At 66.7% G+C, this 461,373-nt stretch carries 380 protein-coding genes, 5 tRNA genes, 3 rRNA genes, 7 pseudogenes and 2 riboswitches (2 of these 397 running past the window's edge); of the genes and pseudogenes, 122 read left to right on the plus strand and 273 right to left on the minus strand.

Annotation, left to right across the window (positions count from 1 at the left end; translation table 11 throughout):
• The 4 genes from GK109_RS01835 to dut form a co-directional block, all read right to left on the minus strand.
• On the minus strand, positions 1 to 514 hold the 5' portion of the coding sequence (locus GK109_RS01835) for a DUF3159 domain-containing protein (RefSeq protein ID WP_157238471.1). It extends 275 nt beyond the left edge of the window; 514 of the gene's 789 nt are visible here — the first part of the coding sequence; it begins with the start codon at positions 512 to 514; its stop codon lies off the left edge, out of view.
• A complete protein-coding gene (locus GK109_RS01840; RefSeq protein WP_231754784.1) occupies positions 511 to 894 on the minus strand; it encodes a hypothetical protein in 384 nt (127 codons plus the stop codon). The genes GK109_RS01835 and GK109_RS01840 overlap by 4 nt, the downstream gene beginning before the upstream one ends.
• Positions 887 to 1,600 carry a DUF3710 domain-containing protein gene (locus GK109_RS01845; protein WP_157238472.1) on the minus strand — a complete coding sequence of 238 codons (714 nt, stop codon included), beginning with the start codon at positions 1,598 to 1,600 and terminating at the stop codon, positions 887 to 889. Before GK109_RS01845 ends, GK109_RS01840 begins: the two co-directional genes overlap by 8 nt.
• Before the next feature lie 104 nt (positions 1,601 to 1,704).
• Complete coding sequence (gene dut / locus GK109_RS01850) at positions 1,705 to 2,232, minus strand: dUTP diphosphatase (RefSeq protein WP_370460321.1); 528 nt, start codon at positions 2,230 to 2,232, stop codon at positions 1,705 to 1,707.
• Positions 2,233 to 2,380: 148 nt separating this feature from the next.
• Between dut and GK109_RS01855 the strand changes: the two genes are divergently transcribed.
• On the plus strand, positions 2,381 to 2,881 hold the full coding sequence (locus GK109_RS01855; RefSeq protein WP_157238473.1) for a DUF3093 domain-containing protein: 501 nt from the start codon (positions 2,381 to 2,383) through the stop codon (positions 2,879 to 2,881).
• Here the strand turns inward: GK109_RS01855 and GK109_RS01860 are convergent.
• Positions 2,857 to 3,156: a DUF4193 domain-containing protein gene (locus tag GK109_RS01860; RefSeq protein ID WP_157238474.1), complete on the minus strand. Its 300-nt coding sequence runs from the start codon at positions 3,154 to 3,156 to the stop codon at positions 2,857 to 2,859. The two genes, GK109_RS01855 and GK109_RS01860, sit on opposite strands and share 25 nt — an antisense overlap.
• Before the next feature lie 212 nt (positions 3,157 to 3,368).
• Between GK109_RS01860 and sepH the strand changes: the two genes are divergently transcribed.
• The gene (gene sepH, locus GK109_RS01865) at positions 3,369 to 4,706 is read left to right on the plus strand and encodes a septation protein SepH (protein ID WP_157238475.1); all 1,338 of its coding nucleotides are present in this window, start codon (positions 3,369 to 3,371) and stop codon (positions 4,704 to 4,706) included.
• 42 nt (positions 4,707 to 4,748) lie between these two features.
• Here the strand turns inward: sepH and GK109_RS01870 are convergent, their stop codons facing one another.
• From GK109_RS01870 to GK109_RS01885, 4 genes are read right to left on the minus strand one after another with little or no spacing between them, the layout of a single operon-like run.
• A complete protein-coding gene (locus tag GK109_RS01870) occupies positions 4,749 to 5,474 on the minus strand; it encodes a thymidine kinase (protein WP_321215958.1) in 726 nt (241 codons plus the stop codon).
• Positions 5,467 to 6,735 (minus strand): alkaline phosphatase family protein, encoded by a 1,269-nt coding sequence (locus tag GK109_RS01875; RefSeq protein WP_231754785.1) that lies wholly within the window; start codon positions 6,733 to 6,735, stop codon positions 5,467 to 5,469. Before GK109_RS01875 ends, GK109_RS01870 begins: the two co-directional genes overlap by 8 nt.
• A gap of 1 nt (position 6,736) precedes the next feature.
• Positions 6,737 to 7,477: a DUF5998 family protein gene (locus GK109_RS01880; protein ID WP_157238476.1), complete on the minus strand. Its 741-nt coding sequence runs from the start codon at positions 7,475 to 7,477 to the stop codon at positions 6,737 to 6,739.
• A 42-nt stretch (positions 7,478 to 7,519) separates the two neighbouring features.
• Positions 7,520 to 10,204, minus strand: coding sequence for a bifunctional GNAT family N-acetyltransferase/acetate--CoA ligase family protein (locus tag GK109_RS01885; protein WP_157238477.1), 2,685 nt, complete (start codon positions 10,202 to 10,204; stop codon positions 7,520 to 7,522).
• Between the two features lie 88 nt (positions 10,205 to 10,292).
• Between GK109_RS01885 and GK109_RS01890 the strand changes: the two genes are divergently transcribed.
• Both GK109_RS01890 and GK109_RS01895 read left to right on the plus strand, forming a co-directional pair.
• Positions 10,293 to 12,812: a DNA topoisomerase (ATP-hydrolyzing) subunit A gene (locus tag GK109_RS01890; RefSeq protein WP_157238478.1), complete on the plus strand. Its 2,520-nt coding sequence runs from the start codon at positions 10,293 to 10,295 to the stop codon at positions 12,810 to 12,812.
• Between the two features lie 19 nt (positions 12,813 to 12,831).
• Positions 12,832 to 13,350: a DinB family protein gene (locus GK109_RS01895; RefSeq protein ID WP_104997551.1), complete on the plus strand. Its 519-nt coding sequence runs from the start codon at positions 12,832 to 12,834 to the stop codon at positions 13,348 to 13,350.
• On the opposite strand, the gene cydD is transcribed toward GK109_RS01895, so the two are convergent.
• The 3 genes and pseudogenes from cydD to GK109_RS01910 all read right to left on the minus strand — a co-directional run bounded on the left by cydD (position 13,332) and on the right by GK109_RS01910 (position 19,520).
• On the minus strand, positions 13,332 to 16,838 hold the full coding sequence (cydD, locus tag GK109_RS01900; RefSeq protein ID WP_157238479.1) for a thiol reductant ABC exporter subunit CydD: 3,507 nt from the start codon (positions 16,836 to 16,838) through the stop codon (positions 13,332 to 13,334). The two genes, GK109_RS01895 and cydD, sit on opposite strands and share 19 nt — an antisense overlap.
• 1 nt (position 16,839) lies before the next feature.
• Positions 16,840 to 17,889 carry a cytochrome d ubiquinol oxidase subunit II gene (cydB, locus tag GK109_RS01905; protein ID WP_157238480.1) on the minus strand — a complete coding sequence of 350 codons (1,050 nt, stop codon included), beginning with the start codon at positions 17,887 to 17,889 and terminating at the stop codon, positions 16,840 to 16,842.
• Between the two features lie 27 nt (positions 17,890 to 17,916).
• A pseudogene (locus GK109_RS01910) lies at positions 17,917 to 19,520 on the minus strand (cytochrome ubiquinol oxidase subunit I).
• 271 nt (positions 19,521 to 19,791) lie between these two features.
• Here GK109_RS01910 and GK109_RS01915 point away from each other — a divergent pair.
• Positions 19,792 to 20,178, plus strand: a complete 387-nt coding sequence (locus GK109_RS01915; protein ID WP_157238481.1) for a BlaI/MecI/CopY family transcriptional regulator — start codon at positions 19,792 to 19,794, stop codon at positions 20,176 to 20,178.
• A gap of 6 nt (positions 20,179 to 20,184) precedes the next feature.
• A complete protein-coding gene (locus GK109_RS01920) occupies positions 20,185 to 21,177 on the plus strand; it encodes a M56 family metallopeptidase (RefSeq protein ID WP_157238482.1) in 993 nt (330 codons plus the stop codon).
• Positions 21,178 to 21,214: 37 nt separating this feature from the next.
• Here GK109_RS01920 and GK109_RS01925 read toward each other — a convergent pair whose 3' ends face one another.
• A complete protein-coding gene (locus GK109_RS01925; protein ID WP_323057373.1) occupies positions 21,215 to 23,323 on the minus strand; it encodes a DNA topoisomerase IV subunit B in 2,109 nt (702 codons plus the stop codon).
• Between the two features lie 257 nt (positions 23,324 to 23,580).
• Here GK109_RS01925 and GK109_RS01930 point away from each other — a divergent pair, with 257 nt between their 5' ends.
• Positions 23,581 to 23,802 (plus strand): hypothetical protein, encoded by a 222-nt coding sequence (locus GK109_RS01930; RefSeq protein WP_139028897.1) that lies wholly within the window; start codon positions 23,581 to 23,583, stop codon positions 23,800 to 23,802.
• 181 nt (positions 23,803 to 23,983) lie between these two features.
• Here GK109_RS01930 and GK109_RS01935 read toward each other — a convergent pair whose 3' ends face one another.
• The 4 genes from GK109_RS01935 to GK109_RS01950 all read right to left on the minus strand — a co-directional run bounded on the left by GK109_RS01935 (position 23,984) and on the right by GK109_RS01950 (position 29,243).
• On the minus strand, positions 23,984 to 25,294 hold the full coding sequence (locus GK109_RS01935) for an RNA polymerase sigma factor (RefSeq protein ID WP_321215950.1): 1,311 nt from the start codon (positions 25,292 to 25,294) through the stop codon (positions 23,984 to 23,986).
• A 303-nt stretch (positions 25,295 to 25,597) separates the two neighbouring features.
• A complete protein-coding gene (locus tag GK109_RS01940) occupies positions 25,598 to 26,839 on the minus strand; it encodes a DUF4192 domain-containing protein (protein ID WP_157238483.1) in 1,242 nt (413 codons plus the stop codon).
• Between the two features lie 77 nt (positions 26,840 to 26,916).
• Positions 26,917 to 28,269, minus strand: a complete 1,353-nt coding sequence (locus GK109_RS01945) for a nitrate/nitrite transporter (protein ID WP_370460324.1) — start codon at positions 28,267 to 28,269, stop codon at positions 26,917 to 26,919.
• Between the two features lie 35 nt (positions 28,270 to 28,304).
• Positions 28,305 to 29,243: a PAC2 family protein gene (locus GK109_RS01950; protein ID WP_321215947.1), complete on the minus strand. Its 939-nt coding sequence runs from the start codon at positions 29,241 to 29,243 to the stop codon at positions 28,305 to 28,307.
• A 260-nt stretch (positions 29,244 to 29,503) separates the two neighbouring features.
• Here GK109_RS01950 and GK109_RS01955 point away from each other — a divergent pair, with 260 nt between their 5' ends.
• The 5 genes from GK109_RS01955 to GK109_RS01975 all read left to right on the plus strand — a co-directional run bounded on the left by GK109_RS01955 (position 29,504) and on the right by GK109_RS01975 (position 35,609).
• Positions 29,504 to 31,030 carry a leucyl aminopeptidase gene (locus GK109_RS01955; protein WP_323057377.1) on the plus strand — a complete coding sequence of 509 codons (1,527 nt, stop codon included), beginning with the start codon at positions 29,504 to 29,506 and terminating at the stop codon, positions 31,028 to 31,030.
• Positions 31,031 to 31,287: 257 nt separating this feature from the next.
• A complete protein-coding gene (gene lpdA / locus GK109_RS01960) occupies positions 31,288 to 32,670 on the plus strand; it encodes a dihydrolipoyl dehydrogenase (protein WP_321215945.1) in 1,383 nt (460 codons plus the stop codon).
• Positions 32,671 to 32,784: 114 nt separating this feature from the next.
• Entirely contained in the window at positions 32,785 to 34,554 is a 1,770-nt protein-coding gene (gene sucB, locus GK109_RS01965; protein ID WP_157238485.1) for a 2-oxoglutarate dehydrogenase, E2 component, dihydrolipoamide succinyltransferase, read from the plus strand.
• A 129-nt stretch (positions 34,555 to 34,683) separates the two neighbouring features.
• A complete protein-coding gene (locus tag GK109_RS01970; protein ID WP_157238486.1) occupies positions 34,684 to 35,034 on the plus strand; it encodes a hypothetical protein in 351 nt (116 codons plus the stop codon).
• 146 nt (positions 35,035 to 35,180) lie between these two features.
• Entirely contained in the window at positions 35,181 to 35,609 is a 429-nt protein-coding gene (locus GK109_RS01975) for an OsmC family peroxiredoxin (protein WP_157238487.1), read from the plus strand.
• Between the two features lie 83 nt (positions 35,610 to 35,692).
• On the opposite strand, the gene GK109_RS01980 is transcribed toward GK109_RS01975, so the two are convergent.
• Positions 35,693 to 39,190 (minus strand): S41 family peptidase, encoded by a 3,498-nt coding sequence (locus GK109_RS01980; protein WP_157238488.1) that lies wholly within the window; start codon positions 39,188 to 39,190, stop codon positions 35,693 to 35,695.
• Positions 39,191 to 39,263: 73 nt separating this feature from the next.
• On the opposite strand from GK109_RS01980, the gene GK109_RS01985 reads away from it, so the two are divergent.
• On the plus strand, positions 39,264 to 40,190 hold the full coding sequence (locus tag GK109_RS01985; protein ID WP_157238489.1) for a TIGR01777 family oxidoreductase: 927 nt from the start codon (positions 39,264 to 39,266) through the stop codon (positions 40,188 to 40,190).
• A gap of 40 nt (positions 40,191 to 40,230) precedes the next feature.
• Here the strand turns inward: GK109_RS01985 and GK109_RS01990 are convergent, their stop codons facing one another.
• Entirely contained in the window at positions 40,231 to 41,901 is a 1,671-nt protein-coding gene (locus GK109_RS01990) for a serine/threonine-protein kinase (protein WP_157238490.1), read from the minus strand.
• Positions 41,902 to 42,065: 164 nt separating this feature from the next.
• Between GK109_RS01990 and lipB the strand changes: the two genes are divergently transcribed.
• The 4 genes from lipB to GK109_RS02010 all read left to right on the plus strand — a co-directional run bounded on the left by lipB (position 42,066) and on the right by GK109_RS02010 (position 45,041).
• Positions 42,066 to 42,734, plus strand: a complete 669-nt coding sequence (gene lipB / locus GK109_RS01995) for a lipoyl(octanoyl) transferase LipB (RefSeq protein WP_157238491.1) — start codon at positions 42,066 to 42,068, stop codon at positions 42,732 to 42,734.
• Positions 42,731 to 43,750 carry a lipoyl synthase gene (gene lipA / locus GK109_RS02000; RefSeq protein ID WP_321215939.1) on the plus strand — a complete coding sequence of 340 codons (1,020 nt, stop codon included), beginning with the start codon at positions 42,731 to 42,733 and terminating at the stop codon, positions 43,748 to 43,750. The genes lipB and lipA overlap by 4 nt, the downstream gene beginning before the upstream one ends.
• A 98-nt stretch (positions 43,751 to 43,848) precedes the next feature.
• Positions 43,849 to 44,601 carry a DUF4191 domain-containing protein gene (locus tag GK109_RS02005; RefSeq protein ID WP_157238492.1) on the plus strand — a complete coding sequence of 251 codons (753 nt, stop codon included), beginning with the start codon at positions 43,849 to 43,851 and terminating at the stop codon, positions 44,599 to 44,601.
• A gap of 83 nt (positions 44,602 to 44,684) precedes the next feature.
• Positions 44,685 to 45,041, plus strand: coding sequence for a DUF3817 domain-containing protein (locus GK109_RS02010; protein ID WP_157238493.1), 357 nt, complete (start codon positions 44,685 to 44,687; stop codon positions 45,039 to 45,041).
• Positions 45,042 to 45,080: 39 nt separating this feature from the next.
• Here GK109_RS02010 and GK109_RS02015 read toward each other — a convergent pair whose 3' ends face one another.
• Positions 45,081 to 45,518 carry an RDD family protein gene (locus GK109_RS02015; RefSeq protein ID WP_321215938.1) on the minus strand — a complete coding sequence of 146 codons (438 nt, stop codon included), beginning with the start codon at positions 45,516 to 45,518 and terminating at the stop codon, positions 45,081 to 45,083.
• A gap of 319 nt (positions 45,519 to 45,837) precedes the next feature.
• Here GK109_RS02015 and glnA (GK109_RS02020) point away from each other — a divergent pair, with 319 nt between their 5' ends.
• A complete protein-coding gene (glnA, locus tag GK109_RS02020; protein WP_139028876.1) occupies positions 45,838 to 47,262 on the plus strand; it encodes a type I glutamate--ammonia ligase in 1,425 nt (474 codons plus the stop codon).
• A gap of 277 nt (positions 47,263 to 47,539) precedes the next feature.
• On the opposite strand, the gene GK109_RS02025 is transcribed toward glnA (GK109_RS02020), so the two are convergent.
• The 4 genes from GK109_RS02025 to glnA (GK109_RS02040) all read right to left on the minus strand — a co-directional run bounded on the left by GK109_RS02025 (position 47,540) and on the right by glnA (GK109_RS02040) (position 52,955).
• Positions 47,540 to 48,064: a GNAT family N-acetyltransferase gene (locus GK109_RS02025; protein WP_157238494.1), complete on the minus strand. Its 525-nt coding sequence runs from the start codon at positions 48,062 to 48,064 to the stop codon at positions 47,540 to 47,542.
• Between the two features lie 5 nt (positions 48,065 to 48,069).
• Entirely contained in the window at positions 48,070 to 48,513 is a 444-nt protein-coding gene (locus tag GK109_RS02030; protein WP_157238495.1) for a VOC family protein, read from the minus strand.
• An 80-nt stretch (positions 48,514 to 48,593) separates the two neighbouring features.
• The gene (locus GK109_RS02035; RefSeq protein WP_370460327.1) at positions 48,594 to 51,605 is read right to left on the minus strand and encodes a bifunctional [glutamine synthetase] adenylyltransferase/[glutamine synthetase]-adenylyl-L-tyrosine phosphorylase; all 3,012 of its coding nucleotides are present in this window, start codon (positions 51,603 to 51,605) and stop codon (positions 48,594 to 48,596) included.
• A 9-nt stretch (positions 51,606 to 51,614) separates the two neighbouring features.
• The gene (glnA, locus tag GK109_RS02040; RefSeq protein ID WP_157238496.1) at positions 51,615 to 52,955 is read right to left on the minus strand and encodes a type I glutamate--ammonia ligase; all 1,341 of its coding nucleotides are present in this window, start codon (positions 52,953 to 52,955) and stop codon (positions 51,615 to 51,617) included.
• Positions 52,956 to 53,231: 276 nt separating this feature from the next.
• Here glnA (GK109_RS02040) and panB point away from each other — a divergent pair, with 276 nt between their 5' ends.
• Positions 53,232 to 54,128, plus strand: a complete 897-nt coding sequence (gene panB, locus GK109_RS02045; RefSeq protein ID WP_157238497.1) for a 3-methyl-2-oxobutanoate hydroxymethyltransferase — start codon at positions 53,232 to 53,234, stop codon at positions 54,126 to 54,128.
• Between the two features lie 78 nt (positions 54,129 to 54,206).
• Here the strand turns inward: panB and GK109_RS02050 are convergent, their stop codons facing one another.
• Positions 54,207 to 54,371 (minus strand): SPOR domain-containing protein, encoded by a 165-nt coding sequence (locus GK109_RS02050; protein ID WP_120691318.1) that lies wholly within the window; start codon positions 54,369 to 54,371, stop codon positions 54,207 to 54,209.
• A gap of 121 nt (positions 54,372 to 54,492) precedes the next feature.
• Between GK109_RS02050 and map the strand changes: the two genes are divergently transcribed.
• Together map and ppgK are read left to right on the plus strand one after the other, a co-directional pair.
• On the plus strand, positions 54,493 to 55,371 hold the full coding sequence (map, locus tag GK109_RS02055; RefSeq protein ID WP_157238498.1) for a type I methionyl aminopeptidase: 879 nt from the start codon (positions 54,493 to 54,495) through the stop codon (positions 55,369 to 55,371).
• A gap of 130 nt (positions 55,372 to 55,501) precedes the next feature.
• The gene (ppgK, locus tag GK109_RS02060; protein ID WP_157238499.1) at positions 55,502 to 56,305 is read left to right on the plus strand and encodes a polyphosphate--glucose phosphotransferase; all 804 of its coding nucleotides are present in this window, start codon (positions 55,502 to 55,504) and stop codon (positions 56,303 to 56,305) included.
• Between the two features lie 99 nt (positions 56,306 to 56,404).
• On the opposite strand, the gene nrdR is transcribed toward ppgK, so the two are convergent.
• The 3 genes from nrdR to GK109_RS02075 all read right to left on the minus strand — a co-directional run bounded on the left by nrdR (position 56,405) and on the right by GK109_RS02075 (position 58,955).
• Positions 56,405 to 56,908, minus strand: a complete 504-nt coding sequence (gene nrdR, locus GK109_RS02065) for a transcriptional regulator NrdR (RefSeq protein WP_157238500.1) — start codon at positions 56,906 to 56,908, stop codon at positions 56,405 to 56,407.
• Positions 56,909 to 57,046: 138 nt separating this feature from the next.
• Positions 57,047 to 58,414 (minus strand): histidinol dehydrogenase, encoded by a 1,368-nt coding sequence (gene hisD / locus GK109_RS02070; RefSeq protein ID WP_370460330.1) that lies wholly within the window; start codon positions 58,412 to 58,414, stop codon positions 57,047 to 57,049.
• Positions 58,415 to 58,418: 4 nt separating this feature from the next.
• Positions 58,419 to 58,955, minus strand: coding sequence for a hypothetical protein (locus GK109_RS02075; protein WP_157238501.1), 537 nt, complete (start codon positions 58,953 to 58,955; stop codon positions 58,419 to 58,421).
• Between the two features lie 177 nt (positions 58,956 to 59,132).
• Between GK109_RS02075 and GK109_RS02080 the strand changes: the two genes are divergently transcribed.
• Positions 59,133 to 59,591: a flavin reductase family protein gene (locus tag GK109_RS02080; RefSeq protein WP_104999690.1), complete on the plus strand. Its 459-nt coding sequence runs from the start codon at positions 59,133 to 59,135 to the stop codon at positions 59,589 to 59,591.
• A 58-nt stretch (positions 59,592 to 59,649) separates the two neighbouring features.
• On the opposite strand, the gene dnaE is transcribed toward GK109_RS02080, so the two are convergent.
• From dnaE to dinB, 23 genes are all read right to left on the minus strand, one after another.
• Positions 59,650 to 63,207, minus strand: a complete 3,558-nt coding sequence (gene dnaE / locus GK109_RS02085) for a DNA polymerase III subunit alpha (protein WP_323057384.1) — start codon at positions 63,205 to 63,207, stop codon at positions 59,650 to 59,652.
• A 36-nt stretch (positions 63,208 to 63,243) separates the two neighbouring features.
• Positions 63,244 to 64,170 (minus strand): RluA family pseudouridine synthase, encoded by a 927-nt coding sequence (locus GK109_RS02090; protein ID WP_157242536.1) that lies wholly within the window; start codon positions 64,168 to 64,170, stop codon positions 63,244 to 63,246.
• Between the two features lie 4 nt (positions 64,171 to 64,174).
• Positions 64,175 to 64,747, minus strand: coding sequence for a signal peptidase II (gene lspA / locus GK109_RS02095; RefSeq protein WP_157238502.1), 573 nt, complete (start codon positions 64,745 to 64,747; stop codon positions 64,175 to 64,177).
• 91 nt (positions 64,748 to 64,838) lie between these two features.
• On the minus strand, positions 64,839 to 65,525 hold the full coding sequence (locus GK109_RS02100; protein WP_157238503.1) for a DivIVA domain-containing protein: 687 nt from the start codon (positions 65,523 to 65,525) through the stop codon (positions 64,839 to 64,841).
• A gap of 177 nt (positions 65,526 to 65,702) precedes the next feature.
• The gene (locus GK109_RS02105; RefSeq protein ID WP_139028864.1) at positions 65,703 to 65,990 is read right to left on the minus strand and encodes a YggT family protein; all 288 of its coding nucleotides are present in this window, start codon (positions 65,988 to 65,990) and stop codon (positions 65,703 to 65,705) included.
• A 120-nt stretch (positions 65,991 to 66,110) separates the two neighbouring features.
• A complete protein-coding gene (locus GK109_RS02110) occupies positions 66,111 to 66,641 on the minus strand; it encodes a cell division protein SepF (protein WP_104997513.1) in 531 nt (176 codons plus the stop codon).
• A gap of 90 nt (positions 66,642 to 66,731) precedes the next feature.
• Positions 66,732 to 67,502: a YggS family pyridoxal phosphate-dependent enzyme gene (locus GK109_RS02115; protein WP_157238504.1), complete on the minus strand. Its 771-nt coding sequence runs from the start codon at positions 67,500 to 67,502 to the stop codon at positions 66,732 to 66,734.
• Positions 67,495 to 68,184 (minus strand): polyphenol oxidase family protein, encoded by a 690-nt coding sequence (locus tag GK109_RS02120; RefSeq protein ID WP_157238505.1) that lies wholly within the window; start codon positions 68,182 to 68,184, stop codon positions 67,495 to 67,497. The genes GK109_RS02115 and GK109_RS02120 overlap by 8 nt, the downstream gene beginning before the upstream one ends.
• An 8-nt stretch (positions 68,185 to 68,192) precedes the next feature.
• Positions 68,193 to 69,428 carry a cell division protein FtsZ gene (ftsZ, locus tag GK109_RS02125; protein ID WP_321215930.1) on the minus strand — a complete coding sequence of 412 codons (1,236 nt, stop codon included), beginning with the start codon at positions 69,426 to 69,428 and terminating at the stop codon, positions 68,193 to 68,195.
• Positions 69,429 to 69,611: 183 nt separating this feature from the next.
• On the minus strand, positions 69,612 to 70,562 hold the full coding sequence (locus GK109_RS02130; RefSeq protein ID WP_370460331.1) for a cell division protein FtsQ/DivIB: 951 nt from the start codon (positions 70,560 to 70,562) through the stop codon (positions 69,612 to 69,614).
• Positions 70,555 to 71,931 carry a UDP-N-acetylmuramate--L-alanine ligase gene (murC, locus tag GK109_RS02135; protein WP_157238507.1) on the minus strand — a complete coding sequence of 459 codons (1,377 nt, stop codon included), beginning with the start codon at positions 71,929 to 71,931 and terminating at the stop codon, positions 70,555 to 70,557. The genes GK109_RS02130 and murC overlap by 8 nt, the downstream gene beginning before the upstream one ends.
• Entirely contained in the window at positions 71,928 to 73,028 is a 1,101-nt protein-coding gene (gene murG / locus GK109_RS02140; RefSeq protein WP_157238508.1) for an undecaprenyldiphospho-muramoylpentapeptide beta-N-acetylglucosaminyltransferase, read from the minus strand. Before murG ends, murC begins: the two co-directional genes overlap by 4 nt.
• A 6-nt stretch (positions 73,029 to 73,034) precedes the next feature.
• Positions 73,035 to 74,375 carry a putative lipid II flippase FtsW gene (gene ftsW, locus GK109_RS02145; protein WP_157238509.1) on the minus strand — a complete coding sequence of 447 codons (1,341 nt, stop codon included), beginning with the start codon at positions 74,373 to 74,375 and terminating at the stop codon, positions 73,035 to 73,037.
• Positions 74,376 to 74,377: 2 nt separating this feature from the next.
• Positions 74,378 to 75,952, minus strand: a complete 1,575-nt coding sequence (gene murD, locus GK109_RS02150; RefSeq protein WP_157238510.1) for a UDP-N-acetylmuramoyl-L-alanine--D-glutamate ligase — start codon at positions 75,950 to 75,952, stop codon at positions 74,378 to 74,380.
• On the minus strand, positions 75,934 to 77,043 hold the full coding sequence (gene mraY / locus GK109_RS02155) for a phospho-N-acetylmuramoyl-pentapeptide-transferase (protein ID WP_321215926.1): 1,110 nt from the start codon (positions 77,041 to 77,043) through the stop codon (positions 75,934 to 75,936). Before mraY ends, murD begins: the two co-directional genes overlap by 19 nt.
• Positions 77,040 to 78,506: a UDP-N-acetylmuramoyl-tripeptide--D-alanyl-D-alanine ligase gene (murF, locus tag GK109_RS02160; RefSeq protein ID WP_157238511.1), complete on the minus strand. Its 1,467-nt coding sequence runs from the start codon at positions 78,504 to 78,506 to the stop codon at positions 77,040 to 77,042. The genes mraY and murF overlap by 4 nt, the downstream gene beginning before the upstream one ends.
• Before the next feature lie 6 nt (positions 78,507 to 78,512).
• A complete protein-coding gene (locus GK109_RS02165) occupies positions 78,513 to 80,123 on the minus strand; it encodes a UDP-N-acetylmuramoyl-L-alanyl-D-glutamate--2,6-diaminopimelate ligase (RefSeq protein WP_157242539.1) in 1,611 nt (536 codons plus the stop codon).
• A 178-nt stretch (positions 80,124 to 80,301) separates the two neighbouring features.
• Entirely contained in the window at positions 80,302 to 82,098 is a 1,797-nt protein-coding gene (locus tag GK109_RS02170; protein ID WP_370460333.1) for a peptidoglycan D,D-transpeptidase FtsI family protein, read from the minus strand.
• A gap of 48 nt (positions 82,099 to 82,146) precedes the next feature.
• On the minus strand, positions 82,147 to 82,869 hold the full coding sequence (locus GK109_RS02175; RefSeq protein ID WP_157238512.1) for a hypothetical protein: 723 nt from the start codon (positions 82,867 to 82,869) through the stop codon (positions 82,147 to 82,149).
• Positions 82,866 to 83,858, minus strand: a complete 993-nt coding sequence (gene rsmH, locus GK109_RS02180; protein ID WP_157238513.1) for a 16S rRNA (cytosine(1402)-N(4))-methyltransferase RsmH — start codon at positions 83,856 to 83,858, stop codon at positions 82,866 to 82,868. Before rsmH ends, GK109_RS02175 begins: the two co-directional genes overlap by 4 nt.
• A 166-nt stretch (positions 83,859 to 84,024) precedes the next feature.
• Positions 84,025 to 84,453 carry a division/cell wall cluster transcriptional repressor MraZ gene (gene mraZ / locus GK109_RS02185; RefSeq protein WP_009358613.1) on the minus strand — a complete coding sequence of 143 codons (429 nt, stop codon included), beginning with the start codon at positions 84,451 to 84,453 and terminating at the stop codon, positions 84,025 to 84,027.
• Between the two features lie 408 nt (positions 84,454 to 84,861).
• Positions 84,862 to 85,239 (minus strand): DUF3040 domain-containing protein, encoded by a 378-nt coding sequence (locus GK109_RS02190; protein WP_157238514.1) that lies wholly within the window; start codon positions 85,237 to 85,239, stop codon positions 84,862 to 84,864.
• A 274-nt stretch (positions 85,240 to 85,513) separates the two neighbouring features.
• Positions 85,514 to 86,740 carry a DNA polymerase IV gene (gene dinB / locus GK109_RS02195; protein ID WP_370460335.1) on the minus strand — a complete coding sequence of 409 codons (1,227 nt, stop codon included), beginning with the start codon at positions 86,738 to 86,740 and terminating at the stop codon, positions 85,514 to 85,516.
• A 75-nt stretch (positions 86,741 to 86,815) separates the two neighbouring features.
• Between dinB and GK109_RS02200 the strand changes: the two genes are divergently transcribed.
• Both GK109_RS02200 and GK109_RS02205 read left to right on the plus strand, forming a co-directional pair.
• Positions 86,816 to 87,343, plus strand: a complete 528-nt coding sequence (locus GK109_RS02200) for a hypothetical protein (protein WP_323057394.1) — start codon at positions 86,816 to 86,818, stop codon at positions 87,341 to 87,343.
• On the plus strand, positions 87,340 to 88,434 hold the full coding sequence (locus GK109_RS02205) for a polyprenyl synthetase family protein (RefSeq protein ID WP_321215919.1): 1,095 nt from the start codon (positions 87,340 to 87,342) through the stop codon (positions 88,432 to 88,434). Before GK109_RS02200 ends, GK109_RS02205 begins: the two co-directional genes overlap by 4 nt.
• Positions 88,435 to 88,500: 66 nt before the next feature.
• Here the strand turns inward: GK109_RS02205 and GK109_RS02210 are convergent, their stop codons facing one another.
• The gene (locus GK109_RS02210) at positions 88,501 to 88,854 is read right to left on the minus strand and encodes an Rv2175c family DNA-binding protein (protein ID WP_321215918.1); all 354 of its coding nucleotides are present in this window, start codon (positions 88,852 to 88,854) and stop codon (positions 88,501 to 88,503) included.
• A gap of 242 nt (positions 88,855 to 89,096) precedes the next feature.
• On the opposite strand from GK109_RS02210, the gene GK109_RS02215 reads away from it, so the two are divergent.
• On the plus strand, positions 89,097 to 90,494 hold the full coding sequence (locus tag GK109_RS02215; RefSeq protein WP_157238516.1) for a lytic transglycosylase domain-containing protein: 1,398 nt from the start codon (positions 89,097 to 89,099) through the stop codon (positions 90,492 to 90,494).
• Positions 90,495 to 90,600: 106 nt separating this feature from the next.
• On the plus strand, positions 90,601 to 92,730 hold the full coding sequence (locus GK109_RS02220) for a PASTA domain-containing protein (protein WP_370460336.1): 2,130 nt from the start codon (positions 90,601 to 90,603) through the stop codon (positions 92,728 to 92,730).
• 47 nt (positions 92,731 to 92,777) lie between these two features.
• On the opposite strand, the gene GK109_RS02225 is transcribed toward GK109_RS02220, so the two are convergent.
• Together GK109_RS02225 and GK109_RS02230 are read right to left on the minus strand one after the other, a co-directional pair.
• Positions 92,778 to 94,172, minus strand: a complete 1,395-nt coding sequence (locus GK109_RS02225; RefSeq protein WP_104997491.1) for a class II 3-deoxy-7-phosphoheptulonate synthase — start codon at positions 94,170 to 94,172, stop codon at positions 92,778 to 92,780.
• A 73-nt stretch (positions 94,173 to 94,245) separates the two neighbouring features.
• Positions 94,246 to 95,079: a lysophospholipid acyltransferase family protein gene (locus GK109_RS02230; protein WP_370460338.1), complete on the minus strand. Its 834-nt coding sequence runs from the start codon at positions 95,077 to 95,079 to the stop codon at positions 94,246 to 94,248.
• A 111-nt stretch (positions 95,080 to 95,190) separates the two neighbouring features.
• On the opposite strand from GK109_RS02230, the gene GK109_RS02235 reads away from it, so the two are divergent.
• From GK109_RS02235 to GK109_RS02245, 3 genes are read left to right on the plus strand one after another with little or no spacing between them, the layout of a single operon-like run.
• Positions 95,191 to 95,979 (plus strand): carboxylesterase, encoded by a 789-nt coding sequence (locus GK109_RS02235; protein WP_157238518.1) that lies wholly within the window; start codon positions 95,191 to 95,193, stop codon positions 95,977 to 95,979.
• Positions 95,976 to 96,797, plus strand: coding sequence for a carboxylesterase (locus tag GK109_RS02240; protein WP_157238519.1), 822 nt, complete (start codon positions 95,976 to 95,978; stop codon positions 96,795 to 96,797). The genes GK109_RS02235 and GK109_RS02240 overlap by 4 nt, the downstream gene beginning before the upstream one ends.
• Positions 96,784 to 97,356 carry a hypothetical protein gene (locus tag GK109_RS02245; protein WP_157238520.1) on the plus strand — a complete coding sequence of 191 codons (573 nt, stop codon included), beginning with the start codon at positions 96,784 to 96,786 and terminating at the stop codon, positions 97,354 to 97,356. Before GK109_RS02240 ends, GK109_RS02245 begins: the two co-directional genes overlap by 14 nt.
• On the opposite strand, the gene GK109_RS02250 is transcribed toward GK109_RS02245, so the two are convergent.
• The gene (locus tag GK109_RS02250) at positions 97,353 to 98,447 is read right to left on the minus strand and encodes an ROK family glucokinase (protein WP_157238521.1); all 1,095 of its coding nucleotides are present in this window, start codon (positions 98,445 to 98,447) and stop codon (positions 97,353 to 97,355) included. The genes GK109_RS02245 and GK109_RS02250 overlap by 4 nt on opposite strands.
• 188 nt (positions 98,448 to 98,635) lie before the next feature.
• On the opposite strand from GK109_RS02250, the gene GK109_RS02255 reads away from it, so the two are divergent.
• Positions 98,636 to 100,444 carry an AMP-dependent synthetase/ligase gene (locus GK109_RS02255; RefSeq protein ID WP_323057399.1) on the plus strand — a complete coding sequence of 603 codons (1,809 nt, stop codon included), beginning with the start codon at positions 98,636 to 98,638 and terminating at the stop codon, positions 100,442 to 100,444.
• Between the two features lie 199 nt (positions 100,445 to 100,643).
• Here GK109_RS02255 and GK109_RS02260 read toward each other — a convergent pair whose 3' ends face one another.
• Positions 100,644 to 104,042 carry a pyruvate carboxylase gene (locus GK109_RS02260; RefSeq protein WP_157238523.1) on the minus strand — a complete coding sequence of 1,133 codons (3,399 nt, stop codon included), beginning with the start codon at positions 104,040 to 104,042 and terminating at the stop codon, positions 100,644 to 100,646.
• 301 nt (positions 104,043 to 104,343) lie between these two features.
• Between GK109_RS02260 and GK109_RS02265 the strand changes: the two genes are divergently transcribed.
• Positions 104,344 to 105,162, plus strand: a complete 819-nt coding sequence (locus GK109_RS02265; protein WP_370460339.1) for a ParA family protein — start codon at positions 104,344 to 104,346, stop codon at positions 105,160 to 105,162.
• Positions 105,163 to 105,229: 67 nt separating this feature from the next.
• Here GK109_RS02265 and GK109_RS02270 read toward each other — a convergent pair whose 3' ends face one another.
• The 5 genes from GK109_RS02270 to gcvH all read right to left on the minus strand — a co-directional run bounded on the left by GK109_RS02270 (position 105,230) and on the right by gcvH (position 108,319).
• Entirely contained in the window at positions 105,230 to 105,823 is a 594-nt protein-coding gene (locus tag GK109_RS02270) for a MerR family transcriptional regulator (protein WP_321215910.1), read from the minus strand.
• A gap of 232 nt (positions 105,824 to 106,055) precedes the next feature.
• Entirely contained in the window at positions 106,056 to 106,559 is a 504-nt protein-coding gene (locus GK109_RS02275) for a bifunctional nuclease family protein (RefSeq protein ID WP_013600629.1), read from the minus strand.
• Positions 106,559 to 107,275, minus strand: a complete 717-nt coding sequence (locus GK109_RS02280) for a MerR family transcriptional regulator (protein ID WP_104997481.1) — start codon at positions 107,273 to 107,275, stop codon at positions 106,559 to 106,561. The genes GK109_RS02275 and GK109_RS02280 overlap by 1 nt, the downstream gene beginning before the upstream one ends.
• Before the next feature lie 23 nt (positions 107,276 to 107,298).
• On the minus strand, positions 107,299 to 107,775 hold the full coding sequence (locus GK109_RS02285) for an FHA domain-containing protein (protein WP_157238525.1): 477 nt from the start codon (positions 107,773 to 107,775) through the stop codon (positions 107,299 to 107,301).
• Positions 107,776 to 107,932: 157 nt separating this feature from the next.
• On the minus strand, positions 107,933 to 108,319 hold the full coding sequence (gene gcvH, locus GK109_RS02290; RefSeq protein WP_157238526.1) for a glycine cleavage system protein GcvH: 387 nt from the start codon (positions 108,317 to 108,319) through the stop codon (positions 107,933 to 107,935).
• Positions 108,320 to 108,484: 165 nt separating this feature from the next.
• Between gcvH and GK109_RS02295 the strand changes: the two genes are divergently transcribed.
• Together GK109_RS02295 and GK109_RS02300 are read left to right on the plus strand one after the other, a co-directional pair.
• Positions 108,485 to 109,354 carry an Fpg/Nei family DNA glycosylase gene (locus GK109_RS02295; protein WP_157238527.1) on the plus strand — a complete coding sequence of 290 codons (870 nt, stop codon included), beginning with the start codon at positions 108,485 to 108,487 and terminating at the stop codon, positions 109,352 to 109,354.
• Positions 109,355 to 109,628: 274 nt separating this feature from the next.
• Positions 109,629 to 111,572 (plus strand): polysaccharide deacetylase family protein, encoded by a 1,944-nt coding sequence (locus GK109_RS02300; protein ID WP_157238528.1) that lies wholly within the window; start codon positions 109,629 to 109,631, stop codon positions 111,570 to 111,572.
• Between the two features lie 149 nt (positions 111,573 to 111,721).
• Here GK109_RS02300 and GK109_RS02305 read toward each other — a convergent pair.
• From GK109_RS02305 to GK109_RS02350, 10 genes are all read right to left on the minus strand, one after another.
• A tRNA-Pro gene (locus GK109_RS02305) sits at positions 111,722 to 111,798 on the minus strand.
• A 158-nt stretch (positions 111,799 to 111,956) separates the two neighbouring features.
• Entirely contained in the window at positions 111,957 to 113,507 is a 1,551-nt protein-coding gene (gene der / locus GK109_RS02310; protein ID WP_157238529.1) for a ribosome biogenesis GTPase Der, read from the minus strand.
• A 10-nt stretch (positions 113,508 to 113,517) separates the two neighbouring features.
• Positions 113,518 to 114,198, minus strand: a complete 681-nt coding sequence (locus tag GK109_RS02315) for a 1-acyl-sn-glycerol-3-phosphate acyltransferase (protein ID WP_157242547.1) — start codon at positions 114,196 to 114,198, stop codon at positions 113,518 to 113,520.
• Between the two features lie 31 nt (positions 114,199 to 114,229).
• Positions 114,230 to 114,943 carry a (d)CMP kinase gene (gene cmk / locus GK109_RS02320; protein ID WP_157238530.1) on the minus strand — a complete coding sequence of 238 codons (714 nt, stop codon included), beginning with the start codon at positions 114,941 to 114,943 and terminating at the stop codon, positions 114,230 to 114,232.
• Entirely contained in the window at positions 114,943 to 116,052 is a 1,110-nt protein-coding gene (locus tag GK109_RS02325) for a prephenate dehydrogenase (protein WP_157238531.1), read from the minus strand. The genes cmk and GK109_RS02325 overlap by 1 nt, the downstream gene beginning before the upstream one ends.
• Before the next feature lie 3 nt (positions 116,053 to 116,055).
• Positions 116,056 to 117,270, minus strand: a complete 1,215-nt coding sequence (locus tag GK109_RS02330; RefSeq protein WP_157238532.1) for a pseudouridine synthase — start codon at positions 117,268 to 117,270, stop codon at positions 116,056 to 116,058.
• Between the two features lie 111 nt (positions 117,271 to 117,381).
• Positions 117,382 to 118,020 carry an SMC-Scp complex subunit ScpB gene (locus tag GK109_RS02335; protein WP_157242548.1) on the minus strand — a complete coding sequence of 213 codons (639 nt, stop codon included), beginning with the start codon at positions 118,018 to 118,020 and terminating at the stop codon, positions 117,382 to 117,384.
• A gap of 20 nt (positions 118,021 to 118,040) precedes the next feature.
• Positions 118,041 to 118,853, minus strand: a complete 813-nt coding sequence (locus GK109_RS02340) for a ScpA family protein (protein WP_370460343.1) — start codon at positions 118,851 to 118,853, stop codon at positions 118,041 to 118,043.
• Positions 118,854 to 118,860: 7 nt separating this feature from the next.
• The gene (locus GK109_RS02345; protein WP_013600617.1) at positions 118,861 to 119,760 is read right to left on the minus strand and encodes a ParA family protein; all 900 of its coding nucleotides are present in this window, start codon (positions 119,758 to 119,760) and stop codon (positions 118,861 to 118,863) included.
• A 226-nt stretch (positions 119,761 to 119,986) separates the two neighbouring features.
• Complete coding sequence (locus GK109_RS02350; RefSeq protein ID WP_157238533.1) at positions 119,987 to 121,336, minus strand: cation:dicarboxylate symporter family transporter; 1,350 nt, start codon at positions 121,334 to 121,336, stop codon at positions 119,987 to 119,989.
• Positions 121,337 to 121,488: 152 nt separating this feature from the next.
• Between GK109_RS02350 and GK109_RS02355 the strand changes: the two genes are divergently transcribed.
• Both GK109_RS02355 and GK109_RS02360 read left to right on the plus strand, forming a co-directional pair.
• On the plus strand, positions 121,489 to 123,123 hold the full coding sequence (locus tag GK109_RS02355; protein ID WP_157238534.1) for an ATP-binding protein: 1,635 nt from the start codon (positions 121,489 to 121,491) through the stop codon (positions 123,121 to 123,123).
• Positions 123,120 to 123,833, plus strand: coding sequence for a response regulator (locus tag GK109_RS02360; RefSeq protein WP_323057404.1), 714 nt, complete (start codon positions 123,120 to 123,122; stop codon positions 123,831 to 123,833). The genes GK109_RS02355 and GK109_RS02360 overlap by 4 nt, the downstream gene beginning before the upstream one ends.
• Positions 123,834 to 123,847: 14 nt before the next feature.
• Here the strand turns inward: GK109_RS02360 and GK109_RS02365 are convergent, their stop codons facing one another.
• Positions 123,848 to 125,740, minus strand: coding sequence for an AMP-binding protein (locus GK109_RS02365; protein ID WP_157238535.1), 1,893 nt, complete (start codon positions 125,738 to 125,740; stop codon positions 123,848 to 123,850).
• Between the two features lie 174 nt (positions 125,741 to 125,914).
• Between GK109_RS02365 and GK109_RS02370 the strand changes: the two genes are divergently transcribed.
• The 4 genes from GK109_RS02370 to GK109_RS02385 all read left to right on the plus strand — a co-directional run bounded on the left by GK109_RS02370 (position 125,915) and on the right by GK109_RS02385 (position 130,193).
• Positions 125,915 to 126,574, plus strand: a complete 660-nt coding sequence (locus tag GK109_RS02370; protein ID WP_157238536.1) for a GntR family transcriptional regulator — start codon at positions 125,915 to 125,917, stop codon at positions 126,572 to 126,574.
• Positions 126,567 to 128,087, plus strand: a complete 1,521-nt coding sequence (locus tag GK109_RS02375; protein WP_157238537.1) for an MmgE/PrpD family protein — start codon at positions 126,567 to 126,569, stop codon at positions 128,085 to 128,087. Before GK109_RS02370 ends, GK109_RS02375 begins: the two co-directional genes overlap by 8 nt.
• Positions 128,087 to 128,992 carry a methylisocitrate lyase gene (prpB, locus tag GK109_RS02380; RefSeq protein ID WP_157238538.1) on the plus strand — a complete coding sequence of 302 codons (906 nt, stop codon included), beginning with the start codon at positions 128,087 to 128,089 and terminating at the stop codon, positions 128,990 to 128,992. Before GK109_RS02375 ends, prpB begins: the two co-directional genes overlap by 1 nt.
• A gap of 61 nt (positions 128,993 to 129,053) precedes the next feature.
• Positions 129,054 to 130,193, plus strand: a complete 1,140-nt coding sequence (locus GK109_RS02385; protein ID WP_157238539.1) for a bifunctional 2-methylcitrate synthase/citrate synthase — start codon at positions 129,054 to 129,056, stop codon at positions 130,191 to 130,193.
• A 75-nt stretch (positions 130,194 to 130,268) separates the two neighbouring features.
• On the opposite strand, the gene GK109_RS02390 is transcribed toward GK109_RS02385, so the two are convergent.
• The 16 genes from GK109_RS02390 to GK109_RS02465 all read right to left on the minus strand — a co-directional run bounded on the left by GK109_RS02390 (position 130,269) and on the right by GK109_RS02465 (position 151,873).
• On the minus strand, positions 130,269 to 130,751 hold the full coding sequence (locus GK109_RS02390; RefSeq protein WP_157238540.1) for an 8-oxo-dGTP diphosphatase: 483 nt from the start codon (positions 130,749 to 130,751) through the stop codon (positions 130,269 to 130,271).
• A gap of 2 nt (positions 130,752 to 130,753) precedes the next feature.
• Entirely contained in the window at positions 130,754 to 131,776 is a 1,023-nt protein-coding gene (gene xerD / locus GK109_RS02395) for a site-specific tyrosine recombinase XerD (protein WP_157238541.1), read from the minus strand.
• Positions 131,776 to 132,438, minus strand: coding sequence for an NUDIX hydrolase (locus GK109_RS02400; RefSeq protein ID WP_157238542.1), 663 nt, complete (start codon positions 132,436 to 132,438; stop codon positions 131,776 to 131,778). Before GK109_RS02400 ends, xerD begins: the two co-directional genes overlap by 1 nt.
• A 24-nt stretch (positions 132,439 to 132,462) precedes the next feature.
• A complete protein-coding gene (locus GK109_RS02405) occupies positions 132,463 to 134,232 on the minus strand; it encodes a CTP synthase (RefSeq protein WP_157242551.1) in 1,770 nt (589 codons plus the stop codon).
• Between the two features lie 114 nt (positions 134,233 to 134,346).
• Positions 134,347 to 136,086, minus strand: a complete 1,740-nt coding sequence (gene recN / locus GK109_RS02410) for a DNA repair protein RecN (RefSeq protein WP_157238543.1) — start codon at positions 136,084 to 136,086, stop codon at positions 134,347 to 134,349.
• Between the two features lie 4 nt (positions 136,087 to 136,090).
• On the minus strand, positions 136,091 to 137,116 hold the full coding sequence (locus GK109_RS02415) for an NAD kinase (RefSeq protein ID WP_157238544.1): 1,026 nt from the start codon (positions 137,114 to 137,116) through the stop codon (positions 136,091 to 136,093).
• Positions 137,117 to 137,129: 13 nt separating this feature from the next.
• Positions 137,130 to 137,945 carry a TlyA family RNA methyltransferase gene (locus tag GK109_RS02420; RefSeq protein WP_157238545.1) on the minus strand — a complete coding sequence of 272 codons (816 nt, stop codon included), beginning with the start codon at positions 137,943 to 137,945 and terminating at the stop codon, positions 137,130 to 137,132.
• Positions 137,945 to 138,211 carry a hypothetical protein gene (locus GK109_RS02425; protein ID WP_157238546.1) on the minus strand — a complete coding sequence of 89 codons (267 nt, stop codon included), beginning with the start codon at positions 138,209 to 138,211 and terminating at the stop codon, positions 137,945 to 137,947. Before GK109_RS02425 ends, GK109_RS02420 begins: the two co-directional genes overlap by 1 nt.
• A gap of 9 nt (positions 138,212 to 138,220) precedes the next feature.
• A complete protein-coding gene (locus GK109_RS02430) occupies positions 138,221 to 139,210 on the minus strand; it encodes an HAD-IIA family hydrolase (RefSeq protein WP_157238547.1) in 990 nt (329 codons plus the stop codon).
• A gap of 3 nt (positions 139,211 to 139,213) precedes the next feature.
• Positions 139,214 to 141,052 carry a hypothetical protein gene (locus tag GK109_RS02435; protein WP_157238548.1) on the minus strand — a complete coding sequence of 613 codons (1,839 nt, stop codon included), beginning with the start codon at positions 141,050 to 141,052 and terminating at the stop codon, positions 139,214 to 139,216.
• 532 nt (positions 141,053 to 141,584) lie between these two features.
• Positions 141,585 to 141,701: ribosomal RNA gene (gene rrf / locus GK109_RS02440) — 5S ribosomal RNA — on the minus strand.
• 206 nt (positions 141,702 to 141,907) lie between these two features.
• Positions 141,908 to 145,034 (minus strand): 23S ribosomal RNA (locus tag GK109_RS02445).
• A gap of 496 nt (positions 145,035 to 145,530) precedes the next feature.
• A 16S ribosomal RNA gene (locus tag GK109_RS02450) occupies positions 145,531 to 147,053 on the minus strand.
• The 16S, 23S and 5S rRNA genes sit together here, the layout of an rRNA operon.
• A 516-nt stretch (positions 147,054 to 147,569) precedes the next feature.
• The gene (gene tyrS, locus GK109_RS02455) at positions 147,570 to 148,883 is read right to left on the minus strand and encodes a tyrosine--tRNA ligase (RefSeq protein WP_321215896.1); all 1,314 of its coding nucleotides are present in this window, start codon (positions 148,881 to 148,883) and stop codon (positions 147,570 to 147,572) included.
• A 34-nt stretch (positions 148,884 to 148,917) separates the two neighbouring features.
• Positions 148,918 to 151,146, minus strand: a complete 2,229-nt coding sequence (locus GK109_RS02460) for an AAA family ATPase (protein ID WP_157238549.1) — start codon at positions 151,144 to 151,146, stop codon at positions 148,918 to 148,920.
• A 52-nt stretch (positions 151,147 to 151,198) separates the two neighbouring features.
• The gene (locus GK109_RS02465) at positions 151,199 to 151,873 is read right to left on the minus strand and encodes a DNA-3-methyladenine glycosylase (RefSeq protein ID WP_157238550.1); all 675 of its coding nucleotides are present in this window, start codon (positions 151,871 to 151,873) and stop codon (positions 151,199 to 151,201) included.
• A gap of 116 nt (positions 151,874 to 151,989) precedes the next feature.
• Here GK109_RS02465 and GK109_RS02470 point away from each other — a divergent pair, with 116 nt between their 5' ends.
• Positions 151,990 to 153,528, plus strand: coding sequence for an AlkA N-terminal domain-containing protein (locus GK109_RS02470; protein WP_157238551.1), 1,539 nt, complete (start codon positions 151,990 to 151,992; stop codon positions 153,526 to 153,528).
• Positions 153,525 to 154,019 (plus strand): methylated-DNA--[protein]-cysteine S-methyltransferase, encoded by a 495-nt coding sequence (locus tag GK109_RS02475; RefSeq protein ID WP_157238552.1) that lies wholly within the window; start codon positions 153,525 to 153,527, stop codon positions 154,017 to 154,019. The genes GK109_RS02470 and GK109_RS02475 overlap by 4 nt, the downstream gene beginning before the upstream one ends.
• A gap of 1 nt (position 154,020) precedes the next feature.
• Here GK109_RS02475 and GK109_RS02480 read toward each other — a convergent pair whose 3' ends face one another.
• The 10 genes from GK109_RS02480 to argC form a co-directional block, all read right to left on the minus strand.
• Positions 154,021 to 154,782 carry a maleylpyruvate isomerase family mycothiol-dependent enzyme gene (locus tag GK109_RS02480; protein WP_157238553.1) on the minus strand — a complete coding sequence of 254 codons (762 nt, stop codon included), beginning with the start codon at positions 154,780 to 154,782 and terminating at the stop codon, positions 154,021 to 154,023.
• Positions 154,783 to 154,792: 10 nt separating this feature from the next.
• Positions 154,793 to 155,341 carry a pyridoxal 5'-phosphate synthase gene (locus tag GK109_RS02485; RefSeq protein ID WP_157238554.1) on the minus strand — a complete coding sequence of 183 codons (549 nt, stop codon included), beginning with the start codon at positions 155,339 to 155,341 and terminating at the stop codon, positions 154,793 to 154,795.
• Between the two features lie 141 nt (positions 155,342 to 155,482).
• Entirely contained in the window at positions 155,483 to 156,898 is a 1,416-nt protein-coding gene (gene argH / locus GK109_RS02490; RefSeq protein WP_157238555.1) for an argininosuccinate lyase, read from the minus strand.
• A complete protein-coding gene (locus tag GK109_RS02495; RefSeq protein ID WP_009359388.1) occupies positions 156,899 to 158,104 on the minus strand; it encodes an argininosuccinate synthase in 1,206 nt (401 codons plus the stop codon).
• Between the two features lie 47 nt (positions 158,105 to 158,151).
• Positions 158,152 to 158,682: an arginine repressor gene (locus GK109_RS02500; RefSeq protein ID WP_323057579.1), complete on the minus strand. Its 531-nt coding sequence runs from the start codon at positions 158,680 to 158,682 to the stop codon at positions 158,152 to 158,154.
• Complete coding sequence (argF, locus tag GK109_RS02505) at positions 158,682 to 159,692, minus strand: ornithine carbamoyltransferase (protein ID WP_370460346.1); 1,011 nt, start codon at positions 159,690 to 159,692, stop codon at positions 158,682 to 158,684. Before argF ends, GK109_RS02500 begins: the two co-directional genes overlap by 1 nt.
• Positions 159,689 to 160,942, minus strand: a complete 1,254-nt coding sequence (locus GK109_RS02510; RefSeq protein ID WP_157238557.1) for an acetylornithine transaminase — start codon at positions 160,940 to 160,942, stop codon at positions 159,689 to 159,691. The genes argF and GK109_RS02510 overlap by 4 nt, the downstream gene beginning before the upstream one ends.
• Positions 160,939 to 161,898, minus strand: coding sequence for an acetylglutamate kinase (argB, locus tag GK109_RS02515; RefSeq protein ID WP_104999686.1), 960 nt, complete (start codon positions 161,896 to 161,898; stop codon positions 160,939 to 160,941). The genes GK109_RS02510 and argB overlap by 4 nt, the downstream gene beginning before the upstream one ends.
• Before the next feature lie 39 nt (positions 161,899 to 161,937).
• Complete coding sequence (gene argJ / locus GK109_RS02520) at positions 161,938 to 163,104, minus strand: bifunctional glutamate N-acetyltransferase/amino-acid acetyltransferase ArgJ (protein ID WP_157238558.1); 1,167 nt, start codon at positions 163,102 to 163,104, stop codon at positions 161,938 to 161,940.
• Entirely contained in the window at positions 163,101 to 164,144 is a 1,044-nt protein-coding gene (gene argC, locus GK109_RS02525) for an N-acetyl-gamma-glutamyl-phosphate reductase (RefSeq protein ID WP_157238559.1), read from the minus strand. Before argC ends, argJ begins: the two co-directional genes overlap by 4 nt.
• Positions 164,145 to 164,294: 150 nt before the next feature.
• Between argC and GK109_RS02530 the strand changes: the two genes are divergently transcribed.
• The 3 genes from GK109_RS02530 to GK109_RS02540 all read left to right on the plus strand — a co-directional run bounded on the left by GK109_RS02530 (position 164,295) and on the right by GK109_RS02540 (position 170,794).
• Complete coding sequence (locus GK109_RS02530; RefSeq protein ID WP_157238560.1) at positions 164,295 to 165,260, plus strand: quinone oxidoreductase; 966 nt, start codon at positions 164,295 to 164,297, stop codon at positions 165,258 to 165,260.
• Between the two features lie 196 nt (positions 165,261 to 165,456).
• Positions 165,457 to 169,377, plus strand: a complete 3,921-nt coding sequence (locus GK109_RS02535; protein ID WP_370460764.1) for a Pls/PosA family non-ribosomal peptide synthetase — start codon at positions 165,457 to 165,459, stop codon at positions 169,375 to 169,377.
• A gap of 34 nt (positions 169,378 to 169,411) precedes the next feature.
• Positions 169,412 to 170,794, plus strand: coding sequence for a M1 family metallopeptidase (locus GK109_RS02540; protein ID WP_157238562.1), 1,383 nt, complete (start codon positions 169,412 to 169,414; stop codon positions 170,792 to 170,794).
• On the opposite strand, the gene GK109_RS02545 is transcribed toward GK109_RS02540, so the two are convergent.
• From GK109_RS02545 to pheS, 3 genes are read right to left on the minus strand one after another with little or no spacing between them, the layout of a single operon-like run.
• Positions 170,791 to 171,459, minus strand: coding sequence for a 4'-phosphopantetheinyl transferase superfamily protein (locus GK109_RS02545; protein WP_157238563.1), 669 nt, complete (start codon positions 171,457 to 171,459; stop codon positions 170,791 to 170,793). The two genes, GK109_RS02540 and GK109_RS02545, sit on opposite strands and share 4 nt — an antisense overlap.
• A 20-nt stretch (positions 171,460 to 171,479) precedes the next feature.
• Positions 171,480 to 174,023 (minus strand): phenylalanine--tRNA ligase subunit beta, encoded by a 2,544-nt coding sequence (gene pheT / locus GK109_RS02550; RefSeq protein WP_370460349.1) that lies wholly within the window; start codon positions 174,021 to 174,023, stop codon positions 171,480 to 171,482.
• A 2-nt stretch (positions 174,024 to 174,025) separates the two neighbouring features.
• The gene (gene pheS / locus GK109_RS02555) at positions 174,026 to 175,087 is read right to left on the minus strand and encodes a phenylalanine--tRNA ligase subunit alpha (RefSeq protein WP_157238564.1); all 1,062 of its coding nucleotides are present in this window, start codon (positions 175,085 to 175,087) and stop codon (positions 174,026 to 174,028) included.
• A 197-nt stretch (positions 175,088 to 175,284) separates the two neighbouring features.
• Here pheS and GK109_RS02560 point away from each other — a divergent pair, with 197 nt between their 5' ends.
• The 4 genes from GK109_RS02560 (at position 175,285) to GK109_RS02570 (ending at position 177,717) form a co-directional block, all read left to right on the plus strand.
• Positions 175,285 to 175,764: a hypothetical protein gene (locus tag GK109_RS02560; RefSeq protein ID WP_157238565.1), complete on the plus strand. Its 480-nt coding sequence runs from the start codon at positions 175,285 to 175,287 to the stop codon at positions 175,762 to 175,764.
• Between the two features lie 3 nt (positions 175,765 to 175,767).
• Complete coding sequence (locus GK109_RS22305) at positions 175,768 to 176,232, plus strand: SIMPL domain-containing protein (protein ID WP_370460351.1); 465 nt, start codon at positions 175,768 to 175,770, stop codon at positions 176,230 to 176,232.
• The gene (locus GK109_RS22310) at positions 176,229 to 176,513 is read left to right on the plus strand and encodes an SIMPL domain-containing protein (RefSeq protein ID WP_370460765.1); all 285 of its coding nucleotides are present in this window, start codon (positions 176,229 to 176,231) and stop codon (positions 176,511 to 176,513) included. Before GK109_RS22305 ends, GK109_RS22310 begins: the two co-directional genes overlap by 4 nt.
• Positions 176,514 to 176,583: 70 nt before the next feature.
• A complete protein-coding gene (locus GK109_RS02570) occupies positions 176,584 to 177,717 on the plus strand; it encodes an Rv2578c family radical SAM protein (RefSeq protein WP_157238566.1) in 1,134 nt (377 codons plus the stop codon).
• Here the strand turns inward: GK109_RS02570 and GK109_RS02575 are convergent.
• Positions 177,714 to 178,163, minus strand: a complete 450-nt coding sequence (locus GK109_RS02575) for a (deoxy)nucleoside triphosphate pyrophosphohydrolase (RefSeq protein WP_323057588.1) — start codon at positions 178,161 to 178,163, stop codon at positions 177,714 to 177,716. The genes GK109_RS02570 and GK109_RS02575 overlap by 4 nt on opposite strands.
• A gap of 160 nt (positions 178,164 to 178,323) precedes the next feature.
• Here GK109_RS02575 and GK109_RS02580 point away from each other — a divergent pair, with 160 nt between their 5' ends.
• Entirely contained in the window at positions 178,324 to 179,532 is a 1,209-nt protein-coding gene (locus tag GK109_RS02580) for an MFS transporter (RefSeq protein WP_157238567.1), read from the plus strand.
• A 58-nt stretch (positions 179,533 to 179,590) separates the two neighbouring features.
• On the opposite strand, the gene GK109_RS02585 is transcribed toward GK109_RS02580, so the two are convergent.
• Positions 179,591 to 180,550, minus strand: a complete 960-nt coding sequence (locus GK109_RS02585) for a cation diffusion facilitator family transporter (protein WP_157238568.1) — start codon at positions 180,548 to 180,550, stop codon at positions 179,591 to 179,593.
• A gap of 196 nt (positions 180,551 to 180,746) precedes the next feature.
• Between GK109_RS02585 and GK109_RS02590 the strand changes: the two genes are divergently transcribed.
• Complete coding sequence (locus GK109_RS02590) at positions 180,747 to 181,022, plus strand: GlsB/YeaQ/YmgE family stress response membrane protein (protein ID WP_066274925.1); 276 nt, start codon at positions 180,747 to 180,749, stop codon at positions 181,020 to 181,022.
• Between the two features lie 183 nt (positions 181,023 to 181,205).
• Here the strand turns inward: GK109_RS02590 and GK109_RS02595 are convergent, their stop codons facing one another.
• The 4 genes from GK109_RS02595 to infC form a co-directional block, all read right to left on the minus strand.
• Complete coding sequence (locus GK109_RS02595; protein ID WP_157238569.1) at positions 181,206 to 182,117, minus strand: RNA methyltransferase; 912 nt, start codon at positions 182,115 to 182,117, stop codon at positions 181,206 to 181,208.
• A gap of 62 nt (positions 182,118 to 182,179) precedes the next feature.
• Positions 182,180 to 182,566, minus strand: a complete 387-nt coding sequence (rplT, locus tag GK109_RS02600) for a 50S ribosomal protein L20 (protein ID WP_066274920.1) — start codon at positions 182,564 to 182,566, stop codon at positions 182,180 to 182,182.
• A 118-nt stretch (positions 182,567 to 182,684) separates the two neighbouring features.
• Positions 182,685 to 182,879 carry a 50S ribosomal protein L35 gene (rpmI, locus tag GK109_RS02605; RefSeq protein ID WP_009358635.1) on the minus strand — a complete coding sequence of 65 codons (195 nt, stop codon included), beginning with the start codon at positions 182,877 to 182,879 and terminating at the stop codon, positions 182,685 to 182,687.
• Positions 182,880 to 182,997: 118 nt separating this feature from the next.
• Positions 182,998 to 184,020, minus strand: a complete 1,023-nt coding sequence (gene infC / locus GK109_RS02610; RefSeq protein WP_370460352.1) for a translation initiation factor IF-3 — start codon at positions 184,018 to 184,020, stop codon at positions 182,998 to 183,000.
• Between the two features lie 385 nt (positions 184,021 to 184,405).
• Between infC and GK109_RS02615 the strand changes: the two genes are divergently transcribed.
• A complete protein-coding gene (locus tag GK109_RS02615; protein ID WP_157238571.1) occupies positions 184,406 to 184,792 on the plus strand; it encodes a DUF1844 domain-containing protein in 387 nt (128 codons plus the stop codon).
• A 166-nt stretch (positions 184,793 to 184,958) separates the two neighbouring features.
• Here GK109_RS02615 and GK109_RS02620 read toward each other — a convergent pair whose 3' ends face one another.
• The 8 genes from GK109_RS02620 to GK109_RS02650 form a co-directional block, all read right to left on the minus strand.
• Positions 184,959 to 186,245: an MFS transporter gene (locus GK109_RS02620; RefSeq protein WP_370460353.1), complete on the minus strand. Its 1,287-nt coding sequence runs from the start codon at positions 186,243 to 186,245 to the stop codon at positions 184,959 to 184,961.
• A gap of 53 nt (positions 186,246 to 186,298) precedes the next feature.
• On the minus strand, positions 186,299 to 187,180 hold the full coding sequence (locus GK109_RS02625; protein WP_157238573.1) for an SseB family protein: 882 nt from the start codon (positions 187,178 to 187,180) through the stop codon (positions 186,299 to 186,301).
• A gap of 10 nt (positions 187,181 to 187,190) precedes the next feature.
• Complete coding sequence (gene priA, locus GK109_RS02630; protein WP_157238574.1) at positions 187,191 to 187,937, minus strand: bifunctional 1-(5-phosphoribosyl)-5-((5-phosphoribosylamino)methylideneamino)imidazole-4-carboxamide isomerase/phosphoribosylanthranilate isomerase PriA; 747 nt, start codon at positions 187,935 to 187,937, stop codon at positions 187,191 to 187,193.
• Positions 187,938 to 187,977: 40 nt separating this feature from the next.
• On the minus strand, positions 187,978 to 188,136 hold the full coding sequence (locus tag GK109_RS21865) for a hypothetical protein (protein ID WP_197432389.1): 159 nt from the start codon (positions 188,134 to 188,136) through the stop codon (positions 187,978 to 187,980).
• On the minus strand, positions 188,137 to 188,922 hold the full coding sequence (gene hisH, locus GK109_RS02635) for an imidazole glycerol phosphate synthase subunit HisH (RefSeq protein ID WP_321215877.1): 786 nt from the start codon (positions 188,920 to 188,922) through the stop codon (positions 188,137 to 188,139).
• Positions 188,919 to 189,545, minus strand: coding sequence for an imidazoleglycerol-phosphate dehydratase HisB (hisB, locus tag GK109_RS02640; protein WP_066274905.1), 627 nt, complete (start codon positions 189,543 to 189,545; stop codon positions 188,919 to 188,921). Before hisB ends, hisH begins: the two co-directional genes overlap by 4 nt.
• 59 nt (positions 189,546 to 189,604) lie before the next feature.
• Positions 189,605 to 190,723: a histidinol-phosphate transaminase gene (locus tag GK109_RS02645; RefSeq protein WP_370460355.1), complete on the minus strand. Its 1,119-nt coding sequence runs from the start codon at positions 190,721 to 190,723 to the stop codon at positions 189,605 to 189,607.
• A 105-nt stretch (positions 190,724 to 190,828) separates the two neighbouring features.
• Positions 190,829 to 191,245, minus strand: a complete 417-nt coding sequence (locus GK109_RS02650) for a LysM peptidoglycan-binding domain-containing protein (protein WP_157238575.1) — start codon at positions 191,243 to 191,245, stop codon at positions 190,829 to 190,831.
• Positions 191,246 to 191,570: 325 nt separating this feature from the next.
• Here GK109_RS02650 and lexA point away from each other — a divergent pair, with 325 nt between their 5' ends.
• On the plus strand, positions 191,571 to 192,305 hold the full coding sequence (lexA, locus tag GK109_RS02655; protein ID WP_157238576.1) for a transcriptional repressor LexA: 735 nt from the start codon (positions 191,571 to 191,573) through the stop codon (positions 192,303 to 192,305).
• Between the two features lie 33 nt (positions 192,306 to 192,338).
• Here the strand turns inward: lexA and GK109_RS02660 are convergent, their stop codons facing one another.
• Positions 192,339 to 194,396: an ATP-dependent DNA helicase gene (locus tag GK109_RS02660; protein WP_157238577.1), complete on the minus strand. Its 2,058-nt coding sequence runs from the start codon at positions 194,394 to 194,396 to the stop codon at positions 192,339 to 192,341.
• Positions 194,389 to 195,972: a GTPase HflX gene (gene hflX, locus GK109_RS02665; protein WP_157238578.1), complete on the minus strand. Its 1,584-nt coding sequence runs from the start codon at positions 195,970 to 195,972 to the stop codon at positions 194,389 to 194,391. Before hflX ends, GK109_RS02660 begins: the two co-directional genes overlap by 8 nt.
• A 433-nt stretch (positions 195,973 to 196,405) precedes the next feature.
• Here hflX and GK109_RS02670 point away from each other — a divergent pair, with 433 nt between their 5' ends.
• Positions 196,406 to 197,029 carry a class I SAM-dependent methyltransferase gene (locus GK109_RS02670; protein WP_157238579.1) on the plus strand — a complete coding sequence of 208 codons (624 nt, stop codon included), beginning with the start codon at positions 196,406 to 196,408 and terminating at the stop codon, positions 197,027 to 197,029.
• Here the strand turns inward: GK109_RS02670 and dapF are convergent.
• The 6 genes from dapF to GK109_RS02700 all read right to left on the minus strand — a co-directional run bounded on the left by dapF (position 197,001) and on the right by GK109_RS02700 (position 202,565).
• Positions 197,001 to 197,945 carry a diaminopimelate epimerase gene (gene dapF / locus GK109_RS02675; protein ID WP_157238580.1) on the minus strand — a complete coding sequence of 315 codons (945 nt, stop codon included), beginning with the start codon at positions 197,943 to 197,945 and terminating at the stop codon, positions 197,001 to 197,003. The genes GK109_RS02670 and dapF overlap by 29 nt on opposite strands.
• Before the next feature lie 32 nt (positions 197,946 to 197,977).
• Entirely contained in the window at positions 197,978 to 198,886 is a 909-nt protein-coding gene (gene miaA, locus GK109_RS02680; RefSeq protein WP_370460358.1) for a tRNA (adenosine(37)-N6)-dimethylallyltransferase MiaA, read from the minus strand.
• A 3-nt stretch (positions 198,887 to 198,889) separates the two neighbouring features.
• Positions 198,890 to 200,449 (minus strand): tRNA (N6-isopentenyl adenosine(37)-C2)-methylthiotransferase MiaB, encoded by a 1,560-nt coding sequence (gene miaB, locus GK109_RS02685; protein ID WP_323057596.1) that lies wholly within the window; start codon positions 200,447 to 200,449, stop codon positions 198,890 to 198,892.
• Between the two features lie 18 nt (positions 200,450 to 200,467).
• The gene (locus GK109_RS02690; protein WP_321215871.1) at positions 200,468 to 200,959 is read right to left on the minus strand and encodes a regulatory protein RecX; all 492 of its coding nucleotides are present in this window, start codon (positions 200,957 to 200,959) and stop codon (positions 200,468 to 200,470) included.
• 135 nt (positions 200,960 to 201,094) lie between these two features.
• Complete coding sequence (recA, locus tag GK109_RS02695) at positions 201,095 to 202,150, minus strand: recombinase RecA (protein WP_066274884.1); 1,056 nt, start codon at positions 202,148 to 202,150, stop codon at positions 201,095 to 201,097.
• A 190-nt stretch (positions 202,151 to 202,340) separates the two neighbouring features.
• Positions 202,341 to 202,565, minus strand: a complete 225-nt coding sequence (locus tag GK109_RS02700; protein ID WP_321215870.1) for a DUF3046 domain-containing protein — start codon at positions 202,563 to 202,565, stop codon at positions 202,341 to 202,343.
• Between the two features lie 40 nt (positions 202,566 to 202,605).
• Between GK109_RS02700 and GK109_RS02705 the strand changes: the two genes are divergently transcribed.
• Entirely contained in the window at positions 202,606 to 203,139 is a 534-nt protein-coding gene (locus tag GK109_RS02705) for a MarR family winged helix-turn-helix transcriptional regulator (RefSeq protein WP_157238581.1), read from the plus strand.
• Positions 203,140 to 203,217: 78 nt separating this feature from the next.
• On the opposite strand, the gene GK109_RS02710 is transcribed toward GK109_RS02705, so the two are convergent.
• The 7 genes from GK109_RS02710 to GK109_RS02740 all read right to left on the minus strand — a co-directional run bounded on the left by GK109_RS02710 (position 203,218) and on the right by GK109_RS02740 (position 211,174).
• Positions 203,218 to 203,670 carry a helix-turn-helix domain-containing protein gene (locus GK109_RS02710; protein WP_043793869.1) on the minus strand — a complete coding sequence of 151 codons (453 nt, stop codon included), beginning with the start codon at positions 203,668 to 203,670 and terminating at the stop codon, positions 203,218 to 203,220.
• A 167-nt stretch (positions 203,671 to 203,837) separates the two neighbouring features.
• Positions 203,838 to 204,317, minus strand: a complete 480-nt coding sequence (locus GK109_RS02715; RefSeq protein WP_157238582.1) for a CinA family protein — start codon at positions 204,315 to 204,317, stop codon at positions 203,838 to 203,840.
• Positions 204,314 to 204,958: a CDP-diacylglycerol--glycerol-3-phosphate 3-phosphatidyltransferase gene (gene pgsA / locus GK109_RS02720; RefSeq protein WP_321215869.1), complete on the minus strand. Its 645-nt coding sequence runs from the start codon at positions 204,956 to 204,958 to the stop codon at positions 204,314 to 204,316. The genes GK109_RS02715 and pgsA overlap by 4 nt, the downstream gene beginning before the upstream one ends.
• A 23-nt stretch (positions 204,959 to 204,981) precedes the next feature.
• On the minus strand, positions 204,982 to 207,900 hold the full coding sequence (locus GK109_RS02725; protein WP_157238583.1) for a DNA translocase FtsK: 2,919 nt from the start codon (positions 207,898 to 207,900) through the stop codon (positions 204,982 to 204,984).
• A 134-nt stretch (positions 207,901 to 208,034) separates the two neighbouring features.
• Positions 208,035 to 209,726 carry a ribonuclease J gene (locus GK109_RS02730; protein WP_157238584.1) on the minus strand — a complete coding sequence of 564 codons (1,692 nt, stop codon included), beginning with the start codon at positions 209,724 to 209,726 and terminating at the stop codon, positions 208,035 to 208,037.
• Between the two features lie 41 nt (positions 209,727 to 209,767).
• Complete coding sequence (gene dapA, locus GK109_RS02735) at positions 209,768 to 210,676, minus strand: 4-hydroxy-tetrahydrodipicolinate synthase (RefSeq protein ID WP_157238585.1); 909 nt, start codon at positions 210,674 to 210,676, stop codon at positions 209,768 to 209,770.
• Positions 210,677 to 210,814: 138 nt separating this feature from the next.
• Positions 210,815 to 211,174 carry a hypothetical protein gene (locus GK109_RS02740; protein WP_370460360.1) on the minus strand — a complete coding sequence of 120 codons (360 nt, stop codon included), beginning with the start codon at positions 211,172 to 211,174 and terminating at the stop codon, positions 210,815 to 210,817.
• 84 nt (positions 211,175 to 211,258) lie between these two features.
• Here GK109_RS02740 and GK109_RS02745 point away from each other — a divergent pair.
• Positions 211,259 to 212,493 (plus strand): annotated as a pseudogene (locus GK109_RS02745) (heparan-alpha-glucosaminide N-acetyltransferase domain-containing protein).
• A gap of 55 nt (positions 212,494 to 212,548) precedes the next feature.
• On the opposite strand, the gene GK109_RS02750 reads toward GK109_RS02745, so the two are convergent.
• From GK109_RS02750 to GK109_RS02780, 7 genes and pseudogenes are all read right to left on the minus strand, one after another.
• Positions 212,549 to 213,028: a hypothetical protein gene (locus tag GK109_RS02750; RefSeq protein ID WP_104997407.1), complete on the minus strand. Its 480-nt coding sequence runs from the start codon at positions 213,026 to 213,028 to the stop codon at positions 212,549 to 212,551.
• 3 nt (positions 213,029 to 213,031) lie between these two features.
• Positions 213,032 to 213,802: a 4-hydroxy-tetrahydrodipicolinate reductase gene (dapB, locus tag GK109_RS02755; RefSeq protein WP_157238586.1), complete on the minus strand. Its 771-nt coding sequence runs from the start codon at positions 213,800 to 213,802 to the stop codon at positions 213,032 to 213,034.
• Positions 213,803 to 213,898: 96 nt separating this feature from the next.
• Complete coding sequence (locus GK109_RS02760; RefSeq protein WP_157238587.1) at positions 213,899 to 214,372, minus strand: molybdenum cofactor biosynthesis protein MoaE; 474 nt, start codon at positions 214,370 to 214,372, stop codon at positions 213,899 to 213,901.
• Complete coding sequence (locus GK109_RS02765; protein ID WP_321215864.1) at positions 214,362 to 214,892, minus strand: MogA/MoaB family molybdenum cofactor biosynthesis protein; 531 nt, start codon at positions 214,890 to 214,892, stop codon at positions 214,362 to 214,364. Before GK109_RS02765 ends, GK109_RS02760 begins: the two co-directional genes overlap by 11 nt.
• Complete coding sequence (moaC, locus tag GK109_RS02770) at positions 214,889 to 215,383, minus strand: cyclic pyranopterin monophosphate synthase MoaC (RefSeq protein ID WP_157238588.1); 495 nt, start codon at positions 215,381 to 215,383, stop codon at positions 214,889 to 214,891. Before moaC ends, GK109_RS02765 begins: the two co-directional genes overlap by 4 nt.
• Positions 215,371 to 216,647, minus strand: a pseudogene (glp, locus tag GK109_RS02775) (gephyrin-like molybdotransferase Glp). The gene moaC and the pseudogene glp overlap by 13 nt, the downstream one beginning before the upstream one ends.
• Positions 216,648 to 216,670: 23 nt before the next feature.
• Positions 216,671 to 218,191 (minus strand): molybdopterin-dependent oxidoreductase, encoded by a 1,521-nt coding sequence (locus GK109_RS02780; RefSeq protein WP_157242562.1) that lies wholly within the window; start codon positions 218,189 to 218,191, stop codon positions 216,671 to 216,673.
• A gap of 294 nt (positions 218,192 to 218,485) precedes the next feature.
• On the opposite strand from GK109_RS02780, the gene moaA reads away from it, so the two are divergent.
• From moaA to GK109_RS02795, 3 genes are read left to right on the plus strand one after another with little or no spacing between them, the layout of a single operon-like run.
• Positions 218,486 to 219,619: a GTP 3',8-cyclase MoaA gene (gene moaA, locus GK109_RS02785; RefSeq protein WP_197432390.1), complete on the plus strand. Its 1,134-nt coding sequence runs from the start codon at positions 218,486 to 218,488 to the stop codon at positions 219,617 to 219,619.
• 5 nt (positions 219,620 to 219,624) lie between these two features.
• Positions 219,625 to 219,891 carry a MoaD/ThiS family protein gene (locus GK109_RS02790; protein ID WP_157238589.1) on the plus strand — a complete coding sequence of 89 codons (267 nt, stop codon included), beginning with the start codon at positions 219,625 to 219,627 and terminating at the stop codon, positions 219,889 to 219,891.
• Between the two features lie 59 nt (positions 219,892 to 219,950).
• Positions 219,951 to 221,702 (plus strand): HNH endonuclease signature motif containing protein, encoded by a 1,752-nt coding sequence (locus GK109_RS02795; RefSeq protein ID WP_231754786.1) that lies wholly within the window; start codon positions 219,951 to 219,953, stop codon positions 221,700 to 221,702.
• A gap of 73 nt (positions 221,703 to 221,775) precedes the next feature.
• On the opposite strand, the gene GK109_RS02800 is transcribed toward GK109_RS02795, so the two are convergent.
• From GK109_RS02800 to truB, 12 genes are all read right to left on the minus strand, one after another.
• Positions 221,776 to 222,288, minus strand: a complete 513-nt coding sequence (locus tag GK109_RS02800) for a DUF1579 domain-containing protein (RefSeq protein WP_370460362.1) — start codon at positions 222,286 to 222,288, stop codon at positions 221,776 to 221,778.
• Between the two features lie 63 nt (positions 222,289 to 222,351).
• On the minus strand, positions 222,352 to 223,695 hold the full coding sequence (locus tag GK109_RS02805; protein ID WP_157238590.1) for a pitrilysin family protein: 1,344 nt from the start codon (positions 223,693 to 223,695) through the stop codon (positions 222,352 to 222,354).
• A 117-nt stretch (positions 223,696 to 223,812) separates the two neighbouring features.
• A complete protein-coding gene (locus GK109_RS02810) occupies positions 223,813 to 226,071 on the minus strand; it encodes a polyribonucleotide nucleotidyltransferase (protein WP_157242566.1) in 2,259 nt (752 codons plus the stop codon).
• 243 nt (positions 226,072 to 226,314) lie between these two features.
• A complete protein-coding gene (rpsO, locus tag GK109_RS02815) occupies positions 226,315 to 226,584 on the minus strand; it encodes a 30S ribosomal protein S15 (RefSeq protein WP_321215859.1) in 270 nt (89 codons plus the stop codon).
• A gap of 181 nt (positions 226,585 to 226,765) precedes the next feature.
• A complete protein-coding gene (gene kynU, locus GK109_RS02820; protein ID WP_157238592.1) occupies positions 226,766 to 228,025 on the minus strand; it encodes a kynureninase in 1,260 nt (419 codons plus the stop codon).
• A complete protein-coding gene (gene kynA, locus GK109_RS02825) occupies positions 228,022 to 228,876 on the minus strand; it encodes a tryptophan 2,3-dioxygenase (RefSeq protein ID WP_323057607.1) in 855 nt (284 codons plus the stop codon). The genes kynU and kynA overlap by 4 nt, the downstream gene beginning before the upstream one ends.
• 26 nt (positions 228,877 to 228,902) lie before the next feature.
• Positions 228,903 to 229,886, minus strand: coding sequence for a bifunctional riboflavin kinase/FAD synthetase (locus GK109_RS02830; protein WP_157238593.1), 984 nt, complete (start codon positions 229,884 to 229,886; stop codon positions 228,903 to 228,905).
• Between the two features lie 134 nt (positions 229,887 to 230,020).
• Positions 230,021 to 230,392 carry a winged helix-turn-helix domain-containing protein gene (locus GK109_RS02835; RefSeq protein ID WP_157238594.1) on the minus strand — a complete coding sequence of 124 codons (372 nt, stop codon included), beginning with the start codon at positions 230,390 to 230,392 and terminating at the stop codon, positions 230,021 to 230,023.
• A 21-nt stretch (positions 230,393 to 230,413) separates the two neighbouring features.
• Positions 230,414 to 231,445, minus strand: coding sequence for a TerC family protein (locus GK109_RS02840; RefSeq protein WP_157238595.1), 1,032 nt, complete (start codon positions 231,443 to 231,445; stop codon positions 230,414 to 230,416).
• A gap of 235 nt (positions 231,446 to 231,680) precedes the next feature.
• A complete protein-coding gene (locus tag GK109_RS02845; protein ID WP_321215855.1) occupies positions 231,681 to 232,148 on the minus strand; it encodes a hypothetical protein in 468 nt (155 codons plus the stop codon).
• A gap of 19 nt (positions 232,149 to 232,167) precedes the next feature.
• A complete protein-coding gene (locus GK109_RS02850; RefSeq protein ID WP_321215854.1) occupies positions 232,168 to 232,521 on the minus strand; it encodes a hypothetical protein in 354 nt (117 codons plus the stop codon).
• A 2-nt stretch (positions 232,522 to 232,523) separates the two neighbouring features.
• Positions 232,524 to 233,462 (minus strand): tRNA pseudouridine(55) synthase TruB, encoded by a 939-nt coding sequence (gene truB / locus GK109_RS02855; RefSeq protein ID WP_370460363.1) that lies wholly within the window; start codon positions 233,460 to 233,462, stop codon positions 232,524 to 232,526.
• A 120-nt stretch (positions 233,463 to 233,582) separates the two neighbouring features.
• Between truB and GK109_RS02860 the strand changes: the two genes are divergently transcribed.
• Positions 233,583 to 234,740: a pyridoxal phosphate-dependent aminotransferase gene (locus GK109_RS02860; protein WP_197432391.1), complete on the plus strand. Its 1,158-nt coding sequence runs from the start codon at positions 233,583 to 233,585 to the stop codon at positions 234,738 to 234,740.
• Positions 234,741 to 234,754: 14 nt separating this feature from the next.
• Here GK109_RS02860 and trxA read toward each other — a convergent pair whose 3' ends face one another.
• Both trxA and GK109_RS02870 read right to left on the minus strand, forming a co-directional pair.
• The gene (gene trxA / locus GK109_RS02865) at positions 234,755 to 235,192 is read right to left on the minus strand and encodes a thioredoxin (protein WP_157238598.1); all 438 of its coding nucleotides are present in this window, start codon (positions 235,190 to 235,192) and stop codon (positions 234,755 to 234,757) included.
• A gap of 2 nt (positions 235,193 to 235,194) precedes the next feature.
• Entirely contained in the window at positions 235,195 to 235,680 is a 486-nt protein-coding gene (locus tag GK109_RS02870) for a nucleoside deaminase (protein ID WP_157238599.1), read from the minus strand.
• Between the two features lie 181 nt (positions 235,681 to 235,861).
• Between GK109_RS02870 and GK109_RS02875 the strand changes: the two genes are divergently transcribed.
• The gene (locus GK109_RS02875; RefSeq protein WP_157238600.1) at positions 235,862 to 236,995 is read left to right on the plus strand and encodes a ScyD/ScyE family protein; all 1,134 of its coding nucleotides are present in this window, start codon (positions 235,862 to 235,864) and stop codon (positions 236,993 to 236,995) included.
• Between the two features lie 77 nt (positions 236,996 to 237,072).
• Here the strand turns inward: GK109_RS02875 and rbfA are convergent, their stop codons facing one another.
• The 5 genes from rbfA to rimP form a co-directional block, all read right to left on the minus strand.
• Positions 237,073 to 237,582 (minus strand): 30S ribosome-binding factor RbfA, encoded by a 510-nt coding sequence (gene rbfA / locus GK109_RS02880; protein ID WP_157238601.1) that lies wholly within the window; start codon positions 237,580 to 237,582, stop codon positions 237,073 to 237,075.
• Positions 237,583 to 237,818: 236 nt separating this feature from the next.
• Complete coding sequence (gene infB / locus GK109_RS02885; RefSeq protein WP_321215850.1) at positions 237,819 to 240,734, minus strand: translation initiation factor IF-2; 2,916 nt, start codon at positions 240,732 to 240,734, stop codon at positions 237,819 to 237,821.
• 152 nt (positions 240,735 to 240,886) lie between these two features.
• A complete protein-coding gene (locus GK109_RS02890) occupies positions 240,887 to 241,243 on the minus strand; it encodes a YlxR family protein (RefSeq protein ID WP_157238602.1) in 357 nt (118 codons plus the stop codon).
• Positions 241,244 to 241,407: 164 nt separating this feature from the next.
• Positions 241,408 to 242,388 (minus strand): transcription termination factor NusA, encoded by a 981-nt coding sequence (gene nusA / locus GK109_RS02895; protein WP_104997387.1) that lies wholly within the window; start codon positions 242,386 to 242,388, stop codon positions 241,408 to 241,410.
• Entirely contained in the window at positions 242,388 to 243,002 is a 615-nt protein-coding gene (gene rimP / locus GK109_RS02900) for a ribosome maturation factor RimP (RefSeq protein ID WP_321215848.1), read from the minus strand. Before rimP ends, nusA begins: the two co-directional genes overlap by 1 nt.
• A 104-nt stretch (positions 243,003 to 243,106) precedes the next feature.
• Here rimP and GK109_RS02905 point away from each other — a divergent pair, with 104 nt between their 5' ends.
• The 3 genes from GK109_RS02905 (at position 243,107) to GK109_RS02915 (ending at position 246,254) form a co-directional block, all read left to right on the plus strand.
• Positions 243,107 to 244,258 carry a DUF4439 domain-containing protein gene (locus GK109_RS02905; protein WP_370460365.1) on the plus strand — a complete coding sequence of 384 codons (1,152 nt, stop codon included), beginning with the start codon at positions 243,107 to 243,109 and terminating at the stop codon, positions 244,256 to 244,258.
• A gap of 135 nt (positions 244,259 to 244,393) precedes the next feature.
• Positions 244,394 to 245,161 (plus strand): VIT family protein, encoded by a 768-nt coding sequence (locus GK109_RS02910; RefSeq protein WP_231754787.1) that lies wholly within the window; start codon positions 244,394 to 244,396, stop codon positions 245,159 to 245,161.
• A gap of 49 nt (positions 245,162 to 245,210) precedes the next feature.
• Positions 245,211 to 246,254, plus strand: coding sequence for an aminoglycoside phosphotransferase family protein (locus GK109_RS02915; protein ID WP_157238603.1), 1,044 nt, complete (start codon positions 245,211 to 245,213; stop codon positions 246,252 to 246,254).
• 17 nt (positions 246,255 to 246,271) lie between these two features.
• On the opposite strand, the gene GK109_RS02920 is transcribed toward GK109_RS02915, so the two are convergent.
• From GK109_RS02920 to GK109_RS02930, 3 genes are read right to left on the minus strand one after another with little or no spacing between them, the layout of a single operon-like run.
• The gene (locus tag GK109_RS02920) at positions 246,272 to 247,663 is read right to left on the minus strand and encodes a pyridoxal-dependent decarboxylase (RefSeq protein WP_157238604.1); all 1,392 of its coding nucleotides are present in this window, start codon (positions 247,661 to 247,663) and stop codon (positions 246,272 to 246,274) included.
• 57 nt (positions 247,664 to 247,720) lie between these two features.
• Complete coding sequence (locus tag GK109_RS02925; RefSeq protein ID WP_321215844.1) at positions 247,721 to 248,515, minus strand: TSUP family transporter; 795 nt, start codon at positions 248,513 to 248,515, stop codon at positions 247,721 to 247,723.
• Positions 248,516 to 248,522: 7 nt separating this feature from the next.
• Complete coding sequence (locus GK109_RS02930; protein WP_321215843.1) at positions 248,523 to 250,334, minus strand: proline--tRNA ligase; 1,812 nt, start codon at positions 250,332 to 250,334, stop codon at positions 248,523 to 248,525.
• 459 nt (positions 250,335 to 250,793) lie between these two features.
• Between GK109_RS02930 and GK109_RS02935 the strand changes: the two genes are divergently transcribed.
• From GK109_RS02935 to GK109_RS02945, 3 genes are read left to right on the plus strand one after another with little or no spacing between them, the layout of a single operon-like run.
• Positions 250,794 to 251,630, plus strand: a complete 837-nt coding sequence (locus GK109_RS02935) for an ABC transporter ATP-binding protein (RefSeq protein WP_231754788.1) — start codon at positions 250,794 to 250,796, stop codon at positions 251,628 to 251,630.
• Between the two features lie 11 nt (positions 251,631 to 251,641).
• Positions 251,642 to 252,385, plus strand: a complete 744-nt coding sequence (locus GK109_RS02940) for an ABC transporter permease (protein ID WP_157242574.1) — start codon at positions 251,642 to 251,644, stop codon at positions 252,383 to 252,385.
• Positions 252,382 to 253,020, plus strand: coding sequence for a TetR family transcriptional regulator (locus tag GK109_RS02945; protein WP_370460366.1), 639 nt, complete (start codon positions 252,382 to 252,384; stop codon positions 253,018 to 253,020). Before GK109_RS02940 ends, GK109_RS02945 begins: the two co-directional genes overlap by 4 nt.
• Here the strand turns inward: GK109_RS02945 and GK109_RS02950 are convergent.
• The 7 genes from GK109_RS02950 to dxr form a co-directional block, all read right to left on the minus strand.
• Positions 253,017 to 253,907 (minus strand): DUF4081 domain-containing GNAT family N-acetyltransferase, encoded by an 891-nt coding sequence (locus tag GK109_RS02950; RefSeq protein ID WP_157242576.1) that lies wholly within the window; start codon positions 253,905 to 253,907, stop codon positions 253,017 to 253,019. The two genes, GK109_RS02945 and GK109_RS02950, sit on opposite strands and share 4 nt — an antisense overlap.
• Entirely contained in the window at positions 253,870 to 255,036 is a 1,167-nt protein-coding gene (gene ispG, locus GK109_RS02955) for a flavodoxin-dependent (E)-4-hydroxy-3-methylbut-2-enyl-diphosphate synthase (RefSeq protein ID WP_013600504.1), read from the minus strand. Before ispG ends, GK109_RS02950 begins: the two co-directional genes overlap by 38 nt.
• A gap of 34 nt (positions 255,037 to 255,070) precedes the next feature.
• Positions 255,071 to 255,364, minus strand: coding sequence for a YciI family protein (locus GK109_RS02960; protein WP_157238606.1), 294 nt, complete (start codon positions 255,362 to 255,364; stop codon positions 255,071 to 255,073).
• A 76-nt stretch (positions 255,365 to 255,440) separates the two neighbouring features.
• Positions 255,441 to 255,956, minus strand: coding sequence for a hypothetical protein (locus GK109_RS02965; protein ID WP_370460367.1), 516 nt, complete (start codon positions 255,954 to 255,956; stop codon positions 255,441 to 255,443).
• Complete coding sequence (locus GK109_RS02970) at positions 255,953 to 256,642, minus strand: MarR family transcriptional regulator (RefSeq protein WP_157238607.1); 690 nt, start codon at positions 256,640 to 256,642, stop codon at positions 255,953 to 255,955. Before GK109_RS02970 ends, GK109_RS02965 begins: the two co-directional genes overlap by 4 nt.
• A 126-nt stretch (positions 256,643 to 256,768) precedes the next feature.
• Positions 256,769 to 258,100 carry an RIP metalloprotease gene (locus GK109_RS02975; protein ID WP_157238608.1) on the minus strand — a complete coding sequence of 444 codons (1,332 nt, stop codon included), beginning with the start codon at positions 258,098 to 258,100 and terminating at the stop codon, positions 256,769 to 256,771.
• Positions 258,101 to 258,117: 17 nt separating this feature from the next.
• Positions 258,118 to 259,302, minus strand: coding sequence for a 1-deoxy-D-xylulose-5-phosphate reductoisomerase (dxr, locus tag GK109_RS02980; RefSeq protein WP_157238609.1), 1,185 nt, complete (start codon positions 259,300 to 259,302; stop codon positions 258,118 to 258,120).
• A 113-nt stretch (positions 259,303 to 259,415) separates the two neighbouring features.
• Here dxr and GK109_RS02985 point away from each other — a divergent pair, with 113 nt between their 5' ends.
• Positions 259,416 to 260,885: a lipase maturation factor family protein gene (locus GK109_RS02985; protein WP_370460368.1), complete on the plus strand. Its 1,470-nt coding sequence runs from the start codon at positions 259,416 to 259,418 to the stop codon at positions 260,883 to 260,885.
• A gap of 10 nt (positions 260,886 to 260,895) precedes the next feature.
• Here the strand turns inward: GK109_RS02985 and GK109_RS02990 are convergent, their stop codons facing one another.
• From GK109_RS02990 to GK109_RS03020, 7 genes are read right to left on the minus strand one after another with little or no spacing between them, the layout of a single operon-like run.
• Complete coding sequence (locus GK109_RS02990; protein WP_157238610.1) at positions 260,896 to 261,735, minus strand: CoA ester lyase; 840 nt, start codon at positions 261,733 to 261,735, stop codon at positions 260,896 to 260,898.
• Entirely contained in the window at positions 261,732 to 262,286 is a 555-nt protein-coding gene (locus GK109_RS02995) for a MaoC family dehydratase (protein WP_157238611.1), read from the minus strand. Before GK109_RS02995 ends, GK109_RS02990 begins: the two co-directional genes overlap by 4 nt.
• Positions 262,283 to 263,050: a CoA transferase subunit B gene (locus GK109_RS03000; protein WP_157238612.1), complete on the minus strand. Its 768-nt coding sequence runs from the start codon at positions 263,048 to 263,050 to the stop codon at positions 262,283 to 262,285. Before GK109_RS03000 ends, GK109_RS02995 begins: the two co-directional genes overlap by 4 nt.
• Positions 263,051 to 263,052: 2 nt before the next feature.
• Entirely contained in the window at positions 263,053 to 263,862 is an 810-nt protein-coding gene (locus GK109_RS03005) for a CoA transferase subunit A (protein ID WP_157238613.1), read from the minus strand.
• 20 nt (positions 263,863 to 263,882) lie between these two features.
• Positions 263,883 to 265,058, minus strand: coding sequence for an acyl-CoA dehydrogenase family protein (locus GK109_RS03010; RefSeq protein WP_157238614.1), 1,176 nt, complete (start codon positions 265,056 to 265,058; stop codon positions 263,883 to 263,885).
• 2 nt (positions 265,059 to 265,060) lie between these two features.
• Complete coding sequence (locus tag GK109_RS03015; protein ID WP_157238615.1) at positions 265,061 to 267,229, minus strand: biotin carboxylase N-terminal domain-containing protein; 2,169 nt, start codon at positions 267,227 to 267,229, stop codon at positions 265,061 to 265,063.
• Between the two features lie 8 nt (positions 267,230 to 267,237).
• Positions 267,238 to 268,845 carry a carboxyl transferase domain-containing protein gene (locus tag GK109_RS03020; protein WP_157238616.1) on the minus strand — a complete coding sequence of 536 codons (1,608 nt, stop codon included), beginning with the start codon at positions 268,843 to 268,845 and terminating at the stop codon, positions 267,238 to 267,240.
• Positions 268,846 to 269,056: 211 nt separating this feature from the next.
• On the opposite strand from GK109_RS03020, the gene GK109_RS03025 reads away from it, so the two are divergent.
• Positions 269,057 to 269,740, plus strand: coding sequence for a TetR/AcrR family transcriptional regulator (locus tag GK109_RS03025; protein WP_157242579.1), 684 nt, complete (start codon positions 269,057 to 269,059; stop codon positions 269,738 to 269,740).
• A 46-nt stretch (positions 269,741 to 269,786) separates the two neighbouring features.
• Here GK109_RS03025 and GK109_RS03030 read toward each other — a convergent pair whose 3' ends face one another.
• Genes GK109_RS03030 through pdhA form a run of 3 tightly spaced genes read right to left on the minus strand, consistent with a single transcriptional unit; the run spans position 269,787 to position 273,378 of the window.
• Positions 269,787 to 271,190, minus strand: a complete 1,404-nt coding sequence (locus tag GK109_RS03030) for a dihydrolipoamide acetyltransferase family protein (protein WP_231754789.1) — start codon at positions 271,188 to 271,190, stop codon at positions 269,787 to 269,789.
• A gap of 8 nt (positions 271,191 to 271,198) precedes the next feature.
• The gene (locus GK109_RS03035; protein WP_157238618.1) at positions 271,199 to 272,209 is read right to left on the minus strand and encodes an alpha-ketoacid dehydrogenase subunit beta; all 1,011 of its coding nucleotides are present in this window, start codon (positions 272,207 to 272,209) and stop codon (positions 271,199 to 271,201) included.
• The gene (gene pdhA / locus GK109_RS03040) at positions 272,209 to 273,378 is read right to left on the minus strand and encodes a pyruvate dehydrogenase (acetyl-transferring) E1 component subunit alpha (protein WP_321215828.1); all 1,170 of its coding nucleotides are present in this window, start codon (positions 273,376 to 273,378) and stop codon (positions 272,209 to 272,211) included. Before pdhA ends, GK109_RS03035 begins: the two co-directional genes overlap by 1 nt.
• A 194-nt stretch (positions 273,379 to 273,572) precedes the next feature.
• Here pdhA and GK109_RS03045 point away from each other — a divergent pair, with 194 nt between their 5' ends.
• Both GK109_RS03045 and GK109_RS03050 read left to right on the plus strand, forming a co-directional pair.
• Positions 273,573 to 274,046 (plus strand): Lrp/AsnC family transcriptional regulator, encoded by a 474-nt coding sequence (locus tag GK109_RS03045; protein ID WP_157238619.1) that lies wholly within the window; start codon positions 273,573 to 273,575, stop codon positions 274,044 to 274,046.
• A 161-nt stretch (positions 274,047 to 274,207) separates the two neighbouring features.
• Positions 274,208 to 274,765: a hypothetical protein gene (locus GK109_RS03050; protein ID WP_197432392.1), complete on the plus strand. Its 558-nt coding sequence runs from the start codon at positions 274,208 to 274,210 to the stop codon at positions 274,763 to 274,765.
• Between the two features lie 112 nt (positions 274,766 to 274,877).
• Here the strand turns inward: GK109_RS03050 and GK109_RS03055 are convergent, their stop codons facing one another.
• The gene (locus GK109_RS03055; protein ID WP_157238620.1) at positions 274,878 to 276,494 is read right to left on the minus strand and encodes a cation acetate symporter; all 1,617 of its coding nucleotides are present in this window, start codon (positions 276,492 to 276,494) and stop codon (positions 274,878 to 274,880) included.
• The gene (locus GK109_RS03060) at positions 276,491 to 276,871 is read right to left on the minus strand and encodes a DUF485 domain-containing protein (protein WP_157238621.1); all 381 of its coding nucleotides are present in this window, start codon (positions 276,869 to 276,871) and stop codon (positions 276,491 to 276,493) included. Before GK109_RS03060 ends, GK109_RS03055 begins: the two co-directional genes overlap by 4 nt.
• Before the next feature lie 182 nt (positions 276,872 to 277,053).
• Between GK109_RS03060 and GK109_RS03065 the strand changes: the two genes are divergently transcribed.
• The 4 genes from GK109_RS03065 (at position 277,054) to GK109_RS03080 (ending at position 280,854) form a co-directional block, all read left to right on the plus strand.
• Positions 277,054 to 278,250, plus strand: a complete 1,197-nt coding sequence (locus GK109_RS03065; protein ID WP_157238622.1) for a sensor histidine kinase — start codon at positions 277,054 to 277,056, stop codon at positions 278,248 to 278,250.
• A gap of 66 nt (positions 278,251 to 278,316) precedes the next feature.
• Entirely contained in the window at positions 278,317 to 279,033 is a 717-nt protein-coding gene (locus tag GK109_RS03070) for a LytTR family DNA-binding domain-containing protein (RefSeq protein ID WP_157238623.1), read from the plus strand.
• Positions 279,030 to 279,380 (plus strand): DUF485 domain-containing protein, encoded by a 351-nt coding sequence (locus GK109_RS03075; protein WP_157238624.1) that lies wholly within the window; start codon positions 279,030 to 279,032, stop codon positions 279,378 to 279,380. Before GK109_RS03070 ends, GK109_RS03075 begins: the two co-directional genes overlap by 4 nt.
• 7 nt (positions 279,381 to 279,387) lie before the next feature.
• On the plus strand, positions 279,388 to 280,854 hold the full coding sequence (locus GK109_RS03080) for a cation acetate symporter (protein ID WP_321215823.1): 1,467 nt from the start codon (positions 279,388 to 279,390) through the stop codon (positions 280,852 to 280,854).
• A 32-nt stretch (positions 280,855 to 280,886) separates the two neighbouring features.
• Here GK109_RS03080 and GK109_RS03085 read toward each other — a convergent pair whose 3' ends face one another.
• From GK109_RS03085 to rpsB, 6 genes are all read right to left on the minus strand, one after another.
• Entirely contained in the window at positions 280,887 to 281,471 is a 585-nt protein-coding gene (locus GK109_RS03085; protein ID WP_323057635.1) for a DivIVA domain-containing protein, read from the minus strand.
• Between the two features lie 89 nt (positions 281,472 to 281,560).
• Positions 281,561 to 282,484 (minus strand): phosphatidate cytidylyltransferase, encoded by a 924-nt coding sequence (locus GK109_RS03090; RefSeq protein WP_157238625.1) that lies wholly within the window; start codon positions 282,482 to 282,484, stop codon positions 281,561 to 281,563.
• Positions 282,484 to 283,041, minus strand: a complete 558-nt coding sequence (gene frr, locus GK109_RS03095) for a ribosome recycling factor (RefSeq protein WP_321215821.1) — start codon at positions 283,039 to 283,041, stop codon at positions 282,484 to 282,486. The genes GK109_RS03090 and frr overlap by 1 nt, the downstream gene beginning before the upstream one ends.
• Positions 283,042 to 283,170: 129 nt before the next feature.
• A complete protein-coding gene (gene pyrH / locus GK109_RS03100; protein ID WP_013600472.1) occupies positions 283,171 to 283,908 on the minus strand; it encodes a UMP kinase in 738 nt (245 codons plus the stop codon).
• A gap of 141 nt (positions 283,909 to 284,049) precedes the next feature.
• The gene (tsf, locus tag GK109_RS03105) at positions 284,050 to 284,886 is read right to left on the minus strand and encodes a translation elongation factor Ts (RefSeq protein WP_157238626.1); all 837 of its coding nucleotides are present in this window, start codon (positions 284,884 to 284,886) and stop codon (positions 284,050 to 284,052) included.
• 129 nt (positions 284,887 to 285,015) lie between these two features.
• A complete protein-coding gene (gene rpsB, locus GK109_RS03110; RefSeq protein WP_157238627.1) occupies positions 285,016 to 285,909 on the minus strand; it encodes a 30S ribosomal protein S2 in 894 nt (297 codons plus the stop codon).
• A gap of 470 nt (positions 285,910 to 286,379) precedes the next feature.
• On the opposite strand from rpsB, the pseudogene GK109_RS03115 reads away from it, so the two are divergent.
• Positions 286,380 to 286,948: pseudogene (locus GK109_RS03115) on the plus strand (M23 family metallopeptidase).
• 36 nt (positions 286,949 to 286,984) lie between these two features.
• Here GK109_RS03115 and GK109_RS03120 read toward each other — a convergent pair.
• The 6 genes from GK109_RS03120 to GK109_RS03145 all read right to left on the minus strand — a co-directional run bounded on the left by GK109_RS03120 (position 286,985) and on the right by GK109_RS03145 (position 292,312).
• Positions 286,985 to 288,175: an acyl-CoA dehydrogenase family protein gene (locus GK109_RS03120; protein WP_157238628.1), complete on the minus strand. Its 1,191-nt coding sequence runs from the start codon at positions 288,173 to 288,175 to the stop codon at positions 286,985 to 286,987.
• A gap of 145 nt (positions 288,176 to 288,320) precedes the next feature.
• A tRNA-Ile gene (locus GK109_RS03125) sits at positions 288,321 to 288,394 on the minus strand.
• 76 nt (positions 288,395 to 288,470) lie between these two features.
• Positions 288,471 to 289,667 carry a glycosyltransferase gene (locus tag GK109_RS03130; protein WP_323057637.1) on the minus strand — a complete coding sequence of 399 codons (1,197 nt, stop codon included), beginning with the start codon at positions 289,665 to 289,667 and terminating at the stop codon, positions 288,471 to 288,473.
• Between the two features lie 166 nt (positions 289,668 to 289,833).
• On the minus strand, positions 289,834 to 290,742 hold the full coding sequence (locus GK109_RS03135; RefSeq protein WP_157238629.1) for a DMT family transporter: 909 nt from the start codon (positions 290,740 to 290,742) through the stop codon (positions 289,834 to 289,836).
• Positions 290,742 to 291,365: a CDP-alcohol phosphatidyltransferase family protein gene (locus tag GK109_RS03140; RefSeq protein WP_323057638.1), complete on the minus strand. Its 624-nt coding sequence runs from the start codon at positions 291,363 to 291,365 to the stop codon at positions 290,742 to 290,744. Before GK109_RS03140 ends, GK109_RS03135 begins: the two co-directional genes overlap by 1 nt.
• Before the next feature lie 95 nt (positions 291,366 to 291,460).
• Positions 291,461 to 292,312 (minus strand): phage holin family protein, encoded by an 852-nt coding sequence (locus GK109_RS03145; protein WP_157238631.1) that lies wholly within the window; start codon positions 292,310 to 292,312, stop codon positions 291,461 to 291,463.
• 170 nt (positions 292,313 to 292,482) lie between these two features.
• Here GK109_RS03145 and GK109_RS03150 point away from each other — a divergent pair, with 170 nt between their 5' ends.
• The 3 genes from GK109_RS03150 to GK109_RS03160 all read left to right on the plus strand — a co-directional run bounded on the left by GK109_RS03150 (position 292,483) and on the right by GK109_RS03160 (position 294,396).
• A complete protein-coding gene (locus tag GK109_RS03150; RefSeq protein ID WP_370460766.1) occupies positions 292,483 to 293,712 on the plus strand; it encodes a multidrug effflux MFS transporter in 1,230 nt (409 codons plus the stop codon).
• Positions 293,713 to 293,716: 4 nt separating this feature from the next.
• Positions 293,717 to 293,908, plus strand: coding sequence for a hypothetical protein (locus GK109_RS03155; RefSeq protein ID WP_157238632.1), 192 nt, complete (start codon positions 293,717 to 293,719; stop codon positions 293,906 to 293,908).
• Positions 293,909 to 293,988: 80 nt separating this feature from the next.
• A complete protein-coding gene (locus GK109_RS03160) occupies positions 293,989 to 294,396 on the plus strand; it encodes a hypothetical protein (protein ID WP_321215813.1) in 408 nt (135 codons plus the stop codon).
• Between the two features lie 50 nt (positions 294,397 to 294,446).
• Here the strand turns inward: GK109_RS03160 and GK109_RS03165 are convergent.
• The 6 genes from GK109_RS03165 to GK109_RS03190 all read right to left on the minus strand — a co-directional run bounded on the left by GK109_RS03165 (position 294,447) and on the right by GK109_RS03190 (position 300,752).
• Positions 294,447 to 294,522, minus strand: a tRNA-Asn gene (locus GK109_RS03165).
• Between the two features lie 125 nt (positions 294,523 to 294,647).
• Positions 294,648 to 294,720 (minus strand) — tRNA-Asn (locus GK109_RS03170).
• Between the two features lie 71 nt (positions 294,721 to 294,791).
• On the minus strand, positions 294,792 to 296,732 hold the full coding sequence (dnaG, locus tag GK109_RS03175; RefSeq protein ID WP_323057639.1) for a DNA primase: 1,941 nt from the start codon (positions 296,730 to 296,732) through the stop codon (positions 294,792 to 294,794).
• Positions 296,733 to 296,784: 52 nt separating this feature from the next.
• Positions 296,785 to 298,083, minus strand: coding sequence for a deoxyguanosinetriphosphate triphosphohydrolase (locus GK109_RS03180; protein ID WP_157238634.1), 1,299 nt, complete (start codon positions 298,081 to 298,083; stop codon positions 296,785 to 296,787).
• On the minus strand, positions 298,067 to 299,245 hold the full coding sequence (dusB, locus tag GK109_RS03185; protein ID WP_321215811.1) for a tRNA dihydrouridine synthase DusB: 1,179 nt from the start codon (positions 299,243 to 299,245) through the stop codon (positions 298,067 to 298,069). Before dusB ends, GK109_RS03180 begins: the two co-directional genes overlap by 17 nt.
• A gap of 55 nt (positions 299,246 to 299,300) precedes the next feature.
• A complete protein-coding gene (locus tag GK109_RS03190; RefSeq protein WP_157242589.1) occupies positions 299,301 to 300,752 on the minus strand; it encodes a YibE/F family protein in 1,452 nt (483 codons plus the stop codon).
• 142 nt (positions 300,753 to 300,894) lie between these two features.
• Here GK109_RS03190 and GK109_RS03195 point away from each other — a divergent pair, with 142 nt between their 5' ends.
• Together GK109_RS03195 and GK109_RS03200 are read left to right on the plus strand one after the other, a co-directional pair.
• Complete coding sequence (locus GK109_RS03195) at positions 300,895 to 301,650, plus strand: alpha/beta hydrolase (RefSeq protein WP_157238635.1); 756 nt, start codon at positions 300,895 to 300,897, stop codon at positions 301,648 to 301,650.
• An 8-nt stretch (positions 301,651 to 301,658) separates the two neighbouring features.
• Complete coding sequence (locus tag GK109_RS03200; protein ID WP_157238636.1) at positions 301,659 to 302,483, plus strand: 1-acyl-sn-glycerol-3-phosphate acyltransferase; 825 nt, start codon at positions 301,659 to 301,661, stop codon at positions 302,481 to 302,483.
• A gap of 76 nt (positions 302,484 to 302,559) precedes the next feature.
• Here the strand turns inward: GK109_RS03200 and GK109_RS03205 are convergent, their stop codons facing one another.
• From GK109_RS03205 to GK109_RS03215, 3 genes are all read right to left on the minus strand, one after another.
• Positions 302,560 to 303,594, minus strand: a complete 1,035-nt coding sequence (locus GK109_RS03205; RefSeq protein ID WP_157238637.1) for a GNAT family N-acetyltransferase — start codon at positions 303,592 to 303,594, stop codon at positions 302,560 to 302,562.
• A 2-nt stretch (positions 303,595 to 303,596) separates the two neighbouring features.
• Positions 303,597 to 304,982 carry a glycine--tRNA ligase gene (locus GK109_RS03210; protein ID WP_157238638.1) on the minus strand — a complete coding sequence of 462 codons (1,386 nt, stop codon included), beginning with the start codon at positions 304,980 to 304,982 and terminating at the stop codon, positions 303,597 to 303,599.
• Positions 304,983 to 305,126: 144 nt separating this feature from the next.
• Complete coding sequence (locus GK109_RS03215) at positions 305,127 to 306,125, minus strand: DMT family transporter (RefSeq protein WP_157238639.1); 999 nt, start codon at positions 306,123 to 306,125, stop codon at positions 305,127 to 305,129.
• 33 nt (positions 306,126 to 306,158) lie between these two features.
• Between GK109_RS03215 and GK109_RS03220 the strand changes: the two genes are divergently transcribed.
• Positions 306,159 to 306,386 carry an RNA-binding S4 domain-containing protein gene (locus tag GK109_RS03220; protein ID WP_139028643.1) on the plus strand — a complete coding sequence of 76 codons (228 nt, stop codon included), beginning with the start codon at positions 306,159 to 306,161 and terminating at the stop codon, positions 306,384 to 306,386.
• A gap of 42 nt (positions 306,387 to 306,428) precedes the next feature.
• Here the strand turns inward: GK109_RS03220 and GK109_RS03225 are convergent, their stop codons facing one another.
• Entirely contained in the window at positions 306,429 to 307,079 is a 651-nt protein-coding gene (locus GK109_RS03225; RefSeq protein WP_157238640.1) for an alpha/beta hydrolase, read from the minus strand.
• Positions 307,080 to 307,230: 151 nt separating this feature from the next.
• On the opposite strand from GK109_RS03225, the gene GK109_RS03230 reads away from it, so the two are divergent.
• The 3 genes from GK109_RS03230 to GK109_RS03240 all read left to right on the plus strand — a co-directional run bounded on the left by GK109_RS03230 (position 307,231) and on the right by GK109_RS03240 (position 309,600).
• Positions 307,231 to 308,028, plus strand: a complete 798-nt coding sequence (locus GK109_RS03230) for an SGNH/GDSL hydrolase family protein (RefSeq protein ID WP_231754950.1) — start codon at positions 307,231 to 307,233, stop codon at positions 308,026 to 308,028.
• Positions 308,029 to 308,481: 453 nt separating this feature from the next.
• A complete protein-coding gene (locus tag GK109_RS03235) occupies positions 308,482 to 309,000 on the plus strand; it encodes a hypothetical protein (protein WP_370460369.1) in 519 nt (172 codons plus the stop codon).
• A 399-nt stretch (positions 309,001 to 309,399) separates the two neighbouring features.
• Entirely contained in the window at positions 309,400 to 309,600 is a 201-nt protein-coding gene (locus tag GK109_RS03240) for a hypothetical protein (RefSeq protein ID WP_157238641.1), read from the plus strand.
• A gap of 126 nt (positions 309,601 to 309,726) precedes the next feature.
• On the opposite strand, the gene GK109_RS03245 is transcribed toward GK109_RS03240, so the two are convergent.
• Positions 309,727 to 311,211, minus strand: coding sequence for a CoA-acylating methylmalonate-semialdehyde dehydrogenase (locus GK109_RS03245; RefSeq protein ID WP_157238642.1), 1,485 nt, complete (start codon positions 311,209 to 311,211; stop codon positions 309,727 to 309,729).
• Between the two features lie 12 nt (positions 311,212 to 311,223).
• Positions 311,224 to 312,126, minus strand: coding sequence for a 3-hydroxyisobutyrate dehydrogenase (mmsB, locus tag GK109_RS03250; RefSeq protein WP_157238643.1), 903 nt, complete (start codon positions 312,124 to 312,126; stop codon positions 311,224 to 311,226).
• Positions 312,127 to 312,240: 114 nt separating this feature from the next.
• Between mmsB and GK109_RS03255 the strand changes: the two genes are divergently transcribed.
• On the plus strand, positions 312,241 to 313,164 hold the full coding sequence (locus GK109_RS03255) for a LysR family transcriptional regulator (RefSeq protein ID WP_157238644.1): 924 nt from the start codon (positions 312,241 to 312,243) through the stop codon (positions 313,162 to 313,164).
• A gap of 38 nt (positions 313,165 to 313,202) precedes the next feature.
• Here the strand turns inward: GK109_RS03255 and GK109_RS03260 are convergent, their stop codons facing one another.
• The 4 genes from GK109_RS03260 to GK109_RS03275 all read right to left on the minus strand — a co-directional run bounded on the left by GK109_RS03260 (position 313,203) and on the right by GK109_RS03275 (position 318,650).
• On the minus strand, positions 313,203 to 314,321 hold the full coding sequence (locus tag GK109_RS03260; protein WP_157238645.1) for a zinc-dependent alcohol dehydrogenase family protein: 1,119 nt from the start codon (positions 314,319 to 314,321) through the stop codon (positions 313,203 to 313,205).
• A 98-nt stretch (positions 314,322 to 314,419) separates the two neighbouring features.
• Positions 314,420 to 315,802: an MFS transporter gene (locus tag GK109_RS03265; RefSeq protein WP_157238646.1), complete on the minus strand. Its 1,383-nt coding sequence runs from the start codon at positions 315,800 to 315,802 to the stop codon at positions 314,420 to 314,422.
• Between the two features lie 180 nt (positions 315,803 to 315,982).
• Positions 315,983 to 317,098 (minus strand): homoserine O-acetyltransferase, encoded by a 1,116-nt coding sequence (locus GK109_RS03270; RefSeq protein WP_157238647.1) that lies wholly within the window; start codon positions 317,096 to 317,098, stop codon positions 315,983 to 315,985.
• A gap of 12 nt (positions 317,099 to 317,110) precedes the next feature.
• Positions 317,111 to 317,226, minus strand: a riboswitch (SAM riboswitch).
• A 98-nt stretch (positions 317,227 to 317,324) separates the two neighbouring features.
• A complete protein-coding gene (locus tag GK109_RS03275; RefSeq protein ID WP_157238648.1) occupies positions 317,325 to 318,650 on the minus strand; it encodes a bifunctional o-acetylhomoserine/o-acetylserine sulfhydrylase in 1,326 nt (441 codons plus the stop codon).
• A gap of 43 nt (positions 318,651 to 318,693) precedes the next feature.
• A riboswitch (SAM riboswitch) is annotated at positions 318,694 to 318,809 on the minus strand.
• Positions 318,810 to 318,974: 165 nt separating this feature from the next.
• Between GK109_RS03275 and GK109_RS03280 the strand changes: the two genes are divergently transcribed.
• Both GK109_RS03280 and GK109_RS03285 read left to right on the plus strand, forming a co-directional pair.
• Positions 318,975 to 319,613 carry a VOC family protein gene (locus GK109_RS03280; RefSeq protein WP_157238649.1) on the plus strand — a complete coding sequence of 213 codons (639 nt, stop codon included), beginning with the start codon at positions 318,975 to 318,977 and terminating at the stop codon, positions 319,611 to 319,613.
• A gap of 175 nt (positions 319,614 to 319,788) precedes the next feature.
• Positions 319,789 to 321,288, plus strand: a complete 1,500-nt coding sequence (locus GK109_RS03285; RefSeq protein WP_157238650.1) for an HNH endonuclease signature motif containing protein — start codon at positions 319,789 to 319,791, stop codon at positions 321,286 to 321,288.
• Between the two features lie 69 nt (positions 321,289 to 321,357).
• Here the strand turns inward: GK109_RS03285 and GK109_RS03290 are convergent, their stop codons facing one another.
• The 6 genes from GK109_RS03290 to tdh all read right to left on the minus strand — a co-directional run bounded on the left by GK109_RS03290 (position 321,358) and on the right by tdh (position 327,779).
• Positions 321,358 to 322,137, minus strand: coding sequence for a CPBP family intramembrane glutamic endopeptidase (locus GK109_RS03290; RefSeq protein ID WP_157238651.1), 780 nt, complete (start codon positions 322,135 to 322,137; stop codon positions 321,358 to 321,360).
• Between the two features lie 111 nt (positions 322,138 to 322,248).
• Entirely contained in the window at positions 322,249 to 323,037 is a 789-nt protein-coding gene (locus GK109_RS03295; protein WP_157238652.1) for a DeoR/GlpR family DNA-binding transcription regulator, read from the minus strand.
• Positions 323,038 to 323,134: 97 nt separating this feature from the next.
• Entirely contained in the window at positions 323,135 to 324,346 is a 1,212-nt protein-coding gene (gene hutI, locus GK109_RS03300; RefSeq protein ID WP_157238653.1) for an imidazolonepropionase, read from the minus strand.
• Positions 324,347 to 324,357: 11 nt separating this feature from the next.
• Positions 324,358 to 325,476 carry an FAD-binding oxidoreductase gene (locus GK109_RS03305; protein WP_157238654.1) on the minus strand — a complete coding sequence of 373 codons (1,119 nt, stop codon included), beginning with the start codon at positions 325,474 to 325,476 and terminating at the stop codon, positions 324,358 to 324,360.
• A gap of 39 nt (positions 325,477 to 325,515) precedes the next feature.
• Positions 325,516 to 326,724, minus strand: a complete 1,209-nt coding sequence (locus GK109_RS03310) for a glycine C-acetyltransferase (protein ID WP_157238655.1) — start codon at positions 326,722 to 326,724, stop codon at positions 325,516 to 325,518.
• Between the two features lie 8 nt (positions 326,725 to 326,732).
• Positions 326,733 to 327,779, minus strand: coding sequence for an L-threonine 3-dehydrogenase (tdh, locus tag GK109_RS03315; protein WP_157238656.1), 1,047 nt, complete (start codon positions 327,777 to 327,779; stop codon positions 326,733 to 326,735).
• A gap of 127 nt (positions 327,780 to 327,906) precedes the next feature.
• Here tdh and GK109_RS03320 point away from each other — a divergent pair, with 127 nt between their 5' ends.
• Complete coding sequence (locus GK109_RS03320; RefSeq protein ID WP_157238657.1) at positions 327,907 to 328,818, plus strand: LysR family transcriptional regulator; 912 nt, start codon at positions 327,907 to 327,909, stop codon at positions 328,816 to 328,818.
• A gap of 57 nt (positions 328,819 to 328,875) precedes the next feature.
• On the opposite strand, the gene GK109_RS03325 is transcribed toward GK109_RS03320, so the two are convergent.
• The 5 genes from GK109_RS03325 to GK109_RS03345 form a co-directional block, all read right to left on the minus strand.
• Complete coding sequence (locus GK109_RS03325; RefSeq protein WP_157238658.1) at positions 328,876 to 329,475, minus strand: DUF5666 domain-containing protein; 600 nt, start codon at positions 329,473 to 329,475, stop codon at positions 328,876 to 328,878.
• 215 nt (positions 329,476 to 329,690) lie between these two features.
• On the minus strand, positions 329,691 to 331,199 hold the full coding sequence (gatB, locus tag GK109_RS03330) for an Asp-tRNA(Asn)/Glu-tRNA(Gln) amidotransferase subunit GatB (RefSeq protein WP_157238659.1): 1,509 nt from the start codon (positions 331,197 to 331,199) through the stop codon (positions 329,691 to 329,693).
• Positions 331,199 to 332,779, minus strand: coding sequence for an Asp-tRNA(Asn)/Glu-tRNA(Gln) amidotransferase subunit GatA (gene gatA, locus GK109_RS03335; RefSeq protein ID WP_157238660.1), 1,581 nt, complete (start codon positions 332,777 to 332,779; stop codon positions 331,199 to 331,201). The genes gatB and gatA overlap by 1 nt, the downstream gene beginning before the upstream one ends.
• Before the next feature lie 4 nt (positions 332,780 to 332,783).
• Positions 332,784 to 333,080: an Asp-tRNA(Asn)/Glu-tRNA(Gln) amidotransferase subunit GatC gene (gene gatC, locus GK109_RS03340; protein WP_059319419.1), complete on the minus strand. Its 297-nt coding sequence runs from the start codon at positions 333,078 to 333,080 to the stop codon at positions 332,784 to 332,786.
• A 145-nt stretch (positions 333,081 to 333,225) separates the two neighbouring features.
• Positions 333,226 to 334,725 (minus strand): CitMHS family transporter, encoded by a 1,500-nt coding sequence (locus tag GK109_RS03345; RefSeq protein WP_370460370.1) that lies wholly within the window; start codon positions 334,723 to 334,725, stop codon positions 333,226 to 333,228.
• A 208-nt stretch (positions 334,726 to 334,933) separates the two neighbouring features.
• On the opposite strand from GK109_RS03345, the gene GK109_RS03350 reads away from it, so the two are divergent.
• Together GK109_RS03350 and GK109_RS03355 are read left to right on the plus strand one after the other, a co-directional pair.
• Positions 334,934 to 336,664: an ATP-binding protein gene (locus GK109_RS03350; protein WP_157238661.1), complete on the plus strand. Its 1,731-nt coding sequence runs from the start codon at positions 334,934 to 334,936 to the stop codon at positions 336,662 to 336,664.
• Entirely contained in the window at positions 336,657 to 337,322 is a 666-nt protein-coding gene (locus GK109_RS03355; protein WP_157238662.1) for a response regulator, read from the plus strand. Before GK109_RS03350 ends, GK109_RS03355 begins: the two co-directional genes overlap by 8 nt.
• Positions 337,323 to 337,338: 16 nt before the next feature.
• Here GK109_RS03355 and GK109_RS03360 read toward each other — a convergent pair whose 3' ends face one another.
• The 20 genes and pseudogenes from GK109_RS03360 to GK109_RS03450 form a co-directional block, all read right to left on the minus strand.
• Positions 337,339 to 337,722, minus strand: coding sequence for a RidA family protein (locus GK109_RS03360; RefSeq protein ID WP_157238663.1), 384 nt, complete (start codon positions 337,720 to 337,722; stop codon positions 337,339 to 337,341).
• 46 nt (positions 337,723 to 337,768) lie between these two features.
• Positions 337,769 to 338,272 carry a GNAT family N-acetyltransferase gene (locus GK109_RS03365; RefSeq protein ID WP_321215792.1) on the minus strand — a complete coding sequence of 168 codons (504 nt, stop codon included), beginning with the start codon at positions 338,270 to 338,272 and terminating at the stop codon, positions 337,769 to 337,771.
• A gap of 68 nt (positions 338,273 to 338,340) precedes the next feature.
• Positions 338,341 to 339,150: an inositol monophosphatase family protein gene (locus GK109_RS03370; protein WP_157238664.1), complete on the minus strand. Its 810-nt coding sequence runs from the start codon at positions 339,148 to 339,150 to the stop codon at positions 338,341 to 338,343.
• Positions 339,147 to 341,423: an NAD-dependent DNA ligase LigA gene (gene ligA / locus GK109_RS03375; protein ID WP_157242592.1), complete on the minus strand. Its 2,277-nt coding sequence runs from the start codon at positions 341,421 to 341,423 to the stop codon at positions 339,147 to 339,149. The genes GK109_RS03370 and ligA overlap by 4 nt, the downstream gene beginning before the upstream one ends.
• An 801-nt stretch (positions 341,424 to 342,224) precedes the next feature.
• Positions 342,225 to 346,670, minus strand: coding sequence for an FtsK/SpoIIIE domain-containing protein (locus tag GK109_RS03380; protein WP_157238665.1), 4,446 nt, complete (start codon positions 346,668 to 346,670; stop codon positions 342,225 to 342,227).
• Positions 346,667 to 347,371 carry a hypothetical protein gene (locus tag GK109_RS03385; protein WP_157238666.1) on the minus strand — a complete coding sequence of 235 codons (705 nt, stop codon included), beginning with the start codon at positions 347,369 to 347,371 and terminating at the stop codon, positions 346,667 to 346,669. Before GK109_RS03385 ends, GK109_RS03380 begins: the two co-directional genes overlap by 4 nt.
• Before the next feature lie 65 nt (positions 347,372 to 347,436).
• Positions 347,437 to 349,170: a serine/threonine-protein kinase gene (locus tag GK109_RS03390; protein ID WP_157238667.1), complete on the minus strand. Its 1,734-nt coding sequence runs from the start codon at positions 349,168 to 349,170 to the stop codon at positions 347,437 to 347,439.
• A complete protein-coding gene (locus tag GK109_RS03395; RefSeq protein ID WP_157238668.1) occupies positions 349,167 to 350,960 on the minus strand; it encodes an FHA domain-containing protein in 1,794 nt (597 codons plus the stop codon). The genes GK109_RS03390 and GK109_RS03395 overlap by 4 nt, the downstream gene beginning before the upstream one ends.
• The gene (locus tag GK109_RS03400) at positions 350,947 to 351,879 is read right to left on the minus strand and encodes a PP2C family serine/threonine-protein phosphatase (protein WP_157238669.1); all 933 of its coding nucleotides are present in this window, start codon (positions 351,877 to 351,879) and stop codon (positions 350,947 to 350,949) included. Before GK109_RS03400 ends, GK109_RS03395 begins: the two co-directional genes overlap by 14 nt.
• Entirely contained in the window at positions 351,876 to 353,126 is a 1,251-nt protein-coding gene (locus tag GK109_RS03405; RefSeq protein WP_231754951.1) for an RDD family protein, read from the minus strand. The genes GK109_RS03400 and GK109_RS03405 overlap by 4 nt, the downstream gene beginning before the upstream one ends.
• Before the next feature lie 237 nt (positions 353,127 to 353,363).
• A pseudogene (locus tag GK109_RS22195) lies at positions 353,364 to 353,444 on the minus strand (zinc-ribbon domain-containing protein); the annotation flags it as partial.
• Entirely contained in the window at positions 353,441 to 356,068 is a 2,628-nt protein-coding gene (locus tag GK109_RS03410) for a transglutaminase domain-containing protein (RefSeq protein WP_231754790.1), read from the minus strand. The gene GK109_RS03410 and the pseudogene GK109_RS22195, both read right to left, overlap by 4 nt.
• Positions 356,065 to 357,396, minus strand: a complete 1,332-nt coding sequence (locus tag GK109_RS03415) for a DUF58 domain-containing protein (RefSeq protein WP_157238671.1) — start codon at positions 357,394 to 357,396, stop codon at positions 356,065 to 356,067. Before GK109_RS03415 ends, GK109_RS03410 begins: the two co-directional genes overlap by 4 nt.
• Positions 357,397 to 357,446: 50 nt before the next feature.
• Positions 357,447 to 358,418 carry a MoxR family ATPase gene (locus GK109_RS03420; protein WP_157238672.1) on the minus strand — a complete coding sequence of 324 codons (972 nt, stop codon included), beginning with the start codon at positions 358,416 to 358,418 and terminating at the stop codon, positions 357,447 to 357,449.
• Between the two features lie 64 nt (positions 358,419 to 358,482).
• Positions 358,483 to 364,605, minus strand: coding sequence for an Ig-like domain-containing protein (locus tag GK109_RS03425; RefSeq protein WP_370460371.1), 6,123 nt, complete (start codon positions 364,603 to 364,605; stop codon positions 358,483 to 358,485).
• Positions 364,606 to 364,765: 160 nt separating this feature from the next.
• The gene (locus GK109_RS03430) at positions 364,766 to 370,930 is read right to left on the minus strand and encodes an Ig-like domain-containing protein (RefSeq protein ID WP_157238673.1); all 6,165 of its coding nucleotides are present in this window, start codon (positions 370,928 to 370,930) and stop codon (positions 364,766 to 364,768) included.
• A 117-nt stretch (positions 370,931 to 371,047) separates the two neighbouring features.
• A complete protein-coding gene (locus tag GK109_RS03435; RefSeq protein ID WP_157238674.1) occupies positions 371,048 to 372,172 on the minus strand; it encodes an adenylate/guanylate cyclase domain-containing protein in 1,125 nt (374 codons plus the stop codon).
• A complete protein-coding gene (locus GK109_RS03440; protein WP_157238675.1) occupies positions 372,162 to 372,761 on the minus strand; it encodes a PH domain-containing protein in 600 nt (199 codons plus the stop codon). Before GK109_RS03440 ends, GK109_RS03435 begins: the two co-directional genes overlap by 11 nt.
• Positions 372,754 to 373,662 carry a biotin--[acetyl-CoA-carboxylase] ligase gene (locus tag GK109_RS03445; protein ID WP_157238676.1) on the minus strand — a complete coding sequence of 303 codons (909 nt, stop codon included), beginning with the start codon at positions 373,660 to 373,662 and terminating at the stop codon, positions 372,754 to 372,756. Before GK109_RS03445 ends, GK109_RS03440 begins: the two co-directional genes overlap by 8 nt.
• Before the next feature lie 95 nt (positions 373,663 to 373,757).
• Positions 373,758 to 374,645 (minus strand): NAD(P)-dependent oxidoreductase, encoded by an 888-nt coding sequence (locus tag GK109_RS03450; protein WP_157238677.1) that lies wholly within the window; start codon positions 374,643 to 374,645, stop codon positions 373,758 to 373,760.
• Positions 374,646 to 374,868: 223 nt separating this feature from the next.
• Between GK109_RS03450 and GK109_RS03455 the strand changes: the two genes are divergently transcribed.
• The 4 genes and pseudogenes from GK109_RS03455 to GK109_RS03470 all read left to right on the plus strand — a co-directional run bounded on the left by GK109_RS03455 (position 374,869) and on the right by GK109_RS03470 (position 380,137).
• Positions 374,869 to 376,452, plus strand: a complete 1,584-nt coding sequence (locus tag GK109_RS03455; RefSeq protein WP_157238678.1) for an acyl-CoA carboxylase subunit beta — start codon at positions 374,869 to 374,871, stop codon at positions 376,450 to 376,452.
• Complete coding sequence (locus tag GK109_RS03460) at positions 376,449 to 376,694, plus strand: acyl-CoA carboxylase subunit epsilon (protein ID WP_321215779.1); 246 nt, start codon at positions 376,449 to 376,451, stop codon at positions 376,692 to 376,694. Before GK109_RS03455 ends, GK109_RS03460 begins: the two co-directional genes overlap by 4 nt.
• 40 nt (positions 376,695 to 376,734) lie before the next feature.
• On the plus strand, positions 376,735 to 378,420 hold the full coding sequence (locus tag GK109_RS03465; protein WP_370460372.1) for a DUF885 domain-containing protein: 1,686 nt from the start codon (positions 376,735 to 376,737) through the stop codon (positions 378,418 to 378,420).
• 272 nt (positions 378,421 to 378,692) lie between these two features.
• Positions 378,693 to 380,137, plus strand: a pseudogene (locus tag GK109_RS03470) (dicarboxylate/amino acid:cation symporter).
• 105 nt (positions 380,138 to 380,242) lie between these two features.
• Here GK109_RS03470 and GK109_RS03475 read toward each other — a convergent pair.
• On the minus strand, positions 380,243 to 380,806 hold the full coding sequence (locus GK109_RS03475) for a hypothetical protein (protein WP_157238679.1): 564 nt from the start codon (positions 380,804 to 380,806) through the stop codon (positions 380,243 to 380,245).
• Between the two features lie 164 nt (positions 380,807 to 380,970).
• On the opposite strand from GK109_RS03475, the gene GK109_RS03480 reads away from it, so the two are divergent.
• From GK109_RS03480 to GK109_RS03505, 6 genes are all read left to right on the plus strand, one after another.
• Positions 380,971 to 381,675, plus strand: coding sequence for a TetR/AcrR family transcriptional regulator (locus GK109_RS03480; protein ID WP_370460373.1), 705 nt, complete (start codon positions 380,971 to 380,973; stop codon positions 381,673 to 381,675).
• A gap of 18 nt (positions 381,676 to 381,693) precedes the next feature.
• Positions 381,694 to 384,216, plus strand: a complete 2,523-nt coding sequence (locus GK109_RS03485; RefSeq protein ID WP_157238680.1) for an MMPL family transporter — start codon at positions 381,694 to 381,696, stop codon at positions 384,214 to 384,216.
• A 9-nt stretch (positions 384,217 to 384,225) separates the two neighbouring features.
• The gene (locus GK109_RS03490) at positions 384,226 to 384,873 is read left to right on the plus strand and encodes a nucleoside triphosphate pyrophosphatase (protein ID WP_321215773.1); all 648 of its coding nucleotides are present in this window, start codon (positions 384,226 to 384,228) and stop codon (positions 384,871 to 384,873) included.
• Positions 384,874 to 385,027: 154 nt separating this feature from the next.
• The gene (locus tag GK109_RS03495) at positions 385,028 to 386,839 is read left to right on the plus strand and encodes a biotin carboxylase N-terminal domain-containing protein (protein ID WP_157238681.1); all 1,812 of its coding nucleotides are present in this window, start codon (positions 385,028 to 385,030) and stop codon (positions 386,837 to 386,839) included.
• Positions 386,840 to 386,854: 15 nt separating this feature from the next.
• Positions 386,855 to 387,292, plus strand: coding sequence for a nuclear transport factor 2 family protein (locus GK109_RS03500; protein WP_104997279.1), 438 nt, complete (start codon positions 386,855 to 386,857; stop codon positions 387,290 to 387,292).
• 41 nt (positions 387,293 to 387,333) lie between these two features.
• A complete protein-coding gene (locus tag GK109_RS03505) occupies positions 387,334 to 388,065 on the plus strand; it encodes a glutamine amidotransferase (protein WP_157238682.1) in 732 nt (243 codons plus the stop codon).
• Positions 388,066 to 388,121: 56 nt separating this feature from the next.
• On the opposite strand, the gene GK109_RS03510 is transcribed toward GK109_RS03505, so the two are convergent.
• Entirely contained in the window at positions 388,122 to 389,534 is a 1,413-nt protein-coding gene (locus GK109_RS03510) for an MFS transporter (RefSeq protein WP_157238683.1), read from the minus strand.
• 276 nt (positions 389,535 to 389,810) lie between these two features.
• Between GK109_RS03510 and GK109_RS03515 the strand changes: the two genes are divergently transcribed.
• From GK109_RS03515 to GK109_RS03525, 3 genes are read left to right on the plus strand one after another with little or no spacing between them, the layout of a single operon-like run.
• Positions 389,811 to 391,271, plus strand: a complete 1,461-nt coding sequence (locus tag GK109_RS03515) for an MFS transporter (RefSeq protein ID WP_370460374.1) — start codon at positions 389,811 to 389,813, stop codon at positions 391,269 to 391,271.
• A 1-nt stretch (position 391,272) separates the two neighbouring features.
• Positions 391,273 to 393,507 (plus strand): molybdopterin oxidoreductase family protein, encoded by a 2,235-nt coding sequence (locus tag GK109_RS03520; RefSeq protein WP_157238684.1) that lies wholly within the window; start codon positions 391,273 to 391,275, stop codon positions 393,505 to 393,507.
• Positions 393,504 to 395,066 carry an FAD-dependent oxidoreductase gene (locus tag GK109_RS03525; RefSeq protein ID WP_157238685.1) on the plus strand — a complete coding sequence of 521 codons (1,563 nt, stop codon included), beginning with the start codon at positions 393,504 to 393,506 and terminating at the stop codon, positions 395,064 to 395,066. Before GK109_RS03520 ends, GK109_RS03525 begins: the two co-directional genes overlap by 4 nt.
• 34 nt (positions 395,067 to 395,100) lie before the next feature.
• Here the strand turns inward: GK109_RS03525 and GK109_RS03530 are convergent, their stop codons facing one another.
• The 7 genes from GK109_RS03530 to GK109_RS03560 form a co-directional block, all read right to left on the minus strand.
• A complete protein-coding gene (locus GK109_RS03530; RefSeq protein ID WP_157238686.1) occupies positions 395,101 to 395,646 on the minus strand; it encodes a flavodoxin domain-containing protein in 546 nt (181 codons plus the stop codon).
• Positions 395,647 to 395,758: 112 nt separating this feature from the next.
• Positions 395,759 to 395,944 carry a PspC domain-containing protein gene (locus tag GK109_RS03535; protein WP_157238687.1) on the minus strand — a complete coding sequence of 62 codons (186 nt, stop codon included), beginning with the start codon at positions 395,942 to 395,944 and terminating at the stop codon, positions 395,759 to 395,761.
• Positions 395,945 to 396,002: 58 nt separating this feature from the next.
• On the minus strand, positions 396,003 to 396,374 hold the full coding sequence (locus GK109_RS03540; RefSeq protein WP_157238688.1) for a hypothetical protein: 372 nt from the start codon (positions 396,372 to 396,374) through the stop codon (positions 396,003 to 396,005).
• Between the two features lie 9 nt (positions 396,375 to 396,383).
• Complete coding sequence (locus GK109_RS03545) at positions 396,384 to 397,988, minus strand: radical SAM protein (protein WP_157238689.1); 1,605 nt, start codon at positions 397,986 to 397,988, stop codon at positions 396,384 to 396,386.
• A gap of 1 nt (position 397,989) precedes the next feature.
• Positions 397,990 to 398,346 carry a hypothetical protein gene (locus GK109_RS03550; protein ID WP_157238690.1) on the minus strand — a complete coding sequence of 119 codons (357 nt, stop codon included), beginning with the start codon at positions 398,344 to 398,346 and terminating at the stop codon, positions 397,990 to 397,992.
• On the minus strand, positions 398,343 to 399,101 hold the full coding sequence (locus tag GK109_RS03555; protein ID WP_157238691.1) for a prolipoprotein diacylglyceryl transferase: 759 nt from the start codon (positions 399,099 to 399,101) through the stop codon (positions 398,343 to 398,345). Before GK109_RS03555 ends, GK109_RS03550 begins: the two co-directional genes overlap by 4 nt.
• 59 nt (positions 399,102 to 399,160) lie before the next feature.
• Positions 399,161 to 400,576: an NAD(P)H-quinone dehydrogenase gene (locus GK109_RS03560; RefSeq protein WP_321215766.1), complete on the minus strand. Its 1,416-nt coding sequence runs from the start codon at positions 400,574 to 400,576 to the stop codon at positions 399,161 to 399,163.
• Positions 400,577 to 400,706: 130 nt separating this feature from the next.
• On the opposite strand from GK109_RS03560, the gene GK109_RS03565 reads away from it, so the two are divergent.
• Both GK109_RS03565 and GK109_RS03570 read left to right on the plus strand, forming a co-directional pair.
• A complete protein-coding gene (locus GK109_RS03565) occupies positions 400,707 to 401,525 on the plus strand; it encodes a purine-nucleoside phosphorylase (protein ID WP_370460375.1) in 819 nt (272 codons plus the stop codon).
• A gap of 84 nt (positions 401,526 to 401,609) precedes the next feature.
• Positions 401,610 to 403,370 (plus strand): phospho-sugar mutase, encoded by a 1,761-nt coding sequence (locus GK109_RS03570; protein WP_157238692.1) that lies wholly within the window; start codon positions 401,610 to 401,612, stop codon positions 403,368 to 403,370.
• A 6-nt stretch (positions 403,371 to 403,376) separates the two neighbouring features.
• Here the strand turns inward: GK109_RS03570 and nirD are convergent, their stop codons facing one another.
• The gene (nirD, locus tag GK109_RS03575) at positions 403,377 to 403,760 is read right to left on the minus strand and encodes a nitrite reductase small subunit NirD (RefSeq protein ID WP_157238693.1); all 384 of its coding nucleotides are present in this window, start codon (positions 403,758 to 403,760) and stop codon (positions 403,377 to 403,379) included.
• A 274-nt stretch (positions 403,761 to 404,034) separates the two neighbouring features.
• On the opposite strand from nirD, the gene nirB reads away from it, so the two are divergent.
• From nirB to GK109_RS03605, 6 genes are all read left to right on the plus strand, one after another.
• Complete coding sequence (gene nirB / locus GK109_RS03580) at positions 404,035 to 406,680, plus strand: nitrite reductase large subunit NirB (protein ID WP_321215762.1); 2,646 nt, start codon at positions 404,035 to 404,037, stop codon at positions 406,678 to 406,680.
• Positions 406,681 to 406,682: 2 nt separating this feature from the next.
• Positions 406,683 to 407,717, plus strand: a complete 1,035-nt coding sequence (gene cobA, locus GK109_RS03585; RefSeq protein ID WP_157238694.1) for a uroporphyrinogen-III C-methyltransferase — start codon at positions 406,683 to 406,685, stop codon at positions 407,715 to 407,717.
• Positions 407,718 to 407,731: 14 nt separating this feature from the next.
• Entirely contained in the window at positions 407,732 to 408,892 is a 1,161-nt protein-coding gene (locus GK109_RS03590; RefSeq protein ID WP_157238695.1) for a uroporphyrinogen-III synthase, read from the plus strand.
• Positions 408,893 to 409,096: 204 nt separating this feature from the next.
• Positions 409,097 to 409,927 carry an FAD-dependent oxidoreductase gene (locus GK109_RS03595; RefSeq protein ID WP_157238696.1) on the plus strand — a complete coding sequence of 277 codons (831 nt, stop codon included), beginning with the start codon at positions 409,097 to 409,099 and terminating at the stop codon, positions 409,925 to 409,927.
• A 175-nt stretch (positions 409,928 to 410,102) separates the two neighbouring features.
• Positions 410,103 to 410,828: a deoxyribose-phosphate aldolase gene (gene deoC, locus GK109_RS03600; protein ID WP_157238697.1), complete on the plus strand. Its 726-nt coding sequence runs from the start codon at positions 410,103 to 410,105 to the stop codon at positions 410,826 to 410,828.
• A 52-nt stretch (positions 410,829 to 410,880) separates the two neighbouring features.
• Complete coding sequence (locus tag GK109_RS03605; RefSeq protein ID WP_197432393.1) at positions 410,881 to 411,156, plus strand: hypothetical protein; 276 nt, start codon at positions 410,881 to 410,883, stop codon at positions 411,154 to 411,156.
• 80 nt (positions 411,157 to 411,236) lie between these two features.
• Here the strand turns inward: GK109_RS03605 and GK109_RS03610 are convergent, their stop codons facing one another.
• The gene (locus GK109_RS03610) at positions 411,237 to 412,049 is read right to left on the minus strand and encodes a metal-dependent hydrolase (RefSeq protein WP_157238698.1); all 813 of its coding nucleotides are present in this window, start codon (positions 412,047 to 412,049) and stop codon (positions 411,237 to 411,239) included.
• A gap of 6 nt (positions 412,050 to 412,055) precedes the next feature.
• Positions 412,056 to 415,757: a transcription-repair coupling factor gene (gene mfd, locus GK109_RS03615; protein ID WP_157238699.1), complete on the minus strand. Its 3,702-nt coding sequence runs from the start codon at positions 415,755 to 415,757 to the stop codon at positions 412,056 to 412,058.
• A 217-nt stretch (positions 415,758 to 415,974) separates the two neighbouring features.
• Between mfd and GK109_RS03620 the strand changes: the two genes are divergently transcribed.
• Genes GK109_RS03620 through GK109_RS03630 form a run of 3 tightly spaced genes read left to right on the plus strand, consistent with a single transcriptional unit; the run spans position 415,975 to position 418,249 of the window.
• A complete protein-coding gene (locus GK109_RS03620) occupies positions 415,975 to 417,483 on the plus strand; it encodes an SDR family oxidoreductase (RefSeq protein ID WP_157238700.1) in 1,509 nt (502 codons plus the stop codon).
• A 43-nt stretch (positions 417,484 to 417,526) separates the two neighbouring features.
• A complete protein-coding gene (locus GK109_RS03625; RefSeq protein WP_104997260.1) occupies positions 417,527 to 418,024 on the plus strand; it encodes a DUF2505 domain-containing protein in 498 nt (165 codons plus the stop codon).
• A gap of 3 nt (positions 418,025 to 418,027) precedes the next feature.
• On the plus strand, positions 418,028 to 418,249 hold the full coding sequence (locus GK109_RS03630; RefSeq protein WP_157238701.1) for an SCO4848 family membrane protein: 222 nt from the start codon (positions 418,028 to 418,030) through the stop codon (positions 418,247 to 418,249).
• A gap of 83 nt (positions 418,250 to 418,332) precedes the next feature.
• Here the strand turns inward: GK109_RS03630 and sufU are convergent, their stop codons facing one another.
• The 9 genes from sufU to GK109_RS03675 form a co-directional block, all read right to left on the minus strand.
• Positions 418,333 to 418,782, minus strand: coding sequence for a Fe-S cluster assembly sulfur transfer protein SufU (sufU, locus tag GK109_RS03635; RefSeq protein WP_157238702.1), 450 nt, complete (start codon positions 418,780 to 418,782; stop codon positions 418,333 to 418,335).
• A gap of 21 nt (positions 418,783 to 418,803) precedes the next feature.
• Positions 418,804 to 420,129: a SufS family cysteine desulfurase gene (locus GK109_RS03640; RefSeq protein ID WP_157238703.1), complete on the minus strand. Its 1,326-nt coding sequence runs from the start codon at positions 420,127 to 420,129 to the stop codon at positions 418,804 to 418,806.
• Between the two features lie 484 nt (positions 420,130 to 420,613).
• The gene (locus GK109_RS03645; protein ID WP_157238704.1) at positions 420,614 to 423,151 is read right to left on the minus strand and encodes a LuxR C-terminal-related transcriptional regulator; all 2,538 of its coding nucleotides are present in this window, start codon (positions 423,149 to 423,151) and stop codon (positions 420,614 to 420,616) included.
• A gap of 106 nt (positions 423,152 to 423,257) precedes the next feature.
• Positions 423,258 to 425,993: a LuxR family transcriptional regulator gene (locus tag GK109_RS03650; protein WP_157238705.1), complete on the minus strand. Its 2,736-nt coding sequence runs from the start codon at positions 425,991 to 425,993 to the stop codon at positions 423,258 to 423,260.
• 170 nt (positions 425,994 to 426,163) lie between these two features.
• On the minus strand, positions 426,164 to 426,757 hold the full coding sequence (pth, locus tag GK109_RS03655; protein WP_157238706.1) for an aminoacyl-tRNA hydrolase: 594 nt from the start codon (positions 426,755 to 426,757) through the stop codon (positions 426,164 to 426,166).
• 109 nt (positions 426,758 to 426,866) lie between these two features.
• Positions 426,867 to 427,487 (minus strand): 50S ribosomal protein L25/general stress protein Ctc, encoded by a 621-nt coding sequence (locus GK109_RS03660; protein WP_157238707.1) that lies wholly within the window; start codon positions 427,485 to 427,487, stop codon positions 426,867 to 426,869.
• A 286-nt stretch (positions 427,488 to 427,773) separates the two neighbouring features.
• A complete protein-coding gene (locus tag GK109_RS03665) occupies positions 427,774 to 428,754 on the minus strand; it encodes a ribose-phosphate diphosphokinase (RefSeq protein ID WP_157238708.1) in 981 nt (326 codons plus the stop codon).
• Positions 428,755 to 428,756: 2 nt separating this feature from the next.
• Positions 428,757 to 430,235, minus strand: a complete 1,479-nt coding sequence (gene glmU, locus GK109_RS03670; protein ID WP_370460376.1) for a bifunctional UDP-N-acetylglucosamine diphosphorylase/glucosamine-1-phosphate N-acetyltransferase GlmU — start codon at positions 430,233 to 430,235, stop codon at positions 428,757 to 428,759.
• A 101-nt stretch (positions 430,236 to 430,336) separates the two neighbouring features.
• Positions 430,337 to 430,408: transfer RNA gene (locus GK109_RS03675), tRNA-Gln, on the minus strand.
• A 176-nt stretch (positions 430,409 to 430,584) separates the two neighbouring features.
• Here GK109_RS03675 and GK109_RS03680 point away from each other — a divergent pair.
• Positions 430,585 to 431,211: a TetR/AcrR family transcriptional regulator gene (locus tag GK109_RS03680; RefSeq protein ID WP_370460377.1), complete on the plus strand. Its 627-nt coding sequence runs from the start codon at positions 430,585 to 430,587 to the stop codon at positions 431,209 to 431,211.
• 108 nt (positions 431,212 to 431,319) lie between these two features.
• On the opposite strand, the gene GK109_RS03685 is transcribed toward GK109_RS03680, so the two are convergent.
• From GK109_RS03685 to GK109_RS03705, 5 genes are all read right to left on the minus strand, one after another.
• Positions 431,320 to 433,149 carry an ABC-F family ATP-binding cassette domain-containing protein gene (locus GK109_RS03685; protein ID WP_157238709.1) on the minus strand — a complete coding sequence of 610 codons (1,830 nt, stop codon included), beginning with the start codon at positions 433,147 to 433,149 and terminating at the stop codon, positions 431,320 to 431,322.
• 37 nt (positions 433,150 to 433,186) lie between these two features.
• Positions 433,187 to 434,146, minus strand: a complete 960-nt coding sequence (locus tag GK109_RS03690; protein ID WP_157238710.1) for a 4-(cytidine 5'-diphospho)-2-C-methyl-D-erythritol kinase — start codon at positions 434,144 to 434,146, stop codon at positions 433,187 to 433,189.
• Positions 434,143 to 435,012: a 16S rRNA (adenine(1518)-N(6)/adenine(1519)-N(6))-dimethyltransferase RsmA gene (rsmA, locus tag GK109_RS03695; RefSeq protein WP_321215753.1), complete on the minus strand. Its 870-nt coding sequence runs from the start codon at positions 435,010 to 435,012 to the stop codon at positions 434,143 to 434,145. Before rsmA ends, GK109_RS03690 begins: the two co-directional genes overlap by 4 nt.
• Positions 435,013 to 435,174: 162 nt before the next feature.
• Complete coding sequence (locus GK109_RS03700; RefSeq protein WP_323056212.1) at positions 435,175 to 436,344, minus strand: transglycosylase family protein; 1,170 nt, start codon at positions 436,342 to 436,344, stop codon at positions 435,175 to 435,177.
• Between the two features lie 278 nt (positions 436,345 to 436,622).
• Positions 436,623 to 437,528, minus strand: a complete 906-nt coding sequence (locus GK109_RS03705; RefSeq protein ID WP_157238712.1) for a TatD family hydrolase — start codon at positions 437,526 to 437,528, stop codon at positions 436,623 to 436,625.
• 162 nt (positions 437,529 to 437,690) lie between these two features.
• Here GK109_RS03705 and GK109_RS03710 point away from each other — a divergent pair, with 162 nt between their 5' ends.
• From GK109_RS03710 to GK109_RS03720, 3 genes are read left to right on the plus strand one after another with little or no spacing between them, the layout of a single operon-like run.
• The gene (locus GK109_RS03710) at positions 437,691 to 438,818 is read left to right on the plus strand and encodes a MoxR family ATPase (protein ID WP_157238713.1); all 1,128 of its coding nucleotides are present in this window, start codon (positions 437,691 to 437,693) and stop codon (positions 438,816 to 438,818) included.
• A 10-nt stretch (positions 438,819 to 438,828) separates the two neighbouring features.
• Positions 438,829 to 440,268 (plus strand): DUF58 domain-containing protein, encoded by a 1,440-nt coding sequence (locus tag GK109_RS03715; protein WP_157238714.1) that lies wholly within the window; start codon positions 438,829 to 438,831, stop codon positions 440,266 to 440,268.
• A complete protein-coding gene (locus GK109_RS03720) occupies positions 440,265 to 442,802 on the plus strand; it encodes a DUF3488 and DUF4129 domain-containing transglutaminase family protein (protein WP_370460378.1) in 2,538 nt (845 codons plus the stop codon). The genes GK109_RS03715 and GK109_RS03720 overlap by 4 nt, the downstream gene beginning before the upstream one ends.
• A gap of 19 nt (positions 442,803 to 442,821) precedes the next feature.
• On the opposite strand, the gene GK109_RS03725 is transcribed toward GK109_RS03720, so the two are convergent.
• Together GK109_RS03725 and rsmI are read right to left on the minus strand one after the other, a co-directional pair.
• The gene (locus GK109_RS03725; protein WP_321215751.1) at positions 442,822 to 444,321 is read right to left on the minus strand and encodes an NAD-dependent succinate-semialdehyde dehydrogenase; all 1,500 of its coding nucleotides are present in this window, start codon (positions 444,319 to 444,321) and stop codon (positions 442,822 to 442,824) included.
• A gap of 184 nt (positions 444,322 to 444,505) precedes the next feature.
• Entirely contained in the window at positions 444,506 to 445,381 is an 876-nt protein-coding gene (rsmI, locus tag GK109_RS03730) for a 16S rRNA (cytidine(1402)-2'-O)-methyltransferase (protein WP_370460379.1), read from the minus strand.
• Positions 445,382 to 445,427: 46 nt separating this feature from the next.
• Here rsmI and GK109_RS03735 point away from each other — a divergent pair.
• Positions 445,428 to 447,154 (plus strand): annotated as a pseudogene (locus GK109_RS03735) (dolichyl-phosphate-mannose--protein mannosyltransferase).
• A gap of 67 nt (positions 447,155 to 447,221) precedes the next feature.
• Entirely contained in the window at positions 447,222 to 449,051 is a 1,830-nt protein-coding gene (locus GK109_RS03740; RefSeq protein WP_370460380.1) for a long-chain fatty acid--CoA ligase, read from the plus strand.
• 55 nt (positions 449,052 to 449,106) lie between these two features.
• On the opposite strand, the gene GK109_RS03745 is transcribed toward GK109_RS03740, so the two are convergent.
• Entirely contained in the window at positions 449,107 to 450,303 is a 1,197-nt protein-coding gene (locus tag GK109_RS03745) for a TIGR01906 family membrane protein (protein ID WP_370460381.1), read from the minus strand.
• 124 nt (positions 450,304 to 450,427) lie between these two features.
• A complete protein-coding gene (locus GK109_RS03750) occupies positions 450,428 to 451,420 on the minus strand; it encodes a stage II sporulation protein M (RefSeq protein ID WP_321215746.1) in 993 nt (330 codons plus the stop codon).
• Between the two features lie 70 nt (positions 451,421 to 451,490).
• Between GK109_RS03750 and GK109_RS03755 the strand changes: the two genes are divergently transcribed.
• On the plus strand, positions 451,491 to 452,291 hold the full coding sequence (locus tag GK109_RS03755; RefSeq protein WP_321215745.1) for an RDD family protein: 801 nt from the start codon (positions 451,491 to 451,493) through the stop codon (positions 452,289 to 452,291).
• Between the two features lie 3 nt (positions 452,292 to 452,294).
• Here GK109_RS03755 and GK109_RS03760 read toward each other — a convergent pair whose 3' ends face one another.
• The 4 genes from GK109_RS03760 to GK109_RS03775 all read right to left on the minus strand — a co-directional run bounded on the left by GK109_RS03760 (position 452,295) and on the right by GK109_RS03775 (position 455,790).
• The gene (locus GK109_RS03760; protein WP_157238715.1) at positions 452,295 to 453,533 is read right to left on the minus strand and encodes an Ig-like domain-containing protein; all 1,239 of its coding nucleotides are present in this window, start codon (positions 453,531 to 453,533) and stop codon (positions 452,295 to 452,297) included.
• Between the two features lie 64 nt (positions 453,534 to 453,597).
• A complete protein-coding gene (gene ahcY / locus GK109_RS03765) occupies positions 453,598 to 455,085 on the minus strand; it encodes an adenosylhomocysteinase (RefSeq protein WP_157238716.1) in 1,488 nt (495 codons plus the stop codon).
• A gap of 9 nt (positions 455,086 to 455,094) precedes the next feature.
• Positions 455,095 to 455,322, minus strand: coding sequence for a Trm112 family protein (locus GK109_RS03770; RefSeq protein ID WP_104997233.1), 228 nt, complete (start codon positions 455,320 to 455,322; stop codon positions 455,095 to 455,097).
• A 78-nt stretch (positions 455,323 to 455,400) separates the two neighbouring features.
• Positions 455,401 to 455,790, minus strand: coding sequence for a DUF3499 domain-containing protein (locus GK109_RS03775; RefSeq protein WP_321215743.1), 390 nt, complete (start codon positions 455,788 to 455,790; stop codon positions 455,401 to 455,403).
• Between the two features lie 119 nt (positions 455,791 to 455,909).
• On the opposite strand from GK109_RS03775, the gene GK109_RS03780 reads away from it, so the two are divergent.
• Positions 455,910 to 456,422 carry a metallopeptidase family protein gene (locus tag GK109_RS03780; protein ID WP_157238717.1) on the plus strand — a complete coding sequence of 171 codons (513 nt, stop codon included), beginning with the start codon at positions 455,910 to 455,912 and terminating at the stop codon, positions 456,420 to 456,422.
• A gap of 27 nt (positions 456,423 to 456,449) precedes the next feature.
• Here GK109_RS03780 and GK109_RS03785 read toward each other — a convergent pair whose 3' ends face one another.
• Positions 456,450 to 458,138, minus strand: a complete 1,689-nt coding sequence (locus tag GK109_RS03785) for a DUF5719 family protein (protein ID WP_157238718.1) — start codon at positions 458,136 to 458,138, stop codon at positions 456,450 to 456,452.
• A protein-coding gene (locus tag GK109_RS03790; RefSeq protein ID WP_370460382.1) for a glycosyltransferase family 2 protein crosses the window boundary here: on the minus strand, positions 458,131 to 461,373 show its 3' portion. It continues 126 nt past the right edge of the window; 3,243 of the gene's 3,369 nt are visible here — the last part of the coding sequence; its start codon lies beyond the right edge, outside the window; the stop codon is at positions 458,131 to 458,133. Before GK109_RS03790 ends, GK109_RS03785 begins: the two co-directional genes overlap by 8 nt.

Here is a 461,373-nt window from a genome sequence, read left to right on the forward strand (position 1 = left end):
TCCGGATGAATCCGAAGAGCAGGCCGGCCACCGGCCATTTGAGGAAGATGGACAGCACCATCGCCAGGATGTAGCCGGCGTTGGTGAAGAAACCGGGGAGGTAGAAGTCCTCCGCCTTGCCGGTGCTGTTTGCGAGCCAGGCCGAGATGCCTACGCCCACCACACCGGCCAGCGCCTGGGTGAGCGGGCGCCGCTGGACCAGCCGGACCACGGTGAACACCGCGGCGGAAGCCAGTGCCGCCACCAGGGACAGCGTCAGCTCCCGGGTGATGGTGAAGGCCACCAGGAACATAAGCCCGGGCACGATGCTTTCGGCAATGCCCTGGACACCGCCGGCGCTGCGCAGGACGTCCACCCGGCCGTCGTGTGTCCGGTGCAGCCCGGCCTTGGCCGCGTACTCCGCCGCAAGGCCGGCCACCGGTGACGGCTCCCGGGCCGGTCCCTGCCTTCCATCACGCTCAGGGGTGCCGTGGTTTGGGGGCCCGGAGGACGGGTCGGGCTGGGGCTCGGTCATTCGTTCTCCTGGCGGGACAGTATTTCGTAGCGTGGGTTGAACATGGTGGGCAGGCCTTGGCTGCGGGAAAGCATTCCTTCAAGCCGGAGCCGGGCGCCGGCTTCGATGCCCGGCACGCGGCGGCGCCCCAGCCATACAACCCGGAGCCTGCCATGTGCCTTGGACTGGCCGGCCTGGCCGGAGACTCTCCTGCCTGGTTCGGCCCGGCCCGGCTCGGCGTCGGAAACAATGGCGGTGAACGCAGGTGCCTGGTCCGCCGGGAGGTACGTCACCGATTCAATGCGTCCCTGGCAGACGACGCGGCCCTTGTCCGGAAGCTCGTCCAGGGAGAGAACGTCAGGGCGGGGCTGGAGCCCGTCCCCGGGGGCCGCGTCAGCCAATCTGTGTGGTTTCCGGACCACGTTCCGGTTCCCCAAGAGCGGGGGCAGGCGGAGGAGGCGTGGTGGCCGTGTCCTTGGGCAGGCGCAGCTGCAGCAGGTCACGGGGCGGCATGGGGCTGCCCCCGCGGATCACCACAACCTGCCGGAACAGCGCCTCCAGCGGCTCGGCCGCTTCACGTTCAAGGGCCGCCGGTCCGCCCAGGACTCCGCGAAGGAACCAGCGCGGACCATCAACGCCCACAAAGCGGGCCACGCGGTAACCCTGGCTGCCGTCAGGCAGCCCCGCAGGCAACTTGGCCACGAGTTCGGTTCCAAAGCTGCCGTCGATCTCTTCCACCTGGCCACCCTGCGCACCCACGGACTGGCCGATCTGCTCGCGGATCTCGTCCCACAGGCCCTCGGTCTTGGGAGCGGCGAAAGCCTGCAGCTGCAGGCTGGAGCCATTGAGGTCCAGCGTGACCGCCACGACGCGCTGGGTGGCTTCCTCGACCTCGAGGCGCAGCTGGAGACCCTCGCTGGGCGTGATCAGCAGCGCGCCCAGATCCACGTAGCCGTCGCGGCTGGTGATTTCGGATTCATCAAGCGGGCCGTTTGCCCGGATGCCCGTGGCGGTCGCCGCGTCGGCCGAAGCCTCCGCGGCGGTCAGGGAGTCGTCCGGTTCGGCTGTCTGTTCCTTCTTGGCTTTCCTGCCGAGCCCAAAGACCATGGGGGTGTCTCCTTAGTTGTGAAATGTGCGGGTCCGGCCCGTTGGGGTCCCGCCGTCCTGCTGTACGCGCCCGGCAGCAATACTGCGGGAACGGAAATCGTTCTTTAGGCCCCCGGCGGATTGAAACCGCCGGTGGATCCGAAGCCTCCCGTACCGCGCACGGACCCGCTCAATTCATTAACGGGGATGAACTGCGCGTGCTCCACACGCTGGATAACCATTTGCGCAATTCTATCGCCGCGGTGCAGCTCAATGGACTGGCTCGCGTCGGTGTTCAGCAGGGTGACGGCTATTTCCCCCCGGTATCCGGCATCCACCGTTCCGGGGGCGTTGACAATGGTCAGCCCGTGTTTGGTGGCAAGCCCCGACCGCGGATGGATCAGGGCGACGAAGCCGTCAGGGAGGGCAATTGCCACTCCCGTGGGAACCAGCTTGCGCTCCCCCGGCTGCAGGACAACGTCCTCCCTGGCACGAAGGTCAGCGCCGGCGTCGCCCGGGTGCGCGTAGGAGGGCGCCTCGAGGCCTGGATCCAGCATCTTCAGCTGGACCTGCAGTGTTGGGGCTGTGGCCGACGGCGCCAGGCCGGCAGGTTCTGCGGTGAAGGTGTCTACGGCTGCGGAATGATCAGTCACAGTCACTCACTCTAACCCGCGCCCGCCGCGCGCACCTAGGCGCAGGCACCTGCCGGGGGCAGGCACCGTGCTGCGGGGAAGGTGCCGCCGGCGCCGGGACAGAAGCGGCCGGGATGAAATAGCCAGGGAAAGATGGAAAGCTTGCGTCATGCCCGAATCCAGTTCCGCCGCGCCCGTTCCCGGCACACCATCATCCGAAGCCGCAGTGGTCTACCGGGAAAAGCTTTGGCCCAATGCCTGGATCTGGATCATCGCAGCGGGCATCTCAGGTGCAGGAATCCTGGTGTTTGCACCTATCAGCGCGGCTGCGGGCTACACGGCTGCGGTAGTTCTCTTCACGATTATCGCCATCCTCCTGATCCTTTCCACCCCCACCATCCTGGTCACGGAAAACACCCTGACCGTGGGGCGGGCCACCATTGAACGCCGCTTCGTGGGTGCCGCCCAGCCCTTCCGCGGTGAAGAAGCGACGGCGGAACGCGGCACCCGGCTGAACGGCCTGGCCTACCTTTGCATCCGGGGCTGGATCGATCCCGTCGTCAAGATCGGCATCACCGATCCCTCGGATCCGACGCCGTACTGGCTGGCGTCCACCCGCCGCCCGGACAAACTGGCGGCAGCCCTTCAGCCCTCACAGTCCCTGCAGTAGAACCGGCCGTCCTTCTCCCTGGCGATCTGGGAGCGGTGCCGTACCAGGAAGCACGAGGAGCAGGTGAATTCGTCAGCCTGGGCCGGAACCACCTGGACCACCAGCTCCTCGCCGGAGAGGTCCGCGCCCGGCAGTTCAAAGCCGGCGGCAAGCTCGCTTTCGTCCTCATCCACCACCGCAACCGGTTTGTCAGACCGGCGCGTCTTCAGCTCTTCCAGCGAGTCCGCGGTGGCGTCCTCCTCGGACTTGCGCGGCGCATCGTAATCGGTGGACATCGTGGCCCTGGCCTTCTTCCTGTGCGATTGTCTGGGACAACACCCTTCATAACGCGGGATGCGCCGGGTTGGTGCCCGGCCAAGGCCGGGCCTGGCGGAGGATTTGCGAGCGTTGTCCCGGAAAATCGCGGCGCGCCCTGCCCCTTGACGGAAAACCCGTCCCCCGGGTGGCAAAGTTTCGAGTGATAGTAATGCCAGGGTGGAGGATTTGTATGCAGGATCTACGGCTTGTAGGCGTACACGACGACGGGACTCACCTCCTGTTGAGCGGGGCCGGCGGCGAGATGTTCCAGCTGCCGATCGACGAAGCGCTGAGGACGGCCAGCCGGCCTGCGGTTAAGCCGCGGGCCGAGCGGCCAGCTGTTCCGATGTCCCCGCGGGACATCCAGGCTCGGATACGCGCCGGTGCCACTGCGGCCGACGTCGCCGAGCTTTCCGGGCTTCCGCTGGCCAAGGTTGAACGGTACGAGGGGCCGGTCCTTGCTGAACGGGAGTACGTGGCCCAGCAGGCCCGCAAAGTGGAAGTGGCCTCGCCTTCCCCCGGCCATGACGTCTACCGGTCGGCGTTCGGCGACAACCCTGCCACGCTGAATGACATGGTGGGGCACCGGCTCGCCGCCCATGGCATCGACCCGGCCACGGTGGAGTGGGATTCCTGGCGTCGCCAGGATGGGACCTGGACTGTCTCGGCCACTTTCGAAGCCAAGAACGGCACCACTCCGGGCATAGGCGAGGAGCCCCCGGCACTGTGGACCTTCAGCCCGGCACGGAAGTCGCTGCAGAACGCCAACCGCTGGGCCCAGCAACTGAGCGAACTGGAGCCCCTGGACGGGCCCGTTCCTGCCCGCCGGCTGTCGGCCGTTTCCGACCGGCCCTTTGACTTTGAGACCGATGCCGACGCCGTTCCCGGAAGCCAGGCAGGCAATGCCGGCCACGCGCCGGGCAAGGAAAAGGAATCCGACGGCCTCCTGGACATGCTGCGCTCGCGCCGGGGCCAGCGGCTTGGCGTGGATGAGGATTCCGACGACGCCCTGGCCCTGCTCCTCACGCACGGCGTGCCGGCTGCCCATCCCCGGCCCTCCGAGGTCACGCCGGAAGCAGACGAACAGGAGGCAGAGCCGGAGGAAGATGCCGGCAGTGCCCCCGCTGCCCAGGGTGATTCCTTCATCCGGCGCCGGGATGCCCGCCCGTCGATGCTTTCCCGGCTGAGCCTCATCCCCCCGCACGCGGACCCGGTGGAAGACAACCTCCGGCTGCACAACGGTGTCAGTACAGACACCCGGGAGATAACAATCGTGGCCTCCCCCCAGCGCCCCTCCGGTTCAGCGGATCCTGACGCGGCACGCGGCACCGGCGCGTCAGGCAGCGGAGCAGGACTGGACGAACTGCTGGGCGGCAACCCGCGCCGGCCGGCACCGCGCACTGACGATAACTCCCCTGCCACCGGCCAGCTCCCGGAAACGGGCGCACCGGAAAGGCAGCCCTCGAGGCCCAAGCGCTCCAGCGTTCCGTCCTGGGACGAGATAGTCTTCGGGACCCGCGGAGACTAGGTACACGGCCTGCGCGCCGGCCGGACACCGGACACCGGACGCTTAGGCGCCTGCCCCGGTTCCGCCGGTGCCGCGCCACAGGCACGCATCCACCTCGAACGGCAGCAGCTGGTCCTGCTCAGCCATGAGGTTGGCACCATGGGCCGTGACCCGCCGCATGAAGTGGCGCCGGCAGAGGGTTTCGTAGCCCACCACGGGAATGCGGCCTGCGGCCGGAGCCGCTGATCCGTCAACGGCCATGTCGACGTCACCCACCACTACCTGGGCGCCTTCGGTGACCATGACGCCGTCCACCGTCCTTGCATTGTGCGTAGCCCGGCGGCCGCACCAGCACAGGGCCTCCACCTGTAAAACCTGCACCCGGTCCGCCAGTTCGATCAGCCGCTGCGAGCCGGGGAAGAGCCTGGTGCGGAAGTCGGCGGTAATACCGAAGGCAAAAACGTCGACGTCGATCTCGTCCACGACCTTCGCCAGCTGTTCCACCTGCTCCGGCGTATAGAACTGCGCCTCATCGCAAATCAGGTAGTCCACGCGCTGGCCCTGGGTGCGCCGCAGCATGACTTCCTCCCAGAAGTCCGTGCCGTCCGCCACCTCCACTGCGTCGGTTTCGAGGCCGAGCCGGCTGGAGATGCGGGATGCGCCGGCACGGTCGTTGCGGCTGAAGCGCACACCGCCCCGGCCCCGGGCACGGTGGTTGTGATCCATCTGCAGCGCGAGGGTGGATTTGCCGCAGTCCATGGTGCCCGAAAAGAAGACGAGTTCAGCCACGGCGGACGCTCCTGCCGCCTGCCGTGAAGCACAGCAGCGGGACCTCCCGCTCAGCCTTGGTCAGGGATCCGTGCTGGCCCACGACTTCCATCGCCGTGGGGCGGACGCGCCTTGTGTCATACAGTGCCAGCTCATCGCGGGCTGCAATCATCACGTCGCCGATCCTGCCCTCGACGGCGGGCCGAACCGGGCCGAAGAGCCCCGCCGCAATGGCGTCCTCCCTGGTGAAGGCCCAGATGCGGGTACCGAAGCGGGTGCGCCAGGCTGCGAGAAGCCTTTCGCGTGCGCCGGCGTCGGGCCCTGTGCCGTCCGCTCCGGTTTCCAGGTAGAGGTGCACCATGCGCGGTTCGCCGGCGGTGTGCCGGACGCCTTCCACCAGCGCCGGGTCGGCTGAAAAGTCGATGCGCTGTTGTTCCGGCACATCCAGCATGCCGTGGTCCGCGGTCAGCAGGATGGTGGTGCCGGCAGGCAGGGAGGCATTCAACCGCTTCATGGTGGCATCCAGCTCCTCAAGCTGGTGCTCCCAGGATTCGGACTGGCAGCCGTAGCGGTGCCCGGCCTTGTCCAGCTCGTTGAGGTAGAAGTACAACAGGGCCGGGCCGGGGACGGCGAGGGCTTCGGCGGCGGCCTCAGTCCGGGCGTGGGAAGTGGTGCCGGCCACGAAGGTCCCGCCGCGCAGGGCAGCCCTGGTCATGGGCGAATCGCCGAACTGGGGAAGGCTGACCGTGGTGACGGCGGCCTGGCCTGCAGCCCGTTCCAGCACGGTGGGGAACGGCTGCCAGGCGAGGGGGTCCACCCCGGCGTCCCAGTTGCCGAGCATGTTGACCACTTTGTCCTGCTCCGGGTCAAGCACGTCGTAGCCCACCATGCCGTGCTGGCCGGGGGGCAGCCCGGTACCGAAACATGCCAGAGCGGCGGCCGTCGTTGAGGGGAATGCCGAATCCAGCCACACGGGAACTTCCCCCTGACCGGCCTGGATGACCGACCTGAGGAAGGGTGTGTGCGCGGACTTCTGCTTCAGGAGGTTCCGGCCCAGGCCGTCGGCCACCACGACGCAGACACGCGACGCGGCAGGAAGGCCAAGCGTATTGGTGAAGCCATCGAGGCCCAGGCTGGCCGCGGCACTGGTCAGCACATCCGCGACGGAGCGCCGGCCGTAGGCGGGGGCGGGCGGAAGGTCGGCCGTCCGGCCGGCCTGGACTGGAGCGGCATGCGACGGGGTAACTGCGGCGGGGATGGTCAGGCGGCGTTCTTCCGGCATCTCAGCGCTGCTGGTGCCCGCGGCTCAGCCGGTTGCCGAACACGCCCGGACGCGGACGCGGAGGGAGGGACTGGATGTGCGGCACCGGGGCGGCGGAGCCCGTGTTGACCGCGCGCAGCGCGCGGGCAAACAACTTGGCGTCCTGGACTGCCTGCAGCCCGTCAGCCTCAGCGCTGATCCGGAGGACGATGTCTTCCTGCGCAATGGTGCCGCTATAGCCGTGGTCGGCTTCGCACTGGGGATCCCCGCAGCTGGCAGGGCCCATGTCCAGCCGCTGGCCGCCGGACCAGGCGATGGACAGCGTCACCTCGCGCACGGGATCCGATGGCTTATAGTTCTGCGGCTGGGCGTACATGTAGCTGAGCACCACGGAGCGGATCTGCGCCACGGGGACGGATTCCGTGGAGATCTGGGCCACGATCTGTTCACCGGCCTCGTCCAGCTGCTGGTCGTCCACGTGGGTAATCACCAGCATGTCCGCGGTCAGCACCAGAACGGTGATGTGGCGCCGGACCTCGGCCCGGTCAAAGTGGGTTTCCAGGTGCACCAGGTGGGCAACACAGTCGCGGCCGTCCAAGGCGTCGTCCACCACGTCGGCAACAAGGCGCGGGTAGAAACCGGCCTTCTGCAGTGCGCCGTCCAGGCTTTGGCCCTGGGCACCGTGGTTATGTGAGCTGTGGCGGACTGCCTGGTTTTCATTGCCGGGCGTTTCGGGCGCCGACGCGGGAGGCTGTGAGCTCATTCCCCCATTTTCACAGATGGGCCGGTCACATTGCTAACCGCGTCAGCCGAGCATGGCCCGGCGGGCGCTGTCCGTGCGCTGGGCCGCGTTGCCGATCCGGACGTCCGCCGCCAGGATAACCGCCCCGGAGGCGCCGCAAAGCACCGGATTGAATTCCAGCAGCGCGATCTCGGGGTGGCTGTCCTTCAGCCACGCGAGCCTGCCGGCAAGGTCCTCGAGTGCGGCGACGTCCACTGCGGGCAGGCCCTGGTAGCCGAACAGCTTCCGGGCCGCCCGCGGTCCGCGGATGAAATCATGCACGTCCGCCGCGGACAGGGGCGGCACCCGGTGGGCCCAGTCGTCCAGCAGGTTGACGGCGTCGCCCGCCAGGCCGAAGGAGATGACCGGCCCCAGGAGCGGGTCTTCGATGGCCCGGAACGTGCAGGCCTGGCCAACGGGCGCCATGGTCTGCACCTCCAGGGCGGGGTCGCCGTAACGGGACAGGATGCGGCGCATCTGCAGCACGTTCAGGCGCAGGGACTCGGCGTCCTGGATGTCCAGCCGCACTCCCCCGAGGTCCAGCCGGTGGCGCAGCGAGGGGTCGGTGGTTTTCAGCGCTACCGGCCAGCCGAGGGCCTCCGCGGCCTCCACCGCCTCGTCGGGGCTGTCAAAACCGGCAGAGGGCAGTACGGTGATGCCGTAGTGGCCCAGGAGGGAACGCGTGGCCGCCGGATCCAGCTGTTTGAGCTGCTCGCCTTTTACGTCCCGGAGGTGGGCCTCGAGTTCTGCCCGGGCTGCCTGGGGATCGCAGCCTTCGGGTTCAACGAAGTGTCCATGGTCGCGGGAGACCCACTCGGCATACCGCACCACGGCCGCGAGCGCGGCCACGGCGGCGCCGGGGTTGGAAAAGCAGGGCACGGCGCGTTCCCCGGCCCCCACCATCCCCTCAACGTAGACAGAGGGATCCAGGATCCCCGTGAACGCGGCCACCACGGGCTTTCCGGACTTCACGGAGCATTCGGCCAGCACGTCGGCGATGCTGTCCACGGTGAGCCCGCGGGCCGGAAGCAGGGCAGCGACGGCTGCGTGGACGGCGTCCGACTCCAGCGCCGCGAGCAGGGCCGAACGCAGGGCGGGAAGGGCCACCGACTGGCCGGCGTCGAGGTCCACCCCGGCCACTACCTGGCCAATGCCCAGGCCGTGCGAGGCGGCACTGTCTGCCACCACCTTGCCCAGCGCCTGGGAGTTGCTGAAGATGGCAAGGCCGGGCCCGGCCGGGAGCGGCTGGCCGGAGACGACCTGGGCAACATCCACCAGCTGCTCTATGGTTTCCACCCGGATGACGCCGGACTGGCGCAGCATGGCGTCCAGGGCGCCCGCCGGCGCCTGGGTGGTGCGGACGGCGTGCCCGGGCGGCAGGCGCAGCCCCATGGCGTCGGACTTGGCCACGATCACCGGCTTGATGCGCGCCAGCCGGCGGGCCAGCCGGGAGAACTTGCGCGGGTTGCCGATGGATTCCAGGTACAGGCCGACTGCCGAGGTGTCGGCGTCGTCCTCCCAGTACTGCATCATGTCGTTGCCGGAAACATCGGCGCGGTTGCCGGCGGAGAGGAAGGTGGACAGGCCCAGCCGGCGCCTGCTGGAGGCGGCATAGAGCGAGACGCCGATGGCGGCCGACTGGGAGAACAGCCCCAGGCTGCCCCGCAGCGGCATCGCGGGCGCCATGGAAGCGTTCAACGACACGTTGGGGTGGGTGTTCACAATTCCCAGGGACGCCGGTCCTATCACCCGCATGCCGTTGGCCCGGGCCTGCCGCACGAGGTCCCGCTGCCTCGCGAGGCCGCGTTCGCCGTCGTCCGCGAAGCCTGCCGAAGCAACCACCAGTCCCTTCACCCCGGCCGCGGCGCAGTCGGCCACGACGGCGGCGACTTCCTCGTAGGGGACGGCCACCACCGCAAGCTGGACGGGCTCGGGGACTTCGGAGAGCCTGCCGAAGGACATCATGCCCGCCAGTTCCAGCGCCTCGGGGTTGATGGCGTACACGCTGCCGCGGAAGCCGCCCTCGATGATGTGCTCCAGCAGCTGGTACCCCACGGTCCCCCATTTTCGGCTGGCACCGATGACGGCAACGGACGACGGCGTCAGCAGGTCGCGGACGCTCCTCGCCTCTGCGCGGTGCTCACGGGATTCCATCACCGCCCGGGACCTCTCGGTGGGGTCGATGTTGAACTCCAGGCTCACGACGCCGTCGTCAAAATGCCGTTTGACGTCATACCCGGCATCGGAAAAGACCATCAGCATCTTGCGGTTCTCCGGCAGCACTTCGGCGCTGAAGCGGCGGATGCCGTTTTCGTGGGCGGCGGCGGCAAGGTGTTCCAGCAGGATGGAGCCAATGCCCCTCCCCTGGTGGGCGTCCGCGATGTTGAACGCCACCTCTGCCTCCGCGGGGTCGTCGAGCCGGTCATAACGGCCGATGCCGACGATTTCACCGCCGATGGTGATGACGAACGCCACCCGGTCCCGGTAATCCACCTCGGTGAACCGCTTGAGCTCCTTGCTGGAGAGCCTGGCCTTGAACGCGAAGAAGCGCATGTAGATTGAATTCTGCGACTGTCCCATGTGGAATGCCTGGACGGCGTCCGCATCCGAGGGATGGATTGGCCGCAGATGCGCGGTTCCGCCGTCGCGCAGGACGACATCGGCTTCCCAATGTTCCGGATATTCGCCGTCCACGGACTGATCCACCATAGGCTTAGCCTAGCCAAAAACTCCCGCAGCACCGCCGCTCGCGCACAATAAACCGTTTGCACAGCACTCCAGAAGGATCTACCCACCCATGGCCCGCCGCCAAAGCCCAGCCCCCACCGTGGAAGACAGCACCCCCTACACGGAGAACATCGTGGACATCGATGTCACCTCCGAAATGGAGGGGTCCTTCCTGGAGTACGCGTATTCGGTGATTTACTCGCGGGCCCTTCCCGACGCCCGCGACGGGCTCAAGCCGGTGCAGCGCCGCATCCTCTACATGATGAGCGATATGGGCCTGCGCCCCGACCGCGGCCACGTGAAGAGCGCCCGCGTGGTGGGCGAGGTCATGGGAAAGCTGCACCCGCACGGCGATACCGCCATCTACGACGCCATGGTGCGCATGGCGCAGGACTTCTCGCTGCGGCTGCCCCTCATTGACGGGCACGGCAACTTCGGCTCGCTCGACGACGGCCCTGCGGCTCCGCGGTATACGGAGGCACGGCTGGCCGCCGCCGCCCTCACCCTCACCGACCACCTCGATGAAGACGTGGTGGACTTTGTCCCCAACTACGACAACCAGCTGACCCAGCCGGACGTCCTGCCGGCAGCGTTCCCCAACCTGCTGGTCAACGGTGCCACCGGCATCGCCGTCGGCATGGCCACCAACATGGCCCCGCACAACCTCGTGGAGGTCATCGCGGCCGCGCGGCACCTGATTGCCAACCCGGACGCGACGCTGGAGGACATCATGCGCTTCGTGCCCGGCCCGGACCTGCCCAGCGGCGGGCGCATCGTGGGCCTGGACGGCATCCGCGACGCCTACGCCACCGGGCGAGGGTCCTTCAAGACCCGGGCCAAGGTGGAAATCGAGCAGCTTTCCGCGCGGCGGACCGGCCTGGTGGTCACCGAGCTCCCCTACATGGTGGGCCCGGAGAAGGTCATCGAGAAGATCAAGGACGCCGTCAATGCCAAGAAGCTGACCGGCATCAGCGACATCGTCGACCTGACGGACCGGAAGCACGGCCTGCGGCTGGTCATCGAACTGAAGAACGGCTTCAACCCCAACGCCGTCCTCCAGCAGCTCTACCGCTACTCGCCGATGGAGGACTCCTTCGGCATCAACAATGTCACCCTGGTGGACGGGCAGCCGCAGACCCTGGGCCTGGTGCAGCTGCTCACCGTCTACGTGAACCACCGGATCGACGTGGTGCGCCGCCGGACCGTCTTCCGGCTGGGAAAGAAGAAGGACCGCCTCCACCTGGTGGAGGGCCTCCTCATCGCCATTGTGGACATCGACGAAGTCATCCAGATCATCCGGTCCTCGGATGAGGCCGCCGCCGCCAGGGCCCGGCTGATGTCCATCTACGACCTCACGGAAATCCAGGCGAACTACATCCTGGAACTGCGCCTCCGCCAGCTGACCAAGTACTCCCGGATCGAGCTCGAGAAGGAACAGGACGAGCTCCGCCGCGAGATCGCGGAGCTGGAGGCCATCCTGGGCTCAGAGGAACGGCTGCGCACGCTGGTGTCCGACGAACTGGGCGCCATCGCCGAAGAGCACGGCACGCCGCGGCGGACGGTCCTGCTGGAATCAGAGGCTGTGGCCCCCACCGTTGCCGCCGACCTCGCCCTGGCCGCGGGAAAGAAGGGCAAGGCCGCGCCGCTGGCCCTGGAAATCGCCGACGACCCCTGCTGGGCAATCCTGACCGCGTCCGGGCAGGTGGCCCGCACCAGCAACCAGGAGCCGCTGGCGGAGGCCGGCCCCCGGGCCAAGCACGATGTCTACACGTCCGTGGTCAAGACCTCGGCGCGGGGCGAAATCGCTGCGGTCACCTCGCAGGGGCGCATGCTGCGCCTCCAGGTGATGGACATGCCGGTCCTGCCCCCGGTCTCGGGCCTGCCGAACCTCGCCGGCGGGGTTCCCGCCAAGGATTTCCTGACCCTCCTGAAGGGGGAGACCCTGGTGGCGTTCGTCCCGCTGGACGAAGTGCTGGCCATTGGCACTGCCCAGGGAGTGGTGAAGCGGGTGCAGCCGGACTATCCGCTGAACCGGGAAGACTGGGACGTCATTTCCCTGAAGGACAAGGACTTTGTGGTCAACGTGGTGCCTGCGGGAGCCGATGATGCCGAGCTGGTGTTCCTGACCAGCCAGGCGCAGCTGCTGAAGTTTGGTGCCGCAAGCGTGCGGCCGCAGGGCCGTACGGCCGGCGGCATGGCAGGCATCAAGCTGGCGGCCGGGGACCGTGTACTGTACTTCGGCGCCATCCAGCCCAAGGACGAGGCCGCCGTTGTGGTGACCATCGCGGGAACCACCGGCGCGCTTCCCGGCACCGCCCCCGGCACAGCCAAGGTGACCGCGTTCTCCGAGTATCCGGTGAAGGGGCGTGCGACAGCCGGAGTGCGGGCCCACCGCTTCCTGAAGGGCGAGGACACGCTGCTGCTCGCCTGGGCAGGCCACGGCCCGGCCAAGGCGTCCTCGGCAGCCGGGGTCGCCAGGTCCCTGCCTCAGGAGCATGGCCGGCGTGACGGATCCGGCGTCCCGCTCTCCCAGCCGGTGGATGTGGTGGGTCCCGCCATGGCCTGGCCTGATCCCGCCCAGACTGCCTGATCCAGCCTAGACTGCTTCCATGCCTATCGTTCCTGATGAGAAGGACTGGACCTGGGTCCTGACCCGTCCCTGCCCGGAATGCTCTTTTGACGCTTCCACGGTGACGCCGTCAACGGTCCCCGGGACCATCGAAAACATGCTCCCCCGCTGGCGGGCCGTCCTGCGCAGGCCGGACGCCGCCGAGCGCCCGAACGAGCACACCTGGTCGGCGCTGGAGTACGCCTGCCACGTCCGGGACGTCTTCAGCCTCTTTGACCAGAGGCTGAACCTCATGCTGGATTCGGACGACGCCAGGTTCGAGAACTGGGACCAGGACCGGACAGCGCTGGACAAGGACTACGCCAACGCCGATCCCGCCGTGGTGAGCGCTGAACTGGCCGCAGAGGGCAAGCAGGTGGCGGAGTCCTTTGCCGGCGTCCGCGAAGCGGAGTGGGGACGGAAAGGGCTGCGCAGCAACGGTTCTGAATTCACCGTCCTGACCCTCGCCCAGTACTTCCTGCACGACGTCGTCCATCACCTTCACGACGTGGACGGCTGATCCCCCTCTGCCGCGGTAAGCGCATACGCCGTCGAGGCACGGGTCCGGGCATACGCAGGCGCGGGTGCGCGTCCTGTGTTCCCTGACCCGGCGGCCAGCACCAGGCGGGCGTCGCCGGGGGCGATGTCAGCGGGGTTGTGGGTCACCAGCACCACAGTGCGGTTCCGCAGCCCCGCGCGCAGGTCCGCCAGCATGTCCTGTGCCGATTCCGCATCCAGGTGGGCCGTCGGCTCGTCCAACAGGATCACCTCCGCGCCCGTCATCAGCGTGCGGGCCACCGCCAGGCGCTGGCGCTCCCCTCCGCTCAGGAACGCACCGCCGGTACCGATCCGGGTGTCCAGGCCCGCCGCCAGCCCCTCCACCAGGCCGGACAGCCCAACGGACGCAAGCACATCCCGAAGTTCGGCGTCGCCGCCGGCAGCCCGGTCCCCGGAGGAACGCTTGCCCAGCAGCAGGTTGCCGCGGATGGTCGAGTCAAAGAGGTGGGCCTCCTGCGGGCACCACGCGGCCCGGCCGGTCACCCGGGCAGTCCCCGCGGCGGCCGGAAGGAAGCCCAGCAGGACCGAGAGCAGGGTGGACTTTCCGGAGCCCGAGGGCCCGGTGACTGCCAGCCAACGCCCCGGTTCCGCAACCGCGTCCAGCCCGGCAAACACCGGCGCACCGCCCGGCCAGGCCGCGGCAAGGTTTTCGAGTTCGACGCCGGGAGCACAGTTGTGCCGGGGCGGCACCTCCTGCAGGCCGTCCGCAGCGCTGCCCACGGAATCGGGGGCGGCGCGGTCCAGCGCGCCCGAGGCGGCGACGCGCCGCATGACCGTCCGGAGCGCCGGGAACTGGCGTACCGCCGTCGTCATCGCCGCGTAAGGTTCCACGAGCGCGAGGAGCAGCAGCACCACCACCGCCGCAGTGGCGGGCTCGAGGCGGCCCTCGAACACCGCGGGAGCCGCCAGCAAGGCGGCAGCGAAAGCCGCGGCGCAGCACGAAGCGGTGGTGATGGCGTGGCCCAGTCCGTCCGCCCAGGCCGAGCGCCGGGACGCCCGGGTGGCATCGCGGTCCTGCGCCCGCAGTCCTGCAAGGACAGCGAAGGCAACGCCGTTGGCGTGCAGCTCGGCCCTGGCATCAAGGGCTGCGGAAATGCGCCGCAGCACTCCGGACCTCAGAACCTGTTCGGCGCTGGCAGATTTCCGGTCAGCCCACAGTGCCAGGGCCGGCGCCATGAACAGGCTGGCCGCGGCGGCGGCCAGGACGGCCGGCAGCGCGGCCGGCACCAGCAGGCCGGTAGTGGCCAGTGCCAGCGCGGAGACGGCAAGGGCGGTAACGGGCGGCAGCACAACGCGGGGCAGGAGGTCGCGGACGGTATCGACGTCGTCAATCACCGATCCCAGGACGTTGCCGCCCTGGAGCAGGCGGCGGAGTGCGAGCGCCCTGCGGCTCAGCGACTCCCACAGCTGTCCGCGGAGCCGGGTGAGGGCGGCAAACACCGCATCATGCAGGAGGAGCCGTTCCCAGTAACGGAGCACCGCCCGCCCGATTCCGAAGAACCGCACCCCCACGATGGCGGTCAGCAGGTACAGGATGGGCGGCTGCCCGCTGGCCCGGATGATCAGCCAGCCGGACAGACCGGACAGCGCCACTGCGAAGACTGCGGCCAGCGTGCCCACCACCGCGGCGGCCGCGAACTTGCCGCGCACCGGCGCAAGGAGCACTGCGAGCAGTCGGGCGGTGGCGCGGCTGTCGGCTGGTTCGGCCGCGGCGGGGATTGTGGCGCGGGCAGCCGTGCCGGCTGTGCTGGCTGAGTCGTCGGCCGTTTCGCCGGCGGCAGAGCCGGCCGCGGCAGCTGGTCGTGCCCGGAATGCATCCGCCGGGTGCGCGGCGGCGGGTACTGTCCGGCCCGGCCCTCCCACGGGCACCACGTGGTCCGCGAGGCTGCGGGTGCGTTCATTGTGCGCCACCAGGATCACCGTCACCCGGCCCCGGAGCTTCCTGATGGCCTCCTCGACGGCCATCGCCGAGGCGTCGTCCAGGTGCGCGGTGGGCTCGTCGAGCAGCAGGACGGTGGCTCCGGCCTCGATCTTCGCCAGCCCCCGGGCCAGGGCGACCCTCCGCAGCTCGCCCGGGCTCAGTTCCGCCGGGTGCTGTTGGGCCAGGTGGCCGGCGGCAGCGCGGTCCAGGCAGGCGCGTGCGGCGGCTTCCGCGCCTGCATGGCCGCTGGCGCCAGGGATGTCCCCGGAAACGTAGAGCACCACCTCATCCAGGACGGTTTCCGCGAGCATCGCGGGGTGTTGCGGCACCCAGGCCAGGGCGGTCCGGTCCAGGCCCTGGACCGTGCCGGTTACCGTCGTGCCGCCGCCGTCGCCAATGGTCCCGGCCAGGACGCCGAGGACCGTGCTCTTTCCTGCGCCGCTGGCGCCGTCCAGGGCGGTGATCCTGCCTTGGGGTGCCGAGAAGGTGAGCGGGCCGACGGCGGGCCCTGACCTTCCGCCGTAGCTCACGGCAAGGTCCGTGACGGTGACCGGCGCCCCGGGCCTTCCTGCCTTGGCTGCAGGAAGCGGGCGGGGCTCGGGAGCATCCGTGACAGCGGCGGCTGCGGCGAGGGCAACCCGGCCGTCGTCGCTGGCGTGGTGGGCGGTGCCCAGTTCCCGCAGCGGAAGATAGCAGTCCGGCGCCAGGATCAGGGCAAGCAGGCCTGCTTCGAGCGGCATGTCGCCGTGCACCAGGCGGACACCGATGAACACCGCAACCACAGCGACGGAGATGGTTGCGATCAGTTCCAGCGCCAGGGCCGACAGGAAGGCCGTGCGCAGGGTTCCGATGGTGCGGGCGCGGTATTCCTCCGAGATCTCCTCCAGCGCCTTGCGCTGCGCCGTGGCCCGGCCGAGTCCCACCAGGACGGGCAGTCCTTTGGCGAGCTCCAGCATGTGGGCGGAGAGCCTTGCGAGGGAGGCCTGCGCCTCGCGGACGCTGTCCTCGGTATACCGGCCGATCAGCACCATGAACAACGGCACGAGCGGCACCGTCAGGACAATCACCACTGCGCTGAGCCAGTCGGCGAAAAGGATCCGCGCTCCCAGCAGCAGCGGAATCGTGGCGCAGTTCACCAGCGCGGGCAGGAACTGGGTGTAGTAGTTGTCCAGGGCGTCCAGGCCGCGGGTTGCCAAAACGGCGAGTCCGCCGTCGGCCGGTCCGGTCTCCCTTACGCCATTGCGCAGAGCCCGTTCAAGGAGCCCCGCGCGGAGCTCCTCCTTGATGCCAAGGGCGGCCCGGCGGGATGCAACGGCTTGTCCCCAGACCGTCAGGGACCGCAGGACCGCGCCGGCCAGTCCCAGGGGAATCTCGCCGGCCCAGCCAGGGTCCCCCGCCACCATTCCGGCGAGGGCTGATGCCACCGCCTGGCCCATGAGCACCAGGGACAACGCCTTGAGGGCAGCCAGCAGTCCCAGGAGGTAGAGGGCGGAGCGGGTGGCGGGACCGGGCGGGAAACTTGGCCGCATGTCAGCCCTTCGTGGTGAAGGCCCTGGCGGCGATGGCCGGCAGGAAGCTGTGCGCCTCCGGGATGTGCGCCGCGCTGACACGCCGCCGGAAGACCCAGTAGGTCCAGGCCTGGTAGGCGATGACCAGGGGGAGGCCGAAGGCGGCCACGACACTCATAAGGCCAAGAGTGTAATCCGAGGAGGAAGCGTTTGAAATGGTCAGGTCGAAGGCGCTGTCCAGGGTGGAGGGCAGCACCACGGGGAATACTGCGGCGAAGATGGACGCGGTTCCGAGTACCAGGAAGGCGCCGAGGGCCAGGAAGGCCTTGCCTTCGGCTGCCTTGCGGGCCAGGAACCAGGCTGCGGCTGCCGCGGCAACGGCGAGGATGACCAGGGCCCAGGTCCACGGCTTGCCGTCGAGGAACTGGATGCTGAGGGCCCACGCGGCGATGGGCAGCAACAGCACCGGCAGCAGCCGCACGAACCACTGGCGGGCCCGGTGCCGGACGTCGCCGTCGGTCTTCAGGGCCAGGAAGGCCAGCGCATGCAGCAGTGAGAAACCCGCTACGGCGAGCCCGCCCAGCACGGCGTAGCCGCTGAACCAGGCCAGCGGACCGCCCTCACGGTCGCCGTTCGCATTCAGGGGAAGCCCGGTGGTGGTGAGGGCCAGCGCGGCGCCCACTCCGAAAGCGGCGAAGAAGGAACCGAGGGCGATGGCCCAGTCCCAGCGGGCACGCCACTCTTCGGTATCCACCTTGCCGCGGTATTCGAAGGCCACCGCGCGGAAGATCAGGGCAACGAGCACCACCAGGAGCGGCAGGTAAAGGGCCGAAAACAGGGAGGCATACCAGAGCGGGAAGGCAGCGAAGGTGGCGCCGCCGGCGGTTAGGAGCCAGACCTCGTTGCCGTCCCAGACCGGGCCGATGGTGTTGAGCAGGACCCGGCGTTCGGTGTTGTTGCGGGCGAAAAGCTTCATGAGCATTCCGACGCCGAGATCGAAGCCCTCAAGGAAGAGGTACCCGGTCCACAGCACGGCGATGGCGATGAACCAGATGGTCGGGAGCAGTTCCATTCTGTGTTTCCTCTGCTTGGTATCGGGCTAGTAGGCGAAGGCCAGGACGTCGTCGGCGGGTTTCCCGCCGCCTGGGCCGCCCGGTCCGGGGGTGGCGTCCTCGTTCTCGTCTACGGGTGCGTGCGCCAGTTCCGGCATGGCGGAAACTACTCCGCCCCGGATGTACTTGACCAGCAGCTTGACCTCAACCACCAGCAGGACCGCGTACACCGCCGTCAGCGTTACCAGTGATGCCAGCAACTCTCCCGCCGACACCCCCGGCGAAACCGCGGCGGCGGTGAACATGAACACCTGGTCGATGCCGCTGGGGTCGGGATTGGGGGCCACCACAAAAGGCTGGCGTCCCATTTCCGTGAAGATCCAGCCGGCTGCATTGGCACCGAACGGGGCCAGGATGCCGAAGACCGCCAGCCGCATGAGCCACGGGGACTCGGGAACGGTTCCCTTCCGGGTGATCCACAGCGCCACCAGCGCTGCCAGGGCGGCAAGCCCGCCGAAGCCGATCATCATGCGGAAGCCCCAGTAGGTCACCTCCATGACCGGCAGGTAGTCGATCTCCTGCCCGGCGCGTTCACCGTAGATCGGGTTGTCCGGCAGGTTCGTGCCGTACTTCTCCTGGTATTCGGGCAGCAGGGTGTTGACCCCTGGACTTCGGTGGTGAAGTCCCCCTTGGCCAGGTAGGAGAGGATGCCCGGAACCTCGATCAGCGCCACGATGTCGTCACAGTTCTGCGAGCCGATGTTGCCGATGCTGAGGACCGAGAAGCCGGTGCCGTCGTGGCAGGCAGCTTCCGCCGCGGCCATCTTCATGGGCTGCTGCTCGAACATCAGCTTGCCCTGGAGGTCGCCGGTGAGGGCTGTGCCGGCGAAGGAAATCATGGCAACCACGGCGCCGATGCGCAGGGACCGGAGCCAGACCTTGTGGTCGTTCAGGTCACGGCCGGGGATGTCCGCTGCTTCGCCGGGGACCACCTTGCCGTCGGCGCCCACGGTGTCGACGCCGTCGCGCCGCCTCCGCCACAGGTGGTACCAGGCGATGCCGAGGAGGAAGCCGCCCGCCACCGCCAGTGCGCCGAACAGCGTGTGGGGCACTGCAACGAGGGCGGTGTTGTTGGTGAAGACGGCCCAGGCGTCAGTCATGACGGGCCGGCCGTCGATCATCTCCACACCCACCGGGTGCTGCATCCAGCTGTTGGCCACGATGATGAAGTAGGCGGAGAAGACGGAACCGATGACGGCAATCCACAGGCAGGCCAGGTGGATGCCCGGCTTGAGCTGTTTCCAGCCGAAGATCCACAAGCCCAGGAACGTGGATTCCACGAAGAAGGCGAGGAGCGCCTCCAGTGCCAGCGGCGCGCCGAAAACATCGCCCACGAACCGGCTGTATTCGCTCCAGGCCATGCCGAACTGGAACTCCTGGACGATGCCGGTGGCCACGCCCATGATGAAGTTGATGAGGAACAGCTTGCCCCAGAACTTGGTCATCCGTAGGTATTCGGGGTTGCCCGTGCGGTGCCAGGCGGTCTGGATGACGGCCACGACCAGGCCAAGGCCGATGGTCAGCGGAACCATCATGAAGTGGTAAACGGTGGTGATGCCGAATTGCCAGCGTGCGATTTCCAGCGCGTCCATAGCGTCCAAGGCGGTCCCTCGTGTCAGCGAAATGCAGATCTTCTACGTTTTGTAGAACTGAACTTCTACCGAGTGTAGAACAACGTCGGCAGCGGTGTAAAAACCAGCTTCCACTCCCCTGGAGCCGCAGGCAAGGGAGGGGGCAGGCGAAGTGTTCTACCCAACGTAGAAAGTCTTGTGAAAACCGGGTAAATTAGAACTTGTAGTTGAAGCAAAGCATGCAGCCACCGCCGCTTCGACGCGGTGGCGCGGGGAACAAAGGAAAAGTGCAATGGCTAGTCTTGGTGAACTGGAACGGGCAGTGATGGATCTGCTCTGGGCGGGCCAGGGAGCAGCCACCGCTAATACCCTGCGGGACCGGCTGGCGCAGACGTCGGCCGGACAGGACGGCACGGCAGCCCATGAAGGCAAGGAACTTGCCGTGACCACCGTTCTTACCGTGCTGTCCCGGCTGGAAAAGAAGGGCCTGGTGGAGCGCGAACGCGGCACCCGCCCGCACCGGTACCAGGCAGTGTCCAGCCGTGCGGACCACACCGCTGAGCTGATGCATGAAGTGCTGGGGTCGGCGCCGGACCGCGAGGCCGTGCTGGCACGCTTCATTGGGTCCGTTTCCGAGGGCGAGGCCGAGACGCTGCGCAAACTGCTTGGCCACCTGTAACGCACCATGTTCTGGGCCTCATACCTGCTGGCGGTCCTTGCGATAGTCCTGGCGTGGCCGGTGCCTATCCTCCTCTCGCGGGCGAAGTGGCCTGCCCGCTCGCCGTTCACTGCCATGATCCTGTGGCAGGCGATCGCCCTGGCCGGCGGGCTGTCGATGATCGGCGCCATGCTGGTCTACGGCCTGGAGCCGATCGGCGACAACCTGATTGCGGGGCTTCGGGCGCTGGCCGGAATGGTGCTCTTCAATGCCCCCACCACGGCTTTGGGGTTCTGGCACATCTTCGCCCTGTCCGCTGCCGCCCTGCTCACCGCCCACCTGGTGTTCACACTGTTGCTGACCTACTACAAGATCGAGCGCCAGCGCCGGCGGCACCGCGAACTGCTGGCCCTCCTGGCCTCACCGTCCGGTGAAGGAACGGGAACGCTCGTTATCAGCCATGACTCCCCCGTGGCCTACTGCCTTCCCGGCGGCGCCCGCTCGGTGACGGTCCTCTCGGATGGCCTGATGGCGGCCCTTGAACCGGCTGAACTCCGGGCGGTACTGATCCATGAGAACGCCCACCTGAACCAACGGCACCACCTGCTGCTGTGGGCTTTTGCCGCGTGGCGGCAAGCACTGCCGTGGCTGCCCACCACCCGCCTGGCCCAGGAGTCGGTGAATTCGCTGATCGAAATGCTGGCCGACGACGTCGCGCTCAAAACCGAGAGCAAGGCCACGCTGATCAAGGCCATCGCCATCGTGGCCAGCGGATCGGCCGGGAACACCGGAGGAGCGGAACTCCGCCCCTCAGCTTCCAGCCTGGCGCTGTCCGGGCTCGAGGCGGCCGCCGGCACGCCCGGCCCGGACCCGGCCCGCACCACGGCCACCAGGGTCAGCAGGCTGCTCTCACCCCAGCCTGAGCTGCCGGCTCCGGTCCGGAACATGGTGATGGCCGGATCCGTACTGCTGCTGGCGCTGCCCACCGCCCTGCTGGTGGTACCAGGGCTGCCGGGCTGAGCCGCGGCGTCGTACCTCCGGCGGCTCCACCGCCCCGTCAGGCGTCGATGCGCTCCCGGTCCAGGCTGGCGGCGCCGGCGATAATAAAGTCCTTGCGCGGCGACACGTCCGAGCCCATCAGCAGGTCAAAGGTCTTCTCGGCCTCTTCCAGTTCCGCGATCCCCACTTTGCGGAGCATCCGGTGCCGGGGGTCCATGGTGGTCTCGGCCAGCTGCTCCGCATCCATCTCGCCCAGGCCCTTGTACCGCTGGATGGGTTCCTTGTACCGCTTGCCTTCCTTGGCCAGCCTGGCCAGCAGCACGTGCAGCTCGGCCTCGGAGTAGGTGTAGATCATCTCGTTGGCCTTCTGGCCGGCGTTGATCACTTCCACCCGGTGCAGCGGCGGAACGGCGGCGAACACCCTGCCCTTCTCGATCATCGGGCGCATGTAGCGGAAGAAGAGCGTCAGGAGCAGCGTGCGGATGTGCGCGCCGTCAACATCGGCGTCCGTCATCAGGATGACTTTGCCGTAGCGGGCGGCACTGATATCGAAGCTGCGCCCGGAACCCGCACCCACCACCTGGATGAGGGCCGCGCATTCGGCGTTGGAGAGCATGTCCCCCACCGAGGCCTTCTGCACGTTGAGGATCTTGCCGCGGATGGGCAGCAGGGCCTGGAAGTCCGAGGACCGTGCCAGTTTGGCGGTTCCCAGCGCTGAATCGCCTTCCACGATGAAAAGTTCGGAGCGGTCGACGTCGTCCGTACGGCAGTCGGCAAGCTTGGTGGGCATCGAGGAAGTTTCCAGGGCGTTCTTGCGCCGCTGGGTTTCCTTGTGGACGCGTGCCGAGATCCGCGACTTCATTTCGTTGACGATTTTTTCCAGCAGCAGGGCCGACTGGGCCTTGTCGTTCCGGTTCGCGGAGCCGAGTTTGGCACTGATCTCGCGCTCCACCACCTTTGACACGATGGCGCGCACCGCCGAGGTGCCCAGGATCTCCTTGGTCTGGCCTTCGAACTGCGGCTCCGCCAGCCGCACGGTCAGGACGGCGGTCAGGCCCGCGAAGATGTCATCCTTTTCGATCTTGTCGTTGCCCGCCTTGAGCTTACGGGCGTTGGTTTCCACCGCTTTGCGGAAGGTCTTGACCAGGGCCTGCTCAAAGCCTGACTGGTGGGTTCCGCCCTTGGGGGTGGAGATGATGTTAACGAAGCTCCGGACGGTGCTGTCGTAGCCAATGCCCCAGCGCAGCGCGACATCCACCTCACAGTCCCGCTCCACCTCGGCCAACTGGCTGTGCCCGCGCTCGTCCAGGACGGGAACCGTCTCCTTGAACTTTCCGGAGCCGTGCAGCCGCCAGACGTCAGTGACGGCGGGATCGGCGGCGAGGAACTCCGCGAATTCGGAGATCCCGCCGTCGTGGTGGAAGACCTCTTCGTGCACTCCTGCCTCGCCGGGCGTTCCCGGGAACCTCCGCTCATCGCGCACGGTCAGTTTGAGGCCGGGCACCAGGAAGGAGGTCTGGCGCGCGCGGGCGGCCAGTTCGTCATAGGAGAACTTTGCGTCCGGCGTGAAGATCTGCCGGTCGGCCCAGTACCGGATCCGGGTGCCCGTGACCCCGCGCTTCGCTTTGCCCACCACGTCCAGGACGGAATCGTCCACGAACGGGGTGAAGGGTGCGGCGGGGTCGACCTTGGAGCCGACGTCCTTGAAGCGCCCGGGCTCGCCGCGCCGGAAGGACATCTTGTAGGTCTTGCCGCCGCGGTCCACCTCAACGTCGAGGCGGGAGGACAGTGCGTTGACCACGGACGCGCCGACGCCGTGCAGGCCGCCGGAGGCGGTGTAGGAGCCGCCGCCGAACTTGCCGCCGGCGTGCAGTTTCGTGAAAACCACTTCGACGCCCGTCAGGCCGGTCTTGGGTTCCTTGTCGATGGGGATGCCGCGGCCGTCATCGTGGATCTCCACGGAGTTGTCGGCGTGGAGGATGATCTTGATGTCGTGGCCGAAGCCGGCCAGGGCCTCATCCACGGAGTTGTCGATGATCTCCCAGAGGCAGTGCATGAGTCCGCGGGAGTCGGTGGAACCGATGTACATGCCCGGGCGCTTGCGGACAGCCTCGAGGCCCTCCAGTACAGACAGGTGCCGGGCAGTGTAATCAGAACTTGGTGCCACTGGTGATGAACTCCTTCAGGGACGGGAACAGCAGGCGTGGATCGCTTCCTCTAGGGTAGTCGGCCGGGTACCGGCAGACCGGCTGCCACACCTGGCCGGGGGTGTGGACCGCGCCACGCGGGATTGTGCCGGCCAGCCCCTGCGGCGAACTTGAGCCAACTTTGCGGATACGCGCACAGCGAACTTGCCCCATCCTTGCGATGGTTTTGTTACGAATGCTGGTTATATAGACGTACTGATCTACTAAGGAGGCCGACATGACAACAGCAGTGGCAGACCGCACACTCAACGCACTGGACCGGTGCGATCGTTGCGGAGCTCAGGCTTACGTCCGGGTTGTATTGGAGTCCTCCGGCGGTGAACTGCTGTTCTGCGGCCACCACGCCCGTGCAGTGGAGGCGACCCTCAAGCCGTTGAGCTCCGACTGGCACGACGAGACGGGCAAGCTTCACGAAAAGGCAGTCGTAGAAATCGACTAGGTTCCAGAAGCTGTTGGGACCCCGCCGCATGGTGGGGTCCCAATCCTTTTAAGCAGTAAAGATTCAAGGCACTGCCCCGCGGCGCAGCGGTCGTGCACGACCTGGCGGAAACAACGCGGCCCGCCGGCTGCCGCACCTGGGGCGCGGCGGCCGGCGGGCCGCGTTGTTGACCGGTCCTGACCTAGTCCAGGTAGTCCCGGAGCACCTGCGACCGCGACGGGTGGCGGAGCTTGGACATGGTCTTCGATTCGATCTGGCGGATGCGCTCACGCGTGACTCCGTAGACCTTTCCGATTTCGTCTAAAGTCTTCGGCTGTCCATCAGTCAGGCCGAAGCGCATGGCCACAACGCCGGCCTCACGTTCGGACAGCGTGTCCAGGACGGAGTGCAGCTGCTCCTGCAGGAGCGTGAAGCTCACGGCGTCCGCAGGAACCACGGCCTCGGAGTCCTCGATCAGGTCGCCGAACTCGGAGTCGCCGTCCTCGCCCAGGGGCGTGTGCAGCGAAATGGGCTCGCGGCCGTACTTCTGGACTTCAACGACCTTCTCGGGCGTCATGTCCAGTTCGAGGGCCAGCTCTTCGGGCGTGGGTTCACGGCCCAGGTCCTGCAGCATCTGGCGCTGCACGCGGGCCAGCTTGTTGATGACCTCGACCATGTGCACCGGAATACGGATGGTGCGTGCCTGGTCGGCCATGGCGCGGGTGATTGCCTGGCGGATCCACCAGGTGGCGTAGGTGGAGAACTTGAAGCCCTTGGTGTAGTCGAACTTCTCCACCGCACGGATGAGGCCCAGGTTGCCTTCCTGGATGAGGTCCAGGAACAGCATGCCGCGGCCGGTGTAGCGCTTGGCCAGCGAGACCACCAGGCGGAGGTTCGCTTCCAGGAGGTGGTTCTTGGCGCGCTTGCCGTCATGGATGATGAATTCAAGCTCCCGCTTGTACTTCGGATCCATGGAGCCGTCGTCAGCGTTGATCTTTTCCTCGGCAAACAGTCCGGCTTCGATCCGGAGCGCCAGGTCAACTTCCTGCTCGGCGTTGAGCAGCGCGACCTTACCGATCTGCTTCAGGTAGTCCTTGACGGGGTCGGCGGTAGCTCCGGCGGACATGACCTGCTGCACGGGTGCGTCGTCGTCATCGGCGTCCGAGTAGACGAAGCCCTTGCCGGAGCCGGCGGCACCCTTGGCGGGATCTGCCTCGGCGTCGTCCTCGATGACCTCGGGTCCTTCGAGGATGATGTCGTCGAGATCTTCGTCGACTTCTTCTACATCGTCCGCGCCACCGGCCGCAGACTTACCGGCGGCCTCGGCAGCTGCCTTTGCGCCTGGCTTGGGCCCGCGCTTCTTGGGCTCGCGCTTGCCGTCCGCGGCCTCACCGGCAGATGCTTTGTTGGCTGCCCGCGTAGCTGCCCGCTTGGCGTTGGTCGCAGCCTGCTTCTCCTCGGCGGACAGTTCGTCCTGGGCGGCGGGGTCCTTCTTCGTGGAAGACGGGGTCACAGAAAACCTTTCTAGCGGTGGTCTGTGGAATCACCATACGGGCAACACCACTATGACCCTGTCAAGTCCGTGGTGAAAACCAAGCGCTACCACGGCCGGCAGAGTCTATTAAGACAACTGCCGGAGCCGCTGTAATGTTCCCCGAAGGGCACAATCCTGGGCGCTCGATACACGGACCCAACCGGGTCTCGGCAACTATTGTCTCATGTTTTCCCGGTTAACGGCCTCTCCGCTGTTCTCATCGTCCGGCAAGCCCGCCGGCCCGTGCCCGCTGCACGCTCCCGCCACCCCTTCGCCCGCCACTCACGCCGCGTCGGGGCCGAATTTCTGCCAGGCTGCCTCCTTCCGTGCCGCCCAGCCGCAGACGGTTCCCCTGTGGACCAGTTCCAGCAGCAGTTCCGCGAGCCGGTACCCGGGTTCCAGATCCAGGGCCTGGGCGAGGTAGGCCGCGGAGAAGGAGCCGCGGCCCCGGCACCACGCGATCCAGCCCCTTCCCGTGAGCGATGCTGCCGCAGCCTTTCCTCCGGACGGTGCGAGTTGCTGGAAAATGAGATCCAAGGCGTCGAGCCTCTCCCAGTCCGGGGCGGCAGGCTGGATCCCCATCAGGACATCGCCATAGCGGGGAACACCCGTTTCCGTCGCCCGGCTGTTCGGAGTTCCACCGGGCGCGGCCGCTTCACGGCCAGGGCCGGCGCCAAAGGCTTCTGCCGGCGGGGCTACAGGTTCAAGGCGGCATTCGTCGCGAAATATGGCGAACTGCGCGGCCCCGGCTTCCGCTGCCGCCCGTCCGGCGGCAGCCATCATCAGGACGGCGTCCCGCCATCGCGGTACCAGCAGGGTTGCCCGCAGGAAGCCGTCGCGTTCAGCCTCGGGCAGCCACGGTTCACCCGGCGGACGGTTAAGCAGGGCCGCCCAGACCTCCAGGACAGCGTCAAACTGCGGCCTGCTTCCGCGGCGCAGGTCCAGTTGTGCCAACCACGCCTCTTCGGCCTCCCGGACAGCAGCAAAATGGAGGCTGGAACCAGGCAGGACCGCGGCCGCCTGTTCCTGCGGCGCCGGACCCACGCTGCTTCCGCGGTACACCATTTCTGCGTTCAGGGTGCTGTCCCGGATCTCCTGCACCGGACGTCCGGGAAAAGGGCAGCACGCAGGATCAGCACACAACGCGTCCCGCCAATACTCGCTGCCGACATACCAGGCATCCCGGACCGGCATCCCTGCTCCGGCCAGCGCCCATTGCAGCCCCCCGAGCAGGCTGCCATAGCGGTCCGGCCCTGCCAGCCAGCCATTGTTGGTGAACAGTGCCAGCAGCGACCCGTCGGCATTACGGTCCGCTTCAAGGTAGGTGCAGACCGTCCGGGCAAAGGCGGCGGGCTGCGCCAGGACGTCCGGGCCGGGCAGATCCAGACGGAGCGTGGCGCCCAGCCGTTTGCCCTGCAATGTCATGGCAACCAGGCTTGCGGACGGCCAGTAGCCGAGCGAGTGGGGAATGAAGCCCAGGACGTCTTCCGGGCTGCGGATTGTCAGGTGTTCTGGAGGTGTCATGCCTCCAGCCTTCATGGACCGCCTGCACCGGGTAAGGACCTGGTCCGGCTATGTGGGGAACCCTGCGCTGTGCAGGACTAGTCGGCGCCGTCCGTAGGCGTCGGCTGCCGGCGCCGGGCGAGGCTTTCCCGCCGCTGGCGGGCAAGGGCGCTGCGCAGGGGTGGAACAATGACGCCCTGCGCGGCCATTTGGCGCCGCACCTTGCGCCGGCATACCAGCATCGCAGCCGCACCGGATCCGATCAGCAGGAACTGGACGCTCAGGGCAATACGGAACGGATCCAGCCCGTACAGGATGCCGTTGGAGAAACCGCTGGCATACAGCACGTCCAGCATCAGCCCGATCAGGAAGATCGCGACAAGGGCTGCGATGAACCCGCCTACGTTGACGATGCCCGTCGCCGTTCCGATCCGGTGCGCCGGATTGAACGTCCGTGCGAAGTCGAAGCCGATCATCGAGCCGGGGCCGCCGACGGCGAGCACCACGACAAGGCCGGCCAGCAGCCAGAGGGGGGCCCGTCCGGGAGTCAGCAGGACGGCAGCCCATGCCCCCGCTGTGGCGCCGGCAATCAGCAGGACCATGGTGGAACGCCGCAGCGGATGCCTTGAAACGAAGCGTCCGATGAACGGCCCTACCGCCATTGCGGCGGCAACGTACAGCGCCATGAGGGCGGCAACTGTTCCGGCATCCAGTCCCTGGCCGGAAATGAGGAAGGGGTAGCCCCAGGTCATGGCAAACACCGTGCCGCTGAACTGGATGGTGAAGTGGCTCCACAACCCCAGCCGTGTCCCCGGCTGACGCCAGGCCCGGGCCAGGGAGGCGCCGGTTGCCCGCAGGCCCTGTTTCGCGTGCGGCCGTTCCGTGCCCGGCGGGGCGTCCTGCAGGAGCAGCAGGACCAGGACGACGGCGAGCGCGGACAGGCCTGCCAGCATCAGGAACGCGGTGGTCCAGCCTGAGAGATGGAGGACGAAGGCGAACGGGATGACGCTGAACAGCTGGCCCAGCTGGCCGGACATGCCCGTCAGCTGGGTCACCAGGGGCACCCGGGCTGGAGCGAACCACAGGGGAATCAGCCGGATCACGGAGATGAAGGTCATGGCGTCCCCGGCGCCCACCAGCACGCGGCCGGCCACTCCCCCGGGAATTGTGTCGGCAAAAGCGAGTTGGAGCTGGCCCAGGCCCATCAGGGCGGCGCCGCCGGCGATCATGGCGCGCGAGCCGAACCTGTCCACCAACAGGCCAACCGGGATCTGGAGTCCGGCGTAGACAAGGAGCTGGAGGACAGTGAAGAACGAGATCGCCGACGCGCTGGCATGGAACCGCTCAGTGGCTTCCAGCCCCACCACGCCAAAGGACGTGCGCTGCGCCACGGCTACCAGGTACCCAAAGATTCCGATGGTCCAGATAAGCCAGGCGCGGGGTGCAGTCACCACTTCATTATGCCCGGGGCCAACACTGCAGGCCTTTATTGCCCCGGGTTCTCCCGCGCCAGGTACGCTTCCACCGCGGCGCCCAGGACGTCGGCGTTGGGCAGCTCGTCATTCTCGTCGGCGAGGAGCGATCGGCGGACCGTGCCCTCGGCCTTCTCGTCGTAGCGGGTCTCCAGCCGCGACACCACCTGCTGGACTTCCTCGGAGGCGTCAATCTGTTCGGCAATCTGGCGGCTGACCTCGCGGCCGGCTTCGCGGAGCCTGTCCGAGGGCAGCATCAGCGAGGTGGCCGCCCCCAGGTATTCAAGGCCGGCGACGGCTGCCGTGGGGTATTCGGCCTCGGCCAGGTAGTGGGGCACGTGGATGACATAACCGGCAACATTGCGTCCTGCCTCCACCAGGCGGAGTTCCAGGATGTGGCCCACAGCTGCGGGAACCTCCACGGTGGGCTTCCACACCGAGATGCCCTCGATCAGCTCCGGCCGGTTGCCGTGCACCGTGACGCCCACCGGGCGGGTGTGCGGAACCGGCATTGGAATGGAGTGGATCCAGGTAACCAGGTTGACGTCCAGTTGCTCCACGATGCCCACCACGGCGCGGGCAAAGCGTTCCCACTGCAGGTCCGGTTCGAAGCCTGCCAGCAGGAGGAAAGGCTTTCCGAGCCCGTCCACGAGGCGGTACAGGGCCAGCTTCGGTTCCTGGTAGTCCTGGAGGTGGTCCTCCACGAAGGTCAGGTGCGGCCTGCGTGAGCGGTAGTCGATCAGCTGGTCGGCGTCGAACACGGCCACCGGCTCGGCGTCAAGGGAATCCAGCAGCTCCGCATTGATCTGCTTCACCACGTGGCCGGCATCGGCGAATCCGGTGAATCCCATCACCAGGTTCAGCCCGCGAAGCCCGGGGCTGTGGAACAGCTCAATGTTGCTCGCATAGAGCGCACCGGGGTCCAGCAGGGAGCCGGAAATCCGTTCAAGCACGGCATGTTCCTTTCATAGGTGCGGGTGGACATTCTTTTCTTACAACGCCCCGGGACGGCCGAGCATTCCGGCGCCCGGTGTGGCGCACCTCTCACGAAATACCCCGCGCGCTGCGGCCACGGGCTACGATCGGAACTGGCCTGCCAGACGGGCCTGCAACTCCCGGGCTGCGTTCCGAACGGCCGTACCCGGGGAACCATGGCAGAGCGCCGAACATGCTCCCCTGCCCGAACATCTTTCGAGAATCGAGGACTGACCCCGTGGTCAAGAATACTGAAATCAACCTTAGTACCCTCTCGCGGGACCTGAAGAAGAGCCCCAGCGACGCCGTGGTCATAGGCGTGGGGCAGGGTGCAGACGGTCCCGTCCTCCTGGAGAACCCGCTGACGGCAAGGTCCGCCGAGGCGCTGGCCGATTCCCTTAAGGCGCTCGGCGTCACGGGCGCGGCGGATCAGCTGGTGCGCCTGCCGGGCCTCCCCGAGACCGGCGCGGGTGTCCTGGTTTTGGCCGGCGTGGGCAAGGTATCGGCTGCGCAGCCCCTGGCCGGGGAAGCACTGCGCAGGGCGGCCGGTTCCGCCATCCGCCAACTCGCCGGTTTCGCCACGGTTGCCTTGGCGTTCCCGACGGCGACCGCCGCCGACGTCGCAGCCGTGGCCGAAGGTGCCGCCCTGGGGGCCTATTCCTTCACCGAGTTCCGCACCTCCAGGGAAGGCCTGAAGGATCCTGTCCGCAATGCGGTCATTTTCACTGACCTGACCGACCAGAAGGAACTTGCCCCTGTCCTTAAAAGGGCTGCACTGATCGGCAGGGCGGTCAATGCCACCCGTTCGCTGGTGAACCAGCCGCCCAGCCACCTCTACCCCGAGTCCTTCGCCGAGGCTGCGAAGGAGCTGGCCAAGGGCCTGCCCGTGAAGGTCACCGTGTGGGACGAGAAGCGCCTCGAGAAGGAAGGCTTCGGCGGCATCATGGGCGTGGGCAAGGGCTCCGCCCGCCAGCCGCGCCTGGTCAAGGTGGAATACTCTCCCGCCAAGGCAACGTCAAAGATCGCGCTCGTCGGCAAGGGCATCACCTTTGACACTGGCGGAATCTCCATCAAGCCGGCCCTCGGCATGGGTGACATGAAGAGCGACATGGCGGGCGCCGCCGTCGTCCTTAACACTGTCCTGGCCCTGGCGGGACTTGGCCTGCCGGTGAAGGCAACCGCCTGGCTCTGCATCGCCGAGAACATGCCCTCCGGAGCCGCTTCACGTCCGGCCGATGTCCTGACGATGTTCGGCGGAAAGACCGTTGAGGTCCTCAACACCGATGCCGAGGGCAGGCTGGTGATGGCCGACGGCATCGTCGCTGCCAGCGCCGAGTACCCGGACGCCATCATCGACGTCGCAACCCTCACCGGGGCACAGCTGATCGCCCTGGGAAACCGGACAGCGGGTGTCATGGGATCGGACAGCGTGACCGGCCCGCTCAAGGCCGCAGCGGACCGGGCCGGAGAGCTCGTGTGGCCAATGCCGCTTCCCGAGGAACTGCGTCCCAGCCTTGACTCACAGGTCGCCGACCTCGCGAACATCGGCGAGCGCCATGGCGGCATGATGACCGCAGCTGTTTTCCTCCGTGAATTCGTGGGTAAGGGCAAGGACGGGGAACAGATCCCCTGGGCCCATATCGACATCGCCGGGCCGTCCTTCAACAACGGGAGCCCCTATGGCTACACCCACAAGCAGGGAACGGGCTGCACGGTCCGGACCCTGGTGGCCTATGTGGAGGACGTCCTGGCTGCTGCCGCCTGACATCCGGCGGCCCGCAGCGGGCTGGCACGCGGCTTTGCGGGACCGGTGATCCCTATGCCACAAAGCCGCGTGACACTCGACACAAGCGCTCCACAATCGCGGTGCCAGGGTGGAGCATGGATAAGTGGTTCGCTAAGGTGAACCACGGTAGTCACAAATGCAAGAGAATTCGCCTGCTGGAATAATCACAGCAGTGCAGGTTCCAAGACCAGATGATGCGCAGGACCGCGTCATCGTTCACGCGAGGGAGCGTCTAAGTGGCCGATCAGGCAACTGCGCAAGAATTCGACATCCTGGTACTCGGTGGCGGCAGCGGCGGATACGCCGCCGCGCTCCGGGCAGTACAGCTTGGCCTCACCGTCGGCCTCGTGGAGAAAGCCAAGCTGGGCGGCACCTGCCTCCACAACGGCTGCATCCCCACCAAGGCCCTCCTGCACTCCGCGGAGCTGGCCGACCACGCCCGGGACTCCGCAAAGTACGGCGTGAACGTCACCCTCGACGGCATCGACATCAACGCCGTCAACGCGTACAAGGACGGCATCATCGCCGGCAAGTACAAGGGCCTCCAGGGCCTCATCAAGTCCAAGGGCATCACCGTCATCGAGGGTGAAGGCAAGCTCCAGGGCACCGACACGGTGGTGGTTAACGGCACGGCCTACAAGGGCAAGAACATCGTCCTGGCCACCGGCTCCTACTCCCGCACCCTCCCGGGCCTGGAAATCGGCGGCAAGGTCATCACCTCGGACCAGGCCCTCACCATGGATTCCATTCCCAAGAGCGCCATCATCCTGGGCGGCGGCGTGATCGGCGTCGAATTCGCCTCCGTCTGGAAGTCCTTCGGCGTGGACGTCACGATCGTCGAGGGCCTGCCCTCGCTGGTTCCCAACGAGGACGCCACCATCGTGAAGAACTTCGAACGGGCCTTCAAGAAGCGCGGCATCAAGTTCTCCACCGGCGTGTTCTTCCAGGGCGTCGAGCAGAATGACGACGGCGTCAAGGTCACCCTGGTGGACGGCAAGACCTTCGAAGCCGACCTCCTCCTCGTTGCCGTAGGCCGCGGCCCCGTCACCGCCAACCTTGGCTACGAGGAAGCGGGCGTCACAATCGACCGCGGCTTCGTCATCACCAACGAACGCCTGCACACCGGCGTCGGCAACATCTACGCCGTCGGCGACATCGTGCCGGGCGTGCAGCTGGCCCACCGCGGCTACCAGCAGGGCATTTTCGTGGCCGAGGAAATCGCCGGCCTGAAGCCGGTGGTCGTCGAGGACATCAACATCCCGAAGGTCACCTACTCCGACCCGGAAATCGCCACCGTCGGCTACACCGAAAAGGCTGCCAAGGAAAAGTTTGGTGAGGACCAGGTGCAGACCCAGGAATACAACCTCGCCGGCAACGGCAAGAGCTCCATCCTGGGCACGTCCGGCCTGGTCAAACTGGTCCGCCAGAAGGACGGCCCCGTGGTGGGCGTCCACATGATCGGCGCCCGCATGGGCGAGCAGGTCGGCGAAGCCCAGCTGATCGTCAACTGGGAAGCCTACCCGGAGGATGTGGCCCAGCTGGTGCACGCCCACCCCACGCAGAACGAGTCCCTGGGCGAAGCCCACCTGGCACTCGCGGGCAAGCCGCTTCACGGCTAGTTTCCCTCAGCACCAAAGGGCCTGGTGCACCCGGCACGGAATGCCGGGTGCACTAGGCTGGCCAACAGGCAGCAACCATCCGCACTAAAGATCAATAAGGAGAACGGGGACGACATGTCTGAATCCGTTAACTTGCCCGCCCTCGGTGAGAGCGTCACCGAAGGAACCGTCACCCGCTGGCTCAAGCAGGTAGGTGACCGGGTAGAGGTGGACGAGCCGCTGCTCGAAGTCTCCACCGACAAAGTAGACACTGAAATCCCCTCTCCTGTAGCTGGCGTGATTGAGGAAATCCTGGTTGCCGAGGACGAGACCGCCGAGGTCGGCGCTCCCTTGGTCCGCATCGGCGACGGCTCCGGCGCCGGCGCCCCCGCCGAAGAGGCCCCTGCCGCTGAGCAGGCCGCACCGGCCGAGGCCCCGTCCACTGAAGCCCCCGCACCGGACGAAGCCCCTGCACAGGAGGCACCTGCACAGGAGGCACCCGCCCAGGAAGCTTCCGCGCCTGAGGCTCCGGCCGCCGGCGGCGGCGAGAGCCACGAGGTCACCCTCCCGGCCCTCGGCGAGAGCGTCACCGAGGGCACGGTCACCCGCTGGCTGAAAGCCGTCGGCGACGCCGTCGAGGTGGACGAGCCCCTGCTGGAGGTGTCCACGGACAAGGTAGACACCGAAATCCCCTCCCCCGTGGCCGGCACCCTCCAGGAGATCCGCGTCAACGAGGACGAGACCGCAGAGGTGGGCTCCGTCCTGGCCGTCATCGGCTCAGGCGCGGCAGCAGCGCCCGCACCCGCAGCACCGCAGGCCGCCCCCGCCCAGGAAGCCCCCAAGCAGGAAGAGCCGAAGCAGGAAGCCCCCGCAGCAGCACCTGCACCGGCAGCAGCTCCGGCACCCGCGGCAGCTCCGGCACCGGCACCGCAGGCCGCTCCGGCCGCAGCCGAGGCACCCGCCGCCGGCGGCGAGTCCGGCTACGTCACTCCCCTGGTCCGAAAGCTGGCAAACCAGCACGGCGTGGACATCACCTCCCTCTCCGGCACCGGCGTCGGCGGCCGCATCCGCAAGCAGGATGTCATTGCCGCAGCCGAGGCAAAGGCTGCACCGGCAGCAGCTCCGGCCGCGTCCGCGCCGGCAGCATCCGCCGCTGCAGCATCCAACGGCGCAGTCTCCTCGCTGCGCGGAACCACGCAGAAGGCGCCGCGCATCCGCCAGGTCATTGCCCGCCGCATGCGCGAATCCCTTGAGGTCTCCACGCAGCTCACGCAGGTCCACGAAGTGGACATGACCAAGGTTGCCAAGCTCCGTGCCCGCGCCAAGAACTCCTTCCAGGCGCAGAACGGCGTCAAGCTGACCTTCCTGCCGTTCATCGCCAAGGCGGTGGCCGAGGCCCTCAAGCAGCACCCCAAGCTCAACGCTGCGTACGACGAGGACAAGCAGGAAATCACCTACCACAACGCCGAGCACCTGGCGATCGCCGTCGACACCGACAAGGGCCTGCTGGTCCCTGTTATCTCCGACGCCGGCAGCCTGAACCTCGCCGGACTGGCGGGCAAGATCGCCGACGTTGCCGGCCGCACCCGCGACGGCAAGATCGGTCCGGACGAACTGTCCGGCGGCACCTTCAGCATCACCAACATCGGCTCGGTCGGGGCGCTGTTCGATACCCCGATCATCAACCAGCCGCAGGTGGGCATCCTCGGCACCGGCGCCATCGTCAAGCGCGCCGTCGTTGTTGCCGACGAGAACGGCGACGACTCGATCGCCATCCGCTCCATGATGTACCTGTCCCTGACGTACGACCACCGCCTGGTGGACGGCGCGGACGCCGGCCGTTTCCTCCAGACGCTGAAGGCACGCCTTGAAGAAGGCGCCTTCGAGGCTGACCTGGGGCTGTAACAGGCCGGAACGCACGACGGCGGTGCAGGCACCGGTGGGGATCCACTGGCGGCCTGCACCGCCGTCGTCATTTAACTGCTACGGAACCTGACTACTACAAGCCGTAGAACCCTTGGCTACACTGGTCCCATGAACATCGTCTATAACATCGTGGTTTTCCTGCACATCGTCGGCGCCGCCATGATCGTCGGCATCTGGATCGGCCAGATGAAGAAGCCCACCGTCCACCCCCGCCAGTTCGACGGCGCCATGCTCCAGCTGCTGACCGGGGTCGCGCTGATGGGACTGATCCCGGCCCTGGACATGGACGCCAACTACGCCAAGCTGGGCATCAAGTTCGTCATCGCCCTCGCCGTCGGCGTGCTGGCGTTCATCGGCCGCCGCAAGTACAAGAACAACGAGCCAATCAGCACCGGCCTGGCGCACGCCGTGGGCGGACTCGCGCTGCTGAACATCGCCATCGCCACCATCTGGAAGTGATGGTCCCGCCGGCGGCAGCCGGCCGCCGGGTCATAATCCACTGACAGCGGACACCCGGTGCAAGCAGCCGCTGAAGTCCCTAGGATGGGACACGGCGGGGTCCAGGCAGCGGCCTGCCCCGGATTCGATCAATCTGAGGAGTGAACATGGCAGCAACGCGTTCAGCAAACGCAGTATGGAACGGCAACCTGACGGAAGGCGCCGGTACCACCAGCCTGGCCACCTCAGGCCTGGGCACGTTCGATGTCACCTGGAAGGCCCGTACCGAAGCGGCCAACGGCAAGACCAGCCCGGAGGAACTCATCGCCGCAGCCCATGCCGCGTGCTTCTCGATGGCGTTCAGCAACGAACTCGATAAGGCGGGCCACGCGCCTGAGGAAGTCCGCACCAAGGCTGACGTGACGTTTGTCCCCGGTACCGGAATCACCGGCAGCCACCTGACCATGTCGGCACGGGTCCCCGGCATTTCCGAGGAGGAGTTCCAGAAGATCGCGGGCGAGGCCAAGGTGGGCTGCCCCGTTTCGGGCGCCCTGGCCAGCATCGACATCACCCTGGATGCAACGCTGGAGTCCTGATCCGGCGCTGATGGCAAAAGGCCCCGCCTGTCCGGAATGTTCCGGACAGGCGGGGCCTTTTTCTGCTTCCCGCGCGGCCCCGGTCAGTTGCCTTGTCGGCGCGCCGGGAGCGGAGCCGGACGCAGCCGGCGGTACCCTTCCCGGGCCGGCGGACGGTCCGTGGGCAGCTCCTGGACCATTTCCTTCAGCGCCCCAATGCCGTACTCCAGCTGGGGGTCCCGGCCCGCCGCATAGGCGTGCGGCGGGTAGGTGACCTCGATGTCCGGGTCGACGCCGTAGTTCTCCACGCCCCAGCCCACGCCGCCGCCGAACCAGGTGGCGTACCGCGGCTGCGTCACGCCGGTGCCGTCGGCAAGGGAGAAGCGGTTGTCGATGCCCACCACGCCGCCCCAGGTGCGGGTGCCGATGACCGGTCCGATCCCCCTGAGCTTGGACACCTGGGTGATGATGTCGCCGTCCGAGCCAGCGAATTCGTCGGCCAGAATGATCACGGGTCCGCGCGGTGCGTGGTGCGGGTAGGTTCGCGGCTTTTCCCCGCGTGGCATGCTCCAACCGGTCACCTTGCGGCCGATCAGTTCTGCGACCAGTTGCGAGGTATGCCCGCCACGGTTGCGGCGGACATCGACAATGAGGCCGTCAAGCGCAGTTTCCGTGTCAAGGTCCCGGTGCAGCTGTGCCCAGCCGTTGGCCATCATGTCCGGAATGTGCAGGTAGCCGAACTTGCCCCCGGAGGCTTCGCGGACGGTGCGCCGGTTTGAGGCCACCCATTCCTGGTACCGCAGGCGCTCCTCGTCCTTGACGGGAACGACGGCGACGCGGCGCTGGGTGCCTGCTGCGGCCCCGTGTGCCGGACCATTCAGGAGGGTGAGCTCCACAGCCCGCCCGGCTGCTCCCACCAGCTGCATGGCCGGGGTGATGCCTTCGGACAGCGGCACGCCGTCGACAGCCAGCAGGAAGTCGCCGGCCTTTGCGCCGACTCCCGGCCTGGTCAGGGGTGAAGTGGCCAGCGGATCGGAGGACTCGCCGGCAAGGATCCGGGTGATCTCCCACCCGCCGGAGACGTACGCCAGGTCCGCGCCGAGCCTGCCCTGGCCGTGGCTGCCGTTTTCGGTGACGGGCGCCGGCCGGACGTAGGCATGGGACGTCCCCAGCTCGCCGTGCAGCTCCCACAGGAGGTCCACCAAATCATCGTGCGAGCCGAGGCGCTCCACCAGGGGACGGTAACGCCGGTGGATGGAATCCCAGTCCTGCCCCGCCATGTCCTCGGTCCAGAAGAAATCGCGCTGCAGCCGCCAGGCCTCGTCAAAAGCCTGCCCCCAGACACTGAGCGGGTCCATCATGACCCTGATCCGGCCGAGGTCAACCTTGACCAGCTTCCCGGACTCCTCGTCCACCTTGGCGTCGGCCGGGACCACTGTCACCTGCTTGTCCGAGATCAGCACCACCTTGCTGCGGTCCCCTGACAGCCGGTAGCTGTCCAGCGCGTCCACGAGGGTGGCCTGCTTGCGCCGGCCAAGATCGTACCGGACCAGGCTGGGCCGGGAATCCTTGTCCTCCTGGCTGGCTTTTCCATCACCGGTCACGCCGGCCAGGGCCCAGTCGAGCCACAGCAGTGCCCCCTCGGCGGCCTTCAGGGACGTGTAGTTGCCCTGCGGCACGGGCACGGTGATGACCCGGTGCGCCAGGCCCTCGGGATCCACCCGGACCTCCGGCTGCTCCGGGCCCGTGCCGTCCTGCTGCCCGGCTGCCTCGGCGGACGGCGTGCCTGCACCGTCGGAGTCCACGGCGGGGCCGAAGGGCGACGGCGTATCCGAGGCGAGTGCTACAAGGTATGGCTTGATGGGGCTGGGGAAGGAGAGGTCGAAGGAGTGTCCGTCGTACACCGGATCGAAGCTGCGGTTGGAGAGGAAGGCCAGGAACCTGCCGTCGGGGGTGAAGGCCGGCGACTGGTCACAGAAGCGCCCGTCGGTGACTTCCACCGGGGCGGCGCCGGGCTTTGCCACGTTGGCCAGCCGCAGCCGGCTGCGCGAACCAAAGGACGTGACCGGCTCCGACCATACGAGCCACTGCGAGTCCCCTGACCATGCGAGGTCCGCAACCGTGCCCTCGCCGATGCTGGACACCAGTGTCAGCTCGCCCGTGCGCGTGTCTGCCACGTAGACCTCACCGAAGGACGTGCCCAGGGCTATCCGGCGACCGTCCGGGCTCGCCTCGAGGGCACTGGCACGCGACGGCTTGGGGAAGGCGATGCGGGTTGCGGCCGGCCCTGCCGGTGCCTCCGCAGCCGGGGCGCCGGATTCAGGCGCGACGTCGGCCTGCTCGTCCGAGGCATGGGCGGCCGGCGTGTTCCCGGCGAGCACGGCAGCGCCGGCAGCAGGGACGGGCTGCGGCAGCACCACGGCGTCCTCCGGCGGCGCGCCGTTGTCCAATGCCGCGCTGGTCCCCTTTGTGCCCGCTGCAGCTGTGCCGGCTGCAGCGGCAGGGTGCGGCACAGGGGCCGCGATGTCCTTGATGTACAGCGCCTCCACGCCATCGTGATCCGCCAGGTAGGCAAGCCGGCCGTCGCCAAGGGGCCGGGGCAGGCGGGCGCGGACCCCCGGCGTTGCCTCAATGATGCGGGACGGACCATCCTTGTGGCGGAGCCAGTGGATGGTGCCGTGGGCCTCGACCGCACTTGCAGAGCCGCTGGTGTCCGGTACCACCGCGCCGAGGTGTTTGGCCGCCTTCAGCAGTACAGGGCGCCTGGACTGCGTTGCGGAGCCCAGGCTGATGTCCAGCCGGACGGCGTCGGAACCGAGGTCGTGCAGCACCCAGAGCTCACCGGCGGACTCGAAGATCACGCGTTTGCCGTCTGTGGAGGCGTGCCGGACATAGAAGTCCTCGTGGTCCGTATGCCGGCGCAGGTCCTTTCCGCCCGGCAGGACCGAATACAGGTTGCCGTAACCCTCGTGGTCGGAAAGGAACGCGATGCGGCCATCCACCCACATTGGATCAGCGAGGTTGCCCTCAAGCTCCGGAAGGAGGCGCTCGAACTCCCCGTTGCCGTCGGTGTCGATCCACAGCTTCCCTGCCGTGCCGCCGCGGTAGCGCTTCCACCAGGCGGGTTCGCGGGACAGCACGCTGCCCACCACCACTGGCCGCTCGTCACCCACCTCCGGGCCAAAGGCCACGGACTCAACCGGCCCGTACGGGAGTTCCTCGGCCCAGCCGCCCTCCAGCGGGACACTGTACGCGTGCGTGTGCCTGCTTTCGGCCTGGCGGAATGCACTCGTGACCACTACCGCACCGCCGGCGGTGAAGCCCTTTACCCTCGTGGTGCTGTGGCCGAAGTACGTCAGCTGGCGGTATCCCCCGCCGTCGGCCTCTGCCGATACCACCTCAGGCGCCGTTCCCTGGACCACTGTCCACACCAGCCGCTTCCCGTCGGGAGTGAAGCGGGGATTGCGGGCGGGCAGCTGGAGTGCCGAGACGCGCCAGGCGCGGCCGCCGCCCAGGGGCGCAATCCACACGTCATCCTCGGCCACGAAAGTGACCAGATCACCATGCAGATGCGGGAAACGGAAGTAGCTCGAAAAGGTCATCGTTCGATCATAGTCACCCCCCCTGCGGCCTGTCGGGAGGTGCCGCCGCGCACGTGGCGTGGTGAGATGGACCATGCGTATCGTCATGGCCGGGGCCTCCGGGCTGATCGGCAAATCCATGTCAGCAACCTTCCGGAACGCCGGACACGACGTCGTGTCCTTGGTCAGGCGGAAGCCCGGCACGGCGGCGGAAGTCCGGTGGAACCCTGCCGCGGGGGAACTGGACCCGCAGGCCCTGGCCGGGGCTGACGCCGTCGTCAATCTCTCCGGCGCCGGCATCGGTGACCGGCCATGGACCCGCAGGCGCGTTGAGGAGCTCTTCCGCTCGCGGGTGGATTCAACGCGCACCCTCACCCGGGCGATGCAGCAGATGGATTCCCCGCCGCATGTCCTGCTGAGCCAGTCCGGCTCCAACTACTACGGCAACGCGGGAAATACTGTGCTCCGTGAAGATGCGCCGCGGGGTTCCGGAACGCTGGCCGCGATCTGCGGGGAGTGGGAGGACGCCGCTGCCACCGCTCCCCCGGGTGTGCGGGTGGTGGTGACCCGGACGGGCGTGGTACTCAGCCGGAAGGGAGGCGCCCTGGGCAGGCTGATGCCGCTGATCCGGCTGGGCGTGGGCGGCCCGCTGGGAAACGGCCGCCAGTACTGGCCCTGGATTACCCTTCCGGATGTTTCCGCGGCGTTCCTCTTTTTGCTGGAGTCCGGCATTAGCGGGCCGGTCAACCTGTGTGCTCCCGAGGACGCCGACGTCAATACCCTGGTGTCGGCCCTTGCCCGCGCCGTGCACCGCCCCGCGGCCCTGCGGGTACCTGCCCCGGTCCTCCGGCTGGTGATGCGTGCGCTGGCGGACGAACTCCTGCTGTCCAGCCAGCGCATGGAGCCTGCCGTGCTTCGGGCGGCCGGATTCCAGTGGCAGCATCCCACGCTGGCACAGGCCGCGCAGTGGGTTGCGGGCCAGGACAAGGTTGCCGGCAAAGAAGGGGCCGGCCTGGGCTAAGGCAGCCGGCCGCTGCGGCAGGATCAGGAGCCCGGCAAGATCAGGAGCCCGGCAGGATCTCGCTGATCCGCCACCTGCCGTCCCCGGCTACGAGGACCAGCCTGAGCTGGCGCGCTCCGGCGGCCGGCCCGGCCCCAACGACCACGCCCTGGGCATCCTTCTCCTCATAGGCGGAGGAACTGGACAGGACACGCACCACGGCGCGCTCGGCTGTTGCGCCGTCCTCGGTGCGGAGCTCCGCAAGGTTGCTTGAGAACCCGTCGAGGATGTGGCCGGAGCTGCGCAGGCGCTCCACTGCCTGCTGGTCCGAGACCGCTGCCGGCGAATCCTTGGCATTGACTTCTGCCAGCAGTTCCCAATAGCCCCTGCTGAAAGCCAGGTCCCGCAGGAGGGCGAGTCCCTCCACCGCCTGGACGGGATCGGAGTCCCCGGCCTGCTGCCTGGCGGCATCGGCAGGGCCTGCCCCGCCCTCAGTGCCGCTCCCTGCTCCAGCGGCTGCCGTACCGGCAGCCACGGGCGGCGGCGCAGCGGCGGCAGCTGATCCCCGGGCGGCGGGGGCAGTTTCAGCGGCCGTACCACCGGTTCCAGCGAGCCACCACACGCCTGCGGCAGCCACCGCCGCGGCCGCCGGCAGCACTCGCCGCAACACCGGAGAACGGCGCCGCCCCCTGCCCGGCGCTGCGAGAGCGTGCCTTCCTCGGGAAGGACGAACCTCGCCCGTGGCATTCGGGAAGGGCATGCGTTGCCTGGAAAGCGGCAGCGCCCCCCACTTCGCAGCGGCGAACCGCCTGCCGGCGGCCGCGGCCTTGTCCTTGACTGCTCCGCGCCGGGACGGCGCCGGGATGTGCCGGCGGGTCATCAATTCCGGGATCACCGTGGGATGGACCGAGGCCGCGAGGTCCAGCGGCCGGGGCGAGGCACTGCGGTAGACGGCCGTGGCCAGGGCAGCCGCCGTGGGCCGGCGCCTCCGGTCTTCATTGAGCCCGGCCTCCAGGGCGGCCGCCAACTCCCGTGGAACATCCGGAACCAGGAGGGAAAGCGGCGGCCGGTCAACCGTACGGGGCGGAGCCTGGCCGGTCAGGCAAAACCACCCGAGTGCCGCCGTCGCATAGACGTCCCGTTCCGGTTGGAGGCCCCGCACTGCGTCCACCGGGGCCGGGTCCACGAAGCCGGGCGTCCCGGAAAGCGCGGTACTGCCCGGGTCACCCAGCATCCGCGCTATGCCGAGATCGGACAGGAGCGGTTTGCCCTGTCCGGTGAACAGGACGTTTCCCGGGGAGACGTCCGAGTGGGTGAATCCCTTGCTGTGCAGGTAGCCCAGGACCTGGGCCAGGGGCGTCAGTACCGTCACTGTTTCGCCAACAGTGAGCCGGCCGCGGCTGGATACCAGGGCGGCCAGGGACCCGCCGGAAGCGTAGTCCATGACCAGCGCCGTCCCGCCGTCCGGCTGTCCTCCCAGCCGGACGGCGTCACGCGCTTTGACCAGGTGCTGGTGGTCCAGGACGGACAGGATCCGGATCTCACGCCGCACGGCGTCTTCCGTCACCGTCTCCGGGCGGATTGACCGGGCCGGGCCTGAGCGGAAGCATTTCACCGCGAAGTTCCGCCCCGTCTTCTGCTCCCTGGCCAGCCACACAACCGCGCTCCCGCCCTGCCCTAGCAGGCGTTCGACGGCGAAGCCCGGCACCTCGGGTGCCTGCAAATCTTCCATAGCTCATGTCTAGCCGAATCCGGCAGGGCCTGCAGAAGTTATCCACAGGCATGCCATCAGGGGCTCCGCGCTTGTGCCGGAGCCCCTGTGACGTGCCCCCTGCAGGTGGGTGAGCTTAAGCACTAAACCGGGCGCGGGACGCCGCGGGGTCTAAGCTGGATGCCATGACTCTTGAGTTTTCACAGCTGGGTCTTGCTCCGGATTTTGTCGATTACACACATGGTTGGGAAATCCAGAGCGAACTCCATGACAAAGTGGTCGCGGGGATGGCACCCAGCACTGTCCTCCTCCTGGAACACGCACCGGTGTATACCGCCGGAAAACGGACCGAGGACCACGAACGGCCGTTCGACGGCACCCCGGTGGTCCCGGTGGACCGCGGCGGGAAACTGACCTGGCACGGTCCGGGCCAGCTGGTGGGATACCCCATTATCAAACTGAAGAACCGGGCAGGCATCCGCGATTACGTCGAACGCCTGGAATCCGTGATCATCGCGGTCCTCGCTGACTACGGGATCAACGCCGTGCGCATCAAGGGCAGGGCCGGGGTGTGGATCACCGCGGACAGCAAGGGTCCGGACCGGAAGATCGCCGCCATCGGCATCCGGGTGCACGAGGGCGTGACCATGCACGGCTTCGCCATCAACTGCAACAACGATCTTGCACCGTACTCGCAGATCATCGCCTGCGGAATCACGGATGCCGGCGTGACAACCATTGCCCGGGAAACCGGCCATGACGTTGCCCCCGCTGACCTTGTTTCCCGGATCACCGAAGAACTGCGCAAGAATGAAGACGCCCTGGTCGCTACCCCCGAAGGAGCTCTACTGTGACATTGGCACCTGAAGGCCGGAAGCTTTTGCGCGTTGAACAGCGCAACTCGGCTGTCCCGGTGGAGCGGAAGCCGGACTGGATCAAGGCCAAGGTCCAGATGGGCCCGGAGTTCGTCCAGCTCAAGAACCTGGTCAAGAAGGAAGGCCTGCACACGGTGTGCGAGGAGGCCGGCTGCCCCAACATCTTCGAGTGCTGGGAGGACAAGGAAGCCACGTTCCTGATCGGCGGGTCCGAGTGCACCCGGCGGTGTGACTTCTGCCAGATCGATACCGGCAAGCCCTCCCCGGTGGACAGGTTCGAACCCACCAAGGTGGCCCGCTCCGTGCAGGCCATGCAGCTGCGCTACGCCACCGTCACCGGGGTGGCCCGTGACGACCTCGAGGACGAGGGCGTGTGGCTGTACGCCGAAACGGTCCGCAAGATCCACGAACTGAACCCCGGCACCGGGGTGGAGCTGCTGATCCCGGACTTCTCCGGCAAACCCGAACACATCGAAGCGATCTGCGACTCCAGGCCCGAGGTCTTCGCCCACAACGTGGAGACGGTGCCGAGGATTTTCAAGCGGATCCGGCCCGCGTTCCGCTACGAGCGGTCCCTGGACGTGATCACGCAGGGCCGGAACCTGGGCATGGTGACCAAGTCCAACCTGATCCTGGGCATGGGCGAAACCCGGGAAGAGATCTCCGAGGCGCTGCGGGACCTGCACGAGGCCGGCTGCGACCTGATCACCATCACCCAGTACCTGCGCCCGTCCGAGCGGCACCTGCCGGTGGACCGCTGGGTCAAGCCGCAGGAATTCGTGGACCTCCAGGACGAGGCCAACGAGATCGGCTTCCTCGGCGTCATGTCCGGACCACTGGTCCGTTCCTCCTACCGCGCCGGCCGGCTCTGGGCCACCGCGATGCGGAAGAAGGGCCGCGACATCCCCGCCGAACTCGCCCACATCGCCGACGGCATCCAGGACTCCGGCACCACCCGCCAGGAAGCCAGCTCACTGCTCGCCGCCCGTTCCTGAGCTGCGCACCGCCACAAAATCACAGCGCCACCCAAGGGCCGGCACCGGAAGACTCCGGTGCCGGCCCTTGGGCTTTGGTCACGTAGAATTGAGGAACTATGGCGAAATCCCCTGATTCCAGCAACTCCACTCCGTCTGGCTCCAGCGCAGTCAAGCGTGGCCTCTTCTCGCGGAAGCCCAAAGAGGCCAAGGTCAAGAAGCCCAGCCGGCTCAAGCAGATCGGCGAAGTCTTCACCATGACGCGCCGTCATGACCCCATGGTTCCGTGGCTTATGCTGCTGGTCTTCCTTGGCGTTGTGGCTGTCAGCTTCCTGGTCGGCTTCTGGCTGGACAACTGGATCACCGGCCTGATCATCGGCATCCCGCTGGGCCTGCTCGGTGCCACGTTCATCTTGTCGCGCCGGGCCGAGCGTGCCGCCTTCGCGCAGATCGAGGATCAGCCCGGCGCCTCCGGCGCTGCCCTGGGCACCCTGCGGCGCGGCTGGATCACCGAGGAACAGCCCGTTGCCGTCAACCCCCGCACGCAGGACGCCGTCTTCCGCGCAATTGGCCGTCCCGGCGTCGTGCTCGTCAGCGAAGGCCCCACGCACCGCGTAAAGCCGCTGCTGGAGGCCGAGCGCAAGCGCCTCGCGCGCATCCTGCCCAACGTCACCGTGCACGTCATTGAAAGCGGCCGCGGCGAGGGCCAGGTTCCCCTCAGCGAAGTGGCCAAGAAGATGGGCAAGCTCAAGAAGGAACTGACCAAGCTTGAGGTGAATGCGGTGTCGAAGCGGATTGCATCCCTGGGCAACCGCCTCCCGATTCCCAAGGGCATTGACCCCTACAAGGCGCGTCCCAACCGCGGACGCTAGGTTTTGAACCCGCCCCGGTTCCGGCTTAGGCCGGCAGCCGGGGCGTTTTCTTTGCAGCCCCCAAGGCAGGACAGGACAACACCATGACCCTCACCAAAGCAGTGATCCGCGCGTTCCGGATCCTGGCCGTCGCGGAAGCCTTCAGCTGGGCGGCCCTCCTCATCGGCATGTACTTCAAGTGGATCGCCGGCACCACGGAAATTGGCGTCCAGGTGGCGGGCCCCATTCACGGAGCCCTGTTCGTGGGGTATGGCGTCTGCGCCCTGGGACTCTGGCGGCTGCAGCGTTGGCCCTTTGTGGTGGCCCTGTTCGCAGGCCTGTCCGCCGTGTTCCCGTTCGCCACCATCCTGTTCGAACGGTGGGCAGGACAGCGCCGGTACCTCAGCGTTGCCGGGGCACCTTCCGGCGCAGCCACTGTCCGGGAACCAAGTTCGGTCTAGCCTGCCGGGTGCGCGCCGCGCCGCCGGGGCTTCGAGCCCCTAGCGGCGGAGCAGCAGCGTATTCATTGCCTTGTCGTGGAGGCCGCGGTGGTCAGGATCGAAAATCACCGCGGGAATCACCAGGCAAAGCAGCAGGGACCTCACCAGTGCGGCCAGCGGACCCGGCGCACCACCCCCGGCCCTCACCACGTGGATGCCCACCGCACGGTGTCCAATGCTGTAGCCGAGGGTCCCTACCAGCAGGGCCTGTTCTACGGCGAAGATTGCGAGGGTGGCCCAGGCGTCGCCCGCGAAGGCGAAGTTGCTGATCAGCAGCGCAACGGTCCAGTCGATCGTGATCGCGGCGATCCTGCGGCCCGCCCGCGCAATGGAGCCCGGCCCTGACTCCGGCAGTCCCAGCCGCTCCCCCGGATACTTGGATATGCCCGAGGTGTCGGGGCCGGAGAGCCAGGAGCCGATGTCTTTGCGATCTACCACCGTCCAAGTTTAGCGACTTCCTGCCGACCACACTGTGGATGGGGTTAGACCACAGTGTGGACAGAGGATAGCGTTGCCATATCAGGGCATTCTGTAACCTGCCCGAAACAATGCGGACATGGACGGGAAATGCCGCGTCCATAGGCTGTTACCAGTTTCAAGCAATCCGCCGGAAGGCAAGACACAGCAGGTAGTACACGGCAGGCTATTGCGGCAGGGTACTGAAGGCAGGGGAACACCGCGTTGTTTCCCTGCCTTCGGATTGCGCTGGATCAGCTGGCTTGCACGCCAGATATTTACATATGCGTAAGGAGCATAGATGTTCAAGACTGCGGACGAAGTCCTCAAGTTCATCAAGGACGAAGATATTAAGTTCGTCGACATCCGTTTCACCGATCTTCCGGGCGTCCAGCAGCACTTCAACGTCCCCGCGAAGAGTGTTGACGCCGACTTCTTCATCAACGGCCAGCTCTTCGACGGATCCTCCATCCGCGGCTTCCAGGGCATCGCTGAGTCTGACATGCAGCTCATCCCCGACGTCACCACGGCGTTCCTGGACACCTTCCGCATGGAGAAGACCCTCGCGCTGAACTTCTCCATCGTCAACCCGCGCACCGGCGATCCGTACCACCGCGACCCCCGCGGCGTTGCCGAGAAGGCTGAGGCGTACCTGGCATCCACCGGCATCGCGGACACCGCGTTCTTCGCTCCCGAAGCCGAGTTCTTCGTGTTCGACAACGTCCAGTACCAGTCCTCCCCGCAGGGCAGCTTCTACAAGATCGATTCCGAGGAAGCCCACTGGAACACCGGCCGCGAGGAAGAGGGCGGAAACCTCGGCTACAAGACCCCCGTCAAGGGCGGTTACTTCCCGGTCTCCCCCACCGACAAGCAGGCTGACCTCCGCGACGCCATGTGTGTTGCACTGGACGAAGCCGGCCTCGAGGTCGAGCGCAGCCACCACGAAGTTGGCTCCGCCGGCCAGGCTGAGATCAACTACAAGTTCACCACGCTGACCCACGCTGCCGATGACCTGCAGAAGTTCAAGTACGTCATCAAGAACACCGCAGACGCCTGGGGCAAGTCCGTAACCTTCATGCCCAAGCCGGTCTTCGGCGACAACGGATCCGGCATGCACTGCCACCAGTCGCTCTGGAACGGTGGCGAGCCGCTGTTCTACGACGAGAAGGGCTACGCCGGCCTGTCCGACACCGCCCGCTGGTACATCGGCGGCCTGCTCAAGCACGCCTCCGCCGTCCTGGCCTTCACCAACCCGACGGTGAACTCCTACCGCCGCCTGGTCAAGGGCTTCGAAGCTCCGGTCAACATGGTCTACTCGCAGGGCAACCGCTCCGCCGGTATCCGTATCCCTATCACGGGCACCAACCCGAAGGCCAAGCGCATCGAGTTCCGCGCGCCGGACCCCTCCTCCAACCCGTACCTGGCGTTCGCTGCCCAGCTGATGGCCGGCATTGACGGTATCCGCAACCGCATCGAGCCCCCGGCCCCGATCGACAAGGACCTCTACGAGCTCCCCGCCGAAGAGGCCAAGGACATCCCCAAGGCTCCGGGCACGCTTGAAGAAGCACTGGAGGCCCTGCGCGAGGACAACGAGTTCCTGCAGGCCGGCGGTGTCTTCACCCAGGACCTGATCGATACCTGGATCGAGTACAAGTACGAGAACGAGATCCGCCCGCTGTCCCTGCGCCCGAACCCCTACGAGTTCGAGCTCTACTACGGCGTCTAGTCCCGGACCTGGTCTCCAGGACTCCTAAGGCAGCGAAGGCGGCCACCGGTTATCCGATGGCCGCCTTTTGCGTGCCCGGGAAAGTCGCACCCGGGACGGAAATGGAGGTGGGGGCCCGGTTCCAGACGTGCTGAGACCGGGAACCGGACCCCCTGACGAATGCCCCCCGGGATGAAGACCGTTCCAGCCTTCCCCCCAACAAGGTTGGAGAACACCGCCAATCCACATGATCGGGCAATCGCTTTCTCAGTGCAAACGGCGCCCCGGCGCCGAGACGCTATTGTGGCCGAAAACTTCGGAACATGATGCGTTGGGGTCCTGCCGCCCCTCCGGTGTACTGGCCCCGGTCCTCGAACCCGGCCCGGCGGTAGGCGGACACGCCCGCAGGATTGGCTTCGTTGACTGAAAGGACGACGCCGGCCTCCCGGGTTTGGTGCCGGGCGGTGAGTTTTTCAGCGGCCGCCACAGCGGCGGCTGCGGCGAGGCCGCCGAGCCCGCGGCCTTGTTCCCGCCGGTCGATCAGGAAACCCCTCAGCAGCCACGCAGACGCCTCGTCCGGCCATCCTGCCAGGCGTGCTGCCCCGGCCTGCAGGGTCAGCACGCCGACGGCCCTGCCGGCGCACTCAATGACGTAGGGCCGCCGCGATTCCTCAGCCAGTCCTGCCAGGGCCATCCGGAGCGGGTCACCGACGAACCGCTCCTGCCCGGGGCCCGGCTCCAGGGTTGCCACGGCTCCCAGCTGGACAGCCCGGGCGTCGGCGTCGAGGTCCTGGAGCGGGATGAGCCATACGCTCCGGCCCATGCCGCTCAGGCCTGCGGCCCGGCGGAATTGCCGCCGGCTGCGGACTCGGCCGGCGGACCGGCCGGATCCATCCACATCACTTCCCAGAGGTGGCCGTCCGGATCCTGGAAGCTGTGGTTATACATGAATCCGTAGTCCTGGGGTTTCTCGGACGGTGACCCGCCGGAGGACAGGGCGGTCCTGACGGCCTGGTCCACGGCCTCCCGGCTGTCCACGGAGTAGGCGATGATCGCCTCCGCGGAGCCCTTGCTGTCCGCAACGTCCTTGGAGGTGAAGGTCTTGAAGAAGGACTCCACCAGCAGCATGACGTAGGCGTTCTCGTTGACGATCATGCAGGTGGCATTCTCGTCGGTATAGTCCGGGTTGAAGGAGAAGCCAAGGGCCGCAAAAAAGTCCACCGAGCGTTTCAGGTCTTTGACGGGCAGGTTGAAATAGATTTGGGTTGCCATGGGCTCAAAGTAGCACCGGCCAGGGCGGGTGTCAGCCACTCGCAGCCATCGCCAGGGAGGCGTCCGGCTGCCTGGGGCGGCTACTGTCCGTAAAAAACCCGCTCGAAGACTGCCCGGGCCCGCCTGCTGACCCGCAGGTAGTCCTCTTCAAGGACGGCTGCCTGGCCGGGCTCGTACCCGCACCACCGCGCCACGGCTTCCAGGTCGCGGCGGGAAGAGGGCAGCAGGTCCGAGGCCTTGCCGCTCCAGATCACGTTGGCGGACCGGATGCGGCTGGCCAGGCGCCACGCACGGGCCAGGAGGTCGGCATCCGCCCGGGCCAGCAAGCCCAGCTGGGCGGCGGCTTCCAGCGCCGCAAGCGTCGAGGTTGTCCGCAGTTCGGGGTGCCGGCCGGCGTGCCGAAGCTGGAGTAGCTGCACCAGCCATTCGACGTCGCTCAGCCCGCCGCGGCCCAGTTTCAGGTGCCGTGCGGGATCTGCCCCGCGGGGAAGCCGTTCTGCCTCCACGCGCGCCTTGATCCGCCTGATCTCCCGCACGTCGGTATCCGCAATGCTTTCCGGGTACCTGATGGGGTCAATGAGCTCGATGAAATCCTTGGCAAGATCGTCGTTACCGGCCATGGGGCGTGCCCTCAGGAGCGCTTGGGCTTCCCAGATCAGGGACCATCTCCGGTAGTACTCGGCAAAGGAGTCCAAGGAGCGGACCATGGCCCCGTTCTTTCCCTCCGGCCGCAGGTCCGCGTCCATTTGCAGGACGCGCTCGGCCATGATGGCCGGCTTAAGGGGCTGCGTCAGCAGGGTGGAGACCTTCGCGACGATCCGTGCGGCCTGCTCCTGCGCTTCCTCCTGGCTGAAACCGGGCAGGGCCCTGTGCACATACATAACGTCCGCATCCGAACCGTAGCCGATCTCGCGGCCGCCCTGCCTGCCCATGGCCACCACCAGGACGGCCGTCTTAAGCGGCCCGCCGGCGGAGACGATGCCTTCGGCCACCCGCAGGGCACCCAGGACGGCAGCACGGTCGGTGTCCGCCAGCGCCGTCCCCACCTGGTCCTGGGCCAGTAGCCCGGCTGAATCTGCCACGGCGATCCGGAGGATTTCCCGCCGCCGAATCAGCCGGATCAGCCGCATGGCACTCTCCGGATCCGCATGCCGGGACATCTTGGAGGTGATCTCCTGCCACTGCGCTTCGAAGCTCAAGGGGACCAGGTCCTTGTCGTGGCCCAGCCAGGCCACGGACTCGGGCGAGACCTCCAGGAGATCGGCTATCAGCCTGGAATTCGAGAGCACGTGGCACAGGCGTTCTGCTGCGGCGCTGGAGTCCCGGAGCATTCCCAGGTACCAGTGCGTGGTTCCCAGGGCTTCACTGACGCGCCGGAACGCAAGCAGCCCGGCATCCGGGTCCACGCCCTCGGCCAGCCAGTCCAGCAGGATTGGCAGCAGCTGCCGCTGCAGGGCGGCGCGCCTGCTGACCCCCGCCGTGAGTGCCTCGATGTGGCGCATGGCGCCCTGCGGATCCCGATATCCGAGGGCTGCCAGCCTGCCCTGGGCGGCTTCCGGGGTCAGCTTCGCGTCCTCGCTGCTGAGCTTGGCCGCCGTGTTGAGCAGCGGCCGGTAGAAGATACGCTCGTGCAGTTCCCGTACCGAACGCTTGGTTTTCTGCCAGGTGGCCAGCAGTGCGTCAGGATGGGGCCGCTCGTTTGAGAAGGGCCCCAGCACGGCCTTGGCCAGCGACCGGAGGGCCGGTTCAGCCACCGGCATGAGATGGGTCCTGCGCAGCTGGAAAAGCTGGATGCGGTGCTCCAGCAGCCGCAGGTACCTGTAGGCGTTGTCGAACGCAGCAGCGTCGGCGCGCCCGATGTACCCTCCGGCGGACAGCGCGGCGATGGCAGAGGTGGTGTCACGCCGTCGCAGCGTTTCATCTGCCTTTCCATGCACAAGCTGAAGGAGTTGGACGGTGAACTCAACGTCGCGGAGCCCGCCGCGGCCCAGTTTGATCTGCCGCTGCTCCTCCGCGGCCGGAATGTGCTCGGTGACCCGGCGCCGCATCGCCTGGACGGATTCCACGAAACCGTCACGGCTTGCCGAACTCCAGATCAGCGGCGCGACGGCTTCCTCGTAGCGGCGGCCCAGGGCGGCGTCACCGGCAATGGTCCTTGCTTTCAGCAGTGCCTGGAACTCCCAGCTTTCGGCCCAGCGGGCATAGTACGTCTCGTGCGAGGCCAAGGTGCGCACCAGGGGCCCCGACTTACCTTCCGGCCGCAGGTTGGCGTCCACCTCCCACAGGCCCGGTTCGCGCGCCACGGAGGAAATGGCACGGGATATGCCGCTGGCAAGGGCAGAGCCGATGGTGCTCGCCTGCGCGTCCTCGAGGGCGCCGGGGTCCACGACGTAAATGACGTCGACATCGGAAATGTAGTTCAGCTCCCGGGCGCCGCATTTGCCCATGCCGATGACGGCCAGTCCGACGCCGGCGACGGCGTCCGCGCCGTACTGGCCGGCGGCTTCGGCACGCGAGACCGCGAGGGCCGCCTCGATGGCTGCCCCGGCGAGGTCTGCGAGTTCGCCGCCCACGGCCGGCAGGAAGTCCAACGGATCGGCGGCGCACAGGTCCTTGACGGCGAGGTCCACCACCCCCCTGCGGTAGGCCGTGCGCAGGGCGGCATAGGCATCGGCTCCGGTGCTGGTTGCCACCGGGCGCTCGGCACGCGGGTCGGCGCCCACGGACTGCAGGAGGACTTCGCGCAGGGTGGCAGGATCGGACTGCAGCGGCTCGGGGCTCGCCCGGACCCGGAAGGCCTCCAGGTGTTCCGGGTGGCGGATCAGGAACTCCCCCAGCGCCTCGGACGCACCGAGCACCCTGTACATCGGTTCGCTGGTGTCGGGGTCGGCGGCGGCCAGGTCCCGGAGGTCCGGGTGCTTTTCGATCAGGCGGACCAGGGACTGGAGGGCAGTGTCCGGGCTGGCTGCCATGTGCAGGCCCGCGAACAGCCTGTCCTGGTCCAGTCCTTCCAGCTCCGGGGCAGCCAGGAACCGCTCACCCTTTTCAAGGTCGCTGAAACCGGCCGCAATGAGGCGGCGTGCCAGGCTCACGCCCGCCGCCTAGAGGATGCCGAGGTTGCGCTGCAGCTCGTAGGGCGTCACCTGCAGGCGGTAGTCCTGCCACTCTGCGCGCTTGTTGCGCAGGAAGTGCTCAAAAACCTGCTCTCCCAGGATCTGCGGCATCAGTTCGGACTCTTCCATGGTCCGGATGGCGTCATGGAGGCTGGCGGGAAGCGGATCGTGGCCCATGGCGCGGCGTTCCGCCGAGCTGAGCGACCAGACGTCGTCCTCGGCGGCGGCGGGAAGGTCGTAGCCTTCCTCGATGCCCTTCAGGCCGGCGCCCAGCAGGACGGCGTAGGCCAGGTAGGGATTGGCCGCGGAATCGATGCCGCGGTACTCGATCCGGGCGGACTGGCCCTTGCCCGGCTTGTACAGCGGAACCCGGACCAGCGCCGAGCGGTTGTTGTGCCCCCAGCTCAGGTAGCTGGGAGCTTCCCCGCCGCCCCAGAGCCGCTTGTAGGAGTTGACGAACTGGTTGGTCACCGCAGTGAATTCGGGGGCGTGCTTGAGGATGCCTGCGATGAACTGGCGGGCGGTCTTGGACAGCTGGAACTCCGCGCCGGCCTCATAGAAGGCGTTGGTGTCCCCCTCGAACAGGGAGAAGTGTGTGTGCATGCCGGATCCGGGATGGGCGGTGAACGGCTTGGGCATGAAGGTGGCGTAGGTGCCCTGCTGGAGTGCCACTTCCTTGATCACGGTGCGGAACGTCATGATGTTGTCCGCCGTCTGAAGTGCATCCGCATAGCGGAGGTCGATTTCGTTCTGGCCGGGGCCTGCCTCATGGTGGCTGAACTCCACCGAGATGCCCACGGATTCGAGCATTGTCACTGCCGTGCGGCGGAAGTCCTGTGCCACGCCGCCGGGAACGTGGTCGAAATAGCCGCCCTCGTCCACCGGCACGGGTGCACCGTCCGGCCCGGGTTCCTGCGACTTGAGGAGGTAGAACTCGATTTCCGGGTGGGTGTAGCAGGTGAAGCCCATGTCCGCCGCCTTCGCGAGGGTCCGCTTCAGCACGTTGCGCGGATCCGCCGCGGACGGCTCGCCGTCGGGCGTGAGGATGTCGCAGAACATCCTGGAGGTCTGCTCCGTTTCGCCGCGCCACGGCAGGATCTGGAACGTGGAGGGATCAGGCTGGGCCAGCATGTCGGATTCGAACACCCGGGCCAGGCCTTCGATCGCGGAACCGTCGAACCCCAGGCCTTCCTCGAAGGCGCCCTCAACTTCAGCGGGGGCAAGTGCCACGGACTTGAGCGAGCCCACGACGTCGGTGAACCACAGGCGTACGAACCGTACGTCGCGCTCTTCGATTGTGCGCAGGACAAACTCTTGCTGGCGGTCCATGATGGCCTCTTCTCCGGTCAACGTCCATGCTCCGGGTCCGCAGAGGGGAAAAGCCGGCAGCAGTTCACCAACACTGTACTAAGCATTCGGCCCCGATGCTGGAGCCTGCCCCGCGCGTAACACAGCGTTAACACCTCCCCGCCCGATTTTGCCTCCGGAGTGCACCCCTCGCCCGCTTCCGGGGACCTGCTCCAGCGCCTTTCTATGACGCTTATCACCACCGGGGGCGATGACCGCCGGTAGCTAGGACGGCCGGTACCGCACTACGCTCGTGCCATGGCCTCAAGCAACAGCTCCGACTCCAGCATGTCCGCCGACGTCCCCGCCCCCTACGGCAGCGGGCCCGGGCAGGCGGCTGCGTCCGCTTCGGAACGGAAGCCCGCCAAGGTCCGCATCCACCACCTCCAGCAGGCCAAGAGGGACGGGACCAGGTTCGCGATGCTCACCGCCTATGAGCAGTACACGGCGGAGATCTTCGACGCTGCCGGCATCGAGGTGCTCCTCGTGGGCGACTCGGCGTCGAACAACGTCTTCGGCAACGAAACAAGCCTTCCGGTGACCGTGGACGAGCTGCTCCCGCTGTGCCGGGCGGTGGCGCGGTCCGCCAAGCGCGCGCTGATCGTGGCCGACCTGCCGTTTGGAAGCTACGAGGTTTCCCCTGAGCAGGCCGTGGCCGCGGGTGTCCGGTTCCTCAAGGAAGGCCTGGCGCACGCCGTGAAGATCGAGGGCGGCAAATACTATGCCCCCACCGTAAAAGCCATGGTGCAGGCCGGCATTCCGGTGATGGCGCACATCGGCTTCACCCCCCAGAGCGAGCACGCACTGGGCGGGTATCGCGTCCAGGGCCGCGGCGGCGACGCACAGCGGTTGATTGACGACGCCGTCGCGCTGGCTGATGCGGGGGCCTTCAGCGTGCTGATGGAAATGGTTCCGGCCGAAACGGCGGCCGCAGTGGATGCGGCGGTCTCCGTTCCCACCGTAGGGATAGGCGCCGGCAAGGAAACAACCGGGCAGGTGCTCGTCTGGCAGGACATGGCGGGGCTTCGGGGCGGCCGGATGGCCAAGTTCGTCAAGCAGTACGCGGACCTGCGGAGCACGCTGATGGATGCGGCCACTGCCTACGCCGAGGACGTCAGGTCCGGCCGGTTCCCCGGTCCTGAACACTCGTTCTAGCGCCGGACAGGTTCCACCGCCGGGCGGCCGGCCGCCGGCAACGCACGCCCGCACCAGGCGGGCCTGCCATCCCCGCGGTCAGTCGTCGTCGTCCTTTTCCCACGCCTCGTTGCGGGCACGGACCTTTTCAAGGGCGTGTTCGGCTTCTTCCCGCGTCTTGTAAGGCCCGATCAGCTGGCTCCAGTCGGACAGCCGGTCCTCTTCGATCTCATGCGTCCTGACGTTGTACCAGTACTCAGTCATCGTTGCTCCTCGTTCCGGCGGCGGGGAAGCAGCGGCGTGATCCGCGTAACGTAGATTCTTTCGCAGGTCCCGCGCGGCTTCCGGTTGTTTGGCGTTCTGCAGTGCCTTATATGATCAATCTATGCCTTCCCTTGCCTCGACTGCACCCATCGGCACCCTCACCCCGGGGACCATAGGTCCGCAGCGTCCCGTCCCGGCGTCCATCCCCCGGCCGGAGTACGTGGGCAAGCCTGCCCCGGCAAAGTTCACCGGCTCCGAGGTCAAATCCCCCGAAACGATCGAAAAGATCCGGGTAGCTTCGAAGATCGCCGCCCAGGCCATCGTGGAAGTGGGCAAACACATCCAGCCGGGCGTCACCACGGACCAGCTGGACAAGGTGGGCCACGAGTTCCTCCTTGACCACCACGCCTACCCTTCCACCCTGGGCTACCGGGGCTTCCCCAAGTCGCTGTGCGCGTCCCTGAACGAGGTCATTTGCCACGGCATCCCGGACAGCACCGTGGTCCACGACGGCGACATCCTCAACATCGACATCACCGCCTTCATCAACGGTGTCCACGGAGACACCAACTACACCTTCCTGGTGGGCGATGTGGACGAGGAATCCCGGCTGCTGGTGGAACGGACACAGGAGTCGCTGAACCGGGCCATCAAGGCAGTGGCACCGGGCCGGGAAATCAACGTGATCGGCCGCGCCATCCAGTCCTACGCCAAGCGCTTCGGCTACGGTGTTGTGCGGGATTTCACCGGCCACGGCGTGGGTGAAGCCTTCCACACAGGGCTCATCATTCCGCACTACGACGCCGCCCCGGCCTACAACACGGTGATCGAGGCCGGCATGGTCTTCACCATCGAGCCGATGCTGACGCTCGGCACCGTGGAGTGGGACATGTGGGCGGATGACTGGACAGTGGTCACGAAGGACCGGAAGCGCACTGCCCAATTCGAGCACACCCTGCTGGTGACGGACTCCGGTGCGGAGATCCTGACCCTGCCGTAGCCTGTTCACCTGGCCTCCAGCCTGATGTACTGATCGCTGCACGCCCTCCCCGGTTCCTGACCGGACACCAATCCCAGGCGGCTTTCCGGCCGCTCCTACCCTGCCCGCCTCTGCCACGAACGGATACCCATTGGCCAAGAATGACGAAAAGTCGAACAAGAACGCCCCCCTGATCGGCATCGACATCGGTGGCACCGGAATCAAGGGCGGCATCGTCGACTTGAAGAAGGGCAAACTGCTGGGTGAACGGTTCCGGGTCCCCACCCCCCAGCCGGCTACCCCGGAATCCGTTGCCGAGGCCGTGGCGCTGGTGGTTTCCGAGCTTTCTGCCCGGCCCGAGGCCCCGGCCGCCGGCTCGCCCGTGGGCGTGACCTTCCCCGGCATCATCCAGCACGGCGTGGTGCACTCCGCGGCCAACGTGGACAAGAGCTGGCTCAACACGGACATCGACGCGCTCCTGACCGCCCGGCTGGGCCGGCCGGTGGAGGTCATCAACGACGCCGACGCTGCCGGGCTGGCGGAAGCCCGCTACGGCGCCGGGGCCGGCGTCAAGGGCACCGTCCTGGTGATCACCCTGGGCACAGGAATCGGTTCGGCCTTTATCTTCGATGGCAAGCTGGTCCCCAATGCTGAACTGGGACACCTGGAAATCGACGGCCACGACGCCGAATCCAAAGCCTCGGCGGTGGCACGGGAACGCGACGGGCTGTCCTGGGACGAATACAGTGTCCTGCTGCAGCGCTACTTCTCCCACGTCGAATTCCTGTTCTCGCCCGAACTGTTCATTGTGGGCGGCGGCATCTCCAAGCGTGCCGACGAGTACCTGCCCAACCTTCGGCTCCGGACCCCCATCGTGCCGGCGGTCCTTCGCAACGAGGCCGGCATCGTAGGTGCCGCCATCGAAATCGCCCTGAAGCACAAGCTCGCAAAATAGCAAAAGCCGTGCCGCCGCCAACTGCCCGGCAGTCGACGGCGGCACGGCTCAGTCCTTCGGTGGCGGCTGCGGCTTCCCCTCCGCTGCCGCCACCGGAGATTACAGGGGGCTCTTCTCGGAGCTCTTCGCGCCCTTCGCGGCAATTCCCGGGGCGCCATCCTCTTCCTGCCGGAGCAGGGCGATAGCGGTTTCGAAGTCCTCAAGGGATTCGAAAGCCTGGTAGACGCTGGCAAACCGCAGGTAGGCGACCTTGTCAAGCTTCTGCAGCGGCCCGAGGATGACCAGGCCCACCTCGTGGGCGTCGATCTCGGCAGCGCCAGAGGAACGGATCTGCTCTTCGACCTCCTGCGCCAGCAGCGCGAGGTCGTCTTCGCTGACGGGCCGCCCTTGGCAGGCCTTCCGTACTCCGTTGATCACCTTGCTGCGGCTGAAGGGCTCCCCCACGCCGGACCGCTTGATCACGGAAAGGCTGGTGGTTTCCACCGTGGTGAATCTCCGGCCGCATTCCGGGCACTGGCGGCGCCGGCGGATGGCTGAACCGTCATCCGCCATGCGGCTGTCCACTACCCGGGAGTCCGGGTTGCGGCAGAACGGACAGTACATAGTGCCACCCTCCTTCCCAGGCGCCAGTGCAGGCGCAACTTCAGCGCCTCCATTTTATGTCCTGGGGACCGCTAATAACAAGCGTGTAATACTACATGTTGTGGTTGGGGCTACTAGATATCGGTTCCTGGGGGTTTTTCAGGCGAACCTGGCCGTCACTGCTTCCCCGTGCGCGGGAAGGTCCTCCGCGCCGGACAGGCTGACGATGTGCCCGCTGACCTCGGCCAGCGCGTCCCGGCTGTAGTTGACCACCTGGATGGCCCGCAGGAACGTGGTGACGTTCAGGCCGGATGAGAAAGCGGCGGTGCCGCTGGTGGGGAGGACGTGGTTGGACCCCGCGCAGTAGTCCCCCAGGCTGACGGGGCTGTAGTCGCCCACAAAGATGGCGCCGGCGTTCCGGATCCTGACGGCGACGCCGGCGGCGTCCCGGGTCATGATCTCCAGGTGCTCGGCCGCATAGGCGTCGCAGGCGGCGATGCCCTGCTCCAGGTTGTCCACCAGCACCACCCCGGACTGCGGGCCGGACAGCGCTTCGAGGACGCGCGCCGAGTGCTTGGTTGCCGCCGCCTGGCGGCCGAGTTCGGCGCGGACCGCCGTGGCGAGGTCCTCGGAATCGGTGATCAGCACCGAAGCCGCCTTGGGGTCGTGCTCAGCCTGGCTGATGAGGTCGGCGGCCACGAGGGCCGGCCGGGCCGTCGAGTCTGCCAGGATGGCGATCTCCGTAGTGCCGGCCTCCGAATCGATCCCCACGACGCCCTTGACCAGGCGCTTGGCGGTGGCAACGAAAATATTGCCCGGCCCGGTCACCACATCCACCGGCTCCAGCGCCGGGCCGGCATCCGTTGCCTCAACACCGTAGGCGAACGCGGCGATGGCCTGGGCGCCGCCGATGGCATACACCTCGGTGATTCCCAGCAGTGCGGCGGCGGCAAGGATGGTGGGGTGCGGCAGTCCTGCGAACTCCTTCTGCGGAGGCGAGGCCAGGGCAATCGAGCGCACCCCTGCAGCGAGGGCCGGAACAACGTTCATGATCACGGAGGACGGGTAGACGGCGAGGCCGCCGGGGACGTAGAGTCCCACCCTCGCAACCGGCACCCAGTTCTGCGCCACCACGGCCCCGTCGCCGAGCTGGACCTCGATGTTCCGGGGACGCTGGCCGTCGGCGAAGCGCCGTGCGCGGCTGATGGACTCCTCCAGTGCGCTGCGGACGGACGGCTCGAGTTCCTCGAGCGCGGCGGCCAGGACCTCCTGCGGAACCAGCGGGTGGCGCTGCTGCACGCCGTCGAAGCGAAGGGCCAGTTCTCCCAGTGCCTCGAAGCCGCCCCGCCGGACGGCCGCAATGATGTCCAGGACCTTTTCTTCAGCGTCCGCCACGGTCTGGCCCTGGGCGCGCGGGACAGCGGCGCGCAAGCCGGCGAGGGTCAGGCTTTGGCCGCGCAGGTCAACGGTGCGGAAGTTTACGACGGCGGCGGCTGGGCTGGCGGGATTCTCCGAAGAAATGGTCACTGGTCTATTTTACGGGCCCCGCCGCAGCGTGCCGCGACTGGTGGGTGCCGTCGTCGGACTTCCCGCCCAGGAGGTTAAGAAGCTCCAGCGCGAAAACGGACACGGCCGCGGCGGCGGGCCACAGGAGCAGCACCGGCCAGGCGCGCAGTGAAAAAGCGATGCTGGCATTCGCCGAGGCATCGACGGCGGGCGCCCATAACTGCGCGCTGAGGAGCCCCGCCTGCCAGGCGACCACTGCGCCGCACAGGGCACCAGCCAGGCCCATCAGGAGGTCCGCCTGCGGATCCGCGCGCTTCCGGTCCGCCAGGAAAACGGCCAGGAGGCACCCGGCAAGGACCAGCAGGCCGGCCAGCGTCAGGTCCCGCGGGAGCCAGACAACCGGATTGGTGCCGCTGGAGAGGGCCGGATCCCGGGTGACCAGGTTGAGGCCGCCAGGAGCCAGGAGCCACCACAGGATGCCCACCGGGACACCCGCCGCTGCAGGGACCGCGAACAACGCCCAGGACAGCCGCGGGCGCGTGCGGCGGGTGGCTTTCGTCATGCAACAAACCTTAACAAATGTTCCGGCAGGATAGCCGCCGTGCGCGGGCTCCAGGGGATTCTCCACCGGCGCGCCGGACCCATACCCTTGAAGGAGAACATAAATACCAAACCATCCAGCCCACCAGGAGTTTCCGTGACAACAGCTGACGTTCCGTTCGAACGGACGTTCAAGGAGATGTTCCGGCGCCATGCCGCCGGCGTCGCCATCATCACGGTGAACTACCAGGACCAGCCCTACGGTTTCACCGCCACCTCGGTTGCCTCGCTTTCCGCGCAGCCGCCGCGCTTCACCTTCAACATGGCCCGCAGCTCACGGTCGTGGCCGGCCGTGGCAAACACCACCTACCTGGGGGTCCATATGCTGGGCCTGGAGAACCAGCAGCTCGCTGACAGGTTTGCCGGTGCCGGCAACCGCTTTGAGGGGGACCACTGGGAGGTGGGTCCGCACGGCGTGCCGGTGCTTAAGGGCGTAGCCGGTTGGCTGATCGGCGAAGTGCAGATGCGCCTGTCCTTCGAAAACAACGCCGTTGTTGTGGTCCAGGTGGTGGACGGGCAGGTGGGCGGGGACGGCTCTCCCCTGTTGTACCACGGCGGGGCGTACGGCCAGCCGGTCCCGCTGGATTACGAGATCTGAGGCACTAGCTCCGGACGACGACGGCGGTACTTGCCGCCCGCCGTCGTCCAAGCCTCCGTCAGGCGTCCAGGCAGGCGGGCCCGAGGAGCACTTTCAGGTCGCCGAACAGGGACGGGCTGGGGTTCACGCGCAGGTGGACCGGCAGGCCCATGATCTCCGTCCGGGTGTCACCCTGCAGGTGCAGCCGCACTTCGGAGTTCCCGCGGTGGGTACGGAGGACGTCACCCAGTTCGGTGACCACCGCTTCCGTGGCCTTGTAGGTGGGCATGGTGATCACCAGCGGGCCGTTGAGCCCCTCGCTGAGGTCCGGAACGGACAGTTCCATGCAGTTCAGGGTGATGGCGCCGTCGTCGCGCTTTTGCAGGCGCCCCTTGACCACCACGATCAGGTCCTCGGCGAGGACAGATGCGATGGGGCCGTAGACCTGGCCGAAGAACATGACTTCCATCGAGCCGCCCAGGTCCTCCACTTCGGCCCTGGCGTAGGCGTTGCCGCTGGCCTTGGCGATGCGCCTGCTCAGCGACGTGATCATGCCGGCGATGGTGATGATCGCGCCATCCTGCGGTCCGTCTTCGCCCAGGACGGAGGTGATGCTCATCTCCGCATGCTGGCTCAGCAGCCCTTCGAGGCCCTGCAGGGGGTGGTCCGAAACGTAGAGTCCCAGCATGTCCCGTTCGAAGGAGAGTTTGTCCTTCTTCTCCCACTCCGGCAGGTCCGGGATCTCGATGCTCAGGGATGACTCGGATTCGGCTTCGTCGAACCCTGCGAAGAGGTCGAACTGTCCGATCGCTTCGTTCCGCTTGAGCGTGATGACGGAGTCGATGGCCTCTTCGTGGATCATGGCCAGGGCCCGGCGGTGGTGGCCCAGCGAGTCGAAGGCGCCGGACTTGATCAGCGATTCAATGGTCCGCTTGTTGCAGACCACGGCGGGGACCTTCATCAGATAGTCCTTGAACGACGTAAACGCGCCCTCGCTTTCGCGGGCAGCCACCATGGCCTCCACCACGTTGACGCCGACGTTGCGGATGGCGCCCATGCCGAAGCGGATGTCGTTGCCCACCGGGGTGAAGTTCAGCGCGGACTCGTTCACATCCGGCGGCAGCACGGTGATGCCCATGCGCCGGCATTCGTTGAGGTAGATCGCCGACTTGTCCTTGTCATCACCCACCGAGGTCAGGAGCGCGGCCATGTACTCCGGCGCGTAGTGCGCCTTGAGGTACGCGGTCCAGTAGGAAATGACGCCGTAGGCGGCCGAGTGTGCCTTGTTGAAGGCGTAGTCGGAGAAGGGAAGCAGGATGTCCCAGAGGGTTTTCACTGCTTCCATGGAGTACCCGTTGTCCTGCATGCCCTGGGAGAAACCGGCGAACTGCTTGTCCAGTTCCGATTTCTTCTTCTTGCCCATGGCGCGGCGGAGGATGTCTGCCTGGCCCAGCGAGTAGCCGGCCAGCTTCTGGGCGACCGCCATAACCTGTTCCTGGTACACGATCAAGCCGTACGTTCCGCCCAGGATCTCCGCAAGGGGTTCCTTCAGTTCCGGGTGGATGGGAATGACTTCCTGGATCCCGTTCTTCCGCAGCGCATAGTCCGTGTGGGCGTTCGCGCCCATGGGGCCCGGCCGGTACAGGGCAAGCACGGCGGAAATGTCTTCAAAGTTGTCAGGCTTCATCAGCTTGAGCAGGGACCGCATGGGTCCGCCGTCGAGCTGGAAGACGCCCAGCGTGTCGCCGCGGGCCAGCAGCTCATAGGAAGGGGCGTCGTCGAGTTCCAGGTTTTCCAGGTCCAGGTCGATGCCGCGGTTCATCTTGATGTTTTCCAGGGCGTCGGAAATGATCGTCAGGTTCCGCAGGCCCAGGAAGTCCATCTTGATCAGGCCGAGGCCCTCACATGTGGGGTAGTCGAACTGGGTAATGACCTGGCCGTCCTGGATCCGGCGCATGATGGGAATGACATCGATGATCGGATCCGAGGACATGATGACGCCGGCTGCGTGCACGCCCCACTGCCGTTTCAGGCCCTCGATGCCCAGCGCGGTCTCAAAGACTTTCGCAGCTTCGGGGTCCGTGCTGATGAGCTGGCGGAAGTCGCCCGCTTCGCCGTAGCGCTTGGCCTCCGGGTTCTGGATGTCCGCCAGCGGGATGTCCTTGGCCATCACCGCCGGCGGCAGGGCCTTGGTGAGCGTTTCACCCATGCTGAACGGGTAGCCCAGCACGCGCGAGGAGTCCTTCAGGGCCTGCTTGGTCTTGATGGTGCCGTACGTGACGATCATGGCCACGCGTTCGTCGCCGTACTTCCGGGTCACGTAGTCGATGACTTCGGAGCGGCGCCGGTCATCGAAGTCGACGTCGAAGTCGGGCATGGAGACGCGGTCCGGGTTCAGGAACCGTTCGAAGATCAGGCCGTGGCGCAGGGGGTCCAGGTCGGTGATGCGCATGGCGTAGGCCACCATGGAGCCGGCGCCGGAACCACGGCCGGGGCCAACCCTGATGCCGTTGTTCTTGGCCCAGTTGATGAAGTCCGCCACCACCAGGAAGTAGCCGGGGAAACCCATGGAGGTGATGACGCCCAGTTCGTAGTCGGCCTGGGCGCGGACGTTGTCCGGGACGCCGCCCGGATACCGGTACTCAAGTCCCTTGGCCACTTCCTTGACCAGCCAGGACGTTTCATCCTCGCCCGGCGGGCAGGGGAACCGCGGCATGTAGTTGGCCCCGGTGTTGAAGGACACTTCGCAGCGTTCGGCGATCAGGAGGGTGTTGTCGCATGCGTCGGGGTGGTCGCGGAACAGTTCCCGCATTTCCCGGGGCGACTTCAGGTAGTAGCCGCTGCCGGAGAAGGCGAAGCGGGACCCGCCGTTGTCGTACGTGGGTTCCAGGAGGGTTGAACCGGACTGGATGGCCAGCAGGGCCTCGTGGGCCTTGGCATCGTGCTCGTGGGTGTAGTGGAGGTCGTTGGTGGCCACCAGGGGGAGGTTCAGCTCCTTGGCGAGCCGCAGCAGGTCCCCGGTGACGCGCCGCTCGATGTCCAGCCCGTGGTCCATGAGTTCGCAGAAGTAGTTCTCCGCCCCGAAAATGTCCCGGAACTCGGCTGCGGCCTCGAGCGCCTCGCGGTACTGGCCCAGCCGCAGCCGCGTCTGGATTTCACCGGACGGGCAGCCCGTGGTGGCGATCAGGCCCTCCGAGTAGGTGTTCAGCAGCTCCCGGTCCAGGCGCGGCCATTTGCCGAAGACTGCATCCAGCGAGGCGATGGAGGACGCCCGGAACAGGTTCCGCATGCCTGCGTTGTTGTAGCTGAGCAGGGTCATGTGGGTGTAGGAGCCGCCGCCGGAAATATCGTCCTTGCGCTGGTGTTCCTCACCCCAGCGCACGCGGCTCTTGTCGCCGCGGGCAGTTCCCGGAGTCACGTAGGCTTCGACGCCGATGATCGGCTTGATCCCTTTGTCGGTGGCCTTTTTCCAGAAGTCGAAGGCCCCGAAGAGATAGCCGTGGTCCGTGGTGGCGAGGGCCGGCATGCCCAGCCGCTCCGTCTCATCGAACAGCTCGCCGAGCCTGGCGGCGCCGTCCAGCATCGAATACTCGGTGTGGTTGTGGAGATGGACAAACGAGTCGTTGCTGGAAGTCACCGCACTATTCTATGCGCCGGGTGTGGCTGGCCTGCGTCAGGCCTGCCCGGACGCGAGCACTTCCAGGGCAAACGCGAGGTCCTGCGGATAATCACTGGTGACCCGGACGGGCTCCCCCGTCACCGGGTGCTCGAATCCCAGTTCGCGGGCATGCAGCCACTGCCGCGTCAGGCCAAGGGTGGCAGCAAGCCGCGGATCGGCACCGTAGGTCAGGTCTCCGGCACAGGGATGCCGCAGCGCGGAAAAGTGCACGCGGATCTGGTGAGTGCGGCCCGTTTCCAGGTGGACTTCCACCAGGCTGGCTTTGCCGAAGGCTTCAATCACTTCATAGTGCGTGACGGAGTGGCGTCCGTCCTCGATGACCGCGAAGCGCCAGTCATGCCCCGGATGCCGGCCGATGGGTGCATCAATGGTTCCCGCCAGCGGATCCGGAAGGCCCTGGACAACGGCGTGGTAGACCTTGTCCACCGTTCGTTCCTTGAAGGCCCGCTTCAGGGCCGTGTAGGCGCGCTCGGACTTTGCCACCACCATGACACCCGACGTTCCGACGTCCAGCCGGTGCACGATGCCCGCCCGCTCCGGCGATCCGGAGGTGGAGATGCGGTAGCCGGCCCCGGCCAGGCCACCCACCACCGTGGGCCCGACCCACCCGGGCGACGGATGGGCGGCAACGCCCACCGGCTTGTCAACGACGACGAAATCCTCGTCATCCAGCAGGATCTTCAGGCCTTCCACAACTTCCTCCACGACTTCCAGGGGGTCACGCCGTTCCGGCCTGCTGACGTGGAGCACGTCGCCCGCAACCAGCTTTTCCGACTTGCCCAGCGTTTTGCCCTTGCTCTGCACATGGCCCTCGGCCAGGAGGGACGCGGCAAGGGAACGCGAGATGCCCAGGAGTCCGGCAAGGCCGGCATCGGCCCGCGTTCCTCCGTATTCGTCGGCAACGACAATCCGCTCAGGCATCGTTTCAGGCATCGCCGGACTTGTCCTTACGTTCAGCGGTGAGCCGGCTGCCATCCAGGGCTATGCCGCGCAGTGTCAGGATGCAGATGATGGCCACGGCGGAAACCACCGCCGAGTCGGCGATGTTGAAGATCGCGAAGTTGGGAAGCTGGATGAAGTCCACCACGTGTCCCATGCCGAAGGACGGTTCCCGGAAGAGCCGGTCGGTAAGGTTGCCCAGTGCACCGCCCAGGAGCAGGCCCAGCGCGAGGGACCACCAGAGCGACCCCAGTTTCCGGATCTGGAAGAGAATCGCCACGGCCACACCGGCCATGATGATGGAAAACACCCAGGTGACGTTCTCTCCGATGGAAAACGCCGCGCCGGAATTCCGAATGAAGTACCAGTGCAGCAGCGGCGGGAGCACCGGGATCCGTTCGCCTTCCACCATGCTGGACGTCACCCACAGCTTGGTGAGCTGGTCCAGGATGTAGGCGAAAAGTGCAAACCCTGCGAAGACGGAGAGCAGCACCCCGCGGCCTGGACGCGGGGCAGGTGGGACAGGGCGTGCGGGGTCCGCAGCAAGTTCGTCAGTCATGGTGCTTTCATTCATAAAACCGGTGTCAATGCCAAAAGCCGGTGGCCGAGGAATCCTCAGCCACCGGCTTTCAGAATACGTGCTTGACGGATTAGTTGGCTTCGCTGACTTCCGGCGTAGCAACGGAACCGCGGGCATCCAGGTCGCGCAGCTGGCCTTCGATGTAGGCCTTGAGGCGTGAACGGTAGTCGCGTTCGAAGCCGCGGAGCTGTTCAACCTTGCGCTCCAGGACGGAGCGCTGCTGCTCGAGGGCGCCAAGGATCTTGCGGGACTTCTCCTGTGCGTCGTTGACCAGGCTGCTGGCTTCGATCTGCGCTTCGGCGATGATCTTGTCCTTCTGGGCCTGGCCGTCGGCGACGTGCCGATCGTGCATCTGCTGGGCCATGGCCAGCAGGCCGGCTGCGGACTCAGCGGAGGGGGTTCCGACCGCGGTGGAGACTGCGGGGGCTGCCGCGGCAGGAGCGGACGGCTGAACGTCCTTCTTCTTCGCTGCTTCGGCAGCCTTGGCTTCGGCTTCCGCCTTTTCGCGTGCCTCATCCTTGTCGGCCTTGACGGGCGCGGGGACCTTCTCCACAACGGGGGAAGCGGCCGAGCTGGCCGGAACGCTGGACCCGGCTTCGGCGAGCTTCTTGCGAAGTTCGTCGTTCTCCTGGTTCAGGCGGCGGAGCTCAACAACGATCTCGTCCAGGAAGTCATCAACTTCGTCCTGGTCGTAGCCCTCGCGGAACTTGGTCGGCTGAAAGCGCTTGTTGACAACGTCTTCTGGCGTCAAAGCCATCTGGTCACCTCACTGGTCTAGTTAGTCAGTAGGCCTTCCGGCCGTCAAAACTACGGTACCTAAATTTGGTCTGGTTACTCTAATTCAACACTGCGGTGTCAAACACGAGTTTTCTTCGCTTCACAGTAGCTGTTCCCGGACGGGTCCACCTGCGCTGCTAGGTCTATTTCGGGTAAATCAGGCAAGTCCCCTGGTGATCCCCATCGCAATGCTGACGGCAATGAAGAGGATCAGAAAACCAAGGTCCAGGGAGATGCCGCCCAAACGCAGGGGCGGGATCAGCCGGCGAAGCACTTTCAGGGGCGGATCGGTGATTGAATACACGGCGTGGGCCACCACCAGGGCTACGCCCCGCGGGCGCCACTCCCGCGCAAACATCTGCACCCAGTCAAAGACCAGCCGGATGATCAGTGCAACAAAGAACAGAAGCAGCGCGAGATAGACAAGTCCGAAAGCGATTCCCATGACTTAACTCATATCTCCATGTCCATATGTGCACCGCGGCGTGCTGCCGATGTGTCCGTTCTATTTCAGCACAGATGCCAGACAGGTGTCCCTGTCTGGCATCCACGCACCGCCTGGTGCTCAGCTTTGGTTGAAGAAGCTTGCCTGTGTTTCGCTGGCTTTCTTGTCATCGCCGATGACCTCAACGTATGACGGCGACAGCAGGAAGACCTTGTTGGTGACCCGCTCGATGCTCCCGCGGAGTCCAAAAACCAGGCCGGCGGAGAAGTCCACCAGGCGCTTCGCATCGGCCTCGCCCATGTCGGTAACGTTCATGATCACCGGAATGCCGTCCCGGAAGCTCTCGCCGATGAGCTTGGCATCGTTGTATGAGCGGGGGTGGATTGTGGTGATCTGGCGAAGTCCGCTGGTTTCTTCGCGGCTCGAGGCCGCTCGCTTAATGGGAGTCACTGGGGCGCGGTATTCCTCTTCGGGGGTGTAGGACGCTTCGCGGCTGACCTCGCGGACGGGTGCAGGTGCACGGCGCTCCTCGCGGTCAGCTTCCATAGTTTCGTCCTCATCCTTACGTGTTGACTGGTGCTCGGACTCGTAATGCTCATCGCCGTCGGCGAGCCCAAGATAGATCATTGTCTTGCGCAGAGCGCCGGCCATGGTCGACTCCTAATCGTGTCCCGTATGCGGGCCGCCCAATGACTTGACAGCACTGGAGTCCCCCGCCCATCACTTCCAATAGGACCGACGCTACCCCACCGGGGGACGCGATCCGAGAATATCGGAACCGATTCGCAGGTGTGTCGCCCCGAAGGCTATGGCGGCTTCAAGATCCTGGCTCATGCCGGCGGAGATGGCGGTGGCACCGGGATGCTGTGCAACCAGCAGGGCCGAAAGCCCGGCAAGCTTCTCGAAGGCGGGCCCGGGCGGAGCGCCAAGCGGGGCCACGGCCATCAGGCCTGCCAGGCGAAGGCCCTCCTCTGCTGCTATCCGGTCGGCCAGCAGCGGCACCTCGGACGGGGCGGCGCCGCCCCGGTGGGCACCGGCGTCCTCTTCCAGGCTGACCTGGATGAAGCAGTCCAGGGGCGCCCGTCCCGTGCTGTCCTGCTGGATCCGCATGGCCTTGGCCAGGGCATCCACAAGCTGGGGCCGGTCCACCGAATGGACGGCGGCGGCATAGCGGACCACCGACTTGGCTTTCTTGGTCTGCACCTGTCCCACAAAGTGCCAGGTGAGCCCGCAGTCGGCCAGGAGTTCCGCTTTACCGGCTGCCTCCTGGTCGCGGTTTTCCCCGACGTCGGTGACGCCGAGGGACGCGAGCCGCCGGATGTCCTCCACCGGATGGAACTTGGTGACAACAATCAGTGTGGGCAGCCGGTCCCCACGTCCGGCCGCCGCGGCGGCAGCACCGATCCGGCCGCGGACCGCTTCCAGCCGGCCGGCCAGCTCTGCGGTGCGTGGATCCCTGCCGGGCGCATCCCGGCGGCCAGCCTCGCCGCCGTTCGCGGAGGGCTCACCCATGGCACCAGACCAAGCCGGCGAAACGCCCCGTGTTCCTGTCGCGGCGGTATGAATAGAGCGAGTTCGTCTCGAAGGTGCACGGACCGGCGTACTCCACGTCTACCCCGGCGCGCCCCAGCTGGCTCCGGGCGCCGGCCGGCAGGTCCAGTGCCGGCGTACCCCAGGACGTGGTGGACCGCGTCGCGGGCACAAGGGCGGCCACCTCATCCCGCAGTGCCGTAGGAACCTCGTAGCAGCTGCCGCAGATGGATGGCCCAAGCCAGGCTTTTATGCCCGAAGCTCCCAAGGACCTCATGCTGTCCACGGCCGCGGGGATAACGCCGTTGGCCACGCCTGGCCGCCCCGCGTGCACGGCGGCCAGGACGGGACCGTCGGCGGACTCGCCGGCGAGGAGGACCGGAATGCAGTCGGCCACCATCACCGCGAGCGGCAGCCCGCGCGAAACCATGGCGTCGGCCTGCGGAGCCACGCTGGCGTGCTCCATCACGGCAACGGCAGTTCCGTGAACCTGGTTCATGAACCGCAGGCCGTCAGGCCCGATACCCGTGGCAGCCTCCAGCTGTTCACGGCGCCGCCGCACTGCCAGGGGGTCGTCGCCCACGTGGAGTGCGAGGTTTCCGGCACCGGTGTCAGTGAACGCCGCAGACACCCCGGGCAGGATCTCGGCGCGCCAATGGAACAAGCCGCGGCCTACTTCAGGAAGTCGGGGACATCCAGGTCATCCGAGTGGCTGCCGGTCAGGTCAGGTTCCACCACGGAGGGAAGGTCCACATCGAAGCCAGAGTCAGCCGGAACGGCGGACGGGCGCTGCTGCCCCCAGTTGCTGAGGCCTGCACCTACCCCTGCATGGACAGGCTGGACGTGCGCCTGGTGGCTGCCGGCGGACGGCGCCTGGGACGGGGCGGGAGCAGCGGCCGGAGCGGCGGGCCGCTGGGGCGCCACCTGCGGCTGGGACTGGTCCATGGAGGGCGAAGTGGCCTTGACGTCGTCGAAGCCGGCAGCGATGACCGTCACCCGGGCCTCGTCACCCAGGGCGTCGTCGATCACGGCGCCGAAAATGATGTTTGCCTCCGGGTGGGCAACTTCCTGCACCAGCCGCGCGGCCTCGTTGATCTCGAACAGGCCGAGGTCGGAACCGCCCTGGATGGACAGCAGGACGCCGTGGGCACCGTCGATCGAGGCCTCCAGCAGCGGGGACGCGATGGCGAGTTCGGCAGCCTTGACCGCCCGGTCCTCGCCGCGCGCGGAGCCGATGCCCATGAGCGCGGAGCCCGCACCCTGCATAACGGACTTGACGTCCGCGAAGTCGAGGTTGATCAGGCCCGGGGTGGTGATGAGGTCCGTAATGCCCTGGACGCCCGACAGCAACACCTGGTCGGCAGACCGGAAGGCGTCCAGCACGGAAACGTTGCGGTCGCTGATGGACAGGAGTCGATCGTTGGGAATCACGATCAGCGTGTCGACTTCGTCACGCAGGGCGTCGATGCCTGCTTCTGCGGAACCCGCACGGCGGCGGCCTTCGAACGTGAAGGGGCGGGTGACCACGCCAATGGTCAGCGCACCCAGGGAACGGGCGATGCGGGCGACGACGGGAGCGCCGCCGGTGCCGGTGCCGCCTCCTTCGCCGGCCGTCACGAAGACCATGTCGGCGCCGCGCAGGACTTCCTCGATCTCGTCCGCATGGTCCTCGGCGGCCTGCTTCCCCACCTCGGGGTTGGCGCCTGCTCCCAGCCCGCGGGTCAGCTCGCGTCCGACGTCGAGCTTCACGTCCGCGTCGCTCATGAGCAGGGCCTGGGCGTCGGTATTGATGGCGATGAATTCAACACCTCGAAGGCCGACCTCGATCATGCGGTTGACTGCGTTCACGCCACCGCCGCCGATGCCGACGACTTTGATGACGGCCAAGTAATTCTGCGGAGCTGCCACGTTACGTGTCCCTTGTTCGTGTCTTATTGCGAAAACTGATGGAGAGCTTGAAGCCTGCAACCTTAACCTTCGAGTTGAAGGTTATAGTTATGTCAAGTAACTCATGTCTGTGACGGTATTTCCTCTGGTTGCCACATTCAATAACCGGCTCCGCGTGTCGGATTAATACCGGAAAATAAAGCGTTAGCGGGTCACCGGGTGCCGGGGCACGCTCACGTCGTAGACCCTCACGGGATTCTTGGGGTCGGCCGGAACCTTCAGGAGCGCGGCCAGCACTTTGGCCTTGAGTTCCCTTTCGCCGGCGTTGCCCCAGATGATGGTCTGGCCGTCCACGAGCTTGAGCTCCACCGCGTCCACCGATTGGGCGGAGGCGTTGGACAGCTTCGCCAGCACGTCTGCCGGCAAGGCGCCAAGGACTGCGGCCGTGGCACGGAAGAGATCCTGGCCGATGGTGCCCGCGCCGCCGTCGATCACCGGCAGCGACACCGAGGCAGGATCGGCCGTGGCAGCCAACTGCACGCCGTCGACGTCCACCAGCTGGTACTGCTCCCCCTGCTTGACCAGCGCTACCGGCACCCTTTCCCGCACAGCCACGGCAAGGCCGGACGGCGGCCTCGCCTGCGCGGTCACGGACTTGACCTGGACCAGCGGTTCCAGCAGCCGGGCCACCTCTTCGTCGGTGACCTGCGGTAATGGCTTACCCTGCAATGGCTCCAGCGCGGACTGCACCTGCGCAGGCGTCAGCAGGCGCGTCCCGGACACGGAGATGGTGTGGACGGCCAGGACGGGGGAAAAAATAGCTGTCGCCAGCAGCCCCGCCACAACCGCAACGAGGATGCCCGCCGCCGTCAGGAGATTCCGTTTCCGCCGCTTCCCTTTCGGCTCGGGGAAAGCCACCACGTTCGCCCCGGCTGTCCCGGACGGCGCCGGGGCCTCCGCCTTGTTCCCCTTACCGTTGCCACGGCCGAAACCGCGGATGCCCGCTTTTGCGGGTTGCCGGGGCTTCTTCGGCTTCTGCGGTTTTTCGGGAGCAGGCTCGGGGACACTCCGGGACGCCGAAATGACATCGTCCCCGCCACCGCCTCCGCCGGACCGGCCGGTGGAGGTGTAGGTGGGCCGGCGGGTGCTAGCCACGCAGGGCCTCTACGATCTGCGGTCCATACGCGGTGACATCACCGGCGCCCGCGGTCAACACGATGTCCCCGTCCGCGGCGGAAGCCGCCAGGAGTGCGACGGCGTCCCCGGCCGCCACCAGCCGGCCGCCCTCATCCAGGTGGTCGGCTATGAGCTGGCTGGTTACACCCGGGATGGGATCCTCACGGGCGGGATAGATGTCCAGGACCAAGGCGGTGTCGGCCAGGTTGAGGGCATCGGCGAACTCCTGCGCGAACTCCCGGGTGCGGGAAAACAGGTGCGGCTGGAAGAGGACGTGTACCTTGTGGTCCCCCGCAACGGAGCGGGCTGCGGCGAGGGCAGCGCGGACTTCCGTCGGGTGGTGGGCGTAGTCGTCGAACACCCGCACTCCCCTCGCCTCGCCCTTGAGCTCAAAGCGACGGGAGGCACCGGAAAAGTGCGCCAGGGCGGCGGCCGCAATGCCAGGGTCAACTCCCAGTTCAAGGGCGACAGCGAAGGCGGCCGCCGCGTTCAGCGCGTTGTGCCGCCCTGGCACCTGCAGGTCAAGCGGATAGCGGCCCGACGGTGTGGAGACGGCTGTGTCGCCGGGACCGCCGTCGTGCAGCAGGAGGTCCGCACCCTCTCCGGTTCCGTAAAGCACCACGCGCGTGGTGCCCCGCTGCCGGGTCCTTTCGGCGAGGGCCAGCGCGCCGGCGTCGTCCGCGCAGGCAACCAGCACCCCGTCGGCGGGCAGCAGCGCGGTGAACCGGTCAAAGGATTCGTAGACCGCTTCAGCCGTTCCGTAGTGGTCCAGGTGGTCCGGCTCCACGTTGGTGACCACGGCGATCCTGGGCCGGTAGTTGAGGAAGGATCCGTCGGACTCGTCGGCCTCCGCCACGAAGATCCCGGAGCTTCCGTGGGCGGCGTTGACGCCGAGCGCGGGAACATTGGCGCCGATGGCGAACGAGGGGTCCAGGCCCGCGCCCTGGAGCAGGACGGTGACCATGGAGGTGGTGGTGGACTTGCCGTGGGTTCCCGCCACGGTAACCACCGTGTCGCCGCCCATGGTGGCCGCCAACGCCTCGGACCGGTGCAGCACCGGCAGGCCGGCTTCCCTCGCCGCAACAAGCTCCGGGTTGTCCGGGCGGATGGCCGAGCCGGCCACAACCGTCTGGGCGTCACCAAGGTTCGCGGCGGCATATCCGACGGCGATGCGCGCACCGGCCGCCGCGAGGTCGGCCATGACCGGCAGGTCCTTGGCGTCGGAGCCGCTGACCGGAACGCCGCGGGCCACCATGATCCTGGCCACGGCTGACATGCCGACGCCCCCGATGCCCACGAAGTGGACCCTGCCCAGCGATTCAAGGGCCGGAATTTTGGCGTGGTTCATGCTTTCACCGCTTCCAGGATGAGATCAGCCATCCGCTGATCGGCGTTCCGGATGCCAAGCCGGTAGGAACTGGCTGACATTGCGGCAAGCCGTGGCTGGTCCGTGACCAGCGGAACCAGCTCCTTGTCCACCCATTCGGCCGTCAAGTCCCGGTCGCTGACCAGGATCGCGCCCCCGGCAGCCACCAATCCTGCAGCGTTCAGGGCCTGCTCGCCGTTGCCAATGGGCAGCGGCACCAGGACTGCCGGTACCCCCACCGCGGCAACCTCGCATACCGTGGCCGCACCGGAACGGGCCAGCAGTACGTCCGCCGCGGCATAGGCAAGCTCCATGCCGTCGATGTATTCCACCTGCCGGTAGCCGTCAGCCGCGAGGGGGTTGCCGGCGGCGTCCAGGACGGTCTTGCCGCGCCCGGTGATGTGCAGGGTCTGGATGCCCGCGCCGGCAAGGCGGTCCACTGCGGCGGCGATGGTCCTGTTGATGCTCTGCGCCCCGGAGGATCCCCCGGTGACGATCAGCGCCGGCTGTGCCGGGTCCAGGCCCAGGGCCTCCCGGGCGGCGGTGCGCGCCGCGGCCCTGTCCAGCCCGGAAATCTCGGAACGCATCGGCATTCCCACGTGGGTTGCATGGCGCAGAGGGGTGTTGGCGAAGGCGACGGCCACCCTGTGGGTCAACAGGGCACCCACCCGGTTTGCGAGGCCCGGCCGGGCATTTGCCTCGTGGATGACGATGGGGATGCGCCGTTTGCGGGCAGCCAGGTACATGGGCGTGCACACGTAGCCGCCGACGCCCACCAGGACGTCCGCAGCCGCTTTGTCCAGGATGGCTCCGGCCTGGCGCACGGCGCCGGCGAGCCGGGCGGGAAGCCGCACCAGGTCAGCCGAAGGTTTCCGTGGGAACGGAACCCTGTCGATGGTCGCCAGCTCCACTCCTGCAGCCGGAACAAGCCTGGTTTCCATCCCGGACGGCGTGCCGACGGCAAGGATGGCGGCAGCGGGAGACGCGCTCCGGAGGGCGGCGGCGATGGCCAGCAGCGGGCTGATGTGCCCGGCGGTGCCGCCGCCTGCCAGGACGATGGAAGGGGTTTTGGAGGTCATGGAGGGCTAGGCACGCTTTCTTGCAGTCTTCTTCCGGGCCGCGTCTTTCCGCGCCGGCTTGGCCTTGAACTTGAGCATCCGCTTGGGCCGGATGGACGGGGCCATCTGCTCCCTGGCCAGGGAGAGCACCACGCCGATGGCGCAGAGCGACATCAGCAGCGCCGAGCCGCCGTAGGAGATGAACGGCAGCGGCACACCGATGACGGGCATCAGGCCGGTCACCACGGACATGTTGACCGTGGCCTGGCCCAGCAGCCACACCATGATGGTGCCGGCCAGCACGCGGTGGAACATGTCCGCCTGCGCCACTACCACACGGTAGATCGCGGCGCCCAGGATGGCGAAGAGGATGAGGACGACGACGGTCCCCACCAGGCCGAGTTCCTCGCCGATGATGGCAAAGATGAAGTCGTTGTGGGCTTCGGGGATCCAGCTGTACTTCTGCCGGCTCTGCCCCAGCCCAACGCCGAACCAGCCTCCCGACGCCAGCCCGTAGAGCCCGTTGGTGGCCTGGTAGTTGGCGTCGATGCCGTCGGCGCAGGACTCGCCGGTCCACCACGAAGTGATCCGGCACATGCGGTTTGAACTGGTCACAGCCATGACGGCCGTTCCGGCGGCGGCCACCAGGCCTGCGATACCGAAGAGATACAGGGGTGCCCCGGCAAAGAAGAGGGCGGCAGCCGTGATCATCATGATGATCATGGCCGTTCCGAGGTCATTGCCCACCAGGACCAGCACCACGATGATGATGGCCATCGGGACGGCAGGGACCGCGACGTGCTGCCAGAGGCTGAGGAGCTTTCCCTTCCTGGCCAAAACGGTAGCCATCCACAGGGCGAGGGCCAGCTTGGACGCTTCGGACGGCTGGAAGGTGATGCCGCCGAGGTCGATCCAGTTCTTGTTGCCGTTGACCTCCGCACCCACAAGCTGCACCAGTCCCAGGAGGACCACGGCGCCAATGATGGCGGGCCATGCGAGCCGCTTGAGCCACACCACATTGATGCGGGACAGCACGAACATGGTGAAGATGCCGATTGCGGCGAACATGCCCTGCTTTAGGGCATCGCCGTAGGGTGACTTGCCGGCGGCGATCGACTCGACGCTGGACGCAGAGAGCACCATCATGATGCCGATCGCCGTCAGCGCCAGGGTGGATCCCAGGATGAGGTAGTAGGTGGAGCCGTTCCGGGAAGTTCCGGTTCCTTCCAGCGCCGACCAGAACTTCCGGTAGCCGGCCCGCAGCCGGGTTACGGCAGTGGCGGGACGGCTGGCCGGCGATGCCGAGGAGCCGGGACGCGGCTTGCCGGCCTGCTGCCGGGCAGGCGGGCGTGTTGGCGTGCTGACCATTGTTACTCCTCGCCGGTCTGGGCCTGCCCTTCCACCAGCTCGCGGACAGCTTCGATGAAAGTGTCACCACGGTGAGCGTAGGAAGAGAACTGATCCATGGAAGCAGCTGCCGGGGCCATCAGCACAGTATCGCCGGAACCGGCCAGCTGGGCTGCTGACGCAACCGCCCGGGCCATCACCGGTTTCCCGGCCAGGGGGGAACCGGCTTGGATGCCGTCTGTTGCAGCAGTCTGCACCTGTTCAGTGTCACCCGCCGCCGGCTGGATCACGGGGACATCGGGCGCGTGTCGCGAGAGGGCGCCGGCCAGCGCGGAAGTGTCTGTTCCGATCAGGACCACCGCCTTGAGCCGGTGCGCGTGCTCCCGCACAAGGTCGTCGTAGGTGACACCCTTGGAGAGTCCTCCCGCGATCCAGATGACGTTGCTGAATGCAGCGAGCGAAGCGGCGGCCGCATGCGGGTTGGTGGCCTTGGAATCATTGATCCACAGGACTCCGTTGTGGCGGGCCACCGGCTGGATGCGGTGGTTCCCGGGCACGTAGTCCTGGATCCCCTGCCGCACGGCCCTGGGCTCCACGCCGTAGGCGCGTACCAGGCCTGCGGCCGCCAGTGCGTTGGCCACCATGTGCCGGGGTGCAATGGCGCCAAGGTCGGCCATCGAGGCAAGTTCCGCGGCGCTGTCCCTTCGCTCTTCGATGAATGCCCTGTCCACCAGCAGGCCTTCCACCACGCCCAGCATGCTGATGGCGGGGGTGAGGGTAGTGAAACCGACGGCCCGGCAGCCCTCCACCACGTCGGCGTTTTCCACCATCCGCTCGGTTTCAATCTGCTCGGCGTTGTAGAGGCAGGCTTTTTGGGTGCGTTCGTAGACCTTGGCCTTGTCCGCAAGGTAGGAGTCGTAGGAGCCGTGCCAGTCAACGTGGTCCTCGGCGACGTTGAGGCACACGCTGGCCACCGGCGAGAGGGATTCCGACCAGTGCAGCTGGAAGCTGGAGAGTTCGACGGCGAAAACGTCGTACTCGACCGGGTCCCGAATGGCATCCAGAATCGGCGTACCCACGTTGCCCACGGCGATGGCCTTCAGTCCGGCGGCGCGCAGCATGGATTCGGTAAGTCCCACCGTGGTGGTCTTTCCGTTGGTTCCGGTGATGGCCAGCCAGTCCGCTGTCTTGCGGCCCTCCCGCACGCGCACCCGCCAGGCGAGTTCAACGTCGCCCCATACCGGGATGTGCGCCCGCGCAGCAGCGGCCAGCAGGGCCTGGTCCGGACGCCAGCCCGGCGACGTCACGATCAGCTCCGGAAGTTTGCCGTCGATCTTTGGCAGGCGCGTCACTGCATCATCGCCGAGCAGGACGTCGGCGGCGCCGACGATCTTCAGGGTTTCAGCGTGGGCTTTCGCTGTATCGCTGGTGGCGGCGTCAACCACCACCACGCGGGCACCGAGTTCAATCAGCGTGTCAGCGGCGGCGAACCCTGACACGCCGATGCCGGTGACTGCCACCCGCAGCCCGGCCCAGTCTGAATCCCAGCTCACGAGCTCCTGGAGGCGTGGGGAAACGGTCACAGCAGCACAACCCATTCAGCGTAGAAAATTCCCAGGCCTACAGCGACGAAGAGCCCGCCGAGGATCCAGAACCGGACCACCACGGTCACTTCAGCCCACCCCTTCAGTTCGAAGTGGTGCTGCAGCGGCGCCATCTTGAAGACGCGTTTACCGCCTGTGGCTTTGAAATAACCCACCTGGATGATCACCGAAAGCGTGATCAGGACGAACAGTCCGCCAATGATCCCCAGCAACAGCTCCGTCCTGGAAAGGATGGCAAAACCTGCGATCGCACCGCCAATGGCGAGGGAGCCGGTATCCCCCATGAAGATCTTGGCCGGCGAGGTGTTCCACCAAAGGAATCCCACCAGGGCAGCGCTCATGATGGCGGCCAGCAGGGCCAGGTCCAGGGGGTCCCGGACCTGGTAGCACCCGCTGCCGGCTTCCCGGGGCGAGCCGCAGGCCTGGTTGCTCTGCCAAATGCCCATCAGCGTATAGGCGCCGAAGACCATGACCGAGGCCCCGGCCGCCAGTCCGTCAAGGCCGTCCGTGAGGTTTACGCCGTTGGTGGCGGCAGTGACGATCAGATTGGACCAGATGACGAAAAGGATGGCGCCCAGCACGGTTCCGCCGAAGGCGAGGTCCAGCCAGGGCAGGTCCCGGACCAGGGAGATCTTGGTGGAGGCCGGCGCGAGGCCGTCTTCATCGGGAAAGTTGAGGGCCAGCACAGCGAAGATGACGCCCACTGCTGCCTGCAGGATCAGCTTCGCCTTGGCGTTGAGCCCCAGGCTGCGCTGCCGCGAAATCTTGATGAAGTCATCCAGGAATCCGACAAGCCCCATCCCCACCATGAGGAACAGCAGGATCAGGGCGGAGGCTGACGGGCCAGGCGAATCCGGATTCACCATGAGCATGATGAGGTGCGTCAGGCCGTAACTCAAAAGGACCGCTGCCACCACGACGGTCCCGCCCATGGTGGGTGTTCCGCGTTTGGTGTGGTGGGAGGTCGGGCCGTCGTCTCGGATGAACTGGCCGTAGCCGCGGCGGACCAGGAGCCGGATGAACAGCGGCGTGCCCACCAGGGCGAAGAGGAGCGCCAGTCCGGCGCCGATCAAAAGTGCAATCACAGCTGTGTGCTCCTTTCATCGGCGGGCTGCGGGGTTTGTGGGGGTAATGCTATCCGATCGCCCAAATGGCGAAGTCCCACGCTGTTGGATGATTTGAACAGCACCAGGTCGCCGGGTTTGAGTTCCGCTGACAGCAGCTCGTACGCGTCGTCGGCGGTCTCGGCGAAGACGCATTCGTCACCCCAGGAGCCCTCCTGGACGGCGGATACGTAGAGGGCACGGGCTTCCCGGCCCACTACCACCAGCCGGGAAATGTTAAGGCGCACCACCTGGGTGCCCACGGCCGTATGCTCGCGGATAGAATCCTCGCCGAGTTCGAGCATGGCGCCCAGAACTGCCCAGGTGCGCCTTCCTTGGCCCAGGTCCGCGAGTGTGCGCAGGGCCGCGCGCATTGACTCCGGGTTGGCGTTGTAGGCGTCATTGATGATGGTGACGCCGTCCTCCCGCTCGGTGCGCTCCATGCGCCACCGGCTGGCTGCCGTTTGGCCGCTGAGGGCCGCGGCGATGTCCGGGCCGGGAATTCCTGCCGCCCACGCGGCTGCGGCCGCTGCCAGCAAATTGCTGACATGGTGGGCACCAATCAGGCGGCTGCTGACGTGGTGGGTCGTGTCCGCACCGGGAAGGAGGAGTTCGAATTCGGGGTGGCCCTCCGCGTTGGTGTCCGCATTGAGCGCCTGCACGCCGGCGCCGGGCCGGCCTTCGGCGGAGAAGCCGACGACGGACGCGGAGGTGCGTGCGCGCATGTCCGCCACCCTCTCGTCGTCGAGGTTGATGATGGCTGTGCCGGAGGCTGCCAGGCCTTCCACGAGTTCGCCCTTGGCTCGGGCGATGTTCTCCACTCCCCCGAATTCGCCGGCGTGCGCTGTCCCGACGCCGAGCACCACTCCGATGTCAGGCCTGACCATCTCGGCCAGGTACCTGATGTGGCCGATGCCGGTGGCGCCCATCTCGATCACGAGGTAGCGGGTGTCGGTTCCGGCGGTGAAGACGGTGAGCGGCACTCCGATTTCACCGTTGTAGGACCCCTGCGGCGCCACAGTGGCGCCGTGCCGGGAAAGTATGCCGGCAAGCAGGTCCTTGGTGGTGGTCTTTCCGGCAGAGCCGGTGATGCCGATGACAGTCAGTTCTTCGTTGGCCTCCGCGCGGGCGGCACGGATCCTCCGGACGGCTTCCGCGGCCAGCGCGCCCATCGCGAGCACGGCGTCGGGAACCACCACGGACGGGTACGGCGAACCGTCCGGTGCTGCCACTGGGCGCTCCACTAGTGCCAGGGCGGCACCGGCGGTGAAGGCGGCTTCGACGAAGTCGTGTCCGTCCGCATACTCGCCGGGTTTTGCGACGTAGAGCGATCCCGGCGTGGCTTCGCGGGAATCGGTGACCACCGACAGAGGCGTGATCCCGGGATCGGCGTCCAGGCGCCCTTTAGTGATGTCGGCGATTTCCGCCGCGGTAAATGCAATCATCTCGGTCTAGGACTCTATCCGGTCGTCTTGGAGAACGTTGAATCCCCTGGCTGTCAAGGCGCTGCGCAGTTCCACCCTGTCATCCAGTGCGAGGTTGACGCCTTTCACCTCCTGCCATACTTCATGGCCGCGGCCGGCAACCAGGATGCTGTCCTGTGGCCGGGCGAGTTCCACGGCTCGTTGAATGGCCTTGTCGCGGGGGAAAACCTCCAGCACCTCGCAGGGCAGGGACTCACTGGCCCGGGCTTCCAGCGCCCCTGCGAGGACGTCGGCGCGGATGGCTGCGGCGTCCTCGTCGTGGGGGTCGTCGTCCGTGACGATCACGGTGTCCGCAAGCCGGGCCGCGATCGCGCCCATGGCCGGCCGTTTGCCCTGGTCGCGCTGGCCTGTGGCGCCAAACACCACGATCAGCCGGGATTCCGGTTCGGCCGACCGGACGGCTTCCAGCGCCCTGGCCAGCGCGTCCGTGTTGTGTGCGAAGTCCACCACGGCGGCCGGCCGCTCGGAGACCAGCTGCATGCGCCCCGGGACGGCCACCGTGAAGGGGTCGCCCGCATCCAGGGCCGCCTGCAGCGTAGCGGCGTCAACGCCGCCTGTGAGGACCATGACCGCGGCCAGGGCTGCGTTGGCAACGTTGAAGGTCCCGGGAAGCCCCGTGTGGACCGTCAGGACAGTGCCGCCGGGCCCGCTGAGCGTGAACTCCGTGCCAAGCCCGCGGGGCTTTGCCTCCGTGACGGTCCAGTCGGCACTGTTCCCGGGCACGGTGGCGAGCGTGGTGACGGGCACCTGGGTGCTGGCTGCGAGGCGGCGCCCCCATTCGTCGTCGACCGTCACCACGGCCTTCCGCGCGCGGGCGGGCGTGAACAGTTCGGCCTTCGTGGCGAAGTAGTCCTCCATGGTGTGGTGCAGGTCAAGGTGGTCCTGGGTGAGGTTGGTGAACCCTGCAACGTCGAACTGCACTCCGTCCACGCGCTGGTAGGAGATGGCGTGCGAGGAGACTTCCATCGCGGCCGCAGCAAGTCCTTTCTCCCGCATCAGTGCCAGCAGCCCGTGGACTTCCGGGGACTCCGGCGTGGTCAGGAGGCTCGGAATCGGTTCGCCGCCGGCCAGGATCTCGATGGTCCCGATCAGGCCCGGCTTTTTGCCCAGGGACCGCAGCAGCGAGGTGATGAAGTAGGTGGTGGTGGTCTTGCCGTTCGTGCCCGTCACGCCGAAAAGCTGCAGCGCCGCCCCCTCCTGGCTGCCCCGGTAGATCATGGCGGACAGCGGGCCCACCACGTTCCGCGGAGCATCGACCACCAGCACCGGAACCGACGTGTCGGAGGACAAGGCCAGGAGGCGGGCACCGGCGTCGTCCGTCACAATGGCCGCCGCTCCCGCCGCAATGGCCTGGGCAGCGAAGTCGGCGCCGTGCCGGGTTGCGCCCGGAAGGGCGACGTACAGGTCACCCGGTTCAACCGTCCGGGAGTTCAGGGAGATGCCGGTGACCGCCACGTCAGCGGAGGCTCCCGGAACTACGACGCCGACCGCCTCGCCGATGCTGTCCAGCCGGACGGCATCAACGGCGGACGGCCGGAAGCGGGGCTGGTCCGGTCCCAGCCGTGCGGGTCCTTGCAGGGCTTGTTCGTCCTGTGCTTGTTCGTCCTGTGCTTGTCCCTGCGGGGCTTGTCCCTGCGGGGCTGCATGATGGTGGGACGGGTTGAACTCTGACAAGGGATCTCCGATGGTGCTAGTGGACCGTGTCCGGCATGGATGAACCGTAGCAGCGGCGGCTGCTCCGGATGCTGCCGGGGTGTTACTTGGCGAACTGGGGCAGTCTGGCCGGCTCGCCCGTGGACGGCTGGACGTTGTAGGTCCGCAGTGCCTGGCTCATGACCGACCGGAAGACCGGCCCGTTGGTAATCCCGTAGATGCTGCCCTTGGGCCGCTGGAGTACCACCTCCACAATAAACCGCGGATCATCCATGGGTGCCATGCCCACCATTGAGGCCGTGTAGCCGCAGAACCCGGACTTGCCGTCGTCGCAGGGAGACTCGGAGGTGCCCGTCTTGGCTCCCACCCGGTACCCGTCGATGGCCGCGTCCTTGATCTGGCCCTCGGTGACTGCGCTTTCGAGGATGTCCTGGACCTGCTGGGCGGTGTCCTCGGAAACGATCTGCCGCGGCTCCGCGGCCGGAACCTTTTCCTCTGTTCCGTCAGCGGAGACATAGGAGTCGATCAGGCGGGGCTGGAGCATCACGCCATTGTTCGCGATGGACTGGAACGCGCGCACTGTCTGCAGGGTGGACTGCGAAACGCCCTGCCCGAACAGGACTGTATATTCCTGCCGGCCGTCCCACTGTTCCCAGGGCGTCAGGATGCCGGAGGCAGTGGCCGGCAGTCCGATGTCCGGGGCTTCGCCCACCCCGAACTTCTTCAGCCACTCGTAGCGCTGTTCCTTGCTCAGGCGCTGCCCGGCCATGACGGTGCCGGTGTTCATCGAATAGCCCAGGATGCCGGCCAGGGTCCGCTCCTCGGTTCCATGGGCAAAGGAGTCACTGAAGGTCTGCCCGTCCACCGTGTAGGTGGGTCCAAGGGTGAACGTGTCCAGCGGCTTGGCTTTGCCCTCTTCGATGAGCGCCGCCGCCGTCATCATCTTCTCAACCGAACCGGGCTCGTAGGCGGCCGTAACGGCACGGACGCCGCGGTCCTTGGCCGCTACCCGGCCAGGGTCATTCGGATCCGGCGAATTGGTGTCGGCCATGGCAACCAGGTTGCCCGTCTTGACGTCCATCACGATGATGACGCCCCACTCGGCGCCCAGTTTGTCCGACTGGCTCTGGATCGCCTGCTGGGCGAAGTACTGGAGGTCCGAGTTGAGGGTGAGCTTGACGTCCTTCCCGTCCTGCGGGGGCGTCAGTTCGTCAACCCCCACGGGGATCCGCAGGCCGTCCGCACCGATCTCAAAGAGCCGTTTGCCGTCCGAGCCCTTCAGGAGTTCGTCCTGGGTCTGTTCAATGCCGGCCTGGCCGGTGGTGCCGTCCTGGAGGAAGCCGATGATCCCGCCGGCAACCGACCCGTTGGGATAGACGCGCTTGCTGATGCCTTCGGTCACGATGCCGGGAATCTGGAGCTGCGAGATGCGGTCCTCGACATCGGGCTTTACGTCCTTGGCCACGATGTAATACGGCTGCTGCCCGGTGACGGCCTCGCGGATGGCGTCCTTCTCCATGCCCAGGGCAGCCGCCAGTTCCGTCAGCCCCTGTTCCCGGCTGACATCAACCAGTTTCTCCTTGGCGTCGTCCAGGCGCTTGAAAGTCTCCGTTTTTGTGTTGACCCGCTGGTCCACCACCACGTTGTAGCGGATCACGCTGTTGGCCAGCACGGTGCCCCGGGAGTCCAGGATGCTGCCCCGTTCCGCCGGCAGGACGGTCTGTTTCATCCGGCTGTTGAGGGCGGCTTCCGCCATGCCCCCTACATCGAGCCCCTGGACGAGGAAGAGTTTGCCGCCCACCACCAACAGGAGCGTCAGCATGATGCCAAGCCCCAGGCGCAAGCGCTTGGTGGCATTGGGCACCTTGCTGTTGACTGCCTTGCCGGACCTCTGCGCCACCGTGAAATTCCTTGCTGCTCGACCCTGCTGCCTGTCAGACCTGCCGTTTTACTGCCCGGGCACCTTCTGCTCGGGTGCGGGGACGGATCCGCCGTGGAGCTCCACTGCTGCAGCAGCCGCTGCGGCAGCCGCTGCGGGAAGGCCGGCAGGTGGACCGGCAGGCGTGGCCGCATCCGGGGTCGCTGCTTTGGAGCCCGCAGCATCAGCCGCTGCAGCACCCTGGGCTCCCGCCTCTGCCGGTTTGCGGCTTGCCAGCGGTTCACCCCTGGTTGCCGGCGGAACCACAATCAGCTGCCCTGCCACGGCAGGTGCGGGAATAACGGCCCCGGCGGGACCGCCCTTAACTGCCGGTGTCGCCTTGCCCGTGACCGTCAGGGTGGACAGGTCGATCTGGCCCTTGACCGTGGAGGCCACCATACCGAGCTCCGAAGCTTTGGCCGCCAGGTTCTGGGGCGCTTCGAAGTTCTGCACCTGCTGGGTGAGGTCCTGGTTCTGCTTGGTCAGCGTGCTCTGCCGTGCCCGCAGCTCCACCAGCTGGTACTGCGCGGTGGACACGGAGATGTTCAACACCAGCACGGCCACCAGGGCCACGGCAAGCAGGGCGAAGCAGAGCACTACGAATGGTGCGCGGCGCTTGCGGGGTACATTACGCACCACTGACAGCGGAGTCCGGCCCTTCCGGCCGTCCGCGGGGGTCTGTGCCGGAAGGGCCCTGCCGGCCGCCGAACTGCCTGACGCGGCGGGAAAGTTCTTGACGGCAGCGGTGCTCATGCAGCTCTCCTGGCTCTGATTCGTTCCGCCGCGCGCAGCCTTGCTGATGCAGCGCGCGGGTTTTCGGCGATCTCGACGGCGGTGGGCACCTCGGTGCCTTTGGTCAGGGTCTTAAGTTCGGCCTTGTGTTCTTCCAGCTCCACCGGGAACCCGAGCGGAGCTGAGGATTTGGAACGTGCCTGCAGGACGCTCTTGACGATCTTGTCCTCGAGGGAGTGGTAGGACATGACCACGATGCGCCCGCCCAGGGCCAAGGAGTCGACGGCGGCAGGCACGGCGCGTTCAAGGACGTCGAGTTCTTCGTTCACTTCGATCCGCAGCGCCTGGAAAGTGCGCTTGGCGGGGTGCCCGCCGGACTTGGCCGCGGCTGCCGGAACTACCGCCCGGATCTGCTCCACGAGTTCTCCGGTGGTGGTGAAGGGCTTGGTGGCACGGGCGGTGACAATCCTGTTGGCGATCCGGCCGGCGAACTTCTCCTCGCCCCACTTCCGGATGATCCGGACGAGTTCCTCTTCGCTGTAGTTGTTTACTACGTCTGCCGCGGTCTGCCCACGGCTGGTGTCCATCCGCATGTCCAGCGGGGCGTCGAAGGAGTAGGCGAAGCCGCGTTCGCGTTCGTCCAACTGGAGGGATGACACTCCGAGGTCCATCAGGATTCCGTGGACTTCAGCAACGCCCAGGTCCGCCAGGACGTCCGCTATCTCGTCGTAAACGGCGTGCACCAGGTCCGTGCGGGCGGCGAAAGGGGCCAGCCTCTCACCGGCGAGGGCGAGTGCTTCCTCGTCCCTGTCTATGCCGATGAGGTGCAGGTCCGGAAAGCGCTGCAGCATGGCCTCGGAGTGGCCGCCCATGCCCAGGGTCGCGTCGACGGCCATCGGCGTTTCGCCGCGGAGCCTGGCCGCCTCGAATCCAGGTGCCAACAAATTGATGCACCGGTCCCGCAGGACCGGCACATGGCGTTCGGACGTTGGCTTGGGGTGTTCGTTCATGCCTCGTCCTTTCTCGCCGTTGGTGTCACCTTGTGGTGGCTTCTGGGACCAGATCCCCATCCGCGCCTATCGTCCGCCAGCCTGGCTCCGGGGAAGTGAGCCAGGATGGCCAGCCGATGGGCGGCTGGAGATCTCATCCAAGAAGCTAACTGCTGTCCTGTTCCGGTCAGAGAATGCCCGGAATGGGGTCATCAGTTTCAGAGAAGGCTGTTTCCTTCTCTGCGAGGTATTCATTCCAAGCCTGGGCGTCCCAGATCTCGGCCCGGGATCCGGCGCCTATCACGGCGAGTTCCCTGCCGAGGCCTGCGTATTCCCGGAGCGCGGGTGGAATGGTAACGCGCCCCTGCTTGTCAGGTACCTCGTCAGAGGCTCCAGAGAGAAAGACGCGGATATAGTCGCGTGCCTGCTTAGAGGAGATTGGCGCCTCCCGCATTTGCTCGTGGACCCGCGCAAATTCCTTCTCGCTGAAGACGTAGATGCAACGTTCCTGGCCCCTTGTGAGCACCAGCCCGCTGGCAAGTTCCTCCCGGAACTTGGCGGGGAGAATGATCCGTCCCTTTTCATCCAGACGTGGCGAGTGAGTGCCCAGAAACACTGGCCCACCGCCTGTCCGCTGTCAGGAACTGCACATCCCCTATGTTGCAACCACCCTCTTATGTCCTCCACATTACTCCACTTTCCCCCACAGTCAACGCGAACGCGGCCCGATGGCAGGTTATTTATGGGAAAAGAACGCCGGAATTGCAGGGATTCCTGCCGGTGGTGGAAAGTGGAGGACTTTTGCCCCACGGGCTGACGGCAAGTTCCTGGCGCCGGCATCACCTGTCGGCAAAACTGCTGGTGATCGCCCGGCATGCGCCGCATCCACGACGTTCTTCAATTCGGGCCGTATTTATCGGGCGCGTTTTAAATGCGAAAAGACCCGCAAAGTGCGGGTCTTTTCGCCTGCCCCCTCCAACAGGGAGCGAAGTGGAGGTGCCGGGAGTAATTCGGCGGGAGGCGTTTAGGGTTCTCCCCTGCGCCTTTCATCCCACCGTTCCTCAAGGCTGCTCATAAAGGAACTCCTGGACTTCCCCGGCTTTCGGCCGCCGGCCTTGGATCCCGGCTTCGCCCCGGCCGAACTGCTCCGCATGGTGGCGAAATAGACGCCGCCGCCCATCACCACAAAGCCCAGGACTCCGACGAAGATGTTTTGGAGAGTGACACCCACGAGTAGCAGGAAGACGCCAGCCAGGGCGCAGAGGACGCCAATCACCACGTGCCTCGTGGACCATGAACGCCCCGGGTCTGAACCCATGGAATTCGCGAACTTCGGGTCGTCCTCGTGAAGCTGCTTCTCCAGCTGCTCAAGCAGCTTCTGTTCGTGCTCCGACAGCGGCATCACGACCTCCTTTTGTAGGCCAACGTCCGGGCTGATCCCAGCCACTACTTCTGCACCCTTAACGGCTGTTATGCCTAAGAGGTTCCCGCTCCGCCGGCAAAAGCGGAAATCGGTAACCCGGCATGCCGTCGCAGGAGCGGGAGCATGTCCAAGAGGGTCCGGCAGTAAGTCCAGTCACTCGAAAACTATGTATATCTAAGGATAGTTTGTCGAGGGCTGTTCTGAAAGACGGAAAAGACTTTGGCGGCGGCCCCGCCAAGGCTTCCGCCGGCCGTTATTCGGGGGAGTTTCCGGGCTCCATGAGGCGGGCGGGAAGGACGGACTTGCTGCCGAATTTGCGTGCCACTTCGTCGAGTGCCTGCTCAGCCGCCCGCCAGTTGTCGTCCCGCCGGTCGATGCTGAGCTGAAGCGAGGTCCGGGCAGCGTCTTCGAGCTGCTCGGCGCGCACCCCCACAAGCCGAACGGTCATTGCCCTGTCCCCCACGGACTCGAGCAGCTGCAGGGCGACTGCGTAGATCAGCTGGGCGCTGTCCACGGGAGTCTGGACCGTCCTGCTGCGCGTGATGGTGGAGAAGTCCGCGAACCGGAGCTTCAGGGCGACGGTCCGGGCCACCATGCCTGAACTCCTCAGGCGCGCGGCCGTGCGGTGGGAGAGGCGCAGCAGTTCCCGGTGGAGCAGGGCGTCGTCGGCGGTGTCAACGGCAAACGTTTCTTCCGCCCCGATACTCTTCTCCAGCCGGACCGGGGTGACGGGCCGGGGGTCTATGCCCCAGGAAAGCTGGTGGACATGCTCCCCCGTGGCGCCCAGCATCTTCTTCAGCGAAGAGACCGGCGTTGCCGCCACGTCCGCAACGGTCCTGATGCCCATTCTTGCGAGCACCTCCGCCGTCTTGGCACCTACTCCCCACAGGGCGCCGACCGGCAGGCTATGAAGATACGGCACGGTCTCATCGGGCGCGATCATGAGCAGTCCGTCCGGCTTGCAGCGGGTGGAGGCAATTTTCGCCACGAATTTTGATTCCGCTATCCCCACCGACGCCGTGATGCCCAGCTCAGAGCTAACCTGCCGCCGGATCATTTCCCCAATTCCCTTCGGCGCACCCAGGCGCCTGATGGCGCCGGTGACGTCGAGGAAGGCCTCATCGACGCTGAGGGGTTCGACGAGCTCCGTAATGGATTCGAAAATGCCCATCAGCTGGGCGGACACTTCGTAGTACAGCTTGTGGCGCGGTTCGATGATGACCGCGTGGGGGCACATGCGGGCGGCCACGGCCATCGGCATGGCCGACTTCACGCCGAATGCCCTGGCTTCGTAGGAGGCTGAGAGGACCACGGAACGGTCCGCGGGGAACCCGACGATGACGGGCCTGCCCATGAGTTCAGGACGGGTCCGCAGCTCCACCGAGACATAGAAGGCATCCATGTCCACGTGCATGATGCACTTGCGCCTGCGTCCCGGAAGGCGCGCTCCGGGCGGCTGGTTCTTACCTTCGGGCCCCACGGCTGCAATCCTATCCGTTTTGTACTGACTAAACTGGAGGCTGAATCCGGCATCAACACCAGGAGGAATGTCCCTGTGACGGTCTTTGGAAACCTTAAGCCAGCAGGGTTGGCAGTATTCGCTGCCGGCGCGGCTTTGCTGCTTGCAGCCTGCAGCCCGACTCCGTCAGCAGCCCCGGATCCTTCTGCCTCCGCTTCGACTCCGGGAACTGCCGGATCAACCATCACAGCTTCCCCCAGCCCCTCCGCGTCGCCCAATACCTCGGCGACCGTCGGGGCGGTGGTGGAGGGCTTCCCGCAGCAGCTCCTTCCCCTTATGCCGGGAGCCAAGGTGGTATCGAGCAGTTTTGACAAGGCGTCAGCCCCCGCCACTGCCGCCCTGGTGGGAAGCATCGCAGCCCCCACCGCTGCGGTTGTGGACTATTACACCAAGGCCCTTGAAGGGCAGGGCTTCAAGGCAGTTCCTGGCGAAGCCGTGGGAGCAGTGGCGTCCAAGGACTTTGTCCGCGGGGACAACGAAACGGTCAACCTCTCGGTGGTTGAAGCTTCGGGCGTTGCCACATTCACCATCGGCGCCAACGTGGCAGCTGAGTCCGCCAAGTGACGGCAGCGGAACAGCTGAGGAATGAACAGGCAGACTTCGTTGCGGCGGTTGCCGGCGAGCTGACGGGGTTCCTCACCTCCCGGCAGGCCATCATGTCCGGCATCTCTCCGGATATCGAACCCCTCATGGGTTCCATCTCCAACCTGGTCACGGGCGGTAAGCGCCTGCGCGCGCTGATGTGCTACTGGGGCTGGCGAGGCGCGGGCGGACAGCCCGCCGCGCAACAGGTGGTGACCGCAGGCGCCGCACTGGAATTGTTCCAGGCGGCGGCCCTGATCCACGACGACATCATCGACCGGTCGGATACCAGGCGGGGCGGCCCAAGCGTCCACCGCCGTTTCAGCGAACTGCACGGGTCGCGGGGCTGGGCGCTGGACAGCGAACGGTTCGGGCACGCGGCGGCAATCCTGACAGGTGACCTGTGCCTCTCCTTCAGCGAAGAGGCGTTCACGGACATTGGCGAGCGGGCAGCCGCCGGCACCAGGGCCAGGCTGATTTTCAACCTCATGCGGGCGGAGGTGATGGCCGGCCAGTACCTGGACATCCTGGAAGAAGTTGCCGGTCCGGTAAGGGACCGGGCCGGGGCCGTGACCCGCGCACAGTCCATCATCCGGTTCAAGTCCGCAAAATACTCCACGGAGCATCCACTGGCCCTGGGTGGAGCATTGGCAGGAGCCTCGGATGAGCTGCTCCGCGGCTACTCCGCTTTTGCGTTGCCCTTGGGCGAAGCCTTCCAACTCCGGGACGACGTGCTGGGTGTCTTCGGTGATCCGCTGACAACCGGCAAGCCTGCCGGGGACGATTTGCGGGAAGGAAAGCGCACTGTGCTGGTTGCCCTGGCGCTGGACCAGGCATCGGCAGCCGAGTCTGCCTTCATCGATGCCAGGCTTGGCAGCCCGGACCTCTCCGAAGAGGACATCCTTGAACTCCGGCGCATTATCGAGGAATCCGGTGCGTTGGCGGCCACCGAAGTCCTCATCAATGAATTTGGGGCGGCCGCATTCGAGGCGCTTGAATCGCTCCCCCTGGACGAACTGCCGAAAACCGCCCTGCGGAGGCTGGCTGAAGCTACAGTCAGCCGCGCCTCCTGAGCAACCACGCTTTGTTGGCCGGGGATGGCGGGCTTTTGGTGTTGCCGAACATCCCCGGCCAGTGGTTTACCAGGCGAGGGTTTGGGCCCGTCGCCTGATTTCCGTTTTGCGGCCCTCGCGCAGGGCGTCAATGGGCCGTCCCCGCAGCGATTCATCCGGGGTAAAAAGCCAAACGATCAGGTCCTCATCGGAATACCCGGCGTCAGCCAGGACAACAATGGTGCCCTTGAGGCTGTCTACAACCTGGCCGTCCTGGATAAACTCGGCCGGCACGGAACGGATTCTTCGTTCCCCGACACGCAATGCCGCAAGGGCACGCTCATCAAGCAGGCTGTGAACCCTGGTGATGGAAACATCCAATAAACGGGCGACGTCGGGTAGGGGCAACCATTCGCCCACAAGCTCTTCTACATTACTCACGGATCAAGGTTGCCACGCTGTGCGCCCTGCCGCCTAGTCGATACCCCTATAGGGCGCTCCTGACCTGCAGACACACCCGGGATTCTTCCTTGCGGCCATTCCCGGAATTCTTGTGCTATTTCCAAATCCGTGAGAGATTCTCATTGATCACATACGTAACAAAATTAACAGCAGTAACAGTAGTATCGAGAATTGACAGCGGCACCCCGCCCGCGCCCGCAGTTGAGAAGAGGATTCTTTCCATGACGATGTCCCGCTCGCACAAGCAGCCCCCCAAGCCGAGCCTGCCAATGCTTGCTGCCACCACTGCGGCGTTGCCAGCGGTTGTATTGTCATCCTTGGCCTTGGCCCAGCCCGCTGCCGCCGTGCAACCAGTCCGTGCCATCCCGGGAACGCTTGCCGCAGCCATGAAAGCCCAGGCTGCAAAAGCCACTGCGGCGGTCATCCCCGCCTCCGCCGTGTCCACTGCCATCCCGGCCGCCTTTAGGCCTACCCAGCCGCAGGCGCCCGCCGAGTACACCATTGCGCGCGGCGATACCATCAGTGCGATCGCTGGAAAGTTCGGCCTCAACACCGCTGACATCCTGAAACTGAACAACCTCCAGCCGAACACCATCATTTACCCGGGCCAGAAGATCAAGCTCTCAGGCTCAGCCGCTGCGCCGGCCGCCCCCGCTGCCGCTCCTGCACCTGCCGCTCCCGCCGCGGCATCCGGTGCCACCTATACCGTCAAGGCAGGCGACACGCTGGGCGCCATTGCGGCCCGGCATAACGTGGGCCTGGCTGACGTATTTGCCTGGAACAACCTCAGCATGCGCTCCATCATCTACCCGGGCCAGAAGATCAAGGTGGGCGCCGGCGAAACTGCCCCGGCCCCCGCTGCCGCTCCTGCGTCGGCAGGCCTGGCCTCAACGTCCGCGCCGGCTGCGCCGGTACCGGCCGCTCCGGCTCCGGCGCCGGCTTCCGGCTCCTACACGGTGAAAGCCGGAGATACCCTTTCCGCCATCGCCACGCGCCACGGCGTAAAACTCTCCGAACTGCTCTCTGCCAACCGCCTGAGCATGACCAGTGTCATCTACCCGGGCAACAAGCTGGCCATCCCTGGAGGCTCGGCCCAGCCGGCGGCCCCGCAGCCGGCTGCCTCAGTGACGCCCCTCGTCCCAAGTTCATTCCTCGGATTCAGTTACCCTTCTGCGGTGGTCAGCTCGGCCAACGAGAACAAAGCCCTGTTGAACGCCTCTCCGGTGCCCTCCCGCAGCGAAATGCGGAACATCGTGGCTGACACCGCGCGCAGGATGGGCGTGGAACCCTCGCTCGCCCTTGCATTTGCGCACCAGGAATCCGGGTTTGACCAGCGCGCAGTGTCTCCGGCGAACGCCATCGGAACCATGCAGGTCATCCCGAGCTCCGGGCAGTGGGCATCGGATCTGGTGGGGCGCAAGCTGAACCTCCTGGACCCCTACGACAATGCAACGGCCGGCGTCGCCATCATCCGCCGTCTCCTCGCCACCAGCAAGGACACGGACACTGCCATTGCGGGCTACTACCAGGGCCAATACTCAGTGAGCAAATACGGGATGTACGACGACACCAAGGCCTACGTCGCCGCCATCAAGGCCCACCAGAAGAACTTCGGCTGACCTGCACCGCCCGGCACCACCCGCAGCCGGCTCGCAGGAAGATTTGACACGGGTCCGGACCGGCAACGGTTCGGGCCCGTTTCATTGCGGGGACTAGGATCGAAGGGTGCAGGAACACGTGTCAGACCCCCTTGTTGGGACACTGGTGGACAACCGGTATGCCGTCAGGTCCAAGCTTGCGCGGGGCGGAATGTCCACTGTCTACCTGGCCACGGACCAGCGGTTGGAACGGGACGTGGCGCTCAAGGTGCTGCATCCGCACCTTTCGGCAGACGAGAATTTCCTGGGCAGGCTGGGGCGGGAGGCGAAGGCGGCAGCCAGGTTGTCCCACCCCCATGTAGTGGGGGTGCTCGACCAGGGGAACGACGGCCGCACCGCGTATCTGGTCATGGAATACATCAGGGGCCACACACTTCGTGACGTCATCGCCGAGAAGGGTGCGCTGCCGCCCCGACTTGCCCTCGCGCTGATCGACCCGGTGGTTGAAGGACTAGGCGCTGCGCATGCCGCCGGCTTCATCCATCGTGACGTCAAACCGGAAAACGTCCTGATTTCCGACGATGGACGGATCAAAATTGGAGATTTCGGGCTGGCACGCGCCGTCACCACTTCCACGAGCACCGGCGCCCTGCTCGGAACAGTTGCGTACCTCCCCCCAGAGCTCGTCCTTGGAAAGCCGGCGGACGCGCGCAGCGACATCTACTCCGTGGGCATCATGCTGTTCGAAATGCTCACGGGGCAGCAGCCGTTTAACGGCGAGGTCCCCATCCAGGTGGCGTACCAGCATGTGAACGGGACAGTGGGACCGCCTTCGGCCCTGGTTCCCGGACTGGCTGCTGAAGTGGACGAGCTGGTGCAGTGGTGCACCTCCAATGATCCGGAAAACCGGCCCGTGGACGGGAACGCGCTACTCCAGGAGCTTCGGCATATCCGGACCAACCTCACCGATGCGGAGCTGGACCTGCATCCGCCGGCGGCTGCGGCCGGAGGCGCCATGGCCCACTCCCAGGCTCCCGCACCGCCCACCGATCCCGGGCGGTTCCAAGATCCTGGCCACCAGAACCCCACAGAGGTAATCGGCCGGGCCAACAATCCAACAACGGTGATGCCGTTTGGCAAGCCGGCTGCGCCCGCCTACCCGCCGTCACAAGGCCAGCCTCGTTACGCCGGTCCTGCCCAACCCGAAGCTGCCCGGCACACCCTCACACCGCCCGGCGACGATGTCGAGCCGTGGTCCCCACCGCCTCCGACGCTGGGCAAGCGCGCCCAGCGCAAGGCGGACAAGGAGGACGAGAGGGCACGGGCCCGTGCGGCCGCCACCCCGGCCCGTACGCTGCGGGAGGGCAGCCCGCGCCGCCGGGGAATCCTGTGGATAGTTGTCCTGGTGATTGCTGCCCTCCTGGCAACCGGGGCGGGCTGGTTCTTCGGAATGGGCCCGGGCGCCGCCGCCACCATCCCTTCCGTAGCCAACAAGACAGTGGCGCAGGCACAGCAGCTCCTGGACGAGGCCGGGTTCCGGTCCACCACCAAGGACATTTTCGACGACGACGTGCCCTCAGGCCTCGTGGTGGGCAGCGAACCCGCGGCGGGCGCCGAAATCCGCAAGTTCCAGCCGGTCTCGCTACTTGTTTCCAAGGGTCCCCAGCTGTTCCCGCTGCCGAAGCTGGCCGGCGGCACCCTGGAGCAGGCCAAGACTGGCCTCAACGCGGCGGAAATGGCGCTCGGCCCGGTGACGGAACAGTTTCATGAGAAGGTCCCTGCCGGCACAGTCCTGTCCCAGGACCCCGCTCCCGGTACGGCCGTCCGGCATGGCACGCCCGTCAGCCTGGTGGTTTCGAAGGGTCCCGAGCCCATTCCTGTCCCTTCGGTGGTGGGCCAGGACGAGAAGGATGCCGTTGATGCCATCGAGGAGGCCGGCCTCACGGCTGAGGTTGCGCGCGAGGAAGTGTTCAGCAGGGACGTCCCGAAGGGCGCGGTTGTCAGCCAGGCTCCGGCTACCGGAACGCTTACCCGCGGCGGCACCGTCACGCTGACCATTTCCAAGGGACCCCGGATGGTGCAGGTGCCCAGCTTCATCGGCAAGCAGGCCGCTGATGCCCGGAAGGCCTTGGAGGGCCTGGGCTTCCAGGTACGCGTGAACAATATCCTGGGCGGCTTCTTCGGCACGGTCCGGGACCAGGATCCGGTTAACAAGGAGGTTCCGGAGGGATCAGTCGTTACCCTGACGGTGGTGTAGCCGGACCTGCCGGCCACACCACCGTTCACGTGGGAAGTGCGCGTTGCCTAGTGCTTGGCGAGGGCGCCGGCCACCAGGAACGCCATTTCCAGCGACTGCATGTGGTTCAGCCGCGGATCGCAGACTGACTCGTAGCGGTCCAGGAAGGCATCCTGGTCCACCGGGTCGGCGCCGCCAAGGCACTCCGCGACGTCGTCGCCGGTCATTTCAACGTGCAGGCCGCCGGGAACGGTGCCCAGGGCGTGGTGCACTTCGAAGAAGCCGCGCACTTCGTCAATGACGTCGTCGAAATTGCGTGTCTTGTACCCGTTGGGGGACGTGACGGTGTTGCCGTGCATGGGGTCGGTAACCCAGAGCACCTGCGCGCCTGACGCGGTGACCTTCTCGACGACGGCGGGCAGCTTCTCGCGGATGTTGCCCGCACCCATGCGGGTGATGAAGGTCAGCCGGCCGGGTTCGCGCTCCGGGTCAAGCTTGTCAATCAGGCGGAGCGCATCGTCGCCGGTGGTGGACGGGCCCAGCTTCACGCCGATCGGGTTCCGCACCCGCGACAGGAAGTCGACGTGCGCGTGGTCCAGTTCGCGGGTCCGCTCCCCGATCCAGAGGAAGTGCGCGGAGGTGTCGTAGGGGAATCCGGTGCGGGAATCGATCCGGGTCAGCGCGCGCTCGTAGTCCAGCAGCAGGGCTTCGTGGCTGGCGAAGAACTCGACGCGCTTGAGCGCCTCAAAGTCGGCGCCGCAGGAGGCCATGAACTTGATGGCGCGGTCAATGTCGCGGGCCAGGGACTCATAGCGTGCGTGTGCCGGGTTCTCGGTGAAGCCCTTGTTCCACTGGTGCACCGAGCGCAGGTCGGCGAACCCGCCCTGGGTGAAGGCGCGGATGAGGTTCAGCGTGGAAGCGGACGTGTGGTAGGCGCGGAGCATGCGCGAGGCGTCGTGGCCCCGGGACTCCGGCGTGAAGTCGTACCCGTTGACGATGTCGCCGCGGTAGGCGGGCAAGGTCACGCCGTCGCGGGTTTCGTCGTTGGAGGAGCGGGGCTTGGCGAACTGGCCCGCCATGCGGCCCATCTTGATGACCGGCATGGCCGCACCGTACGTGAGCACCACAGCCATCTGGAGGATGGTCTTGACGCGCGCGCTGATCTTGTCCGCCGTCGCGGCCTCGAAGGTCTCCGCGCAGTCACCGCCCTGCAGAAGGAAAGCCTTGCCCTGGGCAGCGGCAGCCAGGCGTTCGCGGAGGACGTCCACCTCGCCGGCGAACACCAGGGGAGGAAGTACGGAGAGCTCCTTCACGGAGGCTTCAAACACGTCCCGGTCCTGCCAGCTGGGCTGCTGGGAAATGGGGAGGTCCCGCCAGTCGTCGAGTCCGGGATAGTTGGCTGCTCCGCTCTGGGCGGTGCTGGACAGCGAAAAGGCGGGTTTTGCAGATAGCTCAGTCACCATCTAAGACTAACGGTCGTGCAGGGCCCCGGGACACCGTGCCGTCACGCACCCGCCCGGGCGCGTCACAACCGCTTCACTCCCTGGCGGCAGCCCCGCCGTCGTCCTCCGCTTTCCGGAGGCCTCCGGCGCCTTCCGCCGGGCCCGCGTCGCCGGACGGACTCCCGGCCCCGGCCGCGGCAGGCGCCGGCGACACCAGGGGTTCCGCCGCGGCCGCGGGTTCAGAGGGCTTTCCCGCCAGCCGGAGCTTCACGACGGCGGCGTACTCATCCACGTATTCCTGCCCGGAGAGCCGCATCAGTTCGAACATGATCTGGTCCGTGACTTTCCGCTGGATATCCCGGTCCTCTGCCTGGTCCCGATACCGGCTGAAGTCAAGCGGCTCACCAAAGATCATGCCGATCCTGCGGATGTTTGGCAGCCGCTTGCCGATGGGCTGCACCTTGTCCGTGCCGATCATGGCCACCGGAATCACCGGAACTCCGGCCTGCAGCGCGAGCCTGGCCACGCCCACCTTGCCCCTGTACAGCTTCGAGTCCGGACTCCGGGTGCCCTCGGGGTAGATGCCCAGCAGGCCGCCGTGGTTGAGGACTTCCATTCCGGCACTCAGCGAGGCGGCCGATGCAGCCCCGCCGGACCGGTCCATGGGCAACTGGTTGGTCAGGCGGAAGAACAGCGCGGTCAGCCTGCCCTTGATCCCGGTTCCGGTGAAGTACTCCGATTTGGCCAGGAAGACCACGGGGCGCCGCACCATCAGCGGCATGAAAATCGAATCGGAAAACGACAGGTGGTTGGAGGCGATAATGGCCGCGCCCTCGGCAGGAATATTGTCCAGCCCCTTAACCCAGGGGCGGAAAAGAAGCTTCAGCACAGGACCAAGGAAAATCCGCTTCATGACCCAATAGAACACGTGAGAAACCTCTCCGGAAGGCGGCCCCCGGACCCCGCGTCGGGCCTGGCCAGCAGTTCAATGCAACCCTACTCTAGTGAGATTTGTCCGGAACAGTGACACGATGGAGGCATGAGCGAAAGCAGCACCCCGTCCCCTCCTGCCGCTTTCAGCTATCCCGGCCACGGACCCAATGCGCGCACCGGTGTGGCCATCTGCCACGGCTTCACCGGCAGCCCGCTCAGCCTGCTGCCCTGGGCTGAGCACCTCGCTTCGCAGGGTTATGCGGTCAGCGTTCCCCTGCTGCCGGGCCACGGAACCGACTGGCGCCAACTGGCAAGGACACGCTGGGGCGACTGGTACCGCAGCTTTGAGGCTGCCTACCTGGAGTTGGAAGGACGGACCGACACAACCTTTGTGGCCGGACTCTCGATGGGCGGCGCCATAGCGCTGCTGACCGCTTCCCGGCACAACGTGGCCGGAGTGTCCGTGGTCAACCCGGGCCTGAGTTTCTACGACCGGCGGGTCCGGGTGATCGGCGTACTGAAGTACTTCCAGCGGACAACCCTTCCTCTCCAGGAGGAACAGCCGACGGCGGCAGCCACCAATGACGGCGACTATTCACGCACTCCCCTGGCGGCAGTGCACGAGCTGAAGAGACTTTTTGGTGCGGCGGCGCGGTGCCTGCCCAGGGTGGCTGCCCCGGTCCAAGTGTTCAAGTCGCGCACGGACGCGGTGGTTCCGCCAACCTCGCTGGCACTGCTCCGAAAAGGCCTGGGCGGAAACCTTGCTGAAGTGGTGGACCTCCACAGCAGCGGACATGTGGCTACGCTGGACGTGGACGCGCCGGAGATCCATGCGAAATCCAGTGCTTTCTTCCATGCCCTCGCCCGCCAGAAGACCTCATTGGAGACCCCATGACCTCCGGCCCGGACCACAGCCCGTTCAGCAGCAGTTCCATTGGCGACGGGCCCCGCGTCGGCGTGGTCCTCTCACATGGCTTTACCGCCAGTCCGCACGGACTGCGCGCCTGGGCCCGGAGCCTGGCCGATGCCGGCTTCGCCGTCCGTATGCCCCTGCTGCCCGGCCACGGCACCAGCTGGCAGGAACTCGCACGGACGCGGTGGCAGGAATGGCACAGGGCGTTGGACGAGGCCTACCTTGAACTGGATGCGGACTGCGACTATGTCTTTTCGGCCGGGCTGAGCATGGGCGGGGCGCTGGCGCTGCGGATTGCGGCCACCCGGCCCGTGGCCGGCGTGATCGTGGTCAACCCGGGGCTGGTCATTGATGACCCGCGCGCACCGATCGCCGGGATCCTGAAGCTGGTGATGAAAAGTACGCCGGCCATCGCCAACGACATTCTCAAGGAAGGCATGGACGAGGGCGCCTACCCCCGGACCCCGGTTGCTGCGGCGCACGAAGTCAACAAGATGTTCAAGGACACCATCAGGCTCCTTCCCCGGATCACGGCCCCGGTCAAGGCCTTCCGCTCCACGGTTGACCACGTGGTGTCCGACTCAAGCCTCGTGGCGCTCCGCCGCGGGCTCACCCATGCTCCCCTGGACCTGGTCTACCTTGAGAACAGCTACCATGTGGCAACCCTGGACAACGATGCCGACCGGATTTTTCAGGGGTCCGTTGAGTTCATCCGCGCGGTTGCTTCCGGCGGGGCTCCCGGGCGTTCAACGGCAAGTGCGCCCTCAACGCTGGAGGTCGCGTCCCATGAACAGGCCTGACCCGGGCTCCCCTGACCAGGGCGCCAACCAGGATGACGCCGTCTGGCTGGACCTGGTGGCCCGGCTGGAAGCCGATTCCCCCGCCGGAGGCACCGGCAGCGCCAACGGCGCCGGCACCGATCCGGGCGCTGGCGCCGCTCCACGGGATGATTCGACGGCGGGTGGACGGCCAGCCTCGTTCCGGGACTTCGATCCCTTGGGCCTGGCTGGCGCGGCACCTGCCGAGATGTCTGCGGCCGAACGGCAGGCTGCCGGGGACGACGCAGGTGCAGGCGCCGGCGCTTCAGCCGGGCCACGCGACTATGACGTGGACGGGGAAGACGGTGCGTTCGTCCCCGAGGAACCACCGAGCCTCGCCGGTACGGATCCGCTGACCATGCTTGCCTGGCTCGCCGCCGTGGGCGGACCGGTGGCGCTGCTGTTCTCAGCGATGTTCTGGCGCTCCGCGCCGCTCCTGGCAATCGTGGGAATCGTCGCCGTGTTCGTGCTGGGAACCGTGTACCTGATCATGCAGCTTCCGCAGGAGAAGGACGAGGACGACGACGGCGCCCGCGTCTAGCGGCGCGTCCTGCTGCTGACGCGGGACAGATCGGCAGCACCGATGAGTCCGGCATTCGGCCCCAGGGCCGCCAGCTGGATCCCCGCGGCAGGCCTGAAACCGCGGCCCGTCAGGTTGCGGGCGAAAGCTTTGCGGGCAGGTTCCACCAGCAGGTCCCCTGCCGAGCACAGGCCGCCGCCGATGACGAAAAGTCCCGGATCCAGGGCGGCAGCAAGATTGGCGAGTCCCAGCCCGAGCCACTCCCCTACTTCCTCAAGCAATTCACGTGATACCGGGTCGCCTGCCAGCGCCAGTTCCGTCACGATCGCACCGGTGATGGCCTCGGTCCGCCCACCCACAGCCGCTATCAGGTCCTGCGCCACCGGGGAGTTGGCCCGCGCCAGGATCCTTGCTTCCCGGCCCAGCGCGTTCCCGGAGGCGTACTGTTCCCAGCAGCCGCGGTTTCCGCATTCGCAGCGGTGCCCGCCCGGCATGATGATCTGGTGCCCGAATTCCCCTGCCACACCGAAACGGCCGCGCTCCACCCTGCCGTCCATCACCATGGCACCGCCGATGCCGGTACCCAGCGTGATGCAGACCAGCCGGTCTTCCCCCTGGCCCGCACCGAAGCGCCATTCCGCCCACGCGGCGGCGTCGGCGTCGTTGGAAAGGAGCACCGGCCGGCGCAGGAGCCGCTGCAGGTTGGCGCGTAGTGGTTCATTGCGCCAGGCGAGGTGGGGGCTGAAAAGCACCGTCCCGCCGTCGAGGTCCATCCACCCTGCGGCGCCGATGCCCACGGACCAGATCCGGTGCCCCTTGCCCAGTTCCTCGACCAACTCCACGATGACCTTTTCCACTGCCCGGGGATCGCTGCCGGGGGTGGCACGCCGTGCCTCGCTGAGGATGCGGCCGTCTGCATCAACGACGCCGGCGGCCACCTTCGTCCCGCCGATGTCGATCCCAATGGCGAGGCCCTTGCGGCCGAGGCGCAGGTGCTCACGGAAGCCTTCGCCGTCGTGCCGCGTCCTTGCCCTGGAAGTGGTGGGCCGGCGCCTCCAGGGGGCAGGTCTTCTGAGGGGCCCGGCCTGTTCGCCGGGGGGCGGTACATACATAATCCCCCATTCTAGGTGCGCATATTCCGCCGAAGCCCGCGGCAGCCACGGATGCCGCCCACGTGTCTTCCGGCGTCGTTGACGGGAAAGTTACTGGCCAGTAACTTTATATACTGCACGGCCCCGCACCGGCGTACTAGGCTTTAGGCATGCCCCCGTGCGGGACCTCGGATATCAAAGGAGCTATAGTGCGCGAATTCAGTGTTCCGCCTCTTGTTGTAGTCCCACCGGAAACCAACATCACCGATCTGGTGCTGCGGCAGGCAGCCAAGGCCGGCAACCCCGCACTCTTTTCGCGGCGCGACGCCTCCGGGTCCTGGCAGGACATTTCCGCCACTGATTTCGTGGCCGACGTCCGGGCACTGGCAAAGGGGCTGATGGCCAGCGGAGTGGGTGCCGGCGACCGCGTGGGCATCATGTCCCGCACCCGGTACGAATGGTCCCTGGTGGATTTCGCAATCTGGTTCGCCGGCGCCGTCTCCGTCCCCATCTACGAAACTTCCTCGCCCTCCCAGGTGGCCTGGAACCTGGGCGACTCCGGCGCGGTGGCCGCTTTCGGCGAGGCAGCCCACCATGAGGACATCATCCGCCAGGCGGTAACGGCGGAAGGCCTGGCATCCCTCCAGCACGTGTGGCAGCTGGAAGGCGAGGGACTTGACGCCCTCCGCGAAGCCGGCCGGGAGGTCAGCGACGAGGATCTTGAAGCCCGGAGGAAAACAGCCACCCTGGGTGATACCGCCACCATCATCTACACGTCCGGCACCACAGGCAGGCCCAAGGGCTGCGAACTGACGCACGGCAACTTCGTCGAGCTTTCCGACAACGCACTGGCCATCATTGGCGAGATCGTCCACGAGAACGCGAAGACCATCATGTTCCTCCCGCTGGCGCACGTCTTTGCCCGCTTCATCTCCGTCCTGGCCATGGCTGCCGGCACCACCGTGGCGCACACACCGGATATCAAGAACCTCCTGGCGGACCTCCAGAGCTACGAGCCCACCTTCATCCTGGCGGTGCCGCGGGTCTTCGAAAAGGTCTACAACTCTGCCATGACCAAGGCGGAGGACGCCGGCAAGGGAGCCATCTTCCATAAGGCAGCCGATACCGCCATCGCCTTCTCCAAGGCACGGCAGGAGGGCCGCGTCGGCCTGGGCCTCAGGCTGCGCCACGCACTGTTCGACAAACTGGTCTACGGCAAACTGCGGGCCGCGATGGGCGGCCATGTTGCCCATGCGGTGTCCGGCGGCGGCCCGCTGGGCGAGCGGCTGGGCCACTTTTTCCAGGGCATCGGGCTGCAGGTGCTTGAAGGCTACGGCCTGACGGAAACCACGGCACCCATTACGGTGAACACCCCGTCGCTGATCAAGATCGGGTCCGTGGGAAAGCCCCTGCCCGGAAATGCCGTGAAGATCGCCGAGGACGGCGAGATCCTCGCCAAGGGCGTGTGCGTAATGCGCGGCTACTACAAGCGGCCCGACCTCACCGGCGAAACGTTCGACGACGGATGGTTCCGTACCGGGGACATCGGCCGGCTCGATGACGACGGCTTTGTGTGGATTACCGGGCGCAAGAAGGAGATCATTGTCACCGCGGGCGGCAAGAACGTCATCCCCGCCCTGCTCGAGGACCAGATCCGGGCCGATGCGCTGGTCTCGCAGGTGCTGGTGGTCGGCGACAACCGGCCGTTCATCGGCGCCCTGGTCACGCTGGACCAGGAAGCCCTGCCCGGCTGGCTGCAGCGGCACAACCTCCCGGCAGACACTTCCCTGGCGGACGCCGCCAAGAACCCGGTAGTCAAGGCGGCAGTCCAGGACCTGATCACGGCCGCGAATGCGTCGGTTTCCCAGGCCGAGGCCATCAAGTCCTTCCGCATCGTGCCGGCCGACTTCACCGAAGCGTCCGGGCACCTGACGCCTTCAATGAAAGTAAAAAGGGCGCAAGTGATGAAGGACTTCGAAACGGTCATCGAGGAGATGTACAGCTCGCCTCGTCCGTAGGAAGCGCCGCAAAGAGGCAGGGCCCGGTCCGGCAGCGTGCGTAAAAGGGGCCCCGCGCCCCCGCTCGCCGCGAAGCGGCCTTAGCGGGGCGGGGGGTATAGCACGCAGAGGATCGGGCCCTGCCTCAACCGCAGCCCACCACAAGGAAGGGTCCTCCCGACGGGGAGGACCCTTCAATTGTTAATCGAGCGTCCGGGCTCTACTGCTCGACTACCAGCAGCAGGTCCCCGCCCTCCACCTGCTCGATGGATGAGATGGCGAGCCGTGAGACTTTGCCGGCCACCGGCGTCGTAATGGATGCTTCCATCTTCATCGCCTCGATGGTGGCTACCGTGTCTCCTGCCTTGACCTCGTCGCCGGCCTTGACCGTCACCGTAACGGCGCCCGCGAACGGTGCGGCCACGTGGCCGGGCTGGGCCGGGTCTGCCTTTTCGGCAGCCTTCACGTTGCTGACCACGGAGCGGTCCCTCACCACGACGGGCCGGGACTGGCCGTTGAGGGTACACATGACGGTGCGCATGCCCTTTTCGTCCGCCTCGGATACCGCTTCCAGCGACGCGATCAGCCGCACGCCCTTCTCCAGCTGGATCTCGTGCTCAGTGCCACGCTGCAGGCCGTAGAGGTAGTCGCGGGTATCCAGGACGGAGATGTTGCCGTAGGTCTCGACGCTCTTCAGGTAGTCCTTGGTGGGTCCATCGAAGAGCAGCCGGTTCAGCGTGTGCTGGCGGGTCTTGGAATCGGACTTCAGGGCCGCGCTGTCCTCGGGGCTGAGCTCCACGTCCCTGACCTTCACGCTGCGGCCCTGCAGGGCCTTGGTGCGGAAGGGCTCCGGCCAGCCTCCTGGCGGATCGCCGAGCTCGCCGGACAGGAAGCCGATCACGGAATCCGGGATGTCGTAGTTCTGCGGGTTCTCGTTGAAGTCCGCCGGGTCCGCGTTCAAGCCCACCAGGTGCAGGGCGAGGTCGCCCACCACCTTGGAGGACGGCGTCACCTTGACCAGGTGCCCAAGGATGCGGTCGGCCGCGGTGTACATGTCCTCGATGGCTTCGAAGCGCTCCCCCAGTCCCAGCGCAATGGCCTGCTGGCGCAGGTTGGAGAGCTGGCCGCCGGGGATCTCATGCTGGTAGACGCGACCGGTGGGGCCGGGAAGGCCGGACTCGAACGGTGCGTACACGCGGCGGACCGCTTCCCAGTACGGTTCCAGCGAACTGACCGCAGCCAGGCTGAGCCCCGTGTCCCGCGGAGTGTGCGCCAGGGCTGCCACCAGGGCAGAGGCCGAGGGCTGGCTGGTGGTTCCTGCCAGCGACGCCGACGCGACGTCCACAGCGTCAACACCGGCATCCACGGCGGCCAGCAGCGTGGCCAGCTGGCCTCCTGCCGTGTCGTGGGTGTGCAGGTGCACCGGCAGGTCGAAGCGTTCCCGGAGGGCTGAAACGAGTTTCGCTCCCGCGGCGGGACGGAGCAGGCCGGCCATGTCCTTGATTGCCAGGATGTGGGCGCCGGCGTCAACGATCTTCTGGGCAAGACCCAGGTAGTAGTCAAGCGTGTAGAGCGTCTCTTCCGGATCCAGCATGTCCCCGGTGTAGCAGAGTGCCACCTCGGCCACCGCGGTGCCGGTGGCCCGGACCGCACGGATGGCCGGGGCCATCTGGCTGACGTCGTTCAAGGCGTCGAAGATCCGGAAGATGTCGATGCCGGTGGCGGCAGCCTCGTTCACGAAGGCTTCGGTCACCTCTTCAGGGTACGGCGTGTAGCCCACGGTGTTGCGGCCACGGAGCAGCATCTGCAGACACACGTTGGGGAGCGCCTTGCGCAGCGCAGCGAGGCGGTCCCAGGGGTCTTCGCCGAGGAACCGGAGTGCCACGTCGTAAGTGGCCCCGCCCCAGGCTTCAACGGACAGCAGTTCCGGCAGCAGCGCGGTGACGGCGGGTCCGGCCGCCACCAGGTCGCGGGTGCGGACGCGGGTTGCCAGCAGCGACTGGTGGGCGTCCCTGAACGTGGTGTCCGTGACGGCCACCGCGTTCTGTTCGCGAAGCGCCTTGGCAAAGCCTTCGGGGCCCAGCTCGAGGAGCCTCTGCCGGGAGCCCGGAACGGCCTGTTTGTCCTTGACCGACGGCAGCTTGCTGGCCGGGTTGGAGTGGACCTTGAGTTCGCCGTTGGGCTTGTTGACCGTGACCTCGGCCAGCCAGGTGAGGAGCTTGGTGCCGCGGTCCGCAGAGACGCGGGCCTTGAGCAGCTGCGGGCGCTCGTCAATGAAGGAGGTGGCGACGTCCCCCGCGATGAAGTCGGGATCGTCAAGCACTGCCTGCAGGAAGGAAATGTTGGTGGAGACGCCGCGGATGCGGAATTCCGCCAGGGCCCGGCGTGCACGGGCGACGGCGGACGGGTAGTCCCTGCCGCGGCAGGTGAGCTTGACGAGCATGGAGTCGAAATGGGGGCTGATTTCGGCACCGGAGTAAACGGTGCCGCCGTCGAGCCTCACACCCGCGCCGCCGGCGGACCGGTAGCCGGTGATCTTTCCGACGTCCGGACGGAAGCCGTTGGCGGGGTCTTCCGTGGTGATGCGGCTCTGCAGCGCCGCGCCGCGCAGCTTGACGGTGTCCTGGGAGAGGCCGAGGTCGGCGAGTGTTTCTCCGGCGGCGATCCGCATCTGTGCCTGCACCAGGTCGACGTCGGTGACTTCCTCGGTGACCGTGTGTTCCACCTGGATGCGCGGGTTCATCTCGATGAAGACGTGCTGGCCGGCGCGCTCCCCGACCGTGTCCACAAGGAACTCCACCGTTCCGGCGTTGACGTAGTTCAGGGCCTTGGCGAACTTGACGGCATCCCGGTACAGCGCCTGCCGGATGCCCTCATCGAGGTTGGGGGCCGGGGCGATCTCGATGACCTTCTGGTGGCGCCGCTGGATGGAGCAGTCGCGTTCGAAGAGGTGCATGACGTTGCCCTCGGCATCGGCCAGGATCTGGACCTCAATGTGCCGCGGGCGCAGGACGGCCTGCTCCAGGAACATGGTGGGATCGCCAAAGGCGGCATCGGCCTCGCGCATGGCTGACTGCAGGGCTTCGGGCAGGGCCTCACGGGTGTCCACCCGGCGCATGCCGCGGCCGCCGCCGCCGGCCACTGCCTTGGCGAAGATGGGGAACCCGATCTCGTCGGCCGCAGCGATCAGTTCGTCCAGGTCCTTGGAGGGCGCGCTGGACTTCAGGACGGGAACGCCGGCGTCGCGGGCTGCCTTCAGCGCCGCTACCTTGTTGCCCGCGAGTTCCAGGACCTCAGCAGGCGGACCAACAAAGGTGATGCCCGCGGCCTTCGCGGCCCGGGCGAGGTCCGGGTTCTCGGAAAGGAACCCGTAGCCCGGGTAGATGGCGTCCGCACCGGACTCCTTTGCCACCCGCACTACTTCTTCTACGTCCAGGTAAGCCCGGACGGGGTGGCCCTCTTCGCCAATCAGGTAGGCCTCGTCCGCTTTCTGGCGGTGGATCGAGTTTCTGTCTTCATGGGGGAAAACGGCAACCGTCTTGGCGCCCAGCTCGTAGCCGGCGCGGAAGGCCCTGATCGCGATTTCGCCGCGGTTGGCCACCAGAACTTTGGAAAACATACTTCTCCTGCATCATTGCGGGTGGATCGGTGAGTGGTCACAGTGTCTAGGACCTACAAGGACAAACACAAATCTTTGTGGCCACCATCACTAATTTCCCCGTCATGTCCCGAAGCCTTCTGCCGGCTCGGGCGGAAACCGCCCCGGCAGCACAGTCGGTGCCATGCCGACGCCCAATAAAGCAGGATTCGCCGACGCATCAACATATGATGATTAGGGCGGCAGGACCGTCCGGCTTCGGCACTGCCGGAGCAAACATTACCCCCAACACGGCATCCGGCGTTAGGTTTTGGTCTCTCAAGTGCAAGTAGTCAGCATCAGCAGCCTTAAGGGTGGAGTCGGCAAGACTTCCGTCACCACAGGATTGGCGTCTGCGGCGCTGGCCGCGGGCATCAGCACGCTGGTGGTGGACCTTGATCCGCACGCGGATGCCACCACTGCGTTGGGAGTCCAGCCCGGCGACCAGCTGGATATCGGCCGGATGCTCAAGAGTCCCCGCCGGGCAAAGCTGTCCGAAAACGTGGTGCGCAGCAGCTGGACCGCCAAGACCCAGTCCAACGGCACCGGCTCCGCCGTACTGGACGTCGCCGTCGGCTCTGCCTACACCGGCATCTATGACCGGCCGGACCTGGGCCGCCGCGACCTGCGCAGGCTCTCCTCTGTCCTGGCCACCGGGGACGACTACCAGCTTGTCCTGGTGGACTGCCCGCCGTCCCTGAACGGCCTGACCCGGATGGCCTGGTCCGCCAGCGACAAGGTGGCGCTGGTTGCCGAGCCCGGCCTGTTCTCGGTGGCCGGCACCGAGCGGACCATGCGGGCCATCCAGCTTTTCCGCCAGGAGTTTGCCCCCAACCTTTCCCCGGCAGGCATCGTGGCCAATCGGGTGCGGTCGGGTTCCTCGGAACACGCGTACCGGCTTGCGGAGATGGAGTCCATGTTCGGAGAACTCCTCCTGAGCCCGCGGATTCCGGAACAGGCCAACTGGCAGCAGATCCAGGGCGCCGCCCACCCCGTGCACCACTGGCCCGGTGATTCCGCGAAGTCCGCTGCGGCCCTGTTCGATGAACTGCTGGCCAACCTGATGGCTGTGGGCAGCGGCCTGCGCAGCCGCGCCAGGTAGGGCACCCCGCCTGGTTAACAGCCAAGGGGCCGCCCTCCGGATGGAGAGCGGCCCCTTGCTCAATATTTCAGCTGATCTTGCGCGCTGCCCTGCGCTTGCTCAGTTCGTCGTCCGGAAAGGACGGCTCAGCGGCATGCTCGCTGGGAAGCGAGGCCAGGCTGCCCTCCACCTCACGCCAGACCCGTCCGACGGCAATGCCGAACACACCTTGGCCGCCCTGGACGAGGTCGATGACCTCGTCAGCGGAGGTGCACTCGTAGACGCTCGCGCCGTCACTCATTAGGGTGATCTGGGCGAGGTCTTCGACGCCGCGTTCCCGCAGGTGTTCCACGGCGGTGCGGATTTGCTGCAGCGATACCCCTGTGTCCAGGAGCCTCTTGACGACTTTCAGGACCAGGATGTCGCGGAAGCCGTACAGTCGCTGGGAGCCGGAACCGGCGGCGCCGCGGACCGCGGGCTCCACCAGGCCGGTGCGTGCCCAGTAGTCGAGCTGGCGGTACGTGATGCCGGCCGCCTTGCATGCGGTGGGCCCGCGGTAGCCCGCGTCCTCATCCAGCACAGGAAGGTCTTCGGTAAACAGGAGGCCCTGGGCACCGCTCGCCGGCACAGCAACACCAGCCGTGGGCTGCTTCAGCCCGCCTGCTTCACCTTTGGGACTCACCTGGATCCTCCTTGTCATACGCTCCCGGGGAAACTGCTGCAGCAGCAGTGCATGAAGACCATGCATGTAATTTTCGCGGGGCGCACTTTCCAGTGTGACTTGCGCGGCTGCCGTAAGCAATGGGAACTCGATACTTCGACGTTAGGCCCGGGGGGTCGCAAGGTCAAAGACCCTGCAGGGTTATTAGGGGCGTGTCGAAAGATTCACCCTCAACATTAACCTTAACGTGACCTCAGCCGTCGAAATCCTCGGGCTCAACATCGTCCAGGAACTCCCGGAACCGGCGCAGTTCGCGCTCTTCATCAACGGTGGGACCGGGTTCCGTGTCCTCGCCCTCGTCATGCTCGGTGATGCGGACTCCGGCCTCATCCATGACTGAATCCGCGCACCAAATCCGGCACTTTGCGCGCAGGGCTATGGCCAGCGCGTCCGAGGCCCGCGAACTGACTGTTGTCCCGTTCTCGAACTGCAGCTGGCCGTAGAAGATGTTGTCCTCCACCGCAACGATGTTCACGCTGACCACCGAGTGCCCCAGCGACTCCACGACGTCCACCAGGAGGTCGTGGGTCATGGGGCGGGGCGGGACCACGCCCTGCTGGGCAAGGGCAATGGCACTGGCTTCAGGCGTCCCGATCCATATGGGGACGTGCCGTTCCCCGTGCATTTCCCGAAGCAGGACCAGGGGCTGGTTGGAAGGCAGTTCGATGCGAACGCCCACAATCTCGACTTCAATCATCAGATGTCCATGCGTGAGATATGGTCCTGCACCAAGGCACGGTGCAGGGTGAGGCAGAGGTCGCTAATCTCACGGGCGGCCTCAGCTGCCCGTGCCTGGGACGCGGAGTCCTTGCGGGACGCCAATGGCGCCACGACGCGCTCCACCAGGCCAAACTCCCGTTCCGCAGCCGCCTGGAAGGGGCGGAGGTGGCGGGGTTCAAGCCCGTGGCTCTCCAGCTGGACGCAGGCGCGCGCCACCTGGAGGGCGTGCTCATCGAACTGGCCATTGCTGTGGCTGATCAGGCCGAAACTCAGGAGGGACTGCAGCAGCGGCACACTGGCACCGGATTCCGTGCGGAGCTGCTCTTCCGTAAGCTTGCGCCCCCGGTTCTGCAGTTCCGCCGCCAGCTCATCCGAGACGATGCGCGGGGACACCACGACGCCGGGCGGGAGGTTCTCGGGGCGTTCGCCCCTGTCGATGGCATCGAGGTAGTCCTTGATGACTTTCAGGGGGAGGTACTGGTCACGCTGCAGGGCCAGGACGAAACGCAGCCGCTCGACGTCGCCGTCCGAGTACTGGCGGTAGCCCGCCGGTGTCCTGCGCGGGTTGATGAGCCCTTTTTCCTCAAGGAACCTGATCTTGGACGCAGTCATGCCGGGAAAGTCCCCGCTGAGCTGTGCGAGGACTTCCCCGATGTTGAGGACCTGGGGTCCCCGGCGTTCCGGTTGTGCCATTGCCACAGGCAGCGGTCCCCGGTTCAGCCGCGGCCTGCAGCGTTGGCAGGGCTCATGTAGAAGGTGAGGCGGAACTTGCCGATCTGGACTTCGCTGCCGGACTTGAGCTCCACGCTGTCCACGCGGTCGTGGTTGACGTAGGTGCCGTTCAGGCTGTTTTTGTCCACCACTTCGAAACTCCGGGCGGTGCGCCGGAACTCGACATGGCGGCGGGAAACGGTGACGTCGTCCAGGAAGATATCCGCATCCGGGTGCCGTCCGGCCGTGGTGACATCGGAATCAAGCAGGAAGCGGGCGCCGGCGTTGGGGCCGCTGTGCGCAACCAGCAGTGCTGACCCGGCCGGGAGCGCCTCAACCGAGCTGCGCTCATCGGACGAGAGTTTGGGGGCAATCGTGGGCTCATCCCTCACCGGGGTGAGATGGATCGAAGTAGTCTCCGACGCCCTGGCCGCACCCGAGCCGTGTTCCCCGTCGGCAGGGTTCTGTGTGTGGCCAGCCATGGACTCCTCCTCTTTCCGTTGCTGCCCTCAGGCCTGCAACCAACATCTGCCCTCCGGACCTGCAACGCAGGCCCGGTCCCGGCCCGCCGATCCGGCCGCTGACGTGCGAAGACGTTCTGCCTTCACGGCGGGGCCGGACCGGAAATACCGGTTAGCTTTAGCCTACCTGCTGTTCGTACTCCGATGCACTGAGCAATGATTCAACGGCGTCAGCTTCGGCGAGCTTGATCTCAATGAGCCACCCTTCACCGTAGGGATCTGTGTTGATCAGCGCGGAATCGGTGTCCAGTGACTCGTTGCGGGCCACAACTTCGCCGGTTACAGGGGCATAGATGTCGCTGACGCTCTTGGTGGACTCCACCTCGCCCACAACTTCGTTCGCCGTAATCTTGGTGCCAACTTCAGGCATCTGGGCGTAGACAACGTCCCCGAGTGCGTCCTGGGCAAAGTCGGTGATGCCTACCCGGACCACGCCGTCGGCATTGGGGGCGGTGACCCACTCGTGTTCGGCTGTGTAGGACAGATCTTCGGGAATGTTGCTCATCAGGGGCCTTTCATCGGGTCGAACACCAATGTCAACGGGGCCCCGGAACGGGCCGCCGCTGAAAGTATAGGCACATCTGCCCGGGCGTTCGGCGGGGTTTCTGCCAAGATGGGACGCATGAGCGCATGCACAGCCGGCGTCCACGTCGGGGAAGGCAGCTAGCGGATGCCTGAGCTGCCCGAGGTCGCCGGCCTTGCCGGGTTCCTGAGTGACCACCTGCAGGGAGCGGTCGTGTCAAAAGTGCAGATCGTTTCCTTCGCCGTCCTCAAGACGGCCGATCCCCCGTTCAGCGCCCTCGAGGGCAGGACCGTCACAGGCGTACGGCGCTTCGGCAAGTTCATCAGCATTGACACCGGCGGCATCTCCTTCGTCTTTCACCTGGCCAGGGCCGGCTGGGTCCGCTTCACGGACTCCCCCACCGACGCCCAGCTGAAAATGGGAAAAGGGCACATCGCCGCCCGCCTTGCCTTCACCGGCCCCGGGGGCCCGCGCGGCTTCGACCTCACCGAGGCCGGAACGAAGAAGAGCCTTGCGGTCTACGTGGTCCGGGATCCGCAGGAAGTGCCGGGTATAGCGTCGCTGGGGCCGGACCCCTTCGCTGAGGCGTTCGACGCCGACATGCTGGCTGAGATCCTTGCCGGCAGCTCCCAGCAGATCAAGGGGCTCCTGCGGAACCAGGGCGTCATCGCCGGGATTGGGAACGCCTACAGCGACGAGATTCTGCATGCGGCAAGGATCTCCCCCTTTGCCACGGCCAAGTCCCTGGACCGCGGAACCGTCCAGGTCCTGTACGACGCCATCCACACCATCCTTGGCACGGCGATGGCCGAGGCGCAGGGCAAGCCGCCCAAGGACCTGAAGGACGTCAAACGGAGCCACATGCGCGTCCATGCGCGGGCCGGTCAGCCGTGCCCCGTGTGCGGAGATACTGTCCGCGAGGTTTCCTTCGCCGATACTGCCCTGCAGTACTGCCCCACCTGCCAGACCAAGGGCAAGATCCTGGCTGACCGCAGGACCTCTAAGTTCCTGAAGTAGGAAGACCGGCAGCCAAGCTGGTAGATGTCGACCGTCATTGTGGACGACTTGGCTGCGGAAATGAGGCCTTGGTCCTGCAACAGCGTACCGCCCGCGGTCATCCGCTCGAACATGACATGGGACCCCGGAACGCGGCAACTGCGGCAGCACCGCGGACGGGGTGTCGCGGGTGATCTGATTGCGATTCGGGACCTCTGCCCCTGCCCGGGCATGCCCCTGGGGCGTAGCGTCTTGACCAAGGCTCGCATGTCTCGGTCAGCACGAAGGGGTCACAATGCGCCGGTCTCGATCCGCCGTCCTCGGAATGGCCTTGGCCCTCGCCCTCGGCGGGGGCCTCGGGGGCACGGCCTTGGGGCCGCCCGCGTCCGCCGCATCAGCGGTGGCTGCGCAACGGAGCGTTCCGGCGTCGATGGTGGTCGAGCAGGCCGGCGACGACGCGATCCTCCAGCACTATGAGCAGCTCGGCGGCAGCGCATCGTTTCTCGGCACGCCAGTCGGCAGCGCGTACGACGTCGCTGGGGGCCGCGCCCAGGACTACACCGGCGGCACGATCTACTTTAGCGCCGGCACCGGAGCGTACGAGGTCCACGGGGCCATCCGCGGACGCTACCTGGAGCTCGGCGGACCGGCCGGCTTCCTGGGCTTCCCGCTCACCGACGAGACCTCCACCCCCGGCGCCGCTGGCCGCCACAACAACTTCGCCGGAGGGGCGATCTACTTTAGCGCCGGCACCGGAGCGTACGAGGTCCACGGGGCCATCCGCGGACGCTACCTGGAGCTCGGCGGACCGGCCGGCTTCCTGGGCTTCCCGCTCACCGACGAGACCTCCACCCCCGGCGCCGTTGGCCGCCACAACAACTTCGCCGGAGGGGCGATCTACTTTAGCGCCGGCACCGGAGCGTACGAGGTCCACGGGGCCATCCGCGGACGCTACCTGGAGCTCGGCGGACCGGCCGGCTTCCTGGGCTTCCCGCTCACCGACGAGACCTCCACCCCCGGCGCCGCTGGCCGCTACAACAACTTCGCCGGAGGGGCGATCTACTTTAGCGCCGGCACCGGAGCGTACGAGGTCCACGGGGCCATCCGCGGACGCTACCTGGAGCTCGGCGGACCGGCCGGCTTCCTGGGCTTCCCGCTCACCGACGAGACCTCCACCCCCGGCGCCGCTGGCCGCCACAACAACTTCGCCGGCGGGGCGATCTACTTTAGCGCCGGCACCGGAGCGTACGAGGTCCACGGGGCCATCCGGGGACGCTACCTGGAGCTCGGCGGACCGGCCGGCGTGCTTGGATTCCCCGTGACGGATGAGACCGGCACCCCCGACGGGGTCGGTCGGTTCAACCACTTCAGCGGCACGAACGCCGGCTCGTCGATCTACTGGTCGCCTGCCACGGGAGCCCACGAGGTGTACGGAGCCATCCGAGCCCAGTGGGTGGCCCTCGGTTGGGAGCGCAGCCGGCTCGGCTACCCGATCAGCGGCGAGTACAGCATCACGGGCGGCCGCCGCAACGACTTCCAGCACGGTTCTATCCTGTGGCACGCGGCCAGCGGCAGGATCGAGGTCATCTACACCAGCGTCCCGTCGGCGCTCCTAGGCGTGGATCTTGAGCGCATTCCGACCACGCAGAAGGTTGTCGCACTCACGTTCGACGCCGGCGCCAACGACGCCGCCCTCCGATCGATCCTCGCCACCCTCGCAGCCCACGGCGTCCCGGGCACGTTCTTCCTCACCGGAGACTGGGTCAACCAGTTCCCCTCCAACCCGGCGCTGATCTACAACGCGGGGCATCGGATCGGCAATCACTCCATGACCCACCCAGATTTCACAACCCTGACCGACGCCCAGATCGCGGCCGAGATCAGCAGCGCGCAGAGGACCATCGAGGCCGCTGGAGGAGACCCGCGCCCGTTCTTCCGCTTCCCCTTCGGCGCCCGCGATTCCCGCACGATCGCAGACGTCAACGCCGCTGGCTACGCGGCGGTCCGGTGGACCGTTGACACCCTGGGCTGGCAAGGCACCATGAACGGAACGCGCGGCCCGAGCTTCATCGTCCAGCGCGTCCTGGCTTCCGCGCAGCCCGGGGAGATCGTCCTCATGCACCTCGGCTCCAACCCAGACGACGGCTCAACGCTCGACGCCGCGGCCCTCCCAGAGGTGATCTCCCAGCTCCGGGCGGCAGGCTACGGCTTCGTCACCCTCGACGCCGCCCTCGGCTAGCTGGCCCCTGTGCAGGGCACCCCTCGGGCGGCGGCGGATGGTGATCCCGCCGTGGGTGCCGATCGTCAGGTTGGTCGGGCTCATCGCGTCATCACGGGAATCCCGCCAATGCAAAAAGCCGCGGAAACCCTGAAGTTTCCGCGGCTTTGTGGTCGGGCTGACAGGATTTGAACCTGCGACCCCTTGACCCCCAGTCAAGTGCGCTACCAAGCTGCGCTACAGCCCGCTGGTTCCGCCGTTCTCCGCTGAGCTGAACCCTCAAATCACTCCGAGGATTTCACCAGCAGTCCGGCCGAACCACCTAGAAGAGCTTACACGATTCCGGAGGGTGCCAGTGACACTTTCCGGCTTCCGGCGCTCCGCGTGTTGCGGAGATCACCGGAATCAACGCTTCTTGCCCCGCTTTTCCCGGACCCGCATGCTGACCTCGATGGGGGTGCCCTCGAAGCCGAAGGTTTCCCGGAGGCGGCGCGTGATGAAGCGGCGGTATCCCGGGTCCAGGAATCCGGTGGTGAACAGCACGAACTTCGGGGGCCGGCTGGACGCCTGGGTGCCGAAGAGGATGCGCGGCTGCTTGCCGCCTCGGACGGGGTGCGGGTGCGCGGCAACGAGTTCGCCGAGGAAGGCGTTCAGGCGGCCGGTGGCGATGCGCTTGTCCCAGTTCTCCAGTGCCAGGTCCAGGGCGGGAACCAGGCGGTCCTTGTGCCACCCGGTCTTGGCAGAGATGTTCACCCGGGGTGCCCAGTTCACGTGAGCCAGGTCCTGTTCGATTTCACGTTCCAGGTAGCGCCGGCGTTCGTCGTCGAGCAGGTCCCATTTGTTGAACGCCAGCACCAGGGCACGGCCGGACTCAATGGCGAGCTGCAGGATCCGGACGTCCTGCTCGCTGAGGACCTCATCCACGGCGAGGAGCACGACGGCGACCTCCGCCTTTTCGAGTGCGGCCTGGGTCCGCAGGGAGGCGTAGAAGTCCGCCCCCTGCGCCATGTGCTGGCGGCGGCGGATGCCTGCCGTGTCCACGAAGCGCCACGTCCGGCCGCCGAGTTCGATGAACTCGTCCACGGGGTCGCGGGTGGTTCCGGCCGTGTTGTCCACCACTACGCGCTCGGTGCCTGCCAGCTTATTCAGCAGCGAGGACTTGCCCACGTTGGGGCGGCCGATCAGGGCAATGCGCCGCGGGCCGCCGGAACGGTCGGTTCCCTCAATGGTGGAGAACTCTGGGAGCACGTCCATCACGTGGTCCAGCAGGTCCGCAACCCCGCGGCCGTGCAGCGCCGACACCGGGTAGGGCTCACCAAAGCCCAGGCCCCACAGGGTGGCAGAGTCCGCTTCCTGCGCAAAGTCGTCCACCTTGTTGGCCACCATGATGACCGGCTTCTTGCTGCGGCGGAGCATCTTCATGACGCCTTCATCGGTGGCCGTAGCCCCTACTGCGGAGTCCACCACGAAGAGCACGGCGTCGGCGAGTTCAACGGCCATCTCGGCCTGCTCGGCCACGCGGGCGTGGATACCGCGGGCATCGTGTTCCCAGCCGCCGGTGTCCACGAGGGTGAAGTTGCGTCCGTTCCAGCTGGCGGAGTACATGACGCGGTCGCGGGTGACACCGGGGGTGTCTTCAACCACTGCTTCACGTCGGCCCAGGATGCGGTTCACGAGGGTTGACTTGCCCACGTTGGGGCGTCCGATGATGGCCAGGACCGGATCAAGCTTGACGGGGCCGTCGAAGTCCTCGTCGCCGTACTCGCCGCTGAGCAGTGCGGCGTCTTCCTCGTCGAGGTCATAGTCCTCCAGGCCCGCCCGGAGGGACGCGGCGCGGAGCTCGGCCTCCTCGTCGTCAATGGCAGCCAGCCGTTCGGCCACCTGGTCCGTGCCCGTGGGCGTGTAGTCGTCTTCGCCGGCGCCGGGGTGGCCGGGAGTTTGAGTCGTATCGCTCATTGCACTGTCCTTAGTGGTCATCTGCCGGCGTCCCGGCTACTGCTGTTAAGTCTTTATGGGCATCTGCCGTGGGCAGGGGCTGCCCGCTGAGTTGAACGGAGTCCTGGACGTGCCCAGCCAGCGCAGCGCGGATTTCCAGCGCCGCCCTGTCCATTGAAGCACGCCCGCTTTCCCCGGCCCTGCGGCCAAGGGTGAGGGCATTTCCGAAGCTGACGTGGAAACGCCTGCCCGGCCGTGGCACTGAATCAAGGTGTTCGTCGCCTCTGCGCGTACCCAGGATGGCCACCGGAACCACCGGCGCTCCGGAGTTCAGCGCCAGCCAGGCCACGCCGCCGTTAATGTCCGCAGCCGCCCCGCTCCCCCGGGTACCTTCGGGAAGGATCCCTACGCACCGTCCGGCGTCGAGCACTTCCTTGCAGCGCTGCAGTGCCGCGCGGTCGCCCCTCCGGTCCACCGGCAACTGGCCCGAGGCGTTGAGCACCCGGCCGAGGAATCCCTGGAACATTTCCTGCTTGACCAGGATGTGCATGGGCCGTGGCGAGGCACCGAACATGACCGGCCCGTCCAGGAAGCTGATGTGGTTCGCGGCGAAAATCACCGGGCCTCCGGTAGGCACGTTGTCCTTGCCCGTGACGGTGGTCCGGTACACCAGATGGTCGAGGATCCAGCCCACAGGCCTGCTCCACGTCATGGTCAGCCCGGACGGGACACCCCGCTTGCCGTCAATCACGGTTGAGGGCCTTCGTGACGATCACCAGGGCCGCTGCTACGGTCTGCTCGAAGTCGAGGTCCGATGAGTCCAGCGTGACAACCCCGGAGGCCGCCTTCGTGAAGTTCACCACCGTGGAATCCTTCGCGTCGCGGTGGGTCACCTGGGCCGCCAACTGCTCGGCGTCCTGGGTGCCGCCGAGCTGCATCCCGCGCCGGCGCAGCCGCGCTTCCTCGCTGGCGGTGAGCAGCATGCGGACTTCCGCCCCGGGCGCGACGACGGTGGTGATGTCCCTGCCTTCCACCACCATGCGGCGGTGGTGCTTTTCGATCAGCTCCCGCTGGCGGCGGATAAGTTCAGTCCGGGCGCCGAGGGTGGTGGCCACAGCGCTGACGGCCGAAGAGATTGCCGGTTCGCGGATGGCGTCAGTGACGTCCACGCCGTCAACCCGGACGTAGTCGTCGTGCGGGCTGGTGCTCAGGTCCAGTACCAGGTCCCGGGCGGCCTGCTCCACGGCTGCGGCGTCGTCGAGGTCGATTCCCCTGGCGACGCAATCCCAGGTCAGGGCGCGGTACATCGCGCCGGTGTCCAGGTAGGCGAGCCGGAGCCTGCGGGCCACTTCCTTGCTCACGCTGGACTTGCCGGAGCCGGAGGGGCCGTCAATGGCCACCACCAGCGGCCGTCCGATGCGGAGCGCGGGCATGGTGTCGAGAAGTTCCTGTGTCATTACTGAAGTACCCGCCATCCGCGGTCGTTTAGTGCTTCGATCAGGTGGTCGTGCTTGTTCGGCAACACGGATATTTCCACCATACCCACGTTTTGGCCGGACGAATGGTCAAGGCGGAGGTCCTCCAGGTTGACGCCGATCTCCCCGATTTCGGTGAGGAGCCGGGCGATTTGCCCCGGTTTGTCATCCACCAGGACGGTCAGCCAGGAGTATGCCTGCGGCGGTCCGCCGTGCTTGCCCGGAATGCGTGCCTGGCCGGCATTGCCTTCGCTCATGAGCTGGGCGAGGTCCAGCCTCGCCCCAGGCGCTGTGGGCTCTTCCAAGGTGCCAATCAGCCGGTTGAGGTCATCCCGGACGCCGTACAGGATGTCCACCACCTTCGCCGCGTTGCCGCCAAGGATCTGGACCCAGAGGGCGGGATCGCTGGCAGCAATGCGGGTGACGTCGCGCAGGCCGTTCCCGGCCAGGGACAGCGCGTGCAGGGGTGTCCCCTGCAACCGGCTCGCCACCAGCGACGACATCACCTGGGGCAGGTGCGAGACCAGGGCCACGGCTTCGTCATGTTCGTCGGCCGTGAACTGGGAGACGACGGCGCCCAGGTCTGCGGCCAGGGACCGGGCCGTCTGGAGGGCGGCGGCGGAGGTCTCCTCCGACGGACACACCACCCACGGCATCGAGGTAAACAGCTCGCCGCGCGCAGCTACGGGACCTGATTTTTCCCGTCCGGCCATGGGATGGGTTCCCACGTAGCGGGAGAGGTCAACGCCGCGGCGGCGCAGCTGGCCCAGGATCTCAGCCTTCACGCTGGCGATGTCCACCACAACCGAGTCAGGGTACTCGGACAGGGCTGCTGCCACGACATCGGCCGTGACGTCCGGCGGAGCGGCAACCACCACGAGCTGCGGAACCCTGCCATCCAGCTCAGCCAGTGGCCGGCCCGCTCCGATATCCACGGCGACCGCCTGGTTGGTGGGCGAGGGGTCGGACAAGAACACGGGCACGCCGCGCCCGCGCAGCCCCAGCCCGATGCTGGTGCCCAGCAGTCCGGTGCCAAGGACCACGACCGGACCGTCCAGGTGCCCGCGGCCCTGGCTGTGGAAAGCGGACATGCCTCAGAGCCCTACGGATGCCAGCAGGTGGCCGACTTCCTGCTTGCCGAGGTTGCGGATGCTGCCCTGTCGCTGGTCTCCCAGGCCGATGGGGCCCACCTTCACGCGGACCAGCCGCAGGACCGGGAAGCCGACGGCGTCGAACAGGCGGCGGACAATGCGGTTCTTGCCGGAGTGCAGCACTACCTCGATCAGGACGTGGCCCGGAGTGGAGTCGACAAGCCGGAAGGAGTCCACGGACGCAAAGCCGTCCTCGAGTTCCACACCCTCCTTGAGCTGCGCGCCAATCCCCTGCGGGAAGGGACCGCGGACCTGCACGAGGTAGGTCTTGGGAACCTCGTAGGAAGGGTGCGTCAGGCGGTTGGCGAGTTCGCCGTCGTTCGTCAGCAGGAGCAGGCCTTCGGTGGCGACGTCGAGGCGGCCAACGTGGAACAGGCGTTCGCCCTTGTTCTTGCTGTTCTTGAGGAAGTCGCTGATGCAAGGACGCCCCTCGGGGTCCTCCATGGTGGAAACAACGCCCTTGGGCTTGTTGAACACCATGTACACCAGGTCCTCATCCAGCTGGATCCGCAGCCCGTCCACGTGGATGACGGCGGTCTTGGGGTCGACGCGGACGCCGAGTTCGGTGACCACCTGGCCGTCCACTTCCACACGGCCCTCGGCGATCATCTCTTCGCAGACGCGGCGGGAGGCAACCCCGGCCGAGGCCATGACCTTCTGCAGGCGCACGCCGTCGGCGTCGTGAAGCTCCGACTGGGGAACATCGCCCCGCGGGCCCTTCTTGCGGGACGGCCTGCGCACCGGCCCCAGGTTCTGGCCGAAGCGTTCACTGCCGAACGCGCGGGAGGCCGCGGCGCCCGGGGCGCCGGTGCGTGGCTTCGGCTTGAGGGCGCCGGGAGTGCCCGGTGCTTTCTTGGCCCCGGGTTTGCGGGCTGCAGGCTTCCGGGAGGACGGCCTGGCCGCCTTTGGATCAACCGCGCCGCGGCCCTGCTGCGGGCCGTCCGAAGCCAAATCCGGATCGATGAAGCGCTCCTCGCGCGGCTTGGGTGCGCGTTGCGGGCGGTCGCTGCCGAACCCGCCGCCCCGCTTGGGGGCACCGCTGCGGAACCCGCCCGCTGAACTCCCACCCTGGGAGGTGTTGCGCTGTGTTCTGTTTCGTTCCGAACCGTTGCGTCCCGAACTGTTACGTGGTGAACCCTGGCGTCCCGCCTGTGTCATGACCCGTCCTTCAATTGTTTGGCCGGAAAGGTGTCCACAGACAACCTTAACCAGCCGTGCAGAAATAGTCTGCCCTGATAAATACTCTTTGCCCAGGCCGGGCGAACCCGCCTAGATCCCGTCGGCGTCGTAGTACTCCGCGATGCCGTCCAACCCTGGAAGGTGTGGAGACAGCTGCGGCAGCTCGGCCACCGAGCCGATTCCCATCCGCTCCAGGAAATACGATGTGGTCCGGTAGAGGATGGCCCCGGACTCCGGGTCCGTTCCCGAATCCTCGATCAACCCGCGCTGGGCGAGTGTCCTGACCACAGAGTCAACATTGACGCCCCGAATTGCGGACACCCTTGCCCTGGAGACAGGCTGCCGGTACGCGATGACCGCCAGCGTTTCCAAGGCCGCCTGGGTGAGCCTGGCCGTTTGCCCTTCCAGCACGTACTTGCCGACAATGTCGGCGAATTCCGCGCGGGAATAGATCCGCCAGCCACCGGCGATGTTCCGCAATTCAAAACCCCGGGGGCTGGAGCCGAAACCAGCGGCGCTGGCTTGTTCCATATCCGGGGCTTTAACAGTATAGCCGGTATACTCGCGCTGAAGTTCGGCCAGCAGGGTGCTGACCGTTTCAACGGTCAGCCCAAGCCCGGCAGCCAGTTCTTCCTCTGTTGCCGGCTGGTCGATGACCATCAGCACGGCCTCGATGGCAGCCTTGGCCCCGCCGGGAAGGCTTTCGAGGTCCACCTCCCCTTGGCGCATGGCTTCGGTAGCTTCCTTGGTCACAGCTGCTCCTCGAATTCTTCGCTCAGGTTCTCCGCCGACCACTGCCGGCCGCCGGCTGTCCAGTGGACGGCAAGGTCGGCCAGCGGCGAAAGCTGGTCGAAGGAGACTGCCTTGTCCCGGAATAGCTCCAGCAGCGCCAGGAACCTGGCCACCACCACCAGGGTGGAGTCGGCGTCCGCAATGATGGCCCGGAAAGTCAGCGGCGATTCCTGCTGGAGCCGCAACCCCACGATCTCTGCCTGCTCCTTGACGCTGACATTGCCGCCGTGGAGGTGGGCCAGCCCGACCTCCGTGGGTTTGGGCGCCTTGGGTTGCAGCGCCGCTTCGGCCATGGCTGCGAACTGTTCGGGCGTGTGCTTCCAGACGAGTTCAGGGAGCATCGCCGCGAAGTGTTCCTCCAGCGCAACCTGCCGGGGAAAACGCCGTGCTTCCTGGTGCAGGGTTGCGCCCAGGAGCCCGGCCACATGCTTAAAGGCCTTGTACTGGAGCAGCCGGGCGAAGAGCAGGTCCCTGGCTTCGAGCAGGGCCATGTCCTCATCGTCTTCCACTTCCCCGGCGGGAAGGAGCCTGGCAGCCTTGATGTCCAGCAGTGTCGCGGCGATCACCAGGAATTCACTGGCTTCGTCAAGGGCCCAGTCCTCGCCCAGTTCCTGCAGCTTCCGGATGTACTTGATGAATTCGTCGGTCACCGTGGCGATGGCCACCTCGGTGATGTCCAACTGGTGCTTGGCGATCAGCCCCAGCAGGAGGTCGAACGGACCCGTGAAGTTGGCCAGCCGCACCTCGAAGCCGGGCTTGGTTTCGGCCACGGCGTGGCTAGGGTGCGCCGCCGCGCGAGATCAGCTCTTTGGCCAGGCGGCGGTAGGCGTCGGCGCCCACGTGGTTGCCGGCGTAGCTCGTGATCGGCTCGGCGGCCACGGTGGCGTCCGCGAACTTGATGGAGCGCTTGATGACGGTCTCGAAGACCTTGTCGCCGAAGGCCTCCACCAGCCGGGTGATGACCTCGCGGCTGTGCAGCGTCCGTGCGTCGTACATGGTGGCAAGGACGCCATCCACCTGCAGGCGCGGGTTGAGGCGGTCCTGCACCTTGTCGATGGTTTCCACCAGCAGCGCCACGGCGCGGAGGGCGAAGAACTCGCAGATCAGCGGAATGATGACGCCGTGCGCCGCGGTGAGCGCGTTGACGGTCAGGAGCCCGAGGGAGGGCTGGCAGTCGATGAGGACGACGTCGTAGTCGTCCTCGACTTTCTTGAGGGCCCGGTCCAGGACCTGCTCGCGCGCAACTTCATTGACGAGCTGGACTTCGGCGGCGGAGAGGTCGATGTTGGCCGGCAGCAGGTCGACGTTCTCAACGCCGGTCTGGTGGATGGCGTCGCGGATGTCCACTTTGCGGTCCATCAGCACGTTGTAGACAGTGAGGTCCAGCTCGTGTGGATTCACGCCGAGGCCCGCCGAAAGCGCACCCTGGGGATCGAAGTCGACCAGGAGGACGCGGCGGCCGTATTCCGCCAGCGCCGCGGCGAGGTTGATCGTTGAGGTGGTCTTGCCGACGCCGCCCTTCTGGTTCACCATGGCGATGACCCGTGCCGGACCGTGGGAGGACAGCGGCGCGGGTTCCGGAAACTCGCGGTATGGGCGCCCGGTGGGCCCCATCACCGCGTTGTCCAGGTCAAATTCCGTGCCCTCCAGAGTTGCCGAACCCTGTTCGCTGCTCACGTATCTATCCACACTTTCGATGACGGTGATTTCCTGCCGCTGATTGCCAGCGCCGTTCCTTCTTCTTCCCAAGGTTACAGCGACCGACACGGCATTCGAGGGAACTTGACTTTCGGCCCATGTTGAGCCTTGACCCTCTAGCTGAGGTCGAAGGTTACCGCTCCGCAGACAAGGAACCGCCCCCGCAGCGCTTGCTGCGGGGGCGGTTGCCTGTTGGCCGGAGTGGTCAGGCGTTGGCCGGAACCGGGCGGGCTTCAGCCTGCTCCGGAGCGGCTTCACCGTGGTGGTGGGCCAGCATGGTTGCTTCGTCGAAGGGTTCCTCGCCGGAGAGGACGCTGTTGACCTGTACGCCGTCGATCTCCTTGACCCACGTGCCAATCAGGACGGTGGCTACGGCGTTGCCGGTGAAGTTGGTCAGGGCGCGGGCCTCGGACATGAACCGGTCGATGCCCACGATCATGCCTACGCCGCCCAGCAGCTCGGGCTTGTGGGCCTGGAGGCCGGCAGCCAGCGTGGCGAGGCCGGCACCGGTGACACCGGCTGCACCCTTGGAGGCAATGATCATGAAGATCAGCAGGGAGATCTGGGCGCCCAGGTCCAGCGGCGTGCCCATGGCGTTGGCAACGAACAGGGAGGCCATGGTCAGGTAGATGGCCGTGCCGTCAAGGTTGAACGAGTAGCCGGTGGGCACCGTGACGCCAACAACGGGCTTGGAGACACCGAGGTGTTCCATCTTGGCGATCAGGCGGGGCAGGGCAGCTTCAGAGGAGGACGTGGAGAAGATGAGCAGGTATTCGCGGCCCAGGTACTTCATCAGCTTGAAGATGTTGACGCCGGTGACAACCTTGAGCAGGCCGCCCAGGATGATCACGATGAACAGTGCGCAGGTGATGTAGAAGGCAGCCATCAGGGTGAACATGCTGACGATGGCCTGGAATCCGGTGGCTCCCACGACGGCGGCGATGGCACCGAAGGCACCCACGGGGGCGAGCCACATGATCATGATCAGGATGCGGAACACGAGGACCTGGCCGTGGCCGATGGCCTTGAGGATGGGAGCGCCCTGCGGGCCCATCTTCTGGAGGGCGAAGCCTACGAGGATGGCGGCAAAGAGGGTGGGCAGGACCGGAATATCTCCCGGAATGATGCCAAGGAGGAAAGCAACGGTGCTGTCTACTTCCGCCTTCTTGTTAGGGTCATAGGGGGCCAGCTTCAGGCCCTCACCCGGGTGGATCAGGTTGCCCACCACCAGGCCGATGGCGAGCGCGAACGTGGACATCAGGATGAAGTAGCCCAGCGCCAGGCCGCCTACCTTGCCCACCGTGGCAGCCTTCGCGATCGAGCCGATGCCAAGGACGATGGTGCAGAAGATGACCGGGGCGATCATCATCTTAATGAGTTTGATGAACCCGTCGCCGAGCGGCTTGAGGGACTTGCCGACCTCCGGGAACATCAGGCCCACCACGGCGCCGAGGATCACGGCGGCGATGACGGCGATGTACAGGTAGTGCGATTTGTCGATGCCCTTGCGCCGCGTCTTCACGGTGTCAAGCGACTCTCCTCGTTGAGAAGCCATGATGTGTCTCCTTGTATGGATAATCTGATAGACGCTGCGGCACAGTATCTGGGCTCAACACGTCCTCCGGTGTGATATCCATCATTGGGTACGCCGTGACCCAGCTCACCGTTGCGTTCATATTGGTCGTGGAAGGTGCGTGGGAGGTACGGATGATCCACCCCTGGAGTATCGCCCGCCGGCTCTTCGTGGCGAACCTGCTGATTGTGGTGGTGTTCATCGCCATCGTTGGTTCAGCCACCTACGTTGACGCCCGTGACCGCGCCTATGACGAGGCCGGAATGCGCATGGCGGGGATCGCCGCTTCGATCGCAGCCAGCCCGCTGGTGCTGGAGGCAGCTGCCGGCCCGGACCCCTCAGCCGTCCTGCAGCCCTACGCCAGCGACGTTATGTCCGCTGCCGACGTCGACTTCGTGACCATCATGGCTCCCGACCGGACCCGCTGGACGCACCCGCGGGAGGAGGAAATCGGCCGGCCTTACATCGGCTCGATCGACGCCGCCTTGCGGGGTGAGCAGTACACGGAAGTGACGGCGGGGACGCTGGGCCCGTCAGTGCGGACGATTGTCCCGGTCAAGGATGAGGCCGGCAATGTGAAGGCGCTGGTGGCGGCGGGTGTCACGGTGCGCACGGTGGATGTTGCGTTCGCGGGACGCCTGCCTGCCCTGCTGGCGATTGGCCTTGCCCTGCTGCTGGGAGGCTCGCTGGCCTCCTGGCTGCTGGGCCGGTATCTTCGCCGGGTCACCCGCGGCTGGGGGCCGGAACAGCTCTCGCAGTTGTTCGCATACTACGAGTCCGTCCTGCACTCGGTCCGGGAAGGGCTGATCCTCATCGATGCCAAGGGCCGCGTGGTGATGTACAACGACCACGCGGCCGAACTGCTGGGCCTTGAGGGGTCCGGCAGCAAGGACCCCACCCGGCCGCCGACACTGGCGGAGCTGCCGCTCGAGGAGGAGCTCCGGGAGCTGTTCGAGTCGGGGCGGACTGCCAAGGACGAAATTGTCCTTACCGGCTCGCGGGTCCTGGTGGTCAACCAGGGACCGGCCAAGGCGCCCGGGGTTCCGGGGAACCGCGGCAGGTCAGCCGTCTACGGCACGGTGGCCACGCTGCGGGACCGGACCGAGATTGAGGCGCTGGGCAACGAGCTTGAAACCATGCGTACCCTCTCCGGAGCGCTCCGGGCCCAGACCCACGAGCACGCCAACAGGCTCCACACGATGGTCTCGCTCCTGGAACTGGGCCGGACCCAGGAAGCCCTGGACTTTGCCACCCGGGACCTGGAACTGAGCCAGCAGCTGACCGACGACATGGTCAGCTCGGTGGATGAGCCCGTGCTGGGTGCCCTGGTCATGGGCAAGGTGGCTGAAGCCCACGAACGCGGCGTCCAGCTGGACGTTGCCACGCTGGGTTCCGGTAGTGTGGCGGGAGTTGCGGTGCAGGACCTGGTCACCATCCTGGGAAACCTGCTGGACAACGCGATTGACGCGGCAGCAGACGCTCCTCCGCCGCGGCGGGTGCAGCTGACAGTGGAGTCGGACGAGGAAGGGCTGGACATCGCCGTCCACGATTCCGGCGCCGTGCTGGACTCCCAGGCAGCGGACAACATCTTCCGGCACGGCTTCAGCACCAAGCCTTCCGGACCCGGCGGACGGGGCATCGGGCTGGCGCTGGTCCGGCAGGCAGTACACCGCCTGGGCGGTACGCTGACCATCAACGGACGGCGCGGAGCGAAGTTCGAAGTATTTCTTCCCGCCGCGGTGTCCCCGCAGAAGGAGCACACACCGTGAGCAACATCCGGGTCCTCATCGTTGAGGACGAGGCCATCGCATCAGCCGCACACGCGGCCTACATCGGGCGGTTGCCGGGCTTTGAACTGGCCGGAAGCGCTCCTGACGGCCAGTCTGCCCTCCGCCTGCTCGGCGAATTTTCCGCCGCAGGCAACCCGGTGGAGCTGGTCCTCCTGGACATGAACCTCCCGGACCTCCACGGGCTGGACATTGCGCGGCGCATGCGGGCGGCCGGCATCCTGGCGGACATCATCGCCATCACGGCAGTGCGGGAACTGGCGATCGTCCGGAGCGCGGTGGCCATTGGGGTGGTCCAGTACCTGATCAAGCCGTTCACCTTCGCGACTTTCGCCGACAAGCTGGAGAGCTACCGGCAGTTCCGGCAGCAGCTCGCAGGCCATGACGCGGGATCCGGGAAAACCGGCGCGTCCCAAAGCGAAGTGGACCAGGCTTTCGCCAGCCTGCGGGCACCGTCGGAACTCCCCCTGCCCAAGGGCCTCTCGGTTTCCACGCTGGGCTCAGTGCAGGACTTCGTCAAGCAGCAGCGCGATGCCGTCTCGGCCACGGAAGTCATGGACGCCCTCGGCATGTCCCGTGTCACTGCGCGGCGCTACCTGGAGTATTTGGCCGATGCAGGTACGGTCTCCAGGACTGCCCGCTACGGCACCCCGGGCAGGCCGGAGAACGAGTACCGCTGGAGCGGGCGCTGAACTGCGCCGGGATCTCACCCTGCCGTGGGGCGGAGGATCCCGATGAGCTGGTCTATCACCCCGGCGTCCTCGATGGTGGACGGCACCGTGTATTCCCCGCCGTCGGCAATCTGGCGCATGGTCTTGCGGAGGATCTTTCCTGACCGGGTCTTGGGCAGGGCATCCACCACAGTCACGTGCTTGAAGTCTGCCACGGCCCCGATATCCCGGCGCACCAGCGCCACCAGGTCCTTTTCCAGGACGTCCTGCGGCACGTCGACCCCGGACTTGAGCACAACATAGCCGCTGGGACGCTGGCCCTTCAGCGGATCCGCCAGGCCGATCACCGCGCACTCGGCCACGGCCGGGTGCTGCCCAATGACCTGTTCCATGGCGCCCGTGGACAGCCTGTGCCCCGCAACGTTGATGATGTCGTCGGTCCGCCCCATGACGAACACGTAGCCGTCCCCGTCCCGGTAGCCGGAGTCCCCGGTGGCGTAGCAGCCTTCGAAAGCCTGCAGGTAGGAGGAGATGTAGCGTTCGTCGTCGCCCCAGAGCGTTGCCAGCGTCCCGGGCGGCAGCGGCAGGTCCAGCACAATGTTGCCTTCGCTTCCGGGCCCCAAGTCCTCCCCGAGTCCGTCCACGATGCGGAGTTTGAACCCCGGCATGGGAACGCTGGGCGAACCCGGTTTGATCGGCAGCTCTTCCAGTCCCCGGGGATTGGCGCAGATCGCCCAGCCCGTCTCCGTCTGCCACCAGTGGTCCACCACGGGAACACGCACCGTCCGCGAGGCCCAGTGGAACGTATCCGTGTCCAGCCGCTCCCCTGCCGTGAAGAGGGTACGCAGGCTGGAAATGTCGTAGGCGCCCAGCAGGGTTGCTTCCGGGTCCGCCTTCCGGATGGCCCGCAGTGCCGTGGGCGCCGTGAACAGGACGTTGACGCCGTGGTCCTGGACCACGCGCCAGAAAGCGCCGGCATCCGGGGTTCCAACCGGTTTTCCCTCGTAGAGGACCGTTGTGGCGCCGGCCAGCAGAGGGCCGTAGACGATATAGGAGTGCCCCACTACCCAGCCGACATCCGAGGCGGTCCACATGACGTCCCCCGGACCGATGCCGTAGATGTTGTCCAGCGTCCAACTGAGGGCGACGGCGTGTCCGCCGTTGTCCCGGACCACGCCTTTGGGCGTCCCGGTAGTACCCGAGGTGTACAGGATGTACAGCGGATCCGTAGCAGCGACATCCACCGGCCCGGCCGGTTCGGCGGCGGCCATTTCAGCATCCCAGTCCAGCCAGCCGTGCTCCGCTGCCGTGGCGGCGAAACCTTCCCGTGCCGTGACAATAACGGGGAGATCCGGCACGCCGGCCAGGGCGAGGGCGTCCGCGACGGCGGGGAGGTATTCAATGCGGCGCGACGGTTCGATTCCGCCCGAGGCAGTGACCACGAGGGCGGGGGCGGCGTCCCGAATGCGGGACGCAAGCTCCTTTGGGGCGAATCCGCCAAACACCACTGAATGCACTGCCCCAAGCCGTGCAGTTGCAAGCATGGCAATGGCGGCCTCGGGAATCATCGGCATGTAGATCACCACGCGGTCGCCCTTGCCCACGCCGCGGTTGCGGAGGGCCCCGGCAAAGCGCGCCACGAGGCCGGTGAGTTCCGCATAGCTGAACCGGCGCTGGATGCCGAGCATGGCCGAATCGAAGATCAGGGCATCCTGGTCCCCCCGGCCGGCCTCCACATGGCGGTCCAGGGCGTTGTAGGAGGTATTGAGGACACCGTCGGGAAACCAGCCGTACAGCGGCGCTTTACTGGAGTCCAGGGCGCGCCGGGGCTGCGTTGACCAGGAGACCCTTGCGGCCGCGCTGAGCCAAAACTCCCCCGGCTCCCTGAGGCTGTGTTCGTACGTGTCCCGATAGCTGTTGGTAACCATGAAGCGCATCCCGTCCACGACATTGTGATGACGCCATGCTAGCCCGGCCGTCGGAGGGAAAACAAGAGCAATGTATACATGCGTGGCGAATTTCTGCCACAGTTGCGTCCAGGGGCTGGTTTTTGTCCGGGTTCTGTATACACTGGAAAGGTCAAACCACCGAAGGAGGCAACGATGCGCGCCAGCGACAGGGCCTACGAAGCGCTGCGCGATGACATCACCGAGTGGCGCCTCCTGCCGGGCACGGTGCTGGCAGAGGTGGAACAGTCGGAACGCCTAGGCGTCTCGCGCACGCCCCTCCGGGAGGCGCTGAGCCGTCTCACGGCGGAAGGGCTGACGACGACGGCCGGCAGCCGCGGCGTCGTCGTCACCGACGTTTCACTCGACGACATCGACGAACTTTTCGAGCTCCGCGAAACCCTGGAGTGCAAAGCAGCAGCGCTCGCAGCCGAACGCGGCGACTCTGCCGTGTTCGTGCAGTTGCAGAAGGAATTCCTCGAAGCGCCCGCCCTCATCGATGGCAGCGACCCGGGCCGGCACGCTTATTACGAGCTCGCGGGGCGCCTCGATGCGGCCATCGATGCTGCTGCTTCCAACTCCTACCTGGCCCAGGCCATGCGCGGCCTGCGTGTGCACCTGGTCCGGGTCCGCAGGCTTGCCGCCGACGACGCGCACCGGCTCACTGCCGCTGCAGCCGAGCACGCGGCCATCGCCGAGGCCATCGCCGCCGGAAACCCCCGGCTGGCCGAGGCAGCCACCACGCTCCACCTGCACAGAAGCCTTTCACACGTCAAAAACACGCACACGCCCCACGACAAGGAGCACCATGGTTAAGGAACACCACGTCCGCGTTTACAAGAGCGAGGAAAACCTGCCCCGCGAGGAGCAGCTCGCCTACAAGATCGCCAAGGTAGCCACCGATCCCGTCCCGGTCACTGACGAGGTCACAGACATGGTGATCAACCGGGTGATCGACAACGCTTCGGTTGCCATCGCGTCCTTGAACCGCAGCCCCATCGTGGCGGCCCGGGCCCAGTCGCTGGCGCATGCTCCCAGCACCGGGGGCCAGGGGGCCAAGGTCTTCGGTATCGGCGAGCGCGTTTCCCCCGAATGGGCGGCATGGGCCAACGGGGTGGCGGTGCGCGAACTGGACTACCACGACACCTTCCTGGCGGCCGACTATTCGCACCCTGGCGACAACATCCCGCCGATCCTTGCGGTTGCCCAGCACACCGGGGCCAGCGGACACGACCTGGTGAGGGGCATCGCCACCGGGTACGAGATCCAGGTGAACCTGGTCAAGGCCATCTGCCTGCACAAGCACAAGATCGACCACGTGGCCCATCTCGGCCCGTCGGCTGCGGCGGGCATCGGCACGCTCCTGGGGCTCGACGTCGAGACCATCTTCCAGTCCGTGGGACAGGCACTGCACACCACCACCGCCACGCGGCAGTCGCGCAAGGGCGAAATCTCCACCTGGAAGGCGCACGCTCCGGCGTTCGCAGGGAAGATGGCCGTGGAGGCCGCGGACCGTGCCATGCGGGGCCAGACCTCGCCCGTGCCGATCTATGAAGGCGAGGACGGGGTGATCGCCTGGATGCTGGACGGCCCGGACGCTTCCTACATGGTCCCGCTGCCGGAAGCCGGGGAGGCCAAGCGCGCGATCCTGGACACGTACACCAAGGAACATTCCGCCGAGTACCAGGCCCAGGCCTGGATCGACCTCGCGCGGAAGCTGAACCGTGAGCACCCCGAGGCCACCGACCCCGCGAACGTGAAGTCCGTGCTGATCAAAACGAGCCACCACACGCACTATGTGATCGGCTCCGGCGCCAACGATCCGCAGAAGTACGATCCCAAGGCCAGCCGGGAAACCCTGGACCACTCCATCCCCTACATTTTCACGGTGGCACTGCAGGACGGCGCGTGGCACCACGTGGACTCCTACGCCCCCGAACGCGCCGCACGCCCGGACACGGTGGACCTGTGGCAGAAGGTGAGCACAGAGGAAGATCCTGAGTGGACGCGGCGCTACCATTCGCTGGACATTGCCGAGAAGGCCTTCGGCGGTTCCGTGGAGATCATCCTGGCGGACGGCACAGTCATCACGGACGAGATCGCCGTGGCCGACGCCCATCCGCTCGGCGCGCGCCCCTTCGGCCGGGAGCAGTACGTCAACAAGTTCCGCACCCTCGCCGCCGGACTGGTGGAGGAAGCGGAAATCGAAAGGTTCCTCGCCGCCGTCGAACGCCTCCCGGAACTCGCCGCCGGCGAACTGGACCAACTGAACATCACTGCGGCGCCGGGGGTCATCGACCTGGGCGCGGCACCGAAGGGCCTGTTCTGATGCTGTACTCCAAGACCACTCCGGAGCAGAAGCGGATCCGGTTCCGGGAACTCCTGGCCTCCGGGACCATCCAGCAGTTCCCGGGCGCCTTCAACCCGCTCTCGGCACGGCTGATCGAGGAGAAGGGCTTCGCCGGCGTCTACATCTCCGGCGCCGTGCTGGCCAACGACCTCGGCCTGCCGGACATCGGCCTGACCACCCTCACCGAAGTCGCCACCCGCGCCGGACAGATCGCCCGCATGACGGACCTGCCCGCCATCGTGGATGCGGACACCGGCTTCGGTGAACCCATGAACGTGGCCCGCACCGTCCAGGAAATCGAGAATGCCGGGCTGGCCGGGCTGCACATCGAGGACCAGTTCAACCCCAAGCGCTGCGGCCACCTCGACGGCAAGAACGTGGTGGACCTTGAGACTGCCACCAAGCGCATCCGCGCCGCGGCCGATGCACGCCGCGACCCGAACTTCCTCATCATGGCCCGCACCGACATCCGCGCCACCGACGGACTCGCAGCGGCCCAGGACCGGGCCCGCGCCCTCGTGGATGCCGGTGCGGACGCCATTTTCCCCGAAGCGATGGCCACCCTGGACGAGTTCCAGGCCATCCGCGACGCCGTGGACGTGCCAATCCTGGCGAACATGACGGAGTTCGGAAAGAGCGAACTCTTCACCGTGGACCAGCTCGCCGGGGTGGGCGTGAACATGGTGATTTATCCGGTGACCCTGCTCCGTAGTGCCATGGGCGCTGCTGAGCGTACGCTGGACTCGATTAAGGCTGAGGGAACACAGGAGGCACAGGTGGGCAGCATGCTGACCCGTGCGCGGCTGTACGACCTCGTTGACTACGAGGCCTACAACCGCTTCGACACCGGGGTCTTCAATTTCCAGGTCCCCGGGAAGCACTAAAAACCACCACCGCCGGCCGCGGCCGGCATCCGAAAGGCGACAGGAACAAGGGAGTTTCAGCATGGCTGAACAGGACATCAAAAAAGGTCTCGCCGGCGTCGTAGTGGATTACACATCCGTTTCGAAGGTCAACCCGGACACCAACTCACTGCTGTACCGCGGCTACCCGGTCCAGGAGCTCGCCTCCCGGTGCAGCTTCGAGGAAGTTGCGTACCTGCTCTGGAACGGGGAACTGCCCAGCCAGGACCAGCTAGCTGAATTCACTGCCCGGGAGCGGGCCGGGCGCGCCCTGGACCCGGTGGTCAAGCAGGTGGTCGATACCCTGCCCACCAGCTCGCACCCCATGGATGTCTGCCGGACAGCCGCGTCGGTGATGGGGGCCAGGCATCCGCTGGCGGAAGACTCGTCGCGGGAGGCCAACATGGCCAAAGCGGTGGACCTCTTCGCCGCCATGCCGGCCGTGGTGGCGTACGACCAGCGCCGCAGGCACGGGCAGTCCGTGGTGGAACCCCGCGACGACCTTGGCTACTCGGCCAATTTCCTCTGGATGGCGTTTGGCGAGGAGCAGGTACCGGAGGTGGTGGAGGCCTTCAACGTTTCCATGATCCTGTACGCCGAGCACAGCTTTAACGCCTCGACGTTCACGGCACGGGTCATCACGTCCACCCTCTCGGACCTGCACTCGGCGGTCACCGGAGCCATCGGTGCGCTGAAGGGACCACTGCACGGCGGAGCCAACGAGGCCGTCATGCATACCTTCGACGAGATCGGGATCCGGCCCGAGGAGTCCCTTGAGGAGGCAGCAGCCCGGGCCAAGGCGTGGATGGAGAATGCGCTCGCCCAGAAGAGGAAAGTGATGGGCTTCGGCCACCGCGTGTACAAGCACGGCGACTCCAGGGTGCCCACCATGAAGGCTGCGCTGGATAAGATGATCGCCCACTACGGGCGGCCCGAGATCCTGGGCCTGTACCAGGGGCTTGAAACCGCCATGGACGAAGCCAAGGCCATCAAGCCCAACCTCGACTACCCGGCAGGGCCCACCTACCACCTGATGGGCTTCGACACCGCAACGTTCACTCCCCTGTTCGTTGCCAGCCGCATCACGGGCTGGACGGCGCACATCATGGAGCAGTTGGACTCCAACTCGCTGATCCGGCCGCTGAGCGAGTACAACGGCCCCGAGGAGCGGCACCTGCCGTAGGCGCCGCTGCTGCGGAAACCACGACGACGGCGGGAGGGCGCTGCGGTGCCCGGCCCGCCGTCGGCGTCTAACGGCTTAAGGCAGCAGGCTTTCCGAGGAGGCGACGGCCTCGTTGTCGTTGTCCATGGTCACCACGATGTTGACGCTGCCTCCCTCCAGCACCACCGGCAGCCAGTGGTCCGCATCCTGCCACATCCGGTCAACGGGCAGCGCGGCGGTATCGAACCAGGCGGGAGCGATCTCGGTGCTTTCGGTGGGTTCGCCTTCCCAGCGGACAGCGGTGAACAGACGGGTGTCCATGTCCCACTCCGGCTTGGCAGGGAACACGAAGCGCACCACCCCGGCATCCCGAAGGTCCTCGTGCCGGAGCCCGACGTCGGTTTCCTCCCGCACCTCGCGGATCACTGCTTCCGCTTCGGTCTCCCCCACTTCGACGTGCCCGCCGATGCCGACAATCTTTCCGCGCCCGAAGCCGGTCTTCTTCAGCCCCAGCAGGACCTGGGAAACGCCGTCCACCTCTTGGAGCAGGAAACACAGTGCCACTGCAGCGGCCGCCATGCTCAGCCCAGCGCCCGGGGGTGCGCGGCAGCGTAGATCTCCCGCAGGGTATCGGCAGTGACAAGGGTATACACCTGGGTGGTGGTCACCGAGGCATGGCCCAGGAGTTCCTGGACCACGCGGACGTCGGCGCCGCCTTCGAGCAGGTGGGTGGCGAAGGAGTGCCGGAGGGTGTGCGGGGAGACGTCCTTGGTGATGTTCGCCTTTTCGGCTGCTGCCTTGAGGATGGTCCAGGCACTCTGGCGGCTGATGCGGCCGCCGCGGGCGTTCAGGAACAGTGCGGGCGTGCCCTTTCCCTTGGCCGCCAGCAGGGGACGTCCGCGCACCAGGTAGGCGTCCAGTGCCCGGGCGCCGTACGAGCCGAGGGGTACCAGCCGTTCCTTGGACCCCTTGCCGAAGAGCCGCACGATGGCCGGGCCCGATTCGGCCTCCGCCAAGGAAATGTCGTCAACGTCCAGGCCCACGGCCTCACTGATCCGCGCCCCGGTGGAATACAGGAACTCAAGGAGGGCCCGGTCGCGCAGCCCCGTTGCCGTGTCCGTTCCCGCCGCCTCAAGGATCCTGGTCACCTCGTCGACGCTGATGGCCTTGGGCAGCCGTTTCCCGGGCATCGGCGGGTGGACCTCACTGGCAGGGTCGGAGGGGGTATGCCCCTCCAGGGCCCAGAACTTGTGGAGCCCTCGCACTGCCACCACGGTCCTGGCCGCGGACCGCACTCCCAGGGCGGTGCCGCCGTCGGAACCGTCAGAAAGGGCCTGGACGAATCCCGTCACGTGGCGCCGGGTGACCTCCTCCGGGCGGCGGCAGCCGGCGGCGGAAAGGTAACGGGAGTAGCGGGCAAGATCCCGCCGGTAGGCAGCCAGGGTGTTGGCCGCGAGTCCGCGCTCCACACCCATGTGCTGGAGGTAGTCGGTGATGCCGCGGTCAACGGCGGTTGGCGGGGCAGGCGGTGGTACGGAATCCTGGACCGGCGTTGCCGGGGCGGGCCCTGCGGGGGCCAGCCCGGCGGAGGAAGTGGGGACCATCAGCGCTGGCTGGGGTGGGCCGGCCACGGCGCATCCGCTGGACGGAGGCCTTCATACCCGCCGGCGCGGGCCGCGGCCGCTGCCAGGATTCCAACGACGGCGGACGGGTTGTGGAGCCTGCCGGCCAGCACCGACGCCACGGCGTCGTCCAGGCTGATCCAGTGGAACTCGATCTCGGCTTCCTCATCCGTCCGCTCGTGGCGTTCGTGGTGGGGTATGTCGATGAGGTCCCGGGCAAGGTAGATCCTGATGGCCTCGCTGGAGGACCCGGGGGAATTGAAGAAGTCGGCCAGGACGTTCCACGTTCCCGCGGCAAGGTCCGCTTCCTCGGCCAGTTCGCGGGCGGCCCCGACCACGAAGTCCTCCCCTTCGATATCCAGCAGGCCGGCCGGGATTTCCCAGAGGTCCATGCCCACCGGGTGGCGGTATTGCCTGAGTAGGAGGATTTCGCCGTCGGCGTTCATGGGCAGGACCGCGACTGCCCCGGGGTGGTCGATGTAGTCGCGGGTCAGGGCCTCACCGGTCTCCTGCAGCTGGAAACTGTCGCTGACCACGTCCCAGATCCGGCCCTCGTAGACCTTCTCGGTAGACAAAAGACGGCGCGGGCTCGGTGCATCCGAAACCTGCTTTGCAGCAGGGGTGTTTTCAGGTGTGCCGGGCATCGCGCCGTCCTTTTTCTGTTGGAACTACTTAGCGGCTACCGTACCGGAATGCTCGGCCTCGACAGCGCCGACCCCCACGGTGGCGGCCGTGTCGGAGCCCCGCTGGTGGTCCAGCGCGGCCTTCACCAGGCCGGCGAACAGCGGGTGCGGCCGGGTGGGGCGCGAGCTCAGCTCGGGGTGCGCCTGGGTGGCCACGTAGTACGGGTGGACGTCAGCGGGCAGTTCGACGAACTCCACGAGCTTGCCGTCCGGTGACGTGCCGGAGAAGACCAGGCCCGCGGCCGCGATCTGCTCGCGGTACTTGTTGTTGACCTCGTAGCGGTGGCGGTGGCGTTCGCTGACGGTGGTCTTGCCGTAGGTTTCGGCGATGACGGATCCGGCGTCGAGCTTGGCTTCGTAAAGGCCCAGGCGCATGGTACCGCCGAGGTCGCCGCGACCCTCGACGAACTCCAGCTGCTCTTCCATGGTGGCGATGACCGGGTACTTGGAATCAGGCTCGAACTCGCTGGAAGACGCACCTTCCAGCCCCACCACGTTGCGGGCGTATTCGATCACCATGCACTGCAGGCCCAGGCACAGTCCCAGGACGGGCAGCTTGGTTTCGCGGGCGAACTTCAGGGCGCCGAGCTTGCCTTCAAGTCCGCGGATGCCGAAGCCGCCGGGAACGCAAATGGCGTCGACGCCGTCGAGCGCCTTAATAGCGCCCTCGCGGGTTTCGCATTCGTCCGAGGGGACCCAGCGGATCTTGACCTTGGTGTCGTTGGCGAAGCCGCCGGCACGCAGGGCCTCTGTCACTGACAGGTAGGCGTCGGGCAGGTCGATGTACTTGCCCACCAGCGCGATCTCAACCTCGTGCTTGGGGTTGTGCACGGCTTCGAGCAGCTTGTCCCAGCTGGTCCAGTCCACGTCCTTGAACGGCAGGTCCAGGGCGCGCACGATGTACGAGTCCAGGCCCTGCGTGTGGAGGGTCTTGGGGATGTCGTAGATGCTGGGGGCATCGGCGGCGTTCACCACGGCGTCGATGTCGACATCGCACATCCGGCCGATCTTTTCCCGCATCGCGTCGGGCACCTCGCGGTCCGAGCGGATAACGATCGCCTCAGGCTGGATGCCGATGGACCGCAGGGCTGCGACGGAGTGCTGGGTGGGCTTGGTCTTCAGCTCCTGGGACGGCCCGATGTACGGGACCAGCGAGACGTGGAGGAAGAACACGTTGGTGCGGCCGATGTCCTGGCGCACCTGGCGGGCCGATTCGAGGAACGGCTGGGATTCGATGTCCCCCACCGTGCCGCCGATTTCGGTGATGATGACGTCCGGGGCGTTCTTGCCCTCGGCGGGCAGGCGCATCCGGCGCTTGATCTCATCCGTGATGTGCGGGATGACCTGGACGGTGTCCCCGAGGTACTCGCCGCGGCGTTCCTTGGCGATGACCGTGGAGTACACCTGCCCCGTGGTTACGTTCGCCGAACCTTCCAGGTTTTCGTCCAGGAAGCGCTCGTAGTGTCCGATGTCCAGGTCCGTTTCGGCGCCGTCGTCGGTGACGAAGACTTCGCCGTGCTGGAAGGGGTTCATGGTGCCCGGATCCACGTTCAGGTAGGGATCCAGCTTCTGCATAGTTACAGACAGGCCACGCGCACGCAACAGGTGACCGAGGCTTGATGCCGTCAGTCCCTTACCGAGCGAGGACGCCACACCACCGGTTACGAAGATGTGTTTGGTCGTCTTGGACGAGCCCGGGAACCGGGAATTTACACGGGAATTTGATCGCTGCACCACGGAATTCGAGCCTATCATCATTTGAGCCTTCCACGGATCGCTGGGAGTGCTTCCCAAATGCCCAAGTCTGCCGGTCTGGCCGCCCCGGGAGCAAGGGGTGACCGGTGGCCGGCACCCCGGCAAGGCCGGGTTTCAGGCCCGCTGCGGCAGCAGTTTCGCGTCGTCCAGCAGTTCCCGGGCGTGGGCTTGCGCCGACTCCGAATCCTCCTGGCCGGCCAGCATGCGCGCCAGTTCACGGACCCGTTCGGAACCGTCAAGGAGGCGGACATCACTTGAGGTGAACCCCGTGGCTGTTTTGCCGTCGGCTCCCCGGACGGAGGTTTTGGTGACCGTGATGTGCTGGTCCGCGAAGGCGGCCACCTGCGGAAGGTGCGTGACCACCAGCACCTGGACGTGGCGGGCCAGCATGGCCAGCCTGCGGCCGATCTCGACGGCGGCACGTCCGCCCACGCCGGCGTCCACCTCGTCGAAGACGAAAGTGGGAACGGGGTCCACGGCAGCCAGCACCACCTCAATGGCGAGCATGACGCGCGAGAGTTCACCGCCGGACGCGCCCTTGCCCAACGGCCGGGCGGCCGCACCGGAGTGGGGCTGCAACAGGAAGCTGATCTCGTCCGTGCCATATGGGGTTAGCTGGCCGGCGGGGGCGATGGTGATGACGAGGGTGGCATCGGCCATGGCCAGCGCCTTTAGCTCGGCGCTTACCCGGGCCGAAAGGTCCTTGGCGGCCTTGGCCCTGATCTTGCTGATTGCGGCGGCCTGCTTCTTCAGGTCCGCCTCAGCCTTCACCACTTCGGCGTCCAGGGTTTCGATCCGGGTTGAGTCGTCCTGCAGTTCGTCGTAGCGGACGCGGGCGTTCTCCGCCCAGACGAGCACCTCGTCAATGGTCGGTGCATATTTGCGGACCAGTTTGGCCAGGGCGGCCCGCCGGTCCTCAATTTCCGCGAGCCGTTCCGGCCCCTCCGTGTCCAGGCCAGCCTGGTAGCTGGCCAGCTCCGTGGCGATGTCGTTGAGCAGGAAGCCCACCTCAGCCAGCCGCGCAGCCGCTGAGCCGAGCTCGGCGTCGTGTTCTGCCACATGCTCCAGCGTCCGCTTGGCGGCATCAACCAGGGTGGTGGCGTCCCCCGCTTCGCCGAAGTCCTCAGCGATAAGTGCCTGGTGGGCGGTGCTCGCTGCGATGCGGAGCTCCTCCACGTTGGCGAGCTTTACGGCCTCGGCCTTGAGCAGCTCGTCCTCCCCCGGCTGCGGATCCACCTCATCAATCTCAGCCAGGGCGGACTCCAGGGACTCGGCCTCACGCAGCCTGTCGCGGGCGGCAGTGCGGAGGCTGTCCAGCTCCGCCTGGCTGGACTTCCAGTGGTTGTAGAGGTCCTGGTAGGCGGCCAGCGGACCGGCCAGCGATTCACCGGCGAACTTGTCCAGGGCGCCTCGCTGGGCGGCGGCTCCCTTGAGCCGGATCTGGTCCGACTGGCCGTGGACCACCACCAGGGTCTCGCCGATTTCGGCAAGGACACCCACCGGCGCCGCCCTGCCGCCCAGGAAGGCACGGCTGCGGCCGTCGGAACCAAGGCGACGGGCAAGGATCAGCTCCGCGCCGCCGTCGAACTCCTCCGTCTCGGCACCCGCCTCCAAAGCCCTGGCTATGGCGGGATGGCCGGCGTCGAGCTTGAGCACTGCCTCGGCGGTGGCACTCTTGGCACCGCTCCGCACCGCCCCGGCGTCGGAGCGGGCACCCAGCAGGAGCCCGACGGCGGTGACCACCATGGTCTTGCCCGCACCCGTCTCACCGGTCACCACGCTCAGGCCCGGCCCCAGCGGCAGCGTTGCGTCAGCAATGACGCCCAGATCGCGGATTCTCAGTTCTTCAAGCATGGCTTCACTTTGCGGTCGGCGGATCGGTTTCGACATCGGGCTGGCCCGCTTGCGGTACCTGGAGCGGGGGCATGGGGCGGGGCGTCCGGATGATGGGGATGGGGCCGGTGTGAACGGACTCAGCCTTGGGGGCCGGGCCGCGCCAGCCGTGAATGGGCAGCTGGAATTTCCGGACCAGCCGCGCGGAAAACGGCGTCTGGTGCGTGCGCGCCAGCCGCACCGGAGTGGCGGACTTCGTGACCTCCACCCTGGCTCCCGGGGGCAGGTCCACTGACCGCCTGCCGTCACACCAGAGGACGCCCAGGGCATCCGTACGGTTCAGGACTTCCACCGCCAACCGCGAGCGGGGCGAGACCACCAGGGGTTTCGCGAAGAGGGCATGGGCGCTGATGGGGACGATGACCAGGGCCTCCACCTCGGGCCAGACCACCGGGCCGCCGGCGGAAAAGCCGTACGCGGTGGAACCCGTGGGCGTGGCCAGCACGATGCCGTCGCAGCCGAAGGACGTCAGCGGACGCTCATCCACCTCGGTGACCACCTCCAGCATGCGTTCGCGGTTGGCCTTCTCGATGGCGGCCTCATTCAGCGCCCACGTGTGCCAGATCTTCTGGCCGCGCACCCAGACCTGGACATCGATGGTCATGCGCTCTTCCACCGTGTACTCACGGCTGGCAATCCATTCCACCGTCTGGGCCAGGTCCGCCCGCTCACTTTCGGCGAGGAAGCCCACATGGCCAAGGTTCACCCCGAGCAGCGGAACGTCCACCTCACGGACAAGCTCGGCCGCGCGCAGGATGGTGCCGTCGCCCCCGAGGACCATGACAAGTTCAACGTCCGGGAGCTGGACGTGGTCGTGGAGGATCTCCACGGGCTGGGCCAGGTGTCCGAAGAACCGCTCCATGTCCCCGAGTTCGGACTCCTGCATGACCGGCACAATGCCCGAGGCATGCAGCAGGGCGCACGCCTCCCAGGCGGCCTTCAGTGAGTCCTCGCGGCCGGTATGGGCGAGGACCAGTACACGCCTGCTCATCAGGTTCCGCTCTCTAGTGGTTCGGCCAGATTCGTCCGAGCAAGGCAGCGGCCGCTGCCTCCCGCTCTTCGATCTTAGGCAAGTCTTGGCTCATCCTGCGTTTTATCCACAGGAAGTATTCAACGTTTCCGTCCTGGCCCGGCAGCGGACTCTGCGCGAGGCCCCTTAGGTCAAGCCCGGCGTCGAGCGCTGCCTTAGCCACCTTTTCCACCGCCAGCCGCCGTTCCCGCTCGGAGGTGACCACGCCGGTCCGTCCCAGCCGGTCCTTTCCGATTTCAAACTGCGGCTTCACCATCAGCACAAGGTCACCACCGGGCTCGGTGCAGAGAGCCAGCGGCTGCACCACCAGGGTGAGGGAAATGAAGGACAGGTCAGCCACGGTAAGCGATGCGGGGCCGCCAATGTCCGCGGGCGACATGTAGCGGACGTTGAGACCTTCGTGGACCTCGACGCGGGGATCATCCCTGAGCTGGGGCACCAGCTGGCCATGCCCGACGTCGACCGCCACCACATGCGCGGCACCGCGCCTCAGCAGCACGTCCGTGAAGCCGCCCGTGGAAGCTCCGGCGTCGAGGCACCTTTTCCCCGCTGCCGAGACCTCGGGGAAGGCGTCAAGGGCACCGGCCAGCTTGTGTCCTGCCCGGCTGGCGTAGGCGTCCTGTTCATCATGCTGAACGGCAAGGTCCCGGCCCTCATCAACCTGGAGGGACGCCTTGGCGAGCACCTGCCCGGCGGAACTCACCTTGCCCTCGGCGATCAGGGCGGCCGCGTGGGTGCGGGACCGGGCAAGGCCACGGGCCACCAACGCCTGGTCGAGGCGCACCGGCATCAGGCAGCGCCGTCCGTCGGATCAGTGCTTCCATGCTCACTGTTGGCGGGGTCGCTATTGGCGGGGTCGCTGTTCAGCGCGGCCAGCAGTTGATCGTGAAGTTCGCTGTAAACGGTCTCGTGCTCCGCCACCGGAACCTGCGGCAAGGCTTCAAGCCGTGCCAGGGCCTGCGCCACTACCGGGTCCGTGACACCTGCACCGCCGGTACCAGGCCAGTCCGGGGAAGGCTGGGCTGCTGCGGGGAGGGGTTCGGTCAGCTCAGTCATTCCACCAGTCTAGTGATCCAGCCAGACGAGTTCAGGCGCCTGGGGTGCGGCGGCGTCCGGGGTGGCTGCCCACCAGGCTGCACACGCGGCCCGCCAGGAATCCAGGTTGTCCTGGCTGCCGATGATGCCCACCGCACCGTTGGCCACCCGGGCCGTGGCCTCGCCGCAGGCGTAGGTGCCGTCGTCGTGCGTGACCTCCGGGTACACCCGGTGCAGGTCCCCAAGGGAGCTGATGATGTAGTCCGGGCGTTCGGCGGCACGGGCAGCCAGGATGGTTTGCCGGGTGTCGACGCCGGTCAGTACCGCCACAGTGGCGAAGCCTGCGTTGTTTCCGCCCAGGATGTCGGTGTCCAGGCGGTCTCCCACCACCAGGGGGCGTTCCGCGCCAAGCCGCTTGGCGGCGGAGTGGAAGAGCGGCGCTTCGGGCTTGCCGGCCACGCGCGGGGTTTGGCCCGTTGCGGCTGCCACGGCCTGCACCAGCGTGCCGTTTCCCGGAGCGATGCCGCGGGCCTGCGGTATGGACATGTCCGTGTTGGTGGCCACCCACAGGGCGCCCGCGTTCACCACGTAAGTGGCTTCGGCCAAGTCCTTCCACCCGATCTCGGGGTTGAATCCCTGGACCACCGCCACCGGGTCCTCGTCCTGGCCGTACACCGGCACGAGCCCCACGAGTTCGATCTCCGCGGCCAGCGCCGGACTGCCGGTGATGAGTACCCTGGAGCCCGGAGCCAGCAGGGAGGCGAGCAGGTCTGCAGCGGCCTGGGATGAACTGACCACCTGATGGTCCTCGGCGGGCGCCCCGAGTTCCCGGAGGTGGGCAGCCACCTGCGCCGGTGACCGGGACGCGTTGTTGGTCACGTAGCCCAGACCCACGCCAAGGCCGGAGAGCTGCTTCAGGGACTCAACCGCACCGGGGATGGCGTGCGGTCCGGCATAGACCACGCCGTCCAGATCTGCCAGGAGGGCGTCGAACAGGGAAATCAGGGGAACAGCACTCATGCGTCAGTCTTCCCGGCGGTCCTGCTGGTCCCCGGCCTGGTCTTCCAGATCGGGTTCGCCGTCACGTCCGGCTTCGGCTCCATCTGCGGCCTCCCCGGAGGTTTCCAGCTCGTCCGGCTCCACCGAGTCTTCGTCGGACTCGGCGTCGTCGGAGGCGAAGTAGTCACTCTCCTGGTCCTCGATGGCGGTGTCCTGCTGTTCAGCGGACTCGGCAGCGAAGTCGGCTCCAGCTGCACCTGCGGCTGAGGCGGCATCGGTAGAGGATACGGCGCTTGTGGCGGTTTCCGATGCCTGGGACGCGCGCTCCAGCAGGCGGCGGCGTTCGGCTTCTTCCCTGGCCTCTTCTTCTTCATCCCAGCCGAGGTCGATGATGTCCGGTTCCTCGTCCACGCCCTGGCCCAGTGCGTTCTCGGCCACAACGGCCTGCTTCCGCCATTTCTCGGCTTCAGCTTCGCGGCCTACGCCGGCGAGGGCGTCGGCGTAGGCACGGAAAAGCCGGGGGCTGTAGGAGAAGGCCCGGTTGATGTCCAGTTGCGGGATTTCCAGTTCGGCTACGGCAGCGTCCAGCTGTCCGAGGTCGGTCCGGGCACCTGCGGCAACGATAGCGAGTTCGACTTTGCCGGGAGCGTCCAGGTCCTGGGCTTCCTCGGACCGGGCCACGTCCAGTGCACGGTCCGGGCGCCCCAACCCTCGTTCGCAGTCGGCCATGACCGGAAGGTGGACGTTGGAGCCGCTGATGCGGCGGTAGGTGCGGAATTCGCGCAGGGCCTCGCCGTAGTGGCCGGCTGCGTACGCCGTCAGTCCGACGGCTTCGCGGACGGCTGCCAGCCGGCCCCCACGCCGGCTCGCAGCCAGGGCGTGCTGGAACGCAAGTTCCGGCTCTTCATCGATCAGCCTGCCGGCCATGACCAGGTGGCGGGCCACCCACTCAGCACTTTTTGCTTCGAGGGTCTTGATCTGGTGCTGGGTTGCGCGGTCCAGTTCCTTGCCGGTGACGTCCTCGTCGATTTCGGGAGAACGTTCCCGGTCCGGGCGGTTGGCGCTCCGGAGGTCCCGGGCGTTGGGCACGCGGACGGGACGGTCTTCCTGGCGGTCCCGCCCAAAGTTGCGGGGTCCGGCACCTTCCCGGCTGGAGCCCCGATCAAAACTTCGGGGTGCTCGGTCCGGGCGGTCGCCGCGGTCGCCACGATCAGGCCGTTCGGACCGTTCACCGAAAGGCTTCCGGTTCTCTCCCCCGCCGAAGCTGCGACGGTCGCCCTCGCCGTCACGGCGGGGACGGTCACCAAAAGGCTTCTTGTCACGGTCCCCAAACGGCTTACGGTCACGATCGCCGAACGGCTTACGGTCACCAGCACCGAAGGGCTTACGCTCACCCTCGCCGTCACGGCGCGGACGGTCACCAAAGGACCGGTTCTCACGGTCCCCGTAAGGCTTGCGGTCGCGGTCTCCGAACGGCTTACGCTCTCCAGCACCGAAAGGCTTACGCTCACCCTCGCCGTCACGGCGCGGACGGTCCCCAAACGGCTTACGGTCACGGTCCCCGAACGGCTTACGGTCACGATCTCCAAACGGCTTACGCTCCCCCGAACCGAAGGGCTTACGCTCTCCAGCACCGAAAGGCTTACGCTCACCTTCCCCGTCACGGCGCGGACGGTCACCAAAAGGCTTCTTGTCACGGTCCCCAAACGGCTTACGCTCACCGCCGCCTGAGGCAGGGCCGGAATCGCTGTTGTCGCGGCTGCTGCGGGAACGGAATCCACGCGGATCGCCGCCTGAGTTGTTGTTGCCGCGGAACGCGCCTCGGTCATTTCCGCCGCGGTTGCCGCCGTTGTGCTCAGCCATGTGGATTCCTCCTGTTGTGAGCCGACCACTGGCGCAACTGCAGCCGCTCGTATCCGTGTTTCGTTTCCTACGCAACCCGAAATCAAGCGCTTCGAAGTCCGTACATCTTCATCAATTCTAGTGGAGTCGCCCAACCGGGCAGTACGGTAAAAGCCCAGGCGCCGGCATCGTGGCAAGATTCACACGCTCTCTCAGTTGATGCGGGTTTTTCGGCGATGCTCTCTCGGTTGATGTGGGGTTTCCTGGGGGTGCTCTCGCAGTTTGGCGCTGGTGGTCGACGGCGGGCCGGCCGGGCAGTGCGGCAGGGCCCCGGGGGCGCGTTAAGTGAGAGAGGGTCCCCCGGGAGGGCGCATCAAGTGAGAGAGGGAACCCCGGGGAGGGGGCATCAAGTGAGAGAGGGTCCCCCGGGAGTGCGCATCAAGTGAGAGAGGGTCCCCCGGGAGGGCGCGTTAAGTGAGAGAGGGTCCCCACGGGAGGGGGCGTTAAATGCGGGAGGCCCCAACCTGGTGGTTGGGGCCTCGACCTAATGGTTGTCCGGCGGTGACCTACTCTCCCACACCCTCCCGGGTGCAGTACCATCGGCGCTGTGGGTCTTAGCTTCCGGGTTCGGAATGGGACCGGGCGTTTCCCCCACGCTATGACCGCCGTAACCTTGTTACCCGTCCGCCCGGGTGTGATCCCCGGGGGTGGGAAGTGTTGTGGTTACAACATTGTGGTGTTGTTATTTAGTTGGTGTTCCCTGCAACAAATGGTTTGTTGTTCGGGAACCACATAGTGGACGCAAGCAGTCTTGTTTTTTCTTTTTACCAACCCTGGTGTGGAACCGCTTTTGAACCGGTTTCACGGGTGTGGTGTGTGGTGTAAGTTATCGGCCTATTAGTACCGGTCAGCTTCACGAGTCGTTAGTCCTCGCTTCCACATCCGGCCTATCAACCCAGTGGTCTGGCTGGGGGCCTCTCACACACGAGGTGTATGGAAATCTCATCTTGAAGCGAGCTTCCCGCTTAGATGCTTTCAGCGGTTATCCCATCCGAACGTAGCTAATCAGCGGTGCACTTGGCAGTACAACTGACACACCAGAGGTTCGTCCGTCCCGGTCCTCTCGTACTAAGGACAGCCCTTCTCAAATTTCCTGCGCGCGCAGCGGATAGGGACCGAACTGTCTCACGACGTTCTAAACCCAGCTCGCGTACCGCTTTAATGGGCGAACAGCCCAACCCTTGGGACCTACTCCAGCCCCAGGATGCGACGAGCCGACATCGAGGTGCCAAACCATGCCGTCGATATGGACTCTTGGGCAAGATCAGCCTGTTATCCCCGAGGTACCTTTTATCCGTTGAGCGACGGCCATTCCACAATGTACCGCCGGATCACTAGTCCCGACTTTCGTCCCTGCTCGAGATGTCTCTCTCACAGTCAAGCTCCCTTGTGCACTTACACTCGACACCTGATTGCCAACCAGGCTGAGGGAACCTTTGGGCGCCTCCGTTACTTTTTAGGAGGCAACCGCCCCAGTTAAACTACCCATCAGGCACTGTCCCTGACCCGGATTACGGGCCGAAGTTAGATGTCCAAAGTGACCAGAGTGGTATTTCAACGATGACTCCACCCGAACTGGCGTCCGGGCTTCAACGTCTCCCACCTATCCTACACAAGCCACTCCGAACACCAATACCAAACTATAGTAAAGGTCTCGGGGTCTTTCCGTCCTGCTGCGCGTAACGAGCATCTTTACTCGTACTGCAATTTCGCCGAGTTTATGGTTGAGACAGCGGGGAAGTCGTTACTCCATTCGTGCAGGTCGGAACTTACCCGACAAGGAATTTCGCTACCTTAGGATGGTTATAGTTACCACCGCCGTTTACTGGGGCTTAAATTCTCAGCTTCGCCTTGCGGCTAACCGGTCCTCTTAACCTTCCAGCACCGGGCAGGAGTCAGTCCGTATACATCGTCTTGCGACTTCGCACGGACCTGTGTTTTTAGTAAACAGTCGCTTCCCCCTGGTCTCTGCGGCCCCGATCCCCTCCCACCAGCAAGTGGTGTTCAAGGTTGGGGCCCCCCTTCTCCCGAAGTTACGGGGGCATTTTGCCGAGTTCCTTAACCATAATTCTCTCGATCGCCTTAGTATTCTCTACCTGATCACCTGTGTCGGTTTGGGGTACGGGCGGCTAAAACCTCGCGTCGATGCTTTTCTCGGCAGCATAGGATCACCGAATCCCCCCAAACGGGGGTCCCATCAGATCTCAGGCATCATGAACAGCGGATTTGCCTACCGTTCGCCCTACATCCTTAGACCGGGACAACCATCGCCCGGCTCGGCTACCTTCCTGCGTCACACCTGTTAATACGCTTGCCTCCCAGGATCAGGTCCTGCGCTCCACCAAAACCCTTCACCCACAAGGGGTGTCAGGCAGGTCTCGGGCAGTTAGTATCCCCTGTTCAGCATGGGCGGTTTTTCGCCGGTACGGGAATATCAACCCGTTGTCCATCGACTACGCCTGTCGGCCTCGCCTTAGGTCCCGACTTACCCAGGGCAGATTAGCTTGACCCTGGAACCCTTGATCATTCGGCGGACGGGTTTCTCACCCGTCTTTCGCTACTCATGCCTGCATTCTCACTCGTGTAGGCTCCACCGCTGGTTTACACCGCGACTTCACCGCCCACACGACGCTCCCCTACCCATCCAAACGCCTGAACCACAAGGGCTTAGCTAATATTTGAATGCCACAACTTCGGCGGTGTACTTGAGCCCCGCTACATTGTCGGCGCGGAATCACTTGACCAGTGAGCTATTACGCACTCTTTTAAGGATGGCTGCTTCTAAGCCAACCTCCTGGTTGTCTTCGCAACTCCACATCCTTTCCCACTTAGCACACGCTTAGGGGCCTTAGTTGGTGGTCTGGGCTGTTTCCCTCTCGACTATGAAGCTTATCCCCCACAGTCTCACTGCTGCGCTCTCACTTACCGGCATTCGGAGTTTGGCTGACGTCAGTAACCTTGTAGGGCCCATTAGCCATCCAGTAGCTCTACCTCCAGCAAGAAACACGCAACGCTGCACCTAAATGCATTTCGGGGAGAACCAGCTATCACGAAGTTTGATTGGCCTTTCACCCCTACCCACAGCTCATCCCCTCCATTTTCAACTGAAGTGGGTTCGGTCCTCCACGACGTCTTACCGTCGCTTCAACCTGGCCATGGGTAGATCACTTCGCTTCGGGTCTAGATCACGCCACTGCAACGCCCTATTCAGACTCGCTTTCGCTACGGCTGCCCCACACGGGTTAACCTCGCGACGTAACACTAACTCGCAGGCTCATTCTTCAAAAGGCACGCCGTCACCAGAATCAGACTGGCTCCGACGGATTGTAAGCACACGGTTTCAGGTACTGTTTCACTCCCCTCCCGGGGTACTTTTCACCTTTCCCTCACGGTACTGGTCCGCTATCGGTCATTAGGGAGTATTTAGGCTTATCAGGTGGTCCTGACAGATTCGCACGGGATTTCTCGGGCCCCGTACTACTTGGGATACTCTCACAGGCGGTACACAACATTACGGTTACGGGGCTAACACCCTCTCTGGCCGGCCTTTCAAGACCGTTCACCTATGCCTGCACATCACACCCCACCAGCCCGGCAGAACTGGTATGGAAAGTCCCACAACCCCGACCATGCAACGCCCGCCGGCTATCACACATGGAACGGTTTAGCCTGATCCGCGTTCGCTCGCCACTACTAACGGAATCACTATTGTTTTCTCTTCCTGCGGGTACTGAGATGTTTCACTTCCCCGCGTTCCCTCCACGCACCCTATGTGTTCAGATGCGGGTCACCGAGTCACTCGCGCGCTCGGCGGGGTTTCCCCATTCGGACACCCTGGGATCACAGTCCGGTTATCGACTCCCCCAGGCTTATCGCAGATTCCTACGTCCTTCTTCGGCTCCTAATGCCAAGGCATCCACCGTGTGCTCTTAAAAACTTGACCACAAAAGATCAAAAACGCTAATTTTCGAGAGAACCACGAAAACCACTGCACCATCCCGAAAGACAGCACAACAGATCCAGGTTCATATTCTTGGAAATTGCTTCTTATAAAAGATGCTCGCGTCCACTATGTAGTTCTCAAACAACAACCCCAAACCACACACCCCACACACACAACATGCATGATCGGTGCAGCCAGGAAACCAGAAACAAACAAACCCGCAACCCCGCCCCGCAAAACGGGACGGAACCACGGCCCTGTTGCCTCAGGACCCAACAGTGTGCCAAACACGAAACCACCCGCACCCACCAGCACCCTTCCAGGAACCCCCGCAAAGAGGAACCGTACTAAGCACCGGAAAGAACCGGCAGCCGCTATTCGTTGATATTCCACCCTTGAGCACCCGCCGCAGAACTTGCGTCTGCGCAACGGGCTGTACTCCTGACAAACCCCCGCACCGCATACACGGCACGAACAATCTGTAGGTGCTCCTTAGAAAGGAGGTGATCCAGCCGCACCTTCCGGTACGGCTACCTTGTTACGACTTAGTCCCAATCGCCAGTCCCACCTTCGACAGCTCCCTCCCACAAGGGGTTAGGCCACCGGCTTCGGGTGTTACCAACTTTCGTGACTTGACGGGCGGTGTGTACAAGGCCCGGGAACGTATTCACCGCAGCGTTGCTGATCTGCGATTACTAGCGACTCCGACTTCATGGGGTCGAGTTGCAGACCCCAATCCGAACTGAGACCGGCTTTTTGGGATTAGCTCCACCTCACAGTATCGCAACCCTTTGTACCGGCCATTGTAGCATGCGTGAAGCCCAAGACATAAGGGGCATGATGATTTGACGTCGTCCCCACCTTCCTCCGAGTTGACCCCGGCAGTCTCCTATGAGTCCCCACCATCACGTGCTGGCAACATAGAACGAGGGTTGCGCTCGTTGCGGGACTTAACCCAACATCTCACGACACGAGCTGACGACAACCATGCACCACCTGTAAACCGACCGCAAGCGGGGCACCTGTCTCCAGGTATTACCGGTTCATGTCAAGCCTTGGTAAGGTTCTTCGCGTTGCATCGAATTAATCCGCATGCTCCGCCGCTTGTGCGGGCCCCCGTCAATTCCTTTGAGTTTTAGCCTTGCGGCCGTACTCCCCAGGCGGGGCACTTAATGCGTTAGCTACGGCGCGGAAAACGTGGAATGTCCCCCACACCTAGTGCCCAACGTTTACGGCATGGACTACCAGGGTATCTAATCCTGTTCGCTCCCCATGCTTTCGCTCCTCAGCGTCAGTTAATGCCCAGAGACCTGCCTTCGCCATCGGTGTTCCTCCTGATATCTGCGCATTTCACCGCTACACCAGGAATTCCAGTCTCCCCTACATCACTCTAGTCTGCCCGTACCCACCGCAGATCCGGAGTTGAGCCCCGGACTTTCACGGCAGACGCGACAAACCGCCTACGAGCTCTTTACGCCCAATAATTCCGGATAACGCTTGCGCCCTACGTATTACCGCGGCTGCTGGCACGTAGTTAGCCGGCGCTTCTTCTGCAGGTACCGTCACTTTCGCTTCTTCCCTACTGAAAGAGGTTTACAACCCGAAGGCCGTCATCCCTCACGCGGCGTCGCTGCATCAGGCTTGCGCCCATTGTGCAATATTCCCCACTGCTGCCTCCCGTAGGAGTCTGGGCCGTGTCTCAGTCCCAGTGTGGCCGGTCACCCTCTCAGGCCGGCTACCCGTCGTCGCCTTGGTAAGCCATTACCTCACCAACAAGCTGATAGGCCGCGAGTCCATCCAAAACCACAAAAAGCTTTCCACCCCCCACCATGCGATGAGGAGTCATATCCGGTATTAGACCCAGTTTCCCAGGCTTATCCCAGAGTTAAGGGCAGGTTACTCACGTGTTACTCACCCGTTCGCCACTAATCCCCCCACAAGTGAGGTTCATCGTTCGACTTGCATGTGTTAAGCACGCCGCCAGCGTTCATCCTGAGCCAGGATCAAACTCTCCGTTGAAGTAAAACAGACACAACCCCCAGCCCCGGGAAAACGGGACAAAAAGGCTGCACAAAATTTGAAACCAGCTGTAAAAACCAGACCACCCACAGGGGCGGATGACCCGGTCAATTCAACCAATCACTAAAACAATTGGTATCAACAAACTTGGCACACTATTGAGTTCTCAAACAACAGACACATTCGAATATTCCCGAAACAATTCAATTCAATGAATTTCTATTTCGTATTTCTTCGCTGCGATGTTTCAATCTTATTTCATTCATTTTCACTTTGCAAATCCGGTTGTTTTCCCGGAATTCACTCTGCGGAACGAATCCGCCCATCATAAACCGGAGCAATTTCTTCCGTCAGTGCTTCTGCACATCGTGAAGTTGCTTCACTTTTTGGTGGGGGTTGGTCGCTATTTTTCCGCTTCAGCGGCGGCGACTCAGAAAACATTACACGCTCCCCCGCGGCCGTGCAAATCGGCTGCGGAGGAGCGTGCAGGGGGTCTTCGCGGGGCGGGTGATAAGCCTAGGGAACCAGGACTTCCACGGTAGCGAGGTTCTTCTTTCCGCGGCGCAGGAGCAGGTATTGCCCATGCAGAAGTTCGGACTCCGAAATCACGGCTTCGGGGTCGGACACCTTCTCGTTGTTGACGTAGGCTCCGCCTTCACCAACCGTCCGCCTGGCGGCCGACTTGCTTTCGGAGAGGCCGGAGGCAACCAGCAGGTCCACGATTCCCATCGCATCCACCTGGACAGTTGCAGAGGGAAGCTCTGACGTTGCCGCCTGCAGCGTGGGCTTGTCCAAGGCTGTGAGGTCGCCGTTCCCGAAAAGCGCTGCGGAGGCCGCGATGACCTTCTCGGTGGCTTCCACTCCATGCACGAGGGACGTCACTTCATAGGCAAGCTTCCGCTGTCCCTCGCGGGCGAACGGGCGCTCAGCAACAGCCACGGCGATTTCTTCAATCTCGGCCCGGCTAAGGAAGGTAAAGACCTTCAGCCGGTTCACGACGTCGGCATCCGCAGTGTTGACCCAGAACTGGTAGAAGGCATAAGGGCTGCACATGCCGGCGTCCAGCCAGATGGCGTTGCCCTCGCTCTTGCCGAACTTGGTGCCGTCGGCGTTGGTGATCAACGGAGTTCCCAGGGCGTGGACGCTCTTGCCCTCCACCTTGCGGATCAGCTCGGTTCCGCTGGTGAGGTTGCCCCACTGGTCCGAGCCGCCGGTCTGCAGCACGCAGCCATAATCCCGGTACAGCTGGAGGTAATCCATCCCCTGCAGGATCTGGTAGCTGAACTCCGTGTAGCTGATGCCCTCATCCGAGTGCAGCCGGGAGGCCACGGCGTCCTTGCGCAGCATGGTGCCCACGCGGAAGTGCTTTCCCACGTCACGCAGGAAGTCAATGGCGCTCAGCGGCGCGGTCCAGTCCAGGTTGTTGACCATCCGGGCTGCGTTGTCACCCTCGAAGCTGAGGAACCGGCGGACCTGCGCCTGGAGGTAGCCCACCCACTCGGCGACGGTGTCCTTGGTGTTCAGGGTGCGTTCGGCCGTGGGACGGGGATCGCCGATCATGCCGGTGGAACCGCCCACGAGCCCGAGGGGCTTGTGGCCGGCCAACTGCAGCCGGCGCATGAGCAGGAGCTGGACGAGGTTGCCCAGGTGCAGGCTCGGCGCGGTGGGATCGAAGCCGCAATAGTACGTCACCGGGGCGCCGGCGAGCAGTTTTTCGAGTTCTGCTTCGTCGGTGGAGACGTGGACCAGGCCACGCCATTTCAGCTCCTGCCAGACATTGGCAAAAGTGGCGTCGTTCTGCTGCGATTCGAGGCTGTTGAGTTCTGGCACGCCTTCTAAGTTAGCAGTATTGCGGCAGGCAGGATCAGCGCTTGATCCCGGCCGGCACAGGTTCCGAAGCAATAAGCCGCAGCCGCTGGGTGGCGCGGGTCATCGCGACGTACAGGTCCCCCACCTTGCCGTGCTCATGGTTCAGCATCATGGACGGCTCCAGCACCACGACGCCGTCGAACTCCAGCCCCTTGGCTTCCCGGGGGCTGATCACCACGATGTCCTGCTCATAGCTGCCTGCACCCGTGCCCACGCGGCGCCCGTAGGCGGCGCGCAGGGCCGCAGTGGCTTCCGGCAAAAAGGCGCCGTCCGCGATGACGGCGAGGAGTCCGCCGTCGAGCGCGTCCAGTTCCTCGGGCAGGACCTCAACCAGGCGGCTGACCACCTGGCCCGGATCCACCTCGTCGATGACGGGCGACCAGCGTCCTTCGCGGACAGCCTTGGGCGCCGAGACCACCAGTCCGGCTGCGTTGGCCATCCGGACCGCGGCTTCGGCGATCTGGGAGGGGGTCCGGTAGTTGACCGTCAGCTCCTCCAACTGCCAGCGCTCACCGAACATCGGAGCAAGCGCACCCTGCCACGAATTCGCGCCGGCCACCGAACTCGTCTGCGCGATGTCCCCGACGATCGTGAAGGACTTCAGGGGGCACCGGCGGACCAGCAGGCGCCACTGCATGGGCGATAGCTCCTGCGCCTCGTCCACCACGATGTGGCCGAAGGCCCAGGTGCGGTCGCTGGTGGCGCGCTCGGCAGCGGTCTGCCTTGTTTCCTGCTCCTGGTTCTGCTCGGCCAGTTCCTCGGCCGACATCAGCGGGTCCACGCCCGCCGCCTCCATGTTGACCAGCGTCTGCTTCGCGTTCGCAAGGTCGCGGGCGCGGTCGTGTTCCTGCTGGGCCAGGCCACGCCCCGCCGCCGGATCAAGCTCGCCGAGCAGCTCCGCTGCCTCATCCAGGAGGGGTACGTCGGATTCCGTCCAGGGCGCGTCCGCGGAGCGCAGCAGCAGGGCGCGCTCCGCCGGGGCGAGCTTGGGCGTGCAGGCTTCCAGGATGGCAGGCTTACTGAAGAGCTCGGAGATCAGCTTTTCCGGCGTCATGGGCATCCAGCAAAGGTTGAGGGCGATCCGCACGTCACGGGCGCTGCGCACATCCTCGGCAAGGTAGGAGCGGTCGGCGTTGTTGCCGATGTTTCCGGCTTCCACGAGCTCCGTCATCTGTTCGGTCAGTTCCCGGAGCAGGATCTTGACGAACGTCACGCGTGCCTCGTTGTGGGGCTTGCCGGTGGAGCGTGCCCGTTCCCTTGCCCGGCGCACCTGGCGCTGGGTCAGCACGAGTTTCCGGCCGTCGACTTCAAGGATGCGGTCCTCGGCGGGCATTCGCTGCCGGTTGGCCACGGCATTGGCCACCACGCCGGCCATGTCCAGCCGGCCCTTGATGGCGGCAACCGCGGCGTCCGGCTCGGGGACAGCGTGGATTCCGGGCATGAGGCGGCCGACGCTGGCCATGACCACGCCGGTCTCACCGAGGGATGGCAGCACCCGTTCGATGTACTTCATGAACGACGACGACGGGCCCACCAGCAGGACGCCGGCGGTCTTGAGGCGGTCGCGGTGGGTGTAGAGCAGGTAGGCGGCGCGGTGCAGGGCAACAGCGGTCTTGCCGGTACCGGGACCGCCCTGCACCACGAGCGCGCCGGAAATCGACGAACGGATGATCCGGTCCTGCTCGGATTGGATGGTGCTGACGATGTCCGACATCCGGCCGGTCCGCTTGGAGTTCAGCGCGGCGAGCAGGGCGCCTTCGCCCTGCAGCGACTCGTTGTCCGCAAGCATGTCCGCGTCAAGGACGTCGTCCTCGATGGCCTTGACCTCACGGCCCTGCAGGATGAGGTGCCGGCGGCGGCGGACGCCCTGCCGGTCAAACGCAGTGGCCTGGTAGAAATGGCCGGCCTCGGGCGCGCGCCAGTCCACCATGAGCCGTTGCAGGTCCTCGGTGGTGAGGCCAATGCGGCCAATGTACTGCGCTTCGCCTGAGTCCAGGTCCAGGCGGCCGAAGACCAGGCGGTCGTCTACGGCATCCAGCTGCGCCAGGCGGTCCTCATACAGTGCAGCGAACGCGTCACGTTCCGAAACGTTCTGCATGGTGCCCACGGCCCCGGCCCGGCGGACCTGGGCCAGTTGGCGGCGCTTTTCCTCGCGCAGCTCTTCCAGCCGCGCATACAGGCCGGCAACATAGTCCCGTTCGTGGGCCAAATCGGCGTCGAGCATTTAACGTTCCCCTATCGCAAAAGACAGACCTACCATTCTACAACCATTTCCGTTAACGCCCGTGAAACCCGGCCGGATCCGGTTTTGCCCTCCTGGGCTTGGCGGCCTTGTACTGGGAGACGGTGGGGTCGCCGGTGATCCAGAAGCGCCAGGAGTACTGGTCCGTTCCACCTGCACCGGACACTCCCACGCGAGGGCCTGAACTCACCGGCTGGCCGGGGCGGGGCGGAAGCACCAGCCCGAAAGGCGGCGCCAGTGCATCGCGGCCGCTGTCCGCCGTCGTCATCCCCATGGCTTTGGCCAGCCGCGCGGGACCCCTTGCCAGGTCGGCAGGATCCTTGGACGTGGGGCGCCGGCGCCGGGCAAGGTCCACGCCGTCCACGATCTCCCCGGCCCGCAGCAGGAGGGCGGAAGCCGTTCCTTCCGGTCCGCACACAAGGTTGGTGCAGTGATGCATCCCGTAGGTGAAGTAGACATACAGGTGCCCCGCCGGACCAAACATGGGTGCGTTGCGAGGCGTGGGGCCCCGGTAGGTGTGCGAGCCGGGGTCCGGGTGGAGCGAATCCTCGGGCCCGAGGTAGGCCTCCACTTCGGTGAGCCGGACGGACACCACGCCTTCCCGGGACTCGTGCGTCAGCACCGCCCCCAGCAGCAGGGGCGCCAACTGGCGGGCATCTCCGGAAAGGAAATCCCGCAGCGATGTGCCGGCCAGCGGATTTCTGCTCATGGCCAGACTCTATCCAAAGCCGGCGGCCCATACGGATCATTTTTGGTACGGGCAGGGGAAACGGCCCTGTCCGATTTCCGCTAGCCCGGACCCAGTGCGGCTGGCAGGATGGAGGAATGGACTTCTGGCAGCGCTACCGGGCAATCGATGCCAGGGACACCCGGTTCGACGGGCAGTTCTACACTGCCGTCCGGACCACGGGCATTTACTGCCGCCCGTCATGCCCGGCCCGGACACCGAAGCCGGCCAACGTTACGTTCTACGAGACCTCCGCAGCGGCCCACGACGCCGGCTACCGGGCCTGCAAGCGCTGCCTTCCGGAGGCTGTTCCAGGGACACCGGCCTGGAACGTTCGCCAGGATGTTGCCGGGCGCGCCATGCGGCTCATCAACGACGGCGTGATCAACAGGGACGGCGTGGAGGGCCTGGCAGCCCGCCTGGGCTATTCGTCCCGCCAGCTCAACCGCATCCTCAGCCAGGAACTGGGGGCGGGGCCGCTGTCGCTGGCCCGGGCCGGGCGGGCGCAAACCGCCCGCACCCTGCTGGTGTCCACTTCCATGAAGCTAGCGGACATCGCCTTCGCGGCCGGCTTCAGCAGCGTCCGCCAGTTCAACGACACCATGCTGGAGGTCTTCGACATGACCCCCACTGCCCTGCGCGCGGCGCGGCATCCGAAGGCCCCCGCCGACTCCACCGCCATCACCCTCCGCCTCCCCTACCGGGAACCCTTCGACCCCGGGATTTTTACGTTCCTTGCCGTTCGCGCCCTCCCCGGAATCGAAACCGGCACCGCGGCGTCCTACGCCCGCACGCTGCGGCTTCCGCACGGGGACGCGAGGTTCCGGGTGGATTACGACGACGGCGCTCCCGGGCGGCCGCTGACCCTCACCATCGGCGCGGTGGACCTCCGCGACCTGCCGGCCCTGCTGAGCCGCGTCCGGAGGCTGTTCGACCTGGACGCGGATCCGGTTGCCATCGACAGCGCGCTGGCCGGGGACGGCCGGCTGGCGGCCGCGGTGGCAGGCGCCCCGGGGATCAGGATGCCCGGAGCGATGGATCCCGCGGAAATGCTGGTCCGCGCGATGATCGGGCAGCAGGTCACCGTAGCTGCGGCGCGGACCGCACTCACTCAGCTGGCCGCCGTCGGACGCCCCAGCCAAAGCCCCGGCGACGGGCTTGACCGCATGTTCCCCACCGCAGCGGAAATCGCCGCGGACGGCCACGCCCTCCTGCGCGGGCCCCGGAAGCGAACCGAGGCACTCCGGGCAGCCGCTTCCGCGTTGGCGGAAGGTAGGCTCGATTTCGGCTACGGCGACGACCTGGCCAGCCTTGGCGCGAAGCTGCTGCCGCTGGCGGGGGTTGGACCATGGACGGTGGGCTACCTCGCCATGCGGGTGCTCGGCGCCCCGGACATATTCCTTGCCAACGATGCGGCGGTGCGGAACGGAATCAAGGCGCTGAGCGGTGTGGCGGATGCGGAACCCGATTTCCACGGTGCTGCGGCCCCAAGCGCTGGCTTCCATGACGTCAGCCCGTGGCGCTCCTATGCCACCATGCACCTGTGGCGGGCGGCGGCGCGCCCTGCCGCAGCAGGCACCGGCACAACAGGCACCAGCACAACAGGCACCGGCACAACAGAGAAGGCGAACCGATGAAGGCCCAGTTGCTCCAGATGTCCACCCCGGACGGACCGTTCACCATCCTTGCCCGGGACGGCGTGGTCCTTTCCAGCGGCTGGACCGGCAATCCCGGCGACCTGACCGGCCAGGTCCACCCTTCCCTGCGGCCGGCCTCGATTGAGCTGGTCACCAGCCTAGGGGAAATCTCGGCTGCCGTGGAGGCGTTTTATGCGGGCGATCCGGCGCCGGCCATGCGGGTGCCCGTGCGGCAGAAGTCCGGGCCGTTCCGTGCCCACGCGTGGGATGTGCTCCGGCTGGTGCAGCCTGGTTCCCCGGTAACGTACACCGAGTACGCCGGGCTGGCCGGCAACCCCAAAGCTGTCCGGGCGGCCGCCAGCGCCTGTGCCTTCAATGCGGCTGCCCTGTTTGTGCCCTGCCACCGCGTGATCCGCACGGACGGTTCACTGGGCGGCTTCCGGTGGGGACTGCCCATCAAACAGAGCCTGCTGGCGCGCGAAGCCGCCTGAATCACTTGGGCGCGGGCGTTCCCGCCGGCCATGGCAGCAGCGTCGGCAGGTCCACGCCGTCGGCCGCTGCAGAAGCGCGCAGGCTCCCCAACGTGGGTTCGCGGCCGGCCAGCCACGCGGCGATATCAGTGACCATGCCGCTGACCACGGTGGACCGGTTGCCGCTGCCGACAGTCACGGGCGGCAGGCCAAGCGGCTGCAGCACCAGTTTCTCCCCTGGCGGGACGCGGGCTGCGAGGAAATCGAACAGGTGCTCGCAAAACGGCCGGCTCCAGGTTTCCGGTCTCCTGCCGGTCAGGAGGTCGGAGTCATGGATGACGAGCTCGCGCCACAGGGCCAGGCCTCCGTCCAGGACCACTCCACCCCGATAGGAGATGGGCGCCCACCAGCCGGTGCGGTTGGCCGACGAGTCCTTGATGCCCGGCAGCGCATCGAACGCGCGCAGGACCCGCTCCAGGGCCTCGGCCAGGTCCGCCCTGTGGGTGGCGGCGTCGTGGCCGGCCGCCATGCCGATCGCCCTGTTCCGGCCGTCCATGCCGCCGTCGTAGAGCTCGATGGTTTCCCCCCGGGCGGCGTACTCGAGCTGCCGGGCCATGGCGTTGGAGATCCCCGTGAGATGCGCAAGGACGTGTCCCCGCGTCCAGCCGGGCAGGGCGGAGGGAGCCTTCACGTCGTCGTCGGTGAGCTTGGCGGCGTCGGAGGTGACATCGTCGGCAGCTGCGTGAAGCCCGGTGAGCAGGAGGTCGGGTTCGGGAGCGGTCATGCCGCCCAGCCTAGTCCAGCCGTGCGCCGTCCGCGCCCAGGCGGTGGCGGATATGGGCGCCGTCGTGGCTGGCCTGCCAGAACTCGATCTCCTCCGGGCGGATGGCATAGAGCTGCCAGTCAGGGTTTTCGCTGCCGTCAGCACGCGGCCGTTCAGCCCAATCCCTGGACGAAGCTTCCGCGGATAATTCCGTCACCGGACCCAGCACACGGACCTGCCGGCCCAGCGATGGCCAGTAGAAGTTCAGGGCGGCGTAGGGGTTGGCGCCCAGTTCCCTGCCCTTGCGCGAGGTGCGGGACGTGGCGAAGTGCCAGCCGTCGTCGTCGATGTTCTTCAGGATCAGCATCCTCGACGACGGTTGCTGCCCACCGCCGGAACCGCGGCCAACGGTGGCCAGGCTGCAGGCATGGGGCTGGGGTTCCCCTGCCGCCAGGGCCTCGTCCAACCACTGCTTAAAGAGCAGGACCGGGTCCTGCGGCGACTTGTCAGGGTCGAAGCCGGGCAAGTCGGATGGAAAGTCGGGCAGGGTGCGAAGGAACTTCCGGAAGGTTTCGCTCATTGCGCCATGGTAGCGGTGAGTCCTCCGCGTGAACCCCCGACGCTCTCTCACTTGATGCTTGAAAATCGCCAAGGCTCTCTCACTTTCTTAGGGAAAGTGAGTGAGCCTTGGCAGAAACGGCGCGTTAAGTGAGAGAGCGTTCTAGCCGGCGTACTCCCGGACGCCGGCAAGTTCGGCTTCCAGCGCAGCGAGCTGGCGTTCGACGGCGGCCGGCGCCGTTCCGCCCTGCGAGTTGCGGCTGTTCAGGGAACCTTCCGTGGACAGGACCGTGCGGACCTCCGGCGTCAGGTGCTCCGAGATGGCCGCGTACTCTTCGTCCGTCAGGTCCCACAGCTCCACGCCGCGGGATTCCGCCTGCTTGACGGCCGCGCCCGAGAGTTCATGCGCCTCGCGGAACGGCACGCCCTGGCGGACCAGCCATTCGGCGATGTCCGTGGCCAGCGCGAAGCCCTGGGGTGCCAAGGACTCCATCCGTTCGGTGTTGAACTTCAGCGTCGCGATCATGCCGGAGACGGCCGGGAGCAGCAACTCCAGGGTGTCGGCGGCGTCGAACACCGGTTCCTTGTCCTCCTGCAGGTCACGGTTGTACGCCAGCGGCAGGCCCTTGAGCGTGGCCAGCAGCCCGGTGAGGTTGCCGATCAGCCGGCCTGCCTTGCCGCGGGCCAGCTCCGCCACATCCGGATTTTTCTTCTGGGGCATGATCGAGGAACCGGTGGAGTAGGAATCGTGCAGGGTCACAAAGGAGAACTCCTTGGTGGCCCAGAAAATGACCTCCTCCGAAATCCTGGACAGGTCCACACCGATCATCGAGCACACCCAGGCAAACTCGGCGAAGACGTCGCGGGACGCGGTGCCGTCGATCGAGTTGTGCGTGGCGGAGAAGAAGCCCAGGTCCGCCGCCACGGCCTCCGGGTCCAGGCCTAGCGAGGAACCCGCCAGGGCACCCGACCCGTAGGGCGAAACGCCGGCGCGCTTGTCCCAGTCCTGGAGCCGCTGCACATCGCGCAGCAGCGCCCAGGCATGGGCCAGCAGGTGGTGGCTGAGCAGCACCGGCTGGGCGTGCTGCAGGTGGGTGCGGCCCGGCATGGCCACACCATGGTGGGCCTTGGCCTGTTCCACCAGCGCGTCCACTGTGGCCAGCACGCCCCGTGCGATGATCCTGGCGTGGTCACGCAGGAACATGCGGCCCAGCGTGGCCACCTGGTCATTGCGCGAGCGGCCGGCGCGGAGCTTGCCGCCCAGCTGGGTCCCGGCACGCTCAATGAGTCCGCGCTCCAGCGAGCCGTGCACGTCCTCGTCGGACTCCGCGGGCAGGTAGGCGCCGGACGCAATGTCCTCATCCAGCTGCGACAGGGCAGCCAGCATGCCGTCCAGTTCGGCAGCATCCAGCAGCCCGGCCTTGTGCAGGACGCGGGCGTGCGCCTTGGACCCGGCGATGTCGTAGCGGGCCAGCCGCCAGTCGAAATGCGTGGACTTGCTCAGTGCTGCCAGGGCGTCCGCGGGGCCGCCGGCGAACCGGCCGCCCCACAGAGCGCCTTCATTTGTTGCCGAGACCATTTACTTTCCCGCGACCCGGATGTCGCGGCCGGAGGCAACCTTGGCGGACATGCCCCACAGCTCGATGAAGCCGCGTGCCATGGACTGGTCGAAGGTGTCGCCGGTGTCGTAGGTGGCGAGGTTGAAGTCGTAAAGCGAGGTGTCGGAGCGGCGGCCGTTGACGATGGCCTGGCCGCCGTGCAGGGTCATCCGGATGTCGCCGGAGACGTACTTCTGGGTGTCCTCGATGAAGGCGTCCAGGGAGCGCTTCAGCGGGGAGAACCACTGGCCGTCGTAGACAAGTTCGGCCCAGCGCTGGCCAACGGTGGCCTTGAAGCGGGCCTGCTCGCGCTCGATGGTGATGTCCTCGAGGTGCTTGTGCGCGGTGATCAGCGCCATGGCGCCCGGGGCCTCGTAGATTTCACGGGACTTGATGCCCACCAGGCGGTCCTCGACGACGTCGATCCGGCCCACGCCCTGGGCGCCGGCGCGGCGGTTGAGTTCCTTGATGGCCTGCAGCGGGGTGACCTTGACGCCGTCAATCGCCACCGGCACGCCGGCTTCGAAGGAGATGGTGACTTCATCCGGTGCCGGCGGGAATTCCGGGGTGGCGGTGTAGTCGTAGATGTCCTTGGTGGGGGCGTTCCAGATGTCCTCGAGGTAGCCGGTTTCGACGGCGCGGCCCCAGACGTTCTGGTCGATCGAGTACGGGTTCTTCTTGGTGGTCTCGATGGGCAGGCCCTTTTCCTCGGCGAATGCGATGGCCTTGTCGCGGGTGAGGGCGAGGTCGCGGACCGGGGCGATGCACTTCAGGTCCGGGCCGAGGGTCTGGATGCCCACTTCAAAGCGGACCTGGTCGTTGCCCTTGCCGGTGCAGCCGTGGGCAACGGTGGTGGCGCCGAATTCACGGGCCGCCTTGACCAGGTGCTTGACGATCACCGGGCGGGAGATGGCGGAAACCAGGGGGTAGTGGCCCTGGTAGAGGGCGTTGGCCTTCAGCGTGGGGACGCAGTACTCGTTGGCGAACTCGTCGGAGGCGTCGGCCACGTAGGCTTCGACGGCGCCGCAGCCGAGGGCACGCTGGCGGATGGTCTCCAGGGACTCGCCGCCCTGTCCGACGTCGACCGCCACGGCGATGACCTCGGCGCCGGTGGCTTCGCCGATCCAGCCGATGGCTACTGAGGTGTCCAGGCCGCCTGAGTAGGCCAGCACGATGCGTTCAGTCACTTGGATGCTCCTTGGGATTGGGGGGGTTGTAGATGTTGTCTTCAAGCTTATTGCCCGGCTTCTTCAGCCAGTTGCAGGAACCTGGCGGCGAGGTCCTGGCCGCCCTGCGGATCCCGGGAAACCAGCAGCACGGTGTCATCCCCGGCGATGGTCCCCAGGATGGACGGCATCACCGAGTGGTCGATGGCCAGGGCCAGGAAGTTGGCGGCGCCCGGCGGAGTCCGGAGCACGGCGATGTTGGCTGAGGCCTCCGCGGTGACCAGCAGTTCGCTGCACAGCCGGGCCAGCCGGGCGTCGAGGATCTCCTGGCTCACGCCGCTCCGGGCGGCCCGCTCGCCGCCCTCGCCGGGGACCGCGTACACCAGCACGCCCTCCTTGCCGCGCACCCGGACCGCGCCGAGTTCCACCAGGTCCCGCGACAGCGTCGCCTGGGTGACCTGCACGCCGTCGTCCGCCAGCAGGGCTGCCAGCTCCGCCTGGGAGCGCACCGATTCACCCGTCAGGATGGCCGCGATCCGGGCCTGGCGGGCCGTCTTAGTGGCCGGGCTGGAGCCCGGCGACGCCGGTTGGGCAGACACTAGAACGTGCTCTCCCCGGTGCCTTCAACCGGAGCGAGGCCGTCCACGAACGCCAGGCCGGAGCGGTGCATCAGCCACGCCATCAGGGCCTTCTGGGCGTGCAGCCTGTTTTCGGCCTCGTCCCAGACGATGGACTGCGGCCCGTCGATGACGCCGGCAGAGATTTCGTAACCGCGGTACGCGGGGAGGCAGTGAAGCACGACGGCGTCTTCCGCCGCATGTGCCATGGCCGCCTCATCGACGGAGTACTCCCGGAACAGCTGGAGCCGGGCTTCCTTTTCGGCTTCCTGGCCCATGGACACCCACGTGTCCGTTGCCACGACGTCGGCCCCTTTCAAGGCCTCCGCCGCGTCAGTCGTGACCAGCACCGAACCGCCGGTCTCCGCGGCGCGTTCCTCCGCGGCTGCCACGATGTCCGCCGCGGGGAGGTAGCCCTCGGGCCCGGCAATCCGGACATGCATCCCGGCCGTCACCCCGGCCAGCAGGTAGGAGTTCGACATGTTGTTGGCGGCATCCCCGAGGTAGCTCATGGTGAGCCCCTTGAGTTCGCCCTTGTGCTCCTTCACGGCCAGCAGGTCCGCGAGCAGCTGGCACGGGTGGTAGTCATCGCACAGGGCGTTGATGACCGGCACCCTGGAGTTTTCGGCCATGGCCACCAGGCCGGCGTGGGCGCCGGTCCGCCACACAATGGTGGACACCATGCGTTCCAGGACCTTGGCGGTGTCCTCCACGGATTCCTTGTGGCCGATCTGCGCCTCGCCCGGGTTGATGATCAGCGCGTTGCCGCCCATGTCCGCGATGCCGGTGGCGAACGACACCCGGGTCCGGGTGGAGGTTTTGTCGAAGATCACGGCGACGGTCTTGCGGCCGCTGCCCTCGGCAGCGAACGGCTGGACGCTGTACGGGGCGGCCTTCATGCGCATGGCGAGGTCCAGGACCTCTGCCTGCTCGGCAGGGCTGAGGTCCGTGTCCTTGAGGAAGTGCCGGGTGGTGCCGGTGGCTGGTGTCACTGGGCGTCCTTAGCTGCTTGGAGGATGGCCGGGAAGGCGGCCAGGAAAGTGTCTGCCTGCGCTGCCGTGAGGACCAGCGGCGGCGCAAGGCGGATGGTCCGCGGACCCGGGCTGTTGACGATGAAGCCGGCGTCCAGGCCGGCCTGCACCACGGCCGGGGCCACGTCCGCGTCGAGGTCGAAGCCGATCAGCAGGCCTTCGCCCCGGACTTCGGTGACGCCCGGGATGGCCGCCAGCCCCGAACGCAGGTGCTCCCCTACCGAAGCCACGTTCGCCAGAATATCCTGGCTTTCGATCGCGTGGAGCGTGGCGAGGGCAGCTGCCGTGGCCACCGGGTTGCCGCCGAACGTGGTGCCGTGCTGGCCGGCGGACAGCAACGACGACGTATGGCTGCCGAAGGTGACCAGCGCACCGATCGGGAAGCCCCCGCCCAGTCCCTTGGCCAGGGTGACGGCGTCGGGCATGATGCCGGCGTCCTCGCTGGCAAGCCACTTGCCGGTGCGGCCAATGCCGGTCTGCACCTCGTCCAGGATCAGCAGCGTCCCTACCCTGGCAGTCAGCTCCCGCGCGGCCCGAAGGTACCCGGGCGGCAGGGGCCGGACGCCCGCCTCGCCCTGGATGGGCTCCAGGAAGACGGCGGCCACCGTTTCATCCACGGCAGCCTTGAGCGCCTCGGCGTTCCCGAACGGGATGTGCACCACGCCGCCGGGCAGCGGCTCGAACGGCTCGCGGTAGGCCTCCTTGGCGGTCAGGGCAAGCGCCCCCATGGTCCGGCCGTGGAAGGCGCCTTCGAGGGCGATGATCTTGGTCCGTTTGGCGCCGCTGCCACCCGTATTGCGGCGCGCCAGCTTGAAGGCCGCCTCGTTCGCCTCCGTGCCGGAGTTGGTGAAGAACACCTTGGAGCCGGCCGGCGCCTGGGTGAGGGCCAGGAGTTTTTCGGCCAGGGCGATCTGCGTGGGGCTGGTGAAGAAGTTGGAGACATGCCCGAGCGTGGCCAGCTGGCTGGAGATCACGGACGTGACGAACGGGTTCGCGTGGCCCAGGGCGTTGACCGCAATCCCGCCAAGGAGGTCGAGGTATTCCTTGCCGTCGGCATCCCAGACCAGGCAGCCGGCGCCGCGCACCAGCACACGCTGCGGGGTGCCGAACACGCCCATCAGGGAGGTGGAGTAGCGTTCCAGCCACTCGGCTCCGGCGTGGCCCGTGGTCTCCACGAGTTCTGTCACGGATGGCTTTTCCACCGAGTTCATGCGTTGATCTCCTCGTCCGGGACTACCTGGGTGCCAATGCCCGCCGTCGTGAATGTTTCAAGAAGCATGGAATGGGGCAGGCGCCCGTCCACGATGTGCGCGCGTTCCACACCCTCGTCAATGGCCTTCAGGCATGCAGCCATCTTCGGGATCATGCCTGATTCGAGCCGCGGAAGCATGTCCCGCAGCTCCGAGGCCGTGAGGGAGGAAATGAGGGAGGACTTGTCCGGCCAGTTGGCGTACAGCCCTTCGACGTCGGTCAGGATCACCAGCTTGGAGGCGCCCAGCGCCGAGGCGACGGCCGCCGCGGCGGTGTCCGCGTTGACGTTGAGGACCTGGCCGGTGGGCTGGAAGCGGGCGGTGCCGGCCACGCCTTCTCCGCCGTCCACGATCTCCGGGGCGACTGTGGAGATCACCGGAATGCGGCCGGCGCCGAGGATGTCCTCGATGCCTGCGGGGTCGACGCCGACCACCTCGCCTACCAGCCCGAGGTCCACTTCTTCGCCGTCCACCACAGTGCCCGTCCGGACGGCGCGCAGCAGCCCTCCGTCTTCTCCGGACATGCCCACCGCGTAGGGGCCGTGCGAGTTGATCAGTCCCACCAGCTCACGCCCCACCTGGCCGGTGAGGACCATGCGGACAACGTCCATGGCCTCGGGCGTCGTGACCCGGAGGCCGCCCTTGAACTCAGACTCGATGCCGAGCCTGCCCAGCATCGAGTTGATCTGCGGACCGCCGCCGTGGACCACCACGGGGTGGATGCCCACGTGGTGGAGAAAGACGATGTCCTCGGCGAAGGCGCGGCGGAGATCGTCGTTGACCATGGCGTTGCCGCCGTACTTGATCACCATGGTGGTGCCGGCGAAGCGCTGGATCCAGGGCAGGGCCTCGATCAGGGTTGCTGCCTTGTCCTGGGCGTCGGACATGCTGGTGGTTTCACGCGTCTGGGTGTTCATGCTGTCACTTTCCGCAACGGTTTCTGCCGGGGACAGGCCCTAGCTGGAGTAGGCGCTGTTCTCGTGCACGTAGTCGTGGGTGAGGTCGTTGGTCCAGATGGTGGCCTCGGCGTCGCCGGCCTGCAGGTCAATGTCCACCCGCACTTCGCGTGGTTCCAGGTTCACGAGGCTCCGGTCGTCACCGATGCTGCCGTTCCGGCAGATCTGGACGCCGTTCATGGCCACGTTGAGCTGGTCAGGCTCGAATGCGGCGTCCGTGGTGCCGACCGCAGAGAGTACCCGGCCCCAGTTGGGGTCCTTGCCGAAGATGGCGGCCTTGAAGAGGTTGGAGCGGGCCACGGACCGGCTCACGGTTACGGCGTCGGCCTCGCTGGCGGCGTTGAAGGTCCGGATGGCGATGTCGTGGCTGGCGCCTTCGGCGTCCGCGATGAGCTTCCGGGCCAGTTCGGCGCAGACCTTGATCAGTCCTTCGCTGAACGCTTCGGCGGAAGGGACAGCACCGGAGGCGCCGGAGGCCAGCAGGACCACGGTGTCGTTGGTGGACATGCAGCCGTCCGAGTCTGCCCGGTCGAAGGTGACGCGTGTGGCATCGCGAAGGACGACGTCGAGCATGTCCGCATCCACCGCCGCGTCCGTGGTGAGCACCACCAGCATGGTGGCCAGGCCGGGAGCGAGCATGCCGGCACCCTTGGCAATACCGCCAATGCTGAATTCCTGGCCGTCGGCGTCGCTTCCGATGAACAGTGCAGATTTCGGCACCGAGTCGGTGGTCATGATGGCCACGCCCGCCTCGGGCCCGCCATCGTCGTTCAAGGCCGCAGCTGCTGCCTCCACGCCGGGAAGGATCTTGTCCATGGGCAGCTGCTCGCCGATCAGGCCGGTGGAGCATACAAACACATCCGTGGCCGAGATACCCAGCACCTCAGCCACCTTTTCGGCTGTGCTGTGGGTGTTCTGGAAGCCGGTGGGCCCGGTGCAGGCGTTGGCGCCGCCGGAGTTGAGGATGACTGCGTCCACCCGGCCGTCGGAAACCACCTGGCGGGACCAGTGGACCGGGGCCGCAGCCACCCGGTTGCTGGTGAAGACCGCGGCGGCGGCCTTGGCGGGGCCGTCGTTCACCACAAGGGCAAGGTCCGGCTTGCCGGAAGCCTTAAGTCCTGCGGTGATGCCGGCAGCCCGGAATCCGGAAGGTGCGGTAATGGTCATGGAGCTACTCCCTGCAGGTCGAGGCCGGCGGTTTCCGGCAGGCCAAGCGCGATGTTCATGGACTGGACGGCGCCGCCGGCCGTTCCTTTGGTGAGGTTGTCGATAACGCAGGTAACGATCACCCGCCCGGTGCGGGCGTCGAAAGCCAGCTGCATGGCCGCGTGGTTGGACCCCTGCACTGACTTGGTGCCGGGCCACTGGCCCTCCGGCAGGACGTGCACAAAGGGTTCGTCGTCGTACGCGTCGGTCCAGGCCTGGCGCAACTGTTCCGGCGTGGTACTGCTTAGTGCCTGCGGCTTTACCCTCGCCGTCGCCGTGGTGAGGATCCCGCGGCTCATCGGAGCCAGGGTGGGCGTGAAGGAGACGGTGACCTGCTCCCCCGCCGCATTGGACAGGCCCTGTTCAATCTCGGGGGTGTGCCGGTGGCCGCCGCCCACGCCGTAGGGACTCATGGAGCCCATCACTTCGGCACCGATCAGGTTCACTTTCGCTGCCTTCCCCGCACCGGAGGTACCGGACGCGGAAACGATCACGACGTCGTCGGGCTCCAGGAGATGCGCGGCGAACCCTGGCGTCAAGGCCAGCAGGGCCGACGTCGGGTAGCAGCCGGGCACGGCGATGCGGGTTGCGCCCTTCAGGGCCTCGCGCTGGCCGGGAAGTTCCGGCAGGCCGTACGGCCAGGTGCCCGCGTGGGCAGAGCCATAAAACTTCTCCCAGGCCGCGGGGTCCTCGAGGCGGTGGTCCGCCCCGGCGTCGATGACGATTGTCCCTTCCGGGAGCTGCGCCGCGATCTCCGCGGAGGCACCGTGCGGCAGGGCGAGGAATACAACGTCATGGCCGGCGAGGTTCTCCACGGTGGTGTCCTCGAGGATTCGGCTGGCCAGTCCGTGCAGGTGGGGCTGCAGCTCGCCGAGCCGGGAGCCGGCATTGCTGTGGGCCGTGATGGCCCCAATGGTGACATCCGGGTGTCCGGCGAGGAGGCGCAGGACTTCTCCACCGGCATAACCGCTGGCGCCTGACACTGCAACAGAAATAGTCATGGACTCCACCTTACAGCAAGAATATGCACTGGTCCCGATATTTATGCATCAGACCCTGGATGTTTGCCTCGGCACCGGGTTTCCCTTCGGTTTCCCTAGGATGGATCGTGCAGCCGGGGCTGGAAAGGCCAGGCCCGGGGAAGGAGAGCCATGACGCATGCAATCGTCGCACGGCAGGCAGGCGGCCCGGAAGTCCTCGAATACGCGGAGGTGGACCGGCCGGTCCCCGGCCCTGGCCAGTTGCTGCTCAAAGTGGGTGCGGTGGGAGTGAATTTCATCGACACCTACAAGCGCAGCGGCGCGTACAAGGTCCCGTACCCCTTCACGCCGGGTTCCGAAGCAGCGGGCACGGTTGCCGGACTGGGCGAAGGAGTGACGGGATTCGCCGAAGGAGACCGCGTGGCCACCGCCGAGGGCACCAGCTGCTACGCCGGCTATGCCGTGGTGGATGCAGACAAGGCCCTGCCAGTGCCCGAGGGACTCGACGACCTCACCGCCGCCGCCCTCCCGCTGCAGGGAATGACCGCCCACTTCCTGATCAACTCCACCTTCAAGGTGGAGCCGGGGCACACTGTACTGCTCCACGCTGGCGCGGGCGGTGTTGGCCTGCTGATGATCCAGCTGCTCAAAGCCAAGGGCGCCACCGTGGTCACCACGGTGTCCACGGATGAAAAGGAGCGGCTCGCCCTCGACGCCGGCGCGGACCATGTGCTGCGCTACAGCAGATTTACCGACGCCGTCAGGGACCTCACCGGCGGCAGGGGCGCCGACGTCGTGTACGACGGCGTGGGAAAGGACACCTTCGACGGCTCGCTGGCCGCCCTGCGCATCAGGGGGACACTGGTGCTTTTCGGCGCCGCCTCGGGTCCCGTTCCCCCGGTGGATCCGCAACGGCTCAACGCCGGCGGCTCGCTCTTCCTGACCCGGCCCACGATCGCGCACCACCTCCTGGACGCGGCGGAACGGCGCTGGCGCTCGGACGAAATCTTCGCCGCCGCCGCCGACGGCAGCCTGAAAGTGAGGGTGGGCGGAACCTATCCCCTGGCCGAGGCCGCCCAGGCGCACCGCGACCTTGAAGGGCGCCGCACCACCGGCAAGGTGGTCCTGGTTCCGTAGGTCGTCACTTGTCGGGGGGCGCACATTAAGGAAGCACCATGAACACATGTCGAACACCGGGTGGACGGCAGGCAGACCAGGACACTTCCCGTTCATCTTGCCCCGGCACACTGCACAGGTGACCGAGCAACAGAGCGGCAGCCGGGCAGCCGACGGCTATGCCGCGGACCCAGCCCCGGAACGGGCCCCTGACAAGATCCGGGAGCAGGCCCGCCACCAGCCGCAGCTGGCCGGCGCCGCTGCCGCTCCCCCGGCACGGACGCTGGTGGACATCCTGCTGGAGACCGCGGAACGGTTTCCCGATGCCTCAGCCCTCGACGACGGCCGCAGGTCCCTGAGCTACGCCCAGCTGCTGGCGGAAGTACGCTCCGCCGGGCGGGCGATGCACCACGCCGGACTGGGCGCAGGCGACAGGATCGGCGTGCGGATCCCCTCCGGCACCAACAGGCTGTACGTTTCCATCCTTGCCATCCTGCTCATCGGCGCCGCCTACGTCCCCGTCGACGCGGACGATCCCGAAGAGCGCGCCAGGCTCGTCTTCGCTGAAGCCGGGGTAGCCGCCGTGGTCACGGAAAAGGGCATCACCCTCAACGGCAGCAGGCCCACGCCCCACCCCGCGGCCCGGACCGCGGATGTGGACGACGACGCCTGGGTGATCTTCACGTCCGGCTCAACCGGAACGCCGAAGGGCGTTGCCGTACGGCACCGTTCTGCTGCCGCCTTCGTTGACGCCGAAGCCCGGCTCTTCCTCACGGCGGAGCCGATCGGAACGGCAGACCGGGTGCTGGCGGGGCTGTCGGTGGCGTTCGACGCGTCCTGCGAGGAAATGTGGCTTGCCTGGCGGCACGGTGCCTGCCTGGTCCCTGCCCCCCGCGCCCTGGTGCGAACAGGGATGGACCTGGGCCCCTGGCTCATCAGCCACGGGATCACCGTTGTGTCCACGGTCCCCACCCTGGCAGCCCTCTGGCCCGCCGAAGCGCTCGAGAACGTCCGGTTGCTGATCTTCGGCGGGGAGGCATGCCCGCCGGAACTGGCGGAGCGGCTGGCCGTTGACGGCAGGGAAGTGTGGAACACGTATGGCCCCACCGAGGCCACCGTGGTGGCCTGCGCTGCACCGCTGGGCGGGCCGGGTCCGGTGCGGATTGGCCGTCCGCTGGATGGCTGGGACCTGGCTGTGGTGGACGAGGGCGGGATTCCCGTCCCCGAGGGAGGCGTTGGCGAACTCATCATCGGCGGCGTAGGGCTTGCCCGCTACCTTGACGCGACCAAGGATGCCGAGAAGTACGCGTCGTTTCCCACGCTCGGCTGGGACCGCGCCTACCGCTCGGGCGACCTCGTCCGCTACGAAGCCGAGGGCCTCATCTTCATGGGCCGTGCCGATGAACAGGTCAAGCTGGGTGGCCGCAGGATCGAACTCGGCGAAGTCGACGCAGCCCTGCAGGCCCTGCCGGGCATCGCGGGCGCTGCTGCCGCCGTCCGGACGACGGCGGCGGGGAACCAGATCCTGGTGGGGTACCTTGCGCCGGCGGGACCTCCTGGGCCCGACCTGGCCGCCGCCCGCAAGCTCCTCGCTGACAGCCTTCCGGCTGCGCTGATTCCGCTGCTGGCCGTCGTCGACTCCCTGCCTACCAAGACCAGCGGCAAGGTGGACCGCCATGCCCTGCCCTGGCCGCTCACCGGCAGCGGAGCCGACGAAGCAGGCCAGGCCCCGCTGAACCTTCCCGATGACGCCCAGTGGATCGTCGAGCAGTGGGGCGCGGTCCTTGGCAGTAACGCAACCAGCCTCGACGCGGATTTCTTTGCGGCCGGGGGCGGGTCCCTTGCCGCCGCGCAGCTCGTCTCTGCGCTGCGCGTCCGCTACCCCACCATCACAGTGGCAGACATCTACGCGACGCCGCGCGTCGGGGCCCTGATCGATGTGGCCCGGCAGTCACTGCCGGACGGCACTCCCGCCGGCCCTGCCGAGGTCCGAACTGTCCGGCCCACGGCCCGGAAGTCGCAGGTTTTCCAGACGTTGATGGGCGTCCCGCTGCACATCCTCGTGGGCATGCGGTGGCTGACCTACCTGATGGCGGCCAATAACCTGCTGGCAGGACTGGCCGGCTTCACCGCCGCAGCCACGGTGTCCTGGTGGTGGGTGGGTGCGTCCTGGCTGGTGTTCGTCAGCCCTGCCGGTCGCATGCTCCTCTCCGTCGCAGCAGCCCGGATCCTGCTCCGGAACGTCAAGCCGGGCACCTATCCCAGATCGGGGAAAGTCCATCTCCGGCTCTGGCTGGCTGAGCAGATCCAGGACCTTGCGGGAGCGGTCAGCCTGGCGAGCGCACCCTGGGTGCCGTACTACGCCCGCGCCCTCGGCGCGAAGATCGGCAGCAACGTTAACCTGCACTCGCTGCCGCCGGTGACCGGGCTCCTGTCGCTGGGCACCGGAGCCAACGTGGAGCCCGAAGTCGACCTTTCGGGATGGTGGATCGACGGTGACAGCGTGCACATCGGAGCCATCCGGATCGGCGCAGGCGCCACCGTGGGGGCCCGGAGCACCCTGATGCCCGGCGCCAGCATCGGCGCCGGCGGCCAGGTGGAGCCCGGTTCGGCGGTCCTGGGCAAGGTCAAGGCGGGCCAGGTTGTGGCCGGCTCGCCGGCAGAACGCCGGGGCAAGGCGAAACAGAACTGGCCGGCCCAGCCGGACACCGGCGCCATGCTTGCCCGGCTCTGGTTTACCGCCTTCGCGGCCGCCAGCGCACTGCTGGCCATGATCCCCTACCTTTCCGCAGGCGCTGCCTGCCTGGTGGCCTTCCTGTTCATCAGGGGCCACAGCTCCCTGTCCGAGGCCTGGCTTCCCCTGCTGGCCTCCCTGCCCCTTGCCGCCCTGGCCTGGTTCAGCGCCAACCTGCTGCTGGTCCTGGGAACCACCCGACTGCTCGGGCTGGGCCTGCGTGAAGGCTACTACCGCGTGCGGAGCCGGATCGGCTGGCAGATCTGGGCTACCGAGCGTGTGCTGGACCTGGCCCGGGACCTCCTGTTTCCCGTCTACGCCAGCCTCTTCACGCCCGTCTGGCTTCGCCTGCTGGGAGCAAAAGTCGGCAAGAACGTCGAGGCCTCCACCGTGCTGCTGGTTCCCAAGATGACCACCGTGGGAGAGGGCGCGTTCCTGGCGGATGACACGATGGTGGCCTCCTACGAGCTTGGCGGCGGCTGGTTGCGGATCGCCCCGGCCAAGATCGGCAAGCGCTCCTTCCTGGGCAACTCGGGCATGACGGGAGCCGGCCGTAATGTTCCCAAGAACTCGCTGGTGGCCGTGCTGTCCGCGACGCCGTCCAAGGCCAAGTCCGGAACCTCCTGGCTGGGCAGCCCTCCTGTCCGGCTGCGGCGCACGGCCATCGCCTCGGACAGTTCGCTCACCTACCGGCCGCCTCCCAGGCTGAAGCTGGCACGTGCGTTGTGGGAGGCCTGCCGGTTCGTTCCCGTGGCGCTCACTGTGGGCCTTGCCGCGGGCGTGCTGCTGGCCCTGGACTGGCTCGCCGCATCCTTCAACTACGCGGCGGCGGCCCTGCTGGGAGGCATAGTGATGCTGCTGGCCGGTGCCGTGGCCGCGGCCAGTGCCGTGGTTGCCAAATGGCTGCTCATCGGCCGTATCAGGGCCGGGGAACACCCGCTGTGGAGCTCGTTCATCTGGCGGAACGAAGTGGTGGATACGTTCATAGAAATGGTCAGCGCGCCGTGGTTCGCCCGGGCCGCCACCGGCACGCCGGCCCTTGTGTGGTGGTTGCGGGGACTGGGCGCCAGGATCGGCCCCGGAACATGGTGCGAGAGCTACTGGCTGCCGGAAGCCGACCTTGTCACCCTGGGAGCGAACTCCACGGTCAACCGCGGCTGCGTGGTGCAAACGCACCTGTTCCACGACCGCATCATGAGCATCGGCCCTGTTACGCTCGAAGACGGCGCAACGATGGGACCGCACGGTGTCATCCTCCCGCAGGCGCGCATCGGCCACGGCGGAACGGTGGGACCGGCTTCCCTGGTCATGCGCGGGGAAACGGTTCCGGCCGGAACCTACTGGATGGGCAACCCCGTCAGTCCATGGGCCGGCCCCGGCGTTCCTGCACCCCGCCCGAAGTAAGTACCCGCCACGTTTGTGATTGAGGCCCGCGTCCATGAGTCTTCCTGAACCAGCAACCTCCGGACCTGCCGCCGGGACAGCCATCCCGGGAGTGCTGTCCGACCCCTACATGCCGGGCCACGGTAGCGACTCGTACCGCGTGTCCCGCTACGAAGTGGACCTCGACTACCGGATGGCCGCCAACCGGCTCAGCGGCCGTGCCGTCATTCACGCCACGGCGGCCCGGCAGGCGTCCGCCGTCGTCCTGGACCTGGCAGGCCTTCGCGCCGTTAAGGTGCAGCTGAACGGGCGGCGCGTGCGGAGGTTCTCGCAGCGCGCTGAACAACTGGTGGTCCAGCTCGACGCCGGCCTCGCCGTCGGCGAAACGTTCACCCTAGACGTCCGTTATGAGGGCAATCCTGCGCCGCGCCGCGGGCTGTGGGGCGAGGTGGGCTGGGAGGAACTGACCGACGGCGTGCTGGTGGCTGGCCAGCCCAACGGCGCACCGTCCTGGTTTCCGTGCAACGACCATCCGCGGAGCAAGGCAAGCTACCGGATCACGGTAACTACCGACGCCAATTACCGTGCCGTCTGCAACGGCCGGCTGGTAGGGCACAGCACCAGGGCCAGCCGGGAGACCTGGACCTACGAGCAGGAGGAGCCCATGGCCACCTACCTGGCCACGGCCCAGATCGGGCGGTATGAATCCCTGGTCCTTGACCCGGGTGACGCTCCGGGAGGCGTGCTCCAGACCGCGGCCGTCCCGCCCGCACTGGCAGGGGCTGCCCGCCAGGGGCTGCGCCTCCAGCCCGACATGATGCGCACCTTCGTCAGGTGCTTTGGGCCTTACCCATTTTCCGAGTACACGGTTGTGGTGGCCGACGATGTCCTGGAAATTCCGCTGGAAGCCCAGACCATGGCCATTCTGGGCCGCAACCACCTCAGCCTGGACTGGGATGCCCAGCGCCTGATCGCCCATGAACTCTCGCACCAGTGGTTCGGAAACTCCCTGACAGTCCGCGGGTGGCACGACATTTGGCTGCACGAGGGGTTTGCCTGCTACGCCGAATGGATCTGGTCCGAGGCGGCCGGAGTGATGACCGCCCAGGACAGGGCGGCCGCGGCCTGGCGCAGGCTTTCCGCCTCCGGGCAGGACCTGCTCATCGGCGACCCCGGACCGGCCCTGATGTTTGACGACCGTGTCTATAAGCGCGGGGCCTTGGCGCTGCACGCACTGCGCATGCATTGCGGGGACCTTGCGTTCTTCACCCTGTTGCAGGAATGGACCAGGACCCACCGCCACGGCTCAGTCTCAACGGCCGACTTCATCCTGATGGCGAACGGCGTAGCGGGCATCGACGCCGAAGCAGTGCTCCACCCCTGGCTCTTCGAGCTGGCGCTCCCGCCGTTGCCTGCCGCGCGAAGCCGGCGGGGTTAGCCCAAGGCGACGGCGGCGACCAGCGACGCCGGCAGCCCCGTAGCAGCAGACGGCAGGTCCTGTACTCCAGGTTCCTCCAGCGCGGCTACCGTGCGGGGATCCACCCGAAGCCCCTCGCCGGTCATTTTGAGCCAGGCCTCCTTCCGGCTCCAGAGCCGGGCACGTTCGCGCAGGAGCGCCTTTCCTTCCAGCCCCGCGAGGGTGAGCTCCTCCGAGCGGGACAACGCCACGGCGTCGAACCCCTCGAAGCCGAGCCGTTCCGGATTTTCGGCGTCCACCCCCAGCCGTTCTCCCCTGCCCGGCGACGTAACCGCCGCGAGCAGCACCCAGTTGCCGGTCCTGGCCATGCTCAGCAACAGGGGCAAGCGCCGGCCCCGGTGCATGAAGCCCGGCCGGCCGTGGGAGAGTCCGGGTCCGGAGCCGCATTGGGGACAGGAGTAGGAGGACCGCAGCTGCGATGCCGGCAGATCGAGCACGTCGCCCGCAAAACGGCGCAGTGCTGCCCTGCCGGCCAGGAAACGCTGCGCAGCAGCCGGCTCCAGGGCCGCGGCCCGCAGTTCCTCTGCAGGTTCAGGGACGAACCCTTTCGGGCCGTCCTGATGCGCCAGCGGGCAGCGGACATCAGTTGTGATATCCACTGCCCGCAGGGCCAGCCTGGCGTCCATGGGACCTGGGTACAGCCCGCCTAGCGCTGGACCGCGCCGAAACGCTCAGCGGCCAGGGCCACGGCGCTCTCGCGTGCGGCCGATGCCTCGTCCGCCGTCAGGGTGCGGTCGTCGGCACGGAAGCGGAGTCCGAAAGCCAGGGACTTCTTGCCTTCCTCGATCCCCTTGCCGGCGTACACGTCGAAGAGCGCAACGTCCTCCAGCAGTTCACCGGCACCCTCGCGGAGGGCGGCCAGTACGTCATCAGCCGGGATCCCGGCGGGAACCACCAGCGCCACGTCCTGGGTAGCCACCGGGAACGTGGAGATGTGCCGCGCCACGATGACATCAGGCGCGGCCTCGAACAGCGCGTCGGCGTTGAGCTCCAGCGCAACGGAGCGTGCAGGCATGTCGGAAGCCGCCAGCAGCTTGGGGTGCAGTTCTCCTGCATAGCCCACTACTTCGCCGGTGCGCAGGGACAACCGGGCGGCACGGCCCGGGTGGAACGCCTGGTGCGCACCCTGACTGACCACAATGTCCACGCCCAGGACGTCCCCGGCGAGGCGGGCGATGTCCACGGCGTCAGCCCAGTCCCACGGCCGCGGCGTGTGGCCTGCGGCCGCGGGCGAATCATGGCCCGTGAGGACTGCGGCGAGGTGGAACGGCTGGTCGGGAACGCCGTCGTACAGCGCGTCCAGCACCTCATCGGCAGGCTTGGCGCCGAGCGGCGGGATGGAGTCCGTGCCCATTACCTCTGCCGGCAGGAACACCAGGCCCGATTCGAAGAGTGCCAGGTCCCGGAATCCACGGGAGTGGTTCCGTTTTGCCACCTCAATCAGCCCGGGCAGGATGGAAGTGCGCAGGAAGCCCTGCTCCTCACTGATCGGGTTGGCCAGCTTGACCGCGGTCCGGACGGCCCCCTCTTCAGGCACGCCGAAGGTGTCATTGGACGCCTTGGACACGAAGGGGTAGGCCAGGACTTCGGTGAGGCCGGCATCAGCCAGCGCCTGGATAAGGCGGCGGCGCTGCTGCTGCACGCGCGTCAGGCCGCGGCCGGGAGGCGCCACAGGCAGCGTCGCGGGAATCTGGTCGTAACCCACCAGCCGGGCGATCTCCTCGGAGAGGTCCTCCTTGGTCTCCAGGTCGTGGCGCCAGCTGGGGGCCGTCACGGTCCAGCCGCCGTCGCTCTTCTCCACGGCCGCGCCCAGGTCCTCCAAGGAGGTGACAATCTGCTCCTCGGTGAAGTCGATGCCGATCCGTGCGGCCGCGAAGGCTGCCGGAAGTTCTATCGCCACGGAGTCAGGGGCGGTGCCGACGTCGGTTCCCGCCTCGTCTGCCGTGCCGCCTGCGAGTTCCACGAGGAGGTCTACCACCCGCTGGGCGGCGATGCCGGCCACCTGCCAGTCAACGCCGCGCTCGAAGCGCTTGGACGCTTCGGACGGCAGTTTGTGGCGACGGCGGGAACGGGAGATGGACACCTCATCGAAATGCGCCGCCTCCACCAGGATGTTCGTGGTGTCATCGGATACCTCGGTGTCGGCTCCGCCCATCACGCCGGCGATGCCGATGGCGCCGGAGTCATCGGTGATCAGCAGGTCCTCGGCATCGAGGGTGCGTACCTTGCCATCGAGGGTGGTGATCTTCTCACCGGCCGCGGCACGGCGCACCACAATGTCCCCGGACAGCTTGTCCAGGTCGTAGCAGTGCGTGGGCTGGCCGAGTTCCAGCATCACGTAGTTGGAGATGTCCACCGGCAGGGAGATGGAGCGGATGCCGGCCAGCCGGAGCCGGGACACCATCCACGGCGGGGTGGGCCTGGTGGCGTCGACGCCGCGGACGGTCCGTGCCACGAAGCGGTCGCAGCCGGCGTTCCCGTAGATGGGCGCGTCGTCGTTGAGCTTGACGCCATACCCGCCGGAGAGCTCCGCAGGAGCGTTGACGCGGGACGCGGGATCCGTGAAGGTGGTCCCCGTGGCGTGCGCGTATTCGCGGGCAACCCCGCGGATGGAGAAGGCGTAGCCGCGGTCCGGGGTGACATTGATTTCCGCGGCTTCGTCATAGAGGCCCAGCAGTTCCATTGCGTCGGTGCCCACCTCGGGGTCCAGCCCGATGCGGGACAGCACCAGGATGCCGTCGTGGTCCTCGCCGATGCCCAGTTCGCGGACGGAGGCGATCATGCCGGCGGAAAGGTGGCCGTAGGTCTTGCGCGCGGAGATGTGGAAATCGCCCGGCAGCACGGCGCCCGGCAACGTGACCACCACTTTGTCGCCCTCTACGAAGTTATGGGCGCCGCAGATGATGCCCTGCACGCCGGAGGGGTCGATGCCCTTGCCGGTGAGCGTCTGCTCCTGCCCCTCGGGGACAACGCGGACCTGGCACCAGTTGATGGTCTTGCCGTTGGTTTGCGGTTCCTTGACCAGGCTCAGGACCTGGCCCACCACGATCGGGCCCTTGAGGGTGTCCGTGGGACGGTGGACGTCCTCTTCCTCAAAGCCCACCTTGACCAGTTCGGCCATCACGTCTTCGGCCGTCGCTCCGGCCGGTACCTCCGCGAATTCACGCAGCCAGGAAATTGGGATACGCACTGTTAGATCTCCATCCCGAAGTGCTCGCTGAAACGTACATCGCCTTCGATCATGTCGCGCATGTCCCCCACCTCGTTGCGGAACATGAGGGTGCGCTCGATGCCCATGCCGAAGGCAAAACCTGAATAGACGTCCGGGTCGATGCCGGCGGCGCGCAGGACGTTGGGGTTGACCATGCCGCAGCCGCCCCACTCGATCCACGCCGGGCCGCCCTTGGCGCCTGGGTGGAAGATGTCCAGCTCGGCAGAGGGCTCCGTGAAGGGGAAGTAGTTGGGCCGCAGCCGGATCTGGGCTTCGTCGCCGAACATCTGCCGGGCGAAGTGCTCCAGGGTGCCGCGCAGGTCCGCCATGCTGAGCTTCTTGTCGATGGCGAGGCCTTCGAACTGGTGGAACACCGGCGTGTGCGTGGCGTCCAGCTCGTCCGTGCGGAACACCTTGCCCGGGCACAGCACGTAGATGGGCAGCTCGCGTTCCAGCATGGAGCGGACCTGCACCGGGGACGTGTGCGTGCGCATCAGCAGGTGGGCCTCGGGCGGCTCCACGAAGAAGGTGTCCTGCATTTCGCGGGCCGGGTGGTCCGGCTTGAAGTTCAGGGCGTCGAAGTTGAACCACTCCGATTCCACTTCCGGACCCTCGGCGATTTCCCAGCCCATGCCCACGAAGATGTCCGCCACGCGGTCCTGGAGGGTGGACAGGGGGTGCCGGGCACCGGCACGACGACGGCGGGGGGCGGCCGTGACGTCAACCGTCTCTTCCAGCAGGATACGGGCGTCGTTTTCGGCTTCCAGCTCGGCCGTGCGGTCCGCGAGCGCCTTGTTGACCCGCCCGCGGGAGGCACCCATCAGCTTTCCGGCCACGGCCTTCTGGTCCTTGGGCAGCTTGCCGATTTCGCGGTTCGCAAGGCTGAGGGGAGACTTCTCGCCGGTGTGGGCGAGCCTCACCGCCTTCAGCTCGTCAAGGGTGGCCGCGCCGGTGATGGCGGCAACGGCCTGGTCTACGGCGGCAGTGATGGCGGCTTCATCCGTGGGGTTCGGGATGGCGGCGCCCGGCAAAGTTTCAGTCATCTACTGTTCTTAGCTACGAGTCGTGGCTGCCGGTGAACGGGACAGCCAGCGCGGTTTCCCGGCGGCGCGTCCATCACTGGCAGGTCATGGATGAATGCCCCAAGTGCAGGGCGTTCAATGACCAGGTCAGGGCACACCGGCGGAACCGGCGGCCACTATCCTCCAGTCTAATTGAACCGTCCGGCTAGCATGGCCTCATGACTGCGCCTCGAAGCCAGGAAGCCCCGGAGGGCCTCACGGCCGCGCAGCGGCTGAGGCAGGTCGCCAACCTGGTCAACGGCAGCACTGTCCTCGGCGTCGCTGTCGCTGTCGCCGCCCGCACCGACGTCCGCAGGGGGCCGCGCGGCCTGGTCCTTGCGGGCGGGTACAGTTGGCGGCTGCCGTTCGCGGGAGCGTTCACCCTGGGCAACGTGGTGCTCTGCCGCTGCCCGGCCGACAAGCTGGCGGCACAGCCGGCCCTGCTGGGCCACGAAGAAAAACACTGCAGCCAGTACGCCTGGTGCCTGGGCTTCCCCTTCCTGCCGCTGTACCTCCTCAGCGCCGGGTGGTCCATGCTGCGCACCGGGAACCCAGGGACCGCCAACATTTTTGAACGGCACGCCGGACTTGCCGCCGGCGGCTACCCGGTACGCCCCCGCCGCCCCCGGCGCCGGGGACCGTCAGAAGTGGAGGCGTGACCCATGGCAGCGGATTCCGGCAGCGGCGGCGGGGCAAGGGGCGGAGTGGGGGTTCCCGGGTATCAACCCGGGGCGGCGGATTCCCCTGGAAATGGCTCCCGCGGCACTGAGCCGCGCGGCACTGTCACCGTCACCGGGACCGGCTCGGCGGATGCTGCCCCCGACCTGATGGTGGTCTCCATCGGGGTGGAGTGCCGCGCCGAATCCGTGGAGGCCGCCTACTCCCGGGCCGGCGCCGGCTCCGATGCCGTTGCCTCCGCCTTCCGCCGGCACGGCGTTGAGGGTGCCGACATCCGCACTGCGGCCCTGAACGTGCGGGCGGATATGACATGGCGGGAAGGCGGGGGCCAGCGGGTCACGGGGTACGTTGCAGCCTGCACCCTCACCATAAGGTTGCGGGCGCCTGGTTCCGCCTCCGCCGCAATCTCCGAAGCCGTTGGGGCGGGCGGCAACGACGTCCGCGGCTGAACGGCCTCGAACTCACCTTCAGCGACGACGCCGCAGTCCGGGCACGGGCGCGTGAAGCTGCCTGGCTGGATGCAGCGAGTACCGCACGCCAGTACGCCCAGCTTGCCTCGGCCCGGTTGGGGCGGGTGCTTTCCGTAGTGGACAACGTCCCGGTCCAGGGTCCGGTGCCGCTGGCCCGGATGCAGCGCGCCGCTTCCGTGGAACAGGTCGCCGTGGAGCCGGGGGACTCCACCGTGGCCGCTGCAATCACGGTGGTGTGGGAGCTCCAGGACCTCACGTAGGCGGGCTTCGGCACGCCGGCCGGGCGGGCCGATGCTTGACTTTAGTTCGAACATACATTCGAATAGGGGCATGAGATGGGACGCCCAAGCACTGATGCCCCGGCCGGGAGAAACTGCTCCGGGCACCGCCTCACCCGCCCTGCTGCCGCTGGCCGGCCTGGTCCGCTCTGTCACCACTCCCGAGTTCGCCGGCATCACCTTCCACGAGGTCACCGCCAAATCGGTGCTCAACAAGGTGCCGCCCGGTTCAAGGATGCCGTTCGAGTGGACCATCAACCCCTACCGGGGCTGCAGCCACGCCTGCGTCTATTGCTTCGCCCGGAAAAGCCATACGTACCTGGATTTCGACCCCGGCCTGGACTTCGACAGCCAGGTGGTGGTCAAGGTCAACGCCGCGGAGGTCCTTCGCAAAGAACTGGCCAAACCTTCCTGGGGCCGCCACCAGGTGGCCCTCGGCACCAACACGGACCCCTACCAGCGTGCCGAGGGCCGTTACCGCTTGATGCCCGGCATCATCACCGCCCTTGCTGACTCGGGAACTCCCCTCTCGATCCTCACCAAGGGGACGCTGCTGGCACGGGACATTCCATTGCTCAAGAGCGCCGCAGCCCAGGTGCCCGTGGGCCTGGGCATCTCCCTCGCCATGACCGATGAAGCGCTCTCCGAGGCCGTCGAGCCGGGAACGCCGGGGCCCCGGGCACGGCTCAAGCTCGTCTCCCGCCTTCGCGAGGCCGGACTCCCCTGCGGGGTGATGGCCATGCCCATCCTCCCCTGGCTTTCGGACAGCGATGACGCCTTGGATGCGCTTTTCGCTTCATTGGCTGCCGCCGGGGCCACCGGAGTGACCGCCGGAGCCCTCTACCTCAAACCGGGCACCAGGGAGTGGTTCATGAAGTGGATCGCCGCCAACCATCCCGGACTGGCCGGCCGCTACCGCGGGCTCTACGGCTCCGGCTCGTATGCCTCCAAGGAGTACCGCTCCTGGCTGGCCGGCAAGGTCCGCTACTTCAAGGCACGCCATGGCTTCACCAATTCATCCGGCTTCAGCCACAGGGACTTGGAGGATGACCCCCGCGGCGAGGAGGCTGCCTACCCGGCAGGCGCCATTCCGGCAGCGGCAGGGCATGATGCGGGTAGCTCCATGCCCGGCGTACCCGGGCTGCCGGCACAGGGAGGACCGGCAGAACAGGCAACGCTCTTCTAGGAGCGCGCAGCCTCAGCCTGGACACCCAGGGCGGAAAGAAGCGCCCTGACGATCGGGAAATCGGCAGGTATCCAGGGCAGGCCCAGGACCGCTTCCGGATCAGACAGTGCCACCCACCGCAGGTCATCGTGGTCTTCAAGCGGCCGCGCTTCCCCGCGGGTCACCTCCGCGAGCCACACCCGCATGCTGGCACGGCTGTTCAGCGGCCACCCCTGCGGTGCCCCGGCCGGAAGCTCGGGGCCGAGCCGGACGCCAATGCCGAGTTCCTCGTACAGCTCGCGGGCCAGCGCGGCTTCCGGTTGCTCTCCGGATTCCACCTTGCCGCCGGGGAACTCCCAGAGGCCGGCCAGCTCCTCCGGCGCGCTGCGCCGCGCCACCAGCAGCAGCGAAGGTTCCGCCAGGCTGTCAACGACGGCTCCGCCTACCACCTGTATCAGTCCAGTCACTGGCTCATTCTATGGGGGACAATGGTGGGGCCGGACACACCATTCCTGCAGCGGGAATACCAATCCCCCTTCCCGGGGTTGTTGGCAGGGTCCGGACTTCACCAGCCCCACTGCCGTGGCATCGGTCCCATCACCAGTTTCTACCCCGAAAAGCAGGCCCATGAGCAGCGTCCTCGAAACATCCACGGCAGCCCCCACCCGATCCCCCAACATCGCCATGGCCATCTTTGCCCTCGCCATGGGAGGGGTGGGCATCGGGGTTACGGAATTCACCATGATGGGCCTGCTGAAGGAAGTGGAGCAGGGCCTCGGGATATCAACACCGGAAGCCGGCCACCTCATCTCCGCCTATGCCTTGGGCGTTGTGGTCGGGGCCCCGCTGCTCGCCGCCGTCGGGGCCAAGCTCCCGCGCAAGCACCTGGCCCTCGGGCTCATCCTTTTTTTCGCGGTGGCCAACTTCCTTTCCTTCCTCGCGCCCGACTACGGGACCATGCTGGCCTCGCGCTTCGCCGCAGGCCTGCCGCACGGCGCGTTCTTCGGAGTTGCGGCGGTCATTGCAGCCTCGCTGGTTCCGCCAACGCGGCGCGGGTGGGCGATCTCCATGGTGATGGCGGGGCTCAGCATCTCCAACGTGGTGGGGGTGCCCTTTGCCACCTGGATGGGCCAAACGTACGGCTGGCGGCTGCTGTTTATCCTGGTGGGATTGATAGGACTGCTAACGCTTGCCCTGGTCTGGAAATTCGTCCCGTTCCACCACGCCCACCCGGACGCAAGCATCCGGCGTGAACTGGGAGCCCTCAAGCGCCTGCAGGTCTGGCTGGCCATCCTGATCGGCATCGTAGGCTTTGGCGGCTTCTTCGCCACCTACACCTACATCGCCCACACCATGACACTCGTGGCAGGCATGCCGTCGTCACTGATTCCGATGGTGGTGGCGCTCTATGGCCTGGGAATGGTGGCCGGCAACATCGTGGGCGGCAGGTTCGCTGACAAGTCCGTGATGGGAACCCTGTACAAGGTGCTGCCCGCCATAGCTGTTGCCTTGGTGGTCTACGCCGTGGCCGTCCACTGGCCGTGGTCTGCCTTCGTCATGGTGTTCGTGGTGGGCGCTTCCGGGTCCATGCTGGTCCCGGCGCTGCAGACCCGGCTCCTGGATGCGTCGCCGGACGCGCCGTCCCTCGCTTCGTCACTGAACCATGCCGCGCTCAACGTGGCCAATGCGCTGGGGGCCTTCCTGGGCGGGGTAGTGATCGCGCTCGGCTGGGGTTACGTTGCCCCTGCGCTGGTAGGCGCCGTCCTCGCCCTGTTGGGACTCGGCGTCGCCATCGCCAGCGGACTCCTGGAACGCAAGAAGCCGCTGACCGCCTGATCCTTTGGGACCGGGGCGGCCGGCGGCTTCCGGCCAGGCAGTAGTTACGGAAGCACCGTTACGGCTGCGGGGCTGCGGCGGCAGGCTGCTGGCCCGCCTCTGTGGCATCGGCCCGGTGAAGGTCGGGCTCCAGGTAGATGACCCGGGCGATGGGCACGGCCGCGCGGATCCTCGCTTCAGCAGCGTCGATCTCGCGTGCGATCTCGACCCCCGTGGTGGAATGGCTGATGGCGATCTTGGCGGCCACGAGGAGCTCCTCCGGGCCAAGGTGCAGGGTCTTGAGGTGGATGATGCGCCCGCCGTCAGCTTCGATCGCCGCGGCGATCTTCCCGACGTCGTCCTTTGTTGCGGACTCGCCCAGGAGCAGGGACTTGGTTTCCAGTGCGAGCACGACGGCGATGGCCACCAGCAGCAGGCCGATCATCGCCGTGCCGGCGGCATCCCAGAGTCCATCACCCGTGATGAGCGTCAGGCTGACGCCGATTAGGGCGAAGACCAGGCCCACGAGCGCGCCAAGGTCCTCGAGCAGGATCACCGGCAGCTCAGGCTGCTTGGCGCTCCGCACGAACCTGGCCCAGGACTGCTGCCCGCGGACGTGGTTCGACTCGATGATGGCGGTCCGGAACGAGAAGGACTCGGCAATGATCGCACCCAGCAGCACGGCCAACGGAACCCACCAGAAGTCCCCTTCGATGGCATGCGGGTGCTGGAACTTGTCCCATGCCTCATAGAGGGCGAAGAGGCCGCCGACGCTGAACAGGACGATGGAGACAATGAAGGCATAGATGTAGCGCTCCCGGCCGTAGCCGAAGGGGTGCTCGGGGCTGGCAGCCCGTTTCGCTTTCTTGCCTCCTACCAGCAGAAGGACCTGGTTGCCTGAGTCGGCCACGGAGTGGATGGCTTCGGCGAGCATTGACGAGGAAAGCGTGAGGGCATACGCCACGAACTTCAGGGCGGCGATGGTCAGGTTGGCAGCCAGGGCCGCCACAATCGCCTTGGTACCGCCACGTGCAGCCAAGGGGCTTCACCTCTTTACGTTTACGGTTCAGTTAGGACAATGCGGATCCGGCCCCGGCCCGCCCATAGTCACCGTACCCGCCGCAATGTCCTGCATGCGCCAGCGACTGACCCTAAGCCTGCTGACATTGGCGGGGCCCTATGTTAGCTTGAGCCTCATCGGGACCATCAGATCCCGGCCACTATAAGGAGGAGACATGGGTTTTCTTGCTTGGATTATCCTCGGCCTTATCGTAGGGGCCATTGTTAAGGCCGTCATGCCCGGACGGGTTGGCGGGGGCTGGGTCACCAGCCTTGTTTTGGGTGTAGTGGGCGCCATTGTGGGCGGCTGGATCGGCAGCCTCCTGTTCAACAAGGGCGATCTTGCCTTCTTCGACCTGGGCACCTGGATTCTCGCTATCGTCGGCGGCCTTGTTGTTGCCGGCATCTACGGGGCTATCACCGGACGCGGCAAGGCTACCCGCGCACCCTGATTTGCTTCCCTGTTTGAACATCAACAGCAAGGGCTCCGGAAAATCCGGAGCCCTTATATTTTTCAACCAACCGGGTTTTTCAAGCAGCCGGGCAAGGCACTGCTGCCGGGTCCGGGCGGAGAACGCCGACGGGTCCTGCCGGGCAAAGTCCTGCGAGGCAGAGTCCTTCGGGGCAGCTAAAGCCTAGGCTGTCACCCGGGCGGGCAGGTGCTGGGACCGGGCGCTGGCGTACAGGCAGACCGTGGCCGCGGTACCCAGGTTCAGGCTCTCCGCGGAGCCGTACACCGGCACGGCCACCCGATGGTCTGCCAGCGCAAGCTCCTCCTGGGACAGACCCTGGGCCTCGTTCCCGAAAAGCCACGCGGTGGGCTGCTCCAGGGCATAGGCCGACTCCGGACCTTCACCGGTCAGCCGTCGCCGGGCGTTCTCATCCTGCAGGGTGTCCAGGTTGAGGGAACCGTAGCCGTCCGCCGCCAGAATGCCTATCCCCCGTGCCCGGCAGGCCGCAACCAGGCCGCCGATGTCGGCACCCAGCACCACCGGGAGGTGGAAGAGCGAGCCGGCCGTGGAGCGCACCGCCTTGGGGTTGTAGATGTCCACGCTGGAGGATGTGAGGATGACGGCGTCCGCGCCGGCGGAGTCCGCAGCCCGCAGGACGGTTCCCGCGTTCCCGGGGTCACGGACCTGGCACAGCACGGCAATCAGGCGGGGCCCGGCGTCGAGCACTTCTTCCAGCGCCACGTCCAGGAAGCGGCAGACGGCGACGATCCCCTGCGGGTTGACGGTGTCCGCCATGGCCGCGAGGACCTCGTCAGTGGCAAGGCGGGCGTTGACCCCTTGGGACAGTTCCTCAAATTCCGGGAACCGGTCCAGGCAGCTTTCGCTGGCAAAAACCTCCGTGACCACACCCGGGGCGCCGGCGGCAAGGCGCTGCTGGTGGAGCCTGAGGGCTTCGCGGACCGCCTGGGGCCCTTCAGCCAGGAACAGGCCGCGCTTTAAACGGGCCGGGCGCCCGGCAAGTTTTGCCACGTCCCTCACCCGATCAGCTCGGGGATTGGACAGCGGAAAATCTTGCGGGCGCCCGGTTTCGTTCATATAAGAACTTTAGTGGCTAGGGCCACGGGTTCCTGAACCGTCCCTGGCGGAACAGCCGGTTGCTAGGCAACAACCTTCTTGGCGGAGGTGTCGGCAGGCAGGGAATCCTTGGCAACCTTGACCAGCGCTGCGAAAGCGTTGGCGTCGGAAACGGCCAGCTCGGCCAGCATGCGGCGGTCAACCTCAACCTCAGCGGCCTTCAGGCCCTGGATCAGGCGGTTGTAGGTGAGTCCGTTGGCGCGGGATGCAGCGTTGATGCGCTGGATCCACAGGCGGCGGAAGTCGCCCTTCTTCTTCTTGCGGTCGCCGTAGCTGTACACAAACGAGTGCAGCAGCTGCTCTTTGGCCTTGCGGTACAGGCGTGAACGCTGTCCACGGTAGCCCTTTGCGCGTTCAAGGATAACCCGGCGCTTCTTGTGGGCGTTGACCGCCCTCTTCACACGTGCCACGTGCGTACTCCTTCGAAAATCTGATCCCAAGCATCTACTGCCGGTTTCCCGGCGGCCTGAGAAGGCTTTTTGGTAGGTGACCGGCCACCAGGTGGTGGTCAGTCAAAGAACTTGGAAACTAGATGCCGAGCATCTTCCGGATGACCTTGGCATCGCCCTTGAAGACGATCTTGTCGCCGGCAAGGCGACGGGTCAGCCGTGAGGACTTGTGCTCGAGGTAGTGGCGGCGGTTGGCCTGCTGGCGGCGCAGCTTGCCGCTGCCGGTCAGCTTGAAGCGCTTCTTGGCACCACTGTGGGTCTTCATCTTCGGCATGGGAACCGATCTCCTTACGTATCCGCAGGCTGGGCCTGCGGCTCTCTCGCGCAGCCGCCCCTGCGGGCGGCATGCTGGTTGCTGACTGTCCGGGGACGGAACCCCGGGCAGCTATGAACTAAGTGGTCTTCTTGCCGGCCGGCTTCGGAGCTGCCTTGGGGGCAGGGCGGGCAGCAGGCTTCGGCGCGGCGGGCCTGGCCACCGGCTTCGGCGGAGCAGGAACCGCTGCGGGCTTCGGCGCTGCTGCCGGAGCCGCCGGAGCAGCCGCGGCGGGCTTCTCGGCCGCAGCCTTGGGGGCGGGAGCAGCCTTCGGAGCAGCAGCCTTGGGGGCCGCCGCCTTCGGAGCAACTGCCTTCGGAGCCTCCTGCTTCGGAGCCTCCTGCTTGGGTGCTTCCTGCTTCGGAGCCTCCTGCTTCGGAGCTTCCGCGGCCTTGGCGGGAGCTTCGGCTGCAGCAGGCTCGACGACGGCGGCCGGCTCCTGCGCAGGGGCCTCGGCTACTGCCTCAGGTTCGGTCGAGACGGTGAATCCTTCGGGCAGCAGATCCGCCAGGGACTGCGTCAAAGGCGCCTGATCGTCGCCGGACGTGTCAACACGCCCGGAAGCCTTGGCTTCGTTCTGCGCCTTCGCCTCGGCACGCTGGGTGGCGCGACGGGCTTCGGCCTTGGCCTCCGCCTTGTTCTTCAGCGGGCCAACCACCATGACCATGTTGCGGCCGTCAATGCGGGGGCTGGACTCCACAACGCCCACTTCAGCGACGTCGTCGGCGAAGCGCTGGAGGAGGCGGATGCCCATTTCCGGACGCTGCTGCTCACGGCCACGGAACTGGATCATGGCCTTGACCTTGTCCCCGGCGCCGAGGAAGCGCAGTGCGTGCCCGCGCTTGGTCTCGTAGTCGTGGGTGTCGATCTTCAGGCGGAAGCGGATTTCCTTCAGAACGGTGTTCGTCTGGTTCTTCCGGGCTTCGCGTGCCTTAACCGCGGCCTCGTACTTGTACTTGCCGAAGTCCATCAGCTTGCACACCGGAGGCTTCGCCTGAGGTGCAACTTCAACGAGATCAAGGTCGGACTCGGCAGCCAGACGCAGGGCATCCTCAATACGGACGATTCCTACCTGTTCACCTGCAGGGCCGACCAGCCGCACCTCGGGGACGCGGATACGCTCATTGATTCTTGGCTCGCTAATGTTAAAGCTCCTGTTTTTGTTGTGGAATCCGGCAAATAGAGAAGGCCCCCAATTGCCGGAGCAATCGAAGGCCTCTGAAAGATCGGATACAGCTCCCTTCCAGGGACTGCACGCACAGTTCCGGCCGATGCCGGTTCCATGCCCAACCAGGTACCCGGCAACCTTGAGTTCCTAAACTTCGGAACAGCGGCTGACGCGGGTGGGAGAGAACTCCGCTTGCAAACTGCATGCCATCTTACAGAAAAAATTCCCGTCAACGCAGTGCAGCGCCGGTGGGAACCTTGATTGTTGGATCAATCTCTGAAATAACGACATCCAGTTGGTCTGTGTCAAGCTTACCAGTATGAGCACCCCAGACAGTAATTCACACGTTTTCGAGCCCGCGCCCGCCGGTCCCGATGTCTCCCGGCAGGTCCGCGATATTTCCGAGGTTCCGGCGATCGAGGTCATCACCACCGCAGCCGTCCATCTGATGAGCGCAGCCGCCGTTAAGCTGGGGCTGGCGGCGGAGGACAACGCCGAGGAACTGAAGGACCTGGACGAGGCCCGGAAACTGATCACGGCCCTGGCCGGCCTGGTGACGGCGGCCGCCCCGGAGATCGGATCGCAGCACGCAGGGCCGTTGCGTGACGGCCTGCGGTCGCTGCAGCTGGCGTTCCGCGAAGAGTCGCTGATTCCCGATGCCCCGGGCAAGGGCCCGGGAGAGAAGTACACCGGGGCAGTGAACTAAGGAAGAACCCACCCAAGCGCCTTGCGACGGCGGGACGGCCTTTACGGGTCGTCCCGCCGTCGTCGTTTCCCGGGCAAAGTACCTCCGGGGTCCATCGATTGCTCCGTAGCTGCCGTTTAGCGCGACCAAAAGGACAACTGTGGAGCAACCGATGGAAGATACCGCGTCAGGCAGCGCGGCGCCGCCGCTGCTGGAGGAACAGCCCGGCAAAGCACAGCAGCACGCCGGCGACCCCCACCGACACAAACCCTCCGGACGGTCCTGTGCCGTCGATGAAGACGCCCGCGAGCGGCGCACCCAGTGCCACGCCAGCCGTCAGCGCTGAGCCGTACCAGCCCATGGCCTCCCCGCGGCGTTCCTCGGCCACCACGTCCGCCACCTTTTCTGATGCTGATGACAGCACGGGCGCGCACAGCAGTCCCGGCAGGAGCGAGGCGAAGGCCAGGGTCCAGGTGTCATGGGCGAAGCCCATGGGGATCGTCAGTGCCGCCATTCCCAGCAGCAGGACCAGCGGAGAGACGGGACGGTGCATGGCGCCGTACACCAGGCCACCTACCACCGACGCTGCGCACCAGAAGACGAAGACGATGCCGATATCGCGCTGGTGGCCGCCCGTCTCCAGGGCTGCCACAATTCCCACATCCGTCCCGCTCAGGACCATGCCGGCGCCCGCTGCCACCGCAAAGACCGCGGCCACGGCGGCCGTGAACCATGTGAAGTTGTGAACAACCTTGCCGCGGAGGCCGGCACGGCCCCGGGCTTCCGCAGGCGCCAGTTCCGCCGCCGCCTCCTGCAAATGCGCGGGGGCGGCGGACACGACGGCGGCCTCTGCCGCGCGGCACTCGTCAGCGCTGGATTCCTCGGATTGCGCAGCACTGCGGGTGGGCGGGTTGAACCACATCAGGAACAGGCCGGCCAGCGACGTGGAAACGCCCACCACGGTCAGGCCCAGCACTGTGAAACCGCTGGTGGCCACGATGGCACCCGCAGCGGGGCCGATCATGAACACTACCTCGGTGGTGATCGCGTCGAGGGCGAAGGCCGTACGGCGCTGGTCGCCGTCGGCCAGAACGCCCAGGGACTGGCGGACCACGCTGAAGATGGGGAGCGTGAGCAGCCCGCCCACAAACACCAGCGGAAGCAGCCACTGGTAGGACACGTGGGGAACCACAGACCAAATGACGGTTTCCGAGATCACGGAAGGGATCAGTGCCGTGCGCAGGCCCACGGTGTCCACGCGCCGCCCGCGCCACGGCGCGCCAACGGCCATGCCGATGGTCATGACGGCGGCGGCGGCGCCCGCTGCGGCATATCCCTGGTCCAGGGTGAGGACGATGTGCAGGGTCAGCAGCACGCCGGCCGCGGAATGGGGAATACGGGCAACCATGCCCACCAGCAGCAGCCTGCGGACGGGCCCGACGGCGAGCAACTCCCGGTAGAGAGCGAAATTCACGGTGATCCTCATGTCTGCCGCAGCGGGCCGGGGATCACCCCGCCTTTCTGCGGCTAGCGGTCTGCGCGCCTCAACTTGACCTCGATCGAGTCGACGCGCTCCCCAAACAATACATTCCGCGACCACTGCGCCTGGAGGCCGGCTACGAGTTCCTGCACCCCCGCCGCATCGAGTCCGTCTTCGAGGTAGAGCACCACCTGCAGTTCCGGCCCCGCACCGCCGCCTGCAACCATGGTTCCATCGGCGGCGCGGGCGGCCACTCCCCTGCCCGGCACCAGCTCGAGGTTCCGGACGGCGGGGAAACCGGCGGCTGCCCGGCCCATCTCCTGCGCGAGCTCTTCGTCCTTGTACGACGGGACCCACCCGTGCTGCTGTGCCAGGGCCCAGACCGCGGGCCGCCGCACCACGAACGTGAACCCGGAGCCCGGATCGAGGACCAGCAGTTCTGCGCCCTCCGCGACGGCGGAGAGCGCCGCACGTGCCGCGTACACCGCAACCGGCCTGGCCCCCGGGTGCCAGGCGGCCAGTGCCGCCGTTGAGGTGAAGGCCGGCATGGCTGTCCTGCCGTCGGCAGCCTTGAGGGTAACCAGGGCCATGTCCGCCTGTTTGTCGGAGTTCAAGCCGTGCGATCCCTCCGCTTCCTCGGCGAGCCGGGCCACGATGGGGATGAACACGCGGGCGGTGGCCAGCGAAGCCACCACGTCGGCTTCATCCCCTGTTCCTTCCCGCAAGGCCGCAACTGCGGCGAGGTAGGCATCGCTGGCGGTTCCGTCGTCGTTCTCGAAGTTGTGGATTTTGGCATCGTCTCCGGCCAGGCTCCGGCCCGCCCAGGGCTGGCCTGCAGAGTCCGCAGCGCCGCCGGCGCCCGCCAGCGCCGCAGCGATGTGCCCCGGCAGCTGGCGCGGGGACGGGGAGCCCGGTTCGTTGCTGGCCATGCCGGGCTGTTTAGCGGCGGCCGGCGACGTCGAGCGCTTCGGGCAGCGTAAAGGCCCCGGCGTAAAGGGCCTTGCCCACGATGGCGCCTTCGACGCCCAAGGGAACCAACGAGCGCAGGACGCGCAGGTCGTCGAGGCTGGAGATGCCGCCTGAAGCAACCACCGGCTTGCCGGTCTTTTCCACCATCTGGCGCAGGAGTTCCACATTGGGTCCCTGCAGGGTGCCGTCCTTGGTCACGTCTGTGACCACGTAGCGGCTGCAGCCGGCTTCCTCAAGGCGGCCCAGGACGTCCCAGAGGTCCCCGCCTTCCTTTGTCCAGCCCCGGCCGGACAGCGTGGTGCCGCGAACATCCAGTCCGACGGCGATCTTGTCGCCAAAGCGTTCGATTGCCCGGCGCGTCCATTCGGGGTTTTCCAGCGCGGCGGTTCCCAGGTTCACACGGGCAACGCCAAGGTCCAGGGCCGCTTCAAGGGTTTCGTCATCACGGAGACCGCCGGAAAGTTCCACCTTGATGTCCAGCCGGCCCACCACTTCGCGGAGCAGTTCCGCATTGGAGCCGCGCCCGAAGGCGGCGTCCAGGTCCACGAGGTGCACCCATTCGGCACCCTGCTGCTGCCAGTTCAGCGCTGCCTCCAGCGGGGTTCCGTAGCTGGTCTCACTGCCCGCTTCCCCCTGGACCAGCCGGACGGCCTGGCCGTTGACGACATCGACGGCGGGCAGCAGTTCAAGAACCGGCAGGTCGGTTGCGGTGGTCATGTCAATCCTTCGGGTCGGGGTCAGTATGGCCAGCCGCCGGTCAGTTGCCCGGCAGCGTCAGCAGGTAGGCAGCGAGCAGCGACATGCCCGCCAAAACATAAAACGAAATCTGGGTCCAGAGCGGCTTGTGCTGCTGCCTGAAGGACAGGGCCCCGCCCACCAGCAGGCCGGCCAGCCCCATCAGGACGATGGACCACATCTAGGCGGCGCCGTCTTCCGCTGGAGCGCCGTCTTCCGTTGAAGGGACGCCGGCGGGGACCGGGCCGCCCGGAGCCGGCTTCTTGAGGTTCTGCACCCAGTTGCGCAGCAGCCGCGCGCCGGCGTCGCCGGACTTCTCCGGGTGGAACTGGGTGGCGCACAGCGGACCGTTTTCGACCGCTGCTATGAATGGTCCGCCGTGCTCGGACCAGGTGACCAGGGGTGCAGCCATGCGCGGCTGCACAACATCGAAGTTCCATTCCTGCACCCCGTAGGAGTGCACAAAGTAGAACCGCTCGTTTTCGACGCCGGCAAACAGCTTGGATCCCTCAGGCACCTTCACGGTGTTCCAGCCCATGTGCGGCACCACGTCAGCCGGCAGGAGTTCAACCTTGCCGGGCCATTCGCCGATGCCCTCCGCCTCCGTACCGTGTTCGACGCCCGCCTCAAAGAGCACCTGGAGGCCAACGCAGATCCCCAGGACCGGCCGGCCGCCTGCCACCCGCCTGCCGATGAGGCGGATCCCGTCGACGGCTTTGAGCTCACGCATCACCGTTTCGAAGGCGCCGACACCGGGAACCACCAGGCCGTCGGCGTTCAGGACGTCCTCGGGCTTGGAGCTCAGGATGACTTCCGCGCCGGCGCGTTCGAGGGCGCGCACGGCGGACCGGACGTTACCGGAACCGTAGTCCAGGACCGTGACGGTGGGCTTGCCTTCCGGCGAGGGGAGTTTCCGGGAGGCCGAGGGATCGATGATGGCGCCGTCCTTCAGGACCTGTCCGCTCACAACGCACCCTTCGTGGAGGGGATTCCTTCAACGCGCGGATCGGGTTCAACTGCTGCGCGCAGTGCCCGGGCGAAGGCCTTGAACTGGGCTTCGACGATGTGGTGGGGGTCCCGGCCCGCGATGACGTTCATGTGCAGGCAGATGCCGGCGTGCAGGGTGATTGCCTCGAAGACGTGGCGGGTGAGCGACCCGGTGAAGTGGCCGCCGATCAGGTGGTACTCCTGGCCGGCAGGCTCGCCGCCGTGCACCAGGTAGGGACGCCCGGACACGTCGACGACGGCGTGCGCCAGCGCTTCGTCCAGGGGAACGGTGGCTTCTCCGAACCGGCGGATCCCGGCTTTGTTCCCCAGGGCGGTGCGCAGCACTTCACCGAAGGTTATGGCTACGTCCTCCACCGTGTGGTGGACATCGATGTGGATGTCACCGGTGGCTTTGACGGTCATGTCGATCAGGGAGTGCTTGCAGAGCGCCGTGAGCATGTGGTCGTAGAACGGCACCGACGTGTCGATGTCCGAGGTGCCGGTACCGTCAAGGTTGATTTCCACGAGCACAGAGGACTCACTGGTGGCACGTTCCATGCGCGCGGTGCGGGCCGCAGCAACATTCGATCCGGTGGTACTCATGCTTGGGTCCTTTTGGGCAGAAGGGGTGGTTCGAGGCGTCCAGCGCCGGTTCTTCCAGTCTAGGCGGGAAGCTTGGCCTGGCGGGCAAGGATGCTTTCGAGGGAGGTGAGGAAAGCTGTGGTTTCGGTCTCAGTTCCGGCTGTGACGCGGAGGTGGCCGGGGATTCCTACGTCACGCACCAGGACACCGGCGTCCAGCAGTTCCTGCCACACCTGGTGGGGGTCCTCCAGGCCGCCGAAAAACACGTAGTTGGAGTCTGACGCGGCAGGCTTGAGTCCCATCCTGAGCAGCTCGGACACAATGCGGTCGCGCTGCTTCTTGATGTCCTCCACATCCGCCATCAGCGCCTCCCGGTGCCGGAGGGCGGCGAGGGCGGTGGCCTGCGTGATGGCGGAGAGGTGGTACGGGAGACGGACGAGCCGCAGCGCGTCGGCCACTTCGGGGGCCGCCGCCATGTAGCCGAGGCGGGCGCCGGCCAAGGCGAACGCCTTGCTCATGGTCCTTGAGACGATCAGCCGTTCCCGCCCTGGCAGCAGGGTCAGCGCACTGGGCGTTCCGTCATGCGCGAACTCGTGGTACGCCTCATCGACGATGACGATGGACTGGCTTTCTTCGCCGGCCTCGTAGACGGCTTCCACCACGTCCAGCCCGAGGCCGGTTCCCGTGGGGTTGTTGGGTGAGCACAGGAAGACGATGTTGGGCCGCAGCTCCTTGACCTGCCGCGCCGCCGATTCGGCGCTGAGACCGTAATCGCCGGCACGCTCGCCCACAATGTATTCCGTGTCCGTTCCGCTGGCCAGCAGGGGATACATGGAGTACGTGGGAGGGAATCCGAGCGCTGTACGTCCTGGGCCGCCAAAGGCCTGGAGTATCTGCTGAAGGACTTCGTTGGAGCCGTTGGCCGCCCAAAGGTTGGATTCATCCAGCCCGTGCCCCAGGTACTCCGCCAACGCCTTCCGCAGGTCGGTGAATTCCCGGTCCGGGTATCTGTTGAGTCCTGCCGCCGCTTCTGACACCGCTGCGCTAATGGCCGCCCTGACGTCAGCCGGAACCCCGTGGGTGTTTTCATTCACGTTCAGGAGGATTGGAACGTCCAACTGGGGCGCGCCATAGGGCGTAAGCCCGCGGAGGTTGCTGCGGAGGGGAAGCCGGTTCAGGCGCTCTAGCTGGTCATTCACCTGAACAGTTTAGTGCCCGGGCCGGACACCGGAAAATGTGACGGTTTCCTGTTCGCTCCCGGCGTGCCGCGCCCTGCCGCCCCTGGAGAGGCAAAACGCCGGGTCCTAACTTGCGGGCACGAACAATTGCTGGCCGGGGAAGACCGCGCCGGCCGGGAGGTTATTGAGCTGCACGATGTCCGCCACAACGTCCCGCGGATCACGCTCCGGTGCGACACCGGCCGCAATGCCCCACAGTGACTCGCCAGGCTGGACCGTGACTGTGACAGTGGGCGTCGTTGCAAGATCCGTCGCAGACTCCGACGCCTTGGCCGGGGCATTGAAAAAGCCTGCCAGCGAAAGGAGCAGGGCAGCGAGCAGGACCAGCGGAATGCCGATCAGCACGATGCGACCGCGACGGGTCAGGCGAAGGGGCGGAAGAGGCGCAGGCCGTCCGGCCTGCCGATTGTCCGCCTGGGACAGGATTTGCTGCACCGAAAGCAGCTGGTGGCGTGAACCCCGCGAAACAGATGTAGCTGACATGATCTGAGCCCTCCTGGACCGTACTGTGCTGCCCGGACGTCCTTCCCTCCGCCCCCGGCCGGACCTTTTCCGGCGTAGTCTTCGAATGACCAGGGCAATGAGTAGAACATATATTCGAACTTTGCTTTCTCTGTTTTAGCACCTATCAACGAACATTGTCGAGACTCGCTAGAACAAATGTTTGAAAAAGCAATGCGGCTGGCCTAGCTTTGAACCAAAGAACAACCACCTGGACAGTCGATCAGCAGGGTCTGACATTTAGGGGCGGGAACTTCCAGGGCATGGCCATGGAGAGGGCCGGCGGAACCGAAAGGCATTGGCGAATATGGCAGCAGCAGCCGCCGGGGGCAGGACAACCGCGCAACCGAAGAGGACCGCCAAGGGCCTGACTCCACGGCAAAAGAAGATCCTCGAAACCATCCAGCGCTCGGTCAACGAAAACGGGTACCCGCCGTCCATGCGGGAGATCGGCGACACCGTGGGACTGGCGAGCCTTTCGAGCGTGACGCACCAGCTTTCCCAGCTGGAGAAGCTTGGCTACCTCCGCCGCGACCCCAAGCGGCCGCGGGCCATGGAAGTCCTGATGCCGCTGACCCTGGACGGCGGAGCCGCAAAGCCGGCAAGCCAGGCGTCCGCCGTCCGTTCACCCGGTGCAGCGACTGTGACCGAGCTGCCCACCGCCCTGGACACGGCGATGGTTCCCCTGGTGGGCCGGATCGCCGCAGGCGGCCCCATCCTTGCCGACCAGCTGGTGGAGGACGTGATGCCGCTCCCCAGGCAACTGGTGGGCCAGGGGGAACTGTTCATGCTTCGGGTAGCCGGGGATTCGATGGTGGATGCAGCCATCTGCGATGGCGACTGGGTTGTGGTCCGCCGCCAGCAGGATGCGGCCAACGGGGATATCGTGGCCGCGCTCCTGGATGACGAAGCCACCGTCAAGACATTCCGCCAGCGCGACGGCCACACGTGGCTGCTCCCGCAGAACACCCAGTACGAGCCCATCCTCGGAGACCACGCCACCATCATGGGCAAGGTTGTGTCGGTACTCCGCTCGCTGTAGCAGGGAAACTCCGTCCGCTGCAGCGAGACGGCCTCAGGCGTTTTCCCGGGCCAGCCGCTCCAGGGCGGCAATCGCCGTCTTCCGGTCTGTTGTGGACCAGAAGGGCGGCAGCGCCCCGCGCAGGAACCCTGCATAGCGTTCAGTGGCAAGCCGGGAGTCAAGCACGGCCACCACTCCCCTGTCGCCCGTGGAACGGATCAGCCGGCCTGCCCCCTGGGCGAGCCGGATCGCGGCGTGGGTGGCCGAAACCGACATAAAGCCGTTTCCACCTGCCTGGGCTACTGCCCGTGAGCGCGCCGTCATGAGGGGATCGTCCGGCCGCGGAAACGGGATGCGGTCTATCACCACAAGCCGGCACGAGCCGCCGGGGACGTCCACGCCCTGCCAAAGGGACATGGTCCCGAACAGGCAGGTATCGGGCTCGTCGGCGAACTGCTTTACCAGGCCGGTCATGGTGGAGTCACCCTGGCAGAGGACGGTCATCCCCAGCTTGGGGCGCAGTGCCTCGGCCGCTTCCTCTGCCGCACGCCGGGACGAGAACAAGCACAGCGCCCCGCCACCGGAAGCACGGATCAGGGCTTCCAGTTCGTCCAGTGCTTCCGGGGAAGCACCCCTGCCGGGCTTCGGCAGATGCCCGGCCACGTAGAGGATGCCCTGCTTTGGGTAGTCGAAGGGTGATCCCACGTCCACGCCTGTCCAGCTCGGGGCGCCGTCACCCACCAGGCCCAGTCCGCCCGCGGCAGGTTCAAACGCGGAACCGATGGCCAGCGTCGCGGAGGTCAGCACCACCGTGTGGCCGGCGAAGAGTCCTTCGCGCAGCCTCCCGGCCACGGACAGCGGCGCGATGTTGATCAACGCAGGAGCGGTCTCGTCCGGCGGGGAAAATCCCTGTGCAGGGTCAAAGGAACTGGCACGGGAAAACCACACCACTTCGCGGTTCTCCCGGGCTGCCAGGAGCCGTTCACAAAGTTCCAGGATGAGCAGCAGCCGCGACCGCGCGAGCTGCCTGCCGCCGTCGGCCGTGGCGCTGCTGTCCCCCTTTGAATCCGAGAGGGCAGCCCGGCAGGCATCCCGCAGCTGGTCCACGCAGTCCAGCTGTTCATCATTGAGCCCGTTCGGGAGCAGCCCGTTCGGCACGCCTGCCAGGGCAAGCTCCAAGTTGGCGGCTGCGGCGTTCAACGCATCAACGGTGATGGCCGTGTGCTTCCGCGCACCGGCGGCAGCGGCGTGGACCATGGCCACCGAGAGCTGGCCGGAGACCGCCCCGGTAACCCTGTCCTGGAGTTCATGGGCCTCATCCACCACCACCACGTCATATTCGGGCAGGACGGCCAGGCCTTCGAACGCGCTGACGGCGAGCATCGCATGGTTGGTGACCACAACATCCGCTTCAGCAGCGTCCTGGCGCGCCAGTTCGCTGAAGCATTCCGCAGCCATGGGGCACTTCTGGGAGCCGAGGCACTCCATGGACGTCACCGAAACCTGCCGCCAGGCACGGTCCGTGACGCCCGGCAGCAGTTCATCCCGGTCGCCGGTGGCGGTCTTCTCCGCCCACTCCCGCAGCCGCACCACCTCCTTGCCGAGCTGGGACGAGGGGCCGCCCACGGCGGCGGCGAAATGCGGGACGCTGGTGTCCTCGCCCAGGCTGAAAAGCTGGCCTTCGGCCGGCTCCTCGCTGGGGAAGCCGCCTTCCAGCTTGTGCCGGCAAACGTAGTTGGAGCGGCCCTTGACCAGGGCCACTTTGACCGGCCTGTCCAGGGCGGGGGTGATGGCCTTGAGGAGCCTGGGCAGGTCCCTGCCCACAATCTGTGTCTGGAGGGCCAGGGTGGCCGTTGACACCAGGGCGGGCTTGTTGCTCTGCAATGCATGCGCGATGAGGGGTATGAGGTAGGCCAGGGACTTGCCGGTGCCGGTCCCCGCCTGGACCAGCAGGTGGTCCCCCGTTTCGATGGCGCGGGCCACCTGCCTGGCCATCTCATGCTGGCCGGCACGGCTTTGCCCGCCCATGCCCGCCACGGCCCGGTCGAGCAGTTCGATCACGAACTGCTCGCCGGCCGTTTCCGTGGCTTCTCCTGCCACGGCCTCAGTCATTGCTGACGAAGGGTTCCAGTTCAGCCGCGAAGCCTTCCCGGACCATCACGACGGCCCTGGTGCCGGCTTCAACGTGGTCGACGCTGATGATCTCGGCGTCGGAGTCGTGAAGCTTGCTGATCAGGTCTCCGCGCTCATACGGGATGAGCAGTTCCAGCTTGACGCCGGGCCGGGGAATGGCGTCGCTGATTGCCTCCAGCAGTTCGGCGATGCCTTCCCCCGTGCGGGCCGAGACCACCACGTGCCGCGGCTCGCGCTGCTTGAGCCGTTCCACCACGAACGGATCAGCGGCGTCGGCTTTGTTGAGCACGATGATTTCGGGCACCTTCCGGGCATCCACCTCGCTGAAGACCTTGCGGACTGCGGCGATCTGGCCCTCGGGATCCGGGTGCGAAACGTCCACCACGTGCAGGATCAGGTCCGCGTCCGCAACTTCCTCGAGCGTGGAGCGGAACGCTTCCACCAGCTGGGTTGGCAGTGAACGGACGAACCCCACGGTGTCGGCCAGGGTGTAGCCCAGGCCGTCCGCGGTTTCCGCTTTGCGGACGGTGGGATCCAGGGTGGCGAACAGGGCGTTCTCCACCAGGACACCGGCGTCGGTCAGGCGGTTCAGCAGCGAGGACTTGCCCGCGTTGGTGTACCCGGCAATCGCTACGGACGGCACGGCATTACGACGGCGGTTGGCCCGTTTCGTCTCGCGGGCCGGCTTCATCGCGGCGATCTCCCGCCGCAGCTTGGCCATCCTGGTGCGGATCCGGCGGCGGTCCAGCTCGATCTTTGTCTCACCGGGACCACGCGAACCCATGCCGGCAGCCGCGCTGCCCACCTGGCCACCGGCCTGGCGGGACATCGACTCACCCCAGCCGCGCAGGCGCGGCAGCAGGTACTCCAGCTGGGCCAGCTCCACCTGGGCCTTGCCTTCGCGGCTCTTGGCGTGCTGGGCAAAGATGTCCAGGATCAGGGCTGTCCGGTCGATGACCTTGACCTTGACGATGTCCTCCAGGCCTCGGCGCTGGGAGGGAGCGAGCTCGGCATCCACCACCACGGTGTCCGCGCCGGTGGACGCCACGATGTCCCGGAGCTCCAAGGCCTTGCCCGAGCCGAGGAACGTTCCAGGATCCGGCTTGTCGCGCCGCTGGACCAGCCCGTCCAGGACCTCGGAACCGGCAGTTTCTGCGAGGGCTGCGAGCTCCCGCAGCGAGTTCTCGGCGTCGGCCAGGGTCCCCTCGGACCAGAGCCCGGCCAGGACCACGCGTTCCAGGCGCAGCTGCCGGTACTCAACCTCGGTGACGTCTTCGAGTTCGGTGGAAAGCCCGGCCGTTCGGCGCAGGGCGCGGCGTTCCTCAAGATCCTGCTGGTCGCCGTCGTACGTTGTGTGTTCTTCGTCCAGGCGGGAAATCGCCTGGGCTTTGCCGAGCATTGCCTTCCCGTCCCGGCCCTCGTCACCGCCGCCTGGCGCGCTGAGGCTCCTGGCCGGTACGTCCTTGGAGAGAATCCGGTCGATGACAGCTTGGATTTCCGCAGGACTCATGTCCTGGGCGGCTGGATCTGATCCGGTGTTGGGCTGGCTGGTCATGGTCTCCTTTGAAGATTCGGCAGTTCCAGAATAGTGCCGAATGCCGGTGATTGGTGAAGTATTCGCGCTGGGCTGACGGCCTGCGGTCATCCAAGCCTCCTGGCTTGTTGGGCCGGGCGCTGCAGGAGGCGGCGCCGGCGGAGATGCCACGACTCAGATTCGTGGCGGACATGGAAACAGCCGGAAAAACGGCGGGAAGTCCAGCGGAGGCTGACCTTCGAGTGTCGTCCGGCGACCGGAAAACGCGTTCTGCGTTCGGCCCGGTGCACGCAGCGGAAGGTGGGAAAACCTGCATCGCTGGGTGGGACATGGCTTCGGGACGGGCTGGGCCCGTGCCGGCTACTCAAAGATCAGGAACATGCTCTCCAGCGTAGCAGAGGGCCACACGCGGCAGTTTCCCTTTACGCTGCAAGGGGAACTACTCTGGCCAGTTATGGAGTCCGCACATTATTTCAGCGCAACGCCCGCCGGCCCTTTCACCCGCAAGCCGCTGACTGTCGAACTCGCCGGGCAGACGCGCAGGCTGCAGACTTCCACCGGCATCTTCAGCCCGGACGGGATCGACAAGGGCACGGCCATCCTCCTTGCCGAGGTCCCGGCCCCCGCGCCGCAGGGAAACCTGCTGGACGTCGGTTGCGGCTGGGGCCCGATTGCCCTGACCATGGGGCTGAAGTCGCCCTCCGCCCGGGTCTACGCAGTGGATGTGAACGAGCGCTGCATCACGCTGACGAACGAGAACGCCGCCGCGCTGGGACTGGCCAACGTCACCGCAAGTACCCCGGAAGCGGTGGACCCGGAGGTGCGCTTTGACACCATCTGGTCCAATCCGCCCATCCGGATCGGCAAGGACGAGCTCCATTCACTCCTGAAGCTGTGGCTGCCCCGCCTCGCGCCGGGCGGTACGGCGTGGCTGGTGGTGCAGAAGAACCTGGGGGCCGACTCGCTGCAGCGCTGGCTTGCCGGGGAGCTGGACGACTCCTTCAGCGTCAGCCGCGAATCAACGTCCAAGTCCTTCCGGATCCTGAAGGTCAGGAAAGCGTCCCGGTTGCCACAATAACTGCCGGGCCGCTCAGCTCAACGTGTTCATGGCCCGCCGGGCCGGCGAAGAACTTGACGCCAACCACCCCGCCGGGGACCTGAACGCGCCAGGTGTCGGGGGCTTCCGCACCTGCCCAGTGCCGAATGGCCACTGCGGCGGCGCAAGCCCCGGTCCCGCACGACTGGGTCTCCCCCACCCCGCGTTCATGCACGCGCATAGTGACTGTGCCGACGCCGTCGTGCACCAGGGGTTCCGACGGAACCACGAACTCAACGTTGGTTCCGTGGGCCGGGACAGGGTCGACCACGGGCGCTGTGAACAGGCGGGTTGCCGTGAGTTCCGACAGCTCCGCCAGGGCCACGACAGTATGGGGGTTGCCCATGCTGACGGAGAGGGCAGGGCGGGGAACTTCCAGGCCTTCCGCGGTGACCAGTGAATCCATCGCCTTGGCTGTGGCTTCCCCGGGGAAAATGAACTCCCAGGGCCCCATGTCCACGGCGTAGCCTTCGCCTGTCCGCACCACGGTCTTGACGCCGGCGCGCGTGCCAATGGTAAGGGCCCCGCCGTCGGGCAGGTCAATCAGCCCCTCCGTGCGGAGGAAGTGGACGAAGACGCGGACGCCGTTGCCACACATCTCGGACAACGAGCCGTCACCGTTGCGGTAGTCCATGAACCATTCGGCGCCCGGGGCCGTGGCGAGCAGCTCACGGCCCTCCGGCAGGAAGCGCGACGGAACGGCGCGGATGAGCCCGTCGCCGCCGATCCCGCGGTGCCGGTCGCAGAGCGCTGCAACGTCGTGGGCGGATATGGTGTGGACACCGTCGGGATCGGCCACCAGGACAAAGTCGTTGCCGGTGCCGTGTCCCTTGGAAAAGCGGAGCCCGCTCAGGGTGCGGAGGGCCGGCTCGGTGGTTTCTGCGAGGGTTGCGTCCATGTTTCCAAGGGTACCGGCCGGGCGGGGCAGCCCTAAATACGCGGCCGTTCGCACAGCGCTGCGGCCTTGGCCACCAACGACGGGTCCTGCCAATCCAGCCAGGAGATGCGGGGATCGGCGCGGAACCAGGTGAGCTGGCGCCGTGCGAACTGCCGGGTGGCCACGATGGTGTCTTCCGCGGCCTCCGCTACGGTCGACGCGCCGTCGACGACCCGGAGGAACTGCGCGTAGCCGAGGGCGCGGGACGCGGTTTTCCCTTGGCGCAGCCCTTGGTTGTCCAGCCGTTGGACTTCCGCGAGCAGGCCGTCGTCCACCATCCGGTGCACCCGGCGGGCGAGCCGGTCGCGGAGCACGTCCCGGTCCACGGCCAGGCCCACCTGGACGGCCGGCTGGACGTACTCGCGCTGCGGCATGAAGGAACTAAACGGCCGGCCGGTGAGCCGGTGGACCTCCAGTGCACGGATGATGCGCCGGGCGTCGGACAACCTCCCTGCCGACACCGGGTCCACTTCGCGCAGGCGCTCCAGCAGCACCGCCTGCCCGTTCTCCGCGAGCTCAGCCTCAAGTTGTTGGCGAACCAGCGGATCCGTTCCGGGAAATTCAAGGACATCCAGTGCGGCCCGCACATACAGGCCGGAGCCGCCGGCCAGGATGGCGCGCTTACCGCGGGCGTGGATGTCCGAGACCAGGGCGCGCGCCTGCTGCTGGAACCGGGACACGCTGGCTTCCTCGGTCACATCCAGGATGTCCAGAAGGTGGTGGGGCACTCCCCGGCGTTCGGCCTGGGTGATTTTTGCCGTGCCGATGTCCATGCCGCGGTAGAACTGCATGGCGTCGGCGTTGATGACTTCGCCGCCAAGTTCCAGTGCAAGGCTGACGGCAAGGTCGGATTTGCCGGAACCGGTGGGACCGACGACGGCGATGACAGGCGGGGAGCCCACCGGTCAGCGGGTGCGGACGGGCAGCGAGGGCATGCCCAGCGAGACGCCCTTGCCGCCGGTGCCGGCACCGGGCGCGGGGGCTCCGCAGGAATCCGCCTGGGACCTGTCCCAGGCGTCGCCGGCCCGGGAGCGGCGCAGGCTGTAGTCGGCCAGGGTGGGGTCGGCCACGAGGTGGAAGGCGGCGGCCTCGGTGATGGTGACAGTGACAAGGTCTCCCGGACGCGGAGCCTGGGCGCCCTCCGGGACGGAGAAGTGCACCAGCCGCTGGTCCTGCGAGCGGCCGGACAGCCGGTGGGTTTCCCCGGCTTTCCGCCCGGACTGCGCGGTGACCATGACCTCAACCCTGCGGCCCAGCTGGCGCCGGTTTTCCTCTGCCGCAATCCTGTCCTGGAGGGCGGTAAGCCGTTCAAAGCGTTCCTGCACCACGGCCTTGGGCAACTGGTCCGGCAGGTCGGCCGCCGGGGTGCCGGGGCGCTTGGAATACTGGAAGGTGAAGGCGGTGGCGAAGCGGGACTTCTCGACCACGTCCAGGGTGGCCTGGAAGTCCTCTTCCGTTTCACCCGGGAAACCCACGATGATGTCGGTGGAGATGGCGGCGTGGGGAATCTTTTCCCGCACCTTGTCCAGGATGCCAAGGAACTTTGTGGACCTGTAGGAGCGCCGCATGTCCCGCAGGACCTTGTCCGAGCCGGACTGCAGCGGCATGTGCAGCTGCGGCATGACGTTGGGGGTCTCCGCCATGGCGTCGATGACGTCGTCTGTGAACGCGGCAGGGTGCGGGCTGGTGAAGCGGACTCGTTCCAGGCCTTCGATATCGCCGCAGGCCCGGAGGAGTTTGGAGAAGGCCTGCCGGTCGCCGAACTCGACGCCGTAGGAGTTGACGTTCTGGCCGAGGAGGGTGACTTCGATGGCGCCGTCGTCAACCAGGGCCTGGATTTCGGCCAGGATGTCGCCGGGCCGGCGGTCTTTCTCTTTTCCGCGGAGGGCGGGCACGATGCAGAAGGTGCAGGTGTTGTTGCAGCCTACGGAAATAGATACCCAGCCCGAGTAGACGGAATCGCGTTTGGTGGGAAGCGTTGAGGGGAAGACGTCCAGGGACTCGAGGATTTCGAGCTGGGCCTCGTTGTTGTGGCGCGCGCGGTCCAGCAGGGCGGGCAGGGCGCCAACGTTGTGGGTGCCGAAGACGGCGTCCACCCATGGCGCCTTTTTCAGGATGGTTTCCCGGTCCTTCTGGGCGAGGCAGCCGCCCACCGCAATCTGCATGCCGGGGTTCGCGGCCTTCACCGGCGCGAGGATTCCCAGGTTCCCATAGAGCTTGTTGTCGGCGTTTTCGCGCACTGCGCAGGTGTTGAACACCACGACGTCGGCCTGCTCACCCTCGGCCGGTACGTATCCTGCGTCCTCGAGCATGCCTGCCATGCGCTCTGAGTCGTGGACGTTCATCTGGCAGCCGAAGGTGCGCACCTGGTAGGTGCGTGGCTTCTGGGCAGCCGCTTGCGGAGCGTCGGCGGCCGCTGTGCTGGTGCCGGTACCGGAAAGGGGGGAAGGGATGGTCAAACTCACCTGTTAAGGGTACCGGTTTTACCGTTCGCCACTGTCGGCTGCGGCCCGGGACTCCAGGACGTCGTTGACGATCCGGAATGCCTGGGACGGCTGGTAGCCCTTGCGGGCCAGCATGGAGGCCAGCCGGCGCGCAGCCTTGTCCCGTTCCGCCCGGTCCTGAAGATCCGTCCCCGGGCGGAGCTTCCGCTCAACGAGTTGCCTTGCTGCGGCTTCTTCATCTGCGTCCGACAACTGTTCCAGCGCCGCGGCGGCAGTCTCCTGGTCGATGCCTTTCTCCGCCAGCTCGCGCCGGAGTGCGCCCTTTGCCAGCTTCCGCGACTGGGCGCGGCTCCGAACCCACATGTCGGCGAAGTCGGCGTCGTTGATCAGGCGGGCTTCCTGGAACCGGTCCAGCACTGCCTCTGCGACGTCTTCCGGGATGTTCCGCTCTGCAAGCTTCTGTGCGAGCTGCAACCTGCTCTTGGCTGAGGCTGTTAGCTGCCGATAGACGATGGACTGCGCAACCGACACCGGATCAGGCTCGGCATCCCCTGCAACGGGAGAGTCCGGAGCCGGGCCGTCCTGGAGGTCATCGGCATACGAAGCGGCGCGCCGCCCGCCGGCTCTGGACCGGCGGGGGCGCGCATTTTCAGGGCTGGTCAACGGTTAGAACCCGTCAACGGCCTTCAGCTTCGGGGAATCCTTGGATTCGGGCTCCGCAGGCTTGACGCCGACACCAAGCTTTTCCTTGATCAGGCGCTCGAGTTCGGCGGCCAGTTCAGGGTTGTCGCGCAGGAACCGGCGCGAGTTCTCCATGCCCTGGCCCAGCTGGTCGCCATCGTAGGTGAACCAGGAGCCGGACTTCTTGATGATGCCGTGCTCCACGCCCATGTCGATGATGCCGCCCTCGCGGGAGATGCCCTGGCCGTAGATGATGTCGAACTCGGCCACCTTGAAGGGCGGGGCCATCTTGTTCTTGACGATCTTCGCCTTGGTCCGGTTACCGACCGAATCCGCGCCTTCCTTGAGGGTCTGGATGCGACGCACGTCGATACGGATGGAGGCGTAGAACTTCAGGGCCTTACCGCCGGTGGTGGTTTCGGGGGAACCGAAGAAGACGCCGATCTTTTCACGGAGCTGGTTGATGAAGATGGCGGTGGTCTTCGTCTGGCTCAGGCGGCCGGTGATCTTACGCAGGGCCTGGCTCATGAGCCGTGCCTGCAGGCCCACGTGGCTGTCGCCCATGTCGCCTTCAATTTCGGCACGGGGCACCAGCGCCGCGACGGAGTCGATCACGATGACGTCCAGGGAACCTGAACCCACCAGCATGTCCATGATTTCGAGGGCCTGCTCGCCGGTGTCCGGCTGGGAGACCAGGAGGGCGTCCGTGTCCACACCGAGCTTGGCGGCGTACTCAGGATCGAGGGCGTGCTCGGCGTCGATGAAGGCGGCGATGCCGCCCAGTCGCTGGGCGTTGGCCACTGCGTGCAGGGCAACAGTGGTTTTACCGGAAGATTCCGGGCCGTAGATTTCAACGACGCGGCCCCGGGGAAGGCCGCCAATTCCCAAGGCAACGTCCAAGGCGATGGAGCCTGTGGGGATGACCTCGATGGGGGCCCGGACTTCATCGCCGAGCCGCATGACCGAGCCTTTACCGAACTGCTTGTCGATCTGGGCCAGTGCTGCTTCGAGCGCTTTTGCACGATCCGGGGCTGCCGCCATGGTTCACACCTCTAATGCTTTCTCGCTTTGGAGTGGCCTCAGCGGCCGTTTATTGGTCATCTCTGACGCTAATGGGACCCACTGACATTCCGGCCGGATAACGGCGGCTATGTGGATAACCCGCTATGAAAAGCATAGCTTTACCCGAACAGGTATTCGAACAGGAGCGCGGCGTGTCAGGAGAATCAGGCTAGTTCGCGCGGGGCTTGAGGTCCCGGCCCAGCCTGCGCTCGGCGGGGACGTCCTGGACGTCGCAGACTGCCAGCCACACCTTTCGGGGTTCCACCCCGGCAGCCAGCGCCTGGTCCGCAGTGCGCCCGCCCACCCCGGCCAGCACAAGCGTGCTGCTGAGGACCCGCGAGTACCCGGCGCCGAATTCGTCGTCCATAAGCCGCCAATAATCGCTGATTCGCACCAGAAAAGTCTCTCACGATCCGCACCCTAGAATTGTTGCCATGAGCAGCTCCCCCGACGTCCCCTCCCTGCAAGGCCGCCACGACGAAGCCACCGTGGACGCCGCGTTGCAGAACGTGGAGCACCAGATCAGCCTCTTCTGGCGGCGCGCCCGGGCCATTTCCAACCAACTCTCCCGCCAGGTCCATCCGGACATGGAGCCGGCCGCCTATGGCCTGCTGACGGTGATCCGCAGGGAGGGCCCGATCAGGCTCACCGACCTGGCCATGAACATTGGCGTGGGCAAGCCGTCCGTCAGCCGGCAGATTGCGTTCCTCGAGAGCCTGGGACTCGTGTCCAAGGAGGCAGATCCGCTGGACGGGCGCGCCCAGGCCATCCGGCTCACTCCTAAGGGTGAGGAGAAGATGCACCAGGTCCAGGATGCCCGGCGGCAGGTGTTTCGTGAACGCCTGGGCGAATGGCCGGTGGAGGACCTGGAAGAACTGGCCCGGTACATGGCCAAATTGAACTCCACGTACGAGCGTGACGGGTTCCCGAAGGACGGGCCGGCGGCCGCCCCTGCGGAAGACACGTAGGCGGATACGACTGAAGCCCCCGGCACGGCCGGAGGCTTCAGTGTGTCTTGTTTCCAAGGCCGCCTTGCGGCGGCGCGCTTACCGGGCGCCGGAAAGAAGGCCGGTGGAAAGTTCGTCGTTGAGTTCAGTGTTCAGGTCGCGCTCAAGGTCGCGGCCATAACGCTGGGAGAACTCCTGCGGAACGGTGTCCGGAACGGCAACGCCTTCGGCAACTGCCACACGGTCGCTCACTTCGCGGAGCATGCTGGACAACGGGACATCCAGTGCCGAGCAGATCGAAGAGAGGAGCTCGGATGACGCTTCCTTCTGGCCGCGCTCCACTTCACTGAGGTAACCCAGGGAGACACGGGCGCTGTGCGAGACTTCACGGAGCGTACGCCCCTGACGCTGGCGGACATCGCGCAGGACATCACCGATTTCGTGACGAAGTACAACCATCTTGCGCTCCTTCTGTTCGCTCTTAGCCTGATCGGCGAGGCCCACATCCTTCCAGCGGACAACGCCGTTAACGGATACGGGCTGCTTTACCATCTGTATCGCCTTGCTCCCTCATAGGTCAGGTCCGCGGTGGCGCGAACCGTCGTGGTCATTTCATCCTAGGCGCCTCCGCTATCCGGAAGCGACACAATGTAATAACTAATCGGTACCGGCTTTTGTTCCCGCCAACTTTACATCCGGGTAACTTCGGCCGGCCGGGTTCACCGGGACAGGGCCTCCAGAAGCCGTTCCAAGGCAGCCCCGCAGGCCTGTCCGCGGATTTCTGCACGGTTGCCGGCGAAGGAATACTCGAAGGCTTCCGTCCCGGCGGCGGTGGCTATGCCTACATACACGGTTCCCACCGGCTTTCCGTCGTGCTCATCCGGCCCCGCAACGCCGGTGGTGGAGACGCCGATGTCAGCGCGCAGGACTGTCCGGGCTCCGGCCGCCATGGCTGCGGCGACGCCGGGGTCGACGGATCCGACGCGGGCCAGCAACTCGGCCGGGACGTCCAGGACCGATTCCTTGACCGAGTTCTGGTAGGCAACCACCCCGCCCTGCAGGATCCCGGAGGCGCCGGGCGTGTCGGCAAGGACTGCGGACACCATCCCGGCGGTCAGGGATTCTGCGGCGGCCACGGTGCGTCCTGTGTCGAGGGCTTTCCTGACTGCTTCCGCGGACAGATGGTGGAGGTTGGTCATGCCGGCTCCTGTCCTTTGCTGCTGCGTGCCTGCAGCTTTCCCTTCGCCCGAAGGCGCAGTGCCTCCATCACGTACTGGATGCCGGTCCAGACTGTGATGGCCACGGCCGCCATCATGACGGCGAACGCCACCCAGGCCAGCCATGGAGCGAAGGCACCCAGCGGCAGGAGGTACAGGAAGATGGCCGCAGTCTGCACAACGGTCTTGAGCTTTCCGCCCCGCGAAGCAGGGATGACGCCGTAGCGGATCACGAAGAAGCGCAGTGCGGTGATGCCCCACTCGCGGACCAGGATCACCAGTGTGGCCCACCATGGAAGTTCGCCCAGCACCGAGAGCATCACCAGGGCGGAACCGGTGAGGAGCTTATCCGCGATGGGATCGGCGATCTTGCCGAAGTCCGTCACCAGGTTCCGGCTCCTGGCGATGTCGCCGTCGAGCTTGTCCGTATAGATGGCGACGGCGAACGCCGCGACCGCCGCCCACCGCCACGGCCCGGACGCGCTCTGCAGCCCCGGCGCGTCCGCGATAAGGAACCACACGAAGAACGGGACCAGCGCGATGCGGATCATGGTCAGGATATTGGGAAGGTTCCAGACCCCGGCACGGCCTGGGCCGGCCGCGGTGGCATCAGTGCTAGTCACGTTCCTAGGCTACAGTCTTTGGGCTAGCGCCCGGTGAGGGACCAGGCATCTTCGGAGCCGTCCTCGTCGTCGTAGCCGCCGGGCGGGGAATCCGAGCCGTCGTAATATTCGGCACTCTGCTTCCGCTGGTCGAGGTCCGCGGCCACGAGGTCTTCCGCGTATCCGCCCCGGGCGATGTTCGCATTGGCGTTGTCGCTCAGGGCTGCGGTCTGCGAGTCCGGCGCAGCGGGTGCGTCCTGGCCCTTCATGGCCGCCAGGACGGGGGCAAGATCGTCCGGCTTCACCAGGACGTCACGGGCCTTGGACCCTTCGGACGGGCCCACGACGCCCCGGGATTCCAGCAGGTCCATAAGGCGCCCCGCCTTGGCGAAGCCGACGCGGAGCTTGCGCTGGAGCATCGAGGTGGAGCCGAACTGCGTGGTGACCACGAGCTCGGTAGCCTGCAGCAGGACCTCGAGGTCGTCCCCGATGTCGTCATCGATCTGCTTCTTCGGCGCCTCCGCGGCAACATCGTCACGGTAGCTTGCCTGAAGCTGTCCCTTGACGTGCTCAACCACCTTGTGGATTTCGGACTCCGTGACCCAGGCGCCCTGGACGCGCATGGCTTTGGACGCGCCCATCGGCAGGAAGAGCGCGTCACCCTGGCCAATCAGCTTCTCGGCACCCGGCTGGTCCAGGACAACGCGCGAGTCCGTGACGGAGGACGTGGCAAACGCCATGCGGGACGGAACGTTGGCCTTGATCAGGCCGGTGACGACGTCCACGGAAGGCCGCTGGGTGGCCAGGACCAGGTGGATGCCTGCCGCCCGGGCAAGCTGCGTGATGCGGACGATCGAGTCTTCAACGTCGCGCGGGGCAACCATCATGAGGTCCGCGAGCTCGTCCACGATCACCAGCAGGTAGGGATACGGCCGGATGACGCGCTTGGAGTCCACCGGCGGCTGGACCTTGCCGGCCCGCACCGCCTTGTTGAAGTCGTCGATGTGCTTGAAGCCGTAGTTGGCGAGGTCGTCGTAGCGCGCGTCCATTTCGCGGACCACCCATTGCAGTGCCTCGGCGGCCTTTTTGGGGTTGGTGATGATGGGCGTGATCAGGTGCGGCACGCCCTCGTAGGCGGTCAGTTCCACGCGCTTGGGGTCCACCATCACCATGCGCACCTCGTCAGGGGTTGCGCGCATCAGGATGGACGTGATCATCGAGTTCACGAACGATGACTTGCCGGCACCGGTGGCGCCTGCCACGAGGAGGTGGGGCATCTTGGCGAGGTTGGCTACGACATAGCCGCCCTCCACATCCTTGCCCACGCCCATCACCATGGGGTGGTCCGTCCGGCGGGCGTTCTGGCTTCGCAGGACGTCGCCCAGCGAGACGGTCTCGCGGTCCGTATTCGGGATCTCAATGCCGATGGCCGATTTGCCCGGGATGGGGCTGAGGATCCGCACGTCGCTGGAGGCTACGGCATAGGAGATGTTCTTGGACAGCGCGGTGACGCGTTCCACCTTGGTTCCGGGGGCGAGTTCGATCTCGTACCTGGTAACGGTGGGGCCGCGGCTGAAGCCGGTGACGGTGGCGTCGACGTTGAACTGCTGGAGGGTGTCAGTCAGGGCAGCGACGACGGCGTCGTTGGCTTCCGTGCGCTCCTTGGGGATGGAGCCGGGCGTCAGGTAGTCCGATGCCGGGAGCGTGTACGTCACGTCGCCGGCGAGGGACAGCTGCTCGGTGCGCTGCGGAATGGGAACCGGCGGCGGGGCGGGCGCCACGGGGTTGGATGGCACTGTGGGGGCGGCTGCCGGTTTGGCAGCGGCTGCGGACATGCCGGGGGTGATCATGGGGATGGCTTCGGTTGCGTTCTCCCCCGCCGGAGCCGCTCCCTGCGCCGCGCTGCCCAGGCCCTGGGCAGCTTTGATCTTCTCGACGGCGATCTCCGCCTGGGTGGGCCGCCGGACTCCCGGCGCCGGGCGGGCCGCCGCGCCTCCCTTTGCGTCATCGTCGTCGATCACCGCGTGCTCGAAGGCTTCGTCCCCTACATAGCCCTCCAGTCCGGCGTCGGCGTCCTCCTCGTCCTTGCCGAAGAAGCGGCGCTTCTTCTTGGGGGCCTTGGACGCTGTGGCGGGCGCGGTCCGTTCCAGGTAGCTGCGGTCATGGGCGTCCCGGTCCTGGTCATCCAGCAGGTCAATGCCCATCAGGTGCTCGTAGCCGGCGCGCAGTCGGCGCGGAATCGCGGTGAACGGAGTAGCCGTAATGATCAGCAGGGAAATGAAGGCCAGCAGCGAGTAGAACACGACTGGAACGGCGGGATGGATGGCGGCCAACGGCGACGCAGCGAGGAAACCCAGCATGCCCCCGGCCTGGCGGAGGCCGTCGAAGCCGTCGGCCACGGTGGGCTGTCCGCCGAGGATGTGGGCCAGTCCGCAGCCGGCGAACGTCATGATCAGGAAGCCGATGCCCACCCGGTTGTTGCCCCGCCCGTCCGAGGGCTGGCGGAAGAGCCGGAACGCGCAGACAAACAGCATCAGCGGAAGAAGCAGGGAGATCCACCCGAAGGTGCCGTTGACCACGGCGTACACCGCGTCCGGGAACCAGCCCGTCAGGCCCCACCAGGCGAAGGTGGCAATAAAGATGCCAAGGGCCAGGTTGAACAGGGCGGCGCCGTCACGGCGTTCTTCCGCGGGGAGGTCGCTGACGTCGTGGCCGATGCGCCGCACGCCTCCGCCCACCAGGTGGCCCACTCCCAGCCAGGCTCCGCCCACCACGCGCAGCAGCCACGGCTGGTGGTGCTCGACGGCGGGAAGCTGGCGGGTGCGCGCGGTGCTGGAAGAGCCGCGGGCACGCCCCGATTTGGCGGCCGTGGAGCCTGAACCGCGGCCGGAGGAGCTGCCGGTTTTGCTTCCGGCGCTGCCCCTGCTGGAGCCATTGGGCGCGGACGTAGTACGAGTGGCCATACCAGCCACGGTACCCGAGTTGGGCTGGTTTTCCGGGGATTTGGACCCCCTGGTCCGCCGGTTCGCGGCCCTTAAACGCGTCCGGCCCGCGGCCCCGTCGGACGGGAGCGCGGGCCGGAGCAGGCAGGCTGGTGTCAGGCCTCGAGCACCACGGGGATGATCATCGGCTTCCGGCGGAGCTTGCGGTTGACCCAGGTGCCCACCACGCGGCGGACCACCTGCTGGAGCTGGTGGCTGGTGTGGTCCGCGTGGTTGAGGACCGCCTCCTCCAGCGCCGCGTTGATCTTGGGGATGATTTCGTCGAACACGGAGTCGTCCTCCGCCACGCCGCGGGCGTGGATCTCGGGGCCGGATACCACCTTGCCGGTGGCGCGGTGGATGACGGTGATGATGGAGATGAAGCCTTCGTCGCCGAGGATCCTGCGGTCCTTGAGGTCGGCGTCCGTGATCTCGCCGACGCTGGAGCCGTCCACGTAAACGAAGCCGACTTCCACCTGGCCCACAACGTCAGCCCGGTGGTCCTTCAGGTCGATGACGGTGCCGTTGTCCGCGAGGATGACGCTGGCTTCGGGCACGCCGGACTCGATGGCGATCTTGCCGTTGGCGATCAGGTGGCGGGTCTCACCGTGCACCGGCATGGCGTTGAGCGGCTCGAGGATGTTGTAGCAGTAGAGAAGTTCGCCGGCGGCGGCGTGGCCCGAGACGTGGACCTTGGCGTTGCCCTTGTGGATCACGTCGGCGCCGAGCTTGAGCAGCCCGTTGATGATCCGGAAGACTGCGTTCTCGTTGCCGGGGATGAGGCTGGAGGCAAGGATGACGGTGTCGCCGTCGCCCACCACCACGCGGTGGTCGCCGTTGGCCATCCGGGACAGGGCTGCCATGGGCTCACCCTGCGAACCGGTGGACATCAGCACCACGCGGTTGTCCGGGAGGTTGTCCACGTTCTTGATGTCCACGATCAGGCCCGGCGGGACGTCCAGGTACCCGAGCTTCTCGGCAATGGCCATGTTGCGGACCATGGAGCGGCCCACGAAGGCCACCTTGCGGTTGTGCTTGGCAGCTGCGTCCAGCACCTGCTGGACCCGGTGGACGTGCGACGAGAAGGACGCCACGATGATCCGTTTGGTGGCCTGGCCGAAGAGCCTTTCGAGCGTGGGCCCGATTTCCTTCTCGGCAGTGGTGAAGCCGGGGACGTCGGCGTTGGTGGAGTCGGACATGAAGAGGTCCACGCCCTCCTCGCCGAGCTTGGCGAAGTGCCGGAGGTCGGTGATGCGTCCGTCCAGCGGCAGCTGGTCCATCTTGAAGTCGCCGGTGTGCAGGACGGTGCCGCCGGCGGTCCGGATGAACACGGCCAAAGCGTCGGGAATGGAGTGGTTGACGGCCACGAACTCACACTCGAACGGGCCGAACTTTTCGATCTGGCCTTCCTCGACCGTGAGGGTGTACGGCCGGATGCGGTGCTCCTGCAGCTTCGCCTCGATCAGGGCGAGGGTCAGCTGCGAGCCCACCAGCGGAATGTCGTTGCGGCGGCGCAGCAGGTACGGAACGGCTCCGATGTGGTCTTCGTGTCCATGGGTGAGGACAACGGCCACGATGTCGTCCAGCCGGTCCTCGATGTAGGAGAAATCAGGCAGGATCAGGTCGACGCCGGGCTGGGTTTCCTCGGGAAAAAGGACACCGCAGTCCACGATGAGCAGCTTGCCGTCGATTTCGAACACGGCCATGTTCCGGCCGATCTCCCCCAGTCCGCCCAGCGGAACAATCCGGAGGGTTCCCTGCGGCAGGCGGGGAGGGGTGACAAGGCCGGTGAGGGCAGTTTGGGTCATATTGCACTACTTTCCAGGCGGAAGGGTGCTGGTCTTACTCCTCAGGAAAAGACCAGCCCCGCTTCCGCCAAATCCCCGCGGATGGTTTCGATCTCGGCTTCGTCCGGCTCCACGAGGGGCAAACGGACAATCGAGTTGGGCAGGACTCCCTGCCATTTAAGAATCTGCTTGGCCGCAACGGCCCCCTGGACCCGCGTCATGGTGGCCCGGACCACTGGCAGGAGTTCAAAGTTGATCTTCCGGGCAGTGCTGAGGTCGTTCGCGTTGACGGCGTCGATGAGCTCGCGGAAGCGGCGCGTGGCCACGTGGGTTGTGACGCCCACCAGGCCGACGGCGCCAAGGGCCATCCACGGAAGGGTCAGTCCGTCGTCGCCCGAGTAGAAGAGGAGGTCCGTCTCGGCCATGACGCGCGTGGCGGCGACGAAGTCGGCCTTGGCGTCCTTGACTGCCACGATGTTCGGGTGCTGCGCCAGCCGGATCATGGTGTCCGGCTCAATGGCGATGGAGGAGCGGCCGGGGATGTCGTACAGCATGACGGGCACGTCGACGGCGGAGGCCACCGTTTCGAAGTGGGCGCGGACCCCGGCCTGGCTGGGCTTGTTGTAGTAGGGCGTCACCAGGAGGAGGCCGTCGACGCCGAGGGCCGCCGCCTGCCGGGAAAGGTGCACCGAGTGGGCGGTGTCGTTGGTGCCCGTGCCGGCGATGATGGCAGCGCGGCCGCCGACAGCGTCCTTGACGGCGCGGAACATGCCGAGGTTTTCCTCGTCGGTGAGGGTGGATGTTTCGCCCGTGGTTCCGGTGACCACCAGGCCGTCGCAGCCGTCATCCACCAGCTTGCTGGCCAGTTCAGCGGCCTGCTCGTAATCCACTGCGCCGTCCTTGGTGAACGGTGTGACCATGGCGGTCAGAAGAGTACCAAGGGCAGGGAGATGCGCGGAATTGTCAGCCATGGAAAAAACGTTACCCTGTCAGCGGCTGGTTAGGACAATGCCGGGAGCGTGATGCACGTCAAACAGGCGGCCGCGCCCCTCGGCGCCAGCGGCTCCTCTCCCCTCCCCGGCACCTCCCCCGCACCGCATTCGGGGCAGTCAGGGAGCGTGCCGGCCTGCGGAGCGGGGCGCCCCTGCCGGCGGGCCGCAATACCGTCCGACGGCGGCCTGCCGCAGCTCCTCCGCCCATGAGGCAAGCCGCTGGGCGGCCCGGACATAGTGGAACAGTTCCACCGGGGTCAGTGCGTCAAGGTCCGCTTCCGCGAGGCGGCGGGCCAGCTCGGGACCCTCGGGCTGGGCTGCAAGGCTGATGCCTTCCTGCTCCCATTCGACATCCTCGGGCGGCCGGCCCGCCACCAGCTGGCGGAAGAGGAAGTCAACAACCCCTGGACTCATGGCCTTCATGAGCCCTGCATTGCCGGACTCATGGGCGGGAATTCCGGATGATGGAGTGTGCATGCAGCCCATATTATTCGAACACATATTCGAATACAAGGAGTTTCCTGACAGCTCCGGCACAGCCAAATATGAGACGATCTGGTCATGACGTCCCGTACCCCGGCAAGAACGTCCCGCAAGACTGCCGGGCGGCCCGTTACGGCGCGGCTCCACGGCATCGACGCTGCCCGTGGCCTGGCTTTGCTGGGCATGATGGCCACCCACCTGCTTCCCACCTTCGAGTCGAACGCGGACCTGACCCCCACCTGGATTGGCCTCACCTTCTCGGGCCGGGCTGCGGCACTGTTTGCGGTACTTGCGGGGGTGGGCCTGGCCTTGTCCACCGGAAAGCACAAGCCATTGCAGGGCCCTGACCTGGCCGCCGCCCGCCGCGGCGTTGCCCTGCGCGCCCTGGTGATTGCCGCCGTCGGACTTTCCCTGGGCGGGCTGGAGGTGAACCTGGCCATCATCCTGGTCCACTACGCGGTGCTGTTCCTGTGTGTCCTGCCTTTCCTGGGAATGGCGCTGAAGCAGCTCTGCGCCTGGGCCGGCGGCTGGGTCCTGGGGTCACCGGTGCTGGCATACCTGCTGCGCCCGTGGCTCCTCGCCGCCCAACCGCCGATGCAGCTGGGCCACAACCCCTCCTGGGAGGACCTCTCGACACCGGCAAGCCTGCTGGCGGACCTGTTCTTCACCGGCTACTACCCTGTGTTCCAGTGGCTTTCATACCTGCTCGTCGGACTCATCGTGGGCAGGCTGGTGCTGGGCAGGGCAATGGTCCCGGTGGTGCTGCTGGTAGGGGGCACTATCGTCGCAGTCCTGGCCAAGACCCTGGGTGTTACGGCAATGGAAAGCTGGGGCGGCCGGGCTGCACTGGAGGAGCTGCTGAATTCTCCGGGGTATCCACTGGAGAGCATCCTGCAGGTGAACTTGACGGGTATCCCCAGGAGGGGTCCTGGTGGTGGCTGGCGTCCGCCGCACCGCACTCGGCCACCACCTTGGACCTGCTGCACACGTCGGGCGTGGCTGGGGCGGTCATCGGGGCATGCCTGCTGCTGGGCCGGCTGGCCGAGTGGGTGGACCTGGACCTGCTGCTGCCGCTGCGCGGTGCGGGAGCGATGACCCTGAGCCTCTACGCAGTCCACGTCTGGGTGGTCTCCGGTTTCTACCTCAAACCGCTGCCGGCCGGCTGGACGGAGGACGGAATGTACTTCGCTCATGCCGCCACCGCAGTAATTGTGGGCATGGTGTTCGTGCTGCTGAAGTGGCGGGGGCCGCTGGAATGGCTGGGACATGCCGCGAACCGGGCGGGCCGGGGCGAGCCGCGGTCCATCCGCTAGCTGTGCTCAGCACTAGCTGTGCTCAACAAGCGGGCACCGGGCGGTCGGGGGGCTCCTAGGCGGGAACGTTCCCGCGGAAAAGCTTGATGGCGTCCCGCATGGAAGCGCGGGCGCGTTTCCGGTCGCCGGCGGCGTCATAGGCGCAGCTCAGGCGGAACCAGGAGCGCCAGTCATCCGGAGCCGCCTCAGCCTCGGAACGGTACTTCTCGAACTCGGCATCCGCGGCTGTCCGGACGATCCGGCCGGCCGGCGTGCGGGGCAGCTCGTCCACCGGCAGTCCGCCCTCCGCCTCCAGGACCTTGGCCATCTGCTCCGTGCGGGCACCGAACATCAGCTCCCGGATCAGGGCCCATGCACCGATGGCGGGCAGCACCAGGTACGCCGCACCGATAGCCTGCGCCGCGAGGTTGCTGTCCGTCAGCAGGAGGATGGAACGCTGGAAGGACACCACCAGGTAGAAGACCAGCAGCAGGGTTACTGCCCCCACCCAGATCTTGGTGCGGTTCTTCCGGAAGCCGGCCAGCAGCCCGTCCATGGCCTAGAGCCCCAGGTCCAGGTAGCCGTCCAGGCCTACGGTCAGTCCGGGGTGTGTCGCCACGTTGCGGACGCCCAGCAGGACGCCGGGCATGAAGGAGGCGCGGTCGAACGAATCGTGGCGCAGCGTCAGCTGCTCGCCGGAACCGCCCAGCAGGACTTCCTGGTGCGCCACCAACCCCCGGAGGCGCACGCTGTGGACCCTTACGCCGTCAACGTCGCAGCCCCGTGCTCCGGCCAGTTCGCTGGTGGTGGCGTCCGGGCTGGGCGGCACCTGCGCAGCAGCGCGTTCGGCGGCGATGAGCTGGGCGGTGCGGACCGCCGTGCCCGAGGGTGCGTCCACTTTGTCCGGGTGGTGGAGCTCGATGATCTCGACTGATTCGAAGTACTTGGCGGCCTTGGCGGCGAAGGCGGAGGCCAGCACCGATCCGAGGGCGAAGTTCGGGGCGATCAGGACACCTGTCTCCGGATGGCCGGCCAGCAGGCTTTCCAGCGCGGACAGCCTGGCCGCGTCCCAGCCGGTGGTTCCCACAACAGCGTGGATGCCGTGTTCGACGGCGAACCGGACGTTCGCTTCGGTGCTTTCCGGAACCGTCAGGTCCACCACGAACCGGGCACCGGCAGCCGTGATCTGGTCCAGCGAATCGCCGCGTCCCAGGGCCGCCACCAGCTTCATGTCCGGTGCGGCTTTAATGGCTTTTACGGCTTCGGCGCCCATGCGCCCGTTCGCGCCCAGCACGGCAACGGGCAAGGGAGCAGGGAGTTGTTCGGTCATGCCGTTAAGCCTACCGGTGGGCCCGCGCCGCACAGGCACCAGGGACTGTGCGTTACCTCGCAGGAAGCATGGTGCCGGCCGGCACCAGCGGACGCCTCAGCTGCCGGCGCCGACCCACTCCACCGTGCCGTCAGTAAAGAACTGTTCCTTCCAGATGGGCACCTGTTCCTTGATCCGGTCCACCAGCTCAGAGCACACGGCGAAGGCCTGGCCCCGGTGGGCTGCGGACACCGCGCACACCAGCGCGGGATCGCCGATCTCCAGCATGCCGATCCGGTGCGCCGCCCAAATCCGCACCGGCTGCGGGGGCACGCTGCTGTCTACGCTTCCGGCGGCCTGTTCCCCGGCAAGGCGTGCGACGACGTCGGCCATCACCTGGTGTGCCGTGGGATGCGCGCTGTAGCTGAGCCGCTCAACCGGCTTGCCGCCGTCGTGGTTCCGCACCACGCCGCTGAAGCTGACCACTGCCCCCGCGGTGTCGCTCTCCACCGCCGCGATGGCCTGGTCAACGGAGATTGGCTCCGCGCTCAGGACGGCGTTGACTACCTCGAAAACTGCTTCAGTGCCCATGTCCGCCTTCCAGCTGGTCGCAGAGGTGCCCGATCACCGGGTCCAGGACGGTGAGTCCGTCCATGACCCCTTTGGGTGATCCGGGCAGGTTGATGATGAAGGTACTGCCGGCCGCGCCGGCATAGCCGCGGCTCAGGGCCGCCAGCGGGGTCTTCGCGGCACCGGCGCGGCGCACTGCCTCCATGATGCCGGGAATCTCGCGGTCCAGCAGCGGAAGGGTGACGTCCGGGGTGCGGTCGTCCGGGCTGAGGCCTGTCCCGCCGCTGGTGATGACGACGGCGGGGTGCTGGGTGAGGAGCGCGCGGATGGCTGCGCCCACGGGCTCGCCGTCGGGGACCACCATGGCCGGGAACACGTCGAAGCCGTGTTCGGTCAGCCAGTCCGTGATCACGGGGCCGGTTTCGTCGTCGTAGATGCCGGCCGCAGCGCGGGTGGAGGCGATCACGACGCCGGCCTTCCGGCCCTGCACGTCGCCGTGCCGGTGCGGCTCGGGGGCATTGATGGTGCCGGGAGTAGTCACAGTGCCCAGTCCCCGCTCTTGCCGCCGCTCTTGGCCAGCACCTTGATGTCGGTCAGGACAGCGTGCTTGTCCACGGCCTTGATCATGTCGTAAACGCTCAGCGCCGCAACGGAGACTGCCGTGAGGGCTTCCATCTCCACGCCGGTGACGCCGCGGGTCTTCACGGTGGCGAGGATCGAAACCGTCGCGGCGCCAAGTTCGAAGTCCACGGTGACCTTGGACAGCGGCAGCGGATGGCACAGCGGTATCAGTTCCGGGGTCTTCTTGGCCGCCATGATCCCGGCAACCCGTGCCACGGCCAGGGCGTCCCCCTTGGGCAGTCCGCCCGAGCCGAGCAGGTCCATCACCTCCGAGGTGGTGTGGACCGTGGCGGTGGCGGTGGCCTCGCGGGTGGTTTCGGCTTTGGCGGACACGTCCACCATCTGGGCGCTGCCGTCCTGGCGCAGGTGCGTCAGCGCGGCCGGGGTTTGTTCTGCATTCACAGCATCCATACTTCCACCTCCGCACCGGCCGCGAGCGCGGCCACTCCTTCGGGGACGTGAACCAGCACGTTGGAACCCGCGAGCGCGTGCATCAGGTGTGAGCTTTCCCCGCCCTGCAGCTCCACCGTCCCGTCGGACTGCAACGTTCCCCGGCGGACCTGGTGCTTGTGTTCGGGAGACGTGAGCGGGTGCGCGAGGCGGGCGCGGAGGGGCAGGCGGGGTGCGGGCGTTCCCAGCAAACCCGCAAGCACCGGGCGGAGGAATATCTCGAAGGACACCAGGCAGCTGACAGGGTTGCCGGGGAAGCCCAGGAAGGGACGCCCGTCGAAGCTGCCGATCCCCTGCGGGCCCCCGGCTGCATTGCCACATGGAGGAACTCCACCGGCTGGTTCTCCATGGCCTGCCGGACTACCTCGTAGGCACCCTTGCTGACCCCTCCGGTGGTGACGATCAGGTCCGCCGCGCTGCCTTCGGCCCGCAGCAGCGCCCGCAGCGCGTCCGGGTTGTCCGTGGCAATGCCTGCCCGCCGGACCACCAGCCCCGCCTGCGTCATGGCCGCTTCCAGCAGGGTGCCATTGGAGTCGTAGATCTTGCCGGCGGGGAGCTCCTGGCCGGGCTCCACCACCTCGTCGCCCGTGGTCACCAGCAGGACCGTCACAGCCTTGTAGACCGTCACGTCCGGGATCCCCAGTGCCGCCAACAGTCCCAGCTGGGCCGGCCCCAGGAAAGTACCGGCTGCCAAGGCCGTCTCCCCGGCGAGGACGTCGCTGCCTGCTGCGCGCACAAACGTTCCGGGCGCTGCCGGGGGCAGACGCACCGTTGCTTGTTCCGCTGACTGCGCGGCGGGCGGCAGGAACCGGTCCGGAACGGCCCGCTCGATGGGGACGACGGCGTCGGCTCCGTCCGGGAGCATGGCTCCCGTCATGATCGGCGCGGCCATGCCAGGCTTTAGTCCGTCCGGACTGGCACCGGCGGGGACGGGAGGCATAACACGCAGCTCTCCGCCGCCGTCGGGCAGGTCAGCGGAGCGGACGGCGTAGCCGTCCATCTGGGAGTTGGGGAAGGGCGGCAGGCTGATGGGAGCCGGGACGTCGCCGACCAGGCCCCGGCCCAGGGCCTCACGCAGCGGCAGGCGCTCCGTCCGCTCCGGTGACCGCAAGGGCCGCAACAGATCTTCGACGGCGGCCACATGGCCAGCCACGGACCGTGCGTGGTGCGGGGAACGGTGCAGTGCCTGGTCTACAGGCGTTCCATGCGGTTGCGGGCTGGTCATGGTTCCGCCTTCAGTGTCAGCCTTCAGGGTTTCACGTCCACTCTAATGGTGTGGAGCCCGGTGGCTCCGTTGGGGGCGGCAGGGCGGCTCTGCTCGTCCTGGACATTGCCGGAAAGGTCCGTTGCCCTGACCTGGATTTCGTATTGCCCTTCCGTCAGGTCCAATCCCAGCTTCCACTGGTACCAGGTGTCCCGGGAGATTCCTTCCGCCAGTTCAGCTTGCTGCCACGCGCCCCGGTTCACCCTCAGCTCCACCTTCCCGATGCCGGTGTGCTGCGCCCAGGCCACGCCTCCGAACAGCACCCTTCCCGCCTTCACGGGGCGCCCGCCACGCGGCACATCGATCCTCGAGGAGGTCTTGATGGGACCCCGTTCCGACCAGCCTCGGGGTGTCCAGTAGGCGACGTCATCCGCGAACCTGGTGACCTTGAGTTGGGTGACCCATTTGGTGGCGGAGACGTAGCCGTAAAGTCCGGGCACCACCAGCCGCACGGGAAAGCCGTGCTCAAGGGGCAGCGGCTCGCCGTTCATTCCAATGGCGAGCAGCGCATCCCTGCCGTCGCTGAGCACCTCAAGGGGCGTTCCTGCGGTCCAGCCGTCGGCGCTCCTTGACAGGACCATGTCCGCGCCGGGCCGGGGGCCTGCCAGTGCGAGGAGCTCGCGGACCGGCCAGCCGAGCCAGCGCGCATTGCCGATAAGGTCGCCGCCCACGCTGTTGGACACGCAGGCGAGGGTGACATGGCGTTCAACCAGGGGTTTGGCCAGGAGATCGGCGAAGGACAGCTCAACCTCCCTGTCCACCATTCCCGTGACCCTCAGGACCCAGGTGGCGGGATCGACGGCGGGAACGGACAGTGCGGTATCGATGCGGTAAAAGTCGGCATTCGGGGTGACCAGCGGGGTGATGTCCTCGACTCCAGCCTCGGCAGTTGCCGGTATGGCCGGAGCCGCTGACGCGGGAGCCGGCAGGGCCACGCGGCCCCGGGCCTCGCTGACGACGGCGGCGGCACCGCGCCAGGCTGCCGCGAGCACGCCGCCGACTGCCGTGAATGCGGCTCCCCCGGCCAAAGCCTGCAGGAAGCGGCGGCGGGCCGGGGCGGGAGTTGCTAAGGCGGCGGTCGGGGTTGGGGCGGGCGTCGCGGCTGGGTCGGGCTCCGCTGCCTGGCTCCCCCACTCCTGAAGCATGCGGACCAGGAACCGAAGCAGGACGACCGCCACGACGGCGGTGAACACCGCCAGGCTCATTGCGTTGACATTGGCCTGGGCACGGGTCAGGACGGCCGCAAGGCCGGCCAGGCCAAAGACGCCAACCACGGCGGCGCCGGCGTAGCGCCGCCGGTCCTCCACGACCCCTGCCAGCACCGCGAATCCGGCGATGACCAGCGCCATGCCCGCCAGGAGGGCAACTTTGTCCGCTGTCCCGAACACTGCCACAGCCCAGTCCTTGACACCGGGAGGAACGGCATCGATGACGGCACCGCCCACAGCAGTCACAGGTGACAGCGACGGACTGAACACCGCTGCCAAGAGTTCCCCCAGGACCAGGGCGCTGCCCACCGCGACCGCACCCGCCGCGGCTGCCAGCCACGCGCGGCGCCGTAGCGCTTGCCCATGCCCACTCCGCTGCTCGCGCCCACGTCCATGCCGCAGGGAAGGCGCCGGGCGCTCCGGAAGCCGTGTCCCGCCGTCGTGCGTTGCCTGCCCGGGCTGGGAGCTGTCCACATCTCCAGCATAGATTCGCCGGATACCCGCGTCCCCGTTGCCGGCCACACATTCTGTTTGCCCTGCCCGCACCGTCCCGGGTGTGATGCAGAGCCCATCGTGGCGTAGCCTGAATCCATGAGTGTCCAGCTAGGCATGCCGCAGCCACGGGAGGAAGCGGGCGCAGCGCTGCCGTCCGTCCCGGCGGCCCGCCCCGCCGGCGCTGCTGCCGGACTCGTGGACCGGTACGGCCGCCGAGCCACGGACATGAGGCTGTCCCTGACGGACAAATGCAATCTCCGCTGCACGTACTGCATGCCCGCCGAGGGTTTGGAATGGCTCGCCAAGCAGGCAGTGATGTCCGCGGAGGAAATCGTGCGGATCGTGCGGATCGGAGTGGACCAGCTGGGTGTGCGCGAATTGCGCCTGACCGGTGGCGAACCGCTGGTGCGGCACGACCTGGTTGACATCATTGCCTCACTCCGCCGGAACCATCCCGGGCTGCCCATTTCAATGACCACCAACGGTGTGGGGCTGGCGAAGAAAGCCGCTGCATTGAAGGCGGCCGGCCTGACCCGGATCAACGTGTCCCTGGATTCGCTGCACGAGGAAACCTTCACCCAGCTGACCCGCCGGCCGTTCCTGGACCAGGTGCTGGCCGGGGTGGATGCCGCATGGGCGGCAGGTCTTGGCCCCGTCAAGCTCAACGCCGTCCTGATGCGCGGTATCAACGATGCCGAGGCGCCGTCATTGCTCGCATGGGCGCTGGAGCGCGGCTACGAGCTGCGGTTCATCGAGCAGATGCCGCTCGACGCAGACCATGGCTGGACGCGTCGGAACATGATCACGGCCGCCGAGATCCGTGGGCTGCTCTCGTCCGACTTTGTCCTCAGCCCCGACCCCCGCGCCCGTGACGGCGCCCCGGCGGAGCGCTTTGAAGTACGACGGCGGGAGGCCGGGTCTGTTTCCGACGTTTTGTCCGGCCCGGCCCTGGGCACGGTGGGGATCATCGCCTCCGTGACGGAACCGTTCTGTTCAGACTGCCGCCGGACCCGGATTACTGCCGAGGGCAAGATCATGAGCTGCCTCTTCTCCCGGGAAGAGATTGATTTGCTGGGGTTCCTGCGTTCGGGAGCCAGCGACGGCGAACTCGCCCAGCGCTGGCAGGACGCCATGTGGCTTAAGCCCAAAGCCCACGGAATGGACCACGTGGGACTCGATGCTCCGGACTTCGTCCAGCCGGACCGCAGCATGAGCGCCATCGGGGGCTGAAACTTTTGAACGTACGTTACTTCGCTGCCGCACGCGCTGCCTCCGGCGTCGAGGAAGAGCGCTTCAACCTGGCGGCGGGTTCCACTGTTGCGGATCTCTTGGAGGCTGTCCTGGCAGTCGAGCGCCCTGAACCGCCCACCGGCACTCCTCCGCTGCCCCGCATCCTGTCCCGGAGCAGCTTCCTCCTCAATGAAGTCGCCGTGCGCGATCATTCGGTTGTGTTGAAGGCCGACGACGTAGTGGATGTGCTGCCTCCGTTCGCCGGGGGCTAGGAGAGTTCTCCTCTGCTTGGCACCCGCAAAATGTCAGACCCCCGTTAGAGGATGTTTCCATGGGAAACGGCGCGGGCACGGCACCAGCGATGGAGGGCATTCAGGCCTCCACCTCCCGCCTGAATGCGCTGTTTCTCGAAGATTCCGTCCTGGAAGCCGGCGGTGGTGCCGCCGCCGGGGTTGATGTGCTGCAGCGCCGCTATGAGCTCCGCCTGGAGCGGATGGCCGTGGCGAAGCAACTCGAGGCGCAGATCGCCGCCGTAAAGGCCGGGGACGCGGCAGAGGCCGTCGGAATCCAGCACGCCATGACCCCGCCGGACGCGCCCGTGCACGAACGGACTTACGCCGAGATGTCGGCGGTTGAGGAAATCGCCGGGGTCCTGGCCCTCAGCTCCCCCGCCGCCGGGGCCCTCGTCACCCAGGCCCGCCAACTTGCCACCCTGCCCTTGGCCATGGACGCCCTGGCGGCCGGGACCATCACTTGGCAGCACGCGAAAATCCTCGTCGACGAAACCGATGCCCTTGGCCCTACCGGCGCCGCCGCCCTCGTTGCGCACTTCCTCGACCCCGACGCACCTAAGCCCGCACGCGGAGCCGCCGCCGGTGAACTCGTACCTAACCGGTTCCGCGCAAAGGTCCGCGGCTGGCGTGAACGCCACCATCCCGAGACCCTTGAGAAACGCCACAGCAAATGTGCCGCGGACCGGCGGATGGAATACGCCCCGGACCGTGACGGCATGGCCTGGCTCTCGCTCTACCTGCCCGGCAGCACCGCATCCGCAATCTGGAACCGCACCACCGCCCTCGCCCGCGGACTCCAAGGCCCCAATGAGCCCCGGACGCTCACGCAACTGCGGCCAGACGTCGCCGCCCACCTGCTCCTCAGCGCAGGACCAGCCCTTAGCCACGCACAGGAAAGCACCCCAGGTAAAACCGGCACGGTGGAACACAGCACTGTAGAGGGCACCGACGCCCCTGTAGGGCTGGCTTTCCTTTCCGTCAATGACCAAGCAGATGCCACAACCATCCGCACAGATGCCGCGGGACGAACTGTCGGGGAGGCCTCTGCCGGCGCTGCCACTGACGTCAACAGCGCGTGCGCCGATCTTGCCAACGTTCCGGTGCCCAAGGCGGACGTCCTGGTCACCGTCCCTGTGTTCTCACTCCTCGGCCTCACCGACGAACCCGCAAACCTGGACGGCTACGGGCCCATTCCCGCTTCCATGGCCCGCAAACTCGTCGCTGACGGCGCCGCCTCATTCCATCGCGTCCTGGTGGACCCGCGGGACGGTGCGCCACTGGAAATCGGCCGCACCAGCTACCGCCTCACCAAAGCCATGAAACAAGCACTCCGCCTCCGCGACGGAAAATGCACCTTCCCCGGCTGCAACAACCGGACTTCGGACAACGAGGCAGACCACCTAAAGGCCTGGCACCACGGCGGAACCACCGGAATCAGCAACCTGGCCCAACTCTGCCCCAAACACCACCGCCTCAAACACAACAGCCGCTGGAAACCCACCCCCGGCAGCAAAACCCAGCCACCCGGCTGGACCTCACCCACCGGCCGCCACTACAAGCCCGAACACCACGACTGGGAACCACCCCACTGGCCGCCTGGACTCCTTGCCGCTGAACCCCCGGGGTCCCAGCCGGCGGAACTTCCGCTTGAAGAGCCAGTGGGCGACAACTTTGTGGATCCCGAGGTCTTTTCGCAAGAGGATTCTGTATGGGTCGACTTCTACGCCATGCCCCCGAAACTGCCCGAGGACCCGCTCAAAGAGTGGGAGTGGGGCTTGGTGCACTGGTGACGTCGCTTTGAACCTGACTGAATCTGCCGCCATCTGGATGAGCCGTCATTTTGGTGTGCTTCGTCTGACCGCGTCAGCTCCGCTGGAACGACGACGTCATGAAGGGAACATAGGCCGGGCCGGTCCCGTCGTCCCCGCCGGACCCGTCCGTTGTGGTGCTTGTGGTCTTGCCGCCACGGGTTCGTAGCTCCGTGATGTGGGTGAGTACGTTGCCGTCGACGCGCAACGTATGGCGGGTCCACCCGGCACCGCCCCGGCGTTCCACCCTAAGGGCGCCGTCATGCCACGTGCAGCGGGCGGCGGCTACAGGTGCCGGGCCCGCATTATCCACGTAGTACCAAAAAACATCCTGGTGATCCGGGTCGACAGTGAAGATCCCGTGGCCTTCGGAATGCGTCCCGTCCGGTTCCAGGTGTCGGTAGCTCTGGACGACGGCAGATCCGCCAGCCACCGGGGTGTAGGTCACCTCGGCGTCGACGGTCCGTTCGGGCCCCCAAGGACCGGCGGCGAACCGGGTACTCCCCCGCCAGCGGCCCAGGAAAGCGGCCAGAGCTCCCGGCGCACGGCTGGGAGGGGTCCGTTCCACTGTCCCCTCACCTCCAGAGCCAAGTCCTGCCGTTTGCGAGCTAAGTCCTGCCGTTCCGACGCGTCAGAGTCCGAACGTTTCCGTCTCCTCGAATGGTCCGACGACGGTTACAGTCCTGGGAGCGGCAGCGAGTTCGGCTGCCAATTCCTGGACCTGTTCGGTGGTGACAGCTTTGATCAGGCGCAGGGTTTCGTCAATGTCCTGGTACTCGCCGGACACAAGCTCGGCCCGGCCCAGCCGGGACATCCGCGAACCGGTGTCCTCCAGGGCCAACACGATCCCGCCGCCCAGCTGGCCTACCGCCTTGCGGAGTTCGTCCTCGGCGATGCCGTGCTCAGCCAGCTTGTCCAGCTCCACAGCGAGCAGATCCAGCACCTGCCGTACCTTTGACGGCGTGCAGCCGGCGTACATGCCGAAGTAGCCGGCATCCGCGTAGGAGGACGCGAAGGAGTACGTGGAATACACCAGGCCGCGCTTCTCGCGGATCTCCTGGAACAGGCGTGAGGACATTCCCCCGCCCAGCACGGCATTGAGGACGCTCATGACGTAGCGCCTTTCGTCCGTGGCCACGATCGTGGGGCAACCCATGATGATGTTCGCTTGCTCCACGGCGCGCTTGACGACGTGGAGCCCTGCGGTCCCGGTGATGAGGGCACGTTCGGTGGACCGGCGTTCCACCGGCGCCGCATCGGACTCAAGTGACCAGCCGGCAGACTCAAGCGCATCCACCACAAGGCCGCAGACGACGTCGTGCTCCAGGCCGCCGGCTGCGGTAATCACCAGTTCGTCCGGCCGGTAATAGCGCTGGTAGTGCTCCCACACAGAATCACGGGCCACCGCCTTGATGGCATCCGGTGTGCCGCCAATGGGGCGTCCCAGGGGATGGCTGCCCAGGACGGCTGAGACAAAGTGTTCGTGGGCGACGTCCGTGGGGTCGTCGCTGTCCATGGCGATTTCCTCAAGGATGACATCGCGTTCCTGCTCCATCTCGGCAGGATCGATGACGGCGCCTGTGATCATGTCTGCAATGACGTCGATGGCCATCGGCAGGTCGGAGTCCAGGACCCGTGCGAAGTAGCACGTGCTTTCCTTCGCCGTGGCCGCGTTCGACTCGCCGCCCACCTCGTCAAATGCAGAGGCGATCTCCAGCGCAGTCCGGCGCTTGGTTCCCTTGAACAGGAGGTGCTCGAGGAAATGCGTTGAGCCGTGCTGGCCCGGGGCCTCATCGCGGGAACCGACCCCCACCCAAAATCCGATGGTGGCCGACCGCTGCCCGGGCATCGCCTCGGTCAGTACCCGCACTCCGCCGGGCAGCACCGAACGCCGCACTTCGGAGCCGCCGTCGGCCCCGTGGACCAGGGTATCGCCGCGGTGGTTCTGCTCAAGCGGCAGGGGTACAACAGTCATTGAGGCCTTTCAAGAGGGGCAGCCGGGATCTGGCTGCCATCGTAACAGCGGCGGGGCCGGTGGATCATCCACCGGCCCCGCCTCTTCATGCTGCGGGCGAGCCCGCTGTGCGGTGTGCTAGACCTCTGCGCCTTCAGCGGGCTCCGTGGCGTGAACGCGCTCGGTCTCCCCGGCGCCTTCCTCTTCAGCCACTACCGGAGACAGCGACAGCTTTCCGCGGTCATCGATCTTGGTGATTTCCACCTGGACCTTCTGGCCCACCGAGACAACGTCTTCGACGTTGTCCACGCGCTTGCCGCCTGCGATCTTGCGCAGCTCGGAGATGTGCAGGAGGCCGTCCTTGCCCGGGGTCAGCGAAACGAAGGCACCGAAGGTGGTGGTCTTGACGACCGTACCCAGGTAGCGCTCGCCGATTTCCGGGACCTGCGGGTTGGCAATGGCGTTGATGGCGGAACGCGCTGCTTCTGCAGACGGGCCGTTGGTGGCGCCAATGTAGACCGTGCCGTCGTCCTCGATGGAGATGTCGGCGCCGGTGTCTTCCTGGATCTGGTTGATCATCTTGCCCTTGGGGCCGATGACCTCGCCGATCTTGTCCACGGGGATCTTCACGGCGATGACGCGCGGTGCGAACTCGGAGAGCTCGTCCGGGGTGTCGATGGCCGAGTTGATGACCTCGAGGATGTGCAGGCGTGCCTCGCGGGCCTGCTTCAGGGCTGCTGCCAGCACGGAAGCGGGGATGCCGTCGAGCTTGGTGTCAAGCTGGATGGCGGTAACGAACTCGGAGGTACCGGCAACCTTGAAGTCCATGTCGCCGAAGGCATCTTCGGCACCAAGGATGTCGGTCAGCGCAGCGTAGCGGGTCTGGCCGTCCACCTGGTCGGAGACCAGGCCCATGGCGATGCCGGCGACGGCGGCCTTCAGGGGCACACCTGCGTTCAGCATCGAGAGGGTGGAGGCGCAAACGGAGCCCATGGACGTCGACCCGTTGGAACCGAGGGCTTCGGATACCTGGCGGATGGCGTACGGGAACTCCTCGCGGGACGGCAGGACCGGCACGAGCGCGCGCTCAGCCAGGGCACCGTGGCCGATTTCGCGGCGCTTCGGGGAACCGACGCGGCCGGTCTCGCCGGTGGAGTACGGCGGGAAGTTGTAGTTGTGCATGTAGCGCTTGGTCTTCACCGGAGACAGCGAGTCGATCTGCTGTTCCATCTTCAGCATGTTCAGCGTGGTGACGCCCATGATCTGGGTTTCACCACGTTCGAAGATGGCCGAACCGTGAACGCGCGGCAGGACCTCGACCTCGGCGGTGAGCTGGCGGATGTCCGTGAGGCCACGCCCGTCAATGCGGATCTGGTCCTTCAGGATGCGCTGGCGCACAACGTGCTTGGTGACCGAGCGGAACGCTGCGGACAGCTCCTTCTCGCGGCCTTCGAACTGGCCGGCGAGGGAGGCGGTGACCTCGTCCTTCAGGGCGTCCGAAGCGTTGTCGCGCTCCTGCTTGTCCGCGATCTGGAAGACGGCGGCGAGCTTCTCAGCGGCAGCGGCCTCGACGGCGGCGTAAACATCGTCCTCGTAGTCCAGGAAGACCGGGAATTCAACGGTCGGCTTGGCAGCGCGGGCGGCGAGGTCGGCCTGGGCTTCGCACAGTGCCTTGATGAACGGCTTGGCAGCCTCGAGGCCCTCGGAGACAACCTCTTCGGTGGGGGCGGTGGCGCCCTGTTCCTTGATGAGGTTCCAGGAGTTGTCGGTGGCTTCGGCTTCGACCATCATGATGGCGACGTCGTCACCGGCAATGCGGCCGGCAACCACCATGTTGAAGACGGAGTGCTCCAGCTGGGAGTGCTTGGGGAAAGCCACCCACTGTGACCCGTTTTCGTCAGCAACCAGGGCAACGCGGACGCCGCCGATGGGGCCGGAGAACGGCAGGCCGGACAGCTGCGTGGACATGGAGGAGGCATTGATGGCCACCACGTCGTAGAGCTCGTCCGGGTTGATCGCCAGGACGGTGACCACGATCTGGACCTCGTTCCGCAGGCCCTTGATGAAGGCGGGGCGCAGCGGGCGGTCCATCAGGCGGCAGGCCAGGATGGCTTCGGTGGACGGGCGTCCTTCACGGCGGAAGAACGAGCCCGGGATGCGGCCGGCAGCGTACATGCGCTCTTCGACGTCGACCGTCAGCGGGAAGAAGTCAAAGCCTTCACGCGGGTGCTTGCCTGCAGTGGTGGCGGACAGCAGTGCGGTGTCATCGTCGATGTACACCATGGCTGCGCCGGCTGCCTGCTTGGCAAGGCGGCCGGTTTCAAAGCGGATTACGCGCTTGCCGAAACGGCCATTGTCAATGACTGCTTCCGAGAACTGGATTTCGGGACCCTCCAAGAGAGTCACCTCCGTTTCTGTTTTACGGAAGTCCAGCCGCATCAACCCAGCCAGCATCTGTCTACTGGCCCTGCACCCGGTCATCGATCGAGACCCACGGGCCGCCGGCTTCAGTCAACGAAGCCGTTCCCGGGGATCACTACCGAGGACCGCGAATGCGTGATGCGGTTGATCCTCCTGTTTAGTTTTTCTTTTGAAGAAGGCGGCCCGTTCCATGCTGGAATGGGCCGCCCCTAAGTCCGACTAGCGGCGCAGGCCGAGGCGCTCGATGAGCGAACGGTAGCGGGCGATGTCAGTCTTCTTGAGGTAGCCCAGCATGCGCTTGCGACGACCAACCATGGCCAGCAGACCGCGCTGGGTGTGGTAATCGTGCTTGTGCTCCTTCATGTGCTCAGTCAGATCCTTGATCCGCTGGGTCAGGACGGCAACCTGGACCTCCGGCGAACCGGTGTCGCCTTCGCCGGTTGCGTATTCCTTGATGATGGACTGCTTTACAGCGGCGTCAAGTGCCACAATAACTCCTAGGGATGTGCCGTGAGGGCCCAGGTCAGTAACTCACTGCCGGGTCTGCCGCCGCAGCCGTTGCCGGAAAACCGGGGCGGGCCGTACGCAACAGGAACCAGCCGCCACGGACTGCAGCTGGATCCATCGTCCAGTTTACCGGCCACTGCCTAATGTTGTCGAAACAGCCCCGTTATCCCTGCAGGCAGTCCCGCATCGCCTCCATGCCCCGCAGAACCTCCCGGTAGCTGGTGCTCAGCGGCGAAAGGCCCACGCGGATACCGCGCGGAGCGCGGAAGTCCGGGATCACGTCCCGGTCCCACAGCGCCTGAACTGTCGCCTTGGTGAAATCCGGATGGTCGATGGTGATGTGGCTGCCGCGCTCTGCCGGATTCCGCGGTGAGGCAAGTTCAGCGCCCAGCGGCGCGAGCCAGGCGTCAAAGACCTCGACGGCGAAGGCCGTGAGCTTCTCCGACTTGGCCCGGATGGCGGCCATGGACGCTTCTTCAATGACATCGAGGGTGCCCTGCATGGCCAGCATCCCGAAAATCGCCGGCGTTCCGCTGAGGAACCCGCGGATTCCGGCTGCCGGCTCATAGCCGGCAGCCATTTCGAACGCGTCCTTGCGACCCATCCATCCCCAGATCGGCTGGTTGAGCGACGCCAGGTGGCGCTGGTTCACGTACGCGAAGGCCGGCGACCCCGGTCCGCCGTTGAGGTATTTGTAGGTGCAGCCGGCGGCGAAGTCGGCGCCGGCACTGTCCAGGGCGATCTCCACTGACCCCGCGGAGTGGCACAGGTCCCACACAACCAGCGCGCCGGCGTCGTGCACTGCGGCCGTGATGGCGGGGAGGTCCGCCAGGTGGCCCGAGCGGTAGGCGATCTGGCTCAGGAGTACGACGGCGGTACGCGGCCCGGTTGCCTGGCGCACCTGTTCGACGGTCACCCCGGCGGCCGGATCCGCCTGGATCCAGCGCAGGGTAAGTCCCTCCTCCAGTGCGATGCCCTCGACGAGGTACCGGTCCGTGGGGAAGTTTTCGGTGTCAAGGACCAGCTCGTTGCGGTCCGGATCGGCAACCGCTGCGAGGGCGGCACGGATCAGCTTGTAGAGCACCACGGTGGTGGAGTCGGCGATGATGGTCTGGCCCGGCGCGGCGCCGAGGACTGCCCGTCCGAGCTGGTCGCCGATGGACTGCGGCAGGCCCAGCCACTGCTCGTCCCAGCCGCGGATCAGCCGCCCTCCCCAGTCGTCGCGGATGAAGGTTGCGATGTCCTCCGCGGTCCGCTTCAGCGGCCGGCCCAGTGAGTTTCCATCGAGGTAGGACACGGCCGTGTCGGTGCCGATGAAGTGCTCGCGGTAGTGCCCCAGCGGATCCTCCCGGTCGAGTTCCGCGGCCCGTTGCTGCAACTGCTCCGCAGCCGGCGCAGCTGCATTCTCCTGGTGGATGCTCATTGTCCGATCTCCGTCCTGACAGCGAAAAGTTCCGGGAAGAAGGTCAGTTCGAGGGCCTTCTGGAGGAACGCAGCACCGCTGGATCCGCCGGTCCCGGATTTCATGCCGATGGTCCTTTGGACGGTCCGCAGGTGCCGGAAGCGCCACAGCTGGAAGTTGTCTTCCAGGTCCACCAGTTCCTCGCAGGCCTCGTAAGCCCCCCAGTTGCCCGCCGCGTTCTCGTAGATGTGCTTGAACAGCGGCACCAGTTCCGGCGTGTACTCGTGCGCTTTGGTGACGTCCCGTTGCAGGACGGACGCCGGCACATCAAAACCCTGCCGGGAGAGGTAGGCGAGGAATTCGTCGTAGATGCTGGGAGCCGCCAGCAGTTCCTCAAGCATGGCGTGCGCCTCCGGGTCCGACTCGAACACCGGGAGCATCTTGCGGTTCTTGTTGCCCAGCACGAACTCCACTGCGCGGTACTGGCTCGACTGGAAGCCGGAGGAATTGCCGAGGAAGCCGCGGAATTGGGAGTACTCGGTGGGGGTCAGGGTGGCCAGGACGGACCACTGCTCGGTGAGGGTTTTCTGGATGTGCTTCACCCGGGCAATGCCTTTGAGCGCCGACCCCAGGTCGTCTGCCCGGAGCCAGGCGGCGGCGCTGCGCAGTTCATGGAGCACCAGTTTCAGCCACAGTTCCGTGGTCTGGTGCTGGATGATGAAGAGAAGTTCATCGTGGTGTTCGGGCTTGCTGACCGGCTGCTGCGCGCTCAGGAGGGTTGGCAGCTGCAGGTAGGACGCGTAGCTCATCCGCGAGCTGAAGTCGCGGACAATCCCCTTGTCCAGCTTCCGGGTGTTCTTCTCGACGGACACGGGTACTGCCTTTCGTTGGTGGCGGCCTAGCGCCTGGCCAGCAGCCCGTGTGCCTGGATGACGTCCAGGCGCATCTGCTCCACGAGTGCCTCCGGCCCACGGTAAGCCACCATGCCCCGGAGCCGGGCAACAAATTCCACAACTACTGTCTGGCCGTAGAGATCGAAGTCCTCCACGTCCTCCTTGGGCCGGTCGATCACGTGGGCCTCCACCTGGCGGCTGACGCCGTCGAACGTGGGGTTCGACCCTACGGAAATGGCCGCGGGCCAACGGGTACCGGCCTGGTCCACCAGCCAGCCGGCGTAGATGCCGTCGGCTGGGATCAGGCCGCTGGCGTTGCTGGCGAGGTTGGCGGTGGGAAAGCCAAGTGCGCGGCCGCGTGCGGCGCCGTGAACAACCTCGCCGCGCATCCGGTGCGGACGCCCCAGGACAGCGGACGCCGTGGCGACGTCGCCTTCCTGCAGGGCCTCCCGCACCCAGGTGGAGGAGCAGCGGCGGTCCGTGCCGTCGTCGTCATGCAGGGGGTAGCCCTCAGAGCCGAACTCGCTGATCACCTGCACCTCAAACCCGAACTTCTGGCCGAGGGCCTTCATGGTGTCCAGGTCCCCCGAATTGTTGCGTCCGAAGCGTACGTCGTGGCCGATGACCACATGGCCGGCGTGCAGGCAGTCCACCAGGTACTGCTCCACGAACTCTTCAGGGGTGAGGCTGGCCAGGTCCAGCGAATACTTCATGACCAGGATGGCGTCCAGGCCCAGCTCCCCCAGCGCCTCGAGCTTGTCCTGCAGGCCCATGATCAGCTCGGGCGCGGACTCGGGACGGTGGACCAGGGCCGGGTGTGGATCGAAGGTGACCACAACAGCTTTGGACCTTGTGATCCGGGCCGTGCGGACCAGTTCGGAGAGCACCTGCTGGTGTCCCCGGTGCACTCCGTCAAAGTTTCCGATGGTGACAACAGATGGGCCGAAGTCCGCCGGGACCTCGGACGGATCGTTCCAGATGTAGACCATCACCCTCGCCTTAAACGCTTGCAAGTATCAATGTTCGGGCCGGTACCGGCCGCGGAACTCTCTAAGATTACCTGCATTCGCCTGGCCAACTTTGCCAAGCCGGGCGGGTGCCGGGAAAGCAGCGGGTTTGGCTGTTACGGTTCCGCCGGTGCCGCCGGAGCATCGCCCGGCGCAGCCGCTGTGAACAGGCGGATCAAGCCGTCCACTTCCTGCGCGGCAGTGGCGGGATGCCGGAAATGCTGGTGGGGCCGGATGGTGTAGTGGGTCCTGCGCCCCACCCTTGTCCGCAGCAGATAGCCCGCACTTTCAAGGTCCTTGAGGATCTGCAGGGCGGCCCGGGTGGTGATGCCCACCCGCTCAGCGATGTCTGCAACCAGGATGTCCGGCTCCTGTGCCACGGACAGCAGGACATGCCCGTGGTTGGTGAGGAAGGTCCAGGCAGGCCGGGCAGGCCCGCCTGGACCCGGAGCCTCCTGACCGCTGTCGGCGGAACGTTCAGCTGTCATGGATGCTCCATCGTTTGGGGGTCACAGGTGGCTGGACCTGTTGGGCTGCCTGCGGCGCCACAGCGGTTCCAGGGCTTCCAGGTCCTCGGGGGCGGCGGATCCAAACGGTGCGCGCTCCGGTGCGGGCAGCGGACGGCGCTCCTGGCCCCGTGTTGCCCACAGGCTGGCTCCTACCGACACGGAGAGGATCGCGGCAATAACTGCCAGGGACACCGGAGTGGGGATGTAGTAGATATCGATCTTCAGGAACATCTTGATGCCCACCCAGATCAGGACGAGGGCCAGGCCGGTCTTCAGGTAGATGAACCGGTGGATAAGGTCCGCCAGGAGGAAGTACATGGCGCGAAGGCCCAGGATGGCGAAGGCATTCGCGGTGAACACCAGGAACACGTCATCGGTGACGGCGAAGATGGCAGGAATCGAATCGACGGCGAAGATGATGTCAGTCGCCTCGACGAGGACCAGGACCGCGAGCAGCGGAGTGGCCAGGAGCACGCCGCGGCGCCGGATCAGGAACCTCTGCCCGTGGAAGTCGTCCGTCATGGGCACGTGCCGTCGGAAGAACTTCAATGCCCGGGACTTCTCCGGATCCACGTGGTCGTTACGGTGCCGGATCATCCGGTAGCCGGTGATGAGCAGGAACGCGGCGAACAGGTAGAGCACCCACCCGGCGCTGGCGATGATGGCGGCGCCGGCCGCAATGAAGACGCCTCGGAACACCAGGGCACCGAGGACACCGAAGAACAGGACGCGGTGCTGGTACTCCCGCGGTACGGCGAAGTACGTGAAGATGATTGCCCAAATAAACACGTTGTCCACGGCGAGGGACTTTTCAATCAGGTAGCCGGCAAAGTACTGCTGGCCAAACTCCGCACCGTACAGCTGCCACACCAGGACACCGAAACCAACGCCAAAGGCCACCCAGACGGCGGACCACAGCGCCGCCTCCCGCACGCCGATCACGTGCGCCTTGCGGTGGGCAAAGAGGTCCAAGGCAAGCATCAGGACGATAAAGAGCAGGACAGCCAGCCAGCCCCACAGGGGAACATACATGAAGGAACCCACTTCCAGTCAGATAAACCAACCGGAGGTCTTTCCCGGCTCCCGCGGGAGCCTGCTTCACCGGGCCGCTCAGGGGCGGCCGGACTGACGACGAAGCATTCGGGGATACTCCCCTCCATACGAAATAGTGAAGCAGACTTCATGTGTCCGGACAAGGGTTCTTGACGAGGTTTCCGGACGAAGTTTCAGGCGCCTTTCGCGGCCGCGGCCTGGTGGAAAGAGTGCCTCAGGCAGCAGCCCGTGCACCCGGGCGCCGCCGGTACAGCCATACCAGGCCCAGCACGGGCAGCAGCAACGGAATGAAGGCGTAGCCCCGGCCGAACAGCGACCAGACCGTCTCGTGCGGGAACTGGACGGGGTCGAAGAGGCTCAGGGCGCCCACCACCAGCACGCCCACCAGTTCAACCAGCACCGCGGCAACCGAAACCTTGAACCAGGTGGTGCCGGCTTTGGCCAGCGACACGGTGGCCACCACGTACACGAGGGCCGCGAAGGCGGACAGCAGGTAAGCGAGCGGAGCCTCTGAGAACTTGGTGAGGATCTGGTAGCCGGCACGGGCGGACGCCGAGATGGCAAAGACGGCGTACACAGCGATGAGCAGCCGCCCCGGGCCGGTATTGCGGCTGTTGACGCCGGCTTGGCTGTTGCCCGGGGTGTGCCCTCCGGCGGCGCTTGTTGCCTGCTGGTCTTTCACGTTGTGTGCTTCTTCCACTTCAGTACCAGATCTGGTTCATGCGGGCCGCCATCACCAGTGCGGTGACGCCGACGGCGGCCAGGACAAAGTTACTCCATCTGGTCCGCTCCAGGATGGACCAGTAGACGGCAGCCGGCGGCAGGAGCATGGCCGTGACCAGGTACCCCCAGAATTCCCATGCCTCGCCGGCGATGGGCTCGCCGGCGATGACCCGGATGATCGAGCCCACCAGGTAGACCAGGAGGGAGACCTCCACCGCCGCCACGGACAGGATAGTGACGTCGTTCGGCGCCTTCTTGAGGATTCCTGCCGTGAGGCACACGCCCGTGGAAAGGAGCCCGACCACCAGGATGATGTAGAAATAGGCGTCCACGCTCAGCCTTCACCGGGGGTGCGGGTTGCGGAGCTGCCGTTGCCCGGGGCAAACACCAGCACGGGCTTGGCGAAGCTGCCGGCATCGGCAAGCAGTGCCACCAGGCTCCCGTCCGGCGCGAAGGCGGCGGCCGGGTGGTCGGCGGTGGCCGCCGCGGGACTGCCCGGGGCGGCGCCGGCAGCGATCCTCCGGCCGAAGGAGATCTCGGTGGCTTCCTCCGCGGTCAGCTCACGGTTGGGCATCAGTGCCCGGGCAGCCTGCGACATTTCCAGGACGTTGAGTTCCTCGGCGAGCTGCTCGAGCGTGCGCGCCTGCTCCAGGGAGTACGGGCCCACGTGGGTCCTGCGGAGCGCGGTCAGGTGCCCGCCCACTCCCAGCGCCTTGCCCAGGTCACGGGCGAGGGCGCGGATGTAGGTTCCGGAGGAGCACTCCACGGTGACGTCCAGGTCCACGACGTCCGCTTCCGGGTCCCGCCGGATGCCGTGCACCTCGAAGCGGTGGATGGTGACGGGGCGGGCGGCAAGCTTCACGTCTTCACCCGAACGCACCCGGGCGTAGGCGCGTTCACCGTTGACCTTGATGGCGCTGACACTGCTGGGCACCTGCTGGATGCCACCTGTGAGCGCGGCGACGCCGTCGTGGATTGCCTGCTCACTGACCCCCGAAGTGCCTGCCGTGGCAGTAACGTCGCCTTCGGCGTCGTCCGTGACGGTGGTCTGGCCCAGCCGGATGGTGGCGGTGTAGGTCTTGGAGGTGCCCACGATGTAGGTGAGCAGCCGGGTGGCCTTGTTGATGCCCACCACCAGGACGCCCGTGGCCATGGGATCGAGGGTTCCGGCGTGCCCCACTTTCCGGGTACCTGCGAGGCGCCGCATCCGGCCAACCACGTCATGGCTGGTCCATCCCTGCGGCTTGTCCACTATCACCAGTCCAGAAAGCACGCCTCCCAGTATATCGGCGCTGGTTGATGCCCCGGCGCACGCGCCCTGCAGCAACCTGCAGCGCCCTGCAGCAACCTGCAGCGGCCTTCAGCGGCCTGCAGCGGCGCTAGGATGGCAGGCATGCCTGAGCTTGCCGCCCATGTCCGCGACGTGCCCGTCAACCAGATCCGCGAGATCACCGAAGCCGCGTGGCGGACTCCCGGCGCCCTGGTGCTCAGCATCGGCGAACCCGGCTTTCCGCTCCCCCGGCACGTCCTGGATGCAGGCATGGCGTGCCTGGACAGGGACGAGACCAACTACACCCCTAACGCGGGCATCCCGGGGCTGCGCGAGGCGTTCGCGGCCCGGTTCCGGGAGCAGCAGGGCTGCGACATTGCCGCGGACCGGGTGTATGTGGTGGACGGGGCGCAGCAGGGCCTGCACTTTGCCATGAGCCTGCTGCTCTCCCCCGGTGACGAAATCCTGGTCCCCAACCCTGGCTATCCCACGTTTGCCATGACCAGCCGCCTGCTGAACGCTGTTCCGGTGGGTTATCCGTTGTACCCGGACCACGGCTTCCAGCCCAGGCCCGGCGATATCGAGGCGCTGGTGACCGGCCGGACACGGGTGCTGGTCCTGAACTCTCCTTCCAACCCGCTCGGCGCCGTGCTGGCTGAGGACCTCACCCGCGACCTGATGGACCTGGCCCGCCGGCACGATCTGTGGGTCATCTCTGATGAATGCTACGAGGCGTTCACCTACGATGTGCCGCACATCAGCCCTGCCAGGTTCGACGGCGATACGCCGGAAGATGCCCGGGTCTTCACTTCGCTGACCCTGTCCAAGACGTACGGGCTCACCGGGCTGCGGATCGGGGCGCTGATTTGCCCGCCCGGGATCAAGCAGGAGATGGACAACGTGATGGAGTCGATCGTCTCCTGCGTCGCGTCACCGTCCCAGTACGCCGCGCTCGCCGCCCTGACCGGACCGCAGGACTACGTCCAGCACGCGCACCGGCACTATCGGGCAAACCGGGACGCCGCATCCGCCGTCCTCGATGCCAAGGGAATCCCCTACCTGAAGGCGCAGGGAGCCTTCTATTTGTGGGCGGATGTTTCCCACGCCAGCGGCGGGGACGTCCGCAGCTGGGTGCGCCGCTTCCTTGCGGATTCCGGCGTTGCCGTGGCGCCGGGGACTGCATTCGGTTCCATCGGCGAGGGCTGGGTCCGGGTTGCGCTGTGCGGAAAGCAGGATGACCTCGTAGAGGGCCTGAACCGGCTGCCCGGCCGTCACGGCTGAAGGGGCCGGTCCGGCTAGCTCCGGCTTCCGGACAGGGCCCGGTCCAGCCACGTCCGCAAAGCCTCCGCGGGAGCAGCCCCGGCCTGGCGCGCTGCCACCTTGCCGTCCACCAGGACCATCAGCGTGGGAATGGCCTGCACGTCGAACCTCCGGGACAGGCCCGGCGACTTGTCGACGTCCACCTTGACGAGCTTGATCCGGCCCGGCCGTTCCCTGGCCAGCTTGTCCAGCACGGGGCTGACCATCCGGCAGGGACCGCACCAGGCCGCCCAGAAGTCCACCAGCACCGGAACCGGCGATTGCTCGGCGACGGCGGAAAAGTCCGCGTCCCCCGCGTCCACAATCCAGGGCAGGTCAGCTTTGCAGTTGCCGCACCGCGGCCGGCCGGCCGCCTGCGCCGGGACCCGGTTGGTCTTGCCGCAGGCCGGGCAGGCAGTGAGCGCAGCTTCCATTCCTAATACTCCTTTTTGTCTTCAAACGCGCCCCACGCCTGGAACGGCGCGTCCGACGACGGGATGTCGCTTCGGGTGACGGGCAACAGTTCCGGCCGGGTCCCGTCGAAGTACTCGTAGAAGACGGCGTCGTCGAAACCGGCCGCGGCCGCGCCATGGCGGTCTGCGGCGAAATGGACGCGGTCGATCCGGGCCCAGAGCGCGGAGGCAAGGCAGAGCGGGCAGGGTTCGCAGCTTGCATAGAGGACCGCTCCCTGCAGGTCATAGTTGGCTATCGCCGTTGCTGCCGCCCGAATGGCCACCACTTCGGCGTGGGCGGTGGGATCGTTGTCGCGGGTGACGCGATTAACGCCTTCGTGCACCCGCCCGTCCGCCGTCACAACAATCGCTCCGAACGGTCCTCCTCCTTCGCCGACGTTCCTGATGGCCAGTTCCACGGCCTGCTCCAAGTACCTTGCGGTGTGGTCAGTGTCATTCGGCTCGGTCATAGCTTGATCCTAGCCAAGGGGTTGGCGTTAGGGGACGAAATAGGGGGCGGAATAGGGGGAAATCGCGGCGACAAACCGGCGGTCGGGGGCATACTCTGGCGGCCAGGGGTCCCTGAATCATTTCCTTCCGTGAGGCTTCATATCCCGGCCCACTTTTGGGCGCCAACCCCGGAGTACCCAAATGACGAGAAGGCTAACCATCATCGCCTGCGTGGCGGCTGCAGCCGTCATCGCACCGGCATCTCCGTCCTGGGCCCGCGACGAAGCCCAGGACCAGGAGGTCCTGGCCGACGGCCTCGTTTCGCCCCTGCATCTGGCCGCGGGAACAAACAAGTCGGTCTACGTCACCCAGGACTTCGCGGGGACGCTGAGCCGCGTGGACCGTGACAGGACTGTCGATGCCGTTTACCAGGCTCCGGAAGGCTGGGGCGTGGCCGGGGTGGAAACACGCGGCGCCACGGCCTTCTTCCTTGAAGCCAAGGGGGCCGGCCAAGGTGTGCCGGCGGCGTTGGGCGGGTACCTGAAATCGATCCGCCCCGGAGGCGAGGCCGATACCATAGCGGACCTCGCTGAATACGAGCGGACCATCAACCCGGACGCCGGCCAGCATTACGGTTTCGCCTCCGGCACAAGCGGCCAGTGCCTTGAGGAAGCCGCCGGCATCCCGGATGCCCCGCCGCCCCAGTACACAGGCGCCCTGGACTCAAATCCGTACGCCACCTACGTGCAGGCCAACACGGCGTACGTGGCTGATGCCGGAGCGAACGCAATCCTCAAGGTCAACATCAGCTCGGGCGACATCACCACACTGGCGGTCCTGCCGCCGCGGCCCGCAGTGCTCACGGCGGAAGCTGCGGCCACGCTGGGGGCGCCTGGCTGCGCAGGGTTCGAGTATGCATTCGAGCCTGTTCCCACGGATGTGGAGATGGGTCCGGACGGCTGGCTGTACGTGTCGTCCCTGCCCGGCGGCCCGGAGGTTCCCTCGCTTGGTGACCGCGGCGCGATCTTCAAGGTCAATCCCTGGACCGGCCAGACGAAGCTCTGGGTCGACTACATCCTCAGCCCCGCGGGCCTGGCAGTGGCGAATAACGGCGACGTGTACGTTGCATCGCTTTTCGGCAACCAGATCCTGAGGTTCATCGCATCGAAGGGACACCGTACCGAGTTCCTCGCAGTCGAATCACCGGCGGACGTCGAGATCCGCGGGGGCACGCTTTACGCCACGGTGAACGCATTGGCTGGACCCCCGCACGGTCCCGGCGGGGCGCCCGCGGGGCCGCCGGCCGGGAAGGTCATCGAGGCCGACCTCCGCTAGCGGGCGATAGAGATCTTCTGGGAAGCAGAAGGCCCGGACCACACATAGCGGTCCGGGCCTTCTGCTGCGCTCAACGGTTACTTGTGGCCGTCTTCGTCGAGTTCCTCGTCGTCACCGAGGTCAAGGTCCTCTTCGTCGAAGTCGTCCTCGTCGATGTCCACATCTGCGGAAGCGTCACTCTTGTAGGGGTCGGCGTCGCCCGCGTGCTTTGCCTGGGCGGCAAGCGCGGCAACCTCGGCGTCACGCTTCTTGGCCTCCCGCAGCAGTTCCTCCAGGTTGGAGGCAACCACGGGAATCTGGTCGGCGACGAATTCGAGGCTGGGAGTCAGCCGGACGGTAATGTTCCGGCCAACCTCCTGCCGAAGCACCCCCTTGGCCTTCTCCAGTCCCTTGGCGGCGTCCGCCTGGACAGCCTGGTCGCCAAAGACGGTGTAATACACAGTGGCATGCTGCAGATCATTGGTCACCCGGGCATCAGTGACGGTAATGCCCTCCAACCGAGGATCCTTAACCTTCCGGCCCAGGGCCTCAGCAACAACAACCTTAATCCGCTGCGCCAACTTGGCAGCACGTGCCGGATCAGCCATGAACAACTCCTAAAGAAAAAAATTTGGGCGGCGCACATCAGCGCCAATCGATTTGGTGACCGGGAGTGGCATCTAAGGAGATGGCCGAGGGCCCCGAGCCGAGCTTGCGAGGGTTGGGAAGGCCAGCTCCGCTACCGGAGCTGGGCGGCAGAGGATCGCAAGATCCTTTGCCGCCCAGCGTAGGGGCGGGGCGCCCCCAAAACTCGGAGGCTCCCGGCCGCTAGTGCGAAACCAGCCTAAACGCGCGGCTTCTCACGCATCTCGAAGGTTTCGATGATGTCACCTTCGTTGATGTCGTTGTACGACCCAAGGCCGATACCACACTCGAAGTCCGTGCGGACCTCGGTGGCGTCGTCCTTGAAGCGCTTGAGCGTCTCAACGGTGAGGTTGTCACCGATGATCTTGCCGTCGCGGCTGATGCGTGCCTTGCTGTTACGGCGGATGATGCCGGAGCGGACGATCGAGCCTGCAATGTTTCCGAACTTGGAGGAGCGGAAGACTTCGCGGACCTCGGCGGTACCCAGCTGGAATTCTTCGTATTCCGGCTTGAGCATGCCCTTGAGCGCCATCTCGATGTCATCAATTGCAGAGTAGATGACGGAGTAGAAGCGCATGTCCACGCCTTCGCGGTCTGCCAGTTCGGCAACGCGCTCGGCAGGCTTGACGTTGAAGCCGATGATGACGGCGCTGTCCACTGTTGCCAGGTTGACGTCGTTCTGCGTGATGGCACCAACACCGCGGTGGATGACGCGCAGCTGCACGCCTTCGCCGACGTCGATCTTGAGCAGGGCGTCTTCGAGGGCTTCCACGGCACCGGACACGTCACCCTTGAGGATGAGGTTGAGGGTGTCGATCTTGCCTTCGGCGACGGCCTGGTCGAAGTCTTCCAGGCTGATGCGCTTGCGGCGCTTGGCCAGTGCGGCGTTGCGGTCCGCGGCTTCGCGCTTCTCGGCGATCTGGCGGGCGGTGCGCTCGTCAGCGGTCACGAAGAAGGTGTCGCCTGCACGCGGGACGTTTGACAGACCCAGCACCTGGACGGGGCGGGACGGGCCGGCCTCGGTCAGGGCGCTGCCGTCGTCGTCGAACATTGCGCGGACGCGGCCGTGGGCCGTGCCTGCAACGATGGTGTCGCCGACGCGCAAGGTACCGGACTGCACCAGGACGGTGGCAACCGCACCGCGACCCTTGTCCAGGTTGGCTTCGATCGCGATACCGCGGGCGTCCTTGTTCGGGTTGGCGCGCATGTCCAGGGCAGCGTCCGCGGTGAGCAGGACGGCCTCGAGCAGCTCGTCGATGTTGAGGTTCTGGCGGGCAGAGACCTCCACGAACATGGTGTCGCCACCGTACTCTTCCGGAACCAGGCCGTACTCGGTCAGCTGGCCGCGGACCTTGTCCGGGTTGGCGCCTTCCTTGTCGATCTTGTTCACGGCCACAACGATCGGCACGTTGGCCGCCTGTGCGTGGTTGAGGGCTTCAACGGTCTGCGGCATAACGCCGTCATCCGCTGCGACCACCAGGATGGCAATGTCGGTGACCTTCGCACCACGGGCACGCATGGCGGTGAACGCCTCGTGGCCCGGGGTATCGATGAAGGTGATCTTCCGGTCGTCGCCTTCATGGTTGTGCGTGACCTGGTAGGCACCGATGTGCTGGGTGATTCCACCGTGCTCGCCGGCCATGACGTCGGACTTGCGGATGGCATCGAGCAGGCGGGTTTTACCGTGGTCCACGTGGCCCATGACGGTGACAACCGGAGGACGGGCCTCAAGTTCTTCGTCGCCTTCGGCTTCGAGCTCGGCATCGAAGTCGATGTCGAACCCGGACAGCAGCTCGCGCTCCTCGTCTTCCGGAGACACAACCTGGAGCTTGTAGCCCAGCTCCTCGCCCAGCAGGGCAAAGGTCTCTTCATCCAGCGACTGCGTGGCCGTGGCCATCTCACCGAGGTGGAAGAGGACAGTCACCAGCGCGGCGGGGTTTGCCTCGATCTTGTCGGCGAAGTCCGTGATGGACGAGCCGCGGCGCAGCCGGATCACAGTGTTGCCGTCGCCGCGGGGTACGCTCACGCCACCCAGCGACGGGGCACTCATCTGCTCAAGTTCCTGGCGCTTTGCACGCTTCGACTTGCGCTGCTTGCCGCGTCCGGCGCCGCCCTTGCCGAAGGCACCCTGGGTACCGCCGCGGCCGCGTCCGCCCTTGCCGAAGCCACCGCCGGCGGGAGCACCGCCGCCGCCACCGGGACCACCGGTTCCTGGAGCGCCGCCCGGGCGTCCGGGACCACGGCCGCCGGCACCGGGACGTCCCGCACCGGCCGGAGCCGGGCGTTCAGTACGGTTGGGCATCATGCCCGGGGTGGGACGGTTTCCACCGGCACCACCTGGCCGCGGTGCACCCGGACGGGGACCGCCTGCACCTGCCGCGGGTCGGGGGCCACCCGCACCTGCCGCGGGGCGGGGGCCGCCCGGACGGGGACCGCCTGCACCTGCTGCGGGGCGCGGACCACCGGGACGGTCGCCGTCAGTACGGCTTCCACCCGGACGGGGCATGCCCTGGGAGGTGGCAAACGGGTTGTTGCCGGGACGGGGAGCACGCTCGCCGTCGCCGCCACGGCCGCGGGGCATGCCCTGGGACGTAGCGAAGGGGTTGTTGCCCGGACGGGGACCGCCAGGACGTGGTGCCGAGCTGCCCTGCCCGGATCCGCCGGAGCGGGTGGGTGCAGCAGGGGTTTCGGCTTTGGGTGCCGGCCGGGCGCCGGGCTTTGCCCCGGTGGTCGGAGCGGCCTGGGCAGGGGCGGCCGGAGCGGCCGGTGCGCTGGCAGCGGGTGCTGCCGGAGCAGCCGCCTGTGCCGGTGCTGCCGGAGCGGCGGGGGCCGGTGCCTGCGCCTGCGGAGCGGGAGCCTTGGGGGCGGCCGGTCCGGGAGCGGGGGTTGAGGGGCGTGCTTCTGCCGCCGGGGCGGGAGCCTTGGGGGCTGTTGCCGGAGCTGCTGCCTTGGGGGCGGCATCCGGGAAGGCGTTGCGCAGCTTCCGCACAACGGGGGCCTCAATGGTGGAAGAGGCGGAGCGAACAAATTCGCCCAGTTCCTGCAGTTTTGTCACTGCATCTTTGGAAGTAATACCGAGCTCTTTTGCGAGCTCGTGTACGCGGACCTTGGCCACATTTCTCCTGTCTCGGTCCGCACCGAGCCAGGCACGAACCGTCTACTTCTTACTGCGGGCCCAAGCCGCGATTACTGCAGCAGGGCCCATTGCAGAGCGCAACAAAGTTGTCATCGTTACGCACTCATCGCTGGGAACTCATCGGGTTTCCATCAGATTTCTGACCCGCTTTCAGGTTGGACGGTTGGTGTTGCAGTTGCCGGAGCGCCTGCAACGTACGCGCCTGACTTGATCCGGCGTTCGACGGCGGCGGTACCGGCCGCGCCCCCCAGGGCACGTCCGAATGCACGCCGCTTGATGGCCAGAGCCAGGCACGATTCGCTGGGATGCAGCCATGCACCCCGGCCAGCCATCCGGCGTCGTTCATCCACCAGGACAGCGGTTGATCCGCTGCCTTCGGCGACGAGCCGGAGTAACTCAGACCGCAGCCCCTTCTTTCGGCATCCGATGCAGGTACGCTCCGGCTGATTCCCGCTTGCTACTGGCACGGTCATCTTCCTGACGTTCATACTTGCTGGCCGCAGACGGCCCACTCCGCGGTAAGCGGAACGGGCACGCCCAAGGCGCACGACTGCCGGCCGTTAGGCGCGGTCTTTACTATTCTAGCCCCTCCCGGCCGTTCTGCCCGAAACTGCGGGGGCGTTTCCGGCGCGGGAGGACGGCGGGAGGCCGCTTAGTTGTCCCGGGCCTGGGCGGCGTCGGACACGATGTCAATCCGCCAGCCGGTGAGCTTGGCCGCCAGCCGCGCGTTCTGGCCCTCTTTGCCGATTGCCAGGGAGAGCTGGTAGTCCGGAACCACTACGCGGGCGGACCGGGTGGCCTCATCGGTGATGGTGACGGAATTCACTCGCGACGGCGACAGCGCGCTGGCAATGAAGGTAGCCGGATTCTCGCTGAAATCGACGATGTCGATCTTTTCGTCGTTGAGCTCGTTCATGACGGCGCGGACACGCGACCCCATCTCGCCGATGCAGGCACCCTTGGCGTTGATGCCGGGAACGTTTGCCTTGACCGCGATCTTGGTACGGTGGCCGGCTTCCCGGGCCAGTGCCACGATCTCGACGGAGCGGTCGGCGATCTCCGGCACTTCCAGTTCAAAGAGCTTGCGGACCAGGCCGGGGTGGGACCTGGACAGGGTGACGGACGGGCCCTTTGAACCACGGTGGACGTCAATGACCAACGCGCGCAGCCGGTTGCCGTGGATGTATTTCTCCCCGGGAACCTGCTCGGGCGGCGGCAGCAGCGCTTCGACGGAGCCCAGGTTGACCTGGATCATGTGGGGGTTGTTGCCCTGCTGGATGGTGCCGGACACCAGCTCGCCTTCGCGGCCCTTGAATTCGCCCAGCACGTTGTCGTCCTCAACGTCACGCAGGCGCTGCAGGATGATCTGGCGCGCGGTGCTGGCAGCGATCCGGCCGAACCCCTCAGGGGTGTGCTCGAACTCACCAATGGGGGCGCCGTCGTCGTCAATCTCCACAGCCCAGATGGTCACGTGGCCGCTCTTGCGGTCCAGTTCGGCACGGGCCTTTTCGAAAGCGCCGGGCGACTTGTGGTAGGCCACCAGGAGCGCCTGCTCAATGGTGGGGATCAGGAGGTCCAGCGGAATTTCACGCTCACGCTCCAGAAGTCTCAGTGCGCTCATGTCAATATCCATCAGGCCTCCTCAGAAGGTCCATTGTGTTCAGGTTCCAGACCGTCCTCAGAGAGGTGGCTGAATTCGATCTCGACTTTTCCGTTGCGGATCCTGTCGAAAGGAAGCTTGATGGGATCGCCCTGCTTGGGCTTCATGCCCTTCTTCACAGCGATCTCCGGGATGATCGTCACTCCCCCGTCATCCACTGACTGGATGCGGCCGGTGACGTTGTCCCCCTGGACAACATTGACCTTGACCATGCGGCCCTTCGCGCGGTGCCAGTGGCGCGGTTCGGTCAGGGGGCGCCCCACGCCGGGCGAGGAAACCTCGAGATCGTAGGGCCGGCCGTCGTCGGCGGGATCGTTGTCCAGGACGTCGGACAGGACTCTCGAGATGTCGGCAATGACATCAAGGCCGACGCCGCCGGATTCCTCCTGCGGCAGGTCCACGACGACGTGGACCACCCGGTGGGAACCCGCCAGGATGGCCACGTCCTCCAGGTACAGGCGGTTCGCCTGCACCGCTGGTTCAAGGAGCGCGCGGAGGCGGGCAGCTTCGGGGTTGTTTGCGGGTGCGGCATCAGCCTTACCCGTTCCGGTCAGGTCCGATGAAGCCGTGGCTTCTGAATTGCTCACGATGCCCGCCGCCTCCCTATAGATGATGTTGTGTGTACTAGCGTAGCTATTTTACCGGTCCGGCGGGACGGAGATTCCCAGCCGGCGTGACACCATGGTCTGTTGTGAAAGACGACAATCGGGAAAACCGCCCAGTGCTGCGCTATTTCCGGTACGCCGTTGTTTCGTTCACGGCCTTCCTTGTCCTCAGCCTCGGATTCGCCCTGATCCCCGCGGAACCGCCGCCGCCCGCGGATCCGCCGTTCTCCGAGCAGGCCAGGATGGCCGCGCTGGATGATGCGCTGGAGCTGCGGACTGCCGCCGGGCTGCTGTCTGCCGCGACCGCAGCCGGCGGCGCCCCGGATACTGCCGGAAAAACGGCCGCCGTGGACGCGGCTGTGACATTGCTGACGCTGCAGGCGCGCACCCTCCTTTCGCCGTCGGATTGCTCCCCTCTCCCCCAACCGGCGACGGCGCTTCCCACGACGCCGCTTCCCGGCCTCGCAGGGCTGGCTTCCGCGCTCTCGGCCAGCGGAGTGCAGCGCCTCGCTGACGCGGCAAAGGCCGACGGCGGGATGGCGCGGCTCCTGGCCGGCGCCGGCACCGCCCAGCTGCTTGCCGCCGAGGATGTGGCCGCGGCCGGCGGCATCGCCGTGGAAACACTGCCGCACGCAGCCGCAGGGACCCCCGCAGCCACCCCAACCTCGTCCCCCGCGGGATCCGCCTGCCCGTCACTTCCTCCGGCGCCAGAGGGCCCTCCCACGCCCGCGGCGCCTGCATCTGCTGGACAGGAAACAACCGGCGCAGGGACGGCTGCAGCTGTCGCCGGTGCGCTTTCAGCAGCCCTGGCCGCCGAACAGCAGAGCGTCTACGCCTACCAGGCGGCCCTCCCCCGCCTGGCGGCCAAGGACGCCGGCGCGGCGGGAGCGTTCCTTGCCGAGCATGAAGACCTTGCCGCCGAAGCGACGGCGCACACCCGGGCAGCATGCAGTGCCGCACAGGCGCAGCAGCCCGGCTACGTCCTGGACCCGGATTTCCTTGCCGCCCCGGCTGCCGGGCTTGCCCGCCTGGAGCTGGTGTCGCTGCCAGCCTTCGGGGACGTCATTGCCCTTGCCGACGGCGGCACGCGGGAGTGGGCCATCTCCGCCCTTCAGGCCGCGGCACGCCGGGCTGGCCATTGGGGCGGCGACCCTGGGCCGGTTCCCGGCGTCGTCCTCGACCAGGACCAGCTGCCGGACCTTCCCGCCAGTTCCGCCACTGCGCCGACAGGACCATGAGCTCCGGGGGCGCGGCAGCACTTCTTCTCCCATCATTACGGCACCCACCCCCACTCCGACGAACCCGCTCCGGGCGGCGTCTTTCCTGCCAGGGCAGGGTGGCCCCGGAAGACTTCTAATGGTTTGCTGAAGAGCATGGACGCATACGAACCGGCCGAACAGGGTGCAGCGGACGCCGGGAGCCCGGAACTTCGCCGCCATCTGGAGACTGAACCGCACGGCAACGACACCGCCCAGCGGCTGAACTGGCTGCGGGCGGGCGTCCTGGGCGCCAACGACGGCATCGTCTCGGTGGCGGCCATCGTGGTTGGCGTGGCAGGGGCCACCGCCGAGTCCGGTCCCATCCTCGCCGCGGGGGCCGCGGGACTGGTGGGCGGAGCGGTGTCCATGGCGCTGGGCGAGTACGTATCTGTGAGCAGCCAGAGCGACAGCCAAAAAGCCCTGATAGAGAAGGAACGCCGGGAGCTGGCCGAGCAACCGGAGGAGGAGCTGGCGGAACTCACCGCCATCTACCTTGCCAAGGGCCTCAGCCCCGAAACAGCCGGCAAGGTGGCCCAAGAACTCACGGCCCATGATGCCCTGGCCGCGCACCTCACCGCCGAGCTCAACATCGACGAGACAGACATCGTGAGCCCCTGGCACGCGGCCTTCGCTTCGGCCGTGGCCTTTATCATCGGCGCGGTCCTCCCGATGCTGGCAATCCTTCTTCCGCCGCCGGAAATCCGTGTTCCCTTGACCTTTGCTGCTGTCCTGGTGGCACTGGCCCTGACCGGAGCACTGGGCGCGTGGATCGGCGGCGGTTCCAAATCCAGGGCCGCGGTCCGGGTGGTGGTGGGCGGCGCCCTGGCCCTCGCCGCCACGTTCAGCATCGGCAGCCTGCTCGGCGCCACGGGCGTGGTGTAGGGCCTGCATCCCCCGGGGCAGCACTGCCGTTGCCCTTAGGCTGGGACTGATGAGCCAGCCAACGGTACTCCCCATCCCTCCGGACCTTGCCGCGCGCTACGGCGGCACCCCGGAAGGCCGGGCCTGGCTGGCTTCCTTGCCCGGCATCGCCGAAAGCCTGCTTGACCGGTGGCGCCTTACCTCCGGCCTTGGTCCCGGCGTCATGCCCTGGAACGGCCATGGTGCGATCGTCATTCCGGTGGTCCGGGAGGACGGCTCCCCCGCTGCCCTCAAGATCGCCTTCCCCCACGACGAAGCGCGGGCGGAGCGGCATGCGCTGGAACTGTGGAACGGGCGGGGCGCCGTCGCGCTGTTGGCGTCGGATGCCGGCACGTGTTCCATGCTCCTCGAAAGGCTCGACGCCGGGCGCCCGCTCAGCGACCTGCCAATGGCTGACGCCGCGGCGGTGTGGGGTGGACTGGTCCGCCAGTTGAGCATTGTTCCGGACGACCGGCCGCAGTGGCGGGAATTCGAGCACATCGCCGCTCGTGCCGAACAGTGGAGCGATGACCTGCCTGCGGATTGGGACCAGCTGGGACGCCCTTTTCCACGGTGGCTGCTGGAAGCGGCGCTTGAGGTGTGCCAGACGCGCGGGGCGGTGGGCCGCCGCACGGCGCGGGACGTCCTGGTCCATACTGACCTGCACTACCTCAACATCCTGGCCAGGCCGGGCACGCGCGGAACAGGCGGAAAGCCGACGCCGGGCGGCTTCGCAGCCATTGACCCCCAGCCCATGATCGGTGAACCGGAATTCGGCGTGGCCCCGCTGTTGTGGAACCGCCTGCCGGACCTGCCGCTGAACCAGCCCGAAGCCGGCCTGCGTCAACGCTGCGCGGACTTCAGTGCCGCAGCCGGCCTGGACCCCGATGCGGCCCGGCAATGGGCCGTGGCCAGGGAAGTGGCCAACGCGCTGGGGTACGCCGGAAAGCCTGGCCATCGCGGCGACCTGGCGAGGTCCCTCTGGGTTGCCAGCACCCTCGCCGGGCGCACCCTGGAAGGACTGCCACCGGCCCACGCCTTACCGGAGCCCGGCCAGGCCCTGGGGCCAGGCTGACCGGCGACGTTCCCGGGTCAGGTGCCGCGCACGGCGGCCAGTGCGGAACGGATCGCGTCCACGGCAGTGCCCGCCTCGTCCCCTTCGGTGCGCCAGTTGCTGACCGACACCCGGAGGATGTCCCGGTCCCGCCACCGTGAGCCGGACATCCATACCCTGCCGTCCCCGATGACGCGGGCCGTCACCGCCCGGGTGGTGGCGTCGTCGCCGAACGCCACGCAAACCTGGGTGTAGCCGACGTCGTTCAGCACTTCCACGCCGTCCAGCCCGGCCAGCCCCGCGGCGATTTCCGAGGCCGCGGCGGCCATTCCCTCCACCTGGGCTGCAACGCCGTCGGAGCCGAGGCTCTTCAGGGCTGCCCACACAGTCACGCCGCGCGCCCGCCGTGACAGCTCCGGGACCTTTTCGAAGGGATCGCCGGGACCTTCCGCGTCATGCACCAGATAGCTGGCATGCAGGCCCATGGCAGAGCGAAGGGCTGCAGCATCCCGGACAATTGCGATGCCGCAGTCGTAGGGAACGTTGAGGGTTTTGTGGGCATCCGTTCCCCAGGAGTCCGCATCCTCATAGCCACGGATCAGATGCCGCAGTTCGGGGGCTGCGGCGGCCCACAGGCCGAAGGCGCCATCCACATGGACCCAGGCTCCGTGTTTCCGGGCAACGCGGATGGCTTCGGGGAACGGGTCAAAAGCGCCTGAATGGACGTTCCCTGCCTGGAGGCAGACTAATGCGGGGCCTGAGCCTCCAGCCAGTGCTGCGTCCAGGGCTTCGGGGATCAACCGCCCCTGGCTGTCGGCGTCCACCACCACGGGCTTGCCCAGGCCCAGGTAGCGCAGGCCAAGGTCCACGGTGTCATGCCGTTCCCGCCCCACCAGGCAGCGGACCCTCGGAGCGCCAAACAGCCCGTCACTGTCCAGGTCCCAGCCGGCGTCCGCAAGCAGCCGCCACCGTGCGGCCGCCATGCAGGTGAAATTCGCCATCGTCGCGCCGGTGACGAACCCGACGTCGGACTGTCCAGGAAGTCCCAGCAGTTCCAGGAGCCAACTGCCCGCGCCCTCCTCGATTGCTGCCACCGCCGGGGCCGCGTAGCGGAGGCAGGCGTTCTGGTCCCAGGCACTCACCAGCCAGTCGGAGGCAAGGGCGGCAGGTAACGTCCCGCCTATCACCCAGCCGAAGAACCGGGCGGAGGGCATTGCCATGAGCCCCGGCTCTGCCGTCTTTGCCAGCAGGTCCACCACGTCTTCAGCGGGCATGCCCTTCCGCGGCAGCGGGCCGCCAAAGGCAGCTGTGAGGCGGTGGGCGCCCACCGCCGGACCCACCGGCCTGTCGGAAAGGCTTCCCAGCCAGGCCGTGGCGTGGCGTGCCGCTGCCGCCAGGGCCCGGTGGTACTCGTCGTCGCCGTGTGACATATCTGCATGCTACGCCTCCGCCGGCCGGGCCTCCGAGCCTGCTTTTCCGGGGCGGTATCAGGCGAAGTTTTCCTGCCAGGCGTCGTAGCCGAGCTTGATGATGAGGGCCGACACCACCACAAGGAAGACCACGCGGACAAAGCGGCTTCCCTGTTTGACTGCTGTCCTGGCTCCGAGGTATCCGCCCGCCATATTGGCCGCCCCCAGCAGCAGGCCCAGGCCCCACAGGAGGGAGCCGTGGGGCAGGAAGAACAGCAGTGCGCCCGCATTGGTGGCCATGTTGACGATCTTGGCTTTGGCGCTGGCTTCCAGGAAGGCATACCCCATCGCCGAGACCAGCGCGATGACCAGGAAGGAGCCTGTCCCCGGACCGATGAGGCCGTCGTAGAAACCAATGACGGCCCCGATCAGGCAGGCAACCACGTAGTGCTTGCGGCCATCATGCCGCAGGGCGGTGATGCCGCCAACGTCCGGCTTCAGTGCTGTGAAAAGGGCGACGGCGACCAGCGCCGTGACGATGATGGGCTTGAAGACAGTGGCGGGCAGGGTCGCTGCCAGCACGGCGCCGCCAAAGCTGCCCGCCAGGGCGATCGCGGCCATCGGCAGCGCCGTCCTAAGGTCCGGTCCTACGCGCCGGTAGTAGGTGGCAGCACTGGTGGCTGTGCCGAAGATGGACCCCATCTTGTTTGTCGCCAGCGCTTGGACGGGGGTGATCCCCGGGACCAGCAGCAGGGCGGGGAGCTGGATCAGCCCGCCCCCTCCTACCACTGCATCCACCCAGCCGGCGGCAAAACCGGCAAGCACGATTAAGAGGAGTGTTGTCAGCCCGAGCGATTCGAGTCCGAACTCCACTGCCGGGTCAGCTGGTGCGGACAGCGTTGACTACGTAGTCAACCGCCTTGTCCACTGCCACGTTTTCGGCGTCACCGCTGCGGCGGTCCTTGATCTCGACCACACCATCCACCAGGCCGCGGCCAACGGCCAGGATGGTGGGAACGCCTAACAGTTCGGCATCGCCGAACTTGACCCCGGGCGAAACCTTCGGCCGGTCGTCGAGCAGGACATCCAGGCCTGCTGCCTCAAGGTCGGCCGCCAGCCGCTCGGCGGTGGCGAAGATCTCCTCGCCCTTGCCGACGGCGACCACATGGACATCGGCCGGGGCAACGGCACGCGGCCAGACGAGCCCCCGTGCGTCGTGGTTGGCCTCGGCCAGCGCTGCAACGGCCCGGGTGACGCCGACGCCATAGGAGCCCATGGTCACGGTGACCTGCTTGCCGTTCTGGTCCAGGACCTTCAGCTCCAGCGCTTCTGCGTACTTGCGGCCGAGCTGGAAGATGTGCCCCATCTCGATGCCGCGGGCGGTCTCCAGCGGGCCGGAGCCGTCCGGGGCGGGATCGCCTTCGCGGACTTCGGTGCACTCGATGACGCCGTCCCAGGTGAAGTCGCGTCCGGCCACCAGGCCGTACACGTGCCTGCCGGCCTCATTGGCACCCGTGATCCAGGAAGTGCCGCGGACCACGCGGGGGTCCACCAGGTACAGAAGCTTCGTTGCACTTTCGGCTCCCAGCAGGGGCTCCTCCAGGGACAGGCCGGGGCCGAGGTAGCCCTTGACGATGAGCGGCTGTTTCTTGAGGTCGTCGTCGTTGGCCGCTTCCAGGCCGATCTCCCCGCCGATGGGCAGGAAGGATCCGATGTTCGCTTCGACGCGCTTCAGGTCCACGGCGCGGTCGCCCGGCACCCCGATGACCACCAGCTGGCGCTCCCCGGTGGGCAGGGTAACGGCGAGCACGACGTTCTTCAGCGTGTCGGCGGCGGTCCAGGCACCGCCGTCGGCCTCGCTGCGCGGGGCGAGTGTATTGGAGGCTGCCACCAGGGTGTCGATGGTGGGGGTGTCCGGGGTGTCGAGCACCTCGGCGGCAGGAGCATCGGTGAAGTCGATTTCCGCCGGAGCCACGGTGGTCACGGCCTCAACGTTGGCTGCGTATCCGCCGGCGGACCGCACGAAGGTGTCCTCGCCGATGTCGGTGGGGTGCAGGAACTCTTCGCTCTTGGAGCCGCCCATGGCACCGGCCGTCGCGGTAACCGGGATGACCTCCAGCCCGAGGCGCTCGAAGATGCGCAGGTAGGCGCCGCGGTGGGCGGCGTAGCTTGCGTCCAGGCCGGCGTCATCCACGTCGAAGGAGTAGGAGTCCTTCATGATGAACTCGCGGCCGCGCAGGAGGCCCGCACGGGGACGCGCCTCGTCGCGGTACTTGTTCTGGATCTGGTAGAGGCTCAGCGGCAGGTCCTTGTAGGAGGAGTACAGGTCCTTGACCAGCAGAGTGAACATTTCCTCGTGCGTGGGAGCCAGCAGGTAATCGGCGCCCTTGCGGTCCTGGAGCCGGAACAGGCCCTCGCCGTATTCGGTCCAGCGGTTGGTGGCCTCGTAGGGCTCACGGGGCAGGAGGGCCGGAAAGTGGACTTCCTGCGCCCCGATCCTGGCCATCTCCTCGCGGATGACGGCTTCCACCTTGCGCAGGACGCTCAGTCCCAGCGGCAGCCAGGTGTAGATGCCGGGGGCGGCACGGCGGATGTAGCCTGCGCGGACCAGGAGCCGGTGGCTGGCCACCTCGGCGTCGACGGGATCTTCGCGGAGGGTGCGCAGGAATAGCTGGGACAGTCTTGTAACCACGGGCGGGTATCCGTTTCTGGGGAGTGCTGGAGAGCAGGGCCGGGATTTCGTCTGGTACTAATCTACCGGCTGGCAGGGCCACTCCCCGCTGGCGGGTACGCAGCGCAGCCGGTGCGGGCACCGGCCGCCCGGCAGCGGTACAGCCGCCCGGCACTTTCCCGGAACGCAGTTGAGCCACGCCCGGAGATGCAAAGCCCCTGGCCCCCCATGAGGCTGGTCATCGCATCCGGGCGTGGCTCGACGCCGTTATCGCCTAAGTACTGGTGAGGACTGGTGAGACCGCCCACGCCACTCCAGCGCAGCTAGATCGAACCTATGTGATGGGAGGCACATTGACAAGTGTTTCTCATTTCTTGCTGTTGACCGGGCCTTTCCGGCGCCCTAGCTTTAATTCATCAGGTGATGAATTACGGCGCCACCAGGCGCCGGCAGCCCTGCTCCTGGCAACGGAGGGCGATCATGTCCCATGCGGCGGCAATACCGGAAGGTCAGGGCCGAACGGGCGGAGACGCCATTGTCGCCGCCGGCCTGAATGTCACGCGAGGCAAGGTCCCTGTGCTTCGCGGGCTGGACTTCACCATCCCGGCCGGCAGGATCACCGGACTGCTGGGACCCTCGGGCAGCGGAAAGACGACCCTCATGCGGGCCATCGTCGGTGTCCAGCGGCTTGCGTCCGGAACGGTGCAGGTCCTGGGCCTGCCCGCCGGCAGCGCTGCCCTGCGCCACCGGGTGGGCTATGTGACCCAGTCGCCGAGTCTGTACCCGGACCTGACTGTGGAAGCGAATGTCCGCTACTTCGGAGCCATGCACCGGAAAACGAAGCTTGAGGCGGCGGAGGCGATTGCCGCCGTCGGGCTTGAACGGCAGGCCCGGCAGAAGACGGCGGACCTGTCCGGCGGCGAACTCAGCCGCGCCTCCCTCGCCTGCGCACTGGTGGCGCATCCCCCGCTCCTGGTGCTGGACGAACCGACCGTAGGACTGGACCCGGTACTGCGGGCGGACCTCTGGAGCCGGTTCCAGGCCATGGCAGAGGCTGGAACGACCCTCCTCGTGTCCAGCCACGTGATGGAGGAAGCCAGCCGGTGTGACGACTTGCTGCTCCTCCGTGGGGGCAGGCTGCTCGCCCGGCTGACGCCCGGGGAACTCAGCCGGCGCGGACACAGCAGCGACCTTGAGAAGGCGTTCCTCCACATCATCCAGGAGACGACGGCGACTGCGACGACGGCGCCGGAGACGCCCGGGGCAGCGGCTGCCGGCACCGGGGAACCCAAAGCACGGACCAGGAGCGTGCGGTGATGGACGTCCGAATGATGCTCGCCACGACGCACCGGGTGCTGGACCAGCTCCGCCACGACCACCGGAGCATCGCCATGATCCTGGTGGTGCCCGCGCTGCTGCTCACTGCGGTCTACTTCCTGTACGAGAACGAGACGCTGCCTCCGGGAGCCCCCCGGACCTTCGACCGGGTAGGCCTGATGATGCTGGCCATCTTCCCCTTCGTGGTGATGTTCCTGGTCACGTCCATCACCATGCTGCGCGAGCGCACCTCCGGAACCTTGGAACGGCTGCTCACCACACCCGTGCACAAAGCCGACCTCCTCTTTGGCTACGGCCTGGCGTTTTCCATCATGGCCGCCCTGCAGTCACTGGTGGCCACCGCCGTTGCCTACTGGATCTTCGATCTTGATATCCAGGGGCCGCCCGGCTTCGTGGTCCTGATCGCCGTGATCAACGCGGTCCTGGGGGTGGCCCTGGGACTGCTGTGTTCAGCTTTCGCCAGGACCGAGTTCCAGGCGGTGCAGTTTATGCCCGTGGTGGTGGTGCCGCAGATCCTGCTGTGCGGACTGTTCGTGGCCCGGGACCGCATGAACGATGTCCTTGAAGCGATCTCCAACGTCCTTCCCCTGACATTCTCCGTGGACGCCCTGCAGGAGATCGCTGCCAACACGGAAGCAACGGAACAGCTATGGCAGGACGCCGGGATCATGGTGGCGATTGTTGTGGGAGTCCTGGTGCTGGCCTCCCTCACCTTGCGCAGGCAGAGCCCGTGAGCGCACCGGACGGACAGCCCCCGGCTGTGCGGCGGGGACGCCGGGGCGGGAGAAACGCATCGCGGGGCCACATCCTCGAGGCGGCCCGGCGGCTTTTCGCCGAGCACGGCTTTGAGGGCACCAGCCTGCGGCAGGTGGCGCGGTCGGCCGGGGTGGATCCGGCCATGATCCACCATTTCTTCAACGGGAAAGACGAGCTCTTCGCCCTCAGCGTGGAGCTTCCGGCGGATCCCGGGGAGGTGTTGGCCGGCGTGGAGGATTCTCCCCCCGGCGAGCGGGCCGAGCTCATCGTCCGCGCAGTGCTGCGCCTGTGGGAGAGCCCTGCCCAGCCAGGACTGGTGGCATTCTTGCGCGGGACCATTGGATCGAAGGCGAAGACCGCCCTCCTCCGGGAGACCGCCACCCGGGCCATCATCAGCCGCATCATGGCGGGCGTGCCCGGGCCGAAGGAGGACGTGGCGCTTCGCGGCGGCCTGGTGGCGACGCAGATGGTGGGATTGATGATGGTCCGCTACGTGGTCCGGCTGGAGCCGCTGGCGTCCGCGGCACCCGAGGACGTGGTCCGGCTGGTCGCACCCAATGTGCAGCGCTACCTGACGGGAGACCTGGACGGCAGGAAGGGGACGCAGTCCTAGAAGAGAACGGTGGCGAAGGTCCCCACCTGCTGGAAACCGACCCGCTCGTAGGTGGCCCGTGCGCGGGTGTTGAAGCCGTTGACGTAAAGGCTTGTGGTGGGCGCCACCCTTTGTGCCTGCTCCACCACTGCCGCCATATACCCGGGGCTCAGCCCCTGGCCGCGGTAGAGGGGGTTCATCCAGACGCCCTGGATCTGCGTTACGTCGGAGGTGACGGCCCCGAGTTCGGCCTTGAACACCACTTCGCCGGCGTCGTTCAGGTGCACGAGGGAGTGCCCTTGCCGAATCAGGCTTTCCACCCGGCGGCTGTAGAACTCCCTGCCGCCCAGGAAAGGGGAATATCCCACTTCTTCCTCGAACATCGCGGCGCACGCCGGCAGGATGCGGTCGAAATCCGCTAGGTTTCCCAGCCCCAGCCCCGGGTTCGGCTCAACGGACGGGGGCCCGCCGATGGTCATCAAAGGCTGGTCCGGGCGCACCTCGTGGGCCCGGTGCCCCAACTCAACCAATTCTGCGTGAAGGGCCAGTACGGAACTGGCGGGGCCGAAGGCGGAGGCGTAGCGGCGTCCGGATGCGCTGGCCGCCGCAGCCACCACTCCGGCCAGGTCCGGGTCCAGCTGCACGGGAACCAGGTTGGCCCCTGCCCAGCAGGCACCCGCCAGGACGCCGTCGTCGAACACGCCGAGGACCCCGGCTCCGCCGCTGGTGGCTGCGGCGGAACCGGCGGCACGCAGGTGCGCCAGGATGAACACGTTCGTGACCGGATCACGCTGCGCCAGTAGCCTCAGCGCTGCAGTGTCCTCCCGGTCCAGGGTACGGACGGAAATCCCCGGCGGGGCGGGGACGTCCTTACGAGACGCTAACCACGGGGCTACCCTTGACAGCATCTTCGCCATCGGCCTCCCCCATCTCTTCCGCGATACGCATGGCCTCTTCGATCAGTGTCTCAACAATCTGGCTCTCAGGGACAGTCTTGATGACCTCGCCCTTCACAAAGATCTGGCCCTTGCCGTTGCCCGAGGCAACGCCAAGATCTGCTTCGCGGGCTTCGCCCGGGCCGTTGACCACGCAGCCCATGACCGCCACGCGCAGTGGAATCTCCATTCCTTCAAGCCCGGCCGTAACCTGCTCGGCCAGCGTGTAGACGTCCACCTGGGCGCGGCCGCAGGAGGGGCAGGAGACGATTTCCAGCTTGCGCGGACGCAGGTTGAGGGACTGGAGGATCTGGTTTCCCACTTTGATTTCCTCCACCGGCGGAGCGGAGAGGGAAACCCGGATGGTGTCGCCGATGCCCCGGGACAGAAGCGCCCCGAAGGCCGTGGCCGACTTGATGGTTCCCTGGAATGCCGGGCCTGCCTCGGTGACGCCGAGGTGCAGCGGCCAGTCGCCCTTTTCCGCCAGCATCTCGTACGCGGCCACCATAATGACGGGGTCGTTGTGCTTCACGGAAATCTTGAAGTCGTGGAAACCGTGCTCCTCGAAGAGGGATGCTTCCCAGACGGCAGACTCCACGAGCGCCTCCGGGGTGGCCTTTCCATACTTCTTCAGGATTCCGGGCTCCAGGGAGCCGGCGTTCACGCCGATGCGGATGGACGTCCCGTGATCGCGGGCCGCCGCTGCGATCTCCTTGACCTGGTCATCGAACTTGCGGATGTTGCCGGGGTTGACCCGCACCGCCGCGCAGCCGGCCTCGATCGCCGCGAAGACGTACTTGGGCTGGAAGTGGATGTCCGCGATGACGGGAATCTGGGACTTCCGGGCGATAATGGGCAGCGCCTCGGCGTCGTCGGCGGACGGGCAGGCAACGCGCACGATGTCGCAGCCCGACGCCGTCAGTTCCGCGATCTGCTGGAGGGTGGCGTTGATGTCCGTGGTGGGCGTGGTGGTCATGGACTGCACGCTGATGGGCGAGTCCGAGCCGACCCCCACGGAACCGACTTTGATCTGCCGCGTCTTGCGGCGGGGGGCAAGGACGGGTGGCGGTGCTGAGGGCATTCCCAGGCTGACCGAGGTCACGAGGACTCCTAGAGGTTCGAAAAGTGGAGGCGGCTTAGGCGGCGAGGCCGGCCAGCACGCCGGTAATTGGCGACCATTCGGTGATGCGGGTTCCGGCGATGACTCCGGCTGCTGCGAACGGATCCTGTTTCAGGATCGAGTTGAGGGCGGCTTCATCGGCTGCCTTGAAAATCAGCAGCGCCCCGGCACCGTCACCGTACGGCCCGCTGGCCAGAATGGCGCCGTCCTGGGCCAGGCCGGCGGTCCATTCACGGTGCGCGGGCCGAACGGCATTGCGTTCGTCAGTGGATTCGGCGGCATAAACGTACTCAACGGCAAAAACTGTCATACCGCTACCCTATCGCCCTGCAGGCCTCCGGACGCATCCGGTGGGCCGCCTGCCACCGGACGGGCAGACCCTTTTGTCACGCCAGGAAGATGACCTTGACGGCCGCGGCCGTTCCGGCCGCCCACAGCATGGACGCCAGCGTTCCGATGATGAACCGTTCAGCAGCCACAGGGGTTTCCTTCAACTCCGCGAACCTGCCCAGGCCCTTGATGGCCACGATATAGGCGATGGCCACCGGCTGGCCGGTGAGGATGGCAAGGCAAACTCCGAGCCGCTCCAGGACTCCAATGATGGCGCCGCCCCGAAGGATCCGCTGGGTGGGAGCCGCCGGTCCGGAGCCAGGACCGGCCGACGGCGGTGCGCTGGCCACGGCGGTCAGCTCATCGTCCACATTTTGGCCCCGGCCGGGAGGCGGAGGGTCGACGGTGACGTCCGCGGACGGATCGTCGGCTGCCCCTCCGGCTTCCTCGGCCGCCTTGGCTGCGTCTGCCTTGTCATCAATGGTCTTGGCGAGCCGGAACACCAGCGCGGTCACGGGCCAGCCGGCGAATCCTGCCACGAGCAGCGCAACCGTGATCCAGAGTGCGTTCACTGGTTTCCTTCCGTCCGGGTGCCCGCAATCAGGGACTGCGCATAGTCAAGGAGCATTGCCGCTGCGGGCCTCGCCGCCCATTCTTCCTGCCAGCCGGACCTCAGCACCGCACGGCTCACCGACTGCTCGGTGATTCCCAGTTCCCGGGCCACCTGCTTCTGGCTGCCGTGCCTGCCGTCCCCCTGCGCGCGCAGGTGGTCCACCACCCGCCACTGGGCCTCCGTGCGCTGCTGCACCAGGCGCCCGATCAGCCGAAGCACTGCCTGTGCGTTGGAGCAGGCCATGACGCCTTCCTGTGCTGCATCATTCTGTTGCGGGGACCGAATGTCCCTCCCGCGGACCATGGTGCCGGACACCACTGACAACGGGACCTGGCCGGCCGCGCTTTTAGCGAGTTCCACTGCCTTGCGCGCCGCCACGAAGCCGCTTCCGGACCCTTCCCGCGGGCTGGCACCCGGAGCGAGGTGCACGGCGCCAATGCCGATGCCCACGTACCAGTACCCGCTGCGCAGTGCATGCAGGGCGACGTCGACCACGTCTTCAGCCTGTTCCACTACACCCTGGAGTTCGTCACCCACTGAGCGCTCAAACGGAACCGGGGTGCGGCTCTGCAGTGCGGCGATCAGGTCCGGGACGCGGTCCACATCCGAGGTGCTCCCCCGCTGGTCAATGGTGAGAACGAACATGTTCCAACCTTAGGCAGCTGATTCCTCCGAATCAACCATCTGCGGCTGATTATTAAATATCAGTCATATTTAGCTGAAAATCGGAAATCAGCCCCCGGTCCTGCTCTCCCGAAGGACCCGCAGGCGTCAGCCGAAGAGGTTCACGGGCTTCACAATGTCGGCATAAATGAGGAGCGCGCTCATGCCCATGAGCAGGGCGGCCACCACATAGGTCACCGGCAGCAGCTTAGCGATGTCGAAGGCTCCCGGGTCCGGCTTGCCGAGCAGCTTGGCCACGCGGCGCCGCGCACCCTCGTACAGGGCGCCGGCTACGTGTCCGCCGTCCAAAGGCAGCAGCGGTACCAGGTTGAACACGGCCAGCGCGAAGTTCAGGCCGGCGAGCAGCCCGATCAGTGCGGCCAGCCGGGACTGCACCGGGATTTCTTCCATGGCGGCCACTTCACCGGCCACCCGTCCCACGCCCACCACGCTGATGGGGCCGTTGGGGTCGCGGGGCTCCTCGCTGAAGGCAGCCTTCGCCACGCCCACAACGCGTGCGGGCAGGTTGAAGACCACCCCTGCCACCTGGCGGATGTTCTCCCCCGCCATTGGAAGAACGGACGACGCCGGCTGGGCCACCAGTTCAGTCCGGGAACCGATGCCCAGGAAGCCGACGTCCTGGTAACGGAGGTTGCCGGCGTCGTCCTTTTCCTGGCGTCCGTCCGCCCCGACGACGGGACGGGCCGACAGCACCGGAGTCACGTTGGTGGACACCCGGGCGCCGTCCCGCTCCACGGTGATGGTTACCTCGCGCCCCGCGGAGGCCCGGATCCATTCCGTCAGCTGGTCCCAGCTGTCCACAGCCTTTCCGTCAAAGGCGATGACCGTGTCACTGGGCTTGAGTCCTGCCGCGGCGGCGGGCGTGAGCCGGCAGTCCGCGGAGTTCGGGTCCACGGTTTCCCCCGCCGCCACCTGGCACTTGGAGACGTCGGAGATGGTGGTGGTGGCTGTGGCGACGCCAAAGCCCATCAGCAGGACGGCGGTGAGGAGCACGCCAAGCACCATGTTCATGGCCGGCCCGCCCAGCATCACGATGATCTTCTTCCAGACCGGAAGCCGGTAGAACACCCGGCCCTCATCGCCGGGGCCCACTTCCTCATGGGCCGCGGACCGGGCTTCGGTGGCCAGGGTCTGGAACATGCCCGTGCTGGAGGGCCGGACCGAACCGTCCTCCTTGTTGGGCGGATACATGCCAATCATGGAGACGTAGCCGCCCAGCGGGATGGCCTTGACGCCGTACTCGGTTTCGCCTTTCCGCCGCGACCAGAGCGTAGGGCCGAAGCCGATCATGTACTTGGTGACGCGGACCTTGAAGAGCTTCGCAGGCAGCAGGTGGCCCACTTCATGGAGCGCGATGGAGGCAGCGATGCCGATCGCCACAAAGACGACGCCGAGGACAAAAAGGAGAACGGGGGTCATTGACGTGCTGCTGCTTCCTAGAGACTGCTGACTGCTAAACGTTCGTGGGCGCGGGCGCGTGCCCAGTCCTCAGCATCCAGCACGGACTCCACCGTCAGCCCGGAGGAGCCTGAATGTTCGCTGAGGACGGACTCGATGGTGGCCACGATGTCGGTAAACCTGATGCGCCCGGCATGGAAGGCCGCCACGGCTTCCTCGTTGGCGGCGTTGAACACAGCGGGGAACGTGCTGCCCTGCTTCGCGGCGTCCTTGGCGAGTCCGACGGCGGGGAAGGCTTCCGTATCCAGCGGCTCGAATGTCCACGAAGCGGCCCGCGTCCAGTCACAGGCCGCGGCCGCGTTGGGCACCCGGTCCGGCCAGCCCAGTCCCAGGGCAATGGGGAGGCGCATGTCCGGCGGGGACGCCTGGGCAATGATGGACCCGTCGATGAACTGCACCATCGAGTGCACCACGGACTGCGGATGCACCACCACATCGATCCGGTCCAGGGGAACATCGAACAACAGGTGCGCCTCGATGACTTCCAGGCCCTTGTTGACGAGGGTAGCGGAATTGGTGGTGACCATGACACCCATATCCCACGTGGGATGCGCCAGCGCCTCCTGTGGAGTTACCCCGTGCAGTTCGTCCCTGCTCCTGCTGCGGAAGGGACCGCCGGACGCGGTGAGGATCAGTTTTTCCACTTCCGCCGCAGATCCGGAACGCAAGCATTGGGCGATCGCCGAGTGCTCGGAATCGACCGGCACGATCTGGCCTTCGCGGGCAGCGGCCTTCACCAGCGAACCGCCCACAATCAGGGACTCCTTGTTGGCAAGCGCCAGCGTGGCACCGGACTTGAGGGCCGCCAGGGTGGGCGCCAGGCCAATGGAACCGGTGATCCCGTTCAGGACCACGTCAGCCTCGACCCCCGCAATACGGGTGGACGCGTCCGGTCCGGCAATGATTTCCGGCCGGTAACCCTGCTTGCCGGCAGCGGCTGCGGCTTCGGCCACCAAGTAGACCAGTTGACCGGGGTCCCCGGCGGCTATGCCAAGCACAGAGGCACCCGTGTGCACCGCCTGGCGCGCGAGGAGCTCCAGGTTGCCTCCCCCGGCGCTGAGGGCCACCACCTCGAAAAGGTGCGGGGCGCCGTCGACGACGTCAATCGCCTGGGTGCCGATGGAACCGGTGGATCCGAGGAGGACGATTCTGCGTGGCTGCATTGCTTAAGTATCCCGCACCGCGCTGCCGGACAGCCGCCGCCTTAAGCGGGGCCCCTCAACATCCCTTTGGCCCCAGTGGCAGCACTGTTGGGAGCGGGCGTAACGTGGACTGCGTGGACTGGCTCTCCTGGTTTGATGCGCCGGAATACGAATTCGCCCGGCAGGTGCTGCAGCGAGGCGTGGCGGCACTGTATTTCGTTGCGTTCCTCTCCTCGCTGAACCAGTTCCCGGCGCTGCTGGGTGAACGCGGCCTTCTCCCCGTCCCCGAATACCTTTCCGGCTTCAGCCGCCTGCGCCGGCCTACCCTGTTCCGTTGGCGGTATTCGGACCGCCTGCTGCGTTGGGTGTGCGCCGCAGGGCTGCTGGTATCGGCTCTGCTCGTGGCCGGCATCCCGCAGCAGGGCCCGCCGTGGGTTCCGCTGATAGCGTTCCTTGTCCTGTGGCTGCTGTACATGTCCATCGTGAACGTAGGGCAGACCTTTTACGGGTTCGGTTGGGAGATGCTGCTCCTGGAGGCCGGCTTCACGGTGGCCTTCCTGGGCTCGGACCAGACGGACCCTCCCCGCACCATCCTGATCCTGATCGTGTGGCTGGTGTTCAGGCTGGAGTTCGGCGCCGGGATGATCAAGATCCGCGGCGGCCGGGAATGGCGTGACCTGACTGCCCTCTACTACCACCACGAGACGCAGCCCATGCCGGGTCCGCTCAGCCGGCAGGCGCATCTCCTGCCCAAGCCGCTGCACAAGGTGGAAGTGCTGGGCAACCACTTCGCCCAGCTGGTGGTGCCGTTCTTCCTGTTTGCTCCGCAGCCTGTTGCCAGCGTGGCGGCAGGCATTGTCATCGCCACCCAGCTCTGGCTGGTGGCCACAGGCAACTTCGCGTGGCTTAACTGGATTGCCATTGTGCTGGCCTTCGCCGCCGTGAGTGATCCGGTTGCCCACGCCGTCCTGCCGGCCATTCCGTTGGACTGGCACGGAGCGCCGGGCGTGGACCGGGAGACGCCGCTGTGGTGGCTGGCCATCACGCTGGCTGCCACGCTGCTGCTGGTTGTGCTCAGTTACTGGCCGTTGCGCAACCTCTTCTCGCGCCGGCAGCTGATGAATGCCAGTTTCAACCGGTGGCAGCTGGTCAACACCTACGGCGCGTTCGGCACGGTCACCAAGCAGCGGATTGAAATAGTGGTGGAGGGCACCTCCGACGAGGACCCGGACGACTCCTCCGAGTGGCGGGAGTACGGCTTCAAGGGCAAGCCCGGCGAGCCCGGCAGGCTCCCGCGGCAGTGGGCGCCCTACCACCTGCGCCTGGACTGGCTGATGTGGTTCCTGCCGCTAAGGACCGTCCATGAGGAGTGGTTCTATGCCTTCCTGGGCAAGCTCCTGGAGGCGGACCGGCAGACGCTGCGGCTCCTCCGCGATGACCCGTTCGACGGCGCCCCGCCGCGTTGGGTGCGCGTGCGCAGCTACCACTACCGGTTCGCAAGCCGCAAGGAGTTCCGGGAAACCGGAAACCGGTGGGTGCGGACGCTGCTGTACGAGCCGATCCCCCCGCTGTCATTGCGGCGGTCGCACGGGCGGCCGGGATGAGGCGGAACGGCTAGCCCATGCCCTGGGCCCGGCGGATGATTTCCTGGGCATGCTTCAGGATGGGCCCGTCGATCATCTTTCCCTGGTACTGGAACACTCCTGACCCTGCCGACTCTGCAGCCTCCAGGAGGGCTTCAGCCGCCGCCACTTCGGCGTCGGAGGGCGCGTAGGCGGCCCGGACCACGGCTGCCTGGCTCGGATGGATGCACGCTTTGGAGCTGAAGCCGGAGGCCACGGCGTCGGCCGCCTCCTCCTCCAGCCCGGCAAGGTCCGGGATGTTCGTGTAAACCGCATCCACCGCCTCCTTGCCGCAGGCCCGCGCGGCCAGCAGCACGGCGGAACGGGCGTGCAGCGCCACCGCCCGGTAGCCGCCGTCGGCCTTCCTGCTGGACGTACCGCCCAGCGATGCCAGCAGGTCCTCTGCCCCCCACATCAGGCCCACCACATTGGGGGCGGCGGCAATGGCGGGGGCGTTAAGGACTCCGAGCGCTGTTTCACACAGCGCAATCACCTTATAGCCCTCCAGGGCGTCGAGCTGCTGGACGGTTTCCGCCTTGGCAAGCATGACCGTACGGTAAGGGGTGTGGGCGAGGCAGTGAAGGTCCTTCTCGAAGTCCTCGGTGCCCACCGGATTCACCCGCACGATAGTGCAGCTGGGTTCCAGTTCCGGCTCCACGCCGGTGGTTCCCAGCTGGGCCAGGATGGCACCGCGGGCGCGCTGCTTATCGGCGGGAGCCACCGCATCCTCAAGGTCCAGGATGACGGCGTCGGCCCTGCGGGCCGCCTTCTGGTAGCGCTCCGGCCGGTCGGCAGGGCAGAAGAGCAGGGCGGGGCCCATCACAAAGGTCATGACTGCATTGTCTCCTGTCCGTGCTCCTCCTGCTTGGCATGGGCCTCGCGGGTCCACATCAGGCAGCTTCGGGTGGCCAGTGCCACCACCGTCCCGTCCTGGTTCCGGCCGGTGTGCTCCATGGTGACGATCCCCTGCCCCGGCCGGGAACCCGAGAGCCGTTTTCCGCTGATCACCGTCTCGGTGTAGAGGGTGTCGCCATGGAAGAGCGGATGCGGGAACGAGACATCGGCCAGGCCCAGCTGGGCGATGATGGTGCCCTGGGTCAGCTGCGAGACGGACTGCCCCACCATGGTGGCCAGGGTGAACATCGAGTTCACCAGCCGCTGGCCGAACGGCTGGCCGGCGCTCCAGGCGGCGTCCAGGTGCAGCGCCTGCGTGTTCATCGTCAGCGTGGTGAACAGGACATTGTCGGCCTCCGTCACGGTGCGGCCGGGACGGTGGGCGTAGGTGACGCCCTCCTGCAGCTCCTCGAAGTACAGCCCGCGCTGCTCAATCACCTGCGGCTCGCCGCCGGTTGGTCCCGCCGCGGCGCCGTCACCGCCGCTCATACGGTCAGTTCCCGGTCTTCTTCGAACAGGTCTGCCCCGGTGGCGGCGGCCACGTCCTCCACCGAGACGTTGGGTGCCAGTTCGCGCAGCACCAGCCTGGACCCGGACCCGTCCGCAACAACGTCGATGACCGCCAGGTCCGTAATGATCCGGTCCACGCAGCCCTTGCCGGTCAGGGGCAGGGAGCACTGCTGGACAATCTTCGGGTTTCCGTTGCGGTCCACGTGCTCCATCATCACGATGACCTTCTTGGCGCCGAACACCAGGTCCATGGCGCCGCCCATGCCCTTGACCATCTTGCCCGGGATCATCCAGTTGGCCAGGTCACCGTTGGCCGCAACTTCCATGGCGCCCAGGACTGCCACGTCCACATGGCCCCCGCGGATCATTCCGAAGGAAGAAGCCGAGTCGAAGAAAGCGGCACCCTTGTTGACCGTGACAGTTTCCTTGCCGGCGTTGATGAGGTCCGGGTCAACGGCATCCTCCGCGGGATAAGGGCCGACGCCGAGGATCCCGTTTTCGGAGTGGAGCACCACTTCCACGCCGTCGGGAATGTAGTTGGGGATCAGGGTTGGCATGCCGATGCCCAGGTTGACGTACTGGCCGTTGCTGAGCTCCTTCGCCACGCGGGCGGCGAGTTCGTTGCGGGTCCAGCCTTTGGCGGCAGTCCCGTCTGCCTGGACCTCGTGCTGCTGGGCTGCCGCCCGGCGGTATTCGGGGCGCACGCCTTCGGGCCGTGGAGCGTAGGGGCTGTTGGGATCCATGGCTATGCTCCTGCCTGCTGGTTGGTGCCGGTTCCGGTTCCGGGCGCTCCAGTGCCTGGCCGGGGAAGGGCAACGGTCCGTTTTTCGATGCGCTTCTCCGCGTTGGCGGCCAGCACCACCCGCTGGACGAAGATTCCCGGAGTGTGGATGTGTTCCGGGTCCAGTTCCCCGGGCTCCACCAGTTCCTCCACCTCGGCGATGGTGATCCTGCCGGCCATGGCACAGAGCGGGTTGAAGTTCATTGCGGTGGCATGGAACACCAGGTTTCCGTGGCGGTCGCCCTTCCAGGCGTGGACCAGCCCGAAGTCCGGCGTCAACGACTCCTCAAGGACGTAGTCCACTCCACCGAAGGACCGCACCTCCTTCGGCGCGGAAGCAACCGCGATCCCGCCGTGGGCGTCGTACTTCTGCGGCAGGCCGCCGTCGGACACCTGCGTGCCGACTCCCGCCTTCGTGTAGAACGCCGGGATGCCGGCGCCGCCGGCGCGGAGCTTCTCGGCCAGGGTGCCCTGCGGGGTGAGCACCACCTCCAGTTCGCCGGCCAGGTACTGGCGGGCAAACTCCTTGTTTTCGCCCACATAGGAGCTGATGGTGCGGCGGATCCGGCCGTCCCGGAGCAGGATGCCCAGGCCCCAGTCGTCCACGCCGCAGTTGTTGCTGACGGTTTCGAGGTCCGCCGTTCCTGCCCGGTGCAGCGCATCGATGAGGGTCACCGGGATACCGCAGAGGCCGAATCCACCCACGGCCAGGGACGCTCCGTCCGGTATGTCCGCGACGGCTTCTTCAGCGCTGGCAACAACCTTGTCAATCATCAGTGATCCTCTCAGGCCGGCTACAGTCCCAGTTCGCGGGCGATCAGCATCAGCTGGACCTCCGTGGTGCCCTCCCCCACTTCAAGGATCTTGGAGTCGCGGTAGTGCCTTGCCACGGTGAACTCGTTGATGAAGCCATAGCCGCCGAATACCTGGGTGGCATCCCGCGCGTTGTCCATGGCTGCCTCGCCTGCGACCATCTTAGCGATGGCGGCCTGGGTCTTGAACGGCTTGCCGGCAAGCATGCGGAACGCCGCGTCGTAGTAGGCAAGGCGGGCGGTGTGGGCGCGGGCCTCCATGCGCGCGATCTTGAACGAAATGGCCTGGTACTTGCCGATGTTTTGCCCGAAGGCGCTCCGCTCCCGGGCGTACTTGACCGACAAGTCCACGCAGCCCTGGGCTGCGCCGGTGGCGAGTGCCGCGATGGCTATGCGGCCCTCATCCAGGATGGAGAGGAAATTGGCGTAGCCGCGCCCTTCCACTCCCAGCAGGTTGGCCTCCGGGACCCGGACATCCTTCAGGGTCAGCGGATGGGTGTCCGAGGCGTTCCAGCCCACTTTGTTGTAGGGCTTCTCCGCCTTGAAGCCAGGGGTATCGGTGGGCACCAGGATGGTGGAAATTTCCTTCTGCACTGAGCCGTCTCCCCGTTCCTTCCGGCCGGTGACGGCGGTGACGGTGACCAGGCGCGTGATGTCCGTTCCGGAGTTGGTGATGAACTCCTTGTTGCCGTTGATCACCCACTCTGTCCTGCCGCCGTCAGCCTCGCGCCGGGCGTGGGTCTTGGTGCCGCCCGCGTCCGATCCTGCCTCCGGCTCAGTCAGGCCGAAACCCGCCAGCGCCTGGCCGGATGCCAGCATGGGCAGCCACTCCTGCTTCTGCGCGTCCGTCCCGAAACGGTAGATGGGCATGGCGCCCAGCGACACCCCTGCTTCGAGGGTGATTGCCACGGACTGGTCCACCCGGCCCAACTGTTCCAGGGCCAGGGCAAGGGCGAAGTAGTCGCCGCCCATTCCGCCGAACTCCTCGGGGAAAGGCAGGCCGAACAGCCCCATCTCGCCCATCTGCTTCACCACTTCGTAGGGGAAGCTGTGCTCCTCGTCGTGCTTCGCGGAAACGGGTGCCACCACGGTGTCCGCGAAGTCCCGGACGGTGTCGCTGAGGTCCTGGTATTCCTCGCTGAGTTCAAAACCTGCCATGTCTAGGCTCCTTCGCCATTAAGTAAGGCTGCATCTGTGGCTGTATCTGTGTCTGTATCTGCGGTGCGGGGGTGGACGGTCGCCAGGACCTGGTCCGCCTTCACCAGGTCCCCGGGCCGGACGCTGAGGTGCACAGTCCCGTCGAGCGGAGCCAGCAGCTGGTGCTCCATCTTCATCGCCTCCACCGAAACCAGCACCTGCCCGGCCGTGACGTCCGCACCGTCGGTGACCGGAACGGACACCACGGTTCCCGGCATGGGTGAGCGCACCGCAGGGTCGGCAGCACCCTCCTCCCGCTGAATCGCTGCAAGTACCCGCTCCAGCCGCGACTCACGCGTCAGGACTTCCAGCCGGCAGGACCAGCCCTCGCTGCCAAGGAAGAGCGCTGAAGGTCCCGGCACGACGGCGTACGTGGTGGTGCGCCCGTTGAACGTCAGCGCAACGCGTCGGCGGGAAATCATTTCCAGCCGTGCCGGACGGTGCGGCCCGCCGTCCACGGCCACCAGTGCAGTGCCTTCGGGGACAGCCCAGTCCCCGACCGGGCCGGCCGCGTTCCTGCCGCTGATACGCACGGTGGCCACGCCGCCGTCGGACGTTCCCAGGCTGACGCGGCGCGGCGCCGGTGTGCCAAGGCGCCATCCGTTGCGGGCCTGCCAGGGGCCCGGCGGCAGGGGGGTGCTGTCCTGTTCCTCCGCCTGGATGGTGAAGAGCGCCGCCGCCACCAGTTCGGCCTCGCCAACGCGGCGGAAGGCGAGGTGCGGCAGTTTGCGTTCAATCAGCCCCGTGTCCAGGTGTCCCGCGCGGACATCGGCATCGTTGATCAGCAGCCTCAGGTATTCGACGTTGGTGTCCAGCCCAAGCGCCGTATAGCCCGCGAGCGCCGCGTCCAGGGTGTCCAGGGCAGCTGTACGGTCCTCCCCCCACGCGATCACCTTGGAGATCATGGGGTCGTAGCTGGACGAGACCTCCAGTCCTTCCGCCAGGGACGAATCCACCCGCACCCTGCCGGCAGCCTGCCCGGGCAGTTCATCCAGGAGGAGCACGGTCCCGGTGGAGGGCAGGAAGTTTTTCTCGGGAACCTCCGCGTAGACGCGTGCTTCCACCGCGTGCCCGTTAAGTTCGACGTCGGCCTGCCGGATGGTGAGTGCCCTGCCGGCGGCGATCCGCACCTGCCATTCGACGAGGTCGATGCCGGTGACCATTTCGGTGACGGGATGCTCCACCTGCAGCCTGGTGTTCATCTCCATGAAGTAGAACTGGTCCGGCGCGTCGTCCGAGACGAGGAATTCGACGGTCCCGGCACCGCTGTAGTTAACGCTGCGGGCTGCATTGCAGGCTGCCTCGCCGATGCGGGCGCGAAGGGCGGCGCCGTCCGGGTGCGCTTCGAGCAAGGGCGACGGCGCCTCTTCGATGACCTTTTGGTGGCGCCGCTGCAGCGAGCATTCGCGCTCGCCCAGGTGGATGACGTTGCCGTGGTTGTCCGCGAGCACCTGCACCTCGATGTGCCGCGGGGTGGATACCAGCCGTTCCAGGAAAAGGGTGTCGTCGCCGAAGGCGCCGGCAGCCACCCGCCGGGCGGTGGCCAGCGTCGCGGGGAGGTCTGCCGGGCGTTCCACCACGTGCATGCCCTTGCCGCCCCCGCCTGCGGAAGGCTTGATCAGCAGCGGAAACCCGACGCCGCCGGCCGCCTGCACCAGCTGCTCATCCGTCATGCCGGGCTCCGCTACTCCGGGAACCACGGGGACGCCGTAACCGGCCACGTGGTTCTTGGAGCGGATCTTGTCCCCCATCATTCTCAGCGCATCAATGCCGGGGCCGATGAAGGTGATGCCGGCCCGGTCCAGGGCGCGGGCGAAGTCGGCGTTCTCACTCAGGAAGCCGTAGCCCGGATGCACGGCTTCCGCCCCGGCCTTGCGGCACGCATCGATGATGGCATCGATCTTCAGGTAGCTCTCCGTGGCCGCGGCGGGGCCGATCCGAACGGCCGTGTCAGCCTCGCGTACATGGCGCGCGCCGGCGTCGGCATCGCTGTAAACGGCAACTGACCGGATGCCCATGGCCCGGAGGGTGCGGATCACGCGGCAGGCGATCTCGCCACGGTTGGCCACCAGGACAGTGCTGAACATGGGCCTGCTTGCCGTGGCGGTGCCGGTGAAGGAAGGGGTGGTCATATGCTGGCTCACATCCTGAAGAGGCCGAAGGAGGTTTCCGGCAGCGGCGTGCGGGACACGACGTCCAATGCCAGGCCCAGCACGGTGCGGGTGTCGGCTGGATCAATCACGCCGTCGTCCCAGAGGCGGGCGGTGGAGTAATACGGGCTGCCCTGGTCCTCGTACTGCTGGCGGATGGGCGCCTTGAAGGCCTCTTCGTCCTCGGCGGACCACTCCTGGCCCGCAGCCTCGTACTGGTCACGCTTTACGGTGGCCAGCACGCTTGAGGCCTGGTTGCCGCCCATCACCGAGATCCGGGCTGCCGGCCACATCCACAGGAACCGCGGCGAATAGGCGCGGCCGCACATGGAGTAGTTGCCGGCGCCGAAGGAACCGCCGATGACCACCGTCAGTTTGGGCACCCGGGCAGTAGCCACGGCCGTCACCATCTTGGCCCCGTTCTTGGCGATGCCGCCCTGTTCAGAGTCCTTGCCCACCATGAAGCCGGAGATGTTCTGCAGGAAAACGAGCGGGATGCCGCGCTGGTCGCAGAGCTCGATGAAGTGTGCGCCCTTGAGGGACGACTCGCTGAAGAGCACGCCGTTGTTGGCCACGATGCCCACCGGGTGCCCGTGCAGCCGGGCGAAGCCGGTCACCAGGGTGGTGCCGTATTCCCTCTTGAATTCATGGAACCGGCTGCCGTCCACCAGCCGGGCGATCACCTCGTGGACGTCGTACGGGGCGTTGACGTCCGTCGGCACGGCACCGTACAGCCCGTCAGGGTCTGCTGATGGTTCGACGGCGGCCTCCACCTCCCAGGCGGGCGGGGCCGGCGGCGGGAGGGTGGACACGATGTCCCGGATGATCTGCAGCGCGTGTTCGTCGTTTTCGGCCAGGTGGTCAGTCACGCCCGAGATCCTTGAGTGGACCTCGCCGCCGCCAAGCTCCTCCGGAGTGACGATCTCGCCGATCGCGGCCTTCACGAGCGGCGGCCCGCCAAGGAAGATGGTGCCCTGGTTCCGGACGATGACCGTTTCATCGCTCATGGCCGGCACGTAGGCGCCGCCGGCGGTGCAGGAGCCCATGACCGAGGCGATCTGGGGAACCTTGGCCGCGGACAGCCTCGCCTGGTTGTAGAAGATGCGGCCGAAGTGCTCCTTGTCCGGAAAGACCTCGTCCTGCTTCGGCAGGAACGCTCCGCCGGAATCCACCAGGTAGATACAGGGCAGCCGGTTTTCGAGGGCGATCTCCTGGGCCCTCAGGTGCTTCTTGACGGTCAGCGGATAGTACGTTCCGCCCTTGACCGTTGCGTCGTTCGAAATCACCAGCACGTGGCGGCCGTGGACCAGCCCGATGCCGGCGATGACGCCGGCGCCGGGGGCCTCGTCGTTGTACATTCCGTTGGCGGCCAGCGGGGCAATCTCAAGGAACGGGCTGCCCTCATCCAGCAGCTGGTCGATCCGCTCGCGCGGCAGCAGCTTCCCCCGGGCCACGTGGCGCTGCCGGGACTTCTCCGGCCCGCCCAGCGCAGCGTCCGCCAGCCTTTTCCGCAGGTCCTCCGCCAGCTCCAGCTGTGCTTCGCGGTTTGCCGCGAAGGCCCCGCCGGAAGGATCGAGCCGGGTGGCAAGGGTCTCCATTGACGCATCCTGTTCATCTTTGGACCGGCCGGCGAAAAGCCAACTCGGTTAGTACTGAGTAACTGAAATTCAGGTTAGTCTCGATTAACTGTGATGTCCAACACAGGGACTGCCTTGCTAGACTCTCCGGGTCCGAGGAGGAATCGTGCGAAGCACCGACGCGGCGCCGGCCGGCGAGCGCAGCAGTACAACCCAGCACGGCAATACTGCGCTGCCCGGCGACACCCAGCAGCGCAGCGCCACCGCCCAGCGCGGCAGTACAACGCAGCGGAGCAGTACAACGCAGCGGAGCAGGGCGAAGGAGAACCGCCGCCAGGCGCTGCTGTCCGCTGCCGCGTCACTCTTTGCCCTGCACGGCTTCAACCGGGTGTCCCTGGAGGACCTCGGTGCTGCCGCCGGCGTCAGTGGCCCGGCCGTGTACCGCCACTTTCCGGGCAAGCAGGCGGTGCTGGCCGACCTGCTGGTCACTGTCAGCCAGGAACTGCTCGACGGCGGGCGCCGGGTGGTGGCGGACAATGCCGATCCCCTGGCCGCCCTGCGGGGACTGGTGGAGTTCCAGGTGAATTTTGCCCTCGGCAAGCCGGACGTCATCCGCGTCCAGGACAGGGACTTCAGCAGCCTGTCCGAACAGGACCAGGAGGCGGTGCGGATCCTCCAGCGCAGCTACGTGGAGGTCTGGGTGGACGTCCTCGCCAGGCTCCATCCCGCGACGGAGGGTTCAGAGCTCCGGATGAGGGCCCATGCCACGTTTGGCCTGATCAACTCCACCCCGCACTCGGTCCGCAGCCACGGCCGGAAGGTGGCCGCCGGAACCGCCCGCCCGCTGCTCGAGAGCATGGCGCTGGCTGCGCTGCTGGTGGACGCCACGTTCCACGAACGGCCCCGGACCGCATAAGCGGTGCCGGGCAGCAACGCTCAAGCGGGCCAGGGCCGTCCGTGACCTAGACCATCGTGAGGACCATCCCGGGGTCGGCCAGGATGGCACCCACATCGGCGAGGAAACGCGAACCCTGCTCACCATCCACCAGCCGGTGGTCGAAGGACAGGCTCAGGGTCATCACCTGCCGCAGTGCAACTTCCCCGCGATGCTCCCAGGGCATCTTCCGCACGGCTCCGAGTGCCAGGATCGCCGCTTCCCCCGGGTTCAGGATGGGAGTGCCGGCGTCTATACCGAAGACGCCGATATTGGTGATGGAGATGGTGCCTCCGGACAGGTCCGCCGGCGAGGTCTTGCCGGCCCGGGCGGTTTCTGCGAGCGCTGTCAGTGCTTCTGCTAGCCGGGCCAGGGAGAGTGAGTCCGCGTCCTTGATGTTGGGCACCGTGAGGCCCCTCGGCGTGGCGGCCGCTATGCCGAGGTTGACGTAGTTGAAAGTGACGATCTCCTGGTTTTCCTCATCCCAGTGAGAGTTGAGCGACGGATTCCGCCGGAGCGCAATCAGCAGTGCCTTCGCCGCCAGGGTCAGCGGGGTCAGCTTGTATCCCGCGAATTCCCTGCCGTCCCGGAGCCTGGCCAACAGCTCCATGGCGGGAGTGACGTCGATGGTCAGGAATTCCGTGGCGTGCGGTGCAGTGAAAGCACTCTGCACCATGGCGGCGGCCGTGAGCTTCCGGACGCCCTTGATGGGGGTCCGGGATTCCCGTCCACCCGGATACGCCTGCCCTGCGGTCGGAGTGGCAGCCTCCTGGCCCGTGACAGCGCCTGCACCAACACCGGTGGACGTGCCCTCCACAAAGTGGTGCACGTCCTCGCGGGTAATCAGCCCCTGCGGACCGGTGCCGGCCACCGATGCCAGGTCCACCCCGAGGTCTTTCGCCAGCTTCCGGACCGGCGGCGTGGACCGGGGGCGCTCGGCCGCAGGTTCGCTTTGGACATGGCTTGTTTCGACAGGTTTGGGTTCAACAGGTTTGGGTTCAACAGGTTTGGGTTCAACAGGTTTGGTTTGGACACGGGTTGCCACATTCCCTGCCACCGGGAAGTTCCGCGGCCGCCGCGCGGGCCGGCCGGTGCTTTCGGGGACGGCGCCGTAGCCCACCAGGTTCGGTTCCCGCTTCGGCGCTTCAGGCGCGGCCTCCCGCGCTCCGCCCGAAGGTGCCTGCCCGGCGTCGTCCGCCACCTCGAAGGAGACGATAGGCTTGCCCACCTCCACGACGGTGCCCGGCTGTTCGTGCAGTTCCTTGACGACCCCGGCAAACGGGGACGGGAGCTCCACCACTGCCTTGGCCGTTTCAACTTCCGCAATCACCTGGTTCAGGCTGACGGTATCGCCCACTCCCACTTTCCAGCTGAGGATCTCCGATTCGGTGAGTCCCTCGCCCAGGTCCGGCAGCCGGAATTCCTTGATCATGGTGGCGCTCATCCTTCCAGCCCGCTGAGGGAGTTCGGCCGGCCAAGGGCACGGTCCACGCCGTCGAGGATTCGGTCCAGGCCTGGCAAATGGTGCATTTCAAGTTTGGAGTAGGGGTAGGGGATGTCGAACCCGGTGACGCGGACCGGCGGGGCTTCCAGGTAGTAGAAGCACCGCTCGGTAATGCTCGCTGCCACTTCTGCGCCCAGGCCGCCCGACTGCCCGGCCTCGTGGGTAATGACCAGGTGCCCGGTCCGGCGCACGGAGGCAACAACCGTGTCATAGTCCACCGGCGCCAGCGAGCGAAGGTCGATGACCTCGATTGAGATCCCTTCGTCGGCGGCCGCGGAAGCTGCATCGAGGGCGGTCTTGACCAGCGGGCCGTAGGCCACCAGCGTGACGTCGGTGCCAGTGGCCAGGACGCTTGCCCGGCCCATGGGCTCCGCGGCGGCAGGGTCCAGGGCCTCGTCAACCTCGCCTTTGTCGTGGTAGCGGCGCTTGGGTTCAAAGTAGAGCACGGGGTCGTCGCAGGAGATCGCCTGCTGGATCACGGTGTAGGCGTCCTGGGGATTGGCAACGGTCACCACGCGGAGGCCTGACGTGTGGGTGAAGTAGGCCTCCGGAGATTCGGAGTGGTGCTCGGGTGAGCCGATGCCCCCGCCGAACGGAATCCTGATGGTGATGGGCATCTTCACGGCCCCGCGGGTGCGGTAGTGGATCTTGGCAACCTGGCTGACGATCTGGTCGAATGCGGGGTAGACGAAACCGTCGAACTGGATTTCCACCACCGGGCGGTAGCCGCGGTAGGCCAGTCCGACGGCGGTGCCCACAATGGCCGATTCAGCCAGTGGCGTGTCAACCACCCGGTGCGTCCCGAAGTCCTTCTGCAGCCCGTCGGTAACCCGGAACACGCCGCCGAGGGTGCCGATGTCCTCGCCCAGGAGAACCACTTTGGGGTCGTTTTCGAGGGACTTCCGCAGGCCGGCATTGATGGCACGGGCAAAGGTCATCTGGGTCATCAGCGTGCACCTTCTTCTGAGACGGCCCCTGCGGGATCACCGAAGGAGGCCAGGTAGCGGGCGTAGTGGTCCTGCTGCCGGTCCAGCCAGGAATTGGGTGTGCTGTAGACGTGCTTGAAGACGTCCAGCGGCTCCGGGTCCGGCATGGTGGTGCATCCCGTGCGCATCTCGTGCGCCACGGCGTCGGCCTTGTCCTTCACCTGCTGCTGCAGTTCTTCGGTGAGCAGGCCCTTCCGGTCCAAGAGGGCGGCAATCCGGCTGATCGGGTCCTTGGCAGCCCAGTCCTCGAGTTCGTTGGCGTCGCGGTAGCGCGTGGGGTCATCCGCCGTGGTGTGCGGGCCCATCCGGTAGCTGACCGCCTCGATGAAGGTTGGGCCGCCGCCGCGCCGTGCCCGGTCCAGGGCCACCCGGGTTGCCGCCATGACCGCCAGGACGTCGTTGCCGTCCACGCGCAGGCTGGGGATGCCGAACCCGGCAGCCCTGTCCGCGAGCTGGATGTGGGACTGGAGCCGGACAGGCTCGGAGATTGCCCAGTGGTTGTTGGTGCAGAAGAACACCACGGGCACCTGGAAGCTTGCGGCAAACACCATTGCCTCGTTGACGTCGCCTTCGCTGGTGGCGCCGTCGCCGAAATAGGTCACGGCCACCGAATCTGCGCCATCGTTCTGGATGCCCATGGCGTAGCCGGTGGCATGCAGGGTCTGGGCGCCGATGATGATCTGCGGGGTGGCCATGTTGACCGTGTAGGGATCCCAGCCCGAGGACGCGTTGCCGCGCCACACCCGCACGAGGTCCGTCAGGTCCACTCCGCGGCAGTATGCCACCCCGTTCTCCCGGTAGCTGGAGAAGACGAAGTCGTCGCTGCGCAGCGCGCGGCCCGAACCGATCTGCGCCGCCTCCTGTCCCAGCAGCGGCGGCCACAACCCTAGCTCGCCCTGCCTCTGCAGGGCCGTTGCCTCGACGTCGATGCGCCGGATGACGGTCATGTCCTCATAAAGGGAACACAATTGCTCGTCAGTGATGTCCCTGACCCAGTAGTCGAACTCCGGATGGCTGACCCGCTCGCCGGAAGGGGTGACCAACTGGACCAGGTCACGTCCCTGTCCATGGGGGTACCGGGCGCTGGTGGAGGCGGTGGAACCGCCCTGGCCCGTTTGGTCTGTAGACACGATAGCCCGCAATCTTCTCACGTGGTTGACCTGCGGTTTTGGGACTTGTGGTCCCGCTCGCCGCCGGCCGCCCGGGCGTCTTTGCCCCGGATATTGTGACCCTACTCACAATGCTCAGGAGGTACAACCACCGGCGCGATCATTGAGCAAAATGCTCTGCGGGGCGGCGCGGGACCGTGCTAACGTTGCGCATTATGCAAGCCCTGGATGGCACCGACACCCGCCTGCTCTCGGCCTTGGCCCAGGATCCCCGGAAGACGGTGGTGGCGCTGGCCCAGAAGCTTGGCCTGTCCCGCAATACCGTGCAGGCGCGCATGGCGCAGCTGGAAAAAAGGCACGTCTTCCTGTCCTTCGAGCGGCGGATAAACCCGGCCGCCCTGGGCTACCCGCTGATGGCTTTCATCTCCGTCCATGTCCAGCAGCAGCGGCTCGCCCAGCTGGCGAAGGAACTTGCAGCCATCCCCGAGATCCTTGAGGGCTACGGCCTGACGGGGTCGGCGGACCTGCTGCTCCGGGTGGTTGCACTGGACGCCGAGGACCTGTTCCGAATCAACGGGAAGATCCTGGCGTGCGCAGGCGTGGACAGGACTGACACGGCCCTGGCCATGGGCGAACTCATTCCCTTCCGCGTGCAGCCCCTGCTTGACCGTGGTTCAGAACGCGGCTAGCAGGCTGTCCCGAATCAACGGGAAGTACGACGGCGGGAGGCGGGCTGGAGTACGACGCCGGCGGCCCGCACTATAGGCTGGTGCCAGTTAATTGGCGGGGCCGGCACAGGATCCCCGCCACCGAGCGGTGCGCAGCACCACTTTTCCCGAAAGGCTCCATTTTGAGCACTCCTCAGGAACCGTACCAGCCGGGCGGCGCCGGCCTTGGGTCCCGGCAACTGCCGCAGCAGCCGCATTTCGGGCAGGACCCGGACGCCGCACCCTTCGGGCTCCCGGGACAGCCGCCGCCCAGGAACCGGCGGAAACTGTGGATCATTTTGGCGGGCGCCGGCGGCGTCCTGCTGCTGGTGGTCCTTGGGATCATCATCCTGGTCAACATAGCGGGCAGCGCCACCAACCAGGCTCGCGGCCTGGCGGACGGCTTCACAAAACTGGTGATCGCCGGGGACAGCTCCAAAGCGTACGACGAGTACCTCGACCCGGCGCTGAAGGAGCAGCTGTCCAAGGAGGCGTTCATTTCCGGCATCAAAAGCCTGGAGATGGACGAGTCCTGCAAACCGGCGTACAACGACCTTAAGGTCGGCACCGAGAACGGGACCAAGTCGGCAGACATCGTCGGACTCATCACCTGCGAGGGCAAAGAGGTGGACCTCGCCTACCGCTTTGAAGGAGCCGACGAGCTCAAGATGACCAACATCAAACTCAGGCCCGCAGGCTAGCGGCTCGGGCAGGAACGGAAGAGCCTCCGTACCGGGAATGTTCCCGGTACGGAGGCTCTTCGCTGCTTGTGCCCCACGCCGGCGGCTGATGAAGGCCGGCGGCTGGCGCAGGTCAGTGGCTGGTGGCCTTTTCGGCGCCCACCCCGGTGAGGGAGCGGACTTCCATTTCGGCCTGCTTGGCGGTGTCCTCGCGCTTCTTGTCGAGGACGGTTCCCAGCCAGCCCAGCAGGAACGCCAGCGGAATGGAGACGATGCCGGGGTTGCTCAGCGGGAAGAGCGCAAAGTTCGCGTCCTTGACCATCGAGGTGGCCGCACCGGAGACCACCGGCGAGAAGATGATCAGGACGATCGCGGAGCCCAGGCCGCCGTACATGCTCCAGACCGCACCCTGGGTGGTGAACCTGCGCCAGAACAGGGAGTAGATGATCGTGGGCAGGTTGGCGGAGGCGGCGACGGCGAACGCGAGCGCCACCAGGAACGCCACGTTCTGTCCGTTGGCGAGGATCCCGCCCAGGATGGCAAGGACGCCGATGACCACGACGGTGCGCCGGGCCACCTTCACCTCAGTGTCGGCGTCGGCCTTGCCCTTGGAGATGACGCTGGCGTAGATGTCGTGGGCAAAGGAAGCCGCAGCCGTGATGGTCAGGCCGGCCACGACGGCGAGGATGGTGGCGAACGCCACGGCCGAGATGAAGCCCAGCAGCAGCGGTCCGCCGAGATAGAAGGCCAGGAGCGGGGCAGCCGAGTTCACGCCGCCCGGTGCGGTCTTGATGGTATCGGCACCCACCAGGGCGGCCGCTCCGTAGCCCAGCACAAGGGTGAAGAGGTAGAAGAGGCCGATCAGCCAGATGGACCAGACCACGGACTTGCGGGCTTCCTTGGCCGTGGGGACCGTGTAGAAGCGCATGAGCACGTGCGGCAGGGCGGCCGTGCCCAGGACCAGGGCAAGGCCCAATGACATGAAGTCGAGCTTCGAGGTTTCGGTCTTGCCGTACTGCAGGCCTGGGTTGAGGACGGCCGGGTTGTTGGCTGTCTCCACTGCGGCGCCCAGGAGGTTGGAGAGGTTGAAGCCGTAGATGGCCAGGACCCACAGTGTCATGACGGCGGCGCCCGCGATGAGCAGGATCGCCTTGATGATCTGCACCCAGGTGGTGCCCTTCATGCCGCCGATGAGGACGTACATGATCATGAGGGCGCCGACGACGATGATCACCAGGGACTGGCCGCCCCAGTCGCTGATGCCGAGCAGGAGCGAAATCAGGCTTCCGGCGCCTGCCATCTGGGCGAGGAGGTAGAAGAAGCAGACAGCGAGGGTGGAGATGGCGGCGGCGATGCGGACCGGCCGCTGCTTCAGCCGGAAGGACAGGACGTCGGCCATGGTGAACTTGCCGGTGTTGCGGAGGAGTTCGGCGACGAGCAGCAGGGCCACGAGCCAGGCCACGAGGAAGCCGATGGAGTACATGAAGCCGTCGTAGCCGTTGATGGCGATGGCGCCGGTAATGCCCAGGAACGAGGCGGCCGAGAGGTAGTCTCCTGCGATGGCGGTTCCGTTTTGGGAGCCGGTAAAGGAACGTCCTGCCGCGTAGTAGTCCGCGGCGGTCTTGTTGTTCCGGCTGGCGCGGAAGACGATCACCATGGTCACGGCCACGAACAGCCCGAAAATCCCCATGTTCAGCAGCGTGGTGTCCTTGAGGGCGGCCACGTCCACCGCTGTGGCGATGCCGATCATTTGTTAACTCCGCTCACTCGGTTGCCGTGCTTGTCGAATTCGTGACCCTCGATCTCGTCCCGGATCTCCTTCGCGATGGGGTCCAGCCGCCGGTTGGAGTAGCTGACGTACCAGCCGGTGATGGCGAACGTTGACACGAACTGGAGCAGGCCGAGGATCAGGCCCACGTTGATGTTGCCCCAGACCTTCGTGGACATGAACTCCACGGCGTAGTCGGCGAGCAGGACGTATGCGAAGTACCACAGCAGGAATGCGACTGCCATGGGAAAGACAAAGCTGCGGTGACGCTTGCGCAGTTCCTTGAACTGCTCCGTCGACTGGACCTGCTCGAAGTCCACGGACGCCGCTGCGTCCGGAGTGTGGGCATCGTTACCCATCGTTCCTCCTCGTTGAGACTTGCCTGGACACACCCAACGGCAGGCCCCGGAAATGGGGCACCGCAAATGTGACTGCAATCACTCTGCTCGTGCGGGGTGCCACAATCCAGACTTGGCCCGCCGGCGGTCGCTCAACGGTTGGGATGCTGCGACAAACGGCACCCGCGGCTACGCTGGGCACCATGCCGGACTCCCCCCTCCTGACTGCCGCAGCCGTGGCCGTCATCGCCATGGCCATCGCCGTCGTCGTCGGCGTGGGACTCAAGGTGCTCCGGTCCTTCCGGGACCTGGGCACCGACGCCGAGCGCGCCACCTACCACACGCTGCACGCCGCCTCCCAGGCGGGCCAGCACCTCCGCCGCGGGCTCAACCCCGCGGGCGCAGCCAAGGCCGGCCGCCAGCTGCGTGCCCTGCTGGGTTGCGACGCACTGGCGATCATGGACACCTCCGGTGTGCTGGCATGGGACGGTGCGGGTGAAGACCTGAAACCGCGGCTGATGGACCTCGCCGCCGGTGTCCTGGCGAGCGGCCGGACGGCCGTGCTCCCGGCCGGGGACGCCGGCCCCGCCACGGACACCACCGGGGGCCCGCTCGCTGCCGTGATCGCGCCGGTGCGGGCCGGCTCCCGGGTGGTGGGCGCCGTCGCAGCGTTCGCCCCGTCCGCCGGCGCTGGACTTGTCCGGGCCACCAGCGAAGTGGCGGACTGGGTGGCGGTACAGGTGGAGCTCGCGGAGCTGGACGCCTCACGCACCCAACTGATGGAGGCCGAAGTGCGGGCGCTGCGGGCCCAGATCAGCCCCCACTTCATCTACAACTCGCTCAACGCCATCGCGTCCTTCATCAATACGGATCCCGCCCGGGCCCGGGAGCTCGTGGTGGAGTTCGCCGACTTCACCCGCTATTCCTTCCGGCGGCACGGGGACTTCACCACGCTCGCCGAGGAGCTGCGCTGCATCGACCGGTACCTGCTCCTGGAACGGGCGCGGTTCGGCGAGCGCGTCCAGGTGAGCCTTCGCGTGGCGCCGGAGGTACTCAGCACCGTCATCCCGTTCCTGAGCCTGCAGCCGCTGGTTGAGAACGCCGTCCGGCACGGGCTCGAAGCCAAGGAGGGGCCCGGGCACATCAGCATCACGGCCAACGACGCCGGTGCCTTCGCCGAGGTGACCATCGAGGACGACGGCGTGGGCATGGACCCTGCCCAGCTCCAGTCCATGCTGGCCGGCCACACCGACGGCGAGCATGTGGGCCTGCGGAACGTCGATGCCCGCCTCCGCCAGGTCTACGGCAACGACCACGGGCTGGTGATCGAGACCGCCCCCGGAGAAGGAACCCTGATCACCATGCGGGTACCCAAATCGCAGCCGGGCCACGATGCGTGACCGGCCCCGGCCCGTGCCGGCCACCTCCGGCGCCAGCCGCAGGCTCCGGAAAGCTACCCTAGGAGCATGATTAACGTCCTCGTCGTTGATGATGAGCTGCCCGCCGTTGAGGAACTGGCGTTCCTGCTGGGCAGGGACGAACGCGTTGGAACGGTCCTCCGGGCCACCTCCGGCAGCGAAGCCCTCCACGCCCTCTCCTCCGCCTCAGTCGACGCCGTCTTCCTGGACATCCACATGCCTGCGATGTCCGGGCTGGATATTGCCCGCGCCATCGCAGGGAGCAGCCGGCCGCCCGCCGTCGTGTTCGTGACGGCGGACGAGGACCACGCGCTCGACGCTTTTGAACTCGCTGCGGTGGATTACCTGCTCAAGCCGGTGCGGGCCGAACGCCTGGCCCGCTGCGTGGGGCGCATCAGTGAACTGCGTGACGGCGGCGCCGCCCCTGAGATGATCACGGTTGACCAGGGCGGGACCACGCGGATGATCAGGCGCGACGACGTCACCTACGTCCAGGCGCAGGGCGACTATGCGCGCCTCCACACCGCCGAGGCAAGCTACCTGATCAGGGTTCCGCTGGCCGACCTTGAGCAACAGTGGGCGGACGCCGGATTCATCCGGACGCACCGCTCCTACCTGGTGGCCCTGAAGCACGTGACCTCGATGAAGCTCGCGGCCGACGGTCCCAGCGTCACGGTGGCGGGCGCGGGCCTGCCGATCAGCAGGCGCCACCTGCCCACGGTACGGGAGAAGCTCGAGGCCACCCGGATCAGGCCCAATACATGACCAGGGTGCGCGTAACGGCGCCGCGGACTGCGGTGCGGCCGGCCAAGGAGACGCGGGAAGCCGCCCAGGACTCCGAAGTCGGACAGGTTTTTGTCAGGTCCCTGATCCGGTCCCAGCTGCGCCTGGCCCTGGTGGTGGCCGGAGGCTTCCTGGTGATCCTTGCCGCCTTCCCCCTGCTGCTCACTGCCGTCCCCGGGCTGGCCGAAACCCCGGTGGCCGGCATTCCGTTCGCCTGGCTCCTGCTGGGGGCCGGGATCTACCCGGTGATCGGGCTCAGCGCCTGGCTGTACATCCGGACGGCGGCGCGCAACGAGGCGCGGTACCGGGACCTGGCCGAGGACCAGTGAGGGAACCGTGAACCCCGGCATCGCAATAGCTGCCCTGGTGGGTGTCTCCCTGGCCACCGCCGTCATCGGCTTCTACGGCCTGCGCATATCGCGGACCACGGGTGATTTCTACGTCGCCTCCCGCACGGTCCGGCCATGGTGGAACGCGTCCGCGATCGGCGGCGAATACCTGTCCGCTGCCAGCTTCCTGGGTGTCGCCGGGCTGATCCTGCTGTCCGGAACGGACGCGCTGTGGTTCCCTGTCGGGTACACGGCAGGGTACCTGATGCTGCTGCTCTTCGTGGCGGCGCCGCTGAGGCGGTCCGGCGCCTACACCATCCCCGACTTTACCGAGGCCAGGCTTGACTCCCGGCCGGTGCGGCAAGTCACCAGCCTGGTGGTGGTGCTGGTGGGCTGGCTGTACATCGTGCCCCAACTCCACGGCGCCGCCCTCACCATCCGCATCACCACCGGGCTGCCGTCCTGGGTGGGGTCCGTCGCGGTGGTGATCGTGGTATGCCTCACCGTGGTGGCAGGCGGCATGCGCTCCATTACGTTCGTCCAGGCGTTCCAGTACTGGCTGAAGCTCACCGCGCTGGCCGTTCCCATCCTGTTCATCATCTTCGTGCTCGCGGACACCGGGGCGCCTGCCCTGGCTGCGCCTGCGGTCAATCCCACCGGCGTGGCTCCTGCCGGGCTGTACCAGAACGTGTCCTTGCTGGTGGCCCTGCTTTTTGGAACCCTGGGCCTGCCGCATGTGCTGGTGCGCTTCTACACCAACCCCGACGGCCAGTCCGCCCGCCGCACCACGCTGATCGTCCTGGGCCTGCTGTCCGTGTTCTACCTGTTTCCCACCGCCTACGGGCTCGTGGGGCGGATGTTCGCTCCCGGCCTGGCGCGCGCCGGCCAGGCGGACGCCATGGTGCTGCTGCTGCCGGGAGAACTCGTGGGCGGGACGGCGGGCGACCTGCTGTCCGCGCTGGTGGTGGCGGGTGCCTTCGCGGCCTTCCTTTCCACCACCTCGGGGCTGGTGGTTTCCCTGGCCGGCGTCATCAGCCAGGACGTCCTGGGCGCAGGCGTCGGCAGCTTCCGGCTCGCAGCCGTCATTTCGGCCGTTGTTCCCCTGGGCTTTGCGTTCATGACCGACTCCTCCGCCCTGGCAGGGAGCGTGGGGCTGGTTTTCGCCTTTACCGCCTCAACGGTGTGCCCGGTGCTGCTGCTGGGGATCTGGTGGCGGGGACTTACCGACGCCGGTGCCATCGCCGGCATGCTGACCGGCGGAGTCCTGTGCGGCGGGGCAATGGTCATCGGCGCCCTGGCCGGGGCAGCCAACACGCCCGGCTGGCTCGCCCAGCCGGCAGCGTGGACTGTTCCCGCGGCCTTCGCCGTGATGGTCATCGTGTCCCGCGCAACGGTGCAGCGGATCCCGGGAACCATGGCCAGGGTGATGACCCGGCTGCACACCCCGGAGCGCCCGCTCGCCACCGAGCGCTGAGCTCCCCTGCAGGCCGGCGGCTGGCCGGCGGCTCAGTCGATGGCAGCCATCAGCTCCACGACGCGATCCAGGAACGCGTCCACCTGCGACTCCTCGTACCCGTCCCTGCCCACGGCCGGGCGGAACACGGCCCGGCGCACGCTGTCCACGCTGAGGGGCTTGTCCTGCTCAAGGTAGGCAATCAGCTCGCGGCACAGCCGGTCGACGTCGGCCGTGTTGTAGCTGCGCGCTTTCTTCTTGGCGGGGCGGCGGAAGCGGTCGCCGTCGGGGCGGTGCAGCCGCCCGCGGAGGATGCCGGAAAGGTTTCCGATCTCGCGCAGCCAGGCCTCTTCGCCGCGGGCTGCGATCAGCTCGTCCCGCTCCCGGCGGGCGAAGGCGTCCTCGAGCCGGTCCAGCGCGGCATCCACCACCGCGGCCGAATACCCGCCTTTGACGGGATCGAAGGAGACAGCCCTGACGTCAGAACTGTTGATGGGCTGGGCCGCTGATTCCGGGGTCTCCAATGACACCCGGGCACGCTGCAGGAACTGGTCCACCTGTTTGGCGTTGTAGCCATACTCACCGCGCTTCACGCGTTCAAAGGATGCAGGGATCTGCCGATGAATGTCCAATGCCACTTTTGCTTCCTTCAATGCTCTTCAGCCGTAGTACTTCCGCACCAGCTTATTTGTGCCGGGGGTGATCTGCCGTTCCGGCGGTGTTTGTGTCAGGCACCGGCCACCAGCCCGTAGAGGATGAACGCTGCCGGCGACGCAAAGACGATCGAGTCCAGCCTGTCCATGACTCCCCCGTGCCCGGGCAGGATGCTGCTCATGTCCTTGATGCCCAGTTCGCGCTTGACCATCGATTCAGCGAGGTCTCCGGCGGTGGAAGCGGCAACCAGGCCAACCGCCAGGACGATGCCCACCCACCAGGGTTTGTCGAGTACAAACAGGCAGGCAAGGATGCCGATGAGCATGGCCCCGCCGATGGACCCGGCGAATCCTTCCCAGGACTTCTTGGGGCTGATTTTGGGCGCCATGGGGTGCTTGCCCAGCGACGCCCCCACCAGGTAGCCGAAGGTGTCGTTGGAAACCACCAGCAGGAGCATCACTGCCACCTGCCAGGCGCCCTGGGGGATCGTCCCGCCCGGCCACAGCCCCAGCGGGGTGGCACCGCCGGCGGCGTGCAGCGGCAGCACGGCGAAGCTGATGAAGAACGGTACCCAGCCCAGTGTGAAGACGCCCGCGAAGATGCTGTTGGCCGAGCCCGCAGCGCTTTCGACGGATCGCCAGAGCAGCACCGCCACAGAGCTCAGCAGCATGGCGAACAGGAGGCTTTCTATGCCCCCGAGGTAGGCGGCAAAAGGCATGGCCACCGTACCGGTCATGACCGGCACGATGGGCATCCTGGTCCCGTTTGCCTCCAGGGCGCGGTAGATTTCCCAGACGCCGAAGATAGCGAAGGTGGTGGTTACCGCAACGAAGCCGAGCGGGAGCAGCAACAGGCCACCCAGCACGGCAAACAACATGGCCAGACCCACCACGACGGCGGCCGGAAGGTTACGTCCGGCCTTTGGCGTCGGGTTGCTCCTGGGCTGCTTCCCCCGTATGCGCGCCCTGGCTGCCGGGGCCTGATCTGCCTGGCCCATCAGACTTCGAGCAGCTCTGCTTCCTTGCGCTTGAGCAGCTCATCGATGCCGTCCACGTGGGCTTTGGTGAGGCTGTCCAGCTCCCTCTCGGCGCGGGTGCCCTCGTCCTCCCCTGCCTCGCCGTCCTTGACCAGCCTGTCCAGGGTTTCCTTGGCCTTGCGGCGGATGTTGCGGATGGACACCTTGGCGTCCTCGCCCTTGGTCTTGACGATCTTGACGTATTCCTTGCGGCGTTCCTTGGTCAGCTCCGGGATGGTGATCCGGATGACGTTGCCGTCGTTGGAGGGGTTGGCGCCCACCTCGGAATCGCTGAGGGCACGCTCGATGTCGCGCAGGGCCGTCTTGTCAAAGGGGGTGATGAGGATGGTGCGGGCGTCCGGGATGGCGAACGAGGCAAGCTGCTGCAGCGGCGTGGGCGAGCCGTAGTACTCCACCAGCACCTTGTTGTACAGGCCCGGGTTGGCGCGGCCGGTGCGGACGGAAGCGAAGTCTTCCTTGGCTACCTCTACTGCCTTATCCATCTTCTCTTCGGCTTCGAGCAAGGTTTCTTCGATCACGGTCTCTCCTGAAGGTCCTGGTGCAGGCCGGGTGGCCGGGTCGCTGCACACAACGTGGTTCTCTGTTGCTGGTCCGTCCGTGCCCCTAAGGGCACGGACGGAACTGTCCTGAAAACATCCTAGCCGCAGCTAGGCGGTCACCAGGGTGCCCAGCTTTTCGCCGAGGATGGCGCGGGTGACGTTGCCTTCGCCTTCCATCCCAAAGACCACCATGGAAAGGTTGTTGTCCTTGCACATGGTCATGGCCGTCTGGTCCATGACCCGGATGTCCCGGCGGAGCGCATCGTCGTAGCTAAGGGTTTCCAGCCGCTCTGCTGTGGGGTCCTTCTTGGGGTCGGCGGTGTAGACGGCGTCCACACCGCTCTTGGCCATCAGGACGACGTCGGCGTGGACCTCGAGGGCCCGCTGCGCCGCGACGGTGTCGGTGGAGAAGTACGGCAGCCCGGCGCCGGCACCGAAAATGACCACGCGGCCCTTTTCCATGTGGCGGATGGCGCGGCGGGGAATGTAGGCCTCGGCGACCTGGCCCATAGTGATGGCGCTCTGGACGCGGGTTTCGACGCCGGCCTGTTCCAGGAAGTCCTGGAGGGCAAGGCAGTTCATCACGGTGCCGAGCATGCCCATGTAGTCGGCGCGGGAGCGGTCCATGCCGCTCTGGGAAAGTTCGGCGCCGCGGAAGAAGTTGCCGCCGCCCACGACGATGGCCACCTCCACCTGGGGCACGGCTGCGGCGATCTGCTTGGCGACGTCGCGGACGGTCTCCGGGTCAACGCCCAGCTTCCCGCCGCCAAAGACCTCGCCGGAGAGCTTCAGGAGGACCCGGCGTCGACTTTTCTCTGGCTGGATTACAGTGTTGACGGCTTCCATGATGCCTTCCCGTTGGTGAACTCTAAAAAGGTTATCCTGCTGCGCGGCCAAAGGTCCCATGCGGGCCTGTCCCGGACGGTGCCTTCCCCCGCGCATGCAAAAGGGGCGGCCACCGAAGTGGCCACCCCCTTGCAGTTTCGGCTAGGAGCCGACGCGGAAACGCGTGAACGCGGTTCCCTTGACACCGGCCTCAGCGAGGACCTGTGCCACGGACTTCTTGGCGTCCTTGGCGAATGCCTGGTCAACCAGGACCTCACCCTTGTAGAAGCCGGTAACGCGGCCTTCCACGATCTTGGTGAGGGCGGCTTCGGGCTTGCCCTCGGCCTTGGCGGTTTCTTCGGCGATGCGGCGCTCGGACTCCACCAGGTCGGACGGAACGTCCTCGCGGGTCAGGTAGTTCGGGGCCATGGCAGCAATGTGGACTGCGACATCGTGGGCTGCGGTGGCAGCAGCTTCGCCTTCACCGTCAACAGCGAACAGCACGCCGACCTGGGCCGGCAGGTCCTTGGAGGTCTTGTGCAGGTAAGCGTCGACCGTTGCACCCTCGATGCGGGAGATGCGGCGGACAACAACCTTTTCGCCCAGGACGGCGCCTTCTTCGACGACGACCTCGGAAAGGGGCTTGCCGTCAACATCAGCGGCGAGCAGGGTCTCGAGGTCGGCAGCACCGGACTCGACGGCAACAGCCAGGACCTTGTCCGCCAGCTGGATGAACTTGTCAGCCTTGGCAACGAAGTCGGTCTCGCAGTTGACCTCGATCATGACGCCGACGCCGTTGCTGACCTTTGCGGCCACCAGGCCTTCAGCGGTGGAGCGGCCTTCGCGCTTGGTGGCGCCCTTCAGGCCCTTGATGCGGATGATCTCGATGGCCTTCTCGGCGTCGCCGTTGGCCTCGTCAAGAGCCTTCTTGACGTCCATCATGCCGGCGCCGGTGCGCTCGCGCAGGGCCTTGATGTCCGCGGCAGTGTAGTTCGCCATGTGAACCCCTCTGTCTAGAAATTTGTTGTGGTGTACGGACCGACAGGACGGCAGCCCGTGGCGGGCCGCCATCCTGTCAGCAGCTCCGGCTGCCGCAGGACGGCGCCGGAAAATCCGGATCTACTTGTGTTACTTGGCTTCTTCGGAAGGAGCCGCAGCTTCCTCCGCCGGAGCAGCAGCTTCAGCAGCGGCGGGTGCGGCAGCTTCAGCGGCGGCGGGTGCGGCAGCTTCTTCTGCCGGCGCTGCAGCTTCGGCCTTGCTGCCTTCGAGGAGCTCGCGCTCCCACTCGGCCAGCGGCTCTTCCGGAGCTTCAGTAGCGCCCGTGCCACGGCTGTTGCGCGCGATGAGGCCTTCGGCAACGGCGTCTGCAACAACGCGGGTGAGGAGGTTGACGGAGCGGATGGCGTCGTCGTTGCCCGGGATCGGGAAGTCGACCTCGTCCGGATCGCAGTTGGTGTCCAGGATGGCAACAACCGGGATGTTCAGCTTCTTGGCCTCGTCGACGGCGAGGTGTTCCTTCTTGGTGTCCACGATCCAGAGCACGGACGGTGCCTTGGTCAGGTTGCGGATACCGCCGAGGTTGGACTCCAGCTTGGTGAGTTCGCGCTTCAGGAGCAGCAGCTCCTTCTTGGTGTACGCGGAACCGGCGACGTCGTCGAAGTCGATCTCTTCGAGTTCCTTCATGCGCTGGATGCGCTTGGCGACCGTCTGGAAGTTGGTCAGCATGCCGCCGAGCCAGCGCTGGTTGACGTAGGGCTGGCCAACGCGGGTTGCCTGCTCGGCAATCGCTTCCTGGGCCTGCTTCTTGGTGCCGACGAAGAGGACGGTGCCGCCGTGGGCAACGGTGGCCTTCACGAACTCGTAGGCGCGGTCGATGTAGGACAGCGACTGCTGAAGGTCGATGATGTAGATGCCGTTGCGCTCGGTGAAGATGAAGCGCTTCATCTTCGGGTTCCAACGGCGGGTCTGGTGTCCAAAGTGGACGCCGCTGTCAAGCAGCTGGCGCATGGTTACGACGGGCATTCCGACGCTCCTTATTTTCCGGCAGGTCATTCATGAGAAAACCCGGAGGCTTCTTACCCTGCCAATAGTTGACGGTTGATTAGCGTGGCCCGGACGGGCCGTGCTCCTGGCATCCATCAGGCTTCCCATCGGGACCGGAGTCCCGACCGCAAGAGGCCTGATCCTCCGCCAGCTTGGCCTGGGCGTTGCTGATGGAGGGCTGGATGCGCGTAGTCAGCCGCCGCTCCCCCACACTCCTGAATGAGATGTGCCGACGCCGCCCGGACAGGAACATATACCGTTGGAAGAACCACTGGATAGCCGCTGGACGGAAGGCGTTGAGGGCGCAGCAAACTGCTCCATCAAGTGTACTACAGGCACCCTCGGCCAGAGGACACTGACGAGGACAGGAACGGCGCCGGCCCGCGCCTTATCCACATAGCCGCACCCGCCACTCGCCGCATGATTCAGGGCGGGCGCACGCTGGTGGCATGAGACCACCATTGCTGCTCGCGGCGTTCCTCCTGGCGCCCGCCTCGCTGTCCCCGGCCGGGGAGCCACTCGCCGCGGCGCTGGCCTACGTTGAACCCCCGGCAGCCATGTTGAAGGCGGCTTCGGACCCCACCGCCGGCCTGGCCACACCCTCCTGGCAATGGCCCCTCAGCCCCCGCCCCTGGTGTTGCGGGATTTTGACCCGCCCCCGAAGCCCTGGCTCAGCGGCCACCGGGGCGTGGACCTGGGAGCAGCGTCCGACGGCGCACACGTCACGTCGCCGGCCGCGGGCACCGTCAGCTTCGTGGGAGTGGTGGTGGACCGCCCGGTAATCACCATCGACCATGGCAACGGGCTGCGGAGCAGCTTTGAGCCGGTTGCTAGCACCTTGGCGCCAGGCAGCGCGGTTGCAGCCGGGCAGCCTGTCGGCACGGTACTTCCGGGGCATTGCCCGGCAGCGCCCTGCCTGCACTGGGGTGTGCGGCGCGGGGACGACTACGTCAATCCGCTGCAGTTCGTCATGGATCTGCGGCCGTCCATCCTCCTGCCGCTCGAAGCGCCGCCCTGATGCCCGGCCCGGGGGCGCCGCGGCAGGCCGGCAAGGCTAGACGATCGCGGAGATGCCGGTGATGGCGCGGCCGGTGACCAGGGTGTTGATCTCGTGGGTGCCTTCATAGGAGTAAATGGCTTCAGCGTCGGCGAAGATCTTGGCCATCTCGAAGTCCGTCACAATGCCGTTGCCGCCCAGGATGCTCCGGCCGATCGCCACGCTCTCGCGCATCCTCGCCGTGGTGAAGGCCTTGGCGAGGGCGGACTGCTCGTCGCGCGCCTGACCTGCGTCCTCCAGCTGCGAGAGCCGGACCATCATGCCCATGGAGCTGACGGCATTGCCCAGGATCTGCACCAGCTGGCTTTGGACCAGCTGGAAGGATGCGAGCGGCCGGCCGAACTGGTGGCGTTCAACGGCGTAGCGCCGGGCCACATCGAAGGCGGCCAGCTGCTGGCCCACGGCCTGCCAGGCGACGCCCAGCCGGGTGACCTTCAGGACCTTGTTGACATCGCGGAAGCTGTTGGCGTGTGCCAGCTTGAAGAAGTCCGGGACCAGCACGTTGTCCAGGGTGATGTCGGCGTTTTGGACAGTCCGCAGTGCGATCTTGTTCTCGATCTTGGTGGCGCTGAAGCCCTCCAGCGTGGTGTCCACGAGAAAGCCCTTGACCTGGTTGTCGTCCACATCCCTGGCGTAGATGACCACCCAGTCGGAGAACGTTGCGTTGCCGATCCAGCGCTTTGCTCCGTTGAGGATCCAGCTGCCACCCTCCCGGCGGGCGGTGGTGCGGGTGCCGCCGGCAACGTCGCTGCCGCCCAGCGGTTCCGTCAGCCCGAAGGCGCCGATCTTCTTCAGGGCGTAAATGTCAGGAAGCCAGGCGTCCTTTTGTTCCTGGGATGCAAGGGCTTCGATGGAGCCGGTGAACAGGCCGTCGTGGACGCCCATGAAGGTGGAGATGGAGGCGTCGGCCCGGGTCACCTCTGCGTGGACCAGGCCCGCGAAGAGGTTGGAATAGCCCTGCCGGCGTACCGGGCTGACCAGGTCGATGTCGGCCAGTTTGGGGATGAGGTCCATCGGGAATTCGCCACGGTTCCAGAAGTCCACGGCGATGGGCTTGACCTCCCGCGCCAGGAACTCCCTGACCTCTGCCAGCCGGTCCTGTTCCTTTCCGTTGAGCAGCTGCTCGAAGGCGAAGAAGTCGCCGTCAGCATAGGGAAGGTCATTGAGGCCTGCAGCGGCTGTTGACATGGTTACCTCACAAGTGATCAGCGGTGACCCGTGCTCCGTGGAAGAAGCCCGGTAAGTTACTGATGAGTAACATACCGCACATTGTGGCCTTAAAGGAAGAAAACCGCGGCCGACGATGGTCGTCGGCCGCGGTTTTCCGCAGATGTAGGGCTACTCGGACTTGAACCGAGGACCTTAGGATTATGAGTCCCGCGCTCTAACCAGCTGAGCTATAGCCCCGAATCCCCGCGGCGGCCCGCCTCAAACCGAGGCGTACCTGCAGGGCAAAAACACTCTAGCAAACCCGGGAAAGCGTTCAGACCACTTTGTCCTCGAACGCCGCACCCCGGTAAAGGTCCTCAAAGGTTTGCAGCGTTCCCTGGATGCTGTGCGGCTCCACCATCTGCCGGCTGGCGTGGCCCATGGCAGCGCGCTCAGCGGCCGGCAGCTCCAGGATCCGCGTGATCTTCTTGGCGAGGTCGTCGCTGTCGTTGGGGGTAAAGAGGTACCCGTTCTCGCCGTCACGCACCAGATGCGGCAGCGCCATGGCATCCGCCAACACCACCGGGGTGGAAGCAGACATCGCCTCCAGCGTCACCAGCGACTGCAGCTCGGCAGTTCCCGGCATGCAGAAGAGGTCCGCCTGGATATAGGCCTTCCGCAGCTCCTCGTCGGTGGCGAGCCCGAGGAACTTTACCCGGTCCCGCAGCCCGAGCCGATCGACGAGCTCCTCCAGGGCGGAGCGCACCTCGCCGCCGCCAACAACCTCCAGGTGCACGTTCAGTTCCGGCGGGGTCTTGCTGATGGCCTCGATCAGCACGTCCACGTGCTTCTCCTCGGCCAGCCGGCCGGCGAACATCACCGTTGGGTACGGGTGGGGATCGATCTGCTCCCCCGGCTGCAGTTCGTAGGCTGCGGAGTCGATGCCGTTGGACAGCGGCAACACCTTGCGCAGGAAGGCGTGCTGGTGCATGGCCTTTGCCGCCAGCGGGGTGGGCGTGGTGACTACGTCCGCCTTACCCATGACCTTCCCCATGTCCTTCCACGAGATACGGCCGATGATGTCCTTGAACCACTGCGGAAACGGCAGGAACGGGTTGAGGTTTTCCGGCATGAAGTGGTTGGTGGCAACGATCCGCACACCGCGCTTCACGGCCTCGTACAGGACGTGCTCGCCGATCATGTAGTGGCTCTGGATGTGCACCACGTCCGGCTGCACGCGGTCGAAAAGAAGGCTGATTTCCTTCTTGATTTCCCAGGGGAGGCAGATCCGGAAGTATTCGTGTGTGGGAACCCCATGGGAACGGAGCCTGTGGACCGTTCCTTCCGGGCGGAACTCGGTGAAGCTCTTTCCGTTGTCCGCGCGGCAGGCCAGGACGTGCACGTCGTGTCCCCGGCCGGTCATTCCCTTGGCCAGGCGGTAGCCGAACTGGGCTGCTCCGTTGATATGGGGCGGATACGTGTCCGCGGCAATCAGTATGGTCAGGGGACGCTGGTCGGCGGGCGTGGTCACGTGGAGAGCTCCTGATGGTCACGGTGCGGACAGCATGAACTGGCAGCACGGCTGGCCGATGCACACTGGTGCCTGGCCTCGTGGTGAATTTGGGTTGACGGGATCTGGATCTGGGGTGGAAATCTGCTGGACAGTATTTGCTGGACAAGATGTGTTGGACAGCCGGCTAACGCACCGCCCGGCCCACGGCCTTCCGCGCGTCCTTCTTGCGCTTCGTGACCTCGGGGTGGTGCCTGGAAAGGGCGATCACCCCAACGATAGCAAGGGAGGCCGCGGTTCCCATCGCAATGGCCATCACGGCGTGGACATCCGGGCGCAGTTCACCGAGGATCACAATGCCAATCGCGATGCCCACCAGGGGGTCAATCACCGTGAGTCCTGCGATCACGAGGTCCGGCGGGCCGGAGGAATAGGCGTTTTGGACAAACCAGGACCCCAGCCCGCCGGCGGCGATTAGGGCCACCACGGAGTACCACTGAACGTTCAGCAGGAACAGCCCGTTCGGGTCGAGCAGATGCTTGCCGATGATCCGGGTGAGGACGGCTACGAAGCCAAAGAGCACCCCGGCGCCCAGGATGTAGACGAAGGCATTGATCCGGTGTTTGAACATGACGGCGAGCGTGCCGAAAACTCCAACGGCGAGGGCAAGCAGCAGCACGATCGTGAGCTCGTCCTCCACGCTCACGTGGTGGTTTTCCTGGGTGACGTTGACCGCCAGGAGGACAAAGAGCGCGGAGCCCGTCACGCAGGCGGCGATGGCCACCACCGTTGCCCGGTTGATGGTGAGGTCCTGGTCCCGTGCATTGATGATGGTGGTGATCACCAGGGCGATGGCGCCGATGGGCTGGACGACCGTGAGCGGGGCGGATACGAGTGCCACGGCATTCATGGCCATGCCGGCGCACAGCAGCAGGAGGCCGAACACCCAGCGGGGATTCCGAAGCAGTCGCAGGAAGCCGTTGGAGCTCAGGGCAAGGCCGCCGGTGTCCGCCTTGACGGCGCTTCCCTGGCGCTGTGCGCCGAGGGCCAGGCAGAAGGCGCCCAGCAGCGCAAGCACCACCGCCATCCACACCATCAGGTGGTCCCGTCGTCGTGTTGTGCCTGCATTCGGCCCTTTCGCAGGATGGCCCAGAAATAGTTGTAGGCGGCAATCCAGTGGCCAATCAGGCCAAGCCCGAGCACTATCCAGGCGGCGACGAACAGCTCGCCGGAGAATCCCGTATCCAGCCGTGAAAGGACCAGCATCGGCGTCCCGAGCAGCAGCAGGCCGGTGCGCACCTTGCCCACCACGCTGACGGGGAGGTCCGGGTGCCCCCGGAAGAAGGACAGCGTCAGGGCGAGCAGGACGGCGTCCGGGACTACCAGCGCGGCCAGGTACAGCCAGTGGACGACGCCGGCAATCACCAGCGTGACAGCCACGGCGATCAGGGCGAGGCGGTCGGCGATGGGGTCCAGGACCCGGCCGAGCTTGGAGGTCTGGTCGAAGCGGCGGGCGATGTAGCCGTCAATCCAGTCCGTGCCGGCCATAACCGCCAGGACCACTACGCCGGCACCGTATTCCTTCTGCGCCAGGACAAGCCAGATGAAGAGCGGGACGCCCATGAAGCGCACCACGGTGAGCAGGTTGGGAATGGTGAACACCCGGTCATGGTCCACCTGGGGGCGTCCGGGACGGGAGCCGGCACCAATGAACTTCACCCCGTGCCCCTTTCCTTCCTGCCGCCCCCTGCGAGCGCCTTGCCGTTCCAGCGATGGACCTTCTGCGGGTTACCGGGACGGGCCCGCCACCTGCCCTAGTACGTTCGCAGGAGCTTCCGGACCAGCACCAGGAAGACAGTCCCCGCGGCGATGAAGGCCGCCAGCGGCTTCCAGCGCTTGTCAAGGTCGGCGGACCCGGACAGGGCGGCGAACTTCCGCCCTGCAACATCCCGGCCGTGGCCGGCCAAGGCCTGCCCTTCGCGCAGCTTGTCCTGGGCGGAGGCCAGCAGGTACCGGGCTTGGGTCTTGACATCCAGTTCAGTGCCGAGTTCGTCGCGCACTTCGGTGAGGTGGTGGCGGCGCTGGTTAAGGCGGCGGGCCAGCTCCGGCTCGGATGCGTGCGGGAATTCCTTGTCGTGCTCAGCCGCTTTGGCCGCCTTCTCGGCCTTGGCCTTGGCCGCGGCTTCATCCTTCGCGGCTTTGGCGGCCTTGCCTTCCGGACTCTGCGGATCCAGGACTGCGGCGTTGAAGGCGGAACCTTCCTTGGCCACACCGATATCGTGCTTGATGCCGCGGATGGTCTCCTCCGGGAGGAGCGGCATGGCCTTCTTGAATTTCCTTGCACCGATCAGGCCGCCGATAAGTGCTATCAGCAGGAAGGCCGCCGACACCAGGAGCGCGGCCAGCCAGGCGGGCATGATGGTTGCCAGGCCCATGATGGCCGCAACGATAAGGCCCACCACCAGGAACAAAAGGAAGACGAGGGCTACGGCGAAGAACGCAGCGGCTACTCCGACCTGGATTCCCTTGCGCTTGAGCTCGATCTTCGCGAAGGCAATTTCGTCATTGAGCTGGCGCGGCGCCAACCGGAAAAGGAGTTTTAGCGTCCCTGGGAGCGCTGTGATGCGCAATCCCTGGTTGGTACGCCCGCTGTGACGTCCGCTCATCGGTTCCGCCTTACTGGTCATGGGTCGAATCGGCTTCCGTGTGCTGCGGGAAAGTGCAGCCGCACAGTCCCCGCACCAAAACTATCATTCAGGTTAAGGACGAACTTCGGGGCTTGCCGGGCGGCACCTCCTACAACGCTGCAAAGTTGGCCGCTGCGGGCCTAGGATTGATCTCCGTGACCATCCCCAGCAATCCGGGCGATCTGTTGAGCCGCCGCCGGAAACTCCTGTACATCCTCCTCCTCGGTGCCCTGACCGCCCTGGGTCCGTTCACGATCGACCTTTACCTTCCTGCGTTCCCCGCCCTGGAGGCGAGCCTGGGAGTGAGCGAGGCACAGGTCCAGCTGACCCTGGCGGGAACCACCGTGGGCTTTGCGATCGGACAGCTCGTGGTGGGCCCGTTCAGCGACAAGTTCGGCCGCCGGACGCCCCTCATCCTGGCCACGGCGCTGCACATCGCGGCGTCCCTGGGGGCTGCCCTCTCCACGGACATCACCGCCCTGGGCATATTCCGCGTCCTGATGGGCGTGGGTGCTGCCGGCGGCGGTGTCGTGGCCATGGCGATGGTCCGGGACCTTTTCTCCGGCTACGCGATGGTGAAGATGTTTTCCCGCATGTCCCTGGTCAACGGCCTGGCGCCGATCCTGGCCCCCGTGATCGGCTCACAGCTGCTCCTGGTAATGGCATGGCCCGGGATCTTCGTGTTCCTTGCCGCCTACGGCACGCTGGTGATCATCGCCTCGCTGTTCCTGGTGCGGGAGACCCTTCCCCCGGAAAATCGCCGGCATGGCGGCATGACGGTCCGCCAGCGTTACCGGATCCTTTTCGGCGACCGCGTGTTTGTCGGCCTGCTGCTGGTGGCCGGCCTGAATTTCGGCGGCCTGTTCACGTACCTTTCAGCCTCGCCGTTCCTGTTCCAGGACATCTTCGGCTTCTCGCCCCAGGAGTACGGCCTGCTCTTTGGCATCAACTCGCTGGGCATTGTTGCCGGCATCCAAACGAGTTCCCGCCTCATCCGTCGGGTGCCGCCGCAGTGGATCCTTGCCGGCGCCACAGCCTGGATGTTCCTGATGGCCATGCTGATCGTGGTGTTCGACCAGCTGGGGTTTGGCCTGTGGGGAGTCATGGTTCCGCTGTGGTTCTACATCATGGGTACGGGCTTCATGTTTCCCTGCGTCCAGGTGCTCGCCCTGGCCGGCCACGCTGCCCAGGCGGGTACTGCAGCCTCCCTGCTGGGCTTCTCGACCTTTATGATGGCCGGCCTCATCTCCCCCGTGGTTGGCTGGCTGGGCATCACCAGCGCTGCTCCGATGGGAGCGGTGCAGGCAGTGTGCATCCTGCTGGCCATCGCGGCGCTCTGGCTGGTAGTCCGGCCGCGCACCGTCCCATCGATCCATTGACACGATGAAGGACACCGCCGGACGAAAGCCGCACCGCAACCGCAGGGGACTCTTCCTCGGGGCGGTGATCGGCGCCGTCGCGGGCTATTTCGCCGGCCGCGCCCTGGGGAATCCTGCCATGGGAATTGTGTTGGGGATGGTGGCCGGCTCGGCCCTGCTGTACCGGGTCAACCCCGGCCCCTGGAACCGTCCCTGACTCTGCTGCGCCCGGGCTTGCGACCTGTGCCGGTGCCGGCCCCTGCCGCCGAACCCCGCCCGCGCGATAAAATGTTGTCCGTGCCCAACTGGCAGGATCAACCGCCGCTTCCGGCCACGTGGCAACGGTGCGATAACCGGATACTGCCACTGTGGTGGGAGCGGTTGTGTGCCCAGGGCGGCAGCCAGTCCGCCGCCCTCTACGCGGCAGGCCTGTTCACCGAGGACCGCCGCCGTCCCATCGCCCAGTGGTACAACCCCGCCTTCAAGGCCGCGTTGCTGGTGGCTCCGGAAACATCCCCCGAATGGCCCGTGCAGCGCTTTGGAATCTTTTACGCCCCGCCGGAAACCGGCTTCGTCCGGATCCATTCGGCGCCCCATGAGTGGAACCCCCGCCAGCCACGGAAGTCCCCCACCGAGCAGGAGGCGTTCATCGCTGCCATCGCCGAAGCGGAGCGCTTCCTGCAGGTGGAAATGGACTTCGTCTAGGAAGGCAAAAATCCCCGTCCCTCCACACCGGAGGAACGGGGATTTTTTAGTGGCTCCTCCTGCTGGACTTGAACCAGCAACCCTTCGATTAACAGTCGAATGCTCTGCCAATTGAGCTAAGGAGGAATGAAGCAGGTATGACATTAGCAAAGGTTTCCAGCCAAAGTGAAATCGGCGATCCCGGCCGCCCGGGACGGCTTTCGGGGGCATAAAAAATCCCCGGTCCGGAGGACCGGAACGGGGATTGTGCGCTCCTCCTGCTGGACTTGAACCAGCAACCCTTCGATTAACAGTCGAATGCTCTGCCAATTGAGCTAAGGAGGAATGAAGCGGGTATCAGCCTAGCAAAGACCCCGGCTGGAAACGAAATCGAGGGAGCGGCCGGGGGTCCGGAGCTAGGTTTCCGCCCGCAGGGACCGGCGTTCCATCTCCAGCATCATCAGTTCCCGGTTAAGGCGCTGGTACGCTTCCGGATCCGCTGCGGGGTCCAGCCGCTGGAGCTGGCCCATCTTATCCGCTTTGACGCGTGTGATCTGAAGCTCGAACAGCCGTGACAGGATGTCGCGGCAGTACTTCCGGACGGCTTCCTCAGTGCTCGCGGGCAGCGGCACCACGGCCAGTTCGGACACCAGGGGCCGCAACGGTTCGGGGACCTCGTGCATCACCTGCTCCACCCATCGGACGGGGTCGCCGGTCAGCGCAGGGTCCGTGGCACGCATGGCATCATGGACAGCCTGGAAGGCAGGGGTGGCGAAACGCGCGGCCGAAAACCGCTCCCAGATCCCGCCGGCCAGCAGCGATGGTTCCTGCAGGGCAACCTCAAGGGCCTGCCGCTCCATGGACGCCACGGGGTCCCGGGGGTCCGGACGGTGGTAGGAAGGAACAGCGCCCGACGGCGGCCCTGCAGCCACGCCGGGTCCGCCTGGTTGGGCGGTGGGGGCGGAGGTCCGCGGCCCCGGCCCGGGAGCCCCGCCCTGGTCGCCGCGCTTGCCGGCGTTTTTGACTTCGGCATTGACCAGCCGCAGCACCTCGTTGGGGTCCGGCATGCCCAGCCAGCCGGTCAGCGCCTGGCAGTAGCCCGTACGGGTGGAGGCGTCGCGGATGGCAGCCACCACGGGCACGGAGGCCTTCAGTCCCTGCACCCGGCCCTCCACCGTGTCCAGGTTGAACTGCTTCAGGGTGGTGCGGATGGCAAACTCGAACAGCGGCCGGCGGGACTGGACCAGGGCGTGCACGGCTTCGTCGCCCCTGCTTTGGCGCAGGTCGCAGGGATCGGCGCCGGAGGGCTCCACGGCCACGTACGTCTGGGCGGTAAAGCGCTGGTCCTCTTCGAAGGCGCGCAGCGCGGCCTTCTGCCCGGCGGCGTCGCCGTCAAAGGTGAAGACGACCTCTCCCCCGGTGCCGTCGTCGGACAGCAGCCGGCGGGCGATCTTGATGTGCTCGGTGCCGAACGCTGTGCCGCAGGTGGCCACCGCCGTCGTAATTCCCGCGAGGTGGCACGCCATGACGTCCGTGTAGCCCTCCACCACCACCAACTGGCGGTCCTTGGCGATGCTGCGCTTGGCGAGGTCGATCCCGTACAGCACCTGGGATTTCTTGTAGAGCGTCGTCTCCGGGGTATTGAGGTACTTGGGGCCCTGGTCGTCCTCGTAGAGCCTGCGCGCGCCGAAGCCGATGGTGTCCCCCGCGATGTCCTTGATGGGCCAGATGAGGCGGCCGCGGAAACGGTCATAGATTCTCTGCTGGTTTCCGGGTCCCCCGGCGGAGAACATGCCTGTGAGCTTCAGCTCGGCGTCCGTGAAGCCACGCCCGCGCAGGTGCTTGAGCAGGGCGTCCCAACCCTGCGGGGCGTAGCCCACGCCGAAGTGTTCCGCTGCCGCCCGGTCAAAGCCCCGGCTGTGCAGGAAGGTCCGCGCCTCCGCAGCCCCGGGGGTCAGCAGCTGGGCGCGAAAGAACTCGTCCGCGATCTTGTGGGCATCCAGCAGCCGTTGCCGGCGGCCCACTTCCTCCCGGTTGGGGCCGGTGCCGCCGTCCTCGTACCGGAGCTCGTAGCCGATCCGGGCGGCCAGCTTCTCAACAGCCTCCTGGAACGAGCTATGGTCCTGTTTCTGCACAAACGCGATGACGTCGCCGTCTTCACCGCAGCCGAAGCAGTGGTAGCGGCCCACCTGCGGCCGGACAGTGAAGGAGGGGGAACGTTCGTCGTGGAAGGGACAGAGGCCCTTGAAGGTGCCCAGGCCGGCGCCCTTGAGTGTGACGTAGCCGTCAACCACTTCCTTGATGTCCGTGCGCTGGCGTACTTCGTCGATATCTTCGCGTTTGATCAGCCCTGGCACAGAGCCATCCTAGCCCCGGGCACTGACCTTCCAGTTCCGCGCCTGATTCCGGTCACCACAATGACGGCAGGCTGCCCACCAGGCGTTCGTACATGGCGAGCGCGGAGCCGTCGGTCAGCGACGCCACCTGGTCGATCACCACGCGAAGGCGGGCGCCGTCGTCGGCCGCATCCCGCCAATCGGCGGCAAACATTGGTTCCAGGTGCCGGTCGCCCGTGGCGCTCAGCGCCGTGACCAGGGCGTGGAGCACCTCGCGCTGGCGCTCGTAGATGGGCTGGCGGTGCTCGGTGGTCATCACGAAGGTGGTGGCCAGGCCCTTCATGACGGCGATTTCCATCACTGTTTCGTCCGGCACCATCAGCTGGGCGCTGTACCGGGTCAGGTTCTCCGGGCCGTAGACGGCACGGGTGGTTTCCAGGGCACTTTGGCAGAACCGGCCAATGAGCTGGCTGGTCATGTTCTTCAATGCAGCCATGGATTTCCGGCTGCCGTCGGCCTCGCGGACCCAGACGTCCGTGGCCTCGAGCCGGGCCAGGGCGGCGTCGATGGCGGCCGGGTCGTTGTGCGGCAGGTACCACTGCTTGGCGTACCCCACCACCCGGGCGCGGTGGTCCGGGTTGTCCATCCAGCGCAGCTGGAAATGCCCGGCCACGATCGCGTCCTCAACGTCGTGCACCGAATAGGAGATGTCGTCGGCGAGGTCCATGACCTGGGCTTCGAGGCAGGACCGGCGCTCCGGGGCACCCTCCCGGATCCAGTTGAAGATGGGGAGGTCGTCCTCGTAGGCGCCGAACTTGCTGGTCCGCTGGCCGTGGATCACCGGGGCTTCCAGCGCGGACCACGGGTACTTTGCGGCCGCGTCGAGGCTGGCCCTGGTGAGGTTCAGCCCCGCGGGCTGGCCGTCCGGGGTCAGCACCTTGGGTTCCAGCCTGGTCAGCAGCCGCAGGGTCTGGGCGTTGCCTTCGAACCCGCCGATGGCGTGGGCCACTTCATTCAGCGCGGACTCACCGTTGTGGCCGAACGGCGGATGGCCGAGGTCGTGGCTCAGGCAGGCAGTGTCCACGACATCCGGATCGCAGCCGAGCGCACGGCCCAGTTCGCGTCCCACCTGGGCCACTTCCAGGCTGTGCGTGAGGCGCGTCCGCACGAAGTCGTCCGTGTCCGGGGCCACCACCTGGGTCTTGGCACCCAGCCGGCGGAGCGCCGAGGAATGCAGCACGCGGGCGCGGTCCCGCTCAAAATCCGAGCGATAGACGTTCTTGGGCGGTTCCTCCACCCACCGGGCGGAGTCATGGGTGTCGTAGCCCGGCAGGACGGGGGCGGCAGTGCGCGTTTCAGCCACCGGAAACATCCAGTTCCGCCGCCGAGATATCCCGCGACTGGTCGGCGTTGAGGGCACGGGACTCCAGCCAGTCCTTCGGCAGCGCAGGCCTCTTGGGTGAGCCGGCGCGGCCGCGCGGGCCTTCGGCGTCGCCTCCCGGGTAGGGCGAGTCGACGTCCAGCTCATCCAGCGCGGCGCGCAGCTCTTCGAGGCTGTTCACCAGCGCCATCCGCGTCCTGAGTTCACCACCCACCACATAGCCCTTGAAGTACCAGGCAATATGTTTCCGGATCTCCCGCAGCGCCTTGCCTTCGTCGCCGAAAGTCTCCACCATCAGTTCCGCGTGCCGGTAGACGCCCTGCGCAACCTGGCCCAGGTTGGGCCTGTGCCGGGTGTCGCTTCCCTCGAACGCCGCCTGCAGGTCCCCGAAAAGCCAGGGCCTGCCCTGGCAGCCGCGGCCCACCACCACCCCGTCAACGCCGGTTTCGCGGACCATCCGGACCGCGTCCTCCGCGGACCAGATATCGCCGTTGCCCAGCACCGGGATGTCCGGAAGCGCCTCGCGGAGGCGGGCGATGGCGGACCAGTCGGCCTGTCCGGAGTAGAACTGCGCGGCTGTCCTGCCGTGAAGGGCGACGGCGGCAACGCCGGCATCGCGCGCAATGCGGCCTGCGTCGAGGTACGTGAGATGGTCGTCATCGATGCCCTTGCGCATCTTAATGGTCAGCGGGACGTTGCCCTTGGAGGCTTCCTTGACGGCCGTCTGCACGATCGAAGTAAAGAGGTCGATCTTCCAGGGCAAGGCCGAGCCGCCGCCCCGGCGGGTGACTTTGGGAACGGGGCAGCCGAAGTTGAGGTCGATATGGTCGGCGCGGTCCTCCTCGACGAGCATGCGTACGGCGGCCCCTACTGTCACCGGGTCCACGCCGTACAGCTGAACGGACCGGACTTTTTCGTCGTCGTCGTGGGAAATGATCCGCAGTGACTCCGGCGTCCGCTCCACCAGAGCGCGGGAGGTGACCATTTCCGCCACGTACATGCCGCCGCCGTACTCCCGGCACAAACGGCGGAACGCTGAGTTGGTGATGCCGGCCATGGGTGCCAGGATCACCGGCGTGTCCACGGTAATGGGACCCAGCTTCAGGGGCGGGAGTTCCAGCTTGGGGGCAGGAGTAGTTGCTGCAACAGTCACCTGTCTATTGTTGCAAAGCCGGGCAAATCGGGAGGCCGTGCCCGTGTGGGACCGGTCAGCCCCGTTCCGCCCGGCGTCCCCGCCGGGTGGGAAACCCGCTGTCCTCCCCTGCAGCCGACCGCCTGGAGCGCCCCTCCAGTGCGGCGGCTGCGAGGGCGCCTGTGTCCTCGACGTCGTCCACGATGGTGTGGCCGCCGTTGCCGTTGGCTGAGTCCGCCGGTGTCCGGCCCGGCCTCTTCGATTCCACGGCAGGGGCAGCGGCCTCTGCGCCGGCCCGGACGCCGGTGGCCTTGACCACCAGAACCGCGATCAGCGTGGTGACGGGGATGGCCAGCACCAGTCCGATGGAGCCGACGAGGGTCCGGATGACTTCCTCTGAAAGTTCCGCGCTGGTGAGCGTGTCCGCGAGCGGGCGGTCGTACAGCATCACGATGATGAGGATGGGCAGGGCCGCGCCGGCGTACGCGAAGGCGATGGTGTACACCGTGGAGGCGATGTGGTCGCGGCCGATCCGCATGGCTGAGGTGAACAGCTTCCGGGCACTGCTCCCCGGCGCCAGTTCATAGAGTTCCCAGACGGCGGAGGACTGGGTGATGGTCACGTCGTTGAGGACACCCAGCCCGGAGATGATGAGCCCGCACAGGATGACGCCGGAGATGGAGATATTGGCAGAGGTGTTCACCAGGGTAGTGGCGTCGTGGCTGCCCACCCCGGCGAGATTGGCGGCGCCCGTGGCCCAGGCGGCCAGGAGCGCCGTAATCCCCAGCCCGAACATGGTGCCCAGGAGTGCAGTGGAGGTCCGTGCCGAGAATCCGTGGGCGAAGTACAGGACGCCGATCATGATCACCGTGGACCCAACCAGGGCCAGCAGCAGCGGCGGTTTCCCCTCCACCAGTCCCGGGAGCATAAAGCTGGCCAGCACGAAGTAGGCGCCGACGAGCCCGACCAGGGCACGCAGGCCCCGCCAGCGGGCCACGGCGATCACCACCGCCGCATACAGCAGTGCGAGCAGGACGATGGGCAGGGTCCGGACGAAGTCCACAAAAATGAAGGCCGGCGAGCCCTGGGCCGCTGAGGCGCCCGGGGCGTTGGACAGGTTCAGGTACCGGATCTGGTCCCCGGGCTTCACCCCATGGGACTTCGCGACGTCCGGGTTGATGACCACTTTGACCGGGCTGCCGCCCTTGTCCGGCTCCGTGAACGCGAAAGTGCAGTCCGATCCCTGTTGGGATTGCCGGCCCTGGGCCTGGTCGCCCGAACCCTGCTGGTTTTGGCCCTGCTGACTTTGGCCCTGCTGCGACGCGCCCTGCATGCAGTTTTCCGTCACCACGCTTTGGATGGTTCCGGTGTCGAAAGTGACCCCGGGGGCGGCAGCGTAGGGGTTGGCCAGGGAAATGCCCTCTTTGCTGCCCGAGGGCCAGAGCATCGCCATTCCCGCCAGCGTGAGCAGCGTCAGCGGGATCAGCACCGCCGCCAGGATGCGGTTGGCTTTCCGTCGGGCGGCCATCGCTGCCGGCGTCGGCTCCGAATGGCCTGTGGAAGCGTGGGAGTGACCGGACCCCATCAGCAGTAGCACCTCATACATTGAACTCTACTTCCGGCGCCGTAGGGTTGATAAATGGATCATCGGGGACTCGGAGGTACCAGGCATGGCCAGCAGCAGTACTGAGGAAAACGGCGAATCCCGTCCTGCCGAAGCACCCGGCGCTGCGCGGCAGGCAGTGCTCAGCGTCCGGAATTCGTCAGGGCCCACCCGCGGAGTTGCCCTGGTCCTGCACGGGGGCAAATCCCGGAGCCATGAGCCGGTGGAGGCCAGGCACCTGAGTCCGGCAAGGATGGTGCCCTTCGCCTGGCACCTGCACCGCGCCGGGCGGAAGCACGGGCTGGCCGTGTGGTCGCTCCGCAACAGCGTTCGCGGCTGGAATGGCCATGACATGTCTCCGCTGCAGGACGCCCGCTGGGCACTAGCCAAGATCCGGGAACAGCACCCGGACGTGCCTGTGTTCCTGGTAGGCCATTCCATGGGCGGGCTCACCGCTGTGATCGCCGCGGACCACCCAAGTGTGGAGGCCGTCGTCGCCCTTGCCCCCTGGCTCAACCCCGCAACTCCCACATCCGGGGTGGCCAACCGCAAGGTTCTTATTGTGCACGGAACCACGGACAGGTGGACCAGCGCCTCGGCGTCCCTGCTGTTCGCCCGGCGTGCCTCTGCCGAGGCAGCCAGCATGCAGTATGTTGCCCTTAAGGGTGCCGGCCACTTCATGCTCCGCAAGATCAGGGTGTGGCAGACGCTGACGACCGGCTTTGTGATGAATGCCTTCTCCGAAAGCATCGGGACTGAGCTTCCCCTGCCTGCGGATTACAGCAGGCTGCTGCCGGAATCGGCCGTCCAGGTGACCCTGTAGGACGTTCGATGGCATGGAGCCCGCCACCCAATGACCTCTTCTACCGCGTCATCGTCCGCTGCGGACTGCTGCTTCGGCGGATCTTCCGGATCCGGATCATCAGCAGCGGAACAGAGCACCTGCCGCTTGCAGGCCCTCGGACGGGGGCGTCCAGGTCTGTGGTTCCGGGCAGCGGCGCCGTTTTCGCCGTGACGCACTTCGGCTATGTCGATTTTGCCGCCGCCGAACTGCTGCTGTGGGAACGGTCCCGCGGGGAGCTGCGGTTCCTGGTCCACCAGGGTGCAGCCGATCATTGGCTTGCCGGGCCCGCCATCAGCGCCGCCGGGCACGTGGTGGTCGGGTACACCGGCCGGGCGGACGCCTATGACGCAGCGGTGGCCAAGCTGCGCGCCGGCGAATACCTTGGCGTGTTCCCGGAGGCGGGCGTGAGCCGCAGCTTCACCGTGCGCGAGTGCAGGACCGGGGCAGTCCGGATGGCGGCCGAAGCCGGCGTTCCGGTCATCCCCGTTGCGGTCTGGGGTGCCCACCGGATCCTCACCCGCGGCCGCGGCTTCTCGGCCGAAAGGACATGGCGCGCACCGGTCCGGATCCACGTGGGTGAGCCGCTGGTATTCGCGCCGGGTGACGATGCTGGCGCCGGCACTGCGGAACTCCGGGCCAGGCTCCAGGAAGGGATCGGGAAGTGCATCGCCGATTTTCCACTGCTGCCGGAACCCGGCGCCTGGTGGATGCCCGCGCACCTGGGCGGCAGCGCCCCGACTGAACCCGAGCGGCAGCTACTCGACGCCGAAGACGTGCTGACGCGCCGCCGTCGTACTTTCCGCAGAAAGTAGCCCAAGTAAGTAGCGCCAAGTGTCGTTTTGGGCGGTCAAAACGACACTTGGCGCTACTCAGTTGCGGCCGGGCTGCTTAGTCCGAGACGATGAGGGTTTCCGGCCCGGCCAGCCGCGCCTTGCCGCTTTCGAGCAGGGGTTCGACGGCGGCGCGGAGGGCAGTCATGGAGTCGTCCAGTTCCAGCATCACCGGGTGCTGGTACGCGATCAGCGCGAGCATGTCGCGGACCGCTTCTGCAGCATCATCCGCGGCGAGGGCGGGTTCATGGCCGACGAAAACGTCCGTGGGCGTTTCCGGTCCGGCGGCTTCCTGGCCGGGTGCCGCGTCCGGGTTGGCGGGCGCTGCGTAGCTCACGGCGAAGGCCCGGATCCTGCCCTTCCTGCTGGGTGCAACGCCTGCCCCGAAAGCCGATTCAGGCTCGGCCCGCAGCACGATTGCGCCGTGGGCGCCGGTGAGGTCGTCCAGGAAGAGCTTCTGCACCTGGCCCATTGACAGTACGCCCGGTGAATCCCAGCCGTGGATGGCGGTGTAGTACCTGCCCACGACGTCGGTCAGTTCCACGGAACCCGTGGCCAGGTCCATCACGATGTCGGAGCCCGCATTTTCATCGTTCGATGGCCCGCCGCCGTCGTCCTTGGCAGGAAACACGGGAAGCCGCAGGGCGCCAGGCTCTATGACCACCAGCCGGGAACGCTGGATGGGCGCCAGCTCGAAGGCCTCCGCAAAAGCGGCCCCCGGAGTGCCCGGCTCCACTTTGGCACGGAGTTTGGACACGCCCGACGGCGACTGGCCGGCTTCGCGGCGCAGCATCGTCAGGAGGGTGGCACCGATGCCGGAGCGCCGGTGGTCGCGCGCCACTTCGATGTAGGCCCAGAGGCGTTCAGGGTGCAGCGACGCCTCGTAGACCACGCCCGCCGCCACGGGGATGCCGACGCCGTCGATCACGTCCTCGGCAACGATGCAGCGGCGCCACGGCGTGCCGCCGCCCCCGTCGGAGGACAGGGTCAACGCGCCCCGGAACTGGCGGGCCTGCTGGGTCTCCGGGTCGCCCCAGATCTCCAGCAGGGCCAGGTCGTCACCTTCCCGCCATTCGCGGTATTCGATGGCCATGGCTAGGCGCCGATCAGGCGTGCGGCCAGGTAGCCCTCCACCTTGTCCAGGGAGACGCGTTCCTGGCTCATGGTGTCCCGCTCGCGGATGGTCACGGCCTGGTCCTCCAGGGTGTCGAAGTCCACTGTGATGCAGAACGGGGTGCCGATTTCATCCTGGCGGCGGTAGCGGCGGCCAATGGCGCCGGCGTCGTCGAAGTCGATGTTCCAGTTCTTGCGCAGCTGCGCGCCCAGGGCCTTGGCCTTCGGGGACAGGTCCTCGTTGCGGCTCAGCGGCAGCACGGCAGCCTTGACCGGGGCCAGCCGCGGATCCAGCTTCAGGACGGTTCGGACGTCCACGCCGCCCTTGGCGTTGGGGGCCTCGTCCTCGGTGTAGGCATCCACCAGGAAGGCCATGAAGGAACGGGTCAGGCCGGCCGCGGGCTCGATCACGTACGGGATGTAGCGCTCATTGGTGGCCTGGTTGAAGTAGCTCAGGTCCGTGCCGGAGGCCTTGGCATGCGTGGAGAGGTCGAAGTCGGTGCGGTTGGCGATGCCTTCGAGCTCGCCCCACTCGGAGCCCTGGAAACCGAAGCGGTATTCGATGTCCGTGGTGCCCTTGGAGTAGTGGCTCAGCTTCTCCTGCGGGTGCTCGAAGAAGCGCAGGTTTTCCTCGCGGATGCCCAGGCCGGTGTACCAGGCCATGCGCTCGTTCATCCAGTACTTGTGCCATTCCTCATCGGTGCCGGGCTCGACGAAGAACTCCATCTCCATCTGCTCGAACTCGCGGGTGCGGAAGATGAAGTTGCCCGGGGTGATCTCGTTGCGGAAGGACTTGCCGATCTGGCCGATGCCGAACGGCGGCTTCTTCCGCGAGGTGGTGAGGACGTTGTTGAAGTTCACGAAAATCCCCTGCGCAGTCTCCGGACGCAGGTAGTGCAGGCCCTCTTCGCTGGCTACGGGACCGAGGTAGGTCTTGAGCAGGCCGGAGAATTCCTGCGGTTCGGTCCACTGGCCGCGGGTGCCGCAGTTGGCGCAGGCGATGTCCTTGAGGCCGTTTTCGGCGGGGCGGCCCTTCTTTTCCTCGTACTCTTCCTCGAGGTGGTCGGCCCGGTAGCGCTTGTGGCAGGAGAGGCACTCCACCAAGGGGTCGGAGAAGACCTCCACGTGGCCGGAGGCTTCCCACACCTGGCGGGGCAGGATGACGGAGGAGTCCAGGCCCACCACGTCCTCGCGGCCGCGGACCATGGACTGCCACCACTGGCGCTTGATGTTTTCCTTCAGTTCGGCGCCGAGGGGCCCGTAGTCCCAGGCAGAGCGCGAACCTCCGTAGATCTCACCGGCCTGGAACACGAATCCCCTGCGCTTGGAGAGGGAAATGACCTGGTCGAGAACGGATTTTGCTGCCATGGGGGTAACTCCAATTTCTACAGGGCCGCTGGGTGCGGTCCGCGGTTTGCTGGCCCGGTGGAACCAGCGGTGGGATACCTCTGGCTGCCGGGCGGGGCGGATGAAGGGAAAGCGAAAAAGCTGCGTGCCCTAGCCTACCGGCCGCTACCTGCGCAGCGCGCCCCGCGGCCACGGCAGGGTGGCCAGGATGATGGCGGCGAGGGTGAGGATGGTGCCCAGTACCGTGGCCGGCGCCACGACCGTTCCCGGAGTTGGCAGCACAACATCCAGGGCGAGCGAGCCGAGCAGCTGCCCGGCAATCATGCCCAGCCCGGTAACCAGGACCCCCAGGCTGCGGACCAGCAGCGCGCCCAGGCCGATGAACACGCAGCCCATGGGACCGCCTGCGTAGTACCACCAGTCCGGCGGCAGCGGGTTGCCCCATCCGGCCACCGAGACTTTGATGGCGTACGCGGCCCACAGCACGGCGGAGCCGGCCACGAAGTTGACCAGGGTTGCAGCGATCGGCGTCCCGTAGTGGACGGTGGCTGTTCCGTTCATGGCCTGCTGGAAGCTCATCAGGAACCCTGCCGCCACGGGCAGCAGGAGCGGAACCAGGAGGGCCTCCGCGCCGCCGTCCGGTCCTGCGCCGGCGGAGGCCATCCCCGACGATCCAGTGAAGCGGGGCGACACGGCCCAGGCCACTGCGGCGATGGTCAGCAGGCAGCCAATGATCCGGATCCCCGTGACGGATTTCTTGCCCGCCGGCCCAATGCCCAGCCGGTCCACCAGCAGACCGCTGACTGTCTGGCCGGTGACCGTGGCGACGGTGAACAGGGCAACGCCAAGGATGCCCACGGTGAAGGACTGGGCGAAGACGAAGAGCGCGCCGATGCCGCCGGCCAGGACATACACGCGCGGAAAGGCCCTGGTGCGGACCGCGGGCAGGATCCGGGCAAGTCCGGCACGTCCGCGCGGCAGGATCAGCGAGATCAGGACCATCAACACCAGGCCTGTGCTGAAACTCACCACTGCAGCGGCGATGCCGTCGTTGAGGCGGGCCCCGAGGGCCCCGTTGATTCGGCCCTGGACGGGAATGGCGAGGCCAGCGCCCACCGCCAGGGGAAGGCCTGCGATCAGCGGCAGGCGGGGGCTGGGGGTCATTGAATCCACCTTACGTCAGGCATCATTGCTTCTATGAGCAATGTTGAAGAGATCACCATCCGCGACAGCATGATCCGCCTCGGCCAGCTCCTGAAGCTCGCCAACCTGGTGGAGGACGGGGTGGAAGCGGCAGAGCTCATCAAGAACGGGCTCGTCAAGGTCAATGGAGAGATCGACGACCGCCGCGGCCGGCAGCTGCACAACGGGGACACCGTGACGGTGAACGGGCAGACCGTGCGCGTGGTAGCGCCCGCGGCCTGACGCCGCAGGGCGGCACTGGCCCGCCGCCCGCCGTCGTACTTCCTACTTCTTCAGCACCTCGTGGGTGAGGAACTCGCCCACGTGCCCGATTTCCTGCTGGTTGATCCCGTGCCACATGCCCGTGTAGAGCACCTTGGTGAGCTTGACGTGCTTGCGCACCCATCCCATGGTGAAGTCGATTTTGTCCGGGGTGATCACGGGATCCTGCTGGTCACGGCCCCAGAACATCGGGATGCTCCCGTCCAGTTCGTCATCCCGGAAGCTGGGATCGTCGCCGGCGTCCACCACGAAGCCTGAGAGTCCGACGACGGCCGCGAAGTCCGTGGGCCGCTGCCGCAGGAGCGTGGTGGCCATGGCCATGCCCATGGAGAAGCCGAGCAGGGACACGGACGGGTGCCCCACCCTGATGGCGTCGATCCACTCGAGCACGTAGGAGGACGCGGCTTTGACGCGCTCGAGCGAGTAGTCGATGGACGCGGTAAGCGGGAACCAGGTGAACCCGGGGCCCATGGCGATGGGCGCCCGGATCGAGGCGACCGCGAAGTCGCCGGGCAGCAGGTCGGCCAGGCTGAGCAGGTCCTGCTCGTTGGCTCCGTAGCCGTGCAGCAGCACCAGCAGCGGCTTGCCGTCGCGCTGGTCCTCCGGATGGGACCACAAAACGACAGGGGCAGGAAATACTTCAGCTTCAGTCATGGTTTCCATTCTTACCAGTTACTTAGTGGTAACAACCTACGTTCGCGTAGCCAGTGAAGCGAAAGGCAGGATAGGGACCGTGACTGAAGAAAGTGCCATCCAGACCCCGCCCGCGCATTCCGGATCCCACCCCTGGACCCGCTACGTGGCGATGGGCGATTCCTTCACCGAGGGCATCGGAGACCCCGAGCCGTCGAGCCCGGGCGCGTTCCGCGGCTGGGCAGACAGGGTGGCGGAGGAGCTCAGCCGCACCAAGCCGGACTTCGCCTACGCAAACCTGGCCGTCCGCGGCCGGCTGCTGCAGCAGATCGTGGACCAGCAGCTCGCACCGTGCCTTGCGCTGAAGCCCGATCTTGTCACCCTCTCCGCGGGCGGCAATGACCTGCTGCGTCCGGGCGGAGACCCCGACACCCTCGCCGAGAAGCTCGACTCGGTGGTCCAGATCCTGGCCATGGGCGGCGCCACAGTGGTGCTCTTCAATGGCCCGGACACCGGCACTTCCGTGCTCGGCAGGATCCGCAGCAAGGTGGCCATCTACAACGAAAACCTGCGGACCGTCGCCGCGAGGCACGACGCCGTGATCGCGGACATGTGGTCCCTCCGCCAGCTCAGCGATCCCCAGATGTGGGACCAGGACCGGCTGCACTTCTCCCCCCTGGGCCACCACACCATCGCCGCCATGGTGCTGGACTCGTTGAACGTGGAGCACACGCTGGAGCCACTGCAGCCCAAGCCGTTTCCGCCCCGCACATGGCGCGAGGCGCGCTCGGGGGACCTGGTGTGGGCCCGGCAGTACTTCGTGCCGTGGGTGCTTCGGCGGCTGCGCAACCAGTCCTCCGGTGACGGCATTACCGCGAAACGGCCGACGCCGGGCCCCGTCTTCGGGCCGGGCGTTCCGTTGGGTTCGGGCGAGGGCCCGCTGGGCAGCACCGAGGCTGCCCGGCGCTAGCGCGGGCAGGCGTCCGGGATATGGAACCCGACGCGGCAGTGCGGCTGCCGCTTCACGCCCAAATGCTGCGGGAACCCGTCGCTTGCCTCCGAAGCCGGGCCACGGATCGACCTGATCCAGTGCAACGACGAATACATCATGGGCTCCTCCGCCACGCGGCATTACATCGGCGGCGGCGCTCCGGCCTTCCTTTTCCAGGGCCAACCCATGCACGTGGTTTTGCTGGACGGGCGGATGGTGGGGTCCTGGCGGCATACGCTGCATCCGGACGGGTGCGACCCGGATATCCGGCTCCCTGGTTCCGGTGATTCCCCGCGCCGTCATTGTCAGCGGCAGTGTTGTCAGCGGCAGTCCGGGAAGCCGTGGACCGGTACGCCGCCCTCCTCGCGCTCCCGGCCGTCCGGATCCACTACGGGGCTAAGCTGGAAGGACACACATGAGAGGCACGGCACCGTGAGCAACTTGTTTTTCTGGATCATCATTTTGTCATTCCTGATCCCGATGGCCATGCGGATGTACCGGAAGTCCGTGGCCCGCCGCAACCAGGATCAAAGCTTCTCCGGACGGTACCCCGAGCAGTTCCCGGGCGGCGGAATCTTTCCCGGCTCCAACGGCCCGCAGAGCAAGCAGCCCCGGGACGGCTTCACCCAGCAGGACTACTTCAGCGGCGGATTCCGCCAGCTTGGCCGGCCCGCGCCGCTCCCGCCCGGCCAGCCCCTGCCGCCCGTACAGCCGGTCCCGCCCATGGACCAGCAGTTTCCGCCGTACGGGCAGCCGCACCAGGGCCACGACCGGCAGGCCCCCCACGCAGAAGCCCCGCAGCAGCCCGCAGCACCCGCAACTCCCCCGCCGCCGTCTGCCCCGCAGGGCTACCGCGCCCGCAAGCTTGCCGAACTGGATGAAAAGTACAGCAACGGGGAACTTTCCATGGAGGAGTACATGACCCGCCGCAGCGAAATCATGAACGGCTAGTCCTTCCCGCAAAAGCAGCGCGGGGTCACTTAATGCCCGATATCCCGTTACGGTCGGGCATGAAGTGACCCCGCGTTGCTCTTTCAGGGGCCAAATTCTATGAACAGCCCCCTCCCCCAGGCGGATACCGGGCCCTAAAGTCTCGGCCCTGAAGCTTGACGCGACCGTTCCCCGTTTTTGGGGCCCGCATCCGTCCCGGAATTCGGCACGGATGCCCTAACCGGATTCCTTCCAAAAGCACAAGGTTCGAAAGGTCGTGGAGCATGGCCGCCGTCAGGAGATTGGCCGTCGCAGTGCTAACCATCGGAGCTATCGCCCTCGGCACCGGATCCGCGCGGGCGGACGTTCCGGAATTCGCCAGAAGCGTTTGCCGCCGATAATGGCACATCCGGGAAACTGGTGATCCTGATCAAAACCGTCTGCACCTGCGACGACGGGACCTGCACGTTCAATGCCTTGAAGCATGTTTTCATCACCTTTGCAGACGATGGCACCTCCACGAACTCCGGACACATTAGCCTGCAGGGCGGTACGGGCGACTACGCCGGGCTGGCGGGGCATGGAGTCGACGAGGGTGAAGCAGCGGGTGGACTGGTGTAGGCCGGATCTCGGGTGTTCTGGTCCGATAACTGAACGGAAAGCAACGCGAGGTCACGTCCGGCCCAAGATCCGGCAGCGGATGGGCGCGAAGTGACCCCGCGTTGCTGTTACGGGGTGCCGCTGGTTTCAGTCCACCTGCGGGAAGCCCAGGTCAATCACCGACGTTGCGGGGTCCGGCCACCGCGTGGTGACCACTTTGCCCCTGGTGTAGAACCGGATGCTCTCCGGCCCGTACATGTGCGTGTCCCCGAACAGCGAGTTCTTCCAGCCGCCGAAGGAAAAAGTGCCCACCGGCACCGGGATGGGCACGTTGACGCCCACCATGCCCGCCTCGACGTCGAACTCGAATTGCCGCGCGGCGCCGCCGTCGCGGGTGAAGATGGCAACCCCGTTGCCGAACTCGTTGTCGTTGACCAGGCGGACTGCGTCACTGTAGGTGTCCACGCGGACCACGGACAGGACGGGGCCGAAGATTTCGTCGTCGTACACCTTCATTCCCGGCTTCACGTGGTCCACCAGGCTGACGCCGATGAAGAACCCGTTTGAATCGAACTGCTGCGAGCGCCCGTCAACAACCACCGTGGCGCCCTCGTTTTCCGCGCCAGCCACATAGGACGCCACTTTGTCGCGGTGTTCTGCAGTGATCAGCGGGCCCATCTGCGAAGCTGGATCGGTGCCCGGACCGATCTTCAGGGTGGCCATCCGGGTTTTGATGGCCCCGACGAGGTCGTCGGCGATATTGCCGACGGCGACGAGCACGCTGACCGCCATGCAGCGCTCACCCGCGGAGCCGTAGGCAGCCGAGATGGCCGCGTCCGCCGCCATGTCCAGGTCAGCGTCAGGCAGGACCACCATGTGGTTCTTGGCGCCGCCCAGGGCCTGGACCCGCTTGCCATGGTCCGCAGCGCGCTTGTAGATCGACTGCGCGATGGGCGTTGAGCCCACGAAGCTGACGGCTTTGACGTCCGGGTGCTCGAGCAGGACGTCCACCGCCTCCTTGTCGCCCTGGACCACGTTCAGCACGCCGGCAGGCAGGCCCGCCTCCGCGAAGGCCTCCGCGATGAACACGGCTGACGACGGATCCTTTTCGCTGGGCTTCAGGAGCACTGTGTTGCCGCAGGCCAAGGCGCTGCCGATCATCCAGAGCGGGACCATCGCCGGGAAATTGAACGGGGTGATGCAGGCAACGACGCCCACGGGCTGCCGGACCGAGTGGACGTCCACGCCGCTGGACACCTGCTCTGAGCGTTCACCCTTGAGCATGTGGGACAGCCCGGTGGCGAACTCGATGTTCTCGAGGCCGCGGGAGATCTCCCCTTCGGCGTCGGAGAGTACCTTGCCGTGCTCGCTGGTCAGGATGGCAGCCAGCTCCGGCTTCCGCTGGGTCAGGATTTCGCGGACGCGGAAGAAGATGTTGGTCCGCTTGGCGAGGCTCGTTGCCCTCCATGCCGGCAGCGCGGCTTTGGCGGCGGCAATGGCTTCCTCCACCCGGGCCGCGGAGGCCAGGGCCACCTGCTTGTCCTGCTCTCCGGTGGCGGGGTTGAAGACGGGGCCGAAGCGCTCGGCATCGGTGACGAGGCTGCCGTTGATGTAATGCGGGATGGTCTGCATGGTGTCTCTCTTCTACTTTGTTGAATCCAGTGAGCCGTCAACGAGCTTGATGATCATGGAGCAGTCCTTGCCGGACTCGCCCGCATCAATGAGGCGCTGGTACAGCTGCTGGACGTGCTTGCCGATTTCGAGCGGTGTGCCGGTGTCCTCGGCAGCGCTGATGGCCAGGCCGATGTCCTTGTTCGCCAGTTCGGCCGTAAACGTCGGTTCGAAATCGTTGTTGGAGGCCGCGGTGGGGACCACGCCGGGAACGGGGTACCAGGTCCTCAGGGCCCAGCTGTCCCCTGAGGAAACGGAGGCGATGTCCCAGAACACCTTCTTGTCCAGGCCGAGCCGGTCCGCCAGGACGGCTCCCTCGGCCGTGGAGGCCAGGTTGATCAGGAGCATCAGGTTGTTGCAGATCTTGGCCGCCTGGCCGGTGGTGGCTCCCCCGGTAGGGATGATGTTGGCGGCCATCGGTCCGATGTAGGTGGTCGCGTCGGCCACGGCGCCCGGTTCACCGCCCACCATAAAGGTCAGCGTCCCTGCCTTGGCGCCGCTCATCCCGCCCGAAACAGGGGCGTCCACGAAGCGGAAGCCGGCGGCAGCAGCGGCGTCGTGCAGTTCCTTCGCTGCGGCGATGTCGATGGTGGAGGAATCCACCAGCAGTGTGCGGGTGTCGGCATGCGCCAGCACCCCGTCCCCGCCCAGGTAGACAGCCTTGGCGTGCTCGCCCTTCGGAAGCATGGTGAACACCACGTCCGCTCCGGCCACGGCCTCGGCGATGCTCCCCACCGGCTTCACCCCGCCGGCCTCGGCTGCGGCAAGCGCCGCAGGGTTGAGGTCAAACCCCCGAACGTCGTGCCCCGCCTTTGCGAGGTTTCCGGACATGGAACCGCCCATGTTTCCCAACCCGATCCAACCGACAACTGCCATGGCATAAGCTCCTTTGCTGTGCATCCGGCCGAAGGCGGCCGGGAGGTCCGTGTCCACCATCACACCCTGCTACAGTGCAATCAAGGGGAAAAATCACAGATGGTATGTGCACTGATGCACACGAACGAAAGGCACGCGGTGGCGCGGCTTCCAAGTCCGGACGACCTGCTGATTCTCTTGACCGTAGCCCGGCTGGGGCGTTTCAACGCCGTCGCTGAAACGCTGGGCACCACGCACACCACCATCTCGCGCCGGATCCTCGCCCTGGACAAGCAGTTGGGCGGCCGGACCCTGGAGCGCAGCCCGCACGGCTGGGAGCTGACGGAACTCGGGGCTTCGGCCGTCGCCGCGGCGGAAGCCATTGAGGAAACACTGGGGTCGCTGGCCGCCGTCACGGGCCAGGACCGGGATGCCCTGTCCGGCATGGTGCGCATCAGCACCTCCGACGGTTTCGGCGCCGAATTCGTCACGCCAGCGCTGGTCCGGCTCCAGCAGCGGCACCCGATGCTGGATGTGGAGATGCTGAGCGCCACGCGCAAGGTCAGCCAGAACCGCTCCGGTGTGGACCTGGAGGTGGTGGTGGGCCGCACCGACGTAAGCAACGCCCAGGCCATCTTCCTGACCAACTACTTCCTCAGGCTCTACGCCAGCCCCGCCTACGCGGCCGCGCGCGGCCTGCCGGAGACGCCCGACGGCGTGGGGCAGCACGGCTTCGTCTCCTACGTCGAGTCGGCCCTCCAGGTTGCCGAACTGGGCCACCGGTCCTCGCAGCTGCCGATGCCGAAGTCCAGCTTCCAGGCCACGAGTATCTTTGCCCAGGTTGAGGCGGTGCGCCGCGGCGCAGGCATCGGGCTGCTTCCGAACTTCATGGTGGCGCACAACCCGGAGTTCGTTCCGGTGCTCCCCGAAGCGTTCCAGCGCCAGGTCCCCATCTGGGCGGTGGCCCGGCCGGAATCGCTGCGGTCCGCCCGGGTGCAGGCCGTGATCGGTGCACTTCAGCATGAGGTGGCGGAACGCCAGGACCTGCTGGCAGCCTAGGCCGTTGGCAGCCTGGCCTGAAGGCAGCCAGGCCGGCCTCACGCCTGGAAAAGCCGCCTCACCACCTGCCCGGCGGCGAGCGCATCGAGGCCTTCGTTGATCTCCGCCAGTGGCCTGGTGTCGGTGTGCAGCAGCTCAACGGGGAGCCTGCCCTCGCGCCAATACTCGAGGTACAGGGGAATGTCCCGGCCGGGCACGGCGTCGCCCATGTAGGAACCGAGCAGCCGCTTGCCCGCCCCCGCGAACTGGAGCGCGGGTACCGTCAATTCTGCGGTGGGGTGCGGCAGCCCTACGGAGACCACGGCGCCGCCGCGCGTCACGTGCTCCAGGCACGATGCGATGACCCGCGCTGATCCCACGGCTTCGACGGCGGTGTCCACGCCGTCACCGGTGGCTTCGGCAATCAGCCGAGGGGCGTCGTCGGGGGTCCCCACGGCGGTTGCGCCGCATTTCAGGGCGAGCCCGTGCTTGCCCACGTTGGGATCGATGGCGATCACGGCGGACGCTCCGGCGAGCGACGCGGCCATGACGGCCGAAAGTCCCACGGCTCCGAGGCCAAAAACAGCCACGGCCTGGCCCGGCTGGACGGCCGCGGTGTTCAGGACAGCTCCCATCCCGGTGAGCACGGCGCAACCGAACATCGCCGCCACGGTGTCCGGGACGTCGTCGGCGATGACCACCACTGACTCCCGCGCCACCACGGCGTAATCGGCGAAAGCCGAAACCCCCAGGTGGTGGTTGATCCGCTCCCCCGCGGGCGTGCGCAGCAGCGCCTCGCCGTGCAAAAGGTCACCGGAGCCGTTGACCTCGGCGGCCCGGTGGCAGAGCGCGGGCCGCCCCGCCCGGCAGGCACGGCAGGCACCGCAGCTGGGGACGAAGACGAGGACCACATGGTCTCCGGGGGAAACGTCCGTGACGCCCTCACCAACCGTGGCAACCCGTCCCACAGCCTCATGCCCCAACGCCATGGGAAGCGGCCTGACGCGGGATCCGTCCACCACGGACAGGTCCGAGTGGCACAGGCTTGAGTAGGTGATGGTGACGCCCAATTCACCGGCCCGGGGTTCGGGCCGGTCGAGGTCCTGCACCGCCAGGGGCTGCGCGTCGGCATAGCTGGTGCCAGGAGGAACTGTGGAATAGAGGACTGCTGCTCGCATGGTGTTCCTGACTTTATGTTGGTGGACAGGCAGCTGCCCGGGCCTGCGTGGCCGCAGGTCCGGGCAGTCGGGTTGCTCTGTTTGTCGTTTGGCCGTGCCTACTTCTTGGCGGCGGCCAGAAGGTCGGCGGTGCCCTGGGCGTCGGCGGCGTCGACATCATGAAGCGAGATGCCGCGGGTTTCCTTGAGGAAGTACACCGAAATAGCGGTCACCACACAGGCGCCCAGGAGGTAGAAAGCCACCGGAACGGACGAGCCGAAGCTGCCCAGCAGCGAGCTGGCGATGATGGGCGCCAGCGAGCCGGCCACGATGGAGGTCACCTGGTAGCCGAGTGAAACGCCCGAATACCGCATCCGGGTGGGGAACATTTCCGCCATGATGGACGGCTGCCCGGCGTACATGAGGGCGTGGAACAGCAGGCCGATGGTGATGGCCGCCAGGATAACCATGTCATTGCCGGTGTCCATCATGGGGAACGCGAAGAAGCCCCAGGTTCCGGCGAGGATTGCACCGGCCATGTACACCGGGCGGCGTCCCAGTGCATCGGACATCTTGCCCACCAGCGGGACTGAGCAGAAGTGGATGAAGTGCGCCACCAGGAGGAGGAGCAGGATACGGGAGGTGTCCGTCTGCACAACCACCTTCAGGTAGGTGATGGAGAACGTGACCACAAGGTAGTAGAGGATGTTCTCCGCGAAGCGCAGGCCCATGGCGGTGAAGACGCCGCGCGGGTACCGACGGAAGACTTCGGCAACACCGTAGCCCTTGTTCTCGACCGTGACTTCCTTGCGGGCCTCGAGGAAGATCGGAGCGTCCTGGACCTTGGTGCGGATGTAGTAGCCGATGATCACGATCACTGCGGAGAGCCAGAAGGCTACGCGCCAGCCCCAGCCGAGGAAGGCTTCCTGGGAGAGGGTGGAGGACAGGGTGAACAGCACGGCGGTGGCGAGCAGGTTGCCCATGGGGACAGCGGACTGCGGCCAGCTTGACCAGAAACCGCGGGACTTGTTCGGGCTGTGCTCGGCGACGAGGAGCACGGCGCCGCCCCATTCGCCGCCCACCGCGAAGCCCTGGACGAAGCGCAGGAACACCAGCAGCGCCGGTGCCCAGTAGCCGATCTGCGCAAAGGTCGGCAGGCAGCCCATGAGGAAGGTGGCAACACCCACTAGGATGATGCTCAGCTGCAGCAACTGCTTGCGGCCGAATTTGTCGCCGAAGTGGCCGAAGACGATGCCGCCGATGGGTCGGGCAACGAAGCCGACGGCGTAGGTGACGAAGGCTGCGATGATGCCGTCCAGCTCGGTTCCGGAGTTGGGAAAGAACATCTTGCCGAACACCAGCGTGGCGGCGGAGGCGTAGAGAAAGAACTCGTACCACTCAACCACGGTGCCGGCCATGGAGGCCGTGACGACTTTCTTCAGGCCTGTGGCCTTGACGTCGGTTTCCTCGGGCCGCCGCGCGGCGGACTTTTCCGTACTCATTGATGAACTCCTTCGGCGTCTTCTTCGACACCACTGGGACAGTCTGTGGCGGAGGCGTGTGATTTTGGCCACGAACCGCCGGGTCCCAACGAGTATGGTCCGCCTGAACGCCAAGCTCAACGGCGAATCATGCAGAGGCTATCTGCATAAATGCACAAAAGTGTGCCTGCGAGGGCGGCCTTAGGCCGAGAGGTGCACCCGAAGCTGATGGCCCAGCTGGCCTATTTCCGTCAGGAAGCCGTCATGGCCGATCGGCGCCTCAATGACATGCACGTCCACTTCTCCCGGCAGGGCCGCGGCAAGTTCGCGGGACTGGGACGGGAAATACAGCCGGTCCGAATCCACGGCGGCCACGAAGAACCTGGCGGTGGATCTCGCCAGGGTCTCGGTCAGGGTCCCCCGGTCCCGGCAGATGTCATGGCTCATCAGCGCCTCGGTGAGGGCGATATAGCTGTTTGCGTCGAAGCGCTTCACGAGCTTGCTGCCCTGGTGATCCAGGTAGCTTTCCACCTGGTAACGGCCGCGGGCGGCCAGCGCCTCGCCCTTCAGGGGCGACTCCGGCGCCTGGGGTTCCCGGCCGAAGCGGCCCTCCAGTTCAGCGGCGGACCGGTAGGTGATGTGGGCGATGCGCCGGGCAAGTGCCAGCCCGGCTTCGGGGCAGGGCCCGCCGTAGTAGTCGCCGCCGTTGAAGTGGGGGTCCTGCCGGATGGCCAGGGTCTGGGCCTGCGCGAAGGCGATCTGTTCTGCCGTGCTCGCGGCGCCCACCGAGATGACGGCGCAGCGCTGCACCCTCTCGGGGTAGGTCACGGCCCACTCAAGGGCGCGGGCGCCGCCCATGGATCCGCCCAGGACCGCGAACCAGCTGTTGATGCCCAGCTGGTCAGCCAGCCGGGCCTCCGCCACCGTACTGTCACGCAGGGTAACCAGGGGGAAGCGGGAGCCCCAAGGGGTTCCATCCGGGGCGGCCGACGACGGCCCCGTGGAGCCGTAGCAGCCGCCCACGATGTTGACGGACACCACGAAGAACTTGTCCGTGTCCACGGGAGCGCCGGGACCGGCCAGCTGTTCCCACCAGCCTTCTTCGTCCGTGTCGCCGCGGGTCACGTGGGTGCTGCCGGTCAGGGCGTGCTCGATCAGGATGGCATTGCTGGCATCGGCGTTGAGCGTGCCCCAGGTTTCGTAGGCCAGCGTGACGTCCGGGAGGTATCCCCCGGCTTCAAGTTCCAGCCCCCCAATGGAGGCATAGCGGACAATTCCGTGCTCGGGGACGGTGGTTCGGGTGACGGTAACCGTCATGGCAAGACCTCTTCTACGCGCTTGCCCGCCGTCGAATGACCGGCAGGCCAGGTCTTCACCCGGGGCACCCCACCGCGGAAGGAGGGTTGCCGGCCAGCAAGCCGGGGCTGTCACTGGCACTCATGACCTGGTACGAGTGTACGAAACAGCCCCCGTCTGCTGCCAAGAGTGTGACTGGTTGTGACTTCCCCGGCGTGCCGCCGTCTCGGGTTATTTGTGCGTCCGGCTAGGCCCCGGTCGCGTCCTTTGCTGCCCGAAAGCCCGCTTCGAGGTCCGCCAGGATGTCATCGATGTGTTCGATTCCCACCGACAACCGGACCAGGCCGGGAGTCACGCCGGCGACGGCCTGCTGCTCCGGGGAAAGCTGGCTGTGGGTGGTCGACGCCGGGTGGATGACAAGGGAGCGGACGTCGCCGATGTTTGCCACGTGGGAGTGCAGCTCCAGCGCGTCAACGAAGCGCTTGCCGGCCTCGGCCCCGCCAGCCAGGTTGAAGGAGACAATCGCGCCCGTGCCCTTGGGCCCGTACTTGCGGCCCCGCTCGTACCACGGGCTGGAGGGCAGCCCCGCGTAGGCGACGGATTCGACGTCGTCCCTTCCTTCCAGCCAGCGCGCCACTTCCGTGGCGTTGGCAACATGGCGTTCCACCCGCAGGCTCAGCGTTTCCAGGCCCTGGGCGATCAGGAACGCGTTGAACGGGGAGACTGCGGAGCCCAGGTCCCGGAGCAGCTGGACGCGGGCCTTGAGGATATAGGACAGGTTGGCGCCCAGGGCACCGTCCTTGCCGAGGTCCCGGGCGTACACCAGCCCGTTGTAGGTGGGGTCCGGGGTGTTGAAGCCCGGGAACCTCGCAGGGTCCTTGCCGAAGTCGAACTTGCCGGAGTCCACGATCACCCCGGCAATCGCGGATCCGTGGCCGCCCAGGTATTTGGTTGCGGAATGGACAACGATGTCCGCTCCCCATTCCAGCGGCCGGATCAGGTACGGGGTGGACAGGGTGTTGTCCACGATCAGGGGCACGCCGGCATCATGGGCGATGCCTGACACGCCCTCGATGTCCAGGACGTCCTGGCGGGGGTTGGACACCACTTCGGCGAAGAAGAGCTTGGTGTTTGGCTGGACCGCGTCACGCCACTGGTCCAGGTTGTCCGGGTCCGCCACGAAGGTCACGGAAATGCCGAACTTCTTCAGGGTGTGTGCGAACAGGTTGTAAGTCCCGCCGTACAGGCTGGGGCTGGCAACGATATGGTCCCCCGCCTCGGCGATATTGAGGACAGCGAAAGTCTCTGCTGCCTGTCCTGAACTCAGCAGGAGTGCTCCCAATCCGCCCTCAAGGCTGGCGATCCGCTGTTCCACGGCATCCTGGGTGGGATTACCGATGCGGGTGTAGATCGGCGCCAGTTCAGCGAGGGCAAAACGGTTGGCGGCGCTTTCCGCGCTTGGGAATACGAAGGACGTGGTCTGGTAGATAGGGAGTGCACGGGCGCCGGTGGCACTGTCCGGCTCCTGTCCTGCGTGGATCTGGCGGGTTTCAAAAGACCATCCGTTGGACAACTAAGGCTCCTCTGACATGGGCCCGGCATGCTGTAGGCACCGCGGGCCGCGCTTGCCATCCGGCCGTTGCCGGACAGCCAGGTCCTCATCCGGGGCACCCCACCGCGGATGGAGGGTTGCCGGCCAGCGAGCCGGGGCTTGGCGCTGGCACTCATGACCTGAGCCCAGTGTAGGAACATGAAACCGGCGCGGGACAGGATTGTGACGAACATAGTCCCCCTGATCTCCGCCCGGGAATAGGTTGAAATCAGGGGTCCCGGATGGAAAATCCTGGTAAGGGTACCCTTAGCTGAGAGGCCGATCACAAAGTGCCAAGATGTTGGCATGCGCATGGATCACGTCTCTTACGCCTGTGAACACGATGGCCTGGCTGCCACCACCGAACGTATTTCCTCTGCCCTCGGCGTTGAGGCAGTGAAGGGCGGGGTGCACCCGCGGTTCGGAACCCGGAATATGATCATCCCGCTCGCGGGGCACAAATACGTCGAGGTGGTGGAGGTCCTGGACCACCCCGCTTCCGACAAGGCCCCTTTCGGGCAGGCTGTGCGTGCACGGTCTGCCGCAGGCGGCGGCTGGATGGGCTGGTGCGTCGAGGTGGACGACCTGGCTCCCTTCGAGGAGCGGCTGGGCCGCTCCGCCGTCAACGGAAACCGCAAGTTCCCCGATGGCCGCGAATTGGTCTGGAAGCAGATTGGCATCCTGGGCCTGATTGCCGACCCCCAGGTTCCCTACATGCTCAAGTGGGAGGGGGATCCGTCCCTGCACCCGTCCAACGCCTACGAGAGCAACGTCAAGATGAGCTGCCTCACCATTGCCGGTTCCGCAGCCCGGGTTACGGAGTGGCTGGGCGAACCCGTCGAGAAGCCGCTGGAGGACGTCGCTGTGGAGTGGGTGGCTCCGCACGGAACCCCCGGGATCCTCTCGGTAACTTTCGAGACCGGCAACGGGGCCGTCACAATCTGACCCTTACCTTGGTTACCGTGCCGGCAAGCCCGGCACGGTGTGGGCCCCGTGCCCTCCTCGTCTTCGGCCGCCATCAGCAGGTGACAACGGCGTCACCTGCCGATGGCGGCCGAATCCATTTCCGAAGCAGAAACCCGGCCCCAATAATGTCGTACCCTCCCGCGATGATGTTGGTATGGGGAAAGCGGCGGTGGCGAAGGCGTTTGCGGACATGAATGCCGCTCTTGCCGTGCTCATTGCCGAGGCGGACGGGTGCGGTTCGGAGCCGTTTTCCGCTGCTGATCCGCTGGCCGGGCTGGCCGACGGGTGCCTGGACATCCTTGCCGGGGCCGCCGGGGTCCAGGCCAGAATTGCTGGATTGGTGGCCAAAACAGCAGGGACTTACGCCGAAACAGCACGGGCGGCCGCCCCGCCGGACGCGGCCGTGCAGGCGCTTGAAAGGGCTATCGCCGCCGAGATCAGCTGTGTCATGGCCATCGGTGACCGGGCAGCCGGCGCCCTGCTGGCCCGCTCCCACGCCCTGACCACCTCCCTGCCCCGGACCCTCGCAGCCCTGCACAACGGCACCATCTCCTGGCAGCACGCCACCGTCATGGTGGACGAGGCCGCCACCCTTGACCCCGCCGGCGCCGCCGCCCTGGAAGCCCACTTCCTGGACCCGGACACACCAAAACCAGCCACGGCTGCCCCGATCGGGGAGGTCCCCGCGTATAGGTTCCGGGCCAAGGCGCGCACCTGGCGCGAACGCCACCACGCCGACTCCATCGAAAAACGCCACGCCCAAGGGGTTTCGGACCGGCGGGTCGAATACCGGCCCGACCAGGACGGGATGGCCTGGCTCTCCGCCTACCTGCCCGCCCACCAGGCCACGGCCCTCTGGAACAAGCTCACCGCGCTCTCCCGGACCATGCAGGGGCCGAACGAGCACCGCACCCTCACCCAGCTCCGGGCGGATAGTTTCGCCGAAGGGCTCCTCAACAGCGGCAACACCAGCGGCGTTACCGGTGCACCCGGTGCCGGCGACGGCGGCGAGGGAACCGGTCCAAACCAAGCGCCAGTCCGGGCCGAGGTACTGGTCACCGTGCCGGTGTTCTCCCTGCTGGGACTCACCGAGGAACCGGCCATGCTGGACGGGTACGGACCCATCCCGCCCTCCATGGCCCGGGACCTCGTCGCGACCGGGGCGGATTCGTTCCACCGCGTCCTCGTGGACCCGCGGGACGGGGCGCCGCTGGAAATCGGCCGCACCAGCTACCGGGTGACCAAGGCCATGCGGAACTGGCTCAGGCTGCGGGACGGCAGATGCCCCTTCCCCGGCTGCAACAACCACTCCCTCGACAACGAAGCCGACCACCTCCTCGCCTGGCACAACGGCGGCACCACAGGAGTCTCGAACCTGGGACAGCCTTGCCCGAAACACCACAAACTCCGCCACACCAGCGGCTGGAAACCCACCCCGGCAACAAAAACCGAACCACCCGGCTGGACCTCACCCGCTGGCCGCCACTACACAAGCGAACACCAGGACTGGGAACCACCCCACTGGCCCCATCAAGTAAAGTCCGTCTCAGGCGGGGCAGGGTCCGTGACCGGCAGGCCGCCGGACTTTGCATACATCGGCCTCTCCCCGGGAGAAGAAGCCCTGGAGCGGCTCCTGCACGCCCCACGCGCCTGAACGCGTGCCGCCCGCCTGACCGCGTGCCGCCGTCGTCGTGCTTGTCCTGGATCTAGTGTGCCCAGGCACCTAGCCCAACCCCACGGCCTTGCCGAAGAGGCTGAAGCCTACAAAAGCGACGATATCCAGCAGGGCATGGGCGATCACCAGGGGCATCACCCGCCGCGTCCGGGTGTACAGCCACGCGAAAAGAACGCCCATGACAAAGTTCCCGATAAAGGGCCCGAACCCCTGGTACAGGTGGTAACTGCCGCGCAGCAGCGAGCTCGCCAGGATGGACAGCGGGATGCTCCAGCCGAACTTTCCAAAGCGGTTCAACAGGTACCCCACCACGATGACTTCCTCCACCACGGCGTGGCGCATCGCGGACAGAATCAGCACCGGCACCGTCCACCAGTACGCATCCAGCGCGCTGGGAATAATGGCCGTGGTGATTCCCAGCGCCCTGCCGGCGGCGTACAGGCCAAGGGACGGGATGCCGATCAGTGCCGCCAGCCCCAGGCCCTGGAGCAGGTCCGCGCCCGGGCGTGCGAAGTTGAAACCCAGCTTCTGGAAGGCTGAACGAGGGCTGGTGCCGTCGCCGGATGCGGCCTGCCGCTGGTCGCTGAGGAAGTAGATCACCAGCATCACGGGCACCAGGGCGAAGAGTATGTCCAACAGCTGGTACGTGAGGTCAAAGTATTCGCGCGTGCTCTGGGAGCGGTTGAGTGTGGAGGTGCCTTCCGCCAGCGGCGCGCGGGTCATCTTGTCCAGCAGCTGCACCACCGAGTACACGGCAGACTGCCCCAAGGACAGGCCCAGGACAATCCAGACTTCGAGCCGCAGTCGGCGGCGGGAGGGAACCAGCATGTTCCCATCTTGCCTTCAGTTTCTGGATCCGGGCTGATTACCCGTCAGTGTCCTGTACCCCTCGCTGTCCTGCCCGCGCCACATGGCCGGAAGCCGCACAGGCCCCGTGCCTCAGCTGCCGGCGACGATCACTTCCGTGCCGTTGGCCTCGAATGCCGCCTTGTCCCGGGCGGAAATTCCGGCATCGGTGATCAGCCGGGTGAAGTTGTACCCGTCCATGGTTGCGAAGGCGCGCACGCCCACTTTGGACGAGTCAGCCAGCACGTAGGAGACGCGTGCCCTGCTGGCGAGCAGGGCGTTGACCGAAGCTTCGCCCTCCCCTGTGTTGGTGGGCCCCACTTCGGGATCGATGCCGTTGACGCCGATGAAGGCAATGTCCAGCACCACCTTCTGCATGATGATGTCCGTGTACGGCCCCACCAGTTCGTAGGAGCGCGGGTTGAGGATTCCCCCGGTGACCATCACCTTGATGTTGGGCCGGACCGCCAACTGCCCGGCGATGTTGATGGCGTTGGTCACCACCGTCAGGGTGGGCTGGTTGGACGGCGCGTTGAGGTCCTCGCGGGTGGCCAGGATCTGCGCCAGGGCGGTGCTGGTGGTGCCGCCGCAGAGGCCGATCACGGCCCCGGGTGCAATCAGCGCGGACGCGGCCTGGGCAATCTGTTCCTTGGCCTCGGCATGGTCGTCACGGTTGTACCGGCCCGGCAGGTCATAGGCGAGGGCTCCCGTGGTGGCACCGCCGCGGGTCCTGGTGAGCAGCCGGCGCTTAGCGAGACTATCGAGGTCCCGCCGCGCGGTGGCAGGCGAGACATTCAGGGTACTCACGATCTCGTCGACCTCCACCTGGCCGGACTTGGCCAGGAGGTCAAGGATTGCCGTCAAACGGTCGGTGCGGGTCATGCAAGGCCTCCAAAAGCTCCCGCCACCGGCTATGATGACGTTTCTTGATCATAACAGAACCCTAATGATCAGATAACGTCATTTAAGCGGCCACGAGCTACCGTTCCCGCCGGCCGGCCCGCCATACAGCGTACGTCAGGGGCATGCCCGGCCGGTAGGCAAGGTGGGTGGCCGAGGGCGCATTCAGCAGGTGCAGGTCCGCACGGTGTCCGACGGCGATCGAGCCCACCGCACGCTCGCCGTCCGCGTCGTTGCCTTTGTCCCTATGGAGGGCCAGGGCGCCGCCGTACGTCGCAGCACGGACGGCTTCATGGACGCTGAGCCGCATCTGCAGCACCGCGGTGGTGACGCAGAATGCCATCGAGCTTGTGTAGGACGTGCCCGGATTGCAGTTGGAGGCGAGCGCCACCTGGATGCCACTGTCCAGCAGCACCCGCGCGGGCGCAAGCGGCTGGCGCGTGGAGAGGTCGCAGGCAGGCAGGCATGTCGCCACGGTTCCGCGCGGCCCCGTTCCGCTGCCGGCATCCCAGCCGGCCCAGGTTCCGGCCAGTGCGTCCACATCCTTGTCCGCGAGGTAGTTCACGTGGTCCACGCTGGCGGCTTCGAACTCAACCGCGAGCTGCACGCCCGGGCCTTCACCGAGCTGGTTTCCGTGGACCCGCAGCCCCAGCCCGGCGTCACGGCAGGCCTCCAGGACCCGGCGGGACTGCCCGGCCGTGAACGCCCCTTCCTCGCAGAAGACATCGGCCCACTGCACGTAGGGCCGGACGGCGGTGAGCATGGGGCCGCAGACCAGGTCCGTGTAGGCTTCCGGGTCCTGCCCGGAAGGCACCAGGTGCGCCCCAAGGTACGTGGCTTGGTCCGCCACAGTGGAGGCGATGCGGGCACTCCGGGCCTCGTGTTCGACGTCGAGGCCGTAGCCGGTCTTCGTCTCAAGGTAGGTGGTCCCCTGCGAGACAGCCTCGGCCACGCGGCCCAGCGCCAGGCGGGTGAGGTCGAAGTCGGAGGTGGCACGGGTGGCCTTCATGGTCACCGCAATCCCGCCGGCCGAGTAGGACTCCCCCGCCATCCGCGCCTCGAACTCTGCCGTCCGGTCACCGGCAAACAGCAGATGGGTATGGGAATCCACCCAGCCGGGAAGCAGGGCCCGGCCGCCGGCATCAACGGCGTCGTCCGCGGCCGGAGCATCGGCTGCGGCACCGATCCAGGAGATCCGCTCGCCCTCGACCACCACTGCTGCATCCTTCAGGACCCGGTGCTCCAGGTCCTGTGTCATCAGCTCGGCAATATTGGTGATCAGCGTACTCATACAGCCATTCTTCAGCGTCGGACAGACCAGCGGGTGGCCGCCAGTGCCTGCGCTGTCCGGGATGCCGGACCATCCGTGCCGGCTGCGGCAGCCGCACCGCCCTGGCCGGCCAGGATCTGGGCGGCCGCGAGCTCAGCCATGGCCGAAGAGGTCTGGAAACCGTAGCCGCCCTGGCCGGCCAGCCAGTAGAAGCCCGGAGCTTCGGCGTCGAACCCCGCCACGGGGACGCCGTCGGCCGCTTCCGTCCGCAATCCTGTCCACGCCCGGCGGATGTCCTTGATTCCGAGGGTTGTCACCTGGTTCAGCCTGCCCACCAGCCGCTCAATGTCCCCCGGCCGGGGACGGGCGTCCTCCGGTCCGCTCGGCTCCGATTCAGACGGCGAGATGAGGACGTCGTCGCCGTCCCGGCGGAAATAGAACGTGCTGTCCGCTGCAGCCACCATTGGGCAGCGTTCAGGCAGGGGATGTTCGACGGCGGCAATCGCCGCGGTGCGCCGGTACGGCTGCAGCCCCAGCTTCTCCACGCCGCTGATGACGGCGAGTTCGTCCGCCCAGGCGCCGGCGGCGTTGACCAGGACGCCCGCCTGGAAGCCCTCCGTCCCGGCCCCCACCTGCCAGCCGGAGCCGAGGCGCTGGGCGGTGTGCACCCTGGCGCCCGTGATGATGTCCGCTCCGGCCGCCGCAGCGCGCTGCCGGTGGTCCTCCAGGAGCCGTGGCGCATCACAGCCGAAGGACCCTTCATCCAGTCCGGCGGCCTGGAATGTGCCGGGGACCAGTGCCGGGCAAAGCTCCAGAGCCTCAGCGGGGGTGATGGACCGCATGAGTCCGCTCGCTTCAGAAGCCACTGCTTCCTCGGAGCCGATCAGCATGAAGCTGCGCGGCGTCAGTATGGGTTCAGGCAATTGCGCATCGCGGGCGGCAAGCAGCTCAAGAGTCCGGACGGTCAGTGCCTGGACAACCGGCGGGCCGTAGCTGGGGATGAACTGGCGGGCCGAGCGGGAGGACGTGTGGTACGCCAGCTCCTGCTCGGCCTCCACCAGCGCCACGCTGCAACTGCCCGCCAGCGCGGACGCCAGGGACAGTCCGGCAATGCCGCCGCCCACGATCAGGACATCGTAATGTGCTGCCATTTCTCCATCCTCGCAGAGTCGGTGCCGGCGCTTCCTGTCTTAGCCTGCCACTTCCGCCCGGCTGGCGACGAAGGCACGCACGCAGGCTTCGACGTCGTCCGCTGAGTGCGCAGCTGAAAGCTGCACCCGGATCCGCGCGGCACCCCGCGGAACCACCGGAAAGCTGAATGCGGTGACAAAGACGCCATGCTGCAGCATCCGGTCGGCAACCTTGGCAGCCATCACGGCGTCGCCGAACATGACCGGAACAATGGCATGTTCGCCGGGCAGGAGGTCGAAGCCCTCCTCCGTCATCCGGCGGCGGAACAGGGCGGCGTTTTCGAAGAGCGTGCGCCGCAGGTCCGCCGAGTTCTCCACCAGGTCCAGGGCCTTGATGGTGGCGGCGACGATTGCGGGGGCCACCGAGTTGGAGAAGAGGTACGGGCGGGCCTTCTGCCGGAGCATCGCCACCACTTCCGCGCGGCCGGACACATAGCCCCCGGATGCTCCGCCCAGTGCCTTGCCGAACGTGCCGGTGTAGATGTCGACGCGGTGCGAAACGCCTGCATGTTCCGGCGTGCCGGCACCGGTTGGCCCCATGAAGCCGACGGCGTGCGAGTCGTCAACCATCACCATGGCGTCGTACTTCTCGGCAAGGTCGCAGATGGCCTCAAGCGGGGCCAGGAACCCGTCCATGGAAAAGACCCCGTCCGTGACGATGATCTTGCGGCGGGCGGGCTGGTCCTGCGTGGACGCCTCCACAAGCTTGGCCTCCAGGTCGGCCATGTCCTGGTTGGCGTAGCGGTAGCGGCGCGCCTTGCAGAGGCGGATGCCGTCGATGATGGACGCGTGGTTCAGGGCATCGGAGATGATGGCATCCTCCGGCCCGAACAGGGACTCGAACACCCCGCCGTTGGCGTCGAAGCAGCTGGAGAACAGGATGGTGTCCTCAGTGCCGAGGAACCGGGAGACGCGGGATTCAAGTGCCAGGTGCAGGTCCTGGGTGCCGCAGATGAACCGCACGCTGGCCATGCCGAAGCCGCGCTCATCCATGGCGTCCTTGGCCGCGCGGATGATCTCCGGATGGTCCGCCAGGCCGAGGTAGTTGTTGGCGCAGAAGTTGAGCACATCCGCTCCCTGCTGCCCAATCCGTCCGGCCGTGATGTGGCTGGACTGCGGGGACCTGATGCTGCGTTCGGTCTTGAAGAGGCCCGCGCTGCGGATGTCCTCCAGCTCGGTGCTCAGCTGGTCCTTGATCGAGGTGTACATGGCGTTCCTTAGAGTTGGGTCCAGTCGAGGACAACTTTGCCACCTGTGCCGCTGCGGGCAAGGTCGAAGCCTTTTTCCCATTGGCCGGCAGGCAGGGTGTCAGTGACGACGGCGGAAATTCCGGCGTGCAGCACGGGGTTGGAGCTGAGCATGGCGCTCATGGCGTACCAGGTCTCATACATTTCGCGGCCGTAGATGCCTTTGAGCGTGAGCATGTGGGTGACCACCTTGCCCCAGTCGATGATGATGTCCTGGCTGGGCAGCCCCAGCATGGCGATCCGGCCGCCGTGGTTCATGTTGTCGATCATCTCGGGCAGTGCGCCGGGGTGGCCGGACATTTCCATTCCGATGTCAAAGCCCTCCCGCATGCCCAGGCTGCGCTGGGCATCCCGGACACGGGTGGTGGAGACGTCGATGGCCAGGTCGGCACCCAGCCGGCGCGCGAGGTCCAGGCGGGGCCGGGACACGTCGGTGATGGCGATCTTGCGGGCGCCGGCGTGGCGGGCGACGGCGATGGCCATCAGGCCGATGGGTCCGGCGCCGGTGATGAGCACGTCCTCGCCCACGAGCGGGAAGCTCAGGGCAGTGTGCGTTGCATTGCCGAAGGGGTCGAAGATGGCGCCCAGCTCCGGGGTGACCGAGGGGTCGGTGTGGACCCAGACATTGGTTTCCGGGATCACCACATACTCCGCGAAAGCGCCGTCCCGCTGCACACCTACACTCACGGTGTGGATGCACATTTGGCGCCTGCCTGCCCGGCAGTTCCGGCAGATCCCGCAGACAACATGGCCTTCGCCGGAGACCCGGTCACCCACCTTGACGTCGCGGACGTCCTCGCCGATTTCCACCACTTCACCGTAGAACTCATGGCCCGGGATGAGGGGGGCTTCAATGATCCCCTGTGCCCAGGAGTCCCAGGACTGGATGTGCAGGTCCGTGCCGCAGATCCCGGTGGTCATGACCCGGATCTTCACGTCCGCGGGGCCTGCCTCGGGTTCGGGGCGCTCCACCAGTTCGAAGCCGGCCTGTGGGCCGGCCTTGTACAAAGCCTTCATCGGCTTCCTCACTCTTTGTCTGTCCTTGGCATGTCCTGCCTTCCCCATTAGAGCGAGGAGAAAGCTTTAGCACAACAGCGAAATTCTCAATCGACGATGCAGCTTTCCTAATGCGTAGACTGGCGGGATGGAGATCCACCAGCTTGAAATCCTCCGGGAACTAGGCGCCTTGGGAAGCGTCAAGGCCGTGGCCGACACCCTCATGGTCACCCCGTCAGCCGTGTCCCAGCAACTGGCGCTGCTGCAGCGGAAGATCGACGTTCCCCTCACCCGCAAGGAGGGCCGCAACCTGGTCCTCACCGAGGCAGGCCAGGTGCTGGCCGACGCCGGGGCCGCCGTCGTCAGTGCCATGGCCGACGCACGGGACGCCATCGGCAACTATCACGGCTCTTCCGCCGGACGGGTGACCCTCTGCGGGTTCCACAGTGCCGGCCAGGCGGTGTTCGCCCCGCTGGCGCGGATCCTTGACGCCCCGGGCCAGCCGCGCATAGAACTCTCGGACGAGGACGTGGCCCAGCAGGACTTTCCCGCCCTGACCGCACGCTATGACCTGGTGCTCGCCCACAGGATGGACCACAGCCCGCGGTGGCCGGCCGAGCGGGTCACCGTGATACCACTGGCGCACGAACCGCTGGACGTGGCGTTGCCGGCCGGGCATCCCCTCGCGGCCAAGGCTGCGGTGACGGCAGACGACGTCGGCGGCGAGGCCTGGGTGACCAGCCACAGCGGATACTCTCCTGCCGACGTGCTGTCCGCCGTCGCCGCCGTTTCCAGCCGTGAGCCGAACATCGTCCACCGGATCAACGACTACTCCACGGTGGCGGCCCTGGTTGCTGCCGGCGGCGTGGTGGGCCTGCTCCCGAGGTATACCGCCGGACCGGTGCTCAATCCGGACATCGTGCTCCGGCCGCTGGCCGGTATCAGCACCCGGCGCCGGATCGACCTTTTGGCCCGGCCGGAGAACCTGAAGCGCCGTTCGGTCACGATCGTCTCCGAGGCGCTGCAGGAGATCATGGCCGGGCTGGTGGAGCAGGGCTGACCCAACTAGGTAGCACTAAGTGTCGTTTTGAGGGGTCAAAACGACACTTGCTGCTACCTACTTTGCATGGCGTTTACCGTGGCCTTTTTCGTGGCCGTGGCCCTTGTCGTGGCCCCGACCCAGCCCGAGTCCCGGACCCTCACCGGCACCTTCAACAATCCGCTCTGCCATGGCCTGGTCCCCATTCCTGACGCCGGAGATCCGGACCGTGTCGCCGGCGGCGATGTCCGCGATGGTTCCGTCCGTTGGCTTAAGCCGTTTGCCGCCGTCGGGCGTTGCCGACGAGCCGTCGGCGGCGGGGGCAGGTACCTGCTTGATCTTCGTCTCCGCGTTGACCGCGTAGGTCTGCGAGTAGCCGTCCTCGCTCTTGACGGTGATCGAGGTGTCGCTGACGGACTCCACCGTGCCGCGCTGTTCCAGGACGGTTTGAAAGGTGCCGTCCGCTTTCTTAACCACGCCCTCGCTGTGCAGGTGCTGCGGGCGCTGGGATTTGTCCGGTTTGGCCGGCCGGTTCTCCTGCCCCGGCGCCGACTGCGACGGGGAGGGCTGCGGCGAGTCGGCGGCCCAGGCAAAGGCCACCCCGGCCCCCGTCAAGGTCAGTGCCACGGCTCCGGCGAGCAGGCCCTTGCGAATCTTCAGCGGATCCCTGACGGACATGTCCATTCCTCCCACACAGCATCTCCGGCGGCACCGGCCCGTTTGTTCCCCGCACCGGTGTCCTGCGCTTCAGTGTAGGACCGCGTCCAGCCAGTGAACATAAGTACTTTCGCGGCGCACGCACCTGAGTACTTAAAGAAAAACCGGGTAGCGCCAAGTGTCGTTATGAGCGTTCAAAACGACACTTCGCGCTACCCGGTTGGGATGGGAGGAGGTTAGGCGGTGACGCCCAGCTTCTCCAGGATCAGCTCGCGGACCCGGGCTGCGTCGGCCTGGCCGCGGGTGGCCTTCATGACGCCGCCCACGATCGCGCCGATGGCCTGGACCTTGCCGCCGCGGATCTTGTCCGCGACGTCGGGCTGCGCGGCCAGGGCGGCGTCGATGGCCTCAAGCAGGGGCCCGTCGTCGGAAACAACGGCCAGGCCGCGCGTCTCCACGATCTCCGCCGGGGAGCCTTCGCCGGCGAGGACACCGTCCAGCACCTCCGAGGCCATCTTGTTGTTGATCTTGCCTTCCTCCACCATGCGGGCAAGCTCCACGATGGTGGCGGGCTGCACGCCTAGCTGGCCCGGGTCCACGTCAGCGTTCTTGGCCCGGCCCACGATCTCGCCCATCCACCATTTGCGGGCCACGGAGGCCGAGGCCCCGGCGGCGATGGTTTCCTCGATCTCGTCCATGACGCCGGCGTTGACCACGTCGCGGAACTCCAGGTCCGAGTAGCCCCAGTCGGCCTGGAGGCGCTTGCGGCGGGCGGCCGGCGGCTCGGGCAGGGTGGCCCGGAGTTCCTCAACCCATTCGCGGGAAGCCACCACGGGAACCAGGTCCGGTTCCGGGAAGTAGCGGTAGTCGTCGGCATCGGACTTGGGCCGGCCCGAGGTGGTGGTGCGGGTGTCCTCGTGCCAGTGGCGGGTTTCCTGCACCACGGGGTTGCCGGCGTCCAGGACGGCGGCGTGGCGCTGGATCTCGTAGCGGACGGCGTGTTCGACGGCGCGCAGCGAGTTCACGTTCTTCGTTTCGGACCGGATGCCGAACCTTTCGCGGCCGTGCGGGCGCAGCGACACGTTGGCGTCGCAGCGGACGTTGCCGCGTTCCATCTTCGCGTCGGACACGCCCAGGTTCTTGACGATCTCGCGGACTGCCGCCACATAGGCCTTCGCCAGCTCCGGTGCGCGGGAGCCGGCGCCCTCGATGGGCTTGGTGACGATCTCCACCAGCGGAACGCCGGCGCGGTTGTAGTCCACCAGGGAGAAATCGGCCCCGTGGATGCGGCCGGTGGCCCCGCCCATGTGGGTCAGCTTTCCGGCGTCCTCCTCCATGTGCGCGCGCTCGATTTCCACGCGGAACACGGTGCCGTCCGAGAGCTCGACGTCCAGGTAGCCGTCGTACGCGATGGGCTCGTCGTACTGGGACGTCTGGAAGTTCTTGGGGGTGTCCGGGTAGAAGTAGTTCTTCCGGGCAAACCGGCAGCTCTCGGCGATCTTGCAGTTCAGGGCAAGGCCGATCTTGATGGAGGATTCCACCGCCGTTTTGTTGACCACCGGCAGGACGCCCGGCAAGCCAAGGTCCACCTCGTTGACGTTGGTGTTGGGCTCGTCGCCGAAAACGTTCGGGGCGGAGGAGAACATCTTGGTCTTGGTGTTGAGTTCAACGTGGACCTCGAACCCCAGGACGGGATCGTACTTCTCCATGGCCTCTTCGAAGCTCAGGATTGCTTCATTGTTCATTATTTTGCCTCCTGGCTTCCAACAAGGGTTTCGACAGGCCCGGCCCCCGAGGCGGCCAACGCCGGGGCCTGGGCCAGCAGCGGACCGCCCCATTTCGCCTCGAGCAGCGATTCCAGGACGGCGCCCACCCGGTACAGGCGGGCGTCCTCGCGGGCAGGGGCCAGCAGCTGTATGCCCACGGGCAGCCCGTCCTCGTCCGCCAGGCCGCCCGGCAGGGAGAGCCCGGGAACGCCGGCCAGGTTGGCCGGGATGGTGGCGACATCGTTGAGGTACATGGCCAGGGGGTCGTCCAGCTTCTCGCCGAGGCGGAAGGCCGTGGTGGGGGCGGTGGGCGAGATCAGCACGTCCGCCACCGTGAACGCTGCCTCGAAGTCGCGCTGCACCAGGGTCCGGACCTTCTGCGCCGAGCCGTAGTAGGCGTCGTAGTAGCCGGCGGACAGGGCGTAGGTGCCCAGGATGATGCGGCGCTTCACCTCATCGCCGAAACCGGCGGCGCGGGTGGCACCCATGACGCGTTCGATGGTCATGGGGCCCTCTTCGGGGAGGACGCGCAGGCCGTACCGGACGCCGTCGAACTTGGCGAGGTTGGAGGACGCTTCGGAGGGCATGATCAGGTAGTAGGCGCCCAGGGCGTACTGGAAGTTGGGGCACGAAACCTCAACGATCTGCGCGCCGGCCTCCTTGAGGAGTTCCAGGGCGTCATTGAAGCGGTTTTCGACGCCGGCCTGGTAGCCCTCGCCGTGCAGCTCCTTGATGATGCCGATCCGCAGGCCTTCAACGTTGCCGGTCCTGGCAGCGGCGACGAGGTCGGCGAGCGGGTCCGGCAACGAGGTGGAGTCGCGGGGATCGTGTCCGCCGATGACCTGGTGCAGGAGCGCGGAGTCCAGGACGGTCCGGGAAACCGGCCCGATCTGGTCCAGCGAGGACGCCATGGCGATGGCCCCGTAGCGCGAGACGCTGCCGTACGTGGGCTTCACGCCCACGGTGCCGGTGACGGCGCCGGGCTGGCGGATGGACCCGCCGGTATCGGTGCCGAGGGCGAGGGGCGCCTCAAAGGCGGCGACGGCGGCAGCGGACCCGCCGCCGGACCCGCCGGGGATGCGGTCCAGGTCCCAGGGGTTGCGGGTGGGGCCGTAGGCGGAGTGCTCGGTGGAGGAGCCCATGGCGAACTCGTCCAGGTTGGTCTTGCCCAGGATGGGCATCTTCGCGGCGCGCAGGCGCTCGACGACGGTGGCGTCGTACGGGCTGTGCCAGCCTTCGAGGATCCTGGATCCCGCGGTGGTGGGCTGGCCGATGGTGACGATGAGGTCCTTCACGGCGATGGGCACGCCCGCGAGGACATGCAGCGCTTCGGCCTCCGCACCGCCGGCGGCGCGGATGGCGTCCACCTCGGCGGCGACGGCGAGCGCTTCCTCTGCATTGACGTGGAGGAACGCGTTGACGCCGCGTTCGCCGCCGTCCACCTCCGCGATCCGGTCCAGGTACGCCTGGGTGACCTCCACGGAGGTGACCTCGCCGGCGGCCAGCTTTTCGGCGAGCTCGGCGGCGGAGAGGCGGATGAGTTTGTTCGTGTCAGTCATGGGTTTATGCCTCATCCAGGATTGCCGGGACCTTGAAACGGTTGTCGTCGGAGTCCGGCGCCCCGGAGAGTGCCTGCTCCGCCGTGAAGGTGTGGCCCACAACGTCTTCGCGGAACACGTTGCTCAGCGGAATGGGGTGTGAGGTGGCCGGGACGTCGTCGCCGGCGGCCTGACTGACGGATTTGACCGAATCAACGATGACAGCGAGTTCGCCGGCCATCCTGTCCAGCTCTTGGTCACTCATCTCAATGTGAGCGAGCCGCGCGAGGTGCGCGACGTCGTCACGGTTGATCGCAGCCATGGATCTCCCCTGCAAAGTTTGAATTGATTTCCGACCCATTCTAGTGGGGAAACGATGATGCCCGTCTGACGACCCCCAGCGGGCGTCAGACGGGCACCTTCTTGCCGGGTCCCGCCACGAATGGCGGCAGCACGGCAGCTACAGACTAACCGATTCCGATGGCTCCAGTCAGCATGCCAATTCCCAGCATGACCAGGGACACGACGGCGCTGCGCCAGAGGACTTTCTTGTGGTGGTCGCCAAGGTCCACCTTCGCCAGCGAGACCAGGAGCAGGATGGCGGGAACCAGCGGGCTCTGCATGTGGAACGGCTGGCCGGTGATGGAGGCCCGGGCCATTTCGGCGGCGCTGATTCCGTAGTGGCCTGCGGTCTCGCTGAGCACGGGCAGGACGCCGAAGTAGAAGGCGTCGTTGCTCATGAAGAACGTCATGGGAATGCTGAGGACGCCGGTGATCACGGCCATCAGCGGGCCCATGCTGGAAGGGATGATCTGCACCAGCCACGCGGACATCGCTTCAACCATGCCGGTACCGGTCAGGACACCGGTGAGCACGGCCGCGGCCATGACCATGCTGACCACGGCAACGATCGACGGCGCGTGGGCCACGATCTGCGTGGCCTGGTCCTTGACACGGGGGAAGTTCACCAGCAGGGCAATGGCCGATCCCACCATGAAGACGTAAGGCAGGGGCACGAGATCGGCGATGAGCATGCCCATCACGGCCACCGTGAGGGCCAGGTTGAACCAGAACAGTTTGGGCCGGAGCGTGGAGCGGTTGGGGTCCAGGGCCGTGTCAGCCAGCCCGGCGTCCTGTGCGTCCTGCGCCTCCTGTGCGTCCACGGCACTTTCGGTGCGTTCCAGGACGGCCACGGAGGAGCCGGCGGAACCGTCGACGGCGGGGGCTGCTCCGCCGGGGTTGGTCCCCTTGCGTCCGCGGCCGGTTCCGGACGAACCGGCAGGGCCGGAAGGATGCGTGCCGCCGTCGAACCCTTCAGCGGTTTCAGGCACAGCCCAGATTTCCGGCGCCGTGGCGCGGAGGCGGTTGCGCTCCTGCAGTCCCAGGACCCAGGCGAAGGCCATGACCACGGCGATGCCCGCAAGGAGGGACGGGATCATGGGGACGAAGACGTCGTTGACGTCGATCTTCAGTGCGCTTGCGGCGCGGGCGGTGGGGCCGCCCCACGGCACGATGTTCATGGTGCCGTTGGCCAGGCCCGCCACGCAGGTGAGGACCACGGGGCTCATCTTCAGCCGGAGGTAGATCGGCAGCATGGCTGCGGTGGTGAGGATGAAGGTGGTGGAGCCGTCGCCGTCAAGGGACACAGCTGCGGCGAGGATGGCGGTTCCCAGGACAACCTTGGCGGGGTCATTGCCCAGCTTGCGGAGGATGAACCGGACCAGCGGATCGAACAGCCCGACGTCGATCATCAGCCCGAAGTAGATGATGGCGAACATGAGCAGGGCCGCGGTGGAGGTCATGGACTTCATGGAGTCCATCACCATGTCGCCGATGCCCAGGCCGGCGCCGGCGAAAAGACCGAAAACAGTGGGGACAATGATCAACGCCAGCACTGGCGTCAACTTCTTCGTCATGATCAGCACCATGAATACCGCGATCATGGCGAATCCAAGTAATACCAGCACAGCCGGCTCCTTCTTGTGAACAGCGGCACAGCGGTGTGACGCGTGCTACAGACTGTAGGGTGGCCGCCGTCACGGCAGTGCCTTTGGCTCAATTGATTGGCATACTGCTTATTGGGAGCATTTTGCTCATTGTGCTCACGTCGGTTCGGCCTGTATGTGGCCCCCGCCCCGGCCGTTCAAACCCGCCACAGCCCAGTCAAGGAGGATCATGCAGCGTCCCGCGCCCCGGCCGCCGCTGCGGTTCTCCACCCAGACGCTCCTGCTGCAACTGTCCGTGGTGCTCCTGGTTGTCCTGTTCAGCGCAGCCGTCCATGCCTGGCTGACCTATGACCGCGCGGGCAGCGAAGCTGAAAACCAGGCGCTGACCCTGGCGCGGACACTGGCCTCGGACGCCTCGGTGCGGGCGGACGTGCTGGCAATCAGCCAACAGCCCGGCACTCCCCCGCCGTCGCAGCTGGCCGCCGGCCCGCTCATGGAGGCAGCCGAAGCTGCGCGCGCCCGGACCGGCGCCCTCTTCGTGGTGATCACCGATGAGACCGGCCTCCGGCTGGCCCACCCGGACCCGGAGCGGCTCGGTGAAAAGGTCAGCACCGATCCGTCCGAGGCATTGGCAGGCCGGGAGGTCACCACCCGGAACACTGGAACGCTGGGGCCCTCCGCGGGGGCGAAGGTTCCCGTCTACGCTCCGGACGGCACCACCGTGGTGGGCGAGGTCAGCGTGGGCTACTCCATGGAAACCGTGGGACAGAGCCTGGCACGCGACATCGGCCCGGTGGCCGTCACGGCGGCCGGCGCGCTGCTCGCGGGCGTGCTGGGTTCGTTCCTGCTGCGCCGCCGGCTGCAGCGGCTCACACTGGGGCTGGAACCTGAAGAGATCAGCACGCTGGTCCACGACCAGGTGGCTGTGCTCGAAGGCGTGGACGACGGCGTCATCGGCGTTTCGGCCGACGGCCGGATCAGCGTATTCAACTCTGCAGCACAGCGGCTGCTGGGGTTGCCGGACCTGGCCGGAAGCCGCTGGGAGGAGGCGCCGGTTCCGGACCAGCTGAAATCCCTGACCCGGACCGGTTCCGGCGGCCCGGAGGCACTTGAGCTCGTGGCGGGCGGGCGGGTGCTGGTGGCCAATGCGCGCAAGGCCCTGCACCGGCGGGAGGACCTGGGCTGGGTGGTGATGCTCCGGGACCGCACGGAACTGCAGCAGCTCACCAGGCAGCTGGACGCCGTGGGAACCATGTCCACGGCGTTGCGGGCCCAGCGCCACGAGTTCGCCAACCAGCTGCATACCATTGCCGGCTTCATGAGCATCGGCCAGCACCAGCAGGCCCGCGAGTACCTGGCCCGGCTGGCGGCCACCGGGCCGCTGAAGTTCCCGGTGGACCAGGCGGAGCTGCTCCAGGACCCCTACCTGCAGGCGTTCGTGGGGGCCAAGGGCGTGGAGGCGGACGAGCGCGGCGTGGCGCTGCGGATCGGTCCGGAGACCCTGGTCCGCGGGCAGGTGGCGGAGCCCCAGGACGTCACCACCGTGCTGGGCAACCTGATCGACAACGCGGTCAACGCTGCGGTGGCCGGCACGTCGGTGGACCGCTGGGTTGAGCTGGAGGTGCTGGATGAGCCGGACGACGACGGCGGCACCCTGCACATCGTCGTCGCCGACTCAGGCGACGGGCTGGCGGAGGAAACGGACCAGGAGGCCTTCTTCGCCGAAGGGTTCAGCACGGCGTCCGGACCCGGCCCCCGCAACGGCCGCGGCGGCGGCCACGGTTTTGGACTGGCTTTGGCACGCCAGCTGGCGAGGCGCCGCGGCGGAGACGTCAAAATACTGGATCCGGGCACAAAGGGTGGACCCGGCGCAGTCTTCATGGCCACCCTGCCGCGGACAACCGCAGGCCGGGCCGGCAGGAACACCACGGGAGCAAACGGAAAGGACACCAATGCCTGAAGATTTTCGGGTGCTGATCGTTGACGACGACTTCCACGTGGCAAAGCTTCACGCTGCCTACGTGGATTCCGTGGCGGGGTTCCTGGCGCTGGCACCGGTGGGCACTGTGTCGCTGGCCCTGCAGTCCATCCACAGCCTGCGGCCGGACCTGGTGCTGCTGGACGTCTACCTGCCGGATGCCTCCGGCCTGGACCTGCTCCAGCAGCTGGACGTGGACACCATCATGCTGAGCGCGGCCTCCGATGCCGCCTCCGTCCGGACCGCGTTCCGCCGCGGAGCCTTGGGCTACCTGCTGAAACCGTTCACGTCGGAGGCCCTGTCCCGGCAGCTGCGCTCCTATGCCCGGTACCGGCGCCTGCTGGGCCAGCCCGGGGCGCTGGACCAGGACGCGGTGGAGCGTGCCAAGCGCGCCCTGATCCCGGGCGACGTCGCGGCGTCGCCAAAACCGCGTTCAGCCACGGAGGCCGCGGTGCTGGAATCGCTGGTGCCCGGGGAACAGTACTCGGCGGCCGAGGTGGCCGGCCGGGTGGGCGTGTCGCGCGCCACGGCCCAGCGGTACCTGTCCGCCCTGGCGGACGACGGCGCCGTGGACATCCAGCTGCGGTACGGGACGACGGGCAGGCCTGAGCACCGCTACGGCCTGCCCGCAACGTCCTGAGCCGGCTGCCGGGGCGCTAGCTTGCGCTCTTCTGGGCAACGAGCTCGATTTCCACGAGCATCTTCGGGTCCAGGAACGGGAGGACGTGCACCAGGGACAGCGTGGGGCGGATCTCGCCGAACACCTCGCCGTGGGCGCGGCCGGCTTCCTCCCACTTGCTGATGTCGGTCAGGTACAGCTTGGACTGGACGACGTCCTCGAAGCTGAAGCCGGCGTCGGCCAGGACCTTGCCGAGTTTCTGCAGGATGTACTGGGTCTGGGTGTAGAAGTCCTCCCCCACGATCCCGTCTTCGCCGCTTGCCGCGGTGGCGGAGATGTAGAGGGTGTTGTCCACCTGGACGGCGCGTGAGTAGCCGAGGGTCTGTTCCCAGACGGAGCCGGTGCCGAAGGTTTTGCGCATGGTGGGCCTTTCAATACTGGATTGGGTCGGCACCACTGTAGGGCTGCTACAGGTCCAGCCGGTAAACCAGCAGTTTTATGTCGGTTCCGGGGACCAGCCAGTCGCGCTCGGGCACCCGGGAGAAGCCCGTCTTGCGGTAGAGGCCGTGCGCGCTTTCCCAGGTTTGCCCGGTGGTGAGTGCGACGGCCCGGATACCGTCCAACTGCCTGGCGTAGGCCAGGATGGCGTCCACCATGGCCTTTCCCGCGCCGGTGCGCTGCACGGCCGGGTCCACCACCAGCATCCGGAACTCCAGCTCGTCATCAAGGGCGATGTCCGCGTACGGTTCCCCGGCGCGCGCCAGCGTCACCGAACCAACCACCCTGCCGTCCCGCTCGGCCACCCAGATAGTTGCGTTTGCGGCCCGCAGTGCAACGTCCTGGACTTGGCGCATATAGGGGTGGTCGGCGTCCTCGAAGTAGCCCGCCGCGAGGTAGGAATCACGCGTGATGCGGGCAACGGCGTCGTAATCCGTTGCGACGGCGGGACGGACGGTTATCTGGGGCTGCACCCGTCAATGCTAGTGGTACTGCCCCATAACGCTCCTCGAAAGCCCGGTTTCCGTGATCGAACTATCAGTCAGAGCGGAAACTTGCCGGAGAGCTCGAGCCCGCCGGCGCAGGTCCAGGCGTCGAGCCGGTCGGCATCGGCGGGCCCGCCCTCCAGCGGACTGGCCAGGCGGGGACGCCGGACCCAGCAGCCGGCCTCTTCCGCGATCAGTGCCCCCGCGGAGAAGTCGTGCTCGTTGAGGCCGCGCTCACCGTAGGCGTCGTGGGTGCCGTCCGCAACGAGGCACAGGTCCAGGGCCGCGGAGCCCAGCCGCCGGACATCCGCGAACCCGTCCAGCAGTTCGGCCAGGAAGGCGGCCTGCTCGGCGCGGACGGCGGGATCGTAGCTGAAGCCCGTGGCCAGGATCTGCCCCTTCCGGCCGGGGACGGGCCCGTCCAGCCGGGTGGCCCTGCCGCCTTCCTCAAGCCAGGCGCCGTGGCCCCGGGCGGCGTAGTAGGTGCGGCCCAGCGCCGGGGCGTTGACGACGCCGGCCAGCCAGACGCCGTCGGCATCGGCCACAGCAACGGAGGTGGCGTAGTAGACGATGTTGCGGATGAAGTTGGTGGTTCCGTCCAACGGGTCGATGGACCAGCGGTAGCCCGTGGGTACGTCCGGCCTGGTGGTTCCGTGTTCCTCACCGGTGATGCTGTCCCCCGGCCGTGCGGCAGAGATGACGTCCCGCACCGCATGCTCGGCGGCGACGTCGAACGAGGTGACCCAATCGCCGGCGTCCCCCTTGTTGCTGGCCTGGAGTTCCCCGGCGTTCCTGCCTGCCAGGACCCGGGCGCCCGCCGCCGCTGCAGCCTTGGCGATCTCCAGCAGTTCCGTAGCGCTGGTCATCGGGATGCCTCCGCGTCGGCCGGGACCGCCTCAGCCGCCTCCGCGACCGGTTCCGCTCCGTTGTCCTCCGGTCTGGTGGCCAGCGCTGCCGGGCCGCCGGCCAGGAGCCGGCGGAAGCCGTCCTCGTCCAGCACGGGGACGCCCAGCTGCTCGGCCTTGTCCAGTTTGGTGCCGGCGCTTTCCCCGGCCACCAGGTAGCTGGTGTTCCTGGACACCGAACCCGCTGCCTTGCCTCCCCTGACCAGGATTGCTTCCTTGGCCTCGTCGCGGCTGAAGTTCGGCAGGGAACCGGTGACCACCACGGTCAGTCCCTCCAGGGTCCGCGGCATGGACTCGTCGCGTTCGTCCTCCATCCGGACCCCGGCGGCCGCCCAGCGGTCAACGATCTCCTGGTGCCAGTCCTCCGCGAACCATTCCTTCAGCGCTGCGGCAATGGTGGGGCCCACGCCGTCAACGTGGGCCAGGTCTTCCTCCGACGCCTGCCGGATGGCGTCCATGCTGCCGAACGCCGCGGCCAAGGCACGCGAGGCCCGCGGGCCCACGTGCCGGATGGACAGGGCCACCAGCACCCGCCACAGTGGCTGGGCCTTGGCCTTCTCCAGTTCCTTGAACAGTTTCTCGGTGGTGGCCGTGGGCTTGGACGGAGACTTAGCCGTGCCCTTGCTGTAGAAGTACGGCACCAGTTCGTAGTCACCGGTGGGGACGCCCTTGGAGCGTTTCTCGCGCCGGATCCGGACGCCGGCCAGGTCTTCGGGGGTGAGGTCGAACAGCGCAGCTTCCGAGGTAAGCGGCGGAACCTCGGGTTCGGCCGGCTGGGTCAGTGCTATGGCAGCCTCCCAGCCGAGGGCCTCGATGTCGAAGGCTCCGCGGCCGGCCAGGTGGAAGACCCGCTCCCGCAGCTGCGACGGGCACGATTTGGCGTTGGGGCAGCGGATGTCCACGTCCCCCTCCTTGGCCGGAGCCAACGGTGTGCCGCAGGAGGGGCATTCGGTGGGCATCACGAAGTCGCGGACCGGCGGGTCCTGCTGGTCGCGGAGGGCAAGGACGGGGCCCACGATCTCCGGAATGACGTCGCCCGCCTTCCGCAGGATCACGATGTCGCCGATCTTCACGCCCTTGGCCTTGACCACCTCCTGGTTGTGGAGGGTGGCCATTTCCACCGTGGAGCCCGCCACCTTGACGGGCTCCATGAGGCCAAAGGGCGTCACGCGGCCCGTGCGCCCCACGTTGACCTGGATATCCAGCAGCTTGGTGTGCACCTCCTCCGGCGGGTATTTGTAGGCGACGGCCCACCGCGGCACCCGGGTGGTGTAGCCGAGGGCCCGCTGGGTGGCGAAGTCATCGACCTTGATGACGATGCCGTCGATCTCGTGCAGCAGCTTGTGGCGTTTGTCCCCGTACCGTTTGATGAATTCCAGGACCTCGTCCAGGCTCCCCAGCACCTCGGAGTAGGGGCTGACGGGAAGGCCCCACTCCTTCAGCAGGTCATAGGTCTCGGACTGGCTGCGGGCCTCAAGGCCCTCGCGTGCACCGATGCCGTGGACGAACATCTTCAGGGGGCGCTTGGCTGTTTCTGCCGGGTCCTTCTGCCGGAGCGAGCCTGCAGCGGCGTTGCGGGGGTTGGCCAGGGGTGCCTTGCCCGCTTCGATCAGCGCCTCGTTGAACTCGGCGAATTCCTTGGAGGGGATGAACACCTCGCCCCGGACTTCCATTTCTGCCGGAAACCCCCCGCCCCGGAGCTCCTGCGGGATTTCCTTGATGGTCAGTACGTTGTGGGTGATGTCCTCGCCGGTGGTTCCATCGCCCCGGGTGGCGGCACGCACCAGCTTCCCGTCGCGGTAGAGCAGGTTGACCGCGAGGCCGTCGATCTTGAGTTCCGTCAGCCAGGCCGCGGCCGGTGTCCCGTCGCCGAGCTTGGCGATGCCGGCGTCGGCTTTTTTCAGCCAGGCCTCCAGCTCCTCGAGGGAGAAAACGTCCTCGAGGCTGTACATCCGCTGGAGGTGCTGCACGGCGGCGAAGGCTGCGGAAACTTCCCCGCCCACCTCCTGGGTGGGCGAATCGTTGGCCACGAGTTCGGGGTGGAGCGCCTCAATTTCCTCCAGCCGGCGGAAGAGCTCGTCGAATTCAGCATCCGAAACCAGCGGGGCGTCTTCCTGGTAGTACGCGAACCGGTACTTCCTGACCAGGTCCACCAGGTTCTCGTACTCCTCGCGGACGGATTCGCTGGGGACGGCGTTCGGCTCAACGGGTTCCGTGGTGCGGGTGGCGGTCATTTCTGCGGGGCCTGGTCCTGTACTCACAGACCTATCTTGCCATCAAGGCAGGTGAGCGGGGCCCTGATCAGTGCGACCGGAGGCGGTTCCTGCCCCACCAGGCGAAGGATGCTGCGGCGGCGGCCAGCAGTAAGATGCCGGCAATGACTGGCAGGAGGGCGGGGCCGCCACCGGAATCCCCGTCGGGCGCGACTGCCGCAACCCGCGTGGCCTTGGCGGACCTGGTGACGGGCGTATTCCAGTCCTGACCGCTTGATGCGCCTGTGGGCGGTGGGGACGCCGCGGGTCCCGTTGCCGTGGCCGAAGGGGTGGCTGATCCTTCGGGTTCCGCAGACGGGGCTGCCTGCAAGGGCTCAGGTTCGGCCGGAGGCGCGACCGAAGGGGCGGGCTGACCCGGAGGGGCCGGCGCTGGATCGGCCGGCGGAACGGGCGGGCTTTCGGGTTCCTTGGGCTTCTGGGTCCGGGTGGGGTCCGCGGGATTCGGATTGTCCGCAGGCTCTGGCGCGCAGAACACGAGGCACAGGCCAGGAGACGTTGTGGACGCCGGTGCGGGTTCCGGGGAGTCTGCGGTCGCCGGGCTGGCCGGGAGGAGACACAGGGTGCTGGCCAGGACAGCGGCCGATGCCGTCGCCGAGGCAGCGCGGAATACTGGTAGGGACGGGAACATTTGCTACCTTTCGATGCGCGCAGTCCCCCCCGCTGCGGCTTTCTGGTGTCCCCGGTAGTCTTCTACACCCTCGCCTGGCGCCGCAAATCAGCTCCAAATCACCGGGACCTGCGGCGTACCGTGTGGCACGTGCGTCAGTCCCTGCTTTCCGGGGGCAGCGCTACCTGGATTTTCCGTGCCTTGCCGCGTCCCACCACGTAGCCGCGGCCCGGGATGAAGTCCGGGCTGACCCGGCCCAGGGAGGTGTTGAGCAGGCTGTCGCCTTCGATGTCCCCCGGGTTCAGCAACAGTCCGCGCCGGCCGGATTTGAATGGCTGCGCGAGGGACCAGGCCGAGGACCAGGTGGAGGTTTCGGATTCCCCCACCACCCACTGGTCGGCTTTGATGGACGCGGTCACCAGCTGCGCCACGCCCGATTCGGCCAGGGTATCCGTGAACTCGGTCAGGCCCTCAATGAAGATGGCCAGGGAGCCGGGGTTTCCGGACGAATGTTCAACCAGGTCCTCCACAACCGCAGCGAGATCGTCCGCTCCCACCACGGAGCGGTTCCAGATAGGCAGGGAGGCGACGGCGGAACGTCGGGCTGCCAGGTAGATCAGCTCGGTGTCCGGGTTGGACCGCCGCAGGGCGTAGGCCAGCGTCACCAGCGCCACGGTGCGGCCCGCCCCTGGCGGGCCTGCCAGGAGCAGCGGGCCCCGCGCCATGATCTCGGCCGGCCGCAGCGTTTCATCGTCGACGCCAATGACCGGAACTCCGGTGCTGCCGGACGGGAGGACATCCAGGTCCACCTGGTCCGGAAGCCTTTCGATGCCGGGTGCGGCATCCAGCCCCTGGCGGAGCATGGCTTCGCTGAGCTTGTGCACCTCACGTGCCTGCAGCGCCAGGTTGGAGTTGCCGCCAAGGACTGCCAGCTGGACTTCCAGCCCGTCCAGGAGTCCCCGCCCGGGCGGCGAGGCGGCGGTGAGGACGTCCCGGGGCACGTCCATGGAAATGTAGTCGTCCTCGGAGGACAGTCGGAGCACCAGGCGGCGCTGGATGGAAGCGAGCAGCGAGGCGGGCACGGCGTTGGGCCGGTCTCCGGTCACCACAAGGTGGATGCCCAGGGTGCGCCCGTCCGTCGCCAGCTGCAGGAAGATGTCCCACAGCCCGGACAGCCTGCTGTGTTCGTAGGCTTCCCGGAACGCGGACATGCCGTCCACCAGTACAAAGATGCGCTTTTCATCAGGCCTGCCGGCCAGCTTGCGGTACTCGACAATGGTGGACGCGCGCACCTCGGCAAACCGGGCCGACCGCTGCTCGGCGATGTCCCCCAGCAGGCGCAGCAGCCGCCCCACCCGTTCAACGTCGTCGCCGTTAATGACCTCGCCCACGTGCGGAAGCTCCTCCAGCATGCTCAGCCCGGAGGAGCCGCAGTCGATCCCGTACACGTGGACCGGCCCGCCGCGGGGCGTCACCGCGGCCGCTATCGCGATGCCGCGCAGCGCGGCCGACTTCCCCGAACCGCCGGTGCCGTAGATGGCCATGTTGCCGTCCTTGTCCGGCTCGTAGAACACAGTGGGCTGCGCCTGGCGGGAAGGGTCGTCGGCCACGCCGAGGAGCAGCTGTTCGTCGGTACGGGGGTTGGGCAGCCTGGAGAAGTCGTAAGTCTTGGCGAGTTCGTCCAGCCACGGCTTGCGGGGGGCGTTGATGGACAGGGCATCCGCTGCGCGGACGATGGTGGAGGTCATCCTGGCGATGTCGTTGGGGCCGGCGGGCCCGGCCGCTTCCGGTTTCTCCGTAGCCGGGGCCTCCCAGGCCGGGCCGGAGCCGAAGGCCATTTCCACGACGTCGATCTGGGGCCGCTGCGGTTTCTCCGTGGTCCATCCGCCGGCGTAGCCGGTCTGGAAGCCCTGGATCCGTCCCGGGCCGGTCTTTGCTGCACCGCGGCCGGGGATGGCCGGATCGAAGTAGGCGGCATCGGGAACGCCGAGGATGTCCGTGGCGTCGTCCTCATCAGCCATCCGCAGGGCCACCCTGAGGTTGGTGTTGGCGCGGAGGCTGTCCTTGATGACGCCGGCCGGGCGCTGGGTGGCCAGGATGAGGTGCAGGCCCAGCGAGCGCCCGCGGGCTGCAACGTCCACCACTCCGTCAACGAATTCGGGTACCTCGTTGGCCAGCGCGGCGAATTCGTCGACGACGATCACCAGGTAGGGCGGCGCGTCCGGGTCTGCTTCCCGCTGAAGGGCCAGCAGGTCCTTGGCCTTCTTCCGGTTCAGCAGGTGCTCCCGGTAGTGGAGTTCGGCGCGCAGCGAGGTGAGGGCGCGCCGGACCAGGTGCGGCGAAAGGTCGGTGACCAGCCCCACGGTGTGGGGCAGGTTGATGCAGTCGGCGAACGCGGCCCCGCCCTTGTAGTCCACGAACAGGAAACTGACCCGGTCCGGGCTGTAGGCGGCGGCCATGCCCATCACCCAGGACTGCAGGAATTCGGACTTGCCGGCACCCGTGGTGCCGCCCACCAGGGCGTGCGGGCCCTCGTTCTTCAGGTCCAGGTACAGGGGTTCAATGCCTTTGGAACCCACCAGGGCCCGGAGGGTGCCGTTGTCCTTCCGGTTGGCCACGGCGCTGGCGTGCACGGAGTTGTTTTCCGTCCAGCGCTCGGCCACGGCCTGGGGGTTGTCCAGGAAGTCCTTGCCGATCAGCGTGGCGTAGGAGACGGCCCGTGGAAGGTCGGAATCGTCGTTCACGGGTTTGCCCACATCCATGACCGGGGCCAGCATCCGGGCAAGTTGGGCGGCCAGTTCGGCGTCGACGCTTTCGCAGCTGACAGGGTACGTGTGCCTGCCAAGGCGGACCTGCCCGGTGGTGGTGCCGTGTTCCCCGTCCACCACCATGAAGTCCCGGCAGGCAGCGGGAAGCGACTGGATGTCGGTGGCCACCCAGACCACATGGACACCGGAGTCCGGTCCCCGCTCCGCGAGCCGGGTGAGCCTGCCGCGGTCCACCGGCGCGTCGTCTTCCACGATCACCAGGACCGCGGGCAGCACAGGCTGGTCCACGTCGTGCTTGGCCGGGTCCAGCCCGGGGCGGAGGTCCGGCCCGGAGCGCTTCGCCGCGGCCTCCCTGGCATCGAGCAGGTCCTCGAGCCGGGCCAGCAGCGAGGAGCCGCCGGCCGAACCGGCGGCCAGGTGGTCGCCGGCAAGGGGGCTGTGCCCCGAACCCACGTGCGGCAGCCATTGCAGCCAGTTCCAGCGTTCCCGGGACTGCGCGGACGTGATGGCCGCGATGACAACTTCCGCGGGCGAGTGGAGGCCCGCGAGCTGCAGCACCATGCCCCGGGCGACGTCGTCCACCAGGCCGCGGGCACCGGCAACGCCCAGGGACCCGGAGGTGCGCAGCTGGGATACGACGGGAACGCCCTCGATGTCGCGGAACTGCTTTAGGCAGTCCTGGATCTCCTGCGCGTACTGCGCCTCGGTGTCGTTGCTTGGCGGTTCCTCCAACAGGACCCGGGAGGGTGACGTGCCCAGGCCGAACCGAAGGCCCAGGAATCCGGTGTGCTCCGGACGGTGCGTCCACAACAGCGGACCGAGCTTGTAGATGGCGTCCACGGTGTCGCTGACCGACGGCGCTTCCTGGAGGCGGACGGCACGTTCAACCTGCTGCAGTTCCGTGAGGTCCTTCCGGAAGGCGGCCATGGCGGCGCGGAAGTGCTTGAGCTGCTCCTTCTGCTGCCCCCTGCTCCGCATCTTCTGGTCCACGTAGTGGCCCACGATGAAGAGCGGCATCATCATCATGAACAGCACCGAGAGCGCGTTGCCGGTCACCGCGAAGATCACCGCACCCATCAGCAGCGGGGCGATCATCATGATGTACGGGAACGGGTGGTCCTCGGGACGCTTGGGTCCGGCAGGGAGCACGCGTTTGGGTTCCTCGAAGCGGGGAACCACGCGCGGTGACCGGTTGAAGTTCACCAGGGGCGACGTCGGTGCTGCCGCCTGGTTGTGCCCCAGCGGCACCACGGTCACGGTGGTGTCCCCCAGCGTGACCGCGTCCGAGGAATTCAGGGTGGCGCGGGTGACGGGGAGGCCGTCCATCAGCAGCCCGTTGGCCGAATTGGTGTCCACGATTTCCACGCCCTCCCCCACCGTGATGCGGGCGTGGCGCTTGGATGTCAGGGGGTCCGAGAGGCGGATGTCCACGTCCCGGTCCCTGCCGATGTAACTGGTGCCGACGGGCAGGGAAAACTCGCGGCCGGCGTCGGGCCCCGAAAGGACGCGGAGGGTGGCGGCCGCAGGACCGCGGCTGGCACCCGGCACATCGAACTGCGCGCTCACCTGGGCCAGGGACACAACAGAACCCGGCCGGAGGCCGGACTCGAGGAGGTTGTCCGTCCGGGTGAGCATGGTTCCGCTCAGGCCGGCGCCGACAAACGCCTCTTCGATGCGCAGGGAGAGGTTGTCCGGCACCGGGGTGCCCTTGCGCCCCGGATCCGCGGCCCAGAGCATGGCGGCGGTATCGGCCACGGTGGCCAGGCCGTCCACGGTAACGGCCAGATCCTTCGTTTCGGCAGGGTCCCGGCGGAGGGTCACACGGATTCTCATCCCTCGTCCACGCCCCTCATCTTCTCGATCAGGTGCAGGTCATCCGGGGTCACCAGGTGTGAGGTGACCGCGTGCTCCACAAGCCGGGCGCGGCGGTTGGTGGCGAGTTTGCCGCCGCCGCCCCGCAGTCCGGCCACGCCCACGCGGTCGAGCTTGTCGCACACATTGTCGAGCTTCCGGTTGAAGCGGGTCAGCGCCCATCCCAGCGTCTTCGCGGCAGCCGCCGAGGAGGGGATGGCGCTGAACCCCGTACCTTCCCGCCGGAGCATGGGTTCTGCGAGCGCCACGATGAGGGCCTTCTGGGAGTCGGTGAACACCACCGGGCCGATGGTGGTGTCGCCGTTGCTGTCGCCGTCGCGCGCCTCCTGCCGGAAGGAGGGGGTCTTGAGGTGCACGGCAAACTCGTAGGTGGTGGGCCCTGCCGTGAAAATGATGTTCGTGTGGCTGAAGACCAGCGGGATCCGGGCTCCGGGTGACAGCCAGGCCTGCATCCCGCCGGTGGCGTCGGCAACCGTGGCCGAGAGCATGCTGCCCACGTTGCTGAGCCACCAGATCCCGTCATAGCGGGCCACCTGCAGGAACTGACGGTGAAGGTAGGGATTGTCGTCAACTTCGAGGTCGCCTTCGCGGCCGATATTGAAGACGTCCTCGTCCGATGGCTCGTACCATTCACCACAGAAATCTATTGCTAGATCCCCCATTTTCTGTGCCTCCTCGTTAGGCGGAACTGAGCTTGTCATGGAGCTGGTTGCAGGGCGCTCCGCGGTCATGTGCCGGCGCAAGCGATCGAGCCTTCCTCCAGCGGCGAGAAGGCTCCGTCCGAGCGAACGATCATCACCTGGATGCAGGTCTGGCCGGACGGGTTTGCCGTGACGCGGACGGGAGGCTGTTCGACAGACTGGTATTCGCCGCCGCCCCCGATGCTGTACACCCGCCACTTGTAGGTGTCACCCTCTTTGGGCTGCGGGTTCAGCCACGTGAAGGAGGCGTTGCCGTCCGCGGACACCGTTCCCTTGAGGCCTTCCACGTCCGGCACCGTTCCGTTGTCCAATGCGTCGGCCGGCGGCCTGCTGGCCTGCTGGGTCTCCACCGCAGCGGGTTTTTCGGGCGAGGCGTTGGCCACCACCAGGCCCACCACGGCGGCAAGGGCCAGCAGGGTGCCGCCCGAGATTGCCAGCCAGAGATTGCGTTTGCCGTGGTCCGTGGCGGGTAGCGGCACGCCTGCCGGCTCGTCGCGTCTTGCCGGCCGGTGGACGGTAGTGTCCGGGACGTCCGCACCCTCTTGAAGATTGCCTCCCGGTGCCTGCTCGCCAGGGCGCGGCGGCGCGGCGGCACCGCGCAGGACGGTGGCGTGGTCCCACTCCTGCGGCTGCGCCGCCGGTGCAGGAGTGGAGGGGCTGCTGTGCACGGCGGGCGCGGGCTGCGCAAACCGCGACGGCGCGGCATCCGCTGCGGGAGCTTGTCCGCCAGCGGCCTGCCCGCCACCTGCCTGCCCGCCAGCGGCCTGCGGCCACGTGCGTGCGGGGAAGGTGGGCGCGCTGCCCGTCCGCTCCGGATCGATCGCGGCGATGCTCCGGACCCGGGTTTCTTCGAAGCCGTCATCCGGCCGGCTGTCCTCGTGCTGCGGCTCCTCAAGCACCTCAAAGGGCGTGACGGAGAGGTTAAGCTCCGCCTGGATGCGCTGCAGGGCCAGGGCGAAGGCGTGCGCTGAGGAATAGCGGGACTGCGGCGACTTGGCCATCGCCGTCGAAAGGGCCTGTTCCAGGGACTCGGGAACGTCCGCGCGGCCCAGGCGCGGCAGCGGCGTGTTGCTGATCCGGTTGATCAGCTCACGCTGTGAATTGTCCGCGCCCGGCATGACGAACGGCGAGCGGCCGGCGAGCAGGGTGTAGAGCGTGGCTCCGAGGGCCCACACATCCACCATCACCCCGTCCACGGCGCCATCGGTGAACTGTTCGGGCGGGGACCACGGGATGGACATGCCCGAGTCGTCGTCGCTGTCGCCGGCGAGGGTGCCGGAGATGCCGAAGTCGGTGAGGGCGGGCCGGTTGTAGTCGGTGACCAGGATGTTGGCAGGCTTGATGTCGCGGTGGGCGATGCCGGCGCGGTGGGCGGTCTCGACGGCGGACGCCACCTGGATGCCGACGGCCAGGACTTCATCCACGCTAAACCGCTGCCTGCGGTACCGCACGTCCAGGCTTGGCCGGGAGCAGTACTCCATGGCCAGGTAGGAGTGTCCGTCGTCGGTCACCTCCGCTTCAAAGATGGTGACGATGTACGGGTGCGAGGACAGCTGCGCCATGAGGTTGGCCTCGGACTCGAAGCGGCGGCGGGCGCCCTCCGTCTTCAGGTCCGAAAGCAGGACCTTGACGGCCACCTTGCGGCGCGGCCTGTCCTGTTCATACAGGTAGACGTCGGAAAAGCCGCCGGAACCGAGCAGGCTGATGTACGTGAACCCCTGGATGCGGGGCGGCGGCGCTACAGGCCGTTTGGAACTCAAGGAATCTCCTCAAAACGCAGCGAGATGTTGTCGCCCAGTTCAGCGATGTCCCCGTCCAGCAGGATGGCCATCTCGTTCTGCGCCAGGCGGCGGGGCGGCTGGCCTTCACGCACCAGGACGGTTCCGTTCGTGGCCTTGAGGTCGCACAGCATGACGTGCCATCCCTCCAGCCGAACCTCCACGTGGGACCGGGATATGTCGCCTTCCAGGCTCGGCACCTGGACCAGCCGGGGCATGACGCCGCCCTGGACCCGGGACACGGAGGGTTGCCTGCCGATGACCAATGACTGGTCAAGGTCCAGCAGCTCCCCGGTGGACAGGCGCACCCGTCCCAGCCGTGGCCGGGGCACCTGCACGGCGTCCGGATGAAGCCCTGCCCCGCAGGCGGCACACTGCGCGCGGGTGGGGGGATTCGCGTGACCCTGGCTGCAGACCCGGGCCAGGACGGTCGGCCCGGCCTGCGGGTCCGCAACCGCCGCAGGGGCGGGTTGCGCCGGTGAAGCTCCGATGCTGCCCTTCATGACCGTCTGTCCGTCATGGTCGTTGTCGAAGGCCGCGTTTGCAGGCGGGGTCGCGGGGACGGTGGGCGGCACGGGTGCAGGCCCTGGCGCGGCATCGGCCGCGGCGGCGGCGGTGCCGGGGACCTTTTTCCACGGCACAGAATCGATGAGTACCCCGGCGGGCTGTTGCACTGCCGGCGGGTGTTCGACGGCGGGTGCCGCCACGCCAGGCGCGTGTCCGACGGCGGGCGCCGCCGCCACGCCAGGCGCGTGTTCGACGGCGGACGGGGCTTCCGTTACTGCCTCCTTCGCATCTCCGCCAGGATCGAGGACTACGGGCGCGTTGTGTTCTTCCGCTCCAGGCACGGCGTCGGCAGTCCCGGCGCCGGCGGAGTCTGTGAAGTTTCCGGCATCGGCAACCTCCGCTTCCTCGCGCACTGCGGCGTCTTCGATACTCCGGATGACCGTCCGCTCCCACAGGTGGTCGTAGGAGCTCGTCTGGTCGCTCACCATGATTGCCGCTTGCGCCGGCTGGTATTCAGCTGTTTCGGCTTGGGCGGACGGCTCTGTGCCTGCGCCCGCCTCCATCCCGGGCCCGGCCCCTGCCGGTTGGACGTCGCCCTCATCTACGTACGCACTTATGTACGCATCGACCTGCGCGTCATCGTCGGGCACGGCGAGAACAGTCTCGGCTGAGGCTTCCGGCTCCGGCTCCGGCTCATGCTCCGGGACGATTGTTATCTCGCGCGGCTCGTCCGTTCCCGGCGCCGCCTCGCGCCGGTCCGCTACGCCTGCGGAATCGACCGCCACTGCAGCCGCCGCCGCCGGCGCCAGTTCCGGCCGGGCAGGGCCCAGCCCGAGGACCAGGGACTGCAGCAGGACCACACCCTCCCCCAGCGGCAACTCCGGCTGGTCTCCGGAACCGCCGGCCGGGATGCTGATCCGGCAGGCTCCGGACAGGGCAAACCGGCGCTCGTTCCAGGTGGTGACGTCCCGCCCGTCCAGTTCCACCCGGCCGTCCGGGAGTTCCACGGCGAGGTCGAGGTCGCCGCGGAGGAACACCCGCAAGGGACCGGAGAAATCGAGGATGCCAAATGGCGGGATCCGGGTGAGTGAGCCGCCAGAGCTGCCGGTGATGGCATGGAGTACTTCGTGGACCGCCGGCTTGCTTTCCAGGAGTTCCCATACCGCACCCGCCGTGGCCTGCGTCGTGTCCGGGCCGAGGAGGACCGCGGTGCGCGAGCGGAGGATGCCCAGCCAGGTGCCCGGGACGTAGCTAGTGCCGGTCATCGTGGGGTTCCCCGCTCTCGTGCGCCGAAGGTCCGCCATCTTGTTGGGGCAAGGGCTGCGTTACAGCCTGGCTCCCATGGGAGCGGGGCAGCGTGTCTGCCTCTTCTGCGTCCGGACCGTGCCGCGGCGCGGTGGTGGCGGCGCCGGCGTCGTTCAGGACGTTCCGGGCATCAACCACAATCACCGTGATGTTGTCGCTGCCGCCGTTCCGCAGCGCAGCCTGGATCAGGGCGTCGGCGGCGTCCTGCGGGTGGCCCACCGTGCTGATGATGCGGAGGATGTCCTCGTCCGCCACTTCGCCGGTGAGGCCGTCCGAGCAGACCAGGACACGGTCGCCTTCCTCCACGGGGAGCAGCCAGTAGTCGGCCTCGGTCTCGTCCCCGGTGCCCAGGGCGCGGGTGACAACGTGGCGCCGAGGATGGACAGTGGCCTGCTCGGCGGTGATCTCGCCCGCATCCACAAGTTCCTGCACCTCAGAGTGGTCCACGCTGACCTGCTCAAACCGCCCCTGGCTGAGGCGGTACGTACGGGAATCGCCGATGTTCATGACCAGCCAGTAGGGCAGGCCCATTTGTTCCACTACCACTGCACCGGTCAGGGTGGTCCCCGCCCTGGCACCCGTAGCCTCCCGGATGGACGAGTCCGCCCGGAGCAGGTACTGCTGGAGCGCCGCGGCCGTAACGGTGCGTTCCCCCGTTGCGAGCTGCGGAATCCCTGCCAGGGCCCGCACGCACATGCCGCTTGCCACTTCGCCTGCTTCGTGGCCGCCCATCCCGTCCGCAACGGCGAACACAGGATCGGAAGCAAGGTAGGAATCTTCGTTCAGCTCCCGGCGGAGTCCCCGGTCCGTGCCATAGCCGTAGCTCAGGCTGAGGCCCGGCTGGACGGTGGAGGGAACGCTGGCGGGCTGTTGGTTCATGCCTGTCCTAGGTAAAAGGTCCGGTCTCCGAAGTGGACACTGGATCCGGGCGTAACAAAAGTTGGGACACCCGGCGCAAGTGGCGTCCTGGCGCCGTTCGGGGTGGTCACGGCGCTGCCGTTCGTGGAGTTCCTGTCCGTCACCCAGATCCCCGCGCCGTCGGTCAGCAGGTGGAGGTGGGTTTTCGAAATGGAACGGCCGGGATCGTCGACGGCCAGGAGCTGGGCATGCTGTTCACCGGACTGGCCTACGGGATTGCGGCCCACCAGGACACTGCGGTCCAACTGGAAGTCGCGCCCGTCGTCCAGGCGGATCCGGAGGACGGCGACGGGTGCAGGCCCGCCTGCCTGCGGGCGCACCTGGGTGCGTTCAACGTCGTCGTCCACGTGGTGCTGCGCGCCGCGCATCGGCACGGACGCACCAGCGGGTCCACCGGCGGCGGCTGACGTACCCGGCGGCGCGGCGGACGGCGGCGCGGCGGACGGCGGCGCGAAGGACCCAGGTGCCGTGTAGGGCATGGTCTGGGACGGCGACGTCTGCGGGGGCGCCTGAACGGGCGGGGAAGGCTGCACCGGCGGGGACGCGGCGGGAATGCCCGCCACCGGGGAGAGCACCTGCTGCACCGGCGGCAGGTCCAGCGGCGCGAAGCTGTACGGGCCCTGGATGCCGCCGGTGGTGATGGGGTCGCGCCCGGCCTTCACATCGAAAACGAGGGCCTTGGCGGCTTTGTCCTGCCATCCCCGAAGGCGGCCGTTCCGGTCCCAGGTATTGGACACCACCACCAGCACGGCCCAGGCGGCACCCGCAAAAAGCAGCGGCGCAAGGATGAACAGGGCCGGTCCGAACCACTTGAACACCACCACCAGGACCGCCGCCAGCAGCGCCAACAGCATGCCGGCACCGGTAAGGAGGCCGCGGAGGAAGACGGCGCCGGCGCCCGGCGCGTAGCCGTCGTTGTCCGCGCTGCGGATGCCCATGAGCAGGTTGCCGGGTGTTTTGCCTGTCCTCGCTTCAATCCCCATGACCACGAACAGGTACACCAGCGTCAGGCCCAGCCCGATGCTGCCGAACAGCACCAGGGAGGCGGTGTCATAGGTGATGTACTGGCCGTTGCGGGTGCGGGTAATCCCGGCAAAGCCAAGGGTGAGCGTCAGCACCAGCACGGTTAGCGGCGGCAGCCAGTCAATGACGGCAGCGCCAAGCCGCTTGCCGGCCGTGGCCGGCACAAGCTGAAGGTTCACTGCCATTCCCGTTCCTCCCCCTGGGACGGCCCCCGACTGCGCGGTGAAACCGCCGGCGCGCCCCCGCCCCGTGCCTGCGTTTGCGAACCCCGCGGCCTGAAGCGCCGGGGGGCTTTGTACTACCGGGATAGTACCGGGAATCGCTGCACGGTGGGCAGTCACAGCTCCGGGCGGCGGGTCACTGCCGGCATGGCCGCCGGTGTGCAGGTTGCGGTTGCTGCGCGCCGCCCTGTTGGGCAGGGGCGCTCCGCAGGAGGTGCAGAAGGCCGCACCGGCCCGGATGGAGCGCTGGCAGCGGGGGCATGTCTGGAGTTCCGCGGTCACGGCGCCGGAGGTCCTTGCCTTGGCGGTTCCGGCGCCTGCCGGTCCTGCAGCGGCGTTGCCTGCACCGCCGTTGCTTCCGGTGCAGGCGTTGCGGAGTGTTCGCCGTCCGCGCCAGTACGACGGCGGGTGGACGGCCTGAGTGCCGACAGGGCCGGCAAAGCAAGCCGGCCGCGCTGTGCCAGCGGGCTGCGGCGGGCCAGGGCACCGCGCGCGTCAGCAAGCAGCGACCGCGGGGAGAACCTTGCCTGCTGCCGCTGCCAGAAACCTGCCGTGGAGGTCATCTCCTTCAGCGAGCTGTCCACGATGGTCCAGTACTCCCGCACCTCGTCCTCGCTGGGCTGGCCGGCACCGAAGATCGACGCATCCGCGCGGCGGGCCAGCATCGTGGTGGTACCGCCCGCGGCCGGAAACGCCTCGGCCAGGACCGCGGCGCTTTCGCGGCGGGTGGCCCGGGTGTCGACGGCGGCCCCCATGTCCGTGGCGAGGCTGACCACCTCGCTCCAGCCGCCCCCTACGCGCTGCGCAGGATGGCCTTCGCTGAACCGCGACTTCCGCCGTCGTGATTTCAACAGGACGACCAGCAGCAGCGGGAGCGCGAGGACGGACAGCGGTATCAGGGCGATGCCCAGCGCGCCCAACAGGGCGCCCCAGAAGAGCCACGGGTTGTTTTTCTTCTGGTCCGCATCCAGTGCATCGGGCGACGAGTCCGGCGGCAGGTCCGCGGGTTCCTGCGGCGGGGGCGGCGGCTGCAGCACCTGCGGCTTGGGCTTGGATTTGTTTTCCGGGTCCGGCGGGATGGGAATGTTGTCCTTGGGCGGCGTCGGATCGAAACTCACCCAGCCCACCCGTTCAAAGGCCACTTCCACCCAGGCGTGCACGTCCTTGCCGGTGATCTTAACTTCGCCTGCCCCGTTTTCCGGACTGGTGGGTTCGGGGTAGAAGCCCATCACCACGCGGGACGGGATGCCCAGGTGGCGGAGCATGAGGGACATGGCCACCGCGTACTGCTCGTCGTCGCCCAGCATCTGCTTGGCCGTGAGGAGATTCCTGATCCGGGCAGAACCGTGGCCGGACACACTGGGGAGCTGGCCTTCGCTGACCAGCCCGTTGCTGAATGCCCCGGTCTTCTGGAAATGCGCCTCAATCTGCCGGACCCGGTCGATGGCGGTGGGGGCGTCAGTGGACAGGTCATTGGCCTGCGACCCCACCACCGGGGGCACTTCCGTGGCATCGGGCAAGGACAGTTTCGCGAAGTCGTACTGCGCCAGCTGCCCGTGTTCGAGTTTCACTGGATCCGAAACCTGGACCTTGTAGGAATCGCCGCGGGAGAGCCCGTTGGTGGTGACGGCGGTATCCGTGCCGGCATTGAAGTAGAGGCCGGACGCCGCGGCCGACGCGCTGTCATCAAAGCTCAGCCCCGTGGTTTTACGCCCGCCGGGCACGAAGAATCCCTGGTAGTCCTCAACCGTGATGCTGATGGCGTAGTCCTTGGTGGGAACAACACCGGAGGTGTCCGCCAGGGTGTTGATCGATTCGGTATCGCCGACCTTGCTGAAGTTTCCCGAGCCGTTGGGGTCCATGGTGTAGTTGGTTCCGTTGAAGGCGTCCAGGGCCCCCAGCCGGACCCGGCCATCACGGGGAAGACCCTTGACCACAAAGAGGGTGTCGTCCTTCTTGTCCTTGACGAACGTGCGGAAGCTGGCCAGCGGCGTGATGTAGTCCTTGGGGTCGAACGGCGGGACCACCACGTTCCGGAGGACCTTCCGGTCATTGCCCGCGGTGACCAGCGGCGCCGAAAGCGCCGTAACGGCCACGCTGACGGCGATGACGCCGGCGGCCATTCCCAACCTCCGGATCTTCGCCCGCTGCGCGGTGGCTGTATCCGTCTGCGGATTGTTGACGGATACCTTTCGCGTGGAGTTCTTCCTGAGGGCGTCCCGGCGGAAGGTGGCCCAGGCGATGCCCAGGACCGTCAGGCCGATGCCGCGTTCGAGGGTGAGGAAGGCGGCGTTGGTGCTGAAGGCGATCCCGGTAACGAACAGGACCAGCACCGGCAGGAGCGGAAAGTAGGGGCTTCGAAGGCGCCACGTCAGGACACCGGCCGCCAGGGCGGTGACCAGGGAGCTCAGGAAGGGAACAATCAGCACGCCGCCTGCCGTGCCCACGGGGACACCGACCGTCAGCATGTCCTTCCAGGCGAACACCACCCCCAGGAGGAGGGTCCGGAGTGAGTCAAGGGTGGGGACAAAACCTGCGATTGCCGCGTCGGGCACCGCCAGCAACGTGCCGAGGACCAGGTAGGCGCCAAGGGCAACCGCAGTGGTGATGAGCAGTCCGAGCCGCAGGTGCGCGTTGAGCGCGCCGATGGCCAGGCCCAGGAGGATGCCGCCGAAGCCGGAGAACAGGTAGTACGGGTCGCCGCCGAAGCTGAGGCCGAAGCCGAGCAGGCCAAGCCCCAGCAGGACCGTCAGCGCGCCGGCGTCGAGCAGGAAGTGCCAGGCCGGCTGGCCGTCGGCGAAGGCGGAGGCCTGGTTACGGCCGCTGCCGGACGCACCGCGGTTGGTGCCGGTTGGTTCACTGCGCGGGCGCGTGCTGCGCGGGCGCAGGCCTTCCGTGGAGGTCATGCTGCGGCCTTTCTCAGCACAATGGCAAGGTCGTTCAGGTCGCCGAGCGTCAGCACGGTGAGGTCTGCGATGTTGGCGCGGCCGGGCGAAGCGCCGGCTTCCACCCGCACCGCGAGGCTGCGGACGCCGGGCGGCACGGACGCGGCCGCGGAGCGCAGCTGGGTGGCCGTCACGTTGCTGCCTACCACGAGGAAAACCACGGAGGCGTTGGGGACGGTGTCCGCAAGGGTCCTGGCGAGGTCGACGGCGGTCCGCCGCATGGGAGCTCCCACAATCCTGGTCATGTCATCGAGCATGTTCCGCCCGGTTTCACAGCGGAGCGGGCCTTTCTGGGTCAGGACGTCCAGCTCACGCTGCTCGCGGATGGCCTGCCGGCCGATCGATGCGGCTGCGGAGATGGCCATTTCGAATTCGGCTTCGGAGGCGTATTCGTCCGTGTTGATGGACAGCGAGATGGCCAGGTGGGCCCGGCGTGTTTCCTCGAATTGGCGCACCATGAGCTTGTTGGTCCGCGCGGTGGTCTTCCAATGGATGTGCCGGCGGTCATCCCCCGGCACGTAGTCGCGAAGCGCATGGAAGGACACGTCCGCACTGGACAGGTCCGTGGTGGGCATTCCTTCGAGGTCGCGGATAAAGCCGGCGGCCGAACCGGCCAGGGCCACCGTGCGCGGATGGACGAAAAGGTCTTCCGGTTCGGTCCACAGGACCTGGCGGCGCAGCAGGTGCAGCGGGTCTGCCCGGACCGACCGGACAGGTCCGACGACGATCACGGCACGGCGGGCGGTGGGAATGGTGAAGAGGTCCTCGTGGACCTGCTGCGGCTTCATGCGGGGCAGGTGGAACACAGCCGTGACGCTGCCCACCGGAAGTTCCAGTGCTGCCGGCAGCAGGGGCCGGGCTGATGTGTTGGACACGGCGATGCTGCCGACGGCACTGTCCCCCACGGCCACCCGGGTGCGGGCGAGGTCGAGGAGCACTCCATAGGAAGAGCGGCCCAGGACAAAGGCGATGGCAATCAGGAACATCACGAACGCCGCGATGGCCGCAGCCTTCGCCTCCTGCCAGCCGAACGCCTGCCCGGTGGTCCAGAGCAGGATGGCGGCAGCCAGGACGGACCAGCCCAGGACGCTGACCACGGACAGCACGGGCCAGGCGTACTTCAGCCATGCAGTCCGGACGGTACGCCAGGCTGGCGCCAGCGCCATGGCTGCAGTGTTCCGCGCCTCGGCCCAGACTGCCGACGGGTGCAGTTGCGTGGGCCGGCCATCCCTGTGGAAGGGTTGCTTGAGACGCTCCGCGAGCCGGGTCAACGGGGTGCCGGTGGACATATGTGTGCCTTCGTTGTTGCGTGGACGTGGTGGGGTCCGTGCCGGGACCGTCAAGCGTTGGTGCGCTGCTGGGGAGCCGCGACATCCGCCAGGATCCGCGTCAGCACGGCTTCCGGAGTGGCTCCGGAGAACTCTGCCTCCGGATCCATGACGAAACGGTGGGTCCACACCACCGGGGCCAGTTCCTTGATGTCATCCGGCAGCACGAAGTTCCGCCCCTGCCCGGCCGCCCAGACCTTTGCTGCACGGACCATGGCCAGGGCCCCGCGGACCGAGACGCCCAGTCGGGTTTCGGGGGCGTTGCGGGTCTCCTCGCAGAGCCGCGAGATGTACTCGAGCACGGCCGTGTCCACGTGCACGGTGGCGGCGAGGTCTGCCATGTCAGCCACAGCCTGGGTGGTGATGACGGCGGAGAGATCCTGCGACCGGTCCTTCAGGTTGGAGCCGCCCAGCAGCCGGACCGTGGAGGCGTGGTCCGGGTAGCCGATGGAGGTCTTGATCAGGAAGCGGTCCAGCTGTGCCTCCGGCAGGCGGTAGGTGCCTGCCTGCTCGATGGGGTTCTGCGTGGCCATCACCATGAACGGGCGCCCGGCCTCGTAGGTGACGCCGTCAACCGTGACCCGGGACTCCTCCATGACCTCCAGCAGAGCCGACTGGGTCTTCGGCGAAGCACGGTTGATTTCGTCCGCCAGGACAATGTTGTTGAAGATCGGGCCCTTGTGGAACTCGAACTTCTGCGTCTTCTGGTCGTAGATGGTCACACCGGTGACGTCCGAGGGCAGCAGGTCCGGGGTGAACTGGATGCGGTTGTTGGACCCCTGCACCGTGGCGGCCAGGGCCCGGGCCAGGGAGGTCTTACCGGTGCCGGGGGCGTCCTCGAACAGCACATGGCCTTCGGCGAGCATGGCGGTGAAGGTGAGCCGGATGACGTGCTCCTTGCCCAGGACGGCCTGCCCCACATTGGCAACGAGTTTCTCGAAGGTGTCTGCAAACCACGCGGCCTGCTCGATGGTCATGGTCATGATGTACGTCCTTTGGTGAGGCTGCTGGTTAGGCGGGGCGGAAACGGGGGGTGGGCTTGAACGGTCAGCATCGGGGAACGTCCGGACCGCTGATATCGATCGTGGCGCGCTTGACGTACCAGCCGGGCCAGGGGCCGCCATCCATGCGGTACCACTTGTAGTAGCCGGGATCCGACTCTGGCGAACCGTAGATGTTCATCCAGCAGGCGCTGTCGATCCAGCCGTCCGAGAAGGACACCCAGTTGGCGTCGCTGGAACCGCACCGGGCATCGCCGTTGACATTGCTGTATCGGTCTGGAACGCCCGGCTTTCCGGGGCAGCTGTTGACGGTCGAAGCCTCGACCCGGACCTTTGTGGGTGCCGGAGGAGGCGTCGGGTCGGCGCCGGATGTGGAGGTCGCTGGCCCGCCGATGGCGCCGTCCACCACAGTCACGGCACGGACCCGCAGTCTATGGCTCTGGCTCCATCCGCCGGCGCCGGCATCGAAGCTGTTGGCCTTGTTGACGTTCTGCCAGGCTCCGCCGTCCATGCTGACCTCATAATGGCTCAGCGGACGGCCGTTGGTGTTCGGGTTGTTCCAGGTCCAGTGCACCTGGCCATCGCCCTTCGGTGATGTGCCCCCGTTCACGTTGGGTGCATTGGCCGGTCCGTACGGGTTGCCGGCTCCGATGGCCTTGGCGTCACCGGACACGTTGTTCTTGGTGGACGTGGCAATGATGTTGATGGTGATGTCCTGGCCGTTCGGCAGGCCGTTGATGTTGCCGCCGGGGGCACTGATGGGCCCGGCCTGGCCGTTTGAAGCCCGGTAGGAGTAGGCGATCTCGCTCGCCGTGGAGCCGTTGCGCTGGGCTTCCGTCAGGGGCGTGAAGGTGACCTTGAGCTGCCCGCTGTTCCCCGTTTCCGCCACCGTTCCACCGCTGACCTGGCCGGGCTTGCCGGCAGCGCGGATGGCAGCCGACTGGGGGCTCGTCCCGCTGGTACCCGCCTTGTTGGTGGCTGACACCGTAAACGTGTAGTTCGTTTCCGAGTTGTCCACGGTGACGTTCTGGGTGGTTCCGGCCACCTGCTGGCTGGACACCACGGCACCGCCGCGGAGGGTGGTCAGGGTGTAGGCGGAGACTGCGTCGCCGTTGTTGTTCGGCGCGGTCCAGCTCACCTTCAGCTGGCTTTGCGAACCCACCGAACCCGCCTGCGACGCAGATGGTGCGGCCGGAGTGGCCGGAACGCCCGCCGGAACCATGGCTGCTGAATAGGGGCTCCACTCGGAGGGTTCCTTGGCATCATTGCGGGCCAGGACCCGGACTTTGTAGGAGACGCCGTTCTGCAGGCCCTTCCAGACGTAGCTGACGCCCGTCAGGTTTTGGATCTGGGCGTTCTGGCCGGCGGGAGGAGGCGAGATCTCCAGGTCGTAGGACTTCACCGGTGAGCCCTTGCTGGCCGGAGCGGTCCAGTTGACGGACAGCTCCCTGTCGCCGAACTTCAGCGACGGTGCCAGCGGGGTATCGGGCTTCACATCAGGACGCACCTCGGCGGACGCAGGCGAGCGGTCGGACTCGCCGAACTCGTTCGTGGCCGTGACCTGGAAGTGGTACTTGGTGTTGTTGGCCAGCCCGTTGAGGGTGCAGGTGTTGGCGGGGCAGTCCTGCCGGAAGCCGGACTCTCCGTACACGGTGTATTTAGTGATTGCTGAACCGCGGTCCGCTGGCGCCGTCCAGGTCAGGAGTGCCGTCTGGTCCCCCACGCTCTGCGCCTGCGGGGTGGTGGGGGTTTGGGGTTTGTCCTTGACTGTCAGCCGGACGCGGGCGGTGGCATTGCGGGAGTCATCGCCGGTCTTGTCGGCCACTGTGTAGGACACCACCATGGTGCCGGTGAATCCAGGCGCAGGGGTGACTGTGATGGAATCGCCGTTCACGTCCACGTTGCCGCTGCCGGTTTCCGCAGCGGCCGCAATGATTTTGAGTGCGGTCTCCGGGAACGGGTTGGCATCGTTGGCGAGCACGTTCACCGTCACCGGTTTACCGGCGGCAACGTTGTCCTGCACGTCGTCGTTCGCCACCGGCTTCGGCCGGTTGGAAGCCGTCACCTTCAGCTGGTAGGTGGCCGTGGCTTCGAGCCCGCGGGAATCCCTGGCTTTGACCTGGACGGCGGCCGTCGTCCCGGCCCCGCTCGAGTCTGCCGCGGAAACCTTCAAGGTCTTGCCGTCGATGCCGGCGTTGAAACCGGCAGGCGATCCTCCCACCAGCTCGTACTTCATCTTTTCGACGTCGTCCCGGTCAGGGTCCGCCGTCAGCTTGCCCAGGTCGGTGCTCGCGGAGTCGCCCTTGGGCACGTCCAGGTTTGCGCCCAGCAGTTCCGGAGGGTTGTTCTTGTTCGGATCCGGCAGCACCTTGGTGCGGATGCTGAGGGTGGACTTCAGGCCGGCCGGATCATCCGGGCCGGTCCCGTCGGTCACCTCGAAGGTAAGGGAACCCGGTCCCACGTAGTCCGCGCCGGCGGTGTACTTAAGTCCCGTGCCGTCGCCGGTCACGGGGTCGCTGCCGTCGGCGCCGATGAGCCTGATGCGGTCCGTCTGGGTGAGCCGCGGCGAGCGGCCCTCCCGGACCCTGACCCACTCATCCAGGTCAACATCCACGGACTGGCCGGCAACTACCTCAAGCACTTCGTCCTTGGCCAGGGTGGGCACCTGCTGGCCGAGGCCCGGTACCCAGATCACCGCCGTCGACTTCTGGCCGTCCACATCCTCCACGGTGTAGGGGATGAGCTGGGGCTGCTCAGTCAGGTCCACGATCATGTTGCCGTCCGCCCCGGGCCGGGCGGTGGTGGCTTCGGTGCTGACCTTGAGGTTTTCCCCTACGCCGTCCGGGTCCTCGTCGTTCTTCAGGACAGGGACGTCCACTGCGGTTTTGCCCATGGTCTGCGCGGACGTCACCCTGTCATCACGGGCGATGGGCGCCTTGAGGGGAACCTCGTTGTCCACCACGACGCGGATTGCGGCCTGGGCGGAGGCGTCGCGGTCGTCTGCAATGGTGTAGCGCACGTTGACGGTTCCGGCTTCTGCTGGAGCCAGCAGGATGATCCGGCCGCTCGCTTTGCTTACCGTGGCCTGCAGCGCTGCGTCGGCCTCGATGCCGTCACTGAGGATGCGGATGAGGTCGCCGTCGGGATCGGTGTCGTTGCCGGTGGCGTCGACGGCGATCTGGCGGCCGGGGCGAACCCTCACTTCGTCGTCCACGGGAGTGGGCTTCTGGTTGACCTCGCCGCGCGGGGCGATGCCCACGGTGACGGTTCCGGTGTTGACGGCGCCCTGCCGGTCCACCACCTTATAGCGGAACGTGTCTGTCCCGGCGCCGTTGCCGGCAGCCGTGAAGTCGATGAAGTTGCTGCCCACGGTGGCCATGCCCATCGCGGGCGTACTGTCGATGCCGGTCAGCTGGACGGAGTCGCCGTCGGGATCGATGCCGTCCAGCTGGACGGGAATCCGGACCGTGCCGGCGGCCACTACGCGTGCCGTCAGGTTGCGCGGCTGCGGGCGTGAGTTTTCGGCCCCCTCCAGGGGAAGGATGTGGATGGTCACCGCTGCGGCGCTCTTTTGGCCCTGCGGATCCACGGCGTTGTAGATGGCCCGGACGGTCTTGGGCTGCGGGCCGGCAATGAACCGGAGCGTGTTCTCCGAGACGAAGCTCTTGCCGTCCACGGGATCAACGCCCTGCGGAAGAACCGGGTCCACGGTGAGCTCCTGGCCCTGCGGGTGGGTATCGTTCTCGAGCACCGGGATGGTGACGACGTCGTTGACCCGGACGTTCACTTCATCGGGCTTGGGCTGGGGTGCTTCCAGGACGGCGGGGGCCGGGACGGGCACCACCGATACGCTGCCGGTGGCCGACTTCTTGCCGTTGGACATGGTGTATTCGAAGAGGACCGGGTCCTTGGTTCCGAGGATGTCGGTAATCCGCAGGACGCTGTGGTTGATCACGCTCACGGATGCGGTCGAATTTTCCGGCAGCTTCACGGACTGCAGCACCAGGACTCCCCCCGAGGGATCGGAGTCGTTGGCCAGCGGGTCCACCAGCACGCTTCCGCCGGTGGGCATGAGCGCGACGTCGTGGACGGCGACGGGGTTGCCGGTTTCATCCCCGGACTCGACGTCAACGCGGATCAGCCCCTGGCTGCTTTGCGGCCCGTTGCTGGCGATGTAGGTGAGGTAGACGGGGCCGGGGGTGGTGCTGCGGAAGGTGAAGGTGCCGCCGTCGGTCACGGGACCCAGCTCGGCGGGGCCGCTGGCCTCCACCTGGGCCAGGCGGAGGGCGCCGCCGTTGGGGTCCACGTCGTTCTTCAGCGGCGAGATGACCAGGTCCTGGCCTGCCACTGCCGTGACGTGGTCGGCGTTGACCACCGGTGCAAGGGCTCCCGGCGGCTGGACGTTGACCACTACTTTTCCGGTGACAGTGGCCCTGCCGTCCCAGATGGTCACCTCCACGGCCTTCTTGCCGGCTGTCGCACCGGAGTCCTGGAAGGTCAGCAGGCCGTCGCGGCGGACTTTGACCTGGTCCTGGTCGTTGTCCGCTTTGGCGTCAAGGAGCACCAGGTCGTCCCCGTCGGGGTCAATCCAGTCGGTAAGGATGTTCTGGCTGACGGTTTTGCCCTGTTCCACGAGCATGGTGGTGTTGTCGCCGCGCTTGAACCGGGGTGGCTTGTTCTCTTCGGGGGCCACCACGCTGAGGGTGACCTGCCCGGTGGCGGAAAGGCCGCGGCCGTCGGAGGCGCTGTAGCTGAATGTTTCCGTTCCGGGCTTCGCGCCGGCCGGAACGGAGATCTGGAAGGCCGTGCCGCCGTAGATGTTCTCAAGGCTGCCGGCCTGGGGTCCGGAATCCCCGACGGCGGCAGTGAGGACATCGCCGTCGGGGTCCGAATCGTTGTCCAGGACGCTGAGGATGGTGGTGCGGCCGGGGCGCACGCCGACGGCGTCGGGCTTGGTTTCCGGCGGACGGTTGGGCTTGGTGCGGTCCGGCAGGACGTTGATGGTGTTGTTGTCCGCGGATTCCTGGTCCTGCTCGTCGGATTCGTTCTTGGGCGGGATGACGTCGTCCCAGTTGTTGACCAGCTGCATGTTCTGGTTCACCAGCCACACGTTCCCGGAGTTCACGTCATTCAGGACCACCAGGTCCCGGTTCACCCGGAAGACATACGACGGCGAGGCACTCGCCTTGGGCACGTCAACGTTCTTGTCATCACCATCATTGACACAGTCCCGCACATACTTGTTAGCCCCGGACCACGCCGCATGCACACACCCGCCCAACTGGACCGGGGCAGCCGGCACGCCCTCGCCGTCGAACGCCACCGTCTTCGCCGTGGATCCGTCCAGGGGCTGCTTCAGCAACGCCTTCCGCGTGGCGATGGCCACGAAACCGCTGACAGGGCCGCCCTGCTGCAGCTTCGCCTCCCGCGCATTTTCCAGCTGGAGCCGCTTCCCGCCGGGCAGGAACAACTTCCCGGCCGCCGCATCCAAAAGCACCGGCTTGTCCCCCACCACCGTGATCTGCAGATCCCCCGAACCCTTCAGCTCGGCCCAGGTCTCCGACTCCGAGGCCGTCACCTCGCCGTTGGCGTCAACAGCCGTCACCGTCACCGCGCCGGACTTGGGGTCCGCCGAGTAAATCCGGTCATCATCCCCGACCGCCGAGACAATGCCCTCCGAACCCACCATCACGGGCTCCGACGCTTCCTCGTCAAAACCATTAACAGTGGACGGCGACACAGCCCACACCTTGCCCGACGCCGCATCCGTCACGGAAATAACCTCCGAGCCGAAGCTCACGTCCGCCGATCCCGGCAACTGCTTATCCCCGCCCAGCCGCATGTTCGCCGGCGACACCTGGTTCAGTGTTGACCCGGTCTCATCATCGACGAACACATCCCCCGCATCCTGCAGGATGTCGAACGTCGTCGAAGCGGGCGTCACAGCCCCATCAAGAACGCGGGAGGGGTAGTTAAGCCGGCCCACCGCATTCTTCGACTTCGAGACCACCCACACCCCGCCGTCGTTCAACTCCACCTCGGTGGTCTTGAACCCCGGATACAGCACGGCACCGGTGACCAGGACAGCGACGACGGCACTGAAGGCAGTGCCCGTGACGAGTTTTTTGTGGCGTCTTTTCAGCCCAAGCTTCCCCAGCAGAGTTGTCACAGCTTTACTTTTCCCCTGAAATTTGTGGCGGCCCCCAGGCCAGCCCGTCCAAAGACCCGGTATAGGGCTCTCTGTTCCCGGGTTAGCCTACCGAAGCAGGACGGCGGCCGCGATGGGGAGCGCTCCCCCGCCGTGCCACCTGTGGCGCTGCCCGTTACTTCTAGCATTGCGGGATTCCATGTCCCTCAGGCTCACCCAAGGTGGTGTTGCCGACCTGGACGGTGCGGCCAACGTAGCGCCCATCAGGATGCGAACTGATGCGGTACCACTTATAGGTGCCCCGGGCGTCGGGGACGGTCCGCCACATAAAGCAGTTGACGGTGAAGGTTGGGCCGGAGCCGTAGATCCAGGGATAGCCGCTGACCACACCATCGCAGGTGTGTTCCGCGCCCGTCGGCGACCGCCACGAGGTCTGGCCTGAGGCAGGCGCATCAGTACACGTCCGGTAGCCAACGATTGAGTTGCCCCACTCCGTCTTGGCCGGCCCGGACCTGGCGGTCGCCTCGGCGACGCCTCCGCCGTTCCCTATGGAATTCACGGTCTGCACCTGGATCGAGTGGGGCTCGTCGAAGCCGCCGGTGTTCACTGTCCGGCTTCCCGAAGCCGCCACCCTTTCCCAGCCCCGGCCGTCAATGTTGATCTGCGTGTAGGCGACATCGTTGGTGGCCGTGGACGGCGAGGTCCAGCTGAAGCTCAGCGACTTCTGGTTTTGCCCGCCGTTCTGCCCTGTCGCAGAGGGTGTGCCGGGTGCGCCGTGCGGCGTGGTGGTGGCGGCCGTGCTGGCGTCTGAACTCGGTGCCACACTTGAGTTGGCCACCACCGTGATGGACGTGGGCGTACCGTTCGTGAAGCCACCCACGGTTTGCCCGGGCCTGATGGGACCGGTTTGCCCGGTGCTGGCGTTGTAGCTGTAGCTGACCTCGCCATACGCCGACCCGTTGCGTTCGGCCGCCGTTAGTTCCTTGAAGTTGATGGTCACCTGTCGCCCAGCGCCGCCGGTGTCTGCCGCGGCGGCCGTCACTCCGGAGACCTGGCCCAGCTTGCCGGTGGCGCGCCGGGGTGCCGAAGCGGGACTGACGGCGCCCTTGCCGGCCTTGTTTTCCGCCTGGACGGTGAAGGTGTATTCGGCTTCGGAATTGTTGGCCGTGAAGTTGGCCGTGCGTACCGTGCCCGGGATGGCCTGGGTCTGCGGCGCGCCGCCGCCGCCGCTCATGGTGACGTAGTAGTTTCTGATCGCGTCACCGTTGGTGTCGGGTTCGGTCCAGTTCACGCGCAGTTGGTTGGTGCTCCCCACAGCAGACGCCACGGCGGAGGTCGGTGCCGCGGGCGCAGCGGGCACGCCGGCAGGGTTGTCTTCGGAGGAGTAGATGCCCCAGTCGGACGGGCCCAGCTCGTTGACCGCCTGGGCGCGCACCTTGTAGCGGACGCCGTTCGTCAGGCCAGGCCAGGTGTAGGTCAGGCCCGTGACCCCGTTTTTCACGGCGATGCCGCTGGCTGGCGGTGGCGAGATCTCCAGGTTGTAGCTCTTGACGGCCGAACCCTCGGTCCTGGCAGGGGGCCAGTCGATCACCATGTTCTTGTCGCCGGCTTTGACCGTGGGCGCCTCCGGCGGGGACGGCTTTTCGTCGGGCCGGATCTCGTTGGACTGCGCAGACGCCTGGGAGTCGCCCACCTCATTGGTGGCGGTCACAGTGAAGACGTACTTCACGTCGTTGGTCAGACCGCTCAAAGTGCACGTGGTGGTGGCGCACTGTTGTTCAAATCCGGTGTTGGAGCGCACGGTGTAGCCGGTGATGGTGGCGCCGTTGTCTGACGGCGGCGCCCATTTGAGCACAGCCGTCCGGCTGCGCACGTCCGTGGCGGTGGGGGCCGAGGGCGGGTCCGGCTTATCCCGGACGGTGATGCGCACCCGGCCGTCAGCATGGCGGGAAGGGTCATCGGTCTTGTCCGAAATGACGTAACGGAGCACCATGACGCCTTTGAATCCCTCTGCGGGAGTCACCGTGAGCGAGTCCCCGGCGACCACCGGCTGCCCTGTTGCGGACCCCGTTTCCACCGCCACTGAAACGATTTCCAGCGGGGTGTCGGCAAAGGGGTTGAAATCATTGGCGAGGACGTTGATGGTCTCGGCCCGGCCCGCGTTGGCCTTTTCGATGACGTCTTCCCCGGCTGTGGGAAGGGGCCGGTTGGAGGCGACTACCGTGGCTGTTACCGAGGCCTTGACCGGTTCGGATCGGCCGTCGGTGACCTTCAGCGGGATGTTTCCCTTCCGGCCGGCGGGCGAGCCTGCTGCAGCACTGACCTTGAGTGTCTGCCCCTCGAGGGAGGCAGTGAAGCCCTCCGGCGTGGTCCCGTCAAACTCAAATTTGAGCTTCTCCTGGTCCCCGGCATCCACGTCCCTGGCCAGGGTGCCCAGTTCAAGGGCAGCAGTTTCGGCCTTCGGCACGTCAAGGTCGGTTCCACTGAAGGTGGGCTCGTGGTTCGCGGCCGGGTCCGGAATGACCCGGGTGATGATGGTCAGGGTGGATTTCAGGCCCTGCGGATCTTCCGGACCGGACCCGTCTGTCACTTCGAACGTCACGGAGCCGGGGCCGACGTAGTCTTTGAGCGCCGCATAGCGCAGGGCGTCGCCGTTTCCGGCGATGACGCCCTGGGTGTCAGCGCCCTGGACCTGGACCTTGTCTGCCTGCGTAATGTGGGGAGATCGGCCCTCCCGGACCCGCACGTATTCGCTCAGGGCGAAGGTGATTTCCTTGCCGGCCATCACTTCCACAACGTCGGTCCTGGCCAGGCTGGGGTGCTGTTCACCCTGACCGGGCACCCAGATGACAGCAGTGGCGCTCTGGCCGTCCACGTCGGTGACAGTGTATGGAACCAGCTGGTCCCCCGCGGCAAGGCCGACCACAACGTTGCCGTCGCCGCCGACGCGGGCGTTCGGGTTGCCGTCCGGCAGGCTGACCTTGAGTTCGGCGGCCACGCCGTCGGGGTCTGAATCGTTCTTCAGCACCGGCACGTCGACAGCGGACTTGCCCAGCGTCTCGGCGGGGGTGATCACATCGTCCTTCGCAACCGGCGCCTTCAGCGTGGCGTCGGGAGAGATGCTGACCCGGATCACTGCACTGCCCTGGGCTTTTTTGTCATCCTGGATCTTGTAGCTGACGTTCTCATTGCCCGCGTTGCCGGGCGCAGTAAGCAGCACCCTGCCGTCAGCGGTTTCGACACCGAGTTCCGGCCGGGCTTCAAACGCGTTACTGACGAGCCCGATCGGGTCACCGTCCGGGTCGGAGTCGTTGCTGAGCGCGTCAACGGCGATCTTGCGTCCGGGACGGACATCCACGGAATCGTCCACTGCGATGGGTCTCTGGTTGTTGGCCTCGGGTGGCGCGATGCCCGCAATGACCGTGCCGGTGTTCTCGGCGCCGATTCTGTCCCTGACCCGGTAGGTGAAGGTATCGGTGCCGGCCGCCGTGCCCGTGGCGGTGAATTCGAGGTAGCCGTCCCTGGCCACGGCTGTTCCCATGGCGGGGGCTTTGTCCACCCCGATGAGCTGCACGGAGTCGCCGTCGGAGTCGATGCCGTCCAGCGGGACGGGGATCCGAACCACCATTCCAGACACCACGCGGGCGGTGAGGTTCTTCGGCTCGGGACGGGTGTTCCGCTCGTCGTCCCGGGCGCGGATGCGGATGGTGACCTGCTGCGAATCCGACTGGCCGGATTCATTGGTGACTTTGTAGATTGCGTAGACGGTCTTGGGCACGTCTCCGGCGATAAAACGCAACGTGTCCCCGGCGTGGAACATCCGTCCGTCGGTGTCGTCGGGCTTCTGCGCCAGTTCGGGCTCAAGCGTGAGTTTCCCGCCGTTGGGGTCGGAGTCGTTCGCGAGGACCGGGATGGTCACCACGTCGCCCACCCGGACGGACACTTCGTCGGGTTTCGCCTGGGGGGCCTGGAGCTTGGCCGGGGCGGGCACCACCAGCACTGCGATGTCGCCACTGGCCGAGGCCAAGCCGTTCGAGATTGTGTATTTGACGTTGAGCTGGCCTTGCGCCCGGATGTCGGTGATCCGGATGACCGCGTGGTCCAGCACTGAAACACTGACCGGCAACCCGTCGGCAGCTGTGACGGACTGGACTACCAGGACCCCGCCGGAAGGGTCCGAGTCATTGCCCAGGACGTCCACCAGCACAGTTCCGCCGCTTGGCAGCAGGGCTGTGTCGCGCACCGCGACGGGTGCGCCATCACCGTCGCCGGACACCACGTCCACCCGGACCAGCTGCTGGGCGCTGGCCGGCCCGTTGGTTACCAGGTAAGTGACATAGTGCGGTCCCTGGGCCGCGGAGTTGAACGTAAAGGTCTGCTGGTCCGCCCGCAGGGTTGCTGTGGCGTTGCCGTCCGGGGTGACCTGGGCCAGGCGGAGGGCGTCGCCCTGGGGGTCGGAGTCGTTTTTCAGGGGTGCTATCACCGCGTCGACGCCTGCGACGGCCACCACGTGATCCGCGTTGGCGATCGGGGGCAGGGCGCCGGAGGCGCGGACGTCTACCGTGACCTTGCCTTCCGTTGTGGACTGGCCGTCGGAAACGGTCAGGGTGACCGCCTTGCGGCCGGGCTCCGTTCCGGCGTCCTGGAAGGTCAGCAGGCCGTCCGGTCGGACCTTGACCTGGTCGCGGGGATCGCTGCCCGCAGCGCTGACCACGTACAGATCGTCGCCGTCCGGATCCATCCAGTCAGGAAGCACGTTCTGGCTGACGATCTTGCCCGCCTGCACAACGAGCGTGGTGTTGCGGTTCGGCTTCTGCCGCGGGGCGGAGTTCTCCCCTGCCGGGATGATATTGAGCGTGACGTCGGAGGAGGCGGTGAGGCCCCGGCCATCGTCCACTGAGTATTTGAAGGTCTCGGAACCGGCTTTGTCCGCAGGGATGGCGACCTGGAAGCCGGTGGACCCGTAAATCGGGGCGAGAACGCCGGACTTAAGCTGATCAGGGGCGCGCACGGTGAGGATGTCGCCGTCCGGATCAGTGTCGTTGTCCAGGACGGGGAGCACAGCGGTCTTGCCGGCCCGGACCCCGAAAGTGTCCGGCTTGGCAACCGGAGCGCTGTTGGGCTTGGTGCGGTCCGGCAGCACCGTCTGCTGGACTTCGTCGGCGGAATCCTTGTCCGCGTCATCGGACGTTTCCTTGGGCGGGATGACGTCGTCCCAGTTGTTGACCAGCTGCATGTTCTGGTTCACCAGCCACACGTTCCCGGAGTTCACGTCATTCAGGACCACCAGGTCCCGGTTCACCCGGAAGACATACGACGGCGAGGCACTCGCCTTGGGCACGTCAACGTTCTTGTCATCACCATCATTGACACAGTCCCGCACATACTTGTTAGCCCCGGACCACGCCGCATGCACACACCCGCCCAACTGGACCGGGGCAGCCGGCACGCCCTCGCCGTCGAACGCCACCGCCTTCGCCGCGGATCCGTCCAAGGGCTGCTTCAGCAACGCCTTCCGCGTAGCGATGGCCACGAAACCGCTGGCAGGGCCGCCCTGCTGCAGCTTCGCCTCCCGCGCATTCTCCAACTGGAGCCGCTTCCCGCCGGGCAGGAACAACTTCCCGGCCGCCGCATCCAAAAGCACCGGCTTGTCCCCCACCACCGTGATCTGCAGATCCCCCGAACCCTTCAGCTCGGCCCAGGTCTCCGACTCCGAGGCCGTCACCTCGCCGTTGGCGTCAACAGCCGTCACCGTCACCGCGCCGGACTTGGGGTCCGCCGAGTAAATCCGGTCATCATCCCCGACCGCCGAGACAATGCCCTCCGAACCCACCATCACGGGCTCCGACGCTTCCTCGTCAAAACCATTAACAGTGGACGGAGACACCGCCCACACCTTGCCCGACGCCGCGTCCGTCACGGAAATAACCTCCGAGCCGAAGCTCACGTCCGCCGATCCCGGCAACTGCTTATCCCCGCCCAGCCGCATGTTCGCCGGCGACACCTGGTTCAGTGTTGACCCGGTCTCATCATCGACGAACACATCCCCCGCATCCTGCAGGATGTCGAACGTCGTCGAAGCGGGCGTCACAGCCCCATCAAGAACGCGGGAGGGGTAGTTAAGCCGGCCCACCGCATTCTTCGACTTCGAGACCACCCACACCCCGCCGTCGTTCAACTCCACCTCCGTGGTCTTGAACCCCGGATACAGCACCGCGCCAACCACCAGCACAATGAGCGCCAGCCCAAATGCGGTGCTGCCGAAAAGGCGGGAACGGAAGAGCCTGTGGCGGAACGCGGGTGCGGATACGGCGCCTTTTGCGCGTGCTTTCCCGCGAAGATTCATGGATCGGTTCCCCCAAGTAGACCCCGGCGACGGCCGGCTTCCGGCTTTAACAGCCGGGCAGAACAAATATAGCCCTATTGGCTAACAAATGGATAAACCTCCGGCCTTTCCCAGGCCTTAGTCCAGCACCAAGCCTCTGCCGAGCCCGCGGCTAAGCCGCACGGGGCGGATTTCGCCGAATCCGCGGACGTTTTCGGGCGGCTGCGGTTCCAGCACGAACCGTTCGTCGTGTTCCAGTGCCGAGGCGGTCATCGAGTCCACCAGCACCGTGCCGGGGTCCGCGAGGGTGGTGAGGCGGGCGGCCAGGTTCACGGTGGGGCCATAGATGTCGCCGAGCCGGGACAGGATCCTTCCCCACACCATGGCCACCCGTGCTTCGGGAAGGATTTCGTCTTCCGTGAAGGCCTGGGCAAGAGCCAGGGAGATCTCGGCACCGGCGGCCGGGGTTTCCGCGATGTAGAGGACTTCGTCGCCCACGGTCTTCACCAGCCGGCCGCCGCCCACGGAGATGATCTCCGCGCACTTGTTCTCGAAGCGCTGGACCAGCCGGGCCAGGGTTTTTTCGTTCATGCGGCGGGACAGGCTGGTATACGAAACAAGGTCCGCGAAGCCGACGGCGCGCGCCAGCGGAAGCGGGGCATCGTCCTCGTCGCCTTCCCGGCCCTCTTCGCTCGCCTGCAGGCCCGCTTCGGCCCGGACCGCGAGCCGCTGGACGCCTGCGTTGAGCTGGCGCCGCCAGGAGTAGACCAGCATTTCTTCCAGGGCGTCCACCAGTGCGGGAAGCTCATTGACCAGGCGCTTGCGGGCGACGGCGTCGGTAACACCCTGCTCATGGACCATGTCCTCCACCAGGGCTTCGATCTGCCACACCACCATCCGGTCCGTCATCTGCCCGATGGAGCGGGTGACGGAGATGGCGGCTTCCTCGGTCAGTTTCCCCGAGCGGACCAGGTCCACCACGGTGGAGAGCGCGGCCTGGTCGCGTTCAGTGAACGCGACATCCTCGTCGCCGAAGTTGGGGAAGCCGAGGGCACGCCACAGTTTGCGTGCGGACAGCAGGGACAGCCCGGCGCCGGCGGCGACTTCGCGGCGCCGGAGCTTGCGTTCGCCGCCCAGCAGCCGGGCCTCCAAAGCCTTCATGGCGAGCCGCTCGGCAGACATGGTGCCGGTGGCGGGGTGGGAATCCATCGCGGGCGGGGGTGTGGTGGAGTCCACGCGCTCCTGCTGGTCCTCATCGTTCATCCCGTCCACCTTCTCTCAATTCCCAGGGCAAAGCTCCGGCCGGATCGTCCATTGCTCCGCCGGCCTGGCTGTCATGTTCGTCGGGCAATTCCTCGATGGCATCAAGGATGAAATCCCGGAACGTGGCAACCTCCGGCACGTCCTGGAATGTCACCACGCCCTGGTACCCGGTTTCCAAGGATATATTCCCGGAACGCAACAGGCGCTGAAGTACCGATTCATGGACAGTCAGATTGCGCACCGAAGCCAGGTTCACCTGCTGGTCCCGTCGCCGCAGGATGCCGGACCGGGCAACGAGCCGCCGGCTGGTGAGCGTGTACCTGGTGCCCTGCCACCGCAGCAGCCGGGGCAGGCAATAACCCAGCCAGACCCCCGCCACCGCCAAGGCAAACCCGGCCACCAGCCACGGCGTCCACCGGGGAGTCAGCGCGGGAATGAGCTTGGCCGCCTCCCCGCGGGTTGCCCAGGCGGAAGCGAACGCGGCAAGCGCCGGTGAAAATATAAAGGCCGCAGCTGCCCCGGCCAGCTTCCTCGGCTGCGGGCGGGTGGTGACAATCACCTGCTCGCCCGGAACGAGGTCTTTACGCATAACCGCCCTGGCCGGAACCCTCCGGGGAATGCCACGGACGCAAATGCACAACGTCGCCGGCCGTTACCACGTGCTCCTTGGACTCGCGGTCCACCACCAGCAGTGAACCATACTCGTCGAGGCGGGTCGCGTGGCCGATAATTTCGTGGTCGCCCGGCAGCTGCGCCCGCACCTGCTTGCCCAGGGTGGTCAGGACGGCTTCCACCCGCTTGTGCAGCGAAGGGCCGCCGGCCAGGCCTGCCGCCGGGTCGCCGTCGGCGTTGCAGAAGCCGCGGTAGAGCACGGCGAAGTGCAGAAGGTAGCTCTTCAGCAGCTCCGTACGGTCCGCAGTGCGCGGTGACTCCAGCACCACCGACGTGGCGGTGGGGACCGGGAGTTCGGCCGCCTGGAGGGTGACATTCAAACCGGTTCCCAGGATGACCGGGGGCGCGGAGCCGTCCACCATGGGGCCCAGCTGGGCCAGGATTCCCGCGATCTTCCTGCCGCGCACCAGGACGTCGTTGGGCCACTTCAACTCGGCAGGCAGGCCGGCCGTTTCCAGGAGGGTTTCCCGCAGCGCCAGGGCGCCGATGAGGGAAAGCCAGGAATAGCTCTGGGTGGGAAGCGGCCTTCCTTCGGCGTGGGCCGGCCGCAGAACGACGGAAACGGAGACAGAGCTCAGGGGCGGCGCTTCCCAGCGCCTGTCCAGGCGGCCGCGGGCCGCCGTCTGGTACTCCGCGGTCAGCACTGACATGTCCGGCCAGGCCGAAGGCTCCACGGTGACAGAGCGAAGGAGATCGGCGTTGGTGGAGCCGGTGGAGTTAACAACGTCGAGCCGCGGGATGCCGGCCGCGGACAGAAAGTGCTGGTCCGCGAGGGCCCTCCGGTCCAGTGGCGTGCCGGGGGCATGTGCGTCATCCATAGCTAAACTCTACCGACCCGGCTTAGTCCTGGCAGCCCGGCGTGCCGGCCCGCGGGAACCGGAAGGACGACGGCGGAGGCCAGGGGAAGCAAAGGCTAGAGGAAAATGTCCGGCACCAGCTGGTCTTCGGGAGCGCCAAGGCTGTACGGCCGGAAGTCGGTGACCCCGGCTGCCGCGAGCACTTCCTCATCCGTGTAGAAGTTGCCGCTTGGCCGGCCGCCGTCCGTGCGGTTGGAGCCCGTAAGCACGGCATGGGCTGCGTCCGCCATGATCTCCGCGCCCCTGGCGGCCTGGACGATCCTTTCCCCGTGCGGCATGTTCCTGATGGCAGCGGTATCAATGAGGGTACGCGGCCAGAGCGAATTAACCCGGATTCCGTCAGCCTTCAGCTCCTCTGCAAGGCCGAGGGTTATAAGGCTCATCCCGTACTTTGCCATGGTGTAGGCAAGGTGCTTTCCCGCCCAGCGGGGATCGAGGTTCAGTGGCGGGGAGAGCGTAAGGATGTGGCCCTGGTCGGAGGCCCGGAGCGCCGGGAGCGCCAGCTTGGACATCAGGAACGTCCCGCGGACGTTGATGTCCTGCATGAGGTCGTACTTTTTCATGTCCACGTCATCGGTCCGGGAAAGGTCGATGGCGGAAGCATTGTTGATGACGGCGTCGATGCCCCCGAACCGTTCCACTGCTGCCGCCACGGCGCCCGCGACGTCGTCGTCATTCCGGACGTCACCCACCAGGGGAAGCGCCTGGCCGCCCGCCTCCACCAGTTCCCGGGCAGCTGTGTGGACAGTCCCGGCCAGTTTTGGGTGGGGCTCCCCCGTCTTGGCCATCAGCACGATATTGGCGCCGTCCTGCGCCGCGCGCAGGGCGATTGCCAGGCCGATCCCCCTGCTCCCGCCGGAGATGAGGATGGTCCTTCCCTTGAGTGAACCGGCAGCCTGGTAGGGTCCGCCGAGGGCACGCGAAGCGTCATTGCTCGAAGTCATGGCACCACTGTAACCCAACTAAGTTACCGGCAAGTAACATGGCGCTGCTGCTGATGACGGCACAGAAAATTGTAGGTTCCCTACAGCCGCAGCCGCCGGAAGCGTCACTAGACTTGCCAGCAGGGTTCGCCTGTTGTGTGGAAGCTACTTAAACCTCAGTGCCACAGCCCGCCAGCATTCACAGCACCACAGAATCAATCTGCTACAGAGCCGGAGATACTTGATGAGCCACGATCTGACAACGACAGCGGGAAAGATCGCCGATTTCCGCGACCGCCAGGCGCGTGCCGAACAGCCCTCCGGTCCCGAAGCCATCGAAAAGCAGCATGCGCGCGGCAAGAACACAGCCCGGGAGCGCATTGCCCTCCTCCTCGACCAGGACTCCTTCGTTGAATTCGATGCCCTGGCAGTACACCGTTCCACCGCGTTCGGCATGGAGAAGAAGAAGCCGCTCGGCGATGGACTGGTTTCCGGTTACGGCACCGTGGACGGGCGCCTGGTGGCCGTGTACAGCCAGGACTTCTCGGTTTACGGCGGGTCGCTGAGCCAGGTCAACGGCGAAAAGATCGTCAAGGTGCAGGAGTTTGCGCTGCGCAACGGCTGCCCCGTGGTGGGCATCCTGGACGGCGGCGGAGCACGCATCCAGGAAGGCGTTGCCTCGCTGGCCATGTTTGCGGACATCTTCCGGAACAACGTCCACGCGTCCGGCGTGGTCCCGCAGATTTCGCTCATCATGGGCCCGTCGGCAGGCGGCGCCGCTTACTCCCCCGCGCTGACCGACTACGTGGTGATGGTGGACAAGACCTCCCACATGTTCATCACCGGACCGGACGTCATCAAGACGGTCACCGGAGAGGACGTTGACATGGAAACCCTCGGCGGCGCGCGGCAGCACAATGCCACCACGGGCACCTCCACCTACCTTGCCTCGGACGAAGCGGACGCGATCGAGTTCGTGCGCGAACTGCTGGACTTCCTGCCGTCCAACAACCTTTCGGAGGCGCCCGTCCTGGAGCACACGCAGGAACTGGAGCTCGACGACGACGACCTCGCCCTGGACGCGCTGGTCCCTGATTCCGCCAACCAGCCCTACGACATGCGCACCGTGGTTGAGCAGATCGTGGACGACGGCCACTTCCTGGAGATGCAGGCCCTCTACGCGCCTAACGTGATGATCGGCTACGGCCGGGTGGAGGGCCACACGGTGGGCATCGTCGCCAACCAGCCCCTGCAGTTCGCCGGCACGCTGGACATCGCCGCCTCGGAAAAGGCTGCCCGGTTCGTCCGCCACTGCGACGCGTTCAACATCCCCATCATTACCCTGGTGGACGTTCCCGGCTTCCTGCCCGGCAAGGACCAGGAATTCCAGGGCATCATCCGCCGCGGCGCCAAGCTCCTGTATGCCTACGCCGAAGCCACGGTTCCCAAGCTCACCGTGATCACCCGCAAGGCCTACGGCGGCGCCTACATCGTGATGGGCTCCAAGAAGCTCGGCGCCGACCTCAACCTCGCCTGGCCAACCGCCCAGATCGGCGTGATGGGTGCCCAGGGTGCCGTCAACATCCTGTACCGCCGCGACCTTGCGGCGGTTGCGGAGGCCGGCGGCGACGTCGAAGCACGGCGCGCCGAGGTCATCCGGCAGTACGAGGAAGAGCTCCTCAACCCCTACCAGGCGGCTGAGCTCGGCTACGTTGACGCCGTCATCGCCCCGTCCGAGACGCGGCTGCAGATCATCAAGGGCCTGCGTGCCCTGCGCGACAAGCGCGCCAGCCTCCCCGCCAAGAAGCATGGGAACATCCCGCTGTGAACGCGGAAAAGCCGGTGGCCAAGGCTGCCGAAACCGAGGCACCCGCTGAACCCCTGCTGTCCATCGTCAAGGGGCAGCCCACCGCCGAGGAACTGGCGGCGCTGACCGCCGTCGTACTTTCCCTGGGCGGTGCAGAACAGGCGGAGACGGAGAAGCCGCCGGTGCGGCACTGGGTCCGCCGCCAGCAGCTGAGGCTGGAGCCCACCCCCGGCCCCGGAGCGTGGAAGCGAAGCCGCGGCTGAAAGGCAGGCCTTCCCGGATTCCGGGCGCTAGTCTCGGAGTGTGACTACAGACACTTCTCCTGCCGCCCGCCCGCACACCCGGATTGACGCCGTCGCAGATGACTACACCGAGACGCTCATCAGGCTCAATCCGTCCTTCGCCACCACCCTTGGCCTTGCCGGACACGAAACCGAATACCAGGACTTCTCCCCCGCAGGCATCGCCGAATTCGCGGAGGCCGCCCGGAAGGCCCTGGTTGACCTCGAAGGCCTCGAGCCGGAGGACGACGTTGACGCGGTCACCCTGGACGCCATGCGGGAGCGGCTGGGCCTGCAGCTGCTGATCCACGCCTCGGGATGGGATTACGCCGACCTGAACAACATTGCCTCCCCCGCCCAGGACATCCGGGCGATCTTCGACCTTATGCCCACGGAGACCGAACAGGACTGGCGGCATATTGCCGGCCGCGCGTCCAACGTACCCGGCGCCATCGCCGGGTATACAGAATCCCTGCGGCAGGCGAAGGACGCCGGCCGGGTGGCCGCCGCCCGCCAGGTGAAGATCGTCATTGAGCAGGTGACGAAGTACGCCTCGGAGGATGGCTTCTTCGCGAAGCTGGCGGCGGGGGCAGCCACTGCCGCCGGGCCGCTGCCCGCAGCCATCCGGGAAGAGCTCGACGCCGGTGCTGCCGCCGCCAGGGCAGCCTACGCCGGGCTGGCGGACTTCCTCCGCGCAGAGCTGCTGCCCGCAGCGCCCGAAAAGGATGCCGTGGGCCGGGCCCGTTATGCCCTCGCCTCCCGGTCCTTCCTCGGCGCCACCGTGGACCTCGAAGAGACCTACGCGTGGGGCGTGGAGGAACTGGACCGGCTCATCGCCGAGCAGGAACAGGTGGCCCACACCATCAAGGACGGCGCCACGATCGCCGAGGCCAAGGAGATCCTGGACAACGATCCCGCCCGCCAGCTAAAGGGCAAGGACGCGCTGCGGCGGTGGATGCAGGAACTCTCCGACAAAGCCGTGGCCGAGCTTGCCGGCGTCCACTTCGACATCCCCGACGTCATGAAGAAGCTGGAATGCCTCATTGCCCCCACCGACGAGGGCGGCATCTACTACACCGGCCCGTCCGACGACTTCAGCCGACCGGGCCGCATGTGGTGGTCAGTCCCCGCCGGTGAGGACACGTTCACCACCTGGGCCGAAACCACCACGGTCTACCACGAGGGCGTCCCGGGCCACCACCTCCAGGTGGCCACCGCCACCTACCGCCGCGAGTTGCTGAACAAGTGGCGGCGCAACGTGTGCTGGACTTCGGGCCACGGCGAAGGCTGGGCTCTGTACGCCGAGAAACTGATGCAGGAACTTGGCTACTTGAGCGACCCGGGCGACCACATGGGCATGCTGGACATGCAGCGGATGCGCGCCGCCCGCGTGGTGTTCGACATCGGCGTCCACCTTGAACTGGAGATGCCGGAACGCTGGGGCTCCGGCACCTGGACCCCGGACAAAGGATATGAATTCCTGAAGGCAAACCTGCCCATCAGTGAAGGCCAGCTGAATTTCGAGTTCACCCGCTACCTGGGCTGGCCCGGCCAGGCGCCCTCCTACAAAGTTGGCCAGCGCCTGTGGGAGCAGATCCGAGCCGAACTCGAAGCCCGCCCCGGTTTCGACCTCAAAGAGTTCCACACAAGGGCCCTCAACATCGGCTCCGTAGGACTGGACACCCTGAGGCGGGCACTGCTTTCCTAGCTCTGGCTCCGCAGTCGCCCCGGCCCGCCGAGGGTGCCTTCCTCTGCTTGCTGCTCCTTCGTCGCTTTGACGCAAGCTGCCGGAAGGCACCCACGTCGGGCCTTTTGCCGTATCGCGCGAGATGTTAAGCACACTCAGGCAGGGAATAAGTAACATGGCCGCTGTACAACCTTGATTTCCCGGGGTTTTTAGGCGCAGGCCGAATCGATGGCCGCGTAACATTTCTCAATGTTCGTTCGCCGTGGTATTCGGGGTGGCTCTAGCGTGTTCGGGTGAGCACTCAGACAAGCACCCCTCCCCTGCCGGGAAGACCGGCTTCCAGCTGCCCAAGTGGGCCGGCTCGTTCGGCGTCCAGATCATCGCCGCCCTCATCGTGGGGCTGGGCCTCGGCCTGCTGGCCAAGTACACCGGCAGCACCAAGGCAGCCCCGAACGGCCTCGGCGCCACGCTGCAGACCATCGGCTCCAGCTATGTGTCCCTGTTGCAGACCGCCGTCGTACCCCTGATCTTCACCGCTGTGGTCAGCTCCATTTCCAACCTTCGCCAGGTGTCCAACGCCGCGAAGCTGGCCTGGAACACCCTGCTGTGGTTCGCCATCACGTCGCTGATCGCCGTACTGATCGGCATCGGGCTGGGCGTTCTCCTGCAGCCCGGCGCCAACACGGGCATCACCCAGGAAGCCAAGTACTCCGGCAAGTCCGGTGACTGGTGGGCCTTCCTGGTCGGCCTGTTCCCCAAGAACTTCCTGGGACTGGGCGCCAGCTCCACGGTTGCCGAGTCCGGCGCCGTCACCACCTCGGTCAGCTTCAACGTGCTCCAGATCCTGGTGATTGCCATCGCCGTCGGCGTTGCCGCGCTGAAGGTGGGCAAGGCTGCCGAACCGTTCCTGAACCTGAACGCCTCCGCACTTGCTGTCATCCAAAAGGTGCTCTGGTGGATCATCCGCATCGCGCCCCTGGGCACCGTGGGCCTGATCGGCAACGCGGTGGCTGTCTACGGCTGGGACACCATCGGGGCCCTCGGCAAGTTCACCTTCGCCATCTACGCGGGCCTCGCCCTGGTGCTCTTCGCGGTCTATCCCATCCTTGTCCGCACCCACGGCCTCTCCGTCAAGCAGTACTTCTCGGGCGTGTGGCCTGCCGTCCAGCTGGCCTTCGTCTCCCGCTCCTCCGTGGGAACCCTGCCCCTGACCCAGCGCGTCACCGAACGAAGCCTGGGCGTCCCCCGCGCCTACGCCTCCTTCGCCGTTCCGCTGGGCGCCACCACCAAGATGGACGGCTGCGCCGCCATCTACCCCGCCATCTCCGCGATCTTCGTGGCCCAGTTCTTCGGCATCCAGCTGGACTTCACCCAGTACCTGCTGATCGCCCTGGTATCCGTCCTCGGTTCCGCTGCCACCGCGGGAACCACCGGAGCCGTGGTGATGCTCACGCTGACGCTGTCAACGCTGGGACTGCCGCTGGCCGGCGTCGGACTCCTCCTGGCCATCGATCCCATCCTGGACATGGGCCGAACCGCAGTGAACGTGGCCGGGCAGGCACTCGTCCCCACCATCGTGGCCAAGCGCCAGGGCATCCTCGACGAGCAGCTGTACAACGCTCCCCGCAACGGCACGCCCTTCGTGGACGATTCTGTTGCCGGCGCTGATACCGATGCCCCGTCCGACGGAGCCTCCACGGACACCGCTTCGCGTGAACTGGCGGACGCGAAGGCCTAAGTGCCCCTGCTCACCCCCTGCAACAACACAGTAGAAGTTCCCGGGAAATCTTCCCGGGAACTTCTACTGCGTTAGGCGGCTGGCCCACTTGGCGTCATGGCCGCGTCAGTGACCGCCGCCGCCGATTATGCCGTTTTCCACCGCCTTGGTGACGGCGTCGGCCTCGGCCTGCGTCAGCTTTCCGTCCGTGACGGCCTGGTCCAGCCGCGTCTTGAGGGCCGCAGCCTTCGCCGCCTGCCTCTCCGTGCGGAGCTCCTCCAGCGCAGCAGTGACCTTGGACTCCTCGATGCCCAGCGATTCGGCAAGCGACTTGGCCAGCGAGGCCACGCGGGCGGCGGGGTCCGGCCTCTCCCCCTCCGCAGGCGGCGTGGCAGGCTTATTGGCTTCGCGGAAGGCCTGGAGCGCTTCGGCCACCTTGGCTTCGTCGACACCCAGCTTCCCGGCGAGCGCGGATGCCTGGGCTACGCCCCGTTCGCCGCCCCGGCCGTGCTTGCCCATGCCTCCGCCGGGAGCGGTGCCGGTGCTCCCGTCCGGGGACGCGCTGGAGCTGGCACTGGGCGTGGGGGCGGGTGTGGTGGTGGCGGAGGCCATGCCGGCAACTCCGATACCGGCACCAAGGGCCAGCGCCGTAGCTGACAGGCCAAGGGTCATCTTCTTTGTGCGTGACATTACGTGTCTCCTGGATCCGCCGTCGGGTGACGGCTGCTAATGATTGGTCCTTTTCGGGACACTTACAGAATTGGGCAGCAAGTCATGCGGGGCCTGTTCGGAACCTTTCATTCTCCTGTGAAAGTAAGTTGCGCAGAGTGCAAAGTTGCACATAGTGTAAACGGGTGACTGTTTCTGCAGAGTCTGCCCAAGAGGGAACCTCCGTCCCGCCACCGGCCGCACCATCGCGCCGCGAGCTGAACAAGGCGGCCACCCGCCAGGCCATTACCGACGCCGCACTGGGCCTCCTGCGAAGCAAGGGCCCCGGCAACTTCACGGTTGAGGACATCGCAGACGCCGCCGGGATTTCACGCCGGACTTTCTTCAACTACTTCGGCAGCACCGACGCCGCCCTGGCCTCCATCACCCATGGCTTCCTGGATAACGCGATACAGCAGTTCAAACTCCGGCCAGCGGAGGAGCCCATCCTGCAGTCGGCGCAGGAGGCCCTGATGGCGCTGGCGGACCCCATGACAGTGGCCCCGCTGGCAGAACTCTTCACCCTGACCCAGCAGAGCACGCTTATGTCCCACTCCGAACTGGAAGCATGGGACCACTGCCGGGAACAGATCACCGCCGTGGCACGCAGCCGGGCTGCCGCCACTCCGGGCGCCGAAAACGAGCTCTACCTCCGTGCCCTGGCCGGTTCCGTCATCTCCTGCGGCAAGGCGGCAATGGAGGTCTGGTTTGCCCGCCGCGGCGCGGACCTCTCGCCGGCATCCCTGGCCGAGCTGCGGCAACTGCTGATCGACGCCATGGCACTGCTCGGCTCAGGCTTCACCACAGGCAGTGCACCTGCCCCATCCTCTTCCGCCACCCGTTCCTCCTGATCAGATCGGTTTCCTCGCATGGCACTGTTCCTGTACCGCCTGGGCAAATTCTCCTACCGCCGGCGCTGGCTGGTCATCTCGCTGTGGCTTGCCGCCCTGGTGGCCGTGGGCGGTTCCGCCGCAGCCTTCCACGGCACACTTTCCAACAACTTCCAGATCCCAGGCACTGAGACGCAGCGGATCGCGGACAAGCTGAAGGAAGAGCTTCCCTCGGCGTCCGGAGGCACCGCCACCATCGTCTTTGAAGCGCCCGACGGCGGTTTCACCGCCGGGAGCCGGGCCGCCGTCTCTGAGGCCCTGGAGAAGCTCAAGACCGTGCAGGGTGTCCGCGGCACCGTGGATCCCTTCGCCACCCAGGCCCAGGTGGACCAGGCCGGCCAGGCCATCATCGACGGCGAGCAGCAGCTTGCCGCAGGCCAGGCACAGCTGGACGCCTCCCGCGCCCAGCTTGAAGCCGGGCAGGGGCAGCTCGCCGCAGCCGAACAGCAGCTGGCGGCGGCCGGCGCCCCGGCGGCCCTGATCGAAGCCCGGCTCGGCCAGCAAAAGGCAGCCCTTGCCGAAGGGCAGGCCCGGCTCGAAGCCGGCACCCGGGAACTGGAAGCAGGCAAGGCAAAGCTCGAGCTGGGCAAGCGCCAGGCCGAGGCATCGTCCGCCATCCGCTTCGTGTCGGAGGACGGGCGCGCGGCAGTGGCACAGGTGCAGTTCAACACCTCCATCAATGGCCTCAGCCCGGCGGTCCGCCAGCAGGTCCAGGACATCGCCCACGAAGCTTCCGCTGCCGGCGTGACCGCCTATGCCAGCAAGGAGATCACCGAGGACATCTCCGAACTCTTCGGCGCGGCCGAGGTCATTGGCATCGCCGTCGCGGCGCTGGTCCTGATCCTCATGCTGGGCACCCTGGTTGCTGCCGGGCTGCCCCTGCTGATGGCGATCGTGGGCGTCGGCATCGGCGTCGGCATCACGTTCGCCCTGTCCGGCCTGTTCGACATGAGCTCCATTTCACCCATGCTGGCCCTCATGCTGGGCCTGGCCGTCGGCATCGACTATTCCCTGTTCATCGTGAACCGGCACCGGACCCAGCTGCTCGCCGGAATGGATCCGGAGGAATCCGTGGCCCGGGCAACCGGAACGTCCGGCAATGCGGTGGTCTTCGCCGGGCTGACCGTGATCATCGCCCTTGCGGCCCTGGTGGTTCCCGGGCTGCCTTTCCTCGCCGTGATGGGCCTGGCCGCGGCCGGCACCGTGGCAGTGGCTGTCCTGGTGGCCATCACCCTCACCCCGGCCATGCTGTCCCTGATCGGGCGCCGCATCATCTCCCGGCGGGCCTGGGCCAAAGCCGAGGCCCACAACGCCGAACCCGGCCATGAGGCAGCCGATGAGGCCAAGGACCGCGAACGCAGCACGCACGGCTGGGGCGGCCTGGTCACCCGGCACCCCATCGTGGCGCTCCTGGCCGGGGTGCTCCTCCTCGGCACCCTCGCGCTCCCGGCCACCCAGCTGCAGCTTGCACTGCCCGACGGCGGCTCGGAGCCGGTGGACTCCGAGGCCTACCAGGCCTACGACCTGACCGCGCGGAGCTTCGGCGAAGGCGTCACCGGCCCCATCGTGGCTGTGGGTGAGTTCCCGGAAAACCTGGACGAGGCCCAGGCGCAGGCACTGCAGTACGACGTCGCGGACAAGCTCCGTGCCGTGGACAACGTGGTGGCCGCCGTGCCCGTCGCACTCAGCGAGGACCGCCGCACCGCGGTGTTCCAGGTCATCCCCGAGGAAGGCCCGGCGAGCGCCAGCACCGTCCGGGTCGTCTCGGAGCTTCGCGGCCTGAATGACGACATCCAGTCCGAGTATGGCGTCGCCATGGGCCTCACCGGCCAGACCGCCGGCAACATCGACGTCTCCACGAAGCTCGGCGACGCCCTGCCGCCCTACCTGGCAATCGTCGTCGGACTTGCCCTGGTCCTGCTCCTGCTGGTGTTCCGCTCCATCGTGGTGCCGCTGCTGGCAACCGGCGGCTTCCTGCTGTCCCTCGCTGCTGCCTTCGGTGCGGTGGTGGCCGTGTACCAGTGGGGCTGGCTGGGCGGCGTGTTCGACGTCGCCAACCCCGGCGCCGTGCTGAGCTTCCTGCCCATCATCCTGATCGGCGTGCTGTTCGGCCTGGCCATGGACTACCAGGTGTTCATCGCCTCCGGGATGCGCGAGGCCTACATGCACGGATCGTCGGCCAAGGAAGCCGTCCGGGTGGGCTTCCGCCACGCGGCCGCCGTGGTGACCGCCGCCGCGATCATCATGGTCAGCGTGTTCGCGGGCTTCATCTTCAGCCACCTCACCATGGTCCGGCCGCTGGGCTTCGCGATGGCGTTCGGTGTGCTCCTGGACGCCTTCGTGGTGCGCATGACCATCGTTCCGGCCGTGATGTACCTGCTGGGCGAAAAGTCCTGGTGGCTGCCCCGCTGGCTGGACCGGATCCTGCCGGATGTGGACGTGGAGGGCGCCAAGCTGAGCCGGCCCGAGGCCGCACGGGCGTCCGGGGAACTGGTCCACTAGGCTGGAACCGTGCCCCGCCTGATTCTCGCTTCCCAGTCGCCCGCCCGCACCAAACTCCTGGCCGAGGCCGGCATCCGCCACACCGTCCTGGTCTCAGACGTGGACGAGGACGCCGTCCAGGCCCGGTACGGCGTTACCGACCCCCATGACACCGCGCTGCTGCTTGCCCGGGCAAAGGCCGAAGCCGTGGCCGCCCTGCCGGAAGCAGAAGGGGCGCTGGTCCTTGGCTGCGATTCCGTCTTCGAATTCGACGGCGAGGCGCACGGCAAGCCGTACACCGCCGCCGTGGCCCGTGAGCGCATGCTGCGGATGAGCGGCAACACGGGGGTGCTGCACACGGGCCACTGGCTGGTGGACTGCCGGGACACCGATCCGGACGACGACGGCGGCGGGGAACAGGGTTCGGGCGCCACTTTGGGGACGGTTGCCTCCGCCGCGGTCTCCTTCCTGGAGATGGAACCGGCCGAGATCGATGCCTACATCGCCACCGGCGAGCCGCTGCACTGCGCCGGGTCCTTCACCATCGACGGCCTGGGCGGGGCGTTCATCCGGAAGGTCGACGGCGACCCGCACACCGTCGTCGGGCTTTCCGTCTCCACCCTCCGGGACCTGCTGGCTTCGGCGAACGTGCGCATCACCGACCTCTGGCCCGCTTGAGCGGAGCCCCGCCCGGCGCGGTAAAAGCGCCGCATTTCGTAGCGTCTTGTAGCTTCCCTACAAAGGCTGGAGCGTTTACACGCGGATTCCGCAAGTAATATCGGCGGAACCCTCAAAACCGCGCTAGGCTCCCTGAAGGAAAGAAGGAGACGCCTTGTCAGCAAATTTGGAGCAGTCCGCAGGAACCACGCAGTCGACCCTCACGAAGGTGCTGATCGCCAACCGCGGTGAAATTGCCGTCCGCATCATCCGCGCCGCACGTGATGAAGGCATCGCCTCCGTGGCGGTCTACGCGGACCCGGACCGTGACGCCCTGCACGTCCGCCTCGCTGACGAGGCCTACGCCCTGGGCGGGAACACCGCGGCCGAGTCCTACCTGGTGATGGACAAGATCATCGACGCCGCCCTCCAGTCCGGCGCCGACGCCATCCACCCCGGCTACGGCTTCCTTGCCGAAAACGCCGAATTCGCCGCGCGCGTGATCGACGCCGGCATCACGTGGATCGGCCCGTCGCCGGAAGCCATCTCTGCCCTCGGCGACAAGGTCCAGGCCCGGCACATCGCCGAAAAAGTGGGCGCCCCCCAGGTTCCCGGCACCGCCGACCCCGTGCAGTCCGCCGAGGAGATCCTGGACTTCGTGGACCAGTACGGTCTGCCGGTGGCCATCAAGGCCGCCTTCGGTGGCGGCGGCCGCGGCATCAAGGTGGCCCGGACCAGGGAAGAAATCCCCGAACTGTACGAATCGGCCGTCCGCGAAGCCACCGCCGCCTTCGGCCGCGGCGAATGCTTCATCGAGCGCTTCCTGGACGCCCCAAGGCACGTGGAAACCCAGTGCCTTGCGGACGCCCACGGCAACGTCGTGGTGGTCTCCACCCGCGACTGCTCCCTGCAGCGCCGCAACCAGAAACTGGTGGAGGAGGCCCCCGCCCCGTTCCTGACCGAGGACCAGAACCGGCGCCTCTACGAATCCTCCAAGGCCATCCTCAAGGAGGCAGGCTACCTGGGCGCCGGCACCTGCGAATTCCTCGTCGGACAGGACGGCACCATCTCCTTCCTGGAAGTCAACACCCGCCTGCAGGTGGAGCACTGCGTTTCCGAGGAAGTCACCGGCATCGACCTGGTGCGCGAGCAGTTCCGGCTGGCACGTGGCGAAGAGCTCGGCTACGGCGACCCCGAGGTGCGCGGCCACTCCATCGAATTCCGCATCACGGGTGAGGACCCGGGCCGGAACTTCATGCCGGCTCCCGGCACCGTGCGCGTGCTGAAGAATCCCACTGGCCCCGGAGTCCGGATCGACTCGGGCATCGAACAGGGTGACGAGATCAGCGGCAACTTCGACTCCATGCTCTCCAAGCTGATCGTGACGGGCGCCAGCCGGCCCCAGGCCCTGCAGCGGGCCCGCCGCGCCCTGGAGGAGATGGTGGTGGAGGGCATTCCCACCGTCATCCCGTTCGACCTCGCGGTGGTTTCCGATCCCGCATTCGCCCCGGCCGAGGGCCCGTTCAAGATCCACACCCGGTGGATCGAGACAGAGTTCGTCAACAACCTTCCGGCCTGGACGCCCGACGGAGTTGCTGACACCGACGGCGCGGAAGAGCGCCGGCGCGTGGTGGTGGAAGTGGGCGGCAAGCGGCTCGAGGTGGTCCTGCCCGCCTCCCTCGGTTCCCTGGGAACGGGCGGGGCGGCAACGGCAGCCAAGCCCGCCAAATCGAAGAAGCGCTCACGCTCCGGCGGCCCGGCTGCCGCCACCGGCAACGCCCTCACTTCCCCCATGCAGGGCACCATCGTGAAGGTCGCCGTCGCGAACGGCGACCTTGTGACCGAGGGAGACCTGGTGGTGGTCCTCGAGGCGATGAAGATGGAGCAGCCGCTGACCGCGCACCGCTCGGGAACCATCATCGGGCTCCAGGCATCATCCGGCGAAACAGTTTCTGCCGGCGCTGTCATTGCCATCATCGAAGACTAAGCGCCGGAGGCACCCATGCTCGCACCCAGCTTCCAGGAAGAAGTGGACCGCTACCACCTTGCCGTCCCCGAAATCACCCAGGGCAACCCCGGCCCCATCAAGGAGCTCTATTCGCGGCTCGACGACGTCACCCTGGCCAACCCGTTCGGCGGGATAGCCCGCGGCTGGGCACAAGTGGAGGCCAGGCTGGACCAGGCTGCCCGGCAGTTCCAGGACGGACAGATGCTCGGGTTCGACACCATCTCGTCCTACACCGCCCGGGACACCGCCTACCTCGTGGAGACCGAACATTTCCGGGCACGCCTGGACGGTGCTGCCGCCGCGGAGGAGTTCGCACTCCGGGTCACCAGTATTTTCCGGCGCGAGGAAGGCTACTGGAAGCTCGTGCACCGGCACGCGGACCCCGCCGCGCGGCCGCAGTCGCGCCGCTCCCTCACCCAGCCTGCCAGCTGATATTGGCTGACAGACCGGTCTCCAACCGGCACACTTAGCAGATGTTGCCTTTCCTGCTCCTGGCCTCGCGGGCGGAGGATGCTGCCGCCGAGGACGAGTACGCCGCCTACCTCCGGTACGGCGGGCTGGAGCCGCGGGAGCTGCGGAGGGTGCGCCTGGAAGCTGCGCCGCTGCCCAGCCTGGACCTTTCCAGCTACTCGGGCGTGATTGTGGGCGGCAGCCCCTTTACGTCGAGCGATCCCCCGGAAACGAAATCCTCCGTCCAGCACCGGGTGGAGCGCGAGCTCGCGGGACTGCTGGACGAACTGGTGGCCCGCGACTTCCCGTTCCTGGGGGCCTGCTACGGGGTGGGGACGCTGGGGCGGCACCAGGGCGCCGTGATCGACAGGACCTACGGCGAACCCCTGGGCGGGGTGGAGATCGAGCTGACGGAGGCCGGGCTTGAGGACCCCTTGCTGGAGGGACTCTCCCCGACATTTACGGCGTTCACCGGCCATAAGGAGGCCTGCACCGTTCTGCCGCCGCATGCGGTCCTGCTGGCCCGCTCCGCGGCCTGCCCGGTGCACATGTTCCGGGTCCGGGAAAACCTGTATGCCACGCAGTTCCATCCGGAGCTGGACGCTGAAGGCCTGTGCACCCGGATCGACATTTACCGGCACGCGGGGTATTTTCCGCCGGAGTCGGCCGAGGAGCTGATGGAGAGCGCCCGGCAGTTCACTGCCACCGAACCCATGAAGATCCTGCGGAACTTCGTGGCCCGCTACGCCCGGTAGGCATGAAAATGCCCGGCAGGCCGCAGGGCCATACCGGGCATCCCCATCAGGGCGGGTCAGGCCACGTTGTTCTCGTAGTCCAGGTCGCGGGTCTCCTTGCTCACGAACAGGGCAATGAGGGTCAGGACGGCCATGGAGGTCAGGTAGATGCCCACCAGGACCGGGCTGCCGTCCGCCATTTCCCACAGCGCCACGGCGATGAACGGGGCCACCGCTGCACCCAGGATGCTGGAGAAGTTGTAGCTGACGGCTGAGCCCGTGTACCGGACGTTCGTGGGGAACAGTTCGGGCAGCAGCGCACCCATCGGCCCGAACGTCAGGCCCATCAGGGAGAAGCCGATCACCAGCAGCGCCATGGTGCCAATGAAGCCGCCGCTGAACAGCGGGACGAACAGCAGGCCGAAGACGAAGATGCCGCCGGTGACGGCCAGGAGCATCTTGCGGCGGCCGTACTTCTCGGCCAGCGGTCCGGAGACCAGCGTGAAAATGCCGAAGAAGACGACGCCGGCGATCAGCATCCACAGGAAGTCGTTGCGGGTGTAGCCCAGGCCTGGGACGAACGCGGCGGCGGCCGCTTCCGACATAGGCTTGCCGGCCTTTTCAGCCGCGGCCCTGGCGGCCTCGAGGCTGGCGGGGCGGGTGCCGTAGGTCAGGGTGAAGGTGGTCATCAGGTAGAAGAGCACGTAGGTGGCGAGCATGATGAACGTACCCAGGATGAGCTGGCGCCAGCTGGTCTTGAACACCCGGCCCAGCGGCAGTTTGGCGACCTCGTTGGACTCGATCACCTTGGTGAAGGCGGGGGTTTCGATCAGCTTGAGCCGGACGTACAGGCCGATGATGACCATGACGGCACTGAGCAGGAAGGGAACGCGCCAGCCCCAGGCCTGGAAGTCGGCCGGGGAGAGTGCGTAGCTGAACACCAGGAAGATCACGTTGGCGATGATGAAGCCGATGGGGGCGCCCAGCTGGGGGAAGGTGCCGTAGATGGCCCGCTTGTTCGCGGGCGCATTCTCGGTGGCCAGGAGCGCAGCGCCGCTCCATTCACCACCCAGGGCCAGGCCCTGGGCGAAGCGCATGACCACCAGCAGCGCGGGGGCCCAGAACGCCCAGCCCGGAACCAGGGCGGTGGGCAGGCAGCCGATGAGGAAGGTGGCAATACCCATGGTGAGCAGGGATGCCACCAGCGTGCCCTTGCGGCCGAACTTGTCGCCGAAGTGGCCAAAGACGATCGAGCCGAGCGGGCGGGCCACGAAGGCCACACCGAATACCGCGAAGGAGCTCAGGAGCTGGGTTGTTTCGTTCTGGTTGGGGAAGAACAGCTGCGGAAAGACGAGCACCGCGGCCGTGGCGTAGACGTAGAAGTCGTAGAACTCGACCGTGGTGCCGATCAGGCTGGCTACGATCACGCGGCCCCGGGAGTTCACGGGCTGCGGGGATCCGGGCACCGTGGAGGTTTCGGTGGATGACATAGGTAAACGCTTTCGTGAGAACCGTCCGGAGGCAGCAGTCGTGCTCCGGGTCGAAATAGTTAGAGTCCAATATTAGTTCCCGCGTTCCAGTGAATGGACAAAAGGTCCAGCATGCGGACAGATGCAGTCCGTCTCATTTTTGGCCAATAACCCTCGCCTAACAGCCGCCCTTGGCCGCCGATAGGCAAATGTCACAGCGCGTTAACAAACATCGTCGGTCCGTGAAACGCGGCTTCTTTACCTTGGAGGAACAACATCCCCCGAAGGAGGTACACCGTGACTGTTGATCGCACCGCTGATGCCGGCACCGGCAATTCCCTTGACCTCGACGTACAAGGTTCCGCAGCCCCCAGCGCACAGCCCGGCACCACCCGCACCACAGACTCCCCCGCCCTTGAATTCCGCCCCGGCCGCTGGATCGCCAACTGGGATGCCGAGAACAAGGAGCAGTGGGAAACCGCCGGCCGCACCATTGCCCGCCGCAACCTCAACTGGTCCATCTTCGCCGAATTCCTCGGCTTCGTCGTATGGCAGCTCTGGTCCATCGTTGTGGTCCAGCTGCCCGCAGCAGGCTTCACGTTCTCCACCTCCGAGATTTTCTGGCTCATCTCCATGCCCAGCCTGGTGGGCGCAACCCTCCGCATCCCCTACACCTTCATGGTTCCCCGCTTCGGCGGCCGCAACTGGACCATCGTGTCCGCCCTGCTGCTCCTGATCCCCGCCATCGGCCTCGGACTCTGCGTGTCCAACCCGGAAACCCCCTTCGGCGTCATGCTCCTCGTGGCAGCCCTGGCCGGCTTCGGCGGCGGCAACTTTGCCAGCTCCATGGCCAACATCACGTTCTTCTACCCCGCCCGTGAAAAGGGCTGGGCACTGGGCCTGAACGCTGCGGGCGGCAACATGGGTGCCGCCGTGGCACAGCTCGCCGTCCCGATTGTGATCACCATGCTCGCCGTCGGCAGCGTCAACCTCCCCATGGCTGGCTGGATGTGGGTCCCCTTCATCCTGATCGCCGCGTTCGGCGCCTTCAAATACATGGACAACCTCACCAGCGCCAAGGGTGACGTGGCCGGTTCGATCGCAGCGCTGAAGGAACCGCACCTGTGGATCATGGCACTGCTGTACATCGGCACCTTCGGTTCGTTCATCGGATTCGCCGGTGTCTTCCCCAAGCTCATCAAGGACTACTTCCCGGCCTTCTCCTCGATCGGAGTGGGGACCGTGGCACTGTCCCTCGCGTTCCTCGGCCCGCTGGTGGGTTCCCTGGCCCGGCCCTACGGCGGACGGATGGCTGACCGGATGGGCGGCGCCCGCATGACCATCGCGGCATTCGCTTCCATGGCCGTGATCACCCTGACCATGATCTGGACCCTGCCGCTGAAGAACTTCTGGCTCTTCCTGGCGCTCTTCCTGATGCTCTTCACCGCCAGCGGCTTTGGAAACGGCGCCACGTACCGGATGATCCCGGTCATCTTCGCCACCTCCAGCCGGGCAGCAAAGAACGGCGCCAGCTCCGTAGCCACCCAGCGCCTGGCCTCCTCGGCCCTTGGCCTCATCTCGGCCATCGGCGCCTACGGCGGATTCGTGATCCCCCAGGTACTGAACGCATCGAACTCCGCCAGCGGCTCCTACACATCCGCTTTCTACGGCTTCGTCGGAGCGTATGTCCTGATGCTGGTTGTCTGCTGGGCCTGCTACATCCGCAACGCCAACCGAAATGCGATGGGACACGTCTAACATGACCACAAGCGCCGACACGCACTGCCCTTACTGCGCCCTGCAGTGCGCCATGACGCTCACGTCTCCAACGGGCCTGGCCCCGGCTTCCCAGCCGGGGCCAGTCCCCGTGTCCGCACCACCCGCAGCGGAACATGAAGCGCCCCAGGCGCCCACCAACGTTCCGCTCACAGTCCAGGGACGGGATTTCCCCACCAACCGCGGCGGCCTCTGCCGCAAGGGCTGGACGTCCCCCAGCCTCCTGAACCACGCCGGCCGGATCACCGAGCCGCTGCTGAAAGGCCCCGACGGCGTCCACCGCCCCATCAGCTGGGAGCAGGCCCTGGACCTTGCAGTCGCCGCGGTGAAGGATGCCCGCGCACGCCACGGGGCGGACGCCGTCGGCGTTTTCGGCGGCGGTGGCCTGACCAACGAAAAGGCCTACATGCTGGGCAAGTTCGCCCGGCTCGCCCTGGGCACGTCGAGGATCGATTACAACGGCCGCTTCTGCATGTCCTCCGCCGCGGCTGCCGGGATGCGGGCCTTCGGCGTCGACCGCGGCCTGCCGTTCCCGCTGGAGTCCCTGGACACCGCCAGCACCATTTTGATGCTGGGCTCGAATGTGGCCGAGACCATGCCGCCCTTTGTGCAGCACCTCAAGGGAACGCGCGACGCCGGCGGGCTGATCGTGGTCGATCCCCGCCGCTCCGCCACGGCTGCCTTCACGGCCGACGGCGGAGGCCTCCACCTCCAGCCCCTGCCGGGCACCGACCTGGCCCTCCTGCTGGGCATCTCCCACGTGGTCATCCACGAGAACCTGGTGGACACTTCCTACCTGGAGGAACGCACCTCCGGCTACAGCGCCGTAGCCCGCAGCGTCAACTCCTTCTGGCCCGAACGCGTCCAGTCCCTCACCGGCGTCCCGGCCGAACTCATTCGGGAAACAGCCCGCCGGCTCGCCGCCGGGACCCGCCAGGGCGGCAGCTACATCCTCACCGGCCGCGGCGTGGAACAGCACGTGGACGGCACCGATACTGCAACCGCGGCCATCAACCTGAGCCTCCTGCTGGGCCTGCCCGGTTCCGCCCGCAGCGGCTACGGCACCCTCACCGGCCAGGGCAACGGCCAGGGCGGCCGCGAGCATGGCCAGAAGGCGGACCAGCTCCCCGGCTACCGCAAGATCACCGACCCCGCCGCCCGCGCCCATGTAGCCGGCGTCTGGGGCGTTCCCGAGGAACTTATTCCCGGCCCCGGCCTGCCCGCCGTCCAGCTGCTTCAGTCACTGGGAAAGCCCGACGGCGTCCGTTGCCTTTTCGTCCACGCCTCCAATATCGCCGTGGCTTCCCCCGACGCGAACGCAGTGATCCAGGGGCTCCGCAGCCTGGACTTCCTGATGGTCTGCGACTTCTTTATGTCCGAGACCGCAGCCGAGGCGGACCTCATCCTCCCGGTGCTCCAGTGGGCGGAGGAGGAAGGCACCCTGACCAACCTCGAAGGGCGGGTGCTGCGCCGCCGCCGCGCCCTTGCGCCCCCGCCGGGTGCCCGCAGCGAACTCTGGATCATGGCGCGGCTGGCCGAGGCCCTGGACGCACCGTCCACCTACAGCGAAGACCCCGAAACCGTCTTCGAGGAACTCCGCCTGGCCTCCGCCGGCGGGCTGGCCGACTACTCGGGCATCGACTACGCCATGCTGGACCGCGGGGAGGCCGCCTACTGGCCCTACCCCGCAGGCAGCACCGGCACGCCGCGCCTGTTCCAGGACGCTTTCGCGCACGCTGACGGCAAAGCCGTGATGGTCCCGGTGACGCCGCGCCGCCGTCGTACTCCTGCTGCGCCCCCTGCAGGGGATGGCATAGCTGCCAAGACCATGACACTGATCACGGGCCGCCTCCTGGAGCACTACCAGTCCGGCGCGCAGACCCGACGAGTGCCGGAACTGCTGGCAGCGCAGCCGGAGGCACAGGTGCAGATCCATCCGGCAGCCGCAGCATCGATGGGCATCACCGAAGGCGCGCTCGTGTCGGTGGCCAACGAGCGCGGCGAAGTGGTGTGCCGGGCCCAACTCAGCAACGCCATCCGTCCCGAGACGGTCTTCCTGCCCTTCCACTTCCCCGAACTGGAGAGCGCCAACCGCCTCACCGAGGCGGCCACGGACCCCATCTCCGGGATGCCCGAATTCAAGTTCAACACCGTGTGGGTCCGGCCCGTGGCCGTTCCCCTCTCCACCAACGTGCTTCAAACGACGGAGGCCTCATGAGCGAGCAGATTGTCATTGTGGGATTCGGCCCGGTGGCGGCCCGGCTGGTGGACGAACTCCTGCCCGCGGTCCGCACCGGCCTGGCCACCCTGATTGTGGTGGGCGAGGAAGCTGAAGGAGCCTACAACCGGGTTCTCGTCGCCGACCTCGGCGTGGGACGCACCACGGCCGATGCCCTGGCACTCTCCGACGCGGACGCCCTGGCCGGCGACGGTGTGGACGTCCGCCTCGGCCTCCGCGTCCGCAGGGTGGACCGGGCCCGGCAGCAGGTCATCCTCTCCGACGGCGCAGCAGTCCACTACGACCGCCTGGTCTTTGCCACCGGCTCACGCCCGGTCATTCCCAACCTCACCGGCATCAACCCGGACCCCACCCACCCTGTCCTTCCGGCCGGCGTCACCGCGCTGCGCGACCTGCGTGACGCCGACGTGCTGCGCCAGGCAGTGGAGGGCGGCAAGCGGGTAGTGGTCCTGGGCGGCGGCGTCCTGGGCCTGGAGACGGCCCTGGCCGCGGCCGAAGAAGGCGCCACCGTCACCGTGGTCCACAACGGGCCCCACCCCCTGGGACGCAACATCGACCGCGGCGGCGGCGCCGTCCTGGCTGCCAGCCTGCGCCGCTGCGGCGTCCGGATGGCCGGCAATGCCCGCTCCACCGGGGTGGAGCACAACGCTCCCGACGGCGGTTTCTCCGCTTTGCTGCTTGACGACGGGTCAGCGATCGACGGCGACCTCCTGGTGCTGTCCTGCGGCGTCCGTCCCCGAACGGAGCTGGCCGAGGGCTGCGGGCTTTCCACGTCCGCAGGAATCCTGGTGGACCACAAGCTCCGCGCCCACCACGAGCCGCACATCTTCGCCATCGGCGACTGCGCGGAGGTGCGCTGCCCGGACCCTGGCTGCGCATCCTGCCGCAATGCCAAAGGACCGTCGGGCCTGGTGGGGCCGGGCTGGCGCCAGGCCGAATGGCTGGCCGAATACCTGGCCCTCCTGGCCGCAGGCACGCCGGAGCAAGCCGAAGTCCTGCCGGAACTGCCTGCGGAGCAGGCCGGCGTCATCGTCCTGAAGGCACGCGGCATGAACATGGCCGTGGCCGGGGACAACGCTGCCGAGCCGTGGGACGAGGAAGCACTGTCCGCCGGTGCCGTGGACGGGCGCCCGCGCCTCCAGGTTGCCCAGTGGGCGGATCCGGAGCACGGCCGCTACGTGAAGATGACCACCCGCGGCGGCGTTCTTGAAGGGCTGGTGGCTGTGGGCATGCCACGCACCGCCGCCGAGCTTGTGGGGCTGTTCGAACGCAGCGCCGAACTGCCGGCAGACCGGTCCCTGCTGCTGCGCCTTGACGGCCCGGACCAGCTGCCCGGCACGGGTCCCGCCGATCCCGCCGGCACCGTATGCCGGTGCGCGGGCGTCAGCGGAGCCGCCATCCAGGGCGCAGTTGAGGAAGGCTGCTCCACGGTGGCAGACGTGTCCAAGGCAACCCGTGCGGGCACTGGCTGCGGCGGCTGCCACGAGGACATCAAGGGGCTCATCGAAAAACACTTCCAGGCGGTTCCGGCCGCCTGAATTTGGGCCTTGTGGTTGAGGTTCTCCAGCCGCCCTAGGAGGGGTTTGCCGGACGCGCCAGCCGGGCCAGGAAATCCTCCGTGAAGTGCTTTACGCCGTCCCATTCGGTATAGATGTAGTCGCGGGAGGTGTCGAGGTCCTGGGAGCCCTTGTCCTTGACGATCTTCTTCATCAGCTGGCGCTTCAGGAAGTTGTACCGGGTGTACAGGAGCGCACCGCCGAACATTGCCACGTGCCGGGGATGCCAGCCGGTCTCCTCCTCGAACTGCTTCACCTGGCTTTCCGCGTTGGCTTCGTCCCCGTGGGCGGCCAGGCTGACCGAAACCAGGGCGGAGGGCACCTGGTCTAGTTCCGTGCGGTTTTCGCGGACGAAGTCGGCAACAAAGCCCTCGTGCTTGCCCATATGCACCGATGCCGCCACGATGACGCCGTCCTGCCCGTCCGGAAGCCTGCCCGTGTTGTGCTTGAGGTCCACCGTTTCGGCCTGGTGCCCGTGGGCCCGGATGACGTCCGCGATGTACTCGGCTATGTGGGCTGTCTGCCCTTCAATGCTGCCGTAGGGAATATAGATCTTAGCCATGCTCAACTGTGCGTGCAGGGCGCAGCGGAAGACTAGGGCACAACGTCCCAGCGGCGCGGACCGGTCCGCAGGCCTTCCGGCCCGGGACCCGGCCCCCGGCCAGCATGTGTGGTTACGCCGGTTCCTTGGGAATGATGATCCACAGCACGATGTAGGCAAGTTCGCCTACCCCCACCAGCCCAAAGATCACGAAGCCCAGCCGGACCAGGAATTTCGGGAGTCCAAAGCGGGCTGCCAGGGCTGCGCAGACGCCGCCAATCATCTTGCCGCGGCGCGGCCTCACAAGTGCTGTTGCCATCGCTTGTACCTAACCTTTCATCCCGGTTGATTCATTGCTGCCGAATATGTGCGCATGGTCAAGGGCCAAGGAAACCGGCCACCAGGGCATAAATTCCCCAGAGCCCGGCCCCGAGCAGGGCTCCCAGATACGTCAGTACCAGCCTGGTGTCTTGAAGATAGCAGTTTGACTTCTTGAGGCCATTGCGCCGGGCTTTCCAGTAGCCGGCGAACCCGATGGCTGCGAACACCGTCAGCGCTGCGGGGCCGGCCACCCAGCCGAGCAGGGCGATAGTGGCGAAAATGCACAGGCGCAGCGGATCGTACGGTGCCGTGGGCTGGTTGTCATGGCCTGCGCCGCTGCGGGACGGGTGCGGGGCCCTCCCGGACGCCACAAGCTCCGACGGCAGTGCCCCCGCTGCAATGCGCCCGGCATCCGAGGCAGAGCTCATCATTCCTCCTTAAACCTGGCGGACCGGGAGAAGCTGTTGGCCAGTGGCCGTGCTCATCCGCTGCACCGCCAGGGCTGGCCATGCCTGGACTGCGCAGAAAGGAGCGCACTGGTGGTCACCGGTGTCGCTCTTGGTTCCCACGTGCACGCAGCACTGGGTGAGCCGTTCCTCGATCATGGTGGACATATCCATGAACGGTTTCACCATGATCCTGGTGACCCGCTCTGCGAGGAGCCGGCGCAGCCGCTGTTGCTGGCCCGGAAGCTTGCCGGCGGCAAGCGTGGTGAGAGTACCGATGCCAAGGTCGCACTGGGTGCAGATGTTTTTCCAAAGATCGGCTGTCCGCGGATGGGAAAGGGAAGACTGCTCGCTGAGCAGGTCGAGAAGCGAAGACTTCATGAGGCTGCGCAGTTCAAGCGGGACTGCGCTGTCGGCGATACGGTTGGCAATGCTGTCAGGATGCAGCTCGAGCCATGCCAGCAGTTGGTCATGCCCGATCAGGGCAGCGAGCGATCGCCACGTTCCGGAATCGTCCTTCAGCATGTACCCGACGGACGCGCAGTGCGGATGCGAGCACGGCAGGGCTGTCAGGTCGTGCCAGGAAACTACGCCGTTGGTTTGCTCCGCGAGCCTTTGGAGTACGCCCGTATGCGTGAGCCGGTCCATGGGGTCGATGCCGTGCCCGCGTCCTGAACCAAACACCGGTTGCAATGCGACTCCACCGACAAACGGGGTCTCCAAGGCGCGCATGACGACGGCGCCGACCTCGCCGTCGTTGACGCCGAGGGTTGCCGTCATGGTCAGCGTGGTGAAGACGCCCGCCTCGGAGAGGCGTGAGATCGCTGCGTCCTTGAAGCGCGTCAGGTCACCGCCGCGGTGGTGGACCGAGGCCTCCTTCGACGGCCCGTCGTACTGGAGGTAGACCTCCACACGGTCCCGGTGCCTGGCCAGCAGCGAGAGCAACTCATCGTCGGTGGCGAGCAGCATGCCGTTGCTGTTCACCATGATCCGGACAATCGGCCGCGCAACCAGCTCCGCCAGCAGTTCGGCTAGCTGCGGGTAGAGCGTCGGTTCCCCGCCGGACAGCATCAGCACATCCAGGCGCCCATTCTCACGGGAAAGCCGGGTGTCAACGTTCGCCAGCACCTGGTCCAGGGGCGCGACGCCCTGTAGCTGCGGGCCCGATGCTGTGAAGCAGGTGGGGCAGCGCAAATTGCAGTGCTCGATGATGTCCTGCAGGAGGATGCAGGTGTGCTGCGTCTGCATTGCCGGAAGCCCGTAGGCATACGCCTCGGGTATCTGGCGGTAATTACCGGCCTGGTCAGGGATGTGCTGCTTGGTCGGCGCCTGCCACTTCTCCAGGTAGCGCAGGATTTCCGGAGACTCGTCGTACAAGGTGCTGACCAGCCCGTGGTCCGGGCAGCCGCGTTCCAGCCACACCCGGTCATCCCGGATCAGCAGCGCGCCGGAGAGCCGCCGCACCTGTGCGAGCGGTCGATTCGTTTCGTGGCAATAGGGACAGAATGCTGTGACGTACCGGTGGATCCGGTCGCCGCGCAGCGGTTGGCCGGGGCCGGGCAGGGTCCGTGCTGGGGACGCAGAGGACGGGTTCATCTCAGGCTCGCATCCGCGCGAGGGCTCCAACGCAGATCCCGCCGCCGAGCAGGGTGAAGATCCCCAGGCCAATAAGCAGCCCCGCACCCAGCCGGGACGTGCGGGGCTGGACTGCAAGCACAACGGCCAGCCCCAGGTAGGCTGCCACTGGTATTAATGCGGCGGGCCCCGCGAGGAAGGTCTTATACCCTTCATCCGGAGCAATGCCACTCGTTGTCCCGAAATAGAGGGCATAAAGGGCAGCAGCCCCCACCAGGATTCCGAGCCCCATGGAACCGCGCCTTGGTTCGGCGGGCGGCTCCTCACGCCCGGGCGGTGGGGGCGGGTTCCGCGGAACGTCGGGGTTGTCCTCGCTCATGCCATTTTTCCTTCCAACTTCGGGCGGAGTGGTTTCCCGAATACCCGCAGCATCCGCCAGGACAGCAGGGGGAGAATCACCAGGAGGAACCATTGGGGACGGCTCATCCCCAGCCAAAGCACCTCGTTGCCGCGCACGAATTCGACCCCGAACCGGAACAGGGCGTAGGAAGTCACGTAGCAGATGAAGAGGTCGCCAGGGCGGGGCAAGCTGTCCCGGTAACGCCACATTGCCGCAAACGCCACAAGATGGAAGGCAATCTCATAGGCAAAGGATGGATGAAGTCCCACTTCGGCCGGCCCGCCGAGCACCGCAGCCTGCGCCGGGGTGAGGGCTATCCCCCAGGCTCCCCCGGTCGGGGTGCCGGGCAGTTCGGTCAGGAGGCAGCCGACGCGGCCGATGACCAGCGCCACGGCCACCGCGGGGGCCAGCAGGTCACCGGTCTTCTCCCGGTACCCGGTCAGCCGTTTGCCGAGGAGGACACCAAGCCAAGCGCCCACAAGGCCAGCCAGGATACTGCGGTCGCCGTTGCCCCACCAGTCTGCAAGGGAAACCTGACGGGAAATATCCCAGGTGAGCACCCTGGAACCAACGGCCCCGAAGGCTACTGCGAAACCGGCAATGGGCCACAGCCGTGGATCGGACAGGCCGCGGCGGCGCTTTTCATAGGCGTAGAACAGCAGGGCTGCGAGGATTCCCAGCCCGACGAAGCCGGCATGCACCAGCCCGTTTCCCGTGAAGGGAAGCCCAACCATGAGCAGAGTGTAGCAATGGGGCGCAACCCGGCAGGGGACTTTGGGCCCTTACCTATGGACTACAGATGCACGTGCAGGCGCCGCGCCGCTTCCGAGATCGATCCGCTCAGGGATGGGTAGACGGTAAAGGTGCTGGCGACGTCGTCAACGTGCAGCTTCTGCTTCACCGCGATGGAGATCGGGAAGATCAATTCGGACGCGTTCGGTCCCACCACCACCCCGCCAATGACGGTGCCTGAGCCTTTGCGGGCGAAGATCTTCACGAAGCCGTCCCGGTGGTTGCGCATCTTGGCGCGGGCGTTGCTGCGCAGCGAGAGCTTGATGACGTCGCCCTGGTACTTGCCGGAGTCGATCTCGGCCTCGGAAACGCCAACATTGGCAATTTCCGGCGAGGTGAAGATGTTCGACGCCACCTGGTGCAGCTTGAGCGGGGTAACGGTGTCGCCCATGAAGTGGGCCACTGCAATGCGCCCCTGCATTGCCGCGACGGAGGCCAGCGGGAGCACGCCGGTGCAGTCGCCTGCGGCGTAGATGTTGGGCGCGGAGGTGCGTGAAACGCCGTCGACTTTAATATGGCCGCTCTCGCTGAGCGCCACTCCGGCCTCCTCGAGGCCGATTCCGGCCGTGTTGGGGATGGAGCCCAGGCACAGCAGGCAGTGGCTGCCGGTGACCTTGGACCCGTCGCTGAGGGTGACCAGCACGCCGTCGTCCGTCCGTTCCACGCTCTCGGCGCGGGAACGGGACAGGACGCGGACGCCGCGGCGCTCGAACACTTCCTCCAGCACCACTGCAGCATCCACGTCGGACCCGGGAAGCACGCGGTCACGGCTCGAAATCAGCGTCACCTTGGACCCCAGGCCGTTGTACGCGGAGGCGAATTCTGCGCCCGTGACACCGGAACCCACCACGATCAGTTCCTCAGGCAGTTCATCGAGGTCGTAGATCTGCGTCCAGTTGAGGATCCGCTCGCCATCCGGCCTGGCCGTGGCAAGCTCGCGCGGGTGGGCACCCACGGCGAGCAGGATCGTGTCCGCTTCAACTGTTTCGGTGCCCTCCGCCGTGAGGACCTCGATGGTGTGGTCGTCCAGCAGGCGGCCGGATCCGGCAAGGATCCGCACTCCCTGGTGCTCCAGGCCGTCATGGATGTCCTTGGACTGGCTGCGCGCGAGGTTCAGCAGCCGGTCGTTGATGTGCTTGAGGTCGGCGCGCATTACCGGGACAAAGTCGCCGCCGTCGACGTCGAATTTCACTCCCAGCTCGCCCGCCTCGCCGACGCGCGTCATGAGGTCCGCGGTGGCGATCAGGGTCTTGGACGGGACGACGTCGGTCAGCACCGCTGATCCGCCCAGCCCGGCCCGCTCGATGATGGTGACCTGCGCCCCGAGCGAGGCGGCCACCATGGCGGCTTCGTACCCGCCGGGACCACCTCCCAGGATTGCGATCCGGGGCGAGCTGAAATCTGGATGCGTAGTCACAATCCACCATTCTCCTGCAACTCCCCCGCACCGCCAAAGAAAACGGTCTCTCAGGACCTGGCAGGAAGGCGGACGGCAGGGCGGGCGGCCGGGGTGGGCGCCGGCGCAGGCGGCAGGATAGCTTGTACCAGTGAGTACAACTGACTTCCTGAACACCGATCCCTTCGCGGCCGCACATGCCGCCGCCGACTACATCGCCGAGGAAACAGGCGTGGACAGCCACGACGTCGCCCTCGTGCTCGGCTCCGGTTGGGCTGAGGCGGCCGACCTGATCGGCGAGACCACCGCGACCCTGTCCGCGGAAGGAGTTCCAGGCTTCCATGCTCCTGCCGTGGAGGGCCACGTGGGCACCATCCGCTCGGTGCTGACCAAGGGCGGCAAGAGGGCCCTGGTCCTGGGCGCAAGGACGCACTACTACGAGGGCAAGGGCGTGCGCGCGGTGGTGCACGGCATCCGCGCAGCCGCGGCGGCGGGCTGCAAAACCCTGGTGCTCACCAACGGCTGCGGCGGCCTGCAGGAACAGTGGACCCCGGGAACTCCCGTGCTGATCAGCGACCACATCAACCTCACCGCCGCCTCTCCGCTGGAGGGCGCCACCTTCGTGGACCTCACGGACCTTTACTCGGCGCGGATCCGCGGCCTGGCCAGGGAGGTTGACGCCTCCCTGGAGGAGGGCGTGTATGCGCAGTTCCCCGGCCCGCACTACGAGACGCCGGCCGAGGTGCAGTACGCCAAGCGCATCGGCGCGGACCTGGTGGGCATGTCCACGGCGCTGGAGGCCATCGCCGGGCGGCACGCAGGGATGGAAGTCTTCGGCATCTCGCTGGTCACCAACCTTGCCGCCGGCATCAGCCCCCGGCCCTTGAGCCACCAGGAAGTCATCGAGTCCGGACAGGCGGCGGGGCCGCGGATTTCCAAGCTGCTCGCCGAAATCATCGCCCGGCTCTGACGCGGGACAGCCCTGCGGTGAATTTTCCGCTTTTCCGCGGGAGGCGGCACGGCTTCGGCGGCCAATGACGATAGCGTTAGGCCCATGACGTCTTCCGATGCCGATTTCCGCCTGCTCAATGAAGCCCGCGAATGGGCTGCCCAAGACCCGGATCCCGTCACATCGGCTTCCCTCCTGGAACTCGTCCAGCTCGTCGACAACGGCGTCCCCGCCGCACGCCAGGAACTGGCGGATAGCTTCCGCGGCACACTGCAGTTCGGCACGGCGGGGCTCCGGGCCGCCCTGGGGCCGGGCCCGAACCGGATGAACCGGGTGGTGGTGCGGCGGGCCGCTGCCGGCCTCGCGGACTTCCTGCTCTCGGCGGTGGCCGAGGCCTCGCCGGGAACGCGGCCGCGCGCCGTCGTCGGCTACGACGCCCGCTACAACTCGGACATCTTCGCGGAAGAAACTGCCGCCATCTTCACGGCCGCCGGAATCGAGACCTTCCTGATGCCCGCTGCGCTGCCCACTCCCCTGCTGGCCTACGCGGTCCGGGCGCTGGAGTGCGACGGCGGGGTCATGGTGACCGCCAGCCACAATCCTCCCCAGGACAACGGCTACAAGGTATACCTGGGCCGCCACGCCGTGGCGGACAGCGGCAACGGTGCCCAGATCGTGGCCCCCTACGATGCCGAGATCGCGGCCAGGATCAACGCCGTGGGGCCGCTGGAATCCATCACCCTGGCCCCTGCCGGCTGGACCGTCCTGAACAGCTCCATCGCGTCAGACTACGAACGGGCGACCGCCGGGCTGGCCCTGCCGGACCACTTCCCGGCGCGCGACCTGCGCATTGTCCTGACCCCCCTGCACGGCGTGGGCGGCGGGACCGCACTGGCAGTGCTGAACGCGGCAGGTTTCACGGACATCACGCTGGTGGCGGAACAGGCCGAGCCGGACCCGGACTTTCCCACTGTCAGCTTCCCGAATCCGGAAGAGCCCGGGGCACTTGACCTCGCGCTGGAGGCCGCTGAGCGGCAGGCCGCGGACATCGTGATCGCCAATGATCCGGATGCCGACCGGGCCGCCGTTGCGGCCAAGGACCCGGACACCGGGGCCTGGCGGATGCTCCGCGGGGACGAAGTGGGCGCGCTGCTTGGCGCGCACATAGCCGCCCGGCTTGCCGCGGGCGGAGGAAAGGACGACGGCGGCGCGGACGAGGGCGGCAAGGGCGTGTTCGCGAATTCGATCGTGTCCTCCAGGCTGCTGGCCCGCATCGCTGCGGCAGCCGGATACGCCCACCAGGAAACCCTCACCGGTTTCAAGTGGATTTCCCGGGTTCCCGGGCTGGTGTACGGCTACGAGGAAGCGCTGGGATACTGCGTGGCCCCGGACCTGGTGCGGGACAAGGACGGCATTTCGGCTGCCCTCCTCATTGCCGAACTTGCCGCGGCCGCCAAGGCTGACGGCAAATCCGTCTTTGACACCCTGGACGAGCTCTACCTGCAGCACGGCCTGCACGCCAGCGACCAGCTCAGCATCAGGGTTGCGGACCTGGGGCTACTGGACGCCATGATGAATCGGCTGAGGGTTTCCCCGCCGGAAACGTTCGGGTCATCCGCAGTTGAGGTTTATGCCGATCTTGCCGAGGGCAGCGACGGGCTTCCGCCCACTGACGGCCTCCTGTACGTCACCAGGAACCTCACCAGGGTGATCATCCGGCCCAGCGGCACCGAGCCCAAGCTCAAGTGCTACCTCGAGGTGATCCACCACGTGGGGTCCGCGGCCGAACTGCCCGCCGCCCGGCAGGCGGCGCGGGCCGCGCTGGACGAGGTGCTCCGCGACGTCAGCGAAGCCCTGGGGCTCTAGCCCCTGCTACAGCTCGATCTCCACGACTCCGCCTGCAATGCGGGTCCGGAATGTGGCAAGGCTCAGGTCCGGGCTGCTGAAGCATTCACCCGTTTCAAGGTCGTAGACCTCTTTGTGCAGCGGCGAAGCGATGGTGGGACGCTCGCCGCGTGAGCCCAGGATCCCGCGTGCCATGACATGGGCGCCCGTTGCAGGGTCCTCATGGGCCACCGCGAAAACCTCGTCGGCGCCGGTGCGGAAGAGTGCAACCTGGCGTCCCGCGATCAGGGCGGCTTCACCCCAGGCAACCTCCAAGTCGTCCACCCGGCAGACGGTGTGCCAGCCGGCAATGCCGGAGACAGCCTCATCCATGCCGGCTTCGAGTGCCCCAAGTTCCAGTGTTGCCGTCATGTCCGGCTCCTCTCCCTGTGCGTGTAGTCCTGCTCATTGGCCACCTCTGCGGCCGTGATCCACGCTAGGCCCGCGGTGTTTCAGAGGCATGCAGTGAATGTGTCCACAACGTAAAAGACACCTCACGCGGCCGGAAATGCGTTCGTGATGCAGAAGTTAAGTTGACGAAACAATTGGGAAACTGAAGCGAAACTGCGCCTCCCTAGTCTGAATGGACAGCTCGTCAGAGAAGGCTGCAGGAAAACTGCCTGCGGCCCATGCGAAAGGCCCATCAGTGACCGAACAGACTTCAAGCACAGAGACTCCGCGCCGCATCGTCGTCGCCGGCGGCGGCCCCGCGGCCCACCGTTTTGCGGACGCCATGCATGCCCGTGGCCTCGATGGCTGGCATGTCACGGTCCTCACTGAGGAAGCCCACCTCCCCTACGACCGGGTGGCCCTGTCCAAGGCCCTCACAGACAAAGACGTCGACCTGACGTTGGGGACGGCGGCCATGTGGGAGCACCCTTCCCTGGAACTCAGGACCGGCGAGCGTGTCGTCAAGATCAACGCCGAAGCCAAGAGCGTGGAAACCGCTGCCGGCAACACTTTCGAGTATGACGAACTGGTGGTTGCCACCGGTTCGAATGCTGCCCGCCTGCCCATCCCGGGCGCCGAACACACGCACGTCTACCGCACCCTCGAAGACGTGTGGGCCATCAACGAGGCCATCGCCGGGCTGAAGGAGAAGCTGGGCCGCAAGGTCAACGCCGTCACCATCGGCGGCGGGCTCCTGGGCCTCGAGTCCGCCGCCGGCACCGAGCAGCTGGGCGCCAACCCCATCGTCATCGACGGTTCGCAGTGGCTGATGGCCACACAGCTGGACGAAGGCGCGGGCCAGGCCATGGGCCGGCTCATCAAGGCCAAGGGCTTTGAGGTCCACGGCGGCGTGTTCCCGTCCGAGGTTCTCTCGGACGACGACGGGCAGGTCACCGGCGTCCTCATGGCGGACGGCCGCATCATCGACGCGGACATGGTCATTGTGGCCATCGGCGTCCGGCCCCGCGACGAACTCTTCCGCGCCGCCGAGGGCGAGGAACAGGTGTTCAGCCTGGGTCCCCGCGGCGGCGTGGTCATCAACGACTACTGCGAAACCGAAGTGCCGGGCATCTGGGCCATCGGCGAAGTGGCCAACTACGGCGGCATGTGCCTGGGCCTGGTCGCTCCGGCCAACACCATGGCGGAGATCGTGGCCGACCGCCTGCACGGCGGGGACGCCACCTTCCCGGGCTTCGACACCGCCACCAAGCTCAAGCTGTCCGGCGTGGACGTGGCCAGCTTCGGTGACGCGTTCGCCAAGACCGAGCACGCCCTCGAAATCGTTTATGCCGACCCGGCCCGCGGCGTGTACCAGAAGATCGTCACCACCGATGACGCCAAGACCCTGCTGGGCGGCATCTTCGTCGGCGACGCCACACCGTACATGAGCCTGCGTCCGCTGCTGGGCCGCGAACTTCCCGCCGAGCCCGGCGCCTTCCTCAGCGCGGCAGGCGGCGGCGACGCTCCCGAAACCGAACTGCCGGACGACGCAACCCTGTGCTCCTGCAACAACGTCACTGCCGGAAGCATCCGTGACGCCATCAACGGCTGCGGCGCCTGCGAGGGCAACGCCCCCGTCCAGGAACTGGGCGAACTGAAGGGCTGCACCCGCGCCGGCACCCAGTGCGGTTCCTGCGTGCCGATGCTCAAGAAGCTGCTGGAAACCGAGCTGACCAAGTCCGGCGTCGAGGTTTCCAAGGCACTCTGCGAGCACATCGAACTGTCCCGCCAGGAACTGTTCGATGCCATCCGCGTCCTGGAGCTGACCTCCTTCGAAGAGATCATGGCCAAGTACGGCACCGGCGCCGGCTGCGACATCTGCAAGCCGACCATCGCCAACATCCTGGCCAGCCAGAACAGCGCCTACGTCCTGGACGCCGGCCGCGGCACCCTGCAGGACACCAACGACCGCGCCCTGGCCAACATGCAGAAGGACGGCACCTACTCGGTGGTCCCCCGCATCGCCGGCGGCGAGATCACCCCCAAGAAGCTCGGTGTCATCGCGGCCGTCGCGGAGAAGTACAACCTGTACACCAAGATCACCGGCGGCCAGCGCATCGACATGTTCGGCGCCCGGCTCGAGCAGCTGCCGGAGATCTGGAAGGAACTGGTGGACGCCGGCTTCGAATCCGGCCAGGCGTACGGCAAGAGCCTGCGCACCGTGAAGTCCTGCGTCGGATCCACCTGGTGCAGGTTCGGCGTCCAGGACTCGGTGGCCATGGCCATCCAGCTGGAGTTGCGCTACCGCGGCCTCCGCAGCCCGCACAAGCTCAAGATGGGCGTCTCCGGCTGCGCCCGTGAATGTGCCGAGGCCCGCGGCAAGGACGTCGGCGTGATCGCCACCGCGGACGGCTGGAACCTGTACGTCGGCGGCAACGGCGGCGCCACTCCTGCCCACGCCCAGCTGCTGGCCAAGGACCTGGATGACGAGACGCTGATCAAGTACATCGACCGATACTTCATGTACTACATCCGCACCGCGGACAGGCTGCAGCGCACCGCACGCTGGCAGGAAGAGCTCGACGGCGGCATCAAGCACGTTGAGGACGTGGTGGTCAAGGACACCCTGGGCATCGCCGCGGACCTGGAAGCCGCCATGGCCAAGCACGTGGACACCTACATTGACGAATGGGCAGACACCCTCAAGGACCCCGAGCGCCTGCGCCGGTTCCGCTCCTTCGTCAACGCCCCCGACCAGAAAGACGACTCCATCACCTTCGTCCCGGACGAGCGCGGCCAGATGCGCCCCGCCACCCCGGAGGAAAAGGCGGCGGCCGCCCAGCAGCCAGTCCTGATCGGAGCCTCCATCCCCGTCCGGCCCAGCAACGGGAATGAGGCATAGGCATGCAGCTCAGCATTGATCTGACCGGCCGGGAAGTGCTGGTCACCGGCTCCGACCACGCTGCCCGCCAGGCCGTCCGCCGCTACGAAGCGGCCGGCGCCGTCGTCTACCGCCTCAGCACCCCCCAGGGGGCAAGCCATGACGGCCCGCTGCCCGAACGCCCCTTCCTGGTGGCGGCAGTCGACGACGGACAGCCCGGCTGGGAGGTCCTGCTGGAGCGGTGCCGCACCACCGGCATCCCGGTGGCAGCCGAACCGGCAGCCGGCCCAGCGGGCCACGTCACCCTGGTGGGCGGCGGACCCGGAACCACCGAACTCCTCACGGTCGCTGCGATCAAGGCCCTGCGTGACGCCGACGTCGTCTTCTATGACCGGCTGGCCCCGTACCAGGAGCTGCCGTCCATGACCTCGGCCGAACTGGTGGACGTCGGGAAGAAGCCCGGCCACCACAAGGTGAGCCAGGGGGACATCGAGAAGCTCATGGTGGAAAGTGCCCTGGCCGGCAACAACGTGGTCCGCCTCAAGGGCGGGGACCCCTACGTGTTCGGCCGCGGCGGCGAGGAAGTTGCCGCCTGCGTCGCCGCCGGCGTCAAGGTCCGCGTCATCTCCGGCGTCACCAGCGCGATCTCCGTCCCGGCCGCCGCCGGGATCCCGGTAACCCACCGCGAAGTCAGCCACATGTTCACCGTGGTCTCCGGCCACGCGCCGCTGACCGAAAAGGAGCACAAGCACCTGGCCGGGCTGGGCGGGACCATCGTCGTGCTGATGGGCATCGGAACCCTCCACCAGCTGGCTGCCGGCCTGCGCAGGGCGGGGATGCGCGCTGACATGCCCATGGCCGTCGTCGAACGCGGCTACCGCCCCGGCCAGCGCACCACCATCGCGGATCTTGGCACGATCACCTCGGCCGCTGCCGGATGCAGCAACCCTGCCGTGCTGGTCATCGGCGAGGTGGTTCGGGTGGCTGAGGCCAACCGCGGGCATGCCGAGGCCGCCGCCGACCTGGACAGGCTGGCGGCCTCGCTGCTGGGTTCATGAAAGGATTGACCCCCATGACTGCACTTGCACCGGCCGAAACACCGCAGGTCGAACAAAGGGCTGACGAAGCCCCGGACTCCGCCGAGTCGCCCCTGGAGGGCTTCCGCATCGGCGTGACCTCGGACCGCCGCTCCAGCGACCTCATCGAGGCCCTGGAACGCCGCGGCGCCGAAGTGCTGCACGCCCCCGCGTTGAAGATCGCCCCCGTGCAGGAGGACATGCGCCTCATCGAGGACACCAAGGCCATCATCGCCGCCAGGCCGGACCTCTGCATCGCCACCACCGCCTACGGGATGCGCCGCTGGTGCGAGGCAGCGGATTCCTTCGGGATCGGCGAGCAGCTGCTGGACGCCCTGGGTGCCTGCCGGATGTTCGTCCGTGGACCCAAAGCCCGCGGCGCCGTGCGCGCGGCCGGCCTTGCCGACGTCGGAATCAGCAGCGACGAAACCACCGCAACACTGGTGGACATGCTGCTCAAGGAGGGCGTCCGGGGCAAGACCGTCGCGGTGCAGCTGCACGGCTACACGGACGTGCGGCAGCTGGAGCGCCTGCGGATGTCCGGTGCCACGGTCCTGACGGTCACGCCCTACCGCTGGGTAAAGCCCGACGGCGAGGACCGGCTTCCGCGGCTCATTGAGGCTGCGTGCAGCGGCAACCTGGATGTCCTCACCTTCACCAGCGCGCCCGCCGTCGATGCCCTGTGGAGCACCGCCCACGAGATGGGCGTGTACAAGCAGCTGATCGAGAGCCTGAAGACAAACGTCACCACCGCCGTGGTGGGTCCGGTCACCGCGCAGCCGCTGCTGGATGCCGGCGTCACCCCGCTGATCCCGGAGCGCTTCCGGATGGGCGCCCTTATCCGCCTGGTATGCGAGCACCTTGCCCTGAACCACGTGCGCCGCCTCGACACCCGGTCCGGGAACATCGAACTGCGCGGCCGCAGCCTCCGCATCAACGGCCAGCTCATCGAACTGGCGCCCGCTCCCCTGCTGCTCCTGCGTGCCCTGCTCGGAGCGGGCGGCGCCGTCCTGTCCCGCGAGTCGCTGTCCGACCTGCTGGAACTGCGCGGTTCCGTCCACGCGCTGGACATGACGGTCAGCCGGCTCCGTTCGTCCCTGCCCGACGGGCGGCTGGTGGAGACCGTGGTCAAGCGCGGCTACCGGATCCGCGTCTAGCCTGGCCGGAGCCGGGCGCTCATGTGTCAGCCGCGCACGCGGATGAGAGGCACGTCACGGGTTCTGTTACCGGCCGGTAAATACTGGCGAACACAGCCCTGATAAACAGCAACTGCGGGGAAACACCCCGGAAAAGGCGCGGGCCTACGCTGGGTCCATCACGAAGTTACGGCCGTTCCCGGCCGCCAGCGAAAGGGCCAGCACATGTCCGCTCCGGCACCCTCTACCTCCGCCGCTCCCGCCACCCGCATCGTCATCGCAGGTGCAGGCCCGGCTGCCCAGGCACTGGTCAGCCAGCTTGACCGGGCACGTTTCACCGGCACCATCACAGTCCTGAGCAACCGGGACGACACCCCGGCGGAACTGCTGGAGCTGGCGATGCTGCCCCAGGTTTCGGTGAGGTTCGGGCAGCCGGCCAGCCACATCGACGCCGCGAACCGCACGGTGGCCACGGCGGACGGCATGGAATTTGCCTACGACCAGCTGGTCATCGCCACTGGCTCGGCGCCCGTGGCCAGCCCCGTCGAGGGGGCGGGCCAGTGCCTGAGCTACTCCACCATCGACGACGCCGCCCGCGTCGGCGAGGCCGTGAGCCAGGTGGCCAGGGAGCTGGGCCGGCGTCCGCTGGGAATCCTGGTGGGCACCGGCGCCGCAGCCGGCCAGGCAGAGGCGGTCCTCCGGGCCCGCGGCGTGCGGCCCATCCGCACCACGGCCCGCCCGGCCTCCGTGATCCCTGCCCCGTCAACCTCGGGCTTTGCAGCCTCCGGGGTGGTTTTCGAGGACGGCAGCAGCATGTACGGCGACCTGGTGGTCCTCGCCGAGGAACGCGAATCCCGGGACGACCTCGCCGCCAGTGCCGGCCTGGAGACGGCGGCCACCGGCGGGATCGTGATCAGCCATGACTTCCGGACGTCCGTACCGGGCATCTGGGCCCTCGGAGACGCTGCAGCGTTCGACGGCGTCCGGCTGGGACTCCTGGTGGCCGCCGCGTCCGCTGCGGGAGCCTGTGCCACCCAGCTGCTGACGGCGGCCTGATCAAGCAACGCGGGGTCACTCCCCGCCCGATAACCGGCTCGGATTGGGCGGAAACTGACCGCGCGTTGCCGTTAGTCGGGGGTGGTTCCGGCCGCTTCAGCGTATGGCAAGATGGTTGCGAAACGAGTCGCGGGCGTTACAACGCCCGGCCCACAGGCCCTTGGAGAGGACCATCATGAGCAACGAAGCCACCCCTTCCGTTCAGGCTGCAGCCACCGGCGCCGCGGGCTCCGGCAGCATAGCGTCCTTCATCGACCACACGCTGCTGAAGCCGGAGGCCAGTGAGGCTGAGGTCCTCAAGGTCTGTGCGGAAGCAGCTGAATACGGCTTCAAGTCCGTATGCGTCAACCCCATCTGGGTCAAAACGGTGAAAAAGGCCCTCAAGGGATCCGGCGTCCTGACCTGCTCGGTGGTGGGGTTCCCGCTGGGTGCCACCCCCACCGACGTCAAGACCTTCGAAGCCCGGGGCGCAGTGCTGGACGGTGCGGACGAAGTGGACATGGTCATCAGCATCGCCGCCGCCCGGGCCGGGGACAAAGGGGCGCTTGTCGAGGACATCGCCTCGGTGGCGGAGGCCGTGCACGCCAGCGGGGCCATCCTGAAAGTCATCATCGAAACCGCGCTGCTCACCGACAGCCAGAAAGTCCTTGCCTGCGAAGCCGCAGTGGAGGCAGGCGCAGACTTCGTGAAGACCTCAACGGGCTTCAACGGCGGCGGCGCTACGGTGGAGGACATCGCCCTGATGCGCAGGACTGTGGGGCCTGGCCTGGGCGTCAAGGCCTCCGGCGGGGTGCGGTCCCTTGCAGACGCGCAGGCTATGATTGCAGCAGGTGCAACACGTATTGGTGCGAGCTCCGGAATTGCCATTGTCAAGGGTGAACAGGGTTCATCCGGCTACTGACAGCAACCGGACGCGGCCACAGATTGAGCCCCGAGGGGCCGAGGAGGAACGAATGTCCAGCAAGATTATGGCGTCCAACGACGGCACGGATTCCAGCCGCGGAGCACATCAGGGCACGCTGCAGACCCCGCAGAACGAGAACAAGCTGGGAACCAGTGTCTTCCTCTTTGTGGTCATGATCGCGCTGTTCCTTGGTGCCGTGTACTCGCTTTCCTTCCTCACGCTGGACAACCCCTGGCCGATGGCTGTCTGCATCGCGCTGTTCGCCCTGGCCTTCTGGATTCCGCAGACCGTCCTGGGACGCTCCGACTCAGCCGGCGAGCACTAGCCCACACCAACCAGCCAGCACAAAACCCCTGGACGCTGTCCGGGGGTTTTGTCGTATGCCCGGCGGACGCCGCCCGGGCATTACAGCCAGAGCCGGGCCCAGGCCACCGCTGCCTCTGCCGCGCGGCCCCAGTGGCTGTGCGCTATGGACCAGCCGGCCATGCACATCCCCACCATGGCGTAGGCGCTCACCGGGATCAGGACAAGCCACTCGCGTTTTGACCCCGCCCGGCCCAGCAGCGGGAGGGACAATGCACCGTTGGGCCGCCAGACCTGGCGCAGCAGCGGTACCCGCCGCAGGGGTTTGGGCGGCCTGACCACCAGTGGCCACAGCAGCGGCACTCCTCCCGTGGTGACCAGGTCGCCCACGATATGGACCACAACGCCGGTCAGCATCGAAATGGGGAGCCAGGTCCACTGGTCCGGGGCAAACCAGGTGACCAGGCCGGCCATGGTCAGCGCGAAGATCCAGTTGCTGATGAACCCCGCCTTCGGAAAGAGCTTCAGTGCCTTGGCCGCGATGTTGATCATGAACATGCACAGCAGCCCCGCACCCACGGACAGCAGTCCCCAGTCCGTTTCCAGCTGGAATTGGCCTGCCAGGGTGGCGAGAAGGACAAAAAAGGCTGCCCCGAGGACGGAGTGCGTGCCCTGGCGGTGCCCGCCGCTGGCGTTTTCAATCCCGACCGCGATCACATTGGACAACGGCGGCAGGGAATTTGCCACCGTGCTGTGCCGGTGGTCCCAGTCGCACACGAGGGCGGTTCCCGCCGTCGCCATCCCGCCGATCAGGATGCCAGTGGCGTCCAGCGGGTACCAGCCAAGGGTGTAGGGCCCGGTTGAGGCAATAGCTACCCACGCCGCGGCTCCCGACGCGGCGTGGTGTCCTCCCATCAAGTGCTAGCTCCCGGTCGGCGCGACAGTGACCGGTTGGTCCGAGAAGATGTTCCGGATCACGCCGTTGGCCCATTCCAGGATTTCCGCATCCTGCAGGTCCCGGCCCCCGATCCTCGCGGTCTTCGGCTTGGGGATGAGCACGGCATCGAGGGCGGGCTTGGACTGGGACCCCGGGTACATCCGGTTCAGGCGCATGACCTTGGATTCAGGAAGGGTGGCCGGCGAGAACTTGATGAAGTTGCCCTGCAGGGCAACATCGGACAGCCCGGCTTCACGGGCTCCCACCCGGAAGCGGGCCACGGCCACCAGGTTCCGGGCCGGGAGCGGCGGCTCGCCATACCTGTCAACCAGTTCCGCCAGGACTTCGTCGATTGCCTCATTCGTGAGCGCAGCCGCGAGCTTGCGGTACGCCTCGAGGCGGAGCCGCTCCCCGGGCACGTAGTCGTGCGGAAGGTGCGCGTTGACCGGCAGTTCAATCTTCATCTCGGCGGCCTTCTCCTCGGCCTCGCCGCGGAAGTCAGCCACGGCCTCGCCCACCAGGCGGATGTAGAGGTCGAAGCCGACGCCCTGGATGTGGCCGGACTGCTCGCCGCCCAGCAGGTTTCCGGCGCCGCGGATCTCCAGGTCCTTCATGGCCAGCTGCATGCCGGCACCGAGCTCGTTGTGGGTGGCCACGGCCTTGAGCCGTTCGAGCGCCACCTCGCCCAAGGGCTTCTCGGACGGGTAGAGGAAGTAGGCGTAGGCGCGTTCACGGCCCCGGCCCACGCGGCCGCGGAGCTGGTGCAGCTGGGACAGGCCGTACTTGTCCGCGCCGTCCACGATCAGGGTGTTGGCGTTGGAAATATCCAACCCGGTTTCGATGATGGTGGTGCACACCAGCACATCGAATCGCTTCTCCCAGAAGTCCACGATGATCTGCTCCAGGCGGCTTTCGGACATCTTGCCGTGCGCCACCTCGACGCGCGCCTCCGGGACCAGCTCACGGATTTTCGCCGCGGTCCGCTCGATGGTGGAGACCCGGTTGTGGACGAAGAAGACCTGGCCTTCGCGCATCAGCTCACGCCGGATGGCCGCGGAGGTCTGCTTGTCCGTGTAGGGACCCACGTAGGTCAGGACCGGGTGCCGTTCCTCCGGCGGGGTGGCCAGGGTGGATGTCTCGCGGATTCCCGTCAGCGACATCTCCAGGGTGCGCGGGATGGGGGTTGCGCTCATGGCCAGCACGTCCACATTGGTGCGCATCTTCTTGAGAGCTTCCTTGTGCTCCACGCCGAAGCGCTGTTCCTCGTCCACGATCACCAGGCCCAGGTCCTTGAAGGCAAAGTCCTTGGACAGCAACCGGTGCGTGCCGATGACGACGTCCACCGAGCCGCTCTTGACGCCCTCCACGGTCTCCTTGGTTTCCTTTGTCCCCTGGAACCGCGACAGTGCCTTGACCCGCAAGGGGAATCCGGAGAACCGTTCGGTAAACGTCTCGTAGTGCTGCTGGGCCAGCAGCGTGGTGGGCACCAGCACGGCCACCTGCTTGCCGTCCTGCACCGCCTTGAATGCGGCGCGCACGGCGATCTCGGTCTTTCCGTAGCCCACGTCGCCGGAAACCAGCCGGTCCATGGGGATCTCGCGCTCCATGTCCGCCTTCACCTCGTTGATGGTGGTGAGCTGGTCCGGCGTCTCCACGTAGGGGAAGGCTTCCTCAAGCTCGCGCTGCCAAGGAGTGTCCGGGCCGAAGGCATGCCCGCGGGACGCCATCCGGGCCGAGTACAGCCGGATCAGCTCGCCGGCGATCTCCTTGACGGCTTTCCGGGCCTTGGACTTGGTGCTGGCCCAGTCCGCGCCGCCCATCTTGCTCAGGACGGGGGTGTCACCGCCCACGTAGCGGGTCACCTGGTCCAGCTGGTCCGTGGGAACGAAGAGCCTGTCCCCCGGCGCGCCGCGCTTGGACGGCGCGTACTCGAGGACCAGGTACTCGCGCACCCCGGCTGTATCTTTCGAGCCGCCGACGGTGATCTTGCGTTGGATCAGCTCCACGAACTTGCCGATGCCGTGCTGTTCGTGGACCACATGGTCCCCCGCCACGAGCTGCAGCGGGTCCACGGCGTTGCGGCGTTTGGAGGGCATGCGGCGCATGTCCTTGGTGGACCCGGCGGAGGTGCGGCCCAGCAGGTCGGCTTCGGTGAGCAGGCCCAGTTTGAGCCCGTCCAGGACAAAACCGCGTCCGACGGCGGCGGTGGTCACCTCGATGATGCCCGCCTGGGGCTCGTGGTCCAGGGTGTCCACGCGGGCGCACGGGATGTCGTTCTCATGGAACAGCTCTGCCAGGCGCTGGGCAGGACCGGGGCCTTCCGTGGCGACAACGATCCGCCACTGGTCCCGGACATGTGAGCCGATGAAGTCCATCATCTCGGCCACATCGCCCTGGTAGCCGCGCGGTTCCCGCGCATGCAGGTTCAGGACGTCGATGTCCGGGAGAAGTTCCTCGTCCTGCGCGAGCGACGTGATGGACCACCATGAGACCCCGTGCTCCAGGGATGAGGTCCGCGTTTCCGTGAGGGAGCGGAAGCTGGCGGAATGGAGCGCGGCGCTTGCCTGCGAGCTGAGATCCAGCGGCGCCGCCCCGCCGTCCGAGGCGGTGGACCAGGCGGCCTCGAGGAACTCCTCATTGGTGGCGGCGAGGTCGTGGGCCCGGGTCCGGACCTTCTCCGGCTCGATGACCACCGAGATGGAGCCTGCAGGCAGCTGCTCCACGAACGGGACCATGGAGTCCACCAGCACGGGTGCCAGGGATTCCATGCCCTCCACGGTGATACCGCCGGCGATCTTTTCGAGCATGTCGGCAGCTGCCGGGAGCTGCGCCTTGAGGGTGGCTGCCCGGGACATGACGGCCGGGGTGATGAGGATTTCCCGGCACGGCGGGGCATGCAGTTCGGTGGGGTGGTGCAGGCCGGGCGAGGACAGCGAGCGCTGGTCTGCCACCGCGAACCAGCGCATCTGGTCCACCTCGTCACCGAAGAACTCGACGCGGATGGGGTGGTCCTCGGTGGGCGGGAAAACGTCGATGATGCCGCCGCGGACGGCGAACTCCCCGCGGTGCGTCACCATGTCCACCCGGGCGTAGGCGGCGTCCGCCAGGCTCCGCACCACCTCCGTGAAGGGTTTCTCCTGGCCCACTTTCAGGGTGACCGGGACCAGCTCGCCCAGGCCGGCCACCACCGGCTGGACCACGGCGCGGACGGGCGCCACCACCACCCGAAGCGGGCCCGACGCGGACGTTTCCGGGTGCGCCAGGCGGCGCAGGACGGAGAGGCGGCGGCCCACGGTGTCCGAGCGCGGCGAGAGGCGTTCGTGCGGGAGGGTTTCCCAGCTGGGGAATTCGGCCACGCAGTCCGCAGGAAGGTACGCCCGAAGCGCCGCAGTCAGGTCCTCGGCCTCGCGGCCGGTTGCGGTGACGGCAAGCACGACGCCAGGCCTGCCGTCGTCGTGCCCTTCGCCCGCGGCGGCCGCCACGCCGTCCGCCATCTCGGCAAGCAGCAGCGGGCGAAGCCCGGCGGGTGCGCTGATCTGGTAGTCCCGGCCCCGGACCTCGAACCCACGGGCGGCCTCGGCGCGGACGCGGGCGAAGGTCTGGTCCGCGGCGAGGGCGCGGCGCAGTCCGTCCAGCGATGGGCCCTTGCTGGTGTGGCCGGCGTTGGACGGGCCTGGAAGGCTCATGGCAGAAAGCTCCTGTGGTGTGCAACGAAAGGCAGGCAACGCGAAAACCCGAAATTCTCTTCGAATCCCGGGTAAACCCAGCCTACCGCGCAGCAGCGACAATGCGAGCCGGCCCGGGGATAGGCTGGCAGGGCGGGGCCCGCCGGCAACGGGCCGCACGACAGGCAGTCCAAACAGCAGGCCGCTCCGAATGGCCTGTGGACACTAAGGAGTCAGCATGACCGAACCCGGGAACACCGCCCGCACCTCCAGAACGGTCCTGGTCACCGGGGCTACCGGCTACATCGGCGGCCGGCTGGTGCCCAAGCTCCTTGAGGCCGGCCACAGGGTCAAGGTCCTGGTGCGCTCACCGGACAAGATCGCCGGGGTGCCATGGCGGGACCGGGTGGACGTGGTGGAGAGCAGCCTCGACGACGGCGACGCCCTCCGCCAGGCGCTGGCCGGCGTCGACGTCCTGTATTACCTGGTCCACTCGATGGCAGCAGGTGCGGGCTTTGAAGCGAAAGAGCAGGCGATGGCGCGCACGGCCGCGGACGCCGCAGCCGCCGCGGGCGTTGGCAGGATCGTCTACCTGGGCGGGCTGCACCCCACGGGCGTCGAACTGTCCACCCACATGCGGTCCAGGGAAGCGGTGGGGAAAGTCTTCCTGGATAGCCCCGTGGACGCCATCGTGTTCCAGGCGGGCGTGGTCATCGGCTCCGGCTCGGCGTCCTTCGAGATGATCCGCCACCTCGCCGAGACACTCCCCCTGATGCCCGCGCCCAGCTGGGTCCGGAACCGGATCGAGGCCATCGCCGTGCGCGATGTCCTGTACTACCTGGTCTCCGCCGCATCGCTGGACGGCCCGCTCAACCGCACGTTCGACGTCGGCTGCCGGCAGGTCCTCACCTACGCCGGGATGATGCAGGAGTACGCCGCCGAGGCCGGCCTGCCCTACCGCCCGGTGCTGGCACTGCCCATCCCGGCGCCGAAGCTGGCCGGCATGTGGGTTGCCCTCACCACGCCGATCCCCCTGTCCATGGCAATGCCGCTGGTCCAGTCCCTGCAGCACGATGCCGTGTCCGACGAGCACGACATCGACCAATACATCCCGCAGCCCGACGGCGGCCTGACCGACTATCGCACCGCCGTCGCCCTGGCGCTCGGCAAGGAACGTGACGGGCAGGTGGAAACCACCTGGGCAAACGCCGGAGCTGCTTCCGATCCCCTGCCCAGCGACCCCGAGTGGGCCGGCCACAAGGTGTACATCGATGAGCGGACGTTCCACGGGGACGTGGATCCCGCGAAGGTGTGGACGGTCATCGAGGGGATCGGCGGCCGGAACGGCTGGTACTCCCTGCCGCTGGCATGGCAGGTGCGCGGCTGGCTGGACAAGCTGACCGGGGGCGCCGGGCTCCTGCGCGGCAGGCGGCACCCCCACACCCTTGCGGCCGGCGAGGTGGTGGACTGGTGGCGTGTTGAACGGATTGACCGCGGAAGGCTGCTGAGGCTCCGCGCGGAAATGCGCGCCCCGGGGCGCGCCTGGCTGGAACTCTCCGTGGAGCCGGACGGGAACGGCAGCCGCTACCGGCAGCGGGCCATCTTCTTTCCTAAAGGACTCAGCGGCCGGCTGTACTGGCTGGCCGTCCTTCCGTTCCACAGCCTGATCTTTCCCGCCATGGCCAGGAACATCACCCGGGCCGCCCGTGAGATCGCGGATGCGGAGCACGCGGCCGGGACACCGTAGGATGTTTGGAGCCTAATCCGACCCCCACGTCCCAGGAGGACCCATGGCCTTGAGCGCAACCACCACCCTTCCCCACTCCGTCGACAGCGTCGCAGCTGTGCTGGTGAACGAAGATTTCCAGCGCCACGTCAGCCAGCTGGTGGGCGGCTCGCTGGAGTCATTCACCGTGGACGGAGACGTCGCCGGAGCGTTCAGCGCCACGTCCGTGCGCACCCTTCCCACCACCCGCCTCCCCGAGATCGCGCGGAAGTTCGTGGGTGAGCACCTCAAGGTCACCCAGGTGGAGAACTGGGACGCCCCCGCAGCGGACGGCTCCCGCCAGAGCAACATCTCGCTGAAGATCGCCGGCGCCCCCGTGGACGTCACCGCCGTTCAGCGCCTGGTGGCAGACGCCGGCGGAACCCGCGTGGAGCTTGAGGGCGCCGTGAAATCGTCCGTTCCATTCCTCGGCGGCAAGATCGCGGATGCAGCGGAGCCGATGGTGTCCAAGGCCCTGAACCTCCAGGCCAAGCAGGCGCAGGCCTGGCTGGAAAGCCACTAGTTCATGGAGCTGCCCGTTTTCGCTTCACTGGTCCTGATCATTGCGGGAGTATGGTCCCTGGTGGTCTGGCCGCAGTTCCTGCGCCGGGTCATGAAGGATCCGCGCGCCAGGGACTCCGCCGGGAAGGCCACGAAGTTCCTCACCGTCCACGTGGTGCTGGTGGGCGTCTCCATGGTGCTTGGCGCGGCCACTGCCGTGATCGGCATCTTGGCGCTGGCCGGCTAACAAACTGCATGAGGAAGGCCCTCGTCCCGCTGGGACGAGGGCCTTCCCGGTATTAGGCGGGAACCTGCGCCGGCAGGACCGGGTCAGGCGGCCTGATTCAGCGCATCCTCCGCCGCAACCCAGGAAATCATGGCGCACTTGACCCGCGCCGCGTAGCGGGCCACACCCTCAAACGCCGCGGCATCGCCCAGCAGCGCCGGATCCGCAGGGACCTTCCCCCGGGAGCGCAAAACCTCCCGGAAGCTGTCAATCACTTCATGGAGCTCCGCCACGGTCATGCCCTCCGCCAGTTCGCTGAGCACGGACGCGGAGGCCATGGAGATCGAACAACCCGCCCCGTCCCACGAAACCTGGGCCACTTTCCCGTCAGCGACAGCGAGCCTCAGGGTGACCTCGTCCCCGCACACCGGGTTGAGCTGGTGGGACTGGCCCGTGGAAGCGCCCTCAGGGGCCTCTGTCCCGGCCAGTCCACTGCCGTGCCGGGCCTTTGAGTGGTCCAGGATGATCTGCTGGTACAGCTGGTCAAGGCTCATGGTGTCCTTCGGTCTTCCCCGCTAAGCGCGGAAATAGGCCCGCACGCCGGCTACGGCATCCAGGAATTGGTCGACGTCGTCCGTCGTGTTGTACAGGTATGCGCTGGCCCTGGTGGTGGCAGTAAGGCCCAGCCTGCGGTGCAGGGGCTGCGCGCAGTGGTGGCCGACACGCACGGCGATCCCCCGTGAGTCCAGGAACTGCCCCACGTCATGGGCATGGACACCCTCGACGTCGAAGGCAGCCAGTCCGATGCGTTCCTGGCCCGCGGCGGGGCCCAGGACCCGGATTCCGGAAAGGGACTCAAGCCCGGTGACCATACGCTGGCCGAGCCCGGCTTCCCACTGATGGATCCGGTCCAGCCCGGTTTCCGTCAGGTAGTTGGCCGCAGCCGCCAGGGCCACGGCCTGGGAGATCCGCTGCGTTCCGGCCTCGAAGCGCTGTGGTGCCGGCAGATACTCGGCACGTTCCATCGTGACGGTGGTGATCATGGAGCCGCCGGTCAGGAAGGGCGGCAGGACATCCAGCAGCTCCTGCTTCCCGTACAGCACCCCGATCCCGGTGGGTGCCAGCATTTTGTGGCCGGAGAACACGGCGAAGTCCACGTCAAGGTCCTTGACGTCCAGGGCCAGGTGCGGGGCGGACTGGCAGGCGTCGAGGACCACCAGGGCGCCGGCCGGGCGGGCGAGGGCCACAAGGTCGGCGACGGGGTTGATGGTGCCCAGGACGTTTGACGCGTGGGTGAACGCCAGCACCCGGGTCCGGGCGCCGATGATCTCTGCGGCAGCATCCATGCGGAGGTGGCCGGCGTCGTCGACGGGGATATAGCGCAGGGTGGCACCGGTACGGAAAGCCAGTTCCTGCCATGGGATCAGGTTGGCGTGGTGCTCCATTTCCGTGACCACGATTTCGTCACCCGGGCTCAGTGCGAGCTCCTTGAGCCTGGCGTCGCCCCGGCCCTGGGCGGCCCATAGCCCTGCATTGGACAACGCGTAGCTCAGCAGGTTGAGGCCTTCAGTGGCGTTTGACGTCCAAACGGTCTCCGCGTAATCCGCGCCGATAAAGTCCGCGATGGTCTGCCGGGCATCCTCGAAGGCCTCGGTGGCCTCGACGGCGAGGTGGTGCGCCCCCCGGTGCACGGCCGCGTTGCGCTGTTCGTAGAATTCCTGTTCGGCTTCAATGACGCTCAGCGGGTTCTGTGAGGTGGCGCCGGAGTCGAGGTAGACGAGCGGCCTGCCGTTGACCAGCTGGTTCAGGACGGGAAAGTCGTTCCGGATGCGGAGTACCTCGGCGTCATCCATGGCCGGCAAGGCGCGTTCCAGTGTGGCTGGCGTTGATACTACGGCCAAGACTAACTCCTTGAGATGCCAACGGATGACACTCAATTGTCCCACAGCACGGCTGTGGCGGCCGCCCGGGAAGGGTAGCCGCCACAGCCGCTCCGGGCTTCAGCCCGCGGAATGGAGGGCCGGCGACGGCTGGGGGGAGAGTCTCGGTCTCAGAAGACTCTGACGTCGCCGGCCCCGTCTGGCCCGGTCACGGGGGACCGGAAACTCAAGGAGCCTTGTACTGCTCTCAGCATGCTCTGCGGCTTTGTTTCCGCCGCGTCCTTTGCTTCCTTAAGTAAATACTGCGGCGGCGGGAGGTACACGAGTAGGCAGTACTCGAATTCCGCGAGCCAGTACTACCGGGACCGCCCGGCATATACCCGGGAGGGTGATTTGCGACGGCGGGTGGCCACCACGTCCATCAAGCAGAGGCGGGCAGGCAAAAGCGGCTGCGCCGCCTGGGCACAGCGGGGGCGGGTGTCTTTTCCGGTACCGGCTGCCGGGGCTACTTGGGGAGCGCTGCGTCGAGCTCGTCCCGGCTGCGCACACCGAGTTTCACGTAGGTGCGGTACAGGTGTCCCTCTACCGTACGGACAGAGACCATGAGCCGCTGGGCAATCTCGCGGTCGGTGAGGCCCTGCACGGCAAGCTCGACGATGTCCTGCTCCCGGCGGGTGAGCTGTACGGCCGGGGTGGCGGCAATGAAACGGCCCTCCCGGAACCGCTCGCCCAGTTCGTGGTCGCACTTTTCGCGCTGGGCCACGGCCTGCCTGGAGCGGCGGCGCTCCCCTGACTGCTCCAGCACGGTGCTGGCGCGGGCGTAGGCCTCACGTGCAAGGTTGACGAAACCGGATTCCTCCAGCGAGGCCGCGGTATCCATCAACGCATCCCCGTCAGCGGCTTCCCAGTCCGTGGCCAGTTTCAGCATGGCGGCTGCCCAGCGGCCTTCCACGCCGTGAGCTGCCCTCTGCACCATGGGGATCACGGAGGGGTCACCCAGGTCCCAGCCGAGTCCGAGCAGCTCCAGCAGGGTGCCGGCCCTCGTGGAGGCCTCATGGGTGGTCATCAGCGTGTGCAGCGCAGCCAGGCCCTTGCCGTCCCTGGACAGGTACTCTGACGCGGCGGCAGCGTAGGCGCGGGCAAGGAAATCATGGGCGGGGGCACCTGCCAAGGCATCCTTGTAGTCCTGTTCCAGCCGCTTCCCTTGGGCAGTGTCTCCCAGCCGCGCCGCGACATAGAAGCCCAGCGCAGAGCCGAAGCGGAACAGCTGGAGCGGATCGTTGAGCCGCAACGCTTCCACCGCCGGCAGCAGCAGCTGGTAGGCCCGTTCCATCCGGCCCTGCCGCAGCAGGGAGTAGCCGCGCAGCACCTGCAGGCTGCCATTGAAAGTGGCGGCCGAGGACGTATGCCCTGCGGCGTAGCTTTCGATCTCACGCTCGGCGGAGTGCCATTCCCCCATGGCGAGGTAATCGGCGACCAGCCGCCCCAGGACGAACTCTGGAAAGAAAAACAGCTTCCCTTCCAGGGGCCGCAGTTCCGCGGACGCCACAAGCGCTGCCTCGAGTCCTTCGGCGGCCTTGCCCGCTGCGGCCAGGGCATGTGCCAGGAGCGCCTCCCCGACAGCCCTGACCGGCACCTCTTCTTCGGTGGAGCTGCGGTTCCTGATGTCCGCTACGCGGCCGCGCAATCCTTCCGCATCCATGTCCGCACCGAGCTGGAGCAGCTGCAAGAGCTGTTCCAGCCACCATGCTGCGGGCTCCGCTGTGCCAGCGTGTTGCTCCCCGCCCTCCTCTGCCAGGTCCGCCAGGGGGCGTCCCGTTGCCTGATGGGCCGCCGCCCTCAGCAGCAGGACGGACGGACCCTCGGGGTGGCCTGCCAGCTGGAGCCAACAGGCGTCGAGCAGGGCCGCAGCGTCCGCATACGAGCCCTCGTTGTACAGGGCGCGCGCTCGGACGGCATGGGCAAGGGGAAGGAACTCGGGGTCCTGGACCTTGGCAGCGATGGCGCGGGCGCTGTGGTTCCGAAAGCGGGTCAGTGCCTCGCGTGCGGCGTCCAGCATCTCGGCGTCGGGTACGCGCAGGCCGCACTCAAGGGACCACTCCACGGACCGCAGCCGGCCTTCTCCCCGCAGGGTGGCGGGATCCTTGTGTTCCCGGATCTTTTCCAGGAGCTGCAGGCTGCGGGAGACCGAAATGGTGTTTCTGATGGCCTCCGCGAACAGGCTGTTCCAGACGGTCAGTTCAGCGGGGACGCCTGAATTCTCGACCACCATCTGCTGATCCAGCAGGGAGCGGACCACCGGCGCGCCGCAAATGTCTTCGATGACCTTCCGGCCCACCGGCCCGGCAAGGGCAATGAATTTCAGGGCCTCCTGTTCCTCCGGCCGGCGGCGGAGGTGATCCTTGGTAACAACTCCCGTGAGCCGGACGCCATCCGTGGGCAAAGACCCCAGCAGGACCCAAATTCCGTTCCGCTTGGCCAGTATTCCGGCCTCTGCGGCGTCGTGGAGCAGGGCGTCCAGGAGCCGGGGGTTGCCCCCGGAGGCGCTCCAGACGGCGTCCACGGTGGCATCCGGCACTGTCCCGTCAAGAACGTGGGCCAGGACTTCCTCGATCTGGTCGCGGTTCAGCGGGCGCAGGTCCACGCGTTCGGCCAGGCCGTCGTACCAGAGCTGGTCCAGTGGCTGCGGAAGGCCCGGCCGCGGCCTGGCAGCCGCAACCACTGTTGCCCATCCGGCCGAGATCAGGTCCGCAATCACACCGGCCGAAGCCTCGTCCAGGTAATGCGCATCATCAATGAGGAGCAGGACAGGGGCTCCGCTTCCTGCCTTCAGCTTTTCGAAGTAGCTCCACATGGACCGCAGGACGGCAACCGGAGAGACAGACTCCTCGGCAGTCAACTCGCCGGTGTAGGGAGTGAGGACGCCGAACGGCACGGCAGCCAGGGCGGAACTGCCGTGCAGCTGCAGAACATTCAGGTCCCCGCCAAGGCGTTCCGCGATCCCCTCCGTCAGGGACGATTTTCCAATACCCGGCCCTGCCATGACAAAAACCGCCTGGCTCGCATGGTTCCGGACAATATTGCAGATCCGTTCAAGCGGCTCCCGGCGGCCGGTGAGGAGCCGGTGCGCTGTGGCAGGCTTATGGCCGTTAGACGAGTCCAGTCAGATCACCCCTGGAGGTTACGCCGAGCTTCGTGAAGACCTGGTACAAGTGGCCTTCCACGGTACGGACCGACACGCCCATCTCCAGGGCGATATCGCGGTTGGAGGAACCCCGGCCCGCCAGCCGGGCAATCTGGCGTTCCCTGCTGGTCAGCAGCGGGCTTCCGCTGCTTGGGACGATGGGAAGGTTCGACACGGTGGCGGCGAGGATGTCCAGCCGGGCCTGCGCGGTCCGCGCGGTGAGTGAATCGCCGTCCTGTCGTGCGAAGTCCACAGCGAGGGCCATGCACCGCGCCTCCACGGCATCCAGTTCGAGGGTGGCGGCCAATTCACCACCGGCAAGGAGGGTCCTGGCGTCCTTCGTCCTGCTTCCCACGGCGATCAGCCGGGAAACTTCGGCAAGCGGGCCCTGGCGGTGGCCCGCAATCTCCTCAAGCAGGCGGAAGTCCGCATCGCTGCCGTTGATGGTTGCAGCGAGCAGGTTGATCCCGGCCAGGGTGAAGCGCCCGGCCTCCATTTCCTGCCGGGCGCACCGCTTGAGGCCGGTCACGGCGTCGGGATCGCCCAGCCAGCGGCCCGCGACGAGCGAGCAGAACTCAACGATGCTGTCGGTGATGAAGCTGGACTTTCCGGATGTCCTTTGCAGTTTCGCCAAGTACTTTCGCGCCTGGGCTACGTTGCCGGTCTGGGCGTGGGCCAGTGCAATGGCCGCGTACGCGCAGCGCAGGGCGGCCTGGACCGGCTGCAGCTCCAGCTGCGCCGCGGCGGAGATCAGGGGGTCAAGGGCCGCCATGCCCCGGCCCGAATAGACATAGGCAATGCCGGCTGCCAGTTCGGTTGCTGCACTGCGGAAGGGAAGGCTGTGCGGCTCCTCGGTGGCCTGCGGACCCAGGAGGTCAATGCACCGCCGCCATTGCCCCGCCGTCAGTAATACCAGGTAGGCCTCCCTGGTATAACGTTCCCGCAGACCAACAATGTGGGAGGCATCGCTGATTTGGCCGCCCAACTGGCGCATGAGGCTGAGCGCATCCATCTCGCGTCCGGTCATGGCCAATGCGGTCATCAGCAGGATGGCCGAATCCATGCGGTAGCCGGTATCCGGGTTCAGCGCAGGGTCCGCAGCCCTTTCGAGGTCCGGGATGATGGCGGCGTAATCACCCACGAAAGCGCGATACTCGAACCCGCTCAAGGCCACCCGGTTCGCTGCGGCGGCCGCAGGCTCCGGCCACCCAGTAAAGTTCGGGGCCGACTCCAGCCTTTGCCGGGCTTCACTGAGCAGGTCCGGCACCTTGCCTGCCGCCTCCGGGAGCCGCATCATGACCTGCGACTTGGCGGCTATGACGTCCGCATACTCCTCGACGTCAAGGCTTTCGAGTTCCGGCTGCGAAATGTCATCAAGTGCGGCCATGGCCTGGACCGGCATGTCCAGCTGAAGGTACGCGGCGGCTTTCTGCCGCTGGCCGGCCGTCCACTCCCGGTCCGTCCGCTGAAGCATTTCGGCGTACGTCAGCGCAAACCGCGGATCGAAGAGCTGGACTGCCGCTTCCGCGGCAGCCAACGCCAGGGCGGGACTCAGGTCCGCCTCGCATTCATGCGTCCACGCCGCGAAAGCCATCAGCTCCTCGACGGTCATGGCGGCAGGATCAGGTTCCGCACCGGCCAAAAGCACGCTGCGCAGTTCCCTGCGCCGGGCAATGCTCAGCCAGGTGCGCACCACGTCACCAATGTACTTTTCACGCAACGAAACCCAGCGATGGTCGGACTGGTCGATCTCCAGCAGGCCGCCGTCTTCCATGTCGGCCACCACTTCGGCACGGTAGATGGCCGTCAGCCTCGACAGCTCAACCCTGCGGGCGCAGGAAAGCATCTCGATGACTTCCCGGGTTTCGGGCGTTTCCCTGGACCATCTGGAGCGAACGATGTCGTCCAGGCTGGCCGCGCCGTCGAGCACCACTTTGTCCCGCAGGGTCCAGACTGAATCGGAGAGCACCAGGTTTCCGGACAGCTGCTGTTCGGTGACGAGCGCCTTCAGGAGCAGCGGGTTGCCGCCCACCATGTGGTGATAGGTGCTGACCAGGGAGGCCGAAACGCGGTGCCCCAGCAGGGACAACAGGACCTGGCGGGTCTGCAGTTCGTTGAGGTTGTTCAGCCGGACTTCGGTCAGCCGGTGGTCCGTGAGCAGCCAGTGGAAATCGGCAGGAAGATCGCTGATTTTCGGGGCCACAGCAATGATTTTGGCGGTGCCGGTCAGCAGGACGTTGAGCAGCACTCCGGCGCTCATGTCGTCAATGCTGCCGGAGGTGTCAAGGGTGATGATGCAGGGACGTCCTGCGGCGTCACTGCGGATCAGGGAAGTAATGCCGCGGAGGATTGCCGTGGGCGAGCCCATGTACGCCTGCGGAAGCCTGGCCAGGAGAAAGGAGAGGCAACCATAGGGCGTTGCGGAGCCGGCGGGTCCGCTGCGGAGCTGCAGTGACCAGATGTCGGGGCCGAGGTCCATCACGGCAGCGCGGGCCAGTGAAGACTTTCCCACGCCGCGGCCGCCGGTGATCACCACCCCAAGGGAGTCTGCGCCGGTCAGGGCGGTGCGGACCGACTCAAGGTTTGCGCCGCGTGCAGGGGCAGACCAAAGCTGACCCTCCCGCCTCTCGGAGGTGTCTGTGTTCAGCCCGACGTGGTGAGGTGTTGACCCACGTCCCCAGCTAAGTGGCTCGATTGACATGAACTTTTCCCCTACATCCCGCGATAGCGGGATGTAGCCCCATCGCTCCCCCGCATAGGTAGAAGACTACCCCGCACCAGAGACAAGGAGACAGGGCCAAAGGCACTTAAGTTTTCAAAGTTACCGGAGATTTCAAGTTGCTGGAGTAATTGACTGACCGGAGTTCTTGGTTACTGGCGTTCGGACTTCGCTGGATGGAACTTCTGCTGCGCCGCCGTGAGGCCGTCGCGCAGCAGCGCTTCAACCGCATCAGCAGCATCGTCCAGGAGGAAGGGCAGTTCCTTCAGCTCGGCGGAGCCGAAGTCGCGCAGCACGTAATCGGCGGTCTCCATGCGTCCCGGCGGCCGGCCCACCCCCACCCTGACGCGGAGATAGTCCTTGGTGGCCAAGGCCCTGGAGATGTCCCGCAGCCCGTTATGGCCGCCTTCTCCCCCGCCGATCTTGAGCTTGACCGTATTAAAGGGAATGTCGATCTCGTCGTGGACCGCCACCACATGGTCCGGGGCAATGCCGTAGAAGTTCGCCAGCGCCGCAACGGGCCCCCCGGAAACGTTCATGTAGCTCATCGGCTTTGCCAGCACGACGCGGGGTCCGCCGATGCCGAGGCGGCCTTCGAGGACCTGGGCGCGGGCCTTGTGGCTTTTGAAGCCGGCACCTATGCGGCCTGCCAGCTCGTCAAGCACCATCTGGCCGACATTGTGCCGGTTGCCCTGGTACTGGGCGCCGGGGTTTCCAAGGCCGACAATCAGCCAGCTATCAGTCATGAGTCAATCCTAGGGTGGGTGGCCCGCCGGCCTGGTGCCGCAACGGGCAGTAGACATGCCAATGGCCGGACCCCGCGGGAGTCCGGCCATTGGCAGGGAATGCGGCTGATTACTCGGCTGCGGCTTCCTCGGTGGCCGCGGAAGCGGCCTCGGAGGCAGCTTCGGCCTCTTCGCCTGCTTCTTCCTCTGCGACCTCAACGGCCTCGGAGATGTTCACCACGAGGGCCTCGGGGTCGGTCAGCAGGACCGAGCCCTTGGGCAGGACCAGATCGGAAGCGTGGATGTGCTCACCGGCGCCACGGCCTTCGATGCTCACCTCAACGGCCTCGGGCAGGTGGGTGGCCTCGGCCTCGAGGGACACCACAGTCAGTTCCAGGTTGTGCACGGTGCCGGGGGCGGTTTCGCCGGCAACATGGACGGGAACGTCAACGGTGACCTTTTCGCCCTTGCGGACGGTGAGGAGGTCGATGTGCTCGATGATCTGCTTGATGGGGTCGCGCTGGACGTCCTTCACCAGGGCCAGGTGGCCCTCGCCGTTGATGTCCAGGGACAGCAGGGCGTTGGGGGTGCGGACAGCCAGGGTGGTGGCCTTGGCCGGAAGCGTGACGTGGATGGGCTCTGCGCCGTGACCGTAAATGACGGCGGGGATGAGGTTGGCCATCCGGGCGCGGCGGGCGTAGCCCTTGCCGAATTCGGTGCGCAGTTCTGCTGCGAGCTTCTGCTCAGACATGGAAATCTCCTTGAATCCTAAACGGTGTTCAGCAAGGGCGGAGGTCTGTTGCGACCTTCAACGCCGGGCGGCCGGAGCCGGCCCATCCTAGAAGGGAGATTCAGACCCAGTCGATAACGGAGACCTGCAACGGCTTCCCGCATATGCGGTTACCGGTGCTCTCCCTCGCCAAGGTATCGCTGAACAGCTTACCAGCGCCGGGCCCGTTTACTGAAAACGGTCCCCGCCAGCTCCCCAGGCTCGCCCAGGGAACCCTGCCGGCGTGGGCCCATTGCAGCCGACGCCGTCAGGCGTTGCCGTCGAAAAGGCTGGTGACCGAACCGTCGTCGAAGACTTCACGGACGGCGCGCGCGATCAGCGGGGCGATGGAAAGCACCGTCAGCTGGGGGAACCGCTGGGATGCAGTGAGCGGCAGGGTGTTGGTGACAACCACTTCACGGGCGCCGGACTCGGAGAGGCGCTTGGCGGCGGGATCGGAGAAGACCGCGTGGGTGGCCGCGATGATGACATCCTTGGCACCGGCGTTCTTCAGCACCTGCACGGCGCCGGAGATGGTTCCGCCGGTGTCGATCATGTCGTCGATCAGGACGCAGGTGCGCCCCTCGATCTGGCCCACCACGGTCTTGGACACGGCCTGGTTCGGCACAGTCAGGTCCCGGCTCTTGTGCACAAAGGCGAGCGGCGCGCCGCCCAGGCGCTCGGCCCACTGCTCCGCGACCCGGACGCGTCCGGTGTCCGGGGAAACGACGGTAACGTTTTCGGCGGCCACCCGCGTGCGGATGTAGTCAGCGAGCAGCGGAATGGCCATGAGGTGGTCCACCGGGCCGTCGAAGAAGCCCTGGATCTGCGAGGTATGCAGGTCCACGCTCATGATGCGGTCCGCGCCGGCGGTCTTGTACAGGTCCGCCACAAGGCGGGCGGAGATGGGCTCCCGGCCCCGGCCCTTCTTGTCCTGGCGGGCGTAGGGGTAGAACGGGGACACCACCGTGATGCGCTTGGCGGAGGCACGCTTCAGCGAATCGATCATGATCAGCTGTTCCATCAGCCAGTTGTTCAGCGGGAAGGGGTGGGCCTGGATGACAAAAGCATCCGTGCCGCGGACGCTTTCACCGGCGCGGACATAGATCTCGCCGTTGGCGAAGTCATAGGCGTCCACCGGCAGCAGGTCGGTACCGAGCTCCTTGGCGATCTCCTTGGCCAGCTCCGGGTGGGCCCGGCCGGTTGCGAGCACCAGCTTCTTCTCGCCGCGCGCCGTAATTTCGCTCATGGTTACTTGCCCTCTTCTGTAGATGCCGGGGTACTTGAGGAATCTGTGGTGGCCGCCTGGGCCAGTTCAGCGGAGCGGGTTCCCGGGCGGTTGGCCGCGACCCATCCCTCGGCATTGCGTTGGGCAGCAACGGTCACGGCAAGCGCTCCCGCCGGCACGTCTTTTCTGATCACGGCGCCGGCACCGCTGTAGGCGCCGTCGCCCACGGTGACCGGAGCAACGAACACCGTGTTGGAGCCTGTCCGGACGCCCGAGCCGATGACCGTGCGGTGCTTCTTCTCGCCGTCGTAATTCGCCGTGATGTTTCCGCAGCCGATGTTGGTGTCCTCGCCGATTTCGGCGTCCCCGGCATATCCGAGGTGTGACAGCTTGGACCCGCGCCCGATAGTCACGTTCTTGGTTTCGTAGAACGCGCCGATCTTTCCGGTGTCCCCCAGGACAGTGCCCGGACGCAGGTAGGTGAAGGGGCCGACGGCGGCGCCCGCGCCGATGACGGCGCCGGAACCGTGGGTTCGGGTTACCTTTGCGCCCTCGCCGATGGTGACATCCGTCAGGGTGGTGTCGGGGCCGACGACGGCGTCCCTCGCCACGGTGGTGGCGCCGTGGAGTTGGGTGTTGGGAAGGATCCGGACGTCCTCGTCCAGGGTTACGGACGAATCGATCCAGGTGGTGGCGGGGTCCACTACGGTGACGCCGGCGCGCATCCAGGCCTCCACGATGCGGCGGTTCAGCTCTGCGCCGAGGGCGGAGAGCTGGACGCGGTCATTGGCGCCTTCCACCTGCCAGCGGTCGGCAGTAACGACGGCGGCGACGCGGCCGCCTGCCTTCCGGGCGAGTCCGAGCACATCAGTGAGGTATTTTTCGCCCTGCGAGTTGTCGGTGGTGACGTGGGTGAGTGCGTCCCGGAGGACGGCTGCGTCAAAGGCGTAGATGCCGGAGTTGACCTCACGGATCAGGCGTTCGGCGTCCGATGCGTCCTTGTGTTCGCGGATGCCGGTCACGCTGCCGTCCTCGCCGCGAAGGATCCGGCCGTATCCCGTGGCATCGTCAAGATCGGCGGTCAGCACGGTGACGGCATTGGCTTCACGCTCGTGCGTGGCCACAAGCTCGGCCAGCAGTTGTCCGGACAACAGCGGCACGTCGCCGTAGGTCACCACCACGGTGCCGGTAAGGTCCTGTTCTGCGTCCAGGGCCTGCAGGGCCACTTCCACAGCACGGCCGGTGCCGGGGATGTCGTCCTGGTCCACGATCAGGGCAGCAGGGTCCAGCTCCGCGACGTGGCGTGCCACCAGGTCGCGTTCGTGGCGGACCACGATGGCCAGCTGCCGGGGGCTGATGCTGCGGGCGGCCAGCAGTGCGTGGCCCACCATGGACCTGCCGCCGATTTCATGCAGGATCTTGGGGGTACGCGACTTCATCCGCGTACCGGCGCCTGCCGCCAGGACGATTACTGCGGCCGGGCCGGTATTCTCGGGGATCACGTACGGGCTCTCCTTGCTTGGTTACGCTGGCGCTTACGGTGTCCCGGCGAAATTGCGGGCGGCACCGTATGTCATCCTACTGAACGCTCCTCGCACAGCAGTTCCGCCCATAGGATTCGAACCTATACTCCACGGCTCCAAAGGCCGGGGTGCTGCCATTACACCAGAGCGGACCATGCCTTGGCGCGCGGCCGGGCACAAGTAGTTATTTTGCCACGGGTTCGGGGCGCCGCGCGACATGGGCCCTTCATCCCCTGCCCTTCCCCCGTTCCTGTCCCGCCCCGCCCGCTTTCCCGGCCCGTCCGGAGCGCCGCAAATCCGCCGGGAACGCGTAGTGCATGATGGAACGGTGAGCACCAACCCCCCGCGGAGACGGATGACCGGGCTTCAGCGGCGGAGCCAGCTGATCGACGTCGGACGCGGCCTCTTCGCCGTCCGCGGGCTCGACGGCACCACCATCGAGGAAATTGCTGCCTGCGCCGGAGTCTCCAAGCCGGTCATCTACGAACACTTCGGCTCCAAGGAAGGCCTGTACACCCAGGTGGTAGAGCACGAGTTTCGGCTCCTCCTGGACTCCATCAACGGCGCACTCACCGAGGAAGCCAAGCCGCGCGTCCTGGTGGAACGTGCCGCCCTGGCCTTACTCACCTACATCGAGGACCGCACCGAAGGTTTCCGGATCCTGATGCGGGACGCTCCGCCGTCCCAGCCGGAAGGCGCCTTTTCCACACTGCTCTCGCACGTGACCGCCAGGGTGGAACACATCCTCTCCGACGAGTTCGACCGGCGCGGCTTCAGCGCCCGGGACGGCGCCATGTACGCCCAAATGCTCGTAGGCATGGTGGCAATGACCGGCCAATGGTGGCAGGACTCCCGCCAGCCCGACAAGCACACGGTGGCCGCACACCTCGTCAACCTCGCCTGGAACGGCCTGACCGGCCTCAAAAAGGACCCGGAACTGCAGTCTGAACTCTAGGCCTCGCCGTGGTTCCGTCCGCGGCGAAGGGGGTCATCCTCTGCATGCTGGCTCGTTCCTCGCCTCTGACGCATGCTGCCGGATAACCCCCTTCCCCGCTTGTGGGGGTCAATCGCCCAGGAGTTCCGAGGACTCAAGCCATTCGAGTTCCAGGGCGTCCTTTTCGTCGGCCAGGTCCTTGAGCTGCTTGTTCTGTTCTGCCAGGGCGTCGAAGTCGGACTTCTCCGTGCTCTTGACCATGTCGTCGTGAAGCTTCTTTTCCTGCTGGTCGAGCTTCTTGATCTGCCGTTCGATCCTGTTGAGGGCCTTCCGGGCGTCGCGCTTCTCTGCTTCCGAGGCGCCTGACGGGGCTGAGGCGGCGGTGCTGCTGCCGGCGCTGGTGACGGGGTTCCCGCCGCCGGTGACCGTGGAGCCTGCCAGGGCGGACTCACGCAGCTCGAGGTACTGGTCCACGCCGCCGGGCAGGCCGCGGAGCTTGCCGTCGCCGAGGAGTGCCATCTGATGGTCGGTGACCCTTTCCAGCAGGTAGCGGTCGTGGCTGACCACCACCAGGGTTCCGGGCCAGCCATCCAGGACATCTTCGACGGCCGCAAGGGTATCGGTGTCGAGGTCGTTGGTGGGCTCATCCAGCATCAGCACGTTGGGTTCGCCGACAAGCAGGCGAAGAAGCTGGAGCCGGCGGCGTTCGCCACCGGACAGGTCCTTGACCGGGGTCCACTGCTTCTCGTTGGTGAAACCCAGCTGCTCCACCAACTGGCCGGCACTGAATTCCTTGCCGCCCACGTTGAAGGACCGCTTTTCCCGCTCAATCACCTCGATGACGCGCAGGTCCTTGACGTCGTCGAGTTCCTTGACCTCCTGGGTCAGGACAGCGGTGACCACGGTCTTGCCCCGCTTGACCTTTCCGGCGTCGGGAAGGATCTCTCCATTGAGAAGCTTCAGGAGCGTGGTCTTGCCGGCGCCGTTGACGCCCACCAGTCCCAGGCGTTCGCCGGGGGCAAGACGCAGGGTGATGTTGTCGAAGAGCTTCCGCCCGTCATCGCTGCCCTGGAAGTTGAGGGAGACGTTCTCCAGGTCCAGCACGTCCTTGCCCTGGCGGGCGGTTGCCATCTTGCTGAGGGCCATGGAGTCCCGCGGCTCAGGCACATCTGCGATGAGGGCGTTGGCGGCCTCAATCCTGAACTTGGGCTTTGCCGTCCGCGCGGGTGCCCCGCGGCGGAGCCAGGCGAGTTCCTTCTTGACCAGCTGCTGGCGCTTGCCCTCAACGACGGACGCCATCCGGTCCCGCTCGGCACGGGCCAGCACGTAGGCGGCATAACCGCCTTCAAAGGGGTCAACGATCCCGTCGTGGACTTCCCAGGTCTTGTTGCAGACCTCATCGAGGAACCACCGGTCGTGGGTCACCACCAGGAAAGCACCCTGGTTGGGCCGCCAGCGCGTCCTCAGGTGGCGCGACAGCCAGGCCACACCCTCCACGTCGAGGTGGTTGGTGGGCTCGTCCAGCATGATGACGTCGTGGTCCTCGATCAGCAGTTTGGCAAGCGCCACGCGCCGCTTCTGGCCGCCGGAGAGTGCATGGACGTTGGCGTGCCAATCGACGTCGGACACCAGCCCGCCCATGACTTCGCGGATCTGGGGATTGCGGGCCCACTCGTAGTCCGCCTGGTCCCCCACGATCGCGGCACCCACTGTCAGGTCGCCGTCGAGCACGTCGCTTTGGTCCAGGTATCCCACGTTGACGTCACCGCGCTTGGTGACCCTGCCCGAATCCGGCGTGGAGCGCAAGGCAAGCAGCCGCATCAGGGTGGATTTGCCGTCGCCGTTGCGCCCCACCATGCCGATCCTGTCACCCTCCTCAAGCCCCAGGGTTACCCCGTCCAGGACGGTACGGGTCGCGTAGGAGACCGTCAGGTTCTCGCCGCCAAGAAGGTGTGCCAAAGGAACTGCTTTCTGCTTCAGGTAAAAAACTGGAGGTTTAGAGGAGGGTGTCGGAAATGATGCGCGCCCCCGGAACCGGGCCATGGACTGCGAGGGCTGTCAAGCCGTAGTGCCGCAGATCCGCGGCCAGGCCTTCAGCGGCCACCGAATCATCAGTCAGCAGGGCCACCGTGGGCCCCGATCCGGAGACGATGCCCGCAATTGCTCCGTGCGATTCTCCGATACCCAGCGTATCGCGCAGGGCGGGCGCCAGTTCAATGGATGCCCGCTGGAGGTCGTTGACCAGGACACGGCTCAGCGCTTCGGCGTCACCGCTGCGCAACGCTGTCAGGATCTTCGGGTCCACCCCGGTGGGTTCTGCGGCGTTGGCGCCGGCCGCTTCGCGGAGGCGGTCAAGGGTGCGGTACACCTCGGGAGTGGGAAGCCCGTAGTCCGCGGTGACCAGTACCCAGTGGGTCTGTGCCTTAGCCAGCGCCGGCGAAAGTTCGTCGCCCACGCCCAGGCCAACCGCCGTGCCGCCAAGGAGGGAAAAGGGGACGTCGGCCCCCAGTTCGGCAGCGAGGTGCGCCAGCTCTTCCCGCGACAGGCCACTGTTCCAGAGCGCGTCGCAGGCCAGCAGGGTTGCGGCAGCATCTGCCGATCCGCCGCCCATGCCTCCTGCCACCGGCACGCGCTTGGTAATTTCCAGATGTACCCCGGTGGAGTGCTCGGAGACGTCGGCCATAATCGCCGCGGCCTTGTGGGCCAGGTTGTTTCCGTCGAGCGGGATGTCCGCGGCGTCAAGATCGACCGTGCTGGCCGGGCTGAGGCTGATGGTGATCCCGGGCGTCTCCGTGCTGGTGGCAGCCACTTCCTCGTAGAGGGATACGGCCAGGTACACGCTGGCAACGGAGTGGTAGCCATCCGGTCGCAGCGGCCCCACCTCCAGCGAAACGTTCACCTTGCCGGGGGCTTTGACGCGGACTGTCCTGGCGGTGAACCGTCCCGGGGCGCTCATGCCAGCGCCTGCTTGGCTTCCGCGATTTTCGCGAAGGCTTCGATGCCGATGACCTCGCCCCTGGCGGTGGGGTCGACGCCGGCGGCAACGAGGCAGCGCTCCGCTTCCGGCGCCCCGCCGGCCCAACCGGCCAAAGCGGCCCTCAGGGTCTTGCGCCGCTGGGCGAAGGCGGCGTCCACCACGGCGAAGACCTGTTCCCTGGTGGCTGTGGTGACCGGAGGCTCGCGCCGGGTAAAGGCCACCAGCCCCGAATGGATCTTGGGCGCCGGCCAGAAAACGTTCATGCCGATCACCCCCGCTTTGCGCATCTGGCTGTACCAGGCCGCCTTTACCGACGGCACGCCGTAGGTCTTGGAACCCGGCCCAGCGGCCAGCCGGTCCGCCACCTCATCCTGGACCATCACCAGTCCGTGCTGGAGGCTGGGGAAGTGCTGAAGGAGGTGCAGCACCACGGGAACGGCGACGTTGTAGGGCAAATTGGCCACCAGTGCCGTGGGCTGCACCGGCAGCTCCGTGACCTTCATGGCATCGGCATGCACCAGGTGGAAGGCTCCCGCGGCGGCCGGCCGCCATTCCCTGACGGTTTCCGGCAGTTTGGCAGCCAGCACCGGGTCAATTTCCACCGCCACTACCGACGCCGCAGCATCGAGGAGTCCGAGGGTCAGGGATCCCAGCCCCGGCCCCACTTCCAGCACTGTCTCTTCCGGGCCAACATCCGCGGCGGCCACAATCCTGCGGATGGTGTTGCCGTCGATGACAAAGTTCTGGCCGAGGGTCTTGGTGGGGCGGACACCGATCTCCTCCGCGAGCCGGCGTATGTCGGATGCACCAAACAATGGTGCGGGCGCGGGGATTGGTTCAGTCACCTAGGTATCCTATCCCGCGCGGTACGGGCGCCCCACCGGAAAAAGAGGAGGGGGAAACAGGCGGGGAACCCGCCGGGAAAGACTGCCCGGTTAAACGGCTGCGGCCGGCCCCGGGTATCCGGGACCGGCCGCAGTGCCCGCATGGGCAGGCAATCCGGGAGGTCAGCTGGTGGCAGCCCAACCGCAGCCCCACGGCTGCAGGCCGCGCTGTGCGTAAACGCGGTTGGCAATGTCGATCTGCTGGGCCTTGGTGGCAAGGCTGGCGTTGGGGGCGTACGCGCCGCCGCCGGCGCCGATCCAGGTCCGGATATCGAACTGAAGGCCGCCGTAGTAACCGTTGCCGGAGTTGATGCTCCAGTTTCCACCGGACTCGCACTGGGCAATCTTGTCCCACATGGCTTCGTTCATCATTGCCGGAGCAGCGGCCCCGGTGTTGGCGCCTGCAGATGCCGAGGTGGCAGCCTGCGCAACGGGCTTGGGCTTGGTGCCCACGGTGACCTTCTCAGGTACGGGCTGGACCGCAACAGTCTCCGACACAAGGGTCCGCGACGCTTCGCGGCCGTCCACCAGTACCAGCTTGAAGGTCTTCTCCAGCTTGCCTGCGACGCCTTCCTGGGTGACTTCTTTTTCACCCTTCAGCAGTTCGGCGCTCTCACTGGTGACAATCTCGAAGGGGACGTCCTCTGTGGCGACCGCAGTCTGGCCGGTGTCGACGCGCGAGACCTTGATGACCATGTTGTTCACCACGTGCGCGTTGGCCGGCTGCGACGTGCGGTCGTTGGCACCAAGGGCCAGGCCGGCGTCTTCGAGGACCTTGCCGACGGTGGCCGCCGTGGTGGTTGCGGTGTCCACCTTGCCGTCGGCAACAATGCTGACGGACTTCGGTGTGGAGATGGAAACGTAGGATCCGGCAACTGAAAGCTGGGCATCCTTGGGCGCGGAAACCGAGGACGCGCTCGCGACGCCGAGTTCAGTAACCAGCCCCGCGACGTCCTGCGCGGTAGTGTTCACCGTCTTCTCGGCACCGTCGAGGCTCACCTTGACCTCTTTGGCCTTGTTGACGTTGATGACCGTGCCGTTCTGGACCGACGCATCAACGGACGGTGACACGCGGTCTGCAGGGTTGAGTTCCAGGTTGGCGCTCTTGACCACCTGGCCAACAGTTCCGCCGAACGTCTGCACGGACGAGACCTTGCCGTCAACATTGAGTGTGATGGTCTTGTTATTGCCGACGAAGGCTACGAGGCCCACCACGAGTGCGCAGAGCACCAGCAGTTGCGCGCCAACCTTGACAAAGCTGAACTTGCCGTCCGACGTAAAGAACTTGATCACGATTGCCCGTAACTTTAGGTCCATCCGGGCACGGGGAATCGCGCAATAAAATGCCCGGTACGGCCACAAGGGGCAGTCCGGGCACCGTTGCGCCGCCTAAACTCCGCTCAATCGGCAGGCCGGGGCAACGCCCGAGAGCCTGCTGCAGAAAGAAGTGAATTACCCGCTGGCCTTCCCCGACCCCGGCTAATATCTGTCCACTGTAACCGTAGCGTTATAAAGCAACCAACAATTGTGCATACCGGGTATTTATTTGACCATGCCCGGGAAACGGCCGCCTAGTCCCAGGATCCGTATGCCCGTACGGTATTTTCGCTTATTCGGGCGCACATTTCGGCAAGATCGGATTCTGTCAATTCGGCCATGGCGCGGACTGTGTAAGGGACCATGTAGGTGGCGTTCGGCCGCCCGCGGTGGGGGTGCGGAGTCAGGAACGGCGCATCGGTTTCCACCAGGACCAAACCAGGGTCCGCAACTGCGAGGGCCCGGCGCAAATTCGCCGCATTCCGAAAAGTCAGCGTACCTGCAAAGGACATCCACCACCCTTCCTCGTTGCAGATCCTCGCCAGCTCGTCGTCGCCGGAGAAACAGTGGAAAACCACCCGCCCCGGTGCGCCTTCTTCCCTCAGTACCTGGACGACGTCGTCATGCGCGTCCCGGTCGTGGATCTGGAGCGTCAGGTCCAGGCGCTTGGCGATGTCGATATGGCGCCGGAAGGAGTACCTCTGATGCACCAGCCCCTCCCCCTCGGTGCGGTAGAAATCGAGCCCGGTCTCCCCGATGGCCCGGATCCGGGGGTGGGAGGCGAGCTGCTCAATCTCTGCGAGCGCTTCTTCCAGTTGGCCGCGGGCGGCGTAACGGGGGGCGTCGTTGGGATGCAGCGCCACCGCCCCCAGCAGCCGCTCATCCAGGTCCACCGCGCGGACCGTGAACCGGGACGATTCCAGGTCGCAGCCCACCTGGACTGCTCCCTGGACACCCACGGCCGCGGCGGCATCCAAAGCCGCCTTCACTCCGACCGGGGCCTGTCCGTCCGGGAAGTCAAGGTGGGTGTGGTTGTCCATAACGGGTACCGGCAGGGGTTCCGGAGCGGGCGGAAACGCCTTTTGCCGTGAGTTCCCCGGCTCCGGTGCGCCTGCCGTTGCGGGGTCCTGGTAGGCAGCGGGAGGAAGCGGATTGCACATCCGTCCAGCCTAGCCGCGGATGCTGCCGCATATTTGTCGGAACTCTCTGTCTGCGGTGGCAGTTGTGTTAGTAGTCTGGTACGAACACATGCGAACGCCCACCCGACGGGCGAAGGCAGGCTTGCTGTCCCGTCCAGGTGAACCAGCGCTGAAAGGTTGCCGATGGAACCCCACCGACGCACTGCCAACGATGTGAGCGCTGTGCACGGCAACCTGGCGGGAATTACCGATCCCGTCAGCCGTTTGAACGGCCACCGCCCCGCAGCCATGGACGCTGCATCCTTCCACGCAGCGAGCCAGCGCATCCTCACGTCCGTTAATACAGTCATCGATGGGAAATCCGACGCCGCCAAACTGGCGCTGACCGTACTGCTGGCCCAGGGCCACCTGCTGCTTGAAGATGTCCCGGGCGTAGGGAAGACACTCCTCGCCAAGACACTGGCACGCACCATCGACTGCACCGTCAACCGGATCCAGTTCACCCCGGACCTGTTGCCGTCCGATGTGACGGGCGTGTCCATCTACAACCAGGCCTCCCGGCTGTTTGAGTTCCGTCCGGGGGCTGTCTTCGCCAACATCGTCATCGGCGACGAAATCAACCGCGCCTCGGCCAAGACCCAGTCCGCGCTGCTTGAATGCATGGAAGAGCACCAGGTGACGGTGGACGGCAACTCGTACCGGCTCGACGAGCCGTTCATGGTGGTCGCCACCCAGAACCCCATCGAAATGGAGGGGACCTACCCGCTGCCCGAGGCGCAACGGGACCGTTTCATGGCCAGGATCTCCATGGGATACCCGGACAAGGACGCCGAAATCGAGATGCTCGAAACGCATCAGGCAACCTCGCCCCTGGCCAAGGTTTCCGCCGTCGTCACTGCAGCTGAGGTGGCGGCCATGATCACCACCGTCCAGCAGGTTTACGTGTCCCAGGCTGTCAAGGAGTACACAGTGTCCGTGGGCAGGGCCACCAGGGAAAGCCCGCTGCTCCGGCTGGGTGCCAGCCCCCGGTCCATGCTGCAGCTGCTGCGCGCGGCGAAAGCCACCGCGGCCCTGGACGGGCGCGACTTCGTGCTGCCGGACGACGTCGTCCACCTCGCCGAAGCCGTGCTGGCACACAGGATCATCCTGGACCGGAAGGCCGCTGGTGCCGGGGAGACCCCCCACAGTGTCCTGCGGGGCATCCTGTCGCGCTTGCCCGTCACGTCCGGGACCGCTGGAGCCGGCACAAGGGCCCCTGCCCCTGCCGGCAGGACGGCTGCCCCGGTCACCGGCCTGGGCAGGAACCGCTAGGCGGCTACCCATGGCACTGCTGGACAAAGTGCCCCGGCACCTCTTCACCACCCGCGGCTGGGGCATGATCACCGCCGGGGGCATCGCCCTCGGAGCTGCGTACATCATGGGCCGCAGGGACTTGTTGACGTTGAGCGTGCTGCTCATAGTCCTTCCTTTGGTTTCCCTTGCCGGGATCCGGCTGGTGAAACCCAGGTTCCAGGTGTACCGGGAGTTCAACCCCTCCCCCGTGGAAACCTCCGCGCCCACGACCGTCCGGCTCGCGGTGGCCAGGACGGGAACCGGCAGCGGCCGGGCCACCATGGAGGAGCGGTTGCCTGCCCGCCTGGGCGAGTCGCCGGCATTCCGTTTCCCTTCCCGCTCCGCCACAGGGGGCACCAGCCGGTACGAGTACCACCTGCGCTCAGCCCGGCGCGGGCAGTTCCTCATTGGCCCGGTGACGGCTGAGTTCACGGACCCGTTCGGCCTTTCGCTGCACCGCCAGGCGATTGACGACGGCGACATCCTCACCGTGACGCCTGCCGCCGTCGTGCTTCCCCTGACCGGGCTGGCCGGCGCCCGGGGCAACGACGGCATCACGGCCACCAGGATCCGGGCCAATCCCAGCGACGACGACGTCATGACCCGCGAGTACCGGCACGGGGATCCCATGCGGCGGGTGCATTGGGCCGCCACTGCACGCCACGGCGACCTCATGGTGCGTCAGGAGGAGTCGGTCACCACCCCCGAGGCAACAATCGTCATGGACCACCGGTACAGCGCGTTTTCCGGGGGCTCCGCAGGTCCGGCCGGGCAGGCTGGCCAGGACGGGCCCTCCATGGCCAGCAGCGCGGCCTTCGAGTGGAGCGTTGTGGCGGTCATGTCGATCAGCGCGCACCTGGCGGAGCGAAACTACGCCCTGCGCCTGCTGGACACCGGCGGCGGGCCTGCCTTCCTGCACTCGCCGTCCGCTCCCGAACCTGATGTTGAGGAGTACAGCGGCGGTGCCGGGCTCCAGTCCATCGGAGAAAGCCTTGCGGCCATCCAGCTGACCGGATCCCACCACGCCCGCCGCGACAATGTCCTTCACGAGTGGGCGGCCCGGGCGGCCACTCGCGACCGCACGTCCCATGACCCGGGGCCGGAGGCTTTCGACGACCTCCTCATGGACAAGCTGTCCGCACACCGCATGCGGGGTCCGGTGATCGCGGTGCTCGGAACCATTAGCCGCATGGAGGCCCTTGCGCTTGCCCCGGCGGCAGGCTACGCCACCAATGCCTTTGCCATCATCGCTGCCGAAAGGCCCGCAGAGTACGCGGATGTCCTGGAGGTGCTCCGCCAGGGAGGCTGGCGGGCAGTGGCCGTTGCCCCCTCGGTTCCCGTAGCGGCGGCCTGGAGCCAGTTCGACCAGGACCTTGCCATACCCGCCCCGACCGCCGACGTCCGCCGCGGAACGGGGGTGTCCCGGTGACCATGGCACCAGCCCGCAGGCACGGAACAGACCTGCCGTCCGGGACGCCTGGTGGAAACCCCGCCGCCCGGCCCCCGGTGGGCGCCTACCCCTGGGCCATGGCCGGAGCGATCGCCGTGGCCGTGTGCGGTGCCGCCCTTTCGCTGAACGGCGTGCTCCGGGGCTGGGGCTGGTACTGGCCGGTGCTGACCACCGTCCTGGTGGTCAGTTTCACCCTGGCCGCCCTCCGGTCCCTGCGCGCGCAGCCTCTGCTCGTGACGGCCGGCGGGTTCCTTTCCCTGGGTGCCATCCTGACGCTGACTTTTTTCCGCAGCTCAAGCTTTGCCGGGCTTGTCCCCACCGGAGGCAGCTTTGCCGAACTGGACCGCCTGGTCCGGCGCGCCAGCGAGACTGTTCTCTCCGAGACCGCGCCCGTGGCGCCCAATGTAGGCATCGTCATGATTACCTGCGCTGTCCTGGGCCTGGCGGTGATCCTGGTGGATGCACTTGCGCTGCCGCTCGGCATGCCGGCCGCTACCGGGGTGGGGCTGCTGGCCATCCTGGTGGTGCCCGCGATGATCAAGCCGCAGAGCGTAGGCTTCTGGGGATTCGCCGCAACAGTTGCCGGATACCTGATGATCCTTGCCTGCAGCCAGTATTTCGCCCCCGATGCCCGGCTCCAGACCGATGCCGCCCGGAGTCCGGGCCACCTGCGGCGTGCCGTTCTCACGGGGTCCGTTGCACTCGCCGCAACCCTGGTGGCGCCCCTGGCCATTCCCGGCTTCGACCAGGGCACCTTCCCGCAAGGATCCCGCCTCAATCCGTGGGGCACGTCAACAGGACTGAACCCCATGATCACCCTGGGCAACAGCCTGCGCACTCCCGACGGAAGCGGGCGGATCACCTACGCCACCAATGCCGCCGCCCCGCTGTACCTGCGCTCGGTCACCGTGGACAATTTCGACGGCGAATCCTGGGGCCCCGACGACCGTGACGCTTCCCGCCTGCCGATGGGCGGCAGGATCGACCCTGGCTATACGGTGCTTGCCGACGAACAGCTCCGGCTGGTCACGGCCATCGACGCCGGCAGTTTCAACAGCCCCTACCTTCCCGCACCGTATGCCCCCGAAACGGTCCGCGGGCTCAGCGGCCGGTGGACCTGGGACCCGGCGACCTTGAGCATCAAGGGATCCGGCACCACAACATCACGAAGGCAGGAGTACCTGGTGACGTCCTCCGTGCCCAAACTGACGGCAGCGCTCCTGGATCAATCCTCCGCAGCAGTCCAGGGCATCCCCGAGGACTTCACCCGGATCCCCGGCAACGTTCCCGACATTGTGCGCGCCACCGCCGATACCGTCGCCGGGACAGGCACGCCGTACCAGAAAGCGATGGCGATCCAGAAGTACCTGCGTTCCGCCGCGTTCACCTACTCACTGCAGTCTCCGGTGCAGGGCGGCTACGACGGCAACGGGCTCTCGGTGCTGGCTGACTTCCTCGAGCAGAAGAGCGGATACTGCATCCATTACGCGTCCGCCATGGCCGTCATGGCGAGGCTGGAAGGTATCCCCAGCCGGATCGCCGTAGGCTACGCCCCCGGCAGGCTCACGGGTGCCACCGTATCCGTGGCCGGTCAGGGAGCGCTCCCCGAATATGAGGTGGATGCGCGTGATGCCCACGCGTGGCCGGAACTTTACTTCCAGGGCCTCGGCTGGGTGCCCTTCGAGCCCACTCCGTCCCGCGGTGTGGTCCCCGAATACGCCACGGAATCATCGGTATCTGCCTCCCCCGACGCACTGGACAACAACCAGGACCTGGTTCCCGGCGCCACGCCCGCTCCCGTTCCTGCACCCAGCACCACTCCCCTGCCCGCCCCCGGCGGTGGCGGCGGAAGCGCTGACGCCGGCGTCCAGCTCCTGCCGTGGCTCCTGGGCGCCGGCGGCGTCCTGGCGGTGGCGCTCCTTGCGGCCGCCCCCAGGATGGTTCGGGCGGGAATCCGGGCACGGCGGCTCCGGCCGCAGGACCCCGGCAAGGCCGTGCCCATGGGATGGCGCGAACTGCTGGACCTCGGCACCGACTACGGACTGCCCCCAGGCGCCAGCGAGACACCCCGGGCCTATTCGGCGCGGCTCCGTGGCACCCTGCTGGGAGACCCGGAAGGCGTGGACCGGCCCGCGCACCAGGCAGCCGCTGCCCTCACGGAAGAGTTCGAACGCCACAGCTACGGCCGCCCGCCCCGCACCATACCGGAACAGGATACCGATGACGCAAAGTCCCGGTCCGCCCGGGACAGGGCAACGGCCATGGCAGCCGAAGTCGGGGCCGTGGAAGAAACACTGCGCGCCAATGCTCCGCTCAGGCAGCGGCTGCAGGCCGCCTGGGTGCCGCCGTCGGTCATGGGCGGCCTGGGGCGCTTCCTCGCCGCCCCGTTCCGCTCCACTGGCCGCGCCATTGGCCGGGTCCTGGCCAGGACGGCAAAAGCCGCCGCACGCTCCTGGCCTGTTCCTTCCAGGCCCGGACCGCGCGACGGCGTCCACCGGCGAAGCGGGGGCTGACCGCTACCAGCCCGTCGACTTATCCGGCGTAGGGATCGGCGATGCCGATGTACTGCGTGTAGAGGTACTCCTCGATGCCTTCGAGGCCGCCCTCACGTCCCAGGCCGGACTGCTTGACTCCGCCGAACGGGGCAGCCGCGTTTGAAATGACGCCGGCGTTCAGGCCGAGCATGCCGGTCTCGAGGCGCTCGCCCATCCGGATGCCGCGGTTCAGGTCCTTGGTGAAGACGTAGGCCACCAGCCCGTATTCGGTGTTGTTGGCCAGGCGGACGGCGTCGTCCTCGCTGCTGAAGGTGATGATCGGGGCCACGGGGCCGAAGATTTCCTCGGACAGGATCCGGGTGCCCTCCGTGACCCCGGACAGGATCGTGGGCTGGTAGAAGTAGCCCGGACCCTCCACCGGTCCGCCGCCCACGATGGCTTTCGCGCCGGAGGCAACAGCGTCGGAGACCAGTTCATGGACCTTGTCCCGGCTCTTGGCATCAATAAGCGGGCCCACTTTGGACTCAGGCTCGGTGCCGCGTGCGGTGGTCATGTCCTTCATTTTCGCGGCGAACTTCTCCGCGAACTCGGCGGCGATGGACTCGTGCACGATGAAGCGGTTCGCTGCCGTGCAGGCCTCCCCCATGTTGCGGAGCTTGGCGAGCATCGCCCCTGCGACGGCGGCATCCAGGTCAGCGTCCTCGAACACCACGAACGGGGCGTTGCCGCCCAGCTCCATGGAGGTGCGCAGGACTGTTCCGGACGCATCGGCGAGCAGGCGGCGGCCCACTTCCGTGGAGCCGGTGAACGAGAGCTTCCGCAGCCGGGAGTCCTTGATCAGCGGGCCGGTGGTGGCACCTGCCGTCGAGGTGGGGATGACATTCAGCACGCCCGCCGGCAGGCCGGCTTCCATCATGACGGCGGCAAAGAGCTGGGAGGTCAGCGGGGTAAGGTTCGCCGACTTCAGGACCATGGTGCAGCCGGCGGCGACAGCGGGGGCGATCTTGCGGGTGGCCATGGCCAGCGGGAAGTTCCAGGGCGTGATGAGCAAACAGGGGCCCACCGGCTTCTTGGTCACGAGCAGGCGCGACTTGCCGTCCGGAGACACGGAGTAGCGGCCGAAGGCCCGGACGGCTTCCTCCGAGAACCAGCGCAGGAACTCTGCGCCGTAGGTGACCTCGCCGCGGGCTTCGGCCAGCGGCTTGCCCATTTCCATTGTCATCAGCAACGCGAAGTCCTCGGCGCGCTCGGTCACCAGTTCAAAGGCACGGCGGAGGATTTCGCCCCGCTCGCGGGGAGGAACCTTCGCCCAGGACTCCTGCGCGGCGGCGGCCGCGTCCAGGGCTGCGGCACCGTCCTCGGGCCCGGCGTCGGCAAGGCTCAGCAGCACCTTCCCGGTGGCGGGATCTTCGACGTCGAAGGTCTTCCCGGAGATGGCATCGCGCCATTCGCCGTTGATGAGCAGGCCAGTGGGGATAGTGGCCAGAAGGGCGCTTTCGCGGTCTGCGGAAACGGCCGGCTGTGCAGTGACAGTCACGATGACTCCCTCGTCAGTAGGGTTGGTGCAGCCCGTCGGCAGCGGCCGGAGTGACCGGGCCCATACAGGCTGGATTACTGCCAGACTACTGCGGCGGCTTCACGCTGGTCTACGCCGTTGCGCACTGCCGGTCCGCGCTGGTGCTGTGCAGCTGCACAGCCGGTGCGGGTGCGGCCAGGGATTCTCAGCGGGCCGCCAAAACGGCTGAATAGAGCTCCCTTTTGCTCACCCGGACGTCCTCCGCGACGGCTGCAACGGCTTCCTTGAGCCGGATGCCCTGGGCCACGAGTTCGTTAACTGCCGCCACGTGGTCCTCCGGCGTCCCTGCCGCCTGGTCCGGCGCGCCGCCCAGGACAACGGCGATCTCTCCCTTGATCTCCGTGCTTTCCGCCCAAGCCAGAAGTTCACCGAGGGTGCCACGGATTACTTCTTCATACGTTTTGGTCAGTTCGCGGCACACCGCACCGGGACGGTCCGGCCCGAACCGTTCGCGCAGTGCCCGGAGCATGGCCTCCAACCGGTGCGGCGCTTCGAAGAACACCATGGTCCGCTGCTCGCCTGCCAGGTCCGCGAGCCGCGAGGCCCTCTCCCCTGCCTTCCGTGGAAGGAAGCCTTCAAAGCAGAACCGGTCCGTGGGCAGGCCGGACAACGCCAGGGCGGTGAGCACTGCCGATGGCCCGGGCACGGCGGTGACCGTCAGGCCCGCCGCCACGGCACCTTGCACCAGCCGGAACCCGGGGTCCGACACCGAGGGCATGCCGGCGTCGGTGACCATGACCAGGGTGTTCCCCGCCCGAACCTGGTCCAGCAGCTCGGCGGTCTTCGCGGCCTCATTGTGTTCGTGGTAGCTGATGATCCGTCCGGCCACGGTCACGCCGAGGCTCTGGACCAGGCGGTGCAGCCGGCGCGTGTCCTCGGCGGCCACGATGTCAGCGGTTCCCAGCAGCTCCACCAGCCTTGCGGAAGCGTCCCCGGTATTGCCGATTGGAGTGGCGGCAAGCACGATGCGCCCTGGAGTTGCCGGGCCGGAATCTGGAGGGGTGCTGGGGTTAGGGTCCACGCCACCAGCCTACTGCTGCGGAGGACTGCCGGCCGCAAACGGTAGCATGGGGCTCGTGACGCAGACCTCGACGCGGCCGGGCGGGACCGGACACGCCGCCCCCGCAGCAGCAGGCAGCGAAACAGGGGGGACCCCGGGCGGTCCGGGGAGTACCGCAAAACGGCCGTGGGTCAGCCGCCCCGCCGAGGCGTTCACGGTGGAATCCCTCACAGCCAGGCTCCTCGGCAGCGTCCAAACATGGCGCGACTACCCGCCGTCGCTGCGGCTGTGGCTCCTGCTGGTTCCCGTCCTGGCTGCCCTCGTCGGCGGGATCCTGCGGCTTGTCCGGCTCGAGGCGCCGCCCAAGCTGGTCTTTGACGAAACGTATTACGTGAAGGACGCGTACTCCTACCTGATCAGCGGCTACGAACGCAGCTGGCCGGACAAGGCCAATGACGCGTTCAACTCCGGAAACCCCGGAGTGCTGCTGGAGTCCCCGAGTACGTGGTCCATCCGCCCGTGGGCAAGTGGATGATTGCGGCGGGCATGTGGCTTTTCGGCCCTGACAACCCGTTTGGGTGGCGCTTCTCCGCCGCGCTGACCGGCACCCTGTCCATCCTGCTGCTGTCGCTGATCGCCCTGAAGCTGTTCCGGTCCCTTCCGCTGGCCGGAGCCGCGGGACTCCTCCTGGCCGTGGACGGCCACCACCTGGTGATGTCCCGGACCTCGCTGCTCGATATCTTCCTTATGTTCTGGGTTCTCGCCGCGTTTGGCGCCCTGCTGCTTGACCGGGATGACGGCCGGCGCCGGCTCGCGGTTCGGCTGGCCCGTGCTGCCGCAGGAAACGGCGGCATCCCCACGGCGGCCCACCTGCTCTCCGGCCCCTGGCTGGGCGTCCGCTGGTGGCGGGTAACGGCAGGAATCTGCCTGGGGCTCGCAATCGGGACCAAATGGTCCGGCCTGTTTTTCCTGGCCGGGTTTGGACTGCTCACCGTCCTGTGGGACCTGAGCGCCCGGCGCGTGGCAGGCATCCGCGGCTGGATCAGCGGAGGCGTCATCAAGGACGGCATCCCGGCATTCCTTAGCACCGTTCCGGTGGCCGGTGTCGTCTACGCGGCCACGTGGACAGGCTGGTTCCGGTCCGAACATGCGTACTTCCGCCGGTGGGCCGAGGGCAACCCCTCCGCCGAGTGGGGCTGGCTGCCAGACTCTGTCCGCTCGCTGGCCCATTACCACCAGGAGGCCTACACGTTCCACCAGGGCCTGGGCTCGGAGCACCCGTACGAGGCATCTGCCTGGAGCTGGCTGGTACTCGGCAGGCCGACGTCGTTCTTTTACGAATCGCCCCAACAGGGCACACCCGGCTGTGCAGTGGAAAAATGCACCTCTGCGATCCTGTCCGTGGGAAACCCGCTGATCTGGTGGGGTGCGGCGATAGCCCTGGTGGTCCTCCTGTTCTGGTGGGCCGGGCGCCGGGACTGGCGCGCCGGAGCGGTGCTGGCCGGCGTGGCCGCAGGATACCTGCCATGGTTCCTGTACCCCGAACGGACCATGTTCTACTTCTACGCGGTCTCCTTTGAACCGTTCCTCATCCTGGCCCTGACATACTGCCTGGGGCTCGTCCTGGGCAAGGCCGCCGACCCGCCCTGGCGCCGCCGCTCGGGGCTCTACCTGGTTGCCCTTTTTGTGGCGGCCGCCGTCCTCCTGTCGGCCTTCTTCTATCCTGTCTGGGCCGCCGAAACCATTCCCTACGAGGACTGGAAAGTCCGGATGTGGATGCCGTCCTGGATCTAGGGCAGGATGGCATCAGACCCCCAACGGAGCCGCTGCCGCGGCGTGGCAGCGGAAACGGAGACCTGATGTGAGAGAAGCGAGCACCGAACTGCTGGTTGAGCTTGACGCCGCCAGCAATGTGACTGACCTGCTGCTGGAGCAGCATGAGGCCAACCCTGCGCACGCCCTGTACCGCAGGAAGGGGCCCAACGGCTGGGTTGACGTCACAGCCCACAAGTTCCTGCAGGATGTCAGCGCGTTGGCCAAGGGCCTCATCGCCGGCGGCCTTGAGCCGGGCGACGCCGTGGCCGTGATGTCCCCCACCTCCTACGAATGGACCCTGGTCGATTTCGCGATCTGGTTTGCCGGCGGTGTGACAGTCCCCATCTACGAGACGTCCTCCGCACGCCAGGTGGAGTGGATCATCCAGGACGCCGGCGTGCGCCGCGTCTTTGCCGGCGACCGGGCCACGGTGGACCTGGTCACCACTGTGCTCGAGGGCTCCTTCCTGCTCCGGGACCGGCTGGTCAACGTAGTGCGGATGGATTACGACGGCGAAGCACCGGACCTTGCCAGCCTCGCCGCTGCCGGCGCGGGGGTTACCGACGCGGAGCTTGAGCGGCACCGCAGCCGGGCCGGCCTGGAGGACGTCGCCTCCCTGGTATACACGTCGGGCACCACGGGAAATCCCAAGGGCTGCGAGATCACGCACGGAAACTTCGCCCTGGTGGCGAAGAACATCGTGGCGTTCCTTCCGGAGCTGCTGCTGCAGGACCAGGCCCGCACCCTGATGTTCCTGCCCCTGGCCCACGTCCTTGCCCGTGCCGTCCAAGTGGTGTGCCTCGCCGCCGGGGCCACTCTGGGCCATACCCCGGGAGCCGCCCGGCTCCTTGAGGACCTGGGCACGTTCCGGCCCACTTTCCTGCTGGTGGTGCCGCGGATCTTCGAAAAAGTCAGGGCCACCGCCGCCCACAAGGCTGCCCTCTCGGGCAAGGCCTGGCTCTTCCGGGCTGCATCGGCCACGGCCATTGAGTTCTCGCAGGAAGAGGATAAGCGGAACCGCGGGAAGGGCAGCGGCCCCGGGCTGCTGTGCCGGGTGCGCCATGGAATCTTTGACCGGCTGCTGTATCCCCGCCTTCGGCAGGCCCTGGGCGGACAGGTCGGGTACACCGTATCCGGGGCCAGTCCGCTGGCCCTGGAGGACGCCCACTTCTTCCGGGGCGCCGGCATCCCGGTACTGGAAGGCTACGGGCTAACCGAAACCACGGCGCCGTGCACCGCCAACACCCCGTCGCGTACCCGGGTGGGCTCAGTGGGGATACCCATCCCCGGCACCACCATCCGGGTGGCGGAAGACGGTGAAATCCTGGTGAAGGGAATTGGCGTCTTTAAGGGCTACCACGCCAACCAGGCCGCGAATGCCGAGGCTTTTGTGGACGGTTTTTTCCGGACCGGCGACCTCGGGGAACTGGATCCGCAGGGGTTCCTCACCGTGACGGGCCGTAAGAAGGACCTGCTGGTCACTGCGGGCGGCAAGAATGTGGCACCGGGCCCTCTCGAGGAAAAGATCCGTTCCCATCCGCTGGTGGCGCATGCGGTTGTGGTGGGCGATGGGAAACCCTTCGTCTCGGCGCTGGTCACCCTCGACCCCGAGGGCGTGGACAACTGGCGTTCGGAGCAGGGCCTGCCCGCCCTCTCAGCCAGCGACGCGATCAAGGACCCGGACGTCCTCGCGGCAGTCCAGGATGCGGTGGACCAGGCGAACCTGCTGGTGTCCAAAGCCGAGTCCGTCCGGAGCTTCTCGCTCCTCGATGCCCAGTTCACAGTGGAGTCGGGATACCTGACCCCGTCCCTCAAACTGAAGCGGGCCGCCGTCGTGCGTGACTACGGCGACGAGATCGCCAAGCTGTACGCCTGACCCCGTCCGCCCGGGCTGCATGGAGCCGGCTGCCCGGACGGCGATCCTGTCCCGGTTACTCCTGGCCTGCGGCGGGAACCGGTTCGTCCTTCACCAGTCCGCGCCGCCGGCGGGTGGGCCAGGTGAGGATGAGCGTCAGGAGCGCTGTCAGGAGAACCAGGGCGGCGATCACCATCCCGGCATCAATCCAGAACTGGCCTGGGAACAGCCGGATCAGGGTGTCATCCATGCTGAAGGTCCAGGTGCCGTCGGCGAAGAAGATCCGGTGGAACTCGGTAAAGAACTGCTGCCAGCCCAGGAACGCCAGCGTCCCCAGGCCCAGGATGAGGACTAAGGTGACGATGGAGCCGGCGAACAGCCCCCGTCGGACGCCCCCGGTGCTTCGTTTGCGGAGGTAGAGGACGGCGATGAGGCCCAACAGGAGCAGCAGGACACCCGCGCCGAAGGTTGAGAGGATCACCAGTTTTACGTCCGCCATGTGGCTGACTTCGCCGTCCTTGAACAACTTGTCGCCGCCGCGGTGCACCAGGTCGCCCAGGTAGCGCGGGCCGGACCAGTTGCTGAGGTAATCCACTGCGTAGGAGCCGTAGGTCATCCGGTCGTCCGTGCTGAACCCGTACCCGTCGCCGGGGAATCCGGGGCGGTTGTATTCCACCCACAGGAACAGCGGACTGGTCACCGCCCGGACAGCCAGGATCAGCAAAGTCACCGGGAAGAAGACAGCAAGCAACACCTGCATGACGCGCGGCGCCACCGGCTTGGCGTTCGCGGCACTCTCACGTTGGGCATTGCGGCGCTCCACCTCTTCCTCCGGCGGGCGGACTTGCAGCGCGGACGTGGCAAGGGGCTCCCGGAAGACCGGAGAACTGCCGTCGCCGTCGGGGTCTGCGGCGGCTTCGGCTGCTTTCCGGTCCGCCCTGGTCTCAGGCCGGCCGGTCCCTTCCGGAACCCTCGATGTGGCTTCAGCGCCTGCGGAGCCGGCGCCTTTCGTCCCGGCCGTGCCGCTGGAAGCGGGGGAACCATCTGCGGTGGCGGTGGGAGTGGCGGAACCGTCAGCGGTGGATGGGGCCGGGGCGCCGGAGGCTGGGGCGGCCGAGGACCCGGACGCTGCGCTGGAGCCGCTGGCCGCACTGGAACCGCGCCCGGGAGTCAGCCAGGAAAAGGCGGGCTCGTCGGAGTCCCGGGAGGTATCCAGGAGGGGTTCCGGCTGCGGCTCCGGGCTTTTGGCGCGGGCCGGTGTTTCGTCTTTCACAGCAGGTCACTTCCGTCGAATGTCCGCGCCGGGCCGGGGTCAGCAGGCGCGCTTTATCTGTTGACGAGCCTACCGTCCGCGCCTTCGGCTGGGCGAGAAACCACCCCGGTCGGATTACAACGATTCAGGCAGCGATTTCCGGGTAGCCCGCGTCCTCACGCCGGAGGTCCCCGCGTTCTCCGGCCAGGTAAGCCGGCCTGCCCCACTTCAGCACGTAGAACCAGTACGCAGCCAAAACTGCGGCGCCGATGGCAATCTTGGCCCACACCGGCAGTGCACTGGGAGTGACAAATCCTTCCACCAGCCCGGAGACAAACAACACCAGGACCAGGCCAAGGGCCACGGTGATCAGGGACCTGCCTTCCTCGGCCACCGCCCTTCCCCTGGTTCTCGGTCCCGGTGAAACCATCGCCCAGAAGATCCGCAGGCCGGCGGCACAGGCGATGAAGACTGCAGTGAGTTCCATCAGGCCGTGCGGCAGGATGTAGCTGAAGAAGACGTCGGTTTTGCCGGCAGCGGCAAAGATACCGGCGGCGACCCCCACGCCCTGGGCGTTGCTGAACAGGATCATCGGAACCCAGAAGCCGGTGATCCCCAGGGCGACAGCCTGTGCGCTGATCCAGGCATTGTTGGTCCACACGGCGCCTGCAAAGGACGCAGCCGGGTTCTCGGAATAGTAGTTGATGAAGTCTTCCTCGACGTACTGCCGGGCCGCGGCCTCGGACGCCACTGCCCGCAGCGCTTCCGGGGACGTGCCAATCCAGAGTGCGTACGCCGCACCGATGAGGGCGAAGGCCGTGCCGCAGGCAAGCGTGAGCCAGGTCAGCCGATAGAACGCAGCCGGAAGTGCCACCACGAAGAACCGTGCCAGGTCCGCCATGGGATTGGACCGCGCGCCGGTGAACCGTGTCCTCGCCTGGGCGAGGGTGGCGGACAGCGAGGCGGAGAGCCCGCTTTCGGGGGCAACCGAGCGGATCAGGGACAAGTGCGCGGACGTGGACTGGTACAGCGCCAGCAGTTCATCGGCCTCGCGGCCGCTGAGCCTGCCCTTGGAGGCAAGCTCGTGCAGCCGTGCCCACTTGTCCGCATTGACAGCGGAGAAGGCGTCCATATCCACGGGACCAGCCTAGCGCTCCGGCACTAGACTGTGAGCGACCACACCGTAAGCCTCGAGAACGGGAAAACCTGTGAGTTCGATTGTCACCGGCGAGGCCGTGGTGCTGGAACTGCGGCCGGCGTCCTTTGCGGCCCGCGCCCTTGGCCTGCTCCTTGATGTTGCCTTCAGCGTCATCCTGCTGGTGGCGATCCTGATTGGCCTGTCCGCTGCCGGTGAGGACCTCGACGAGGCGGCCACGCGCGCCCTGATCCTGGTGGCCGTGGTCTTTTGCCTGGTGATTGTTCCGGTAGGTGTTGAAACGCTCAGCCGCGGCCTGTCCTTGGGGAAGTTGGCCACCGGCCTTCGGGTGGTTCGGGAGGACGGCGGCGCCATCCGTTTCCGGCATGCAGTCATCCGCGGCCTGACCGGATTCCTGGAGATCTACCTGACTTTTGGCGGGATTGCGCTGACCGTTGCGCTCTTCAATGACAAGTCACGCCGGCTGGGTGACCTCATGGCCGGAACCTATGCAGTCCGTACGCGCGTCCCCGTGGAGCAGCCGGTGCCGGTCTTCGTTCCGCACCGGCTAAAAGCGTGGGCAGCCGCCGCCGATATCGGACGGATCCCTGATGCTACGGCCCGCAGGGCTACGCAGTTCCTCCGCCAGGCAGGGCGGATGGCCCCCCTGTCCCGCTCTGAAATGGCCGCGTCCATCGCCACCGAACTGTCCGCCCACGTGGCTCCGCCCCCTCCCGCCGGTACCGGGCCGGACGACTACCTTGCCGCCGTCGTGGCTGAACGCCGCAACCGGGAGCTGACCCGGCTGGCCCAATCGCGCCGGCGCAACACCGAGACGGGCGAGCGGCTGCAGCGGCTGCCTTTCGGCAGCTGACCGTCAGTTGTCGTACTCACTCCACGGAATGTTCCAGTCGCCGAACCCGTCGTCGTGGGCGGCGTAGTCGCCCTCGGTGTTCACGATCTGCACCACATCCCCGGTGCCCATGTTGTCGAAGACCCAGGCAGCGCCGTCGGGAGCGAACCCGATGCAGCCATGCGAGACGTTCGTGTTGCCAATGAACGGAAAGGCCGACTCAAGGGCCTGGTGGATGTAGGCGCCGCTGAGGGTGAGGCGGATGGTGTATTCCACGTCGACGTCACCGTAGTAGGCCGGATCGTCGGGTTTCAGGCCGATGCTCGAGGCCCGGAAGTGGTCGAACCGCTTCTTTTCCATCAGCACGCCATAGCCACGGGCCGACGGGAAGCGCTTGTCCCCCATGCTCACCGGCAGGGTCTTCACCACCTGGTCATTGACGCTCAGCGTGAAGGTATGCGCGGCGGCGTCGGCAACTGCCACCTTCTTGTCGCCGATCGAGACGTTCACCTTCTTGTTGAAATTGGCAATCTGGCCGTTGCCCAGGTCCACGCCGAAGAGCTTCATATCCATGCTGATGGTGGAGTTGGCGGCCCAGAAGGTCTCTGGCCGGTACCGGACCATGGTGTCGCTGTACCAGTGGAACGCTCCCACCTGGCCGGCGCTGCTGGTGATGGTGATGGCCTTTTCCACGGCTTCGCGGTTGACCACCGGCTCGCTGAAAATGACCTGCAACGGCTGCCCGACGCCGACTTTCATGCCATCAAGCGGGTAGATGGCAGCGTCCGCCTCGTGCGTGCTGGATACCGTGCTGAAGGACTGCGTGGTGCTTGTTTCGCGGCCCGCCTGGTCCTTGACGACATACGTGTAGCTGTAGTCGGTGTTGAACTTGAGCGGTCCGGCCGCAGACCAGCCGGTGCCCGCGGCGTCAATGCGGCCCTCGACGATTTCACCTGAGGTACTGGTCAGGGTGACCCGCTCGATGGTGCCGTTGGTTACCTTCAGCGACACCGGGGCCGCCGGATTTACCTGCTTGGCGCCGCCGGCCGGAACGGCGTCGGACTTGACGGGAGCAATAACCGGCGAGGCAATGCCGGGGGAAGTCCTGATGGCGGATCCCGCCTCGGATTCGATGGCACCCCGGGCGATGCCCGGCGCAACCGCAGCGAAAACGCCACCGATGGCGGCGAGGACACACACGGCCACCACGAGGAGGATTTTCTTGAGGCGTCCCGGACGGCGGGACTGGACTTCGGGCTCCATATGTTTGATCCTAGGCGCAGAAAGTAACGGCCCGGGCGCAGTGGGCGCCCGGGCGCTTTACTTCTTAGTAACGATAATGCTCGGGCTTGTATGGGCCGGCGACGTCAATGTCCAGGTACTCGGCCTGGTCCTTGCTCAGCTCGGTCAGCTCAACGCCCAGGGCATCCAGGTGCAGGCGGGCCACCTTTTCGTCCAGGACCTTGGGCAGCACGTAGACCTGGTTTTCGTATTCGCGTTCGCCTTCGGGCTGGTCCTTCTTGGTCCACAGCTCAATCTGCGCAATGGTCTGGTTGGCAAACGAGTTGCTCATGACGAAGGACGGGTGCCCGGTGGCGTTGCCCAGGTTCAGCAGCCGGCCTTCGGAAAGGACGATGATGGACCGGCTGGCCTCGCCTGTGGCAGGGTCCTGCTCGAAAACCCATTCGTGGACCTGCGGCTTGATTTCGACCTTCTTGATGCCGGGGACCCTCGCGAGCCCCGCCATGTCGATCTCGTTGTCGAAGTGGCCGATGTTGCCCACGATCGCTTTGTTCTTCATGCCGGCCATGTGCTCCGCCATGATGACGTCCTTGTTGCCCGTGGTGGTGATGAAGATGTCACCCTGCGCGAGGACAGACTCCAGCTTGGCCACCTGGTAGCCGTCCATCGCGGCCTGCAACGCGCAGATGGGATCAATTTCGGTAACGATGACCCGCGAACCCTGGCCACGCAGCGCTTCCGCGGCGCCCTTGCCGACGTCGCCGTAGCCGCAGACGACGGCGACCTTGCCGCCCATGAGCACATCCGTGGCGCGGTTGATCCCGTCCGGGAGCGAGTGGCGGATCCCGTATTTGTTGTCGAACTTGCTCTTGGTGACGGAGTCGTTGACGTTAATGGCCGGGAACAGCAGCTTGCCCTGTTCAGCGAGCTGGTACAGGCGGTGCACGCCCGTGGTGGTTTCCTCGCTGACGCCCTTGATGGTGGCAGCCGTCCGGGTCCACTTCTTCGGATCCGCGGCCAGGGAGCGGCGGAGGACCTCAAGGAAGATTCCGTACTCTTCCGAATCAGTGGGATCAGCGGACGGCACGTTGCCCGCTGCCTCGAACTCCACACCCTTGTGCACCAGCATGGTGGCGTCGCCGCCGTCGTCCAGGATCATGTTGGGTCCCAGTTCGGGATTGGACTCCGCGCCCGGCCAGGTAAGGATCTGCTCGGCGGTCCACCAGTACTCTTCGAGGGTTTCGCCTTTCCAGGCGAACACCGGCACACCCTGGGGGTCCTCCACGGTGCCCTTGCCGACCACCACGGCGGCGGCGGCTTCGTCCTGGGTGGAGAAGATATTGCAGGAGGCCCAGCGGACCTCCGCGCCCAGGGCCGTGAGGGTTTCAATCAACACCGCTGTCTGCACTGTCATGTGCAGTGACCCTGCGATTCGGGCGCCCTGGAGCGGCTGGGTGGGCCCAAACTCCTCGCGCAGCGACATAAGCCCCGGCATTTCGTGCTCGGCAAGGCGGATCTGGTGGCGGCCGGCTTCCGCCAGGGAGATGTCGGCAACCTTGTAATCAAAAGTCATGGATGGTCCTTAATTCGTTCCGGAGGCTGAGTCATGTTGGTCAGATCCTGCCGCGGAGGCTGCAGCGAGCAGCTCCGGGGGCAGGAGCAGCGGTATGCCGTCCTCGATGGCGTAGCGGGGCTTGACCCCGGATTCCGCAGCGACGGCGGCAACCAGTTCCTCGCCTTCCTGCACCAGGGGCGAACCGGTCACGGGACAACGCAGGACGGACAGCAGTTCGGGACTGATCTTGGGCATTTATTGGTGCTCCCTGGCGGGCGCGCTCGCGCCGGTAGCGGACTGATGTGCAGCTTCCAGCCTACCGCCACATGGATGTCAGGAGGGTTCACGCAGGACGCGCAAGTGTCCCCTGCGGGTGCCTTCGGCGCCGGCCGGCGCCTCAAGGGCTGAATGGGGGCCGCGCTGCGCCGGCGGCTGCTTCGCCTGGTTGGGCAGGGCCGCAGCATCCCGGACGGCATTCGCAAGGGCGAGCAGGTCATCAGGGCCGGGCTGCTGGGGAGTCGACGGCATCGCCAGCCGCAGGACCTCCCAGCCCCGCGGGACCGTCAGGGAGCCTGCGTGCTGCTCGCACAAATCGTAACAATGCGGCTCGGCGTACGTGGCCAGCGGACCGAGGACTGCTGTGGAGTCTGCATAGACGTACGTCAGGGTGGCCACCGCTGACTGGCGGCAGGCAGATCTTGAACACTGACGGATAGCTCCCACGACATCACAGACTACTCCGTATCGCGGCCAAAACGGCGCATTGCTACCCCGGGGCCGCCGCGTCCGTGCCCCGGGCAGAATGTATCGCGTAAATGTTCCGCCGGGTTTACAGTCAATGTATGCAGTCATCGAACCAGAAATCCGGTTTCACGGTCCGGTTGGCTGATCCGGATGCCCGCAGGGATCCAGGGACCGGCTCACCGGGCAAGAGCTTCGCAATGCGCCGGCGCAACCGCCACGGGCGCGGGCTCCGCGGGGAAGTGGTGCTCCCGACCCATCCCGGCTACCGGACCCGCTCGGACCGCTTTGATGACATGGTGATGGATTCCGCCCAACGGCTTCACGACATCTGGGGCAAGACGCTGGACGGGGTCCGGTTTGGCGTGGACGAGATCCCCCCGGACCTGGAGCAGCTGGCAGCCAGCACTTCCCCCGCTCCCATGGGCTCCTATACTCCCGCTGCGGACGGGGAAGGACCCATGATTACCGTGTACCGGCGCGTGGTGGAACAGGCGAGCCCCGGCCCGGAAGAGCTCCAGGACCTGATCCACGATGTCGTTGTGGAGCACACCGCCGAGATGCTCGGAGTGGCTCCGGAGACACTGGACCCGGTCTACCGCCGCCGGTACTGAACCGGCCGCAGCGGCTGTGCGGCCGGCCTAGTGGCTGAGCGTCACGGGCACTGTTTCCTGGCCGGCGGCGGCCGCCAGGAATGCCAGCGTTGAGACGTCGTTCCTGCCATCCTGCTGAACCAGCACAGCGCCGTACGCGGCATCTCCGGATGCGGAAACTACGTAGCCCACGACGCCGACGTCCTCAACCTTGTCCGGCACCGCTATGGAAGACGTGGTTCCGCCGGCAATATCGGCGGTGGACGGGGTCCGGACTTTGCCGTCCGATGTGATGGCGGAATAGGTGATGGTGGCCCTGGCGTCCAGGGCGCCGAAGATCAGGCTGCGGCTCCCGCCCTGGGGAACCGGAACCACGTGCTGGCTGCCCAGCCTCACCCCTGACGCTGCCCAGGCGACGTCCGACGGCCGGTCTTCCTGGAGCCCCCGGGTGATCCGCGTGGCGGCGACGAACGAGACATCCGAGGACGCTGCCACCGTGTACTGCCCGGCGGGGACACCAGCGAGCGAGACTTCGGTGACGGCGCCTGCCTTTGCCGTAATGACGCCCCCGGAGGGCAGGGCCTTTTGGCCGTCCCGGCCGTAGAGCTTGACCTCCACCACTGCGTCCGACGGCCCCGGAACCGTCAGCTGAAGTGCCGGGCCGGCATCCCCATACCCTGGCTTCCCGGTCAGCTGGGCCAGCCCGGCGGGGTCCTGGATGTCCACGCCCGTCATCACCTGGCGCACAGCGGGAGCTGCTCCCGGCGCAATGAAGTCCACTCCCCCGGGGGTAAGGCCGCGCAGTACGCCCTGTTGGATCACGGCCGCGACGGGACCGCCGGCGCTGCGGATGTGGACACTGAGCTGCGGCTCCCCGGGCGCAAGGCCTGCGAGGACCACGGATCGGGAGGTGCCCGGAGCGACAAGCAGGCCGCGGCTGCCAGGCGCCTGGATCTGCCCTTGGGCGCCAAAAAGTTCCAGGCTTACGGTCGCCGGCGTGGTGGAGGCATTTGTCAGCACCAGCACGGACGCCCGGCCCACGGTTGTGCTCGCCCCTGCAAGCCACTGGTCGTTGGAGGGCGGCTGGCAGTTGGATGCTGCGGTGCCCTGGAGATCCCCGTCTGTGGCAGTGAACTTCATCACCGCTGCGGCCGATGCCTTCTGGTTTGCCAAGGCGTCGGCGCTCAGTACGCTGGCCTTTTCCACGGGACGGGCTGCCACCACTCCGGCCAGGAGTTCCTGGGGCGAACCGGCAGGAGCAGCCTGGCCGGGCTCCTTGGAAATTTCGACGGCGGTTGTCCCGTCCAGCTGCGACAGCCGGCTTGCCGGCAGCACTCCAGCCGAGCCGAGGACCGCCGCTGTGACAGAAGTGGCGGCCGTAGCGGACACCGGACTGAACTGGGGATCAGTTCCTGCCTCGGTGCCTTCCAGCAGCCGGGCCGGTCCCGGGCACACGCCCAGGCTCGTCCCGGCGGGAACAGCTACTGCCGGGGCGGCCACCGCACGGCTGGAATCCGCCTGTGGCAGGAGGGATCCACCCGCTACCACTGCCCCTGCTCCGGCGAGGATCACTGCCGCCGAAGCGAGCCCCGCCAGCGCCGCTTTGCGTCCCTGTACTGAAGCCCGCCGGGACGAACGATGGTCAGTGTCCGAGGTGCTTTCGGCGCCCGTTGCGCTTTGCGCCCCGCCGGAGGCCAGGGCTTCCGGCGCTTCAGCGGGCGGAGTGTGCTCATGCATTCTGGTGTTCCTTACGCAGGGAGCCCTCGTCCCGTGAAAGGCCGGTCCGTGTCCTCCGGGCGGGCATCGGGATGGCGAGCAGGACCGTCAGGCCAATCACCGTGACCTGCGCTACGGCCGTCCACAGCGCCCAAGGGTTCTCATAACGGATGGTCAACTGTCCTCCGGAGGCAGGGAGCGTGAAGGCCTGGGCCCAGCCCGAGGTGGTTGCCGTGAGCCTGCGGCCGTCGATCCAGGCGCTCCAGCCCGGATCCGCGCGTTCTGCCAGGACCACAAGGCGCCCTTCCGGGCCGGCACCCACGGGGGCGTCGACGTCCGTGTAGGCGGAGGGAACCAAGCCGATGGAAGCACCGCCTGCGTCCACGATCCGCACCCGGTGCGCAACATCGGCAGCCTGCAGTACCGGCTGGTTCAGCGGGGTGATCCGCCAGAGCCATCCCACGTCGGTCTGGCCTACCGCCACAAGTCCGGGTACAGCATCCATCCTGCTGGCTGTCAGTTGCGCCGCGGTGTCCGCTGAGCGCAGCACAATGAACCCGACGCCGAGCTGCTCGAGGTCGTTCCGCGGGTCCACGCCCTGGCCTGCAACAAGGGTGGCCACCACGCGGCGGACGGCGGCGGCGACGTCATCATCCTCGCGTACTGACTCTGCCCCCGGCGCACCGATGATGTTCCGTGCGGACGCAATGGCCGAGAAACTGTCCAAGGTGGTACCGGCGCCCCGCATCAGGGTCGCATCGAAAGTGCCGTTGTCCCGTGTACTGATCAGCAGGGTGCGGGTCTGCTCCGGCCCCGTGCCGCGGTCGATCGCGGTAGCCGGGAGGGTCCGCGGGGTGGCGGGCTCCACCAGGCGGGGAGCTCCGAGCGCGTCGGCGTCGTCGGCAACGCCCGTTGCCGTGGCACCGGCGCCCGCCGGGCCCGTCCCTGCGGCGGCAGTCGCAGGGCGAAGCAGGTTCTGGGCGGACCAGGCCGCCATTCCCGCCAAGGGGCCGGCCAGCAGGAGGATCATGCTGACGGCAGCAACTGACCGCAGGGCAGTCCTGTGCTTGGTGGTGCTGCTGGCCACAGCTTTGTCGGTCATGGCCAGGAGTTGTTCGGCACCCAGGATGCCTGCGGCCAGGAGTGCGAAGGCCGCGGCCGAGACGGCCGGCCCGGTGAAGGGGGTCACCATCGTTTCCGCGCTCAGTCCGGTGGCCACGTGGCCTGCCAGCCAGCCGCCTGCCAAGGCAATGATGCCGGCCACCCAGAAACACCTCACTGTCCTGGCGCGGTGTCCGGGGACCAGCAGCCCGGCAACGGCCAGGGCGAGCACCGGGACCGCCCCCAGGAGCGCCAGCAGCAAGGCCCAGGGGAATGGGCCGCCGGTGAAGTGGGGAAGCCCCTCAAGGCCGCCCTGCGGATCAAACTGCAGCGGCTGTCCCAGCAGCTGCTGCCACAAAGGTGCAGCGTCAAAGGCCAGCGGCGGGCCGGGATCGGCCAGCAACGCCCTCGGCCTGTCGAGCACGGAGATGCCGAAGGGAATGAAAAGGGCCGCGGCAGGCAGCAGGGCCCACCAGACCGTGCGCCCGCGGCGGCCGAGCAGGAGGCCGCAGAGCACGATGACCACGGCGGCCGGAGCCAGGAGCGACGGTGCCGACGCGGCAACAACGGCCAATGTAAGGCCCGCGGCCGCGGCAGCGGTCCAGGACGGCGTGCCGTTGATGCCGGGCCGGGCCGGCGGCCTGTCGCCGAGGCGGCCGTCGGCAGGGGCAGGCAGTGTGAAGCGGCCGTGCCCTATTGCAGAGCCGGTGGCCCGCAGCAGCGCAAGGACCAGCAAGGGAAGCATGATGTGGGCAACCAGTGCGCCGGCCCGGCCCTGGTTAAGCGCCACCTGGAGGGCAGGGGCGGCAGCCCAAAAGACCGCTGCGGCCAGCCGCAGGCGGCGCCGGACTGTCAGGCCTCCCGCAGCGAACCACGCCGTCAGCCCGGACAGCGGAGTTGCGAGCAGCAGCAGCCAGGCGATGGCAGGGTTGGCGTCGCCCCCGCCGAGTACGCCCAGGATCCACAGGACGTATCCAAAGGGGTCTCCCCGCCCGGGCAATCCTGCGCCGAGCGTGATCCACCAGCTTGAGGCGTGGTGCCACAGATCGCCGAGCTCGCCGGAAACGGGAATGAGGGCGCCACCGGTTACGGCGTCGGCACGGAAAAGTCCCGTAAGGGCCAGCATTGACGCGACGGATGCGATGATGACGGTGGCCAGGGCGCCGTTGCCCACCCAACCGCGTTTTGAGGTGGCAAGGGCCGCGAAGTCGTCCGACGCATCCCCCGTGGGTTGGTGCGCCAGTGGATCCCGCTCGAGGTCATCGGCAGGTGAATTGTCCGAGCCGAGCGCCTCCATCAGGGACCGGCGGTGGCTCCAGACCTCGCGTCTGGGCGTTTGGAGCTTGCGGATCACCGACCTGCGGATCCGGCGGGTTTGGCGGGCGCTGCGTCGGGCCTTGGCCACGGCGCGCGGCCTGCCGAGGGCGGCGCAGGTAGCAACCAGCTGGGACAAGCCGTGGCCGGGGTCTTTTACCAGAATGCTGAGCACCAGCTTGAACAGGCTGCCCAGGAGGGCCCCTGTTCCATGGACGGGTACCATCCACAGCGGCGAGTGTTTCAGGCGCAGATGGACCTGGGCTTTCCGGGCGGCTGCGGCATTGCCCAGCGCGTGCGGCCGGTGCGCGACGTGGAACATCCTGGCCGCGGGCACCACCACAACGCGGTGCCCTGCCAGCCGGTTGCGCCAGCAGAAGTCGACGTCATCGCCGCTGCCGGGCAGGGCGGGATCGAAACCGCCCAGCTGCTCCCAGATGTCGCGGCGAACCAGCATTCCGGCGGAATTGACCGCAAAGGTGTCGCTGCGTCCGTCGTACTGTCCCTGGTCCAGTTCGTCGGCGTCGATCAGGGTGAGCCGTTCGGCCCACCGGCTGGTGGACAGGCCGACGTCGATCAACTTGCGTCCGGCGTCCCAGTCCAGCTGCTTGCAGCCGGCTACGGTGACGGAAGGCGCGCGTTCGACGGCGCTGAGCAGCTCGGCGAGGGCCTGCGGTGCGGGTGCTGCATCGTCATGAAGCAGCCAGATCCACTCGGCCTTGCCGCCTGCATCGCTTCCGCGCCATGGCGCCAGTTCAGCCAGGCCGGCCAGCACCGCCGCCCCCATGCCGCCTTTACCCCGCTGCTGGCTGACGACGTGGGCCGTGCCCAGGGCCTGCTG

It is taken from the genome of Pseudarthrobacter sp. GA104 (assembly GCF_009741265.1).
GTDB lineage: Bacteria > Actinomycetota > Actinomycetes > Actinomycetales > Micrococcaceae > Arthrobacter.

Coding starts and splice junctions, on each gene's coding strand:
- GK109_RS03630 (WP_157238701.1), top strand. CDS start 418,028: ATGGAGCTGCCCGTTTTCGCTTCACTGGTCCTGATCATTGCGGGAGTA.
- GK109_RS02260 (WP_157238523.1), bottom strand. CDS start 104,042: ATGTTTTCCAAAGTTCTGGTGGCCAACCGCGGCGAAATCGCGATCAGG.
- GK109_RS03045 (WP_157238619.1), top strand. CDS start 273,573: ATGCAAGCCCTGGATGGCACCGACACCCGCCTGCTCTCGGCCTTGGCC.
- GK109_RS02890 (WP_157238602.1), bottom strand. CDS start 241,243: ATGAACGTCAGGAAGATGACCGTGCCAGTAGCAAGCGGGAATCAGCCG.
- GK109_RS02950 (WP_157242576.1), bottom strand. CDS start 253,907: ATGCTGTCAAGGGTAGCCCCGTGGTTAGCGTCTCGTAAGGACGTCCCC.
- GK109_RS02090 (WP_157242536.1), bottom strand. CDS start 64,170: ATGCCTGAGCGGATTGTCGTTGCCGACGAATACGGAGGAACGCGGGCC.
- GK109_RS03510 (WP_157238683.1), bottom strand. CDS start 389,534: ATGTCATCCACCGAAACCTCCACGGTGCCCGGATCCCCGCAGCCCGTG.
- GK109_RS02710 (WP_043793869.1), bottom strand. CDS start 203,670: ATGGTAAAGCAGCCCGTATCCGTTAACGGCGTTGTCCGCTGGAAGGAT.
- GK109_RS02970 (WP_157238607.1), bottom strand. CDS start 256,642: ATGTTCGTTCTCACCATTGACCAGCGGGGGAGCACCTCGGATGTGGAC.
- priA (WP_157238574.1), bottom strand. CDS start 187,937: ATGACCACCGCAACCGACCTGCCGGTTCTTGAACTGCTGCCCGCCGTC.
- rbfA (WP_157238601.1), bottom strand. CDS start 237,582: ATGGCTGATCCGGCACGTGCTGCCAAGTTGGCGCAGCGGATTAAGGTT.
- GK109_RS02625 (WP_157238573.1), bottom strand. CDS start 187,180: ATGGCCAGCAACGAACCGGGCTCCCCGTCCCCGCGCCAGCTGCCGGGG.
- GK109_RS03255 (WP_157238644.1), top strand. CDS start 312,241: ATGCACACGAACGAAAGGCACGCGGTGGCGCGGCTTCCAAGTCCGGAC.
- GK109_RS02225 (WP_104997491.1), bottom strand. CDS start 94,172: ATGGTGACTGAGCTATCTGCAAAACCCGCCTTTTCGCTGTCCAGCACC.
- GK109_RS03180 (WP_157238634.1), bottom strand. CDS start 298,083: ATGTTTCCGGTGGCTGAAACGCGCACTGCCGCCCCCGTCCTGCCGGGC.
- GK109_RS03060 (WP_157238621.1), bottom strand. CDS start 276,871: ATGGGTAACGATGCCCACACTCCGGACGCAGCGGCGTCCGTGGACTTC.
- GK109_RS02805 (WP_157238590.1), bottom strand. CDS start 223,695: ATGACTGTTGTACCCCTGCCGCTTGAGCAGAACCACCGCGGCGATACC.
- GK109_RS02100 (WP_157238503.1), bottom strand. CDS start 65,525: ATGGCTTTGACGCCAGAAGACGTTGTCAACAAGCGCTTTCAGCCGACC.
- argC (WP_157238559.1), bottom strand. CDS start 164,144: ATGACTATTTCTGTTGCAGTGTCAGGCGCCAGCGGTTATGCCGGTGGA.
- argJ (WP_157238558.1), bottom strand. CDS start 163,104: ATGACCATTACCGCACCTTCCGGATTCCGGGCTGCCGGCATCACCGCA.
- GK109_RS01875 (WP_231754785.1), bottom strand. CDS start 6,735: ATGCCGGAAGAACGCCGCCTGACCATCCCCGCCGCAGTTACCCCGTCG.
- GK109_RS03405 (WP_231754951.1), bottom strand. CDS start 353,126: ATGGCAGTGAACCTTCAGCTTGTGCCGGCCACGGCCGGCAAGCGGCTT.
- GK109_RS03645 (WP_157238704.1), bottom strand. CDS start 423,151: ATGGCAGGGCCGGGTATTGGAAAATCGTCCCTGACGGAGGGGATCGCG.
- GK109_RS02355 (WP_157238534.1), top strand. CDS start 121,489: ATGATCCACCCCTGGAGTATCGCCCGCCGGCTCTTCGTGGCGAACCTG.
- GK109_RS02025 (WP_157238494.1), bottom strand. CDS start 48,064: ATGGGCCGGAGCGTATGGCTCATCCCGCTCCAGGACCTCGACGCCGAC.
- GK109_RS03305 (WP_157238654.1), bottom strand. CDS start 325,476: ATGGCAGCACATTACGATGTCCTGATCGTGGGCGGCGGCATTGCCGGA.
- GK109_RS02375 (WP_157238537.1), top strand. CDS start 126,567: ATGGTTAAGGAACACCACGTCCGCGTTTACAAGAGCGAGGAAAACCTG.
- GK109_RS03395 (WP_157238668.1), bottom strand. CDS start 350,960: ATGACCGGCACTAGCTACGTCCCGGGCACCTGGCTGGGCATCCTCCGC.
- GK109_RS03690 (WP_157238710.1), bottom strand. CDS start 434,146: ATGAGCGCCCCGGGACGGTTCACCGCCAGGACAGTCCGCGTCAAAGCC.
- GK109_RS01940 (WP_157238483.1), bottom strand. CDS start 26,839: ATGACACCTCCAGAACACCTGACAATCCGCAGCCCGGAAGACGTCCTG.
- GK109_RS01920 (WP_157238482.1), top strand. CDS start 20,185: ATGTTCTGGGCCTCATACCTGCTGGCGGTCCTTGCGATAGTCCTGGCG.
- moaC (WP_157238588.1), bottom strand. CDS start 215,383: ATGGATGCTGTGAATGCAGAACAAACCCCGGCCGCGCTGACGCACCTG.
- GK109_RS03550 (WP_157238690.1), bottom strand. CDS start 398,346: ATGAGCGAGGACAACCCCGACGTTCCGCGGAACCCGCCCCCACCGCCC.
- GK109_RS02750 (WP_104997407.1), bottom strand. CDS start 213,028: ATGGACGGGCTGCTGGCCGGCTTCCGGAAGAACCGCACCAAGATCTGG.
- GK109_RS03205 (WP_157238637.1), bottom strand. CDS start 303,594: ATGGCCATCGAATACCGCGAATGGCGGGAAGGTGACGACCTGGCCCTG.
- murG (WP_157238508.1), bottom strand. CDS start 73,028: ATGACCTCCAAAACCCCTTCCATCGTCCTGGCAGGCGGCGGCACCGCC.
- GK109_RS02245 (WP_157238520.1), top strand. CDS start 96,784: ATGAACAGGCCTGACCCGGGCTCCCCTGACCAGGGCGCCAACCAGGAT.
- mfd (WP_157238699.1), bottom strand. CDS start 415,757: ATGAGCCTTCCAGGCCCGTCCAACGCCGGCCACACCAGCAAGGGCCCA.
- tsf (WP_157238626.1), bottom strand. CDS start 284,886: ATGGCGAACTACACTGCCGCGGACATCAAGGCCCTGCGCGAGCGCACC.
- GK109_RS03145 (WP_157238631.1), bottom strand. CDS start 292,312: ATGAGCGGACGTCACAGCGGGCGTACCAACCAGGGATTGCGCATCACA.
- GK109_RS03660 (WP_157238707.1), bottom strand. CDS start 427,487: ATGTCTGAGCAGAAGCTCGCAGCAGAACTGCGCACCGAATTCGGCAAG.
- ligA (WP_157242592.1), bottom strand. CDS start 341,423: ATGACCGCCACCCGCACCACGGAACCCGTTGAGCCGAACGCCGTCCCC.
- gatA (WP_157238660.1), bottom strand. CDS start 332,779: ATGACTGACACGAACAAACTCATCCGCCTCTCCGCCGCCGAGCTCGCC.
- pyrH (WP_013600472.1), bottom strand. CDS start 283,908: ATGGAAGCCGTCAACACTGTAATCCAGCCAGAGAAAAGTCGACGCCGG.
- lipB (WP_157238491.1), top strand. CDS start 42,066: ATGACTCTTGAGTTTTCACAGCTGGGTCTTGCTCCGGATTTTGTCGAT.
- nirD (WP_157238693.1), bottom strand. CDS start 403,760: ATGACGGCAACACTGGAACTTGGGGCACTCGAAGCCGGCATGGATGAG.
- GK109_RS03005 (WP_157238613.1), bottom strand. CDS start 263,862: ATGATTGACAAGGTTGTTGCCAGCGCTGAAGAAGCCGTCGCGGACATA.
- GK109_RS01985 (WP_157238489.1), top strand. CDS start 39,264: ATGCGTATCGTCATGGCCGGGGCCTCCGGGCTGATCGGCAAATCCATG.
- lspA (WP_157238502.1), bottom strand. CDS start 64,747: ATGACTGACGAACTTGCTGCGGACCCCGCACGCCCTGTCCCACCTGCC.
- argH (WP_157238555.1), bottom strand. CDS start 156,898: ATGGTCTCGGCAACAAATGAAGGCGCTCTGTGGGGCGGCCGGTTCGCC.
- GK109_RS02545 (WP_157238563.1), bottom strand. CDS start 171,459: ATGGACGCCAGGCTGGCCCTGCGGGCAGTGGATATCACAACTGATGTC.
- GK109_RS02570 (WP_157238566.1), top strand. CDS start 176,584: ATGAGATGGGACGCCCAAGCACTGATGCCCCGGCCGGGAGAAACTGCT.
- GK109_RS03525 (WP_157238685.1), top strand. CDS start 393,504: ATGAGCGAGCAGATTGTCATTGTGGGATTCGGCCCGGTGGCGGCCCGG.
- GK109_RS02740 (WP_370460360.1), bottom strand. CDS start 211,174: ATGCACACTCCATCATCCGGAATTCCCGCCCATGAGTCCGGCAATGCA.
- GK109_RS02350 (WP_157238533.1), bottom strand. CDS start 121,336: ATGGCTTCTCAACGAGGAGAGTCGCTTGACACCGTGAAGACGCGGCGC.
- GK109_RS02370 (WP_157238536.1), top strand. CDS start 125,915: ATGCGCGCCAGCGACAGGGCCTACGAAGCGCTGCGCGATGACATCACC.
- GK109_RS03785 (WP_157238718.1), bottom strand. CDS start 458,138: ATGCATGAGCACACTCCGCCCGCTGAAGCGCCGGAAGCCCTGGCCTCC.
- GK109_RS03760 (WP_157238715.1), bottom strand. CDS start 453,533: ATGGAGCCCGAAGTCCAGTCCCGCCGTCCGGGACGCCTCAAGAAAATC.
- GK109_RS02330 (WP_157238532.1), bottom strand. CDS start 117,270: ATGACACAGGCGGGACGCCAGGGTTCACCACGTAACAGTTCGGGACGC.
- GK109_RS02285 (WP_157238525.1), bottom strand. CDS start 107,775: ATGGCTGGCCACACACAGAACCCTGCCGACGGGGAACACGGCTCGGGT.
- GK109_RS02615 (WP_157238571.1), top strand. CDS start 184,406: ATGAGCACCCCAGACAGTAATTCACACGTTTTCGAGCCCGCGCCCGCC.
- GK109_RS02415 (WP_157238544.1), bottom strand. CDS start 137,116: ATGAGCAGGCGTGTACTGGTCCTCGCCCATACCGGCCGCGAGGACTCA.
- GK109_RS02910 (WP_231754787.1), top strand. CDS start 244,394: ATGGACGCATACGAACCGGCCGAACAGGGTGCAGCGGACGCCGGGAGC.
- rpsB (WP_157238627.1), bottom strand. CDS start 285,909: ATGCCCGTCGTAACCATGCGCCAGCTGCTTGACAGCGGCGTCCACTTT.
- GK109_RS02670 (WP_157238579.1), top strand. CDS start 196,406: ATGGAGTCCGCACATTATTTCAGCGCAACGCCCGCCGGCCCTTTCACC.
- mmsB (WP_157238643.1), bottom strand. CDS start 312,126: ATGGCAGTTGTCGGTTGGATCGGGTTGGGAAACATGGGCGGTTCCATG.
- GK109_RS02250 (WP_157238521.1), bottom strand. CDS start 98,447: ATGTATGTACCGCCCCCCGGCGAACAGGCCGGGCCCCTCAGAAGACCT.
- GK109_RS03075 (WP_157238624.1), top strand. CDS start 279,030: ATGACCAGGGTGCGCGTAACGGCGCCGCGGACTGCGGTGCGGCCGGCC.
- GK109_RS03120 (WP_157238628.1), bottom strand. CDS start 288,175: ATGTCAACAGCCGCTGCAGGCCTCAATGACCTTCCCTATGCTGACGGC.
- GK109_RS02105 (WP_139028864.1), bottom strand. CDS start 65,990: ATGGGAATCGCTTTCGGACTTGTCTATCTCGCGCTGCTTCTGTTCTTT.
- GK109_RS02115 (WP_157238504.1), bottom strand. CDS start 67,502: ATGGGTGAGCCCTCCGCGAACGGCGGCGAGGCTGGCCGCCGGGATGCG.
- GK109_RS01980 (WP_157238488.1), bottom strand. CDS start 39,190: ATGACCTTTTCGAGCTACTTCCGTTTCCCGCATCTGCATGGTGATCTG.
- GK109_RS03555 (WP_157238691.1), bottom strand. CDS start 399,101: ATGGTTGGGCTTCCCTTCACGGGAAACGGGCTGGTGCATGCCGGCTTC.
- GK109_RS03270 (WP_157238647.1), bottom strand. CDS start 317,098: ATGACGGTTACCGTCACCCGAACCACCGTCCCCGAGCACGGAATTGTC.
- GK109_RS03620 (WP_157238700.1), top strand. CDS start 415,975: ATGACCGAACCCGGGAACACCGCCCGCACCTCCAGAACGGTCCTGGTC.
- GK109_RS03455 (WP_157238678.1), top strand. CDS start 374,869: ATGAGCCACGATCTGACAACGACAGCGGGAAAGATCGCCGATTTCCGC.
- GK109_RS02240 (WP_157238519.1), top strand. CDS start 95,976: ATGACCTCCGGCCCGGACCACAGCCCGTTCAGCAGCAGTTCCATTGGC.
- GK109_RS03605 (WP_197432393.1), top strand. CDS start 410,881: ATGTCCAGCAAGATTATGGCGTCCAACGACGGCACGGATTCCAGCCGC.
- GK109_RS02470 (WP_157238551.1), top strand. CDS start 151,990: ATGGACTTCTGGCAGCGCTACCGGGCAATCGATGCCAGGGACACCCGG.
- hisB (WP_066274905.1), bottom strand. CDS start 189,545: ATGAGTACCACCGGATCGAATGTTGCTGCGGCCCGCACCGCGCGCATG.
- ahcY (WP_157238716.1), bottom strand. CDS start 455,085: ATGACTTTTGATTACAAGGTTGCCGACATCTCCCTGGCGGAAGCCGGC.
- GK109_RS02235 (WP_157238518.1), top strand. CDS start 95,191: ATGAGCGAAAGCAGCACCCCGTCCCCTCCTGCCGCTTTCAGCTATCCC.
- GK109_RS01970 (WP_157238486.1), top strand. CDS start 34,684: ATGAACATCGTCTATAACATCGTGGTTTTCCTGCACATCGTCGGCGCC.
- sucB (WP_157238485.1), top strand. CDS start 32,785: ATGTCTGAATCCGTTAACTTGCCCGCCCTCGGTGAGAGCGTCACCGAA.
- cydB (WP_157238480.1), bottom strand. CDS start 17,889: ATGGAACTGCTCCCGACCATCTGGTTCATCGCCATCGCCGTGCTGTGG.
- GK109_RS02830 (WP_157238593.1), bottom strand. CDS start 229,886: ATGGTCTACATCTGGAACGATCCGTCCGAGGTCCCGGCGGACTTCGGC.
- GK109_RS02835 (WP_157238594.1), bottom strand. CDS start 230,392: ATGACAGCTGAACGTTCCGCCGACAGCGGTCAGGAGGCTCCGGGTCCA.
- GK109_RS02385 (WP_157238539.1), top strand. CDS start 129,054: ATGGCTGAACAGGACATCAAAAAAGGTCTCGCCGGCGTCGTAGTGGAT.
- GK109_RS03545 (WP_157238689.1), bottom strand. CDS start 397,988: ATGAACCCGTCCTCTGCGTCCCCAGCACGGACCCTGCCCGGCCCCGGC.
- GK109_RS03770 (WP_104997233.1), bottom strand. CDS start 455,322: ATGCCCAAGATCAGTCCCGAACTGCTGTCCGTCCTGCGTTGTCCCGTG.
- GK109_RS02660 (WP_157238577.1), bottom strand. CDS start 194,396: ATGACTGAGGCCGTGGCAGGAGAAGCCACGGAAACGGCCGGCGAGCAG.
- GK109_RS03445 (WP_157238676.1), bottom strand. CDS start 373,662: ATGGATGACGCACATGCCCCCGGCACGCCACTGGACCGGAGGGCCCTC.
- GK109_RS03385 (WP_157238666.1), bottom strand. CDS start 347,371: ATGGGGGATCTAGCAATAGATTTCTGTGGTGAATGGTACGAGCCATCG.
- GK109_RS02365 (WP_157238535.1), bottom strand. CDS start 125,740: ATGGTTACCAACAGCTATCGGGACACGTACGAACACAGCCTCAGGGAG.
- rpmI (WP_009358635.1), bottom strand. CDS start 182,879: ATGCCGAAGATGAAGACCCACAGTGGTGCCAAGAAGCGCTTCAAGCTG.
- GK109_RS02860 (WP_197432391.1), top strand. CDS start 233,583: ATGCCTGAGCTTGCCGCCCATGTCCGCGACGTGCCCGTCAACCAGATC.
- argB (WP_104999686.1), bottom strand. CDS start 161,898: ATGAACACCCAGACGCGTGAAACCACCAGCATGTCCGACGCCCAGGAC.
- GK109_RS01890 (WP_157238478.1), top strand. CDS start 10,293: ATGGCCCGCCGCCAAAGCCCAGCCCCCACCGTGGAAGACAGCACCCCC.
- cobA (WP_157238694.1), top strand. CDS start 406,683: ATGCAGCTCAGCATTGATCTGACCGGCCGGGAAGTGCTGGTCACCGGC.
- GK109_RS02485 (WP_157238554.1), bottom strand. CDS start 155,341: ATGAGCGAAACCTTCCGGAAGTTCCTTCGCACCCTGCCCGACTTTCCA.
- GK109_RS02435 (WP_157238548.1), bottom strand. CDS start 141,052: ATGGCTGAGCACAACGGCGGCAACCGCGGCGGAAATGACCGAGGCGCG.
- GK109_RS03500 (WP_104997279.1), top strand. CDS start 386,855: ATGCTCGCACCCAGCTTCCAGGAAGAAGTGGACCGCTACCACCTTGCC.
- GK109_RS03520 (WP_157238684.1), top strand. CDS start 391,273: ATGACCACAAGCGCCGACACGCACTGCCCTTACTGCGCCCTGCAGTGC.
- GK109_RS02560 (WP_157238565.1), top strand. CDS start 175,285: ATGACTGCGCCTCGAAGCCAGGAAGCCCCGGAGGGCCTCACGGCCGCG.
- moaA (WP_197432390.1), top strand. CDS start 218,486: ATGAGTGTCCAGCTAGGCATGCCGCAGCCACGGGAGGAAGCGGGCGCA.
- GK109_RS02920 (WP_157238604.1), bottom strand. CDS start 247,663: ATGTCACACGGCGACGACGAGTACCACCGGGCCCTGGCGGCAGCGGCA.
- nrdR (WP_157238500.1), bottom strand. CDS start 56,908: ATGTACTGTCCGTTCTGCCGCAACCCGGACTCCCGGGTAGTGGACAGC.
- ftsW (WP_157238509.1), bottom strand. CDS start 74,375: ATGGTCAGCACGCCAACACGCCCGCCTGCCCGGCAGCAGGCCGGCAAG.
- GK109_RS02325 (WP_157238531.1), bottom strand. CDS start 116,052: ATGTCCGCTTTCCACAGCCAGGGCCGCGGGCACCTGGACGGTCCGGTC.
- GK109_RS02005 (WP_157238492.1), top strand. CDS start 43,849: ATGGCGAAATCCCCTGATTCCAGCAACTCCACTCCGTCTGGCTCCAGC.
- GK109_RS03505 (WP_157238682.1), top strand. CDS start 387,334: ATGTTGCCTTTCCTGCTCCTGGCCTCGCGGGCGGAGGATGCTGCCGCC.
- GK109_RS02580 (WP_157238567.1), top strand. CDS start 178,324: ATGAGCAGCGTCCTCGAAACATCCACGGCAGCCCCCACCCGATCCCCC.
- GK109_RS01845 (WP_157238472.1), bottom strand. CDS start 1,600: ATGGTCTTTGGGCTCGGCAGGAAAGCCAAGAAGGAACAGACAGCCGAA.
- GK109_RS02960 (WP_157238606.1), bottom strand. CDS start 255,364: ATGACAGTTTTTGCCGTTGAGTACGTTTATGCCGCCGAATCCACTGAC.
- GK109_RS02915 (WP_157238603.1), top strand. CDS start 245,211: ATGAGCCAGCCAACGGTACTCCCCATCCCTCCGGACCTTGCCGCGCGC.
- GK109_RS02400 (WP_157238542.1), bottom strand. CDS start 132,438: ATGCCCGGCACACCTGAAAACACCCCTGCTGCAAAGCAGGTTTCGGAT.
- GK109_RS03420 (WP_157238672.1), bottom strand. CDS start 358,418: ATGACCATGACCATCGAGCAGGCCGCGTGGTTTGCAGACACCTTCGAG.
- GK109_RS03475 (WP_157238679.1), bottom strand. CDS start 380,806: ATGTCACGCACAAAGAAGATGACCCTTGGCCTGTCAGCTACGGCGCTG.
- dapF (WP_157238580.1), bottom strand. CDS start 197,945: ATGGACGCAACCCTCGCAGAAACCACCGAGCCGGCCCTCCGCACCCTG.
- GK109_RS02010 (WP_157238493.1), top strand. CDS start 44,685: ATGACCCTCACCAAAGCAGTGATCCGCGCGTTCCGGATCCTGGCCGTC.
- GK109_RS03260 (WP_157238645.1), bottom strand. CDS start 314,321: ATGCGAGCAGCAGTCCTCTATTCCACAGTTCCTCCTGGCACCAGCTAT.
- GK109_RS03360 (WP_157238663.1), bottom strand. CDS start 337,722: ATGCGCAAAACCTTCGGCACCGGCTCCGTCTGGGAACAGACCCTCGGC.
- GK109_RS02990 (WP_157238610.1), bottom strand. CDS start 261,735: ATGACCTTTGTGATGGGCCCCGCCCTGCTCTTCTGCCCTGCCGACCGG.
- dxr (WP_157238609.1), bottom strand. CDS start 259,302: ATGCAGCCACGCAGAATCGTCCTCCTCGGATCCACCGGTTCCATCGGC.
- GK109_RS01855 (WP_157238473.1), top strand. CDS start 2,381: ATGCCCGAATCCAGTTCCGCCGCGCCCGTTCCCGGCACACCATCATCC.
- GK109_RS03155 (WP_157238632.1), top strand. CDS start 293,717: ATGAAGGACACCGCCGGACGAAAGCCGCACCGCAACCGCAGGGGACTC.
- GK109_RS02080 (WP_104999690.1), top strand. CDS start 59,133: ATGTTCCGGCGCCATGCCGCCGGCGTCGCCATCATCACGGTGAACTAC.
- GK109_RS03020 (WP_157238616.1), bottom strand. CDS start 268,845: ATGGAGACCCTTGCCACCCGGCTCGATCCTTCCGGCGGGGCCTTCGCG.
- GK109_RS02075 (WP_157238501.1), bottom strand. CDS start 58,955: ATGACGAAAGCCACCCGCCGCACGCGCCCGCGGCTGTCCTGGGCGTTG.
- GK109_RS02275 (WP_013600629.1), bottom strand. CDS start 106,559: ATGATTGAAGTCGAGATTGTGGGCGTTCGCATCGAACTGCCTTCCAAC.
- GK109_RS01895 (WP_104997551.1), top strand. CDS start 12,832: ATGCCTATCGTTCCTGATGAGAAGGACTGGACCTGGGTCCTGACCCGT.
- GK109_RS21865 (WP_197432389.1), bottom strand. CDS start 188,136: ATGTGGTCCATCGTCCTGATGGGGCTGGCCGGCCTGCTGGTGGGCGGG.
- prpB (WP_157238538.1), top strand. CDS start 128,087: ATGCTGTACTCCAAGACCACTCCGGAGCAGAAGCGGATCCGGTTCCGG.
- recN (WP_157238543.1), bottom strand. CDS start 136,086: ATGCTTGAAGAACTGAGAATCCGCGATCTGGGCGTCATTGCTGACGCA.
- GK109_RS03245 (WP_157238642.1), bottom strand. CDS start 311,211: ATGCAGACCATCCCGCATTACATCAACGGCAGCCTCGTCACCGATGCC.
- GK109_RS03200 (WP_157238636.1), top strand. CDS start 301,659: ATGGCATGGAGCCCGCCACCCAATGACCTCTTCTACCGCGTCATCGTC.
- GK109_RS03665 (WP_157238708.1), bottom strand. CDS start 428,754: ATGAGCGAAATTACGGCGCGCGGCGAGAAGAAGCTGGTGCTCGCAACC.
- GK109_RS03540 (WP_157238688.1), bottom strand. CDS start 396,374: ATGAGCTCTGCCTCGGATGCCGGGCGCATTGCAGCGGGGGCACTGCCG.
- GK109_RS03030 (WP_231754789.1), bottom strand. CDS start 271,190: ATGATCAAGGAATTCCGGCTGCCGGACCTGGGCGAGGGACTCACCGAA.
- GK109_RS03710 (WP_157238713.1), top strand. CDS start 437,691: ATGGAACCCCACCGACGCACTGCCAACGATGTGAGCGCTGTGCACGGC.
- sufU (WP_157238702.1), bottom strand. CDS start 418,782: ATGAGCCTTGACCAGCTGTACCAGCAGATCATCCTGGACCACTCAAAG.
- GK109_RS03320 (WP_157238657.1), top strand. CDS start 327,907: ATGGAGATCCACCAGCTTGAAATCCTCCGGGAACTAGGCGCCTTGGGA.
- glnA (WP_139028876.1), top strand. CDS start 45,838: ATGTTCAAGACTGCGGACGAAGTCCTCAAGTTCATCAAGGACGAAGAT.
- GK109_RS01860 (WP_157238474.1), bottom strand. CDS start 3,156: ATGTCCACCGATTACGATGCGCCGCGCAAGTCCGAGGAGGACGCCACC.
- GK109_RS03355 (WP_157238662.1), top strand. CDS start 336,657: ATGCCTGAAGATTTTCGGGTGCTGATCGTTGACGACGACTTCCACGTG.
- murD (WP_157238510.1), bottom strand. CDS start 75,952: ATGGGTTGTGCTGCTGTGACCGTTTCCCCACGCCTCCAGGAGCTCGTG.
- GK109_RS02405 (WP_157242551.1), bottom strand. CDS start 134,232: ATGATAGGCTCGAATTCCGTGGTGCAGCGATCAAATTCCCGTGTAAAT.
- GK109_RS03210 (WP_157238638.1), bottom strand. CDS start 304,982: ATGGCAGCAAAATCCGTTCTCGACCAGGTCATTTCCCTCTCCAAGCGC.
- GK109_RS02840 (WP_157238595.1), bottom strand. CDS start 231,445: ATGTATGTTCCCCTGTGGGGCTGGCTGGCTGTCCTGCTCTTTATCGTC.
- GK109_RS03310 (WP_157238655.1), bottom strand. CDS start 326,724: ATGTACACCTCGATCAAGGACCAGCTGAGCACCGAGCTGGAGGACATC.
- GK109_RS03350 (WP_157238661.1), top strand. CDS start 334,934: ATGCAGCGTCCCGCGCCCCGGCCGCCGCTGCGGTTCTCCACCCAGACG.
- GK109_RS01930 (WP_139028897.1), top strand. CDS start 23,581: ATGACAACAGCAGTGGCAGACCGCACACTCAACGCACTGGACCGGTGC.
- GK109_RS03570 (WP_157238692.1), top strand. CDS start 401,610: ATGACGTCTTCCGATGCCGATTTCCGCCTGCTCAATGAAGCCCGCGAA.
- GK109_RS02870 (WP_157238599.1), bottom strand. CDS start 235,680: ATGACCGAGCCGAATGACACTGACCACACCGCAAGGTACTTGGAGCAG.
- GK109_RS03450 (WP_157238677.1), bottom strand. CDS start 374,645: ATGACTTCGAGCAATGACGCTTCGCGTGCCCTCGGCGGACCCTACCAG.
- cydD (WP_157238479.1), bottom strand. CDS start 16,838: ATGCGGCCAAGTTTCCCGCCCGGTCCCGCCACCCGCTCCGCCCTCTAC.
- GK109_RS03780 (WP_157238717.1), top strand. CDS start 455,910: ATGCAGTCATCGAACCAGAAATCCGGTTTCACGGTCCGGTTGGCTGAT.
- GK109_RS02030 (WP_157238495.1), bottom strand. CDS start 48,513: ATGGCAACCCAAATCTATTTCAACCTGCCCGTCAAAGACCTGAAACGC.
- GK109_RS02335 (WP_157242548.1), bottom strand. CDS start 118,020: ATGCGCCAAGGGGAGGTGGACCTCGAAAGCCTTCCCGGCGGGGCCAAG.
- GK109_RS03195 (WP_157238635.1), top strand. CDS start 300,895: ATGGCCAGCAGCAGTACTGAGGAAAACGGCGAATCCCGTCCTGCCGAA.
- dapB (WP_157238586.1), bottom strand. CDS start 213,802: ATGACCGAACAACTCCCTGCTCCCTTGCCCGTTGCCGTGCTGGGCGCG.
- GK109_RS02795 (WP_231754786.1), top strand. CDS start 219,951: ATGGGAAACGGCGCGGGCACGGCACCAGCGATGGAGGGCATTCAGGCC.
- GK109_RS03705 (WP_157238712.1), bottom strand. CDS start 437,528: ATGTGCAATCCGCTTCCTCCCGCTGCCTACCAGGACCCCGCAACGGCA.
- GK109_RS02995 (WP_157238611.1), bottom strand. CDS start 262,286: ATGAGCGGCGGTGACGGCGCCGCGGCGGGACCAACCGGCGGCGAGCCG.
- cmk (WP_157238530.1), bottom strand. CDS start 114,943: ATGACACAGGAACTTCTCGACACCATGCCCGCGCTCCGCATCGGACGG.
- GK109_RS03090 (WP_157238625.1), bottom strand. CDS start 282,484: ATGGGCCAGGCAGATCAGGCCCCGGCAGCCAGGGCGCGCATACGGGGG.
- murF (WP_157238511.1), bottom strand. CDS start 78,506: ATGATTGCATTTACCGCGGCGGAAATCGCCGACATCACTAAAGGGCGC.
- gcvH (WP_157238526.1), bottom strand. CDS start 108,319: ATGAGCAACATTCCCGAAGATCTGTCCTACACAGCCGAACACGAGTGG.
- GK109_RS03610 (WP_157238698.1), bottom strand. CDS start 412,049: ATGGGAGGACACCACGCCGCGTCGGGAGCCGCGGCGTGGGTAGCTATT.
- GK109_RS03035 (WP_157238618.1), bottom strand. CDS start 272,209: ATGACCCAGATGACCTTTGCCCGTGCCATCAATGCCGGCCTGCGGAAG.
- GK109_RS02430 (WP_157238547.1), bottom strand. CDS start 139,210: ATGAGTGCTGTTCCCCTGATTTCCCTGTTCGACGCCCTCCTGGCAGAT.
- GK109_RS02460 (WP_157238549.1), bottom strand. CDS start 151,146: ATGCTCGACGCCGATTTGGCCCACGAACGGGACTATGTTGCCGGCCTG.
- tdh (WP_157238656.1), bottom strand. CDS start 327,779: ATGAAGGCTTTGTACAAGGCCGGCCCACAGGCCGGCTTCGAACTGGTG.
- GK109_RS03590 (WP_157238695.1), top strand. CDS start 407,732: ATGACTGCACTTGCACCGGCCGAAACACCGCAGGTCGAACAAAGGGCT.
- GK109_RS03000 (WP_157238612.1), bottom strand. CDS start 263,050: ATGGATCCCAACAGCCCCTACGCTCCACGGCCCGAAGGCGTGCGCCCC.
- GK109_RS01990 (WP_157238490.1), bottom strand. CDS start 41,901: ATGGAAGATTTGCAGGCACCCGAGGTGCCGGGCTTCGCCGTCGAACGC.
- GK109_RS02280 (WP_104997481.1), bottom strand. CDS start 107,275: ATGGCACAACCGGAACGCCGGGGACCCCAGGTCCTCAACATCGGGGAA.
- GK109_RS03015 (WP_157238615.1), bottom strand. CDS start 267,229: ATGACCACCCCTTCCTTCACCGGCACCGCCACGGCAAGCAGGCCCATG.
- murC (WP_157238507.1), bottom strand. CDS start 71,931: ATGAACCACGCCAAAATTCCGGCCCTTGAATCGCTGGGCAGGGTCCAC.
- dapA (WP_157238585.1), bottom strand. CDS start 210,676: ATGGCTGACAATTCCGCGCATCTCCCTGCCCTTGGTACTCTTCTGACC.
- nusA (WP_104997387.1), bottom strand. CDS start 242,388: ATGGATATTGACATGAGCGCACTGAGACTTCTGGAGCGTGAGCGTGAA.
- GK109_RS03190 (WP_157242589.1), bottom strand. CDS start 300,752: ATGGCCGCCCGACGGAAAGCCAACCGCATCCTGGCGGCGGTGCTGATC.
- recA (WP_066274884.1), bottom strand. CDS start 202,150: ATGGCGGCAGCCCCGGATCGTGCAAAAGCGCTCGAAGCAGCACTGGCC.
- GK109_RS02475 (WP_157238552.1), top strand. CDS start 153,525: ATGAAGGCCCAGTTGCTCCAGATGTCCACCCCGGACGGACCGTTCACC.
- GK109_RS02540 (WP_157238562.1), top strand. CDS start 169,412: ATGAGTCTTCCTGAACCAGCAACCTCCGGACCTGCCGCCGGGACAGCC.
- pheS (WP_157238564.1), bottom strand. CDS start 175,087: ATGACTGAAACTTTGCCGGGCGCCGCCATCCCGAACCCCACGGATGAA.
- GK109_RS03430 (WP_157238673.1), bottom strand. CDS start 370,930: ATGAATCTTCGCGGGAAAGCACGCGCAAAAGGCGCCGTATCCGCACCC.
- GK109_RS02730 (WP_157238584.1), bottom strand. CDS start 209,726: ATGACCCAAACTGCCCTCACCGGCCTTGTCACCCCTCCCCGCCTGCCG.
- deoC (WP_157238697.1), top strand. CDS start 410,103: ATGAGCAACGAAGCCACCCCTTCCGTTCAGGCTGCAGCCACCGGCGCC.
- GK109_RS02390 (WP_157238540.1), bottom strand. CDS start 130,751: ATGGCGGCCGCTGCAGTGGCACTGTGTTTCCTGCTCCAAGAGGTGGAC.
- GK109_RS01915 (WP_157238481.1), top strand. CDS start 19,792: ATGGCTAGTCTTGGTGAACTGGAACGGGCAGTGATGGATCTGCTCTGG.
- GK109_RS02510 (WP_157238557.1), bottom strand. CDS start 160,942: ATGAACTCGGTGGAAAAGCCATCCGTGACAGAACTCGTGGAGACCACG.
- GK109_RS02425 (WP_157238546.1), bottom strand. CDS start 138,211: ATGACTGAGCTGACCGAACCCCTCCCCGCAGCAGCCCAGCCTTCCCCG.
- xerD (WP_157238541.1), bottom strand. CDS start 131,776: ATGGTCCCCACTTCCTCCGCCGGGCTGGCCCCCGCAGGGCCCGCCCCG.
- GK109_RS02465 (WP_157238550.1), bottom strand. CDS start 151,873: ATGAGCAGAAATCCGCTGGCCGGCACATCGCTGCGGGATTTCCTTTCC.
- GK109_RS03485 (WP_157238680.1), top strand. CDS start 381,694: ATGGCACTGTTCCTGTACCGCCTGGGCAAATTCTCCTACCGCCGGCGC.
- GK109_RS02110 (WP_104997513.1), bottom strand. CDS start 66,641: ATGGCCGGCGCTCTGCGCAAGACAATGATCTATCTTGGGCTCGCCGAC.
- GK109_RS03220 (WP_139028643.1), top strand. CDS start 306,159: ATGAGCAATGTTGAAGAGATCACCATCCGCGACAGCATGATCCGCCTC.
- trxA (WP_157238598.1), bottom strand. CDS start 235,192: ATGGAAGCTGCGCTCACTGCCTGCCCGGCCTGCGGCAAGACCAACCGG.
- hflX (WP_157238578.1), bottom strand. CDS start 195,972: ATGACCAGCCAGCCCAACACCGGATCAGATCCAGCCGCCCAGGACATG.
- GK109_RS03010 (WP_157238614.1), bottom strand. CDS start 265,058: ATGGCAGGTTTTGAACTCAGCGAGGAATACCAGGACCTCAGCGACACC.
- GK109_RS01880 (WP_157238476.1), bottom strand. CDS start 7,477: ATGAGCTCACAGCCTCCCGCGTCGGCGCCCGAAACGCCCGGCAATGAA.
- GK109_RS02715 (WP_157238582.1), bottom strand. CDS start 204,317: ATGACCAACCTCCACCATCTGTCCGCGGAAGCAGTCAGGAAAGCCCTC.
- lexA (WP_157238576.1), top strand. CDS start 191,571: ATGGCAGCAGCAGCCGCCGGGGGCAGGACAACCGCGCAACCGAAGAGG.
- gatB (WP_157238659.1), bottom strand. CDS start 331,199: ATGAACAATGAAGCAATCCTGAGCTTCGAAGAGGCCATGGAGAAGTAC.
- gatC (WP_059319419.1), bottom strand. CDS start 333,080: ATGGCTGCGATCAACCGTGACGACGTCGCGCACCTCGCGCGGCTCGCT.
- GK109_RS02190 (WP_157238514.1), bottom strand. CDS start 85,239: ATGCCGCTGTCGGAGCACGAACAGAAGCTGCTTGAGCAGCTGGAGAAG.
- der (WP_157238529.1), bottom strand. CDS start 113,507: ATGAGCGATACGACTCAAACTCCCGGCCACCCCGGCGCCGGCGAAGAC.
- GK109_RS03650 (WP_157238705.1), bottom strand. CDS start 425,993: ATGTCAATCGAGCCACTTAGCTGGGGACGTGGGTCAACACCTCACCAC.
- GK109_RS03070 (WP_157238623.1), top strand. CDS start 278,317: ATGATTAACGTCCTCGTCGTTGATGATGAGCTGCCCGCCGTTGAGGAA.
- GK109_RS02050 (WP_120691318.1), bottom strand. CDS start 54,371: ATGACTGAGTACTGGTACAACGTCAGGACGCATGAGATCGAAGAGGAC.
- GK109_RS02595 (WP_157238569.1), bottom strand. CDS start 182,117: ATGAACGAAACCGGGCGCCCGCAAGATTTTCCGCTGTCCAATCCCCGA.
- GK109_RS02590 (WP_066274925.1), top strand. CDS start 180,747: ATGGGTTTTCTTGCTTGGATTATCCTCGGCCTTATCGTAGGGGCCATT.
- GK109_RS03380 (WP_157238665.1), bottom strand. CDS start 346,670: ATGAGAATCCGTGTGACCCTCCGCCGGGACCCTGCCGAAACGAAGGAT.
- GK109_RS02760 (WP_157238587.1), bottom strand. CDS start 214,372: ATGGGCACTGAAGCAGTTTTCGAGGTAGTCAACGCCGTCCTGAGCGCG.
- GK109_RS03535 (WP_157238687.1), bottom strand. CDS start 395,944: ATGGCAACAGCACTTGTGAGGCCGCGCCGCGGCAAGATGATTGGCGGC.
- GK109_RS02295 (WP_157238527.1), top strand. CDS start 108,485: ATGCCTGAGCTGCCCGAGGTCGCCGGCCTTGCCGGGTTCCTGAGTGAC.
- GK109_RS03055 (WP_157238620.1), bottom strand. CDS start 276,494: ATGATCGGCATCGCCACAGCGGTGGACGTGGCCGCCCTCAAGGACACC.
- GK109_RS02935 (WP_231754788.1), top strand. CDS start 250,794: ATGTCCCATGCGGCGGCAATACCGGAAGGTCAGGGCCGAACGGGCGGA.
- GK109_RS03410 (WP_231754790.1), bottom strand. CDS start 356,068: ATGACCTCCACGGAAGGCCTGCGCCCGCGCAGCACGCGCCCGCGCAGT.
- GK109_RS01975 (WP_157238487.1), top strand. CDS start 35,181: ATGGCAGCAACGCGTTCAGCAAACGCAGTATGGAACGGCAACCTGACG.
- GK109_RS02215 (WP_157238516.1), top strand. CDS start 89,097: ATGACGATGTCCCGCTCGCACAAGCAGCCCCCCAAGCCGAGCCTGCCA.
- GK109_RS03215 (WP_157238639.1), bottom strand. CDS start 306,125: ATGACCCCCAGCCCCCGCCTGCCGCTGATCGCAGGCCTTCCCCTGGCG.
- GK109_RS01885 (WP_157238477.1), bottom strand. CDS start 10,204: ATGGTGGATCAGTCCGTGGACGGCGAATATCCGGAACATTGGGAAGCC.
- GK109_RS03325 (WP_157238658.1), bottom strand. CDS start 329,475: ATGTCCGTCAGGGATCCGCTGAAGATTCGCAAGGGCCTGCTCGCCGGA.
- GK109_RS03230 (WP_231754950.1), top strand. CDS start 307,231: ATGGGCGATTCCTTCACCGAGGGCATCGGAGACCCCGAGCCGTCGAGC.
- GK109_RS02480 (WP_157238553.1), bottom strand. CDS start 154,782: ATGACCGCTCCCGAACCCGACCTCCTGCTCACCGGGCTTCACGCAGCT.
- glnA (WP_157238496.1), bottom strand. CDS start 52,955: ATGGACCGCCAGCAAGAGTTTGTCCTGCGCACAATCGAAGAGCGCGAC.
- GK109_RS03290 (WP_157238651.1), bottom strand. CDS start 322,137: ATGCTGGTTCCCTCCCGCCGCCGACTGCGGCTCGAAGTCTGGATTGTC.
- GK109_RS02705 (WP_157238581.1), top strand. CDS start 202,606: ATGAGCAGCTCCCCCGACGTCCCCTCCCTGCAAGGCCGCCACGACGAA.
- GK109_RS03225 (WP_157238640.1), bottom strand. CDS start 307,079: ATGACTGAAGCTGAAGTATTTCCTGCCCCTGTCGTTTTGTGGTCCCAT.
- GK109_RS03295 (WP_157238652.1), bottom strand. CDS start 323,037: ATGACCCGCACCGACCGTTTGACGGCAATCCTTGACCTCCTGGCCAAG.
- GK109_RS03400 (WP_157238669.1), bottom strand. CDS start 351,879: ATGAACCAACAGCCCGCCAGCGTTCCCTCCACCGTCCAGCCGGGCCTC.
- GK109_RS03715 (WP_157238714.1), top strand. CDS start 438,829: ATGGCACTGCTGGACAAAGTGCCCCGGCACCTCTTCACCACCCGCGGC.
- GK109_RS03285 (WP_157238650.1), top strand. CDS start 319,789: ATGGGGAAAGCGGCGGTGGCGAAGGCGTTTGCGGACATGAATGCCGCT.
- GK109_RS02650 (WP_157238575.1), bottom strand. CDS start 191,245: ATGTCAGCTACATCTGTTTCGCGGGGTTCACGCCACCAGCTGCTTTCG.
- panB (WP_157238497.1), top strand. CDS start 53,232: ATGGCCTCAAGCAACAGCTCCGACTCCAGCATGTCCGCCGACGTCCCC.
- GK109_RS02975 (WP_157238608.1), bottom strand. CDS start 258,100: ATGACCCCCGTTCTCCTTTTTGTCCTCGGCGTCGTCTTTGTGGCGATC.
- GK109_RS03435 (WP_157238674.1), bottom strand. CDS start 372,172: ATGAACGATGAGGACCAGCAGGAGCGCGTGGACTCCACCACACCCCCG.
- GK109_RS03530 (WP_157238686.1), bottom strand. CDS start 395,646: ATGGCTAAGATCTATATTCCCTACGGCAGCATTGAAGGGCAGACAGCC.
- GK109_RS02300 (WP_157238528.1), top strand. CDS start 109,629: ATGCGCCGGTCTCGATCCGCCGTCCTCGGAATGGCCTTGGCCCTCGCC.
- GK109_RS03265 (WP_157238646.1), bottom strand. CDS start 315,802: ATGAGTACGGAAAAGTCCGCCGCGCGGCGGCCCGAGGAAACCGACGTC.
- GK109_RS02315 (WP_157242547.1), bottom strand. CDS start 114,198: ATGACGTGGAGCAGGCCTGTGGGCTGGATCCTCGACCATCTGGTGTAC.
- sepH (WP_157238475.1), top strand. CDS start 3,369: ATGCAGGATCTACGGCTTGTAGGCGTACACGACGACGGGACTCACCTC.
- rsmH (WP_157238513.1), bottom strand. CDS start 83,858: ATGAACGAACACCCCAAGCCAACGTCCGAACGCCATGTGCCGGTCCTG.
- GK109_RS02725 (WP_157238583.1), bottom strand. CDS start 207,900: ATGGCCACTCGTACTACGTCCGCGCCCAATGGCTCCAGCAGGGGCAGC.
- GK109_RS02875 (WP_157238600.1), top strand. CDS start 235,862: ATGACGAGAAGGCTAACCATCATCGCCTGCGTGGCGGCTGCAGCCGTC.
- GK109_RS02940 (WP_157242574.1), top strand. CDS start 251,642: ATGATGCTCGCCACGACGCACCGGGTGCTGGACCAGCTCCGCCACGAC.
- GK109_RS03415 (WP_157238671.1), bottom strand. CDS start 357,396: ATGTCCACCGGCACCCCGTTGACCCGGCTCGCGGAGCGTCTCAAGCAA.
- GK109_RS03065 (WP_157238622.1), top strand. CDS start 277,054: ATGCCGGACTCCCCCCTCCTGACTGCCGCAGCCGTGGCCGTCATCGCC.
- hutI (WP_157238653.1), bottom strand. CDS start 324,346: ATGAGTACGCTGATCACCAATATTGCCGAGCTGATGACACAGGACCTG.
- GK109_RS03370 (WP_157238664.1), bottom strand. CDS start 339,150: ATGACCAGCGCTACGGAACTGCTGGAGATCGCCAAGGCTGCAGCGGCG.
- GK109_RS03440 (WP_157238675.1), bottom strand. CDS start 372,761: ATGCGTAAAGACCTCGTTCCGGGCGAGCAGGTGATTGTCACCACCCGC.
- GK109_RS22305 (WP_370460351.1), top strand. CDS start 175,768: ATGGCAGCGGATTCCGGCAGCGGCGGCGGGGCAAGGGGCGGAGTGGGG.
- pth (WP_157238706.1), bottom strand. CDS start 426,757: ATGACTGATAGCTGGCTGATTGTCGGCCTTGGAAACCCCGGCGCCCAG.
- GK109_RS02420 (WP_157238545.1), bottom strand. CDS start 137,945: ATGCCGGTGCGCCTCGACCAGGCGTTGGTGGCCCGTGGCCTTGCCCGG.
- map (WP_157238498.1), top strand. CDS start 54,493: ATGCCTTCCCTTGCCTCGACTGCACCCATCGGCACCCTCACCCCGGGG.
- GK109_RS03595 (WP_157238696.1), top strand. CDS start 409,097: ATGTCCGCTCCGGCACCCTCTACCTCCGCCGCTCCCGCCACCCGCATC.
- GK109_RS02530 (WP_157238560.1), top strand. CDS start 164,295: ATGACGCATGCAATCGTCGCACGGCAGGCAGGCGGCCCGGAAGTCCTC.
- GK109_RS03280 (WP_157238649.1), top strand. CDS start 318,975: ATGCGCATGGATCACGTCTCTTACGCCTGTGAACACGATGGCCTGGCT.
- kynU (WP_157238592.1), bottom strand. CDS start 228,025: ATGAGCATCCACCAGGAGAATGCAGCTGCGCCGGCTGCGGAGCAGTTG.
- GK109_RS03625 (WP_104997260.1), top strand. CDS start 417,527: ATGGCCTTGAGCGCAACCACCACCCTTCCCCACTCCGTCGACAGCGTC.
- GK109_RS02175 (WP_157238512.1), bottom strand. CDS start 82,869: ATGAGCACCGCTGCCGTCAAGAACTTTCCCGCCGCGTCAGGCAGTTCG.
- GK109_RS03135 (WP_157238629.1), bottom strand. CDS start 290,742: ATGGTGTGGATGGCGGTGGTGCTTGCGCTGCTGGGCGCCTTCTGCCTG.